At 66.7% G+C, this 461,373-nt stretch carries 390 protein-coding genes, 4 tRNA genes, 2 pseudogenes and 2 riboswitches (2 of these 398 running past the window's edge); of the genes and pseudogenes, 197 read left to right on the forward strand and 199 right to left on the reverse strand.

Annotation, left to right across the window (positions count from 1 at the left end):
* Both pyk and V5F84_RS18110 read left to right on the forward strand, forming a co-directional pair.
* Positions 1–626, forward strand: partial view of a pyruvate kinase gene (pyk, locus tag V5F84_RS18105; RefSeq protein ID WP_394041509.1) — the end only. Its footprint begins 844 nt before the window's first position; 626 of the gene's 1,470 nt are visible here — the last part of the coding sequence; its start codon lies beyond the left edge, outside the window; the stop codon is at positions 624–626.
* A 260-nt stretch (positions 627–886) separates the two neighbouring features.
* A complete protein-coding gene (locus tag V5F84_RS18110; protein WP_509277124.1) occupies positions 887–1,339 on the forward strand; it encodes a CYTH domain-containing protein in 453 nt (150 codons plus the stop codon).
* A 66-nt stretch (positions 1,340–1,405) separates the two neighbouring features.
* On the opposite strand, the gene V5F84_RS18115 is transcribed toward V5F84_RS18110, so the two are convergent.
* Positions 1,406–2,377, reverse strand: coding sequence for a uracil-DNA glycosylase (locus tag V5F84_RS18115; RefSeq protein WP_394041511.1), 972 nt, complete (start codon positions 2,375–2,377; stop codon positions 1,406–1,408).
* Between the two features lie 278 nt (positions 2,378–2,655).
* Between V5F84_RS18115 and V5F84_RS18120 the strand changes: the two genes are divergently transcribed.
* Positions 2,656–4,329 carry an electron transfer flavoprotein-ubiquinone oxidoreductase gene (locus V5F84_RS18120; RefSeq protein ID WP_394041512.1) on the forward strand — a complete coding sequence of 558 codons (1,674 nt, stop codon included), beginning with the start codon at positions 2,656–2,658 and terminating at the stop codon, positions 4,327–4,329.
* 87 nt (positions 4,330–4,416) lie between these two features.
* Here V5F84_RS18120 and V5F84_RS18125 read toward each other — a convergent pair whose 3' ends face one another.
* Both V5F84_RS18125 and V5F84_RS18130 read right to left on the reverse strand, forming a co-directional pair.
* Entirely contained in the window at positions 4,417–5,220 is an 804-nt protein-coding gene (locus V5F84_RS18125; protein ID WP_394041513.1) for a bestrophin-like domain, read from the reverse strand.
* A gap of 41 nt (positions 5,221–5,261) precedes the next feature.
* Positions 5,262–5,951: a TetR/AcrR family transcriptional regulator gene (locus tag V5F84_RS18130; protein WP_394041744.1), complete on the reverse strand. Its 690-nt coding sequence runs from the start codon at positions 5,949–5,951 to the stop codon at positions 5,262–5,264.
* A gap of 272 nt (positions 5,952–6,223) precedes the next feature.
* On the opposite strand from V5F84_RS18130, the gene V5F84_RS18135 reads away from it, so the two are divergent.
* The 9 genes from V5F84_RS18135 to V5F84_RS18175 all read left to right on the forward strand — a co-directional run bounded on the left by V5F84_RS18135 (position 6,224) and on the right by V5F84_RS18175 (position 15,366).
* Positions 6,224–7,084, forward strand: coding sequence for an FAD binding domain-containing protein (locus V5F84_RS18135; RefSeq protein ID WP_394041514.1), 861 nt, complete (start codon positions 6,224–6,226; stop codon positions 7,082–7,084).
* Positions 7,081–7,572, forward strand: coding sequence for a (2Fe-2S)-binding protein (locus V5F84_RS18140; RefSeq protein WP_394041515.1), 492 nt, complete (start codon positions 7,081–7,083; stop codon positions 7,570–7,572). The genes V5F84_RS18135 and V5F84_RS18140 overlap by 4 nt, the downstream gene beginning before the upstream one ends.
* Positions 7,569–9,941: a xanthine dehydrogenase family protein molybdopterin-binding subunit gene (locus tag V5F84_RS18145; RefSeq protein ID WP_394041516.1), complete on the forward strand. Its 2,373-nt coding sequence runs from the start codon at positions 7,569–7,571 to the stop codon at positions 9,939–9,941. The genes V5F84_RS18140 and V5F84_RS18145 overlap by 4 nt, the downstream gene beginning before the upstream one ends.
* A gap of 31 nt (positions 9,942–9,972) precedes the next feature.
* The gene (locus tag V5F84_RS18150; protein WP_394041517.1) at positions 9,973–11,220 is read left to right on the forward strand and encodes an ABC transporter substrate-binding protein; all 1,248 of its coding nucleotides are present in this window, start codon (positions 9,973–9,975) and stop codon (positions 11,218–11,220) included.
* A gap of 313 nt (positions 11,221–11,533) precedes the next feature.
* The gene (locus V5F84_RS18155) at positions 11,534–12,406 is read left to right on the forward strand and encodes a branched-chain amino acid ABC transporter permease (RefSeq protein ID WP_394041518.1); all 873 of its coding nucleotides are present in this window, start codon (positions 11,534–11,536) and stop codon (positions 12,404–12,406) included.
* Positions 12,407–12,420: 14 nt separating this feature from the next.
* Positions 12,421–13,428: a branched-chain amino acid ABC transporter permease gene (locus tag V5F84_RS18160; protein WP_394041520.1), complete on the forward strand. Its 1,008-nt coding sequence runs from the start codon at positions 12,421–12,423 to the stop codon at positions 13,426–13,428.
* Entirely contained in the window at positions 13,425–14,180 is a 756-nt protein-coding gene (locus V5F84_RS18165; RefSeq protein ID WP_394041521.1) for an ABC transporter ATP-binding protein, read from the forward strand. The genes V5F84_RS18160 and V5F84_RS18165 overlap by 4 nt, the downstream gene beginning before the upstream one ends.
* Entirely contained in the window at positions 14,173–14,877 is a 705-nt protein-coding gene (locus tag V5F84_RS18170; protein WP_394041522.1) for an ABC transporter ATP-binding protein, read from the forward strand. Before V5F84_RS18165 ends, V5F84_RS18170 begins: the two co-directional genes overlap by 8 nt.
* A gap of 21 nt (positions 14,878–14,898) precedes the next feature.
* The gene (locus V5F84_RS18175; protein WP_394041523.1) at positions 14,899–15,366 is read left to right on the forward strand and encodes an SRPBCC family protein; all 468 of its coding nucleotides are present in this window, start codon (positions 14,899–14,901) and stop codon (positions 15,364–15,366) included.
* A gap of 18 nt (positions 15,367–15,384) precedes the next feature.
* Here V5F84_RS18175 and V5F84_RS18180 read toward each other — a convergent pair whose 3' ends face one another.
* Entirely contained in the window at positions 15,385–16,272 is an 888-nt protein-coding gene (locus V5F84_RS18180; RefSeq protein WP_394041524.1) for a LysR family transcriptional regulator, read from the reverse strand.
* Between the two features lie 114 nt (positions 16,273–16,386).
* On the opposite strand from V5F84_RS18180, the gene V5F84_RS18185 reads away from it, so the two are divergent.
* The 3 genes from V5F84_RS18185 to V5F84_RS18195 all read left to right on the forward strand — a co-directional run bounded on the left by V5F84_RS18185 (position 16,387) and on the right by V5F84_RS18195 (position 20,895).
* Positions 16,387–17,877 carry a CoA-acylating methylmalonate-semialdehyde dehydrogenase gene (locus tag V5F84_RS18185; RefSeq protein WP_394041525.1) on the forward strand — a complete coding sequence of 497 codons (1,491 nt, stop codon included), beginning with the start codon at positions 16,387–16,389 and terminating at the stop codon, positions 17,875–17,877.
* Positions 17,878–18,155: 278 nt separating this feature from the next.
* The gene (locus V5F84_RS18190; protein WP_394041526.1) at positions 18,156–19,385 is read left to right on the forward strand and encodes a hypothetical protein; all 1,230 of its coding nucleotides are present in this window, start codon (positions 18,156–18,158) and stop codon (positions 19,383–19,385) included.
* A gap of 274 nt (positions 19,386–19,659) precedes the next feature.
* Positions 19,660–20,895, forward strand: a complete 1,236-nt coding sequence (locus tag V5F84_RS18195) for an MFS transporter (RefSeq protein WP_394041527.1) — start codon at positions 19,660–19,662, stop codon at positions 20,893–20,895.
* 19 nt (positions 20,896–20,914) lie between these two features.
* Here V5F84_RS18195 and V5F84_RS18200 read toward each other — a convergent pair whose 3' ends face one another.
* The 5 genes from V5F84_RS18200 to dapF form a co-directional block, all read right to left on the reverse strand.
* On the reverse strand, positions 20,915–21,487 hold the full coding sequence (locus tag V5F84_RS18200) for an adenine phosphoribosyltransferase (protein WP_394041528.1): 573 nt from the start codon (positions 21,485–21,487) through the stop codon (positions 20,915–20,917).
* Positions 21,488–21,627: 140 nt separating this feature from the next.
* Positions 21,628–22,371, reverse strand: coding sequence for a hypothetical protein (locus V5F84_RS18205; protein WP_394041529.1), 744 nt, complete (start codon positions 22,369–22,371; stop codon positions 21,628–21,630).
* Positions 22,372–22,466: 95 nt separating this feature from the next.
* On the reverse strand, positions 22,467–23,882 hold the full coding sequence (ftsY, locus tag V5F84_RS18210; RefSeq protein ID WP_394041530.1) for a signal recognition particle-docking protein FtsY: 1,416 nt from the start codon (positions 23,880–23,882) through the stop codon (positions 22,467–22,469).
* Between the two features lie 4 nt (positions 23,883–23,886).
* Positions 23,887–25,092 (reverse strand): tRNA (N(6)-L-threonylcarbamoyladenosine(37)-C(2))-methylthiotransferase MtaB, encoded by a 1,206-nt coding sequence (gene mtaB / locus V5F84_RS18215; RefSeq protein WP_509277217.1) that lies wholly within the window; start codon positions 25,090–25,092, stop codon positions 23,887–23,889.
* 77 nt (positions 25,093–25,169) lie between these two features.
* Complete coding sequence (gene dapF, locus V5F84_RS18220) at positions 25,170–26,027, reverse strand: diaminopimelate epimerase (RefSeq protein ID WP_394041532.1); 858 nt, start codon at positions 26,025–26,027, stop codon at positions 25,170–25,172.
* A 261-nt stretch (positions 26,028–26,288) separates the two neighbouring features.
* On the opposite strand from dapF, the gene V5F84_RS18225 reads away from it, so the two are divergent.
* From V5F84_RS18225 to V5F84_RS18235, 3 genes are all read left to right on the forward strand, one after another.
* On the forward strand, positions 26,289–27,041 hold the full coding sequence (locus V5F84_RS18225; RefSeq protein WP_394041533.1) for a GyrI-like domain-containing protein: 753 nt from the start codon (positions 26,289–26,291) through the stop codon (positions 27,039–27,041).
* A gap of 110 nt (positions 27,042–27,151) precedes the next feature.
* Complete coding sequence (gene thpR / locus V5F84_RS18230) at positions 27,152–27,736, forward strand: RNA 2',3'-cyclic phosphodiesterase (protein ID WP_394041534.1); 585 nt, start codon at positions 27,152–27,154, stop codon at positions 27,734–27,736.
* Positions 27,733–28,176 (forward strand): YkvA family protein, encoded by a 444-nt coding sequence (locus V5F84_RS18235; RefSeq protein ID WP_394041535.1) that lies wholly within the window; start codon positions 27,733–27,735, stop codon positions 28,174–28,176. The genes thpR and V5F84_RS18235 overlap by 4 nt, the downstream gene beginning before the upstream one ends.
* 143 nt (positions 28,177–28,319) lie before the next feature.
* Here V5F84_RS18235 and V5F84_RS18240 read toward each other — a convergent pair whose 3' ends face one another.
* The 5 genes from V5F84_RS18240 to V5F84_RS18260 all read right to left on the reverse strand — a co-directional run bounded on the left by V5F84_RS18240 (position 28,320) and on the right by V5F84_RS18260 (position 57,952).
* A complete protein-coding gene (locus V5F84_RS18240) occupies positions 28,320–32,288 on the reverse strand; it encodes a serine hydrolase (protein WP_394041536.1) in 3,969 nt (1,322 codons plus the stop codon).
* A gap of 95 nt (positions 32,289–32,383) precedes the next feature.
* Positions 32,384–34,030, reverse strand: coding sequence for a cyclic peptide export ABC transporter (locus tag V5F84_RS18245; RefSeq protein WP_394041537.1), 1,647 nt, complete (start codon positions 34,028–34,030; stop codon positions 32,384–32,386).
* 63 nt (positions 34,031–34,093) lie between these two features.
* Positions 34,094–41,482, reverse strand: a complete 7,389-nt coding sequence (locus V5F84_RS18250) for a non-ribosomal peptide synthetase (RefSeq protein ID WP_394041538.1) — start codon at positions 41,480–41,482, stop codon at positions 34,094–34,096.
* A gap of 12 nt (positions 41,483–41,494) precedes the next feature.
* A complete protein-coding gene (gene asnB / locus V5F84_RS18255) occupies positions 41,495–43,363 on the reverse strand; it encodes an asparagine synthase (glutamine-hydrolyzing) (protein WP_394041539.1) in 1,869 nt (622 codons plus the stop codon).
* Positions 43,364–43,366: 3 nt separating this feature from the next.
* Positions 43,367–57,952 (reverse strand): non-ribosomal peptide synthetase, encoded by a 14,586-nt coding sequence (locus V5F84_RS18260; protein ID WP_394041541.1) that lies wholly within the window; start codon positions 57,950–57,952, stop codon positions 43,367–43,369.
* Between the two features lie 151 nt (positions 57,953–58,103).
* Between V5F84_RS18260 and V5F84_RS18265 the strand changes: the two genes are divergently transcribed.
* Positions 58,104–59,222, forward strand: coding sequence for a DmpA family aminopeptidase (locus V5F84_RS18265; RefSeq protein ID WP_394041542.1), 1,119 nt, complete (start codon positions 58,104–58,106; stop codon positions 59,220–59,222).
* Positions 59,223–59,247: 25 nt separating this feature from the next.
* On the opposite strand, the gene V5F84_RS18270 is transcribed toward V5F84_RS18265, so the two are convergent.
* Together V5F84_RS18270 and V5F84_RS18275 are read right to left on the reverse strand one after the other, a co-directional pair.
* Complete coding sequence (locus tag V5F84_RS18270) at positions 59,248–59,805, reverse strand: hypothetical protein (protein WP_394041543.1); 558 nt, start codon at positions 59,803–59,805, stop codon at positions 59,248–59,250.
* 113 nt (positions 59,806–59,918) lie between these two features.
* The gene (locus V5F84_RS18275; protein ID WP_394041544.1) at positions 59,919–61,562 is read right to left on the reverse strand and encodes a serine hydrolase domain-containing protein; all 1,644 of its coding nucleotides are present in this window, start codon (positions 61,560–61,562) and stop codon (positions 59,919–59,921) included.
* 59 nt (positions 61,563–61,621) lie between these two features.
* On the opposite strand from V5F84_RS18275, the gene V5F84_RS18280 reads away from it, so the two are divergent.
* A complete protein-coding gene (locus V5F84_RS18280; protein WP_394041545.1) occupies positions 61,622–62,416 on the forward strand; it encodes a 4'-phosphopantetheinyl transferase family protein in 795 nt (264 codons plus the stop codon).
* Here V5F84_RS18280 and V5F84_RS18285 read toward each other — a convergent pair.
* From V5F84_RS18285 to V5F84_RS18305, 5 genes are all read right to left on the reverse strand, one after another.
* Positions 62,317–66,312, reverse strand: a complete 3,996-nt coding sequence (locus V5F84_RS18285) for a non-ribosomal peptide synthetase (protein WP_394041546.1) — start codon at positions 66,310–66,312, stop codon at positions 62,317–62,319. The two genes, V5F84_RS18280 and V5F84_RS18285, sit on opposite strands and share 100 nt — an antisense overlap.
* A gap of 19 nt (positions 66,313–66,331) precedes the next feature.
* Positions 66,332–67,549 carry an outer membrane beta-barrel protein gene (locus tag V5F84_RS18290; protein ID WP_394041547.1) on the reverse strand — a complete coding sequence of 406 codons (1,218 nt, stop codon included), beginning with the start codon at positions 67,547–67,549 and terminating at the stop codon, positions 66,332–66,334.
* Positions 67,550–67,647: 98 nt separating this feature from the next.
* Positions 67,648–69,201 (reverse strand): prohibitin family protein, encoded by a 1,554-nt coding sequence (locus V5F84_RS18295; protein ID WP_394041548.1) that lies wholly within the window; start codon positions 69,199–69,201, stop codon positions 67,648–67,650.
* 58 nt (positions 69,202–69,259) lie between these two features.
* Positions 69,260–69,445 (reverse strand): hypothetical protein, encoded by a 186-nt coding sequence (locus V5F84_RS18300; protein WP_394041549.1) that lies wholly within the window; start codon positions 69,443–69,445, stop codon positions 69,260–69,262.
* Between the two features lie 212 nt (positions 69,446–69,657).
* The gene (locus V5F84_RS18305) at positions 69,658–70,275 is read right to left on the reverse strand and encodes a YcjF family protein (protein WP_394041550.1); all 618 of its coding nucleotides are present in this window, start codon (positions 70,273–70,275) and stop codon (positions 69,658–69,660) included.
* Between the two features lie 769 nt (positions 70,276–71,044).
* Between V5F84_RS18305 and V5F84_RS18310 the strand changes: the two genes are divergently transcribed.
* Complete coding sequence (locus V5F84_RS18310) at positions 71,045–71,917, forward strand: thioesterase II family protein (protein ID WP_394041552.1); 873 nt, start codon at positions 71,045–71,047, stop codon at positions 71,915–71,917.
* Between the two features lie 331 nt (positions 71,918–72,248).
* On the opposite strand, the gene V5F84_RS18315 is transcribed toward V5F84_RS18310, so the two are convergent.
* Together V5F84_RS18315 and V5F84_RS18320 are read right to left on the reverse strand one after the other, a co-directional pair.
* Positions 72,249–73,268: an alpha/beta fold hydrolase gene (locus V5F84_RS18315; RefSeq protein WP_394041553.1), complete on the reverse strand. Its 1,020-nt coding sequence runs from the start codon at positions 73,266–73,268 to the stop codon at positions 72,249–72,251.
* A 201-nt stretch (positions 73,269–73,469) separates the two neighbouring features.
* Entirely contained in the window at positions 73,470–74,456 is a 987-nt protein-coding gene (locus V5F84_RS18320; RefSeq protein ID WP_394041554.1) for an NADPH:quinone oxidoreductase family protein, read from the reverse strand.
* A gap of 270 nt (positions 74,457–74,726) precedes the next feature.
* Here V5F84_RS18320 and V5F84_RS18325 point away from each other — a divergent pair, with 270 nt between their 5' ends.
* The 3 genes from V5F84_RS18325 to V5F84_RS18335 all read left to right on the forward strand — a co-directional run bounded on the left by V5F84_RS18325 (position 74,727) and on the right by V5F84_RS18335 (position 77,144).
* Positions 74,727–75,248, forward strand: coding sequence for an invasion associated locus B family protein (locus V5F84_RS18325; RefSeq protein WP_394041555.1), 522 nt, complete (start codon positions 74,727–74,729; stop codon positions 75,246–75,248).
* Positions 75,249–75,381: 133 nt separating this feature from the next.
* Positions 75,382–76,596: a dual-specificity RNA methyltransferase RlmN gene (gene rlmN, locus V5F84_RS18330; protein ID WP_394041556.1), complete on the forward strand. Its 1,215-nt coding sequence runs from the start codon at positions 75,382–75,384 to the stop codon at positions 76,594–76,596.
* Between the two features lie 32 nt (positions 76,597–76,628).
* A complete protein-coding gene (locus V5F84_RS18335) occupies positions 76,629–77,144 on the forward strand; it encodes a hypothetical protein (protein WP_394041557.1) in 516 nt (171 codons plus the stop codon).
* Between the two features lie 42 nt (positions 77,145–77,186).
* Here the strand turns inward: V5F84_RS18335 and V5F84_RS18340 are convergent, their stop codons facing one another.
* Positions 77,187–77,816 (reverse strand): 2-hydroxychromene-2-carboxylate isomerase, encoded by a 630-nt coding sequence (locus V5F84_RS18340; protein ID WP_394041558.1) that lies wholly within the window; start codon positions 77,814–77,816, stop codon positions 77,187–77,189.
* A gap of 146 nt (positions 77,817–77,962) precedes the next feature.
* On the opposite strand from V5F84_RS18340, the gene V5F84_RS18345 reads away from it, so the two are divergent.
* The 3 genes from V5F84_RS18345 (at position 77,963) to V5F84_RS18355 (ending at position 80,760) form a co-directional block, all read left to right on the forward strand.
* Positions 77,963–78,784, forward strand: coding sequence for a phosphatase PAP2 family protein (locus tag V5F84_RS18345; RefSeq protein ID WP_394041745.1), 822 nt, complete (start codon positions 77,963–77,965; stop codon positions 78,782–78,784).
* A gap of 39 nt (positions 78,785–78,823) precedes the next feature.
* Complete coding sequence (locus V5F84_RS18350; protein ID WP_394041559.1) at positions 78,824–80,050, forward strand: argininosuccinate synthase; 1,227 nt, start codon at positions 78,824–78,826, stop codon at positions 80,048–80,050.
* 71 nt (positions 80,051–80,121) lie between these two features.
* Complete coding sequence (locus V5F84_RS18355) at positions 80,122–80,760, forward strand: MBL fold metallo-hydrolase (protein ID WP_394041560.1); 639 nt, start codon at positions 80,122–80,124, stop codon at positions 80,758–80,760.
* Between the two features lie 23 nt (positions 80,761–80,783).
* Here the strand turns inward: V5F84_RS18355 and V5F84_RS18360 are convergent, their stop codons facing one another.
* Positions 80,784–82,439 carry a sensor domain-containing diguanylate cyclase gene (locus V5F84_RS18360; RefSeq protein WP_394041561.1) on the reverse strand — a complete coding sequence of 552 codons (1,656 nt, stop codon included), beginning with the start codon at positions 82,437–82,439 and terminating at the stop codon, positions 80,784–80,786.
* 246 nt (positions 82,440–82,685) lie between these two features.
* On the opposite strand from V5F84_RS18360, the gene V5F84_RS18365 reads away from it, so the two are divergent.
* The gene (locus V5F84_RS18365; RefSeq protein ID WP_394041562.1) at positions 82,686–83,132 is read left to right on the forward strand and encodes a MarR family winged helix-turn-helix transcriptional regulator; all 447 of its coding nucleotides are present in this window, start codon (positions 82,686–82,688) and stop codon (positions 83,130–83,132) included.
* Entirely contained in the window at positions 83,129–84,439 is a 1,311-nt protein-coding gene (locus tag V5F84_RS18370) for a multidrug effflux MFS transporter (protein WP_394041563.1), read from the forward strand. The genes V5F84_RS18365 and V5F84_RS18370 overlap by 4 nt, the downstream gene beginning before the upstream one ends.
* A 56-nt stretch (positions 84,440–84,495) precedes the next feature.
* On the opposite strand, the gene V5F84_RS18375 is transcribed toward V5F84_RS18370, so the two are convergent.
* The gene (locus V5F84_RS18375; protein WP_394041564.1) at positions 84,496–85,830 is read right to left on the reverse strand and encodes a DUF3422 family protein; all 1,335 of its coding nucleotides are present in this window, start codon (positions 85,828–85,830) and stop codon (positions 84,496–84,498) included.
* 560 nt (positions 85,831–86,390) lie between these two features.
* On the opposite strand from V5F84_RS18375, the gene V5F84_RS18380 reads away from it, so the two are divergent.
* Positions 86,391–87,212, forward strand: coding sequence for a sulfotransferase (locus tag V5F84_RS18380; protein ID WP_394041565.1), 822 nt, complete (start codon positions 86,391–86,393; stop codon positions 87,210–87,212).
* Positions 87,213–87,258: 46 nt separating this feature from the next.
* On the opposite strand, the gene V5F84_RS18385 is transcribed toward V5F84_RS18380, so the two are convergent.
* From V5F84_RS18385 to V5F84_RS18415, 7 genes are all read right to left on the reverse strand, one after another.
* Positions 87,259–89,202, reverse strand: a complete 1,944-nt coding sequence (locus V5F84_RS18385) for a hypothetical protein (RefSeq protein ID WP_394041566.1) — start codon at positions 89,200–89,202, stop codon at positions 87,259–87,261.
* Between the two features lie 205 nt (positions 89,203–89,407).
* On the reverse strand, positions 89,408–89,776 hold the full coding sequence (locus V5F84_RS18390) for a DUF2019 domain-containing protein (RefSeq protein WP_394041567.1): 369 nt from the start codon (positions 89,774–89,776) through the stop codon (positions 89,408–89,410).
* A gap of 251 nt (positions 89,777–90,027) precedes the next feature.
* Positions 90,028–90,396 (reverse strand): DUF2019 domain-containing protein, encoded by a 369-nt coding sequence (locus V5F84_RS18395; RefSeq protein ID WP_394041568.1) that lies wholly within the window; start codon positions 90,394–90,396, stop codon positions 90,028–90,030.
* A 254-nt stretch (positions 90,397–90,650) separates the two neighbouring features.
* A complete protein-coding gene (locus V5F84_RS18400) occupies positions 90,651–91,022 on the reverse strand; it encodes a DUF2019 domain-containing protein (protein ID WP_394041569.1) in 372 nt (123 codons plus the stop codon).
* Positions 91,019–91,339: a hypothetical protein gene (locus V5F84_RS18405; RefSeq protein WP_394041570.1), complete on the reverse strand. Its 321-nt coding sequence runs from the start codon at positions 91,337–91,339 to the stop codon at positions 91,019–91,021. Before V5F84_RS18405 ends, V5F84_RS18400 begins: the two co-directional genes overlap by 4 nt.
* A 58-nt stretch (positions 91,340–91,397) precedes the next feature.
* Entirely contained in the window at positions 91,398–93,959 is a 2,562-nt protein-coding gene (locus V5F84_RS18410) for an ABC transporter permease (RefSeq protein ID WP_394041571.1), read from the reverse strand.
* On the reverse strand, positions 93,956–94,669 hold the full coding sequence (locus tag V5F84_RS18415; protein WP_394041572.1) for an ABC transporter ATP-binding protein: 714 nt from the start codon (positions 94,667–94,669) through the stop codon (positions 93,956–93,958). The genes V5F84_RS18410 and V5F84_RS18415 overlap by 4 nt, the downstream gene beginning before the upstream one ends.
* A 148-nt stretch (positions 94,670–94,817) precedes the next feature.
* Between V5F84_RS18415 and V5F84_RS18420 the strand changes: the two genes are divergently transcribed.
* Complete coding sequence (locus V5F84_RS18420) at positions 94,818–95,465, forward strand: arylesterase (RefSeq protein WP_394041573.1); 648 nt, start codon at positions 94,818–94,820, stop codon at positions 95,463–95,465.
* Here the strand turns inward: V5F84_RS18420 and V5F84_RS18425 are convergent.
* A complete protein-coding gene (locus tag V5F84_RS18425; RefSeq protein WP_394041574.1) occupies positions 95,459–96,286 on the reverse strand; it encodes a hypothetical protein in 828 nt (275 codons plus the stop codon). The two genes, V5F84_RS18420 and V5F84_RS18425, sit on opposite strands and share 7 nt — an antisense overlap.
* A 222-nt stretch (positions 96,287–96,508) precedes the next feature.
* Here V5F84_RS18425 and V5F84_RS18430 point away from each other — a divergent pair, with 222 nt between their 5' ends.
* Together V5F84_RS18430 and V5F84_RS18435 are read left to right on the forward strand one after the other, a co-directional pair.
* Positions 96,509–97,297, forward strand: coding sequence for a Bax inhibitor-1/YccA family protein (locus tag V5F84_RS18430; protein WP_394041575.1), 789 nt, complete (start codon positions 96,509–96,511; stop codon positions 97,295–97,297).
* A 251-nt stretch (positions 97,298–97,548) separates the two neighbouring features.
* A complete protein-coding gene (locus tag V5F84_RS18435) occupies positions 97,549–98,073 on the forward strand; it encodes a GNAT family N-acetyltransferase (RefSeq protein ID WP_394041576.1) in 525 nt (174 codons plus the stop codon).
* Between the two features lie 157 nt (positions 98,074–98,230).
* Here the strand turns inward: V5F84_RS18435 and V5F84_RS18440 are convergent, their stop codons facing one another.
* From V5F84_RS18440 to V5F84_RS18450, 3 genes are read right to left on the reverse strand one after another with little or no spacing between them, the layout of a single operon-like run.
* Positions 98,231–98,605, reverse strand: a complete 375-nt coding sequence (locus V5F84_RS18440) for a lysozyme inhibitor LprI family protein (RefSeq protein ID WP_394041578.1) — start codon at positions 98,603–98,605, stop codon at positions 98,231–98,233.
* 12 nt (positions 98,606–98,617) lie between these two features.
* On the reverse strand, positions 98,618–99,340 hold the full coding sequence (gene queC, locus V5F84_RS18445) for a 7-cyano-7-deazaguanine synthase QueC (RefSeq protein ID WP_394041746.1): 723 nt from the start codon (positions 99,338–99,340) through the stop codon (positions 98,618–98,620).
* Positions 99,341–99,375: 35 nt separating this feature from the next.
* Entirely contained in the window at positions 99,376–99,714 is a 339-nt protein-coding gene (locus tag V5F84_RS18450; protein ID WP_394041579.1) for a BolA family protein, read from the reverse strand.
* A 233-nt stretch (positions 99,715–99,947) separates the two neighbouring features.
* Here V5F84_RS18450 and V5F84_RS18455 point away from each other — a divergent pair, with 233 nt between their 5' ends.
* The 4 genes from V5F84_RS18455 (at position 99,948) to V5F84_RS18470 (ending at position 104,896) form a co-directional block, all read left to right on the forward strand.
* Complete coding sequence (locus tag V5F84_RS18455; RefSeq protein ID WP_394041581.1) at positions 99,948–100,541, forward strand: J domain-containing protein; 594 nt, start codon at positions 99,948–99,950, stop codon at positions 100,539–100,541.
* 132 nt (positions 100,542–100,673) lie between these two features.
* Entirely contained in the window at positions 100,674–101,657 is a 984-nt protein-coding gene (gene cobS / locus V5F84_RS18460) for a cobaltochelatase subunit CobS (RefSeq protein WP_348847127.1), read from the forward strand.
* Positions 101,658–101,811: 154 nt separating this feature from the next.
* Positions 101,812–103,710 carry a cobaltochelatase subunit CobT gene (gene cobT / locus V5F84_RS18465; protein ID WP_394041582.1) on the forward strand — a complete coding sequence of 633 codons (1,899 nt, stop codon included), beginning with the start codon at positions 101,812–101,814 and terminating at the stop codon, positions 103,708–103,710.
* A 31-nt stretch (positions 103,711–103,741) separates the two neighbouring features.
* On the forward strand, positions 103,742–104,896 hold the full coding sequence (locus tag V5F84_RS18470) for an esterase-like activity of phytase family protein (protein ID WP_394041583.1): 1,155 nt from the start codon (positions 103,742–103,744) through the stop codon (positions 104,894–104,896).
* Positions 104,897–106,379: 1,483 nt separating this feature from the next.
* On the opposite strand, the gene V5F84_RS18475 is transcribed toward V5F84_RS18470, so the two are convergent.
* Positions 106,380–107,270 (reverse strand): methylated-DNA--[protein]-cysteine S-methyltransferase, encoded by an 891-nt coding sequence (locus V5F84_RS18475; protein WP_394041747.1) that lies wholly within the window; start codon positions 107,268–107,270, stop codon positions 106,380–106,382.
* A gap of 107 nt (positions 107,271–107,377) precedes the next feature.
* Positions 107,378–107,905 carry a DUF2244 domain-containing protein gene (locus tag V5F84_RS18480; protein ID WP_394041585.1) on the reverse strand — a complete coding sequence of 176 codons (528 nt, stop codon included), beginning with the start codon at positions 107,903–107,905 and terminating at the stop codon, positions 107,378–107,380.
* A gap of 21 nt (positions 107,906–107,926) precedes the next feature.
* Here V5F84_RS18480 and nth point away from each other — a divergent pair, with 21 nt between their 5' ends.
* On the forward strand, positions 107,927–108,874 hold the full coding sequence (gene nth / locus V5F84_RS18485; RefSeq protein ID WP_394041586.1) for an endonuclease III: 948 nt from the start codon (positions 107,927–107,929) through the stop codon (positions 108,872–108,874).
* Here nth and V5F84_RS18490 read toward each other — a convergent pair.
* Together V5F84_RS18490 and V5F84_RS18495 are read right to left on the reverse strand one after the other, a co-directional pair.
* Positions 108,871–109,554 carry a sulfate transporter family protein gene (locus V5F84_RS18490; RefSeq protein WP_394041587.1) on the reverse strand — a complete coding sequence of 228 codons (684 nt, stop codon included), beginning with the start codon at positions 109,552–109,554 and terminating at the stop codon, positions 108,871–108,873. The genes nth and V5F84_RS18490 overlap by 4 nt on opposite strands.
* A 316-nt stretch (positions 109,555–109,870) precedes the next feature.
* On the reverse strand, positions 109,871–110,470 hold the full coding sequence (locus V5F84_RS18495; protein WP_394041588.1) for a DUF3574 domain-containing protein: 600 nt from the start codon (positions 110,468–110,470) through the stop codon (positions 109,871–109,873).
* 499 nt (positions 110,471–110,969) lie between these two features.
* Between V5F84_RS18495 and V5F84_RS18500 the strand changes: the two genes are divergently transcribed.
* From V5F84_RS18500 to V5F84_RS18510, 3 genes are all read left to right on the forward strand, one after another.
* Positions 110,970–111,596 (forward strand): TetR/AcrR family transcriptional regulator, encoded by a 627-nt coding sequence (locus V5F84_RS18500; protein ID WP_394041589.1) that lies wholly within the window; start codon positions 110,970–110,972, stop codon positions 111,594–111,596.
* Positions 111,597–111,694: 98 nt separating this feature from the next.
* Positions 111,695–112,936 carry an efflux RND transporter periplasmic adaptor subunit gene (locus V5F84_RS18505; RefSeq protein WP_394041590.1) on the forward strand — a complete coding sequence of 414 codons (1,242 nt, stop codon included), beginning with the start codon at positions 111,695–111,697 and terminating at the stop codon, positions 112,934–112,936.
* A 5-nt stretch (positions 112,937–112,941) separates the two neighbouring features.
* A complete protein-coding gene (locus tag V5F84_RS18510) occupies positions 112,942–116,109 on the forward strand; it encodes an efflux RND transporter permease subunit (protein WP_394041591.1) in 3,168 nt (1,055 codons plus the stop codon).
* 63 nt (positions 116,110–116,172) lie between these two features.
* Here V5F84_RS18510 and V5F84_RS18515 read toward each other — a convergent pair whose 3' ends face one another.
* Complete coding sequence (locus V5F84_RS18515) at positions 116,173–116,922, reverse strand: SDR family NAD(P)-dependent oxidoreductase (RefSeq protein ID WP_394041592.1); 750 nt, start codon at positions 116,920–116,922, stop codon at positions 116,173–116,175.
* A gap of 141 nt (positions 116,923–117,063) precedes the next feature.
* On the reverse strand, positions 117,064–117,357 hold the full coding sequence (locus V5F84_RS18520; RefSeq protein ID WP_394041593.1) for an ArsR/SmtB family transcription factor: 294 nt from the start codon (positions 117,355–117,357) through the stop codon (positions 117,064–117,066).
* Positions 117,358–117,822: 465 nt separating this feature from the next.
* Between V5F84_RS18520 and V5F84_RS18525 the strand changes: the two genes are divergently transcribed.
* The 3 genes from V5F84_RS18525 to V5F84_RS18535 are packed head-to-tail and all read left to right on the forward strand — an operon-like array spanning position 117,823 to position 120,420.
* A complete protein-coding gene (locus V5F84_RS18525; protein ID WP_509277218.1) occupies positions 117,823–118,932 on the forward strand; it encodes an ATP-binding cassette domain-containing protein in 1,110 nt (369 codons plus the stop codon).
* Entirely contained in the window at positions 118,922–119,602 is a 681-nt protein-coding gene (locus V5F84_RS18530) for a methionine ABC transporter permease (RefSeq protein ID WP_394041595.1), read from the forward strand. Before V5F84_RS18525 ends, V5F84_RS18530 begins: the two co-directional genes overlap by 11 nt.
* Before the next feature lie 26 nt (positions 119,603–119,628).
* The gene (locus V5F84_RS18535) at positions 119,629–120,420 is read left to right on the forward strand and encodes a MetQ/NlpA family ABC transporter substrate-binding protein (protein WP_394041596.1); all 792 of its coding nucleotides are present in this window, start codon (positions 119,629–119,631) and stop codon (positions 120,418–120,420) included.
* 131 nt (positions 120,421–120,551) lie between these two features.
* Here V5F84_RS18535 and V5F84_RS18540 read toward each other — a convergent pair whose 3' ends face one another.
* The 3 genes from V5F84_RS18540 to ettA form a co-directional block, all read right to left on the reverse strand.
* A complete protein-coding gene (locus V5F84_RS18540; RefSeq protein ID WP_394041597.1) occupies positions 120,552–120,851 on the reverse strand; it encodes a hypothetical protein in 300 nt (99 codons plus the stop codon).
* A 71-nt stretch (positions 120,852–120,922) separates the two neighbouring features.
* The gene (gene tam / locus V5F84_RS18545) at positions 120,923–121,696 is read right to left on the reverse strand and encodes a trans-aconitate 2-methyltransferase (RefSeq protein WP_394041598.1); all 774 of its coding nucleotides are present in this window, start codon (positions 121,694–121,696) and stop codon (positions 120,923–120,925) included.
* A 56-nt stretch (positions 121,697–121,752) separates the two neighbouring features.
* Positions 121,753–123,408, reverse strand: coding sequence for an energy-dependent translational throttle protein EttA (gene ettA, locus V5F84_RS18550; RefSeq protein ID WP_394041599.1), 1,656 nt, complete (start codon positions 123,406–123,408; stop codon positions 121,753–121,755).
* Positions 123,409–123,511: 103 nt separating this feature from the next.
* Here ettA and V5F84_RS18555 point away from each other — a divergent pair, with 103 nt between their 5' ends.
* On the forward strand, positions 123,512–124,066 hold the full coding sequence (locus tag V5F84_RS18555; protein ID WP_394041600.1) for a cupin domain-containing protein: 555 nt from the start codon (positions 123,512–123,514) through the stop codon (positions 124,064–124,066).
* Between the two features lie 176 nt (positions 124,067–124,242).
* Positions 124,243–124,317 (forward strand) — tRNA-Gly (locus tag V5F84_RS18560).
* Between the two features lie 202 nt (positions 124,318–124,519).
* Here V5F84_RS18560 and V5F84_RS18565 read toward each other — a convergent pair.
* Entirely contained in the window at positions 124,520–125,587 is a 1,068-nt protein-coding gene (locus V5F84_RS18565; RefSeq protein ID WP_394041601.1) for a helix-turn-helix domain-containing protein, read from the reverse strand.
* A gap of 3 nt (positions 125,588–125,590) precedes the next feature.
* Entirely contained in the window at positions 125,591–126,232 is a 642-nt protein-coding gene (locus V5F84_RS18570) for a hypothetical protein (RefSeq protein ID WP_394041602.1), read from the reverse strand.
* A 235-nt stretch (positions 126,233–126,467) separates the two neighbouring features.
* On the opposite strand from V5F84_RS18570, the gene V5F84_RS18575 reads away from it, so the two are divergent.
* From V5F84_RS18575 to V5F84_RS18585, 3 genes are read left to right on the forward strand one after another with little or no spacing between them, the layout of a single operon-like run.
* On the forward strand, positions 126,468–127,352 hold the full coding sequence (locus V5F84_RS18575) for a substrate-binding domain-containing protein (RefSeq protein WP_394041603.1): 885 nt from the start codon (positions 126,468–126,470) through the stop codon (positions 127,350–127,352).
* Between the two features lie 4 nt (positions 127,353–127,356).
* Positions 127,357–128,796: a sensor histidine kinase gene (locus V5F84_RS18580; RefSeq protein ID WP_394041604.1), complete on the forward strand. Its 1,440-nt coding sequence runs from the start codon at positions 127,357–127,359 to the stop codon at positions 128,794–128,796.
* The gene (locus V5F84_RS18585; protein WP_394041605.1) at positions 128,786–130,105 is read left to right on the forward strand and encodes a sigma-54-dependent transcriptional regulator; all 1,320 of its coding nucleotides are present in this window, start codon (positions 128,786–128,788) and stop codon (positions 130,103–130,105) included. Before V5F84_RS18580 ends, V5F84_RS18585 begins: the two co-directional genes overlap by 11 nt.
* 45 nt (positions 130,106–130,150) lie before the next feature.
* Here the strand turns inward: V5F84_RS18585 and V5F84_RS18590 are convergent, their stop codons facing one another.
* The 3 genes from V5F84_RS18590 to V5F84_RS18600 all read right to left on the reverse strand — a co-directional run bounded on the left by V5F84_RS18590 (position 130,151) and on the right by V5F84_RS18600 (position 135,402).
* Complete coding sequence (locus V5F84_RS18590) at positions 130,151–132,160, reverse strand: UvrD-helicase domain-containing protein (protein WP_394041606.1); 2,010 nt, start codon at positions 132,158–132,160, stop codon at positions 130,151–130,153.
* On the reverse strand, positions 132,160–134,196 hold the full coding sequence (locus V5F84_RS18595; protein ID WP_394041607.1) for an ATP-dependent nuclease: 2,037 nt from the start codon (positions 134,194–134,196) through the stop codon (positions 132,160–132,162). The genes V5F84_RS18590 and V5F84_RS18595 overlap by 1 nt, the downstream gene beginning before the upstream one ends.
* A 297-nt stretch (positions 134,197–134,493) precedes the next feature.
* Positions 134,494–135,402, reverse strand: a complete 909-nt coding sequence (locus V5F84_RS18600) for an AraC family transcriptional regulator (protein ID WP_394041748.1) — start codon at positions 135,400–135,402, stop codon at positions 134,494–134,496.
* Between the two features lie 87 nt (positions 135,403–135,489).
* On the opposite strand from V5F84_RS18600, the gene V5F84_RS18605 reads away from it, so the two are divergent.
* From V5F84_RS18605 to trxB, 5 genes are all read left to right on the forward strand, one after another.
* The gene (locus V5F84_RS18605) at positions 135,490–136,344 is read left to right on the forward strand and encodes an SDR family oxidoreductase (protein WP_394041608.1); all 855 of its coding nucleotides are present in this window, start codon (positions 135,490–135,492) and stop codon (positions 136,342–136,344) included.
* Between the two features lie 206 nt (positions 136,345–136,550).
* On the forward strand, positions 136,551–137,072 hold the full coding sequence (locus tag V5F84_RS18610; RefSeq protein WP_394041609.1) for an arsenate reductase (azurin) small subunit: 522 nt from the start codon (positions 136,551–136,553) through the stop codon (positions 137,070–137,072).
* A gap of 11 nt (positions 137,073–137,083) precedes the next feature.
* Positions 137,084–139,555, forward strand: a complete 2,472-nt coding sequence (locus V5F84_RS18615; protein WP_394041610.1) for an arsenate reductase (azurin) large subunit — start codon at positions 137,084–137,086, stop codon at positions 139,553–139,555.
* A 137-nt stretch (positions 139,556–139,692) separates the two neighbouring features.
* Complete coding sequence (gene moaA / locus V5F84_RS18620; protein WP_394041611.1) at positions 139,693–140,739, forward strand: GTP 3',8-cyclase MoaA; 1,047 nt, start codon at positions 139,693–139,695, stop codon at positions 140,737–140,739.
* 233 nt (positions 140,740–140,972) lie between these two features.
* Positions 140,973–141,935: a thioredoxin-disulfide reductase gene (gene trxB / locus V5F84_RS18625; protein ID WP_394041612.1), complete on the forward strand. Its 963-nt coding sequence runs from the start codon at positions 140,973–140,975 to the stop codon at positions 141,933–141,935.
* Between the two features lie 37 nt (positions 141,936–141,972).
* Here trxB and pstB read toward each other — a convergent pair whose 3' ends face one another.
* The 4 genes from pstB to V5F84_RS18645 form a co-directional block, all read right to left on the reverse strand.
* Positions 141,973–142,788 carry a phosphate ABC transporter ATP-binding protein PstB gene (gene pstB, locus V5F84_RS18630; protein ID WP_394041613.1) on the reverse strand — a complete coding sequence of 272 codons (816 nt, stop codon included), beginning with the start codon at positions 142,786–142,788 and terminating at the stop codon, positions 141,973–141,975.
* 26 nt (positions 142,789–142,814) lie between these two features.
* The gene (gene pstA / locus V5F84_RS18635; protein ID WP_394041614.1) at positions 142,815–143,762 is read right to left on the reverse strand and encodes a phosphate ABC transporter permease PstA; all 948 of its coding nucleotides are present in this window, start codon (positions 143,760–143,762) and stop codon (positions 142,815–142,817) included.
* The gene (gene pstC / locus V5F84_RS18640) at positions 143,762–144,652 is read right to left on the reverse strand and encodes a phosphate ABC transporter permease subunit PstC (RefSeq protein WP_394041615.1); all 891 of its coding nucleotides are present in this window, start codon (positions 144,650–144,652) and stop codon (positions 143,762–143,764) included. Before pstC ends, pstA begins: the two co-directional genes overlap by 1 nt.
* A 116-nt stretch (positions 144,653–144,768) precedes the next feature.
* Positions 144,769–145,770 (reverse strand): PstS family phosphate ABC transporter substrate-binding protein, encoded by a 1,002-nt coding sequence (locus V5F84_RS18645; RefSeq protein ID WP_394041616.1) that lies wholly within the window; start codon positions 145,768–145,770, stop codon positions 144,769–144,771.
* A gap of 728 nt (positions 145,771–146,498) precedes the next feature.
* Between V5F84_RS18645 and pstS the strand changes: the two genes are divergently transcribed.
* The 15 genes from pstS (at position 146,499) to V5F84_RS18720 (ending at position 159,037) form a co-directional block, all read left to right on the forward strand.
* Entirely contained in the window at positions 146,499–147,350 is an 852-nt protein-coding gene (gene pstS / locus V5F84_RS18650; RefSeq protein WP_394041749.1) for a phosphate ABC transporter substrate-binding protein PstS, read from the forward strand.
* A gap of 46 nt (positions 147,351–147,396) precedes the next feature.
* Entirely contained in the window at positions 147,397–148,284 is an 888-nt protein-coding gene (locus tag V5F84_RS18655) for an arsenate reductase/protein-tyrosine-phosphatase family protein (RefSeq protein WP_394041617.1), read from the forward strand.
* 10 nt (positions 148,285–148,294) lie between these two features.
* Entirely contained in the window at positions 148,295–148,822 is a 528-nt protein-coding gene (locus V5F84_RS18660; RefSeq protein ID WP_394041619.1) for an arsenate reductase ArsC, read from the forward strand.
* Entirely contained in the window at positions 148,822–149,535 is a 714-nt protein-coding gene (locus V5F84_RS18665) for an MIP/aquaporin family protein (protein ID WP_394041620.1), read from the forward strand. The genes V5F84_RS18660 and V5F84_RS18665 overlap by 1 nt, the downstream gene beginning before the upstream one ends.
* A 23-nt stretch (positions 149,536–149,558) precedes the next feature.
* Positions 149,559–150,080 carry an arsenate reductase ArsC gene (locus tag V5F84_RS18670; RefSeq protein WP_394041621.1) on the forward strand — a complete coding sequence of 174 codons (522 nt, stop codon included), beginning with the start codon at positions 149,559–149,561 and terminating at the stop codon, positions 150,078–150,080.
* 81 nt (positions 150,081–150,161) lie between these two features.
* A complete protein-coding gene (gene phnD / locus V5F84_RS18675; protein WP_394041622.1) occupies positions 150,162–151,133 on the forward strand; it encodes a phosphate/phosphite/phosphonate ABC transporter substrate-binding protein in 972 nt (323 codons plus the stop codon).
* A gap of 25 nt (positions 151,134–151,158) precedes the next feature.
* Complete coding sequence (gene phnC, locus V5F84_RS18680; protein WP_394041623.1) at positions 151,159–151,986, forward strand: phosphonate ABC transporter ATP-binding protein; 828 nt, start codon at positions 151,159–151,161, stop codon at positions 151,984–151,986.
* Entirely contained in the window at positions 151,986–152,789 is an 804-nt protein-coding gene (gene phnE / locus V5F84_RS18685; RefSeq protein WP_509277125.1) for a phosphonate ABC transporter, permease protein PhnE, read from the forward strand. The genes phnC and phnE (V5F84_RS18685) overlap by 1 nt, the downstream gene beginning before the upstream one ends.
* Positions 152,789–153,607: a phosphonate ABC transporter, permease protein PhnE gene (gene phnE / locus V5F84_RS18690; protein ID WP_394041625.1), complete on the forward strand. Its 819-nt coding sequence runs from the start codon at positions 152,789–152,791 to the stop codon at positions 153,605–153,607. The genes phnE (V5F84_RS18685) and phnE (V5F84_RS18690) overlap by 1 nt, the downstream gene beginning before the upstream one ends.
* A 19-nt stretch (positions 153,608–153,626) precedes the next feature.
* Positions 153,627–154,058 (forward strand): arsenate reductase (glutaredoxin), encoded by a 432-nt coding sequence (gene arsC, locus V5F84_RS18695; RefSeq protein WP_394041626.1) that lies wholly within the window; start codon positions 153,627–153,629, stop codon positions 154,056–154,058.
* A 41-nt stretch (positions 154,059–154,099) separates the two neighbouring features.
* Positions 154,100–154,543 carry a PadR family transcriptional regulator gene (locus tag V5F84_RS18700; RefSeq protein ID WP_394041627.1) on the forward strand — a complete coding sequence of 148 codons (444 nt, stop codon included), beginning with the start codon at positions 154,100–154,102 and terminating at the stop codon, positions 154,541–154,543.
* 63 nt (positions 154,544–154,606) lie between these two features.
* Positions 154,607–155,986 (forward strand): FAD-dependent oxidoreductase, encoded by a 1,380-nt coding sequence (locus tag V5F84_RS18705; RefSeq protein ID WP_394041628.1) that lies wholly within the window; start codon positions 154,607–154,609, stop codon positions 155,984–155,986.
* Complete coding sequence (locus V5F84_RS18710; RefSeq protein WP_394041629.1) at positions 155,983–157,233, forward strand: MFS transporter; 1,251 nt, start codon at positions 155,983–155,985, stop codon at positions 157,231–157,233. Before V5F84_RS18705 ends, V5F84_RS18710 begins: the two co-directional genes overlap by 4 nt.
* A gap of 16 nt (positions 157,234–157,249) precedes the next feature.
* Complete coding sequence (gene arsH / locus V5F84_RS18715) at positions 157,250–158,014, forward strand: arsenical resistance protein ArsH (RefSeq protein WP_394041630.1); 765 nt, start codon at positions 157,250–157,252, stop codon at positions 158,012–158,014.
* 135 nt (positions 158,015–158,149) lie between these two features.
* Complete coding sequence (locus V5F84_RS18720) at positions 158,150–159,037, forward strand: LysR family transcriptional regulator (protein ID WP_394041631.1); 888 nt, start codon at positions 158,150–158,152, stop codon at positions 159,035–159,037.
* On the opposite strand, the gene V5F84_RS18725 is transcribed toward V5F84_RS18720, so the two are convergent.
* The 18 genes from V5F84_RS18725 to V5F84_RS18810 form a co-directional block, all read right to left on the reverse strand.
* On the reverse strand, positions 158,999–159,262 hold the full coding sequence (locus V5F84_RS18725) for a DUF2274 domain-containing protein (RefSeq protein WP_394041633.1): 264 nt from the start codon (positions 159,260–159,262) through the stop codon (positions 158,999–159,001). The two genes, V5F84_RS18720 and V5F84_RS18725, sit on opposite strands and share 39 nt — an antisense overlap.
* Positions 159,259–160,533 (reverse strand): TraB/TrbI/VirB10 family type IV secretion system protein, encoded by a 1,275-nt coding sequence (locus V5F84_RS18730; protein WP_394041634.1) that lies wholly within the window; start codon positions 160,531–160,533, stop codon positions 159,259–159,261. The genes V5F84_RS18725 and V5F84_RS18730 overlap by 4 nt, the downstream gene beginning before the upstream one ends.
* Complete coding sequence (gene trbG / locus V5F84_RS18735) at positions 160,530–161,522, reverse strand: P-type conjugative transfer protein TrbG (protein ID WP_394041635.1); 993 nt, start codon at positions 161,520–161,522, stop codon at positions 160,530–160,532. Before trbG ends, V5F84_RS18730 begins: the two co-directional genes overlap by 4 nt.
* Positions 161,523–161,536: 14 nt before the next feature.
* Complete coding sequence (gene trbF, locus V5F84_RS18740; protein WP_394041636.1) at positions 161,537–162,232, reverse strand: conjugal transfer protein TrbF; 696 nt, start codon at positions 162,230–162,232, stop codon at positions 161,537–161,539.
* Positions 162,233–162,235: 3 nt separating this feature from the next.
* Positions 162,236–163,585: a P-type conjugative transfer protein TrbL gene (trbL, locus tag V5F84_RS18745; RefSeq protein ID WP_394041637.1), complete on the reverse strand. Its 1,350-nt coding sequence runs from the start codon at positions 163,583–163,585 to the stop codon at positions 162,236–162,238.
* 6 nt (positions 163,586–163,591) lie between these two features.
* Positions 163,592–163,915, reverse strand: coding sequence for an EexN family lipoprotein (locus tag V5F84_RS18750; RefSeq protein ID WP_394041638.1), 324 nt, complete (start codon positions 163,913–163,915; stop codon positions 163,592–163,594).
* A 10-nt stretch (positions 163,916–163,925) separates the two neighbouring features.
* On the reverse strand, positions 163,926–164,654 hold the full coding sequence (gene trbJ / locus V5F84_RS18755; RefSeq protein WP_394041639.1) for a P-type conjugative transfer protein TrbJ: 729 nt from the start codon (positions 164,652–164,654) through the stop codon (positions 163,926–163,928).
* Entirely contained in the window at positions 164,651–167,083 is a 2,433-nt protein-coding gene (trbE, locus tag V5F84_RS18760; protein WP_394041640.1) for a conjugal transfer protein TrbE, read from the reverse strand. The genes trbJ and trbE overlap by 4 nt, the downstream gene beginning before the upstream one ends.
* Before the next feature lie 4 nt (positions 167,084–167,087).
* Positions 167,088–167,351, reverse strand: a complete 264-nt coding sequence (locus V5F84_RS18765) for a VirB3 family type IV secretion system protein (protein ID WP_110372410.1) — start codon at positions 167,349–167,351, stop codon at positions 167,088–167,090.
* Positions 167,351–167,623, reverse strand: a complete 273-nt coding sequence (locus tag V5F84_RS18770; protein ID WP_183856974.1) for a TrbC/VirB2 family type IV secretion system protein — start codon at positions 167,621–167,623, stop codon at positions 167,351–167,353. Before V5F84_RS18770 ends, V5F84_RS18765 begins: the two co-directional genes overlap by 1 nt.
* 182 nt (positions 167,624–167,805) lie before the next feature.
* Positions 167,806–167,937, reverse strand: coding sequence for a hypothetical protein (locus tag V5F84_RS18775; protein WP_394041641.1), 132 nt, complete (start codon positions 167,935–167,937; stop codon positions 167,806–167,808).
* Entirely contained in the window at positions 167,934–168,209 is a 276-nt protein-coding gene (locus V5F84_RS18780; protein ID WP_394041642.1) for a ribbon-helix-helix protein, read from the reverse strand. Before V5F84_RS18780 ends, V5F84_RS18775 begins: the two co-directional genes overlap by 4 nt.
* Entirely contained in the window at positions 168,206–168,841 is a 636-nt protein-coding gene (gene parA, locus V5F84_RS18785) for a ParA family partition ATPase (RefSeq protein ID WP_394041643.1), read from the reverse strand. The genes V5F84_RS18780 and parA overlap by 4 nt, the downstream gene beginning before the upstream one ends.
* A 337-nt stretch (positions 168,842–169,178) precedes the next feature.
* Positions 169,179–170,042, reverse strand: a complete 864-nt coding sequence (locus V5F84_RS18790; protein WP_394041644.1) for a replication initiator protein A — start codon at positions 170,040–170,042, stop codon at positions 169,179–169,181.
* Between the two features lie 9 nt (positions 170,043–170,051).
* The gene (locus tag V5F84_RS18795; RefSeq protein ID WP_183856692.1) at positions 170,052–170,282 is read right to left on the reverse strand and encodes a helix-turn-helix transcriptional regulator; all 231 of its coding nucleotides are present in this window, start codon (positions 170,280–170,282) and stop codon (positions 170,052–170,054) included.
* A gap of 115 nt (positions 170,283–170,397) precedes the next feature.
* Positions 170,398–171,039, reverse strand: a complete 642-nt coding sequence (locus tag V5F84_RS18800; RefSeq protein WP_394041645.1) for a DUF2285 domain-containing protein — start codon at positions 171,037–171,039, stop codon at positions 170,398–170,400.
* A complete protein-coding gene (locus V5F84_RS18805; RefSeq protein ID WP_394041646.1) occupies positions 170,960–171,196 on the reverse strand; it encodes a transcriptional regulator domain-containing protein in 237 nt (78 codons plus the stop codon). The genes V5F84_RS18800 and V5F84_RS18805 overlap by 80 nt, the downstream gene beginning before the upstream one ends.
* Positions 171,197–171,492: 296 nt before the next feature.
* Positions 171,493–172,689, reverse strand: coding sequence for a DUF932 domain-containing protein (locus tag V5F84_RS18810; protein ID WP_394041647.1), 1,197 nt, complete (start codon positions 172,687–172,689; stop codon positions 171,493–171,495).
* A 393-nt stretch (positions 172,690–173,082) separates the two neighbouring features.
* Between V5F84_RS18810 and V5F84_RS18815 the strand changes: the two genes are divergently transcribed.
* From V5F84_RS18815 to V5F84_RS18825, 3 genes are all read left to right on the forward strand, one after another.
* Positions 173,083–173,283, forward strand: a complete 201-nt coding sequence (locus V5F84_RS18815; protein ID WP_394041648.1) for a type II toxin-antitoxin system VapB family antitoxin — start codon at positions 173,083–173,085, stop codon at positions 173,281–173,283.
* A gap of 193 nt (positions 173,284–173,476) precedes the next feature.
* The gene (locus V5F84_RS18820) at positions 173,477–173,722 is read left to right on the forward strand and encodes a type II toxin-antitoxin system Phd/YefM family antitoxin (protein ID WP_110373169.1); all 246 of its coding nucleotides are present in this window, start codon (positions 173,477–173,479) and stop codon (positions 173,720–173,722) included.
* Positions 173,712–173,996, forward strand: coding sequence for a type II toxin-antitoxin system RelE family toxin (locus tag V5F84_RS18825; protein WP_394041649.1), 285 nt, complete (start codon positions 173,712–173,714; stop codon positions 173,994–173,996). The genes V5F84_RS18820 and V5F84_RS18825 overlap by 11 nt, the downstream gene beginning before the upstream one ends.
* Before the next feature lie 122 nt (positions 173,997–174,118).
* Here the strand turns inward: V5F84_RS18825 and V5F84_RS18830 are convergent, their stop codons facing one another.
* Entirely contained in the window at positions 174,119–174,430 is a 312-nt protein-coding gene (locus V5F84_RS18830) for a DUF736 domain-containing protein (protein WP_394041650.1), read from the reverse strand.
* 851 nt (positions 174,431–175,281) lie between these two features.
* A complete protein-coding gene (locus V5F84_RS18835; RefSeq protein ID WP_394041651.1) occupies positions 175,282–175,551 on the reverse strand; it encodes a helix-turn-helix domain-containing protein in 270 nt (89 codons plus the stop codon).
* A gap of 95 nt (positions 175,552–175,646) precedes the next feature.
* Here V5F84_RS18835 and V5F84_RS18840 point away from each other — a divergent pair, with 95 nt between their 5' ends.
* Entirely contained in the window at positions 175,647–176,084 is a 438-nt protein-coding gene (locus tag V5F84_RS18840) for a PDDEXK family nuclease (RefSeq protein WP_394041652.1), read from the forward strand.
* A gap of 114 nt (positions 176,085–176,198) precedes the next feature.
* On the opposite strand, the gene V5F84_RS18845 is transcribed toward V5F84_RS18840, so the two are convergent.
* From V5F84_RS18845 to V5F84_RS18860, 4 genes are all read right to left on the reverse strand, one after another.
* Positions 176,199–176,570 (reverse strand): DUF2958 domain-containing protein, encoded by a 372-nt coding sequence (locus tag V5F84_RS18845; protein WP_394041653.1) that lies wholly within the window; start codon positions 176,568–176,570, stop codon positions 176,199–176,201.
* Positions 176,567–176,905 (reverse strand): hypothetical protein, encoded by a 339-nt coding sequence (locus tag V5F84_RS18850; RefSeq protein WP_394041654.1) that lies wholly within the window; start codon positions 176,903–176,905, stop codon positions 176,567–176,569. Before V5F84_RS18850 ends, V5F84_RS18845 begins: the two co-directional genes overlap by 4 nt.
* A 123-nt stretch (positions 176,906–177,028) precedes the next feature.
* Positions 177,029–179,176 carry a ParB/RepB/Spo0J family partition protein gene (locus V5F84_RS18855; protein ID WP_394041655.1) on the reverse strand — a complete coding sequence of 716 codons (2,148 nt, stop codon included), beginning with the start codon at positions 179,174–179,176 and terminating at the stop codon, positions 177,029–177,031.
* A 443-nt stretch (positions 179,177–179,619) separates the two neighbouring features.
* On the reverse strand, positions 179,620–180,129 hold the full coding sequence (locus V5F84_RS18860; protein WP_394041656.1) for an Rrf2 family transcriptional regulator: 510 nt from the start codon (positions 180,127–180,129) through the stop codon (positions 179,620–179,622).
* Between the two features lie 204 nt (positions 180,130–180,333).
* On the opposite strand from V5F84_RS18860, the gene V5F84_RS18865 reads away from it, so the two are divergent.
* The 4 genes from V5F84_RS18865 (at position 180,334) to V5F84_RS18880 (ending at position 182,623) form a co-directional block, all read left to right on the forward strand.
* A complete protein-coding gene (locus V5F84_RS18865; protein WP_394041657.1) occupies positions 180,334–181,086 on the forward strand; it encodes an SDR family NAD(P)-dependent oxidoreductase in 753 nt (250 codons plus the stop codon).
* Positions 181,087–181,118: 32 nt separating this feature from the next.
* A complete protein-coding gene (locus tag V5F84_RS18870; RefSeq protein WP_394041658.1) occupies positions 181,119–181,514 on the forward strand; it encodes a VOC family protein in 396 nt (131 codons plus the stop codon).
* Between the two features lie 240 nt (positions 181,515–181,754).
* Positions 181,755–182,066 (forward strand): type II toxin-antitoxin system TacA family antitoxin, encoded by a 312-nt coding sequence (locus tag V5F84_RS18875; protein ID WP_394041659.1) that lies wholly within the window; start codon positions 181,755–181,757, stop codon positions 182,064–182,066.
* A gap of 68 nt (positions 182,067–182,134) precedes the next feature.
* Entirely contained in the window at positions 182,135–182,623 is a 489-nt protein-coding gene (locus tag V5F84_RS18880) for a GNAT family N-acetyltransferase (RefSeq protein ID WP_394041660.1), read from the forward strand.
* Between the two features lie 106 nt (positions 182,624–182,729).
* Here V5F84_RS18880 and V5F84_RS18885 read toward each other — a convergent pair whose 3' ends face one another.
* Complete coding sequence (locus tag V5F84_RS18885; RefSeq protein WP_394041661.1) at positions 182,730–185,306, reverse strand: hypothetical protein; 2,577 nt, start codon at positions 185,304–185,306, stop codon at positions 182,730–182,732.
* 50 nt (positions 185,307–185,356) lie between these two features.
* Positions 185,357–186,667, reverse strand: a complete 1,311-nt coding sequence (locus V5F84_RS18890; RefSeq protein ID WP_394041662.1) for a site-specific integrase — start codon at positions 186,665–186,667, stop codon at positions 185,357–185,359.
* Between the two features lie 411 nt (positions 186,668–187,078).
* Here V5F84_RS18890 and V5F84_RS18895 point away from each other — a divergent pair, with 411 nt between their 5' ends.
* Entirely contained in the window at positions 187,079–187,978 is a 900-nt protein-coding gene (locus V5F84_RS18895) for a LysR family transcriptional regulator (protein WP_394041663.1), read from the forward strand.
* Between the two features lie 126 nt (positions 187,979–188,104).
* Here V5F84_RS18895 and V5F84_RS18900 read toward each other — a convergent pair whose 3' ends face one another.
* From V5F84_RS18900 to V5F84_RS18910, 3 genes are all read right to left on the reverse strand, one after another.
* Positions 188,105–188,842 (reverse strand): alpha/beta hydrolase, encoded by a 738-nt coding sequence (locus V5F84_RS18900; protein WP_394041664.1) that lies wholly within the window; start codon positions 188,840–188,842, stop codon positions 188,105–188,107.
* Positions 188,843–189,185: 343 nt separating this feature from the next.
* A complete protein-coding gene (locus tag V5F84_RS18905) occupies positions 189,186–189,941 on the reverse strand; it encodes an SDR family oxidoreductase (RefSeq protein WP_394041666.1) in 756 nt (251 codons plus the stop codon).
* 106 nt (positions 189,942–190,047) lie between these two features.
* Positions 190,048–190,704 carry an O-methyltransferase gene (locus tag V5F84_RS18910; RefSeq protein WP_394041750.1) on the reverse strand — a complete coding sequence of 219 codons (657 nt, stop codon included), beginning with the start codon at positions 190,702–190,704 and terminating at the stop codon, positions 190,048–190,050.
* A gap of 103 nt (positions 190,705–190,807) precedes the next feature.
* Between V5F84_RS18910 and V5F84_RS18915 the strand changes: the two genes are divergently transcribed.
* Entirely contained in the window at positions 190,808–191,440 is a 633-nt protein-coding gene (locus V5F84_RS18915; protein ID WP_394041667.1) for a TetR/AcrR family transcriptional regulator, read from the forward strand.
* Positions 191,441–191,472: 32 nt separating this feature from the next.
* On the opposite strand, the gene V5F84_RS18920 is transcribed toward V5F84_RS18915, so the two are convergent.
* Both V5F84_RS18920 and V5F84_RS18925 read right to left on the reverse strand, forming a co-directional pair.
* Positions 191,473–192,069, reverse strand: coding sequence for a DUF308 domain-containing protein (locus V5F84_RS18920; RefSeq protein WP_394041668.1), 597 nt, complete (start codon positions 192,067–192,069; stop codon positions 191,473–191,475).
* A 134-nt stretch (positions 192,070–192,203) separates the two neighbouring features.
* Complete coding sequence (locus V5F84_RS18925) at positions 192,204–192,791, reverse strand: TetR/AcrR family transcriptional regulator (RefSeq protein ID WP_394041669.1); 588 nt, start codon at positions 192,789–192,791, stop codon at positions 192,204–192,206.
* A gap of 322 nt (positions 192,792–193,113) precedes the next feature.
* On the opposite strand from V5F84_RS18925, the gene V5F84_RS18930 reads away from it, so the two are divergent.
* The 3 genes from V5F84_RS18930 (at position 193,114) to V5F84_RS18940 (ending at position 195,145) form a co-directional block, all read left to right on the forward strand.
* Positions 193,114–193,422: an alkylphosphonate utilization protein gene (locus tag V5F84_RS18930; RefSeq protein ID WP_394041670.1), complete on the forward strand. Its 309-nt coding sequence runs from the start codon at positions 193,114–193,116 to the stop codon at positions 193,420–193,422.
* Positions 193,423–193,874: 452 nt separating this feature from the next.
* Positions 193,875–194,216 (forward strand): ArsR/SmtB family transcription factor, encoded by a 342-nt coding sequence (locus V5F84_RS18935; RefSeq protein WP_394041671.1) that lies wholly within the window; start codon positions 193,875–193,877, stop codon positions 194,214–194,216.
* Entirely contained in the window at positions 194,213–195,145 is a 933-nt protein-coding gene (locus V5F84_RS18940; protein ID WP_394041672.1) for an SRPBCC family protein, read from the forward strand. The genes V5F84_RS18935 and V5F84_RS18940 overlap by 4 nt, the downstream gene beginning before the upstream one ends.
* A 94-nt stretch (positions 195,146–195,239) precedes the next feature.
* On the opposite strand, the gene V5F84_RS18945 is transcribed toward V5F84_RS18940, so the two are convergent.
* The 8 genes from V5F84_RS18945 to V5F84_RS18980 all read right to left on the reverse strand — a co-directional run bounded on the left by V5F84_RS18945 (position 195,240) and on the right by V5F84_RS18980 (position 202,398).
* Positions 195,240–196,127: an SDR family NAD(P)-dependent oxidoreductase gene (locus V5F84_RS18945; RefSeq protein WP_394041751.1), complete on the reverse strand. Its 888-nt coding sequence runs from the start codon at positions 196,125–196,127 to the stop codon at positions 195,240–195,242.
* Between the two features lie 38 nt (positions 196,128–196,165).
* Entirely contained in the window at positions 196,166–196,723 is a 558-nt protein-coding gene (locus V5F84_RS18950; protein WP_394041673.1) for a nitroreductase family protein, read from the reverse strand.
* A 183-nt stretch (positions 196,724–196,906) separates the two neighbouring features.
* Positions 196,907–198,511 carry a multicopper oxidase family protein gene (locus tag V5F84_RS18955; RefSeq protein ID WP_394041674.1) on the reverse strand — a complete coding sequence of 535 codons (1,605 nt, stop codon included), beginning with the start codon at positions 198,509–198,511 and terminating at the stop codon, positions 196,907–196,909.
* Between the two features lie 100 nt (positions 198,512–198,611).
* Positions 198,612–198,992, reverse strand: coding sequence for a hypothetical protein (locus V5F84_RS18960; RefSeq protein WP_394041675.1), 381 nt, complete (start codon positions 198,990–198,992; stop codon positions 198,612–198,614).
* A gap of 143 nt (positions 198,993–199,135) precedes the next feature.
* Positions 199,136–199,954: an ABC transporter permease gene (locus tag V5F84_RS18965; protein WP_394041676.1), complete on the reverse strand. Its 819-nt coding sequence runs from the start codon at positions 199,952–199,954 to the stop codon at positions 199,136–199,138.
* On the reverse strand, positions 199,947–200,786 hold the full coding sequence (locus V5F84_RS18970; protein WP_394041677.1) for an ABC transporter ATP-binding protein: 840 nt from the start codon (positions 200,784–200,786) through the stop codon (positions 199,947–199,949). The genes V5F84_RS18965 and V5F84_RS18970 overlap by 8 nt, the downstream gene beginning before the upstream one ends.
* Positions 200,767–201,771 carry an ABC transporter substrate-binding protein gene (locus tag V5F84_RS18975; RefSeq protein WP_394041678.1) on the reverse strand — a complete coding sequence of 335 codons (1,005 nt, stop codon included), beginning with the start codon at positions 201,769–201,771 and terminating at the stop codon, positions 200,767–200,769. The genes V5F84_RS18970 and V5F84_RS18975 overlap by 20 nt, the downstream gene beginning before the upstream one ends.
* Before the next feature lie 84 nt (positions 201,772–201,855).
* The gene (locus V5F84_RS18980; RefSeq protein WP_394041679.1) at positions 201,856–202,398 is read right to left on the reverse strand and encodes a flavin reductase family protein; all 543 of its coding nucleotides are present in this window, start codon (positions 202,396–202,398) and stop codon (positions 201,856–201,858) included.
* 265 nt (positions 202,399–202,663) lie between these two features.
* Between V5F84_RS18980 and V5F84_RS18985 the strand changes: the two genes are divergently transcribed.
* From V5F84_RS18985 to V5F84_RS19005, 5 genes are all read left to right on the forward strand, one after another.
* Positions 202,664–203,491: a MetQ/NlpA family ABC transporter substrate-binding protein gene (locus tag V5F84_RS18985; protein ID WP_394041680.1), complete on the forward strand. Its 828-nt coding sequence runs from the start codon at positions 202,664–202,666 to the stop codon at positions 203,489–203,491.
* A gap of 32 nt (positions 203,492–203,523) precedes the next feature.
* Positions 203,524–204,726, forward strand: a complete 1,203-nt coding sequence (locus tag V5F84_RS18990; RefSeq protein WP_394041681.1) for an acyl-CoA dehydrogenase family protein — start codon at positions 203,524–203,526, stop codon at positions 204,724–204,726.
* Between the two features lie 14 nt (positions 204,727–204,740).
* Positions 204,741–206,153, forward strand: coding sequence for an LLM class flavin-dependent oxidoreductase (locus tag V5F84_RS18995; protein WP_394041682.1), 1,413 nt, complete (start codon positions 204,741–204,743; stop codon positions 206,151–206,153).
* 76 nt (positions 206,154–206,229) lie between these two features.
* Positions 206,230–207,102 carry a nitroreductase family protein gene (locus V5F84_RS19000; protein ID WP_394041683.1) on the forward strand — a complete coding sequence of 291 codons (873 nt, stop codon included), beginning with the start codon at positions 206,230–206,232 and terminating at the stop codon, positions 207,100–207,102.
* Between the two features lie 94 nt (positions 207,103–207,196).
* Positions 207,197–207,721: a carboxymuconolactone decarboxylase family protein gene (locus tag V5F84_RS19005; RefSeq protein ID WP_394041684.1), complete on the forward strand. Its 525-nt coding sequence runs from the start codon at positions 207,197–207,199 to the stop codon at positions 207,719–207,721.
* Between the two features lie 11 nt (positions 207,722–207,732).
* Here V5F84_RS19005 and V5F84_RS19010 read toward each other — a convergent pair whose 3' ends face one another.
* The 6 genes from V5F84_RS19010 to V5F84_RS19035 form a co-directional block, all read right to left on the reverse strand.
* Positions 207,733–208,758 (reverse strand): ABC transporter ATP-binding protein, encoded by a 1,026-nt coding sequence (locus V5F84_RS19010; RefSeq protein WP_394041685.1) that lies wholly within the window; start codon positions 208,756–208,758, stop codon positions 207,733–207,735.
* On the reverse strand, positions 208,721–209,734 hold the full coding sequence (locus tag V5F84_RS19015) for an ABC transporter ATP-binding protein (protein WP_394041687.1): 1,014 nt from the start codon (positions 209,732–209,734) through the stop codon (positions 208,721–208,723). The genes V5F84_RS19010 and V5F84_RS19015 overlap by 38 nt, the downstream gene beginning before the upstream one ends.
* Complete coding sequence (locus V5F84_RS19020; protein WP_394041688.1) at positions 209,731–210,612, reverse strand: ABC transporter permease; 882 nt, start codon at positions 210,610–210,612, stop codon at positions 209,731–209,733. Before V5F84_RS19020 ends, V5F84_RS19015 begins: the two co-directional genes overlap by 4 nt.
* Before the next feature lies 1 nt (position 210,613).
* A complete protein-coding gene (locus tag V5F84_RS19025; protein WP_394041689.1) occupies positions 210,614–211,618 on the reverse strand; it encodes an ABC transporter permease in 1,005 nt (334 codons plus the stop codon).
* The gene (locus tag V5F84_RS19030; protein WP_394041690.1) at positions 211,587–213,206 is read right to left on the reverse strand and encodes an ABC transporter substrate-binding protein; all 1,620 of its coding nucleotides are present in this window, start codon (positions 213,204–213,206) and stop codon (positions 211,587–211,589) included. The genes V5F84_RS19025 and V5F84_RS19030 overlap by 32 nt, the downstream gene beginning before the upstream one ends.
* Before the next feature lie 167 nt (positions 213,207–213,373).
* Complete coding sequence (locus tag V5F84_RS19035) at positions 213,374–214,981, reverse strand: ABC transporter substrate-binding protein (protein ID WP_394041692.1); 1,608 nt, start codon at positions 214,979–214,981, stop codon at positions 213,374–213,376.
* A gap of 220 nt (positions 214,982–215,201) precedes the next feature.
* On the opposite strand from V5F84_RS19035, the gene ssuD reads away from it, so the two are divergent.
* Positions 215,202–216,401, forward strand: coding sequence for an FMNH2-dependent alkanesulfonate monooxygenase (gene ssuD, locus V5F84_RS19040; protein ID WP_394041693.1), 1,200 nt, complete (start codon positions 215,202–215,204; stop codon positions 216,399–216,401).
* Between the two features lie 67 nt (positions 216,402–216,468).
* Here the strand turns inward: ssuD and V5F84_RS19045 are convergent, their stop codons facing one another.
* Positions 216,469–216,915 (reverse strand): RrF2 family transcriptional regulator, encoded by a 447-nt coding sequence (locus tag V5F84_RS19045; RefSeq protein ID WP_394041694.1) that lies wholly within the window; start codon positions 216,913–216,915, stop codon positions 216,469–216,471.
* 318 nt (positions 216,916–217,233) lie between these two features.
* Between V5F84_RS19045 and V5F84_RS19050 the strand changes: the two genes are divergently transcribed.
* The 5 genes from V5F84_RS19050 to V5F84_RS19070 all read left to right on the forward strand — a co-directional run bounded on the left by V5F84_RS19050 (position 217,234) and on the right by V5F84_RS19070 (position 222,248).
* Positions 217,234–218,331, forward strand: coding sequence for an LLM class flavin-dependent oxidoreductase (locus V5F84_RS19050; protein WP_394041695.1), 1,098 nt, complete (start codon positions 217,234–217,236; stop codon positions 218,329–218,331).
* Between the two features lie 16 nt (positions 218,332–218,347).
* Positions 218,348–219,208: an ABC transporter permease subunit gene (locus tag V5F84_RS19055; RefSeq protein ID WP_394041696.1), complete on the forward strand. Its 861-nt coding sequence runs from the start codon at positions 218,348–218,350 to the stop codon at positions 219,206–219,208.
* Positions 219,205–219,918 (forward strand): ABC transporter ATP-binding protein, encoded by a 714-nt coding sequence (locus tag V5F84_RS19060; protein WP_394041697.1) that lies wholly within the window; start codon positions 219,205–219,207, stop codon positions 219,916–219,918. Before V5F84_RS19055 ends, V5F84_RS19060 begins: the two co-directional genes overlap by 4 nt.
* 22 nt (positions 219,919–219,940) lie before the next feature.
* Positions 219,941–220,942, forward strand: coding sequence for an NrtA/SsuA/CpmA family ABC transporter substrate-binding protein (locus V5F84_RS19065; protein ID WP_394041698.1), 1,002 nt, complete (start codon positions 219,941–219,943; stop codon positions 220,940–220,942).
* 79 nt (positions 220,943–221,021) lie between these two features.
* Entirely contained in the window at positions 221,022–222,248 is a 1,227-nt protein-coding gene (locus tag V5F84_RS19070) for an acyl-CoA dehydrogenase family protein (RefSeq protein WP_394041699.1), read from the forward strand.
* Between the two features lie 77 nt (positions 222,249–222,325).
* Here V5F84_RS19070 and V5F84_RS19075 read toward each other — a convergent pair whose 3' ends face one another.
* The gene (locus tag V5F84_RS19075) at positions 222,326–223,396 is read right to left on the reverse strand and encodes an LLM class flavin-dependent oxidoreductase (RefSeq protein WP_394041700.1); all 1,071 of its coding nucleotides are present in this window, start codon (positions 223,394–223,396) and stop codon (positions 222,326–222,328) included.
* Between the two features lie 424 nt (positions 223,397–223,820).
* The gene (locus tag V5F84_RS19080) at positions 223,821–225,416 is read right to left on the reverse strand and encodes a gamma-glutamyltransferase family protein (RefSeq protein ID WP_394041702.1); all 1,596 of its coding nucleotides are present in this window, start codon (positions 225,414–225,416) and stop codon (positions 223,821–223,823) included.
* Between the two features lie 217 nt (positions 225,417–225,633).
* Between V5F84_RS19080 and V5F84_RS19085 the strand changes: the two genes are divergently transcribed.
* Positions 225,634–225,867 (forward strand): hypothetical protein, encoded by a 234-nt coding sequence (locus tag V5F84_RS19085; protein WP_394041703.1) that lies wholly within the window; start codon positions 225,634–225,636, stop codon positions 225,865–225,867.
* A gap of 43 nt (positions 225,868–225,910) precedes the next feature.
* Here V5F84_RS19085 and V5F84_RS19090 read toward each other — a convergent pair whose 3' ends face one another.
* Positions 225,911–226,807 (reverse strand): DUF2189 domain-containing protein, encoded by an 897-nt coding sequence (locus tag V5F84_RS19090; RefSeq protein WP_394041705.1) that lies wholly within the window; start codon positions 226,805–226,807, stop codon positions 225,911–225,913.
* 211 nt (positions 226,808–227,018) lie between these two features.
* Here V5F84_RS19090 and V5F84_RS19095 point away from each other — a divergent pair, with 211 nt between their 5' ends.
* A complete protein-coding gene (locus V5F84_RS19095) occupies positions 227,019–227,219 on the forward strand; it encodes a hypothetical protein (protein ID WP_394041706.1) in 201 nt (66 codons plus the stop codon).
* A gap of 43 nt (positions 227,220–227,262) precedes the next feature.
* Here the strand turns inward: V5F84_RS19095 and V5F84_RS19100 are convergent, their stop codons facing one another.
* A complete protein-coding gene (locus tag V5F84_RS19100) occupies positions 227,263–227,529 on the reverse strand; it encodes a DUF2934 domain-containing protein (RefSeq protein ID WP_394041707.1) in 267 nt (88 codons plus the stop codon).
* 250 nt (positions 227,530–227,779) lie between these two features.
* On the opposite strand from V5F84_RS19100, the gene V5F84_RS19105 reads away from it, so the two are divergent.
* A complete protein-coding gene (locus V5F84_RS19105; RefSeq protein ID WP_394041709.1) occupies positions 227,780–228,286 on the forward strand; it encodes a YciE/YciF ferroxidase family protein in 507 nt (168 codons plus the stop codon).
* Positions 228,287–228,396: 110 nt separating this feature from the next.
* Here the strand turns inward: V5F84_RS19105 and V5F84_RS19110 are convergent, their stop codons facing one another.
* From V5F84_RS19110 to V5F84_RS19130, 5 genes are all read right to left on the reverse strand, one after another.
* Positions 228,397–229,317 carry an alpha/beta fold hydrolase gene (locus V5F84_RS19110; RefSeq protein WP_394041710.1) on the reverse strand — a complete coding sequence of 307 codons (921 nt, stop codon included), beginning with the start codon at positions 229,315–229,317 and terminating at the stop codon, positions 228,397–228,399.
* Positions 229,305–229,913 carry a 3-isopropylmalate dehydratase small subunit gene (leuD, locus tag V5F84_RS19115; RefSeq protein WP_509277126.1) on the reverse strand — a complete coding sequence of 203 codons (609 nt, stop codon included), beginning with the start codon at positions 229,911–229,913 and terminating at the stop codon, positions 229,305–229,307. Before leuD ends, V5F84_RS19110 begins: the two co-directional genes overlap by 13 nt.
* Positions 229,910–231,328, reverse strand: coding sequence for a 3-isopropylmalate dehydratase large subunit (leuC, locus tag V5F84_RS19120; protein WP_394041712.1), 1,419 nt, complete (start codon positions 231,326–231,328; stop codon positions 229,910–229,912). The genes leuD and leuC overlap by 4 nt, the downstream gene beginning before the upstream one ends.
* Positions 231,329–231,453: 125 nt before the next feature.
* On the reverse strand, positions 231,454–232,230 hold the full coding sequence (locus V5F84_RS19125) for an SDR family oxidoreductase (protein ID WP_394041713.1): 777 nt from the start codon (positions 232,228–232,230) through the stop codon (positions 231,454–231,456).
* Positions 232,231–232,284: 54 nt separating this feature from the next.
* A complete protein-coding gene (locus tag V5F84_RS19130; protein WP_394041715.1) occupies positions 232,285–233,022 on the reverse strand; it encodes a GntR family transcriptional regulator in 738 nt (245 codons plus the stop codon).
* Between the two features lie 146 nt (positions 233,023–233,168).
* On the opposite strand from V5F84_RS19130, the gene V5F84_RS19135 reads away from it, so the two are divergent.
* From V5F84_RS19135 to kce, 5 genes are all read left to right on the forward strand, one after another.
* On the forward strand, positions 233,169–234,446 hold the full coding sequence (locus V5F84_RS19135; protein ID WP_394041716.1) for an ABC transporter substrate-binding protein: 1,278 nt from the start codon (positions 233,169–233,171) through the stop codon (positions 234,444–234,446).
* Between the two features lie 193 nt (positions 234,447–234,639).
* A complete protein-coding gene (locus V5F84_RS19140) occupies positions 234,640–235,521 on the forward strand; it encodes a branched-chain amino acid ABC transporter permease (protein WP_394041717.1) in 882 nt (293 codons plus the stop codon).
* Positions 235,522–235,600: 79 nt separating this feature from the next.
* Positions 235,601–238,126, forward strand: coding sequence for a branched-chain amino acid ABC transporter ATP-binding protein/permease (locus V5F84_RS19145; protein ID WP_394041718.1), 2,526 nt, complete (start codon positions 235,601–235,603; stop codon positions 238,124–238,126).
* Positions 238,127–239,839: 1,713 nt separating this feature from the next.
* The gene (locus V5F84_RS19150; protein WP_394041719.1) at positions 239,840–240,787 is read left to right on the forward strand and encodes a 3-hydroxyacyl-CoA dehydrogenase; all 948 of its coding nucleotides are present in this window, start codon (positions 239,840–239,842) and stop codon (positions 240,785–240,787) included.
* 40 nt (positions 240,788–240,827) lie between these two features.
* On the forward strand, positions 240,828–241,790 hold the full coding sequence (gene kce / locus V5F84_RS19155; protein ID WP_394041720.1) for a 3,5-dioxohexanoate:acetyl-CoA acetone transferase: 963 nt from the start codon (positions 240,828–240,830) through the stop codon (positions 241,788–241,790).
* Positions 241,791–241,916: 126 nt separating this feature from the next.
* On the opposite strand, the gene V5F84_RS19160 is transcribed toward kce, so the two are convergent.
* Both V5F84_RS19160 and V5F84_RS19165 read right to left on the reverse strand, forming a co-directional pair.
* Positions 241,917–242,237, reverse strand: coding sequence for a type II toxin-antitoxin system YafQ family toxin (locus V5F84_RS19160; RefSeq protein WP_394041722.1), 321 nt, complete (start codon positions 242,235–242,237; stop codon positions 241,917–241,919).
* On the reverse strand, positions 242,212–242,487 hold the full coding sequence (locus tag V5F84_RS19165) for a type II toxin-antitoxin system RelB/DinJ family antitoxin (protein ID WP_394041723.1): 276 nt from the start codon (positions 242,485–242,487) through the stop codon (positions 242,212–242,214). Before V5F84_RS19165 ends, V5F84_RS19160 begins: the two co-directional genes overlap by 26 nt.
* A 258-nt stretch (positions 242,488–242,745) precedes the next feature.
* On the opposite strand from V5F84_RS19165, the gene V5F84_RS19170 reads away from it, so the two are divergent.
* The 6 genes from V5F84_RS19170 (at position 242,746) to V5F84_RS19195 (ending at position 248,590) form a co-directional block, all read left to right on the forward strand.
* On the forward strand, positions 242,746–244,026 hold the full coding sequence (locus V5F84_RS19170; RefSeq protein WP_394041724.1) for an ABC transporter substrate-binding protein: 1,281 nt from the start codon (positions 242,746–242,748) through the stop codon (positions 244,024–244,026).
* A 366-nt stretch (positions 244,027–244,392) separates the two neighbouring features.
* A complete protein-coding gene (locus V5F84_RS19175) occupies positions 244,393–245,277 on the forward strand; it encodes a branched-chain amino acid ABC transporter permease (protein WP_394041725.1) in 885 nt (294 codons plus the stop codon).
* 8 nt (positions 245,278–245,285) lie between these two features.
* Positions 245,286–246,320, forward strand: a complete 1,035-nt coding sequence (locus V5F84_RS19180) for a branched-chain amino acid ABC transporter permease (RefSeq protein WP_394041726.1) — start codon at positions 245,286–245,288, stop codon at positions 246,318–246,320.
* On the forward strand, positions 246,317–247,060 hold the full coding sequence (locus V5F84_RS19185) for an ABC transporter ATP-binding protein (protein ID WP_394041727.1): 744 nt from the start codon (positions 246,317–246,319) through the stop codon (positions 247,058–247,060). The genes V5F84_RS19180 and V5F84_RS19185 overlap by 4 nt, the downstream gene beginning before the upstream one ends.
* Positions 247,041–247,757, forward strand: coding sequence for an ABC transporter ATP-binding protein (locus V5F84_RS19190; RefSeq protein ID WP_394041729.1), 717 nt, complete (start codon positions 247,041–247,043; stop codon positions 247,755–247,757). The genes V5F84_RS19185 and V5F84_RS19190 overlap by 20 nt, the downstream gene beginning before the upstream one ends.
* Before the next feature lie 137 nt (positions 247,758–247,894).
* A complete protein-coding gene (locus tag V5F84_RS19195; protein ID WP_394041730.1) occupies positions 247,895–248,590 on the forward strand; it encodes an SDR family NAD(P)-dependent oxidoreductase in 696 nt (231 codons plus the stop codon).
* A 1,464-nt stretch (positions 248,591–250,054) separates the two neighbouring features.
* Here the strand turns inward: V5F84_RS19195 and V5F84_RS19200 are convergent.
* The gene (locus V5F84_RS19200) at positions 250,055–250,810 is read right to left on the reverse strand and encodes a GntR family transcriptional regulator (RefSeq protein ID WP_394041731.1); all 756 of its coding nucleotides are present in this window, start codon (positions 250,808–250,810) and stop codon (positions 250,055–250,057) included.
* A 40-nt stretch (positions 250,811–250,850) separates the two neighbouring features.
* Entirely contained in the window at positions 250,851–251,960 is a 1,110-nt protein-coding gene (locus tag V5F84_RS19205) for a glycerol dehydrogenase (RefSeq protein ID WP_394041732.1), read from the reverse strand.
* Between the two features lie 522 nt (positions 251,961–252,482).
* Here V5F84_RS19205 and V5F84_RS19210 point away from each other — a divergent pair.
* The 3 genes from V5F84_RS19210 to V5F84_RS19220 all read left to right on the forward strand — a co-directional run bounded on the left by V5F84_RS19210 (position 252,483) and on the right by V5F84_RS19220 (position 255,954).
* Positions 252,483–253,376, forward strand: a complete 894-nt coding sequence (locus tag V5F84_RS19210) for a transketolase (RefSeq protein WP_394041733.1) — start codon at positions 252,483–252,485, stop codon at positions 253,374–253,376.
* Between the two features lie 3 nt (positions 253,377–253,379).
* The gene (locus tag V5F84_RS19215; protein WP_394041734.1) at positions 253,380–254,387 is read left to right on the forward strand and encodes a transketolase family protein; all 1,008 of its coding nucleotides are present in this window, start codon (positions 253,380–253,382) and stop codon (positions 254,385–254,387) included.
* Positions 254,388–255,411: 1,024 nt separating this feature from the next.
* The gene (locus V5F84_RS19220; protein WP_394046743.1) at positions 255,412–255,954 is read left to right on the forward strand and encodes a 2,4'-dihydroxyacetophenone dioxygenase family protein; all 543 of its coding nucleotides are present in this window, start codon (positions 255,412–255,414) and stop codon (positions 255,952–255,954) included.
* 233 nt (positions 255,955–256,187) lie between these two features.
* Here the strand turns inward: V5F84_RS19220 and V5F84_RS19225 are convergent, their stop codons facing one another.
* The gene (locus V5F84_RS19225; RefSeq protein WP_394046745.1) at positions 256,188–256,676 is read right to left on the reverse strand and encodes a group III truncated hemoglobin; all 489 of its coding nucleotides are present in this window, start codon (positions 256,674–256,676) and stop codon (positions 256,188–256,190) included.
* A gap of 116 nt (positions 256,677–256,792) precedes the next feature.
* Entirely contained in the window at positions 256,793–257,302 is a 510-nt protein-coding gene (locus V5F84_RS19230) for a peptide deformylase (protein ID WP_394046747.1), read from the reverse strand.
* Positions 257,303–257,523: 221 nt separating this feature from the next.
* Here V5F84_RS19230 and V5F84_RS19235 point away from each other — a divergent pair, with 221 nt between their 5' ends.
* On the forward strand, positions 257,524–260,130 hold the full coding sequence (locus V5F84_RS19235; RefSeq protein WP_394046749.1) for a cation-translocating P-type ATPase: 2,607 nt from the start codon (positions 257,524–257,526) through the stop codon (positions 260,128–260,130).
* Between the two features lie 7 nt (positions 260,131–260,137).
* Here the strand turns inward: V5F84_RS19235 and V5F84_RS19240 are convergent, their stop codons facing one another.
* The 6 genes from V5F84_RS19240 to V5F84_RS19265 all read right to left on the reverse strand — a co-directional run bounded on the left by V5F84_RS19240 (position 260,138) and on the right by V5F84_RS19265 (position 269,007).
* Positions 260,138–261,121 (reverse strand): zinc-dependent alcohol dehydrogenase family protein, encoded by a 984-nt coding sequence (locus V5F84_RS19240; RefSeq protein ID WP_394046751.1) that lies wholly within the window; start codon positions 261,119–261,121, stop codon positions 260,138–260,140.
* Positions 261,122–261,150: 29 nt separating this feature from the next.
* Positions 261,151–261,885: a CBS domain-containing protein gene (locus V5F84_RS19245; RefSeq protein WP_394046753.1), complete on the reverse strand. Its 735-nt coding sequence runs from the start codon at positions 261,883–261,885 to the stop codon at positions 261,151–261,153.
* A gap of 99 nt (positions 261,886–261,984) precedes the next feature.
* Entirely contained in the window at positions 261,985–263,106 is a 1,122-nt protein-coding gene (locus tag V5F84_RS19250; RefSeq protein WP_394046755.1) for an ABC transporter permease, read from the reverse strand.
* 1 nt (position 263,107) lies between these two features.
* A complete protein-coding gene (gene rbbA, locus V5F84_RS19255; protein WP_394046757.1) occupies positions 263,108–265,825 on the reverse strand; it encodes a ribosome-associated ATPase/putative transporter RbbA in 2,718 nt (905 codons plus the stop codon).
* On the reverse strand, positions 265,822–266,880 hold the full coding sequence (locus V5F84_RS19260; protein ID WP_394046781.1) for an HlyD family secretion protein: 1,059 nt from the start codon (positions 266,878–266,880) through the stop codon (positions 265,822–265,824). Before V5F84_RS19260 ends, rbbA begins: the two co-directional genes overlap by 4 nt.
* 105 nt (positions 266,881–266,985) lie before the next feature.
* The gene (locus V5F84_RS19265) at positions 266,986–269,007 is read right to left on the reverse strand and encodes an acyltransferase family protein (protein ID WP_394046759.1); all 2,022 of its coding nucleotides are present in this window, start codon (positions 269,005–269,007) and stop codon (positions 266,986–266,988) included.
* Positions 269,008–269,215: 208 nt separating this feature from the next.
* Between V5F84_RS19265 and V5F84_RS19270 the strand changes: the two genes are divergently transcribed.
* Together V5F84_RS19270 and V5F84_RS19275 are read left to right on the forward strand one after the other, a co-directional pair.
* Positions 269,216–269,500, forward strand: coding sequence for a hypothetical protein (locus V5F84_RS19270; RefSeq protein ID WP_394046761.1), 285 nt, complete (start codon positions 269,216–269,218; stop codon positions 269,498–269,500).
* 214 nt (positions 269,501–269,714) lie between these two features.
* Positions 269,715–270,449: a hypothetical protein gene (locus tag V5F84_RS19275; protein ID WP_394046763.1), complete on the forward strand. Its 735-nt coding sequence runs from the start codon at positions 269,715–269,717 to the stop codon at positions 270,447–270,449.
* 40 nt (positions 270,450–270,489) lie between these two features.
* On the opposite strand, the gene V5F84_RS19280 is transcribed toward V5F84_RS19275, so the two are convergent.
* A complete protein-coding gene (locus V5F84_RS19280; RefSeq protein WP_394046765.1) occupies positions 270,490–271,065 on the reverse strand; it encodes a hypothetical protein in 576 nt (191 codons plus the stop codon).
* 368 nt (positions 271,066–271,433) lie between these two features.
* On the reverse strand, positions 271,434–273,110 hold the full coding sequence (locus V5F84_RS19285; RefSeq protein WP_394046767.1) for a cache domain-containing protein: 1,677 nt from the start codon (positions 273,108–273,110) through the stop codon (positions 271,434–271,436).
* Between the two features lie 153 nt (positions 273,111–273,263).
* Here V5F84_RS19285 and V5F84_RS19290 point away from each other — a divergent pair, with 153 nt between their 5' ends.
* Positions 273,264–273,890 carry a flavin reductase family protein gene (locus tag V5F84_RS19290; protein WP_394046769.1) on the forward strand — a complete coding sequence of 209 codons (627 nt, stop codon included), beginning with the start codon at positions 273,264–273,266 and terminating at the stop codon, positions 273,888–273,890.
* Between the two features lie 618 nt (positions 273,891–274,508).
* Positions 274,509–275,192, forward strand: coding sequence for a hypothetical protein (locus V5F84_RS19295; RefSeq protein ID WP_394046771.1), 684 nt, complete (start codon positions 274,509–274,511; stop codon positions 275,190–275,192).
* A 128-nt stretch (positions 275,193–275,320) separates the two neighbouring features.
* Here the strand turns inward: V5F84_RS19295 and V5F84_RS19300 are convergent, their stop codons facing one another.
* Positions 275,321–275,680, reverse strand: a complete 360-nt coding sequence (locus V5F84_RS19300; protein ID WP_394046773.1) for a helix-turn-helix domain-containing protein — start codon at positions 275,678–275,680, stop codon at positions 275,321–275,323.
* Positions 275,681–275,811: 131 nt separating this feature from the next.
* On the opposite strand from V5F84_RS19300, the gene tolA reads away from it, so the two are divergent.
* The 8 genes from tolA (at position 275,812) to V5F84_RS19340 (ending at position 285,783) form a co-directional block, all read left to right on the forward strand.
* Positions 275,812–277,656: a cell envelope integrity protein TolA gene (gene tolA / locus V5F84_RS19305; protein WP_394046775.1), complete on the forward strand. Its 1,845-nt coding sequence runs from the start codon at positions 275,812–275,814 to the stop codon at positions 277,654–277,656.
* Between the two features lie 61 nt (positions 277,657–277,717).
* Positions 277,718–279,202, forward strand: a complete 1,485-nt coding sequence (locus tag V5F84_RS19310; RefSeq protein WP_394046777.1) for a COG3904 family protein — start codon at positions 277,718–277,720, stop codon at positions 279,200–279,202.
* Between the two features lie 28 nt (positions 279,203–279,230).
* A complete protein-coding gene (locus V5F84_RS19315) occupies positions 279,231–279,365 on the forward strand; it encodes a hypothetical protein (RefSeq protein WP_394046779.1) in 135 nt (44 codons plus the stop codon).
* A gap of 134 nt (positions 279,366–279,499) precedes the next feature.
* A protein-coding gene (locus V5F84_RS19320; RefSeq protein ID WP_509277127.1) for an IS5 family transposase occupies positions 279,500–280,266 on the forward strand; the annotation gives its coding sequence in 2 pieces (ribosomal slippage) (positions 279,500–279,820 and positions 279,823–280,266; 765 coding nt in all).
* A 542-nt stretch (positions 280,267–280,808) separates the two neighbouring features.
* Entirely contained in the window at positions 280,809–281,117 is a 309-nt protein-coding gene (locus tag V5F84_RS19325) for a hypothetical protein (RefSeq protein WP_509277128.1), read from the forward strand.
* A gap of 88 nt (positions 281,118–281,205) precedes the next feature.
* Complete coding sequence (locus V5F84_RS19330) at positions 281,206–282,165, forward strand: class I mannose-6-phosphate isomerase (protein ID WP_394042105.1); 960 nt, start codon at positions 281,206–281,208, stop codon at positions 282,163–282,165.
* Positions 282,162–284,447, forward strand: a complete 2,286-nt coding sequence (locus V5F84_RS19335; RefSeq protein WP_394042122.1) for a glycosyltransferase family 4 protein — start codon at positions 282,162–282,164, stop codon at positions 284,445–284,447. The genes V5F84_RS19330 and V5F84_RS19335 overlap by 4 nt, the downstream gene beginning before the upstream one ends.
* Before the next feature lie 37 nt (positions 284,448–284,484).
* Positions 284,485–285,783 (forward strand): glycoside hydrolase family 130 protein, encoded by a 1,299-nt coding sequence (locus V5F84_RS19340; RefSeq protein ID WP_394042104.1) that lies wholly within the window; start codon positions 284,485–284,487, stop codon positions 285,781–285,783.
* Positions 285,784–285,803: 20 nt separating this feature from the next.
* Here the strand turns inward: V5F84_RS19340 and V5F84_RS19345 are convergent, their stop codons facing one another.
* A complete protein-coding gene (locus V5F84_RS19345; protein WP_394042103.1) occupies positions 285,804–286,067 on the reverse strand; it encodes a DUF1488 family protein in 264 nt (87 codons plus the stop codon).
* A 42-nt stretch (positions 286,068–286,109) separates the two neighbouring features.
* Positions 286,110–286,364, reverse strand: a complete 255-nt coding sequence (locus V5F84_RS19350; protein WP_394042101.1) for a hypothetical protein — start codon at positions 286,362–286,364, stop codon at positions 286,110–286,112.
* A 496-nt stretch (positions 286,365–286,860) separates the two neighbouring features.
* Between V5F84_RS19350 and V5F84_RS19355 the strand changes: the two genes are divergently transcribed.
* Positions 286,861–287,433, forward strand: a complete 573-nt coding sequence (locus V5F84_RS19355; RefSeq protein ID WP_394042100.1) for a 3'-5' exonuclease — start codon at positions 286,861–286,863, stop codon at positions 287,431–287,433.
* Positions 287,434–287,833: 400 nt separating this feature from the next.
* Here the strand turns inward: V5F84_RS19355 and V5F84_RS19360 are convergent, their stop codons facing one another.
* A complete protein-coding gene (locus V5F84_RS19360) occupies positions 287,834–290,002 on the reverse strand; it encodes a hypothetical protein (protein ID WP_394042099.1) in 2,169 nt (722 codons plus the stop codon).
* A 376-nt stretch (positions 290,003–290,378) separates the two neighbouring features.
* Here V5F84_RS19360 and V5F84_RS19365 point away from each other — a divergent pair, with 376 nt between their 5' ends.
* Both V5F84_RS19365 and V5F84_RS19370 read left to right on the forward strand, forming a co-directional pair.
* Complete coding sequence (locus V5F84_RS19365) at positions 290,379–290,747, forward strand: Cas10/Cmr2 second palm domain-containing protein (RefSeq protein WP_394042098.1); 369 nt, start codon at positions 290,379–290,381, stop codon at positions 290,745–290,747.
* Positions 290,748–291,318: 571 nt separating this feature from the next.
* Positions 291,319–291,540: a hypothetical protein gene (locus V5F84_RS19370; protein ID WP_394042097.1), complete on the forward strand. Its 222-nt coding sequence runs from the start codon at positions 291,319–291,321 to the stop codon at positions 291,538–291,540.
* 15 nt (positions 291,541–291,555) lie between these two features.
* Here the strand turns inward: V5F84_RS19370 and V5F84_RS19375 are convergent.
* Positions 291,556–292,745 (reverse strand): IS3 family transposase gene (locus tag V5F84_RS19375; protein ID WP_394042121.1). Its coding sequence is split into 2 segments (ribosomal slippage): positions 291,556–292,496 and positions 292,496–292,745, totalling 1,191 coding nucleotides; the frame shifts between segments, so codons are not numbered across the junction.
* 193 nt (positions 292,746–292,938) lie between these two features.
* Entirely contained in the window at positions 292,939–293,961 is a 1,023-nt protein-coding gene (locus tag V5F84_RS19380) for an IS110 family RNA-guided transposase (RefSeq protein ID WP_394042096.1), read from the reverse strand.
* Positions 293,962–294,132: 171 nt separating this feature from the next.
* On the opposite strand from V5F84_RS19380, the pseudogene V5F84_RS19385 reads away from it, so the two are divergent.
* Positions 294,133–294,822 (forward strand): annotated as a pseudogene (locus V5F84_RS19385) (IS3 family transposase); the annotation flags it as partial.
* A 269-nt stretch (positions 294,823–295,091) separates the two neighbouring features.
* Here the strand turns inward: V5F84_RS19385 and V5F84_RS19390 are convergent.
* The 11 genes from V5F84_RS19390 to V5F84_RS19440 form a co-directional block, all read right to left on the reverse strand.
* On the reverse strand, positions 295,092–295,850 hold the full coding sequence (locus V5F84_RS19390) for an N-acyl homoserine lactonase family protein (RefSeq protein ID WP_394042094.1): 759 nt from the start codon (positions 295,848–295,850) through the stop codon (positions 295,092–295,094).
* 50 nt (positions 295,851–295,900) lie between these two features.
* Positions 295,901–296,923: an AraC family transcriptional regulator gene (locus V5F84_RS19395; RefSeq protein ID WP_394042093.1), complete on the reverse strand. Its 1,023-nt coding sequence runs from the start codon at positions 296,921–296,923 to the stop codon at positions 295,901–295,903.
* Positions 296,924–296,947: 24 nt separating this feature from the next.
* On the reverse strand, positions 296,948–297,853 hold the full coding sequence (locus tag V5F84_RS19400) for an SMP-30/gluconolactonase/LRE family protein (protein WP_394042092.1): 906 nt from the start codon (positions 297,851–297,853) through the stop codon (positions 296,948–296,950).
* A 15-nt stretch (positions 297,854–297,868) separates the two neighbouring features.
* Positions 297,869–298,657 (reverse strand): enoyl-CoA hydratase/isomerase family protein, encoded by a 789-nt coding sequence (locus V5F84_RS19405; RefSeq protein ID WP_394042091.1) that lies wholly within the window; start codon positions 298,655–298,657, stop codon positions 297,869–297,871.
* Positions 298,654–300,216, reverse strand: a complete 1,563-nt coding sequence (locus V5F84_RS19410) for an AMP-binding protein (protein WP_394042090.1) — start codon at positions 300,214–300,216, stop codon at positions 298,654–298,656. The genes V5F84_RS19405 and V5F84_RS19410 overlap by 4 nt, the downstream gene beginning before the upstream one ends.
* Positions 300,217–300,325: 109 nt before the next feature.
* Entirely contained in the window at positions 300,326–301,591 is a 1,266-nt protein-coding gene (locus V5F84_RS19415; RefSeq protein WP_394042089.1) for an ABC transporter substrate-binding protein, read from the reverse strand.
* 15 nt (positions 301,592–301,606) lie between these two features.
* A complete protein-coding gene (locus tag V5F84_RS19420; RefSeq protein ID WP_394016321.1) occupies positions 301,607–302,287 on the reverse strand; it encodes an ABC transporter ATP-binding protein in 681 nt (226 codons plus the stop codon).
* A 16-nt stretch (positions 302,288–302,303) separates the two neighbouring features.
* On the reverse strand, positions 302,304–304,175 hold the full coding sequence (locus V5F84_RS19425) for a branched-chain amino acid ABC transporter ATP-binding protein/permease (RefSeq protein ID WP_394042088.1): 1,872 nt from the start codon (positions 304,173–304,175) through the stop codon (positions 302,304–302,306).
* 43 nt (positions 304,176–304,218) lie between these two features.
* Positions 304,219–305,127, reverse strand: coding sequence for a branched-chain amino acid ABC transporter permease (locus V5F84_RS19430; RefSeq protein WP_394016323.1), 909 nt, complete (start codon positions 305,125–305,127; stop codon positions 304,219–304,221).
* Positions 305,124–306,272: a CoA transferase gene (locus V5F84_RS19435; RefSeq protein WP_509277219.1), complete on the reverse strand. Its 1,149-nt coding sequence runs from the start codon at positions 306,270–306,272 to the stop codon at positions 305,124–305,126. Before V5F84_RS19435 ends, V5F84_RS19430 begins: the two co-directional genes overlap by 4 nt.
* Before the next feature lie 504 nt (positions 306,273–306,776).
* Positions 306,777–308,303: a 4-hydroxyphenylacetate 3-hydroxylase family protein gene (locus V5F84_RS19440; RefSeq protein ID WP_394042086.1), complete on the reverse strand. Its 1,527-nt coding sequence runs from the start codon at positions 308,301–308,303 to the stop codon at positions 306,777–306,779.
* 508 nt (positions 308,304–308,811) lie between these two features.
* Here V5F84_RS19440 and V5F84_RS19445 point away from each other — a divergent pair.
* Together V5F84_RS19445 and V5F84_RS19450 are read left to right on the forward strand one after the other, a co-directional pair.
* Positions 308,812–309,363, forward strand: a complete 552-nt coding sequence (locus tag V5F84_RS19445) for a recombinase family protein (RefSeq protein ID WP_394042085.1) — start codon at positions 308,812–308,814, stop codon at positions 309,361–309,363.
* A gap of 120 nt (positions 309,364–309,483) precedes the next feature.
* Positions 309,484–310,923 (forward strand): IS1182 family transposase, encoded by a 1,440-nt coding sequence (locus V5F84_RS19450; protein WP_394042084.1) that lies wholly within the window; start codon positions 309,484–309,486, stop codon positions 310,921–310,923.
* A 247-nt stretch (positions 310,924–311,170) separates the two neighbouring features.
* Here the strand turns inward: V5F84_RS19450 and V5F84_RS19455 are convergent, their stop codons facing one another.
* The 5 genes from V5F84_RS19455 to V5F84_RS19475 all read right to left on the reverse strand — a co-directional run bounded on the left by V5F84_RS19455 (position 311,171) and on the right by V5F84_RS19475 (position 317,854).
* Positions 311,171–312,610, reverse strand: a complete 1,440-nt coding sequence (locus tag V5F84_RS19455; RefSeq protein WP_394042082.1) for a P-loop ATPase, Sll1717 family — start codon at positions 312,608–312,610, stop codon at positions 311,171–311,173.
* Between the two features lie 202 nt (positions 312,611–312,812).
* Entirely contained in the window at positions 312,813–313,445 is a 633-nt protein-coding gene (locus V5F84_RS19460) for a tyrosine-type recombinase/integrase (protein WP_394042081.1), read from the reverse strand.
* 818 nt (positions 313,446–314,263) lie between these two features.
* Complete coding sequence (locus V5F84_RS19465; RefSeq protein ID WP_394042080.1) at positions 314,264–314,800, reverse strand: Mov34/MPN/PAD-1 family protein; 537 nt, start codon at positions 314,798–314,800, stop codon at positions 314,264–314,266.
* Positions 314,800–316,608, reverse strand: a complete 1,809-nt coding sequence (locus V5F84_RS19470; RefSeq protein ID WP_394042079.1) for a ThiF family adenylyltransferase — start codon at positions 316,606–316,608, stop codon at positions 314,800–314,802. The genes V5F84_RS19465 and V5F84_RS19470 overlap by 1 nt, the downstream gene beginning before the upstream one ends.
* The gene (locus V5F84_RS19475; RefSeq protein ID WP_394042078.1) at positions 316,601–317,854 is read right to left on the reverse strand and encodes a CBASS cGAMP synthase; all 1,254 of its coding nucleotides are present in this window, start codon (positions 317,852–317,854) and stop codon (positions 316,601–316,603) included. The genes V5F84_RS19470 and V5F84_RS19475 overlap by 8 nt, the downstream gene beginning before the upstream one ends.
* Positions 317,855–317,932: 78 nt before the next feature.
* On the opposite strand from V5F84_RS19475, the gene V5F84_RS19480 reads away from it, so the two are divergent.
* The 3 genes from V5F84_RS19480 (at position 317,933) to V5F84_RS19490 (ending at position 323,644) form a co-directional block, all read left to right on the forward strand.
* A complete protein-coding gene (locus V5F84_RS19480) occupies positions 317,933–318,586 on the forward strand; it encodes a Cap15 family cyclic dinucleotide receptor domain-containing protein (protein WP_394042077.1) in 654 nt (217 codons plus the stop codon).
* Positions 318,587–319,206: 620 nt separating this feature from the next.
* Positions 319,207–322,503: a DEAD/DEAH box helicase gene (locus tag V5F84_RS19485; protein WP_394042076.1), complete on the forward strand. Its 3,297-nt coding sequence runs from the start codon at positions 319,207–319,209 to the stop codon at positions 322,501–322,503.
* A 775-nt stretch (positions 322,504–323,278) separates the two neighbouring features.
* Positions 323,279–323,644 (forward strand): hypothetical protein, encoded by a 366-nt coding sequence (locus V5F84_RS19490; protein WP_394042075.1) that lies wholly within the window; start codon positions 323,279–323,281, stop codon positions 323,642–323,644.
* A 54-nt stretch (positions 323,645–323,698) separates the two neighbouring features.
* On the opposite strand, the gene V5F84_RS19495 is transcribed toward V5F84_RS19490, so the two are convergent.
* The 8 genes from V5F84_RS19495 to V5F84_RS19530 form a co-directional block, all read right to left on the reverse strand.
* A complete protein-coding gene (locus V5F84_RS19495) occupies positions 323,699–325,417 on the reverse strand; it encodes a DUF927 domain-containing protein (protein ID WP_394042074.1) in 1,719 nt (572 codons plus the stop codon).
* A gap of 76 nt (positions 325,418–325,493) precedes the next feature.
* The gene (locus tag V5F84_RS19500; protein ID WP_394042073.1) at positions 325,494–326,342 is read right to left on the reverse strand and encodes a hypothetical protein; all 849 of its coding nucleotides are present in this window, start codon (positions 326,340–326,342) and stop codon (positions 325,494–325,496) included.
* On the reverse strand, positions 326,335–326,538 hold the full coding sequence (locus tag V5F84_RS19505; protein WP_394042072.1) for a helix-turn-helix transcriptional regulator: 204 nt from the start codon (positions 326,536–326,538) through the stop codon (positions 326,335–326,337). Before V5F84_RS19505 ends, V5F84_RS19500 begins: the two co-directional genes overlap by 8 nt.
* An 84-nt stretch (positions 326,539–326,622) precedes the next feature.
* Positions 326,623–327,249 carry a hypothetical protein gene (locus tag V5F84_RS19510; protein ID WP_394042071.1) on the reverse strand — a complete coding sequence of 209 codons (627 nt, stop codon included), beginning with the start codon at positions 327,247–327,249 and terminating at the stop codon, positions 326,623–326,625.
* 36 nt (positions 327,250–327,285) lie between these two features.
* Positions 327,286–328,482 carry a tyrosine-type recombinase/integrase gene (locus tag V5F84_RS19515; RefSeq protein ID WP_394042070.1) on the reverse strand — a complete coding sequence of 399 codons (1,197 nt, stop codon included), beginning with the start codon at positions 328,480–328,482 and terminating at the stop codon, positions 327,286–327,288.
* A gap of 165 nt (positions 328,483–328,647) precedes the next feature.
* Positions 328,648–328,723, reverse strand: a tRNA-Ala gene (locus V5F84_RS19520).
* 180 nt (positions 328,724–328,903) lie between these two features.
* Positions 328,904–328,979: transfer RNA gene (locus tag V5F84_RS19525), tRNA-Ala, on the reverse strand.
* Positions 328,980–329,129: 150 nt separating this feature from the next.
* Entirely contained in the window at positions 329,130–329,540 is a 411-nt protein-coding gene (locus tag V5F84_RS19530) for a TIGR02300 family protein (RefSeq protein WP_394042068.1), read from the reverse strand.
* Between the two features lie 192 nt (positions 329,541–329,732).
* Between V5F84_RS19530 and aroA the strand changes: the two genes are divergently transcribed.
* The 10 genes from aroA to V5F84_RS19580 all read left to right on the forward strand — a co-directional run bounded on the left by aroA (position 329,733) and on the right by V5F84_RS19580 (position 344,859).
* Positions 329,733–331,106, forward strand: coding sequence for a 3-phosphoshikimate 1-carboxyvinyltransferase (gene aroA, locus V5F84_RS19535; RefSeq protein ID WP_394042067.1), 1,374 nt, complete (start codon positions 329,733–329,735; stop codon positions 331,104–331,106).
* An 8-nt stretch (positions 331,107–331,114) separates the two neighbouring features.
* On the forward strand, positions 331,115–331,759 hold the full coding sequence (cmk, locus tag V5F84_RS19540; protein WP_394042120.1) for a (d)CMP kinase: 645 nt from the start codon (positions 331,115–331,117) through the stop codon (positions 331,757–331,759).
* Positions 331,760–332,841: 1,082 nt separating this feature from the next.
* Complete coding sequence (locus tag V5F84_RS19545) at positions 332,842–332,967, forward strand: hypothetical protein (protein WP_394042066.1); 126 nt, start codon at positions 332,842–332,844, stop codon at positions 332,965–332,967.
* Positions 332,968–333,235: 268 nt separating this feature from the next.
* A riboswitch (cobalamin riboswitch) is annotated at positions 333,236–333,468 on the forward strand.
* Positions 333,469–333,543: 75 nt separating this feature from the next.
* Positions 333,544–334,062 carry a DUF1636 family protein gene (locus tag V5F84_RS19550; RefSeq protein ID WP_394042065.1) on the forward strand — a complete coding sequence of 173 codons (519 nt, stop codon included), beginning with the start codon at positions 333,544–333,546 and terminating at the stop codon, positions 334,060–334,062.
* Positions 334,059–335,114, forward strand: a complete 1,056-nt coding sequence (gene cobW, locus V5F84_RS19555; RefSeq protein ID WP_394042064.1) for a cobalamin biosynthesis protein CobW — start codon at positions 334,059–334,061, stop codon at positions 335,112–335,114. The genes V5F84_RS19550 and cobW overlap by 4 nt, the downstream gene beginning before the upstream one ends.
* Positions 335,115–335,134: 20 nt before the next feature.
* On the forward strand, positions 335,135–339,478 hold the full coding sequence (gene cobN, locus V5F84_RS19560; RefSeq protein WP_394042063.1) for a cobaltochelatase subunit CobN: 4,344 nt from the start codon (positions 335,135–335,137) through the stop codon (positions 339,476–339,478).
* Positions 339,479–339,525: 47 nt separating this feature from the next.
* Positions 339,526–342,744, forward strand: coding sequence for a ferredoxin-like domain-containing protein (locus tag V5F84_RS19565; RefSeq protein ID WP_509277220.1), 3,219 nt, complete (start codon positions 339,526–339,528; stop codon positions 342,742–342,744).
* Positions 342,744–343,379, forward strand: coding sequence for a precorrin-8X methylmutase (locus V5F84_RS19570; protein ID WP_394042062.1), 636 nt, complete (start codon positions 342,744–342,746; stop codon positions 343,377–343,379). Before V5F84_RS19565 ends, V5F84_RS19570 begins: the two co-directional genes overlap by 1 nt.
* Complete coding sequence (locus V5F84_RS19575) at positions 343,376–344,101, forward strand: precorrin-2 C(20)-methyltransferase (RefSeq protein WP_394042061.1); 726 nt, start codon at positions 343,376–343,378, stop codon at positions 344,099–344,101. Before V5F84_RS19570 ends, V5F84_RS19575 begins: the two co-directional genes overlap by 4 nt.
* Positions 344,098–344,859 (forward strand): precorrin-3B C(17)-methyltransferase, encoded by a 762-nt coding sequence (locus V5F84_RS19580; RefSeq protein ID WP_394042059.1) that lies wholly within the window; start codon positions 344,098–344,100, stop codon positions 344,857–344,859. The genes V5F84_RS19575 and V5F84_RS19580 overlap by 4 nt, the downstream gene beginning before the upstream one ends.
* Here the strand turns inward: V5F84_RS19580 and V5F84_RS19585 are convergent.
* Positions 344,826–345,599: a cobalt-precorrin-6A reductase gene (locus tag V5F84_RS19585; RefSeq protein ID WP_394042058.1), complete on the reverse strand. Its 774-nt coding sequence runs from the start codon at positions 345,597–345,599 to the stop codon at positions 344,826–344,828. The genes V5F84_RS19580 and V5F84_RS19585 overlap by 34 nt on opposite strands.
* Here V5F84_RS19585 and cbiE point away from each other — a divergent pair.
* From cbiE to cobM, 3 genes are read left to right on the forward strand one after another with little or no spacing between them, the layout of a single operon-like run.
* Positions 345,598–346,893, forward strand: coding sequence for a precorrin-6y C5,15-methyltransferase (decarboxylating) subunit CbiE (gene cbiE / locus V5F84_RS19590; protein ID WP_394042057.1), 1,296 nt, complete (start codon positions 345,598–345,600; stop codon positions 346,891–346,893). The two genes, V5F84_RS19585 and cbiE, sit on opposite strands and share 2 nt — an antisense overlap.
* Entirely contained in the window at positions 346,890–347,276 is a 387-nt protein-coding gene (locus V5F84_RS19595) for a cobalamin biosynthesis protein (protein ID WP_394042056.1), read from the forward strand. Before cbiE ends, V5F84_RS19595 begins: the two co-directional genes overlap by 4 nt.
* Positions 347,273–348,034 carry a precorrin-4 C(11)-methyltransferase gene (cobM, locus tag V5F84_RS19600; protein ID WP_394042055.1) on the forward strand — a complete coding sequence of 254 codons (762 nt, stop codon included), beginning with the start codon at positions 347,273–347,275 and terminating at the stop codon, positions 348,032–348,034. Before V5F84_RS19595 ends, cobM begins: the two co-directional genes overlap by 4 nt.
* A gap of 19 nt (positions 348,035–348,053) precedes the next feature.
* Here the strand turns inward: cobM and V5F84_RS19605 are convergent, their stop codons facing one another.
* Positions 348,054–349,214: a cobalt-precorrin-5B (C(1))-methyltransferase gene (locus tag V5F84_RS19605; RefSeq protein ID WP_394042054.1), complete on the reverse strand. Its 1,161-nt coding sequence runs from the start codon at positions 349,212–349,214 to the stop codon at positions 348,054–348,056.
* A 112-nt stretch (positions 349,215–349,326) separates the two neighbouring features.
* Here V5F84_RS19605 and hisS point away from each other — a divergent pair, with 112 nt between their 5' ends.
* The 3 genes from hisS (at position 349,327) to V5F84_RS19620 (ending at position 352,582) form a co-directional block, all read left to right on the forward strand.
* The gene (gene hisS, locus V5F84_RS19610) at positions 349,327–350,967 is read left to right on the forward strand and encodes a histidine--tRNA ligase (protein ID WP_394042053.1); all 1,641 of its coding nucleotides are present in this window, start codon (positions 349,327–349,329) and stop codon (positions 350,965–350,967) included.
* Between the two features lie 427 nt (positions 350,968–351,394).
* A complete protein-coding gene (locus tag V5F84_RS19615) occupies positions 351,395–351,607 on the forward strand; it encodes a Trm112 family protein (RefSeq protein WP_394042052.1) in 213 nt (70 codons plus the stop codon).
* A 6-nt stretch (positions 351,608–351,613) separates the two neighbouring features.
* A complete protein-coding gene (locus V5F84_RS19620) occupies positions 351,614–352,582 on the forward strand; it encodes an alpha/beta fold hydrolase (RefSeq protein ID WP_394042051.1) in 969 nt (322 codons plus the stop codon).
* 1,943 nt (positions 352,583–354,525) lie between these two features.
* On the opposite strand, the gene V5F84_RS19625 is transcribed toward V5F84_RS19620, so the two are convergent.
* Entirely contained in the window at positions 354,526–355,776 is a 1,251-nt protein-coding gene (locus V5F84_RS19625) for a ubiquinone biosynthesis hydroxylase (RefSeq protein WP_394042050.1), read from the reverse strand.
* 168 nt (positions 355,777–355,944) lie between these two features.
* On the opposite strand from V5F84_RS19625, the gene tesB reads away from it, so the two are divergent.
* The 14 genes from tesB (at position 355,945) to V5F84_RS19695 (ending at position 374,764) form a co-directional block, all read left to right on the forward strand.
* Positions 355,945–356,811, forward strand: a complete 867-nt coding sequence (tesB, locus tag V5F84_RS19630; RefSeq protein WP_394042049.1) for an acyl-CoA thioesterase II — start codon at positions 355,945–355,947, stop codon at positions 356,809–356,811.
* A gap of 261 nt (positions 356,812–357,072) precedes the next feature.
* Entirely contained in the window at positions 357,073–357,411 is a 339-nt protein-coding gene (locus tag V5F84_RS19635) for a P-II family nitrogen regulator (protein WP_348844448.1), read from the forward strand.
* Positions 357,412–357,439: 28 nt separating this feature from the next.
* A complete protein-coding gene (locus tag V5F84_RS19640) occupies positions 357,440–358,927 on the forward strand; it encodes an ammonium transporter (RefSeq protein WP_394042048.1) in 1,488 nt (495 codons plus the stop codon).
* A 506-nt stretch (positions 358,928–359,433) separates the two neighbouring features.
* Positions 359,434–362,478: an isoleucine--tRNA ligase gene (ileS, locus tag V5F84_RS19645; protein ID WP_394042047.1), complete on the forward strand. Its 3,045-nt coding sequence runs from the start codon at positions 359,434–359,436 to the stop codon at positions 362,476–362,478.
* A complete protein-coding gene (gene lspA, locus V5F84_RS19650) occupies positions 362,475–362,984 on the forward strand; it encodes a signal peptidase II (RefSeq protein WP_394042046.1) in 510 nt (169 codons plus the stop codon). The genes ileS and lspA overlap by 4 nt, the downstream gene beginning before the upstream one ends.
* Before the next feature lie 73 nt (positions 362,985–363,057).
* The gene (locus tag V5F84_RS19655; protein WP_394042045.1) at positions 363,058–363,693 is read left to right on the forward strand and encodes a hypothetical protein; all 636 of its coding nucleotides are present in this window, start codon (positions 363,058–363,060) and stop codon (positions 363,691–363,693) included.
* A 222-nt stretch (positions 363,694–363,915) separates the two neighbouring features.
* Entirely contained in the window at positions 363,916–365,283 is a 1,368-nt protein-coding gene (locus V5F84_RS19660) for a M16 family metallopeptidase (RefSeq protein ID WP_394042044.1), read from the forward strand.
* Positions 365,280–366,632: a M16 family metallopeptidase gene (locus V5F84_RS19665; protein ID WP_394042043.1), complete on the forward strand. Its 1,353-nt coding sequence runs from the start codon at positions 365,280–365,282 to the stop codon at positions 366,630–366,632. The genes V5F84_RS19660 and V5F84_RS19665 overlap by 4 nt, the downstream gene beginning before the upstream one ends.
* A gap of 188 nt (positions 366,633–366,820) precedes the next feature.
* A complete protein-coding gene (locus tag V5F84_RS19670) occupies positions 366,821–367,594 on the forward strand; it encodes a hypothetical protein (RefSeq protein ID WP_394042042.1) in 774 nt (257 codons plus the stop codon).
* Between the two features lie 74 nt (positions 367,595–367,668).
* Positions 367,669–367,768, forward strand: a riboswitch (glycine riboswitch).
* A 174-nt stretch (positions 367,769–367,942) separates the two neighbouring features.
* Positions 367,943–369,100 (forward strand): glycine cleavage system aminomethyltransferase GcvT, encoded by a 1,158-nt coding sequence (gcvT, locus tag V5F84_RS19675; protein ID WP_394042041.1) that lies wholly within the window; start codon positions 367,943–367,945, stop codon positions 369,098–369,100.
* Positions 369,101–369,103: 3 nt separating this feature from the next.
* A complete protein-coding gene (gcvH, locus tag V5F84_RS19680; protein WP_394042040.1) occupies positions 369,104–369,481 on the forward strand; it encodes a glycine cleavage system protein GcvH in 378 nt (125 codons plus the stop codon).
* 72 nt (positions 369,482–369,553) lie between these two features.
* Positions 369,554–370,897, forward strand: coding sequence for an aminomethyl-transferring glycine dehydrogenase subunit GcvPA (gcvPA, locus tag V5F84_RS19685; RefSeq protein WP_394042039.1), 1,344 nt, complete (start codon positions 369,554–369,556; stop codon positions 370,895–370,897).
* Positions 370,898–371,102: 205 nt separating this feature from the next.
* Positions 371,103–372,668 carry an aminomethyl-transferring glycine dehydrogenase subunit GcvPB gene (gene gcvPB, locus V5F84_RS19690; protein WP_394042038.1) on the forward strand — a complete coding sequence of 522 codons (1,566 nt, stop codon included), beginning with the start codon at positions 371,103–371,105 and terminating at the stop codon, positions 372,666–372,668.
* Positions 372,669–373,102: 434 nt separating this feature from the next.
* Positions 373,103–374,764 carry an L-lactate permease gene (locus tag V5F84_RS19695; RefSeq protein ID WP_394042036.1) on the forward strand — a complete coding sequence of 554 codons (1,662 nt, stop codon included), beginning with the start codon at positions 373,103–373,105 and terminating at the stop codon, positions 374,762–374,764.
* Between the two features lie 54 nt (positions 374,765–374,818).
* Here V5F84_RS19695 and V5F84_RS19700 read toward each other — a convergent pair whose 3' ends face one another.
* The 3 genes from V5F84_RS19700 to V5F84_RS19710 all read right to left on the reverse strand — a co-directional run bounded on the left by V5F84_RS19700 (position 374,819) and on the right by V5F84_RS19710 (position 378,198).
* Positions 374,819–375,970 carry an extensin-like domain-containing protein gene (locus V5F84_RS19700; protein ID WP_394042035.1) on the reverse strand — a complete coding sequence of 384 codons (1,152 nt, stop codon included), beginning with the start codon at positions 375,968–375,970 and terminating at the stop codon, positions 374,819–374,821.
* A gap of 160 nt (positions 375,971–376,130) precedes the next feature.
* The gene (gene rpoH / locus V5F84_RS19705; protein WP_394042033.1) at positions 376,131–377,030 is read right to left on the reverse strand and encodes an RNA polymerase sigma factor RpoH; all 900 of its coding nucleotides are present in this window, start codon (positions 377,028–377,030) and stop codon (positions 376,131–376,133) included.
* 118 nt (positions 377,031–377,148) lie between these two features.
* Complete coding sequence (locus V5F84_RS19710) at positions 377,149–378,198, reverse strand: RluA family pseudouridine synthase (protein WP_394042032.1); 1,050 nt, start codon at positions 378,196–378,198, stop codon at positions 377,149–377,151.
* Here V5F84_RS19710 and V5F84_RS19715 point away from each other — a divergent pair.
* Complete coding sequence (locus V5F84_RS19715) at positions 378,197–378,541, forward strand: hypothetical protein (protein ID WP_394042031.1); 345 nt, start codon at positions 378,197–378,199, stop codon at positions 378,539–378,541. The two genes, V5F84_RS19710 and V5F84_RS19715, sit on opposite strands and share 2 nt — an antisense overlap.
* A 22-nt stretch (positions 378,542–378,563) precedes the next feature.
* Here the strand turns inward: V5F84_RS19715 and V5F84_RS19720 are convergent, their stop codons facing one another.
* The gene (locus V5F84_RS19720; RefSeq protein WP_394042029.1) at positions 378,564–379,235 is read right to left on the reverse strand and encodes an LON peptidase substrate-binding domain-containing protein; all 672 of its coding nucleotides are present in this window, start codon (positions 379,233–379,235) and stop codon (positions 378,564–378,566) included.
* Positions 379,236–379,244: 9 nt separating this feature from the next.
* On the reverse strand, positions 379,245–380,174 hold the full coding sequence (gene trxA, locus V5F84_RS19725; RefSeq protein WP_394042027.1) for a thioredoxin: 930 nt from the start codon (positions 380,172–380,174) through the stop codon (positions 379,245–379,247).
* 283 nt (positions 380,175–380,457) lie between these two features.
* Between trxA and smc the strand changes: the two genes are divergently transcribed.
* The 7 genes from smc to V5F84_RS19760 all read left to right on the forward strand — a co-directional run bounded on the left by smc (position 380,458) and on the right by V5F84_RS19760 (position 388,451).
* Positions 380,458–383,910 carry a chromosome segregation protein SMC gene (gene smc, locus V5F84_RS19730; RefSeq protein WP_394042119.1) on the forward strand — a complete coding sequence of 1,151 codons (3,453 nt, stop codon included), beginning with the start codon at positions 380,458–380,460 and terminating at the stop codon, positions 383,908–383,910.
* Between the two features lie 164 nt (positions 383,911–384,074).
* Entirely contained in the window at positions 384,075–384,461 is a 387-nt protein-coding gene (locus V5F84_RS19735) for an AtpZ/AtpI family protein (RefSeq protein WP_394042026.1), read from the forward strand.
* An 85-nt stretch (positions 384,462–384,546) separates the two neighbouring features.
* The gene (locus V5F84_RS19740; RefSeq protein WP_394042025.1) at positions 384,547–385,299 is read left to right on the forward strand and encodes a F0F1 ATP synthase subunit A; all 753 of its coding nucleotides are present in this window, start codon (positions 384,547–384,549) and stop codon (positions 385,297–385,299) included.
* A gap of 59 nt (positions 385,300–385,358) precedes the next feature.
* A complete protein-coding gene (locus V5F84_RS19745) occupies positions 385,359–385,586 on the forward strand; it encodes a F0F1 ATP synthase subunit C (RefSeq protein WP_348844428.1) in 228 nt (75 codons plus the stop codon).
* Positions 385,587–385,658: 72 nt separating this feature from the next.
* Positions 385,659–386,360, forward strand: a complete 702-nt coding sequence (locus tag V5F84_RS19750) for a F0F1 ATP synthase subunit B (protein ID WP_394042024.1) — start codon at positions 385,659–385,661, stop codon at positions 386,358–386,360.
* 83 nt (positions 386,361–386,443) lie between these two features.
* A complete protein-coding gene (locus V5F84_RS19755) occupies positions 386,444–386,935 on the forward strand; it encodes a F0F1 ATP synthase subunit B family protein (RefSeq protein WP_394042023.1) in 492 nt (163 codons plus the stop codon).
* Positions 386,936–387,176: 241 nt separating this feature from the next.
* Complete coding sequence (locus V5F84_RS19760) at positions 387,177–388,451, forward strand: SGNH/GDSL hydrolase family protein (protein ID WP_394042022.1); 1,275 nt, start codon at positions 387,177–387,179, stop codon at positions 388,449–388,451.
* A gap of 92 nt (positions 388,452–388,543) precedes the next feature.
* Here the strand turns inward: V5F84_RS19760 and V5F84_RS19765 are convergent, their stop codons facing one another.
* A complete protein-coding gene (locus tag V5F84_RS19765; protein WP_394042021.1) occupies positions 388,544–389,002 on the reverse strand; it encodes an Hsp20 family protein in 459 nt (152 codons plus the stop codon).
* Between the two features lie 251 nt (positions 389,003–389,253).
* Between V5F84_RS19765 and V5F84_RS19770 the strand changes: the two genes are divergently transcribed.
* Together V5F84_RS19770 and V5F84_RS19775 are read left to right on the forward strand one after the other, a co-directional pair.
* Positions 389,254–389,634: a hypothetical protein gene (locus V5F84_RS19770; protein ID WP_394042020.1), complete on the forward strand. Its 381-nt coding sequence runs from the start codon at positions 389,254–389,256 to the stop codon at positions 389,632–389,634.
* Positions 389,635–389,758: 124 nt separating this feature from the next.
* Complete coding sequence (locus V5F84_RS19775; protein WP_394042019.1) at positions 389,759–390,709, forward strand: alpha/beta fold hydrolase; 951 nt, start codon at positions 389,759–389,761, stop codon at positions 390,707–390,709.
* A 6-nt stretch (positions 390,710–390,715) separates the two neighbouring features.
* Here the strand turns inward: V5F84_RS19775 and hisN are convergent, their stop codons facing one another.
* Together hisN and V5F84_RS19785 are read right to left on the reverse strand one after the other, a co-directional pair.
* On the reverse strand, positions 390,716–391,498 hold the full coding sequence (hisN, locus tag V5F84_RS19780; protein WP_394042018.1) for a histidinol-phosphatase: 783 nt from the start codon (positions 391,496–391,498) through the stop codon (positions 390,716–390,718).
* Between the two features lie 1,141 nt (positions 391,499–392,639).
* On the reverse strand, positions 392,640–393,530 hold the full coding sequence (locus V5F84_RS19785) for an N-formylglutamate amidohydrolase (protein WP_394042017.1): 891 nt from the start codon (positions 393,528–393,530) through the stop codon (positions 392,640–392,642).
* Positions 393,531–393,743: 213 nt separating this feature from the next.
* Between V5F84_RS19785 and V5F84_RS19790 the strand changes: the two genes are divergently transcribed.
* From V5F84_RS19790 to V5F84_RS19815, 6 genes are all read left to right on the forward strand, one after another.
* Complete coding sequence (locus V5F84_RS19790; protein ID WP_509277221.1) at positions 393,744–394,070, forward strand: response regulator; 327 nt, start codon at positions 393,744–393,746, stop codon at positions 394,068–394,070.
* Between the two features lie 72 nt (positions 394,071–394,142).
* Positions 394,143–394,217: transfer RNA gene (locus V5F84_RS19795), tRNA-Val, on the forward strand.
* A gap of 173 nt (positions 394,218–394,390) precedes the next feature.
* Positions 394,391–394,714 carry a heme-degrading protein HmuQ gene (gene hmuQ, locus V5F84_RS19800; RefSeq protein WP_394042015.1) on the forward strand — a complete coding sequence of 108 codons (324 nt, stop codon included), beginning with the start codon at positions 394,391–394,393 and terminating at the stop codon, positions 394,712–394,714.
* A 121-nt stretch (positions 394,715–394,835) separates the two neighbouring features.
* Positions 394,836–395,909: a ferrochelatase gene (gene hemH / locus V5F84_RS19805; protein ID WP_394042014.1), complete on the forward strand. Its 1,074-nt coding sequence runs from the start codon at positions 394,836–394,838 to the stop codon at positions 395,907–395,909.
* Positions 395,910–396,222: 313 nt separating this feature from the next.
* On the forward strand, positions 396,223–397,206 hold the full coding sequence (locus V5F84_RS19810; protein WP_394042013.1) for an SPFH domain-containing protein: 984 nt from the start codon (positions 396,223–396,225) through the stop codon (positions 397,204–397,206).
* 6 nt (positions 397,207–397,212) lie between these two features.
* Positions 397,213–397,653, forward strand: a complete 441-nt coding sequence (locus V5F84_RS19815) for an NfeD family protein (protein WP_394042012.1) — start codon at positions 397,213–397,215, stop codon at positions 397,651–397,653.
* A gap of 22 nt (positions 397,654–397,675) precedes the next feature.
* Here V5F84_RS19815 and V5F84_RS19820 read toward each other — a convergent pair whose 3' ends face one another.
* The 4 genes from V5F84_RS19820 to V5F84_RS19835 form a co-directional block, all read right to left on the reverse strand.
* Positions 397,676–398,329 carry an LbetaH domain-containing protein gene (locus V5F84_RS19820; RefSeq protein ID WP_394042011.1) on the reverse strand — a complete coding sequence of 218 codons (654 nt, stop codon included), beginning with the start codon at positions 398,327–398,329 and terminating at the stop codon, positions 397,676–397,678.
* A complete protein-coding gene (locus tag V5F84_RS19825) occupies positions 398,326–399,048 on the reverse strand; it encodes a DUF1045 domain-containing protein (RefSeq protein WP_394042010.1) in 723 nt (240 codons plus the stop codon). The genes V5F84_RS19820 and V5F84_RS19825 overlap by 4 nt, the downstream gene beginning before the upstream one ends.
* An 82-nt stretch (positions 399,049–399,130) precedes the next feature.
* Positions 399,131–400,261 carry an alpha-D-ribose 1-methylphosphonate 5-triphosphate diphosphatase gene (locus V5F84_RS19830; protein ID WP_394042009.1) on the reverse strand — a complete coding sequence of 377 codons (1,131 nt, stop codon included), beginning with the start codon at positions 400,259–400,261 and terminating at the stop codon, positions 399,131–399,133.
* A gap of 115 nt (positions 400,262–400,376) precedes the next feature.
* On the reverse strand, positions 400,377–401,942 hold the full coding sequence (locus tag V5F84_RS19835) for a hypothetical protein (protein ID WP_394042008.1): 1,566 nt from the start codon (positions 401,940–401,942) through the stop codon (positions 400,377–400,379).
* A 273-nt stretch (positions 401,943–402,215) separates the two neighbouring features.
* On the opposite strand from V5F84_RS19835, the gene argB reads away from it, so the two are divergent.
* The 3 genes from argB to V5F84_RS19850 all read left to right on the forward strand — a co-directional run bounded on the left by argB (position 402,216) and on the right by V5F84_RS19850 (position 405,241).
* The gene (gene argB / locus V5F84_RS19840; RefSeq protein ID WP_394042007.1) at positions 402,216–403,121 is read left to right on the forward strand and encodes an acetylglutamate kinase; all 906 of its coding nucleotides are present in this window, start codon (positions 402,216–402,218) and stop codon (positions 403,119–403,121) included.
* Between the two features lie 94 nt (positions 403,122–403,215).
* Positions 403,216–403,935: a pyrimidine 5'-nucleotidase gene (locus V5F84_RS19845; protein WP_394042006.1), complete on the forward strand. Its 720-nt coding sequence runs from the start codon at positions 403,216–403,218 to the stop codon at positions 403,933–403,935.
* 58 nt (positions 403,936–403,993) lie between these two features.
* Entirely contained in the window at positions 403,994–405,241 is a 1,248-nt protein-coding gene (locus tag V5F84_RS19850; protein ID WP_394042005.1) for a GGDEF domain-containing protein, read from the forward strand.
* Positions 405,242–405,247: 6 nt separating this feature from the next.
* Here the strand turns inward: V5F84_RS19850 and V5F84_RS19855 are convergent, their stop codons facing one another.
* The 7 genes from V5F84_RS19855 to V5F84_RS19885 form a co-directional block, all read right to left on the reverse strand.
* Entirely contained in the window at positions 405,248–408,724 is a 3,477-nt protein-coding gene (locus tag V5F84_RS19855; RefSeq protein ID WP_394042004.1) for an indolepyruvate ferredoxin oxidoreductase family protein, read from the reverse strand.
* A 214-nt stretch (positions 408,725–408,938) separates the two neighbouring features.
* Positions 408,939–409,988, reverse strand: a complete 1,050-nt coding sequence (locus V5F84_RS19860) for a nickel/cobalt transporter (protein WP_394042003.1) — start codon at positions 409,986–409,988, stop codon at positions 408,939–408,941.
* Between the two features lie 80 nt (positions 409,989–410,068).
* A complete protein-coding gene (locus V5F84_RS19865) occupies positions 410,069–410,671 on the reverse strand; it encodes a DUF1007 family protein (RefSeq protein ID WP_509277129.1) in 603 nt (200 codons plus the stop codon).
* Between the two features lie 35 nt (positions 410,672–410,706).
* Complete coding sequence (locus tag V5F84_RS19870; protein ID WP_394042001.1) at positions 410,707–411,831, reverse strand: acyltransferase family protein; 1,125 nt, start codon at positions 411,829–411,831, stop codon at positions 410,707–410,709.
* 63 nt (positions 411,832–411,894) lie between these two features.
* The gene (gene dnaJ / locus V5F84_RS19875) at positions 411,895–413,055 is read right to left on the reverse strand and encodes a molecular chaperone DnaJ (RefSeq protein ID WP_394041999.1); all 1,161 of its coding nucleotides are present in this window, start codon (positions 413,053–413,055) and stop codon (positions 411,895–411,897) included.
* Between the two features lie 180 nt (positions 413,056–413,235).
* Positions 413,236–415,134, reverse strand: a complete 1,899-nt coding sequence (gene dnaK, locus V5F84_RS19880; RefSeq protein WP_509277130.1) for a molecular chaperone DnaK — start codon at positions 415,132–415,134, stop codon at positions 413,236–413,238.
* 306 nt (positions 415,135–415,440) lie between these two features.
* Complete coding sequence (locus V5F84_RS19885; protein ID WP_394041998.1) at positions 415,441–415,809, reverse strand: DUF1236 domain-containing protein; 369 nt, start codon at positions 415,807–415,809, stop codon at positions 415,441–415,443.
* A 192-nt stretch (positions 415,810–416,001) separates the two neighbouring features.
* Between V5F84_RS19885 and V5F84_RS19890 the strand changes: the two genes are divergently transcribed.
* Positions 416,002–416,709, forward strand: a complete 708-nt coding sequence (locus V5F84_RS19890) for an alpha-ketoglutarate-dependent dioxygenase AlkB family protein (protein WP_394041997.1) — start codon at positions 416,002–416,004, stop codon at positions 416,707–416,709.
* 44 nt (positions 416,710–416,753) lie between these two features.
* A complete protein-coding gene (locus V5F84_RS19895) occupies positions 416,754–417,725 on the forward strand; it encodes a hypothetical protein (protein WP_509277131.1) in 972 nt (323 codons plus the stop codon).
* Between the two features lie 85 nt (positions 417,726–417,810).
* On the opposite strand, the gene grpE is transcribed toward V5F84_RS19895, so the two are convergent.
* Entirely contained in the window at positions 417,811–418,443 is a 633-nt protein-coding gene (gene grpE, locus V5F84_RS19900; protein ID WP_394041995.1) for a nucleotide exchange factor GrpE, read from the reverse strand.
* A gap of 84 nt (positions 418,444–418,527) precedes the next feature.
* Complete coding sequence (gene hrcA / locus V5F84_RS19905; protein WP_394041993.1) at positions 418,528–419,628, reverse strand: heat-inducible transcriptional repressor HrcA; 1,101 nt, start codon at positions 419,626–419,628, stop codon at positions 418,528–418,530.
* 241 nt (positions 419,629–419,869) lie between these two features.
* Between hrcA and rph the strand changes: the two genes are divergently transcribed.
* From rph to hemW, 3 genes are all read left to right on the forward strand, one after another.
* Positions 419,870–420,583 (forward strand): ribonuclease PH, encoded by a 714-nt coding sequence (gene rph / locus V5F84_RS19910; RefSeq protein WP_394041992.1) that lies wholly within the window; start codon positions 419,870–419,872, stop codon positions 420,581–420,583.
* Positions 420,583–421,218: an RdgB/HAM1 family non-canonical purine NTP pyrophosphatase gene (rdgB, locus tag V5F84_RS19915; RefSeq protein ID WP_394041991.1), complete on the forward strand. Its 636-nt coding sequence runs from the start codon at positions 420,583–420,585 to the stop codon at positions 421,216–421,218. Before rph ends, rdgB begins: the two co-directional genes overlap by 1 nt.
* 209 nt (positions 421,219–421,427) lie before the next feature.
* Positions 421,428–422,546: a radical SAM family heme chaperone HemW gene (gene hemW, locus V5F84_RS19920; RefSeq protein ID WP_394041990.1), complete on the forward strand. Its 1,119-nt coding sequence runs from the start codon at positions 421,428–421,430 to the stop codon at positions 422,544–422,546.
* A gap of 73 nt (positions 422,547–422,619) precedes the next feature.
* Here the strand turns inward: hemW and V5F84_RS19925 are convergent, their stop codons facing one another.
* Positions 422,620–423,171 carry a hypothetical protein gene (locus tag V5F84_RS19925; RefSeq protein ID WP_394041989.1) on the reverse strand — a complete coding sequence of 184 codons (552 nt, stop codon included), beginning with the start codon at positions 423,169–423,171 and terminating at the stop codon, positions 422,620–422,622.
* Positions 423,172–423,253: 82 nt separating this feature from the next.
* Complete coding sequence (locus tag V5F84_RS19930; protein WP_394014068.1) at positions 423,254–423,529, reverse strand: metal-sensitive transcriptional regulator; 276 nt, start codon at positions 423,527–423,529, stop codon at positions 423,254–423,256.
* A 324-nt stretch (positions 423,530–423,853) separates the two neighbouring features.
* Here V5F84_RS19930 and V5F84_RS19935 point away from each other — a divergent pair, with 324 nt between their 5' ends.
* The 5 genes from V5F84_RS19935 to V5F84_RS19955 all read left to right on the forward strand — a co-directional run bounded on the left by V5F84_RS19935 (position 423,854) and on the right by V5F84_RS19955 (position 429,158).
* Complete coding sequence (locus tag V5F84_RS19935) at positions 423,854–426,244, forward strand: heavy metal translocating P-type ATPase (protein WP_394042115.1); 2,391 nt, start codon at positions 423,854–423,856, stop codon at positions 426,242–426,244.
* 258 nt (positions 426,245–426,502) lie between these two features.
* On the forward strand, positions 426,503–427,345 hold the full coding sequence (locus V5F84_RS19940) for a ComF family protein (protein ID WP_394041988.1): 843 nt from the start codon (positions 426,503–426,505) through the stop codon (positions 427,343–427,345).
* 59 nt (positions 427,346–427,404) lie between these two features.
* Positions 427,405–427,662, forward strand: coding sequence for a glutaredoxin 3 (grxC, locus tag V5F84_RS19945; RefSeq protein ID WP_394041987.1), 258 nt, complete (start codon positions 427,405–427,407; stop codon positions 427,660–427,662).
* A 135-nt stretch (positions 427,663–427,797) separates the two neighbouring features.
* Entirely contained in the window at positions 427,798–428,682 is an 885-nt protein-coding gene (locus V5F84_RS19950) for a carbon-nitrogen hydrolase family protein (protein WP_394041986.1), read from the forward strand.
* Complete coding sequence (locus tag V5F84_RS19955) at positions 428,679–429,158, forward strand: DUF1178 family protein (RefSeq protein WP_394041985.1); 480 nt, start codon at positions 428,679–428,681, stop codon at positions 429,156–429,158. The genes V5F84_RS19950 and V5F84_RS19955 overlap by 4 nt, the downstream gene beginning before the upstream one ends.
* Before the next feature lie 13 nt (positions 429,159–429,171).
* Here V5F84_RS19955 and ubiG read toward each other — a convergent pair whose 3' ends face one another.
* From ubiG to V5F84_RS19995, 8 genes and pseudogenes are all read right to left on the reverse strand, one after another.
* Positions 429,172–429,927: a bifunctional 2-polyprenyl-6-hydroxyphenol methylase/3-demethylubiquinol 3-O-methyltransferase UbiG gene (ubiG, locus tag V5F84_RS19960; RefSeq protein ID WP_394041984.1), complete on the reverse strand. Its 756-nt coding sequence runs from the start codon at positions 429,925–429,927 to the stop codon at positions 429,172–429,174.
* 251 nt (positions 429,928–430,178) lie between these two features.
* Positions 430,179–430,589: a DUF1398 domain-containing protein gene (locus V5F84_RS19965; RefSeq protein ID WP_394041983.1), complete on the reverse strand. Its 411-nt coding sequence runs from the start codon at positions 430,587–430,589 to the stop codon at positions 430,179–430,181.
* A gap of 33 nt (positions 430,590–430,622) precedes the next feature.
* Entirely contained in the window at positions 430,623–431,093 is a 471-nt protein-coding gene (locus V5F84_RS19970; protein WP_394041982.1) for a MarR family winged helix-turn-helix transcriptional regulator, read from the reverse strand.
* Positions 431,094–431,284: 191 nt separating this feature from the next.
* Positions 431,285–432,322, reverse strand: a complete 1,038-nt coding sequence (trpS, locus tag V5F84_RS19975; RefSeq protein ID WP_394041981.1) for a tryptophan--tRNA ligase — start codon at positions 432,320–432,322, stop codon at positions 431,285–431,287.
* Between the two features lie 162 nt (positions 432,323–432,484).
* Positions 432,485–433,390 (reverse strand): alpha/beta fold hydrolase, encoded by a 906-nt coding sequence (locus tag V5F84_RS19980; protein ID WP_394041980.1) that lies wholly within the window; start codon positions 433,388–433,390, stop codon positions 432,485–432,487.
* Between the two features lie 60 nt (positions 433,391–433,450).
* On the reverse strand, positions 433,451–435,082 hold the full coding sequence (gene murJ, locus V5F84_RS19985; RefSeq protein ID WP_394041979.1) for a murein biosynthesis integral membrane protein MurJ: 1,632 nt from the start codon (positions 435,080–435,082) through the stop codon (positions 433,451–433,453).
* 168 nt (positions 435,083–435,250) lie between these two features.
* Entirely contained in the window at positions 435,251–437,344 is a 2,094-nt protein-coding gene (locus tag V5F84_RS19990; protein ID WP_509277222.1) for a PAS domain-containing protein, read from the reverse strand.
* A pseudogene (locus tag V5F84_RS19995) lies at positions 437,324–437,782 on the reverse strand (PAS domain-containing protein); the annotation flags it as partial. The pseudogene V5F84_RS19995 and the gene V5F84_RS19990, both read right to left, overlap by 21 nt.
* 325 nt (positions 437,783–438,107) lie before the next feature.
* Between V5F84_RS19995 and V5F84_RS20000 the strand changes: the two are divergent.
* Entirely contained in the window at positions 438,108–439,361 is a 1,254-nt protein-coding gene (locus V5F84_RS20000) for a D-amino acid dehydrogenase (RefSeq protein WP_394041977.1), read from the forward strand.
* Between the two features lie 112 nt (positions 439,362–439,473).
* Here the strand turns inward: V5F84_RS20000 and V5F84_RS20005 are convergent, their stop codons facing one another.
* Together V5F84_RS20005 and V5F84_RS20010 are read right to left on the reverse strand one after the other, a co-directional pair.
* A complete protein-coding gene (locus tag V5F84_RS20005) occupies positions 439,474–441,024 on the reverse strand; it encodes an ABC transporter substrate-binding protein/permease (protein ID WP_394041976.1) in 1,551 nt (516 codons plus the stop codon).
* A 47-nt stretch (positions 441,025–441,071) separates the two neighbouring features.
* Positions 441,072–441,824 (reverse strand): amino acid ABC transporter ATP-binding protein, encoded by a 753-nt coding sequence (locus V5F84_RS20010; RefSeq protein WP_394041975.1) that lies wholly within the window; start codon positions 441,822–441,824, stop codon positions 441,072–441,074.
* Positions 441,825–442,134: 310 nt separating this feature from the next.
* Here V5F84_RS20010 and V5F84_RS20015 point away from each other — a divergent pair, with 310 nt between their 5' ends.
* Positions 442,135–443,736, forward strand: a complete 1,602-nt coding sequence (locus V5F84_RS20015) for a methyltransferase domain-containing protein (protein ID WP_394041974.1) — start codon at positions 442,135–442,137, stop codon at positions 443,734–443,736.
* 68 nt (positions 443,737–443,804) lie between these two features.
* Here V5F84_RS20015 and V5F84_RS20020 read toward each other — a convergent pair whose 3' ends face one another.
* Positions 443,805–444,386 carry a DUF4142 domain-containing protein gene (locus V5F84_RS20020; protein WP_394041972.1) on the reverse strand — a complete coding sequence of 194 codons (582 nt, stop codon included), beginning with the start codon at positions 444,384–444,386 and terminating at the stop codon, positions 443,805–443,807.
* 557 nt (positions 444,387–444,943) lie between these two features.
* On the opposite strand from V5F84_RS20020, the gene V5F84_RS20025 reads away from it, so the two are divergent.
* Positions 444,944–448,150 (forward strand): autotransporter domain-containing protein, encoded by a 3,207-nt coding sequence (locus tag V5F84_RS20025; protein WP_394041971.1) that lies wholly within the window; start codon positions 444,944–444,946, stop codon positions 448,148–448,150.
* 96 nt (positions 448,151–448,246) lie between these two features.
* Here the strand turns inward: V5F84_RS20025 and V5F84_RS20030 are convergent, their stop codons facing one another.
* The 8 genes from V5F84_RS20030 to V5F84_RS20065 all read right to left on the reverse strand — a co-directional run bounded on the left by V5F84_RS20030 (position 448,247) and on the right by V5F84_RS20065 (position 457,362).
* Complete coding sequence (locus tag V5F84_RS20030) at positions 448,247–448,915, reverse strand: hypothetical protein (protein ID WP_394041970.1); 669 nt, start codon at positions 448,913–448,915, stop codon at positions 448,247–448,249.
* The gene (locus V5F84_RS20035) at positions 448,912–450,045 is read right to left on the reverse strand and encodes a hypothetical protein (protein ID WP_394041969.1); all 1,134 of its coding nucleotides are present in this window, start codon (positions 450,043–450,045) and stop codon (positions 448,912–448,914) included. Before V5F84_RS20035 ends, V5F84_RS20030 begins: the two co-directional genes overlap by 4 nt.
* 72 nt (positions 450,046–450,117) lie before the next feature.
* Positions 450,118–453,249 (reverse strand): efflux RND transporter permease subunit, encoded by a 3,132-nt coding sequence (locus V5F84_RS20040; RefSeq protein WP_394041968.1) that lies wholly within the window; start codon positions 453,247–453,249, stop codon positions 450,118–450,120.
* Positions 453,250–453,260: 11 nt separating this feature from the next.
* Positions 453,261–454,352: an efflux RND transporter periplasmic adaptor subunit gene (locus V5F84_RS20045; protein ID WP_394041967.1), complete on the reverse strand. Its 1,092-nt coding sequence runs from the start codon at positions 454,350–454,352 to the stop codon at positions 453,261–453,263.
* Between the two features lie 102 nt (positions 454,353–454,454).
* Positions 454,455–455,066: a TetR/AcrR family transcriptional regulator gene (locus tag V5F84_RS20050; RefSeq protein ID WP_394041966.1), complete on the reverse strand. Its 612-nt coding sequence runs from the start codon at positions 455,064–455,066 to the stop codon at positions 454,455–454,457.
* 127 nt (positions 455,067–455,193) lie between these two features.
* Positions 455,194–455,868, reverse strand: coding sequence for an invasion associated locus B family protein (locus V5F84_RS20055; RefSeq protein ID WP_394041965.1), 675 nt, complete (start codon positions 455,866–455,868; stop codon positions 455,194–455,196).
* Between the two features lie 136 nt (positions 455,869–456,004).
* Positions 456,005–456,835 (reverse strand): FkbM family methyltransferase, encoded by an 831-nt coding sequence (locus tag V5F84_RS20060; RefSeq protein WP_394041964.1) that lies wholly within the window; start codon positions 456,833–456,835, stop codon positions 456,005–456,007.
* 131 nt (positions 456,836–456,966) lie between these two features.
* Entirely contained in the window at positions 456,967–457,362 is a 396-nt protein-coding gene (locus V5F84_RS20065) for a hypothetical protein (RefSeq protein ID WP_394041963.1), read from the reverse strand.
* A 164-nt stretch (positions 457,363–457,526) separates the two neighbouring features.
* Between V5F84_RS20065 and V5F84_RS20070 the strand changes: the two genes are divergently transcribed.
* From V5F84_RS20070 to V5F84_RS20080, 3 genes are all read left to right on the forward strand, one after another.
* Positions 457,527–458,822: a lipopolysaccharide biosynthesis protein gene (locus V5F84_RS20070; RefSeq protein ID WP_394041962.1), complete on the forward strand. Its 1,296-nt coding sequence runs from the start codon at positions 457,527–457,529 to the stop codon at positions 458,820–458,822.
* Positions 458,823–459,029: 207 nt separating this feature from the next.
* Positions 459,030–461,156 (forward strand): GumC family protein, encoded by a 2,127-nt coding sequence (locus V5F84_RS20075; protein WP_394041961.1) that lies wholly within the window; start codon positions 459,030–459,032, stop codon positions 461,154–461,156.
* Between the two features lie 165 nt (positions 461,157–461,321).
* On the forward strand, positions 461,322–461,373 hold the start of the coding sequence (locus V5F84_RS20080) for a polysaccharide biosynthesis/export family protein (protein WP_394041960.1). 806 nt of this gene lie beyond the right edge of the window; 52 of the gene's 858 nt are visible here — the first part of the coding sequence; it begins with the start codon at positions 461,322–461,324; its stop codon lies off the right edge, out of view.

Here is a 461,373-nt window from a genome sequence, read left to right on the forward strand (position 1 = left end):
TGGAAAGCATGATCACCGCCCCCGTGCCCACCCGCGCGGAAGTCTCCGACGTCGCCACCGCCGTGTATGAGGGCGCGGACTGCGTGATGCTCTCGGCCGAGAGCGCCGCCGGGCAATATCCGGTGGAAGCGGTCTCCTTCATGGACGACATCATCCGCCACGTGGAGCGCGACCCCGGCTATCGCAAGACCCTGGACGCCACCCAGGCCGAATGGGGCAAGACCATCGGCGATGCGGTGACCAAGGCCACCTACCAGACCGCCATCGCGGTGGATGCCTCCGCCCTAGTCGCCTACACCCTGTCGGGCACCACGGCCCTGCGCGCCGCGCGCGAGCGCCCGCCCATGCCGATCCTCGGCATCACCACGAGCCTGGAGACCGCCCGCCGCCTCGCCCTCTCCTACGGCGTGCACGCGGTGCATGTGGAGGAGGACATCCACTCCTTCGGCGAGATGGTGGATACGGCGGTGCGGATCGCGGTGGAAGAGGATCTCGGCACCCCGGGCGATCGCCTCGCCATCACCGCCGGCGTGCCGTTCGCCAAGCCGGGCACCACCAACATCATGCGCGTGACCACCATCGGCGACACCAATCCGCCGAGCAAGTTCGACGGCGCGCAGAGCTGATCGGGCTCGGCCGGGTGGCGCGTCGCGCCTTCCGGCCCGCAATCCATGCGCGCCCGAGAACACCCAAGTAACCTGGGCGCGCATTTTTCCCGCATATTTTGTCGCATAAAGTAGTCAAAGCGCGCCATTTTGGACGCAGTCATCGACTTACACGCAAGAAGGGATGCTTTCCGGGTAGCGTCATTAATCCAGATGCGAGAGAATTCGCCGCTCGATAATCAGGATCGCGCATGCCCGTCGAAGTCGAACGGAAGTTCTTGGTGACATCCGACGCTTGGCGCGCGGGCGCGCGGGGCGCACGCTTCTCCCAAGGGTATCTGTGCATCGGTGCCGAATGCACGGTGCGCATCCGGCGGGCGGGCGAGAAGGCCTTCATTACGGTGAAAGGCCGCACCGAGGGCATGTCCCGGCCCGAATTCGAATATGAGATTCCGCCCGACCATGCCGAGATGATGCTTGCCGAGCAGTGCATGAAGCCGCTCATCGAGAAGACCCGCTACGAGGTGGATTTCGCCGGCAAGGTGTGGACCGTCGATGTGTTCGAGGCCGAGAACAAGGGCCTCGTGGTCGCCGAGGTCGAGCTGACCGACCCGGCGGAGACGGTCGCCCTGCCGCCCTGGATCGGCGAGGAAGTGACCGACGATCCGCGCTATCGCAATTCCTCGCTGGTCAGCGCGCCCATGACCGGTTCCTACGAATCCTCCGATCTCTGACCCGTCCGGCGGACGCCGCGCCGGCGGTCGGGGATGCGGCGAACCGGAACCCCCGCGCGCCACGGTTCAGCCCGACTTTCCGCCCCCCTGCGCCAAAAGCGCTTCCACGGCCAGCAGGTCGCGCCACACCAGCCGCTTGCCCAGCGGCGTGCGCAGCAGATAGGCCGGGTGGAAGGTGGGCAGGGCGCGAATCACCCGCGTCCCGGTATCGTATTCCACCAGTTTCCCGCGCATCCGGGTGATGCCCTCGTTCACCGCGAGCAGGGCCTGGGCGGAGGGACCGCCGAGGCAGACCAGGATATCGGGGTCCGCCAGCTGGATCTGGCGCCGGATGAACGGCAGGCAGATGGCGGTTTCCTGCGGGGTCGGCGTGCGGTTTCCCGGCGGCCGCCAGGGAATCACATTGGCGATATAGGCGCTGGTGCGGTCGAGCCCGATGGCGCCGAGCATCAGGTCCAGCAGCCGGCCCGAGCGGCCGACGAAGGGAAGCCCCTGCTCGTCCTCGTCGCGGCCCGGCGCTTCGCCCACGAACATGATGCGCGCCTCGGGATTGCCGTCGGCGAACACCATGCGGGTGGCGGTGCGCTTCAAGGGGCAGCCGTCGAACACCTCCATGATGGCGCGCAGATCGTCCAGGCTCGCCGCCGCATGGGCCATGTCCCGCGCGGCCATTTCCGCCATGTCGGGCGGGGCCGCCGAGAGCGTCGGCACGGCCGGCGGATGGCTGCTCGCCCCGCCCGCGGCCCGCGCAGCGCCGGCTTGCGTCGCCTGTGCGGACGCGGCTTGCGCCGGTGCGGATGGAGCGGGACGGCCTTCACCCATGGCAGGCTGCTGCGCCGCCGCCGGGCGCATTGAGCCGGTGCTTCCCGGCGCGCCCCGGGCCGGCGTGCCCTGCGTCCGCGCGGCGGCGGCCGACGCCTGGGCCGCCGCGCTTTCGGCGAACCGGTCCACCGGGGCCTCGCCGACGGCCACATCCACCCCCGCCTCCAGATGGAAAGCCAGGATGTCGCGCCATTCGTCGAGGGACAAGGAAGCCATGGGCACCGGAGGGGTCAGGGGCGCTCAGGATAAAGCGGAATGGGCCCGGAGGGAACGACAGGATCGGCGCGGCGGATTTTGCGCCCCTTCCGCGAGGCGCTTTTGCGATGGCCGGCGGCCGGCGCCGAAAAGCGGGGGATGCCGGAAAGCGGCGTGCCAGCGATGACGCGCAAATTCTCCCCCTGCGCGAAGCTGCCGCGCGCAAGGTCGAATTGTCAGATCGCTTCAACCGTGGAAGAACTCCAAGGATAAAGGGCTGACGTATGCGGGAGCAATCGATGAGCGAGGCGGAACTGCCGGAACGCGAAGGGATGGACTACGACGTGGTCGTGGTTGGGGCAGGTCCCGCCGGTCTTGCCACGGCCATTCGCCTGAAGCAGCTTTCCGCGGAGCGCGGCGAGGAGATTTCCGTCGTCGTGGTGGAGAAGGGCTCGGAAGTCGGCGCCCATATCCTCTCCGGCGCGGTGGTGGACCCGATCGGCCTCGACCTGCTGTTCCCCGATTGGCGCACCGAGGCCGATGCGCCGCTGGTGACGCCGGTGAGCGAGGATCATTTCTACCTGCTCGGCCCGGCCGGCGGCGTGAAGCTGCCCAATTTCGCCATGCCGCCGCTGATGAACAACCACGGCAATTATGTCGGCTCGCTGGGCAATGTCTGCCGCTGGCTGGCGCAGAAGGCCGAGGCGCTGGGGGTGGAGATCTATCCCGGCTTCGCCGCCGACGAGATCCTCCTCGACGAGAAGGGCGCCGTGGTGGGCATCGCCACCGGCGACATGGGCGTGGACAAGCACGGCACCCCCAAGGGCGAGTTCACCCGCGGCATGGAATTGCGCGGCCGCTACACCGTGTTCGCGGAAGGCGCGCGCGGCCATCTGACCAAGCAATTGATCGCGAAATACGCCCTGGATGCCGGCAAGGAGCCCGGCAAGTACGGCATCGGGCTGAAAGAATTGTGGAAGGTGAAGAAGGAAAAGCACCAGCCCGGCCTGGTGCAGCACGCCTTCGGCTGGCCGCTCGGCAATTCCACCGGCGGCGGCGCGTTCCTCTATCACATGGAGGACGAGCAGGTGATGGTGGGCTTCGTCGTCCATCTCAATTACCAGAACCCCTATCTCTCCCCGTTCGACGAATTCCAGCGCTTCAAGACCCATCCCACGTTCCGCGACACGTTCGAGGGCGGCAAGCGCATCTCCTATGGCGCGCGCGCCATCACCGAGGGCGGATATCAGAGCGTGCCCAAGCTCTCCTTCCCGGGCGGCGTGCTGGTGGGCTGCGCGGCCGGCTTCGTGAACGTGCCGCGCATCAAGGGCAGCCACAATGCGGTGCTCTCGGGCATTCTCGCGGCGGACCATCTCGCCCCGGCGCTGGCGGACGGGCGCGGCCACGACGAGCTGATCACCTATGAGAACGCCTGGCGCGCCTCGGCGATCGGCGCGGACCTGAAGAAGGTGCGCAACGTGAAGCCGCTCTGGTCGCGGTTCGGCACCTTCGTCGGCATCGGCCTCGGGGCGCTGGACATGTGGACCAATACGTTCGGCTTCTCGCTGTTCGGCACGCTGAAGCACGGCAAGACCGACGCGGCGAGCCTGAAGCCGGCGGCGCAGTGCAAGAAGATCGCCTATCCCAAGCCGGACGGCGTGCTGACCTTCGACAAATTGTCCTCGGTCTTCATCTCCAACACGAATCACGAGGAGGACCAGCAGGTCCATCTGGTGGTGAAGGACATGGCGCTCCAGAAGTCTTCCGAGCACGACATCTATGCCGGCCCGTCGAACCGCTATTGCCCGGCCGGCGTCTATGAATGGATCGAGGAGGGTGCGGACGCGCCGCGCTTCCAGATCAATGCGCAGAACTGCGTGCACTGCAAGACGTGCGACATCAAGGACCCGAACCAGAACATCACCTGGACCGCCCCGGAAGGCGGCGGCGGGCCGAACTATCCCAACATGTGAACCGGTCGGAATGACCGAGCAGGGCGTCCCCCGGCGCGGCCTTGGCCAAGTGCGCGCCGCCCGGGGGCGTCCCGCCGGGAAAGCGCCTCAGCCCGGCTGCGCCGCAGGCGCGAGCGGCGCCGGGCAGGGCTCGGCCTCCATGCGATGGAGCAGCCGCACCAGCGGCCCCGGCGAGACCTGGATCAGGCCGTCGAACGGCTCACCCATCTCGATCACCAGGAAGATGGCTGCGGAGATCGCGATCATCGCGAGCACATGCCCCACGGCAACCAGCGGATTGCGCGGTGCGAACACGCCGAGATAGAGGAAGATCAGCGAAAACCAGCAGATCACCACGGCGATGAAGATGGTCGGCGTCGCGGTGCGCGCCAGGCCGGAGACTTTCCAGCGGTATTCCACCAATTGATGGGCGAACGCGAGCAAAGACAAGCGCGCCTGCGTCTGGCTTTCGGTGCCGGGCACAAGTGCCCGGACCTGCGAATCGAACCGCAGGATCACCTTCAGGGCGGACCCTTCGGTGCGGACCTGGGAGAAATCGGCGTTGTTCTGCCAGGTCTCGGCCAGCAGCTGCTGGCCATATTCCTGCAAGGTGTGGCGCAGGTCGCAGGCGGCCGGGCCGTAATTGAGCAGGTCCAGGTCCGTCAACTGGATGCTGGCCGCGTATTTCTGCACGTCCGAATAGGCTTCGCTGAAATTGTAGCGCGCCGAATTGACCATCAGGCCCAGCAACAGGGCGGACATGGTGGAGACCATCGCCATGCTCGCCTTCAGGCTCATGATGGAGCCTTCCCCGAGCCAGGCCTCGGGCAGCCGCCGAGCCAGCATGCTGCCCGCGCCGGCGGCCAGGAGCATCACGGCGAATGTGGCGACGATCGAGATCCAGATATCCATAGGTTCCGCGTCCCCGCTTCATCGTCGCGCCCGGCCAAGCTTTAGTAACGCCCGCCCTTCGCCCCGCCAAGGTCGGCGCCGCGGTCGCGGTCGCGCGACGGCAAGGCGCCTCGCTCCGCCTCGACAATGCCCTGCATGGTGAAGCGCGCGCCGTGCAGGAAGCTTTTCACGGCATCGCGCACCACGGCGTCGAGGCTTTCGGGGGTCGGCGTGCCGTAAACGAAGCGGCGGATGGCGAGATAGAAGATGCGCCCGTGCAGGCCCCAGAACATCTCCGCCTCGCGCTCGCCGATGGGCGCCTCCTGCGGCACGGGCAGGCCGAGATCGTGGCGCAATTCCGCGCAGGCCGGCAGGATGATCAGGTCCCGCACGATGGTGAGATAGCGGTTCGTGATGTCGAACGACTTCAGGCCGGAAAAGACGAAGATCCGCACCCACTGATAATCGAAGACCTTCTCGACATATTGCAAATAGAACGCGGTCAGCCGCTCTTCGAGCGAATGGGTCCGGTCCGTCACCAGCCGCTTCCATTCCGGATTCCAGCGGCTGAGATAGACGTGTTCGTACACCCGCTCGATGAGCGCTTCCTTGCTGGGAAAATGGCGATAGATGGCGGAATGGGTGATGCCCATGCGCTTCGCCAGCTCGCGGGTCTGCCCCTCGAATCCGTGCTCCGCGAAGAAGCGGGCGGCTTCCTCGACGATGGCCAATTCGCGGTCGGCGGCGCGCATGTTGCGGCGCTTCGGCCGCTCCGGCGGGGCGCCGGAAGCCAGTTCGGCGGATTGAGCCTGGTCCCTGGCCTTGCGGCGCGGCGAATCCCCCTTTTCCAACAGCACGCTCTCCTGCCCGAGGCCGCTGCGAGGAACGGCACGACTCTCGATAGCCCAACTGGAGAAAGTGACCAAATGGTCATTTCTTATTGACAACCCATCCTGGACCTGTCCAATTTTGTGACCAAGCGGTTACAAAAGCCGCAAGAGGAAACCGCCACGGGAGTTTGCGCGTGAAAGCTCGCGCCTTCGGCTATGTGCGCGCCCACACCCTCGCCGATGCGTTTGCCGCGTTCGCGCAAGGGGGAGACGCGAGTTATATTTCCGGCGGGCAGAGCCTCGTGCCGGCGCTGGCGCTGCGGCTGCAGGCGCCGGAAATCCTGGTGGACCTTGCCGGCATTCCCGACATGCGCGGGGTGACGCTGGAGGGCGATATGCTGCGCATCGGCGGCCTCACCCGTCACGCGCAGATGCTCACCGAGCCGCTGATCGCGCGCCACGCGCCCTTGCTGGCGCAGGCCGCCCCCCATGTGGCGCATCCCGCCATCCGCAATCGCGGCACCCTCGGCGGCAGCGTGGCGCTCGCCGATCCGGCCTCCGAGTTTCCGGCCATGATGCTGGCCATGAATGCGCGGATGGAGATTTACGGCGCCGCGGGCACCCGCCTCGTCCCGGCCGACGCCTATTTCCAGGACCTGTACCAGACCGCCCTCGAACCCGGCGAGATCCTGGTCGCGCTCCATGTGCCGAGCGTCGGCCCGCGCCATCGCTGGGCGTTCGACGAACTGACGCGCCGCCGGGGCGACTACGCCATGGTCGGCGCAGGGCTTCAGGGCCTGTTCGCAGAGGACGGGCGCGTTGTGTCCATGCGCATCGCCTTCTTCTCCGTCGCCGCGACTCCCGTGCGCGTCAAGAGCGTGGAAGCCGCACTGGTCGGCCAGAAGATCGACGCGGCGCTGATCGCCCATGTCCAGGGCCTGATCGAAGCCGAGCTGGACCCCGCTGAGGACGAGCACCTGCCCCCCGCCATGCGGCGCCATCTGGCGCGCGTGCTGCTGGGCCGGCTGCTGCAAACCGTGAGTTCCCCCACATGAGCGCCCCCGTTCCCCTCGCTCTCACCGTCAATGGCGTGGAGGTGGCGCGCGCCGTCGCGCCGCGCACCACGCTCGCCGATTTCCTGCGGCTGGATCTGGAACTCACCGGCACCCATACGGGCTGCGAGATGGGCGCGTGCGGCGCCTGCCTGGTGATGATGGACGGCGTTCCCGTCCATTCCTGCCTTGTCCTCGCCGTGCAGGCCGAGGGCGCGGTGATCGAGACGGTGGAAGGGCTCTCCGAGCGTGGCGCCATCGCCGAGCTGCAGCAGGCCTTCCACCAGCGCAACGCCCTGCAATGCGGCTTCTGCACCCCCGGCGTGCTGGTGAATGCCCATGCCCTGCTGGAACAGGGCGGCGTGCCCACGCGGGAGGAAATTCGCGACGCCCTCTCCGGCAATTATTGTCGCTGTACCGGTTATGAGGCGATCGTCGACGCCATCGAGACCACCGCCCGCCGCTGCGCCGCCGGTGAGGTGCGCCCATGAACGCACCGGCCAAGACGTTCGACCGGCCCGGCCATGTGGGGCAGCCCCTGTCGCGGCCCAATGCCAAGCGGCTCCTGGCAGGGCGCGGGCGCTATGTCACCGACATCACCTTGCCGCGCATGCTGCATGCCGCCTTCGTGCGCAGCCCCTATGCCCATGCCCGGATCGTGGATGTGGACATCGCGGCGGCGCAGGCCATGCCCGGCGTGCGCCTGATCGCCACCGGCGCGGACCTCGCCCGCCTGTGCACGCCCTGGGTGGGCACGCTCGACCATTTCAAGGGCATGAAATCCCCGCCCCAATTGCCGCTGCCTTTGGAACGCGCGGTGTGGGCCGGACAGGCGGTGGTGGCCGTGGTGGCCGATACCCGCGCGCTCGCCGAGGATGCAGCGGAAATGGTCGCCATCAGCTTCGAGGAATTGCCCCCGGTCACCGACCTCGACATGGCCCAGGCCGAGGGCGCGCCGCGCGTCTCCCCCGAGCTTTCCGACAACATGTGCTTCCGCGCCGGCCTCGACACCGGCGGGGTGGACGACATCTTCGCCACCGCCGCCCATGTGGTGGAAGGCGAATTCCGCTTCGGCCGCCACACCGGCGTGACGCTGGAGCCGCGCGCCATCATCGCCGATTACGACCCGAGCGAGGAGCGCCTGACCGTCCATCACGCGACCCAGACGCCCTATCAGTTCCAGGATCTCTATGCCCGCCATTACGGCATCGCCGAATCCCGGGTGCGGGTGATCGCGCCGGATGTGGGCGGCTCGTTCGGCGTGAAGCTGCATGTCTATCACGAGGACATGGCGGTGGTCGGGCTCTCCATGATGCTCGGGCGGCCGGTGAAGTTCGTCGCCGACCGGACGGAAGCCTTCGTCTCCGACATCCACGCCCGCGACCACCGCGTGAAGGCGCGCGCCGCCGTGGCGGCGGACGGCACCATCCTCGCCATGGACGTGGAGGACGAGACCGCCGTCGGCGCCTTCTCCACCTATCCCCGCACCAGCGCGGTGGAAGGCAACCAGGTGATCCGCCTGATCGGCGCGCCCTATACGCTTGCCGGCTATCGCGCGGACCTCAAGGTGCTGTTCCAGAACAAGGTGCAGACCAGCCAGTATCGCGCGGTGGGCCACCCCATCGCCTGCGCGGTCACCGAGCGGCTGGTGGATCTGGCCGGCGAGAAGACCGGGCTCGACCCGTTCGCGATCCGCGCCCGCAACATGATCGCCGACGATGCCTATCCCTGCGCCTCGGCCACGGGCTACAAGTTCGAGGCGCTCTCCCACCAGGCCTGCCTTGCCAAGCTGCACAGGCTGATGGACTACGAGCGCCTGCGGGCCGAGCAGGCGCAGGCCCGCGCGCGCGGCGTCCATCGCGGCATCGGCATCGCCGCCTTCGTGGAAATCACCAATCCCACCCCCGCCTTCTACGGCGTCGGCGGCGCGCGCATCTCGGCGCAGGACGGCGCCATCCTCAAGATCACCCCTTCCGGCGAGGTGCGTTGCCTGATTTCGGTGACCGAGCAGGGCCAGGGCACCGAGACCATCATGGGCCAGATCGTCGCCGATTATCTCGGCGTCTCGCGCGACATCGTGCGGGTGATCACCGGCGATACCGAGGTGACGCCCCATGGCGGGGCCACCTGGGCCTGCCGGGGCGCCGGCATCGGCGGGGAGACCGCGCTTCAGGCGGCGCGCAAGCTCAAGGGCAATGTGCTCGCCGTCGCCGCCGCCATCCTCCAGGCCACCCCCGCCGCGCTGGACCTCGTGAACGGCGAGATCGTCGAGCGCGCCACCGGGCAGGCGCGCATCAGCCTCGCGGAAGTGGCGCGCATCGCCTATTTCCGCTCCGATACGTTGCCCGCCGGCACCAATGCCCAGCTCTCGGCGGTGCATCATTACGCGCCGCAGGGCTATCCCTTCGCCTTCACCAACGGCATCCACGGCTGCCATGTGGAGGTGGATGTCGAGACCGGCCTCGTGAAGATCCTCAAGCATTTCGTGGTGGAGGATTGCGGCCGCATCATCAATCCGCTGCTGGTGGAAGAACAGGTGCGCGGCGGCGTGGTGCAAGGGCTGGGCGCGGCCTTCTTCGAGGAATGCCTCTATGATGAAAGCGGCCAGCTCACCAATGGGTCGCTGGCCGATTACCTCGTGCCCATGTCGTGCGAGATGCCCGACATCCTGATCGACCACATGGAAACGCCCACCAAGGACACCGAGCTCGGCGCCAAGGGCTGCGGTGAAGCTGGCACGGCGGCCGCCTCCGCCGCGGCGCTGAATGCGGTGAACGACGCCATCGCCCCGTTCAACGCCACGATCTCGCAGATCCCCATGACCCCCGCGCGCCTGCTGAAGGCGCTCGGGACCTTCTGAAGCATAAAAAAACGACCCCTGGGAGGGACTTATGGCCACTTTTCTGAAGCCGCCGCTCTCTAGCGTATCGCGCCGCGCCGTCCTGGCCGGCATGGGGGCCGGCATCGGCCTCATGGCGGCGCCCGCGATCCTGCGGGCGCAGACCGAGACCATCCGCATCGGCTTTCCCACCCCCCTCACCGGCCCGTTCGGCGCCGAGGCGAAGGACCAGGTGAAGAGCGCCGAACTCGCGGTCAAGCTGGTGAACGACAAGGGCGGCATCGGCGGCCGCAAGGTCGAGCTTCTGGTCCGCGACGACAAGCTGAATGCCGGCGAGGCCGCCACCCGCACCCTCGAACTGATCGAGAAGGACAAGGTGCATGCCATCGTCGGCGCGCTCTCCAGCGCGGTGCAGCTCGCGGTCAACGAAGTGACCCGCGCGCGCGGTGTGCTCTATGTCTCGATCAGCCAGTCGGACACCATCAATGAGGTGAAGGACTTCTCGCGCTTCACCTTCCACGAGGCGCTGAACCCGCACATGACGACCGCTGCGGTCGCCAAGAAGACCTTCAAGAAGGGCTCGAAGATCGCCTATCTCGTGGCCGATTACGCTTATGGCCATGAGATGCTGCGCGGCTTCAAGCGCGCCGCGGCCGCCATCGGCGCGGAGAGCGTGGGGGAAATCCTCCACCCGTTCGGCGCCGCCGATTATTCGACCCTGATGCCGCGCATCCGCTCCATGAAGCCGGACATCCTGGCGATCTGCAACTTCGGCCGCGACCAGGCCAATTCCATCAAGCAGGCCAACGATTTCGGCCTCAAGCAGCAGATGCAGATCGTGGTTCCGGTGCTGCTGCACAACCAGCGCCTCGCGGTGGGCCCCGACGTGTTCGCCGGCGTGATCGGCGGCGCCAATTATTACTGGGGCCTGGAGAGCACCGTCCCCACGGCGAAGACCTTCAACGATGCCTTCAAGGCAGCCAATGGCGGCGCCTATCCCACCGATTATGGCGCCTACGGCTTCACCGGCGTCGCCTCGCTCCTGCTCGCCATCGAGAAGGCCGGCAGCACCGACACCGACAAGATGGTCGAGGCGCTGCAGACCCTGAAATACGACGTCGCCAAGGGCCCGCAGCATTATCGCGCCTGCGACCACCAGTCGGTGCAGGCGGTGCTGGTGCTGGAATCCAAGAAGAAGGCGGACATGGCGAACGAGCAGGATCTGTTCGCCATCATCGCCAATGATCCCGGCTCGGAAGACATGCTGCGCTCCTGCGCGGAACTGGGCTTCCCGACCTGAGCCGCCCCTCACCCCAGCCCTCTCCCCGGCGGGGAGAGGGGGCGCGCTTGGTTTCGCCGCTCACGGGAGAGAGGCAGAAGGCAAAGTTCACCTCTCCCCGACGGGGAGAGGTCGGCCGCGCAGCGGACGGGTGAGGGGGAGAGCCTTCCGGCGGAGAGCGACCCTCCCCGGGGAGCACCCCTCACCCCAGCCCTCTCCCCGGCGGGGAGAGGGGGCACTCCCGAGTTCACCCCACTGGGAACAGGAACGCCCGAAGTTCTCCCTCCCCGCCGGGGAGAGGCGACGACACAGAAAGCCGGAGCCGAACGCCGTCATGGATCTCGAACTCATCCTCATGCAGCTGTTTTCCGGCGTCGCGCTGGGCGCGGTGCTGATCATGGCGGCGCTCGGCCTCACCATCATCTTTGGCATGCTGGGCATCGTGAACTTCGCCCACGGCGCGCTGTTCATGGTCGGCGCCTATGCGGGACTGTGGGTGGCCGAGCAGACCGGAAATTTCTGGTGGGCCCTGCTGCTCGCGCCGCTGGCGGTGGGCGCGTTCGGCATGCTGATCGAGCGCTTCCTCATCCGCCCGCTCTACAAGCGCTCGGTGGATGATCCGCTGCTGCTCACCTTCGGCCTCGGCTATGTGCTGGTGGAAATGGTGCGCATCGTGTTCGGCACCGATGGCGTGCCCTTCGCCACACCCGAGGCGCTGAGCGGGGTGGTGGATCTCGGCATCGGCTATTTCCCGCTCTACCGCCTGTTCGTGGTGGGCCTCGTGGCGGTGGTGCTGCTGGCGCTCTGGTTTGCGCTGGAGAAGACCAGGTTCGGCCTGATCGTGCGCGCCGGCGCGAAGGACCCGCTGATGATGCGGGTGCTCGGGGTGGATATCGGCGCCCTGTGGCTGGTGGTGTTCGGCCTCGGCGTGGCGCTGACCGCGCTCGGCGGCGTGCTCGCCGCGCCCATGCGCAACGTGACGCCGGAGATGGGCACGCTGGTGCTCGCCGAAGCGTTCGTCGTCACCGTCATCGGCGGCATGGGGTCTTTGCTCGGCGCGGTGATCGCCGGGCTGGTGGTGGGCGTCGCGGTGAGCATGACCGCGCTGTTCGCGCCGGAAATGGCCACCATCGTCATGTTCGCGCTGATGGCCCTCGTCCTTCTGTTCCGCCCGCAAGGCCTGTTCGGCCAGGGCGCGCGCGCATGAGCGGAGATCCTTCCATGCCCCCTTCCCCGGCTTCCGCCGCCGCCCCGCCGCTGGCCGCGCGGACGGGCGTTAAGACCACCGGTTTCGGTGCGATGCTCCAGCGCTGGCGGGTCGCCCTGTCGATCCTCGCGCTCTGCCTGCTTCCCTGGGTGCTGCCCTCCCAGGCGCTGGCGGTGAACGTGCTGGTCTTCGGCCTGTTCGCGGTCGGCTATAACCTGCTGTTCGGCTATACCGGCCTGCTCTCCTTCGGGCACGCGGCCTTTTTCGGCGGCGGCGCTTATCTCACCGGCATCGCCATCGCCCATTTCGGCCTCGGCTGGTTTCCCGCCATGCTGGTGGGCGTGCTGGGCGCGGGGGTGCTGGCGGCGATCATGGGCGCGCTGTCGATCCGCACCCGCGGCATCTATTTCTCCATGGTGACGCTGGCGCTCTCCCAGCTCGTCTATTACGTGGCGCTCCAGGCCAGCGCCTGGACCGGCGGCGAAAACGGCCTGCGCGGCTTCACCGTCTCCACGATCAATCTGTTCGGCTTCACCGTGGATTTTCTCGACCCGGTGAAGAAATACTATGTCCTGATGGTGTTCGCGGCGCTGGCGCTGTGGTTCGTCTCCCGGCTGCTGAATTCGGCGTTTGGCGCGGTGATCGAGGCGATCCGCGAGAACGAGACCCGGGCACGCGCCTGCGGCTATGACGTGGAGCGCACCAAGCTCATCGTCTTCATCCTGTCGGGGCTGATCTGCGGGCTCGCCGGCGCGCTCTCGGCCCTGCATCTCGCCATCGTGCCGCTGGACACGCTGCACTACCAGACCTCGGGCCTGGTGGTGATGATGACGCTGCTCGGCGGCGCCGGCAGCTTCTTCGGGCCCTTCGTGGGCGCCCTGGTGTTCCTGCTGATCGAGGATGTGGCCTCGCTCTGGACCTCCCACTGGCAGCTGATCGTCGGGCTGATCTTCATCGCCTTCGTCCTGTTCCTGCCCAAGGGCATCTGGGGCACCCTCATTTCCCGGAGGACGCAGGGATGACGACGCCGCTTCTCTCCGTCGAGAACATCGGGCGCAGCTTCGGCGGGTTCGTCGCGCTCGCCGATATCAGCGCCAGCTTCGCGCCGCGCCAGGTCACCGCCATCATCGGCCCGAACGGGGCCGGCAAGAGCACTTTCTTCAACGTGCTGTCCGGCGTGCTGCCGCCCTCCACCGGGGCGATCCGCTTCAAGGGGAAGGACCTCACCGGGCTGCTCCAGCACAAATTCGTGCATCTTGGCATCGCCCGCTCCTACCAGATCACCAACATCTTCCCCGAGCTTTCGGTGCATGAAAACGTGCGCGTGGCGGCGCAGGCCTTCGTGGCTCGCTACGACGTCTTCTCCAATCGCGACCGCTATGGCGCACTCGACGCGAAGGCCCATGCGGCGCTCGCCGCCGTGGGGCTCCAGGCCAAGGCGCATCGCACCGCCAAGGCGCTCGCCCATGGCGAGCAGCGGGCGCTGGAGATCGCCATCGCGCTGGCCGCCGATCCCGAACTTCTGCTGCTGGACGAGCCCACCGCCGGCATGGGCCCGGAGGAGACCAAGGAGATGGTCGCCCTCATCGAGAAGCTCGCCGCCGAGCGCACGATCCTGCTGGTCGAGCACAAGATGAAGATGATCCTCGGCCTCAGCGATCGCATCCTGGTGCTGCACCACGGCCGGCTGATCGCCGACGGCACGCCCCAATCCATCCAGACGGACAAGGACGTCCGTCGCGTCTATCTGGGTCAGAACGATGGCTATGCTTGAGATCGCGGGCCTCGATGCATGGTATGGCGCAAGCCACATCCTCCACAAGGTGAGCCTGAAGGTGGAGAAGGGCGAGATCGTCGCTTTGGTCGGCCGCAACGGCGCCGGCAAGACCTCCACCTTGCGGGCAGTGATGGGGCTGATGCCGCGCGCCACCGGGCGGGTGCGCTTCGACGGCGCGGAGCTTCTGCCGCGCGCCGCGCATGAGCGCTTCAAGCTCGGCCTTGCCTATGTGCCGGAGGAGCGGCGCATCGTGCCGGGGCTGACCGTGCGGGAAAACCTGCAGCTCGGCCTCGTCGCGTCGACCAAGAAGATCGGCGAGCGCGCGGCCATCGACGAGATCGCCGAGAGCTTCCCGCGCCTGAAAGAGCGCCTGCACCAGCAGGGCACCACCATGTCGGGCGGCGAGCAGCAGATGCTGGCCATCGCCCGCGCCATGATCGCGAAACCCTCCATGATCCTGCTGGACGAACCCTCCGAGGGCATCATGCCGGTGCTGGTGGAGGAGATGGGCGTCCTGTTCCGCAAGCTGCGCGACCAGGGCGTGACCCTGGTGCTGGTGGAGCAGAATGTCGAATGGGCATTGAAGCTGGCCGACCGGGCGGTCATCATCGACCAGGGTGAAATCGTCCATGAAAGCAGCGCCGCCGCGCTTCTGGCCGACAAGGACATTCAGGATCGCTATTGCGCCGTGTGAGCGCTCGAAAGGACTTTCGTCATGGAAATCGTCGGCGAATATCGCATCGCCGCGCCGCGCGAGACGGTGTGGAAGGCCATCCTTGATCCGCAAATGCTGCGCGCCTGCATTCCCGGCTGCCAGGAGCTGACCGAGACCGGCCCCAACGCCTTCGCCGCCAAGGTGCAGATCAAGGTGGGTCCGGTCTCGGCCAATTTCGCGGGGACTGTGGAATTGCAGGACATCACGCCCCCGGAAAGCTGCCGCATCGTCGGCCAGGGCAGCGGCGGGGTCGCTGGCTTCGCCAAGGGCGATGCCGTGGTGACTTTGGCCGAGGACGGGGACGAAACCCTCCTCACCTACAAGGCGGACGCGCAGATCGGCGGCAAGCTCGCCTCGCTCGGCGGCCGCCTCATCCAGGCCACCGCCCGCAAGCTGGCGGACCAGTTCTTCTCCACCTTCACCAAGGCGCTGAACGGCGAGGGCGAGGCGGAAAAGGCGGCGTCCTAGCGCACTGTCTCAACGCCCCTACCCCACCACGAACGCCCCGCGGCTCGCGCGCACCTCGTCCGCGATGAAGTGCTCGGTCTCGGCGATGCGGCGCAGGTCGCGCAGGTCCGCGTGCACCACCAGCCAATAGGTGCGCGAAAAGGTGACGGCGGGCAGAATGCGCACCAGCTCCGGGCAGGCGGCGGCGGCATAATCATGCAGGATGCCGAGCCCCGCCCCGGCGCGGATCGCCTCCAGCTGGCCCACCACGCTCGCGCATTCGAACCGCCGCGCGGTCAGCTCGATCAGCGCGCCCATATAATCGAGGCCCGAGCTGTAGGTGAGATCCTGCACATAGGTCACGAGCGTGCGGTCGGCGAGGTCCGCCTCGCGCTCCACCGGCCCGGTCCGGTCGAGATAGGACCGGGCGGCATAGACGCCGAGCGAATAGTCCGTCAGCTTGCGGCCGAACAGGCGCCCCTCCTGCGGCCGCTCCAGGATGATGGCGATGTCGGCCTCGCGCTTTGAGAGCGAGAAGGTGCGCGGCAGCGGCACCAATTGCACCACGAGGTCGGGATGCATCCCGGCGAAGCGGGCGAGCCGCGCCGCCAGGAAATAGGTGCCGAACCCGTCCGGCGCGCCGATGCGCACCGTGCCTTCCAGCTTGAGATCCGCATTGCCCAGCAGGGCGCGGGCCCGCAGCATCTCGCTTTCCACCCGCTCGGCCATAGGCAGGAACTGCTCGCCGATGGCGGTGAGCGTGCAGCCGCTCGGCCGCCGCTCGAACACCTTGGCGCCGAGATCGTCTTCCAGCGCGGTCAGCCGCCGCGTGACCGTGGCGTGATCCAGCCCGAGCTTGCGCGCGGCGGCGAGCATCTGGCCCGCCCGCGCGACCGCGAGGAAAACGCGGGCATGATCCCAGTTCATGGCGGAGGGTTCCCGGCATATGCCCAAAAACGCGGAATGAGTCCGGGATCTTAGGCATTGCTCCGCGCGGATGCCAGAGTTCAAGTGCGGCAGGATTTCGCGCGGGAGGACAGCATGCAGACCATCGGCCATTACATCCAGGGGCGCCACATCGCGGGCGAAGACCGCTCGGCCCCCACCTTCGAGCCCGCCACGGGCGAGCAGATCGGCACCGTCCTGCTCGCCTCCACCGTGCGCGTGGACGAAGCGGTGCAGGCCGCCGCCGCCGCCCTGCCCGCCTGGGCGACCCAGCCCGCGCCGGCCCGCGCCCGCGTGATGTTCCGCTTCAAGGATCTTTTGGAGCGCAATATCGACGATCTCGCCGCCCTCATCAGCCGCGAGCACGGCAAGACGGTGGAAGACGCCAAGGGCGAGCTGGTGCGCGGCATCGAGGTGGTGGAATTCGCCTGCGGCATCCCGCATCTGCTGAAGGGTGAATTCTCCGACCAGGTCGGGCGCGGCATCGACACCTTCTCCCAGCGCCATCCCGTGGGTGTGTGCGCGGGCATCACGCCGTTCAACTTTCCGGCCATGGTGCCGCTTTGGATGTTCCCGGTGGCGCTCGCCTGCGGCAACACCTTCGTGCTGAAGCCCTCCGAGAAGGACCCGAGCCTCTCCCTGCGCCTCGCGGACCTGCTGGCCGAATCCGGCCTGCCGGCCGGCGTGTTCAATGTGGTCAACGGCGACAAGGAGGCGGTGGACGCGCTCTTGACCCACCCCAAGGTGGCGGCGGTGAGCTTCGTCGGCTCCACCGCGGTCGGCGAATATGTCTATAAGACCGCCGCCGCCAACGGAAAGCGCGCCCAGGCCCTGTGCGGCGCCAAGAACCATCTCGTGGTGATGCCCGACGCCGACCTGGACAAGACCGTCGATGCCCTCATGGGCGCCGGCTACGGCTCGGCCGGCGAACGCTGCATGGCGGTCTCGGTGGCGGTGGCGGTGGGCGGCATCGGCGACGCGCTCATGGAGCGGCTGGAGCCGCGCGTGCGCGCGCTGAAGGTCGGCCCCGGCAACGACCCCGCGAGCGAGATGGGGCCGCTCGTCACCAAGGAGCACCTCGCCAAGGTGCGCGGCTATGTGGACCTCGGCGTTTCCGAAGGCGCGAAGCTGACGGTGGACGGGCGCGCCCTCAAGCTCCAGGGCTATGAGAACGGCTATTATATCGGCGGGTGCCTGTTCGACGATGTGACCCCCGACATGCGCATCTACAAGGAGGAGATCTTCGGCCCCGTGCTCTCCGTGGTGCGCGTGCCGAGCTTCGATGAAGCCCTGCAACTGGTGAACGACCACGAATACGGCAATGGCGCCGCCATCTTCACCCGCGACGGCGATGCAGCCCGCGCCTTCGATTATGGCGTGCTGGCCGGCATGGTGGGCATCAACGTGCCGATCCCGGTTCCCATCGCCTATCATTCCTTCGGCGGCTGGAAGCGTTCGATCTTCGGCGATCGCAACGTCTATGGCCTGGAGGGCGTGGGCTTCTACACCCGCCTGAAGACCACCACCTCGCGCTGGCCGGCGGGCATCCGCACCGGGGCCGAGTTCGTGATGCCCGTGCTCGGCTGAGCCTTGGCCGCGCAGGCGGGTCAGGATCGCCGGGATCGCCCTCGTCCGCGCAAGATGCGGATCAGGTGCGATTCCGGCCCCTTCCCGCGTCCGAAGCCGGCTTTCATCTTCGCTTGAGGCAGAACTTTACCGCGCTCACCTCAGTATTCAGCGCGACAAACCACCTTTCACTGCATAACCTACGGATGGTCCGCATAAGTTGTATTCCCTGAGGCTGTAATAATTTCATGACGAACGGAGCTTTATGGTCAAGTTCACGCTGATCTGGAGCCCGCCCCATGCCCGAACTTCCCCCGAACTGGGAATCCGACGCGAGATTTCGCTATCAGACCGTCGACGGAACCCTGAATCTGCCCCAGATGTCGGATGCGGAATGCACGGTGCTGATCTGGAACACCGGTCGCAATCCCCTCAGCCACCCCGGCCATGCGGCGGTGCTGATGCGGCGCCAGCGCGCCGAGGATTACACCACCGCGATCTGGGAGAACGCGGACCTGACGCGCTATTTCAGTTTCTGGCCGGGGGCGAACGCGGAGAAGGGGAACAAGGATTCCAACGGCATGGTCGTTGGGCAGTTCATGAACAATTTCGCGCACGATCTCATTGCCGAAACCCCCAGCTCCACCAACGACCTGCTTGTCGACAAGCCCCATCTGGCCCGGCCCAACCAGAAGATGATTATGTTTAATCGCCTTCACGCCGTCGAGAAGCCGCAGTCCAGCGACCCGTCCCGCAAGTCATATGATCTCAAAGAGATTCCGAATGCGGGGCGATGGTCCAATTTTCCGGAAGATTATTATCATATCCCGGCCCTGCGACATGATAATCCGAGGCGCCTCGGCCTCGACCTGGAGCGCATCGCCCATTGGGCCGAAACGGTCACGAAAGACGAAAGCTTCAAATACAAACTGATTTCAAAGAAGAGCAATTGCGCGGGCGCCGCCATGCGGGCCATTGACGAGGGCGGCGCGAAGGCTTTCGCCAAAGCCCTGAACGACACCTACGACGTGTATTCTCCCAATGCCCAGATCGCCTATATGACGCCGAACGACTGCAAGGCCTATGTCAATCTCGTCTGTTCGGGCGTTTTCATCACGAACAACATGCTTCAGGAAATCGAGAATTATGTCATGCGGCAAAGCGCCGAGGCGCTTCTGAGAGACCGCATGACTGCCGAGATTTTCACCTTGGCGGACTGGAATACGGTGAGCCATCGCAAAGGCTTCTTCAGCGGCATCCGCGGCTTCACCTTGCGCGCCCTCGACAAGCAGATCGAGCGGTATCACAAATATGATTGGGGTATGAACTACAACAACAAGCTGGCCGCCTTCATCGGCATCATCAAGGCCACGCACACCCATAATCTGAAGAGCACCAGCGGCGAGCGGGACATGGCGTTCACGCTGCTCAGCGGCCAGATCCTGCGCACCTGCGAACATCTCGCAAGCGGGCAGACGGTGTTCCGGGTCCCGAGTTCGCACGCCCTCAACGCCCCGTTCTACGTCTAGCGGCGCGCCGCAGGCCCGCCCGCCGCTCGGGCGAAGGCGAAGGCCGCTCTGCACCCCCCGCATGGCCGCGACGGCAGCTCTGCCGCCGCGCCCTTGACGCCCCCCGGCAAGATCCTTCTCCTTGGCGCGCCGGCGCCGCGAGCGAAGGCGTCCTGGATTCGCTGATGGTCATGCTCTGCCCCTGTGTCCCGCGCGCGGCGCGGTACCCTTTCCTTATCCTTGTGCCCGGTGATGTCCTCCCAGCCCGCGCGCCCGGCGCGCGAGGGGGCACGCCGTGAGCGTGGAACCGAGCGCGCCGTCCGCCGCCGCAGCGCCATCGGAACCGCGCATCGGCCTGCTGCCCCTGCTCGCGGAGACGATCTCGGTTCAGGCGCTGGGCACCATGGCGGTGCTGATGGTGCCGGCCCTGGCCCCGGCCATCGCGCGCGACCTCGGCGTGCCGACCGCGAGCGTGGGCTATCAGATTTCCCTGGTCTATTTCGCCGCCATGACGGCATCGCTCATCGCCGGCACGCTCGTCGCCTGGTACGGCCCCTGCCGCACCGGGCAGAGCGCGATGCTGTTCCATGCCGGCGGGTGCCTGCTGGCCAGCATCCCCACCCTTCCCACCATGGCCCTCGGCGCGTTCGTGACCGGGCTCGGCTACGGCCTCATCAATCCGGCGGCATCCGAGCTGCTGATGCGCCACGCGCCCGCGAACCGTCGCAACCTGATCTTTTCCCTGAAGCAGACCGGCGTGCCGCTGGGCGGCATGGCGGCCGGCCTGTTCGGGCCGCAGATCGCGCTGACGCTGGGCTGGCACGCGGCCCTGATCTGCGTCGCCGGCCTGTGCGTGCTGGTCGCCGCGCTCTCCCAGCTCGGCCGCGCGGAGCTGGATCGCCATCGCAGCCGCGTCGGCAGCAGCCGGCTGTTGTCTTTCACCGCCATCAAGCTGGTGCTGTCGCAGCCCCGCCTGCGCTGGCTCGCGCTCTCCTCCTTCTGCTTCTCGGCGGTGCAGCTGTGCGTCATCACCTTCCTGGTGGCGCTGCTGGTGGAGGACCTCCATTTCTCCCTGGTGCAGGCGGGGGCCATCCTGGCGGCGGTTCAGGTGTCGGGCGCCGTGGGCCGCGTGCTGTGGGGCCAGGTGGCCGACATGGCCCATGACGGCCTCGGCGTGCTGGTGTTTCTCGCGCTGCTCATGGGCGGCGCGGCACTCGCGATCATGCTGGCCGCGCCCGGCTGGCCGCTGCCGGTGATCGTCGCGCTGCTGCTGACGCTCGGCCTCTCGGCGGTGGGCTGGAACGGGGTCTATCTCTCGGAAGTGGCGCGCAACAGCCCGGCGCGGGCGGTGGGCACCACCACCGGCGCGGCCATGTTCTTCACCTTCACCGGCGTGGTGTTCGGCCCGGTGATCTTCTCGCAGATCCACGACCGGGTGGGCAGCTACATGGGCAGCTACGGCCTGCTGGTGGGCCTTTCGGCGGTGGGCGGCGCAATGATCCTCGCCGCCCGCCTGCGCGGCGCCCGCTGAGGCTTGCGATGGGCGCTGCTCAGTGCCCGTCGAAGGCCATGAGCGTGCGCACGGACACGCCCATGGCGCGCAGCCTGGCGGCGCCCCCGAGGTCCGGCAGGTCGATGATGAAGCAGGCGGCTTCCACCTGCACGCCCATGTTGCGCAGCAGCTTCACCGCGCCCTCGGCGGTGCCGCCGGTGGCGATCAGGTCGTCCACCAGCACCACTTTTTCGCCGGCCGAAACGGCGTCCACGTGCATCTCCATCTCGTCCTGGCCATATTCCAGGGCATAGGCCATGCGCACGGTCTGATGGGGCAGCTTGCCCTTCTTGCGGATCGGCACGAAGCCCGCGCAGAGCTGGTGCGCCACCGCCCCGCCGATGATGAAGCCGCGCGCCTCGATGCCCGCCACCTTGTCGATCTTCGCCCCGGCCCAGGGCTGCACCAGCTCGTCCACGGCGCGGCGGAAGGCGCGGGCATTTCCAAGCAGGGTGGTGATGTCGCGGAACAGGATGCCGGGCTTGGGATAATTCTCGATGGTCCGGATCGCGGCGCGCAGGTCGGTCGTCTCGGCGGGCGCGGGCGGCAGGGGGGAAGAGACGATGGTCATGGAGCACCCTGGTTCGGCCGACGGGGCGCAGGCCGCCCCGATCCAAGTTTTACGGTGGTGCCGGGCTTAACACCGTTGCCGGGCCATTGTCTGCCCGCGCGCGGTGCGAACACCGGGCTGTGACATCGCCCCGGCGCGTCTCAATCGGCGCCCTCGCACTCCAGCTTCTGGCGCGGAAAGGCCTCGGCGAGCGACTGGATCAGCACGGCGCGCGCCGCCTCGCCCGCGGGGTCGTTCACCTTGAGGGCCGGCACCGCGCAATTGTTCCAGGCGCGGGTGATGAGATAGAGCCGCATCCAGCCGGCGGACTCCGGCACCGAGGCGTGGCGCAGCTCGCGCGCGGCGCAGGCCTGGGGATTGGCGTTCTTGGCGCAGGACGCGGCGATGGCCGTGCGCCACACGGCGGAAAGATCGCCCTTGCCTTCCAGCGCGTCCACATAGGTGCCGCAGGCCGCCGGGGCGGGGGTGAAATCGCGCAGCGCGGCGGGCGTGGCGAAAGCCTTCAGCTTGGCGATGTTGAAGGCGCAGAAATCGGCGACGGCGGCCTTCACCTTGGCGTGGAAATCCTGCGCGCCGGGCAGATCCAGCGGCCTCAGCGCGGCGGCGGCAGCCTCGATGCGCGCGCATTTTTCCCCATAGGCGGCGGCGTTCACGCGCCCCATGTCGCCCGGCTTGCTCGGAAAGCTGGGCGAGGGCGCGGCGGAGAGCGTGTAGTCATAGACGAGGGCGAGGGTATCGCGCAGGCCCTTTTCGTCGGTCTTGGCGGGGTCGAACCACACGCGCCCGCGACAGGCGCCATCGGCGAACGACACGGATTTCTGCGCCGCGCCGGCCGCCCCGCTCCACAGGCAGGCCAAGAGCACCATCCACACCCGCGCCGCCATCCCACGCCCCCCAAGCGGCCCCATCCGGCCCTTATGGAAAAGCATAGCCATGCCGCGCGCAAGAATCTGCACCCCGCGCCGGGTGAGACGCGATTTTAGCGCGCGTCGCCGTCGATCCCGGCGATGGCGCGCGCGAAATCCGCGGCGGCGAAGGGCTGGAGATCCTCCGGCCCCTCCCCGACACCGATCAGATGCACCGGCAGGCCGAACTTTTCGGCGATGGCCACCAGGATGCCGCCGCGCGCGGTGCCGTCCAGCTTGGTCATGACCAGCCCGGTCACGCCCGCGATCTTGGTGAACACCTCCACCTGGGAAAGCGCGTTCTGGCCGACGGTGGCGTCCAGCACCAGCAGCACCGCGTGGGGCGCGCCGGGCTCCAGCTTCTTCACCACGCGCACCACCTTTTCCAGCTCGGCCATCAGCTCGGTGCGGTTCTGCAAGCGCCCGGCGGTGTCGATGAGCAGGATGTCGGCGCCTTCCGCGCGCGCCTCGGTGATGGCGTCATGGGCGACGCCGGCGGCGTCCGCCCCCGGCGCGCGGGCAACCACCCGGGCGCCGGTGCGCGCGCCCCACACCTTCAGCTGCTCGATGGCGGCGGCGCGGAACGTATCGCCCGCCGCCAGAACCACCTTGCGGCCCTCGCCCTTCCATTGGGCGGCGAGCTTGCCGATGGTCGTGGTCTTGCCCGAGCCGTTCACCCCCACCATGAGGATGATGAAGGGCTTTTGCGCGCCGTCGATCACCAGGGGCTTCGCCACCGGGGCGAGGATCGATTCCACCTCGGCGGCGATCAGGCCCTTCACCTCGTCGGCGCCGATCATCTTGTCGTGCCGGCCGCGCCCCACCTCCGTGACGATGCGCGCCGCCGTGGCCGTGCCGAGATCGGCGCGGATCAGGATGTCTTCCAGCTCCTCCAGCGTCTCGGCATCGAGCTTGCGCTTGGAGACGAGGTCGGTGATGCCCTGGGTGAGGCTGGAAGCTGTGCGCGCCAGCCCGCTGGTGAGGCGGCGCCAGAAGCTGGTCTTTGCGGGCTCTGGTTCGGCGTCGGCGGAGCTTTCGGCGAGCGGGGTTTCGGCGAGCGGGGCTTCGTCCGGTTCCAATTCGGAAGGCCGGCCTGCGACAGCAGGCTGTTCCTCGCCCGGCGCCGTCGCTGAGAGGGGATTTCGGGCAGGATCGTCCTGCGCGGCGGGAGCCTCGGCACCCTCGGCCACCGCGTCCGGGACCGTCGCCCCTTCGGCCTGGCCCCCTTCGACCGGACTTTCTTCGGCTTTGTTGTCTTCCTGCTCCCCGTCGGTCGCCGCGTCGCCCATGGTCGGCGCATCGCTCTGCGGCCGCGCGTCGGCTGCAACGTCCGGGACCGGCTGCACGTCGCCTGAAGGCGCTTCGGACGCGTCGGGCTGGAGCGGAGCAGGCGCGGGCGCGTCGCTTTCGCTGCCCCAGCCTCCGGTCAGGCGGCTCCAGAGGCCTTTCTTCTTCGGGGCCGGCGGGTGGCCGTTGTCGGTGTCGCTCATCACATCAGGCCGCGATTAGCCGCGCGCCGTCGTGACCGGCGATGCGCAGGGGAAGGATGGTGCCGCGTGGCGCGGGACGCGAGACGCGCACCGGCGTGAAATGTTCCGTGCGGCCGAGGCCGCCGCTCTCCATCAGCACGCTGCGCTGCGCGCCCACGCACAAGGAGAGATGGCGATGCAGCGCCGTGGCGCCCGCCTCGCGCAGGCGCCGCGCCCGGGCCTTCACCACCTCGTGCGGCACCTGCGGCATGCGGGCGGCGGGCGTGCCGGGGCGGGGCGAATAGGGAAACACATGCAGGAAAGAGAGGCCGCACGCCTCCACGATGTCCAGCGTGTTGCGGAACTGCGCCTCTTCCTCGGTGGGGAAGCCGGCGATGAGATCGGCGCCGAACACGAGGTCCGGCCGAAGCCGCCGCATCTCGCCCACGAGGCGGATCGCCTCCGCGCGCGAATGGCGGCGCTTCATGCGCTTCAGGATGAGGTCATCGCCCGATTGCAGCGAGAGATGCAGATGCGGCATCAGCCGCTCTTCCTCGGCGAGCGCGCGCAGCAGGTCGGCGTCCGCCTCCACCGTATCGATGGAGGAGAGGCGCAGCCGCTTCAGCTCCGGCACATGCTTCAGGATGGCGCGCACAAGCTTGCCCAGCGTCGGCGCGCCGGGAAGGCCGGCACCGTAGGAGGTGAGATCCACCCCCGTCAGCACCACTTCGCCATGGCCGGTCTCCACCAGGGTGCGCACCTGCGCCACCACCTCGCCCATGGGCACGGAGCGCGAATTGCCCCGGCCGTAGGGGATGATGCAGAAGGTGCAGCGGTGGTCGCAGCCGTTCTGCACCTGCACGAAGGCGCGCGTGTGCCGGTCCAGCCCGTCCACCATGTGGAGCGCGGTTTCCCGCACCGACATGATGTCGTCCACCACCACCTTCTCCTCGGCGGCGCGGCCGAGATCCAGCGCGGCGCGGGCCGCCGCCCAGGTTTCCGGCGCCCCCTTGGCGCCGTTGCCGATCACCCGGTCCACCTCCGCCATGGCGGCGAAGGTTTCCGGCTCGGTCTGGGCCGCGCAGCCGGTCACGACCACGCGCATGTCGGGATGCGCGCGCTTGAGGCGGCGAATGGTCTGGCGCGCCTGGCGCACGGCCTCGGCGGTGACGGCGCAGGAATTGACGATGAAGGTGCGCTCCAACCCCGAGGCCTCGGCGGCGCGGCGCATCTGCTCGGAATCCAGGGTGTTCAGCCGGCAGCCGAACGTGACGACCTCGACGCCCCGCGCTTGGACCGGCGCGGCGCTCACGCCGCCTCCGCCAACATGGCCGGGGTCAGCACCCCGGAAAATTCGTAAGCCACCGGCCCAGTCATCAGCACATGGCCGTCGGCCTGCCGCCAGGAGATGGTCAGATCCCCGCCCGGCAGCGTCACGCGCACGTCGCGTCCCGACCGGCCGGTGCGGGCGGCGGCGACGGCAGTGGCGCAGGCGGCGGTGCCGCAGGCCCGCGTGCGCCCGGCGCCGCGTTCCCACACATGCAGCAGGATATGATCGGGCGACAGCATCTGTGCGAACGAGATGTTGGCGCGCTCGGGAAACAGCGGATCATGTTCCAGCGCGAAGCCCAGCGTCTCCACATCCACGGCGTCCGCGTCGGGCACGAAGAACACCGCATGCGGATTGCCCATGGAGACGAAATTCGCCGGCCCCAGAGCCTCGTACCCCGCCAGGACATGGGCGGAGGTGTCGGCGACAGGGTGGGCGAGCGGAATATGCTTCCAGTCGAGATGCGGGGCGCCCATGTCCACGGTCACGTTGCCGTCGGGCAGAATCTCGCAATTCAGCAGGCCGGCGGCGCTGTCGAACAGCACGTGGCGGGCGCCGGTGCGCCGGGCCTCCAGCGCGGCGATGCAGCGCGTGCCATTGCCGCAGGCGCCGGATTCCGACCCGTCGGAATTGAGGATGCGCACGAAGCCCATGGAACCGGAGGCGCGCGGCGGATAAAGCACCATCGCCTGGTCGAACGGCAGCGCATCGGCCCGGGCGAGCGCGCGCGCCGCGGCCGGAGGCACCTCGACCGGATCGGCACGCAAGTCCAGCACGAGAATCTCGTTGCCGAGGCCGTTCATCTTCACAAAGGGGCGATTGGCGAGGCTCGTCATGGGTCCACACACGCATCGGGGGATGCGGGTCTTATATGGCCTCAGGCGGGGGATGCGCCACCCCGGAGCGGAACAGGACGGCTTTTGTGGGGCGCACGCGGCCAAAAAGCGCCTGCGGGGCGCCCCCGGGGATCGGCGCCGCCTGCCCTTACGGCCACCTAGGCGCCTCGCGCGAACATGATAAAAGAGGGCCGGCGGCATCTGCCTTTGGCCCGAATCGGGTGGTACGGGCAGCAGATGTCGGCAAGGAGATTTCAGGCGATGGGCGGTGGAGACGTGGTTCGTGGAACACGGGCGGCGTTGCTGGCCATGGGCGTGGCAAGCGGCCTTTTCGCGCTCGGCGCGCCCATCCTGAGCAGCGGCGCGCGCGCACAGGGCGCCGCGCCCGCGGGCCAGGCCGGAACGCAGGCACCCGCGCCCAATCCGGCGCCGGATACCGGCGGGCCCGCCACCACCCAGGCGCTGCCGGGGCCCGCCTCGCCCCTGTCGCCGCCGGCGGGCGTCGATCCCCGGTCGGTGCAGACCCAGCCGCTCACCGCCCCCTCGGTTCCGGCCTTCACCGGCGAGGAAACGCAGCTCGCGACCCTTCCGGTGCTGACCAAGAGCGGCAGCGCGAGCTGGGACACGGGGTTCGACACCATCGTCGCGACGCTCAAGGACATTACGGCGGAAATGAACCGCATGGGCCTAAAGCGGGCCGGCGACGTTTTCATCGTCTACAACGCCAGCGACGATGCCGGCTTCGAGTTCGAAGCCCAGGTGCCGTTCACCGGCGCCACCACCCAGAAGCCGCAGGGCGAGGTGAAGCTCGGCGCCTCGTTCGCCGGGAAGGCCTTCAAATTCACCCACAAGGGTTCGTTCGCCGATATGGACGACACCTACGAGGCCATCGCCAATTTCCTCGACGACAAGAACATCGCCGCGCAGGACCTCTATATCGAGCAGTACCGCACCGACCCGCAGGCCACCGCGCCGGATTCGCTGGTTGTGGACATCTTCGTTCCGGTTCGCTGAACCAAACACTTCCCAGCGGGCCGCGAATCCTTTTCACTAGAGGAAGTTGTGTTGTCTTTCGGTGAACCGCCGATCGCGGCGGCGCCGAGGTGACGATGAGGAGGCGCCCCATGCCCCGGCTCTTCACCGCGCTCGAGATTCCGAGCCAGATTGGAGACAGCCTGTCCCTCATGCGGGGGGGCCTCTCCGGCGCCCGATGGATGGACCCCGAAAACTACCACGTCACCCTGCGCTTCATCGGCGATGTGGACGACGCCAAGGCCCGCGACATCGCCCTGATGCTCGGGCAGGTGCGCCGCCGCGCCTTCGAGATGAGCATCGGCGGGCTCGACCAGTTCGGGGGCCACAAGCCGCGGGTCATCTACGCCAGCGTGCGCCCCAACCCCGCCTTGCTGGAGCTTCAGGCCGAGCATGAGCGCATCATGCAGCGCCTCGGCCTGCCGGCGGAGCGCAATTACAAGCCGCACGTTACCCTCGCCCGGCTGCGCGACACCTCGAGCCGGCAAGTCGCCGATTATCTCGCCACGCGCGGTTTCTTCCGCAGCGAAAGCTTCCTCGCGACCCGGTTCGTCCTGTTCTCCTCGCGCGATTCGGTCGGCGGCGGCCCCTATGTGGAAGAGGCCGCCTATCCGCTCGACGGGGGCGCGGCCCTGCGTCTTGCGATGCCCGAAGGACATCCCATATCCCTTGCATGAGTGATACCGAACGCGCCCGCTTCCGCTTCGATTGGAGCGCACTGCCCTTCGCGGAACGGCTGAAGGCGGCGAAGGACGAAAACCTCGTCAAGAAAGGCTTCTGGCAGAAGCTGAAAAGCACCGCAGCGCACGTGCCGTTCGCGGAAGATGCGGTGGCGGCCTATTACGCCGCCTTCGACCATGAAACCCCGGTGCGCGTGCGCGCGACTCTGCTGGGTGCGCTCGCCTATTTCATCCTGCCCCTGGACGCCATACCCGACATCCTGCCGGTGATCGGCTTTTCCGACGATGCGGCGGTGCTGTTCCTGGCGTTCCAGGCGCTGACCTCCCACATCACGCCCGCCCATCAGGCGGCGGCGAAGGAGATCATCACGCGGCTGCGCACGGAGAGCGCGGACAATCCCGAGGCGTCCGACGCGCCCGGTCCCGCCGGCGCCTGAGCGCGCGGCCTCCCGCGCGCCTTGCCTTCCGCGCGCCTTGCCTCCCGCGCACCTTTCCGCCGCTCCAATGCGAAACGCCGCTGCCCCGGGCAGCGGCGTTTTTGTTTGGCCTTGGTTCGCCCGCGCGCGGCGCGCGAGATGCCTCAGAAGCGGACCTGAAGCCCGCCGCGCAGCGACTGGTCGGTGCCGACGGTGGAGAAATTCCCGTCATAGGCCGCGAACAGGGACATTTTGTCGGTGGCCGAGAGCGAGAGCCGCGCGCCCACCGGCAGCACCCAGGCATCCTGATTGAAGCCCTGCACCAGGATCGGCGCATAGCCGGGCAGCTGAACATTGGGATTGGCGCTGTCCACCACCACGTCGCGCGCGATGCCGGTCTCGATCTCGCCCGTCAGCCAGCCCGCCCAGCCGAATTGGCGCAGGTTAACCTTCTGCTGCATGGTCACGGTGAATTCCGGCCGCAACAGGGTGTAGTCGCTGCCGCTCCAGGCGGCATTGAGGCCGGGATAGAAGCTGTTCTCGGTATAGCTGTCCACATTGACGTTCAGCAGCGTCAGGGCGGCGCGGGGAATGAAGCTCATCGTCCCCATCTCGACGCTGGTGGAGGCGGCGAGCCGGCCGGCGATGCGCAGATCGTTGAAATTGGCGTTCGTGGCCGCAAGGCCGCCGCCGACCCAATAGGTCTGGTTCGCCTCGTCGTCGCCGCGCCCGATCAGCACCGAGCCGTTCAGCACCACGCGGCCGATTTCGTAGGACGCATAGGCGCCGAGCGAATAGGCGTTGGAGGTATAGTTCGGGCTGGCGGTGCCGGAGGCGTCGGCATTGTTCTGGCTGTAGGTGCCCATCAGGCCGACCACCAGGTTTTTCGCCACTTCCCCGTCCACGCCCAGCATCACGCCGCCGCCGTCCGACTGGATGGTCGGGACGCCGCCATCGGCATAGAGGCGGGTGCGCGAGCCATAGGCATTGGCCCACAGGGCCATGCCGTCGGCGCGCGAGCCCTGGCTGACGGGGCCGATGCCGGTGAGGAAGCCGGTCACATTCTGCCCGCCGTCGGCATTGGCCGCGACCGCCGGCCCGGAGAGGCTGGGCTTGGCGCCCGGCGCGCTCGGCGCGGCATCCTGGAACTGGGCCGCCCGCCGCTCCAGCACATCCAGGCTGCGCAGGGTATCGGCGGCCGCAAGGCGGGTGGTGGCATCCACCTGGAACGGGCTGATCGTCGCCACGTTCACGCCGTTGGCCCCATATTGCGCGCCGACGCCCATGCGGGTGTCGCCGGCGCTGATGGACCCGAACGTGCCCACGATCGTATTCGCCGCGAGGATGTTGTAGATGCCGTTTGCCCCGCCGGTCGCCGGCTGGATGGTGACGCTGCCGCCCCGGAGATCGGCTTCGTTGGTCACGATCAGCTGGTCGCTCAGCCCGGCCCCGTTGGTCTCGATCTGGAGCACGCCGCCATTGGCGACATAATTGCCGACCATCAAGGTGCCGATGCTGTTGCCCGGTGCGATCACGCCGCCCGCGCCGCCCACCGTGCCGTTGACGAAGCCGGTGCCCTGAAGCACCGCCCCGCCGCCGAGGCTGACCGCGCCGACCAGGGTTCCGTCCACCCGCACGTTGTTGAAGCCGGTCACCGAGACATCGCCCAGCATCTGCCCCGAGGATTGCAGGGTGAAGCTGTTGCCATAGCCCGAGGCCAGCAGCGCGAAGAGCGAGACGCTGGTATCCGCCGCGAGGCTGCCCCCCACGATGGCGCTGTTGCCGGATCCGGCAAGGCCGATCTGCCCGGACATGCCGCCGTTCATCTGGAAGCTGTTGGCGCTGCCGGAAATCTGCACCTGGCCGGAGACCGAGCCGCCGGCATTCACCTGCGCCTGGTTCTGCGAACCCGCCATTTCAAGCGCGACATTGGTCGCCTGGGGAATGGTGAAGGACGGCGTCGCGGTGCCGGCGGCATTCTGCTGCGCGATATAGTTCTGAAGATAGGCGTTCGCGGACGTGACCTTGCCCGAGATGACAAGGCCGTTGCCGGAGCCGGAGACGGAGATGCGCCCGTCCACCTCGCCGGTGGAGCCGATCTGCGCGATGCCGCCGGTGCCGCTCAAGGCGAGCGCCTGGTCGCTGGCCGTATTGGCGATGAAGGGCGCGACGCCGTTCTGGTAGCCGAACGCCGCCGACGGGATCATCGAGACGGCGGGCGAGGTGATGGTCCCGGCGATGGAGGCGCGGTTGTTCTGCCCGGCCAGGGCCACGAGGCCGGTAACGCCGCCATCGAGGGTCAGCGTATTGCTCGACCCGTTGAGGGCCACGGTGCCGAGCACGGCGCCGGTGGATTGAACATTGGTGGTGTTCTGCGTGCCGTTCACCAATACGGCGTAGGAGTCGCCGCCATAGGTGTTGATGGTGCCGCCGATATTCGCCTTATTGTTCGACCCCGCCATGGAGATGGCGGCGGAATTGTCGCCCCACAATTCCAGGATGGCGCCGGAAGTCAGGTTCAGCGTCGCATCCCCCTGAAGCGCGACGCCGGAAATATTGCTGCCGAACACCGCGAGGCTCGGGCGCGGTACGGTGATCGCGCTGACGGAACCGGTGGGGTTCGCCTGGTTCTGATAATAGATCGTCGGATCGACATACCAGGACCCGATCGTGCTGCCCGACGGGCCGAGGGTGAGCGTCTGGCCCTTCACGTCGAGCGAGGACGTGCGCACATTGTCGCCGGTGCAAACCGTGCTGGTAGCGGAGACCTTCGTCGGGCTGGCACCGAAGCTACAGCTGCCCTGGGTGGTGGTGGCGAGCACCACATTGCGGTCGAGCGCCCACACCAGCGGCACGGAGGTATAGTCGCCGATCTGGTAGCCATAGGGCGCGAACCAATTCTGCGCGCCGAAGAAGGGGAACCAATAGGCGGCGTTCGACTGATAGCCGAGGAAGTTGATGGCATAGGCGAAGTCGGTCGCCGTATTGTAGAACAGCGACGATGTATAGCCCGCGATCAGGCCGCTGTGGCCGATCAGCTCGCCGCCCGTGCCGAAGCTCGGCATCTGGTAGAGCGCGAGGCCGTAATAGGACGGGATCGAGCCCACCGAGCCGGGATAGATGAAATCGGTGCGCTGGGCCTGCATGCTGGCGCTCAGCAGGCCATTGTCGTTGGTGGCGATCTCGCGCACCCATTTCAGCTCGTCCGATGGGGTGGAGAGCATCGCGCCCGCCGCCCAGGGCACCTGCGGATCGACGAAGCTCATGTTGTAGGCGCTGCCGGCGGGCACCGTATAGGGCGCCTGGGTCACCAGATACTGGTTGGAGCCGGCGTAATTGGCGGTGGTGAACTGGTCGGTATAGGGAAAGGCGGAATTCTTCATCCCCATGGGCGTGAAGACCAGGTCCTGCGCGAGCTTCTCCATCGCGGTGCCGGTCACGCTCTGCGCGATCAGGCCCAGCAGGACGAAATTGGTGTTGGCATAGGCCATCTGGCCGACCGCGCCGGCCTTCTGGGCGCCGGTGTTCATTGCCTGCACGACCGCCTGGATCAGCTGCTCCGGGGTGTAGTTCGCGCTGCCGTAGGGACCGTTCGGGCTGTTGAAATTGGCCCATTCCTGAAGGATCGTCTCCCCCGGGACATGCAGGGAGGGCGAGACCAGATATTCCGGCAGGCCGCTGGTCATGCTCATCACGTTGCGGACGGTGATGACGTTGCCGTTCGGAATATTCAGGCCCGCGACATAGGTATTGATCGGCGCGTCAAGGTTGATCAGCCCCTGGTCCGCGAGACGCATCACCACCGTGCCGGTGATGGTCTTGGAAGCGCTGCCGATGCGGAACTGGGTGTCGGAGGTGATCGGGCGGGTATGCTGCACGTCGGCATAGCCGGCGGTGCCGACCCAGGACTTGGTGCCGCCGTTCCAGCTCACCGCGATCGAGATGCCCTCGATATTGTTCTGGGAATAGACCGAATCCAGGAAGCCCTGGAGCACCGGCATGAGTTGCGCCGACTGAAGGTCGGTCTGCCCCGCGAAGGCGGGCGAGAGCGCCAGCGCCCCGCACGCCACACCGGCCGCCAGGCGGCGCAATTGCCGCGACACAACCCCGTTTCCCGCGCACTGAATCCTCATGGCCCCGCCTCCATGGTGAACAATGGATTGCAATTCTGACATCAGCAATTATCGGTTGTAGAACGACGCTGGCGTGACGTAATCCGAAAAACACGTCAGGCCGGCGCCTGTTCCAGCGCTTTTCCTTCGCCTCGGACAATCTTTAGCCGGCCTGTATCCATATGCACATGTAGATCGGCCACATCGAAATAAGCATCGTCATGCGTAATGGCGATGACGGTCACGCCCTTTTCCTTCAGCAAAGGGAGGATGACGCGATAAAACTTCTCGCGAAAATAGGGATCTTGGTCGGCTGCCCATTCATCGAAGATGCACACGGGCCGCGCTTCGAGAATGGCGGCGATCATCGCGAGGCGCTTGCGTTGCCCGCCGGAGAGCTTGGTGGTGCTGAAGCGGTTGTTTTCCAGCCGCGACTTGTGCTGCATCTCAAGCAGCTCGAACAGCTCCGACACCACCACCGGGTCCGGCGCGGGCTGCCCGTAAAGTTCGGCGAACAGGTGATTGTCGGAAAAAATCACCGAAAACAGGTTGCGATAATCCTGGATGTTGAACGGACCGATGGTCGTGCGGTCCACCCGGATCGTCCCGCCCTGGTTGGGATAGAGCCCGATCAGCATGCGCACGAAGGTGGTCTTGCCCGAGCCGTTGCCGCCGGTGATGAAAATGGTCTGCCCGCGCCGGATGGTGAGGTCGATCGGGCCGACCGTGAACGGCCGGTCCCCACCCGCCGGGGCATGGGCGAAGCTGGCGCCGTCGAGCACGATGGTGTCGAAAGCGGCCAGGCTGGAGACGCCGCCGTTCTTGTGCCCGTTGATGCGTCCGAGCCGCTCCTGAAGCCGCATGATGTTCTCGGCGGCGGCATTGGCATTCGTGAAGATGGGAATGGAGCCCACCACGTTCGACACCGGGCCGATCATGAACAGGCTGGCGGTGGTGGTCATCACCACCACCTGCGTATAGGCCTCGCTCACCGCGGGCACCACGAACACCATCACCCCGGTGAGCAGGAAGAAGGTGACCTGCGAAAACACGAAATCGGTGGCATAGGTGGTCTGCGTGCGGATGCGCAGGCGCGTCACCCGGTGCGAGATCGCCTCGATGCGCTGGGCAATGGCGTGGGCCCGCGCATCGCTCATCTTCACCTCCTTGAAGCCCTCCAGCATGTCGCTCATGCTTTCGATCAGGAGGTTTTCCTGCTCGAAGGATTCGCGCAGCTCGGCCTTCACCTGGGTGTTGCGCGACATGTGCACCAGCGCCCCGATGATGGTGCACGCAGCCGAAAGGATGAACGCGGTCCACGACAGGAACGCCATGTAGATCATGGTGAACACCACCAGGATCGCGCTCTGGATGCCGATCACCAGATTGGGCGCCGCCTGCGAGAGGATCAGGGTTTCGCGGGTGAGGCAGGAATAGATTTCCGCCCGGCCCACATCCTCCAGTTCGAGATATTCGGCGCGGCGCGCGCGGGCGATCAGGCGCACGCGCATGCGGTCCACCAATTGCTCCACCCGGTGGCACACCTCCACCATCAGGCTGCGCTGGGTATAGACGAACACGAAGATGGTGATGCCGAACAGCAGCAGGTTGACGAGATTGCCTTCCTTGTCCTGCACGTGGCTGGCGGCAAGATTGATGATGGCGAGGATGCCGGCATTGGAGAGGCCGGACACGGCCGCGAGGATCAGGAAGCGCGCGCCCCCCACCCCCGCTTCCTTCTGGAACAGCCGCAGAACCTTCATGACCCGCCTTCCCGCACCCGCGTTTTCTCCGCTCCTGCGTGTGTCACCGCCGGGGCATCTCCCTCATTGCGCCAGCAGCAGGCGGTCGAGATCGTCCAGGCTGAGGTCGCCATAGGTGAAATCGGACGGCGTCGCCTCCGAACCGTCGCGACCGAGGCAATGGGCGAGCACGGCGCGCACCTGCGCGAGGAAGCGCGCGCACAGCGCCTGGGCATCGGTGGCGGCGAAATGGCCGCCGTCCATCTCCAGGCTCACGCAGAGCTTTCCGTCCTCCACCGAGGCGAGGATCTCGATCGCGTGCGGCCGCGCGGTCTGCGGCGCGAGGGCTTGGCCGGGCGTGTTCCAGTCGATGGTGAACGTGCCCGTCCGCGCGCCGCTCGACAGCACGCCGAGATAATTGAAGCCCACCTGCGGCCGCAGCGCGGCAAGCCCGATCTCGCCGGCGAACTGGCGCAACAGGGGATAGCTCCAGCCCTGGTCGGGCGTGCGGCGGGCGCTTTCCTTCACGCCACGGATGGTCGATCCAAGATCCCCGCCCACATGCACCTTCAAGGGATGGAAGACCGTGAACCAGCCGACCGTGCGGCTCACATCCGGGAGGTCGTCGCCGAACAAATCGGCGAACGGATAGTCGCGGCCGTGGCCTTCCACATTCACCAGCGCGCTGCGCCGGCCGAACTGCTGTTCCAGGGCCAGCGCGAGGGCGGCGAGCAGAAGGTCCTGCACATTGGTGGTGTAGGCGCCGTTCGCGCCTTCCAGCAGGCGCGCGGTCTCCTCCCCATCAAGATGCCCCTCCGCGCGGACCATGTCGGAGAGCCGCGCCGGGCCGGTCCATTCGGGCAGGAGCGCGGGCTCCTCCTCCAGAGCGCGCCAGAAATTCAGGCGGTGCGCCCAATCCACCTTGGCGCGGATTTTCTCCAGTGCCAGCGCATGGTCGCGATAGGAGGCGGTCTTCTGCGGCAGGCGCGGTCGGGCGCCGGCGCGCGCGGCCTGATACGCCGTCTCGAAATCCTCCAGCAGGATCGACCAGGACACCGCATCCACCACGAGATGGTGCGCCACCAGCAGCAGCCGGTCGCAATCGGCCCCATGGGCGAGCAAAGCGGCCAGCAAGGGGGTTTCGTCGAGCGCGAAGCTGGCCTGAAGGGCGTCGGCGGCGACCTCGAAGGCGGCTGCGTCCGCCTCGGCTTCGGCGGGCAGGTCGATCTCCGCGAGGGTGGGGGCGCGCTCGGGGGCGGCGAACACCTGCGCGCGTCCTTCGGCCCCGACGAAGGCGGCGCGCAGGGCATCATGCTGCGTCCATAGCGCGGCGAGCGCCGCCCGCGCCGCGTCGCCATGAATGCGCGGCGCGCTCAGGAGCACGCTCTGATTGAAATGATGGGGCGCCTCGGCGGTCTCCAGGAACCAGTGCTGGATCGGCGTCAGCGGCACGGCACCGGTGACCGGGCCCTGGTCCGCCGCCGCGCGCAGCGGCTTCACCACCCGCGCCAGATCCTTCACCGTGGGATTCTGGAACACGTCGCGGATCTCCGCCTTCCAGCCCGCCTGGCGCAGCCGCGAGACGATCTGGATGGCGCGGATGGAATCCCCGCCCAGCGAGAAGAAATCGTCGCCCGTGCCGATCGCCTCGCGCCCCATCACCGCCTGCCAGATGGCCAGAATCTCGGCCTCCAGCGGGGTTGCGGGCGCGCTTGCCGGCGCCGCCGGCGCGCGCAGCGCCGGGAGCGGCAGGGCGGCCTTGTCCACCTTGCCGTTCAGCGTCACCGGCATCTGGTCCAGCTTCACGAAGAAGCTGGGCACCGCATAGGCCGGCACGCTTTTCAGCAGGTGCTGGCGCAGCACGGCGGGCGTCGGCACCTCCTGGCGCGGCACCTTTGCGTCGGCGAACAGGCGCGCATGGAAGGGGGTGCGGCGGAAGCCGTCGCCGAAATGGGCGCTGAGACAGGAGAAGGGCACGTCTTCGCCGCCGGTCCGGCGCACGGTGCCGGTGAGGTGGAAATCCGGATTGAGCCCGTTGGCGCACAGGCGGCGGGAAATGCGCATGGCGATCACATCGCCCGCCTTCACCGCCACCGGCGTGTCGAACACCGGCAGATAGACCGGCAGCCAGGAGCCCGGATTGTCCAGGATATCCACCACCGAGTGCTCGTCCACGCCGAGACGCAGCCACACCAGGAAGCCCGTCACCTCGCAATCGCGCGCGAGGGTCAGCGCCACGTCTTCGTCCGCCTCGAGCGCGGCATCGGCCGTATAGTCGAGATATTCGAACGGCGCGTCGTCGGAGACGATGGCCTCGCGCGGGCAATTCTTCAGGCACAGCCGCAGATCGAAGGGATGGCCGACCTCGGCGAAGATCTTCTCCACATAATGGGCGGCGATATCGGAGAAGCCCGCAGCGATCTGGTCCGCCGGCAGCGCCAGGGCGGCGATGCGGGTGTCCGAGAACATGGGATACATGGCGGCGGGATCGGCCAGCAGGTGGCGCGCGCCATTGATGATCTTGGCCGAGCCTTCCGCCCCGCCGATGGCCCCGACGATCTCGGAGATGCAGGCGTCCACCTTCTCCGGCAATTCCACCGTCATGGCATCGCCGTGGATCACAATGATGCGGTCGGAAAGCCCGAGCTTTTCCACCGTCTCGCGGGCCTTGCGGGCGGTGGTCTCCAGCCGGTCCACCGCATAGACCTTGCGCGCGCCGGCCTCCACCGCGAGGCGGGCGAGGATCGCGAGCGGGCCGGTGCCGATGTCCACCACGCTCTTGCCCGGAAGATGGCGCGCGAAGGCGGCGCGATAACGCGCGTTGCGGCCCTCGTCGGCGGCCATGGCGCCATAGGCGACATCGTCATAGACGAAGAATTCGGCCACCGAGGGCCACAGCTCCACTTTCTCCTCGGCGCAATAATAGGCCGCGAGCACGAGCGAGCCGTCGTCCCGCTCCAGGGGCGCCACATGAACGTCGCGCAGGCCCTCCACCTGGCGCAGGGCGGCTTCCACCTCGCCCAGCTCCACGCGGTGGCCGGCGACCTTCACCTGGTCGTCCATGCGGCCGAGGCAATCCACCGAACCGTCGGCGCGCCAGGCGCCGAAATCGCCGGTGCGATAGAGCCGCGCGCCGGTGCGCGGATGGGTGATGAAAGCGCGCGCCGTGCGCCCCTCGTCGCCCTGATAGCCGCGCGCGAGCCCGAGCCCGCCGAGATAGATCTCACCCGGCACGCCGATGGGCGCGGGCTCCAGGTTCTCATCGAGAATATGCAGGCTGGTGTTGGGCAGCGGCCGGCCGATGGGCAGGCGCGCGCCCTGGGCGTCGTCCGCCCGCACGCGGTGCACCGTGGCGCAGACCGAGAATTCGGTCGGGCCATAGGCGTTATAGGCGCGCAGCCGGCCGGCATGGGCGCAGAGTTCCTCCACCGGCGCGGCCTCGCCGGCGGTGATCAGCACCTTCAGGGCGGCGAGCGGGGCGCCGTCCAGCGCGCGCAGATAGGTGGGCGGCAAGGTGACGATGGTGGTCGAGGTGCGCGCCAGCGCTTCGACGAACAGGCCGGTGTTCTCCAGCGTGGCGCGCGAGGGCAGCACCACGCACGCGCCGGCGAACAGGGCCATGAACAGATTGGCGAGCGAGGCATCGAACGAGGGCGAGGCGAACTGCATCACCTTGTCGTCCGGCGCGATCTCGAACGCCGCGACCTGCGCCAGCGACATGTTCACGAAGCCGGCATGCTCCACCATCACCGCCTTCGGCTCACCGGTGGAGCCGGAGGTGAAGATCACATAGGCGACCTCCCCCGGCGCGCTACGGTCGAGCGACGGCGCGATCTCCTGTGCGGCAAGAACCGCCGCCACGCTCGCCTGCGGCAGGGCGCTATCGGCGATGCGCTCGGCATCGGTATCGGCCAGGATCAGCCGGCATTCGGCGCGCGCCAGCATGAAGTCGATGCGGGCGCGGGGCAATTCCCCATCCACCGGCACATAGACCGCCCCGGCTTTCAGGATGGCGAGCAGCGCCACCAGGGATTCGATGGAGCGATGGGCGAGCACCGCCACCCGGTCGCCCGCCGCGATGGCATGATCCCTCACCAGCAGCGCGGCCAGGCGATCGCTCGCGGCATCGAGCGTGGCATAGGTCAGCGCGCGGCCGTCTTCGTCTTCCACCGCGGGGCGATCGGCATGGGCCGCCGCCATGGCGCGGAAGGCGCCGACCATGGTCGCGGGCGCGCGGGCAACGCTCGGCCCCTGCGCGAATTCGGCGATCCGCGCGGCTTCCTGCGGCGGCACCAGCGGCAGGCGCGCCACCGGCAAGCTGACGTCCTCAAGCGCCGCGCCGGCCATGTGGGCGAACTGGGCGCCGGCCCGTTCGATCCGGTCGGCATCGAACAGGTCGCTGTTGTAATTGAGGTCGAGGATCAGCGCCCCGTCTTCCTCCTGGAAGTGGAACACCATGTCGTAGCGCGAGAAATTCCAGGCGTTGCGGTCGCCGAACGGGGCGATGGAGACGCCCTCCAGGGTGAGATCCACGCCGGCGAAATTTTGCAGCACGATCATGGCGTCGAACAAGGGCGAGCGGCTCATGTCCCGCTCGATCGGAAGTTCGTTCACCAAGGTGTCGAAGGGGTAATCCTGGTGCGCCAGGGCGGCGTTCACCGTCGCGGCGACGCGTTGAAGGAAGGCGGCGAAGCTCTCCCCCTCCGCGCGCGCATCGCGCAGGGCGAGCGTGTTCACATAATAGCCGATCTGGTGCTCCAGCGCGGCATCGGCGCGGCCCGCCACCGGGCAGCCGAGCACCAGTTCGTTCTGGCCGGAATAGCGGTGCAGGAACGCCTTGGTGAGCGCGGTGAGCACCACGAACAGGGTCGTTCCGGTGCGCTGGGCCAGGGCCTCCACCGCGCCCATGGCCGTCGCGCCGAGATCGAAGCGGGCGGTGCGCCCGGTCAAGGTCTGCACCGGCGGACGGGCCCGGTCGCGCGGCAGGTCGAGCGGCGGCACGGGGGTCGCGAACTGGTCCAGCCAGAATGCCCGATCGGCGGCAAGGGCGCCGCTGGCCGCGCGCTCCGCCTGCCACACGGCGACATCGCGCATCTGCACGCCGAGCGCCGGCAACACCGGCTGGCGATGCTGGCGCAGCGCCGCGTAGCACTCGGCCAGCTCGCGCACCAGCACGCTGAGCGACCAGACGTCGGCGACGATGTGGTGGATGTTGAACAGCAGCAGATAAGCGGGCACGCCGCTTTCGTCCGGCAGGCGCACCAGCACCACGCGCATCAGCGGGCCGGCCATAAGATCGAAGCGATGGGCGCCGTTGGCGGCGGCGAGCCGCGCGGCCTCGCCTTTCGGGTCGGCATGGCGGCGCAGGTCCACCTGCTCCAGCCGCCAGGGCAGCTCGGCATGCACCACCTGCGCGCCGGCGCCGTCCGGGCCTTCGCGGAAGGTGGTGCGCAAGGATTCGTGGCGCGCGATCAGCAGCGCGAACGCCCGCTCCAGCGCGTCCTCGTCCAGCGCGCCATGGAGTTCATAGGTCTCGAAGAGATTATAGGCGGTGGGCGCGACGCCCAGCCGGTCGAGCCGCCACAGGCGGTTCTGCGCGGGGGTCGCGGGATAGACCTCCGCCGGCGCCGCGCGGGGAATGGAAACCTGCGGGGCGGCCTGCGGGCGGGCCGCGTCCACCAGCGCCGCGAGCGCGCGGATGTGGGGAGCGGCGAAGAAATCCTTCAGGCTCACCTCGACCGCGAGCGCCTGGTAGATCTTCTGCACGGCGCGGATGGCTTTCAGCGAATCCCCGCCGAAATCGTGGAAGCGGGTCTCAACGCTCACCTTGCTGAGGCCGAACAGCTCGGCCCAGATCTCCGCGAGCGCCGTCTCCGTGGCGGTCTGCGCCGGCACGAAGCCGTGCTGGGCGTAGAACAATTCCTCCGGGCGCGGCAGGGCCTTGCGGTTCAGCTTGCCGGAGATGGTGGTGGGCAAAGCCTCCAGCGGCAGGAACACCCGCGGCTGCATGGCGGCGGGCAGCGATCTGCCCAGTTCGCCCTTCAGAAGGTCCACCGAAAGCGGCGCCGCCGCGCCGTCGGCGCGCACGTAATAGCCCACCAGCACGGGCATCTGCCCCTCGCCCTCCTGGAGCGCGGCGGCAGCGGCGGCGATGCCGGGCACGGCGCGCAGGGCGGCTTCGATCTCGCCCAATTCGATGCGCACGCCGTTGATCTTCACCTGATTGTCCTGCCGGCCGAGGCATTCCACCGTGCCGTCCGGCAGCAGGCGGCCGAGGTCGCCGGTCTTGTAGAGGCGCGGTGCGCCCTCCCCCTCCAGCGGATTGGCGATGAAGGCGGCCGCCGTCAGCTCGGGATCATTGAGATAGCCGAGCGAGGGATAGGCGGTCTCGATATGGATCTCGCCGATCTGGTTCACCGCGCAGGCGCGGCCGTTGACGAGCACCAGCACCCGCGTATCCGGCAGCGGCCGGCCGATGGGCAGCACGCGCCGCAGGTCCGCCGGCAATGCGCCGACCCGGTGGAACACCTTGGCGAGCGTGGTTTCGGACGGGCCATAGAGATTGACCACCTCCGCCCCCTCCCCCGCCGCGGCGCGCCAGGCGGCGACATCGGCGCCGAGCAGCGGCTCGCCCGCCACCAGCAGGTGCTTCAATGCGGGCAAGGGATCCGCCTCGCCCCGCCGCTCCAGCTCACGGGTGAGGAGACGCAGCACGGTCGGCACGCAATGCACCAGCGTGACGCCCGCCGCTTTCAGGGCGTCCACCAGATGGCGCGGCGACAGGCGGGTGTCTTCGTCCACGGCGCAGAGCGTGCCGCCGACCATGAGCGGCACCAGGATATCGCGCAGGCTCACGTCGAACGTGACCGGCGCCAGCCAGGAGCCGCGCGTCGTCTGCGTGAGGGCGAATTCGCCGATCTCCCAGCGCAGGAAGTGGGAGAGGCTGCGATGCGGGCCGAGAATGGCCTTCGGCGCACCGGTGGAGCCGGAGGTGAACATGACATAGGCCGCGTCCGTCGGCCCGATGCGCCGTTCCGGGGCCGGCGCGCCGGCATCCGCGCAATCGTCCAGCGCGATGATTTCCACCGGCCCTTCGGCCTGCGCCTGCGTCGCCGCGAGGCGCGCGCGCAGATCCTCCGCCAGCGCGGCCTCGGTGAGGATGACGCGGCTCTGCGCCTTGTTCAGATAGGTGCGCAGGCGCTGTTCCGGCAGGTCCGGCGGCAGCGGCAGGAAGGCGCCGCCCGCCTTGCCGGTGCCGAGCAGGGCCGCCACATAATCGGTCCCCGCCGGCAGGAACAGACCGACGATGGCATTGCGGCCCACGCCCGCCTGCACGAGCCGCGCCGCGATGGCATTCGCGCGCCGCTCGAGCGCGGCATAGGTGACGGCACCGTCGCCCCGCAGAACGGCAACGGCGTCGGGCCGGGCCGCCGCCTGAAGCTCGAACTGGTCGACATAGGAAGCGCGTTGCATGGATCTGTCCCGTCAGGAGAGCTGCGGCAGGGCAAAGTGTTCGCGAAGCAGGCCAAAGGTGAGCACGACCATGAGAAAGTCGTCCTCGAAGGTCTGGTTCAGCTCGGTCTTCGGATTGAGGTATTGGGCCTTGAGATGGGCGATGGCGGCGGGGTTGAAATAGCCGTCGGCGCGGATGCGGTCCTCGTCCAGCAGGTCGAGCACCTGCGGCTCGCGCGCGCGCAGCAGGCGGGCGCTGGAATGGGCGACGAAGGAGAATTTCTTGCGGTCCACGATCTCCGCCGGCAGATAGCGCCGCGCCACCTGCTTGAGGACGAACTTCTCCTCGCCGCCCTGCACCATCAGCGCAGGCGGAATGCGCCGCGCCACGTCGATGACGCCGATGTCGAGGAAGGGATAGCGCGCCTCCACCGAATTGGCGAAGCTCACCCGGTCGCCATGATCGGCCAGCAGATGGTCCGCCATGCGCAGCTTGAAATCGAGATAAGAGCGGATGTGGAAGGGATGGCGGCCGGCGATCTGGCTGCGGTCCACAACGTCCCCGGCGAGGCAATCGAAGCTGTCGAAGCGCGCGGCCACCGCATCGGCATAGAGGCCCTGGCGGTTCTCGCGGCTGGCGGCGTAATTCTTCTCGTAGAAAAAGCTGGGATCGCCCCACAGGCGCTCGCGCCATTCCGCCTCGATCATCTCGTCGAGATCGAGGCTTTCCGCCGCCGCGCCGCGTTCCATGTCGAGCCGATAGCCCACATAGCCGCCGAACAGCTCGTCCGCGCCCTCGCCCGTGAGCACCACTTTCAGGCCGGCGTCGCGCACCATGGCGGAGAGCAGGAGCGAGCAGACATTGTAGGATTCGCGCAGCGGCGCCTCGGCGCAGCGCACGATGTCGGCGAGGCGCCGCGAGAGGACGGAAGGATCCACCTCCGCCTCGTGATGCACGGTGCCGAGGATCTTCGCCATCAGCCGCTGGGGACCGCGCTCGTCCATGGCGCGGTCGGGAAAGGTGATGGAGAAGGTGTGACGCGTGGATGCGCCCGCCACATCGGCCACGATGGCGGCGATGAGCGAGGAATCCAATCCGCCCGAGAGATAGCCGCCCACCGGCACATCGGCCTGGAGGCGATAGCGCACCGCCTGCCGTAGCGCCGCGTCCAGCTCCTCCACGCACTCTTCCAGCCGGCGCGGCGCGATGTCCTGCGCGAGGGGATAATCGAGATCCCAGTATTTCTGCACCCGCAGCGGCGTGTCCGGGTCCGCCACCAGCACATGGCCAGGCGGCAGGCTCTTCACCTCGGCGAAGATGGTGCGGGGCGAGACGAGGCCGGGAAAGGTGAAGATCTGGTCGAGCGCGGTCAGGTCCACCGTGCGTTCCAGGGCGTTGTTCGACAGCAGGGCGCGGATTTCCGAGCCGAACATCAAGAGCCCGTCGCGCTCGGCATAGAAGAGCGGCGCGATGCCCACCTGGTCGCGGCCGAGCACGAGCTGGCGGGTCGTCCGGTCGAATACGGCGAACGCGAACTGGCCGTTGATGCGGCGGGCGAATTCGACGCCATATTCGGCGAACAGCGCGGGCACCAGCTCGGTGTCGCAGCGGGTGGCGAAGCGGTGACCCCGGCTTTCGAGATCGGAGCGCAATTCGGCGTAATTATAGATCTCGCCGTTGCAGATGCCCACCACCCGCCCCTCGGCCGCGAACATGGGCTGGCGGCCGGCGGCAAGATCGACGATCGAGAGCCGGCGGAAGCCGAGGCTCACCACCTCGTCGCTGAAAAAGCCCTCATCGTCCGGCCCGCGATGGCGCAGCGTATCGGCCATGCGGACGATGAGATCGTCCGCAACCTTGGGGCCGGGGTGGCGCCTGAGATGTCCGACAATTCCGCACATGGCTCACCACGCATCCGGCTGGTCGAGCAGGCCCGTGGCGGAAGCGGCGGACCCGGAGGTTTCGGGCCGTGCCTCGGGCGGCGCCAGCTCCGCCCGCAAATCGCCGAGCAGCGCCTGGGGCGCGGCCGTCACCGCCCGCGCGAGGCGCACGAAATCCGCCGCCATGGCCGCGATGGTTTCGGCATCGAACAGGTCGCTGGAATATTCCAGCAGCAGTTCGAGATGCGGCTTCTCCTCGAACATGAAATTCAGATCATATTTCGCGCTGACGCTCGCATCGCGCAGGGCGACGCCGGTGGCGGCGCCGAGATCGAGCCGCACGGGATCGTTGTTCTGGAGGATCACCACCACGTCGAACAGCGGCGCGCGCCCCTCCTCCTCGGCGGGGCCGACCGCCTCCACCAAGGCGTCGAACGGGAAGCCCTGATGGGCGAAGGCGTCGAGAACCAGCGCGCGCTCGGCGGCCAGCAGATCGGCGAAGGCGACCCCCTCGCGCACCTGCCCGCGCAGGGCGAGCATGTTCAGATAGAAGCCCACCTGCGGCTCCAGCTCCAGCCGGTCGCGGCCGGCGACCGGGGTGCCGATGACGATGTCCTCGTCCCCCGACAGCAGGGCGAGATGCAGCCGCACCAGTGCGGTGAGCAGCACGAACAGGCTGGTGTCGGCGCGCCGCGCCACCGCGTTCAAGGCCACGGTCAGCGCATCGTCCATGATCGCCGGCACGATGCGCCCGGCGCCGCTCGGGCGGGCGGACCGCGCATGATCGGTGGACAGGTGCAGCACCGGCGCGCCTTCCTCGAAGCGGCCGAGCCAATAGGCCCGCGCCGCCGCGCCAAGTTCCTGCCCGCTCTGCCAGACCGCATAATCCTTGTATTGCAGCTCCAGCGGCACCAGGCGCGACAGGCCCGGCAGGTCGATCGCGGCGGCGCGCGGGCTGTGGAGCGCGGCCCGGTACAGCGCTTCGAGATCGCGCATCATCACGGTCACCGACCAGCCGTCGCAGGCGATGTGGTGGATGTTGATCAGGACCGCCCCGCCGCTGCGCGTCGGATCGGCCAGCAGATGCACCCGCAGCAGCGGCCCGGCGGCCAGGTCGAACACATGGTGGAATTCGTCCTGAAGGCGGCGCTCGATCTCATCCTCGCCGCCCGCGCCGCGCGTGAGGAACAATCGGTCGGCCCCGGGGGGAAGGATTTCCTGGCGCGGCACGCCGCCCCGCGTGAGGAAGCGGGTGCGCAGGATTTCGTGCCGCGCCACCAGCGCCACGAAGGCGCGGGCGAGCGCCTCGAAATCCACCACGCCCTCCAGCCGGATCGCGCCCACCATGTTGTAGGTGACGGTGGAGGGATCGAGCGCCTGCACCATGAACAGGCGGCGCTGGGCGAAGGAGAGCGGATAATCCGGCGCCTTGGCCGCCGGCCGGATGGCTTGAGGCTGCGCCGGCGCAGACGCGGCGGCAGCGCCGCGTCCGGCGATCAGCTCGGCCAGCACGCCGAGGGTCTGGGAGGAAAAGAAATCGCGCAGGTCGAGGCTGGCACCGAGCCGCTGGCGCAGCCGCACCACCGCCTGGTTGGCTTTCAGGCTGTGGCCGCCCAGCTCGAAGAAATTATCCTCCAGCGCCACCGCCGGCAGATCCAGCACCTCGCACCAGATATCGGCCACCGCCTGCTGGAACGGCGTGAGCGCGGCCGCGCCCTGGCCCTGCGCGCCGCCCTGGGCGCCGAGAGGCGCGCCGCCCTCGGCCCGCAGCGCGCGCCGGTCCGCCTTGCCGTTGGCGGTGAGGGGAATGGCGGCCACGCGGATGAAGCGGGCCGGGATCATATAGTCCGGCAGCTTGTCCGCGAGATGGTGGAACAGCGCCTCGCGCCCGAGCGCCGCGCCCTCCGCATTGGCCTGCGGCACGAGATAGGCGGTCAGGCTCTCGCCCATGCTGTCCGCGCCGTCCGCGCCCTCGGGCATGACGGCGGCATCGCGGATGCCGGGATGGGCGATCAGCTGGCGCTCGATCTCGCCCAGCTCAATGCGGAAGCCGCGGATCTTCACCTGGTCGTCCATGCGGCCGAGATAGAGCAGTTCCCCATCCGCCCCGATGCGCCCGAGATCGCCCGAGCGATAGAGCCGTTGGCCGGGCAGATCGGGATGGGAGATGAAGCGCTCGGCGGTCAGGTCCGGCCGGTTGAGATAGCCGCGCGCCACCCCGTGCCCGCTGACGAGGATTTCCCCGGTCAGCCCGCGCGGGCGCAGCGAAAGGTCCGGCCCCACCAGCACCACGCCATAGGAGGGAAGCGGCGCGCCGATGACGCTGCGCCCGTCGGCGATCTCGTCCGCGCCGATCTCCTTGAAGGTCACGTGCACCGTGGTTTCGGTGATGCCGTACATGTTGACCAGCCGCGCCTTGGGATAGCGCGCGCGCCAGGGCGCGAGCCGCGCCGGCAGCAGGGCTTCGCCGCCGAACACGATCTCGCGCAGCCGCAGCGGCAGCACGTCGCGCGCGCAGGCGGCGTCGGTCAGGGCGTAGAAGGCGGTCGGCGTCTGGCTCAGCACGCTCACGCCCTCGCGCGCCAAAAGGTCCAGGAACGCGCCGGGCTCGCGGGTCAGCTCCTGGGGCACCACCACCACCCGGCCGCCGAACAGCAGCGCGCCATAGAGTTCCCAGGTGGAGAAATCGAAACAGGCGGAATGGAACAGGGTCCACACGTCCTGCGGGCCGAAGTCGAACTGGCGACCGCGATGGAAGAACAATTGAATGACGTTGCGGTGCTCGATCATGCAGCCCTTGGGCCGCCCGGTGGAGCCCGAGGTATAGATCACATAGGCCAGATCCTGCGGACGCGCGCGCGGCGCCGGATTGGCGGGAACGCCGCCGGCCTGCGCCACCTCCTCGATCACCAGCACCTGCGCCCCGAGCGAACGGGCCAGCGCCGCGTGCGCGGCATCGGTGACGATCAGGCGCAAGCCGCTGTCGCCGGTCATGAAGCGGATGCGATCCTCGGGATAGGCGGGATCGATGGGCAGATAGGCGCCGCCGGCCTTGAGGATGCCGAGGATGCCGGTCGGGATGGCTTGGGTGCGCCCCACCAGCAGGCCCACCAGTTCGTCCGCGGCGACGCCGTGCGCGATCAGGGCATGGGCGATGCGGTTGGCGCGGGCGTTGAGCGCCTCGTATGTCAGGGCGCCGGCCGCATCGCTCACGGCGATCCGCGCGGCATGGGCGGCCGCCACCGCCTCGAACACGGACACCAGGGTGACGTCGGCGGGATAATCCGCCACATCCGCGGCGCGGGCGAGCAGCGCGGCGCGCTCGCCCGGCAGCAGGATGTCGAGGGTCGAAAGCGCGCTGCCGGGCGCGGCCATGGCGGCGGAGACGAGCCGCACGAAGCGCTCGCTCATGTCCGCGCCGGTCGCGGGGTCGAACAGGTCCCGATTGAAGACGAGGCTGGTCGCCACGCCGTCCGCATCGGCGGTGAGCGACAGCACGAGGTCATACTTGCCCCAGCCGAGGCCGGTATCGACGCCGTGCCACCCGGCCGCCGGCGCGCCGTGCCCGGCGTCATAATGGAACAGCACATCGAACAAAGCGGTGCGGCTCATGTCGTTCTTCGGCTTCACCGCGAGCACGGCAAGGTCGAACGGCATGGCGCCGTGGGCGGCATCCTGGGCCGCGCGGGCGGCGGAGCGGCGGGCGAAGGCGGCGAAGCTCTCGCCCGGATCGACGCTGACCCGCAGCGGCAGGAGATTGGTGAGCGGGCCGAGCGCGGCGGGCGCGCCGGCCGGCTCCAGCGGCTCGCCGATGATGATGTCGGCCTGGTCGCACAGCCGGTGCAGCAGCGCCTGATAGCAGGCCCGCAGCACATCGCGGCGCGACAGGCCCTCGCCGGCGGCGAAGGCGTCGAGCCGGGCCAGCGTCGCGCCATCCACCCAGCCGGCCGCGCGGTCGGCGGTGTAGGTGTGGATTGCCGGGCGCGGACGATCGGTGGGCAGGACGAGGGCCGCGAGCCCCGCCATGCGGGCGCGCCAATGGGCGGCGGCCGCGCCATGGCTGGCTTCGGCGGCACGCTCGGGGGCGGCGATTTCACGGCTGAAGGCGCCGGTCGCCGGCATGTCCCCGTCGGGGGCGGCATAGAGATCGGCAAGCTCGCCCATCAGCCGATGGAGGCTCGCCTTGTCGGCGATGCCGTGGTGGGCGGTCAGCGCCAGCCAGGTGGCGGTGAAATTGGTGCCGCCATTGCGCTCGCGGCAGAGGGTGAGGCGGGCGAGCGGCGCGGCATCGAGCGTGAAGGACTGGCGGGAGGCCGCCTCCAGCGCGGTGAGCCCGGCGCCGGGGGAGACCTCGATTTCCTCGACGGGTAGGCGCGCCTCGGCCTTGATATCGAGCGCCGGCCGCTCCTCGCGGGTGGCCAGCGCCATGCGCAGGATCTCGTGGCGCGCGACGAGGCGCTGCGCCGCCCGCTCCAGGCGCGCGGTCTCCAGCCCGCCGTCGATGCGGGCGATCACCGGCATGTTGTAATAAGTCGGCCCGGCCGGATAGAGCACGCCGCGCTCGAACCGGTCCACGAACCAGAGCCGTTCCTGATGGAAGCTCGGCGCCACCGGAGCGGCGGCGGTCTCGTGCGAAATCAGCCCCGCGAGCGGCGCGCGCGCATCGGCGCAGACCGCGCGCACGAGTTCCGCAAGCCGCGCCATCCAGCCGGCGACACGGGCCCGCACGAACAGGCGGGTGTTGTAGGTGGCCTTGATGCGCAGGCCGTCGGCGCTATCGGTCACATAAAGGGTGAGGTCGAACTGGGCGGCGGGGATATCCACCTCGTTGAGGGTCAGGCCCGTGCCGCGCAGCAGGCGGGAAATCTCGTCCCGGTCGTCCATCACCAGGACCACCTCGAACAGCGGATTGCGCGCGGCATCGCGCGGCGCGCCGAGCGCCTCCACCACACGGTCGAACGGCACGGTGCCGTGCTCAGCGGCGGCCAGCAGGGCGTCGCGCGTGCCGTCGAGCAGCGCGGCGAAGCGCTGGTCCGGGTCGATCCGGCCGCGCAGCGCCAGCGTATTGACGAAGAAGCCGATCTGGTCGGCGGTGGCGGGATGGTCGCGACCGGCCGTCACCGTGCCGATGACGAGGTCGCGCGCCCCCGTGAGGCCGCAAAGCAGGGCCTGGAAGGCCGCCGCCACGGCGGTGAAGGCGCTCGCGCCCCGCGCTGCCGCCAGCGCCTTCAGCGCGGCCGCCTCGGCGGCGGGAATGAGCTGCACCACATGGTCGCCGTCATGGGTCTTGCGGGCCGGACGCGGGAAGTCGGCCGGCAAGTCCAGCACCGGCGCGCCGGAAAGCCGCGCGCGCCAATAGGCGAGATGCGCCTCGGCATCGGGGCGCGGGGCGGCGATGGTGTCCTTGTATTGAATGTCGAGCGCGGGCAGAGCGGCGGGCGCGCCGGCGGTCTCTTCCGTGAGCAGGGCCAGCAGGTCGCGCGTGAAGACCCCCACCGACCAGACATCGGAAATGATGTGGTGGAGCGTGAAGGCGCAAGATTCTCCACCCTGCCCGCCGCGCAGCAGCAGCGCGCGCCAGAGCGGCGCCCGGTCGAGCGCGAACGGGGCACGCACGAAGTCCAGCAGCACCGCATCCCGCCCCTCGGGCGATAGGTCCGCCGCCGCCTCCACCCGCAGGTCGAGGCTCGGTTCGGGGGAAATCACCTGCCGCGGCAGGCCGTCCACCTCCACCAGCGCGGTGCGCAGGCTCTCGTGGCGGGCAGCGAGGCGGGTCAGCGCGCGGACCAGCGCCGGCTCGTCGAAGGAGTGGGCGGCGTGCAGCACGAAGCCGATATTGTAGGCGATCAGGCCGGGGTCCATCTGCTCCAGCATCCACAGGCCGGCCTGCACCTTGGCGGGGGCATAATCGGCGGCCGGCGGCAGCGGGGCGATGGGCGCGTGCGCGGCGCCCCGGGAGAGACTGGCCGCGAGCCCGGCCACGGTCGGCTGCTCGAAGAAGGCCCGCAGCGGCACCGCGCGGCCGAGCGCGGCTTCCACGCGGGCGAGGATGGCCAGCGCCTTGAGGCTGTGGCCGCCGAGATCGAAGAAGCTTTCCGTGACGCCCACCTGCTTCAGGCCCAGCACGGTGGCCCAGATGCCGGCGATCACCTGTTCCTCGCTTGTGCGCGGCGCCACCATCAGGCGGGCGGGCACGCGCGGGTCCGGCACAGCGGCGAGCGCGGCGCGATCATGCGTGCCGTCCGCGCGCACGGGCAGCGCGGCGCAGGCCACGAAGGCGTCCGGCCGGCTTTCCACCGGCAGGCGCAGTGCGCAATAGGCGGCGAGCGCCGCGAAATCCGGCGCGACGCCCGTGCGCCCCACGACGAAGGCGGTGAGGCCCTCGCCCTCCCGCACCAGGGCGGCATCGGCGAGCGCGGGATGCTCCCGCAGCACCTGCGCGATGGGCCGCAGATCCACAAGGCCGGTGGAGGTCACGGCGAAATCCTCTTCCCGGCCGAGGAGGGCGAGCCGCCCGTCCGGCGCGAGAACGCCCAGTTGGCCGGTGCGCACCCAGGCCCCTGCGGCGTCGCGCGCGGCGAGCGGAGCGGGAACCCCGATGGCGGCGGCGCGGTCGAACACGTCGAACGCCGCGCGGCCGGCGATCTCAGCCGCGCCCTGCGCCGCGCGATCGGCCGGCGAGAGCGGCAGGTCCGCAAGGGCGGTCTGCGGCGCGCGCACGCCCTCGGCGAGCAGGGACAGGAAGCTGTCGAGCCAGCGGCGGGCGGTGGGCCCATCGGCCACCGCGCCGGCATGGTCGAGGTCGATCAGCGTTTCCCCGTTCAACTCCAGCAGGTTCAGGAACAGGTCCTTCTTGGCGTTGCGCACCGGCGGGGAGATCCAATCGAGCGCAAGGCCGGGCAGGCGCAATTCAAACCCGCGATCCAGGTTGAACAGCACGTTGACGCTGACACCCTCGACGGGAACCTCGTCGCCCAGGAGCTGCGTCGCCGCGCGCTGGGCGGCGTTCAGGGCCGCGCGCACCTGCGCCACCAGCGCGTCGAACGGGGCGGCGGGATCCAGGTCCAGCGTCACCGGCAGGATGGCGGAGGCCGCGCCCACCATCACCGGCAGGGCGGAAGCGGTGTGGCCCGCGAGCGGCACGCCGATGGTCAGGCGGCGCTGATTGCCGAGCCGGCCGAGCAGCAGCGCATAGGCCGCCAGCATCACCATGAAGGGGCTCACGCCCTTCTGGCGGGCAAAGGCCTTGGCATCGTCGAAAATGTCGGCGCCGCGCACGCGGTCGGCCTTCAGATGCACGCGCCCGTCGTCTCCCGCGCCCATGCGCGGCAGCGCCACCGGCACGGCGGACGCCATCTGTCCGTCGGCGGGGGGAAGATCGCGCGTCCAGGCGACGAAATCGCCGAAGGAGCGGGCCGGCGGCAGGGCCGCGGGGGCGCCGCTCACCTCGGCGCCATAGAGCGCGGCGAGTTCGCTCGCCATCAGGCCGAGCGACCAGCCGTCGGCGACGATGTGGTGGGCGGTGAAGGCGAACACATGGCGCTCGGCCGAGAGGCGCAGCAGCAGCGCCCGCACGAACGGCCCGCGCGAAAGATCGAAGGCGGTGGCAAGGTCGCGTTCCAGCCGCGCCCGCACGCCCGCGGCGGCGATATCCTCGCAGGCGAAGGCCGCCTCGGCGGTGGGGGACAGGTGACAGCCGGCCTCGTCCAGCCGCACGATGCGCAGCGCATCGTGCCGGGCGACGAGCGCCGCAAACGCGCGCCGCAGCGCCGCCGCGTCCAACGGGCCGGAAAGATCGAGCGCCACCATCTCGTTATAGGCAAGGCTCGCCTGCGCATCCGCCGCGATCAGCGCGCGCATCTCGCGCTGGCCCCGGCCGAGCGGAAAGGCGCCGGGCTGCGGGCCGGTGGGCGGCGTTGCGGGATCGCGCGGCGGCAGCCACCCGCCTTCGCGCATCTCGGCGATGCCTAGCTTCACCGCATCGATGAGGAAGCGCACCTCGGCATCCCCATGGGCGGTGGAGAGGAAGCAATTGCGCCCCTCCCACACGAAGATGCCGTTCTTCAGCAGGTGATAGTTCAGGATTTCGGTATCGCCGCCATAGTCGAAGCGGAACAGCGAGGAGAAGTGCACCATGCGGATGGGCAGATCCTCGACCGTGAACCAGGCGTTCAGCTCGTCGCACATGGCCTTGGTGCGCGCGTTCAGCGCGTCTTGCAGCCCTTCGCCCTGGGCCGCGAGATAATCCAGCGTCGCCTCGGCGGCGGCCATGGTGAGGGGATGATTGTTGAAGGTGCCGGCCACGAAGGCGGTGCGGGCGGTGGGCACGCTGTCGTCGCCATAGAGCCAGTTGCCGCCGTCCACCGCGTCGAGATAATGCGCCGTGCCGGTGACGACGCCGATGGGCAGCCCGCCGCCCACCACCTTGCCATAAGTGACGATGTCCGCCTTCACGCCGAAATGGTGCTGGGCGCCGGCGGGATGCACGCGGAAGCCGGTGATGGTCTCGTCGAAGATCAAGGCCACGCCATGCGCTTGCGTGAGATCGCGCAGGCGATGCAGGAAGGCGCGCGGCTGCACCACGGGATCGCGGCTCTGCACCGGCTCCACCAGCACGGCGGCGAGGCTGTCGGCATGGCGGGCGAGGATATCGAGCGCATCGGCCTCGCCGTAGCGCAGCACGATCACGTCCTCCACCATGCCTTCCGGCGTGCCGTCGCTGACCGGCATGGTGTTGACCTTCGCGCCGTCCGCCCAGCCCACGGCCAGCACGCCGTCGAACGTGCCGTGGTAGGAATTCACGAAGGTCACGATCTTGCGGCGGCCGGTCTTGGCGCGGGCGAGGCGCAGCGCCACCATCACCGCCTCGGTGCCGGTGGTGAAGAAGGCGACGCGCTCGGCGCCCGTCATGTCCTGGATCTTGCGGGCGACCCGCCCGGCGCGCGGGGTCTGCGGGCCGATGGGATAGCCGGCGGCAGTTTCGGCCAGCAGCGCGTCGCGCACGAACGGCGGATTGTGCCCGAACAGGGTCACGCCGAATCCCATGGTGATGTCGACATAGCGGTGGCCGTCCATGTCGAACACGAACGGGCCTTCCGCGCGCTCCACATGGAGCGGATAGTTCAGCTCTTTCCATTCCGGGCGGAAGCCGATGACCGCGCGCGGATTGGCATAGACGTCGCGATGCGCCGCCGTATGGGCCTTGGAGGCGCCGGTGCGCGCGTTATAGGCCTGCGCCAGGCGATGCACATGGGCGGCATGGGCCGCGCCCAATTCCCTGCGCTGGCTGCGGTCGGCCTTGAACAGGCCCTTCACTTCCTGCTTCGCGGCGGGTGCCGATGCCGGGGCTGCCGCCCTGTCGACAGGACGGGCAGCGGGTGCGGCGGCGGCGAGCGCCGGCGGGGATGCCACCACCGGGGGCGCGCCAGCGCCAAGCGCCGCGAGCTGCTGGGTGAAGAGCCGGCTCATGGCCTCGATCTGCAAGGCCATCAGAGCGTTCGCGCCCTCGGCGACCGGCGGCACGAGGGCCGGGGCGGACATGGCGGCGGGCGATAGCGCGGAGGCGGGCGACGGTGTGCTGGCGGGGGCCGGCGCGGCCTCCATGGGCGGGGCGGCGCGGTCGAGCACGAGGTCGGTGAGCTTGTCGAGCGTGTCGCCGCGCTCCATCACCTCGGCCAGCGGCAGGTCGATGGCATATTCCCGCGCCAGCGCCTGCTGGAGCTGCACCACCAGCAGCGAATCCAGCCCCAGGCTGAACCAGGAGGTGCCGCCCTCCACATCCTGCGGGGCAAGGCCGGCGATGCCGCGCAATATGGTGCGGATGGTGCCGGCGACGGCGGCGCGCGGCAGGGCGCGGGCAGCGGGCGCCGGCGCGGCCGGCACGGTTGCTTGCGAAGCGGTTTCGGGCGCGGGGCCCGTCGGACTCTGCGCCATGGGCACCCCCGCATGACTGATGGGCAGCACCCGCGTGCGGCCGGTGAAGGGGGACGTGGGCGCATCGGCGATGCGGCCCGGTCGGCCGGCGAACACCGCCGGCCAGGCGATCGGCTGGCCAAGTTCGAACACGGTGCCGACGAGGCGCAGCAGCGCCGCTTCGCCCTGGCGCGCATCGAAGCAGGACAGCACGCGGGCCGAAGGCAGTGCCGCCGCCGCCAGCGGCGCCAGAACCGGCCGCACGCCGAGGTCGATCAGGATCGGCCCGCCTTCGCCGGCAGCGGATTGAGCGGCGGTGGAAAGGGCGGCGGCGAACGCCACCGGCTGGCGGGCATGGCGCACCCAATGGGCGCCGTCCGCCAGATCGCCGGGGCGCAGGGCCGTGCCCGTGAGCGAGGAGATGACGCGGCAGGCGGGCGTGCCGGGTGCGAGGGTCGCGGCGGCGGCGCGGATCGCTTCCAGCGCCCCATCCATCATGGGCGAATGGAAGGCATGGGAGACGCTGAGCGGGGTCACCCGGCAGCCGCGCGCCCCAAGCCGCGCACCGGCGAGGGCGACGCCTTCATGCGTGCCCGAGAGGGTCGCCCGCATCGGCCCGTTCCAGGCGGCGACGCAGACGCGGTCGGAAAGCTCGGCGAGGATTTCGGCGATCACCGCCGGCTCCGCCTCCACCGCCGCCATGGCGCCGGACGGCAGGGCATCCATGGCCGCGCCACGGGCGGCCGCGAAGCGCAGGGCCGCATCCGGCGCGATCAGCCCGCCGATGGCGGCGGCGGCGATTTCGCCCGCCGAATGGCCGAGGACCGCATCGGGCTCAAGCCCGAAGCTGCGCAGCAGCGCCGCGCCCGCCAGAGCGAGCGCGACCGCGCCGGGCTGGTTGTAGCGGGTCTGGGCGAGCAGGCGGGCGTCCTCGCCCAGCAGGATCTCGCTCAAGGGGCGATCGAGCACGCCGGCGAGCGCCGCATCCGCCTCCAGCAGCGCGGACCGGAAGGCGGGTTCCGCGGCGAACAGGTGGCGCACGGTTTCCGGCGCATGGGCGCCCTGCCCCGGCAGCAGGAAGACCAGGGACGGCGCCTTTGCGCCCTCGGCCCGGCGCGAGGTGGCCCCGCGCAGCGCCGCCACCATGTCGTCCGTGCTCGCGCCGGAGACCGCGAAGCGATGCTCGAACTGCGCGCGAGCGCAGGCGGCGGTGCGGGCGAGATCGTGTAGGCGGGCGATGTCCGCCCCCTCCAGCGCGTCGGCATAGCGCGTCGCGAGGCGCGCGAGGTCCTCCGCCGTGCGGGCGGACAGCGGCAGGATGGTCGGGCGCGCGGACACGGGCGCGGCCTCTTCCGGAGCGTCGTTCGACGCGTCCTCGGCCTGCTCGATCACCACATGGGCGTTGGTGCCGCTCATGCCGAAGGAGGAGAGGCCGGCCCGCAGCGGCGCGCCCGTGGGGCTGTGCCAGGGGGTGGCCACCGTCACCGGCGCGAGCGGCAGCTCGGCCCAGGGGATCAGCGGATTGGGCGTATTAAGATGCAGCGAGGCCGGCAGCGCGCGGGCCTCCAGCGCCACCAGCAGCTTGGCGAGGCCCGCAAGGCCGGCGGCGGCTTCCAGATGGCCGATATTGCTCTTCACCGAGCCGATCTTCAGCGGCGCCGCGCGCCCGCGCCCATAGGCCTCGGCGAGCGCCATGGCCTCGATGGGATCGCCGAGCGGCGTGCCGGTGCCGTGGGCTTCCACATAATCCACATCCGCCGGGGCAAGCCCGGCATCGGCGAGCGCCTCGGCGATCACCGCCCGCTGGGCGGCGCCGTTGGGTGCGGTGAGGCCGTTCGAGGCGCCGTCGTGATTGATCGCGCTGCCGCGCACATAAGCGAGCACCCGCGCCGGCCGCGCGGTCTCGGCCTCCAGCACCAGGGCGATGCAGCCCTCGCCGCGCGCATAGCCGTCGGCCGCCGCATCGAAGCTCTTGCACCGGCCGTCCGCGGAGAGCGCATTCATGCGCGTCAGCCCCACCTGGAGGTCGGGACTGAGGATGAGGTTCACGCCGGCCACAATGGCGCGCGTGCATTCGCCCGAGCGCAGGGCGCGCACCGCCAGATGCAGCGCCGCGAGCGAGGAGGAGCAGGCCGTATCCACGGACAGAACCGGCCCCTGGAGGCCCAGCACATAAGCGAGGCGCCCGGCGGCGACGCTCGGGATCGTGCCGGTGAAGGCGTAGGGGCCGATGGCGTCAAGCCGGCCGGCGCGGGCCTGCGCCTGCACATAGTCGCCCGCGCTCACGCCCACGAACACGCCGGTGCGCGAGCCCTTGAGGGCGGTCGGATCGAGCCCCGCCCGCTCCAGCGCTTCCCAGGCGGTCATCAGCAACAGGCGCTGCTGGGGATCGATCGCTTCCGCCTCGGCGGGCGTGAGATTGAAGAAGCGGGCCGGGAAGGTCTCGATATCGGTCAGATAGCCGCCGCGCTCGGTGATGCAGAGCCCGGCGGGCAGATCGCCCCAGCGCCCGGCCGGCTTGTCGCCCGTGGCATCGCGCCCGGCCAGCAGCAGATCGAGAAAGGCGTCCGGCGTCTCCACCCCGCCGGGCAGGCGCAGCGCGAGGCCGCTCACGGCGATGCGCGGCGCTGACGCGGGCAGAAGCGCCAGCCGCGCGCCGGGCGTCGCGTCATCGGCAGGCGCATCCGCCCCCGCATCGGCGCGCGGCAGGGCGAGAAGCGCCGCTGCGATGGCGGCAAGGGTCGCGTGCTCGAACAGGAAGGTCACCTGCACCCGCAGGCCCAGGGCGAGGGTGAGGCGGCGGGCGAATTCCACCAGCCGCAGCGAGGTGAAGCCGCTTTCCATGAGCGGCCGGTCAAGGGCGATCTCGCCGCCCTCCACGATCCGCTGCGCGAGGGCGCGCAGCTGCGCCGCGAATGGCGCCTCCTCGCCGGCCGCGAAGGCGGCGGCGAGCGCGGCGGCATCCGCCGCCTCGCGCGCTTCCAGATCGGCGCGGACCTCCCGGAACTCGCCGGCGACGAAGCGCTGCACGAGCTGATAGCGCTGCACCTTGCCACTGGTGGTCTTGGGAATGCGCGCCACCGGCAGCACATAGTCCACCGGAATGCCGATCTCGCGCAGCACCGCGTCGCGCACGCCGGCGGCGATGGGGGCGAAGCTCGCCGAATCGCGACGGTGAAGCACGAACAGCGCCACATGCTCGCGGTCGTCGCCGGTGATGTCGCGGCCGATGGCGCAGGCCACCACCATGTTGAGGTCGAGCCCCTCAACCGCGCTCGCCACCCGCTCGATGTCCTGCGGATAGAAGTTCGCGCCGTTGAGGATGATCACATCCTTGCGGCGGCCGGTGACGATGAGGCGATGATTGCGCAGGAACCCAAGATCGCCGGTATCGAGCCAGCCGTCGGCGGTAAAGGCCGCGCGCGTGGCGGCGTCGTTGTTGTAATAGCCGCGCGTCACGCTGCCGCCGCGGATCTGGATGCGCCCGACCACGCCCTGCGGCAGTTCGGCGCCGTCCTCGGCGGCGATGCGCACCGCCACATCGGCGATGGGGCGGCCGATATCGGCGAAATCCACCGGCGAGACGCCGGCCTCGGTGCCGTCGATCTCGCGCACCGGCAGGCCGGGGCTCACCTGCGCGCGGTCCACCACCACGCTGCACATGGCTTCGTCCGGCGGCGCCATGGAGACCACCAGCGTGCCTTCCGCGAGCCCATAGGCCGGGGTCAGCGCGGTCTGCGGCAGCTGGAACGGCGCGAGCGCGCGGGAGAATTCCTCGCCGAGCGCGCAGGCGATGGGCTCGGCGCCGTTGGCGATCACCCGCAGGTTCGAAAGGTCCCAGTCGCGCGGCGCGTCGGGCTCGAAATATTTGAGGAAATGGCGATAGGAAAAGTTCGGGCCGCCGGTGACATTCGCCTTCAGATCGGAAGCCGCCTGCATCCACACCAGGGGATTGCGCACGAACAGCTTGGTCGGAATCAGGCCGTGGTCGAGACCGAATATCGTCGGCAGAATGTGGAACCAGATGATGCCGAAATCATGGGTCAGCGGCATCCAGCTCACGAAGCGCGGCCGCCCGCCGGGATGATCGATGGCGCCGAGGATGGCGGCGCAATTGGTCACCAGGTTGGCGTGCGTCACCATCACGCCCTTGGGCGCGCCGGTGGAGCCGGAGGAGAATTGCACGAAGGCGATATCGTCCGGCCCGACCTCGGCCTGCGCGGCCTCGGGTCCTTCGATCTGCGCGCTGTCGGCCACCAGGGTGCGCGCCTCGATGGTTGCGAGCGCGGCGGCGCTTCCCGGGTCGAGCTGGTCGGCCACCGCGCGCACGCGCCCGGCGACGCGGGCATCGCCCACAAGCCAGGGCCGGTGCAGCACGCCCCAGATATGGCCGATCTTCAGCGCCCCTTCATCGCCGGTGGGCGTAGAGACGGGCACCGCGATGATGCGGCCGAGGATGCAGGCCCAGAACAGGGCCGTGAACAGCTCGGTGTCGTCGGTGGCGATCAGCACCTCGTCGCCGGGCCGCACGCCGGCTTCGCCAAGCCGGTGCAGCCATCGCAGCGCGCGGGTGCGCAGACCGGCGTAGGACAGGAAGCTGGAGCCCCTGCTGGCTCCGAAATAGGTGATGCCTGCGGCTGTCCCCGCGCTCAATGCCAAGGCATGGCTCAGCGTCATCGCGTCTTGATGCGATTTCATGATGCCCCGAAAGTTTCTACCGCGAGCGAAGCCCCAATGATCCCGAAACTGCGACACGCCTATGACAGGCGGCTAAATCACGATGTCTTATGAAGGACGCACTTCTTCTGTAGTTTCATTGCAGATACGCTGGTGCGCGCGGGCGGAGACCATGACAGATACGACAAGCGCTCCCTCCGGGCATGACCAAAACCTAAGCCGGCAACGGGCCCGCGATGCCGGCCTGCGCCTGCCCGGCCAGCCGGGGCCGCTGAATGCGATCACGGACGTGCGGGGGGTTGAAGTCGGCTTCAGCACCCTCGTGCGGGGCGAGGACGTGCCGGTGCGCACGGGCGTCACCGCCGTGCTGCCGCGCCCCCTGGCGCAGGTGGTGGACCCGGTGTGGGCCGGCTTCTTCTCGCAGAACGGCAGCGGCGAAATGACCGGCACGCACTGGATCCGGGAGGCCGGCTGGCTCTCCGGGCCGATCACCGTCACCAACACATTTTCGGTCGGCCTCGCCCACCATGCCACGGTGCGCTGGATGTGCCGGCGCTTCCGCGACAAGCTGGAGCATGAAAGCTGGGTGATGCCGGTGGCGGCGGAAACCTTCGACGGCTATCTGAACGACATCGTCGGCCAGCACGTCAGCGAGGAGGATGTGATCGCCGCCATCGAATCCGCGAGGTCCGGCCCCGTCGACGAGGGCAATGTGGGCGGCGGCACGGGCATGATCTGCTACGGCTTCAAGGGCGGCACCGGCACGTCCTCGCGCCTCGTGCGCACGCCGGCCGGCACCTTCACGGTGGGCGTGCTCGTGCAGGCGAATCACGGCATCCGCCCCTGGCTCCAGGTCCTGGGCCTGCCGGTGGGCCGCCACCTGCCGGACCCGCGCGGCATCAATCGCGAAAGCGGCTCCATCATCGGCATCATCGCCACCGACGCGCCGCTCTATCCAACCCAGCTGGAGCGCCTCGCGCGGCGCGGCGGGCTCGGCATCGCGCGCGGCGGCACGCCGTCGGGCAATGCCTCGGGCGACATGTTCGTCGCCTTCTCCACCGCCGGCGGGCCGGGGCCGCTGCCGGAAAAACCCCTCTCCACCCTGGAATGGCATGCCAATGAAAGCCTCGATCCGCTGCTGCTGGCGGTGGTGGAAGGCATCGAGGAAGCGGTCTTGAACGCGATGCTCATGGCGCGGACCATGACCGGCCGCGTCGGCACCATCGCCGCCCTGGACCCGGCCCAGCTCTTCGCCGCCATGGATCAGGCGGGCGGCGAATGGCGGGCATGAGGGGCGACGAATCGTAGGGTCGCGGTCAGGGCAGCTCGGACGCCGCCGGGCACCGGGATCGGTCGGAAAGGTCCATTGCCATCGGGGCCACATAGGTCAGCTGATCGCCGCGGCGCGCGCCGAAAAGATCATACAACAGGCCGAGCATCATATCGGCGACGCGGTCAAGGTCCTCACCGGGCTTCAAAATAACCAGAAGCTTCTGAAAATTCCCCTCTGAACTGTCGGTGTCAAACCCCGCCGCCTCCAGGATCGCAAGGTTGCTCATCCGCACCTCGTCCCGGACCTCGCCTTTCTTCACGCCATAGAAGCCGGAGGCCGCCTCGCACAGCATCTGCTTATTGTCCTCCAGCAGCAGGCATTGCACATATTTCTGGCGCCCGCCCTTCACCGACACAGCGACAAATCGGTTCAGCTTTTGCCGCTCGAGGTAGGTCACGAAGAGGCGGTCTGAGATCTTGCAGTGGTTCTCGGCGATGAATTTCGCCCGTCCGTCCGCCGCCACGGCGGGCGGCACAAGAAAGGCCAGACAGACGCAGGCCGCAGCAAGCCGCACCAGAGTCTTCACCCGATTCGCACGCATGATCAGCCCCCGCCGCATCGCCGAGCAGCTTAAGCTGCGCGCGAAGGTTGTGGAAGCGGAGGCCGGCAAACGGGGCTGAAACCAAAGCGCACGGGGCGGCCGGCGCCTTCGCGTCACGCGCGTTCGAACATAAGATTCGCGCTCTGGTCCGAATTCAGCACGAAGCCGCCGGGCCGCACCCACAGGCTGAACAGCCAAGCGGAATTCCAGGGCGAGGCGAGCCAGCGCCCGTGCAGATCCCCGGCATCCGGCACCGCGCGGAACAGATCGCCGTCGCAGGCGAGGAGGCGCGCCCGGCAGACGCCGTAAGGCGAGGCGAGCGCGATGCGCAGGTCGCCCGCGTCTCCCGTCACCTCCGCGTCCAGCGCCACGTCCCGCGCCCGATAGCGGCCGCGCGGGTCGGCGAAGGGCGCGTCCGGGCGGGCAGGCACGAAGCGCGCCGCGCGGCCCCAGCGCGCGACATGCAGCCCTTCGTCCGCTTGCGCCAGCAAGGCGAGCGGCGGCAGCGCCATCTGCGGCGCGACCCAAGTTTCACCCCGCGCCTGGTCCGCCGCCACCTGCTCCGCCCGTACCTGCTCCGCGAGTACCAGCGGCGCCGGCCCCATGCTGGTGGTGAGCATCGCGCCCTCGGCGTCGGCCGCGAGCTCCAGCACGCGCCCGCCGCCGTCTTCCCGCCACAGCCCGCTCATGGTCCGCAGCGGCACCAGCGCTTCCTCAGACAGGCGCGCGGCGGAGGGGCGGCGCAGCAGGATGTCAAGCACCTGCCGCACCAAGGCGAACACGGGAAGGTCCTCGCGATTGGCGATCAGCACCACGCCGAGATCCACCTCGGGAAAGCGCACGGATTCCGAACGCGCCCCCACCACCGAGCCGCCATGCCCGATGCCCGTCACGCCGCCATGCACCGTGCGCACGAGGCCGAGCCCATAGGGCGAGGGCGTGCCGTTGGCGAGCGGGCCGCCGCGCTCCATTTCGGCGATGATGGGATCGCCGGCGAGGTGGCAAGCGCGCAGGTGCTTCTGCCAGCGCACCATGTCGGCGCGGGTGGACACCAGCCCGCCCTCCCCGCCCAAAGCGGCAAGCGAGGTGCCGCGCAGAAAGCCGCCCGCCCCGTCGCGGCGATAATGGCTGGCGAGGCGCGGCGTCCATTCATCGTCCCGCCGCAGCAGGCGGGTGTCCGCCATGCCGAGCGGGCCGGTGACATATTGCGCCAGCAACTCCTCGAACGGCGCACCGGAGGCCGTCTCCACCACGTCGGTGAGCAGCAGGAAATTGCTGTTGGAATACAGCAGGTCCGCGCCCTCTTCGGCGGCGAGGCCGGGGCTCATGGCGATCACCCGCCGCTCCAGCTCGCGCGAAACCGGACCGAGCGCATTCACCCCGCCCAGCACCATCAGATCCAGCAGGTCGCGAACGCCGCTGGTGTTGGCGGCAAGGCTGCGCAGGCGCACGTGGCGCCAGGCGTCGGGCACCCAGGGAAGATGCGCGCCCACCGCATCGTCCAGCGAGAGTTTGCCCGCGCGTGCCAGTTGGAGCGCGAGATAGACCGCGAACTGCTTGCTCTGGGAGCCCACGCGCAGCACGCTCGCGCCGTCGAGCGGCACGTTCTGAGCGAGATCCGCGCGGCCATAGGCCTGTTCCAGCACGCATTCCCCGCCGCTCAGCACCGCCAGCACGGCGCCCGGCGCATCGTCTTGAATGCGATCGCGAAACAGGCGATGGATCTGCGCCGTCTGGTCGCTGTCGGGGATCATCATCGACGGTCTTTCCCTGGGCGCGCGGCCTTCTCGGCGGCCGTGAAAAGGAGGGCGCGGCGGTGATCGATCTTTACCTGCTCGCGCTCGAACGGCTCGGCCCGCAGGACATTGCGCTTTTCGCCGCCGTTCTGGACGCGGAGGAGAACGCCCGCGCGGCGCGCCTGCGCTTTGCACACGACCGCACCGCCTTCATCGCTGCCCATGCGCTTGCGCGCTTCGCCCTCAGCCGCGCCCGCCCCGCCGTGGCGCCGGTCGCGTGGCGCTTCCGCGCGCCGCCGCTCGGCAAGCCGGTCGCCCATGCCGAAGGTGGCGCGGGCGTGAGCTTCAGCCTGTCCCACACCGCCGGACTGGTGGCGGTGGTGGTGGGCGAAGAGGCCCCGCTGGGCGTCGATGTGGAAGCCATCGTGCCGGCCACCGCGACGCTGGATCTTGCCGCCGCCTTCTGCGCGCCGGCCGAACATGCGGCCCTCGCCGCGCTCGCGGACGGGGAGGCGCGCGCCCGGCGCTTCTTCACCTTGTGGACGCTGAAGGAAAGCCTGCTCAAGGCGGCCGGCCTCGGCCTCTCCCAGGCGCCGCAGACGGTGCAGTTCGCGGTCGATCCCCTGGCGGGCGATCCCCCGGCGGGCGATTCCCTGGCGGTCACGCAGCTGTCCGGGGCGGCGCGCGGCAATTGGCATTTGTGGAGCGGCGTCACGCCGCCCCGCCATTGCCTGGCGGTCTGCGCGGAAGGCGAGGCGCGGCCGCATCTCAGCGCCTATGCGGTCGGCGACGGGGCGGCGCTGGCAGCGGGCGCCCCGCTGCCGCACGCATCGCTGGCGCTCAGCACCTGCCGCAGCAGGCTCAGCACCGTGTGAACATGGGGCGGGTGGAACATGGAATAATGATCCCCGCCCACCTCGTGCAGCACGAACCGGCCCCGCGTTCTCGCCCGGAACGCCGCCCCGCCCGCGCGCGGCACCGCATCCGCCGCCTCGATGCAGGTGATGGGTGCCGCAAGCGGCGCCGCCTCCGGCCGATGGGCGCGGGCGATCGCCTGATGGTGGGCGGCGAGGCGTTCGATGCGGGCGAAATCCTCCGCCGGCAATTGCTCCATGATGGCGAGCACCCGCCCCCAATAGGGCTTGGTGCGCAATTGCGCGAAGGTGAAGGCGGCGGGCGGCGTCGCGCCCTTCTCCGGGGCTCTCTCCTCCGGCGCCGCATCGAGCAGGACGAGGGTGACCGCCCGCCCGCGCGCTTCCAGCAGCCGCGCCGTCTCAAGCGCGAAATGCGCGCCCAGCGACCAGCCCACGAGCCGCAGCGGATGGGCGCTTTCCATCGGCACTATCTGCGCCGCGAACAGCGCCGCCGCCGCCGCAAGGCTCGGCGCGAACGCCATGTCGGCGTCGAACCCCGGCGCTTGCAGGCCGTAGCAGGCGACGTCGCATGCCAGCGGCTCGGTGAGATCGCGGTACAGCGTCGAGGTGCCGAGCGCGGGCGGGAAGAAGAACGCCACCGGCGCGCCGGGCGTCGCCGCGCGCAGCTTCAGCAGCGACGACGGCGCCGCGTCCGCCGGCGGGCGTTCCAGATAGGTCGCGAGCGCGCGGATCGTGGGATGGTCGAACAGGCTGCGCAAGGTGAGCTGGCGGCCAAGCGCCGCCTTGGCTTTCGAGACCAGGGCGATGGCCTTGAGGCTATGGCCGCCAAGGGCGAAGAAATCCTCCTCCAGCCCCACCTGTTCGAGGAACAGCACCTCTTTCCAGAGCTTGCGCAACCCCTCTTCCAGGGCGCTGCCCGGCTCATCCGCGCGGGGGCCGGCGGCGGGGGCGCGCCAATGCTCTTCCAGCGCCTTGCGGTCGAGCTTGCCGTTCGCGGTCATGGGAAAGCGCGAGACGGGGAAGAATCGGCTCGGCACCATGGCGGGCGGCAGGCGGGCGGCGAGCGCGGCCCGCAGCGCCCCGGCGTCGGCGGGGGCGCCCTCGGCAAGGATCACATAGGCGAACAATTCCGCCGCGCCGCCGCGCGCATCCACCACCGCCGCCGCATCGGCGACCTGCGGCAGCGCACGCAAGGCGGCCTCGACTTCCTTCAGCGAAACGCGATAGCCGCGGATCTTCACCAGGTCGTCCATGCGGCCGAGGAATTCCAGCTGCCCATCGGGGAGCCAGCGCACCTTGTCGCCGGTGCGATAGACGGGCACGTCGCCCGCGCCCGCGTCGGCCGCCAAGGACAGGCGGGTGAAGCGGGCCGCATCCGCGGGCGACGCATTCACATAGCCCTGGGCGAGCCCCGCGCCGCCCACCAGCAATTCGCCCGCGATCCCTTCCGGCACCGGCCGCAGGGTGCGGTCGCAGACGAAGGCGCGGGCGCCCGAGATCGGCCGGCCGATGCGCTGCGGGCCTGCCCCGGCTTCGGCGAGATCGTCCAGCGGCCCGCTCACGCAGCCGATGGTGGTCTCCGTCGGCCCATAATGATTGGCCAGCGACACCTGCGGCGCCAGCCTCTTGAGCTGGTGGAGATCGGCGAAATTCTGCGCCTCCCCGCCCAGCAGGATGAGCCGCAGATCCCGTGCGCCGGCGAACGCCGCAGCGCTGCCGGGCGTGGCCATCAGCATGGCGAGATAGGAGGGGGTGAGCTTGAGCAGCGTCAGCTTGTGGGCTGCGAGCAGAGCCAGCACCTGTTCGGGATCGCGCCGGGCGTCTTCGTCCAGCAGCGAGAGGCAGCCGCCGCCCAGCAGGGCGCCGAAGACGGCGGTATAGCCAAGGTCGAAGGCCGGCGAGGTGAGCAGCGCCGTGCGGATGGGGAAGTCCGGCCCGCAGCGCCGCACCAGCCAGGACACATAGGCCAAAAGCGCCCCATGGCCGATGCGCACGCCCTTGGGCTGGCCCGTCGTACCGGACGTGTAGATGACATAAGCGGTGGGATCGGCCGGCAGCGGCGGCAGATCGGCACACGCGCCCTCCCCCGCCGCGCCCCGTGCCCGTTCCAGCTCCTCTTCCAGCGACAGCAGAGCGACGCCGTCCGGCAGGTCCGGCAGGCGCTCCGCCGCCGCGCTCAGAACGAGGCGGGCGCCGCAATCGGCGAGAATATGGGCGAGGCGCGCCGGCGGGCTCGGCAGGTCGAGCGGCACATAGGGCACGCCCAGCAGCAGGCAGGCCAGCATGGCGGTCGCCAGCCCCTCCCCCGCGTCCGCATGCAGCGCGACCGGGATGGAGGGGGTAGCGCCAAGGTCCGCGAGCCGCAGGGCGAGGCGGCGCGCGTGTTGCTCCAGCGCGGCGTGGGAAACGACGCTGTCGCCCAGCCGCAAGGCCGGCGCCTCGCCCTGCCGCGCGACCAGGGCGACCCGCGCCGTCCGCAGGTTTTCCGCCTGGGCCGGCAGCGCCCCGCCATCGCCCCAGGTCATCACGCGGGCGTGCTCGTCCGCATCGAGGAGCGTCAGGTCCTCCACCGCGCGGTCCGGCGCATCCGCCACCTGCTGCGCCAGCACCTCCAGCCAGGCGGCGAGGCGGGCGACGCGGTCCGGGTCCACCACGTCGGCGTTGAAGGTAAGCACGATCTTGAGCGCCTCGCCCGGCAGGGCGACCACGCCGAAATCATAATTGGAGGTCTGGTAGACGCTGACATCCTCGATGGTGACACCCGGCGCCAGCTCCTGCGCCGCGCCCTGGAAGCGCTCCTCCAGGGGATAATTCTCGAACACGAAATAATGGCCGATCAGCCCCTGGCGCAGGGGGCTCGCGGCCTGGATGTCCGCGAGCGCGCAATGCACATTCTCCAGCCAGTCCATGCGCTCGGCCTGGGCGCGGCGCAGGAAGGCGGAAACGCTCTCCCCCGCCACCACGCGCACCCGCAGCGGCAGCATGCCGATGCATGGGCCGAGGATGGTGTCCGCGCCCTCCATGTCCGGCGGGCGGGTGGAGGCCATGGCGCCGAACACCACGTCGTCGCGATCCTCCACCTTGGCCAGCAGGAGGCCCCAGAGCGCCTGGATCAGCGAATTGAAGGTGGCGCCGCTGGCCTGCGCCCGCGCGGCAAGACGGCGCGTGAGATCAACGGAGAAGCCCGCCGTGTGGCTGCGCATGTCGCGCCCCGTCCCGAGCGCGCGCGCCCGCGCCGCCGGCAGCGGCAAGGCGGTGTCGGCGCCGGCGAGATAGCCCCGCCAATAGCCGAGCCCGGCCCGCTCGCGCCGCGCCAGCGAGGCCTTCACGAAGGCGCTGAACGGCATCGGGCGCGGCAGTTGCGGTTCCGCGCCGCGCGCATACGCCTGATAGGCCCGCGTCAGCTCATCCTGCAGGATGCCGATGCACCAGCCGTCCATCAGGATATGGTGGAAGGAGAACACCACGCGGGCAAGCTCGCGCGTCTCCACCAGCACCCCGACCCGCAGCAGCACGTCGCGCTGGAGATCGAATGCCGTCTCGCGCTGCGCCTTGGCATAGGCTTCCACCCGCGCCGCGCGCTCCTGCGGCGGCAGGGCGGAAAGATCGACGATGTCGCAGGCGAAGGGCCGCGTCTTCAGCACGATCTGAAGCGCGCGATCGCCGCCGGTGAGGCGAAACACGGTGCGCAGCATGTCGTGCCGCGCCACCACCAAAGCGAAGGCGCGATCGAAGGCGGCGACATCCAGCGGGCCGCGAATGGAAAAGCGCATCTGCTGGAAATAGCTGCGCTGCCCCTCCTCCCCCGCCTCGCGCTCCAGCAGATCATGGAAGGCGACGCCTTCCTGGAACGCGGTCAGCGGGTAGATATCCTTGATATTGTCGCGGCTGATCATGAGCGGTCCGATTGCGCCTTCAGAATTTATAGGTGATGCCGGCACCGACGATGTGTTCGTCGAAATTCTGCGAATTGTCCGACGTGATCTGGTGGTTGAATTTGTATCCGTATTCAATGGTCGTGTGATCGTTCCAAAGATATTGGCAGCCGATCGAATAGACCGACTCGTCATAGACGATGGGAAGCTGGATCGCCTCCTGGACGATATATTGGAACCGCGCCTCGATGAGCGTCTTGGGATCATATTGCTTGCGCAAAGCGATATCGTAAGTATTGATGAAGATGCCCGGCGTGCCGGGATAGACCAGTTCGGACGCGAGGCGGCTCCAATTGAGCTCGGTGCTCCAGGTGGCGTCCATCTGCCACTTCAGCTTCGCATAGCCCACCAGGGTGCTCACCACGGCGAAGCGTGGATCGGCATAATCCTGCATCAGATAGCCGAGCTGGCCCGAAATGTTCAGCGCGGGAGTGAAGGCATAGGAAAAGCCCATCGCCGCCAGATAGCCGACGGAATTGCGGTCATACAGGTCCGTCATGGTATAAATGGTACGGTCGAGCGCCACCAGCGCATAAATCTTGTCGGTCTTGTTGAAATTATAGCCGACCTTGCTGATCTGATTGAAATCGGCCAATTCATAAAGGCTGGTCGAGGCGCCGGTCCCCAGGCTCTGGGAATAGAACTGGCTGTCCTTCATGGAGACCGCGATCTCGCCGAACCAGGGGCCCTGGTCATAATCCAGCCCGGTCTTGTACTGCTGCTTGGTGATGGTGTTGAGCGCTTTCGGGACGGCGCCGAGCGCGGCATTGGAGACCGCCTGCTGGGTTGCCTTATAGCTGGAATTGGAGGTCCAATCCTCGTTGATCTTGCCGAAGGCGGAAGGATTGAAGAGATATTCCTTCTTCACCATCGTGTCGTGCAGGACATAGTCGGTATATCGATAGGAGGCCACCAGGGCGCCACCGTAATTTCCCTGGTCGTATTTGATGTGGATCGCCGGCGCCGCCACCAGCCCGAGATCGCCGCCGGTGGGCGGCGGGGTCTCCAGCACGTTGGTGGAATACAGGCTGTCGAACGAGATCTGCGGCGCCACCACCAGCGCGCCGTCGAGATAGCGAAAGCCGGTGGTGGGCGTGACTTCAGGCACTTTCAGCGGCCGCACCGGCGTCGTGGTGCCGGTGTCCTGGTTGTTTTCCTGGGGCGCATTGGTGGGCAGATTGTCCGCCGCGGCGCTCAATGCGATGCCGGCAAAGAAAAACAGCGGCGCAAGAACCGGAAGCGGGAGCGGGCGGAAGGACATCGGGCGCCGGGCCCGAGGTCTGAACCGCCCCTTCCTCACGGCGCGCGACCCGGGCCGACGGGCGGCTCGTTCGGCGAGAGCCAGGCCGCCCAGGTGGCGAACAGCTCGCGCGCCCCGCCGAGACCGAGGGGACTGTTGAACAATTGCGTCGCGTGCGGCTGCACCACCGGGTCCGGCCGGTCGCCGCTGGCGAGCGAGGGCGTGCCGGGCGGAACCGCCCCGGGCAATACCGCCCCCGGGCGCAGCTGCGGCGGTCCACCCTGCTGGCCGGTGGGCGGCGGCGGGGCGGGCGCAGGCGACCCGGTGGCAATCGCCGCGTCTGTCGCCTCCTGGCGCACGAAGGGGGCGATGGACTGGGGCAGAAGGCCGTTCTCATACGCCTTGGTGTAGGCGGAAAGGTCGCTGGACCACGCGCCTTGCGGCAGGATCGCGCCGCTGCCGCCGGGCGGGCGCTGGCCGAGATCGGGCCGCGAAACATCGAGCGAGCCGGACAGGGCGGCCGAGGGCGCGGGGCGATTGTAATCCGCGGTCGCGGCGGCGGAATTGCGCGCACCCACGGCGCCGATGGCCCCCAGCCCCGGCGCCTGCGCCTGCGCCTGCTGGGGAGGGGCGGCGGGGGCGGCCGAGTCCCCGGTATTGAGGATCAGCGGCAGCCCGTTATTGCCGCCCACCACCACGGTCTTGGCATTGGGCGAGGTGGCGAGCAGGACGGTCGCCTCGATGCCGCGCCATTTCAGATAATTCTCCGAAATGCCGGACTGCACCGTCTCCTGGAATTTGCGGATGCCTTCCGCCTCGATATACTTTCGGTCGGATTCATAATGCTCACGCTCCACGCGATATTGCATTTCCTGAACCAATTGTTCCTGCTCGATCTTGCTCTGGATCGCGGCGACGATGCGCGGCGGCAGGGCAACGTCGCGGACCAGAACGTCGGTGAGGATGATCAGGCAATCCTGCCAATTTCCATTGGCATTCTCCACGTTCACATCGCTCTGGGAGCAGATGTAATTCTTCACACCCGGATCGACCACCGCGCGGAACACCCGCTGCATCATGTTTTCGCGCGTCGGGCCATAATAATCGCGCACGGCGAACATGGCGAATTCCCGGCGGGTGGCCGCATTCACCTCGGGCAGAAGCAGCGTCTCGGCATAGCTCGGGCCGAGCACGGAATTGAGGTGCGGCAGGAATTTCTGGTTCAGGAACCAGCGATAGGTGATCGAAATGGAGATGTTCAGGCCGTCGGAGGTGATGGCCACGATGTCCACGTTGCGGGCCTGAAGGCGCAGGTCATAGACATAGATGATGTCCCACGGCCATTTGATGGTGATGCCGCTCGGAATGGAGAACCGCAGCTCGGTGCCGCCGAACCGGCGCCACAACACGCCGCCCGAGCCCACCGGCACGTTGACGATCATATAAGGCGCGAGAAACACCACGAATACGAGCGCGACCAGCAATATCAAGGCGATGCGACGCCGCAGCCGCCCCCAGGGGCCCGGCGCGGCGGGCCCGGCCCCTTCTTCGATATCGCCCCGCAGGGGCGCATCGTATCCGATTGGGGGCTCTGCCAGCCTGTCGCTCATGGATTTACGCACTCATGCTTGGAACATGGTCGAGCGAAGGGGGCGCCATCGCACGCGCCTAATACCGCGGCAGTTTGACGGTGGTGTTGCGGTCACCGTTCGATCCCACGATCACGAGGATCATCAGCCCGACCAGCGGGGAGAGCGCGATCGACAGGATGAAATAAAGAAAAAAGCCGCCGCGCAGGCCGATGCCGAGGAAACCCACCAGCAGGCTCAGCAGCAGATAGATCATGATGGCCATGGCACGCCCCTCGCAAACACGCCGGCAAAACGCAAAGACGCCTCAAACTCAAGCGCGGCCGCAGGTTCCCGTGTGACTGTTCCCGTGTCACTCAAGACCTTGCGGCCGGAACACCTGGATCCGCGCCGGAGCGCGGCACCGCCCCTCGCCCAGCGCGGGACGGGCCGACATGCGGTGAGCGCGACGCACCGGCGCCGCGCCCACCGGCGATCTCACAGGACCGGGGCGACCGGGGTGCCCGCCGGCACTTCGGCGACCGGCTCGACGACCACGGCGTCCTTCTTGCGGCCGCGCATGGCATCGCCAGCGCTGGACAGCAGGGTGGACGTGTCGGCGCGGGCCTTTTCGAATTCCTGCACGAAATAGGCGCGCATCTTTTCCGGCTCGAAGTCGAGCAGCGTGCCGCCGGCCTCGAAATGCTGGGTGAACACCCGGCCGAGCGCGACGGTGGCGGCGGCGGAGAGCGCCGGCATGACGGCCGCGCCGAGCAGGGTGCCGATGAAGGGCACGGACTTGGCGATGCTGCCGAGGCCGCCGGTGGTCATCACGGCGGGGATGCCGCCGCCGAGCACGGAGGCCGCAACGGCGCGGATGCGCTCGCGCGAGAACGGCAGGTCATAGACCTTCGCCAGCTCGCCGATCATGGTGTACTGGATGCCCGCCACGCCGGCCACATCCACCACCGGCAGCGGGATCAGGCCCATGCCGGCCGCCCAGAGCGCGTGCGAGCGCACGATCTTCTCGGCCTTGTCCTGGTTGGAGACGAGCGGAGCGGACGCCACGGGGCTGTCCACATGCGATTCGTGGTCGTTCTGCACATCGGAAACCATGGGGTCATCCTCACGCGGTTGGATAACGAACAGTTTGCGGCCGGACCTGCGCGCCCGACCCGACTCGGTGCCCGCGGACGCCGCGCGGCACCGATCTTGCTGGGACCGGGCTCGGCCGGCCCGAAACGATTACAACTCTGATAATACGTACCGATTCGACGCAATCCGCGCCTTCGGTTCTAAGCCTTGCCCGCGGCGTGCCGACGGCCTTCGCGAAGCCGCGCACCCGCAGGACCCATCCCGGACATCCTCACGCCGGAAACCACCTGGGCAGCCCGGCGCGCGATGCGGCGGGAAACTGACATAAGCAGTTCCAGAAGTCCACATACTTCACGTATTCAATTGTCTGATTTAATATACACCTGCCGGTACCGATCCAACCTGTAAGCAAACCTGCATTTTTTTGTCATATCGTTGACATCGAGCTACGACACTTCTTCCGCGCTGAAAGACAACTAATCTACGGGGCGGACTCGTAGAGCTGTGACTTAACGCTTGCCGAAGGGAAACCGGACGCTGCGAGCTGCACAGACGGCTATGAATCTGCCGGCGGGCGAGGGGCCGCCCCTGCGCCGGCTGCATCCGGCGGAGGCGAGAAATACAGCCGGTCCGGCGTCACAGGGCTGCCGGGCCGCGCCTCGATGCCGATCAGGGTTATTTTCAAGAAGACACGATACAACTTTTGGTTTTTTAGATTTCGACACGCTCGCGAATGTGCGGGGGCTCGGCCTTCGGCCCGGAACCGCGCGCCTTGATGAGGAACAGCGTCATGAACGGCCTTGGTCTCGCCACGCCGTCCTTCGGCCCCGCGCCCCATGCCACCGGCCACGCCGTTAGCCACGCCGTTAGCCATGCCTCCTGGCCGGGCGCGCGTGACGCGGCAAGCCGCAGATGGCTGCCCCATGCCGAGGCCGGAACCGCGCATTCCCATCGCCTGTTCTGCCTGCCCTTCGCCGGCGGCGGAGCGAGCAGCTTCATGGGGTTGCGGCGCAATGCCCCAGCCTGGCTCGATGTGCAGCCGATTCAATTGCCGGGACGCGAGAGCCGCACCGCCGAAACCCCATTGCGCAGCGTCGAGGCCGTGGTGACCGCCCTTGTGGAGGCGCTGCGCCCCTGGCTCGACCGGCCGTTCGGCCTGCTCGGCTATTCGCTCGGCGCGCGGGTCGCCCGCGCCCTGATTCTGCAGCTGCGGCGCGAGGACATGCCGCTGCCGCACATCCTGTTTCTCGCCGCCCATCGCGCGCCCAACGCGCCGAGCCGCCGGCCGCCCCTGCACATGCTGCCCTCGGATGCCTTCTGGGCGCGCCTCGCCGCCTATAACGGCACGCCCTCCGAGGTGCTGGCCAACCAGGAATTGCGCGACCTGCTGGAACCCATGCTGCGGGCCGATTTCGAGATGGCCGAGGGCGCCATGCCGGCGGCCGCGCCCCTGCCCTGCCCGGTGGTGGCTTTCGCCGGCACCGAGGACCCGTTTGCCGGGCCGCAGGACATGGCCGGATGGGCCCTGGAAACGCGCGGCGATTTCGAGCTCGTCACGGTGGAAGGCGCGCATTTCTTCCTGCGCACCAATGCCCGCTGCTTCATGGATCACGTCTTCTCCCGCGCCGCCCACCGCCTGCTGCCCCACGCCGTCGCCGCCTGAGCGGACGCGGCGGATCGGGATTCGGGGTTCGGGCCCGCCCGCACGGCGCGGGCGGCGCGAGGCGTCTGGTTTCATAGCCGGGACGAGCGTTGGCCTCGATGCCCTGCGAAAGGTGCCGGTCGCCGAACGCGCATCCGGCCGACGGCGCATCTGCTGGAGGCCCATCTCACGAAGGCGCATCTCGCAAAGACGCCCGCGACGGAGTTCCCCGCCCGCGTGCGGTTCCCGGGTTTGGCGCGCCGCAGCCGCACCGATATAGCGCCCCGGCGTCCCGCGTGCCGCGCGGTGCGATGGCCGGGCGAAGGCGCGCCCGGCCCTTCTCGCAGGGCGCCTATTTGCGCGCCGCCGCCAGGACTTCCGTGATGGCGGCGATCACCGCCTTGGGGTCGTCATCCTGGATATAATGTCCCGACTTGGGGATTAGGCGGTTCACGCCCACCGTGGAATTCGCCGCCAGCCGATCATGCAGCTGCATCCACAGGGCATTGGCCGGCGCGCGCTCGGCCTCGGGCATGTTGGGCATGGCGTTGCCGGCGGTCAGCACGATCAGCGGCAGGGCCTTGAAGCTGCCCCGGGCGGCATCGAGCTCGCGATCGTCGCGGGTGGGCGTGGGGGCGTTCATCGAGAACATGTTCTCGTGCTCGGACAGCATGGCCTGCCAATAGGAGGTGGTCATGCTCCAGCCGTTCTCGACCGCCGCCAGAGCGGCATCGGCGCCCGCGGTCACATTGCCGCAATCGGCGAGAATCTGGCTGCCCGGCTTGATATCGCCGACCTTCGCGGCGGCAAGGCACTTATCGAGCAAGGCCCGCTGGCCGGCATTGGCCTGGTAATAGGATTGGGTGACCGGCGCCATCAGCCTCTCCTGATTCGCCACCGCCGGGTCCACCAGCACCAGGCCCGCCAGGTCGTCGAGATGGCGATCGGCGAAATAGACCGCGTTCATCCCGCCCATGGAATGGGCCACCAGGAGAATGGGCCGCTCGATCTTCGCCGCCAGCAGCATCTTGTGCAGGTCGCGCGTCATCACCGCCAGGTTCTGCGGCTCGTGCGTCGGATCGCTGAAGCCGAGGCCGGCGCGATCATAGGCGCAGGCACGGGTGAGCTTGGCGATCTCCCCCTGCACATAGCGCCACGTCACCGAGGTCTCGCCGAAGCCGGCCTCGAAGATCACGGTCGGGCTGCCGCTGCCCTGGCACACCAGGTTCAGCCGCCGGCCGTTGCCGACATCCACCAGTTCGCCGGGCTTGCCATACAGCGCCTGGTCAAACGGCTGGCCCGTCTGCGCCAGGCAAGGAACGGCCGCCATCACGCTCGCGACGGCCACAAGACCCAAGTTTAGCCATGACATGATCCACCCCCATGCTGCGAGGTGGCCTTAGCCGCAAGATGTTTCAGCGTTACGACGAATCGCGCGGAACTTCGGATTCATCGTGGTTTCGATCGGATTCGTGTCGATGATCCGGAACTTCGCCCGAATGTGCGGCGAACAGCGCCGAAATCCTGCGGTCATTTGCGGAGATCAGCCAGAAATCCGGCACAAAGCCACGACTCAGCCGGCGAAATCCGTGGTCAGAACCACCTTGCCCTTCACCCGCCGGCCGGCAATCTCCCCGAGCGCGTCGGCGCAATTGGCCAACGGGAAGGTGGTATCCACATGGGCGGAAATGCGGCCCGCCCGGGCATGGCCCACCAATTCCTCCACCGCGCCCCGGAGCCAGGGCACATCGCGCCGCGCCTGCGCCCCGAAAGCCACGCCGCGGGCGTCACAATTCTTTAGCAGCAACAGGTTGAGCGGCAATTTCGGGATGTCGCCGGCGGCAAATCCGATCACCAGCAGCCGTCCGCACCAGCCCAGCGCCCGCACCGCCTGCTCGGACTGCGCCCCGCCCACGGGATCGAACACCACATCGATGCCCCGCTCCCCGCCGAGCGCCTTGAGGGCGACCTTAAGGTCTTGCTGTGTATAGTCTATTCCCTCATCGGCGCCGTGCGCGCGGGCAAACTCCAGCTTGTCCGGCGCGGAGGCGCAGGCGATCACGCGGGCGCCCAGGATCTTGCCCAGCTCCACCGCCGCCAGCCCCACGCCGCCCGCCGCCCCGAGCACCGCAAGTGTCTCTCCCGCCTTCAATTCTCCGCGATCCCGCAGGGCATAGAGGGCGGTGCCGTAGGTCACGATCAGCCCCGCCGCGCGCACCAGGTCGAGATCGTCCGGCACCGGGGCGAGGGTCTGCGCCTTGACCACCACCTTCTCCCGCGCGGCGCCGCTGGTCATGTAGCCGGCCACCCGGTCGCCGATCCGAAGGCCGGTGACGCCTTCGCCCAAGGATCTGACAAATCCCGAGAATTCCGCGCCCGGCGAAAACGGCAGAGGCGGCTTGTGCTGGTACAGGTCGCGGATGATCAGCGTGTCGAAAAAATTGAGGCCGACCGCCGCCACGTCCACCACCACCTCGCCGGGACCCGGCAGCGGATCCGGCAGATCCTGGACCACCAATTGCTCCGCCGGCCCGTGGCGCACGCACATGACAGCCTTCATGACCCCATCCCCTCACACCTCGCCGCAGGGCGCGGCACGGCCCGCCGCAGCCTTGCCGGAACCGGCGCAACCGCGCGATCCTTCCCACGAAACCGGGGATGGCGCCCATGGCGACTTGTCAACTCACGGCCCTGGCCGCAAAGGATGCCAGGGCGTTAAGGAAGCAAAAGCAGTCTGTGTGCCATTTTTTTGTCGGCGTCCACATTTAGGGGCATTGAAGCAGCCCGCTGCGCTGCCTTTCCTGCACCGCGTTCAGATCTAGGAGAAGTCATGGCTCCGTTCCGCACACGCCTTGCCGTCCTCGGCGGCCTCGTCGCCGCCCTGGTCGCAGGTCCAGCGTTCGCCCAGCAGGCGCAGCCCAAGCCGGTCGCGCAGTTCGGCGATTGGAGCGTCTATGTCAGCGCCACCCCCAACGCCAAGGTCTGCTACACCATTTCCCAGCCGAAGGACCGCCAGCCCGCCGGGCTGAAGCGCGACCCGGCCTACTTCTTCATCTCCACCCGGCCGGCGGAAAACGTGAAGAACGAGATCAGCCTGACCATGGGATTCGCCCTCAAGGAGGCGAGCGAAGCCAAGCTGACGATCGGCTCGCAGACCTTCGCGCTCTACACGAAATCCGAAGGCGCCTGGGTGCGCAACGTGGCGGACGAGGGAAAGATGGTCGAGGCCCTGCGCAAGGGCAAGGACGTGACGGTCGTGAGCCTGTCGGCGCGCGGCAACCCGACCACCGACAAATACGGGCTTGCGGGCATCGGCCAGGCGCTCGACCGCGTCGCGCAGGAATGCAAATAGCCGGCGCCGCCGCCCCCCAGCGGAGGCTTTGCCCGAACCGCGCCGCAATCCTTGCATCTAAAGGGCCTGAAGGATCGGATCGCGTCCGTCGTGCGGCTGGCATGGCGGGCGCGAAACCATTATGTGTGACCCAATGACGCTCGTGATCGATACCACCCCCGCCGCCACGCCGGCGACGCCGCCCGTTTCCCTGCCCTCGCTCGTGGGGCTGGACCGGGAGAAGCTCGGCCGCGCGCTCGCCGCAATTGGGGTTGGCGACCGCGATCTGCGCATGCGCGTGAACCAGCTCTGGCACTGGATCTATCTGCGCGGCGCCCACGATTTCGACGAGATGACCAACGTCTCCAAGCATCTGCGGGCGATACTGGCGCAGGCCTATTCGCTGGCGCGACCGGAGATCGTGGTGGAGCAGGTGTCGCAGGACGGCACCCGCAAATGGCTGCTGCGCCTGCCGGCGGACACGCCCGGAGAGAAGCCGCACGAGGTGGAGTGCGTCTATATTCCGGAGAGCGACCGCGGCACCCTGTGTGTCTCCAGCCAGGTGGGCTGCACCCTCAATTGCTCGTTCTGTCACACCGGAACCCAGCGTCTGGTGCGCAATCTTTCCGCCGCCGAGATCGTCGCCCAGGTGATGGTGGCGCGCGACCGGCTCGGCGATTATCCCGGCCGCGAGCGCGCGGTCGGCCCCGGCCTGCCGACGGAGGGGGATCGGCTCGTCACCAACATCGTCTTCATGGGCATGGGCGAGCCGCTCTATGCGTATGAATCCGTGGCTGAAGCCATCGAGATCCTGTCGGACGGCGACGGCCTCGGCCTCGGCAAGCGCCGCATCACCGTGTCCACCTCGGGCGTGGTGCCGGAGATCGAGCGGCTCGGCCGCGAGGTGGCGCCCATGCTCGCCATCTCGCTGCACGCCGTGCGCGACGAGTTGCGCGACGTGCTGGTGCCGATCAACAAGAAATATCCGCTCGCCCAATTGCTTGAGGCGTGCCGTACCTATCCGGCCGCCTCCAACGCCAAGCGCATCACGTTTGAATACGTGATGCTGAAGGGCGTCAACGACAGCCCGGCGGACGCCAAGGCCCTGGTTCGGCTGCTCGACGGCATTCCGGCCAAGATCAACCTCATCCCGTTCAACCCCTGGCCGGGCACCCAGTACGAATGCTCCGACTGGGAGACGATCGAGAAATTTTCCGACATCGTGTTCCGCGCCGGCTATGCGAGCCCCGTGCGCACCCCGCGCGGGCGTGACATTCTCGCCGCCTGCGGCCAGCTCAAGAGCGAGACGGAAAAGCTTTCCGCCCGCGAGCGTCTGGCCCTGCGCGCCATGGCGGCGGCGGCCGAATAATCGATCCGCAGCCGACGCAAGGCCACCCCGCCATGGATTCCGTCTTCCGCCTCCTGCTGCGGTTCATTCTCGTTCCCGCCGGCTATGTGGTGGCCATCTGCGCGGGCACGGCCGTGATCCTGTTCGGCCAATGGCGCATCGGCGCCCTGTTCGCCACCGCGCCGGAGAGCCCGGACACCGTGGTGGTGCTGGTCGATGCCCTGTTCACCGCCGGCTTCCTGGTGATGTTCCTGGTTTCCACCATGTGGCTCGTGGCGGCGATCGGCGTGCTGTTCTCGGAAATGTTCGCGGTGCGCTCCTGGATGTTCCATGTGGCGAACGGCGCGGCTTCCGCCTTTGTGGGCGCCCAGCTCTTTCCCGCCCTCAGCGGCGAGCGCATGCCCGTGGCGGACCCGTTCTACATCCTCGCGGCGGGGCTGGCCGGAGGGCTCGCCTATTGGCTGGTGGCGGGTTGGAGCGCCGGCTTCTGGAAGCCGATGCTGCTCTCCTCCAGCCGGAATCGGCGTCCGCCGCCCCCGCCGCCCGCCGGGCAGCCGCCGGCGGCCTGACCCGGCTGCGGCCGAGCCTGCTGCAGCAGACGCTGCGGCCGGCTATTGGGCGGCGGCCTGCGGCGCGCTGGCGATCTGCACCGCGTGTTCCAGCGCCATTTCCAGCCGGTCGTTACCCCAGAACAAATCCTTGTCCGCGGTGACGAAGGTGGGCGCGCCGAAGATGCCGAGCGCCCGCGCTTCCTCGACGGTCGCGCGCAGCTTGTCCTTGTTCGCCTGCGTCTCCGCCTGGTCGATCACCTCGTCGCAGAAATGGCCGAGGCCGGCGAGCACCTGCCGCACCACCGTTCGGTCGGCAATATCGCGCCCCTCGGCGAACGCGGCGCGGAACAGGGCGCGCGTGAAGGCGGGCCGGGACGCGTCGTTGAGCCGCGTCGCGACGCGCGCGCCAAGCAGGCCGTTGACCGGAAAGGGCTCCGGACGCGTCACCGCCGGCAGGCCGTAGCGATTCGCAAGGCGCGCTAAGTCGCGCCACATATGCGCACCCTTCAGGGGATAGACATTGAACGGCGAGGAAGAATAGCCCTGGGCGGCGAAGATCGGCCCGAGCAGGAAGGGTTTCCACTCCACATGCACGTTCGCAGCTTCGGCAAGGGGGCCGATCCGGCTGGCCGCCAGGTAGGAATAGGGGGAGGCGAACTCGTAGTAGAAATCCAGCGTGGCCCTGGTCATCGGCCCCTCCTCGGGCTAAATCGGCCGGAGTTTGCTGCCGGTCCCCGCATCCCCGCAAGGGGTTGGATCAAACCGTAGCGGCAAACGGGCGAAGACGCACCGCGCAGGGCGCATTGAGGGGAAACACAGGTGATCCGTTGAAGCTCGTGCTCTTCTTCGCCCTCGTGACCGGCGCGGCCGTCGCGATCCTCTTCACGGTCTTTCCGCAATGGGATCTCGCGATCACCGGGCTGTTCTGGGATTCAGGCTCGCGCAGTTTCCAGGTCGCCGCCTCGCCCCTCGCCAAAATGCTGCGCAGCGCCGGCAACGTCATTCCCTGGCTGTTCGCCGGGCCCGCCTTCGCAGCCATCATTCTCAAGCTGCTGTTCCCGCGCGCACCCATGTTCATGAACGCGCGCGCCGCGCTGTTGCTGGCGCTCTCAATGGCGCTTGCCCCCGGCCTTCTGGTGAACGGCGTGCTGAAGGAACATTGGGGCCGTCCCCGCCCTGTGCATGTCGACACATTCGGCGGCAAGGACGTTTTCAGCCCCTGGTATTCCACCGACGGCACCTGCCCGGGGAACTGCTCCTTCGTCTCCGGCGAAGGATCGCTCGGCTTCTGGATGCTGGCGCCGGCGAGTCTCGCGCCCCCGAGCGTGCGGCCGATTGCGATTGCCGCCGCACTCGTCTTCGGCGCCGCCGCCGGAAGCCTGCGCATCGCCTTCGGCGGACATTTCTTCACCGATACGGTATTCTCCGCCCTGCTGACCATGCTCGTCATCGTTGCCCTGCGCTGGCTCATCTACGACCGGCGGGGGGCGCTCTCCAGCGCGACGCTGGAGGCCGGCATCGGCAAGCTCGGCCTGGCGCTGCACGCACTTATCGGCGCGCTACTGGGTGCGCTGTGGTGGGTTTCGCGCAGCGCCATGCGCAAGATCGCCCATGCCCTGCGCGCCCTCCCCTTGCCATGGCGACGCTCGGGCCTATAGTCCGCGCGCTCTTCAAGACCCTGTAGTTCGAGAGATGAGATGGCGCGCGACGTGAAGAAGGTGGTCCTGGCTTATTCCGGCGGCCTGGATACCTCGGTGATCCTGAAATGGCTCCAGACCACCTATGGCTGCGAGGTGGTGACCTTCACCGCCGACCTCGGCCAGGGCGAGGAACTCGCCCCCGCGCGCGAAAAGGCCCTGCTGCTGGGCATCAAGCCCGAGCACATCTTCATCGAGGACGTGCGCGAGGAATTCGTGCGCGACTATGTGTTCCCCATGTTCCGCGCCAATGCGGTCTATGAGGGGCAATATCTGCTGGGCACCTCCATCGCCCGCCCGCTGATCGCCAAGAAGCAGATCGAGATCGCCCGCAAGGTCGGCGCCGATGCGGTGTCCCACGGCGCCACCGGCAAGGGCAACGACCAGGTGCGGTTCGAACTGGCCTATTATGCTCTGGAACCGGAAATCACCGTGATCGCGCCCTGGCGCGAATGGGACCTGACCTCGCGCACCCGGCTGCTGGAATTCGCCGAGAGCCACCAGATCCCCATCGCCAAGGACAAGCGCGGCGAAGCGCCGTTCTCGGTGGATGCGAACCTGCTGCACTCCTCCTCCGAGGGCAAGGTCCTGGAAGATCCGGCCGAGGACGCGCCGGAATATGTCTACCAGCGCACCATTTCCCCCGAGGACGCGCCCGACAAGGCGACGCTCATCACGGTGGATTTCGAGAAGGGCGATCCGGTCGCCATCGACGGCGTGGCCCTCTCGCCCGCCAGCCTGCTGGCCAAGCTGAACGAACTCGGCAAGGCCAACGGCATCGGCCGGCTGGATCTGGTGGAGAACCGCTTCGTCGGCATGAAGTCGCGCGGGGTCTACGAGACCCCCGGCGGCACCATCCTGCTGGTGGCCCATCGCGGCATCGAGAGCATCACGCTCGACCGTGGCGCGGCGCATCTCAAGGACGAGCTGATGCCCCGCTATGCGGAGCTGATCTATAACGGCTTCTGGTTCGCCCCCGAGCGCGAGATGCTCCAGGCCGCCATCGACCATTCCCAGGCCTATGTGACCGGCCGCGTGACGCTGAAGCTCTACAAGGGCAATGTGAGCGTGGTCGGCCGCGAGAGCCCCTATTCGCTCTACAATCAGGACCTCGTGACGTTCGAGGAAGGCGCGGTGGCCTACGACCATCGCGACGCGGCCGGCTTCATCAAGCTGAACGCCCTGCGCCTGCGTACCCTCGGCAGCCGGGCGCGCAAGACCTCCTGATCGCGGCTTTCGCGAAGCCGGCGCCGGCCCGTGCCGGCGCCCCCTGCCCGGCCCCAGCTCCGGAGTTCCTCATGCAGCCGATCCAGATCGCGGTGGTGCCGGTCACGCCGTTCCAGCAGAATTGCTCGATCCTGTGTTGCACCGCCACCAACAAGGCGGCAGTGGTCGATCCCGGCGGCGACCTGCCGCGGATCCGCGCGGCGCTGGCGGAGACCGGGGTGCAGGTGGAGAAGATTCTCCTCACCCATGGCCATTTCGACCATGCCGCCGGCGCGGCGGAACTGGCGGAGAGCCTCGGCGTGCCCATCGAGGGACCGAACGCGGCCGACCAGTTCCTTCTCGATGCGGTGCCCGAGACCGCGGCGAAATATGATTTCGAAGGTCGGGCCGTGACCCCGGACCGCTATCTCTCCGAGGGGGAGACGGTGCAGGTCGGCGATCTGACCCTGGAGGTGTTGCAGGTGCCGGGGCATACGCCCGGCCATGTGGTGTTCGTGCACGCGCCTTCGAATGTCGCCATCGTCGGCGATACGCTGTTCAAGGGTTCGGTGGGCCGCACGGATTTTTCCTATGGCAACGCCGAGCAGCTGATCGAGGGCATCGTGACCAAGCTGCTGCCCTTGGGCGATGGCGTGGTGTGCCTGCCCGGCCACGGCGCCGTCACCAGCATTGGCGACGAGCGCGCGACCAATCCCTTCCTGCCGCGCTGACCGCCCGGCCCGGCCGACCGCGCTCAGGCGACGCGGGGATTGGGCTTGCGGTCCGCGACCGCGACGCAGTTGCGGCCGGAGTTCTTGGCCGAATATAGCGCGAGGTCGGCGCGTTCGATCACCTCGTCCACGTCCCGGTCGCCCGGCTGCGCCAGGGCGGCACCGAAGCTGACCGTTACCGCGATCTCGCGCCCTTCGACCTGCACCCGGCTGGAGCCGATGGAGCTGCGCATGCGCTCGGCGAGCGCCATCATGCCGGCGCGGTCCACATTCAGCAGCAGGACCACGAATTCCTCGCCGCCGAAGCGTGCCACGCGATCGTGCTGGCGCAACGCGGCGCCGATGGAGGCCGCGACGGAGCGGATCACGGCGTCTCCGGCGGGATGCCCATAGACGTCGTTGACGGCTTTGAAATGATCGATATCCGCCATCAGAATGCCGAGCCCGTCGCTGGTGCGCGTGCCGTTCAGCGCCGCATCGGCGACGGTGAGGAAGGACCGGCGGTTGAGCAGGCCCGTGAGCGGATCGGTATCGGCAAGCTGGCGCAGCTCTTCCATATCCTGCTGATACTGCTCGGCCGTGCGCATGATCTGCGCCTCCACCATGCCGAGCCGACGCAGAAGCGCCCGCAGGGAACCGGTCAATTGAATGACTTCCAGGCTGCCGCGCTGGTGCGGCAGGTTGGTGGCGCGCGGATCTCGGCCGATCTGCGCGGCGGCCTGCGTCAGCGTCACCAGCGGCAGAGAAATTTTCCGCGCGAACCAATAGGCCCCCAGAAACGTCACAGGCAGGGCCAGGAGGCCGATGCCGAGAATGGTGAGGCCAAGGCGGGTCGCGTCGGCGAATGCCACGGCGGCGTCCTGGCGCGTGACCACGATCCAGCCGAGGCCCGGATAATCGCCCGTGCGCCCGGTGACGGAAAAGCCGGTGAGCACGCGGTGTCCATCGCTGGTGTCGACGAATGCGCCGCTGCGCTGGTCCATCATCGAGGCGATGACCTCGTCCGAGAACGGTTGCGGGTTCGAGGATTTGCCGAGCAGCACCCGGCCGTCGCGTCCGATCAGCCAGGCCTGCGTCGCCCCCTCCTTCGGCGCGATATCGTTCAGCAACTCGGACCAGTTGAGGTTCAGATGCGCCCCGATGGTGCCGAGGATGCGGTTCTCGGGTGAATAGACGGGCAGGGAAATGTCAACGAAGCGCGTCGCACTGCCGGCCTGCGGCAAGGCCAGCAGGTGGGCGAGAAGACCCGCCTCGTCCGCATCGCCCACGGTGGGAACGTTCAGGCCGTTGCGAAACCAATCGCGCGAGAGAACGGACGTGCCTTCCAGCACGCGGCCGGTGGAAGCCAGAACAATGCCGTTGGGATCGGCAAAACCGATCCAGACGTACCGCGGGCGCGATACCTTCAGTTGCTCGATGACGTCGCGCACCTCGTCCGGGCTGTCCTGCCAGATGTGGTTCAAGGGGCGCATTTCCGCGATCTGGAGGATATCGCCGTAACGCTCGGACAGATCCAGGTCGATGCGCTCCGCAAGGGAGCTCGCCTTGGCCGCCATCTCCGCCTTCAGATGCGCGGCGAGACCGCGCCGGCTCACGCCGGCACTCGCAAGCGCGACGGCGGTCAGGGTCACAAGGCCGATCATCGCCATGGCGAAGGCCATCTGCTGACCTATCGTCATGCGATCCTGTAAATGCTGCAGTCGCAGGCGCAACCGATGAAACACGCCAACCATCCTTCATTCGTCTCGCGTCACACTGCCGAGCGGGGGGCAAGGATGAACCCGGCACAGGCTCTGCGTTAGCGGCTTTCGAATAAGGCACAAGGCTTTCGCGAGGCTCGCGCGCGGTTCAGCCGAACAAAAGCACCCGGGCACCACCCGCGGCCCCTAGATTATAAGTCAGACTTATATTAAGTAGCCCATATCATGACCGAAACACCCCTCGGATTCCTGCTCGTGGACGCGGCGCGCCTGTATCGCGCCAGCATCGACCGCGCGTTCGAACAGACCGGCCTCGGGCTCACCGCCGGCGAAGCGCGCACCCTGGTCTATGCCAATCTGCATCCGGGCCTGCGCCAGACCGCGCTGGCGGTGCGCATGAACGTGGAGCCCATGACCCTCGTCGGCTTCCTCGACAAGCTGGAAGTCCAGGGGCTGATCTCCCGCACCCCGGATCCGAGCGACCGCCGGGCCAAGACGGTCAATCTCACGCCGGCGGCGGACGCCATTCTCGCGTCCGTGCTGGCTGCCGCCGCCCGGGTGCGCGTCGGCGCGCTCGAAGGCCTGTCCGAGGCCGAGAAGGACACCTTCCGCAAGGCCCTCGAACAGATCCGCACCAATCTCTGCCTTTCCGCCAAGGATGACGCGCAATGACCCCCGTCATGTCGCAGAACCGCACCGCCATCATCGGCGCCCTGATCGTCGTGATCGGACCGCTGTCCATGTCGCTCTATACGCCCGCCTTGCCGGCGCTGGTGCACGCGTTCAACTCGACGCCCTCCGCCATGAAGCTGACGCTGAGCGTCTATTTCTGCGGCTTCGCCTTTTCCCAATTGCTGTGCGGCCCGCTCTCCGATGCGTTCGGCCGGCGCCCCGCCGCGCTCGGCTTCTTTGCGGTCTATGTGGCGGGAAGCCTCGTGGCGGCCTTTGCACCGGACATGGTGTGGCTGGTCGTGGGACGCGGGCTCCAGGGCATCGGGGTGGCCGCCGGCCCCGCCATCTCCCGCGCCATCGTGCGCGACCAGTTCACCGGCCAGGCCTCCGCGCGCATCCTTAATCTCATCGGCACCATGCTCGCCATCGGCCCGGCGCTGGCGCCCACCGTGGGCGGCGCGATCCTGGTGACGTTCGGCTGGCACCCGATCTTCTTCGTGATGGTGGGCTACGGCATCCTGGTGGTGGGGCTGCTGGCCTTCGCCGTGCCGGAAACCAATCACCGGCCCGATCCCGCCCAGGCACGGCCCGGCCGCGTGTTCGCCAATTACCGGACCTTGCTGCTCGATCGCGGCTTCATGCGCATGAGCCTGCTGATCGGCTTCACGCTCGGCGGCATCTATACGCTCGCCGCCATCCTGCCGTTCGTCCTGATCGAAAAGATCGGCTTGTCGCCGACCCAGTTCGGCTTCGCGATGATCTGCCAGACCGGCGCCTATATGCTGGGCACCATCGTTGCCGGGCGGCTGATGAAGAAGATCGACGCGGTCCACCTCATTCCCATCGGGCTCGGCTGCGCGCTGGTCGCAGCGGCCGGGCTTGTGGTGGTGCCGCCCCTGTTCCCCCATGCCTTTCTCGGCGTCATGGGGCCGGTGGCCCTTTGGGCCTTCGGCGTGGCGATGCTCTTGCCAGGCTCAACCACCCTCGGGCTCGCAGGCTTTCCCACCATGGCCGGCTCGGCGGCCGCGCTGATGGGCTTCATGCAGATCGGCGGCGGGTTCGTGGGTTCCCTGGTGGCGAGCACCTTCGGCGATCCCGCCGTGGCGCTGATGCTGGTGGTGCCGGGCATGGCGACCATCGCCCTGCTCTGCTTCGTGCTGCTGCGCCCGCGCCGCGGCGCGGCGGAACCCGTGGTCGCGCCGGGCATGGTGGATGAGGGCGACCTTGAGATCGCCACCGATCCCGCCGGCCTGGTGGGCGCGGCCGGCGATGAGATCGAAACCCACATCTTCCGCAAATCGGCCTGAGCGCAGCGCCGGGCAAGCCCGCCCGGTCCCGTCGCCGGAGGCGGGGGCGGCCGCCGTCAGTCGTGGTCGCCGTGGGAGAGGCGGATGCGGCGCACCAACGACCACACCGCCAGCACCGCGACCGGCACGGCGAGCGCGGTGACCAGGCCCGGCTCCAGTTCCAGCCCGACCGCCGCATCGAGATGACCGTCGTGCAGCCCCTCCGCAAGCAGATGGACGAGGCTGACCACATAATAAGAGATCGCCGCCACCGAGAGCCCTTCCACCGTGCGCTGCAAACGCAATTGCAGGCGGGTGCGCTCGTTCATGGAGGTGAGCAGGTCGCGGTTCTGCTGCTCCAGTTCCACGTCGACACGGGTGCGCAGGAGATCGGCGGCGCGGGCGAGCTTGGCGGAAATGTTCGACTGGCGCTCTTCCACCGACAGGCAGGTCCGCATGGCGGGCGCCATCCGCCGTTCCAGGAATTGCTGCCAGGTGGGAAAGCCGGCGACCGGCTCCTCGTGAATGGTGGCGAGGCGCAGGCGCACGATTTCCGAATAGGCGCGGCTGGCACCGAAGCGGAACAGGGAGGCGGTGGCGCCCGCCTCCAGTTCGGCGGCGAGCGCGACCAATTCATCAAGCAGGGCGTTATTGGCGGCAAGCCCCTCGGACTGGCGCATCTCGTTGGTCGCCTGGGCAAGGCGAGCCTCGATCTTGCCGATCTGCGGCGCGAGGCGCTGGGCCTCCGGCAGGCCGAGCAGGGCGAGCAGGCGATAGGTCTCGATCTCCAGCACCCGCTGCACCAGCGCGCCGGCCCCCTCCGCCCCGAGCCCCCGGTCGCGCACCAGAATGCGCACGAAACCCGAGGGATCCGGCTTGAAATCGGTGACGATCTCGGCCGCATTGTTCACCACGTCCGAGCGGGCCAAGCTCGCGCGGTCAAACACTGCATCGAGTTGCAGATCCTCTGCCGTGTCGGTGGCAAGGTGCAGGTCCACGGCCACCAGCAGCGGCCCGGGCGCCGGGATCTGCGTCAGCGGCCCCGACAGCGCCAGCGCGGGCGGGTGGAAGGGCAGCACGCCCGGACCCAGCTCGGTGGAGGGGAAATCCCAGGTATAGGTGGAGAATTCCGCGTGGCTCTCCCAGCGCAGCGTGGCCCCGCCGAACGAGACGCGATGATGCTTGGCGCCCGGCGCCGGCCCCTGCACGCCGCGCGCGATGCACAGGTCGTTCACCGCGGCGCGCGCGGCCTGCGCATTCGCGGGATCGGTAAGGAAGGCCACATGCAGGAAGCGGCGCGGCGTCTCCACGGGGAAGAAGGGGCGGGCATGCAATTCTCCCAGCACCGCCGCACGCAGGGGATGCGCCTCCAAGATCTTGCCTTCGCCGATGCCGAGATCCGCCGTGCCCATCCGTCTGTCCCGCTTTTTCCATGTCCGGGGCGGCGGAGCCTCCGCGCGCACGACCCGGCTTTCGTGCTCGCACGGCAGAGCCACGGTTTCAAGCAGGGGCGGACCGTGAGGCCGGCGGCCATCTGACGAAAAGCAGCCGGGCCGGCAACTATGTTGGATAAAATCCCCTGCCCGCGACCAACAATCGCATTCCCGGATCTTCGGCATGGCCTGCCGTCCCGGCTTCGATTGCTTCGAGCCGCGCGGGCCCCGGAGCCGCGGCAGCGCCCGTTACGGGCGCCGCATCCTGTCAAAACTTGCATGTTGGGAGAAACCGGCTGCACCATGAAAGGCTGTCGCTCCCGCCGGGGCGCGTCTGGAGCCCTCACCTCCCTTTTCGGAATAGCCGCACGAGTAGCCATGAACACCGGATTGACACCCGAACGCCGAAGATCCGCGCGCTGCATATCAGGGACCGCTTCCTGCCGGGGCGACACGTTGCTTGAACCATTGACCTCTTCGCGGCCGTGACCCGCCTCGCACCGCAAACGGGACGATCCGGCGCCGGAAGGAACGCCTCCATGTCAAAAAATACCATTTCCGTTGGATGCATTGGCGGCAGTGGCTCGCGCGTGGTTGCAAAAATACTGAATTCTTGCGGCTATTTCGTTGGGGAAGATTTAAATGACGAAATGGACAACCTGTGGTTTACGCTTTTCTTTAAGCGACGCTCCATTCTGGTAGAAGACCTTGATACGATCAATTTCTTATACGTAAATTTCTACCACAGGATGTGGCACGGAAATTTGCGATCCGATGAAATCAAGGACGTGCTCGCAGGGCTTTCGAGCCAAGATCGGATCGTCCACGATGCTGACTGGCTGACGGCACGCAGGCACTCCTTCCTGAAGGAACGCCAAGGCGCCGTCGATAAATTGGCGTGGAAGGAGCCCAATACCCACGTCGTGATTGACCGCCTCCTGAATATCGACCCCGCGCTGCGTTACATCCACATCACCCGCGGCGGCCTCGACATGGCGTACAGCGCCAATCTGACCCAGCTGCGGCTTTGGGGATCGATTTTCCTGGACCGGCCGGTGGTGCTGGGCCCCGGGGACGCCTTGTCATACTGGGTCGCCGTGGAGCGGCGCGTGAGAAAACTGAAGACGAGCTATCCAGACCGCATCTTGATCATCAGCTACGAGGCGCTCGCCGTCCGGCCGAAGGAAATCATCGCTGAAATCCTCCATTTCTGTGGGGAAAGCGATCCGGCGCGAGCGGCGGATGCGGCTGGAATCGTGGTCCCCGCCGACACTATAGGGCGGCATAAATCGCAGGATCTGAGTGTTTTTCGACAAGAAGATATCGATTACGCCAGAGCCGTCGCGGCAAGCGACCCGTGACGCGACCCTCCCGCTGCGCTTTGCGCCCGCCCCTTGTGAGACACGATCAAAGACCGCTTCCGGTCTCCGAAAATGCCAGCCGGTATAGGCGCATGCGATAAAGCGGCCGCCACAGCCAATCCGAAAACCCCTCGGACCGGATGCTGACGGACAGCGGGCGGGGCGCACCGGGCGCCCCCTTGGGCAACGTGGCGAATTCTGACGCACCGCCGACAACCGGCGAGATGACGAAACCCGTCTCCCCCATCCGGTAGATGTATCGAAACGCGCGCTCGGTCCCGTCAGGGAAATGATAGGTGATGAAGAGACGCGGGGATTTATAAAGTATTCCCCAGATCTTGCCCAAGAACGATGGGCTCATTTCGATCTCCGCCCAAATCGCCGCCCCCGCATCCTGCGGCAGGTCCACTCTTTGTCCAAAACTCACACTCTCCTCGCCCAGGGCCTCCAGATTGAAGCTGCCCGGCGCGGCGCGGCGTTCCATGATCACGGCATCCGTTCCATAGGGCGCCAGATGCAGGAACTGGAGGGGGCGGTAGAGGCTCAGCAGCAGGGGCCAGCTATTCCCGTCCTCCAGCATGGGAAGGCGGCCATCAATTGGTTGAACGGAGAAGATGATATTGCGTGGCGCCCGGGGCCCGGTCAAATGATCCGCATCCTTCCGCAACAATTCGGGCGTATAGGCCGAATAGCTTTGAAGTACCGGGCGTGGCCGCCATTCAAGCCCCGCCGCGAGGAGGGCCGCTTGCGTGAAGGAATAGGCGTCCGTCGGCCCCTTCAGAGCGGGCAACGGAACTGCGGCCCGGATTTTTTCCAGGCTGTCCAAGTATTGCGCATCCAGACTTCCAGATTGGACAAGCCGCGCATAAAAACCTTCCCCGGCGCGATAGAAAGGCAGCAATATTTCTGCTGCGGGCTTCCACGCGAGTGTGATCGCCAGCCAGCAGGCGAACGTCACGCCGAAACTGAGCCGTGCCCGGCCGGGCACGGCCAACATCAGCCCGGCCCAGCAGACCAGGATCGCCATGCCTGCCGCCGCCGAGGGGTGGCGCCCGCCTTGCCGCACGACCCCCTCTTTGTATCCGAAGAACAACAGCAGAGCCATGCCCAGCACCAAGAGCTTGCCCGCCCCTCCGTCGCTGAGGTGGCGCAATTGCCGAATGCAAAGAAATGCACATGCCGCGAGGACTACAACAACATGCCAATATGGCCCCAGCACAGACATGGCATCGGAATAGCCGGAGATGATGTACCACGCGGAAATAAAATAATCCGCCAAAGCGGAAATTTCCTGGTAACTGATCATCCAGAAAATCGGAATACTCACTGTGAACAGGGCGAGACAGGCCACGGCGAGGCGCCATTTTCCCGCCCGTGCCACCATCACGGTCGAGAGAAGAACCATGCAGAGTGCCGACATGGCGGAGGTGCCCTTCACCAGCACCAGGATCGCGAGCGCCGGCATCATCAGAGGCAGAACCATTTGCCGCCAATTCTGCGCAGGCATCGTGGGCGAAGCAACGAGTCGATAGGCGAGCAGCAAGGCCAGCAGCGGCACCGCCATCAGCTGCGGATCCTTGTCCACCAACGGCAGGAACAGCGCGAATCCCACCGCAGGCAGCCATGCGCCCGGGCCGACCAGCGCGAGCAGCGCGCCCATGGCCGTCACCGCCAGCAGCACTCCCCCAGAGACCGCCAATCCGTCGGTTTCCGGCAAGTACAGCGCGGTGTATATCGGGGCAAAAGGCCCGAAGGAGAACGTTAACGGCCGGCCGACGAGACCTTGGCTCGCTGCCACGTTCATCCCGAACTGCCATCCGCCTCCGAGGGTTGCAATCGGGAAGATCGGCGCCAAGGGGACCAATGCGGAAATGCAACCCCACATCATGGCAATGACGGCGCAAACCTTAAAAAATCGGTCCCGCGGACGTGTTTCTTTTTCAGTCACGGTGACAATAGCCAATTGATTCTTGGAAGAAGCGGAAGACATTTTCCGCCAGCAGACTATGCCGCCCCATGGACCAGGTAAACCGCTGGCCTCCCGAGTGGCTCAATCCCGGCCCGGATGCACGGCGTCCCCTCCCAATGCTTCAGCCTTGAAATCTGCACGAGATTTTCCGGCCCCTCGATCATCGCCCGGGGATAGCCCGCTGCGGCTGCGGCCGTCGCGACAAGGGCGAGCTACCCTGCACGGCCTATGTCGGCTTGAACGTTCCCTCATCGAGTCGCCGCAATCCCATTCCGGCTTCGAACGCTTGCGGTTGCCAGCCAGACGCGCGAATATCCTCGAGCAAACCGCGCGCCGCCTCTGGCGCAACGGCAAGGGTCGCCGTCGCCGCGTTCAGGCGGACCTGCATGTTCGGGTAGTCGTACAGCGCCATGAGCGCGCGCCGCTGATCACCGGGGCGTGATTTCAGCTCACTCTCTATTGCCCTTTTTTTGAGGTACGACTGATTGTATTTACCGATTTCATCGGTATCCAATTTATATTGATAAATACAAATTTTAATGTAAAATTCCACAAGTTCTTTTATAGACATTTTGCTCAAATCTTGCTTTTTCATGGCTTCAGAATCCCATACTCCACGAGAGCTTCTATGCCGACCCGCTGGTGCTCAGCCCAATACTTGTCCTTCAGGTATTGGCGCGGCGAGACACCTCCATAATAATCATTTCCTCTTTGATACCACGCGCTGATCTCCCAATGCTTCAACCGGGAAATTCGCACCAGATTTTCCCGCCCATCGATCATCGCCCGGGGATAGCCCGCTGCGGCTGCGGCCGTCGCGACAAGGGCGAGCTACCGGGGCTCGGTCTATGTCGGTTTAAAAGTTCCATCGTCGAGCCCTCTGACTAGCGATCCCGCTTGGTAACACTGCGGCGGCCAGCCAGATGCGTGAATGTCCTGAAGCAATCGGCGCGCCTCCGCTGGCGCAACGGCAAGGGTCGCCGTCGCCGCGTTCAGGCGGACCTGCATGTTCGGGTAGTCGTACAGCGCCATGAGCGCGCGCCGCTGATCGCCGGGACGCGCCTTCAACTCGCTCTCTATTGCCCTTTTTTTGAGATACGAACGATTGTATTTACCGATTTCATCGGCATCCAATTTATATTGATAAAGACCAATTTTAATGTAAGCCTCCACAAGTTCTTTTGTAGATATTTTGCTCAAATCTTGCTTTTTCATGGCGTCAGAACCCCATGCTTTACGAGCGCCTTTGTGCCGACCCGCTGGCGCTCAGCCCAATCCTTGTCATTCAGGTATTGGCGCGGGGAGAGGATCCCAAAATCACCATTCGGCCTTCGATACCATGCGCTGATCTCCCAATGCTTCAGCCTTGAAATCCGCACCAGATTTTCCGGCCCCTCGATCATCTCCGGTCGAAAGCCAGCTTCGGCCGCCGCCGTCTGCTCGACGAGGTTAGCGCTACCCCGCTCGGACTATTTCGGCTTAAAAGTTCCATCATCGAGGCGTCTCAATCGCATCCCCGCAGCTCCGGCTTGCGGCGGCCAGCCTGAGGCATAGATTTCCTCTAATAACCGACGCGCCGCTTGCGGCTCAACTGCGAGCGTTGCAGTGGCGGCGTTCAAGCGCACCTGCATGTTTGGGTAGCCGTAAAGCACCATCAGGGCACGCCTTTCATCTCCTGGACGCGACTTCATCTCTTCCTCTATTTCTCTCTTTTCCTCATAAAGGCGATTATATTTATTTATTTCACCATCATCCGAAGCTGAATATTGCAACATGCCGATCTGAGCATAGGCATCGACTAGCTCATTCGTCTGCATTTCGTTTAACAGCCGCTTCTTCATGGCTTTAGAACCCCATGATCAACGAGAGCTTCGGGGCCAACCCTCTGTCGCTCAGCCCAACTTTTATCCTTCAAAAATCCGCGTGGTGAAAGACCTCCATATTCTTCATTTTTACTTTGATACCATGACGTTATCTCCCAATGCTTCAGCCTTGAAATCCGCACAAGATTTTCCGGCCGCTCAATCATCTCCGGTGGAAAGCCAGCTTCGGCCGCCGCCGTCTGCTCGACAATATGATGCAAGTCGGTTCCCGCCGCGGGTGTTTTCACAGCCGCATGAAGTTCCGCCAAGGTCTTCGGCGGCTCAAGATAGGCCATGATGTAGGGGCTGTAGACGTCAATGACCCATCTCGCCACCCGCGCAGCCGGCCACCGCTTACAAGTGCCGCAGCACACGCACCGGCTTTTCGCTCAGCGCCCGCCAGGTGCCGAGCAGACCGAAGCCGAGGGTGAACACCAGCGCCAGCCCCATCGCCCCCGCTGCCGCGCCGGGGGCGAAGGAAAAGCCGATCTCCATCACCCGCGTCACCACCCCATAGGCGGCGAGCGCGCCGGCGGCGATGGCGAACAGGGCTGTCACAAGGCCGAGCCCGGCATATTCAAGCCCATAGGCGAGGATCAGGCGGGTGCGCGTGGCGCCGAGCGTCTTCAGGATCACCGCGTCATACACCCGGTGCTGGTGCCCCGCCGCCAAGGCACCGGCCAACACCAGGACGGAGGTGAGCAGCGTCACCAGCGACGCGATGCGGATGCCGAAGGCGAGGTCGCCCACCATCTTGTTGGCCTGCTCCAGCGCCTCCTTCACCCGAATGGTGGTGATGGCGGGATAAGCGCGCGCCATCTCCCGCAGCAAGGGGATTTCACGCGCGGCGTCGGCACCGTCGGGAAAGGTCAGCGTGGCGAGCAGGGTGTGGGGCGCGCCGGCGAAGGTCGCGGGCGAGAACACCATGACGAAATTGATGCCCAGCCGCTCCCATTTGATTTCCCGCAGGTTGGAGATGCGGGCGGTGATCGCCCGGCCGAGCACGCTCACCGTCACCGTATCGCCGAGCTTCAGCCCAAGCCCTTGCGCGAGCTTCTTGTCGAAGGAAACCAGCGGCTCGGTTTCATTGGGACCCCACCATTGGCCCTCCACCACCTTGGAGCCTTCCGGCACCGTGGCTTCGGTGGAAATGCCGCGATCACTCTGCAACACCCAGGCGGCATCGGCGGAGGGCTTCACCTGCTCGGCCGGCACGTCATTGAGGGCGAGAATGCGCCCGCGCAGCATGGGCACCGCGCGATAGGTGGCGCCGGGCGCGCGGGCGGCAATGAAGGCGGCGAATTCCTGCGCATCCGCGCTCGGCACGTCCACGAAGAAGAAGCTCGGCGCCTTCTGCGAGAGCGAGCCGGAAATCTCCTGCGTCAGGCTGCGGTCGATCAGCGCGATGGCGGTCAGTAGGGACAGGCCGAGCCCGAGCGACAGCACCACGGTGGGCGTGAGCGCGCCGGGCCGGTGGATATTGGCGAGCGCGAGCCGCGCCATGGTGTTGCGCGGGCGCGGCAGGCGCGCGGCCAGCGCCATGATGCCCATCGCCACCAGCCGCAGCAGGCCGAACACGCACGCCGCCGCGCCGAGGAAGATCAAGGCCGCGCGCTTGTCCTCGGCCGTCAGCACGGCAAGAGCGGCGAGCGCAACCATGGCCAGCGCGCACAGGCCCGCATAGAGCCATTGCGGGCGGCGATGCTCCTGTCCCAGCGCATCGCGGAACAAGGTGGAGACCGGCGCCTCCTGCGCTCGCGCCAAAGGCCACAAGGTGAAGGCCAGCGTGACCAGGGTGCCATAGAGCGCCGCCATCACCAGCGCCAGCGGATCGAGATGCGGGGCCAGGGGAAACGGGATGAGGCTCGATATGGCCGCCGTGGCGACGAACGGCAGCGCGGCACCCAAGGCAAGGCCGATGGCGATGCCGATCGCCGCGAGGATCGCCACCTCGAAGAAATAGGTGCCGAAGATCGTGGCGCGGGTGGCGCCGAGCGCCTTCAGGGTCGCGATCACGGTGCGCTTGGTGGCAAGGTGGCTCGCCACCGCATTGGCGACGCCCACCCCGCCCACCAGCAAGGCGGTGAGCCCGACCAAAGTGAGATATTGGCTGATGCGGCGGACGTTGCGTTCCAATTGTGGGGATGCGGCGTCGCGGGTCCGCACCTCGAACCCCGCCTCGGGCGCCCCCTCGCGCACGCTCTTGGTGAAGGCGTCGAGCGCCGCCGAGGAGGGGTCGCTCAGCAGCACCCGATAGCTCCAGCGCACCAGGCTGCCGGGCTGGATCAACTGGGTGGCGGGGAGCGCCGCCGCCGAGACCAGCAGGCGCGGGCCGAAGCCGACCCCGGCGGACAGGCGGTCCGGCTCGGTGACCAGCACCGCGCGGATCTGGAATTTTGCTTCGCCCACGGTCAGGACATCCCCGATCTTGAGCGAAAGGCGCGACATCAGCGTCTCGTCCGCCAGCGCGCCGAATGTGCCCGCGCGCTCCGCCAGGAGATCGGCCAAAGGCGCGGCCGGGTCGGTTTCCACCGCCCCCACCATGGGATAGGTGGCGTCCACCGCCTTCAGCTCCACCAGGGTGGCATCGCCCTCGGCGGTGCGGGCCATGGCGCGCAGGAAGGCCACCTGCCCCACTTGGCCGCCCGCGCCCATCAACGCCTGTTCCTGCGCACTCGCTTCGCGCTGGATCAGGGTGAAGCCGGCGTCTCCGCCCAGGATGGCGCGCCCTTCACGGGCGAGCCCGTCCGTCAGCGCGCCCGCGAACGAGCCGATGCCGGCGATGGCCATGACGCCCAAGGCCAGGCAGGCGAGGAAAATGCCGAAGCCGCGCCGTGCGCCGCGCAATTCGCGCAGCGCCAGCCGCAGGCTGACGGGCAGGCGGGACGCCGCTTTCGCCAGCATTTCGGCGCTCATGCCGGCACCTTGGACTGCGCGCTGTCGGCCTCGATCCGGCCCGAGCGCAGGCGCACGGTGCGCCCGCAGCGCGCGGCCAGGGCCGCGTCGTGGGTGACCAGAACCAGCGTGGTGCCGCGCGCCAGATGGGCCGCGAACAGCAGGTCCATGATCTGCCGCCCCGTGGCCTCGTCCAGATTGCCGGTCGGCTCATCGGCCACGAGGATGGAGGGATGGGGCGCGAGCGCGCGGGCCACCGCCACGCGCTGCTGCTCGCCGCCCGACAATTGGGACGGGTAATGGGAGAGCCGCCCACCGAGCCCCACCGCCTCCAGCTCCGCCGCCGCGCGAGCAAAGGCATCGGCGCGCCCGGCGAGTTCCAGCGGGATGGCGACGTTTTCCAGCGCCGTCATGGTGGGGATGAGGTGGAAGGATTGGAACACGATCCCCACATGGGCACCACGGAAGCGCGCGAGCGCATCCTCGCCGCGCCCCGTCAGCACCTCGCCGGCCACCCGCACTTCCCCGCCGTCCACCCGTTCGAGGCCCGCCATCACCATGAGCAACGTCGATTTGCCAGAGCCCGAAGGTCCGACCAGTCCCACGGTCTCGCCCGCGCCGATGGCAAGGGATACGCTCTTCAGCACATGCACCCGCGCCGCCCCGCTGCCCAGCGAGAGATCCACATCGGTCAGCGTGATGGCGGGCGCGGGAGAGGAGTGAGTATCCATGAGGTCTCGGATCGGTTCGCACGTCGCACGGCAGCAGGCGGGGCGCTTTTCATGGCTCCGCATGGCGCGCGCGGCGGCGCAAGGATGGGCGCGTCGGGGACGCGCGGCCGGACGGCGTCCGGCGCTTGGGGCATATGGAACGTCATTCATGTCGGGGAAAGGGCTGATCGCGCTTATGGTCGCAGTCACGTTTGCGTCAGCGCCCGCCGTGGCGAAGACGGTGAAGCTGGTGGCCTTGGGCGACAGCCTGACCGCCGGCTACAACCTGCCGCGCGCAGACAGCTTCGCGGCGCAGCTGGAAACCGCCCTGCGCGCCAAGGGCTATGACGTCAGCGTGGCCAATGCCGGCGTCTCGGGCGACACCGCGAGCGGCGGGCTCGCCCGCCTGGACTGGAGCGTGCCGAAGGACACCGACGGGGTGATCCTGGAGCTGGGCGCCAACGACATGCTGCGCGGCCTCAACCCGGACATTCCGCGCCAGGCGCTGGGCGAGATCATCGTCCGCCTCAAGGCCCGCGACATTCCGGTCCTGCTGGCCGGCATGCGCGCCTCGACCAATATGGATTCGGCCTACCGGCGCGAATTCGATTCCATCTATCCCGACCTTGCCGCGCAATACGGGCTGCCGCTTTATCCCTTTTTCCTCGACGGCATCGTGGGAGACCGCAGCCTGAACCTGCCCGACGGGCTGCACCCGACCGCTCAGGGGGTGGCGCGGATCGTCTCCGGCATCCTGCCGCAGGTGGAAGCGTTCATCGCCAAGATCGGCGGGCAAAAGCCCGCCGGCGGTCAGTAGCGATACAGGGCGGCGAGGACGAGCCCGTTCTCCTGCAAGGCGTTGCGGGCGAAATAGGTGGTCACCACACTCGCCTGCACGGCAAAACTCTCGGAGACGTCGTACATCACGCCCACCTGCAACTTGTAATATTCGTAGGAGGCGTCGAAATAGGGCGCCTCCCCTGCGCCTTCCGACATCACGTTGAAGGACTGGGCCAGAACCAGCCAGCGCGGCGCGATGCGCACCCCGAGGGTGGCATCCGCCCGCCATTCGTCAGGCGGCGCGCCGAAGCGCAGGCGCTGGGCGAGTTCGAGATCCAGGAAGGCGGGCAGGCCCCACAGCACGAAGTTGAAGCCCACCAGCGCCCGCAGGTCCAGCTCGCCATTCACATAGCCGATCACCGCCGGCCCCTCGCCCGGCTTGGCGCCGGGAAACCGCGCCACCGCCTGGAGCGAGGCCACGAAGCCGTCGCCCTGCGCGATCTTCACTCGCCAGCCGAGATCGGTATAGCCGGCACCGAGATAGGAGGTGTCCGCCGGGCTGCCGAGCGAGATGGAGAGCAGCTCCGGCGCGACGATCAGGGTCAGGTTGTCGGTGGCGCCCACCTCCATGAACAATTGGGTGGACACCTTGTCGTAGGTCTGGGCCGCATAGAGGTTCGAGGACCCGTCGAAGGCGTGGTCGGCCCGCGTCATGGTGGATTGAAGATAGGCCTGGACGCCGGATTCCTTCAGCGTCCATGCGCCCGCGCAGGCGCGCTGTGCCGCTCCGGCGAGCCCGAAGACGGCCAGCGCCGCGCCCGCGAGCGCGCGAACGGAAAGACGCCCCCCAGCGCCCATGAAATTGCTCCCCGCCAGCGGGCATTTATGCCCCGGCCCGCTCCGCTCATGCTATCATGCAAAGGGTTCGGAGCGGGATGGCGGGCGCAGGTGACGTTGCGGAAATTTCATGAAACGGTCTCTTGCCGCCACATTTTGAACCCACCATATTGTCCGTGAACCGCTGGGGCGGCTCGGCCGGAAGGCTGCGCCCCGATCGTGCGGTCGAAGTGGAGAATGACGATGTCCGATTATGATCGCAACGTCGCCGGGCGTTACGGAACGACGGTGACGCGCTCGGAGGCCGCGATCGACCAGGGCCTCCGCAGCTATATGCTGAGTGTCTACAATTACATGACCCTCGGCCTCGCCATCACCGGCCTGGCCGCGCTGGGCGTGTTCATGCTGTCGGTGACCACCGATCCCAGCCAGGCGGCGGGTCAGGTGGCGGGCGGCATCATGCTGACCAAGTTCGGCTATGCCCTGTTCGTGAGCCCGTTGAAGTGGGTGGTGATGCTCGCCCCCCTCGCCGCGGTGTTCTTCCTCAGCTTCCGCATCCAGAGCATGAGCGTGGGCGCCGCCCAGGCCACCTTCTGGGTCTATGCGGGCCTGGTGGGCGTATCGCTCGCCACGATCTTCCTCGTGTACACGCACGAGAGCATCGTGCGGGTGTTCTTCATCACCGCCGCCTCGTTCGGCGCGCTGAGCCTGTGGGGCTACACCACCAAGCGTGACCTCTCGGCGATGGGCTCGTTCCTGATGATGGGCCTGTTCGGCATCATCATCGCCTCGCTGGTGAACGTCTTCCTCGGCTCCACGATGCTTCAGTTCATCGTGTCCGTGGTGGGTGTGCTGGTGTTCGCGGGCCTCACCGCCTACGACACGCAGCGCATCAAGGAGATGTATTTCGAGGGCGACGATTCGGTGGTGGCCGGCAAGAAGGCCATCATGGGCGCGCTGACGCTGTACCTGGACTTCATCAACATGTTCATGATGCTGCTCCAGCTGTTCGGCAACCGCAACAGCAACTGATCCGGCCCGCGCCACGCGCGACGGTCATCAGACGGACGGGCCCCGGTGCAGACCGGGGCCTTTTCTTTGCCCGCAAGTCCAACCGCCGTCGGCCCGCGCCCGGCGCCGGGCCTGTTCTCTTCCCGCCGCCGCGCCGGCGCCTGAGGCTCCCGTTTCCCGGACCCGCGTGAACGCCCCATCCTCTTGTGCCGGCGCGTGTTCTCGGGGAGAAGCGGTTTCCCCTGCGCGCCAAAACCCTCTATGACGCCGCCATGTTGATCCGCCTCGCCACCCATTCCGACCTCCCCGCCATCAGTGCCATCTATGACGCGGCGGTGCGCACCGGCACCGCTTCGTTCGAGCTGGACCCGCCCGGCCTGGAGGAGATGACCCGCCGCTTCGAAGCCCTGATCGCCGGCGGCTATCCTTATTTCGCGGCGCTCGATCCCGACGGCACGGTGCTCGGCTATGCCTATGCCGGCGCCTTTCGCCCGCGTGTCGCCTATCGCTGGACGGTGGAGAATTCGGTCTATGTGACCCCGACGGCGCAGGGGCGCGGCATCGGCCGGGCGCTCATGAACATGTTGATCGCCGAAAGCGAGGCGCGCGGCTATCGCCAGATGGTGGCGGTGATCGGCGATAGCGCGAATTCCGGCTCCATCGCGCTGCATCGGGCCTGCGGGTTCGAGGATATCGGGGTGCTGCGCAACACCGGGCTGAAGTTCGGCCGCTGGCTGGATACCGTGCTGATGCAACGCGCGCTCGGCGAGGGGGACGGGACGGTGCCGTTCGCCTGAGGCCCGATCCGGCCCAAAATGTTTCACGTGAAACAATAACTTAGCGCAGACGAACAGAGGTTTACTGGGGCTTCGCCGCGCCCTTTCCGCGGACGAAACCGCGATTTCGGGTGCTTATCGCGCCACGAATGACTCCGTGGCGCCTCTGAGCCGGAGATCAGAACGGCCCGCGCGCGACCACCCCGTCCACCACGCCCTCGAACACCGCGATGCGGTCCCGATAGGCCTTGGCGATGCAGGCGACGTCGCCGCCGCAGGCCGCGCGCTGCTTCAGGAAGGCGCGCTGCTGGTCCTGGAGGTCGCCGCGCTGGCCCATGCCGACGAGGCGGGTGACGATGGCGTATTGCGTCGCCATCTTCACGTCGAGGTCATTGAGGCTGCGCGTGGCGCAGACGGCCTTTTCGTCCGGCGCCTTGGCGGCGGAACAGTCGAAGCTCGCCGCGCCCGCCGGCCGGGGCATGGCGGCGAGCGCGAGCGCGAGCAGGCCGCACGCGAGCGCGCCGGCCGAAACATGGGATGCCGAACGTCTCATTCTGCCTCTCCTTCAGGCGCGCGTGGCAGCGAAGCGGCGATACCCCTCCGCCCGCAATTGGCAGGCCGGGCAGGTGCCGCAGCCGTGCCCCCAGTCGTGGCGCGCGCCGCGCTTGCCGCGATAGCAGGTGTGGGTCTCCTCCACGATCAGATCCACCAGCGCCGCGCCGCCCAATTGCGCGGCCAGCGCCCAGGTCTGCGCCTTGTCGATCCACATCAGCGGGGTGTGCAGCACGAACCGGCTGTCCATGCCGAGATTGAGCGCCACCTGGACCGCCTTGATGGTGTCGTCGCGGCAATCGGGATAGCCGGAGAAATCGGTCTCGCACATGCCGCCGACGATGTGGCGCAGGCCGCGCCGATAGGCGAGCGCGGCGGCAAAGGTGAGGAAGATGATGTTGCGGCCGGGCACGAAGGTGTTCGGCAGGCCGTTCGCGCCCATGGAAATCTCCACGTCCCGCGTCAAAGCGGTGTCGGAGACGGCGGCGAGCGCGTCGAGGGAGAGCGTGTGGTCCTCCCCCAGCCGCGCGGCCCAGCCGGGATCGAGCGCGGAGAGCGCCGGCCGCAGCTTCTGGCGCGCGTCGAGTTCCACCCGGTGGCGCTGGCCGTAATCGAAGCCCAGCGTTTCCACCCGCGCGAAGCGCTCCAGCGCCCAGGCGAGGCAGGTCGTGGAATCCTGGCCGCCCGAGAACAGCACCAGCGCGCCTTCGGCGACGATCCCGCCCTCTGCGGTCATCGGCGAGGCGGCGGGGGCGGCGGGCGCGTCCATGCCTAGAGTCCGGACGCGGCTTCGCCCGGCGCCCCTTCGCCCGGCGCCCCTTCTCCCGGCGCTTTGGCGTCGATGGCGATGGCGTGGAGGCCCTCGGCGATCTCCTGCGCCAGCAGGGCGTTCACAAGACGGTGACGTTCCACCCGGCTCTTGCCGGCGAAGGCCTGCGCCACCACGCGGACCCGCAGATGGGTGATGCCCCCATCAGCGCGCCGGGTGGCGCCGCCATGCCCCGCGTGCAGCGCGCTTTCGTCTTCCACGGCCAGGGTGGCCGGCGTCAATCCCGCCTGAAGCGTGGAGCGGATGCGCGCGAGATGCGCCGTCGTGGGTGAAGGTTCCATGGGCGAAGAGGTAACGCCGCCTGCGTCGCCGCGTCAATGCGGCCGAAGGCGCGGACGCGATGCACAGGATTGGATCATTGCGCCATGGCGCAAAAGGGCCCGCGCTCTTATATCTGCGCCAGACGCCCGGCGCCTCGTCGCGTCGCGCCCGTCGCCCGATACCGCCTTAGGCGGCTCTCCTGTTTTCATTCCCTCAGCTTGCCGCACTGCGGCGCGACGGCCATAATCGCATTATGAAGATCGACTCCCCCTTCTTCGACCGCATCCGGGTGAAGCCCAGTGCCGATCGCCTGCGCAGGCCCACCTGCGCCGCCTGCGACTGGCCCGGCTGCACGCGCGAGGGCACGCACCGCGCCCCCAAGGGGCGGGCGGCGGAAGGGGAGTATTGGAACTACTGCATCGACCATGTGAAGCAGTACAACCAGTCCTACAATTATTTCGCCGGCATGAGCGACGATGCCGTGTTCGCCTATCAGAAGGACGCCATCACCGGCCATCGCCCCACCTGGCGCATGGGCACCCGCGGGGCGGACGGGGCGGCGAACGGGGGCTATCGCGATCCGTTCGGCTTCACCCAGGAGATGGGCGGCACCGCCGGCTTCGAGCCCCCGCAGGCGGAAAGCCGCATGGTGCGCACGCTGGAGCGGCAGGCGCTGGAAGTGCTCGGCCTGGAGATTTCCGCCACCGGCGTCGAGATCAAGGCGCGCTTCAAGGAATTGGTGAAACGCCATCATCCCGATGTGAATGGCGGCGACCGTTCCGCCGAGGACCGGTTGCGCAACGTGATCCAGGCCTACAACACCTTGAAACAAGCCGGTTTTTGTTGAACACGCGGACGGCGGCCGCGACGAGACGCCCCGCCGAGAGAATTTTTGCAGCAGCGGAAAAACCTTTAAGGTGCCGCACGGATCAACAAGCAAGACGACGCGCGCGCAGCGACGCGCGCATACGGAGGCGTTATGAGCGGCACCGAGACCATTGCCCCGACCCCGGATATGAAGGTGTCGGTGCGCCAGGTGTTCGGCATCGACATCGACATGGAAGTGCCGGCCTTTTCCGAGGCCGAAAGTCATGTTCCGGATCTCGACCCTGACTATCTGTTCGACCGTCCCACCACCCTGGCCATCCTCGCCGGCTTCGCGCACAACCGGCGCGTGATGGTGACCGGCTATCACGGCACCGGCAAATCCACCCATATCGAGCAGGTGGCGGCGCGCCTCAACTGGCCCTGCATCCGCATCAATCTCGATAGCCACATCAGCCGTATCGACCTGATCGGCAAGGATGCGATCGTGGTGAAGGACGGCCTCCAGGTCACCGAATTCCGCGACGGCATCCTGCCCTGGGCGCTCCAGAACAACATCGCCTTGGTGTTCGACGAATATGACGCCGGCCGCCCGGACGTGATGTTCGTGATCCAGCGCGTGCTGGAAGTCTCCGGCCGCCTGACCCTGCTGGACCAGAACCGGGTCATCCGCCCGCACCCCTCGTTCCGCCTGTTCGCCACCGCCAACACGGTCGGCCTCGGCGACACGACCGGGCTCTATCACGGCACGCAGCAGATCAACCAGGGCCAGATGGACCGCTGGTCCATCGTCACCACGCTGAACTATCTCGCCCACGACAAGGAGGTCGAGATCGTGCTCGCCAAGGCGAAGCACTATCAGACCCCGGAAGGGCGCGACATCGTCAACCGCATGGTGCGCCTCGCGGACCTGACCCGCAGCGCGTTCATCAACGGCGATCTGTCCACCGTCATGAGCCCGCGCACGGTCATCACCTGGGCCGAGAATGCGGACATCTTCAAGGATCTCGCCTTCGCCTTGCGCGTGACCTTCCTCAACAAGTGCGACGAGCTGGAGCGTGCGCTGGTGGCGGAGCTGTACCAGCGCTGCTTCGGCGTCGAATTGACCGAGAGCACGGTCAACGTCGCGCTCGCCTGAGGCCCATGGCGCGTGTCCTGCGGACGCGCGCCTTCCTCCGCAGTGGAGGATTGAGGAGGGAGAGGGCCCCCATGGGCCGCCCCCTCCCCGCCGCCCCGGCGGCGGCACCATGTCGTGACCGGCGCGCAGCGCGCCAAACACAGGGCCAGCGGCGATGCCTCCCTCCAACAAGACCGTGAAGACCGCCCCCAAGGAAGCGCCCGCCGAACCCTTCAAGCGCGCGGTGACCGGCTGCTTCAAGGCGATTGCCGGGGTGAGCGAGTTCGACGTCACCTTCGCCAACGAGCGCCCCTCGCTGACCCCCGACCGCGTGCGCCTGCCCGAGCCGCCGCGCCGCTTCTCCAGCCAGGATGCCGCCGTGGTGCGCGGCCATGCGGATTCCCTCGCTTTGCGCCTCGCCTGCCACGACCAGGGCGTCCATCGCAAGATGCTGCCCACCGGCGACACCGCCCGCGCCGTGTTCGAGGCGGTGGAGCAGGCCCGCGTCGAGGCGCTGGGCGGCAATCGCATGACCGGCGTCCAGCGCAACATCAGCGCCATGCTGAACGACCGCTACCATCGCGGCCCCTTCGCCGACATCACCGAGCGCGCCGACGCGCCGATCGAGGACGCGGTCGCTTTGATGGTGCGCGAGCGCCTCACCGGCCAGGCCCCGCCGCCCGCCGCCCGCAAGATCGTCGATCTGTGGCGCGACTATATCGAGAGCCGCGCCGAAGGCGACCTCGCCCGCTTCGCCGAGAGCATCGAGGACCAGAAGAAGTTCGGCGAGATCACGCGCGAACTGCTCACCTCCCTGGAAATGGGCGAGGAAAGCGGCCTGGAGAGCGACAAGGAGAGCGAGGAGGACGACAATCCCGCCGGCCGCGAGGAGCAGGGCGGCGAGGAGGGCGAGGCCAGCGAGGACGACAGCCAGCAGGGCGCGACCGAGGTGGAAGCCGAGCTCGCGCAGGAGGAATTGCCCGACAGCGCGGTGGAGAGCGAGGCCGGCCCGCCGGCCGAGAGCCCCGACGACGGCGACATGGGCGACAGCGAGGAGGCCGCCGAGCCCTGGCAGCCCCGCTCGCCCCAGGCGGCCGACACCAAGGGCCCGGAATATCACGCCTACACCACCAAGTTCGACGAGGAGGTGCACGCCGAGGAGCTGTGCGACACCGAGGAGTTGACGCGCCTGCGCTCCTATCTCGACAAGCAATTGAGCAATCTCCAGGGCGTCGTCTCGCGCCTCGCCAACCGCCTGCAACGCCGCCTGCTGGCGCAGCAGAACCGCGCCTGGGAATTCGACCTGGAGGAAGGCATCCTCGATCCCGCGCGCCTCTCCCGCGTGGTGACCGATCCCGGCGCGGCGCTCTCCTTCAAGCGCGAGCGCGACACCGAGTTCCGCGACACGGTGGTGACGCTGCTGATCGACAATTCCGGCTCCATGCGCGGGCGCCCCATCACGGTGGCCGCCACCTGCGCGGATATCCTTGCCCGCACGCTGGAGCGCTGCGGCGTGAAGGTGGAGGTGCTCGGCTTCACCACCCGCGCCTGGAAGGGCGGGCAATCGCGCGAAGCCTGGCTTGCCGGCGGCAAGCCCGCCAATCCCGGCCGCCTCAACGATCTGCGCCACATCGTCTATAAATCCGCCGACGCGCCCTGGCGCCGGGCGCGGCGCAATCTCGGGCTGATGATGCGCGAGGGGCTGCTGAAGGAGAATATCGACGGCGAGGCGCTCGACTGGGCGCACCAGCGCCTGCTCGGCCGCCCCGAGGCGCGCAAGATCCTGATGATGATCTCCGACGGCGCGCCGGTGGACGATTCCACCCTCTCCGTGAATGCCGGCAATTATCTGGAACGCCACCTGCGCCACATCATCTGGCAGGTGGAGAACCGCTCGCCGGTGGAGCTGATCGCCATCGGCATCGGCCATGACGTGACGCGCTATTACAAGCGCGCCGTCACCATCGTGGACGCCGAGGAACTGGGCGGCGTGATGACCGAGAAGCTGGCGGAACTGTTCTCCGAAACCCCGCCCGCACCCGCCAAGACCAGCGGGCGCAAGCGGCTGCACTGACATGGGACCGGACCGGGCGGGACATTCGGAGATGGCGCGCGACGCCGCGGCGCGCGGCGGGGACGCGCGCGGTGGGGACGCGCGCGGTGGGGACGCGCGCGGTGGGGACGCGCGCGAGGTTCGCGCCCCCAATGGGCGCGCGCGGGAAGGCAGCCCCCGCGAGTCCGGGGCCCGCGCCCGCTGGCTCGCGGGCCTGGCCCTCGCCGCCGTCATCGCGACCGGGCTCGTGGGGCACGCGCTGTCCAAGCCGCCCAGCCTGCCGGTGGAGCCGGTGGCGATCGAGGTGCAGGCGACGCCGCTTCCCACCTTCCATCCCCGCAAGGACGACACCCGTTTCGGCGCCCTGATCTATCGCGGCGGTCTGCGGCTCACCTCGCCCTTCCCCGGCTTCGGCGGCATATCCGCGTTCCATCTGGATGCCGACGGCGCGCATTTCCTCGCCGTCACGGATGCCGGCCTGTTCCTGCGCGGGCGGCTCGTCACGGAGGGCGACCGGCCCACCGGCCTTGCCGACGTGACGGCGGCCGCGCTGCTGGACCAGAAAGGCGCGCCGCTCGCGGATAACAACCGGGGCGATGCGGAATCCCTCGCCATCGGCCCGCAGAACATCTTCGTCGGCCTGGAGGACGTGAACGAGATCTGGTCCTTCCCCGGCCTCGACCCGCTGGGGCAGAAGGGCAAGCCGATCCCGGTGCCGCCGGGCGTGAAGGCGCTGCGCGACAATCTGGGGCTGGAAAGCCTGGTCTATGTGCCCTCCGGCCCGCTCGCCGGGGCGCTGCTGGGCATCGGCGAAGTGGGCGCGACCAATGACGCCGATTTGCCCGGCTTCATCATCGGCGGGCCGAAGCCGGGCACCTTCACCATTGCGAAAAGCGGCGTGTTCAGCGCCACCGATGCGGCGCTGGGACCGGACGGCGAATTGTTCCTGCTGGAGCGCCATTATGCGGTGACGACGGGCGTCTCCATGCAGATCCGCCGGTTCCAGCTGAAGGACGTGGCGCCCGGCGCGGTGCTGAAGGGCGACATCCTGTTCACCGCCGACATGGGCTATGAGATCGACAATATGGAGGGCCTGGCCGTGACCGTGAACGCGGCGGGCGAGACGCTGCTGACGCTCATTTCCGACGACAATTTCAGCCCGATCCAGCGCACCATCCTGCTGCGCTTCGCGCTCGCGAAGGATTGAGGTCGCGCCCGGCGTTCTCCTTCCCCAGTGCTCCCCCTTCCCCCTCCCCAGCCCTCCCCCGCACGCGGGAGAGGGGGCTGATGGCTCGGGGAAGGACGCTTTTAGCTCCGGTTTCGAGAAGCGGATTCCCACCTCGACGCCCCCATTCCCTCTCCCGCGTGCGGGGGAGGGTCAGGGAGGGGGCCCTCGGTAGAAAGGGAGCACTCGCAGCGGCCGGAAAAGCCGGAGCGCGGACCGGGAGCGCCCTCGCGCTACCCCTTCACCCTTCCCCCTCCCCAGCCCTCCCCCGCAAGCGGGAGAGGGGGCTGATGGCTCGGCTTGGGGAACGCCGGTCGCACCCCTTACCGTCCCTCCCCTCTCCCGCGTGCGGGGGAGGGTTAGGGAGGGGCCCTCGGTAGAGAGAGAGCACTCGCAGCGGCCGGAAAAGCCGGAGCGCGGACCGGAGCGCCCTTGCGCTACCCCTTCACCCCTCCCCCTCCCCAGCCCTCCCCCGCAAGCGGGAGAGGGGGCTTATGACACGGGGAAAAAAGCTTTTAGCTCCGGTTTCGAGAAGCAGATTCCCACCTCGACGCCCCCCATTCCCTCTCCCGCTTGCGGGGGAGGGTCAGGGATGGGGCCCTCGGTAGAGAGGGAGCACTCGCAGCGGCCGGAAAAGCCGCCGCGCGACCCCTTCACCCTTCCCCCTCCCCAGCCCTCCCCCGCAAGCGGGAGAGGGGGCTGATGGCTCGGCTTGGGGAACGCCGGTCGCACCCTTTACCGTCCCTCCCCTCTCCCGCGTGCGGGGGAGGGTCAGGGAGGGGGCCCTCGGTAGAAAGGGAGCACTCGCAGCGGCCGGAAAAGCCGGAGCGCGGACCGGAGAGCGCCCTCGCGCGACCCCTTCACCCCTCCCCCTCCCCAGCCCTCCCCCGCACGCGGGAGAGGGAGCTGATGACACGGGGAAGAAAGCTTTTAGCTCCGGTTTCGAGAAGCAGATTCCCACCTCGGACGCCCCCCATTCCCTCTCCCGCTTGCGGGGGAGGGTCAGGGAGGGGGCCCTCGGTAGAGAGGGAGCACTCGCAGCGGCCGGAAAAGCCGGAGCGCGCCCTCGCGCTACCCTTCACCCCCCTCCCCAGCCCTCCCCCGCAAGCGGGAGAGGGGGCTTATGGCTTGGCTTGGGGAACGCCGGTCGCGCCCCTTACCGTCCCTCCCCTCTCCCGCTTGCGGGGGAGGGTCAGGGAGGGGGCCCTCGGTAGAGAGAGAGCACTCGCAGCGGCCGGAAAAGCCGGAGCGCGGACCGGATCGCCCTTGCGCTACCCCTTCCCCCTTCCCCCTCCCCAGCCCTCCCCCGCAAGCGGGAGAGGGGGCTGATGGCTCGGCTTTGAGAAATCAGAGTCCCAATCTCGACCAGCCTGTTCCCTCCCCCACTTGCGGGGAAGCGGTGGGGAGGGGGAATGCGGGAGGGAGAGGGAGAAACGGCATGGTCAAAGACCGTAGCGTAAACTCCCTACCCCTCCACCTTTCCCGCTTCCCAGCCCAATATGGCGCGCTTGCGGGTGAGGCCCCAATGATAGCCGGTGAGATCGCCGTTCTTGCCCAGCACCCGGTGGCACGGTACCACGAAGCTGATGGGATTCTTGCCCACCGCCGCGCCCACCGCCCGCGCCGCCTTGGGGCTGCCCACGCGGTCGGCGATGGTGGAATAAGTGGTGGCGCGGCCCATGGGAATGCGCAGCAGGGTTTCCCACACCCGCACCTCGAAATCCGTGCCGATGAAGACGATGCGCAGCGGCTGGTCCTCGCGGCAGGCGGCGGGATCGAAGATGCAGCGCACCAGCGGCGCGGTGGCGGCCGGCTCCTCCACGAAAGCAGCATTGGGCCAGCGCGCCGCCATATCGGCGAAGGCCGAGCGCTCCTCGCCCGCATCGGCGAAGGCGAGCCCGCACAGGCCGCGCGGCGTCGCCATGGCGAGCGCGAGGCCGAACGGCGAGGGATGGAAGCCGTAGCGGATCACGAGCCCGGCCCCGCCGGTCTTCCATTCGCCCGGCGACATGGCCTCGTGGACCACGAACAGATCATGCAGCCGGCCGGGACCCGACAAGCCCAGCTCCAGCGCCGCGTCGAGCACATTGCCGCTCTGGGCGAGCACCTGGCGCGCGCGATCGAGCGTGACCGCCTGCAGAAATGCCTTGGGGGTGAGGCCGCACCAGCGGCGGAACACCTCGGTCAGCGCGCGGCTGGTGACGCCGGCGGCGCGGGCGATCTCCTCCACCTCCGGCTGCTGGCGCATGTGGGTGGTGACATAGGCGACCGCGCGGCGCACGACGTCGTAATCGGCGGCGGCGATGTCCAGCTCGTTGGCGGGGGTCAAGGGAGCAAAGCCAGCCACCGGGGGCAGAGTCAACAAGGGGGAATCGTGCAGCAGCACGGGCGTGGCTCCTTTTAGGGATCGTTGAGCCATCTCACCAGCTTTCGCCACCGGCGCCCACCCGATTTCCCCGCCGCTCAGAACACGGTGCGCGTCACGCCGCGCTTCACTTCCAGCAAGGCGGCGTTGAGATCGTCCGCCAGCTCGCCCTTCTGCACCGGGCCGAGATGGATGCCCACCGGCGTGTGACGCCCGCGCGAGACCAGAGCCATGTCGATCGTGCCGAACTCCTCCACCTCGCGCCGCCACAGCCGGGTGAAGAAGGGATTCATCTGGAAATCCAGCGCCTTGCCCGCGGCCGGCACGTGGCGCACCTGGATCAGGCTCGGTGTGACACGGATATATTCGCGCGCCGCGGCCGAGCGGAAATTGGCGCGGAAGGCGAAATAGATCAGCGCCACGTCAAGGCCGAAGAAGCCGAACACCGGCCAGGCGCCCATGGCCAGGAACAGGCTGCCGCACGCGAAGCTGATGGCGCCCACGCCCAGCATCAACAGCAGAAAGCCGCGCTGCGACAGCGAGCGGTGCGGCGCCATGGTGGCGGCGAACACCGTCGGCTCCCCATCCTCGGGGAAAGGCAGAGGCAGGTCATTGGCCTTCGTCATGGCAGGGATTATAGGGACAAAATGGCGCGAAAAACCACATCTCCCCCAGCCGGCTCTCAACTTGCCGCGACCCCCGCCAGCTCGGCGAAGGCCGGCGCCAAGCCTGCTGGACGCGCCCGGATCGCGACGCCCACCAAGACCGCGACACCCAAGCCGGCGGCGATATCCGCAAGGGCCGCGACATCCGCGAGGGCCGCGAAGCCCGGCGCCAAGCCCGTTCTTCCCGCTTCCCCCGCCGGGCGCCTGAAGGCGGAGGCGGCGGCGGGCGTCGTTCCCCCGCGCCGCCGCGCGGTGGCCAATGCCGCCGCCGCCGCGCACGGCCGCACGGTTGCCCCCTGGAGCGAGGCCGAGATCGTCGAGGCCTTCACGCGGTTCGAACGGCGCGATCCCGTGCCCAAGGGCGAACTGGATTATGTGGATCCCTTCACCTTGCTGGTGGCGGTGGTGCTCTCCGCCCAGGCCACCGACGTGGGCGTGAACAAGGCCACCAAGGGCCTGTTCGCCGCCGCCCCGACGCCGGCCGCCATGGTGGCCCTCGGGGAAGAGGGCATCGCCGGCTTCATCCGCACCCTCGGCCTGTTCCGCGGCAAGGCGAAGAACGTGGCCGAGCTCTCCCGCCTGCTGCTGGAACGCCACGGCGGCGAGGTGCCCGTCGACCGCGCGGCGCTCGAAGCTTTGCCCGGCGTCGGCCGCAAGACCGCCAACGTGGTGCTGAACATCGCCTTCGGCCTGCCGACCATCGCGGTGGACACCCATCTGTTCCGCGTCGCCAACCGCACCGGCCTTGCCCCCGGCGCCACCCCGCTGGAGGTGGAGCTGGGCCTGGAGGCGCGCATTCCCGAGCGCTTCAAGCGCCACGCCCACCATTGGCTGATCCTGCACGGGCGCTACATCTGCAAGGCCCGCCTGCCCGATTGCCCGATCTGCCCCATCAACGATCTCTGCCGCTGGCCGGACAAGCCGATCTAGGCCTCGATCAGCCGCTGCGTCGGCATCACCTTCAGCCGCTTGTGGAGGTGCACCATGAACGCCGTGCCGAACACCGGCATAATGAGATTGAGGATCGGCACCATCAGCAGCGGCGTCATCAGCAGGCCGGCGATGAAGATGCTGGTGGCGTTCGCCTGGCGCAAAGCGCGGGCCTGGGCGGGCGAGCAGAAGCGCATCGCCGCCATCTCGAAATATTCCCGGCTGAGCAGATAGGCGTTGGCCAGGAAGAAGGCGACGAGATTGACGCCCGGCACCAGCAAAAGCAGCAGCGCCAGCAGGTTCACCGCCAGCACCAGCACGAAGAAGCGCGCCGAATAATAGAGCGAGGTCGCGAGCGGCTGGGGCGTGCCCACCGGATCGTCGGGATAGCTCGCCCGCTCCACCTTCTCCGCCACCTCGTCCACGAACAGGCCGGCCACCAGCGAGGAGGCCGCCGGAACGAGATAGGCGATGCCGAACACGAGGCCGAGGCCGGTGATGATGGCGAGCGTGGTATCGAGCCAGGGATAGGGCAGCTTCGCGAGAGATTCCACCGCCGCGAACAGGGCGATGGCCAGCACCGCCAGCACCCCCAGCGCCAGCAGCACCGATCTGAACAGAACGCCGCGCAGGAGCGGCGAGAACACCTGCCCGAATGCGGTGAAGGCGGCGGCGAACATGGAGGGCCTCGCTGGCGCAGGAGAAACGTCGCCCCTCACGTAGGGTGCGCCGCCGCGCGCCTCAAGGGTGCGGCGCGTGCGGACCAGGGCCAATCGACATTCATGCGTGAGGCCGTTGCAGCAGAGCATCGTCCTGCACGGGCCTGCCCCCATCCAGGCGGCATCGCCGGCATCGGCGCTTCGGCGTCCGCGCCGGCGGCCCCTGCGGGGAGGGCCGGGACAGGCCCGGCCTTGACGACCGATGAACGAAAGACAATCGCGCGCACCCGACGCCAGGCGCCTCGACGATCGGCCGCGCCGCTGAATGTGGATCGCCCTAGGGATTGACCCGCACGGGGAAATCCACATGGAACACCCGCCGCTGGCCGAACCGCTGGATATAGGCGGCCTTGATCTCGCCGAGCTTGGCGGTGGCATCGGGGGTGTTGGGATGGACGATCAGCAGCAGGCGCGTGCCGGGCCGCGAGAGCGCCAGCGCGGCGGCGGCCGAGAGCGATGCGGCGGGCGCGGGATCCGGCCCGGCGGAAGCGGCGCCGGCCGATATGCCGGCGGGCGTGCCGTTGCCGGCGGGCGATGGGGAGGCCGTGGCCGGCGCAGACGGCGCGCCCGGGACGGCCGGGGCGGCCGGCATCGGCGCGGGCGCGGGAACCGGCGGGGGCGCGCCGGCGGACAGGCCCTGCGCCTCCAGCACGGTGAGCCCGCCGGGAAAGCGCGGCGCGACGATTTCGGCGACGAACTGCACCCATTGCTGCTCGCTCACTCCCCGCCCGTCGGGCGTGTTGAGGCTGAAGAACAATTGGCTTTCCAGGAACACGCTGTCGGCCCAGGGGGTCGGCTGCCAGCCGGGCGCGGAGACCGCATTGTCCTGCGCGCGAGCCGGGCCGGCGAGCAGGATCGCCAGCAGCAGTGCGGACAACGCGAGCCCGCCCGCCCGGGTCAGGGACGGGGGAAAACGCTCCGTCTTCTTGAAACCGCGCGCTGGCCTCACGCGAACCGATGTCCCCTTCGCTCGAAAACGCTCCAGCGGCGCACGCATCTTCACTCCCCCATTTTCTTCGGTCCGGGACTTCTTCGCTCCGGGACTTCTTCGGTCCGGCACCGGCCCGGTTGGTCTCGGGGGCGGGGGTTCCCCGGCGGCCCCATCCCCTCGAATCCCATATGATCCATTCCCGAGCAGCCGGGCAACCCGCCCCGCCTGATCGCCGGCCCGGTTCCTCGCGCACGGCCCGCGCCGCCTCCTTAACCCTTCGCCGGCGCAGGAGCGGACCTGTGCAACTGCCTCAGAAAGCGGCCCCGGCGCCGCAAGGAAGCGGATTTTCCTTCCGGGATAAGGAGAACGAACATTCGCTCTTGACCGGAGGCGGCGCCCGCCCCATGCTGAGAGCGAATATTCATTCTCACCCCCCTGAGGTTCCATGGCCCTGGGCGCCCCCGATGTTTCCGTGCTCGACCACCGCTCCGAGCAGCAAAAGCGCATCCTCGCCGCCGCCGTCCAATGTTTCGCGCGCGACGGTTTTCACGGCACCTCCATGCAGAAGATCTGCGCCGAGGCGGGCATGAGCCCGGGCGCGCTCTATCGCTATTTTCCCTCGAAGGAATCCATCATCGGCGCGATCGTCGAGGGCGAGAGCGCGGAGCGGGCCAAGCTGTTCGAATTCCTCGACCAGGCGCCGAGCCTGATCGACGGGCTGACGGAATGCATCGCCGCCTTGCTCTCCAAGGACAGCATCGACTGCGCCAAGCTCGGCCCGGAAATCATGGCCGAGGCGATCCGCAACGAGAAGCTGCGCGAAGCACTGGAGCCGGTGGAGGGGGAAAGCCACGTGCTGCTGCGCGCCGCGCTGGTCTCGGGCATGGCGCGGGGCGAGATCGACCCGGAGATCGATCCCGACACGCTGGTGATGCTGCTGAAGGTGATGGGCGACGGGATGATCCTGCACAATCAGCTGCATCCGCAATGGAATCTGCCGGATCGGCTGCCCGCCTTCGCCACCCTGGTGCGGCGCATGCTGGCGCCGGAAACGAAATCCCCCCCGTCATGAGCATCAGCTTGCCGCATTTTCCCTATCGTCATGCGCCGGCGCGGATGCGCCGGATCGCCGACACGCCCGCGCCTGGACACAGAAAGACCGACCCTTCCATGCCCCGCTTCGTCCGCAGTGCCCCGCTGAACATCCTTGGGCGCCACGCGCAGCCGCATCGCCTTCTCATGTGCGCCCTGTTCGCGAGCGCGCTCGCGGCCCCCCAGTTCATTCCTCCGGCACTCGCCGAGGCGCCGGCCGCCGAGGCGGTGAAGGGGCTGACCGTCAGCGTCACCCATCCCGAGAAGCGGGAGATGGCGGAAACGCTGCTCGTGACCGGCTCCCTGATCGCCCGCGAGGAAATCCAGGTGGGCCCGGAAATCGAGGGCTATCGCCTCACCGAGATCCTCGCCGAGGTGGGCGACAAGGTGCAGCAGGGCCAGGTGCTGGCACGGCTCAATCGCGAGGTGCTGGAAACCCAGCTCGCCCAGAACACCGCCAACCGGGCCAAGGCCAAGGCCGCCATCGCGCAGCAGCGCGCCAATCTCGACCAGATGCTGGCGCAGGAAGCGGAAGCGACCTCCGCCGTCGAGCGCTCGCGCCAGCTGCGCAAGACCGGCGTGGTCTCCCAGGAGACCCTCGACGAGCGCGAGCGCGCCGTGAAGGTGGCGAGCGCCCAGGTGGCCGCCACCCGCGAAGCCCTCGCCGCAAGCGAGGCCGACGCCGGCCTCGTGGAGGCGCAGCGCTCCGAAATCGAATTGAAGCTGACCCGCACCGAGGTGAAGGCCCCCGCCGCAGGCGTGGTGCTGGCGCGCGACGCCCGCATCGGCGCCATCGTGCTGTCCACCAAGTCGGAGCCGCTGTTCCGCATCGCCCGCGACGGCGCCATCGACCTCGACGCCGAGGTGCCGGAATCCGCCATGCCGCGCATGCAGGTGGGGCAGAGCGTGAGCGTGACGCCCGCCGGCTTCTCCGCGCCGCTCGCCGGCACGGTGCGCCTCATCTCCGCCCAGCTCGACAAGGCGACCCGCCTCGGCAAGGTGGAGATCGCGCTTGCCGATGACGATCGCCTGCGCCCCGGCACCTATGGCCGCGGCCTGATCGAGATCGCCCGCCGCGAGGGGCTCGCCGTGCCGCAGTCCGCCGTCATGTTCGACGCCAAGGGCGCCTATGTGCTGGTGGTGAAGGACGGCGTCGTGGCCGAGCGCCGCGTCGAGCCGGGCCTGAAGGGCGACGGCCGCATCGAACTCGTCTCCGGCGTCGGCGCCGAGGATCTGGTGGTCGTGCGCGCGGGCGGCTTCCTGCGCGAAGGCGACCGCGTCACCGCGGTCGAAGCGGACCGCACCGCGGGAGCGAAGTAAGCGCCATGGCCCTCAATATTTCCGCCTGGGCGATCCGCAAGCCCATCCCTTCCCTGGTCCTGTTCGTGGTTCTGACCGCGCTCGGCATCGTGCATTTCCGCTCGCTGCCGGTGACGCAGATGCCGAACATCGACGTGCCCATCGTCATGGTCTCCATCTCCCAGCCCGGCGCCGCGCCGAGCGAATTGGAGACCCAGATCACCAAGAAGGTGGAGAATGCCGTCGCCGGCGTCTCGGGGGTGAAGCACATCACGTCCTCGCTGTCGGAAGGCTCCTCCGTCACCACCATCGAATTCCATCTGGAAACGGCGGTGGACCGGGCGGTGAACGACACCCGGGACGCGGTCACCAAGATCCGCACCGAACTGCCCCAGGCCATCGAGGAGCCGCTGATCCAGCGGGTGGACATCGAGGGCCTGCCCATCGTCACGTTCGCGGTGGCCTCGCCCACCATGAATGCGGAGGAACTCTCCTGGTTCGTGGACGATACGGTGGCCCGCACGCTCCAGGGCATTCGCGGCGTCGCGCAGGTGAAGCGCGAAGGGGGCGTGGATCGCGAGATCCGCGTCGCCCTCGATCCCGACCGGCTGATGTCGCTCGGCATCACGGCGGCGGAGGTCTCGCGCCAATTGCGCGCCACCAATGTGGATGTCTCGGGCGGGCGCGGCGAGGTCGGCACGCAGGAACAGTCCATCCGCACGCTGGCCGGCGCCGCCAGCGTGGACGATCTCGCGGAAACCCGCATCGTGCTGTCCAACGGGCGCTATGTGCGGCTGAAGGACCTCGGCACGGTCACCGACGGGGCGGCCGAGCAGCGCGTGTTCGCGCGCCTCGACGGGCGGCCGGTGGTGGCGTTCGGCGTCTATCGCGCCAAGGGCTTTTCCGACGTGGTGGTCTATGACCGCACCCAGGCCGAGGTGGCGAAGCTGATGGCGTCCCATCCCGAGGTGTCCATCACCATGATCGACACCACGGTGCGCTACACCAAGGCGGACTACCAATCCGCCATGCATACGCTGATCGAAGGCGCGATCCTCGCGGTGATCGTGGTGTTCATCTTCCTGCGGGACTGGCGCGCCACGCTCATCACGACGCTGGCGATCCCGCTCTCCATCCTGCCCACCTTCTGGGTGATGGACGCGCTCGGCTTCTCGCTGAACGCGGTGAGCCTGCTCGCCATCACGCTGGTCACCGGCATCCTGGTGGACGACGCCATCGTCGAGATCGAGAATATCGTGCGCCACATGCGCCAGGGGAAATCCCCCTATCGCGCGGCCATCGAGGCGGCGGACGAGATCGGCCTCGCGGTGGTGGCGACCACCCTCACCATCGCCGCGGTGTTCGTGCCGGTGTCCTTCATGGGCGGCATCGCGGGGCAATATTTCAAGCAGTTCGGCATCACGGTCGCGGTGGCGGTGCTGTTCTCGCTCGCGGTGGCGCGGCTCATCACGCCGCTGATGGCGGCCTATTTCCTGCGCGACCACGGCCATCGGGAAACCGGCGACGGCTTCATCATGCGCCATTACATGCGCCTGCTGGGCTGGTCGGTGCGCCATCGCTTCGCGACCATCGCCATGGGCTTCGGCGTATTTGCCGGCACCATCTTCCTCTCCACCCTGCTGCCCTCGGGCTTCCTGCCGACCAACGACATCTCGCGCTCCATGCTCTCCATCGAGATGCCGCCGGGCACCACGCTCGCGGAAACCCAGGCGGTGGCGGACAAGATCACGGCCGACCTGCTGAAGCAGCCGGAGGTGGCGAGCGTCTATGCCACCGCCGGCACCGGCGGACAGGGCGGCATGGCGATGATGGCGAGCGAGGTGCGCAAGGCGCAGATCGTCGTCAACCTCAAGCCGCGCCACGAGCGCAGCATCGACCAGAAGACCTTCGAATCCCGCCTCCACGACGAGCTGGCGGCGCTGCCCGACATGCGCTTCACCTGGAGCCCCAACGGGCAGGCGGCGCAGCGCGGCTTTTCCATGATCCTTTCCGGCAATGACGGCGAGGCGGTGGAACAGGCGGCCCTGAAGCTGGAGAAGGAGGTGCGCGACCACGTGCCCACCCTCGCCAACGTGGTCTCCAGCGCCGCGCTCGACCGGCCGGAAATCCGCATCGTGCCGAAGCTGGACCAGGCGGCGCAGCTCGGCGTCTCGGTGGACACCATCGCCGAGACGGTGCGCATCGCCACCATCGGCGACATCGCCGCGAACCTCGCCAAATTCTCCGCCAAGGACCGCCAGATCGACATCCGCGTGCAGATGGACGAGAAGGCGCGCGCCAAGCTCGCCACCTTCGACGCGTTGAAGGTGCCGACCTCAAAGCCCGGCGTCTCCGTGCCGCTCTCCTCGGTGGCGGACGTGCGGTTCGGCAAGGGCCCGACCTCGCTCGACCGCTATGATCGCGCGCGCCGGGTGGCGGTGGAGGCGGATCTGGTGGGAGAAACCCCGCTCGGCGCCGCCATCGAGGCGGTGCGCGCGCTGCCGGCCGCGAAAAGCCTGCCGCAGGGCGTCGCCCTGAAGGAATCCGGCGATGCGGAGATCATGGGCGAGGTGTTCTCCGGCTTCGCGCTCGCCATCGCGGCGGGCGTGATGCTGGTGCTCGCGGTGCTGGTGCTGCTGTTCCAGGACGTGTTGCAGCCGATCACCATCCTGGTGGCGCTGCCGCTGTCCGTGGGCGGGGCGTTCATCGCCTTGCTGCTGACGGGAAATTCCATCTCGCTGCCGGTGGTGATCGGCTTCCTGATGCTGATGGGCATCGTGACGAAGAACGCCATCCTGCTGGTGGATTTCGCCATCGAATCCATGGCCAAGGGCATGGACCGCACCACCGCGCTGATCGAATCCGGCCGCAAGCGCGCCCAGCCCATCGTCATGACCACCATCGCCATGGCGGCGGGCATGCTGCCGTCCGCGCTGGCGCTGGGGGAAGGCGGCTCGTTCCGCGCGCCCATGGCGATCGCGGTGATCGGCGGGCTGATCGCCTCCACCGTGCTATCGCTGGTTTTCGTGCCGGCGGTGTTCTCGGTGATGGACGATTTCAGCCATGTGATGGGCCGCCTGTTCGGGCGCTTCGTCGGCAAGCGCGACGAGCATCCCGGTCACGGGGGCGATGCGCACGGGCCGGACGCGCAGAGCGGGCAGAAGCACCTGCCCTTCCCCCGCGCGGCCGAATGACATCGCGCGCCCCGGCCGGAAGGGGAAAACGGCCGAGGCGCGCTTGCGCCGGAATGCCTGCGCTCAGCGCAGGCCGCCCGAAGCGAAGATGATCTCGCCGGTGAGCCAGCCCGCATCGGCGGAGGCGAGGAAGGCGGCGACGGTGGCGATATCCTGCGGCCGGCCGCCGCGGCCGAGCGGGGTCTTGGCGATCAGCTGCTGTTCCAGCTCGCTGCCGGTGATGTTCAGGCTCCGCGTGCCTTCCGTCTCCACCCCGCCGGGGCTGATGGCATTGACGCGGATCTGGCGCGGGCCGAGCTCGGTGGCGAGCACGCGCGTAATGGAATCCACCGCGCCCTTGGTGGCCGTGTAGACCGAAGCGCCCGGCAGCGAGACGGTGGTGACCGCCGAGGAAATATTGATGATGCTGCCGCCTGCGGCGGGGAAGTGCTTGACCGCCTCCCGGGTCGCCAGCAGCAGGCCGAGCACATTGGTGTCGAACTGGCGGTGGAAGTGCTCCTCGGTCACCTCCTCGATCGGCGCGAAATTGTAGATCCCGGCATTGTTCACCAGGATATCCACGCCGCCGAGCGCGGCCTTGGCTTCGCCGAACAGGCGCGCCACGTCGGCGGCCTTCGCCACATCACCCTGGACCGCAACCGCCTTGCCGCCGGCGGCGGTGATCTCCGCGACCACGCGGTCGGCGCCTTCCTTGCTGGAGGCATAGTTGACGGCCACCGCCGCGCCCTCCGCCGCAAGGCTTTTCGCGATGGCGGCGCCGATTCCCTTGGAGGCGCCGGTGACGACCGCGACCTTGCCTGAAAGCTTGCCCATCTCATCTCTCCTAACGGAATTCAGTTCGATAATTAGATAAACATCGAATTGATGTGGGGCGTAGATGGGAAGCCCCTCGGCCGATGCAAGGGGCATCCGCACGAAGGTGCGGCGCCGCCGGCGCGGCGGCTCGGATCGGGATCAGATCCGGGAAAGCTGCTCGAGATAGGCGGCCAGCACGTCGCGGCGCAGAATGAGCCTGGCGAACTTGCCCTCCCGCACGATGTCCACGAGGCCGGCGGTCTCAAGCTCCTTGAGATGGTGGGAGATGGTGGCGGCGCTGACGGCGTGGCATTCGGCCAGGGCGCTGCAGGCGAGATTCGCCCCGGCGGCGCCGATCTCCTTCAGCATCTGGTAGCGGCGCGGTTCCGCCAGGGCGCGGGCGATCTGAGCAAACTGCTTCTCGCTCAGATGAATGGGTTCCGCAGGCGACATGATTTTCAAAACTCGTGGGCGCAAGGGTCGTTTCGCGGCCGGCGCTGGGATCAATATGTGGTCGGCCCCGCGCTTTGACAACGCCGCCGGCACCCGCCCGCGCCGCGCCCGCGCGTTCCGCCACGCCGCAGGGGGCCGGCGAAAATCTATTTCACATTCATTTCAGGCGTCTTGACTTGTTCGCCAAAACGAACGATGTTGCGGCCAGGGAAACACCAACGATGGGTGCGGCCATGATGCGCTGCCTGTGTCTGCGAATGTGATTGCGGCCTGATTTGACCGCCGCGCCTTTTGCCGCCCGAAATTCCCTTCCAGCCGCCGATTGCCTGGGCCTTGTAACGGACCGCCAGGACGAACGCCTTCCGCGTTCATGATCGACGAAAGCCGGAGATGATCGTGACCGCCATCCTGCCTATTCTTGCCGCATCGGCACAGGACGCCGACCCCTCCGGAAGGCCCACGTCCGTGCAAGATCCGCTCGCACAAGATCCGCTCGCGCAAGATCCGCTCGCGAAAGATCCCCCTCGCCTTCCCGTGATCCGCTTCGAGCATGTGGGCAAGAGCTATGCCGCGCGCCAGGGCACGCCGCTCGTCGCGGCGCTGGACGATGTGGACCTGAACGTGCCGGAGGGGGCCATCGTCGGCGTCATCGGCCGTTCGGGCGCCGGCAAGTCCACCCTCATTCGCCTCGTGAACGGGCTGGAGCGCCCGACCTCCGGGCGCATCGTGGTGGACGGCACCGACATCACCGCTTTGTCGGAAAAGGGCCTGCGCGAGGCGCGCCGCTCCATCGGCATGATCTTCCAGCATTTCAACCTGCTGGCGCGCCGCACCGCCTATGAGAACGTGGCGCTGCCGCTGGAAATCGCCGGCGTCTCGCGCCGCGAGATCAAGGCGCGGGTGGAACCGCTGCTGGATCTGGTGGGCCTCGCCGACAAGCGCGACCGCTATCCCGCCGAACTTTCCGGCGGGCAGAAGCAGCGGGTCGGCATCGCCCGCGCGCTCGCCACCCGCCCGCGCGTCCTGCTCTCCGACGAAGCCACCTCCGCCCTCGACCCGGAGACCACGAACCAGATCCTCGCCTTGCTCCGCAAGGTGAATGCCGAACTCAAGCTCACCGTGCTGCTGATCACGCACGAAATGGCGGTCATCAAGGCGGTGGCGAGCCGGGTCGCGGTGCTGGACGGCGGGCGCATCGTCGAGGAAGGGCGCACGTTCGAAATCTTCGCGCACCCCCGCCATGCGACGACCAAAGCGTTTATTTCCGCCATCACCGGCGCCGCGCTGCCGGCGCAGGTGGCGGATCGCCTGAGGCCGGTCCGCGTCGGCGAGGCGCAGGCGGTGCTGCGCATCGTCTTCACCGGCACCCATGCCACCGATCCCGTGCTGTCGCGCGTCTCGCGCCTGCTGGGGGTGGACGTGAACATCATCCAAGCCCAGGTGGACGACATCGCCGGCGAGCCGTTCGGCGTCATCGTGGTGTCGGTCCCGGGCGATGTGGCGACCGTCGCGGCCGTGCAGGCCGCCGTCACCGGGCTTGGCCTCGGCGTGGAGGTGCTTGGCTATGTTTCCTGAAATCCTGCCCCCCGCCATCGTCGACCTGCTGATCGAGGCCACCCGCCAGACCCTCTACATGGTCGCCGTCGCCGGGCTCATCGGCACCGCCATCGGCCTGCCTTTGGGCGTGTTCCTGGCCACCAGTCGCAGCGGCGAATTGTTCGCCGCGCCGGTGCTGAACCACGCGCTCGGGCTGGTGGTGAATGCCGCCCGCTCCACCCCCTTCATCATCCTGGTGGTGGCGATCATCCCCTTCACCCGGCTGATCGCCGGCACGTCCATCGGCACCAATGCGGCCATCGTGCCGCTGACGGTTGCCGCCGCGCCCTTCATCGCCCGGCTGATCGAGGGCGCGATCCGCGAGGTGGACCAGGGCCTGGTGGAGGCCGCCCGCGCCATGGGGGCGAGCCCGCTCCAGATCGTCGGCAAGGTGCTGCTGCCGGAAGCTTTGCCCGCCATCACCCTTGCCCTCACCCTGGCGGTTGTCAGCCTGCTCGGCTATTCGGCCATGGTGGGCGCGGTGGGCGGCGGCGGCCTCGGCGACCTCGGCATCCGCTTCGGCTACCAGCGCTTCATGCCCGACGTGATGGCCGCCGTGGTGATCGTCCTGATCCTCCTGGTGCAGGCGGTGCAAAGCTTCGGCGACCTGCTGGCGCGCCGCCTCGACAAGCGCAACCGGCGCGATTGATCCCATCCTTCAAGGAGTCCCCGACCATGAAAGTCCGCTTCCGCGCGCTCGCGACCGCGCTCACCCTCTCGTTCGTCCTGACGAACGCCCCCGCCTTCGCCGAGACCATTTCCGTCGGCGTCACGCCTGGTCCCCACGCCCAGATCCTGGAGGCGGTGAAGCCCATCGCCGCCAAGCAGGGCCTGGACATCAAAATCGTCGAATTTTCCGACTATGTGGTGCCGAACACCGCGCTGGAATCCGGCGAGCTCCAGGCAAATTCGTTCCAGCACCAGCCCTATCTCGACAATCAGGTGGCGGATCGCGGCTACAAGATCGTCTCGGTGGGCCAGACGGTGAACTTCCCCATCGGCATTTATTCCAAGAAGTTCAAGAGCCTGGACGATCTGCCGGCGGGCGCCACCATCGCCATTCCCAACGATCCCACCAATGGCGGGCGCGTGCTGCTGCTGCTGGCGGACAAGGGCTATATCAAGCTGCGCGACGGCGTCGGCTTCAAGCCGAGCGTGGCGGACATCGTTGAAAACAAGAAGAAGTTCAAGGTCGTCGAAATCGACGCCGCCCAGCTCCCACGCTCCCTGCCGGATGTGGACGCGGCCGGCATCAACACCAATTATGCCAAGGAAGCCGGGCTCGACCCGGTGAAGGACCCGATCCTGCGCGAAGATCCGAAGGGGCCCTATGTCAATGTCATCGCCGTGCGCACGCAAGACAAGGACAAGCCGTTCGTGAAGATCCTGGTGGAAAGCTATCGCTCACCGGAGGTGAAGGAGTTCATCCTCACCACCTTCAAGGGCGCTGTGCTGCCGAGCTGGTGAATTTTAGGACCGATGCCCCCTCTCCCCGCTGGGGAGAGGGCTGGGGTGAGGGGAAAGAGCGGATTTTGGCCCCCGCCCGCCTCACCCGCTCGCTGCGTGGTTGACCTCTCCCCGTGGGGAGAGGTGTATTTTCAGGCGTTGGCTTCGATGCGCGTGATGACGGCGGTGCGCGCCTCATCGATCTGCTGCTCGTAATTGTCCGCCAGCGGCTCGCCCAAGGCATTCTCCAGCACGCCGCGCACCGCATAGAGGGCGGCGAGTTCGGCGGGATGCTCCAGATCGTCGCGCGCGTCCTGCTCCGCCGGATCCGAGGTGATGCGGGAAATCAGATCCAGCAGCACCACGGCCACCGAACGATCCAGCGTCATCACCACATCGCCGCTCGGCAAGCTGACGGAATCGGTGAGCGGCTCGTTCTGGGGCGCGGACATGGGCATCTTTCCGTTCAGGCAGCGATGAAGCAAAGTCTATAGGGCGTTTGCGGCGAGGGCGCGACCGTGCGTCAGCGCCGGGCGATCAGAAACAGGCGCGGGAAGGCGAGCAGGGCCTTGCCGTCCGCCCGCAGGGGATAGGCGGCCGAAAGGCGCGCCTGATAGGCGGCGAGAAATTCCACACGCTCCGCCGCGTCCAGGGGATCGAGAAACGGGCGCAGGCCCGTGGACTTCAGCCATTCCACGATCGCGCCGTGCCCGTCCAGCGGGTGATAATAGGTGGTGCGCCAGATATCCACCTGCGCCGCGCGGGCGATCAGCAGGTTGTAATAATCCCCCGCCCCCGGCAGCTCGGTGCGCGCGCCCGCGGCCTGCGCGAGCTTTCCCGCCCACGGCCCGTCCTGGGCGGTCTCGCGCATGGCGGCATGGGAGGGCTGGTCGAGATTGTCCGGCATCTGCACCGCCAGCACGCCGCCGGGCGCCAGCAGGGACAGCAGGCGCGGAAACAGCCCCGCATGGTCCGGCACCCATTGCAGCACCGCATTGGCGAAGATCAGGTCCGCCGGCCGGTCGAGCGTGAAGGTGGAGGCATCGCCGAGCGTGAAGGTCGCGCCCGGCAGGCGCGTGCGGGCCGCCTCCAGCATGGCGGGCGAGGTGTCGATGCCGAGCACCGCGGCGCCGGGAAAGCGCTGCGCCACAAGCTCGGTGGAATTGCCCGGACCGCAGCCGAGGTCCACCGCGAAGGCCGCCTCGGCGAGCGGCACATGGGCCAGGAGATCCCGCGCCGGGCGGGTGCGCTCATCCTCGAACTTGAGATATTGGCGGGCGTTCCAATCCTCGGCCATGGCAGCACTCCGCATTTCAAAGCAGAAAGGCGGGCGGCACGCCGCCCGCCTTTCGGTCAGCGGCCGAACTTCTTGTAGTGGATGCGCTTCGGGATGATGGAATCGATGCCGAGGCGCCGCTTCTTGTCTTCCTCATAGTCCGCGAAATTGCCCTCGAACCATTCCACATGGCTGTCGCCCTCGAAGGCCAGCATGTGGGTGGCGATGCGATCCAGGAAGAAGCGATCATGGGAGATGATGACGGCGCAGCCGGCATAATCTTCCAGCGCCTCTTCCAGCGCCCGCAGGGTTTCCACGTCGAGGTCGTTGGTCGGTTCGTCGAGCAGCAGCACGTTGCCGCCGCGCTGGAGCGTGCGGGCGAGATGCACGCGGTTGCGCTCGCCGCCCGAGAGCATGCCGACCTTCTTCTGCTGGTCGCCGCCCTTGAAGTTGAAGGCCGCGCAATAGGCGCGCGAAGGAATTTCCTTCTTGCCCACATAGATGATCTCGTTGCCGCCGGAGATTTCCTCCCAGACGGTCTTCTTGTCGTCCAGCGCGTCGCGGCTCTGGTCCACATAGCCGAGCTTCACCGACTCGCCGATGGTGATCGAGCCGCCGTCGGGCTTCTCCTGGCCGGTGATCATGCGGAACAGCGTGGTCTTGCCCGCGCCGTTGGGCCCGATGACGCCGACGATGCCGCCCGGCGGCAGCTTGAAGGAGAGATCGTCGATCAGCAGGCGGTCGCCGAACGCCTTGTTGAGATGGTCGAAGGCGATGACATTCTGGCCCAGGCGCTCGGCCACGGGGATGACGATCTGGGTGGCCGAGGGCATGCGCTCGGAGGCCTTCTCCAGCAATTCCTCATAGCGCTGGATACGCGCCTTGCTCTTGGCCTGACGGGCGCGGGGCGAGGTGCCCATCCATTCCTGCTCGCGGGCGAGCGCGCGCTGGCGCGCCTCGTCCTCGCGGCCTTCCTGGGTCAGGCGCTTCTGCTTCTGGCCGAGCCAGGAGGAATAATTGCCCTCGTAGGGGATGCCGCGGCCGCGATCCAGCTCCAGGATCCACCCGGTGACATTGTCGAGGAAGTAGCGGTCATGGGTGACGATCAGGATCGCACCCGGATAGGTGCGCAGATGGCCTTCCAGCCAGGCGGTGGTTTCCGCGTCCAGATGGTTGGTCGGTTCGTCGAGCAGCAGCAGTTCCGGCTGTTCGAGCAGCAGGCGGCACAGCGCGACGCGGCGGCGCTCGCCGCCGGAGAGCTTGGCAACGTCGGCATCGTCCGAGGGGACGCGCAGCGCGTCCATCGCCTGGTCCACCTTGCTGTCGAGATCCCACAGGCCCTGGCCTTCGATCTCGTCCTGGAGGCGGGTCATCTCGTCCGCCGTCTCGTCGGAATAATTCATGGCGAGCTCGTTGTAGCGATCGAGGATCGCCTTCTGCTTCGCCACGCCGTCCATGACGTTCTCGCGCACGGTCTTGGTGGGATCGAGCTGCGGCTCCTGGGCGAGATAGCCCACGCGCACGCCTTCCGCCGGCCGCGCCTCGCCGGTGAAGTCCTTGTCCATCCCGGCCATGATCTTCAGCAGGGTGGACTTACCGGCACCGTTCGCGCCCAGCACGCCGATCTTGGCGTCCGGGTAGAAAGACAGGTGCACATTGTCGAGCACCTTCTTGCCGCCTGGATAGGCCTTGGTGAGGCCATGCATGTGATAGGCATATTGATAGGACGCCATGCGCCACCGGCTCCGGAAAAGGGATGCAGGAAAGTTGCCGCCGTTCTAGCCTCCTGTGAAGACGCGGGCAAGCAAGCCCGTCGCCGTTCCTGAGGAGGCGCACATGGGCGGACCGCACGACCATCCCCACCCGCACGATCATCCCCACCCGCACGACGAGCACGCGCACGGCCCGCAGGCGGACGACACGCCCATCCCCTCCCCCGGCATCGACTGGCGCGCCCAGGGCGTGAAGGTGGTTCCCGGCGACAGCCTCGACCCCAACACGGCCCAGACGCCGGGCATGAACCGCGCCACCGCCATCAATCGCGCCCGCGCCGGCGCCGAGAAGCTGTGGGCCGGCACGGTGCATATCCATCCCGACGCCAAGACCGGCGCGCATCACCACGGCGATCTGGAAAGCGTGATCTTCGTGGTGAAGGGCAAGGCGCGCATGCGCTGGGGCGACCATCTGGAATTCACCGCCGAGGCCGGCCCCGGCGATTTCATCTATGTGCCGCCGTACGTGCCGCACCAGGAAATCAACGCATCGCCCGACGAAACGCTGGAATGCGTGCTGGTGCGCTCGGGGCAGGAACCCGTTGTGGTGAACCTCGATATCGAGCCTGTGGAAAAACCCACCGCCGTCAAATGGATCGACTCGATCCACAAGGAATGAGCCGGCGAAAGGGTTTGCGGGCCATTCGCGGGCACCGGGGCGCGGCGATCGCCGGCGCCGCGCGGCGGATTTTTCCCCAGGCCGGCGAGAAACGCCGTGAAAGCCTGTTGCAATCCCGATTTCGTTTTGGCATAGACACGCACCTGCCCGGCGGCACACCGCCACGGCAGATGGATGCGGGTGTAGCTCAGGGGTAGAGCACAACCTTGCCAAGGTTGGGGTCGAGGGTTCGAATCCCTTCGCCCGCTCCAAAATTCTCTAAATAAATCAAGAAGATACAAGATGGCCGCCTTGGGCGGCCTTTTTGTTTTTCGGCCGTGGTGTCCACATGGTGTCCACCGATCGCCAAGTGGGTGCGGTCCTCACTCAACGCCGTCCTTCGGATCGCGAGGGTTGCTGGTTTGAATTTGAGACTGGAAGCACCTACGCGACAGCTAAGCCCCGAGGGCACAATCACGGAACTAGCCGGAGAGACGAACCGCCGACAGATGGTGGATTCACATCCCCGGTGAGCCCGAACAGCAGATTGTCGAGTTCTGCCTCAGGGATATCCAGGCGGGCTGCCACGTGTTGGCGCGTTACGCCCTCCCGCCAAAGCTCCGTAAGCACACGCTGCCATATCGCAGAACGCTCTGGTGGTAGACCGTCAGGCTCGTTGGTGCCGAAGCGCTTGTTTATCTGGATGCAGAACGTCCGGTAATTCCAATCGGTAATCCGGCCTATCCGGTGGAGGCGATGCGCAAGCGCAGCGACGGACACGCCCCATCGCTTCTTTGCCAACACCAACTGATCCAGGCTTCGGACAAATGGGACGGTCGCCACGACGTCGTCGTGAGGCATCAGGAACGATGATGCAAACGCATGTGCTTCAAGCTCGGCAGCACGTCCTTGATTGGGGCCGCCATGCTTGTGCAGGACGAGGTGGGCCAGTTCATGAGCAGCGTCGAACCGGCTGCGCTCCGTGGTTTTGAAGGTGTTGAGGAAGACATACGGTTCACCATCATGCCAGCAGGAAAAGGCATCCACATTCTTCGTGTTCTCGGCCAGCGAGAAGACGCGGACGCCCTTCGTCTCAAGCAGCTTGATCATATGGGAGATCGGCCGCTCGCCGATCGCCCAATGCTGGCGTAGCGCACGTGCAGCTCCAGCGGGATCGCGTTCATGGCTGAGGTCGAGCAGGTCTGGCTGAGGTAGAACGAACCTCTCCCGCACCCAGGCTGACATCTCGAAGGCCAATGAGCCGGCGGCGAGCGCCGCGTCGCGCTCTCGCGCCGACATCGCCGTCAGGCTCCGGAAGCTGGCGGCATCAGCGCTGATCGGCGCCGCGTCGTCCCGGAAAAAGAACTCCCGCGGGAATCCCAGCGCGCGCACCAAACCGTCGACCGTGTCTTCATCCGGAACCTGCTGCCCGTTGACGACACGCGACAAGGTGACCGGCGATATGCCGGCCCGCTCGGCGAGAGCCTTGGCGGTCAACCGCTGCCGCTTCCGCGCGAGCTCCATTCTGCCAATGTTGAACATGGCCTAGCGACGCAAAACAGCAGGCTCGAACTCGATGCCATCCGGACGATCGCTATCAAGGATGGTATCCGCCGGCCATTCACCACCACCGAGGATGAAGATGCGCTCGATAAAGCCCTCGAAATTGCCGCCGGAAATGCCCGAAGGCAGCGACAACTCGGCACGGACATCATCACCTTGAACCGACACGCAGAAGAACCATACGCCGGTCCGGAGCTCAGCCAGCCCCTGATCTCGCGCCGCGGACATTTCTTCCTCGGGGAACAGCCCGGTCTGTCCCACCGCAATGATACGGTCGGCGCCGGAACCTTTCCCGGAAACCGCTTGCGGCTTGTGCAACTTGTCGGCGGCAAGGTCGACGCTTTGATAGACCACCTTGAGCGGGCTATCCGGATGCTTGACGGATTCGACGTTATTCTCGCGATAATTGACCCAGCCGATTGCTCGGAAAAGTTGCCGCACATACCGGGTGCCGTAGATGTAGGCGAGCTGCCCTTCAGCAGAAGCGGGATCATCGGCGATCGCGTCGGCACGCGCAGCGACCACGCCGCGCACGACCTCGAGAAGCGCCTGGCGCGTGACGCCGAACTCGGCGAGACGAGCATCAACTTCAGGATGATCGGCAAGCACGCGAACCGCAGCCATCGAATCGCTCCTGCGATAATTTTCTAAGCCTCATTTGTGGAGGAAAAAATTATCGCGTGCAACTGTTTTGGTCGGGCGGTTGGAGTCGGCGGACGATTGGAAGGGGGCAGGCAGACGAGACTATTATAATACCATTCATAAGTAGTATCGCGATCAGGTTGCGCGCTTCGGAGTTCCCCTTTGCGATCCCCGGCGCTATTGTCTGGAAAAAGAAAAATTAAAATAGGGGAGAATGATGGACAACGGCGCCAATACGCGGTTCGACCGACGAACCATGCTTGGCGCAGGCGTGTCCTTTTTGTTGTCGCCGCGCTTCAGTTTTGCACGAGAGATGTCGTCCGAACTCTCGATCCGGTTTGGCCTCACACCTGTCTTCCTGACATCCGACCTTGAGCTTCTCGGACGCCTGCAAGCCTATCTGCAACGAGCAACCGGAAGTCCGGTCGACCTGATCACGCGGCGCACCTATCAGGAAATTACGACCCTCCTGGTATCGGGGCAATTGGATGCGGCGTGGATATGCGGCTATCCGTTCGTGGTGCACCGCAGCCAGCTTCAGCTCGTCGCGGTGCCGCTCTGGCACGGAAAACCGCTCTACCAATCTTATCTGATCGTCGATCGTGATCGCCGGGCGGAGAGCCTGACGGATCTGCGCGGTGACATTCACGCCTTCTCCGACCCGGATTCGAACTCCGGCTTCCTCGTCACGCGTGCCGCACTGGCGGAGCAAGGCCTGAGGCCGGAGACCTTTTTCTCCAAGATATTCTACACTTACGGCCACCGCAACGTGATCCGAGCGGTTGCATCGGGTCTCGCAGGATCGGGGTCAGTCGACGGTTATGTCTATGATGTCGTGGCCGAACTTGAGCCGGAACTCACCTCGGGGATCCGCATTCTGCGAAGGTCAGAATGGCTTGGGTTTCCACCTATCGCCGCGCCCCGCATTCCGGTTGACGAAAACCGCCTTGCGGCATTGACCGCGGCGCTGCTGCGAATGGGTAATGATCCCGACGGACGCGCCGCGCTCTCCATGCTTCGCCTGGACGGGTTTGCGGTCGAGCCGCCGACGCTTTTCGATGCGATCGCGGCGAAGGCCGCGCTCGTGGCAGCGTCAGGGTAACGCCATGCAAATCCGCCTCGATCCACGTAGGTGGCCGATCGCCCTCAAGGTCCCGCTTGCGGTGATGATCCTGATGATGCTGGTCGGCCTCGTGCTTTCGGAGCGCGTGCTGGCACGCTTGTCGGAGACGCAGGAACAGCATGTGCGCGAGTTAGCGCAGAGCTATCTCGACAGTCTCTCGTCGGCGGTCACCTCATCGATCCTGCGCGAGGATACATGGGAGGTTTTCGAGGCCATCACGCAAGCCCAGAAGCTAAACAAAGGCCTTCGACCGACGGAAGCGATCGTGACCAATGCAGAAGGACGGGTCATCGCGGCGTCGAACCCGCGAATGCATCCGATAGGATCGAGCGTCGCGCTCGCAGACGCGCGGCAGCAGTTTCATTTCGAGGCCGGCGCGGACGCGGCGAACGCAACGCGGGTGCTCGCCTATCCCGGCCGCGTGGTCGGGGTCATCCATGCCACCTTCGACACGCGTCACCTTGCGACGGAACGCCGTGACGTCCTCATCGCCCTCGTCGTGACCAATGGGCTGCTCACGCTTCTGCTCGCCATTGCGGGCTGGTTCGTGGTCGCTCGAATGATCGCACCGGTCAGGATCCTTGCGGATCATCTCGGTGCAGCCCGCGAAGGGTTCGCGACGCCCATAGAGGAGGCGGAGGTGGCGCGAAACGGCGAAGAGTTCGCCCACCTCTTCCGCTCCTACAATGCCCTCGTGCGCTCCATGCATGAGCGAGAGGATCTGGCCAAGAAGCTCGCGGACGAGCACCGACTCGGCAGCCTTGGGCGGCTCGCTTCGGCATTGGCGCATGAGATCAATAATCCCTTGGGCGGCCTATTCAATGCGCTCGCGACCCTCAAGACCCACGGTCATGTCGCAAGCGTGCGCGACAATGCGCTCGGCTTGCTTGATCGGGGCCTGGTCGGCATCCGCGACGTCGTCCGCACAACCCTCGCACTTCATCGCGCCGAGACGGTTCCGCGCGACCTGACGGGCACCGACATCGACGATCTTCGGCTACTCGTCGCGCCGGAAGCCCGACGCAAATCCGTGACGCTGACTGTCGTGAGCAAGATCGATGAGGAAGTCGCCCTGCCGAGTACGCCGGTCAGGCAGGCGATCCTTAATCTCCTCCTGAACGCCGTCGCTGCGGCACCCCACGGTTCCGAGGTCACATTGGAAGCGACCTTCGATGGCGTGAATATGTGGGTGTCGGTTCTAGACCAAGGGGCAGGCATCCCCGAAACGGCGGCGAACGCCCTGACGGGGAGCGATACGTCGCCACCGCTGCGCGAAGGCGGCGGCCTTGGATTGTGGACCACAAGGCGCATCATCGACGAACTCGGTGGAAAGGTCGAGGTCCGCTGGCCAAGCGTCGGGGGCACGCTGGTACGGGTCATTATCCCCACCATGCAGGACGTGGAGGTTTCCGATGCAGCCTGAAAGCCACGTCATCGGCCTCGTCGAAGATGATCCGATCATGGGCGAGAGCTTGGTCCAACGCCTCGCTCTTGAAGGTATGACGGTGCGATGGTGGCAGCGTGGACGCGACGCCGTTGACGAAATCCGCAATAGACGTTTCGAGGCAATCGTCTGCGATATCCGGCTTCCCGACCTCGACGGCGAGGCCTTATTTCGAGAGGCAGCGCGCGTTCCGGACGTCCCACCTTTCCTGTTCGTCACTGGTCATGCGGACATCGACCAAGCCGTCCGACTGATGCGCGCGGGTGCCGCCGACTACGTCACCAAGCCTTTCGAGATGGACGACTTCCTCACCCGCCTGACCGATCTGATCCGTCCGCATGGGGGTGATGCCGAGACCGTATTGGGCGTTTCCCCTGCGATGAAGGGGACCGAGCGGATGCTCCGCCGTATAGCTCGGATCGGTTCGAGCGTACTTATTTCTGGCGAGACCGGCACCGGCAAGGAGGTGGCCGCTAGATTCCTGCATGCCATGTCGGCTTATCCGACGGAACCCTTCATGGCGGTGAACTGCGCCGCGATCCCGGGCGAACTCTTGGAAAGCGAGCTCTTCGGGCACGAGAAGGGGGCGTTTTCGGGAGCGGGCCAGCGCCATAGTGGGTATGCCGAACGCGCCGGCGAGGGAACGCTCTTCCTCGATGAGATCGGAGAGCTGCGCTCCGAGCTTCAAGCGAAGCTCCTGCGCTTGATCGAGGACCGATCGTTTCATCGCGTCGGTGGCGAACGCCCGGTGCCGTTTCGCGGTCGGTTGGTCACCGCGACCAATGCCGACCTGCCGAAGCTCGTCGCCACAGGACGCTTTCGCGAGGACCTCTTCTACCGCATCAACGTGGTGTCGGTACGAATGCCTGCCTTGCGCGAGCGCCCAGAAGACCTTCCTTGGTTGCTGGAGCGCTTCTTCTCCGAATTCGTTTCCCGCTGCGAGACGCCCCTCAAGGGCATCAGTGCGCTGGCGGAGGAGACTGCCCTCGCGCATCAATGGCCCGGCAACGTCCGCGAGCTGCGTAACCGAATGGAACGCGCAGTGGCGCTGGCGCTCGGGCCATGGCTGATGCCGGGCGATCTTTTTCCGGAAATCGAGGCTTCGCCTGCGGCGGCGCACGTGCTTGGTTCGCTTGAGGATGTCCGGCTCGAAGCCGAGAAACGGCATATTCTCCGAGCGCTGGCATTGACTGGCGGAGAGATCATCCCGGCCGCGAAAGCGCTCGGCATCGGTCGCACCACGCTTTGGGAAAAGATGCGCCGGCTAGGGTTGAACCCCGATAACTGAGGTCGACGTCTCCCCACTGGCCGCATTCGTCGTACAAATTATGGACTAGCCCCCAACTGCCGGGCAGCAATCGACGATATGCCAGCCACGGTTTCTCAGAATGTCGAGTTCGCCCCGTTCGAAGGCGTCCTTTCTCATTGCCAGGCAGAGAAGGTGCGAAGGCCGCGTCATAGCCACGTAGTGAAGCTTGAGGCGCCCGAGAAGGCGTGGACCTTCAAGAACGGGCACCTTCTTTTTCGTCGTGAAGCCGCCTGAGCGCACACCCAGCAGCCATGGCTTCAACTCACTGAGGTGATGCTTGTGGAAGTAGGTGTCTAGAACAAGCGTCGCGGTGTGGGTCTCGCCCTTGACCGAATGAATTGATCCTAACCGTACATGAACCTTCGGGTCCGCATGTGGGTAGCTGAATAGATTGTCGGTGCGTGGCTTAAACGCGTTCTCGGCTCCATCGAGCACCGTTTGTGGCTGCCAGGATAGGAACTCCTTCGCCTCTTTGGTCAGAGCAGCGTTATTTGTGAGCTGGGCCGTGATGCTCTGCGCAAGAGGATGCCCTTCGGCCGTCCAATGCGCCGCGTCGAACTCACCTCGCGCCTGGAGCGTCAGCTCGACGAGCTTGAGATAATCCGCGTGAGCGGCGCTACCGTTCAGTGCCTCGATGAGCCGCTTATGCGGGGATTTCCGGCTGAACGAGGTGCGGGACGATCCGGCCAATTCGCTCATCCTGAACAGCGCTGAAGCCAGGGCGTTCACAAGCACATGGGTATTGCCGAGCCCTCCCATCTCGAACCGCGCTTTGGCGAGGTATTGAGCAAATGTTGATGGGGCGGAATCCTTGCGCGCGCAGGACGCGTCGTAGGTCGGTGCGTAGTGTCCCATCGCACGCGGGATCGGGTTCTCCTCCTCGAGCTCGTGAACGCCCGCGACTGCGGCGAAGGTGCCGACTGCAAGCTCGTCCTCATTGAAGCTGTCGAGCAGATGCGCACCGTAGCGGGGCAGCACCTCCCGGACCGACTGATCGTCGAACAGGAACACGACCGGCTGTTTCGCGGCCGATTTCACGCGAATGGTCGTGGGTCCCGCACCCACAAGCTGCTGCGGCACAACGCCGAACCGCTTAACCTCATCGGCGATGATTTGTGGGAAGCGATAGCTGCGCGGGATGTCGTGCTTCTGCTCAGAAGGAAACGGGTCCGTCGAAGCACCCGTCTGCCCGCTGCGCGAGTAGATAGCCTGGTTGGAATCGCCGAAGCGTTGCCGGCGCGAAGCGCCTTCGCCTACGCAGAATATGCGATGGAGGATCGCTGATTGCTGCTCACTATTGTCCTGAGCCTCGTCAATATAGACGAGCGGGAAGCGTATGCGCAAATCTTTGGCGATCTCCGGAAAAGTATCGAGTAGTTCGTTTGCCCAGACGAACATTTCGTCGAAACAGAAATACCCCTCTTCGCTCGATTTGCGACTCTGCTCGACCAGCGCCTTGTAGAAGGGCGTGGCCCGCCCCAGCGATCCCTTGTTTGTGTCGCCTGTGTAGTCCGTGGCCTCATACATAAGGGCGTACTCGTTGAGGCCGCGTGCCTTCAGCGCTGTGCGCCAGTTTCCAGCGAGGGATGCTATGCGCTTCGACAGCGCGATTTGCGTGTCGACGGCGCGCACCGGGTTTCCCTTGGAGCGCAGCCACGGAACCGCCAGGTATTCATTCACGAACGAGTGGATCGTACCCACGAAATGCGGGTAGCGAAGTAGAGCCACGCCCGCCGCCGAGGAACTGAGGCGACTGCCGATTTCATTCCGCGCGGCGTTGGTGTGTGAGAGCACACATATGCCCTGCCGGCGATGCGGCCACTTCATAGCGAGGATTGCCAGCTTGGCGACCAGAAGCGTGGTTTTCCCACTGCCTGGGCAGGCTTCGTAGTCAGCCGTCTCCAGATTGAGCATGGCGCGAAGGCGGCTATCGTCGCCGGCCGCGGGCTCGAACCCATTCGGTCCAAGTCCCATCAGTTCGGATGCCCACCGGACGTCGTCCTCTTGGATCAAGGTCTCCAGTGGGTCAGCCATCAATTCACCTCCTCAGCGGCTTCTGCTTCCGACGCTTCGTCGGATTTCGGGAGAGGGGCGGTCACATGCTCGATGGCGGAAATGACATAGGGCGGCAGGCGTTTGAGCAAGCCGGCCGCGTCTAGCTTACCTTTCTCGACTAGCTTTTCGAGTTGCCCCGCGAGGTACTGAGCGGCGACCGCTTTGGACGCCCCCTCGTCCTCGAATTTGGCGTAGACGTGCGTCGCGAACGTCGGGCGGTCGAGTTTCTGGGCCACGAGCGTCTTAAAGTCGGAGCCGCACGCCTTGATAACATCCTCTTGCGAGACTTTACCCGCTTGAACGTTGTCGTCGTCGAGGGCCAAACAGGCCGCGTACCAGACTGGTCCACGAAGGCCAAAGAACGCAAGGTCATATTCGAGTGTCCATTCATCGGCGACGAATGTCTCGACACGCTGTCCAGACGCTTTCTCTTTCCGCTCCTTGCGGCGTGCCTCTAGCCCGTCACCCGGAAAGTCGCCTTTCACGCGCCATTGCCGGCGCGACGGAGGACGCGGTGGAATGATCTCGTTCTGCTTGAGCTTGCCCACTATCCACGGCGCGTTGTCGGGCATCACGTCCATGTCGGTGATGCAGGCGACAGGAATGTTGATGACGCCATCCTTCTGCGGATCCTCGCGCATGAAGATTCGTGCATAGCGCCCGAGCCCCACGCCACCAACGTTGACCATGGACACGCCGTAGTGGTGGAAGTCCCGGCCCAGCAGCCGGGCGATGACCGGCAGAAGGATATTCTCGGCGTCGCCTTCTACGATGAGAACGGCACGGGCGAAAAAGAGATTGGCCTTCGTGACGTCGAGAAACCGCTCCAGAAACCGGTAGTCGGACTTGCTGAGTTTGGTTTTCCCCTCACACAGCGGAAAGGCCCTACCCCCCTCGATCAGTGCGAGATTGTTGAGGCGCAGATCCGAAGCCAGGTTCGGGCTGTGGGTCGTGACAATGATCTGAATCTGCTGGCCATCCGGTCTGACCTTCTCGGCTTGTTCCTGTAGGAACGACATCAACCGGAGTTGGCGCTGCGGATGTAGGTGAGCCTCAGGCTCCTCGATAAGGAGAAGTGGGAAACCATCGCTCTCGGCGGCAAGTAACAGTAGCTCGCACGCCATAAAGAGGAGATTGTTCGACCCAAGCCCGCGCGCGTGTGCGCTCTCTTCATTTTCAAATGCCGCGAGAGTGACTTCCAGCTTCTCAAGCAGTTGGCGCAGACGAATTGCGTCGTCCTGGCTGCCGCTGACACCGATGCGCGCATTGAGCATGTCATTCGCGAACGATAGCGGCTTCAGGTATTCGTCGTTGAGCTTCTTGCGTGTCTCTTTGATGCCGTCGCTTTCGCCGAACAGGTAGCCGGCATAGTCGCCAAGCCCCAGAACACTGAGCTTTCTCGGATCAGGATTCGGCTCATTTCCACGGTCAAAGGCGACGCCCGTTTCCTTGATCTCCTTGGTGTGCTGGAGAATCTGGGAAAGTCGCGATCCGCGCCCCGCACTCATGGCGCGCTCCGCGTCACGCAGTGGGCGCAGGTAGGTCGCAGTCAGGAGAGAGCGAGCGCCGAGATCGAGAAGCGGCCCCTCGCCACTAACACCCGTCCGCCACTCCGCGGGCAGGACACGCCGCGATGTGCTTTCCTTCGTGTTGCGTTTCGCGACCCACATCACGATCAGCGAGGTGTCGGTTTTTCCATTCACCTGCTCGTAGGTGAGAAATTCCGCGAACGCGCCACGGTCTGCTGACGTGAGCCCGCGGAAGGTGAGCTTGATGACGATCTGATCCACCCGCTCGCCACCTCCGGCCGGCTGGTGAAAGTCAGTGGGCTCGACTCGCAGGACCTCCTGGTCCCGTGTGCCGAGCACAAATCTGATGGCGTCGATGACGGCGGTCTTGCCGGCGTCATTCTCACCGACAAGTGCCGTAAGGCCCGGATTGAGCGGCAGGACGAATGTCCGCTCCCCAGAGCCAAAGAGGCGAAAGTTCTCGATTCTGATTTCTGAAATGAACACGTGTCCCCCCTTATGGCGCAGCCTAGCAGTCTGGGGGCGTCCATCAATCCAGGCTTGCCGGGCAGACAGCCACTCGGCAGTGTCGCGGAACGAATGTTTATGCGGTTGGAGCGGTCCGTTTGTTAAGCATCAACAATGGACGCTCGGATGGGATCACCTAGCCTGCTCGGTTCAGCGTCACCCTAGACGCCCAAGTTGCCGACGTCGGCGCCTCCAATGTCCGCTAGCCGACCGCGAGCCAATTTATGGCGCAGAGCCAAGTCTCCGCTTGGCACGAAGCGACCATTAGCAACCCAGTCATCGACCACTCCGGCGCGAGCGCGCAAACAGGCCCGGTGAAGTCCCCACCCGCCTGCGAAACGCGGTGCTGAAGGCGCTGGCAGACTCATAGCCCATCTCTTCCGCGAGGCGTTCGAGCGATTGTTGGCCGCGGCTCAGCGCGTCCTGCGCCAATGCCATCCGCCAGCGCGCGAGATATTCGATCGGCGCGCAGCCGAGGATCTCGGCAAATCGGGCGGCAAAGGCCGAGCGCGACATGCCGGCAAGTGTCGCGAGCTCGGCCACGGTCCATCCGGCTCGAACGTTGGCATGCATCGCGCGCAACACCTTGGCCAAAGCCGGGTCCCGCATCCCTGCCAGCAGACCCGCAGGCAGGGCATCGTCGACCAGGCTGCGCCAGCGCAGGCACTCGACTAGCATCACTTCCAGCAGCCGCTCCAGGATCATGTCCCGGCCGGGCCGATCAGCTCCACATTCGTCCATGAGCAGATCGACGATGCCGCAGAGGCGGCCGGTGTCGCTGTCGGCTGAACGGACATGGATGATTGCCGGCAGCAGTGCGAGCAGGACCGGCGCATTGACCGGGTCGATCCTGAAGCTGCCGCCGAGCGCCCGAAAATCCGACTCTCCGTCCGAATTGCCGTGATGGACAGCCCGATCCGACGGCTCGTGAAAAGCACAGGCGACGCCCGGCCGGCTGAACAGGGCGAAGGCGGGCGTGGCGGGCAGGAGCACGAAGTCACCTCGACCGAACAGGACCGGCTCTTCCGCGCCGACCGCCAGCCAGCATTGCCCCGCGAGAACGATGGCAAAGCCCGGCTGCCCATAAGCGGCGTAGCACACCCCCCAATCACCGCGCCCGGTGATCGGCTTGGAGAGCACGGCGCTCGGACGCAGCAAGGCGATAACGTCGCTGAGGGGATCCATATTGGACGATTGATAATGTATAAAAGGCAATCGATTATATCTCGTCTCGGCCACCTGTCTATCCTGGGGATGTAAATGGAGACATGCATGACCAGGACAATTCTCATCACCGGCACATCGTCAGGCTATGGCAAGGCGATCGCGGAGCTTTTTCTGGATCGCGGATGGAACGTCCTCGCTACCATGCGGCGGCCGGACCCCGATCTCTTCCCGGCTTCGGACCAGCTGAAGGTGTTGCAGCTCGACGTCACCGATGCCGACAGCATCAGCCGCGTCATCGCCGATGGCGCGGCGGCCTTCGGCACCATCGACGTGCTGGTGAACAATGCCGGGATCGGCATGGCCTCGGTGGTAGAGGCGACGCCAGACAGCATCATCCGTGAGATCTTCGAGACGAACAGCTTCGGCGTGTTCGCCACCTGCCGCGCCATCATCCCGCACATGCGCCGGCAGGAGCACGGCGTCATCGTCAATGTCACGTCGAGCACGGCCATCGGGATCATGCCGCTGGTGGCGATCTACGCCGCCAGCAAATGCGCCGTCGAAGGCTTCACGGAATCGCTGTCCTACGAGCTGGAGCCGTTCGGCATCCGGGCCCGCCTCGTGGAGCCGGGCTATGGGCCGACGACAAACTTCACGGCCAACGGCGGGCCGCGCATGCAAGGCCTGATCCCGGCGGACTATGAGGCCTTCGCCCAGTCCTGTTTCCAGAAGATGGCCAACTATCCGACCGCCTATTGCACCGAGGTGGAGGTGGCGCAGGCCGTGTTCGCGGCTGCGACGGCGGAAGGCGAAGAGATCCGCTATCCGGCGGGCCCTGACACCCGGCTCCTTGCGGACCTGCGTTGGACCACCTCGGAACATCATTATCTGGAGAAGATGCGGGAAATGTTCCGCCCGAAGCTCTCCGCACCGTCCCTTGCCGAAGGGAGCGCCCTATGAGGGCGCGTTCCCACGATACTATCCCGTTTGATTTTCCTCACGTTCGGAACCTCGAACCTTCGGCGCCGCACCATGTCCGGATTTCCGAACCATTCAGTGCCTCGGAAACGCTAACAGGATTGATATTCCTTCCGAATTCGTTCTGGCCCCGCTCCTGCAATGCTTCTCCTGCACAGACTCACATCTGATGCTTGGGAGGAACTCCGATGAAGAGGTGCGAAAACCTCGTCGACACCGGCCGCCGTCAATTCCTGCGCGGCGCCGGCCTCATGACCGCCGGCGCCGCTGCGGTGAGTGTGCTGCCGAGTGAGGCGAAGGCAGCGCCGGGCGCCGCGCTCGTCAAATATCCCGCCAACCGACTGGCGAACGTGAAGGATCTGAAGCTCAACGATCCTCTCGATGTCGCTTATCCCGACGAGGATGCGCCCGGCGTTCTGTTGAAGCTTGGCACCCGCGTGCCCGGCGGCGCCGGTCCGGATGGCGATATCGTCGGCTTTGTCACCGTCTGTCCACACAAGGGCTTTCCGCTATCGTATCACGCCGCCGACAAGACACTGAACTGCCCCGGCCACTATTCCCGCTTCGACTGCGAGAAGGGCGGCCAGCAGATCTGGGGACAGGCGACGCAGAACCTCCCGCAATACGCCCTGCGTATCGACGACAAGGGAGACATCTACGCCGAGGGCGTGGACGAGCTCATCTATGGCCGGCTTGCGAACGTGCTCTGAGGGAGGGTGACATGGCTTATAAGCGTCAGATCGGCCGGCTGCCCATCATCCCAGCCAATGCCAAGGAACACAACGTCGTCTGCCACTACTGTATCGTTGGTTGCGGCTACAAAGCCTATAGCTGGGATGCCCGCTATGAAGGCGGCACCGCGCCATCCGAGAACAAATTCGGCGTCGACCTGTCCAAGCAACAGGAGGCGGAGACTGCGGCTTGGTACCCGCCGTCGATGTACAACATCGTCAAGCAGGACGGACGCGACGTCCATATCGTCATCAAGCCCGACAAGGACTGTGTGGTGAATTCGGGCCTCGGTTCCATCCGCGGCGCCCGCATCGCCGAGATGAGCTATTCGCGCCAGCGCAATACGCAGCTCCAGCGTCTCACTGACCCGCTCGTCTGGCGCTACGGCCAACTCCAGCCCACGAGTTGGGACGACGCTCTGGACCTCGTCGCTCAGGTCACAGCCGCAGTGATCGCGGAACAGGGCGAAGATGGATTATTCGTCTCGGCCTTCGATCACGGCGGCGCCGGCGGTGGCTATGAGAACACCTGGGGCACCGGGAAGCTCTATTTCGGCGCCATGAAGGTGAAGAACATCCGTATCCACAACCGCCCTGCCTATAATTCCGAAGTCCACGGCTCGCGCGACATGGGCGTGGGAGAACTCAACAACTGTTACGAGGACGCCGAACTGGCTGATACGTTGGTCGCGGTCGGCACCAACGCGCTCGAAACGCAGACCAACTATTTCCTCAATCACTGGGTGCCCAATCTGCGCGGCACCTCGCTCGACAAGAAGAAAGCGCAATTCGGCAACGAGCCTGTCGACAAGGCGCGCATCGTCATCGTCGATCCGCGACGCACCGTGACGGTCAATGCCTGCGAGATCGAAGCGGGCAAGGAGAACCTGCTCCACCTCGCCATCAATTCCGGCACCGACCTTATCCTCTTCAATGCCTGGCTGACCTATGCCGCCGACAAGGGCTGGCTCGACAAGCCGTTCATTGCGGCCTCGACCAAGGATTTCGACAAGGCGCTGGCGGCCAACAAGGTGAGCGTCGCCGAAGCCGCGCAGGTCACCGGCCTCAGCGAAGCCGACATCGTCAAGGCGATCACCTGGATCGCCGAGCCGAAGACCGGCGGCGCGCGGCGGCGGGCCATGTTCGCCTATGAGAAGGGCCTGATCTGGGGCAACGATAACTACCGGACCAACCAGGCGCTGGTGAATCTGGCGCTGGCCACCGGGAATGTCGGCCGCCCCGGAGGCGGATGCGTGCGCATGGGCGGCCATCAGGAGGGCTATTCACGGCCCTCGGACGCACATGTCGGGCGGCCTGCGGCCTATGTCGACAAGCTGCTCATCGATGGCAAAGGCGCGGTCCATCACACCTGGGGCTGCGACCACTACAAAACCACGCTCAACGCCATGGAGTTCAAGCGCGTCTACAAGAAGCGAACCGACATGGTGAAAGACGCCATGAACGCCGTGCCCTATGGCGACCGGTCGGCCATGGTGGCGGCCATCATGGACGCCATCCACAAAGGCGGCCTGTTCTCCGTCGATGTCGATATCGTTCCGACCAAGATCGGCGAGGCGGCCCACGTCATGCTCCCCGCCGCGACGTCGGGTGAGATGAACCTGACTTCGATGAACGGCGAGCGGCGGATGCGGCTCACCGAGCGCTATATGGACCCGCCCGGCCAGGCAATGCCGGACTGCCTGATCGCGGCGCGGATCGCGAACAACATGGAGCGGGTCTTCCGCACCATGGGCAAGGCGGACATCGCCGACAAGTTCAAGGGGTTCGACTGGAAGACCGAGGAAGACGCCTTCATGGATGGCTATCACGGCCATGAGAAGGGCGGCGAGTTCGTCACCTATGATCGCCTGCGTGTGATGGGCACGAACGGATTCCAGGAGCCTGCCACCGCTTTCACCGACGGCAAGATCGTCGGCACTAAGCGACTGTTCGCTGATGGCAAGTTCAACACGCCCGACGGCAAGGCAGTGTTCGCGCCGACGCAGTGGCGGGGGCTTCAGGCCGCCGGCAAGCAGGCGGAGAAAGACAAGTTCGCCTTCCTGATCAACAACGGGCGTACCAACCACGTCTGGCAGAGCGCCTATCTCGATGTCGAGAATGAATTCGTCATGGACCGCTGGCCCTATCCGTTCATTGAGATGAATCCGCAGGATATGGCGGCACTCAATCTCAAAAGCGGAGACCTGGTCGAGGTCTATAATGACAACGGCTCGACGCAGGCCATGGCCTACCCGACGCCGACGGCGAAGCCGAAGCAGGCCTTCATGCTGTTCGGCTTTCCGACCGGCGTGCAGGGCAATGTCGTTTCGGCCGGCGTGAACGAGTTCATCATCCCCAACTACAAGCAGACCTGGGGCAACATCCGCAAGATCGCCGGTGCGCCGGAGGGCACGCGCCATCTGACGTTCAAATCGCAGGAATATCCGTCCGCCGAGACCTAGCACAAGACGTGCAACAGGATCGCGTTGCGTGCCCGACAGGGCGAAAGGCGACGCCACCTCGGCTGCGGGCCAAAGCGAGTTTAGAAGGAAAAGCAACGGGTGCGCCGTTTCGGCGGCGTCCCCGCCATGGAAATGTGATGGCCAGTATTCACACAACCTTCGACGCAGCGCAGTTCGGCAGCACCCACCTCCCGCTCGTCGACACGTTCGGACGCCCGGTGACCTATCTGCGCGTCTCGGTCACCGACCGCTGCGATTTCCGTTGCGTCTATTGCATGGCCGAACACATGACCTTCCTGCCGAAGCCGGAGCTGCTGACGTTGGAGGAGCTCGCGCGTCTCTGCTCCGCCTTCGTCGCCCGCGGGGTGAGGAAGCTGCGCCTCACCGGCGGCGAGCCGCTGGTCCGCCGGGACGTGATGAGTCTGTTCCGCTCGCTCGGCCGGCATCTCGAGACCGGGGCGCTGGAGGAGCTGACGCTGACCACCAACGGCTCGCAGCTCGCCCGCTTCGCTGACGATCTCAAGGCCGTAGGGGTGGAGCGGTTGAACGTCTCGCTCGACACGCTGGATGAGGGCCGTTTCCGTGCGCTCACTCGCTGGGGTGATCTGAAGAAGGTGCTCGCCGGCATCGACGCCGCCCAGCGCGCCGGCCTGCATGTGAAGGTCAATGCGGTGGCCTTGCGCGGCGAGAACGAGGACGAGATCCCCGCGCTGATCGAGTGGGCGCACGGCCGCGGCATGGATATCTCGCTCATCGAGGTGATGCCGATGGGCGAGACCGGATCCGAGCGCGTCGACCAGTATCTGCCGCTGAGCCTCGTCCGCGCCCGCCTCGAACAGCGCTGGAGGCTGACCGACATCCCGTTCCGCACCGGCGGCCCGGCGCGCTATGTGTCGATCGCCGAGACCGGCGGCCGGCTCGGCTTCATCACGCCGCTAACGCACAATTTCTGCGAGGGCTGCAACCGGGTGCGCGTCACCTGCACCGGCACGCTCTATATGTGCCTCGGTCAGGACGACGCCGCCGACCTGCGCGCGCCCCTGCGCGTATCGGAGAGCGACGACCTGCTCCACGCCGCGCTCGACGACGCGATCCGCCGCAAGCCCAAGGGCCATGATTTCGTGATCGACCGCCCTGGTCGCGCCCCTGCGGTGCGCCGCCACATGAGCGTGACGGGGGGATAGGGCGCTCTGCTCCAACATCCGTCGGATCAATGTCAGCAGTGGCAACAGAATGGTCGTCGGTGCGAGTCCTGGCAACAATCCGCCAAGGAAGCTGCTTGCGATTGAACCAATCGCCATGACCAATACGTACTGCCTATTCTCACCACGTATAGCGGGATCACCCGTGCCGCGTCATGGCATTGTCACCTACGGTCTCCTATATGTCCTTAATTCTCGACATATAGGAATATGCGATGTCCTCTCTGTCAGCACGCCTGGTTATTCTCGGCTCCGGTCCGGCGGGCTGGACCGCTGCCGTCTATGCCGCGCGCGCTCTGATGCAGCCGATCGTGATTACCGGCATGCAGCCAGGCGGCCAGCTCACCACCACCACCGATGTCGAAAATTATCCCGGCTTTGTCGAGCCGATTGAGGGTCCTTGGCTCATGGAGCAAATGCGCGGTCAGGCCGAGCGCTTCGGCACGCGCATCATTGAGGACCACATCAGTGCGGTCGATCTCGCGGCGACACCATTCCGCCTTACCGGCGACAGCGGCACCATCTACACCGCTGATGCGCTGATCATAGCGACCGGCGCACAAGCCCGCTGGCTCGGCCTTCCCGGCGAGGAGCGCCTGAAAGGGTTTGGCGTCTCGGCGTGCGCCACCTGCGACGGCTTTTTCTTTCGCGGCAAGCATGTCGTGGTGGTCGGAGGCGGCAACACCGCCGTCGAGGAAGCGCTCTATCTTTCGCATCTGGCCGCGAAGGTCACCGCCGTGCATCGCCGCGACAGCTTCCGCGCCGAGAAGATTATGCAGGACCGCCTGTTCGCCGCGCCGAATGTCGACGTGGTGTGGAACGCGGTCGTGGAGGACATCCTCGGCGAGGGCGAAGTCCCCAAGGTCGAAGGAGTGCGGCTCAGGGACGTGACCTCCGGTGCGGTGCGCGACCTGGCATGTGATGGCGTGTTCGTCGCAATAGGACACGCCCCCGCGACCGAGCTTTTCCGGGACAAGCTGGAACTGGACGCCGCCGGCTATCTGGTGGTGCGCTCCGGCTCGACGCGCACCTCGGTGCCGGGCGTGTTCGCTGCGGGCGATGTCGCCGATAGCGTCTATCGTCAGGCAGTGACCGCGGCCGGTATGGGATGCATGGCGGCGCTCGATGCCGAGCGCTGGCTTGCGGGGCAGCGGCCGGCGCGGCTCGCGGCCGAGTGACCGGCGACTGCGCCGCGCTGCACGGCACATGCGATGCTCAACTGAAGCGACCAGTCACATAGGAACGGGTCTGTTCATTGTTCGGATTGGTGAAGATCTTGGACGTGACGTCATATTCGATCATCTCGCCCAGGTGCATGAAGGCGGTGTAGTCGGAGATGCGGGCTGCCTGCTGCATATTGTGGGTGACGATGACGATCGTATAAGCACCGCGCAGTTCATCGATGAGTTCCTCGATCTTGGCGGTCGCGATCGGGTCGAGCGCGGATGTCGGCTCGTCGAACAGGATCAACTCCGGGTCGGGAGCAAGCGCCCGTGCGATGCACAGGCGCTGCTGCTGGCCACCGGAGAGGCCATAGGCGGACTGCTTCAAGCGATCCTTCACCTCATCCCAGAGGGCCGCCTGGCGCAGCGCGGCCTCGACCCGCGCCTCCACTTCTCCGCGGTTGCGGATGCCGCGGATATGGAGCCCGGCGGCGACGTTCTCGCGAATGGATTTGGGGAAGGGGTTGGGTTTCTGGAACACCATGCCGATGCGCAGGCGCGCGAACATCGGGTCGACATCCGACGAAACGATGTTGAGCATCTCAGGATGCATGACGATCTCGCCCTCGTACCGGTTGCCCGGATAAAGGTCGTGCATGCGATTGAAGCACCGCAGCAATGTGCTCTTGCCGCAGCCGGACGCACCGATCAGCGCCGTCACCCGGCCTTCGAGGATCGGCAGCTCGACCTCCTTGAGCGCCTGGAACGTACCGTAGAAGAAATTGAGCTTCTTCACCTCGGCCCGCAGGGGCGCCGCGGCTTCTGCCCTCTCAGCGATGAAATTCATATTGGAGACCATGATGTCCATAGCGTTCCCCGGAGCCGGCGAAGAGGTCAACGCATGCCCCTGCGGATCTTGTAGCGGAGCCAGATCGCGAGTCCGTTCATTGTGAGCGTCATGACGAGCAGGATGAGGCCCGTGGCGGCGGCGTTGACGTGAAAGGCGGCCTGCGGGCGCGAAACCCAGTTGAACATCTGGATCGGCATGACCGTGAACGGCGAATTCAGCCAATCGAAATTGACGAACGGAAAGGTGCCGTGCACCGGCGAGGGCGGCAGGAAGGCGATGAAGGTCAACGCCCCGATGGTGATGACCGGGGCGGTCTCGCCGATGGCCCGCGACATGCCGACGATTGCGCCAGTGAGAATACCGGGCCGCGCCGCCGGCAGTATGTAGCCGCTCACGGTCTGCCACTTGTCCGCGCCCAGCCCGTAGGCCGCCTCGCGGATCTCCAGCGGGATGGACCGCACTGCCTCCCGCGTCGATACGATGATGATCGGCAGGATCAGAAGCGCGAGCGTCATCCCCGCCACCAGGACGGTCTGCCCCAGACCGAACGTCTGCACGAACAGGCCGAGGGCCAGGAGGCCGTAAATGATCGAGGGCACGCCCGCGAGATTGGTGACGTTGATCTCGATCAGATAGGTCAGGGCGTTCCTTGGAGCATATTCCTCAAGATAGAGGCCAGCGGCGACACCGAGCGGCACCGCGAGCGCCGTGGTCACGATCATCACAAGGGTGGTTCCGACCCAGGCGGAGAGGATGCCGGCTTCGGCCGGTCGCCGGGACGGAAAGCTGGTGAGGAAGTCAAAATCGATGCGTCCAAGTCCGTCGACCATGAAATCGACGATGAGTGACAGGAGCACGATCATCGAAAGCACGAGGACGCCCAGCCCCAGGAGCGCAAAGTTCCTGTCGGAGCGGTGCGCGTGCTCGACGATCTCGGCGTCAGTGCGCCGTGAGGTGATGCGACTGGCTGTTGGCTGGGCTGCGGCTTTCATCAGTACACTTCGCGGAATTTTTGCCGCAGCCAGAACGCGACGATGTTGAAGACGAAGGTGATGAGAAAGAGCGTCAGCCCGGCGGCAAAGACGGTCAGATAGGCAATGGAATCGTGCGGCACGTCGCCGAGGCTGATCTGCACGATGTAGGCAGTGATGGTCGCTGCGCCTTCGAGCGGATTGAGGGCGATCTTGGCCTGCTGGCCGGCGGCGATGGCCACCACCATGGTTTCGCCGACAGCCCGTGACATGCCGAGAATGTAGGCTGCGGTCACGCCGGACAACGCGCCGGGTATCACGACCCGGGTGGCGGTCTGAAGGCGGGTGAAGCCGAGCGCGTAGGCGCCCTCGCGCAGCACATTTGGCACCGCCCGCATGGCGTCCTCGCTCACCGAGACGATGTAGGGCAGGATCATGACGCCCATGACGATGCCGGGCACGAGCAGGTTGAAGCCCGCAAGTCCCGGTATGAATGCCTGGAACAGGGGCGTCAGCAGAAGCAGCGCGAAATAGCCGAATGCGACCGTCGGCACGCCGGCGATCAGTTCGAGAAAGGGCTTGATCGCCTCCCGCAATCCCGGCTGGGCGAACTCGCTGAGATAGATGGCGAGGATCGTTCCGGCGGGGATCGCCACGAGCAGTGCGATCAACGAGGTCATGAATGTTCCCGACACCAGCGTCATGATGCCGAAATGCTTGTCTTGGAATACCGGCGTCCATTGGGTGTCGGTCAGGAAGTCGATCAGCGAGACTTGCGCGAAGAATTTGAGGCTTTCGCTCAGCAACACATAGACGATGCCGGCCGTCACCAGCACGGATAGCCCCGCGCAGCCGAACAGCACAACCCGCATCGTGCGGTCGACCAGACGCCGCCGCGCGAGAAAGGACACGGAAACCTTCAAGCGGGGCAGCCCACTGGCGCTCGTTGAATTCGCTACACTCACGTCCCGTTTCCTATTCAAGGCACGAAGGGGGCGCCTTGCGCCCCCTTCGTTTCGCGTTTGCTTCAGTAGACGAGCTTTTCCTTGATCAGGTCTTCAACGGACACGCCGACCTTAGAGCCGGTGAAGCCGGTACCGATCTCGCGCTTCTTGAAGCGGTCCTGGAAGGTGGCGAGCGCGGCTTCCGGAAGCGGCACGTAGCCGACTTCGCTCACCAGTTCGTTCGCGTTCTTCTTGTCGAGATAGAAATCGACGAACTTGGCAACGGCCGGCTTGGTCTCGGTCGATTTCTTATTGACGTAGATGAAGATCGGACGGGAGAGAGGCTGGTACTTCCCAGTCCGGGCGTTGTCGACACTGGGCTCAACTGCCGGAGCGGCGTCGTTCACTTTGATCTTCACGGCCTTTAGCTTGCCGGCGTTCTCCTCGTAATAGGCAAGGCCGAAGAAACCGAGCGCATTCTGGTCGCCGGCCACGCCCTGCACCAGGACGTTGTCGTCTTCGGATGCGGTGAAGTCGCCGCGGCTCGAATGCTCCTTGCCGACGATCGCCGCGGTGAAATAGTCGTAAGTTCCGGAATCGACGCCTGCGCCATAGAGGGCGAGCGGCTTATCGGGGAAGCTGTCGCGGACCTGCTTCCAGTTGGTGATCTTGCCCTGGGCTTCCGGTTCCCAGATCTTCTTCAGCTCGGCCACGGTCATTTCCCCGGCCCAGCTATTGGAGGGGTGGACGATGACCGTGAGCGCGTCGAGCGCCACCGGCAGCTCGATATATTCGATACCGGCCTCCTTGCAGGCCTTCTGCTCTGCCGCCGTGATCGGCCGCGAGGCATCGGCGATATCGATCTCACCGCGGCAGAATTTCTTGAAGCCGCCACCGGTGCCCGAAATACCAACCGTCACCTTGATGTCCTTGTTGGCCTTCTGGAACTCCTCGGCCATGGCTTCCGTCACCGGAAAGACGGTCGAGGAGCCATCCACCTGGACCACGGTCTGGGCGGCTGCGCGGTCCATAGCCGCGCCGGACGCCAGCAGCGCGAGAGCGCCGGCAAGAGTGATGATCTTCATGAGAATCCCGTCTCCCTGAATGATGCCGGGCTCAGTCAGCCCGGTTCTGACACCGCGCTTGTCCTAGGCAGCCTATCTAACAATTTTGTGACAATGCAATGCATCTACAGTCTAACGACCGATTCTCGCAACGTTATATCTAAATAAAATCAGTCTACATACCAATCATATCCATGTATATCGTATGTTTATATGTGCTTATCTCATATCCGCACTGATGCCAATCCAGCATATGTGTTTTCTTCCACACATCGTGTCGCCGATATCGAGGCGGTGTAACGTCTGAGAGATATTTTTATACATCGATTGAGTTTCGGACACTCCCGCCGCGCTAGCGACGGGGACGCCGAAAACACATCAATCATTCTACGATATGTCGGCTATACTCGACATAAAGAAATGATAAATTTTCTTCTGGGCTCCGGCGCCGGGCTGGCGTCACACCGGTGTCACGAAGCGCAACTATCGACATGTCGAGACTTCCGGACATATATGATCGTCCAGATTAACGCGTGCCAATGAATGGCGGGCGAACCAATCAAGGGAGCGAGTCGTGAAACGCCTTTCCACCCTCATCGCCGCGGTAGCCGTCGCCGGCCTATCGTGGACCGCCCCGGCCGCGCACGCGGAAGAAGTGCGGGGCGCCGGGTCCACCTTCGCCTATCCGATCATCTGGAAAATGGGCGGAGGCGTTCCGGCCGACCGGAAACATCGTCGGTTATCAGTCGATCGGATCCTCGGGCGGGATCAACCGCGTCAAGGACGGCGTGGTCGATTTCGGGGCGACGGACAGGCCGCTGAAACCCGAGGAGCTCGATCGGCTCGGTCTTGGCCAGTTCCCAATCGTGTTCGGAGGCGTGGTTCCCGTCCTCAATGTGGAGGGTATCGGCCCAGGCCAGATGCGCTTCACCGGCGCCCTGCTCGCGGGCATCTATCTTGGCAAGATCACCAATTGGTCCGATCCCGCCATCAAGGCGCTCAATCCGGACCTGCCGCTGCCGGACGCCAAGATCGCCGTCATCGAGCGCAGCGACGGATCCGGCACGACCTTCAACTGGGTATCCTATCTGGCCAAGGCCAGCCCGGAGTGGAAGGCGACGGTGGGCGAGGGCTCCTCGGTCGCGTGGCCCACCGGGACCGGCGCACGCGGAAACGAAGGCGTCGCGACCGCAGTCAGGCAGGTCAAGAACTCGATTGGTTATGTCGAATTCACCTATGTGGTCCAGGCCAAGCTTACCTACGGCCTGGTGCAAAACCGCGCCGGCAATTTCATCGCCCCGAGCCCGGCCTCGTTCCAGGCGGCAGCCCTGAGCTTCGATTGGACCAATGCCAAGGATTTCTACGTCGTCATCAATGATTCGGCTGTGGCGGATGCCTACCCTATCGCCGCGACTACCTTTGTTCTGATGTACAAGGAGCCGAAGGTTCCCCCGAGCAGCCGGACTGCACTTGAATTCTTCCGTTTTGCCCTTGGTGACGGCAAGAAATACGCTTCGGAGCTGGGCTACGTTCCATTGCCGGATGCGCTGGTGGCCCAGATCAAGGAATACTGGTCCAGGCAGATCAAGAGCGGAACCTGAGACGCAATCAGGAACACTTCAACCCATCCCACCACACTGGCGAGGCATGATGGACGAGCCAAGGCTTTCTTCGGAGGACGTGATCCGGATTTTCGATGCGTTGGCGCAGGCGACCCGCTTCGAAACTTATCGTCTTCTGCTTCGCTACACGCCTTACGGGCTGCCGGCGGGCGACATCGCCCGCCTGCTGGCCGTGCCGCACAACACCATGTCGACCCACCTGTCGCACCTGGAACGGGCCGAACTCGTGAGCGCGCGCCGTGAGGGGCGCTCGATCATCTATGCCGCGAACACAGCACGGACCGCGCATGTCCTGTCGCGGCTGATGGCGGAGATGGGCGGCGGCGGGCCACGGCTTATTGCGGATCCGGCCTTTCCGCAACTGCGGCCCGCGGCAGCGGACGAGCGACATTACAATGTGCTGTTGGTGTGTTCCGGCAATTCAGCCCGCTCCGTCATCGCCGAGGCGGTGTTGAACCGCGAGGGCCGGGGGCGCTTCCACGCCTTCTCCGCCGGGAGCCGGCCGAGCAAGACGCCGCATCCGATGGCACTCAATCTGCTGACATCGCTCGGCTATGACGTGGGTGAACTGCGCTCGAAGAGCTGGAGCGAATTCGGGGCGGCGGATGCGCCACCGATGGATTTCGTCATCACGGTCTGCGACGCCGCCGCCGGCGAAGCGTGCCCGAGCTGGCCGGGGCATCCCCTGCAAGCCCACTGGGGGCTTCCAGACCCCGCTCTGGTCGACGGCACCGAGGCTGAGCAGCGCGCGGCCTTCCTGGAGACCTACCGGCGCCTTACCGCACGGCTCACTGCCTTCGTGAACCTGCCGATCGACAAGCTCGACCTTGCCACGCTGAAGGCGCGTCTCGCCGGCATCGGCGAGATGGAAGGTGCGACGGAACTGACACTCAATGGACAGGCCGCGGCTTAAGGAGACGGACATGAGCGAGGAGAGATTGTTCAACGTGCTGTTCCTGTGCACTGGGAACTCGGCGCGTTCGATCATGGGCGAATGCATCCTGAACCGGCTCGGCCTGGATCGCTTTAAGGCCTATTCGGCGGGCAGCCATCCGAAGGGCGCTGTGCACCCGGAGACATTGAAGCTGCTGACGGGTCTTCACTATGACGTCAGCGGTTTGCGCTCCAAGAGCTGGACTGAGTTCGCACAGCCCGGCGCGCCCGCGCTCGATTTCGTCTTCACCGTCTGTGACGACGCCGCGCAGGAGACCTGCCCGGTATGGCCAGGACAGCCGATGACAGCGCATTGGGGAATTCCCGATCCGGCAGCCGTCACCGGCTCGCCGGCGGAGATCGCGCTCGCCTTCGCCGATGCCTACCGTATGCTGAACAACCGCATCTCGATCTTCATCGCGCTGCCATTCCGTTCGTTGGACCGGCTTGCTCTTCAGAAGCGCCTGGACGCCATCGGCAAGGCGGGGAGTGCGGGTTCGCCCGCATCGGCGGCCTGATGTCGACCGAGGCCCTCTCCTTGTCCCGCCGCCTGTTCTCCGAAGCGCTCGGCACCGGCATTCTCGTCGCGACTGTGGTCGGTTCGGGCATCATGGCCGAACGGCTGGCGGGCGGAAACGTCGCCATTGCACTTCTCGGCAACACGATCCCGACCGGCGCGATCCTGGTAGTGCTCATCACTATTCTCGGGCCGGTATCGGGCGCGCACTTCAACCCCGCGGTCAGCCTAGTCTTCGCCGCCCGTCGCGAAATGCCTTGGAGCGAGGTTGCGCCTTACATCATCGCGCAGTGCATCGGTGGCATCGCCGGCACAGTGGTCGCCCATCTGATGTTCGATCTGGCTCCGTTGATGATCGGGATCAAACCGCGGACTGGTCCCTCGCAATGGTTCGCCGAAGCCGTCGCCACCTTTGCCCTGGTGCTGACCATCCTCGGCGGCGTGCGCCATGCCAAGGCGGCCATCCCCTGGCTCGTCGGCCTCGTCATCACAGCGGCCTATTGGTTCACGGCTTCCACCAGCTTCGCCAATCCTGCTGTAACGCTCGCCCGCGCTTTCACAACGACATTTGCCGGCATCGCCATTGGCGACGTGCCTGGTTTCATTGTGGCGCAGCTTGTTGGCGCTGCGCTCGGTGCGCTCGCGAGCGCCATCCTATTCCCGGCGGTCACCGCCTCCTCACCGGTTCGCGCTGCACAGCAGCCTGCCGAATGATCAACAGGATCAGGAATCCGCCGATGACCGTCCGCAACGTTCTCTTCCTGTGCACCCATAATTCGGCCCGGTCGATCCTCGCCGAGGCCATCCTCAACGCAAAGGGCGGCGGACGTTTCCGCGGCTTCTCCGCCGGTAGCACGCCGAAGGACGCCCCCAATCCGGATGGCCTCGCGCTGCTTGCCGAGCGCGGCCATCCGATCGAAGGTTTTTATTCCAAGACCTGGCAGGCGTTCGCGGAGCCCGACGCACCGCAGATGAACATCATCATCACGGTCTGCGACAATGCCGCGGGGGAAGCCTGCCCAGTCTGGCCCGGACACCCGGCGAGTGCCCATTGGGGCATTGCCGATCCTTCCGCCGTTGTCGGCGACGCCGCCACCCGCCGAAGCGCCTTCGAGGCGACCTATGCCCAGCTCGAGGAGCGGATTGAACGGCTCCTCGCGCTCCCCGACGGCTTGGAAGGCAGTGCACTGAAGGCAGCCCTGTCAGAGATCGGTGCGACAGCGAGCGGCGCCACCGACGCTGCCCGCTCCGCCGCTTAATGGACCAGTCGGCATCGTAGTCCCTGCGTCATACGAGCGTCGTACATCACCTTAGGTCATCTGATTGCTGGAGAGCATTCCATGTCGTTCGCCACTTCGCTTGCGCGCGCTGCCCTATTGGGCGCGGCCCTTCTAGTGCCGACCCTCGCCTCTGCCGAGGATTTCAAGCTCGATGCCCGCTACGCTGACGCCAATGGCGACATGGTCGCCGATGCGCCGACTGATCCGTCGCAATGGGTCGATCCGGACACCCTTATCTTCTCCTATACGCCGGTCGAGGATCCGGCTGTCTATGCCAAGGTCTGGGCCGAGTTCATCGACCACCTCGCCAAGGTGACCGGGAAGAAGGTGCAGTTCTTCCCGGTCCAGTCCAATGCCGCCCAATTGGAAGCGATGCGGGCCGGCCGCCTGCATATCGCCGGCTTCAACACCGGCTCCAACCCGATCGCGGTCGCCTGCTCCGGCTTCGTGCCCTTCGCCATGATGGCCTCGAAGGACGGCGCCTATGGCTACGAGATGGAGATCATCACCTATCCAGGCTCCGGCATCGAAAAGGTCGAAGACATCAAGGGCAAGAAGCTGGCGTTTACCTCCGAGACCTCGAATTCGGGCTACAAGGCGCCGTCCGCTTTGCTGCGCACCGAGTTCAAGCTGCAAGCGGGCAAGGACTTCGAGCCAGTGTTCTCCGGCAAGCATGACAACTCGATCATCGGCGTCGCCAACAAGGATTATCCCGCCGCTGCGGTCGCCAATTCGGTGATGAAGCGGATGATCGCGCGCGACGTCATCAAGGCCGATCAGGTCAAGACCATCTACAAGTCGCAGACCTTCCCAACCACCGGCTATGGCTATGCCTATAATCTGAAGCCGGAGCTGGCGGCGAAGGTGAAGGAAGCGTTCTTCACCTTCAACTGGGATGGCACCGCGCTGCTGAAGGAATTTCAGGTTTCCGAGCCGCCGCAGGAAAAGTTCATCCCCATCACCTTCAAGGACAATTGGACGGTGATCCGGCAGATCGATGCAGCGATGGGCGTCAGCTACGCCTGCAAATGAGCCGAACGGAGCCGGAGCCTCGCCAATGCTGAGGATCGAGGGCCTGTCGAAGCGCTATACCAAGGGCGACAAGGCTCTCGATGCGGTCGACCTCACGGTTCCTGCCGGTCAGGTTCTGGGCCTGATCGGTCCCTCCGGGGCCGGCAAGTCCACGCTGATCCGCTGCGTGAACCGGCTGGTCGAGCCGAGCGCGGGCCGCATCTATCTCGGTGACACCGAGCTCACCGCACTCGGCCGCGGTGGCCTGCGCCGCGCCCGGCGGCGCATGGGCATGATCTTCCAAGAATACGCCCTGGTCGAGCGCCTCACCGTGATGGAGAACGTGCTGTCCGGACGGCTCGGCTATGTCGGCTTCTGGCGCTCCTTCCTCCGCCGCTTCCCGCAGGAGGACATCGACCGCGCCTTCGCGGTGCTGGAGCGGGTCGGCCTCACCGACCATGTCGACAAGCGCGCCGACCAGCTCTCCGGCGGCCAAAGACAGCGGGTCGGCATCGCCCGCGCTCTGGTGCAGGAGCCCGATATATTGCTGGTCGACGAGCCGACGGCGAGCCTCGATCCCAAGACCTCGCGCCAGATCATGCGGCTGATCGTCGAGGTCTGTGCCGAACGCGGGCTCGCCGCCATCGTGAACATTCACGACGTCGCGTTGGCGCAGATGTTCGTGCAGCGCATCGTCGGCCTGCGCGCCGGCCGCGTCGTGTTCGACGGCGCCCCGCAGGCGCTCGGCCCCGAGGTTCTGACTACGATCTACGGCGAGGAAGACTGGGCCAGGACCATCCGGTCCGACGAAGAGGACGGCACCTCTCCCGCCGCCGCACCGCGCGCGCTGGCCGACGCCGCGGGCGCGCTGTGATGGAGGCGCCCGTCGCCATGCGCCGCTGGCGCCCGCCGCCGCTCATCGCCAATCCTTGGCTGCGGCACGGGCTGACGGTCGCGGCCGCACTCTATCTCGTCGTCGCGCTGGGCACGGTGGAGGTCAACTGGGCGCGCGTTGTCGACGGCCTCGAGCGCGGCGCGCGCTTCGTCGGCGGCTTCCTGCAACCCAATTTCTCCCAGCGCTGGGACGACATCCTCCAGGGCATGATCGAAAGCCTGACCATGATGGTGACGGCGACCGTGGTCGGCATCGCCCTCTCGGTTCCGATCGGCATCGGCGCGGCGCGCAACATGGTGCCGCGGCCGGTCTATTATGCCTGCCGCGCCATCGTCGCCGTGTCGCGCTCGTTGCAGGAGATCATCGTCGCCATCCTGCTGGTGGCCATGGTCGGCTTCGGGCCGTTCGCCGGATTCCTGACGCTGTCCTTCGCCACCATCGGCTTCCTCGCCAAGCTGCTGGCCGAGGACATCGAGGACATCGACCCGGCGCCGGTCGAAGCCGTCCGCGCCACCGGCGCCGGCTGGCCGTCGCTGCTGGCCTATGGCGTCCTTCCCCAGGTGGCGCCGCGGCTGATCGGCCTTTCACTCTACCGGCTCGACATCAATTTTCGGGAATCCGCCGTGGTCGGCATCGTCGGCGCCGGCGGCGTCGGCGCCACCCTCAACACCGCCATCGACCGCTACGAGTTCGACAGCGCGGCGGCGATCCTGATCCTCATCATCGCCATCGTGATGGTCAGCGAATACGCCTCCAGCATCATCCGCAAGCGGGTGCAGTGATGCCGGTCGCGGCGCTTCCCAGTGGGCGGCCCTCGTGGCAGCGGCGCACCAGCCGGGCGCAGCTCGGCATCTGGCTGGCCTGGCTCGCCGGCGTCGCGCTCACCGTGTTCTGCTGGCGGGTGATGACCGAGGGCACCATCTGGGCCTTCGTCTGGGATGCGCCGACGCAGGCGGCCGACATCGGCTCGCGCATGGTGCCGCCGCGCTGGTCCTATTTCCCGACCCTTCTGAAGCCGCTGTGGGACACGCTGAACATCGCCACGCTGGGCACGCTCCTCGCCGTGGTCATCTCGGTGCCGGTGGCGTTCCTCGCCGCGCGCAACACCACGCCGAGCGCCGCGCTCATCCGGCCCGTCGCGCTCCTGGTCATCGTCGCCTCGCGCTCCATCAACTCGATCATCTGGGCGCTGCTGCTGGTGTCGATCCTGGGTCCCGGCGTGCTGGCGGGCATCATCGCCATCGCGCTGCGCTCCATCGGCTTCATCGGCAAGCTGCTCTACGAGGCGATCGAGGAGATCGACGAATCCCAGGTAGAGGCGATCCGCGCCACCGGCAGCTCGGGCGCCCAGATGCTGGCCTGGGGGATCACGCCGCAGATCATGCCGACCTTCGCCGGGATCACGGTGTTTCGCTGGGACATCAATATCCGCGAATCGACCATCCTCGGCCTGGTCGGCGCCGGCGGCATCGGGCTCAATCTGGAGAGCTCGCTTAACACGCTGGCCTGGCCGCAGGTCACGCTGATCCTGCTCGTCATCCTCGCCACCGTCATCGTCAGCGAATGGATCTCGGCAAAGGTCCGTCACGCCATTATCTGAACACTCAAAGGGAGCCGCTATGACCGACGCGCCGCACATCACCATCTGGCACAATCCCGATTGCGGGACGTCGCGCAACACGCTGGCCTTGATCCGCAATGCCGGCGTCGAGCCGACCATCGTCGAATATCTGAAGACGCCGCCCACGCGCGGGGAGCTTACCGCCGCCATTACCGCGGCCGGGCTCACGGTGCGCGAGGCGATCCGGCAGAAGGGCACGCCCTATGCCGAGCTGGGGCTCGACGATCCGACCCTCACCGACGAGCAACTCCTCGACGCCATGCAGGCCCACCCGATTTTGATCAACCGCCCATTCGTCTTCACGCCCTGGGGCGTGCGGCTGTGCCGGCCATCCGAGGTGGTGCTGGACATCCTGCCGCTACCGCAAAAGGGGCCGTTCGCGAAGGAGGACGGAGAGGCAGTGATCGGCGCTGACGGGCAACGGGTGTGAGCAAGCACCTTATGCATTGATCGTTGACATATAGAGGGTCAATGCATAACGTTTTCGGCATGCCGAGATCAGCGCTTCCCGTCGCCGTTACCAAGCCGGTTCCCGACTTCCTGAGCCGAGCCTATTGGAACGGCACCATCAAGATGAGCCTGTCCAAGTTCTTCATCCTGCGCGTGCTGCACCAAAAGCCCATGCATGGCTATGACGTCGCGCGGGCCGTAGAGCGCACCACAAACGGCTGCTGCTCTCCCACCGAAGGCACCATCTATCCGGTGCTGCGGGAGTTCGAGGAAGGCGGGTATTTGACCTCGGAAGCTCAGGTGGTCTCCGGGCGCGAACGTAAGGTCTACACGCTCACCCACAAGGGACGCGAAGCCTTCAAGGTGGCGGTTGAGGCCTGGATGGACGTGACGCGCTGCCTGCTCGATTCCGAAAAGCTGGTGAAGCTCGCGAACAGCGACGAGGCATCCGATTGCTGTTGCTGAGCCGCTTTCCTTTTGCCTTGATGCATTGCCCATCAATCCATCGATGCTTGGGAGGTTCGATACATGGACAAGACGCTTCCCGTTGCCGTGATCGGCGCCGGGCCGATCGGCCTTGCTGCGGCCGCCCATCTCACTGCGCGAGGTCTGACACCGCTTGTCCTCGAACGCGGCCCCTCCGTCGGTACGGCGCTCCAAGCCTGGGGCCACGTGCGTGTCTTTTCTCCATGGGCCTACAACATCGATCCGATCGCTCGCGCGCTGCTCGAGGAAACGGACTGGACGGCGCCGAATGAGAAGGCCTTGCCGACGGGAGGCGAAATAGTTCGCCGCTATCTTGCCCCTCTTTCCTCTCATCCCGCCATTGTCCCTCATCTCGTGTATGGCGCCGATGTCATCGCGATCACGCGCCTTGGGCTCGACAAGGTGACGTCATCTCATCGGGATACGACGCCGTTCGTCCTGCGCTGGCGTGATCGGGAAGCACGAGAGCGGCAAGTCGTGGCCCGCGCTGTTATCGACGCTTCAGGAACATGGGGACAGCCGAATCCCATGGGTGTGGATGGGCTTCCCGTCGCTGGTGAACAGCAGGCTCGCAATCACATCGCCTACGGTATTCCTGATGTCCTTGGTGCAATGCGCGAGACCTATGCCGGGCAGCGCACGCTCGTGGTTGGAAGCGGTCATTCCGCCATCAACACCGTGCTCGATCTCTTGCGCCTTCAGGAGAATGCTCCGACGACCCGCGTGTTTTGGGCGCTGCGCCGCGATCGAATCGAAAAGCTCCTCGGTGGCGGCCTCAACGATCAGCTGCCGGCCCGTGGTGCACTCGGCCTTGCCGCAAAGCGAGCCATTGACGAACATCGCCTTGAAATGCTCGCGCCGTTTGCTGCTGAGCGGATCGCCAAGACGGTTGACGAACTGATCGTCACGGGCCGTCTCAATGATCAGCAAGTGGAGCGGGCGGTCGATCGCATCGTCGTGGCAACCGGTTTCCGTCCGAACCTCGATCTGCTGCGAGAAATTCGTATCGAACTCGATCCCGCCGTCGAGGCGCCGCCAGCGCTCGCGCCGCTCATCGATCCAAACCTGCATTCCTGTGGAACGGTGCCGCCCCATGGTGCGGCCGAATTGTCCCATCCGGAGCCCGGTTTTTATATCGTCGGCTCGAAGTCCTACGGTCGGGCACCGACTTTCCTCATGGCGACCGGCTACGAGCAGGTCCGCTCGGTGGTTGCCGAGATCGCTGGAGACCACGAGGCCGCCAGGAATGTACACCTCGTGTTGCCCGAGACTGGGGTGTGCAGCGCCGAGCCGGTGGTCGGCGCTGCGACTGCGACGTGTTGCGGTGGACCGGCACCGAAGGAGGTCGATGCCTGCTGCGTCACCGACGCCCAGGCAAAGGCAGAAGGCGAAACGGGCTGCGGTCGCGGCGCGGCAGCATGAGTGGGCAGGTCGCGGAGGACGCCCCGGCCTTCCGGCCGCTGAGCGGGCGCAGCCTCTTTATTACCGGCCTCGGCATCGGACAGATTTGTTCATGGGGCTCGCTTTATTACAGCTTCCCACTGATCGCGGAGGCGATGGGCCGTGACCTCGGCTGGTCGAAGCCGGAGATGTATGGCGCGGCAACGCTTGGCCTCGTCCTGGGAGGCATCGCCGCCTATCCCGTCGGTGCCGCCATCGACCGCGGCCATGGCCGGACCGTGATGGCCTTCGGATCAGTAATCGCGGGTGTGCTCCTCTTCGCTTGGTCGCAAGTCCAAAGCCTCGCCGCGTTCTATCTTTTTGTTGCGGGCATCGGCGTGCTTCAGGCAGCAACGCTGTACGAACCCGCCTTCGCGGTGGTAGCGCGGCGGAGCGGCACTCTTGGCGCCCGGGCGGGCATCACGGCCTTGACGCTTTGGGGCGGTTTCGCCTCGACCGTCTTCATTCCGCTTGTGCAGGTGTTGCTCGACGGCCTGGGTTGGCGTGGGACCCTGATGACGCTAGGCGGCATCAATCTCTTTCTATGTGCCGCCCTCTATGGCGCGGTCATCGACCCTGCGGCCGACCATCCCGAACAGGCATCATCGAGAGGCTTGCCGCTGACCGGTCAAGCGGCGGTCCGTGCGGTGATGCGTCAGCCCACCTTCTGGGCGCTCGCCGTTGCCTTAACAGCCTATTACGGGACGTTCTCCGCCTTCACGTTCCACTTTTATCCGCTGCTGGTGGAGCGTGGCTTCGACACGACAACCGTCGTATCGGCCATGGCCATTATCGGTCCCGCCCAAGTCGCCGGCCGCATTGCCATCTGGGTGTTCGCGCCACGGGCGTCCGTGCGCCTGATTGGTTGCTGCGTGGTGCTGGCCTTTCCGGTAGCGCTCCTCGCTCTCGACGTGCTGCCACCGAGCTTCGCCGCCATCGCCTTCGTCGCCGCGCTCTATGGTGCCGCGAATGGCATCATGACCATCGTGCGCGGCCTCGCGGTACCGGAAATGTTGACACGCAATGCTTATGGCGCCGTCAACGGAGCCCTTGCCGCCCCTGGCACCATTGCCAGGGCCCTTGCACCTGTCGGCGCAGCGATCCTCTGGGCGCAGACGGGATCCTACGATGCAGTGCTTCTGGCCACCATCACCGGAGCCCTCGTCCTCGTTGCCGGGTTCTGGGCCGCGGCCATCCTCTCGGGCCGGATGGCCCATTCCCAACATTGACTACTGGAACTTGCTCATGCCGCATGACGTCGCTGCCGATCCTGCCTTTCCTGCGCTCGATGCGGATCATCTCGATCTTCCCGATCTCACAAAGCTGGATGTGCTACAGGCCTCCGTCCATCCGCCGCGCATCCTGCTTCTGTATGGCTCGCTGAGGGAGCGGTCCTACAGCCGCCTCCTCATCGAGGAAGCGGAACGGCTTCTCACTCGCATGGGAGCCGAGACACGGATTTTCGATCCACGCGGGTTGCCCTTGCCGGACAGCGTTCCGGCAGACCATCCGAAGGTGCAGGAATTACGCGCACTCTCGGCTTGGTCGGAAGGGCAGGTCTGGTGCAGCCCAGAACGGCACGGGACGATCACTGGCGTGTTCAAAAGCCAGATCGATTGGATTCCCCTCGAAATTGGAGCCGTGCGTCCCACCCAAGGCAAGACGCTGGCGGTGATGCAGGTCAGTGGTGGGTCACAATCGTTCAATGCCGTCAACGCGCTGCGCGTTCTCGGACGCTGGATGCGCATGGTGACGATCCCCAACCAATCGTCGGTGGCGAAAGCCTACCAGGAGTTCGACGAGGCGGGGCGCATGAAGCCATCAGCTTACTATGGCCGCGTGGTCGATGTGATGGAGGAACTGATGAAGTTCACGCTTCTGACGAGGGACCGCAGCACGTATCTCACCAGCCGGTACAGCGAAAGACGGGAGGCTGCAGAGAAGATGGAGCCACTCGTGGATTTGACCGGAATCGCCGTGCCGAGTCATTCCGAAAATTCTTCATCATAGGATATCAGATAAACTATTCACACTTACATTAAGTATTAGCATTTGGCATGAAATTACATGTATATATAGTACTAATATTAGATCTATTAGTCAGAGGGAGCATTCCTAACCCTTTTGATATCAACGGGAGCGGAAATGGAGCTTCGTCATCTTCGGCATTTCGTGGCGGTCGCAGAAGAGCTCCATTTTACACGTGGTGCGCAACGTGCCGGCATCGAGCAATCTCCATTGTCCCGATCAATCAAGACTCTCGAACGGCGCCTTGGCGTAGTATTATTCGAGCGCACACGGCGATCCACGAAGCTGACGCCAGCCGGTGAACGTCTTCTCGTCCATGCGCGTGCGCTCCTCGCATCCGCCGACGAAGCACGCATAGACGTTCGCACGGCAGCAGCGACAGGAGACACCATCAGCCATTTGCACATCGGAATTTGCGACGGTGTACCATTTGCACGCCTTGCACGACTGATTTCAGAGGTAAAGCTGGAAAATCCGCAAGTTGTCGTGCATGTCCATGAAGCGTCAGTGGCGCAGAATGTCGAGGGCTTGCGAAACGGCTTTCTTGATGCGGTTCTCACGCCGGAGAGCGGATACGGCAAGGGGATTTTGTCCGAAGCAGTCTGGCGAGATCCGCCGATCGCTTTGATGCCGAGCGGCCATCCCCTGGCTGTAAAGAAGCGGATCAAACTGTCCAGTATTGTTAAAGAGCCTCTCGTTCTAAGTCGACCCGATACGGGTCTTAGTCAGCAATCCCAGATCGAACAGCTTGTTCGAACCGCAAGTTCGACCCCTAATATTATTAGCCGTACCACGACATTTTCGGTGTTGGTTACGCTGGTTCTTGCGGGTTATGGCATCGGAATAGCGACCGCCGCTCAACTCGAGGCGGTCGAGGTGGATGGCCTTGCTCTCCGGCCCCTGAGCGATGCGCCCACTGATCTAAAGACTTGGTTGATGGTGCGTGAGGGGATACTCAACGAGCCACTATCTCGTTTCATCGAGCGAGCCCGGGCCATTATTTAAAGAGCCACTACGGCCACGCCGCGCGGCACGGAATCCCTTGTCACGAGCAATAAAGGTTTCGAGCATGAGTGGGGCCAACGTCAAAGCATCGACAACCATGCCATGAAGCTCGGAATGAAGAGCGGCATATCGATCGAGGTCAGCTCGAAGTTGGACCGTCATGGTGATGGTGAGTTTGACGGTTTCAGCTTTCGGCACCGGTCCGAGGCTAAGTTTTCTGGTCAATCATCCCTCCTGATGTCAGCCGTCATCGGGGCGGCGCGATAGGGTCGCAAGACGAGATCCTTATTGACGATGACGCTGACCGGAAAACCCGGCCGCACCTTCAAGGTCGGCTGGATATTGAGATTTCGCCGTGTGATCTGCTGGCCGACATCGTTGATGGTGTCCTGGGCACCATCCCGCGTCGCGATGATGACCTGATCGCCGTTCGTTCCCTGATTTTGAGGCGCTGCCAGCTCGGCGCCGATGCCGAGCAGCGAGGAGAGGACCGCGCCTCCGATCAGGCGGAGCCAGTGATTGTCAACCTCATCTTCGAGGCCCGAATAGCCGGCCGTATCGACGCCGGAGAGACGATCCAGCACGATAGAGGAGCCGTCCGGCATGATGAGACGATTCCAGACCAGGAGCACACGGCTCTGGCCGAAGGCGACGCCGGAATCGTACTGGCCCATCAGGCGGGTGCCCTGGGGGATCAAGAGATGCCTACCCGTAGCCGTGTCGTAGACATTCTCGGTGACGGTACCGATGATCTGGCCCGGCAGATCGGAATTGATCCCCGTCGCCAAGGCGGCCGGAATGATGGCGCCGGCCATTACCTGATAGGGCGAGCGTGGCGTTTGGAGAGTTCCAGAACCGTAAATCTTCTGGTCGGCTTCGCGGCTTGCGAACGCCTGCTTGCGATCCTGCATGTTCTGCGTGGTCATTTCATCGACGGGCGGAGCAACGGTAGTTTCCGCACCGGCAGCGCGTATGGCGGTGAGATCGAGCCGGTTTGGCTCCTGCGAGGCGGCCGCGGTTGCCGATACCTCCTGCTTCGGGCGTGTCGTCTGAAAGAACACGGCTGCTTTCGCTGCGGCTTCCGCTTCCTGCTGGGCACGAAGGCGCGCCGCGCGTTTGGCATCCTCTTCCGGATCAGCCCTGAAACTCGGCCGCTCGGGCATGGGCGGAATGCCCGCCTCCCGTTCGGTGCGCACGACTGGCCCGCCGAGCTCGCCAGGCAAGGGGGCACCGAGCTTCGGTGGTTGAACCTGCGTATAGTCGCGCGGTAACGCTTGCAGCCCCTCCGCCGGGTTGACGCGATCGGTGTTGTAGAGCTCCTCACCGGTCCGGGCTGATCTGTCCCGGCTTTGCAACGCCCAAATCATCGCGCCAAGCACTGCGGTGGAGACGGCGCCGGCGAGCACCATCAAGGTCCAGCGATTGAGACGGGTCACGGGACGCGGCTTGGCGCGAATGGCGAGATCGGGCGGCGAGGATTTGGGTGGCACGGTCATAGCCCGAAGATCCCCCGCCGGTTGCCGTCGGTGCGCGAGATACGCACTATCTGCTGCTTCTCGCCTCCGAGACGGAGCTCGGCCGCACCGAACAAGCGATCGACGATGTAATAAGGCGGCTTTGCTCGGTAGTTGACGAGCTGGTTCTCCCCAGTGGGGCCGACAACGAACAGCGGCGGCAACTCGCCCTGGGCGATACCAGCGGGAAACTGGATATAGACCTTCTCACCGTCATCGAAGACACGGGTCGGCCGCCACGATGGATTGTCGCCCGTGATCTCATAGCGGAACTGGACTCGCTCTAGCGCGACGGCATTTGCGACCGGCGTGACAGTCCCCGCACGATCATTCTGACGTTGCAGCGCGAGGAGGCGGTCGTGTGGATAGTCCCAGGAGACCGACGCCATCCAGGTCTGGGGCGTCGATGTGAGTTCGAGGAGGTAGGTCCGGCGGTGGGTGTTGACCACCAGATTGGTCTTCAGATCCGGCCGCGTAGGTTTGACCAGGATGTGGGTCTGCTGGCTTCCGCTTCCACCGCTGGTCGTGTCGCCGATCACCCATCGCACGGTGTCGCCAGCCGAGACGGAGATCAGCTCTTCGCCGCTCTGCAGGGCGATGTCCGTTACTTTTTCAGGCGCCGCATAAACCTGATAGAGCGCGCCAGCCATGTAGGGCCAGACCTGCGTTGCATTGACATAGCCGGTGCGGGTCGGCTGCACGCGGGCCGCATCATTGGCCGTCGTGACGCGTAGCTTCGGATCGGCAGGTTCAACTGTTCCGCCCTTGACCGGCATCGGCTTCAACTGGCCGGGCAGCGGCAACGGCTTCGGCAGCTCGACTATTTCGACGGGACCTGCCGGCTCGACGATCCGGCTCGCCTCGTAGGGTTCATCCAGGGAGATTTCCGGCGGCGGTGTTTTCCCGGCGCAACCCGCCAGCAACGTGACGGACGAGAGGAGGAGAATGCGGAATGGCAGCATGCGGGTCATGATCCTTTTCTCCTTCACGACCCGCCGGCGCCGAGTTCACGGCTCCAGTTGATGCCGTTGACGAAAATGCCGAGAGGATTCTTACGCAGCCGGTCCTCGGTGCGCGGTGGTTGCATGATGATGGTGAGGATGCCGGTCCAGCGATCCGTGCCGGCAAGCTGATTGTTCTCATAGCGCCGCTCGATCCAGCGGATCTGGAAGGAGTTGTCCGATGCGCGCACGACGCTGGTGACCTCGACGGCGACCGACATTTTGCCGACCTTGCCGAACGGATCGTTGGCACGCGCATAGTCATTCAACCCGGCGCTGCCGCGATCGGTGGTGAAGTCGTAAGCCTCGAGCCAGTTCTGCCGCACCACGATGGGATCGGTGGGCAGTGCGCGCACGTTCTGTATGAAGCGCGCGAGCGCGTAGGCAATCTGGGCGTCGGTCGGCCGATAGGCCTCCACGGCCGGGCCAACGGCCTTTACTTGGCCGAACTGATCGACTTCGACCACATAGGGTGTGACGGTGGAGCGGCCCGCCTGCCACAGCAGACCGCCGGCCATGCCTATGGCAAGCGTCAGACAGCCGAAGGACATGAGCCGCCAATTTCGGGCCTGAATGCGGGCGGACCCGAGGCGTTCGTCCCAGAGTTGGCCGGCGGCCTGATAGGGCGTTGAGGGTTCCGACGTTTGCGAATAGCGCACATCGGCGCGTTTGAAGCGCATCGTTCAATCCTCTTGTCGCAGAGATGGATTGGCGCCGGAGCCACCATGATCGCCGGAGCGCAAAGCATGGGCTACGGTGGTGGCACCGTGGGAGACGTGCGAGCCGCTCGGTCCGTTTCTCACGCGATTGGCCCATGCGGGAGCACCGCCGGCACCGGTGAACGACGCATCGCTTCCGGCCCCACCCATCGCTCCCACGGGCTTGCCGCCGGTAGCCGTCCAGGCGCCACGGGCGCCAGCGGAAACACGTGAGCCGACCGTGCCCGCGACGCGTGACACGACACCGCGACCCGCCTGTATGACGGCGCCGCCGCCCGCTTGCGCCACGCCAGAAAGACCAGCTCCAACGGCTCCCATGCCCGATGCGCCGGATGTCGCTGCACCGAGTTCGAAGGCGGCACGCGCGCCGCCCGACATGGTGGATGCCGCCTTGACGCCGGAACCGATAGCGGCCCCTCCGAGCCGTGCCGCGCCGACAGCTCCGGCGCTTGCCGCGACCGCCATGCCGCCGGCGGCGAGGGCGGTGCCGGCGACTGCACCTGCGCCGAGCTGCGGGGCTCCGGAGACGAGACCCGTCGCGATCGACGGGCCGAAGATGCCCAGCCCAAGCATGGCGAGCGACGCCAGCATGATCGCCAGCGCATGATCGATGGACGGCTCTGTTCCCGCCGAGGCGCGAAATTCCGCAAAGAGGCCGTTGCCGATGCCAACGATAACGGCAAGGACCAGGATCTTGATCCCGGACGACACGACATTGCCGAGCACGCGTTCGGCCAGGAAGGCGGTCTTGTTCCAAAATGCGAAGGGCACCAGCACGAAGCCGGCCAACGTCGTCAACTTGAACTCCAGCAACGTCACAAAGAGCTGCACCGCGAGCACGAAGAAACTGACGATGACCACGAGCCAGGCGAGGAACAGGACGGCGATGGTGTCGATGTTGGAGAAGACGGAGGTGAAGCCGGACAAGTCGCCTATCTGCGCGAGGATCGGTCGGCCGGCGTCCATGCCGACGGAGGCGAGCTTACCGGGACGCAGGAAATCGTCCTGGGACAGGCCGGAGCCAGAGGCGGTCAGGCCGAGCCCGGCGAAGGATCTGAAGATGATGCCGGCCAGCGAATTGAAGTTTGTAATGATGTAGGCGAAGGCACCGACATAGAGGACCTTCTTGATGAGCTTCGCCAAAATCTCGTCATTGCCGGCTCCGAACGCCCAGAACAGGCCGGCGAGCGTTATATCGATGGCGATGAGCGTCGCCGAAAGGTAAGTGATCTCACCGTGAAGCAGGCCAAACCCGCTGTCGATATATTGCGAGAAAGTGTCGGTGAAACGGTCGATGACGGAGAGATCGTCCATGGACAATCACTCCGCGTCCGGCGCGACGGGGTCGGTTTTCTCAGGAGTTCCGCTCTTCTTCAGCGACGGGAACAGATCGACCGGATGTGGCGTGTACGGTGTTCTGCCTGAACCCATGAAGCGGCGGCGCTGCGCCTTGCTGGCCATGGTGCACAGTTCGTCGCCTGTCCCAACCCAGTCGTCCTTGCACAGCTTTTGCACCTCACGGAGCCGTTGCGGATCGGCGGCGAGGCTGTCCACCGTGTCGGCCGCCCGCGCGGATTGGGCGAGAAGTCCGGCGCCGATGGCAATCGCGGCCACGACAGAGGGATGGATGATTTGTCTGAGCATGGCGGGTGCCTCAATCGCGGAACAACCGGACGGGTGCCGGCGTATAGCTGCTGCCATCGCCCATGAATCGGCGGCGAACCTCACGTGCCCGCTCCTCCTCCGCGATGGCACGGGCCTGCTCCGTGGCGACGGCGCGGTCCTGAGAGAGCTTGAGCCGGGACGCGTCGATAGCTTGCTTAGCCTGAAGGGCAAGGAGCTGGTTGGTCGCCTGCGTCGCGTCGAGATTCCCCGTTGCCGACTGGCTGCGAGTAACAAGATCGCCGAGAGTAGCCTCATCGGAAGCGAGGTTTTCGGAGACCTGCGCCTGCATCTTCATGGCCGTTTCCAGAGCGGCTCGAGACTGCTCCCAGCGCTTTCGCACATCGGCGAGGATCTGATCGCTCGATGCGGATGCCGCGTATTCCTTCGGGTAGAGCTGCTCGAATTGCCGTTCCATCGCCGATATGTCGAAGCTCAGGCCCTCGGCCTCGCTGATGAGGCGCTCCGTCTTGGCGACGGACTGCTTCAGCTCGTTTAGTGCGGAGAAGTCGAGGCTCGTCAGGTTCTTTGTTTGATTGAGGAGCGACTGAGCTTCGTTTTGCAGGCTCTTGATCTGGTTGTTGATCTGATCCAGGGCTCGGACCGCCGACAGCACATTCTGGCTGTAGTTGTTCGGATCGAAGACGATCTGCGCCGCGACCGGCGGCGCGAGAGCGATGCCGAGCGCGCAGGCACCGGCAAGGCAAAGTGGTGTCCTCATGATGCGGTCTCCTGATTTTGCGGAAGGGGGAATTGGCGGATGAGGTCGGCTGCCCAATCGAGCCCGCGCACGTCGAGCCATGCTGCGGCAAAGGCATCGCGCCCATGGGACACGAGGACATCGTCCATCTGGCGATGATCCTCGGGGCGGCTGGCACCGGCGAAGGCGAGCGCCACAGGTCCGAGATCGAGGTCGAACAGCCGATTGCCGAGACGGGATTGGTAGTAATAATCCCGCTTCGGCTGAGCCCGCGTGATGATATCGATCTGGCGGCTGTTGAGGCCAAATCCTTCATAGATCGTGCGGAGCTGCGGTTCGCTCGCCTGCGGCGACGGCAGGAAGATCCGGCTCGGGCAGCTCTCGACGATGGCTGGCGCGATGGCAGAACGCTGGATGTCGGCAAGCGACTGGGTGGCGAAAACGACGGCGACGTTCTTCTTGCGCAGCACCTTCAACCATTCACGGATGCGCGCAGCGAAGATGGGATCGTCGAGAAACACCCAAGCCTCATCGAGCACGAGCAGCGTGGGCGATCCGTCGAAACGCTCATCGAGACGATGAAAAAGATAGGTGAGGACCGGCGTCACGGCGCTCGCCGTGTGCATCAGTTCCTCCATTTCGAAGCCCTGCACATCGCCGAAGCCAAGCCGATCGGCATCAGCGTCCAGCAGCCGGCCATGCGGCCCCGACAGCGTGTAGGGTTGCAGCGCCTGGCGTAGCCGGTTCGATTGCAACAGCGTGGAAAGGCCAGTGAGCGTTCGCTCCTCACGTGGGGCGGACGCAAGGCTGGTCAGTGCCGACCAGACGGCGTCCTTCACATCAGGCACGATTTCGACGTGTTCATGACCGAGCAGGCCGGCGATCCAGTCGGCGGCCCACGAGCGGCTTTCTTCATCCTCAATGCGGGCGAGTGGCTGAAAGGCAATGGCGTCGGAGGATCCGAGATCGTAATACTCGCCGCCGAGGCCCAAGACGGTGGCGCGGGCCGAGCCACCCTTATCGAAGACGAAGATGCGCGAGCCGGCATAGCGGCGGAATTGGAGCGCCAGCATTGCCAGCAGCACGGATTTACCGGCACCGGTGGGGCCGACGATCAGGGTGTGGCCGACATCATCGACATGAGTGACGAGCCGGAACGGCGTGCCGCCGGCCGTGCGGGTGACGATCAGCGGCGGAGCATCGAGATGGCCGTTCTTCTCGGGGCCTGCCCAAACCGCCGAGACCGGCATCATGTGTGAGAGGTTCAGAGTCGAGATCAGCGGCTGCCGAACATTGGCGTAGGCATGTCCAGGGATCGAGGATAACCATGCCTCCGTCGCGTTCAGCGTCTCCGGAATGGTGACGAAGCCACGCCCCTGGATGATGCGCTCGACGGCCTTCAGCTTCTCGTCAGCGAGGTCCGGGTTTTTATCCATGACCGTAACGGTGGCTGTGACATAGCCATAGGCCACGGCATCTGAGCCCAGCTCCTGCAATGCTTCGTCCGCATCGGCGGATTTGTTGGCGGCGTCTGAATCGACCAGCGAAACTTCCTGCTGGAAGATCGTTTCGCGCAGCAGCGTGACGATACCCTTGCGCTTCGCGAACCATTGCCGCCGCACCTTGGTCAGCTCGCGTTCGGCTTCGGCCTTATCAAGCGACAGGAAACGGGTGGACCAACGATAGGCGAAGCCGAGACGGTTGAGGTCGTCAAGGACGCCGGGCCAGGTCGAGGGCGGAAAGCCGCGAATGGTCAGCACACGCACATGCTGGTCCCCCAGCATCGGCGCCAATCCACCGGTGAAATCGCAGTCAGGTAACAGCGCATCGAGATGGAACGGCACCTGGGGAACGGCGACAGGGTGCCTCTGCGTGGAGATGCAGGCGTGAAGGTAAGTCAGCGTCTCCTCGTCGGAGAACCAGCGGATCTCCGGCATGACGCCGTCGAGCAAGGAGAGAAAGCGGTCGGTCTCGGAAATGAAGGCTGCGAGATGGTCGCGCCAATTTACGGTGCGCCGCTCGGTGCTCTCGTAGAGGAGCTGGCCGGCGCGGGCCTTGCTTTCGGACGGCGGCAGGAAGGCGAATGTGATGCAGTAGGCGCTCTCGAAATGTGTGCCTGCTTCCTCGAACGCCGCGCGCCGCTCTTCCTCTACGAGCCACGACACCGCGTCGGGAAATTCCGAGATGGGATATCCGGCGGCGATGCGCCGTTTAGCGTCGACGAACAGCGCCCAGCCGGAGCCGAGGCGCTTCAGTGCGTTGTTGAGCCGAGCGGTGGTCGCCACCAGCTCGCTTTCCGTTGCGCTGTCGAGGTCGGGGCCACGAAACTGCGCGGTGCGTTGGAACGCACCGTCCTTGTTGAGTACGACGCCAGATGCGACCAGCCCGGCCCAAGGCAGATAATCCGCGAGGCTCGCGGGGCGCTTGCGATATTCGGCAAGGTTCATCATGAACTCACGCCTCCAGAAACGCGCGGTGCTTCAGGTGGCGGGCGAAGACCTCCATGAACTGGGGATCGGCCTTCGCCCCCCAGACGGCGAGCGCATGGCCCGCCATCCAGAGCACGATGCCGCCAATCCACAGATGCAGGCCGATGCCGATGGCGGCGGCGAGTGTCCCGTTGAGGATCGCCACCGATCGCGGGGCGCCCCCCAGCAGGACGGGCTCCGTCAGTGAGCGGTGCAGCGGCACTTCGAAGCCGTCGGCATGGACGGCCATTAGACCAGCGCTCCGCCGCCAAAGCTGAAGAAGCTGAGGAAGAAGGAACTGGCGGCGAAGGCGATGGAGAGGCCGAAGACGATCTGGACCAGCTTGCGGAAACCGCCGCCGGCATCACCGAACGCCAAGGTGAGCCCGGTCACGATGATGATGATCACGGCGATGATCTTGGCAACCGGCCCCTCGATCGATTCAAGGATGGATTGCAGGGGCGCTTCCCATGGCATGGACGAACCAGCGGCGTAAGCTGGGGAAACCAGAAAGGCGGACATCAGCAAAGCCGCCGTTCCGGAGATCCGGTTTCGAAACTTTCCTGCAACGCTCGAAAGCGTATTTACTGAAATGGGTGTTTCCGGATTTACGGAAACGCACGAATCCGCACTTGCGGAATTACGTTTCTGATTTGTTCCAGCATTCAGGAAAAACGTGAATACGGACGTGATGGGCGGCATCCCTAATCTCCTGTGAAGTGCTCTATTGCGTAGGCATCGCCGTCGAGGCCTGTGACGCGGATGATGTCCTCGACGCGGCGTTTGCTACCGCGCCCGGCGATGAAGACGATGATGTCTACGGCCTCCGCGATCATGCGTCTGCTCCGCCCTTAGGAAAGCGCGTCTCAAGCAGCGCGCGGATCATCTCGGCGACCGTGACGCCTTGCCTGAAGGCGGCGACCTTGACGCGGCCGCGCAGTTCCGGCGTCACGTCGATGGTAAGGCGCGCGGTGTAGATCTCGGCCTTCGCTGCCGAAGTCGGCGGTGTTGCTTGAACGGCCACCTCGACGCCATTGCCCTGCTGCACCCAGGCATCGACGGTGGGTGCGGCGGGTTTCGCGCCGAAGGTGACGCGCTTGCCGCTCATGAGCTGCCTCCCATGATCTCGGCAGCGAGCGCGATGATCTCCTGTGCGGCCGCGCCGCCGGGCTCCAGCTCGCTGGCCAGACGGCCAGTGGCGACGCTCTCGGCGAAGACGACGCGCTGGCCAATGTCGGCGGTAAGCGCGGACAAGCCCTCCGGCAACGCGGCGCGCACGTCGCGGCCGATGATGGTGCCGACGATGCGGCGGTTGACGACGAAGGCGGCGCGGAGCTGCGGCTTGAACAGCCGCGCCTCGCCGATCAGCGCTACGATCTCGGCACTCGCCCAGACGTCATAGGGCGACGGCTGGACCGGGATCAGCACCAGGTCGGCGGCGAGGATCGAGGAACGCGCCAGCGCGGTTACGCGTGGCGGGCCGTCGATGACGACGTGATCAGCGCCGCGGGCGATGTCAGGAACTTCCGCATGCAGCGTCTCGCGGGGCAGCCCGAGAACGCCGAACAGCCGCGGCAGGCCGCTTTCCGCGCGCCGCTGCGACCAGTCAAGCGCCGAGCCTTGCGGATCGGCGTCGACGACGGCGACACGCGCGCCAGCGGCCGCCAGCTCACCAGCGAGATGGGTGGCCAGCGTGGTCTTGCCGACGCCGCCCTTCTGGTTCAGGAGCGCCACGATCACGACGCGCCCTCCAGGCTGGCACGGGCGTCATGTCCGGGTATCAGTCGTCCTTGGGGGCATGCTGGTGCGATAGGCTGCGCGAAGACCGTATGGGATTGCCCATAGGTGTACTTATTCGCATGACTTAAGTCATAATTGTCTTTCGTCTGTTTATATTGGTCGTATTTATCAACAATGTCGCCAGACAAACAAAGAAAGTTAGATTCCATATTAGAGAAGTTAGGGGGGCGAATTTGCAAAGCGCCACAATTGCTTAACGCATATTCGTGCCTTTGATAGCACGATAGTCGTGCCCCCGATAGCACGAGTCCGAATGCCTTCGATAGCACGAGACTATTCACAGCCTTTCCACAGCCTCCCTTGAAAAAGCGGACAGAAGCGGCGTGGCCGGCGCGAAGACGAGCAGTTCGCGGCCGTCGTCGAATCGGTCGATGCGCAGCCGATAGCCAGGCAAGGGCTGGCGGCGCACGATGTCGCGCAAATCGCAGGCGAAGTTCGAGAAGCGCGAGAGGCTGCCCGACTTGGCGTGGAGATGATGAAAATCGAAGCTCCAGCCGCCGGGCTGGCGGCCGCCATGCTTGCGCACCAGCCGGTAAAGCCAGCGTTCGATGCCACCGAACAGATCGAAATAGTTCCGATCGATCGTCAGGATCAGGGCGTTGTCGAGAACGCCTTCGTAGAACCAGTCTGGCACGATCAGCTCGACGCCGAGCGGCCGGCCCTTGGCGTCGAGCCTTTCCTTCCATTCATTGATCCAAGAAAAACGATGTCGGCGTCTCTCGGAGGGCTGGCGGATCGACGTGGCGACGGTGGTGGCTTGCAGGCGGTCGAGCGCGGCCTTGAGCCGCTGATAGTCGCGGACGGAGGTGCCGCGGCCGATGAAGGTCAGGATTTCATAGGGGGTTGTTGCCATCAGCCGCGAGGTGCGCAGGCCGAGGTCGCGGGCGTCGACGATCTGCGAAGCGGCCCAGATCAGGATGTCGGCGTCCCATATGGTGGCCAGGCCGAACTCGGCCGGGGCCTCGACATGGATGCGGACGTCGCCAGCCTCGAATTTGATCGGCTGGACACGCTTCGACTTGGCGAGGGAGAAGAAGGGATAGGCCATGAGATCCTGCGAGTCGCGGGTCGCCATGTCGCCGGAGCGCGATCGGAACAGTTCGAGCTGGTCGCGCTCGGATATGTGTCTGCGCGCCGCCATGCGTTGCCGTCAGCGGGCTTGGGCGTAGCGGGGATCGGAGGTGGTGTTGCAGGCGCGCGCCTCGATCCAGGTTTCGAGGTCGTCGATCGCATAGACGACGCGGGAGCCGAGCTTGCGGAACTTCGGCCCGCCGCCAATGACGCGCTTCTTGTTCAGCGTGTGCGGCGAGAGCTTGAGATAGGCGGCCGCTTCCTCATTGGTGAGGTAGCGGCTGGCCGGTTTGGATTCGGGACGATCCATAAAGCTGCCTCCGTCTCAGGCCGGCCGAGCGAAGCCCGGTCCAGCGGTTGGGAGGCAGCTTGGGGAAAGCCTATCCTGCTGCGTATGGAGAATCCTGGCCGGCCGGCTTTCTCCCTCACGGGGCGGCGGCGGGCATGGAATACTCGCCGGCCCGACGCGCGGTCGCGCCCCAGAGGAAACGGCGATAACCGCCATTCATGAGAGCGCGGCCACGGTGGACGAGATAGCGGACCCTGGCGCGCAGCTCGCTGTCACCATGCCATTTCTCCTTCACGATGCGTGCGCCGAAGATCGCGATGGCGATCTCGCGCTCGCTGGCTCCGGCGAGATGACCGTCGAGGGCCTGCAAGGACTGCATGGTGATGATCGGCTCGGCCGTGCCGCGCCGGCCGGCAAGTCCGGCTGGGCGGGTGGTGATCACGGCCAGTAGCTCTTTGGCCTCGCGCAAGCGGGCATCGGCCCGGTCGTCCGGTGCAATCGCGAAGGTGAAGGGCATGGTGGCGTCAAGCGTGCCGGCGATATGGACATGCCAGGAGCGGCCGCGCCGGGTGAGCTTCAGCGCGAGGCGGCCGCCGTCATGGCCGATCGCCTTGCGGCCGGGAAAGGTCCAGAGGTCGAAGACCGGTGCGACAGTCTCCGGGTCTTCGTCTGGCACGATCGGCAGCGCGATGTCTGGATCAGGCCGCCAGAACGGCAACGCGTCGCGCGCGTCGTGTTTGGGGTTCTCGAAGAAATCGTAACCCCCAATTCTGCGCATGTGCGCTCAATGATGGGCGCCGCTTCGTGCCAAAGCGGCGCCAGTCGTTCCGATAGCCGGGATTGCGCCGCAGGTGCTCCCAGGCGACGGCCGGACGGTCGAGAAAGAGGATGTAGAGATAGGCGGCGTTGGCCATCCAGTCTTGCGTGTGGGGCATGTTTCCTCCGGGTGTTTCGGAAAGCTTCTGTTTTCAAGAGCACGCGCAGTGTCCCCCAAAATGAGGCGGCTAAAGTTAAGGTGTCGTGCATCGTCGGAAGCGGTTGATTGCAGGCGGCCTTTGTTCGGATAGTAGAGGCCGTTCCAGCTATGACTTTGCGAGCCGGGCGGAGCCCGGCGAGCCACGGCCGCCCTGTCGAGGCGCGGCCGCGCCGCCGACCCGGACTTACGGGTCGGCGGAAAATTCCGGATACAGAAAGCCGCGCGGTCGATGGACCGACCGCGCGGCATCTGTGGCTATGCGGCTTTCTCCAGCAGGGTCTTTGCTTTCGCTTCCAGTTCAAGCCGGCTATCCTGATGCGCCTTCGCGCGGGCGTGCGCCGTCATGCCCTGCACGAAATCGAAGATGCTTTCGGGCGGGCGGCCTTCCTCCTGCAAGACCGTCTCGATGATCTTGCCGGTCTCTGCCTTGCTGAAACCGCGCTTGCGCAGAAAGCTCTCGCGGTCCTCGTCCGTGCGGGCGACGATCTTTTCCCGGGCCGCCTTAATGCCCGCCACGAAAGGCGCGGGCGAGGAATTGGCGAAGCTGGTTAGCGCCGGCGCCGCCTCATGGGCAAAGCGCTGCGCCGCAAACTTGCTGTGCCGGATGCTGATTTCCTCGAAACCCTCCACACCCCAAAGGTTGCGGTTCATGCACACGGCGCGGAGATAGAAGCTCGCAATGCCGAGGGTCTTCGATCCGACTTCGCTGTTCCAGCAATAGAAGCCCCGGAAATACAAATCCGGCTCTCCGTTCGGCAGGCGTCCTGCCTCGATGGGGTGGGTATCGTCCACCAAGAACAGGAACACGTCGCGGTCGCTGGCATAGAGCGTGGTCGTGTCCTTCGTCACGTCCACGAAGGGATTGTGCGTCATGGTCGCCCAATCCAGCACGCCCGGCACCTTCCACATGGTATCGCCGACGCCGTTGCCGGCGATCTTCATGACGGCGGCGACAAGCTCGTGATCCCAGATGCGGCCATAGTCCGGCCCGGTCACGGCGCGCAATTCCACGCGGCCGTCATCCGCCTCCAGGGTTTTCACAAGCTCGGCGCGGTGCGACAGCAAGCCGTGCTGAAGATTGATGCCGGCGAGCGGCGCGGGAAGCTGGCGCATATAGGTGGCGGGCGCGCCGACAAGGCTGCACAACTGCCCGAAGCTCCAATGGGTCGGGGCGATGGGTGCTTCCTGCCCGGGGACGATGAGCGCAAGCCGCTCGGCATCCTCCCGGCTCGCCTCCACGCGCACGGCGCTGCTTTCCACGGTGCGGGCCTTGGCGCGATCCGCGCGGGACTTCACCGCGTCGTAAAGCTCGGTGAGCGACAGATAGCGTTCATCGTCGGGACGCGAGAACCATTCCGACGAAACCCGCCCGATCCGCTCGCCGCGCGAGATGTCCACGCGGAAGCCGCCGGAAACCGGCTGGCTGTGCTGGCTGCTGGTGATGACGTTCATTGTCCTGATCCTTTCCCGTAAATGCCGAAGGCATGTCCCCCGACATGCCTTCCGGGGGCGCGTGAGCGCGCAGGGATGGGAGGGGACAAGTGCCGGCGAGCATGGCCGGGCTGCCGGGCCGAGCGGGACGGTGTGGCGACGATCGGAAGGATGACGGTCTTCGGCCGTCCTGCGAGCCGGCGGCCCTGCCATCGCGCAGGCGGCACTTGAGGGGAGAAAGGGGGAAAGTCCCCCTTGGCTTCCCCTCATGATCGGCAAGGCTTCCGGCCGCAGCCGATCACAACAACCGGAGCGCAACTCGCCGTACAGTCTTCGGGCGGTGACGGGCATGGCCGTATGCGTTGAAATCGGCATCAGATGACGCCCTTCCGACGCAACAGAAGGAACAAGCCCATGCGCTCCACCATCAACATAGACGACGGGCTGATGGAGAGAGCCCGGTCGTTGACCGACATCAGGGAGACGGCTGCCATCGTCCACCGGGCGCTCGAAACTCTCGTGCGCGTCGAGGCCGGCAAGCGCCTGATCGCCCTCGGCGGCACAATGCCCGAAGCCGAGGCGGCGCCCCGCCGCCGGAGCAAGGCTGCGAAGTGATCCTTGCGGACACGTCGGTCGGGGCCGGATTTTTTCCGTCGCGCCGACACGAAGCTGCGCCGGATCAATGCCACGGCGGGCTGTCGCCGTCCTGAACGCCTCTGGCAGAGCTTGCGGGGATCGACTATATAGGGCGTAATTTGGCTCTGAAATTCGACCTGAATTCCGAGCCTTCCTTTTCGAGGACCGAGCCATGCAGCGCGTTGAAGCCGAGATCGCCGTGAGCGTCTCCGACCTGAAGAAGAACCCGACTGCCATCGTCGACGGCGCGCGGGGCAGCGCGGTCGCGATCCTGAACCACAACCGGGTCATGGCCTATATGGTGCCGGCCGATACCTATGAGGCGATGATGGACGCGCTCGACGATCAGGCGCTGGTCGAAATCGCCAAGGCACGCGCGAACGAGAAGGGCGTGCCGGTCAGCCTCGATGACCTATAGGCTGGAGTTCTTGCCCTCCGCGCGCAAGGAATGGGACAAGCTCGGTGCGACGCTGCGCGAGCAGTTCAAGAAGAAGCTGGCGGAGCGCGTGACGCAACCGCATGTGCAGGCCGACGCGCTGCGCGGCATGCCGGATCATTACAAGATCAAGCTGCGCTCGGCCGGTTATCGGCTGGTCTATCGCATCGAGGATGAAAGGGTCACGGTGGTCGTCGTTGCCGTGGGGAAGCGCGAGCGTTCCGAGGTGTATGAGGCGGCGAAGAAGCGCCGTTAGGACGCTTCACAGCCGATCAGGGCAAAGGGAGCACGGCTCGCCGTATCTCCCTCCTTCGGGCGGCGGCGGACATGAACATGGCGAAGCCCCGCTTGCGCGGGGCTCCCCTGTGGCAGCCGGTGTCACTCGGCGGCGCGGCGGGACCAGATGAGTGCGAACTCACCCTCAGCCTCCGTCTCGACCAGGCTCGCATAGATCGGAGCCGGGAATGACGGATCGTCCAGCTTGACGGAGTGGTAGTCGCGGCCCTCGCGCGAGGTCTTCTTCCACGCCGCTCCGAACTCGGTGGCACCGGAGAAGATGCGGAAGTCCGGCCCCTTCTCGTTGTCGCCTTCGGCGGGGACGAATTCGACCGCCTTGACGTTGAGGCTCAGGGTCTTGACCGCGCCCTTGAAGCCCTTGGCGGTGGCGATGAAAGTGCCGATGGTGGCCATTGCGGTGATTCCTTCTGCTGACCGGGCCGCGCCCATCGCGGCCTCGATGGGGGTCGGCAGACCGGGGACGATCGGCCCGCAACATCCGGCGAGGACTTTTTCGCTTCGCGGTGCAAAGCCGGCCCTGGCCGGCGGCGGGAAAAAGCCGCAGGCGGCGTGTTGCGGGTTCAAGATCGAGGTGACGCCCGCGTCGCCGGTCTTCGGTCAGACCCCTGCCTATCGAGGACGAGATGGACGTGGCTTGAGACAGACGGACAGGAGGAACCACCCGATAGCTGCAATCGGAACGACGCTTTCACCGCCACCGCCAAGGGCTTCTCCGAGAGGGCCGGACAGGCCCCCAGCCTCACCGGCGGGGCGAAGTGATCGGTTCTCCCTGACGATCGGCCGGCGACAATGAGAGCGGGCTGAACCCTCTCCGCTCCTTGCCTGCCACCGAGTTCGGGGCGGCGTTGCCAAGAAACGACATTGCTCCCGCGTGGGGCCGTGGCTGCCTCGCCTCCATAAGTGCCCGGACGATGCGGGCTTTCCCGATCCGTTCGATGCAATGCGGGAATGGTCGAGACCGGCATCGGGGGCAGAATCTCCCTCATCCCGTCCCGTCGTCACGATTTGCCGAGTAACGCCGGCCGCCACAGGGGAAGTCCCTCGAAAGCGGGGCTTTATCGTGGGAATGCCCGCCGCCGCTGTCCCGCGCGTCAGGCATCGTTACCGGAGGCGAAGACCCGCAAGGGGCTTCGGAAGCCACCGCAGGAGGCGCATAGAGCCCGGCCCGAAGGGCGACGCCTAGCCTCTCAGAAATATAGGGAGTGAGAATGTGTCAGCGTTGGGATAATTGCACTGATGTTCGATCATAACGTCTTGCGCTTCGCTTTGCGCTTCGATGCAATTGCGGATACTTCGCGGATGACGTCATGTGGATCGAAGCCGATCGTTTCGGCAAGCTCAAGGAACTCGACGACATCGATGCGACGGCCGCCGGATTCGATGGCGGCAACAACAGACTGGTATCGGCCGAGCGCTTCAGCCAGATCGGATTGGCTCATGCCGGCTTCCCGGCGCTTATCGACGATGAGCTGAACCAGACGCATATGCCTTGGCGAGCGAAGCGTTTTTTGCATATGCCCTGCCGGTCATTGACGAAACCGGCAGATCAATTAAACCGAAATACAGATAACCAGAAAATCTGGTTAGCCTTGGTACAGCGGATCCCAGCATGGATTCTCGATTGTTGGCGGACCGACATCCAGCGTTAGGTCGGCTTTATCGCGTCTGGCTTGCGCGCTGTGAAGGCGCGGCCATCCCACTGGCCGGGAGTATCACCGAGCGTCTGGCCGATCTGGATGATGTGATCGTCGTGATTCGGCGCCCGGCCGAATCGGATGAGACGCTGAGGATCGAGCGCAGCGGCGAGGATGTCGACCGGCTCTATGGAGTTGCTTTGGCCGGCGAGCCGGTCGGCCGGCTCACGCCGTCGCGCCCGGATGCGGACAATGAGGCGGCCATCGTTCTCGCATCCGGGCGCACGCTGATGATGGAAGACCAGGTGCAGCTTCCGGATGGGCCTGCCCGCATCGTCCGGCTCTATTTGCCGTTTGCCGACGAGGCCGGCGCTGTGGCGGGCGTTGTGGTCGGCATCGTCAGGGCCGTCTGAAATCCGCAAAAGCGGATTTCAGACAACGGAGCGATCGTTATTGCAACCGTCCAGCATCCGGCGCATCTGTATTCACGCCACGCCACGCCACGCCACGCCACGCCGGCTCTGGCTTCAGGTGACGATCATGCCAGCACGGCGGGCGAGCTTGGCGTAGGTGCTGAGGTGATGCTCGGCCTCGAAATACAGGTCGCGTTCCACCGGCAGGCCGAGCTTGCCGCGCGCGTCCTCGATCTCGGACAACATGGCGTAGCCCAGTTCGGGACTGCCGAGGCCGAGGTCCATCAGGCCGAACAGCCGCAAGTCACCGTCCTCGGCATAGGCTTCGGTAATGAGCCATGTGGCTCCGGCGTCGGGGGTGAACAGCTTGACCACCGGGAACGGGTCGAAGCCGTCGCACTCCTCGCTGATGCGGCCGTTATCGATCAGCTGGTCGCGCATATCGTCGGGGATCAGGGGTTCAGTGCGGGGGACACGCGGGATCATGACGCGATCTCCTGCGTTGCCGCATTGATCCCTTGGCGCAGGCGAAAGGCGGCGATGGCGGCGGCCTGCCGCGCCAGCTTGCGCGCGAGCGCCTCGATCTCGGCGCGCCGTGCGAAGCGCAGCGTGGCAAGGGTCTCCTGATAGCGACGCTCGTCGGCGGGGTTCCATCGGGAGGTCGCGCGTCCGAAGCGCCGGGTCTGGACATGGGCGTTCATGGCGATGCGCTCGGCGCGGCCGGCGATCTGCCGTTCGATGATGGCAAGGTGGCGCTCGGTCTCGGCGCGCGCCCTTTCCATGCGGGTCAGCGTGGCCCGCTGCTCGCTCTCGGTTTTCATGGGTCCGGTTCTTGGTAGTGGGGCTATCGAGGTCTCCGGCCGCGCCGCGATGGCGCGGCCGGAAAATTCTCGGGGCTGACGAGAGGCTGGCCGGAGCCGCAGGCGGCGGCTCCGGCCGTGGGCTCATTCGGCGGCGTGGTCGAAGGCTGCGCCGTCGTCGGCCGGGCCGGTATCGGCGGCTTCCGAGGCGTCCAGCCAAGCGGGCCGCTCGGTGCGCAGCAGCGCGGGCAGCCAGCCGGTGGCAACGACAAGCTGCTCGGCGGTTTCCGCCATGGGCTGCTTCTTCATGCCGGCGATCCGCTCCGCTGCCTCGTCGCTGACCGCTTCCCGCACGGCGGCGACAATGTGCGCTTTGGTCACGCGGCTGAAATAGCTCCGCGCGGTGGGCGTCCAGTGGGCCGTCATGTCGAGCGCGAGCGCGCTCGCCAGCCGGTCGGCGGTCTCATGGGCGCGCGGCTTGCGCTCCCAAGGCAGCTTCACCGCATCGACGGTGAGCGAGGCGCAATGGGCGAACAGCGCCAGCACGCTCGCCTGATCCAACGCGGCGACGAAGCCCCACAGGTCAACCACGTCGCGCCGCATATCCGCCTGCCAGCCGGCATGGCGATCCGCCAGCGCCTTCGCCGGGGCGGTGTCCTCGATGCCGTCCGCATGCCCGCCAAGGTGCGGGCTGCTCGGGCGGATCTCGAGGCAGACGGCTTCCGAGCCGCGATAGAAGGTCGGCGCGGCGAGGGCATGGGTGACGGCGATCAAGGCCATGTCCGGCTGCTCGCCGAGAGCGAGGCGTAGGCCGAGCGTGCGGTGTGCCGTAAGATCTCGCACGAGAAGGTCCGACAGCGGCTTGCTCGCGTCCCCGGCGTCCTCGTCCTCGGCGTCGAGGGCGGAAACGTGGTTGCCGTCCTCGTCCTGTTCGCCGTCCTTGATGAACCCGGTGATCCCGCCATCCTCGTTGAGGCGAACGCCCTCTGCGGCTTCTTCCGGCGCCCAATTCTCGTCCTCGGGGTGCATGAAGCCGCGCTCGATGCGGGCAGTGCCGTCATGCGACAGCACGACCAACACGCCTCCGCGCGCGATGTCATCCGGGCCATAGATGTGCCGGAGCACGTCGATGCGCTCCATGTCCGCTTCGAGCACCCCAAACCGCTCGTCCGCCTCTGTGGGGAGCTCCTCTGCGCCTTCCCATTCCTCCGACAGCCGGTTGTATTCCTCCTGCGCAGCGGCATAGGCGGCGGCATCTTCCTCGGAAAGCTCCACCGGCAGCGGATAGGCGCGGCGCAGGCCGTGGGCATGGGGATAGTCGATGTGGACCGAGACCCACTTCCAGCCTTCCGCCTGAACCTCGGCGCCGATCCGCTCCAGCTTCCCGGTGACGAGCCGGTCCAGCAGCGCGGCATCCTCATAGAAGCCGCCGCGATCCTCGGTGAACAGGTCGCGCAGGATGGTACCACCGGCTTCGGCAAAGGCTTCCGCGCCGACGAAGATCGCGCGCCGGTCCGTTGCTGCCACATTGGTCTTCGTCAGGTCACGGCGGATAATCCACGGCTCCTTGTTGTAGCCGAGACCTTCATGGACCTGCTCCTGCCGGGCATGGTCCTCGGTGATGGCGAAGGCCATCAACTGATCGAGGTTCAAGCCGCCCTCGCGGTACACCTGCAACAGCTTGGGGCTGACTGTGCCGAGCCGCAGGCGCTGGCGCACCACATGCGCCGTCACGCCGAAGCGGGCGGCGATTTCCTCGGCTCCCCATCCGTGATTTTCCGCAAGCTCTCGGAACGCCTCGAACTGGTCGGCCGGGTGCATCGCCTCGCGGGTGACGTTCTCGTCAAGGCTGATCTCGTACGGGTCGTTCGCCGTGTCGATGACGCAGCGCACAGGCTCGGTCTTCCTGATCTCCTTGCGCTTCACGCGGAGAAGCTGGGCAAGCCTGCGGCCTTCGCCCACCGTCACGAAATAGCTGCCGGTGGGCTCTCCCGCCGCATCAAGCTCGGGCTCCACCACAAGGTTTTGCAGCATACCCTTGACGGCGATGCTGGCGGCCAGCGCCTCGATGGTCGCTTCGCTGTGCGGGGTCTTGCGGGCATTGCGCGGCGACTTCTTCAACTTGTTGAGCGGAATGAAATCCGCCGCGCCGCTCACGGCCTCTGCCTCCGGTGCGGGCAGCGCGCCGACGATTTCCGTCGCCGCTTCCCCGATGCTACGGACTTCCGCATCCGCAACGTGATCCGCCATCGTCTCGGTGACGGCCCGTGCCTTCTTCGATGTTCTGGCCATTGTTCCGGTCCTTTCTCCGTAAATGCCGAAGGCATGTCCTCCGACATGCCTTCCGGGGGCGCGTGAGCGCGCGGCAGAGAGGGGGGCGGCTGCCGGCGAGCAGGGCTGGGCTGCGCCGCGAGCGGGGTGGATCGGAACGGTTGGGACAATGGTAGCTATGCGCCGCCTTGCGAGCGCGCGGCCCCGCCCTCGCGCAGGCGGCGGTTGCGGGGGAGAGAGGGCTAAGACCATCTCTCCCCTTTCGGGATCGGCAAGCCTTCAGCCGCAGCCGATCAGGACAAAGCGAGCGCAGCTCGCCGTATTGTATCGGGGGCGGTGGAGACGGTGAGGACCTCTACCGTCTCCCCGTCGGAGTGGGCAATCACACGCAGGTACCCCATGGCCACCTAAGAGGCGCTATGGTTCACATCACCGATCAGGGATCAGCTTCTCGGCTTGTTCCGTTATCGCAAATCCGCACAATGTGACGTTGCGGATGAGCTCTCAGGATCGCCGGGCGTAGCGTCGCCATTTGAGCGATCACGCTCCACGATCGCCCGCAAATCGTCGAGCGCCTGAGCGAGCGTGCACGTTTGCAGCGTGGCTCTGGCGGCCTCTTCAGCATTGGTCGCCAGCCTGTCGAAATAGTCTCCGATACCCTTTGTCACGATGCAGCGGCGTGGGAAATCCGTCCGGCTCGACCAAAGGGGCTTTTCCTCTGTGACCGACACGAGAATGTCGCGCAGCGTAATCCGATCCGCTGCCCGCCCCAGGGACATTCCGCCCGACTTTCCTTTTTTTGAGATCAGAAGGCCATCGCGGATCAGGGGGGCAAGTAGCTTGCGGACAAAGGTGCCGTGGCCACCCACGGAGGCAGCCAGTTCCGCCGACGACAGGCTTGGCACACCCTCAGCCTCTGCTAGCGCAAGCGACAGCATGATCTGCAAGGCCGTAGGAAAGCGGGTATCGATCATATCGTCATTTTGCCACGCTGCTCCTCACGACCGGGGTCGGGAAGCACCACGCCTTCGGCGGGAAATCCCTCACCGGTCCAAGCGAAGACACCAAGCATGAATATCGCAGTCGCCCGGTTTATGCAATTTTGATTGTTGCATAAAGTGGGTGCACCCGTATAACTGCAACAATCAAAATTGCATTGATACGGGTGGGACTTCCAGATGAAGCTGAACGGAAAGATTGCCGTCGTAACCGGCGCGTCGAGCGGCATCGGCGCCGCGATCGCCAAGGCACTCGGAGCGGAAGGCGCCACCGTTGTCGTGAACTACCTGACCAACAGGCAGGGGGCCGATGCCGTCGTGGCGTCGATCGAGGCCGTTGGCGGGTCGGCTATCGCCGCGCAGGCTGACATGAGCAAATCTGCCGACATTGTCCGCTTGTTCGACACCGTGAAGGCCAACCATGGCAAGGTGGACATCCTGGTGAACAATGCCGGTATCGCTGTGTTCGAGATGGTCGCCGACCTGACCGAAGACGCCTTCCACAAGCAGTTCAACCTCAACGTGCTGGGTTATTTCCTCGCGATCCGCGAGGCGGTGAAGCATTTCGGGGAAACCGGCGGCAGCATCATCAATATCAGCTCGTACCTGAGCACCGATCCCTATCTGGCCTCCAGCGCTTATGCGGCGACGAAGGGGGCCGTGGACACGATGACGCTCGCATTGGCCCGTGAACTCGGGCCGCGCGGGATTCGGGTGAACTCGATCCTGCCGGGCAATACCAACACGCCCGCCACCGACGGCAATTTCGCGGGTGAGTTCGGCGAGAAGATGATTGCCGGCACGCCGCTCGGCCGCATCGGCGAACCCGAGGATATCGCGCCGGTCGCGGTATTCCTTGCATCGGAGGATTCGCACTGGGTGACGGGAGAGTCGATCCGCGCGGCAGGTGGCGTGCGCGGCGTCGGATACTGAACCTTCCTGCTTCATCTCACGAGGATCACTCCATGCTCGATCATATTTTTCTGACTGTGAGCGACCTTGATCGCTCGATCGATTTCTACACCAGAGCGCTGGCGCCGCTCGGGATCACGGAGCGTATCGACTATGATGGGAAGGACGGCCCTCCCGGGCATCCAGACCTTAAGGGCTTTGGAGCCAACGGCCGCTTCTTCCTGTGGCTCAGGGCGGGCACGCCTGCGCCCGGTGCCGTGCATGTCGGCTTCGTGGCGGATTCCGACGCGGACGTGCGAGAGGCCCATGCGGCGGCTCTCGCCGCCGGGGCCACGCAGATTCACCCGCCCGGTCCACAAGCCCACTATGATCCACGCTACTATGCTGCGCAGGTCAGAGACCCGGACGGCTACAGCCTCGAGTTCGTCTACAAGAGTTGGCAGCACTGAACCACGCGAACTCATGATCGCTTGTTCTCTTGCCGGCCAAGCGCAAGGCCTCGATGGCTTCGGTGAGGTCGTGCAACTCGGGCGTCCGCAGCGCCTGGGGGGGAATCCCGGCTGGGCGGGGGAGCGAGGGGAAAGTCTCCTCGCTCCCCGCATCAGGCTGTAGGATTGGATTGGGCCGAAATGTATTGACATTGTAATGGCAAATCTTCAATGTCCGGCTCCTGAAATAGGAGCGTTCCGATGGTGCAATCAGCCCGCTCGGAGAGTGGCCGCAAACGTGATGCTGCTCGGAAAGATGATCTCATCCAGATCCGCGCCTCGGCGGGGACTAAGGCGATCCTAAGTCGGGCCGCGAGCTTGCGCGGACAGAAGCTGTCGGAATTCATGCTGGACAGCGCCCGTCGGGAAGCGGAGGAAGCCATTCTCGACCAGCGCAGCTTCTTTCTTGATGATGCGGCGCATGTGGCCTTCCTCGCACTGCTCGATGCTCCGGCCAAGCCGGCCGAGGAACTTCTTACGCGGATGAAGCGCAAGCCCGTCTGGGAGCGTTGATGCCGGCCGGCAAGGGAGAGGGAAGCCAAAAGCGGCCCCAAGGACTACGCGTTGACCCTCCGGAGCGGTTGACCGGCGATCACGATGTCGGGGCGTTCCGAAATGGCAGGCATCCGTCTCTCGATGACTGGCTGCGGGATCGAGCCCTTGCCAGTGAAGGGATGTCGGCGCGCACCTATGTGGTTTGCGACAGGGATACCCCGAAGCGCGTCGCCGGCTATTATGCCATCTCGACCGCCATGGAAAAGCGGATCGCCCTGCCGAGCGCCAAGCTGCGCCAGGGTATGCCGGAGCAAATTCCCTTGCTGCTGATCGGTCGTCTGGCAGTCGATCAAGCGTATCAGGGAATGGGGCTTGGCACCGACCTGCTCGCAGATGCGCTGCGGCGCTGCTTGGCCGCGTCCGAGATCGCCGGCGTTCGAGCCATCGTGGCTCATGCGATCGACGATGCGGCCGTGAGCTTTTACCAGCGGCATGGATTTATTCTCTCCCCGCTCGGCGAACGGACCATGCTGATGCCGATCGAGACGGTAAGGGGATTATTTTCGGAAGCGTGACGAACAGGCGCCGATTGAGAGACACCGACCCGATCGTGCCGATGACGACCTCGGCAGCTTCGAGAAAGCAAATATCCATAAGGAATTTGCGCGGACCATCGGACGGCTAATCCGGCGATGGCAGGTAAAGATCATCGCGATGCTCTTCGGCATGAGGTATCAGTAGTTCAAAGCCAATTCCCACCCCTTCCAAATCGGCTTTGGCAGTCATGAGCTCCGCTTGAGGCCCAGCTCCGGATTCCATGACCGCAAGAAGCGCGAGATCCGGCCGGAGTCGTTTCGCCAAGTTGACCAGGTCGCGAATATCGGAACCGCGAAGGCTATGCCAGCTTGACTTGACTTCGCACAGGATTGCTTGTCCGTCGCTCAAAACCAGTAGATCGGCTTCAGCGTCAGGCTCTTCGGAGTCGGGGCGAAAACCGAACCATGTTGGTCCGGTATAAATGAACGACGACCGCGATCGTTCCAGGAGAACGGTCAGCACCCACACCAGTGATAAAACACTATGATCGCGGAGGCTCTCGATCAAAAACTCGTTCGGACGGAAAAGCCAATTGATGGCAACAGGCGCCTGAACGACGGTCTTGCAGACCTCACAACTGAGTTCTGGCGCGAGGCTGCCCAGATCAACCCAGTTGCGATGATGACAGTTGGAGCAGGTCCATTGATGCCCCTGAAAGACCATCTGGCGACGCCGCATAGCGATAAGGGACGCGTCGAGTGAATCCTCTTCGAGCTTGTCCCAATCGACGCTGGGATCGGGTTCCCCCAACTGCGGATGAGCCGCTTGATAAGCTGCACGGTGTTCCTTCCATCCGCGTTTCATATCTTCGTATTTTACGAAGTGCAGTGGATTTTTGAGCGATTTCGCCGCTTTCACAATCAGTGTTCCAAGGGCCTCTCGCTCAGTCTCTCCGCGCAGATCGAAGGCGGGAAGCCGAGGGGCGAGCTTCCGGAGTCGATCGACCGTTGGCTTAACCTTGTCGGGCTGCAATCCCGGTGTGCCGCCCAGGCGCGCAAAGAAATCTCGAAGAAATGGATGCAACAGAAAACTGCTCGCGGGCAGGAGCCCTCCGGCCATGCCCAACACCCCGGCAAGATAGCGGGCTTCGTTTGATGGATTGGCCCAATCCACTTTGGATGGAGGCTCGATCTGCCCGTACTCTTCAGCTTGCGCGGCCCAACGACCGTCCTGCGTCAGCGCAAAATAGAACGCGCCATCGGTAATAGGGACAGTGATCGTATCAATCGGATGGTCAGCGTTGTGAAAGACTGCAAGTGCGCCGCCCCGACTGCGCCGCGGGGACAATAGTGCATGGGGAGGCGTGTTCGCCAACCTGACCTGAAAGGCCTGAGCCATTCGCCAACGGCGGGGTAGGATCCAACGATTGTTGCCGCCGAAACGAGGCCCAGGACCATCATATTCGAAGAGATAGTCCGTGCCCCAATAGCCTTGGGCGAAAACCTGACGCGGCGGCGCGTCGACAAGATGATCTGGCGTTGTGGCAAGTGGGCGGGCCGAGGGTCCGGTCCAGACAAACTCCATCCAATCGGCGCGAGGAAACAGGCCGTCACCAAAGCGATTGCCTTCCCGCGCGTTGGAAAGCGCCTCATCGGTAGGCACAAGAGCATCTGGACCGGCAATCGCCTCCGCCTTGACCGCGCCCCATAGCCGAGACGTAGCTAGCCTTTGTCGGATGGCGTCGAGGTGCCCGGGGTCAAGCGAGCATGATCTGATCGCGAGTTGCGGCTGGCCCCCAGAGCCCCGATTCACGTGATTGCGGCGGTTGATGAGACTAACGAGCACTTGAACGAAATCATTGTCCTCCGCCTGCCCAGGCGTGATGCGGAAGCAACACAGATCACTGTCCAACCATGATGGAATGAACAGGCGCGCGTTCCAGAACATTACGCGATCCGAAAAGCTGTCTCCGACAACTAGATTGAAGGTCCCACTCCACCGGCCTGCTTGAATCTCCAGTTTCGGCGCGAAGAGCTGCGATGCCATCGCCAGGCTTGTTGCCTGCCCTTCGGCAAAGGCGACAAACGCTGCCATCTCATTTGGGATCGCATTGAGGTCGCGCGGAACGCCCTGGTGACGATCAGCCTGCGCCTCGGGTGAAACAATCGTCAGAAGGCTTGCTATTCCAGTTGCATCAGATGGAAACATGCCGCTGCCCTGACTGCTCCGGTAGGTTCCGAAATTGTCAGTCAGGAAACGCGTCGCGCTTTCGGTGTGCCAGCTATCAATAATTTGGACGGCAGCACCTTCACCGCGCACGCGAGTATATCGCGCAGACCGGAAAATGGTTGAAAGTGAGGAAAGCGGTTTGGATTCATAGGAGGGACGATAGCTGGACGGATCATCGGGGTGGTCCCCGCCTGTTCCATGAAAAGTATATTTCGCCGGGCAAAGTCGCTCGTGAAGCTCAATAATGTCCTCGCGGCTGAGCGACACATACGAGTAGATTAGGTCGGGATCGAAGGTCTCAAGCCATGGCCAGTAGACTTGTGAAATCCGCCCATCGATACAAGGGACGACAAGACTGAATCGTCCACCCCAACGACTATAACAATCGGCGAAGATCGCGTCCAAAGTGACGGCAGCGTATTCACCTTCTTGAATAAGAAAGGCGATTCGAATTGGACGCGGCCGCGCCCATCCTCTTAGTTCGCGAGCCATCGCACGTTCCGTGAATCCTTAACCGGAATAAGGCACCTATAGTGCGAGGGTTATCTAACAGCATCGCCTCGCTGTCGCGTATCCCTTAGTTTTCCGGCCAATGCGTTGGCAATCTTCTTGGTCACCCGATCGGCAGCTCTCTTGGAAGGATCGTTCTGAACGTGAGCATAAATCGCTGTTGAGCGCAGGTTGGCGTGACCGAGGATTGCCCCCGTTAGCGCCAGTGCCTCGCCCGAAGAGACCGCGGTCGACCCCATGGTATGCCGCAATGTGTGGGGCGTTACGCCGGGCAATGTCGCCTTCTGGATCACCTTCGGCCACAGCCGCTTTGTACCCTGGTAGTGACTATCGCCGAGTTCGGCTGGAAATACGAAGGAGGCCTCTGGGTCACGATCAACCGCATGAAGGAGTGCGATGGCTGCAGCACCAAGGGGGCGAATGGATTTGCCCGTCTTGCTGTCGGCAAGGATCAGCAAGCCCCGCTCGAAATCGACCTCTGACCAACGCAGACCAGCGATCTCATCCCGACGGCACCCGGTGAGCGCCCACAGGCGGGCAATCGCGATGGCCTTCGGATTTGCTCCCTCGGCCTCCAGGGCATCAAAAGCGGCCCCAAGTTTAGCTACTTCTTCCAGCGTCAGGAAACGCTCCCGCCGGTTGTCGGTCTTCCGGACGGAGGCCTTCTCCACCGGGTTCACGGTCATGATGCCGCGGCGATTCGCAAAGCTGAAGACGGCCGACAGATCCCGCACAACCTTTCGGGCAGCGCCATCACCGCCGCGAACAATGATGCGTTTGCGAGGCCCAGTTTTCTCGTCCCGCGCGGTCTTGCCCGCCGCAACGTCGCGGACGAATCTCTCGATTTCGCCCGTTCCAATTTCCGACACTCGTTTGCGGCCGAGCAAAGGCACTACATGATGCCGAAGTCGAGCAAGAGTGTAGGCCTTTGTCCTCTCCTTCATCGGCTCGCCCTGGCGCTGGCCCCGTTGGATAAAGCAGCCCTCTTCCTCATAGAGATCGATGAGCTTGGCCATCGTGATTTCGCGCCGTTTCTTGCCTCGATCGTTTGCTGGGTCGTCTCCCTTCGCCGCGGCACCAAGGATCGTCTTGGCCTGCTTTCTCGCTTCGTCAACGGTCAGTGTCCCATAGCGTCCGATGGTCACGAAGCGACGAGGAGCGGATCGCCCTCCATCATCGGCTCGATAACGCACGACGAATGTCTTCGTCCCGCTTGCCTCTACCCGAAGCGCGAACCCCGCCAGCTTGCTATCGCAGACGTGATATCGCGTACCACTAGGCTGGGCGGCGTCGACCGCACGTTTGGTCAACAGAACACTCGACGATCGATCCATCTCGGCCATCCATGTGGACATCGTTCGGAAATGGTGTCCACATGGTGTCCACCGTGATGGGAAAATCCATATCATGGCGAACATCTAAATATCAACAATCGATTGATTTATAATCGTTATTTACCACAAGAGCCAACTCAGGAAAAGCCTATCAAAGCCATCTCACAACCTTGCCAAGGTTGGGGTCGAGGGTTCGAATCCCTTCGCCCGCTCCAGTTTTTATCCGAAAAATCAGATCTATAGCAGACGCCCTCCGGGGCGTTTTCTGCGTTGTGGCTATAGCTCTGGGCGCGGTGCGTCGCCCGTAGCGGGTGAGGACGGGCGATTTTCCGGCCGGCTCCGCCCCGGATCGATCGGTGGCCGGACGACGCGCGAGCCGGTACCATCGGTCTGGGCAATCCAACTGCTTGGGTTTGAAACGTGGAACTGCGCCAACTCCGATATTTCCTGGCGGTCGCGCGGACCCTGAATTTCACCAAGGCGGCCGCGGAGGTTCATATCGCGCAGCCGCCGCTGAGCCGGCAGGTCGCGAAGCTCGAGGCCGAGCTGGGGGTGTCCTTGTTCCACCGGAACCCGCGTGGACTGAAGCTGACCGCCGCCGGCGCCCTGCTGGTGGAACGCGCGAGCGAAATCCTGATGAGGGTGGAGCGGACCAAGCGGGACGTCGCCGCCTTCAACGCGAAGCGGCGACGTCTTTTCAAGATCGGCTTCGATCTTCCCCTGCTGTACGGCCGGTCTCCCCGGATCTTCCGGTATCTGCGCGAGAACCATAGCGAATACGAGTTCGAATATGTCGAGGTCGCATCGGTCGATCAGCCTCGCGCCCTCCGCAACGGAGAGATCGACCTCGCCCTCGGCCTGACGCTGCTGGTGGACGACCAGGTCGAGCAGATCATCGTCCGGAACGAGTCGCTGATGCTGGCGCTGCCGACGGGCCACCCGGCGTTTCGTGGCGCCGGCCAGCCCGTCCGGCTGGCGGATTTCAGGAGCGAAACCCTGATATTGTATGAGGAGCAGGTCTCCCCCGGATCGCAAGATCCTGTCCTGCGCTTCATCGAGCATGTCGGCTTCACGCCCGCGGACACGATGACGATCCGCGGACTGGCCGCCGCGCTGGGCCTGGCTGCCGCCGGCATCGGCTTCAGCATCGTTCCGGCGAGAGCGCTGCTGATGCGCAGCCAGGACATCTGCTTCGCGCCGCTGGCCGAGGACGGCGCAACCTCACCCGTCGTCCTGAGCACCCTGCGGGGAACCAACGGACCGATGGTTGCCGGCATCCTGGCGGAGGTCAAGCGGTTGACAGAGGCCGACTTAACCTGAACGTGCGGGTGCGAGCCTCGCCCACTCCGGCCGGCCATGAAGCTGAAGGGCCCTGCGCGCGCAGGACCCTTCACCACGTCGCGCGGGCAGGCCATTCGGCTGCGGACGCCATGCTGCGGGGCGCGGTCAGTTCGCAGCGGCTTTCTCGATCACCGCGGCCACCTCGGCGGGATGGGAAACGAACACCGCGTGGCTCGCACCGGGGATTTCGGTGATCTCGGCATTTGCACGCGTGTACATGAAGCGCTCCAGCACCGGGCTGGCGGTGCGATCGAGTTGCGGGACGATGCCGTAGCTCCGCTTGACCTTCCACGCCGCGACCTTGGTCTTCGTGTCGAACGCCTTTGCCGCGATCATGACCTGCGAATCCGCCATGAAATCGCTCTGGTCCCCGGGGAGGTCGGCTGCGAATGCGTCGTGGAACCGCGCCGGATCGAGCATGAGGAAGCCGTCGGGTGTCGCGCGGATGGCATCGGCGGTGGGCGACGGCGTGATCTTGAAGAGGTCTTCCAGGCTCTCGCCCACATCGGGAACGGCCGCCGCAACATAAACAAGTGCGGTCACCTTGGGGTCGTCACCGGCTTCCGTGATGAGCTGGCCGCCATAGCTGTGGCCGACCAGAACCACCGGGCCATCCGCCAGGGCGATCGCGCGCTTCACGGCCTGGACATCTTCTTCCTCGCTGGTCTGCGGCTGCTGCACCACCTGGACTTTGTAGCCCTTCGCCTTGAGACGATGGTAAACGCCCATCCAGCCCGAGCCATCGGCCAGCGCGCCATGAACCAGAATGACGTTGCGCGCCGGGGCAGCATCAGCCGCGGATACCGTGAAGGCTCCCGACAAAAGCGCGGCACCGACGATCAACGCCTTACCATAACGACCAAACATAATAATTCTCCCTTGAATCTAGTGAATCTCGAGATCAGTGCTTGTCCCGGAACGGGGCCGGGAGACGAGATCGCTCGGGCCTGAGACGAGAGCGGCCGATCAATTTCGCTGGTGGGTCAATTATTGCCCGGAGGCGCGTCAGGCCAATATTATCGGTATGGGTCTCAATACCGTTCGGGTATTGCCAACCGCACGAGCGGATGCGCCGCGCACCCCGCCCCGGGGCACGCGGGGCTTGTGAACCCACACGGGCGCGATGCTGCTTCAGGAAAGGTGGAGGCACGCCGATCGCGCCTCTCCACGGCTCTCTCGGAGCTTGCTATGTAGGATTCAGTGCCGCGAAGATCTCGGCATACCTGCCATCCCGTTCCGCCCAACGCCGCGTCTGGTCCTGCGCGAGGAGAATCTCGCCATCCGGATGATCGCCCCGCGCGAGGAGCGCCATCACCTCCGCGATAAAGGCATCCAGGGGCATGGCGCGGGGGTCGCTGGCCTGCCGAGGGCCCGTCAGCTCTGTCTGCACATAGGGGGGCGAGAGTTCGAGAACCTCGACAGGTACCTTCCGCAGCTGGTGCCGCACCGATACAAGCCAGGAGTGCAGGAACGCCTTGCTGGCGCAATAGGTCGGAAAACCCGCGCGCGGCACGAAGGCCAGTGCGGAACTCGTGGCCATGAGCGTTGCGTTCGGCCGCTCCTTGAGGATCGGCAGGAATTCGGCCGTGACAGACAGTACACCGAGAATATTCGTCCTCACGATCGCTTCGGCTGTCGATGCGTTCCAGTCTTCGGCGGCCATGTCTTCCGGTCCCGAAACGCCGGCGTTGGCGATGAGCACATTCAGCTCGGGAAAGCGCGCGCGCACCTCCAGGCCAAGACGAGATAACGAAGCCGGTTCGTTGAGATCGAGCGCAATCCCGACAATTCCCGGGTGGGCGCCGGCAAGGGCGTCCAGCAATTCCCGGCGCCGCCCCGTTACGATCACGCGGTTTCCACGCTCATGGAATGCGAGCGCGAGCGCGCGGCCGATGCCGCTCGTTCCGCCGGTAATCAGGATGGTATTTCCCACCAGTTTCACGACGTATTGCCTTCATTTATCGGAGATTGAGGGGGGCGTCGCTCAGGAAGGTCTTGGGGGCTCACACATGGATTCAGGGCATTTTCCCTGAAGCTTAGGTGATCGATCAGCCCAGCCGCAGGGAAAGCTCGACGTCATCGGCGAAGGGCACCGACAGATAGCCGCTGCCCGGCGCCCGCACGCGCTCAAGATAGGCGGGGCAATAGTCCGCATTGTCCGCCACGATGAGCGCTCCGGGCCTCAGGCGGTCCTCCGTCAGGCTCAAGATCTCCGTGTAGAGGGACTTCGCGCCGTCAAGCAGCAGCAGGTCGATCGAGTCGGGCAGGTCGGTCTTCAGTGTCGAAAGCGCGTCACCTTCACGAAATTCGACAAGATCGAGGAGGCCGCCTTCCGCCAGGTGTTGGCGGGCGTGGGCCACCTTGGACGGCTCGAATTCAGTCGTGACCACCCGCCCGCCACCATTGTCCCTCAGCGCCGCCGCGAGATGCAGGGTGGAAATGCCGAAGGAGGTGCCGAACTCGACGATGCTCTTCGCTCGCATGCTGCGCGCCAGCATATACAGCAACGCGCCCGTTTCCCGCGAGACGGGCAGCCAAAGATCCTTCAGTCGACCGTAGAAATCGAGATATTCCGTATTGCTGCGCATCAGCCGTTCGCGCTCATCATGCGGCATCTCGGCCATTGCGGGGCTCTTGGCGGCGGCGGCCCGCGTGAACAGGCGGGCCAGCAGGGGCGCGACGGGCGCGGCGGTCAGCGTGGTCAGGGGCGTCAGGGTGGTCATTTTGGCTTCCAATCGTGGGGGCGTTGCGTTCAACGAAAAAATACGATTGTTTCGTCGCATTTCGTAGTCGCATTCTGGAAGCGCAATGACGGATCGTCCGGCACCCCGAATATCCCCGCGGAAACAACCCAAACAGGCCCGCTCGTCCGACCTTGTCGCGACGATCCTGGAAGCGGCTGTTCAGGTTTTGGCGCACGAGGGCGCGCAGCGTTTCACCACGGCGCGCGTCGCCGAAAAGGCCGGGGTCAGCGTCGGGTCGCTCTATCAATATTTCCCGAACAAGGCGGCCATTCTGTTCCGGCTGCAAAGCGATGAATGGCGGGAAACGGCGGACAAATGGGCGACGATCCTCGGTGACGTCGAGAGGCCCCCGCTCGAGCGGCTGAGGACGTTGGTTCACGTCTTCATCCGCTCGGAGGTTGAAGAGATGGCGGTCCGCCTCGCCCTTGACGATGCGGCCCCGCTTTATCGCGATACGCCGGAAGCCCGACAGGTCCAGGCGGATGGCGACCGCATCGTCGAGACCTTCATGCGTGAACTGCTTCCGAACGCCCGAGAGGGCGTCCGCGAACTGGCCGGGGATCTCATCACCACGACGATGACCGCGGTGGGAAAGGAGTTCTCAAGATGTCCGAGGTCGGAGGCCGAGATCATGACCTATGCCGATGCGATGGCCGACATGATCTGCGCCTATCTGGGCCAATTGGAGCAGGCGTGACGTCGCAAAGCTGCGCCATTCCCCGGCGGCCGTCATCTGGTTCCTGAAGACGGCCGGACATTCTTGCGACGAAGATCGCTGATGGAGAGCCATACTGCCGAAATCAGGAAATAGACAGCGCCCACCGCAGCATAGCCGGCCACGCGCGCAAGCGACGGCGGGGCCGGCATTTGCGCCTGCGAGATGAAGAAGGCGCCCGCCAAGGCCGATTGTGCGCCGCTCAAGACCATCGGCCATTGCGCGCCCAAGCTCTTCCAGCGATGGATGGCGGTCCCGAGCTGAAGCAGGCCGGCGAGGATCGCCCACGCGCCGAACACGCCAAGCACCCAATTCATGCCCAGCTGCAACGCCGCGACGACAGCGAGGGTCGTTGCCACGCTCACGGCCACATTGAGGGCCTGAGTTCTATTCTTGGCGAGGCCGCCGCTGCGCGCGGCATCGGCGAAATTCGCCGCCGCATCCCAGGCCGGGTATAAAATAAGCAAGATCGCTGCGAGCGCCAGCGAATGCTGTCCGGCGGTGAAGGCGAGCGCCACCCAAACGCCGGAGAAGCCGGCCCGGATGAAGTAATAGAGCTTGAGCCATTGCTGCTGGTCATTGCCAGACGGGCCGGTGTGGGTGCTTGTCATTTTCAATCTTTCTACTGGTTGGTAGGCATCGGACGCGGAAGAGGTCCAGCCGGGTGGGAAAGGATATCAGTTCTATCTACCAACTAAATGGTAGATAGAACCGGCGAAATAGACGCCCGTGGCGTCCTTTCCATTCACTGTCGAACGGCGACGAGCCTTTCGATCAAAGGCTTAGTGATGGTGGAGAATATTGCGGGATCGCCATAGGCCCGAGCCGAAAGCATCGCGCCGTGTACGGTCGCCATGAAGGTCTCCGCCTCGGATTTTGGGGTTCCGGACAGAATTAACGTCCCCTGCCCTGCGCCCCGCTCCATGAGGGAAGTCAGCCAGGCCGAGAACATACGAAAATAGGCCCTGATCTCCAGCGCGATCTCCGGCGGCAGCGCCGGAATTTCGCTCGCGAGCAGGGCGCATACACAAAAAGGTCGTGTCTGGTCGCCGATGCAAGCCGCCCAATAGGCCGTATAGGCACGAAGCTGATCCACCGGATCAGGGTGACGGCGCTCAAGCTCGGCAATCCCTGTGCCGGCCTCTTCGCGATACCGGGCCACGAGAATCCGGACCAGGTCGGCCTTGCTTGGGAAATGGTGGTGGATGCTTGCTTTGCGAATCCCGACAACCTCGGCGATGTCGGCATAGCTAAAGCCGTTGTACCCCCCCGCGACGATGAGCGAGCGGGCGCAGCGGAGAATTTCGTCGGAGGTGTTCGTGACATTGCTCATGCCGTCCTTCTACCTTCTAGTAGGATGAAGCACCAATCACGAACCCGACATTTCGTTTCGCAGCGCGTCAAGGCGGAACGGACCCAAGGCGGGAGCTGCATATGCCGAAGGCCGCTGAACCCCGTCGGGTCATCCAGGTCCGGTGCGACGCGCTCGGGGCCATCACCCTCGTTGCTGGCGGTGGGCGCGCGGGCGGCCTGACCTTTTCTCGCACGGGGCGCGAAGCCGATCCCCGCCGGATGGCGCCGCTGCGCCCTCGGCCCGTACACACCCCCGTCTGGCCGATATAGTGCGGCACTCAGATTCGGCACACGAGGGTGAAATGAGCACGAATGGCGGCGATGACTATGTTTATGATGAAGCCACGGGCGAATGGCTCAGCCCCGGCGAGGCGGCACTGAAGGCACAGGCGGGCGGTGTGCAGGTGCGCGATTCCGCCGGAAACCTGCTGAAGGACGACGACAGCGTGGTGCTGATCAAGGATCTCCAGGTCAAGGGCGCGAACCAGACCCTCAAGCGCGGCACGGTGATCAAGTCGATCCGGCTGACGGGGGACGATCAGGAGATCGACTGCCGCTATCCCGGCATCAAGGGCTTGGTTCTGCGCGCGGAATTCGTGCGGAAGGTCTAGGACGGGGTCGACATTCAGCGGCGCGGTGGATCGTCGAGGCGCCTGAACGCCGGGTGCGCGCGAGTGTCTTTCCTTCGCCGGTCGCATGGCCGGGCCCGTCCCGGCCATCCACACCGGGCCGTCAACGCGGGCCTTGAGAAGCCGGCACCAATGGTGCCGCGTGGATGCACGGACAGGCCCGTGCATGACGATGCTCCACTGCAACGGCCTCACGCCACGACTGTCGATTGGCCCTGGATCTCAGCCGCGGCGGAGCCTGCCGCCGGGAACCGGCAAGCCCTGGATCGCGCCGTGGGACGCCTCTGCGTCCTCACGCGGAGCGGATCACGCACGCTGACCGCAGGCAGCCCCGCCGCCGCCATCGCGCGGTGGGGATGGGGCAGATCGGAAAACTTAGCAGGTTGACGAAGTTTTTCTTGCACCGGGCGGACATCGGCTTAATAGTTAGCAACATGACTAAGCATGATCCTGAACTCTCGCTGCTCTTCCATGCCCTGGCCGACCCGACCCGTCGCTCCATCCTGACCCGCCTTGCCGAAGGGCCGGCGGGGGTGAGCGATCTGTCCGAGCCCACGGGCCTGCGCCTGCCAACGGTGATGCGGCACCTTTCGGTGCTGGAGGAGGCGGGGTTGATCGTCACCTCCAAGGACGGGCGGGTGCGCACCTGCGCCATCGTGCCGGAGGCCCTGGCGCCGGTTCGAACGTGGCTCGACGAGCAGCGCGCCCTATGGGACGCCCGCCTCGACCGACTGGAGGCATTTGCACTCAAGGCTATGAAGGAACGCGCGAAATGACATCCAAGCCGAACCCCTCGCCGCGGCCTGCGGCGCCCGCCCCCGCGCCGGGTCGCTTTGCGACGCTGGTCTTCGAACGGGACGTGCCCGTGCCCGTGTCGGTGCTGTGGCAGGTGTGGACCGCTCCCGCCGCGCGGGCGGTCTGGTCCGCTCCCACCCCCTCGGTCATCGTGGAGTTCTTGGAAGCGGACACGCGGGTGGGGGGACGCGAAGTCTCGCTCTGCAAGGTCGAGGGCCAGCCCGACATCCGCTGTGAGTGCGGCTGGCTGGAGTTGCAGCCGGCGCAGCGCAGCGTGAACTACGAGCTGGTCTCCAGCGGCGGCGCGACGCAATCGGCGGCGCTGGTGACGGCCGCTTTCTCCGGCACCGACGCGCACAGCCGGCTGGTCGTGACGGTGCAGCTGTCCGCACCGGCCGAGCACGCCGAGCAGATGGAGGCCGGCTACCGGCAGGGCTTCGACGCGGGGCTGGACAATCTTGCCGGCGTGGCGCGGCGCACCATGGTGATCCAGCGGGTGATCCGGGCGCCGCGCACCATTGTCTGGGCCACGTGGATGAACCCGGAGACGCTGCCGCAATGGTGGGGCCCGGACGGATTTTCCTGCCGCACCCAGAGGATCGACCTGCGAAGCGGCGGCGACTGGGTGTTCGACATGATCGCGCCCGACGGCACGGTGTTCCCCAACCATCATCGCTACACCGAGGTCCGGCCCGAGGAGCGGATCGCCTATACGCTGCTGTGGGGCGAGAACGGCCCGAAGCACGCCGACGCCTGGGCGTCGTTCGAGGAGCGGGACGGGGCGACGACCGTGACGCTGGGCATGGTGCTCAGCACCGAGGCCGAATTCCAGGAGGCGAAGGGCTTCGGCGCCATCGAACTCGGCCAGCAAACGCTGGGCAAGCTGGAGCGCTTCGTCGCATCGCGCTGAGGCGAACGCGCCTCGCTCCCGACCCTCGGCGGCTTTCCCGCCTCGGGTCGCCGGATCGCGGCTCCCGCGCCCTGTTTCGCCGGATCGGCGCGGATCACCGCGCGTTTTCGGATCGCGGCGCGCGATACACGAACTTGCCGTGGAGGCCGTCATGGGAATGGCGCAGATCCAGCCGGCCGGCGGGCGCCTCCCGCAGCGGCGCGGGGACGCTGGCGCCGATGTCGCCCTTCGCCGGCGTCACGCCCCCGTCGGCCAGCCACAGGGCGCCGGTCACGTAGCTCGCCTCGTCGGAGGCGATGAAGGCGAAGATATTGGCCATCTCCTCGGGCGTGCCGCGCCGGCCGAGCGGGGTGCCGGCGGCGATGCCCTCCTGCGCGGCGAGGGGGATCGGGCTGTCGGCGCCGCGCGTCCAGGCCGTGTCGATGGCTCCCGGACACACGCAATTGGCGCGGATGCCGTAGGGCGCCTGCTCCAGCGCCACACCCTTGGCGAAGGCGTGGAGAAAGCCCTTGCTCGCGCCATAGGGGGTGAAGCTGGGCGAGCCGTTGAACCCCGCCTCGGAGCCGGTGAAGACGATATTGCCCCGCGTCTTCCGCAGGTGGGGCAGCGCGAACTTGGTCGTCAGGAAAGCGGTCCAGACATTGGCCCGAAGCGTCCGCTCGAAATCCTCGATGCGATAGGCGTCGGTCTCGGCATTGGCGATGAACACGCCGGCATTGCTGATCAGGATGTCGAGCCGACCATAGGTGCGGATCGCCAGGTCGATGCAGGCGCGCGCATGATCCTCCTCGGCAAGGTCGCCGAGGCAGGCGACCGCCGTGCCGCCCGCGGCGACGATCGCCGCGGCCACGTCCTCGACCGGATCACCCGGCAGGCCGGCGAGGACGAGCTGTGCGCCCTCGCGCGCGAATTTATGGCTGATGGCCTCGCCGATCCCGGTTCCGGCGCCGGTGACGACGGCGACCTTGTCCTTCAAGCGCATGGTCAAGCTCTCCGCTCCGTGTGACGCGCGGCCGAAGATCAGCCGATCCACCGCAGGCACGCCGGCTTGCGCGGCACCGGCGGCATCGGCGCGGCCGGGTGGCCGACGATGATCGGCGCCACCGGCATGAAATCGTCCGGCACCGCGATGGCGTGCCGCCCGTCTTCGGTTTCCAGCCAGCGCTGGGCGAAGCCGATCCAGCACGAGCCGAGGCCCTCGGCATGCGCCGCGAGCATCAGGTTCTGCGCGGCGAGCGCTGCGTGCTCCGCCGCCCAGCCTTCGCCCGTGGCCGAAATCACGATCAGCGCCGGCGCATGGTAGAAGACGTGGAAGTCCGGGTTTTCCAGGTTTTCGTGCAGCCCGTGGGGAAGGCTGCCGCCCTCGGTCACGGCGCGCATGTGCGCCTTGGCTGCGACCGAGATGCGATCGAGCAGCGCCCGGTCCCGGATGATGGTGAAATCCCAGGGCTGCGCGTTGAAGGCGCTGGGTGCCTGGAGGGCCGCATCGACCAGCCGTTCCAATAGCGGCGTCGCCACCGATTCCCGCGTGAAGGCCCGCGTGGCGCGGCGCCCATGGATCGCTTCCGTCAGTTCCATCGCGATGGTCCTTGCTGTACGATCGAACCATCGCAAGCCGTTCCCCTGCCCGCCTTGATGTGGGTCACACGCGGACTTCGCGCCCCGCGGCGCCCCCGCAAGAGGGCCGCGGCGCCCGTTGGATCGCGGAGCGGCGCCGGCTTCCGCCGACACCCTCACGCGACGCCCCTCAGCCGACGCCGTTCAGCCGACGCCCTCATAGGCGACGAACGTCATCATGCCCGACGCCATATGGTAGAGATGGTGGCAGTGGAGCGGCCAGCGGCCCGGGTTGTCCGCGTCGAAGGCCAGGGTGACGCGGGCCATGGGCGGCAGCAGCACGGTGTCGCGCAGTGCGCCGCCCACCGCCTTTCCATTGATGCCGATCACCTGGAAATGATGTCCGTGCAGGTGCATGGGGTGCGCCATCATCGACATGTTGGTCAACGCGACCTCGATGCGCTCGCCCCGCTTGATCCGCAGGCCGTCCCCGCCCTCGGTGCGCCAGCTATAGTCGGCCATGTTTCCGGCGAGCGTGAGCGCGAAGCGGCGGTCGGCGGCACGTGGCGCCAGCGGCTCGGCCGCTTGCAGGCGCTGTTCGAGGTCGAGCCCGAGCACCGGCCCCTTGGCTTGCCCGGCCACGGGAATCTTGGCGATGGCGGCGCCGGGTGACGCCAGGATCACCCCGGCCCGCTCGGCTGCCCCTTCGCGCAGGGCGAGGATCGCAAACGCGCCGCCCGCCTGCGGCAGCGCGAGGCGGATGTCCAGGCGCTGGCCCATGGAGATCGGGAAAGTGCGGCCTGCGACCGGCTGGACGGCCTGGCCATCGACCGCGATCAATTGCCCGTCGAGGCTTCCGGTATCGATGGTGAAGGCGGTCGCCGTCGCGCCGTTGATGATCCGCAGGCGCACCCGGCCGCCCTTTTCCACGGTCACGACCTCGGGGTCGTCCAGCGTGCGGTCATTGGCCAGATAGGCGTCATAATCGACGTCGTTGAGGTCCATCGCGCCCATGCCGGCCATTGCCGTTCCCGAACCGCCGTGCATCTGGCCCATGGCGCCGGAGGACATCATGCCCGCCATGCCCCCCATCGCCCCGCCGTTGCCCATCGCCCCGTGATTCATGGTTCCGTGATCCATGGCCCCAGGATTCATGGTGCCTGGATTCATGCCCCCATGATTCATGCCCCCAGGATTCATGGCCCCGTGATCCATCGGCATGGCGCCGGCGCTGTTTGCCTTGAGCTTGGCAAGCAGGTCCTCCGCCGGCGTGAAGGAGAAATCGTGCAGCAGGATCACCACCTCCTGCTCGTCCCGCTGCCGGTCGGCGGCGGTGCGCACGATCAGCGGCGCCGCCAGCAGGTTCTGTTCCTGGAGCGTATGGGCATGCATCCAGTGCGTGCCGCCGGCGCCGGCCGGGAAGGTATAGCGGCGGGTCTCCGCCGGCGGCAGAAGCGCGGCCGGATTGTCCGGCACACCGTCCATGGCCCAGGGCGGCGTCAGCCCGTGCCAATGGATCAGCGTCGGTTCGCCGGCGCGGTTGGACAGGGCGACGTCGAAGCTGCTCCCCGCTTCCAGCGTCAGGCCCGGCGTGCCGTCCGGCTGGGCGAGCCCGAACACGCGCGCGGCCTTGCCCTTGACCTCGAGGGTCCTGCTGGTCACGGCGAGCGGGCGCGGCGCGGCGTTCGGCGCTGACGGCGTAGCATCAAGCCCGGCCTGCGCCCAGCCGGCCATGGGTGGAAGGGTGGCGGATGCGCCGAATGCGGCCGCTCCGGCCATCATCCGGTTCAGAAATTGACGACGATTCATGGGAATAGGTCCTTGTTCCCGCACCGGCAGCAAGCCGGCTGACTGATCCTGCGAAAACGCATTGAGCGGCCCGATGCAGGGAGCATCGGGGCCGGTCCGGTCAGGCGGGATGTCGGGGAGGACCAAGGGTGGGCGGAAAGGCGAGGCCGGTGCCGATCTCGTCGCGCCGTTCGTAAGCCGGCGCCAGCGCGACACGGTGGGGAATGCTCGTGCCCGCCGCGGCAAGCATCACGACGCAGGACGCGCACGCGCTGCTGCAACACAGGGAGTGGTCGACGGCCCGGGAATGACCCTTCGCCGCATGGGCGGCGGAGCCGGCCTCATGATGCCCGCTTCCCACGGCGGCGGCGGAGTGGTGGTGCGACGGCTCATGGCACGGCATGGCCCGCGCACCGGCGACCGGCGCGACGAGCAGCGCGACCGCGACCAGAAAGGCCAGCAGCGCCCTCATCCACCCCACAGCCTGCGACCCGATGCTCATGCGTGATCCCCGATGCCTGAAGAAGGCACCCTCGGCGCACGACCACCATGACTCAAATCAACCGACGTTTCCATGCCCGGCACGGGCGGGCGGGCGGGGCGACACGGGACGATGCCGGAGCGATCTCCCGCGCTACGGCGGGGTCAGGCCTCCTGGCCCCACCTTTGGATGGTCAGCCGGCTGATGGTGGCGAAGATGATTGTCTCCACGACCAGGCCGATGACGATGACCGCGAGGAGGCCCGCGAAGACATTGGCGGTCTCGAGCTGGGCGCGGTTGGTGAAGATGAACCAGCCGAGCCCGCCGGACCGCGCGCTCGCGCCGAACACCATTTCGGCGGCGATCAGGGTGCGCCAGGCGAAGGCCCATCCCAGGCGCAGGCCGGAGAGGATGGCCGGCAGGGCCGCCGGCATCAGGATCTCCACCACATAGGCCGGCCCCGAAAGGCCGAGATTGCGCCCCGCCATGCGCAGCGCCTGCGGCACGGTGCGAAATCCCGAATGGCAGGACAAGGCCAGCGGCCAGAGCACCGAATGGGTGATGACGAAGATCAGGCTTCCCGAACCGACGCCGAACCACAGCAGCGCGATCGGCAGCAGGGCAATGGCGGGCAGCGGATTGAACATGGACGTCAGGAGGCTCAGCAGATCCTCGCCCCAGCGATTGAGCGCCGCGAGGGCGGTGATGACGGCCGCGAGGCCGGCACCGATCGCATAGCCGATGAGCAGCACCTCAAGCGAGGACCAGGTGCGCTGCGGCAGCTCGCCGCTCGCGATGGTGGTGGCCAGCGCCAGGACGGTCTCGGAAAAGCTGGGCAGCAACAGTGAATTGCCCAGCCACCGCGCATAGGCCTCCCAGCCGGCGGCGAGGACCACGAGGATGATCGCCTTGCGGGCGCCCGAACTCAGGACCAGGAGGCGGCGCGCGGGCGCCGCGCGCAGGCCGAGCGTGCCGTCAGACATGGGCCGCCTCCAGGATGCGGGAAGCGGCGGGGGCGGCGAAGATGCGCGACTGAATGTCCGCCTCCAGGGCGCCGAACTGCGGCGACCCGCGCAGGCGCGCGGCTTCCGGCACGAGATATTCGGCGGCGATCCGCCCGGGATGGGGAGACAGCACCAGGATGCGCGTGCCCACATGGACCGCTTCGTCGATGGCATGGGTGACGAACAAGGCAGTGGCCCCGGTTTCCTCGCACAGGCCCAGCAGCTCGTCCTGCATGCGGCGGCGCGACAGCGCATCGAGGGCGGCGAACGGCTCGTCCATCAACAAGATGGCCGGCTGGACGGCGAACGCGCGGGCGATGGCGACGCGCTGCTTCATGCCGCCCGACAGGGTGTGGGGAAAGGCATCCGCGAACTTGGCGAGGCCCCCCCGGCCGATCCAGTCCCGCGCGACGGTCTTTGCGCGCGCCGCAGGCATCCGGCGGGCGCGGCGCAAAGCATATTCCACGTTGCCGCAAACGGTCCGCCACGGCAGCAGCTGGTCGAACTCCTGGAACACCATCATGCGGTCCGGCCCGGGCCCCTTCACCGGCACGCCATTGAGGCGGATCTCGCCGGCGGCGGGCTTCAGGAACCCGCCGACCGCGCGCAGCAGCGTGGACTTTCCGCACCCCGACGGGCCGAGCAGCACCAGGCGCTCGCCCGTGCCGATGGTGAAGGAGACATCGTCAACCGCGGTCACGGGTCCGGCCTCGCTGGCGTAGCGCAGCGAGACGCCGTCGACGACGAGCGGCGCGGGGCCGGCAGGGTCCCGGTCGGGAAAGGCCAAGGGCTCAGCTCCCGCCCTTGGCATGCAGGCCGGGCTGGAACAGCTCCTTCCAGCCGGGCTTCTGCTTGATGAGGCCGATGCGGTATTCGAAGTCGGTGAAGACGTCCGCGCGCTCGGGCGCGGTGGTGAAATTGATCTGCGGATCGCGGATGATGCGCTCCACGAAGGCCTGGTCGAGCTTGGAGCCTTCCGCGGCGATATAGAGCTGGGCGGCCTCCTTCGGATTGGCCTTGATCCAGGCGTTCGCCTCGTCGAGCGCGGCCACGAAGGCGTCGATGGTCTTGGGATTGTCGGTGGCGAACTTCTTGGTGGCATAGACCACGTTGAAAGTGTGCGGCCCGCCGAGCACGTCGTAGCTGTTGAGCACGGCATGCGCCTTCCCGCTTTCCAGCTGCTGCTCCATGAAGGGCGGCGAGGTGAAGTGCGCGGTGATGCCGCCGGTGCCCGACAGGATCGCCGCCGTGGCGTCCGGATGCGGCAGGCTGACGGTGAGATCATCCAGCTTGTCGTATTTGCCGAAGGCCTGCTCGGCCGCGATCTGGAGCACGATGGGCTGGAAGCCCACCTTCACGGACGGCAGGGCGATCCGGTCCTTCTCCGTGAAGTCCTTGAGGGTCTTCACATTGGGATTGTTGGTGGTGAGGATGTTCGGCATGGAGCCGAGCGAGGCGATGAGCGTGATGTCCGTCTTCCCCCGGGTCTTGTCCCAGGTGAGGATGGCCGGGGCGATGCCGGCGGTGGCGAAATCCAGCCCGCCGGAAATCAGGGAATCGTTCATGGCCGCCGCCCCCGACAGGCGCAGCCATTCCACCTTGGTCTCCGGCAGCCCACGGGCCACGGCCTGCTTCTCGATGAGCTGGCGCTCTTTCGCGACGATCAGGGGCAGGTAGGCGATGCCGAACTGCTGGGCGATGCGCAATTGCTGCGTCTCCGCCACGGCCGGGCCCACCTGAGACCAGGCCAACGCGGGAAGCAGTGCCGCCATGGCCAGAAAAGCGCGTCCGCGCATACCCTATCCTCTCGGTGATCACGTTTCGACGCAAAATCGGCCCGCGTATTTACAAAGTCAATAGATCTAATCGACTGATTCGATTCAGACGGCGAGGCCGCGATAGGCGCCGGCCCAATACAGAAGCGGCGCGGCATTCTCGGTGATGCGCGAGGCGACCACCCGGCCGATCACGATGATGTGGGAATGCCGCTCGATGGCGTCCTCCAGCTCGCAGTCGAACACCGCCAGGGCATCGGCGAGCACCGGCGCGCCGGTGGCGAGGCGGGTCCAGTCGGCCCCCTCATAGCGCGCCACGCCCTTCACGCCGCCGCGCCCGGCGAACCGGTCGGCGAGCGCCTCGTGGTGCGGCCGCAGCACATTGATGGCGAACGACCGCTCGGACAGCAGCACGGCGCAGGCGGAGGCGGTCCGGTTGACGCTGATCAGCAAGCTCGGCGGATCCACCGAAAGCGAGGACACCGAGGTGGCGGTCAGCCCCGTGCGGGCATCGCCCTTGCCGACGGTGAGCACGCTCACCGCACCGGCAAGCTTTCGCATCGCCGCGCGGAAGGCGAACGAAGCGGGGGCGGGCTCCCCCGCCTCCCGCGCGCTGGCGGCAGCGGTGGATTGAACGTGCGCGTTCATCGGCAACCCTTTGAAATAAGCCGCGCGCCGCCCGGTGGAGAGCAAGGGGAGAGCGACGCCGGGTGAGAGGACGAAGGGCGAGAATAAACCCGCATCCCCTATTGTCAATATAATCGATCATATTTATAGACTTAAAGAAATGCCCGTATCCGATGGGGGCCTACGCCTCGCTTCAGAGAAGAAAAATCGTTCTAATACAATAATTTAAATGGCTCGACCCATTTGGCGCCGTGCCCGTCCTCCCTCTCGCATCCGGTGGCTCTCGATGACCCTGTTCTCCCGCGCCCGCTTCCTTCAGATCGCCCTCGCCGGCCTTGCCGCCGTGACTTTGGGAGCGCCCGCCAGCGCCCAGACATCCGCGAGCGACAAGCCGCTCAAGGTCGGCGTGTCGGCCGGCCCGTACGGCGACATCCTGCGCGAGGCGGCCCGCCTTTCCGCCCCGCAGGGCGTGACCGCGGAAATCGTCGAGTTCACCGATTGGAACCAGCCCAATGCGGCGCTCCAGGCCGGCGACATCGACCTGAACAATTTCCAGAACCGGCCCTATCTCGCGAACCAGGTGAAGACCCGGAACTATCGGATCGTCGCCCTCGACGAGTCGATCCTGGTGCCCGCCGGCATTTATTCAAAGACCTACAAGTCCATCGGCGACATTCCCGCCGGCGCGAAGATCGCCATTCCGAACGACCCGACCAATGGCGGGCGCGCCCTTCTGCTGTTCCAGCGCGCCGGGCTTCTCAAGCTGAAGCCCGGCACCGGGCTCTATGCGAGCGTGGTGGACGTGGTCGAAAACCCGAAGAAGCTCCAGATCGTGGAGCTGGACGCGGCCCAGCTCTCGCGCTCGCTGGACGACGTGGCCGCCGCCTTCGTCTCCTCCAACTATGCCTATCTGGCCGGCCTGAACCTCAATACGGCGCTGGTGGCCGAGACCACGGTCGAGGTGGCGAAGCCCTATTTCACCCTGGTCTTCGCCGCTCGCGAGGATCGCAAGGACGATCCCCGCATCCGCAAGTTCATCGAGATCTATCGCTCGCAGGCCGTGAAGGATTTCACGCTCGCCAAATTCAAGGGCAGCATCCTGCCGGCGTGGTGAGTGTCGTCGATCGGTCGAACCAGGAGCCGCGCATGAGCCCCTCTTCTCCCCTCCCCTTCGCCGCCGCGCGTCCGGCCCCGCCTTCCGACTGGCGCGCCGCCGCCCGTGCGGTCGCCGACGCCCTGGCGCCGGACGCCGCGGCGCGGGACAAGGCCGGTGCCTCGCCCCGCCGCGAACTGGAACGCCTCCGGCAGTCTGGGCTGCTGGAACTTCTCTATCCGCAGGAATCCGGCGGCGGCGGAGGCAGCTTTACCGACGCGCTCCTCGCCGTGCGGACCATTGCCCAGGCGGATGCCTCCATCGCGCAGCTGCTCGCCTATCATTACCTGCACCTGACCAACGCCCTGTGGCGTGCCGGACCGGCGCAGGCAGCCGCTCTGGCGCGGGCGGGGGTGGCGGACCGCTGGTTCTGGGGCGGCGCCTCCAACCCACGCGACCCGGAATCCCGCCTGGAGCGCACCGACGACGGCTTTCGGCTGTCCGGCCGCAAGACCTTCGCCTCCAATGCCGCCCTCGCCGACCGCATCACCCTGCGGGCGCAGCTCGACGACGGCTTCGCCGTGCTCGTCGTGCCGGGGGACCGCGCCGGCGTCAGCCACGGCAATGATTGGGATGCGTTCGGCCAGCGCCTGTCGGAAAGCGGCACCGTCACGTTCGAGGCCGTGGCGGTGGCGCCGGACGAGATCCTCGGCAATCCCGCCGCGGCCCCGCCCCCACGCACCAGCCTCGTGGTGCCGTTCCACCAATTGCTGATCGTGAACATCTATCTCGGCACCGCCGAGGGCGCCCTCGCCGAGGCCAATCGCTACATCCGCGAGGTCTCGCGCCCGTGGCAGGCCTCGGGCGTCGAGAAGGCGAGCCTCGATCCCTACATCCTGGAGCATTACGGCACGCTCGATGTGGAGCTGCGCGCCTCCCTCGCGCTGGCGGACGTGGCCGCGCTCCAGTTCGCGGCGGCGGCGGACCGCGGCAACGCTCTTACGCCTGCCGAGCGCAACGCCGCGGCGGCGACGATCTACGCGGCCAAGGTGCACGCGAGCCGCACCGCGCTGGAGGTGACCTCGCGCATCTTCGAACTGATGGGCGCGCGGGCGACGGCGGGCACTTACGGCTACGACCGCTTCTGGCGCAACATCCGCACCCACACCCTGCATGATCCGGTGGCCTACAAGGCGCGCGAGGTCGGCAACTTCGCCCTCAACGGCGCCATCACGCCCACCCCCCTCTATAGCTGACCCTGGAGAGCGCCATGACCCGGCCGCGCGAGATCCGTTTCAACGCCTTCAACATGGCCTCGCCCAGCCACACCTGGGCCGGCCTGTGGGCCCACCCGCGCGATCGCGCGAGCACCTACAACAGCCTCGATTATTGGGTCGCCCTCGCCCGCACCGCCGAGCGCGGCCTGTTCGACGGCGTGTTCATCGCCGATGTGCTCGGGGTCTATGATGTCTACGCCGACAGCCCGGACGCGGCGCTCCTCTCCGCCGCGCAGACCCCCAGCATCGATCCGACCCTGGTGGTGCCGAGCATGGCGCAGGCCACGCGCCATATCGGCTTCGGCGTCACCGCCAACCTGACCTACGAGCATCCCTATGTGTTCGCCCGCCGGTTCGCCACGCTCGACCACCTCACCAAGGGCCGCGTCGGCTGGAACATCGTCACGGGCTATCTCGACAGCGGCGCGAAAGGCATGGGGCTGGCCGCCAACCGCTCCCACGACGCGCGCTATGATGCCGGCGAAGACTTCCTCCAGGCGGCCTACAAGCTCTGGGAAGGCAGCTGGGAAGAGGGCGCGGTCCTGCGCGACCGGGCGGCCCGCGCCTTCACCGACCCCGCGAAGGTGCACCGCATCCGCCATGACGGGCCCTATTATCAGGTGGACGGCATCCACCTGGCCGAGCCGTCGCCCCAGCGCACGCCGGTGCTCTACCAGGCGGGGGCATCGAGCCGGGGGCGGGAGTTCGCGGCGCGCCACGCGGAGGGCATTTTCCTCAACGGCCAGACCCGGAAGATCCTCGGCGAGACGGTGCGCTCCATCCGGACGCAGGCCGCAGGCTTCGGGCGCGACCCCTATGACATCCGCTTCTACGCGAGCGCCAATGTCATCGTGGCGCCGACGCGCGCCGAAGCGCTCGACCGTCTCGCGGAGTATGCGCCCTATATCCACGCCGCCGGGCAGCTCGCCCTGCTGTCGGGATGGACGGGCGTCGATCTCTCGGCCCTCGATCCGCAGGATGCGCTCGCCTATGTGAACAGCAACGCGATCCAGTCCACGCTTGAGAACCTGACCCTGCGCAGCCCGGAGCCGCTGAAGGTGAAGGACCTTGCCACCCTGAGCGCCACGGGCGCGCGCGGACCGTTCATCGTCGGCTCGCCGACCGAGGTGGCGGACGAGATCCTGTCCTGGGTCCGGGAGAGCGACGTGGACGGCTTCAACCTCAGCCGCATCGTCTCGCACGAGACGCTGGAAGCCTTCGTCGACCTGGTGGTGCCGGAGCTTCAGGAGCGCGGCGTCTACCGCACCGCCTATGGCGCGGGCACGCTGCGGGAGAAATTGTTCGGCCGCGCGGCCACGCTTCCCGGCAGCCACCCGGCGGCGCGGGTCCGCGCGAATGCGACGCCCGTCGCGCCGGCGCCGCGCGAGCCGGTATCCGCCGATTGAACGGCAGGCGATTTTTCCGCCGCAGCGGTGCACGATCGGGCGGTTGCGCGGCGCTCGTCCCGCTCAGGAGCTTTCCATGCCGACCATCGCCTCCCCCGCCTGCCCCGCAGTCGATCCGACACCTGCTTCCGCATCCAAGGCGGGGCGGCTGCTCGCCGCGCGCTATGGCGCGGCGGAAGCCCCGGCGGACATCCTGCTGAACGAAACCATCGCCGGCCTGCTCGCCCACCGCTCCGTGCGCGCGTTCTCCGGCCGGCCCCTGCCCGAGGGACTGGTGGAGACGCTCGCCGCGGCGGCGCAGTCCGCCCCGTCCTCGTCCAATCTCCAGACCTTCAGCCTGGTCGCGGTCGAAAGCCCCGCCACCAAGGCGCGCCTCGCTGAGATCGCCGGGGGCCAGAAGCATGTGGTGGAAGCTCCGCTGGTGCTGGTCTGGCTCGCGGACCTTGCGCGGCTCGCGGAGATCGGCCGGCGCGAGGGGCGCGCGACCGAGGGCCTCGCCTTCCTTGAGACCCTGTTCGTCGGCATCATCGATGCCGCGCTGGCGGCCCAGAACGCGCTGGTGGCCCTGGAATCCCTCGGCCTCGGCGGGGTCTATATCGGCGCCCTGCGCAACCGGCCGGAAGAAGTGGCGGCGGTGCTCGGCCTGCCGCCCAATGTGCTGGGCGTGTTCGGCCTCGCCATCGGCTATCCCGACCCCGCGCGGCCGGCGGCGGTGAAGCCGCGCCTGTCCCAGCGCGTCGTGCTCCACCGCGAACGCTACGACGCCGCCCTGCCCGCCGCGGCGCTGGCCGACTATGAGGCGGCGTTGAAGGACTTCCAGCGCGGCCAGCATCTGCCGGACGTCGGCTGGATCGATGCGGCGCTCAATCGGGTGCGCGGCCCGGAGGCACTGAGCGGCCGCGACCGCATGGCCGAGGCGCTGACCACCCTCGGCTTCGGCCTGCGCTGAGAACGACGCGGCCCCTTCAGCGGCATCCGGCGCGAGAGGGCCGGACGCCCCCTTTCCCATGCCCGCCCCCGGCGGGCGCAGCAGAGACGACACGATGTCCCGTATCACCCACAAGCGCCGGGCGGACCTGCCCGAAACCCTTCACCCGCTCTGGGACAAGATGGAGAGCTACGGCGATTTCGCCGATCAGGCCGGCGTGATGGCCCGGCGCCTGCCGATTTTCGAACATAGCTGGCGGCAGCTCACGCAGCTTGCCGACGAAGCCGTGCTCCCCAAGCGTTATCTGGAGCTGGCCATCGTCACGGTCTCGCTGCTGAACAGGTGCGATTACTGCGTCGCCCACCACACGCCGAAGCTCGCCATCCAGGGCATTTCCCCGGAAGGCGCGCTGACCCTGCTGGATTACCAGGACCATCGGGAACTCGACGCGGTGGACAAGCTGGTGGTGGAATATGCCATCGCGGTCACCAATGCCTGGAACCGCACGCGCGACGAGATCTTCGCGCGGCTGAAGGCCCATTTCACGGAGCCCCAGATCGTCGAACTGACCTGGCGCACCGCTTTGTGCGGGGCGTTCAACCGCTTCAACGAGATCCTCCAGGTGGAATTCGACGCCTGAGGCGGCCCGCCTCAGGCAACGCCCAGGGGCGCGGCGGCGACGAGGCCCGCCGGCGCCTCGGCTGCCTCCGCCAGATGGCAGGCGACGCGGTGCCCGGCGCCCACCTGCCGCAGGGCCGGCGCCTTTGACCGGCCCAGATCGAAGGCCAGAGGGCAGCGGGTGTGGAAAGCGCATCCGCCCGGTGGCGCATAGGGACTCGGCAGGTCGCCCTTGAGCGGCGCCGGCCGCGGCGTCACCGCCGGGATGCGCGGCACCGCGTCGAGCAGGGCGCGCGTGTAGGGATGGGCCGGGCGCCGCCACAGGGTCTGCCTGTCCGCCACCTCCACGATCCGACCGAGATACATGACCGCCACGCGGTCGCTGACATATTCCACCACGGACAGATCGTGGCTGATGAACAGGAAGGCGACGCCCAGCGCCCGCTGGATGTCCACCAGCAGGTTCAGGATCTGCGCCTGCACCGAGACGTCCAGCGCGGAGACCGGCTCGTCCAGGACGATCACCTTCGGCTCAAGCGCCAGCGCACGGGCGATGCCGATGCGCTGGCGCTGGCCGCCTGAAAACTGGTGCGGCGTGCGTTCCGATGCGTCGGCGGGAAGCCCGACCTTTTCCAGCAGGTCCGCGACCCGCGCGCGCCGTGCCGCTCGGGTGCCGACGCCGTGGATGTGCAGGGGCTCGGCGATCAGCTCCCCCACCGTCCAGCGCGGGTCGAGGGAGGCGAAGGGATCCTGGAACACCATCTGCACCTTGCGCCGCGCGCTTCGCAGCCGGCGGCGCGTGTCGTGGGTGACATCCTCGCCGTCGAGCCAGATGCGCCCGGCGGTGGGTTCGATCAAGCGCATGACGGCGCGTCCGAGCGTGGACTTGCCGCAGCCGGATTCGCCCACCAGCCCGAGCGTCTTGCCCGGCGCGAGATCGAGGGAGACATCGGTGACCGCCTGGACCGTGCCGCGGGCGGTGGCGAAATGGACCGAGAGGTCGTCCACCCTGAGGATGCGGTCAGGCGCCGAGGGTTGCACGAGCGGGTTCTGGAACATGGCTGATTTCCGCGCGCAGGCAGGCGACGGCCCCGCCTGGCGCTGGCATGAGGGGAGGAACGGCGAGGGCACAGGCCGCTTCGGCGATGGCGCAGCGCGGGGCGAAGGCGCATCCGGCGGGCATGGCCGCAAGGCTCGGAACCGTGCCGGGGATCTCGGCCAGCCGGGACCGGCCGAGGCCGGCGGCCCCGAGTTGCGGGCGGGCGGCGATGAGGCCGCGCGTATAGGGATGGAGCGGTCGGGCGAACAGATCCGCCGTCGCCCGCGCTTCCACCTGCCGGCCGGCATACATGACCAGCACCCGGTCGGAATGCTCCGCCACGACGCCGAGATCATGGGTGATGAGCACCACCGCCGTGCCGTTCTCCCGCTTCAGTTCGTCGATGAGGTCGAGAATCTGCGCCTGGATGGTCACGTCGAGTGCGGTGGTCGGCTCGTCCGCCACGAGGACGGCGGGAGAAAGCGCCAGCGCCATGGCGATCATCACCCGCTGGCGCATGCCGCCGGACAGGCGATGGGGAAAATCGGAAAAGCGGCGGCGCGCATCGGGAATGCGCACACGCTCCAGAAGGGCAAGCGCCCGATCCCGCGCGGCGGCGCGGCTCACCGCCTCGTGCTCCAGGATCGCCTCCATCACCTGCTCGCCGATGGTCAGCACCGGGTTGAGCGCCGTCATGGGCTCCTGGAAGATCATGGCGATGCGCGCGCCACGCAGGCGCCGCAGGTCCCCTTCCGAAAGACCGAGCAGGTTGCGGCCCTCCAGCCGCACCGCCTCGCCCTCCACGCGCCCCGGCGGCGGCACGAGGCCGAGCAGCGAAAGCGCGGTGATGGACTTGCCGCACCCGCTCTCCCCCACGATGGCCAGGGTCTCGCCCCGGCTGACGCTGAAGGAGAGGTCGCGGACCGCCCGCAGCACGCCGCCGCGGGTGTGGAAGGAGATGTTGAGCCGGTCCACCGACAGGACGGGCCCGCTCATCGCCCGGCCCCCTTGGGGTTCAGCGCGTCGTTGAGCCCGTCGCCCAGCAGGTTCAGCGCGAGCACGGCGGCGACGATGGCGATGCCAGGGAGCGTCGCCACGTACCAGTCGGTGCGGATCACCTCGCGTCCCGCGCCCACCATGCCGCCCCAACTCACCACGTTCGGATCGCCAAGGCCGAGGAAGGCCAGGGAGGATTCCGTCAGGATCGCGCTCGCCACCAGGATCGAGGCGGAGACGATCACCGGCGCGAGCGTGTTGGGCAGGATGTGCAGCAGGATGATGCGCGCATCCGAAGCGCCAAGGGAAATGGACGCCTGCACCAGCTCCCCATGCCGCAGCTTCAGCACCTCGGCCCGCACCAGCCGGGCAAGGCTCGGCCATGCGGTGATGCCGATCGCCACCGTGATGGTCGCGATGGAAGGCTGGAGGATCGCCACGATGGCGAGGGCGAACAGGAACGGCGGCACGGTCTGGAACAGTTCCGTCACCCGCATCAGCGCCGCATCGAAGCGCCCGCCATAATAGCCGGAGAGCGCCCCCACGCCGACGCCGATGACCAGCGACACCAGTGTCGCGACGCCGCCGATCAGCAGCGACACCCGCGCCCCATGGAAGATGCCGGAGGCGATGTCGCGCCCCAGCATGTCGGTTCCCAGGGGATAGGCGGCCTCGGCGCCGGGCCACAGGAAGGGCTGGGCCACCATGTCCAGCGGGTCGTCCGGGAAGGCGAGGATGGCGGACGCCGCCATGCCGAGGATCAGGGCCAGCAGCGCCAGCCCCAATGCCGCCGAGGGCTGGCGCATCAGGCGCAGGAGCAGGCTGTCCTGGCGGCGGCGGGGCCTTGGTTGCGTGCGTGCGATTTCGGCATAGGCCATGTCAGGACAGCTCGATGCGCGGGTCGAGCACCGTATAGGCGAGATCGACCGCGAGATTGACCAGCACCACCACCAGCGACGAGCAGAAGAGGATGCCGAGGAGAAGATTGAGATCGCGCTGGAACAGTGCCTCGAAGGCGAGCCGGCCGAGGCCGGGCCAGGCGAACACCGTCTCGACCAGGATGGCCCCGCCGAGGATCGAGCCGAGCTGCACGCCGAGCGTGGTGACGACGGGCAGGAGCGCGTTGCGCAGCACATGGCGCAGGGCGATGCGATACGGCCTCACCCCCTTCGCCCGCGCGGTGCGGACGAAATCCTGCCCGTACACCTCCAGCATGGAGGCCCGCATCAGGCGGGTATAGATGGCGAGATAGAACAGGGCGAGGGTGGCGGCTGGAAGGATGAGATGCCATCCCACGTCGGCGGCATAGGCAAGGCCCGTCAGGTTCGCCTGCACGCTCGCCATGCCGCCCACGGGCAGCCAGTCCAGCAGCACCGAGAACACCACCACCAGCATCACGCCGATCCAGAACACGGGCGTCGCATAGAACAGCAGGGCCAGCGCGGAGATGAGCGTATCCGCGAGGCGCCCGGCGTGCCGTGCCGCGAGAAAGCCGAGCGTGCCGCCCACCGAGACCGCGAACGCGATGGACGTGCCCATCAGCAGCAGGGTGGCCGGCAGGCGTTGGGCGATGAGTTCGGACACCGGCATCCCCTGCCGGAAGGAATAGCCAAGATTAAGCGTCAGCACATTGCCCAGATACGAGAGAAACTGCACGTAAAGCGGCTGGTCCAGGCCGAATTGCTTGCGCAAGGCGGCCATGTATTCCGGGGTCGCGGAGCCCGCCTCCCCCGCCATCACCTGCGCCGCGTCGCCTGGGGCGAGGCGGAGCAGGAAGAAGTTGATCACCGCGATGCCGATCACCACGAAGGCGATCTGGACGGCGACGCGCCTGAGATAACGGGCCACGGCGTCAGTTCCCCCGCGCGGAATCGAACCACGCATCGCGCAGCGAGGAATAGACCTGGTCTCCCTGCTGCACCACGCCCTGAAGGTGCGCGGCGTGGACGGTGAAGAACTTCAATTCCACCAGCGGCAGGGTCGGCAGGTCGCGCTGGACGATCTGCTGGAATTTGCGGAAGGCCGTGACGCGCGCCTCGGGATTGCCCTCCACCGCCGCGGTTTCGATCAGAAGGTCCACCTCGGCGTTGCGATAGCCCGAGCCGTTGGTCCACGGCGTCTTGGTGCCGAGCCACCCGGACCAGTATTCGCGCACGACGCCGATCTGCGGATCGGGGAAGGCGGCGTTGTAGGAGGAGGAGATGTCGAAGTCCCGGTCGGCATAGATGCGCTTGATGAAGGCGGCGGAATCCTGGCTGCGGATCGTCACCTCGATGCCGACGCGCTTCAGCGCCTGCTTCAGGAATTCGCCGGTGCGGCGGTAATCGTCGCCATAGGGCAGGAAATCATGGGTGATGGCGAAGCGCACGCCATCGGGGCCGCGCTTGAATCCCGCCTCGTCCAGCAACGCCTCGGCCGTCTTCGGGTCGAAGGGATATTTCGGCACGTCGGGGTCGTGGAAGGCCGCGAGCGTCGAGGGCACGGGGCTGACGGCGGCCTTGCCGTAGCCGAACCACACCACCTTCGCCAGCGCCTCCCGGTCCACCGCATGGGCGATGGCCTGTCGCACCCGCACATCCTTCAGGTAGGGGCTATCGACGTTGAGGTCGAAATAGAGCACGGGCGAGAGCCATTCATAGCCGCGCGTCTCCACCTTCAGCCCCGGCAGGGCGGCGAGGCGCTCCACGTCGCGGAACGGCACGGGATTGAACGGAGCGTATTGGATTTCGCCCTTCTCGATCGCCGCCGCGCGCGCCGCGGCGTCCGGGATCACCCGGAACACGAGCTTGTCGAGATACGGCTTGCCCGGATCCCAATAATCGGGATTGCGCTCCAGCAGCACATATTCGCCCTTCTTCCATTCCTTGAAGACGAACGGACCCGTGCCGACGGGCTTGTTGTTGTAAGGATTGTTGAGGATGTCCGTGCCCTCGTAGAGGTGCTTCGGCAGGATCGGCGCGCCGACGCCGTTGATCACCGAGAAGATCGGCAGCGAGGGCTTGGCGAAGCGCAGGATCACGGTCCGGTCGTCCGGCGTCTCGACGCTGGAGACATTCTCGAACAGCGCCTTGTTGCGGGGATGGATGGTGCGCCAGACGTTTTCCAGCGACCATTTCACGTCCGCCGCCGTGAACGGCCGGCCGTCGTGCCAGGTCACGCCCTGGCGCAGGTGGAAGGTGATGGTGAGCCCGTCCGGCGCCACCTCCCACCGCTCCGCGAGATTGGGGCGCGGCTTCAGGTCGAAATCATAGGTCACGAGCCCGTCGAAGATATTGCCGGCGACGAGCTGGGTCGGCTGCGCCACGTTCGTTGCGGGCGTGAGCGTCACGGGCTCGGGTTGCAGGATGATGCTCAGGGTCCCGCCGCGCTGCGGCGCCTGGGCGGCCAGCGTCGGACCGGGACGGCCGAAGGCGGCGGCGAGGGCCGCGCCGGAGGTGGCGGCGAGGAAGTGGCGGCGGGACAGGACGGCCATGGCGGCGCCTCCGGCTGGATGAGACTATTGCGGTGTTCGCGGGCGGCCGTTCCGCGAGAGCGGGCGCCCCTCTCTCGCCCTTGCGCGGCAGGGCAATCGCGCAAGGCTGGCGACAAGAGAGAAATGGCCGTCCGGCGCACACCGGACGGCCCAGGCGCGGGAGACGCTCAGTTGGACTTCGGCTCGGCCTTCGCGTCGTCGAACCAGAAATCGCGGAACGAGCCATAGACCTGATCGCCGCGGGGCTGCGGATGGTGCAGGTTCGCGGCTTCGACCGTGAAGAATTTCAGCTCCACCAGCGGCAGGGTCGGCAGATCCGTGAGCACCACTTTCTGGATCTGCTTGAAGAGCTGGATGCGCTTCTGCGGATCGGCCTCGCCCTGCGTGGCGGCGATGAGCGCGTCCACCTCGGCGCTGCGATAGCCCGAGCCGTTGGTCCAGGGAATATTCTTGCCGATCGGGCCGGACCAATAGGCGCGGCTCACGCCCACCTGCGGATCGGAGAAGGCGGCGAACCAGGTGATGGCGATGTCGAAATCGCGATCGCCATAGACGCGGCGGGTATAAGCGGCGGTATCCTGCGAACGGACATTGGCCTCCACGCCGACCCGCTTCAGTGCCTGCTTCAGATATTCGGCCGTGCGCTTGTAGTCGTCGCCATAGGGGATGTAGTCGATGTCGAGCGCGAAGCGGGTGCCGTCCGGCCCGCGCTTGTAGCCGGCCTCGTCCAGCAGCGCTTCTGCCTTCTTCGGATCGAAATCATAGCTAACGCCGCCGGTGTCGTGGAACGCGGCAAGCGAGGAGGGAATCGGGCTCACGGCGGGCTTGGCGAAGCCGAACCACACCACCTTGGCGATGGCGTTGCGGTCGATGGCATGGGCCAGCGCCTGGCGCACCTTCGGGTCCTTCAGCTGCGGGCGTTCCACGTTGAAATCGGCGAACAGCCACGGGGAGAGCCACTCATAGCCTTGCGTGGTCACGCGCAGGTTCGGCAGCTTGGAGAGCCGCTCCGCATCCTTCAGCGGCACCGGGCTCAGCACCGCATATTGCACCTCGCCCTTCTCCAGCGCCGCCGAGCGCGCGGCGGCATCCGGGATCACGCGGAACACCACGCGGTCGAGATACGGCTTGCCCTGCTGCCAGTAGTTCGGGTTGCGTTCGAGCAAGATATAGTTGCCGCGCACCCATTCCTTGAAGACGAACGGCCCGGTGCCGACCGGCTTGTTGTTGTAGGGATTGTTGAGGATGTCCGTGCCTTCGTACAGATGCTTCGGCAGCACCTGGGCGCCGTTGGAATTCAGCGAGGACAGGATGGCCACGGACGGTTCGCTGAGATGCAGCACCACCGTGCTGTCGTCCGGCGTATCGACGCTCGTCACCTTGGCGAAGGTGGCCTGGTTGCGGGGGTGGATCTTCTTCCACACCTCTTCCAGCGTCCATTTCACGTCGGCCGAGGTGAAGGGCTTGCCGTCATGCCAGGTGACGCCCTTGCGCAGGTGCAGGGTGAGGGTCCGGCCGTCGGGCGCGGTTTCCCAGGATTCCGCCAGGGCCGGCACCGGGTTCAGGTTGGCGTCGTAATCCACCAGGCCGTCGAAGATCGAGCCGGTGACGACGCCGGTGGGCGCGGCCGTGTTGAGGGCCGCCGTGAGGATGACGGGCTCCGGCTGGATGATGGCCGTGAGCGTTCCGCCGGAACGTGGCGCCTGCGCCGCCGGCGCCGCCTGCTGGGCCGAAGCCGCCCCCGCCAGGAGGGCGGCCCCCACGAGCGTCCCCACGCCCGATTTCCAACGATCCCATATGCCCATCGGGAAATACCCCTAATAACACTGATATGATGTGTTATTTAAGGATAGACAGCCCGGATCTGTTTAGTCAATAATGTCTATGGTTTTTATTATATATGCGACGAACGCCCCTTGGCGGTCGGCGGCCGCGGGTCCTCCGCCGGAAAACCGCCTGTCGCGGGCTGCGTCCTGTCGCGAGCAACGGATCCCCATGACCGAGATTTCTTCTCCCGCCGCCGAACGGTCCGCTGCCGCGGCCAACGTCCTCTGGTTCCTGCCCACCCATGGCGATGGCCATTATCTCGGCACCTCGCACGGGGCGCGGGAAGTCTCGCTGCGCTATCTCGCGCAGATCGCGCAGGCGGCGGACGATCTCGGCTATTTCGGCGTGCTGCTGCCCACCGGCCGGTCGTGCGAGGACAGCTGGATCGTGGCATCCGCGCTGGCGCCGCTCACCGAGCGCCTGCGCTTTCTCGTCGCCGTGCGGCCCGGCCTGCTCCAGCCCGCCGTGGCGGCGCGGATGACGGCAACGCTCGACCGCATCTCGAAGGGCCGCCTGCTCATCAATGTGGTCACCGGCGGCGACCCGGTGGAGAACAAGGGCGACGGCTTCTTCGCCAGCCATTCGGAGCGCTATGAGGTGACGGGTGAATTCCTCGACATCTACACCCGCCTTCTGGAGGGGGCGCAGGTGACGGCCAGCGGCAAGCACCTCGGCGTGGAGGGCGGAAAGCTGCTCTATCCTCCGGTGCAGAAGCCCTATCCGCCGCTCTATTTCGGCGGATCGTCCCCGGCCGCCCATGAGGTCGCCGCGCGCACCGTGGACAAATATCTCACCTGGGGCGAGCCCCCCGCCGACGTGGCCGAGAAGATCGCCGACATCCGCACCCGCGCGGCGGCCCTCGGTCGTGAGATCACCTTCGGGATCCGCCTGCATGTGATCGTTCGCGAGACCAGCGAGGAGGCCTGGGCCGCCGCCGACAAGCTGATCGCCTATGTGGACGACGGGACCATCGCGGAGGCCCAGAACGTCTTCGCGCGCATGGATTCGGTGGGGCAGCAGCGGATGTCGCGCCTGCATGGCGGACGCCGCGACCAGTTGGAGATCAGCCCGAACCTGTGGGCCGGCGTCGGCCTGGTGCGGGGCGGCGCCGGCACGGCGCTCGTGGGCGATCCGCAGACCGTGGCCGCGCGCATGAAGGACTATATGGCGCTCGGCATCGATACCTTCATCCTCTCGGGCTATCCGCATCTTGAGGAAGCCTATCGCTTCGCGGAACTGGTCTTCCCCCTCCTGCCGCTCGCCGCCACGACCGGGCGGCCGCCCGTCGTGGCTCCCCATCGCGGCCCGTTCGGCGAGATGATCGGCAATGCGATCGTTCCCCGCGAGCGCAGCGCCGGCGCCTCCTGACCAGCCCGCGTCCTCCCGCGAGGCACGGGGGCCCCGCGCGGGCGCGCCCCCTCGTGGGCCGGTGCGCTCAGATATAGTCCACGAAGGAGACCAGGGCGTCGTCTGAAAGGTCCCGCATCTCCGCCAGGGTGTAGGTGTCCAGCACCGTGCCCATGGCATCGCGGACCAGCACCATCAGGCGGCGCACCTCGCAGCGGGGCACGTCGCAATCATCGCACGGGACATAGGCGTTGCGGCTGGCACAGGGGAAGGGCGCGAGCGGGCCATCGAGTGTGCGGATCATCTCCCCGACCACGATCTCCTCCGCCGGCTTGCCCAGGCGGTAGCCGCCGAGCTTGCCCTTCTTGGAGGCCAGGAATCCGGCGTTGCGCAACTCGTTGAGAATCACGTCGAGAAACTTTTTCGGAATGGCATTGGCCTCGGCGATCTCGGCCACCTGCACCGAGACCCCGGCGGGCAGGCGGGCGAGATAGACGGCCGCCTTCAGCCCGTATTTTCCCTTCTTGGTCAGCATGTGCGCCCTCCCGCGCCCCCTCGTTTCCCGCGCCCCGGCCTCGTGTGGCCCCACGTTCCGACGCTGAAAAATCCCCCACGCGCGCGGCGCCGGTCTCCCAAACGCCGGCTTACCACATTCCTCCATTGTAAAAACCTGGAACGTAACAGCCCCCTGCGATCCCTGGTCCCGCGCGCCGTTCGCCCGGCCGCCTCAAGAGCCGGTTTGCGCGCCAGGTCGAATTCGCCCTCCGCCAAAGCCGTGCGCGCAAATGCGGATAGGGGGTTGACAAGGCATATAAATACTTATTCGATCAATTTAATATATTTATGGTGGGACATGGCGATTTCTCCTCTCCGCATTGGCGTCTGGGCGCCCGTTCACGGTCCGCGCGCGGCCTGGCAGGACCCGGCCGAGCCTTTCGACGCCTCATGGCCGCACAATCGCGACACGGTGCTGGATGCCGAGGCCCTCGGCTATGACGCCACGCTGGTCGCCCAGCACACGGTCAATCCGCATCTGCCGGAGAAGGACCAGATCGAGGCCTGGACGGCGTGCGCGGCCCTCGCGGCGCTCACGCACCGCATCGAGATCATCGCCGCCATCAAGCCCTATCTGTACCACCCGGTGGTGCTGGCGAAGATGGCGCTCCAGATCGAAAACATCTCGAACGGCCGGTTCGCCTTCAATCTGGTGAACGCGTGGAACCGCGCGGAATTCGAGAAGGCGGGCATCCCCTTCGGCGAACATGACGCGCGCTATGCCTATGGCCGCGAGTGGCTCGCCGTGGTGGAGTGCCTCGTTTCCGGCGAGAGCGTGACCCATGCGGGCGAGAACTTCCGCATCACCGATTACAAGCTGTCTCCGGCGAGCCCCGTTCGCGCCCGCCCCCGCATCTATCTCGGCGGCGAATCCGAGCCCGCGCGCGCCCTCGCGGCGGACCATTCGGACGTGTTCTTCATCAATGGCCAGCCGCTCGAGGATGTGAAGGCCATGATCGCCGATCTCGCCGCCCGTCCCCGGCGCGGCGCGCCGCTGGCCTACGGGCTCGCCGCCTTCGTCATCGCCCGCGAGAGCGAGCAGGAGGCGGAAGAGGAATATCGCCGCCTCCTCGCCCTCGCCGCCAAGGACGCGCCCGCCAAGCGGAATCAGGCCGCGCGCACCGACCCCAACGTGGTGATGATCCGCACCTTCGCGAAGTCGCCCCGGGTCGGCACCAATGGCGGCACGGCCGCCGGGCTCGTCGGCAGCTACGATCAGGTGGCGGAACGGATCAAGGCGTTCCACGGTGCCGGCATCGAGCTGTTCATGCTCCAGTTCCAGCCTTTGCGCTCCGAGCTTCGGCGCTTCGCCGAGCATGTGTTCCCGCGTCTCGGCCGCCCGGCCGGCGGCACGGCGGCCGTCGCCGGCAGCCCGCGCGCCGCGCGCACCGGCTGAGGGAGCCGGATTTCCCATGGCCAACGCAGATCACACCGCACACCTGCCGCTCCCCGCGCGCGCCACGGACCGGACGCGACCGCGCGTCCGCCGGCGCATCCTCATCAGCCCCCGCCTGTTCGTCCTCCTGTCCTGGATCGCCCCCGTGCTGCTGGTCGTGGTCTGGGAGATCCTGGCCCGGGCCGGCGTCGTGACGCCCCAGGTGCTGCCGGCGCCCAGCAAGGTGGTGCGCACGGCGTTCAAGCTCGCCACCACGGGCTCGCTGCTGGAGGACCTCGGCACCAGCCTGCTGCGGGCGGCGGCGGGCTTCATCATCGGCGGCAGCATCGCCTTCGCCCTCGGCATCCTCGTCGGCTTCTCGCGCCTCGCCGAAGCGCTCGTGGACCGCAGCGTGCAGATGGTGCGGGCGATTCCCTTCCTCGCCCTGCTGCCGCTGGTGATCGTGTGGTTCGGCGTGGGCGAGGCGCAGAAGATCTTCCTCGTGGCGCTGGGCGTGGCGTTCCCCATCTATATCAACACCACCCTCGGCATCCGGCAGGTGGACCCCAAGCTCCTGGAACTCGGGCGGGTGCAGGGGCTCTCCACGCGCCAGATGATCACCCGCATCATCCTGCCGGGCGCCCTGCCCTCGATTCTCACCGGCGTCCGCTATGCCCTCGCCACCGCGTGGCTGGCGCTGGTGGTGGCGGAGACCATCGGCGCCCAGGCGGGCATCGGCTTCCTCGCCATGGATGCGCGCGAGTTCCTGCGCACCGACGTGGTGGTGCTCACCATCGTCATCTATGCCCTGATCGGCGTGGCGGCGGATTCGGTGGCGCGCCTGCTGGAACGCCGGCTCCTGGCCTGGCATCCCAATTTCGGGGGCGCGGGACGATGAACGCGCCGCTGCTTGCGCAGGCCGCGCCCGCCGTGCGGGTCGCCGGCCTCACCCGGGCCTATGGGGACCGGGTGGTGATCGACCGGCTCGACCTCACCATCGCGCGCGGCGAATTCGTCGCCCTTCTCGGCGAGAGCGGCTGCGGCAAGACCACCTTGCTGCGGGCCCTCGCGGGGCTCGATCCCATCGAGGGCGGGCGCATCGAGGCGCCGCGCAAGCCGGCGGTGGTGTTCCAGGAACATCGCCTGCTGCCCTGGGACAGCCTGTGGCGCAACGTGGCGCTGGGGCTGCCGGAGAAGGGCGCCCGGGCGCGGGTGGCGGCGGCCTTGTCGGAAGTCGGCCTGGGCGGCCGGCTCGACGATTGGCCGCGCAATCTCTCCGGCGGCCAGGCCCAGCGCGTGGCGCTCGCGCGCGCCCTGGTGCAGGAGCCGGAATTGCTGCTGCTGGACGAGCCCTTCGCCGCCCTCGATGCGCTGACGCGCATCCGCATGCACGTGCTGGTGAAGGCCCTCGTCGCCCGCCACCGGCCGGGCGTCCTGCTCGTGACCCACGATGTGGAGGAGGCGATCGCGCTCGCCGACCGCATCCTCGTCATGCGGGGCGGGGCCATCGCCGCCGAGCATCGCCCGGCGGAGCCGGGGCTTCCCGCCGCCACCCGCGCCACCCTCCTCGCCGAGCTCGGGGTCGAGAACGACCTGCCGCGCGCCTGATCCAAACCACACGAGACCTGCAATGTCGTCCTTCCTCACGCCGTCCCGCCGCCAGTTCCTCGCCACCGGCCTTGCCGGGCTCGGGGCGGCGAGCGGCCTCCTGCCCTTCGCCGCCATGGCCCAGCAGAAAGACACCCGCAATACCGATGTCGTGCGCCTCACCTGGGGTTTCCACGGCCTGACGCTGATCGCCAAGGAGCGCGGCGTGTTCGAGAAGGCCCTAGCCGACCAGGGCATCAAGGTGGAATGGCTCGGCCCGTTCCCGAACCATGCGCCGACGCTGCAGGCGGTGACCGGCGGCAGCGCCGATTTCGGCTTCGGCGGCTCCACGACGCCGGCCTTCGCCGCCATCCTCGCCGGCTCGCCGCTGGTGTTCTCGCAATTCGTGCTCTACGAGCCGCGCACCACGGCGATCATCGCCAAGGACGGGTCGGGCATCGACACGGTGCCGGACCTGGTCGGCAAGTCGGTGGCGGTGAACCGCTCCGGCCTCGGGGAATTCCTGCTGGTCGCCGCGCTGGAGAAGCACGGCATCGACCGCGCGAAAGTGAAGTTCGTCTATCTGAACCCGCCGGACGCCGCCCCCGCGCTTGCCTCCGGCAAGGTGGATGCGTGGTCCATGTGGAGCCCCGGCGTCGATATCGCCCGGCTCGACTACAAGGCGCACGATGTCTTCCTCGAAGGCCGGGACCTCGATTTCTTCATCGATTACAGCTCCTATGTGACGAGCCGGACGTTCGCGACGGAGAATGCGCAGATCGTGAAGGCGGTGGCCGCGGCCTATGAGGCCGAGGCCAAATGGACCAATGCGAACGTGGTCGAGGCCGAGACCATCGTGCAGAAGCGCGCCGGCTATTCCGACGCCATCCGCGACCAGTTCATCGAGCGCAAGCGCCACTACACCCTGATCCCGGTCACCGACAAAGCCTTCATCGCCCAGCTTCAGACGGCTGCGGACTGGCTGGCGACGCGCAAGATCCTGCCCGAGAAGATCGTCGTCGCCGATCACCTCGCCCGGGTCTGACGTCCCGCCGGCCTTGCCGGCGGCTCCCGCAATACGCCGGCCCGGCCGGAAATCATGCCCCCGCACCCCCTGGATCATCATGAACCTGCCCGTTACAGAGCTGTCCTTCCGCCTCCCCGTTCCTCCCGACCTTGCCGCGCCGGACTGGCAGCGCCTGTTCGAGCATATCGCGCGCGGCGCCGCCGAGCGGGAGCGCGAGCGCATCCTGCCCTTCGAGGCCATCGACCTGCTGAAGCGCGCCCGCTTCGGCGCGCTGCGCCTGCGCAAGGCGGACGGCGGCGCCGGTGCCTCGTTCCGGGACCTCTATGCCATCGCCATTCGACTGGCGGCGGCGGACGCCAACGTCGCGCACATCTTCCGCAATCATTTCACCGTTGCCGAGCAATATGCCCGCGCGCCCCATGACGACCAGGGCCGCGCCTGGCAGGCCCAGGTGCGCGACGGCGCCATCTTCGGCCTCGCCAGCACGGAGACCGGCGCCAATCCCGCCGGCGGCACGCAGCCCGACACCCTTTTGACGCCGGAGGGCGACGGCTACCGGCTGGACGGGATCAAATATTACAGCACCGGCACGCTCTATGCGGATTCCGTGCTGGTCCGCGCCGCCGACGCGCAGAAGCGCCTTGCCTCCGTGATCATTCCGGTGAAGCGCGAGGGCATCGAGATCCTCGACGATTGGGACGGCGCCGGCCAGCGCCTGACCGCCTCCGGCACAACGCGCTACACCCATGTCCGCGTCGCGGCCTCCGAGGCGGTGTTCGACGTGCCGGGCCGGGGCTATGGGCTGAGCTATTCCAACACCCAGGCGCAGCTCTTCCTCACCGCCGTGGTCGCCGGCATCGCCCGCGCCGCGCTCGATGATGCCATCGCCCTGCTGAAGCGCCGCCAGCGCAGCTTCTATTACGCCCACGCCCCCGTGCCCGCCGACGACCTGCTGTTGCAGCAGACCATCGGCCAGCTGTCCGCCAATGCCTTCGCGGCGGAAGCGATCGTGCTCGCGGCGGCCGATGCGCTCGACCGCACCGGCGCGGCCCGCGATGCCGGGGCGCCGGACGGCGCCCTTGCGGCGGATGCGGCGCTCGCGGCCGCCCATGCGAAGATCGCGGTGGACGAACTGGCCTTGCGCAGCGGCTCTCTGCTATTCGAGGCCGGCGGTGCCTCGGCGACCGAGCGGCGCTACAATCTGGACCGGCATTGGCGCAATGCCCGCACCATCGCGTCCCACAATCCCGTGAGCTTCAAGGCCCAGGCCATCGGGGCGCTTCTGGTGAAAGACACGCCCCTCCCCGCACGGGGATTCTTCTGAGCCAAGGGAACCCTGAGTCAAGGGAACCCGCGGCGGCGCGATCCTGCCGCCGCGTGACACCGTGGGCCGAGCGGCCCTCAGGCGCGCAGCAACGGAAGAAGCTGCTCGCCCTGCCGCCTGATCTCCCGCAGATAGGGCGTATCCGACAAGACAAAGTGGGTAACGCCGAGGTCGCGATACTTGCGCAGCGAACGCGCGACCTCCTCGGCCGAGCCCACCAGCCAGGTCGTTCCCGCGCCGCCGCCGCCGAACCGGCCCGGTGCCGTGTAGAGATTGTCGTCCAGCACATCGCCGCGCGCGGCGAGGTCCAGCAACCGCTGCTGGCCCACCGCGGCGGGGCCGCGATGATCCTGCCAGCCCGCCCCGCTGGTCTTTGCCATGTCCGCGACCCGGGCTTCGGCATCGGCCCACGCCTGGGCCGAGGTGTCACGCACCAGGGTGGTGATGCGCAAGCCGAACTCCAGCGGCGGCAGGTCGCGATCCAGCGTCGCCGCCAGAGCCCTCAGCCGCGCGATCCGCTCGGCCACCCCATCGAGCGGCTCGCCCCAGAACAGCTGGACGTCCGCCTCGCTCGCCGCCACGCGCTCCGCGGCCGGCGAGGCGCCGCCGAAATAGAGCCGGGGATGCCGCCGCCCGCCGCGCGCCTCAAGGCGCGGCTCGACCGTGGAATCCGTCACCTGGAAGTATTTTCCGGCAAAGGTCACGTTCTCTTCGGTCCAGAGCCGGCGCACCAGGCGCATGAACTCGCGGGTGCGGTCGTAGCGGTCTTCCGGCTTGCCTTCGCTGTCGCCATAGGCGGCCAGGCTGTCCACGCCCGACACGATGTTGATGCGCACCCGCCCGCCGGTGAGGTGATCCAGGGTCGCGGCGGCGCAGGCGAATTGGGCCGGCTGCCAATAGCCGGGCCGGATCGCGATCAGCGGCTGGAAGGTCCGGGTCTGGGCGGCAAGGGCGGTGGCGAGGGTGAATGTGTCCGGCCGCCCCCAGCCGGTGCCGATGAGCGCGCCGCTCCAGCCGTAGTCCTCAAGGGCGCGCGCGTGCCCGGTCAGCGTGGCGAGGCTGTTATGCTCCGCCGCGACCGCGTCGCCCCGGTGGCCGGCCTTGGTGTCATTGGGAATGTACCAGAGATAGTCCGTGTTGCCGCTCATTGCATCCAGCCTGAAGTGTCTGCGAAATCCAAGGTGAGGACGCCCGCGCCCGCCGCAGGAGCAGCGCCGTTGCAGCGGGCGGATCCGGGGTCGGGAAGCCGTGCGCGCCGGTCAGCGGTCCGCCCGCGCCACGCCCCGCCTCGGGAGCATCAGGAGACGGAGGGACGGGGACATGGAGCCTCCATAAAGTCGATTTATATGATTAGGATAAATCGGGAGCCCGTGAATGTGCAATCTAATATTTCACATTCCCGCGGCGTTTATACAGCCCGCGCGTCAGGCCCCGCCTCTGCGAAGGGCGGCGCGTCCCACCCAGTGGCCGCACGCCTTCGCCGGAACCCATCCGGTGTCGGCACGAGGCGCGCCCTTCACCCGCGCACGATGAAGGCGCGCCGGATCGCCCCAACGCACTTTGAAGGCGGGGTCAGAGGCCCGCCGCGCCGCCGTCGGCGCGCGGGTCGTGGGCGCCTTCCAGGTGGCCGCGCGGATGCAGGATGACCGCTCCGGCATGGCCCATGGTGTCGCTATAGGCCTCCGGCAGCACCTCCAGCACATGGCCGGCCCGCTCCAGCGCGCGCACCATGTCGGGATCAAAGCGCGATTCCAGCCGCAGGCTGGTATTGACCGATCCCCAGGTGCGCCCCAGCAGCCAGCGCGGCGCCGCGATCGCGTCGCCCAGCGCTTCGCCGAACAGCACATGGCGGGTGAACACCGCCGCCTGGGTCTGCGGCTGCCCCTCCCCGCCCATGGTGCCATAGGCCATGACGCGCCCGTCGCGCAGCACCGCCAGCGCGGGATTGAGCGTGTGGAACGGCCGGCGGCCGGGCTGGAGCGGGTTCACCGCCTTGGGGTTCAGCGAGAAGCTGGCGCCGCGATTCTGCATCAGCACGCCGGTCCCCGGCAGCACGCAGCCGGAGCCGAACTCGAAGAAGATCGACTGGATATAGGAAACCACGAGGCCCGAACTGTCCGCCGCGCCGAGCCAGATGGTATCGCCGGGCTGCGCCGGCTGCGGCCAGGGCAGGGCGCGGTGCATGTCGATCTTCGCCGCGTCCGCATCGAGCGCGGCGGGGGCGAGCAAGGCGGCGAGATCATGCTTGAGATGGTCGAAGTCGCACACCACGGTGTCGCGCACCAGGAACGCTCGCTTGGTGGCTTCCACCAGCCCATGCACATGGGCGAAGCTCTCGCCCCGCGTCACGCCGAGGCGCTCGAACAGGCCGAGGATCAGCAGCGAGGCGAGCCCCTGGGTGGGCGGCGGCGCATTGTAGAGCGTGCCGCTGGCAAGTTGCAGCGACAGCGGCGCGCGCAGGATCGCGCCATAGGCGAGGAGATCCGCCCGCGTCACCGGCGCGCCGATGCGCTCCAGATCGGAGGCGATCTCGCGGCCCACGTCGCCGCGATAGAAATCCTCCAGCCCGGCGCGCGCCAGATGCTCCAGCGTATCGGCGAGCGTGCGCTGCGCCAGCACCTGCCCCAGTTCCGGCACCTTGCCGCCGGGCATGAAGGTTTCGGCGAAGCCGGGGGATGCGCCCATCTCCCCCTGCTTCTCGGCGGTCAGGCGCACTTGCGATGAAGTCACCGGCACGCCGTTGCGGGCATGGAGGATCGCCGGCTCCAGCAGGCGGGCGAGGCTGAGCTTGCCGCCGAAGCTGCGCGCCGCCTCCATCGCCAGCTCCCAGCCGCCGACCGCGCCCGGCACGGTGAGGGCGGAAAGCGGCCCGCGCTGGGGAATCGCCTCGCATTCGCGTTCGCGATAGAAGGCGAGCGTTGCCTTCGCCCCGGCGAAGCCGCACGCCTCGATATAGCGCACGCGGCCCGAGGGCTCGCGGATCAGCCAGAAGCCGTCGCCGCCGAGGTGATTCATGTGGGGATAGACCACGGCGATGGCGGCGGCGGTGGCGATCGCCGCCTCGATGGCGTTGCCGCCTTCCCGCAGGATCTCGCGGCCGGCTTCCACCGCCAAAGCGTGCGGGGCGGCCACCATGCCGCGGCCGGCATGCGTGCTCTCGTGGATCATTTCATCCTCCAGCCGGCGGGCCCGTGCGGGCGCCGGTGCCGGCGCCGTGACCTCGCCGACGTTGCGTCTTGCGGCTGCGGGCAATAAAGCATGGGGGGACGGAGGCAACCGACATTTTCGCGCGCCGCCGGCGCTTGCTCAGAAGCGACCGGACAGCGCGCGGGGGAAGCCGCAGCGAATGAGGCCCGCGCCCCGGCGCGGATGGCAGGAGATGAGGATGCAGGAGCAGGTAAAGGGCCGGCACATGCTGACCGTGGTGAGCGCGACCCTGTTCGTGGCGTGCCAGACCATCGCGTCGGCGATCGCCGCCGGCTGGGCGCTCGGCGGCCTCTTCAATCTCGGCAACATCGGCGAATATGTGCTGATGGCCCTGTTCACGATCCCGGCGCTGTATCTCACGCTGGTCTACGCCCGCAAGGCCGCCCAGGCCGAGGCCGTCGCGCCGTATTGATCCCCCCGCGATGCCCCCGCGCGGCGGGGGATCGCCGCGCCGGTCAGCGGATCGCCTTGCGATAGAGATGCCACGTGGCGTGGCCGAGCACCGGCACCACCACGATGAGGCCGATCAGCCCCGGCAGCGCGCCGAGCAGCAGCGCGCCGGCGACGATCAGCCCCCAGGCGAGCATCGGCAAGGGATTGAGCAGCACCGTGTCCACCGAGGCGCGGATCGCCGTGCCCACCGACACCGGCCGGTCGATCAGCAGCGGAAACGACACCACGGAGATGGTGAGCACCACCACCGCGAACACCGCGCCCACCGAGACGCCGAAGATGATCAGCGCCCAGCCGGCCGGGGTGGTGAAGACGGCGCTGGCGAACGTCGCGAGGGAGACCGGCATCTGCGGCCCGAGCGTGGCGTAATAGATGGCCATGGCGGCCACCAGCCAGAGGCCGAAGATCAGCGTGAGCAGCAGGCCGAGTTCCAGCATCGGGGCGAGCGCGGGCGAGGCGAACACCTTGAAGCCGTCGCGCCAGGACAGCGGAAGGCCCTGTTCGCGCCTCCGGCTCATCTCATAGAGCCCGGCCGCGGCGAACGGGCCCACGAGGGCGAAGCCCGACACCAGCGGGAACAGCAGGGGCCACATGCCGTAGCCGAGCGCGATCCGCGCCAGCACCAGCCCCGCCAGCGGATAGATGAGGCAGATGAAGACGATATCGGTGCGGCAGGCGCCGAAATCGCTGACGCCGCGCCGCAGGGCCTCGCCCAGATCGCCGAAGCTGACATGCCGCGCACGCGGCAAGGGCGAAGCGATCGCCTCGCGCGCCGGCACGAAGGCGGCACCCGCCGCCCGCGCAGCGTTGAACGTCAGGCGAACCTGCTCGGCACTCCACTCTACCGGATTGCGGATCGTCGCTGGATTGCGAATGGTCGCTGGATTGCGAATGGTCATGGTGCGTCCTCCCGATGGTTTTATCGGGACGTCGCAGAGCCGGGGTAAAGCGCAAGCTGCGCCAGGCCACGAACCACGCCGCGACACCCATTTGACCAGAAGTGTACGCTTCGCGGCAAGGCTTGTCAGCCGAACTTCTTTGCGGAATGCGCCAATGTTTGGAACGATCCTTTTTTGTGTGCGTTGCAATATCGAGGAAAAAGGAGCGTTCATGCTTGTCCCCCACGAAATCGCCGGTCGTCACGCACGTAGCCGAGGTATTCCCCCGGGGTGGTGGGCGGCGACACAGGACGGCGCGCCCATTTTCGGCCCCTATGCCAGCCGCGAGACGGCCCTGGCGGGCATCGCCAAGCGCGGGGAAAACCAGCCCACCGGCCGGCCGGGAGAAGATCCCGTTCCCCGGCCGGAATGAAGCGCGCCCATCCGCGCACAGAGGCTTGCGGGGGGCGACCGCGCTATCGGCGCGGCGCCTTGCTCGGCGTTTCCATCTCGCCCTGGTCCGTCAAGGTCGGAAATTCGCCCTGGTTCTCCAGGGCGATGGTGGCGTCCTCCGCCTGCGCTTCAGCCTCCCGCACCGGCCTCGTCGTGGCGAGATAATTCTCCTCCTGCGCCACCAGTTCGCTGGCCATGTCCCAATGAACGGCCTCGCGACCTTCCGGACGCCCCTCGTCAAGCCAGATCTGATAGGCTTTCTGGCGAATCTTTTCCTGCTCTTTGTCCATGCGCGCGACCTCCTTGGGGGCTCGGCATCAGAACTTGCGGGCGCTCCTCCGTGTTCCCGACATCAGCGCGACGGAACAAAACGTTGATAATCGCCATATCTACTGCAACGCTTGTCTTTATATCGTTCAAATTGCTTGGTTAAAGCTTATGAATTCTCGCGATTTTGGAACAACTCGCGCGTCGCGGGGTTTATGGGGTCAGCGGGCGCAGGGGCGCCCAGCCACAAATCCCACCAGCGAGGACCGCACCATGGGCTTCTTCTCCAAAGACATTCAGACCATGGATGACCTGTTCGTCCACACCCTGCGCGACATCTATTATGCTGAGAAGCGCATCCTCAAGGCGCTGCCCGAGATGATCGACAAGGCCCGCGATCCCCAGCTCAAGGCCGCCTTCCAGGCGCATCTGACGGAGACCGAGGGCCATGTGAAGCGCGTGGAGGAAGTGTTCTCCATGCATGGCGCGACGGCCAAGACCGTCACCTGCCCGGCGATCGACGGCATCATCAAGGAAGCCGACGAGATCGCCGGCGAAGTGGCGGACGAGGAAGTGCTCGATGCCGCGCTCGCCGCCGCCGCGCAGGCGGTGGAGCATTACGAAATCACCCGCTACGGCACGCTCATCGCCTGGGCGAAGCGCCTCGGCCGCGCCGATTGCGCCGCCGTGCTCCAGCGCAATCTCGACGAGGAGAAGGCGGCCGACAAGAAGCTGACTTCCATCGCCGAGACCAAGCTCAACATCCGCGCCGCGGAATAGCATCGCGATCCGGTGCCGGCGGCTCTCCCGCCGGCACCGGCAATCACTAGCGCCGTGCCGATCCGCGTATTCGGCGACAGTTTCGCCCGACCCGGGCGGCACGGCCGCGTTCAGGCCAGAAAGGCGCGCAGCTCGTCGAGGGTCTCGTGCGGGCATTCCTCCTGGGGCGTGTGCCCGCAGGGCAGCGCGCGGCCGCGCACGTCGTCCGCCTTCTCGCGCCAGGTCTCCAGCACGTCATAGAGCGCGCCCACCGTGCCGAGGCCGCCCCACAAAGCGAGCAGCGGCGCGGCGACCCGCTTCTCCGCGTCCGCGGCGTCGTGGTCGAGGTCGATGGTGGCGGCGGCGCGATAATCCTCGCAGATGGCGTGGATGGTCGCCGGCGTGTAGCAGCGCAGGTATTCGGCGAAAGCCGCCGGCTCCGTGGAGCCGGAAATCTTGATCTGCCCGAAGATATGCTCGTTCAGGAAGAATTCGGGATCGTTGCCGATCATGCGCTCCGGCAGGGGAAAGCGCTGGATCAGGAAGAACCACCAGAAATAGCGCGTGGCAAAGGCCTTGTCGGTGCGCGCATACATGGTGGCGGTGGGGGCGATGTCGAACAGGGCGAGGCGCGCGACGGCCTGCGGGAAATCCAGCGCCATGCGGTGCGCCACCCGCGCGCCGCGATCATGCGCCACCAGGGCGAAGCGATCAAAGCCGAGGCGGCGCATGAGCGCGACCTGGTCCTTCGCCATCTCGCGCTTGGAATAGGCGATGTGCTTTTCCCCACCATCCGGCTTGGAACTGTCGCCATAGCCGCGCAAATCGGCGGCGATGACGGTATGGGTGCGCGCCAGATCCGGGGCGATCTTGCGCCAGGTGACATGGGTCTGGGGATGGCCGTGCAGCAGCAGCAGCGGCGGGCCGTTCCCCGCCTTGGCGATGCGCAGCGTGATGCCGCCGCCCACATCCACGTCCAGCAACTCGAACCCCGCCATGAGGGGCGCGGGGCCGCGGGCAACGATGTCGGCGGTCTCGATCAGGCCAGCCATGGATTCCCCTTGAGATAGGCGGTTTCGAACGCGGCGATGTCGTCGCGCGCCTGCAAGGTGGTGCCGATGGCATCGAGCCCGCGCACCAGCGCGTCCTTGCGCGTCGGCTCGATCTCGAAGCGCAGCGAAAGCCCGCTGGCGGAGATGGTCTGGTTCGGCAGGTCGATGACAATGCGGCAAGTTTCCGGGTCGCTCGCGCGCGCCGAGAGCGCGGCCACCTCCGCCGGTGGCAGGGTGATCGCCAGCAGGCCGTTGCGGGCGCAATTGTCGAAGAAGATGCCCGCGAACGAGGTGCCGATCAGCGCCCGGATGCCGTTCTGCGAGAGGCCCCACACCGCATGCTCGCGGCTCGACCCGCAGCCGAAATTCTCGCCCACCACCAGAAACGCCGCCGCCCGCCAGGGATCGCGATTGAGCACGAAATCCGGGCGCGGGGCGCCGTCGGGCCCATGGCGCAGCGCGGCGAAGGTGCCTTCCCTCAGACCGGAGCGGTCGACACCCTTCAGATATTGCTTGGGCATGATCACGTCGGTATCGACATTGGCCGCCGGCAGCGGCGCGGCGATGCCTTCGAGCGTCGTGAAAGGCTGCATCATTCGGCTCCGAGATAGGGACGCGGATCGCAGATGCGGCCCGCGAGCGCGGCGGCCGCCACCATGGCCGGGCTCATGAGATGGGTGCGCCCACCCGCGCCCTGGCGCCCCTCGAAATTGCGGTTGGTGCTGGAGGCGCAGCGTTCCCCCGCGCCCAGCACGTCGTCGTTCATGGCGAGGCACATGGAGCAGCCGGACTGGCGCCATTCGAAGCCGGCATCGGCGAAGATGCGGTCGAGCCCCTCGTCCTCCGCCTGCCGCTTCACCGCGCTCGATCCCGGCACCACCATGGCCCGTACGCCGGGCGCGACCGTGCGGCCGCGCACCACGGACGCCGCGTCGCGCAGATCCTCGATGCGGGCATTGGTGCACGAGCCGATGAAGGCGCGCTGGATGGCGATCTCCTCCAGCGCCGTGCCGGGGGAAAGGCCCATATAAGCGAGCGCCCGCTCCATGTCGCGCCGCCGGTCGGGATCGGCCTCGCCCGCCGGGTCGGGCACCTGCCCGCCGATGGGCGCGGCCTGGTCCGGGCTGGTGCCCCAGGTCACCATGGGGGCGATGGCGGCGGCATCTATGCGCACCTCGCGGTCGAACACCGCATCGGCATCGCTCGAAAGTTCCCGCCAGCGGGAAACCGCCATGTCCCACAGCTCGCCCTTCGGCGCGCGCGGACGATCCTTCAAATAGGCGAAGACGGTCTCGTCGGGCGCGATTAGGGCGCCGCGCGCGCCGCATTCCACCGCCATGTTGCAGAGGGTCATGCGGCCTTCCATGCTGAGCGCGGCAATGGCATCGCCGGCAAATTCCACCGCGGACCCCGTGGCGCCCGAGGCGCCGATGTCGCGGATCAGCGCCATCACGATGTCTTTTGCCCGCACGCCCGGCCCGAGGCGGCCGGACACCGTCACGCGCAGGGATTTCAGGCGCTGGTACACCAGGGTCTGGGTGGCGAGATAATGCTCGATGTCGGAGGTGCCGATGCCGAAGCCGAGCGTGCCGAACGCGCCATAAGTGGTGGTGTGGCTGTCGCCGGCGGCGATCACCAGGCCCGGCAGAACGAGGCCGATCTCGGGCATCACCACATGCTCGATCCCCTGCTGGGGGTGCAGCACGTCGAACAATTCGATGCCGAAGTCCCGGCAATTCTCGGCGAAATAGACCGCCTGGCGCTGCGCATCCGCGTCCGGCATCCGCGCGGTGCGGGCGCTGGCGGTGGAATTCACATGGTCCACCGTGCCGAGCGCCGCCTTGGGGCGCCACAGCGGGCGGTTCGCCTCGCGCAGGCCGGTGAAGGCCTGGGGGCTGGTGTATTCGTTGAGCACCGTGCGGTCGATATAGAGCAGCACTTGCCGCCCGTCGGCATCGAGGCGGCGCACGGTGTGGGAATCCACCAGCTTGTCATAGAGGGTTCTGGCCAAGGTGCGCTCTCTGCTCGTCCGGCTTCGGCGGCGATCCTGCACCGGATCGCCGCCAAGGGGTGATGCAAGCTGCGCATGAATGCGTGCGCAAACCGGCATGCAAGGCCCTGCGTGGGTGGCCCGCGCTACACCAGCATCTGCATGTCGCCGTCGATGGCGATCGCCTGGCCGGAGATGGTCGCGCCGAGCGGAGAGGCGAGGAACACCGCCATGTTCGCGAGATGCTGCGGCGGGATCAGGCATTTCAGCGAGGTGGCGGACAGCGCCATGGCCTGCACCTCGGCCATGGAGAGATTGCGCTCGCGCGCCTTGTTCTCGAACACCGAGCGGATGCGCGGGCCATCCACCGAGCCGGGCAGTATCGCATTGGCGCGAATGCCGAATTCGCCCAGCTCCATGGCGAGCGACTTGATGAAGCCGATCACCCCCCATTTCGCCGCCGCATAGGGCGAGCGCAGGGGAAAGCCGAACCGCCCGGCGGCCGAGGACAGGCCGATGATGGAGGCGTTCTTGCTCGCCTTCAGCGCCGGCACGGCGAGGCGGGTCACGTTGAAATGGCCGGTGATGTCGACGGCCAGCGTGCGATCCCAGTCGGCGGGGTCGATCTGGTCCACCCGGCCCGTGGGGCCGGCGATGCCGGCATTGTTCACCAGCACGTCGAGCCCGCCGAGGCGCGCCAGGGCGGCATCCATGAACACCTGCACGCCGGCGCGGTCGGAGACGTCGCAGAAGCTGCCGGCGAGGTCGGGATCGCTCTGCGGAAGAGCGGCGAGCGCGGCCGCGTCCACGTCGCACACTTCCACCCGCGCGCCCTCGCGGGCGAAGGCGCGGGCGATCTCCAGGCCGATGCCTCCGGCCCCGGCCGTCACAATGGTGCGCAGGCCGGCAATTCCCATGTCCATGGCGTCTCTCCCTCGGCGTTTCGCCGTTCTTGATTGGGCCCGCGCGCCGCCGGTTCAGTCCGGCAGGATGCCGCGCGAGAGGATGAAGTCTCCGGCGCTCCAGATGTCGGCCAGCAGCGCCTCGCGCGCCGCCGTGCCGTCGCGCCGGCGCATGGCCTCGACCAGGGCGGCGTGGTGGATATGCGCCTCGCCCTCGCGCACGCGCTCCGGCCCGGCCTGGAAATCGAGGTTTAGCACCGGGCCGATCTGCAGCCACAGGCTCTCGATCATGGTGAACAAGGTGGGCAGGCGGGCGGCGCGATAGAGCGCGAAATGCAGATCCTTGTTGAAATGCATGGCGGCGGCGCCGTCGGGTCGGGGCTTGTCGCGTTCGGCGGCGAACGCGCGCTCACAGCGGAAGATCTCGTCCAGGTCCGCATCGTCCGCATTCGCCGCCGCAGTCTCGGCCGCGAGCCCCTCCAGGCTGGAACGGATGAGGCGCAATTCCTCGAACCGCGCCCGCGACATGAGCGGCACGCGCACGGCCCGGTTGGGCAGCACCTCCAGCGCATTCTCGGCGGCGAGGCGCGAGACCGCCTCGCGCACCGGCATGGCGCTGGTGCCGATGGCGCCCGCGAGCCCGCGCAGCGTGAAGCGCTCGCCCGGCGCGGCGCGCCCCGCCAGCAGCAATTCCTTGAGGTCGCGATAGACCGTGTCGGCCAGCGTGACGCGCACGATGCGACCCATGCGGGTGCCGAGCGTCTCGTCTGGTGCCGGAGCGGTAGGATCGGCGGGGAGAGGCTTGTGTTCCATCACCATCGTCTGCTAAGTGTGATCACAGATAACAGATTGCCGCGCCAATCGGCAACACTTCCGTCGTCGGATGCAAGGAGGACCCGCCCGCCCGGCGTCAACCTCCTGCGGTTCCCGGCGCGGAGCCACAGGGAAGAAACAACGCCATGACCGAAAAGCCCCATCCCGCCACGATTCTGTCTGCGCCTCTCCCCCGCCGCCGGGTCCTCCAGGGCCTCGGGGCCGCCGCCCTCGTGGGCGGCGTCGGCATGCCCGCCATCGTCAAGGCGCAGGCCGACACCATCACCTTCGGCCATCTCACCCCCCTCACCGGCTTTCTCGGCCCGCTCGGCGCCTATGGGCAGATGGGCGTGCAGCTTGCGGTCGAAGAGATCAACGGCGCCGGCGGCGTGAACGGCCGCAAGATCAATCTGATCATGGAAGACAGCGTCAATCCCGCCACCGCCTCCTCCAAGGCCGAGCGCTATATCGAGCGCGACAAGGCGGCGGTGATCATCGGCGAGATTTCCTCCGCCTCCTGCCTCGCCATCGCCCAGGTGGCCGCGCGCAACAAGATCGTGTTCGTCAACACCGGCGGCAATTCGGACGCCCTGCGCGGCAAGGACTGCAATCGCTACATGTTCCATGTGGAAGGCGCCAACACCCAATATGTGAAGGCGGTGGGCGCGGCCATGCTCCGCGACGGCCTGATCAAGGGCAAAAAGCTGTTCTTCCTCACCGCCGACTATGCCTTCGGCCACGACCTGTCGCGCGTCGCCAAGATCTATATCGCGGCCAATGGCGGCGAGGTGATCGCCGACGAGCTGGTGCCCACCGACGCCTCGGATTTCTCGGCCTATATGCTGAAGATCCGCCAGATGAAGCCGGACGTGGTCATCTCCAATCTCGCGGGCAACCAGATCACCAATTTCATCAAGCAATATGCCGAGTTCGGCCTGCCCTTCCCGTTCGGCGGCTTCGGCTTCGACACCGCCGTGGCCTGGGGCGCCGGCAAGGGCAATTTCGGCGGCGTCTGGCCCTGCATCTGGCACCATGACGTGGATGCGGCTTCCTCCAAGGCGTTCGTCGCGGCGTTCGTGAAGAAGTTCGGCAAGCCGCCGGAAAACCAGGCCTGGGGCGATTACGTCGCCACCAAGACGGTCGCCCGCGCCATGAACGAGACCAAGAGCACCGACAGCGCGCAGATCATCTCCTTCTTCGAGAAGGAGCCCAAGCTCGACATCCTGAAGGGCCGCGAGGGCTATTACCGGGCGTGGGATCATCAGCTGATCCAGGAGATGTACACCATCACCGCCAAGCCGGTGGCCCAGGTGAAGGACCAGTGGGACCTGATGGTGCTCGGCAAGGCGGTGCCGGCGGCAAACGACGCGCTCGACGTGATCGCGCCGACGCCGGCGGAGAATGCCTGCTCGTTCCCGGTCTGAGGCGGGCCCTGCCCCCTCCCCAGCCCTCCCCCGCAAGCGGGAGAGGGAGCCCCTTTCGGGAGACCGGAGAAAAGCTCCGTCCCGAGCCCACCAATCCCCTCTCCCGCTTGCGGGGGAGGGTTAGGGAGGGGGAAGGCGGGGGAGGGAGCTTCTCGCTTCGGCCGAATACATCGCCCTCAGGACGAAGATCGCCATGCCCCTCGAACTCGTCTTCCTCATCGAGCAATTGCTCAACGGCCTTCTGGTGGGCGTCGCCTATCTGCTGATCGCGCTCGGCCTGTCGCTGATCTTCTCGCTCGGCGGCATCGTGAACCTCGCCCATGGCGGCTTCTATGCCATCGGCGCCTATATCGCGGTGGAGGTGGGCAATCGCTTCGGCTTTCCCGCCGCCTTCGTGGCCGCGCCGCTCTCGGTGGCGCTGATCGGCGTGGTGATCGAGCGGGTGCTGTTCTCGCGCTTCTACCGGGCCGATCCCATCCTCTCCCTGCTGCTCACCTTCGGCCTCGCCATGGTGATCGAGCAGGCGCTGCGGATGATCTTCGGCGCGACGCCGATCCCCTTCGCCATCCCGCAATTCCTGCGCGGGCAGGTGTTCATCGGCGATTTCATCTATTCGCGCTATCGCCTCGCCATCCTGCTGGTGGCCATGGCCGCGGTGCTCGGCCTGTGGCTGCTGCTCCAGCGCACCGCCTTCGGCCGGGTGGTGCGGGCCGGGGTGCAGAACCCGGACATGGTGGGCGCGCTCGGCATCTCGCTCAAACCCTATCTGACCGCCGTCGCCGCCATCGGCATCGGCCTTGCCGGGCTCGCGGGCGTGATGCTGGCGCCGATCTCCGGCGTGCATCCGGCCATGGGGGCGGAAATCCTCACCGCCGCGTTCGTGGTGGTGGTCATCGGCGGCCTCGGCTCGTTCTGGGGCGTGGTGGCGGCGGGATTGCTGGTGGGCGTGGTGCGGGGACTGACCGTCTATTTCCTGCCGCCGGCCGCCGAGGCCTCCATGTACATGCTGATGCTGTTCGTGCTGCTGGTCCGCCCGCGCGGATTGTTCGGCGAACGCATCCTGCGCTTCGAGTGAGGCGCCGCCGATGCACCCGCCCGTCAGCCGCCGCGAAACCCTCATCCCGGCCACCGCCGGACCTGCGAAAGGGAGCGCGATGCTCGCCCGGAACGCCAATATCCTGATCGCCGCGGCGGGCCTGCTCCTCCTGCCCTCGCTCGTCACGGCGCTCGGCCTGACGCTCACCTCCGCCACCGACATCGCGGTGCTGGCGCTCGCCTGCATGGCGTTGAACCTGCTGGTGGGCTACACTGGGCTCGTCTCGTTCGGCCACGGCGCATGGTTCGGCCTCGGCGCCTATGCCGCGGCGCTGCTCCAGCGCCATCTGCTTCCCGACTGGGGCATGATCCTGGTGGTGCCGGCGGCGCTTCTGGTGACGCTCGCCGCCATCCCCATCGGCTTCGTGGTGCTGCGCCGGCGGGGCGTCTATTTCTCGCTGCTCACCCTCGCCTTCACCGCTCTGCTCTACACGGTCGCCTTCCGCTGGACCGACCTGACCGGCGGCGAGAACGGGCTCGGCGGCGTGAAGCGCGGCACCGCCTTCGGGCTCGATCTGGAACGGGCGTGGGTGTTCTACACGGTGGTGGCGGTGGTCACGCTGGTCGCCGTCTACGGCCTCCAGCGGTTCGTGCGCTCGCCCATGGGCGCGGTGCTGGTGGCGATCCGCGAGAACGAGCAGCGGGCGCGCTTCATCGGCTATGACACGACGCTCTACAAGGTCGCCTGCTTCGTGCTCTCGGCCGGGCTCACAGCGCTCGCCGGCGCGCTGATGGTGTTCCACCATCGCTTCGCCTCCGCCGACCCGGTGAGCATCGCCTTTTCCGGCGAATTGCTGGCCATGGTGGTGATCGGCGGCATGCGCTCGTTCCTCGGGCCGGCGCTGGGCGCGCTGTTCTTCGTTCTCTTCCGCGAATTTCTGTCCATGTGGACGCCCAACTGGCTGTTCTATTTCGGACTGCTGTTCGTCGCCTTCATCGTGTTCTCGCCCACCGGGCTCGTCGGGGTCGCCGGCCGCCTGCTGGCGCCGGTGCTGAAGAAGCGCGAGCAGGGCTCGGCCATGGGCGCGCGCGCCGGCGCCGAGCTGCGCCCTTTGCCCGCATCCCTGCGCAGCCAGCCGCGCTGGAGCGGCGCCGGGGCGCTGCTGGAGGCGAAGGACCTCGCCCGCGCCTTCGGCGGCATCAAGGCGGTGCGCTCCGGCGCGGTGGCGGTGAAGGACCGCACGCTGCATGCCCTGATCGGCCCCAACGGCGCCGGCAAGACCACCGCCTTCAACCTGATCTCCGGCATGTTCCGCCCGGATTCCGGCGAAATCCGCCTCGCCGGCGAGCGCATCGACGGGCTGCCGCCCCACAAGGTGTGCGGCAAGGGGCTGGCGCGCTCGTTCCAGATCACCAATCTGTTTCCCACCCTCTCGGTGCATGAGAATTTGCGCCTCGGCGTGCAGGCGACCCACAAGCGCCGGTTCGATCCCTGGACCGATATCGCCGACATCGACGACATCCATCACGAGACCGGCGAGATGGTGGCCTTCCTCGGCGTCGCCGGCATGGAGACCGCGGAGGCGGGCGCCCTCTCCTATGGCGGGCAGCGGCTGCTGGACATGGGGCTGGCGCTCACCTCGCGGCCGCGCGTGCTGCTGCTGGACGAGCCTCTGGCCGGCCTTGCCGCCGCCGAGCGCACGCGGGTTTCCAACCTCATCAAGCAGATTTCCGGCGAGGTGCCGGTGCTGCTGGTGGAACACGACATCGACCGGGTGTTCGAGCTCGCCGACGCGGTGACCGTCATGGCCGACGGCGCGGTGCTGGTGGACGGCACGGTGGAGGATGCGCGCTCCGACAAGCGCGTGCAGGACGTCTATATCGGCTCCGGCGCGGCGGCGCTCGCGGCCCGGGACCTCGCCTCGGCGGCAACCGACACCGTCATGCTGGCGCTGTCGAAGGTGGATGCCTTCTACGGCAAAAGCCGCATCCTCACCGACGTGACCCTGGCGGCGCGCGAGGGCGAGATCGTCGCCTTGCTGGGCCGCAACGGCGCCGGCAAGTCCACCTTGCTCAAGACCATCGTCGGCATCGTGAAGCCCGCCTCCGGCTCGGTCCGACTCGCGGGCGAGGAGCTCGCCGGCCTCTCGTCCGCCGCCATCGCGCGACACGGGGTCGGCTATGTGCCCCAGGGCCGGGCGCTGTTCCACGGCATGAGCGTGCGCCACAATCTGGAGCTGGGCCGGCTGAAGCGCATCACTGGCGCGGGGCGCCACTTCTCGGAAGACGAGGTGCTCGACCTGTTCCCGCGCCTGAAGGTGCGCCTGGATACGGCCGCCGACCTGCTCTCCGGCGGCGAGCAGCAGATGGTGGCGGTCGCCCGCGCGCTCATGGGCGATACCCGCGTGCTGCTGCTGGACGAGCCGTTCGAGGGGCTCTCTCCGGCGGTGACGGAGGAATTGTTCGACGCCTTCGACCGGCTGCGCCACCAGCTCACCTTGGTCATCGTGGACCACCATCTCGACGTGGTGCTGAATCTCGCCGACCGCGCGGTGGTGCTGGAACGCGGGCAGGTGATGCACGAGGGCCCCGCCCGTCCGCTGGCGCGCGACCTCGACCTGCGGCGCAAGGTGCTGTGGCTGTGAGGGATGTCGGCGCATGTCCCCGCCAAGTGGAACGCCGCAGGCGCGGAACGCGCGCCGGGACACGAACACCCATGCAGGAGACCCCACCCGCGTCCCGGCCAAGTGGAACGCCGCAGGCGTGGAACGCGAGCCGGGACCCAGCGCAAAAATCCGCCGCAGGCGCTTCAATCTCAGGCGCGCAAGGGCGTGGGCCGGCTGCGCCGTCTTTTCCCCTGGGTCCCGGCTCGGCGCTCCGGCAAGGCCGTCGCTGGGCCGGGACACGAACACCCATGCAGGAGACCCCACCCGCGTCCCGGCCAAGCGGAACGCCGCAGGCGTGGAACGCAGAGCCGGGACCCAGTGCAAAAAACCGCCGCAGGCGCTTCCATCGCACAAGCGCGAAGCGCGTGCGCCGGCTACGCCGTCTTTCCCCTGGGTCCCGGCTCGGCGCTCCGGCGCGCCGTCGCTGGGCCGGGACACGAGCACACATGCGGGAGAGACCCCACCCGCATCCCGGCCAAGTGGAACGCCGCAGGCGTGGAACACGAGCCGGGATCCAGCGCAAAAACCCGCCGCAGGCGCTTCAATCGCACAGGCGCGCAGCGCGTGCGCCGGCTGCGCCGTCTTTTCCCCTGGGTCCCGGCTCGGCGCTCCGGCAAGGCCGTCGCTGGGCCGGGACACGAACACGCATGCCGGAGAGACCCCACCCGCATCCCGGCCAAGTGGAACGCCCCAGGCGTGGAACGCAGAGCCGGAACCCAGCGCAAAAACCCGCCGCAGGCGCTTCAATCGCAGGCGCGCAAGGGCATGCGCCGGCTGCGCCGTCTTTTCCCCTGGGTCCCGGCTCGGCGCTCCGGCAAGGCCGTCGCTGGGCCGGGACACGAACACGCATGCGGGAGAGACCCCACCCGCATCCCCGCCAAGTGGAACGCCGCAGGCGTGGAACGCAGAGCCGGGACCCAGCGCAAAAACCCGCCGCAGGCGCTTCAACCCCCGAAAGCGCACAAGGGCATGCGCCGGCTGCGCCGTCTTTTCCCTGGGTCCCGGCTCGGCGCTCCGGCAAAGCCGTCGCTGGGCCGGGACACGAATATGCATGCCAGAGAGAGCCCACCCGCATCCCAGCCAAGTGGAACGCCGCAGGCGTGGAACGCAGAGCCGGGACCCAGCGCAAAAAACCGCCGCAGGCGCTTCAATCTCAGGCGCGCAGCGCATGCGCCGGCTGCGCCGCCTTTTCCCCTGGGTCCCGGCTCGGCGCTCCGGCGCGCCGTCGCTGGGCCGGGACACGAACACCCATGCAGGAGACCCCACCCGCATCCCGGCCAAGTGGAACGCCGCAGGCGTGGAACGCAGAGCCGGGACCCAGCGCAAAAATCCGCCGCAGGCGCTTCAACCCCGAAAGCCCGCAGCGCGTGCGCCGGCTGCGCCGTCTTTTCCCCCGGGTCCCGGCTCGGCGCTCCGGCAAGGCCGTCGCTGGGCCGGGACACGAACACCCATGCAGGAGACCCCACCCGCGTCCCAGCCAAGTGGAGCGCCGCAGGCGTGGAACGCGAGCCGGGACCCAGCGCAAAAAACCGCCTCAGGCGCTTCAATCGCACAAGCGCGCAAGGGCATGCGCCGGCTGCGCCGTCTTTTTCCTGGGTCCCGGTTCGGCGCTCCGGCGCGCCGTCGCTGGGCTGGGACAAGGGAAACCGGACTGCTCCCCCTCTTCAAGCGTCATGATCTGAAAGGCCATCCATGACCAAGATCGCCATCATCGGCTCCGGCTTCATCGGCCGCGCCTGGGCCATCACTTTCGCCCGCGCCGGGTTCGACGTGGCGCTCGCCGACCAGGCGCAGGGCGCCCCCGAGGCGGCGCTCGGCTATATTGACGGCGTGCTGCCGTCGCTTGCCGAAAACGGCCTGCTGAACGGCGAGACTCCCGCCGGCGTGCGCGCGCGCCTCTCCGCCGCGCCCTCCTATGCGGCGGCGCTGGATGGGGCGGTGCATGTGCAGGAGAACGCGCCCGAAGCGCTGGAGGTGAAGCGCGCCCTGTTCGCAGAACTGGACCGCCTTGCCGCGCCCGACACGGTGCTCGCCTCCTCCACCTCGGCGCTCCTCCCGTCGGCCTTCTCTGAGGACCTGAAGGGCCGCGCGCGGGTGTGCGTGTGTCATCCCATCAACCCGCCCTATCTGATCCCGGCGGTGGAAGTGGTGCCCGCGCCCTGGACCAGCGCGGAGACCATGACCCGCGCCGCCGATCTCATGCGCGCGGCCGGGCAAGCCCCCATCGTCATGAAGACCGAGCTGGACGGCTTCGTCATGAACCGCATGCAGGGCGCCCTGCTGGAGGAGGCGTTCCGCCTCGTCGCCGAGGGCTATGCCAGCGTGGAAGACATCGACGTCGGCATCCGCGAGGGGCTGGCGCTGCGCTGGTCCTTCATGGGGCCGTTCGAGACCATTGACCTCAACGCGCCGGGCGGCGTCGCCGATTACGCGGCGCGCTACCAGCAGATCTACGAGCGCATCTCGCCGAGCCAATGGCACCGGGTGGATTGGAACGGGCCGGTGATGGAACAGGTGCTTGCCGAGCGGCGCGCGCGCCTGCCGCAAGACCAGCTCGCCGAGCGGCAGGTGTGGCGCGACCGCCGGTTGATGGCGCTCGCCGCCCACAAGCGCAAGGCCGCCACAGATATCGGCGCGTGACGCGCGGCGACCAGATTTCTTTCAGGAAAGGCTGAATTCCATGGCTGAAACCGAGACCCCCGCGAAGGCAGGCTCCGGACCGCGCAAGGTGGTGATCACCTGCGCCGTCACCGGCGCGATCCACACGCCCACCATGTCGCCCCATCTGCCGATCACGCCGGACGAGATCGTCGCCGACGCGCTGGCCGCCGCGGAAGCGGGCGCCGCGATCCTGCACCTGCATGCGCGCAATCCCGAGACCGGCCAGCCGGACCAGACGCCGGAAGCCTTCGGCCGGTTCCTGCCGCGCATCAAGCAGGCGACCAATGCGGTGATCAACATCACCTCCGGCGGCAGCCCCTATATGAAGGTGGAGGAACGGGTTCTGCCCGCCGCCACCTTCAAGCCGGAAGTCGCCTCACTGAACATGGGCTCGATGAACTTCGGCCTGTTCCATTTGCTCGACAAGTATAAGGAATTCAAGTTCGACTGGGAGCGCACGCATCTGGAAAACACGCGCGACCTCGTGTTCCGCAATACCTTCAAGGATATCGAATATATCCTCCAGACCTGCTACGACAACGGCACCCGGTTCGAGTTCGAATGCTACGACATCGGGCATCTCTACAATCTCGCCCATTTCCTCGACCGGGGTCTCGTGAAGCCGCCTTTGTTCGTGCAGTCCGTGTTCGGGCTTCTCGGCGGCATCGGCCCGCACCCGGAAGACGTCATGCACATGAAGCGCACCTGCGACCGGCTGTTCGGCGATCAATATCGCTGGTCGGTGCTGGGCGCGGGGCGCCACCAATTGCCGATCGCCGGCATGGCCGCCTCCATGGGCGGCAACGTGCGGGTGGGGCTTGAGGATTCGCTCTGGGCCGGGCGCGGGAAGCTCGCCACCTCCAATGCCGACCAGGTGAAGCTGGCGCGCAAGATCATCGAGGGCCTGGGCCTGGAGATCGCCACCCCGGACGAAGCGCGGCAGATCCTGCAACTGAAGGGCGCCGACAAGACCAATATCTGAGGAGCGGCAGGGGAACGGCGGCGCGCGCCGTTCCCCTGCCTGGCCGGCACGGCGCCTGAGGTCTCCTGCCGCTGGAAGCCGGAGGCGCCGAGGCCCCCGGGGCCGCATGTCATTCGACGGGTCACGTCATTCGAAGAGTTCAGCGTGCGTCCCTGCGCGGACGAAGTTGATCTGATTTTCGTCAGCCTGATAAATCAGAAGGAAATCGCCGCCGATATGGCATTCGCGGTGATCGGACCATTCGCCTTTCAAAGCATGATCGAACCATTCCGGGCCTAACGGCGCCTCGTGCGCGATCAACAGCAGCATGGCTTCTTTCAGGCGCGGCATGTCATAGCGGCCGGAGCGAGAAAGGCGGTCCCAGTCCTTTTCAAATTGCTTGGTGTAATCCGACGATCGCGGACGCTTCGCCCTCTTCTTGTCAGCGGGCTTTTTTGTCGAGGGCATCGATCATATCCTGCCCCTTGCGAAAGCGCGCCTGCCGCGCCGCCATCATGGCGCGGGATTCGGCCATGGCGGCCTGGGTTTCGGCGTTCGGCATCTTCAACTCCAGAGGCAATGCCTTGTCGCGCGCGACGCGCGTCAAGGTGAGCCGGATCGCATCCGAGAGGGTGAGCCCGAAATAGCCGAGGACGGCCTCGGCCTCCTCCTTCACCTGCTCGTCGATCCGGGCGCGGACAAACGCGGTTGTCGCCATGATATGTCTCCAGTCCGGTCCCTTATGTAGCTCAATTGAGCAACAAAAACAAGAAAGGCCGATGCCTGAGCCGGTGAAGCACAACGCGTGAGGGGGCCCAGGTCCAAATAACCATCCCGATAGAGGGCGCGCGCCCGCCCCATCCTCCCAAACCCGTTCCCGCGCGGCAGCTTGACAGGCTTGCGGCAAAACATGATATATCATGCATACTAAAAAGAAGGTCGCCCGTCGGGAACGACCGTGCATCTGGGAGGAAGAATGCTCACCTTGTCATCATCCAAGGCCTGGGGCTTTGCCGCCGCCCTGCTCGCCGGCGCCGCCTTCGCGCCCGCCGCCGGCAACGCCCAGGCGCCGGCATCGAAGCCGGCCGAGGTCACCATCGGCTTCGTCCTGCCGCTCTCCGGCGGCTCGGCCACCATCGGCAACCAGACCAAGATGGGCGCGCAGGTCGCGGCCGACCAGATCAACGAAGCCGGCGGCATCGCCTCCATGGGCGGCGCAAAGCTGAAGCTGATCTTCGCCGACAGCCAGTCCAAGCCCGACATCGGCGCCTCCGAGACCGAGCGGCTGATCCAGCGCGAGAACGTCTCGCTGCTCGTCGGCGCCTATAACAGCGCCGTCACCTTCCCCGCCTCCGAAGTCGCCGAGCGCTACAAGACGCCCTGGATCGTGACCGGCGCGGTGAAGGACGAAATCACCGAGCGCGGCTTCAAATACGTGTTCCGGCCCAACAACAAGGCCACCTACGACGCGCGCGAGCAGCTCGACGCCATCGACCTCCTCAAGAAGGAGAGCGGACAGGGCCCGAAGACCATCGGCCTGTTCTACGAAGGCTCGGACTGGGGCCGCTCGCATGTGGCCAACATCAAGAAGTTCGCCAAGGAGCGCGGCTACGAAGTCACGCTCGACGAGAGCTTCCCGCCGAACCAGGTGGACTTCACCGCGCAGCTGCTGAAGATCCGCGCCTCCAAGCCCGACGCGCTGATCATCGTGGCCTATACGCCGGATCACATCCTGTTCACGCGCCAGTATTTCGAGAACAAGATCAATATTCCCTACGGCATCCACTCGGTCGGCGGCGGTTCGGAAGATCCGTCCTATTATAAGGCCGTGCCGCAGAAGGCCGTGGACTATCTGTTCGTGCAGGAAGACTGGCAGATCGACCGCCTGAAGACCGACAAGGACCCGAAGGTGCTTGACGCCAACGCCCGCTTCAAGACGCTGGCCGGCTACGACATCAATTCCTACGGCGCCCAGGGCGTGTCCAACATGTACATCATCAAGGATGTGCTGGAGCGCGCCGCCTCGGCCGACCGCGAGAAGATCCGCGATGCGCTGGCCGCCACCGACATTTCGTCCGGCATGCCGCTGATCGTGGGCTACCAGCGCATCAAGTTCGACGATCAGGGGCAGAACACCTTCGCCCACGGCGTCATCTCCGAGAATATCGGCGGCGAGCGCCTGACGGTGTGGCCGCTGGAGAACCGCGCCGCCACCACCAAGCCGGTGTGGCCCGTGCCGGACTGGTCCAAGCGCTGACCCCCGCCTGACCGGCGGGGCCGCAAGGTCCCGCCCGTCTTTTTGAAGAATGAGCTGAGGCGCCGGGGCGCATGCGCGTCCCGGACCAGCAACGGCAAAGCCGGTGCGCCGAGCCGGGACCCAGGGAAAAACCTGCGCCGCAGGCCATAAGCGCCGCGCGCCTCCTTTGAGTTTCCCTCGGAAGCTCCCTTGGAAGCTCCTTTGGGAGTGAGACGCCTTCGGCGGAGGTGTTGCGCTGGATCCCGGCTCGCAGTCCCCGCCGGCCGGTGCCGGCGCTCCCCTTGGCCGGGAAACGCACGCCCCCGGCCTTCGCCCCACCGCATCGCCCCCTTTCGCCCACCAGATGACCTTACGGGAGTATCGTGCATGGATCTGTTGACCCTCTCGTTCGCGGTCATCAACGGGCTATTGATCGGCGGCATCTACGGCGGGGTGGCGCTGGGCCTGAGCCTGATCTTCGGCGTGATGCGGGTGATCAATTTCGCCCATGGCTCGTTCCTGATGCTGGCCATGTATTGCTCCTACCTGCTGTGGGCGACGCTCGGCCTGCATCCTTATGTGAGCATCCTCGCCACCGTGCCGTTCCTGTTCGTGGTGGGCTATTTCGTGCAGGGCGTGGTGATCTCGCCCCTGTTCAAGCGCGAGCGCGCCCTGGTGGTGGAGCCCACCAGCGCGCTGCTGCTCACCGCCGGCGTCTATCTGGTGGTGGACAATATCGTGCTCATGGCGTTCGGGCCGGACGTGCGCTCGGTGGCGGTGGACATCACCTATGAATCGATCTTCGTCGGCGGCCTGCCCATCAATCTCGCCCGCCTCGTCGGGTTCCTGGCGGCGATCGTGGTGGCGGCGGCGCTGTCCTTCTGGCTGAAGCATTCGGAGATGGGCCGGGCGATCCGCGCCACGGCGCAGAACCGCGATGCCGCCTCGCTCTCCGGCATCAATGTGCAGCTGGTCTACAACGTCACCTTCGGCCTCGGCTGCGCGGTGCTCGGCCTGTTCGGCGCGCTGCTGGTGCCGTTCTTCTCGATCACCCCGAACATCGGCCTCTCGTTCGGCATCAAGTCGTTCCTGGTGGTGGTGCTGGGCGGCATCGGCTCGATCCCGGGCTCGATCCTCGGCGGGCTGCTGCTGGGCGTGTTCGAATCCGTCGCCTCGCAATTCGTCACGGCGACCTCGGCCGCGATCTTCTCGTTCGGCCTGTTCATCGCGATCCTGCTGCTGCGGCCGGCCGGCCTGATGGGCCGGGCCTGAGGTTTCCCATGCGCCACACCCTCACCCTCGTCCTCGGCCTGCCGCTGCTGGCCCTCGCCCTCGCGATCCCGCTGTTCGTGACCGACAGCTACATCCTGCATTCCATCGCGATGGTCCTGTTCTTCGCCTATATGGCTTCGTCCTGGAACTTCGTGTGCGGCTATGTGGGCCAGCTCTCGCTCGGCCATTCCGCCTTCGCCGGGGTGGCGGGCTATGTCACCGTGCTGCTGTTCACCCAGCTCGGCGTCACGCCATGGCTCGGCATGCTGGCGGGCGGGGCGTTCGCGGCGCTGCTCTCGGTGCCGGTGGGCTATGCCACGTTCCGCCTGAAGGGGCCCTATTTCACGCTGACCACCATCGCGTTCGCGGAAATCCTGCGCATCTGGCTGGAGAATACCGACGATTTCCTCGGCATTCCGCTGAAGGGCGCCCAGGGGCTGACCGTGCCGCCGGTGGGCGGCTCGAACTTCCTCGCCTTCCAGTTCGACGGCAAGGTCCCCTATTATTACATCATCCTCGCCATGCTGGTGGGCGTCATGGCGGTGACCGCGCTGATGGAGCGCTCGCGCCTCGGCTTCTATCTCAAAGCCGTCCGCGGCGACCGGGACGGGGCGGAGGCGCTCGGCGTCGATCCCACCCGCTACAGCCTGACCGCGCTCGCCATCAGCGCCTTTCTCACCGGGCTCGGCGGGGCCTATTACGCCCAGCTGTTCCGCTACATCAATCCGGAGCGGAACATGGGCATCGACCTCTCCATCGACATGGCGATCATGACCATCGTCGGCGGCCAGGGCACCATCCTCGGGCCGACGCTCGGGGCGCTGCTGCTGCATCCCATCGGCGAGATGGTGCGCGCCACCATCGGCGGCAGCTTCCTCGGCCTGCATCTCATCCTCTACGGCATCATGCTGATGCTGGCCGTGATCTATTTCCCGAAGGGCATCATCGTGCCGCTGCAACGCCTGCTGGACGGCCGCGCCCGCAAGAGCGCCGCGCGCAAGGCCGCGATGAAGACCGACGCGCTGGAGGGCAAGGGACAATGAGCGCGACCCAGAAAATCCTGGAGGTGAAGGGCATCTCCAAAAGGTTCGGCGGCGTGCAGGCCGTCTCCACCTTGTCCTTCCATTTGAACCAGGGCGAGATCCTCGGCCTGCTCGGGCCCAATGGCGCGGGCAAGACCACCGCCTTCAACATGATCGCCGGCGCCATCCGCTCGGATACCGGCGAGATCCTGTTCGAGGGGCGCAGCCTCGCCAATCTCAAGCCGTGGGACATCTGCCGGCTGGGCATCGCGCGCACCTTCCAGCTGTCCAAGCCGTTCGGCGGGCTCAGCGTGCTGGAGAACGTGATGGTCGGCAGCTTCGTGCGCACCGCCGCCGAGAACGAGGCCCGCGCGGAGGCGCAGAAGGTGGTGGACTTCCTCGACATGGGCGCAAAGGCCCATACGGATGCCGACGACCTCACCGCCTTCGACCGCCGCAAGCTGGAACTGGGCCGCGCCCTCGCCACCAAGCCGCGCCTGCTGCTGATGGACGAAGTGGTGGCCGGCGCCACCCCCAACGAGGCCGGCGAGATGGTGCATCTGGTGCGCAAGGTGCGCGACCTCGGCATCACCATCCTGATCGTGGAGCATGTGATGAAGGTCATCATGGGCCTGTCGGACCGGGTGATCGTGCTCGATTACGGCAAGCTGATCGCCGACGGCCCGCCCAAGGAGGTGGTGCGCCAGCCGGACGTCCTCAAAGCCTATTTCGGAGAGCGCTATGTCGACGCCCGCGCTTGAGGTTCGCGATCTGTGGTCCGGCTACGGCGACCAGGACGTGTTGCGCGGCATCAACCTGGTCCTTGAGCCGCGCACCATCGTCGCTTTGATCGGCGCCAACGGGGCCGGCAAGTCCACCTTGCTGCGCACCCTCTCCGGCCTGCTGCGGCCGCACCGGGGGGAAGCCAAGCTCCATGGCGAGAGCATCTTCTGCCTGCCGCCGCACAAGGTGGTGGAGCGCGGCTTCGTGCAGTCGCCGGAGGGCAAGCAATTGTTCCTCGGCATGTCGATCCGCGAGAACCTGCTGGTGGGCGCCCAGAACAAGCGCGCCCGCGCGCGCCGCGAGCAGACGCTGGAGGAAGTGTTCGAGCTGTTCCCGATCCTGCGCGAGCGCCAGGCGCTGAACGCCTCCACCCTCTCGGGCGGGCAGCAGCAGATGGTGGCGGTGGGCCGCGCGCTCATGGCCCTGCCGCGCGTGCTGGCGCTGGACGAACCCTCGCTCGGCCTTGCCCCCATCATGGTGGACCGCCTGTTCGAGAGCATCGCCAAGATCAAGGAACGCGACCTCACGATCCTCATCATCGAGCAGAACGTGTTCCAGGTATTGGAAATGGCCGATTACGGCTATGTGCTTGAGAATGGCGTGATGACGCTCAGCGGCACCGGGGCGGAACTGCTCGCGGACGACCATTTGCGCGCCAGCTATCTCGGCCTGTGACGGCCGCTACAGCATTTTCGAGCGACGTAGCCACCGCTTCGCGAAGAAAATGCGATAATGCAATAGGTTAGAGCATTTCATCGTTTGTGGGAAACGATGAGATGCTCCAGAAACAGACAACGGGACGGAGACCTTTCGTGAGCAGCACCAAGATCGCCATCGTCACCGGGGGCGGCACCGGCATCGGCCGCGCCGTCGCGGAACGTCTCGCTGAGGCCGGCTATACGCCGCTCGCCGTCGGCCGCGACAAAGACGCGGATTTCGCCCTCGACTTCGCCGAGCTGGACGTGACCGACGCTGCCGCCATCGCGGCGCTGGCGGCGCGCTATCCGCAAGTCTCGGCGGTGGTGAATTGCGCCGGCATGATCCTGCACGACATGAAGGAATTCGAGCCGGAGGGCTTCCGCCGGGTGCTCGACGTGAACCTGACCGGCTCGCACCTCGTCACCATGGCGTTTCGCGGGGCGCTCGCGGCGGCGGGCGGCAGCGTGGTGAACATCGCCTCCATGTGGAGCTATTTCGGCTCGGGCCGGAATCCGGCCTATGCCTCGTCCAAGGGCGCGGTGGTGCAGCTCACGCGCTCGCTGGCGGTGGCGCTGGCGCCGGAGAAGATCCGGGTCAACGCCGTGGCGCCGGGCTGGATCGAGACCCGCCTGTCGGCCGGCGCCTTGCAGAATCCCGAGCGCGCCCCGCTCATCATGGCGCGCATTCCCATGCAGCGCTGGGGGGCTCCGTCCGACGTGGCGGACGTGGTGAACTTCCTGCTCTCCCCGGCGGCGGGCTATGTGACCGGCGCGATCATCCCGGTGGACGGCGGCTACGGCATCGCCTGATTTTTCCGGGCGGGCCGGAGCACGCTCCCCCTCGGACCTGCCCCCTCCCCAGCCCTCCCCCGCACGCGGGAGAGGGAGCCTTGCTCTGGTTTGCAATCGTGTCCCGGCCAAGTGCAGCGCCTGCGGCGCGGAACGCATCCCGGCCAAGTGGAGCGCCCGCGGCGCGGAACGCGAGCCGGGACCCAGCGCAAGGACACCGCCGCAGGCGCTTCCGAAGAGGAGCATTCGGGAGAAAAAGCGCGCGGCGCGGTTTGGCTGCTGCGCAGGAGCCTTGCGCTGGGTCCCGGCTCCGCGCTCCGGCGGTGCCCTCGCTGGGCCGGGACGCGAGGGCGGGACGTCTGGGGCGGGACGCCTCGGGCGATCGCCGTGCGCCTGCCCCCTCCCCAGCCCTCCCCCGCACGCGGGAGAGGGAGCCTTGCCCTGGGGTGCAATCGTGTCCCGGCCAAGTGCAGCGCCCGCGGCGCGGAACGCGAGCCGGGACCCAGCGCAAGGACACCGCCGCAGGCGCTTCCAAAAAGGAGCATTCGGGAGAAAAAGCGCGCGGCGCGGTTTGGCTGCTGCGCAGGACCCTTGCGCTGGGTCCCGGCTCGGCGCTCCGGCGGTGCCGTCGCTGGGCCGGGACGCGAGGGCGGGACGTCTGGGGCGAGCGCCGTGCGCTCGCCTCCTCCCCAGCCCTCCCCCGCACGCGGGTGAGGGAGCCTTGCCCTGGGTTGCAATCGTGTCCCGGCCAAGTGCAGCGCCCGCGGCGCGGAACGCGAGCCGGGACCCAGCGCAAGGACACCGCCGCAGGCGCTTCCGAAGCGGAGCATTCGGGAAAAAAAGCGCGCGGCGCGGTTGGCTGCTGCGCAGGAGCCTTGCGCTGGATCCCGGCTCCGCGCTCCGGCGGTGCCGTCGCTGGGCCGGGACGCGAGGCCGGGACGCGAGGGCGGGACGTCTGGGGCGGGACGTCTGGGGCGGGACGTCTGGGGCGAGCGCCGTGCGCTCGCCTCCTCCCCAGCCCTCCCCCACACGCGGGAGAGGAGCCTTGCTTTGGGGGTGCAATCGTGTCCCGGCAAAGTGCAGCGCCTGCGGCGCGGAACGCGAGCCGGGACCCAGCGCAATGACACCGCCGCAGGCGCTTCCGAAGCGGAGCATCCGGGAAAAAAAGCGCGCGGCGCGGTTTGGCTGCTGCGCAGGAGCCTTGCGCTGGGGGTGGAATCGCATCCCGGCCAAGTGCAGCGCCCGCGGCGCGGAACGCGAGCCGGGACCCAGCGCTAGGACACCGCCGCAGGCGCTTCCGAAGCGGAGCATTCGGGAGAAAAAGCGCGCGGCGCGGTGTGACTGCTGCGCAGGCCCCTTGCGCTGGGTCCCGGCTCCGCGCTCCGGCGGTGCCGTCGCTGGGCCGGGACGCGAGGGCGAGGGGGAAAAGGGGAGGATTAGGGAGGGGGAAAAGGGCTTCGCCCGGGCAGAACCAAAGCGCCCGCCCTACCCCAGCCGCTGGGCGGCACCATCCTTTGCGGCCCCGTCCTTCGCGGCACCCTCCTTGGCGGCGCCATCCTTGGCGGGGATCGCGGCGCCGGGCTGCGCATCCACCCAGGCCACCAGCACGCGGCCCCATTCGATATCCGCCTGGATCGCCTCGCGCGCGGCCGCCGGATCGCGGGCCCGCAGGGCGGTCAGCACGTCGTAATGCTTGTGCTCCTTGCCGGCAATCTGGCGCGGCGGCATGGTGGAATGGAACACGCTGAGCAGCGGGCCCATGAGCGTCCACATGTTCTCGACGATGGATTCCACCCGCGGCAATTGCGCGATCTCCAGCAATGCGAAGTGGAAGTCGCGGTTCTTGATGCTGGCCTTCTTGGGATTGGTGGCCGCCGCCTCGATGAATTCGGCCTGGATCGCCTCAAGCTTGCGCAATTGCTTGTCGGTGATGAGCCGCGCCGCCCGCTCCGCCGCCACCCCTTCCAGCTGCACGCGGATGAGCTGGATTTCCTGAAGGCGCCCGCAATCCAGCAGCGGCACGTGGATGGCGGTTGCGGCCTTCATCTCCAGCGCCTGCTCGCTCACGAGGCGGAAGATCGCCTCGCGCACGGGGGTGATGCTGGTGCCGAGCTCGGCCGCCAGCGCCGAGATGCGCAGCCGCTCGCCGGGCTCGAACTGCCCGTCGATCAGGGCCCGCCGGATGCGGCCATAGACCCGCGCCGACAGATTCTCTTTCTCGACTTGTTGCAGCTCGGCCATGGGCTCCCGCGATTCCCTTCTTAAACCCCGAAAACATATATCATATTGCCGCCCGCAACGCCTGCGACGCGGTGCCCGCCCGCGCGTCCAGCGCGAGGATGGCGGCGACGATCTCGGCTTCCTCCAGCACGCGGGGGAAATGCCGTGCGTGGGGCGCGGTCAGGGTGAGGCGGGCGATGGTCTCCACCTCCTCGCGCGTCGGCCCGGCGCCGGAGAGCGCGACGAGGCTCACCGGCAGGCCGATGCGGCCGTAGAAGGCGATGAGATCGTCCATGAAGGCATCGTCCCGCCCTTCCAGGACGAGCTGCACAAGGCCGCCATAGGCCACCTGGAAGCCGTGGAGCGCATTGGCATATTTGGGCACGGCGGAGAGGCCGCGCGTCATGGAATGGGAGATGGAGAGGCCGCCGCTCTCGAACGCGAGGCCGCTCATCAGCACGGTGGCTTCCACCACGATGTCGAGCGCGTCGTCGGCGGTCTTGCGGTCCACGGCGGCAAGCGCGGCCTCGGCATGGGCGCGCAGCACCTCGTAGCAGCCGCGCGCCAGGATCAGCGCGCTTTCCACCGGCGCGCCGCCGTAGATGTTCCTGCCCTTGGCGCGCACGCAGCGCTCCACCTCGAACAGCTTCACCACCGCATCCCCGATGCCGGCCAGGAACAGATGGCGCGGCGCCTGGGCGATCACCTGGGTATCCACCACCACGAGGTCGGGATTGGCCGGCAGCTTCTCCACCGCGAGCAGGCGGTGATGGTCGTCATAGAGCACGTAATTGTGGCTGGTGGGCGCGTCGGTGGAGGCGATGGTGGGAATGGTCGCGACCTTCGCGCCGAGCCGGCCGGCGAGCGCCTTGCCGGCATCGATGCACTTGCCGCCGCCGGCCGCCGCCACCAGGCTCGGCAGCCGGGCGCCGCACGCCTCGACCAGGCGGTCCACTTCGGCAGGGGAGCTTTCGCCGCCGAAAACGATGCGCCGCAGGTCCACCCCGGCGGCGGCGCAGACATCGGCGATGCGCGCGCCGTGGGCGGCGTCGATGAAGGGATCGATCACCAGCACCGCATCCTGGGCGATGCGGGCGATTTCCGTGCCCAGATGATCGAGCGCGCCAGCGCCCTGAATATAGCGACGCGGCGCGCCGAAAACCTTCATCATTGCTTTTCCTCGACGACGCGTTGACCGCGCCAGATGTGATTTTGAAGGAATGCCAATGCCCTGCGGACGGCAATCGCTTTTGGATCAGAATATGATATATCGTGTATGTGCGCCCTGCAATTCGTCCGCGCGGAGAAACGGCATCTGCCCTGACGCCGCTTCGCCGTGGGCCGATCCCCTCTTCGGGCGCTGAGGCGTGCGGGTGCGCATCTGTGTTCCGTCTCCTTCAGGGAGAAGGTCGGCGGCGGCGCGGCGGTTTCGCGCCGCCGCGTTTTCAGCGCCGGGCGGCGGGCGTTTCCCCCCTCTCCCCGCGGGGAGAGGGTTTCGGCGAGGGGCACACCCCCGCCACCCGCCCGCGCTGCAAAAGCCAGCACCGCCCTGCACCCGGCCCAAGCGGATCTCCTTGCACAATGATATATCATATTTTATGACTAGCCGGGCGAAGCGCGAAAGCGCCGCTTCGCCGCATCAAGCCGCCCGAACCCTCGCACCGCGAAGGCGGCCGGAACATTGGGAGCCCACATGAGCGCGGCCGCAAGCCCATCCTCACCGCCCGACCATCGCGTGTCGAACTTCCGGCCCACCCCGGAAACCATCGCGCTGCTGCGGGATAAAGCGCGCTTCGTGCGCCTGGAGACCATCCGGCTGATCGAAGTGGCCAAGGTCGGCCATTACAGCTCGGTCTTCTCCGCCGCCGAGATCTTCGCGGCGCTCTATTACGACATCATGGACATCGAAAAGGGCAATCCGACCCGCCCGGATCGCGACCGCTTCCTGATGGGCAAGGGCCACGCCGCCGTCGGCCTGTTCCCGATCCTGGCCGAGTTCGGCTACATCGCGAAGGACGTGCTCGACAATTACACCCGCCTCGGCAACCCGCTCGGCGACCATCCCGACATGCGCAAGGTGCCGGGCATCGATTTCTCCTCCGGCTCCATCGGCCACGCGCTCTCCGCCGGCCTCGGCATGGCGCTGGGCGGGCGGATGCAGAAGCTTAACTTCAACGTGTTCGTCATGCTCGGCGACGGCGAGATGCAGGAAGGCCAAGTGTGGGAAGCCGCCCTTTCGGCCGCCCACCACAAGGCCTCCAAGCTGGTCGCCATCGTCGATCGCAACGGTTTCCAGCTCGACGGCGCCGTCGACGACGTCATGGGCATCGAGCCGCTCGACGAGAAATGGCGCGCCTTCGGCTGGGAGGTACACGTCGTGGACGGGCACGATCTCGACGCCCTCACCACCCTGCTGCGCCAGGTGAAGGCGGACGAAACCCGCACCAAGCCCTGCTGCATCATCGCCCGCACCGTGAAGGGCAAGGGCGTGTCCTACATGGAGACCGAGCCCGGCTGGCACCTCGGCTATCTCGACCCCTCCGACGCGAAGATCGCGGTCGAAGAAATCATGAACAGGGAAATCTGAACCATGAGCGAAACCCTGTCCCCCAATCGCCCGCTCTCGCCCAATTCCTGGCAATACCGGGAAATCAACGCCAAGACCCCCGGCCTCAGCTATCTGTCGGATGCGCTGATCTCGCTGGCCGAAGCCGGCGAGCCCGTGGTGGCCGGCTCCGCCGACCTGCAATATTCCAACGGCCTCGCCAAGTTCGCGCAGCGCTATCCCGACCGCTACATCCAGTTCGGCATTTCCGAGCAGAACATGGTGACGGCGGCCGCCGGCCTCGCCACCACTGGGCTCAAGCCCTATGTGGCGACCTTCGCCTCCTTCCTCGGGCTATTGTGCTGCGAGCAGATCCGCATGGATGTTGCCTATTGCGGCCAGCCGGTGCGGCTCATCGGCCATCACACGGGAATCTCGCTCGGCTTCTACGGCACCTCGCACCACGCCACCGAGGACATTTCCACCATGCGCGCCATCGCGGACCTCACCGTGGTGTCGCCCGCCGACGGCCCGCAGCTCGCCGCCGCCATCAAGGCGTCCGCGAGCTATCCCGAGCCGATCTATTTCCGCATCGGCCGCGGCCGCGAGCCGGACGTGTACGGGGCGGATGTCACCTTCGAGTTCGGCAAGGCCATCGAGCATTTTGTGGGCGATGAGATCACCATCATCGCCTGCGGCCTGCCGGTGCATTCGGCGCTTGAGGCGGCGCGCAAGCTGAACGCGGCGGGCCGCTCGGTGGGGGTCATCGACATGCCCACCATCAAGCCCATCGACAAGGCGGCGATCCTCAAGGCGGCGGCGCGCTCCCAGGTGCTGATGACGGCGGAAGAGCACAATGTGCTCGGCGGCCTCGGCAGCGCTGTGGCCGAGGTGCTGACCGAGGTGGGCGCGGGCGTGAAGCTGATCCGTCACGGCATCCATGACGAATACAGCCTGATCGCCCCGCCGACCCATCTCTACGCCCATTACAAGCTCGACGCCGCCGGCATCGAGGACGTGGTTCTGAACGCCATCGGCGGCGCCAAGGGCTGAGGGCCGGCGGCCTCTGCGCTTCCGCCATCCCTCTCCCAGCGCCGTCCCCTCTCCCGGTCATCCCCTCTCCCGCTTGCGGGGGAGGGACAGGGAGGGGGAAAGCGGCAGCGCCGCAAGAACCCGAGGGCGAAAATCGGGCCGACACCCGCAGGGCCGCCGACCGGCGGGATCGCTCCCCGCTGCGCGGCCCCCTCCCCACCCCTCCCCCGCACGCGGGAGAGGGAGCCCCATCGCTCGAGCCGCAACGTCCCCTCTCCCTGTCATCCCCTCTCCCGCGTGCGGGGGAGGGAGGGGGAGGGGGAAAGCGGCAGCGCCGCAAGAACCCGAGGGCGAAAATCGGGACCGACACATGCAGGGCTGCCGACCGGAGGGTCGCTCCCCGCTGCGCGGCCCCCTCCCCACCCCTCCCCCGCACGCGGGAGAGGGAGCCCCATCGCTCGAGCCCCGACGCCCTCTCCCGGTCATCCCCTCCCCCGCACGCGGGAGAGGGAGCCCCGCCGCTCAAGCCGCAACGGCCTCTCCCGGTCACCCCCTCTCCCGCTTGCGGGGGAGGGACAGGGAGGGGGAAAGCGGCAGCGCCACAAGGACCCGAGGGCGCAAATCGGGACCGACACCCGCAGGGCCGCGGACCGGCGGGATCGCGCCCCGCTGCGCGGCCCCCTCCCCACCCCTCCCCCGCACGCGGGAGAGGGAGCCCCATCGCTCGAGCCGCAACGGCCTCTCTCGGTCATCCCCTCTCCCGCACGCGGGAGAGGGAGCCCCGCCGCTCAAGCCGCAACGGCCTCTCCCGGTCATCCCCTCTCCCGCTTGCGGGGGAGGGAGCAAGCCGAGGGCCGGCCGAGACCCCCCTCTCCCCGTCGGGGAGAGGGCCGGGGTGAGGGGGCCGCGAACACACGCCCGACACGCACCAAGGCATATCTCCCCGGCCGGTCCCGACCCCAGCGCGCAGCACACCGGCCGCACCTTTGCTACCATTCCAGCAAGCGGATAATCGCGATCGCCCGTAACGGGAGGAAACCTCAGCATGACCCAGCCCCAGCTCCGCCCCGCCGCCTCCCTCGACGAGAAGTGGCAGCCCTATCGCAAGCCCCAGCCGGCCGAGGCGCGCCCCGAACTGGTGGTGCCCAACGCCATCCCCACCGACGAGCGGGTCTGGGTGCCGCTTGAGGAGAACGTATGGTTCCGCCCGCTGCTGCTCTCCGCCTCCAGCGGCTATTGGATGAACCTGCTGAAGGTGCGCAAGGCCGGCGTCCTCTCCCGCCACCGCCACCCCCTGCCGGTGCACGGCTACGTCATCAAGGGCTCCTGGCGCTACCTGGAGCATGACTGGACCGCCACCGAGGGCGGCTATGTCTACGAGGCGCCGGGCGAGACCCATACGCTCGTGGTCGATCCCGACGTGGAAGAGATGATCACCCTGTTCCAGGTGAACGGGACGATGATCTATGTGGACCCGGACGGCAACGTGACCGGCTTCGACGATGTTTTCACGCGCATCGACAAGTGCCGCGCCTTCTATGCCAAGAACGGCCTCGGGGCGGACTATATCGACCAGTTCATTCGCTGAATTTCGCGAACATCGCGGCGAAAACCGCGGAAAGGCGCGGTCGTGACGTTGGTCCGCCGAGGTTGCGCGGAATTTCGGCGGAGCCGCGCGGAAAAGGGCCGAAAGAGGCGATGACCGCGCGATTCCTCCGCGCGGAGCGAACGAGATTTCGCGCCCCGCCTTCCGGCGGGTCCGCGACCCGGGGGGAATCCGCTGCCGGCGCCGGCCGTGTTGCCGGCGCGCGGTTGCGCCCGTCAGGACAGCGGCGTGCGCCGGCGCGGGGTCGCTATCTCGTTGTTCTTGGAGGCGATTCCCATTTCCAGACTGTCGGCGATGCGGCGCGCGCGGACGATGAAATGGGTCGCGGCGGCCGGCGGGCAGAGTTCGTGCGCGGTCGCCTCGAACAGGTCGAGCCAGCGGTCGAAATGCGCGACGCCGATCGGCAAGGGCAGATGCCGCGGCATCGGCTGGCCGTGGTAGCGGCCCGTCATGAGCGCCACGGACGACCAGAAAAGACAAAGCTTCTCAAGGTGTTCGTCCCAGTCCGCGACGCGCGCCGCGAAGATCGGGCCGATCAGGCCGTCGCCCCGCACCCGGTCGTAAAAGGTGAAGACGAGGGTGCGGATCATCGCTTCGTCGATGCCGGTCTCCGCCATGATCGCCCGCGTCGCCGCCGCCCGGCGGGCCAGCATCTGCTCGCTCTCGCCGCTGACGATCCGCTCGCGCGCCGCCTCCTCGGCCATGGCCGCCTCCGTCTCCCGCACCGGCCGTGGATGCGCCATGTGCCTGATAAGCCAAGGGCTTAGCCACGCCGTCGGGGAACTGCAATCCGGGATTTCCCGGAGGTCGACGGCGCGCCTCAGGCGCCGGAGGCGGCCCGCGCCAGCTTCTCGAACCGCTTCACCACCCGCTCCCGCCGCAGCCGCGAAAGCTTCTGAAGCCAGAAGATGCCGTCCAGCTGGTCGATCTCGTGCTGGAGGCACACGGCCAGGAGGCCGTCCGCCCCGCTCTCCTGGGCGGGGCCGTCAAGATCCTGATATTGCACGCGAACCTGCTTAGGCCGCTCCACCTCGTCGACCACGCCGGGCATGGAGACGCTGCCCTCGGGATGCCGGCCGCGCTCGGACGAGGACCAGGTGATCCGCGGATTGGCATAGATCTGGACCTGCCCGTCCTCGGGCAGCTCCAGCACCACCAGCCGCAGCCCCACGCCGATGTGGGGCGCCGTGATGCCGATCCCCGGCGCCGCCCGCAAGGTCTCAAGCAGATCCTGCGCCAGCGCGGCCAGCTCGCCATCGAACCGCGTCACCGCCGCCGCCGCCTGCCGCAGCCTTGGATCCGGAAACCGGACGATCTCGCGCACCGCCATGCCTCTTCTCCCCTTGCCCGCCCTCGCGAACGCGCCCCCGCGCACCCGCGCGGTCCATTGGTTCCGGCGCCATTCCCCAAGGGAAATGCGCAGCGATTGCGCTGCATCAATCGCGCGGTTCCGGTGCGCCCCTACCCTTCCGCCGGAAGGGACGGGCCCGTGCCGGGCGCCCGTCTCTCAAGCCTCTTCCCGGGGCCGGGCTTTCGATGAGGATATGGGCGATGCCACACCCTGCCGCAAAACGCCAGGACCAGACCCGCGCCTCCGTGCCGGAGCTGGAGACCGGGCTCAGCGACGCGGAAGCCGCCGCCCGCCTGCGCCGGGAGGGGCCGAACGAGCTGCCCCAGGGCGAGCATCGCTCGCCGCTGAAGATCATTCTCGACACCATCCGCGAACCCATGTTCGCCCTGCTGCTGGCGGCAGGCCTGCTGTATTTCCTGGTCGGGGACCCGGCCGAGGCGGCGATCCTGTTCGGCTTCGCGACGCTCTCCGTGCTGATCGCCGTGGTGCAGGAATTGCGCACCGAACGTGCCCTCGATGCCCTGCGCGACCTCTCCAGCCCGCGCGCTTTGGTGATCCGCGCGGGGGAGCAGAAGCGCATTCCGGGGCGCGAGGTGGTGCGCGGCGACCTGCTGGTCATCGCCGAGGGCGACCGGGTGGCGGCCGATGCCGTGCTGATCGCCACCGCTGCGCTGGAGATCGACGAATCCCTGCTCACCGGCGAATCGGTGCCGGTGCAGAAATCCGCCGCCGGGCCGGACGAGATCGCCCGGGGCGGCACCCTCCATGCCGACACGGACGACCGCAGCGCCGCCTTTTCCGGCACGCTGGTGGTGCGCGGGCAAGGGCGCGGGATCGTGCGCGGCACCGGCCGAAACACCGAGCTCGGCCGCATCGGCCAGAGCCTCGGCACCATCGAGCGCGAGCCGCCGCGCCTGCGGGCGCAGACCCGGCGGCTGGTGCGCCTGTTCGCGGCGGTCGGCATCTCCATCAGCATTCTCGCCGCCGTGCTCTACGGGCTCGCGGGCAACGACTGGACCAGCGCGACGCTCGGCGGCATCGCGCTCGCCATGGCCATGCTGCCGGAGGAATTTCCCCTCATCCTCACGGTCTTCACCGTCATGGGCGCCATCCGCATCGCCAAGGCGCGCGTGCTGACGCGGCGCGCGGCGGCCATCGAGGCGCTCGGGGCCGCCACCGTCCTGTGCACCGACAAGACCGGCACGCTGACCCAGAACCGCATGAGCGTGGTGGAATTGCGCGATGCGGACGGCGCTCCGGTGGCGTTCGGCGGGGCGGACACGGTCTCGGGCGCGGCCTTGGCGGATAGGACCTTGGCGGGCGAGGCGGCGCGCCTCGCGCTGCTGGCGGCCCGCGCCAGCCGCGACCGCACGTTCGACCCCATGGAACGCGCCTTCCACGACCTCGCCGTCCGGGCCGAAGGGGAGCCGGCGTGGCCGCCGGTGGCGGTCTGCGATTTGGACCTGCGCGACGATCTTCCGGCCATGGGGCGCGCCTGGGCCGCGGGCGAGGAGACGCCCCGCCTCGCGGCCAAGGGCGCGCCGGAGGCCATCGTCCGCCTGTGCCGCCTGCCGCCGGACAAGGCCGGGCAGGTGCTCGCCGCCGCCGCCGACATGGCGGGGCGCGGCCTGCGGGTGCTCGGCCTTGCCGAAGGCGCGCTGCGCGCGGCAGCCGATCCGCGCCTGGAGGCGCAGGACCTCGCGTTCCGGGGCCTGATCGCCCTTGCCGATCCGCTGCGGCCGGGCGTGCGGGATGCGGTGGGCGAATGCCGCGCCGCCGGCATCCGCATCGCCATGGTCACGGGCGATCATCCCGCCACCGCCGCCGCCATGGCCCGCGCCGCCGGGCTCGATGCCGAGCCGGTGGTGACGGGGCGCGAACTCGCCGCGCTCGATCCGCAGGCGTTCGCCGCGGCGGTGGCGCAGGCGGCGGTGTTCGCCCGCATCGTGCCGGAACAGAAGCTCAGGATCGTGGAAGCCCTGAAGGCGCAGGGCGCCATCGTCGCCATGACCGGCGACGGGGTGAACGATGCCCCGGCCCTGAAAGCCGCCCATATCGGCATCGCCATGGGCGGGCGCGGCACGGACGTCGCCCGCGAGGCGGCGGCGATGGTGCTGCTGGACGACGATTTCAATTCCATCGTGCGCACCATCCGCCTCGGCCGCCGCACGTTCGACAATTTGCGCAAGGCGATGGGCTATGTGCTCGCCATGCATGTGCCGATCGCCGGCCTCGCCTTCCTGCCGCTGGCGCTCGGCCTGCCACCGCTGCTCGGGCCGCTGCACATCGCATTCCTGGAGATGGTCATCGACCCCGCCTGCTCCATCGCCTTCGAGGCGGAGCCGGAGGAGCCGGACCTGATGCAGCGCCCGCCGCGCAAGGCCTCGGACGCGCTGCTGCCGCTCGCCTTGATGGGGTGGAGCCTGATCCAGGGGCTCGCCGCCTTCGCCGCCGCCGGCAGCGTCTATGTGCTTTCGCTCCAGGCCGATCTGCCGCCGGACGTGGTGCGCGGGCGCGCCTTCCTCACCCTCATTCTCGCGAGCGTCGGGCTGATCATCGTGGATCGCTCCTTCAGCTCCTCCCTGCTGACGGCGCTGACCCGGCCCAATTCCGCCCTGGTCGCGGTCATGGGGCTGGCGGCGGTGATGCTGGTGATCGTGCTCGGCGTGCCGCCGGCGGCCGCGCTGTTCCGCTTCGGCCATGTGGGCCTTGCGGGGATCGGCATCGCCTTTGCCGCGGCCATCGCCATGATCCTGCTGCTGGAACTCGCCAAGGCTCTGGGCATCGCCGCGCGCCTGCGGCGCTGAAGGGTCCCTAAGGCACCAGCACCGCCGCGCCCTGGAAGCGGCCGGCGCGCAGGTCCGCCAGCGCCTGGTTCGCCTGTTCCAGCGGATAGGTCGTGGTGGTCGTCCTCACACCGGCCTTGGGCGCGAGGGCGAGGAATGCGCGGGCGTCGGCGCGCGTGAGATTGGCGACCGACACCACCTGCCGCTCCTCCCACAAGATGGAATAGGGGAATTGGGGAATGTCGCTCATGTGGATGCCGCCGCACACCACGCGCCCGCCCTTGCGCACCGCCCGCAAAGCGCTCGGCACCAGCGCGCCGACGGGGGCGAAGAGGATCGCGCAATCGAGCGGTTCGGGCGGCGCTTCGTCCGAGCTGCCGGCCCAGCGGGCGCCGAGCGAGAGCGCCATTTCCTGCGCCGCCGTATCGCCCGCGCGGGTGAAGGCATAGACCTCGCGTCCCTGCCAGCGGCACACCTGGGCAAGGATATGGGCCGCCGCGCCGAACCCATAGAGGCCGATGCGCCGCCCCTCGCCGGCCTTGACGAGGGAGCGCCAGCCGATCAGTCCCGCACACAGCAGGGGCGCCGCCGCCACCGGATCGTCGAAGCCGTCGAGCGGAAAGGCGAAGGCGGCATCCGCCACCACATGGGAGGCGAACCCGCCATCGCGGGTGAAGCCGGTGAAGGCGGGCGCATCGCACAGGTTCTCCTGGCCCGAGGCGCAATAAGGACAGTGCCCGCAGGTGTGGCCCAGCCAGGGAATGCCGACCCGCGTTCCCACCGCCGGCACCGCCACCCCCTGCCCCAGCGCCTCGACGATGCCGATGATCTCGTGGCCCGGCACAATGGGCAGCACCGGGTTCGGCAGATCGCCGTCAACCACGTGCAGGTCGGTGCGGCACACGGCGCACGCCTCCACCCGCACCCGGATTTCCCCGGCGCCGGGCACGGGATCGGGCCGCAGCTCCAGCACCAGAGGCGCGCCGATGGCGTGGAGGACCATGGCCTTCATGTCGTGCTCCCGTGGTGGCGGGCGAGGGATCAGGCCGCGCCGCGGGCGTCCGCGTCCGCATCCGGCGGCAGGATCACCATGCCGGACATGGGCTCGACCCACACCAATTGATCGACCACCCGGGCGACGCCCGGCACATTCTCGGCGCACACGCAGGCCGCCATGCGCTCGCGCTCGTCGAAAATAGTGCCGCGCAGTTCGGCGACGCCGTTTTCCACATGCACCCGGATGAGGCCGCTGCCGCTCCAGGGCTGCCGCGTCAGCTCGGCCTGGATGGCGGCCCGCAGGCGCGCATCGTCGGTTTCCGCGACCGAGGCGTTGGGAAGGGCGGCGGCCAGCGCGCGCAGCAGGTCGGACCGGGAGATGATGCCCACCAGCTTGCCGTCCTCGACCACCGGCAGGCGCTTGACGCGGGCGCGCGTCATGGTCTCCACGACCTCGGAGAGCGGCGCGTCCTTGGTGGTGGTGAGGACGTCGCCGGTCATCACCTCTTCCACCTTGCGGCCGTGGGCGCGGACATATTCCTCCGCCTCCTTGCCGGGGCTGGCGATCAGCTCCAGCCACCAGGAACGCTTGACCTGCGTGCCGAGCTCGGCCCGGCGCAGGAAATCGCCCTCGGTGACCATGCCGGCCAGCGTGCCGTCCTTGGCGACCACCGGCAGGCCGCTGATATGCTGCGCGAGCATCAGCCGCGCGGCATCGGCGATGGATGTGCCGGGTTCAACACTGATGACCGGCGTCGTCATCACATTTCCAACGCGCATGAACGCCTCCCTGCGGTTCCGCTGTCTGAAATTCGGCTCCGATCATGGCCCGCCACCCGCGCGCTGCATTGAGCCGCATCAACACTACCCCAACACCCCTCACTGCGCACCCAGCAGGGCCTTGCGGAACCGCAGGGCGGCGAGGCCGAAAAAGGCCGCGCCGATGGCGAGCAGGGCCAGCAGCTGCGGCCAGATGATGGCGAGGCCGGCGCCGCGATAGAGGATCGCCTGGGAGAGCGCCACGAAATGCGTGGAGGGCGAGAATTGCATGACCTCCTGGAGCCAGGCCGGCATGCTTTCAAGCGGCGTGGTGCTGCCGGACAGCAGGTTCATGACGATCAGGATCGGCATCACGATCAGCCCGAACTGGGCCATGGAGGTGGACACCGTGGCGATGAGGATGCCGAGCGAGGTCACCGAGAATTGATAGGTGACGGTGGCCAGGATGAACAAGGCGAGCGAGCCTTGCACCGGCACCGCCAGGATGCGTTCCACCACCACCACCAGCGAGAGGATGGCCGCCACCACGATCACGAGCCCGTTGGCCCAGATCTTCGCCAGCATGATCTCGATGGGCGTCACCGGCATCACCAGCAGATGCTCGATGGTGCCATGCTCGCGCTCGCGGATCAGCGCCGCGCCCGAGAGGATCACCGCCAGCATGGTGATGTTGTTGATCACCTGCATCACCGCCGTGAACCAGGCGGACTTGAGGTTGGGATTGAACTTGGCGCGCATCACCACGGCGATCGGCAGCGCCTGGGCCGTGCCCGGCAGAGCGGCGCTGACCTCCTGGAGGATGATGTTCTGAAGATAGGAGGCACCGTTGCCCGCCTGGGACATGGCGGTGGCGTCCACGTCGATCTGCACCGTGGGATGCTGGCCGGAAATGGCGTCCTGCTCGAATTTCGGCGGGATCTCGATGACGAACACGAAGCGGCCGGTGTCCATCACCCGGTCGATCTCGTTCGCGCCGATCAGCACCGGCTCCTTGAAGAAAGGCTTGAGGATCGCCGCGCGCACCTGCCGCGACAAGGCGGACTGGTCCTCGTCCACCACCGCGACGGCGGCATTCTCCACCTCGAACTTGGCGCCGGTGGCCACCGCATAGATGGCGAAGGTGAAGGTATAGACGATCAGCACCAGCAGCACCGGATCGGCCTTGAGGCTGTAGAGTTCCTTGATGCCGAGGCGCCAGATGCGCATGAGCCGGGCGCGCATGTCAGGCCCCCTGCTTGCGCAGCGCGAGCACCGCCGCGCCGATGAAGCCGAGCGCGAACAGCACCAGCACCAGGATATTGGGCCACAGATCGGCCAGGCCCAGCGCTTTCGCGAACACCCCGACGCTCACCGGCTGATACCAGGCGGCGGGGAAGGCGAGCCCCATCAGCCGCGCCCCGCCGGAGAGCGAGGACACCGGCACCAGCAGGCCGGAAAAATTCACCGCCGGGAGAATGGCGAGGATCGAGGTGGCGAAGATCGCCGCCACCTGGCTGGACACGAAGCTGGAGACGAACAGGCCGAAGCCGGTGGTGGCGAACACATAGGCGAGCGAGCCCAGCGCCAGGGTCGCGAACGAGCCCTTCAGCGGCACCTGGAAGAACAGGATCGCCAGCAGCACCAGCGACAGGAAGCTCAGGAAGGCGATGAACACATAGGGCAATTGTTTGCCCAGCAGGAATTCCACCTTGGTGACCGGGGTGGACTGGAAATTGGAGATGGAGCCGGTCTCCTTCTCCTTGACGATGCCGAGCGCGGTCATCACCGCCGGGATCAGCACCAGCATCAGCACGATCACGCTCGGCACGATGGCGTTGACGCTCTTGAACGCCTGATTGTAGCGGAAGCGGGTGTCGATCTCGATGGGATAGAGCGGCACCGCATGGCCGTAGCGGCGCAACACCTCGTCCGCCATATAGGTCTGCGCGAGGCCGGAGACATAGCCGCGCGTGGTCTCGGCGCGGAACGGCATGGCGCCGTCCACCCACACGCCCACCTCGGGCTGGCGATCGCGCTGCAATTGCTTGCCGAAATCCACCGGCACCTCGATGGCCACCGAAAGTTCCCCGCTCTTCATGCGGGTGTCGAGCTGTGTCGTCGAGGTGATGGGCGCCTTCTCGGTGAAATAGCGCGAGCCCTGGAAGCTTTCGAGCAATTGCCGGCTCTGCGCGCTCTGGTCCTGGTCGAAGGCGGCATAGGGCAGGTGCTCCACATCGAACGACACGCCATAGCCGAAGGTGAACAGCAGCAGCACCGGCCCGATGAAGGCGAAGGCCAGGCGGGCGGGATCGCGCAGGATCTCCAGCGTCTCGCGCCATGCATAAGCCCACAGCCGGCGCGGATCGACCCGGCGCGGCGGGCCGGACGAAACCGGGACAGCGGCCTCGGGCGCCGCCGCGTCGCCCTCCTGCCCCATGCCGGCCTGCTCCAGCACGGCGATGAACACCTCTTCCAGCGATTGCGTGTGGCGCTCCGCCTTGAGCTCGTCCGGCGTTCCGACCGCCAGCACCTTGCCCTGGTGCATCAGCGAGATGCGGTCGCACCGCTCGGCCTCGTTCATGAAATGGGTGGAGAGGAAGATGGTCACGCCGTCGTCGCGCGACAAAGCGATCAGCTCGCGCCAGAAGCCGTCCCGCGCCACCGGATCGACGCCCGAGGTCGGCTCGTCCAGGATCAGGATCTCCGGCCGGTGGATGATCGCCACTGCGAGCTGCAAGCGCTGGCGGATGCCGAGCGGCAGGCTTTCCGGCCGCGTGTCGGCAACCTCGGTCAGATCGAAGCGGGTCAGCATCTCCGCGACGCGCGGCCCGATGGTGTCGGGCGGCAGCTCGAACAATTGGGCGTGCAGCATCAGATTCTGCCGCACCGTGAGTTCGCTGTAGAGCGAGAAGGCCTGGGACATGTAGCCGACGCGGCGGCGCGTCTCCATGTCGCCGGCATCGAGCTTCTGGCCGAACAGCCGCGCCTCGCCCTCGCTCGCCGGCAGCAGGCCGGTGAGCATCTTCATGGTGGTGCTCTTGCCCGAGCCGTTGGAGCCGAGGAAGCCGAAGATCTCGCCCTTCTCGATGCGGAAGCTCACATGGTCCACGGCGGTGAAGGTGCCGAAGCGGCAGGTGAGCCCCTCCGCCTCGATGGCCGGCACGCCGTCCTGTGGCACGCGCGGGCGCTCCACCACCGGGCCGTCGGCGCTGCGCGCCTCCTCCGGCAGCAGCGCCACGAAGGCGCGTTCCAGGGTCGGCGCGCCGGCGCGGGCCCGGATCTCGCCCGGGCTGCCGCTGGCGATCACATGGCCGTCGTGCAAGGCGGCGAGCCAGTCGAACGCGTCCGCCTCCTCCATATAAGCGGTGGCGACGATGACGCTCATGCCCGGCCGCCGCGCCCGCATGCGGGCGACGAGATCCCAGAACTGGCGGCGCGAGAGCGGGTCGATGCCGGTGGTCGGCTCGTCCAGGATCAGCAGGTCGGGATCGTGGATCAGGGCGGTGCAGATGCCGAGCTTCTGCTTCATGCCGCCGGAGAGCTTGCCCGCCGGCCGGTCGGCGAACGGCGCAAGGCCGGTGGCGGCGAGCAGCTCCGCGCTGCGCGCCCGCCGCTCGGCCGCGCCCTGGCCGAACAGGCGGCCGAAGAAATCGAGATTTTCCGCCACCGAGAGCGTGGGATAGAGATTGCGCCCCAGCCCCTGGGGCATGAAGGCGATGCGCGCGCCGGTGACGCGCCGCAGCTCGCGGTCGGCCATGTCGGCGCCCAGCACCTCCACGGAACCGGCCTGGATCTTGGTGATGCCGGCGGCGAGCGAAAGCAGGGTGGATTTGCCCACCCCGTCCGGCCCGATGAGCCCGGCCATGCAGCCGGCGGGGATCTCAAGATCGACGCCGCCGAGCGCGACCGTCTTGCCATAATGATGGACGACCCCCGAGAAGCGGACCGCCGCCTCGCTCATTGGGGAAGCTTCACGGCGAGTTCCGCGGGCCAGACCGCCGTGCGGCTGGTGCGCACGAACGCGCTGCCGCGCACGCCGGTCTTCACCTGCGCCTCATATTGCTTCAGCAGGCTCGGCGCGATCTTCAGCTTCACGCGGAACATCAGCTTCTCGCGCTCGTCCGCCGTTTCCACCGTCTTGGGCGTGAACTGGGCCTCGGTGGCGACGAAGGACACCGTGGCCGGGATCACATAATCGGGCGCCGGATCGAGCACGATCCGCGCCTCGTCGCCGAGGCCGAGCCGCCCGGCCACGCGGGCGGGCAGGAACACGGTCATATAGACATCGGAAAGATCGAGCAGGGTCGCGATGGGCGCACCGGCGCCGACCACCTCGCCCGACTGCACGAGCTTGTATTCGATGCGGCCGCGCCGGGGCGCGGTGAGTACCGAATCGTCGAGCTGGGAGCGGATGCGCGCCACGTCCGCGCGGGCACTGTCGGCGGCCGCCTGCGCCTGGTCGAAACTGGCCTGCGCCGCCCGCTTGGCGCCTTCGGCCACGTTCATCTGGCTGCGCCGCTGGTCCAGCGACTGGATGGTGCCGTAGCCGCGCGCGCTCAGGGTGGCGGCGCGTTCGTATTCCTGGTGGGCGAGCACCACCTCGCTTTCGCGCTGGGTGATCGCGGCCTGGGCCTCGGTCATGGCCTTTTCGGCACGGCGCACCTGGGCTTCCGTGCCCGTCAGCTGGGCGTCGAGCTCCGCCGTGTCCATGCGCGCGACCACCGCGCCCTGGTCCACCGTCTGGCCCTCTTCCACCAGCACCTGCAGCACCCGGCCGGCGAATTTGGCGGAAATCAGCACCTGCTCGGCTTCGAGCCGCCCGTTGGTGGTGGCGATATCGGCCGGCAGCTTGTTGCCGGCGAGCTTCTGCCAGAGGCCGTGCAGCCGGTCGCCGAGGCTCTTGGCGTCCTGCGCGGCGACGGGGCCCGCGCAGAGCGCGGCAAGGGCGATCTGGAGCGCGACGAGAAGTGCGATCGGACGGCAGCGCACGAATGGGCTCCTGCGAACATGCGGCAGACGGAGGCTGGCAGATTTAGCGCAGCATCGCTGCCCTATCATTGACGCACATCATCCGCTTGTCCCTTCGCCAAAAGTCACGACAACCGCGTCCGCGCGCACGTCCTATTTATCAGCACGAGGACCGACCGGCGCGGTATTTCCTCCCCGCAGCAGGTCCGCAAGGCCGAGCCGCTCGGCCAGGGCCCGCGTGGCGGCGGGCGAGAGATTGCGGCGGATATGGTCGAGATCGTAATAGAGGAACTCGCCCTCCACCACCGACTGGCAGCTCTGCGGCCCGCACAGCGCGTCGGCGGGAATGGCGATGGTGGCCTCCCCATAGCGCCCGCGCATGGCCCGGAACACGTCGTTCACCTCGCGCTGCCAGCCATCATAGTCGGGCGGGGCCAGCCGGTTCACGGTGCGGGTGCAGGGCGCGCGCAGCAGGGAACCGTCATTGGCGACCACGCACGGCACGGGATCGCTTTCCCAATGGGGAATATCCGCCATGACCAGCACCCGCCGCCCGGGCGCCGAGAGGCGCGGCAGCAGGTCGTCGAAGCCCTCCAGAAGCAGGCGGCGCCCTGCCTCGAAGCCCACCGCCTCGCCGGGATGGCGATAGAGATTCTGCGCCGTGGACGGCCATGCGGCAGCGAGGATCACGAGCGAGATGTCCGGCGCCGCCTTCAGCAGGGCCAGCACCGCCGCGCGCGAAGAGCGGCAATCCTCGTTATAGGTCGGGATGCCCGCGAAATCGCGTCGGATGCCGCCGGCCTCGATGATGGCCGGGCAGGCGCGGAACAGCGCGATCGCCGTGTCGGCCTCCCGGCCCGCGACGTCCAGCACCGGCATCAGCTGCTCGGCATGGCTGTCGCCCCAGATGATCGCGCGCGTCCGGGCGCTCGCCCACGGCGCTCCGGCGGCGCACAGGCCCTTGGCGGGTCCCTCGGGCACGTGCTGCGGGCAGGACCAGTCCCACATGCGGTCCTTCGATCCCATGGCCTGGAGCTGCGGCGACACCCGGCCGGGCAGGCCGCCGGTGAGGAAGATCCCAAGCCCCAAGGCCGCCACCATGCCGGCGGCGAGGGCACCGGCCCCGACGCTGGCGCGCGGCGCCGGCCGCATGCGGCGGAACGGCTGTTCCACGAACCGCCAGGAGAGCCATGCGGCGAGCAGCGACAGCACCAGCGCCGCCGCGCCCCAGGCGAGGTCCAGCCGCGCGCCGTTCTGGTAATGGCGCATCAGCACGATGATCGGCCAGTGCCACAGATAGAGCGAATAGGAGATGCGCCCGACGAACGGCAGCGGCGCCAGCGCCAGCGCCCGCGCCATCCGGGTCGGGGTGGACGTGGGCATCAACAGCAGCGCCGTGCCGAGCACCGGGGCGAGCGCATTGGCGCCGGGAAACGGGCTCTGCGCCGTCAGCAGCAGGATCGGCGCGAGAATGGCGACGAGGCCGGCGAGCTTCAGCAGATCGCCGAGGCGGGCCGATATCGCGCCCGTCCAGGCGGCGGGAATGAAGACCAAGGCCCCGCCGACGGCCAGTTCCCAGGCCCGCGTCCAGGGCTGATAGAAGGCGCTCTTGGGATTGGTGCCCACCTTCTGCACCGCATAGGCGAAGCTCGCCAGGATCAGTGCGCCCATCAGCCCCGGCACCAGGCGCGGCCAGCGCGCCGAGAACCGCAGCGCCGCCACCAGCAGCAGCGGCCAGACCAGGTAGAATTGCTCTTCCACCCCGAGCGACCAGGTGTGGAGCAGCGGCATGGTCTCGGCGGCCGCGTTGAAATAGCCGGTATTGCGCAGGAAGAAGAAGTTCGAGATGCCGCCCGCCGCATAGGCCGCGCTGCGGCCGAGCACCGCATAATCGCCGGGGGTGAGGATGAAATAGCCCGCCGCCAGGCTCGCCAGCACCACCACCGTCAGCGCCGGCACGATGCGGCGGATGCGCCGGTCGTAGAAGCGCAGCAGCGAGAACGAACCGCCGCGCACGTCCGCGAGGATGTTCGCGGTGATGAGATAGCCCGAGATCACGAAGAAGACATCGACGCCGACGAACCCGCCGGGCACGCCGGGAACGCCGAGGTGAAACAGCAGGACGCTCAGCACGGCTATGGCGCGGACGCCGTCAATATCCAGGCGGTAGGTCATCGGGCAGATGCTTTAGGCCACTCGCCCGCCGCCCGGCAACCCGCCGGGCGAATGCAGGCCCGCCGCGCAGGGCGCGCCGCAAGGCGCCGGCAAGGGCGCGACAAGCGGGCGGCAAGGGCGCGGCAAGCGTGGCAGGCGGTGTCGGCGGGCGCAATTCGTGCTACCTCGTGCCCAGTCCACCGCACCCCCTACCCGTTCGGAGCGCCAGATGGCCGATATCCCCGCTTTGATCCTCACTGGCCTGCGAATCAGCTTCCTCCACCCCGAGGACATGCCGAGCGCCCTGATCCTCGACCTGACCACCGACGAGGGCGAGCAGCGCTTCGTGCTGCCCTGCGACCCGGTGCTCGACAGCGAGACGGTGGAGCAGATCGGCGACGAGTTCATGGATTGCCTCGACCGCCTGATCGCCCCCTCCGACGACGAGGACGAGGAGGAAGAAGACGAGGACGGCGAGGACGAGCCGACCGACGGCAGCGACGAGAAGCGCTGAGACGAGAAGCGCCAAGACGAGAAGCGCCGATTGGCGCGGAACCCGGCGCGGCGGGCGTTTTCGCGTTCGCGCCGGAGGCGCCTTTGCTCCGCGCTTCGCCAAGCGCGCGGCGCAAGGGGATTTAAGACCCCCCACGGCCCCGCTTTCGCAAGGCGGGGCGGCACAAAATGGCCTGTCCGGGCGTTGGTATCAGACCACGCACCAAGGACATCATATGCGACCTCAGTCCGGACGGATCTGGCATCCTGATCCCAGCCAGCCCCCCTGCCCGCCCACGGGCGCCGCGCAACGCCGGCTCGCCCGCGCGGCGGCAGTGTTCGATCAAGATGCCCGCACCCCGCTGCTCTCGACGGTCCGCGTCACCTATCCGATCGTGATTCTTCTGATCTTCACGCTGCTCTGCCTCACCGTCCTGGCCGTGATGGCGAATCCGGCCCTTTCGGCCGAAGCGAGGGCGCCATCGCCGCTTGCGTCCGGGTCCGGCGCGGTTCTGCAGCTGGCGCAGGCGGCGGCCCCGCAGGCGCAGGCGCCCGCAGGTTCATCCGTCGCCCCCGGGCCCGCAGCGCCGTCCCCGGCGCCCTCCGTGGTCCCATCCCCCGCGCCTTTGCCGCAACCGGCACCGGTGCCCGCGCCGCCCGGTTCGGGCGCCGATGTGCCGAAGGAGAAGGCGGCGGTTCCCCCCTCCTCCGACACCGCCCTGGTGCGCACCTGCAAGCTGCGGGCCCTGGCGGTGCTGCGCCAGCGTTCGCCCTCCATCGAGGACATCTTCATCGACGTGGACGGCCTCACCGTCGCCGAGGCCGATTCCACCGTGGGCACCGAGCGGGTACGCCATGTGCTGATGGGCGAGGCCTATATCCAGCGCGACCAGACCGACAAGGTGCATCGCTTCCTGTGCCTCACCGGCGACGAAGGCAAAGTGCTGATGACCTTCTTCACCGAGCGCTAGCGATTCGCGGCAAGGCTCCCGGCAAGGCTCCCGGCAAGGCTCATTGCTGGGCGATGCAGCGCGGCTTGCCGCTCTCGGTGCGGGCAAGGCCCGGAAAGGCGATGCGGGTCTCGATGGTCAGCGCCGCGCCGAGCCCATTGGCCTTGTATTCCTTGAATTTCGGGCAGTTCGCGGCGCTCGCCGGGCCGGTCACCGCCGCGAGCGTCACCCCGGAAGCGGCGATCTTCACCGGCACCTGGTCGTCATAGGCGAGCGTGAGCGCGACCTTGCGCGCGGCGAGGTCATAGATCACCAGCACGCGGCTCGGCCCGGTTCCGCGATCCATGACGAGATGCGTGCCGGCAAGGCCGAGCACGGTGTCGGCCTCGTCCGCCGTGCTGATCTCGATATCCCCGCTGCGCTTCGCGAAGATGCAGGGGCCGGCGGCATTGGCCGGCACGGGGCGGGCGATGATGTCGTGTCCCACGCTGTCGGTGCGCTCGCGCGAGATCACCTGGAAGCCACCGCCGAACTTGCATTGCGCCTCATTGGCCAACGCGGGCGTTGCGGCGAGCGGGGCGGAAAGACCTGCGAGGCTGGCGAGCATCAGCAGGCCAATGCGAAATCTCCGGTGCATGCGGGCTCCGATCTGTACCCCCGAAGGGCGACGGCGCGTCTCAAGCACGAACCGGGCGCCGAAGTCGAGCCCCGGGGCCACAGGGCGCGCCACCTTCGGCTTCAGCATGCGGAACACAATGCAGTGCGGGACGTTGCCCTTGCATCCACAAGCAAGAGGCCCGTTTCGCATGAATAATCTCATTTATATCGTCGGCCTGGTGGTGGTCGTTCTGGCCGTCTTGTCGTTTTTCGGCCTGCGCTAGGAATTTTCCCGCGGCAGATCCTCCCGGACGCGGTGCCGATTTTTGCGTTCGGTGGCCTCCACGCGTCGCCGCCCTCAGCCCCGCCTCATGACGTCGATGGGCCCGAGGCTCCCGCGAGGTCAGCTTAGGGCTGGCCGGAGCCGCCGGAGCCGGGCGCGGGGTGATCCTCGCGCCGGCCGAGGGCTGCGGGAATCCACAGCCGCGCCTCGGGCCCCTCCGCCCCCCGCTGCATCTGCCAGCCGCCGCCCGCCCGCTTGGCAAAGGCGCCGATCTCCTCCAGCCGTGCGGAGCTTGTCGCGCCGGCACCCGAGGTGCCGCTGCACGCCGCCGAAACGCGGATGCACACGTAATCGCCGGCCTCCACCCCCGCCGGCTCGGAGCGCACCACCTCGCGCCGCGCGGCGAGGGTGATGGGGCTTCCGGCATCCGCCCGCTGCTTCACGTCCATGACGAGATCGATCACCGCCAGTTCGAAGGGCGCCGCCTCCACGAATACGTCGAGGCCCCTGTCGTCTCCGGCGATGGCGACCTCGATCGGCGGCCACACCGAGCCGATCAGCAGGCAGCGCACATTGTTGAGCACGGTCGGCGCCGGGACGATTCGCGGCCGGCCGGAGCGCCGGCCGGCGTCGAGCAGGCGCTGGGCCAGGCACACGCCGTACATGGCGCCGGTGAGGGCGTCGCCGAATTCCGGCTCGCTCCCCTCTCCGCGCTGGCCCGTGCCGACGAAGGTCAGATCGCCGAGCACGGGCGTCAGGACACGGTCCACCGCGCCGGCGGCCGCATCCGGCTGGGCGGGGATCGGCGGGCCGCCGACGCGCGCCGACGCGCCCGCGCCGGGCGCCCTCAGGCCCGTGGGACGGCGCATCAGCACCGCCAGGGCGAAGCTGGCGAGCCCGCCCATCAGCGCATAGCCCGCCGCCCGCTTGTTCCAGCCGGACAATATATCGCCCTCGCTCAGGGCATAGACCACCGTGAGGTCGGTGCCGGGCACGGCGCGATAGGCGGCGGCGGCCGGCCCGCCCTCGATCAGCGCGCTGGCGGCGAGCAGGCCGGACTCATGCTTGCCGCGCAGCTCCGGCAAGTCCGAAATCAGGGTCGGCACGTCGGGTGGCGCGCGCAGGTCCGGCGAGCGCAGCAGCAAGGTGCCGTCCTTGCGCACCAGCGCCGCCGCCGCGCCGGGGGTCGGGGCCAGCAGGCCGCGATAGGTGGAATGGAAATATTCGGGAAAGACGATGGCGCCGATGACGCCGCGAAACACCCCGTCGCGCCACACCGCCCGGCTCACCGCGAACGACACGGAGCGGCTCGCGGTGCCCCTGAACGGAACCGAGAACAGCAGGCCCTCCTGCCCGGCCTTTCCGGCCAGGTAGAATTCGCGCTGGCTGAGATCGCGCTCGGGCGCCGGATAGGTGCGGCTGGAAGAGGCGAGGACCCCTTTCTCGTCGATGACGAAGGCCAGTTCCAGTTCCGGCATGCGGCGCACCAGGCGGGCCAGCAATTGGTGCATCTCGGTATCGGCGCGCAGCGCCGCCGCCGGGCGCGTGCCGAGCGCGTCGCGCACCTGGGACAGGGCGACGTCGACCGAGAGAAACCGCGCGCCCGCATGCTCGGACAGTACATGGGCGGATGCGACGACCTTCTGGCGCGCGGCCTTCAGCTCGGAATCGCGGTCGAACCAGGCCACCAGCGCCACCAGCATGAGCGGCAAGCCGACCACGACCGCGATGCGCGCACGTCCCGGCATGGAGGCGCGCCGGCCGCCGAACCGGCGCAGCACGCGCAGGATGCCGATCTTCATACCTCCTGCCCCCCCTGCCGCGTGGGGGACCATAGTCCAGCCCTGCCCGGATGATCAAACCGGCCGGCGCCGGACCTCCGGGCAAAAGCGGATGGCGCCGAATCGGCGGCGCGGGATTAGGATCGCGCGGCCATCCGGGGACACCGCATCATCATGACCGCCGATGCCTCTTATTTCTACACGCCCGCGCAGGGCCACGGCCTGCCGCACGATCCGCTGAACGCCATCGTCGGCCCACGCCCGATCGGCTGGATTTCATCACGCTCGGCCGAAGGCGCGCTCAATCTCGCGCCCTACAGCTTCTTCAACGCGTTCAATTATCGCCCGCCGATCATCGGTTTTTCCAGCGTGGGCTGGAAGCACAGCGTCGCCAATATCCAGGCCACCGGCATGTTCGCCTGGAACCTCGTCACCCGCCCGCTGGCGGAGGCGATGAACGCCACCAGCGCCGCCGTGCCCGCGGACGTGGACGAATTCGCCCTCGCCGGCCTCACCCCCGCCCCGAGCCGGCACATCGACGTGCCGCGCGTGGCGCAGAGCCCCGTCTCGTTCGAATGCCGGTTGACCCAGCTGATCCAGCTGCGCGGGGCGGCGGGGCAGGAGATCGAATCCTGGCTGGTGCTGGGTGAAGTGGTGGGCGTGCATATCGCCCGCGCCTTGCTCAAGGACGGGATCTACCAGACCGCGGAGGCCCATCCCGTGCTGCGGGCGGGCGGCCCGAGCGGCTATGTGGAGGTGACGCCCGAGGCGGTGTTCCACATGTGGCGGCCGGGAAGCTGAGCCGGCGGCGCGGCGGCGGGCGCAGGGCGGGCGCGCCATGCCTCGCCCGCGCGCAGGCCGTGGGACGTCTAAAAGGCCGCGATTTTCAGGAAAAGAGATTTGGTGGGCCAGGCGGAATCGATCTGGCACCGTAGATCATTGGGGTTAAAGGTAAAAAACAGGTAGAAAATTTTTCATGCCTACAGACATGCCTACATTTTCCGCGGCTGCAGCTTCGTTAGTTCGGTCCGCAAAAAGCGGAATCCCACTGCATTTCACTGCGTATCTTTGAGAGCCATAGCAGCCTCGCGCACGCGAGGCCAAGCGATATTGAGTTCCGGGCCGCATTCGGCCGAATCCGATCGTCGGCGAATCGCAGTTCTGCTTAAAATCGCAGTTTGCGTCCAAGCCGCTTGGTTTTCGAATATCGGCCATGCCTGCCACAAACCACATCGATGATCCGAGCTTTGAAACTCCGAACAGACAAGCGGGGCGACTATAGGCCCAGGTTCTAGAACAAAATATTCGATCCGAACTGAAGCCAGAGCCTCCCCTCGGCATGAGTTGCTTGACAAAACGACGGTATTATGATACAATGTAGAGGCGGAGACTGCCGCCAGACTCACGAAAGATCGCATCATGACTGTCAAATCTCAGGCCGCCTCGCACGGCATTCTCGTGCTCTTCAATGCCACGCCGTCCCAGGCCGCAAAGTTCGAAGGCGAGGCCGCCGAAAAGGCGCGCGCTGCAGCCGAGGGCCTCGGCCATCGCTGCGTGACGCTGAGCCCGGCGAAGGACGCCAAGCTCATGGCGAGTCTCGCGCGCGGCGCCTTCGACAAGGAGGGTGCTCCCCTGCTCGGCGCGGTCACGCCCCGCATGGTCAGCGAGCTCGCGGCCGTGGCCGATAGCGCGGCCCAAACGGCGCCTGTCGTGCAGTTGATTCCGAAGGCCGCTGAGGCGAAGGCGGCCGCGAATGCGACGACGACAGCGCCGGCCGTCGAAACGGCCGCCGAGGCGGCCTCGGGCGCCACTGACAAGCCTGTCTCTGCCGTGGCCATCGCATCGCAGAACATGCTCGACGGCGGCAATCTCGGTGTTGTCAGTAAGGAGGTCGCCGTGGGGCTCTGGCCCGAGATTGCCAGCGGCCACCTGGTGCTGGCGCCGGACTATGAAGACGGCGCGTTCAACGGCTGGTGGCCGGCCGAGGTGATCAATCGCGACGCGACCCGGGCCACGCTCAAATGGCATGGCTTCGACGATCTGCCGGTGATCACGCGGCCGATCAGCCAACTCGCCCTCATGCATCCCGATTGCAAGGCGTGAGCGGCGAGGCCTGCTGAGCTATTCAGAAAGAGAAGGAGGGGCGCAAGCGCCCCTCCCGTGGCCTCGGCCGACACGAGCCGACCGGTCCAGATTGGTGTCATCGGCCTTGTGTTGAAGATCGACCGACGTCAGGCCGTCTTGAGGCCCTTTTCCTGCTGCAGGCGCAGGATCACTTCGGCCTGTGTCACCGCGATCTCGAGTTCATAGGTCTCCAGATTGTTCACCACCGTGACGATGCGGTCGATCAGCATCGAACGGTCGGTTGGCACGGCCATGTCGTCGGGCTCGCGTTTCACGCCCAGCAAAGCGTCGGGCGTCGTGCCGAGCGCTTTTGCGATTCTCACCAAAGTGGCCAAGTCAGGCTCCCTCGCTCCGCTGATGTAATGGGCATAGCGGCGCTCGTTGAGGCCGGCCCTGCGAGCGGCCTCAGCGTTGGAGATGCCGAGCTGTGCCGCCCGTGCCCGAATGTTCGCTGCGAAGAGATCCATGCGAACGAAATGTTCCGATCTGCCTTGCAGCGTCTACGAACAATTTGTATGTTACGTAATGTCCATAATGGATACAAGGCGTACTCTCGCCGCGACTGAAATACCTCCACGCCTCAGAAAGGAACTCTCCGATGGCCTCTCCCAGGCTGATCAGGACGCTTGCGCTGTGCGGCAGCCTCGGCCTGCTCGCCTTCCCTCACTTCGCTAAGGCCGAGTACGGCTACAAGGACCGGATCTTCGAGCAGAAGTACGTCCTCCCGGAACAGCTCATCCGTCGAGACGTGCTCAATCAGAGCGCCGCGCTGGGAGCCTTCGCGGACCCGGATCGCTTCTTCTCGGCCGAACTGACCAAGGCCATGGGCGGCATGTGCGATTTAGCCCTCGTCGCCATCAAGACGGTGAACAAGGAGCCCCTGACGCAAGCCCAAATATTCTTCAGCAACCTCGATGCCCAACAGGATCGATCGTTATCCGAGCCCGCGCCGCCGGATGAGATGTGCCGGCTTCAGACCGGCTATTTCAAAGCCGCCTATGCCGACGACATGTCGACCGATCGGCAGCTTGCCGACCTCGCCGCACAGATTCGCAAGCGCTTTGCCGCCGATTGGCTCAGCCGGGCCGAAGCGGGGCGGGCCGACATTCAGCTCGGAGCCCAGCGTTATGCCAGGATCCAGCACCGAATAGACCTGCTGACACGAGTTGGGATCTCGGTTCCGAAGGCGAACCTGGGCGGCATCAATCTGACGCGCGTGAAGGAGGCTCTCACGCTTCTTGCGAATGACGACGCCTACGCCGCGGTCGAGCACAGCCTGTCCCAGCTGGAGAGCGACATCATATGGCGCGTGCAGCAAACGTGGTTGCGTGAGGGGCGCAGCCTCAAATCGCCGCCGCCCCAGCCGAGCCCATCGGGAGAGGCGAAGCCGACCACGTTCGAGGAGGCGTACAAGGTCTTTCACAAATACCTGGGCGAATGCTGGGATGTCCCGTTCAGGTATAGGCAAAGCAGCATCTCGATCACCGTCCGCATCGCTCTCAAGCCGGACGGCTCCCTCGACGGTGAGCCCTCGATCATAAAGCAGCCGCAAGAGCAAGAGGCGCGAGCGTTTACGGAAAGCGTCCTCGACGCTTTGAAACGTTGCGCACCCTATGTGTTCTTCCCATCGGACCAATACGAGACGTGGCGGGAGCTCCAGCTTACGTTTACGCCGCAAGATCGCTCCCGTTCGGATGATGCGCCGGATACCGCAGTTCCGGAACGTGAAAGCGCCGGGCAAAAAGGAGATGCGCCAAAAGCGCTGGCACAAGCCACGGCTGCCGCCGATGCTTTGGATGCCGCTCAAGCGCGTGTCGCGCGAGCACGCCAGGCCGTGCAGGCGGCCGAGCGGCGCTTGCAGGAGCGCTCCGCCGCACTCCAGGCCGATCAGGCGCGCCGCATGCAGAGCCTGGCCATGGGCATGGTGCGGGGCCCATCCGGCATGGCGCAGGCGTTCCAGGGTCTGGCGGGTGGTGGCGGTCCCGATCCCCTGGAAGGATTGCGGCGCGAGCGAGCACAGGCGCAGCGCGAGCTCGATCAGGCCTTGGCCGCGCTTGCCACGCTGCGGTCCGCGCAGACGACGGCATCGACAGCGCAGGCCGCATCCGTCGCGCAGCCGGGGGGAGAGCGCTGCGTCGAAGGCGGCCGCTGCACCATCGTCGAGCGCACGGTCTTCTGCCGCACCCCGCAACAGCTCACAGCCATCCTGTCGGAGCGGCCGGGACCGGCACGGCGCAGGGTGCGCGATCTCTTCGCCAGCACGGGCGACTGCACCATCCTCGACGTCGGCGAGGCGCTGCATTGGCGCGACGTCATCGTCGTCATCCAGCCGAAGGGCGAAGCGCCGGCCGAACTCATCCCGGTCGCACGCGCCGATGGCCAGCGCGGCTTCGTGCTCAGCGGCGGCGTTGGGATGTCCGCGCCCGCCACGGCGCAGCGCTGAGCCGCGATCTCACGCGCGTTTCCATCGCGTCATCACACATCGCGTCATTATGGGGGAAAGCATGAAAGTTCTGATGAAAAACCCGAAGACGGGCGAGCTCAAGCGCATCAAGGTCGGCTGGAGCTGGGTCCTGTTCTTCTTCTCCACCGTCTTCGGCATCCCGCTGTTCCTGCGCCGCCTCTATGTCTGGGGCATCCTGATCAACGTGATCAACTTCTCCTACAGCATCACCGAGAGCGTGACGGACCTCGCGCCGAAGGAGGTGGGGACGCTCGTCCTCATGGTCTGCCTCCTCGATCTCGGCCTCTCGATCTTCTTCGCCATCAAGGGCAACGACCATGCGGAGCGAGGGATGATCTCTCGCATCTTCGCAAGCGTTGCCGCCGTCGCCATCCTGGCGATGGCGGCGCCTTCCAGCCAAGCACTGGCGGAAGAGCCGGATTGCGATGCTCCGGACTATCGCCCCGCCGATTTGCGCAAGCCCATGCGCTTCTTCTCCCCGCCGAATGCGATCTGCAGCGGCAATGCCGTCGAGCGCTCAGACCTCGCCGTCGGCATGATCACGCCTGACACGCCGCAGGCCTTCGCCGCCTTTGCCCGCGACAATCCCGATGGCGGCATGCTGCGGTTCGTCTCGCCCGGCGGGGATCTTGCCTCCGCCGCCAAGCTGGGCGAGCTGATCCGCAAGGCCGGCTTCGGCACCAGCCTCGGGGAGATCTGCGTCGGCGCCTGCGCCTATGCCATCCTCGGCGGCGTGAAGCGCTACATGATCACGCAAGATCCTGGCGCCGAGGACCAGGGAGACCAATACGACCGCTTCGAGGGCGCCACCGGCACCCGCCTCGGCGTGCATCAGTTCTCCTATTCGGGCACGACCGCCTATGCCCAGCAGATCATGGGGCGGCTGCTCGACTATACGCTGAGCATGGGCATCGATCCCCGCTTCCTGGCGATATCGGCCAAGACGCCGGAGGGCGCGCCTCACTGGCTCACGGCGGACGAGATGCGCGCCTGGAACGTCGACAACACGGCGCGCCGCTATGCGCCCCTCAGCCTGCAGGCTGCCGGTGGCATGGGCACCGAGATCGGCGCCACTGCCGAAGTGGCCACGAGCCGCTTCGACGATACCACCCGCCTGCGCCTGTTCTGCCGCAAGAGCCGAAAGGGCCCGCTCGTGGCCTTGGTGTTCCAGCCGGGCTCGCGCGACTCTACGCTCGGGCAGAAGACCAGCCGGGCGGACGATGTGCTGAGGATGCTGGAAAACCTCGACATGGAGGTGCGGTTCGAGCGCGGCGGCACGCTCAAGGTCTCAGCGCGCGTGCTCGACATCAAGCCGTCCCCCACCGCCGAGGCGCCGTTCCAGCTCATCGCAATCCTGGAGCTCTCTGGCTTGTCGTTCCAGGATCTGGAGGCCGTGGTCGCGGTCTCCTTCCTGGATGCCGGCGATCTCTCCCGCGCCGACTGGTCGATCCAGGACGCCCTGCGCTTCCGCGTCTTCGGAGACAGACGCTTGATCCACCTCGCCATGGCCAACTGTATGGAGTGAGTTCCGCTCCATCGGGAGAAACACAGACATGATTGCCGCACTCATGGCGCCCGCGCTCGCCGCAATGCCTGTCGCCTGGATCATCAAGAGCGGTGTCGATGGACAATCCCGCCGTCCCTATTCCATCGCCTTGTTACCGACCCCGGAGGCTGTCATTCGATGACACCGTCGCTGCTGAAGATTGGGATCACATGTCATCGTCCGGCCAAGCGAGGGGGCGCCACCTAGGCAGTGTCCCCATAAATTTGCGTGGTCGGGCTTGTCGTGATTCAAGCTCCCGAACGGGGAGCTTGAGAGATGCGCCGCCACGAGTTGACCGACGAGGAATGGGCAATCATCGCCCCGCTGCTGCCGAACAAGGTGCGGGGTGTGGCGCGGGTGGATGACCGCCGGGTGATCAACGGCATCCTCTGGCGCTTCCGCACCGGAGCGCCGTGGCGGGATGTGCCAGAACGCTATGGTCCGCGCACAACCCTCTACAACCGCTTCGTGCGCTGGCGGGCCGCCGGGGTCTGGGACCGGCTGTTGGAAGCGGTCTCGAAAGCCTATGACGGCGACATCGTGATGATCGACAGCTCCTGCGTCCGGGTGCACCAGCACGGCGCCGCGATCAAAAAGGGGGCGAAGGCGGCACCGACGATCGTTGCATGGGACGCTCCCGGGGTGGCCTGACCACCAAAATCCACGCGTTGGTCGATGCTGAAGGCAGGCCCATCCATCTTGCTCTGACCGCCGGACAGGCGGGCGATGCACCGGCGGGGCGCGAGCTGCTGGCCCGGCTTGCTCCAGGCGGCATCCTTCTCGCCGACAAAGCTTACGACACCGACGCCATCCGCGCCGAGACGGCGCAACGCGGCACGTTCGCCAATGTCCCGCCACGCGTCATCCGCAAGCGCACCTTCGCCTTCTGCCCGTGGCTCTACCGGCAGAGAAACCAGATCGAGCGCTTCTTCAATCGGATCAAGCAGATGCGCGGCCTCGCCACGCGCTACGACAGGCGACCCGACAACTTCCTCGCAGCCCTCAAGCTCGCAGCCGTCCGCATCTGGATCAATGCGTTATGAGTCCGCCACCTAGGTGGCGAGATATGGCTTTGAGGAAAGCGCACCGTCAGTGCCGTCGCGAACCCTAAGCTTTCGCTTCTTGATCCCGCAGCGCTGTGTTGGATGGCTCTTAAGGGGTAAGCCAAGGCTGGGGTTGGCTCATAAATGGAACTTCTTACACGATGTAAATGTTGCATCACGCTGGAGTGGCGGAAGAAAAATCTGGAATTACGACGAGTAGATATCTTTATTGTTCCGAACAATTTTCTGAAAAAATAAGCCTAAATTTCAATGAAAATCTTGTAATTTCGGTGTTTGCGCTTATTTTGCGTAATAGGATGTTTGAACTTTCGGGTGCGTTTTGCTGTTATATAGATGGATTCTGGCGAAAATCTAGCAGACACGCGCTTGCGCCAGCCCTTGCATACCGAATTTTCCTAATTCTGTTGCCGTCTTCCGAAATCGGACGTGCGGCAGAGCGGTGCTGCGTGGATCGCCATCGAAAGAAGCGATGTCGTATCCACAGGAGCAAGAAATATATCCAAAGTATTAGAGGGTTTATCATGCGTTATATCGGTGGGGTTGCAGGCGAGGGTGTACTGAGATGCGATGGACAGGAAATAGGCCGAGCGACCTATGACTTCGACAGCTTCTTCAATGCACCCGTCGGCATCACCAGTTCCGGGGAGATCCGGCTTTCGCCGGTAGCCCTGCGTGGGGTGTTCGGTCGTCGGGTGGTTCAACTACTGACCGACGACGGGCGCCTGCTGACCCTGACCTTTTCCGATAAGGAGCTGCGTCTGGAGAGCGATGCAGCCCATGTGGACGTCACCGGCGACATTCCGTCCGCTGCGCCGAACCGGCGTCACTGACCACTGCGGCTGGCGCATCGCGCCAAACGAATGAACATGTCCGGTCTCAGATCGTCCCGATCTCAGCGGCACGGTCGAGGAGACGATCATGGCAATCGAGCAGGCGTGCGTGCGCGTGGTTCGCAAGCCATGGGGCAGCACTGACCTGCTGCCGTGGCGCACCATCGCCCCCCTCGATGGGGCTGTCGGCGAACTCTGGTTCGAGCGTGCCGATCCCACGGCGCCGGAGACCGCGCTGCTTATGAAACTGCTGTTCACCACGCAGCCCCTGTCGATCCAGGTTCATCCCGATGATGCGTTCGCGCGTACCCTCGGCCAGGAACACGGTAAGAGCGAAGCCTGGTACATCCTGTCCGCCCAGCCGGGCGCGCAGGTGGCGGTCGGCCTGAACGGCCCGCTGACGCCCTCGCAATTGCGCACCGCGATCGAAGATCGCTCCATCGCCGAGCGCGTCCAATGGCGCGACGTGCTCAAGGGCGACGTGGTCTGTGTCCCCGCCGGCACCATCCATGCGATCGGAGCCGGCCTCGTCATCGCCGAAATCCAGCAGCGCAGCGACGTGACCTTTCGCCTTTTCGACTACGGCCGCTCACGGGAGCTGCATGCGGAGCAGGCCGTCGCCGCGACCCACATGGCGCCCCTTGGCCCGCAAGCCGCGCCGCGCGCGCTCGGCAACGGCCGGACCCTGCTCGCCGCCACGCCTCATTTCGTCATCGAACGGCTTGATCTCGCCCCCAGCGTGGCTTGGTCGCTCGACGCGCCACACGAGACCTGGATGCTGATGCTCGAAGGCAGTGCCTGCATGGCCGGCCTCGATGTGACGGTCGGCGGTGCGATCTTCTTGCAGGGGGAATGCGCGCCCGTCAGGGCCGGCGGGCGTGGTGCGAAAGCGCTGGTGGCTTATGCCGCCGATGTGCCGCATCCCGACCTGCTGGCTGCGGGCGAGCTGCCGGTCGTGCCTACGCGGGCGGCTGGTTTCGCCGCCCCGACCCAACTTTTCCCCTCACGAGCGGACTCATCCTTCCGCGCTTCGGAGATGCGACCGTGACCCAAGTCAAACACGTTGCCTTCATCGGCAATTCCCTGCCGCGCCGTTGTGGCATCGCCACCTTCACCACCGATCTTCAGCACGCCATCGCCGCCGCGCCCGCGCAGATTACCACGTCCATTGTCGCCATGAACGACCATGGCCAAGCTTATGATTATCCGTCCAGCGTGATGGTGCAAATCAGTGACGACCGCATTGAAGACTATATCCGTGCGGCGGAGACGTTGAACCGCGCCAAGATCGATGTTGTCAGTTTGCAGCACGAATTCGGCATCTTCGGAGGGGAAGCGGGCGCCTATATCGTGGCATTGCTGTCGCGCCTGAACATGCCCATCGTGACCACGCTTCATACGGTGCTTGCGGAACCCAACGCCGCGCAGCGTCGGGTGATGGAGCGGATCGTCAACGTCTCATCGAAGCTCGTCGTCATGGCCGAGAAGGGGCGCGAGCTTCTGCTCACCGTTTATCGCGTGCCGGCGGAGAAGATCGAAGTCATCCCCCATGGGATTCCCGACTTTCCCTTCATCACGCCCGCCGCGGCAAAGGCGAGACGCGGCTTCACGGGCCATTCGGTCATCCTCACGTTCGGCCTCCTGTCCCCCAATAAGGGGATCGAGGTGATGATCGATGCCATGCCGGCGGTTCTCAAGCAGCGGCCGGATGCGGTTTATGTGGTGCTTGGCGCGACCCATCCCAATCTGGTTCGCACGCAAGGCGAAGCCTATCGCGAAAGCCTGGTGGCACGGGCGCGGGCCCTCGGAGTCGAGGGGCACGTGGTGTTTCTCGATCAGTTCGTGGACCAGCCGACCCTGCTCGACTTCATCTCCATGTGCGACGTCTATGTGACGCCGTACCTGAACGAGGCGCAGATGACCTCGGGCACCTTGGCCTACAGCTTCGGCCTCGGCCGGGCGGTGGTCTCCACACCCTATTGGCATGCGCGCGAGCTTCTGGCGGCAGGGCGGGGTGCACTCGTGCCGTTCGGCGATTCCACTGCCATCGGTGCGGAAATCGCCGATCTTCTGACCGATGACAGGCGGCGTGAGGCCATGCGCCAGCGCGCCTATGCGAGCAGCCGTTCCATGACCTGGGAGCGCACTGCCGAACGCTACATCGCCGCCTTCGAGGGTGCCCGGCGCGGATATCGCCTCGGCGTTATCGCCCGTCGTACGCATGGTGCGCCGGCGCGCGTGCGCCCACCCCTTCCCAATCTTCAGCTCAGCCATTTCCTGTCCATGTGCGACGATACCGGCCTCTACCAGCACGCCGTGCATTCGGTGCCCGACAGGTCCCACGGCTATTGCGTGGACGATAACGCGCGCGCTCTCCTGCTGGCCTGCGCCCTCAACGCCCCGGGCGAAGCGCCCTTGCCGGAGGTGCTGACGAGCCGCTTTGCCGCATTCGTGCAGCACGCCTGGAATCCGGATGTGGCGCGCTTCCGCAATTTCATGAGCTTCGACCGCCGCTGGCTGGAAGACCGAGGCTCCGAAGATAGCCACGGGCGGACCCTATGGGCGCTCGGCACCTGCGCGCGCCTGGACGACAATGCCTCCCGCCGGCGCTGGGCGGCCGATCTGTTCGCGGTGGCGCTCGGTACCGTCGAAGGCTTTTCCTCCCCGCGCGCCTGGGCGTTCACGCTGCTGGGCCTGGATGCGTATTGCGCCGCATATGAGGACGATGCGAAGGCCCGACGCATGCGGCTGCTGCTGGCCGACAGGCTGATGGCGTTGATGGCAGCGGTGGAAACCAAGGACTGGGTGTGGTTCGAGGAAGGGCTTTCCTACGACAATGCCCGCTTGCCGCAAGCTCTGATCCTCACGGGCGTGTCCAGCGGCACGCCGGACTATGTGGAGGCGGGCTTGCGGGCGCTTCGCTGGCTGGTGACGCTCCAGACCGCAACGACCGGCGTGTTCCGCCCCGTGGGAACCGAGGGGTTCGCGAATGTGCGGGCGCTGCCGGAAGCCTTCGACCAGCAGCCGGTCGAGGCAGCCGCAGCCATCTCCGCGTGCCTCACGGCATGGGATGCGGATGGCGACCCGACATGGCGGGATGAGGCCGAGCGGGCCTTCGCATGGTTCTTCGGCAGCAACGATCTTTCCGCGTCGCTCGTCGATATCGAAACGGGCAGTTGCCGCGACGGCCTGCATCGCGACCGGCCGAATGAGAACCGCGGCGGAGAATCCGTCGTGTCGTTTGCGCTGAGCGTGATAGAGATGCGCCAGCTTGCCCAGCTGCGCGGCGAGCAAACACAGGCAGCCTCGTTTCGCGCCCTGAGCGCCTGATCGCCCAAAGCGAACCATCAACAGAACCGAGGCCGCCGTGTCCCACCCCATGTTTTTGAACCGGCAGGCGCTCTACCTGCTGCCGGACCCCGCACGCGTGGTTGTACGCCCCTTCAAGCCGGCGACCGAGCCGCGCGACTTCAACCCCACCGACAAGACGCGCGCCAATCATATCGTGGACCGGGTGCTCGCCCTCGATCCGGAGACCGCGGAGAGCCAGCTCACCGACGTGCTGGAGAACTTCCAGGGCCGGCACCGTAACCTGCTGGCGACATTCGAGGCCCGGGCCGATGAAATGGAAGAGGCGCTCGCAGCGCACGACATCTTCACGACCACCCAGCGGCGCCTGGTCGGAGCCTATTTTCTTCACGAATATTCCTTCGAAGCCTCGGCTTTGTTCAATCCGAGCATCGTTGCCCACCCCGACCAATCGGGGGCACCGGAAGGCGGACGACGCTTCATCCTCAGCTTGCGCGCGGTTGGGGAAGGACACATTTCCTCCCTCACATTCCGATCGGGAACCATCGCCGCCGATGGCAGCGTCAGCATCGATCCGACCGTGCGCCTTGCCTCCACCCCGACCATCCGCGCGCGGATGCCCGGTCCCGATGGTGAGCATGTGGAGGTGATCTTTGGCCCGGAGGAGGACATCAGTGAGCGGGTGATCTTCCCCGTTACGCAATCCCAGTCCAACGGGATCGAGGATGCGCGTTTCGTCGAATTCGAGGACGAGGGGCAGCGAATTTTCTATGCGACCTATACGGCCTACAGCGGCAAGGCAATCCGTTCGGAACTGCTGAAAACCTCGGATTTCGTCTCGTTCCACCTCACCCCTCTGCGGGGGAGCGCGTCACACAACAAGGGTATGGCGCTCTTCCCGCGCAAGATCGACGGCCAGTACGCCATGATCGGGCGACAGGACAATGAGAATCTGTATCTCATCAAGTCCGATGACCTCTGCACGTGGGATGGCGGGCAATTGATCTTGAAGCCGAAGTTTCCTTGGGAATTCGTCCAGATCGGCAATTGCGGATCGCCGATCGAGCTCGACGAGGGCTGGCTGCTCCTAACCCATGGGGTCGGCCCAGTTCGCAAATACGCCATCGGCGCGGTGTTGCTCGACAAAGCCGATCCCACCAAGGTGCTGGCACGCTCGTGCGAGCCCCTGGTACGGCCGGAGCCTTCCGAACGGGAGGGCTATGTGCCGAATGTCGTCTATACGTGCGGGGCGATGCGGCACAAGGACCAGATCATCCTGCCTTATGCGGTCTCGGACACGTTCTCGAATTTCGCGACCATCAAGATCGCGGACCTCATGCACCTGATGGAGGAGTGAAGTCCTGCGCGGGCGAGCTTTTAGAAATCCGCCGCCGACAAGCGATAATGGCTCTGGCGGCGCCTGGAATAGGCGCTGCTGGCGACCTTCTGGATGTGCACGCGATTGCCGTCAAATACCCGCAGCAGGGAGGCTTCATCCTCCTGCACGTCGGACTTGATCCGGCGAAGCGCGCCAGTTTCCATCTGGAAGGCGACTTCGAATGCGCCGTCATAGCCCCAGAAGCAGACACAGTTCCGCGCCATATCGAGGCAGCGGCTCACGTTCGGGAAATTAAGCGCCATTGTCGCTTCCACTCACGGTCAGAGCTCGCCGAGAGTGCGGCATCACAGCGTTTGGTCACGGTCCCTCATCAGCGCTGCATCGAGATCGTTCTGGCTGACCGGGACAATCTGGCCAGGCCTGTGCAACGCAGAGTCGGCAGGCAGGTGCAGGTTGGTCGCCACAAGCCGATAGGCGGCATGGGAAACGCCCGAAAGCTGCTCGTTTTCAGTTTCCACTATGTAGTCCCCGGCGGCCTGAAGACCGTCAATGCCGCGCACTTCGAACGGCTGAGAAAATGATATCGTCTTCTGCTTCATGAATGAAGTCATCGCATCTTTTCCCAAAACAATTTACCTAGCCTAAAATGGGGTAAAATTCAGTTAATGTAAGATGTCAGAAAAATAATAGTTTATTTCAGATTCAGGTTCGAATTTTGTCTGGATAAGAAAGTGGAGCCGACTTCGTGCGATCTTGAGAATTTCCCACGCACGTGGCCTTGCGCGGAACCATCTTGTGGAGGGCGTCTGGCACTGCTTGCGACGGCATGCCAGCACGCAGTGTCCAAGCCTCGCCGAGACGCCGTTCCAGCTCATTACCGTTCTGGAGGTCTCAGGGGTGTCGTTGTTCCAAGAGCTGGAAGCCGTGGTCGCGGTTTCCTTCCAGGACGCCCTGCGCTTCCGCGTCTTCGGAGACCGACGCTTGATCCACCTCGCCATGGCGAACCGCACCGAGTGAGTTCCCGCTAGTCCGGACGCCTGACCCCATGGAGCAAGGTGGCTGTATCCGGGATAAAGGGATAGGAGCGTTCTTCAGATGCAAGGCAAGAAGCTGCAATTGCCGACGATCCAATGGCCTCTTCGCATCATCGATTTTGAGGCGAGTTCGTTGGAGGATGGCGGATATCCCATCGAGGTGGGCGTTGCCGTCTGGCCGGCACCCGAGGAGCCCATCCAAGTGTGGTCGGCGCTTATCCGGCCGACGCAGGCTTGGACCGACTTCGGCCATTGGAGCGAACTGTCACAAGAGGTGCATGGCATCGACCCGGCCGAGCTTGCCACAGCCGAGCCTCCGATGGCTATCGCCAGGACCCCGAACACGCTGATCGGCAGTGGGCAGGTCTGGTGCGATGGTGGGCCCTTCGACGCTTATTGGATGGATGCCCTGTTCGACGCAGCAGGCATAAAGCCGAGCTTCACGCTTCACAGCTGGGATGGTCTGCTTCGCGAACTTGGCGATGAAGTTAGCGAGGGGATACGGGATAAGCTGGAACACGCCGAAGTGCGGCACCGGGCCGGGGAGGATGCCGCTGCTGATGGAGGTGCTTGCGGCTGGGGTGAAGCATGGGGCGCTGACCGGCATGGGGCCACGGATCTGGACAGCAAGTAGCGCAGCGCAAATGAGTCGGTTTGACCCATACGTGCCCCTCGACTGCCCTTTCAGGGACGTCCGCTTTGCGCCCCCATCTCGGTCATTGATCTGGCAACGGTCGCGGCCCGAGAGCGGACATCAGCGAGTGGGGGCACGTCGGCACCTTTGCGCCGTTTCTGTTGAAAAACTCCACGAGCCGATTCTGATAGAAATATTCGTTCTTATCGTGCGCAATTTACGCAACAATAATTCCTGCTGGATGGCGACTGCGTAACTAATTTGCGCAAAAATCACCTCGAAGTACTTGCTGGAAATTTCTTCAACGGAATCCGCCAAGAATTGACGTAGATCTCAACACCGAATGCGGACCGCCAGTTTGTGCTTGCCGGTGGGCACTCCAACTGTTGAAGTTCTAAGCTTACATCTGTGCTTCTTGCATCGTCCGTTTCAGGACGCGCTCGTCGGAGATCAGTATCGCTTCTGGATTGCCGATGTTGACGTAGCGGATGACATCTGACCCCGCAAGGAGGCCTGTGTAGGCCGTCGTCCACTGATCCTGGTTGAGGCCTCCTGCCTCAATACAACGCTCCTTCAAGCGCGGAAGCCAATCGGTTCGTTCGTTCGGCGGGTTGATGTCGTGATTTGCCTCGAGATGGATTTCGGCGACACGATCCTCGGGGATCAGCCCTTGTGCTCCAAGACTACGAACGATGTCACTCGCGAGCTGCATTCGTAGCGCGCCGCCCACAATGTTGGTCCAGGCCGCAGACCTGCCGTTTGCGTTCATAGCATTGCCGAACGAGATGGCGCGCAACATTAGCCGAACGAGGAAGATCGCCGCATCCCGCGAGCGGATTGGTAGGACCGTCCCTAGGACTGCTATTGCTCCGCATCGCAGGAAACCGTTCGCGACGGTGGCGTGTGAGCGATCAAACGGATGGGTATCGCAGGCGCTCAAAATCACGATAGGCGGCGGCCGCATTTTCCCGGCCAGGCCCCACACATCGACGACCTTCCCACCAATATTGAGCCCGCCAACGTTAGGATTGTCGGTATGGGTACCGTGACTATCGACGATTAGGATCGGACCTCTGTAGGCATTCACAACAGCAACAAATTCGTCGGTCGACTTTGGTGTGGCAGAGATTCCGGTCAGCTTGGCTTCAGCAGCGTCAGGAAGGACCTCAAGCGCCCGCCGCACATGATGCGCAATGCCGTCGCCATCCTCGAACATTGATACGACGAGGTATTTTTTGAAATCGTCCGCAGGAATGTAGATGGGAGGGACATGGCGCAGCTGTTCGATCAGCAAGTTACCCGGAGTGGTCCCGATGCGTGAGACGTCGCGGGCTATCCCAAGCGGGAGATCGTCGAGCGGCAGCCACTCTAGGGGAGCCTCTCCAATTATCTTGATGCCGGAGTTCGATTGCCTGAGCAGGTCCATGTGCTCACGGGGGAAGGTTTCAGCGAGCGCATTTTGTACGGCCCGAAAGACGCGGGAGGCTTTGACGGGAGGCGGGTTTTCATGGTGACGAAGAAAGCGCGCCAATTGGCCGATGACGCCAGTGGAGCGATTGATTCGACCAGGAAGTCGAAGGGTTGCCGCAGCGGTGGACGCGGCGCGAACCCCAACCGCGTAGGTCGTGATGCGAAGTTCTCCTCCACGGAGACCGAAAATGGGCCCGATCTCGTTGATGGACTGTTTGTCTTGTAACGGGAATTGAATCGTGTACCCGCGCTGGCGTTCGAGCGCCTTGAATGCGCGCATGCTTGACTTCGGTAGCTTCGCCCTCCCAATAACCTCTCCCACTTCGACATGCATCGAGGGTGCCAGAAGAATAAGGTCCGGCCGTGGCGGGTTCAGCAGGTAGATTTGGCGGTCATTCTCTCGCTGGTGTAAATTGAATACTTCGCTAGCCGATTCCGTGATGCCGTCGACATAGTCCTGCTCAGGTGAGACCTCTAGCTTGCCATCTTCTCTTTCCGTGATGAGGCCTACCGATCGAAGGACCATCTCGTTGGGTAGCGTCACGTTGTGGGAGTGATGGTGCAGCCCGGATGGCTTCATTTCCCAAGGTCGCCAAGCGTCAATGATCGATAGCCTTTCGGTGATGTCGAGCCGGCGGTTTGCTTCCTTCGCTTGACGTAGCGCGGTGCGACAGTGTTGCTGCAAACGCTCCACGGTCAGTTGATGCGGAGGAATTGCACCCCCGATTTTATGGCCGCTGAGGTGCAATGGACGGACACGCAGACCTCTCCGCCAGGTCGCGACACGGCGAGCTATTTCGGGCTCTCCTGTAATGACGACCATGAACGGCCGATCTGGCGTCGGCCGCCCGTGATCGAGTAGATTTTCAATGGTCACAGGCGACCAATGCAAGGCACCTTGGCCCGCCCGCCGTCTCGCAAGTCGGTCCGCCGGATCCATGGCGAGTTCGGAAATGTCGCTAGGGAAGGCTGGCACGCCGACAAGATATGGCGCTACGTGAAAAAGGCCTGGAGCGAAGCCTTGAAATGGCGACACTTTTGTCGACTCCCAAGACGGGATCGCCAATATGTAAAAGATCTCCTCGATCATATCCGCCATGCGCCTCGTGAATTGAAAATATGTAAAACTAAAAATGTGCTTTTAGATATAATTGTCTTACCTGTTATAAAGACGCGCTCCCGATGATTATGACCTATTTTCCGGTCTTGTTAATATTGGTTCTATTGTGCGTCAGCACCCATTCAACCCGTGCATCCGCTAAGGACGATCCGGCAGCAGCTGTTTGACGACGTGACGCTTGACCGCCATGGTTTCCTCGGTGAATCTACTCATCAGCAAAATCGGCCCAGCGAGCCATGCCGTCGTTCAGAATTCGTGCGGACCTCCGCAAGGTATCGTAGACCCACCGCGCGGCCTGACATGGCTTCCTCGGCGACCTCTATCCGTCGTCCTTAAACAGAGATGAGTTGGGGTCATGCTCTACGTCCTCGGCGATGCCGATCGCGTCCGGGAAAAGGTCGAAGCCGCACTCTTTCGCCATGATCTGGCGGGGCTGACAGCATTCTCACAGACCATGACGGGTGCCATCGCTACTCTCGTGCGGGAAATGGGCGAACGATTAGGCGCCCAGACGGTAATGGCGGGAGGTGATGACGTCCTGTTTACAGTAGACGCTGATAGGTTCGATGCTGATGTTCTAACACGCTTCGCAGCAGCCTTTGCCTCGGCGACAGGCTGTTCGATCTCATTCGGGATCGGCGTGACTCCAGACGCGGCGTATCTGAACCTCCGTCGAGCCAAGGCCGCGGGAGGGCGCGTCGTCAGCCAGGATTCCCTCGGATGACCCGCTTGGTCGTCCTTGTCGACTCAGAGCGCCCAGACGCCTACGTCAACAGCGTAGCATACAATTTGCGCTCGGGGGCGGTCGAGCAGGTATCATTTATCCACGTTTACGGCTTCCCGGGCGACTCGAACTCCCAAGCACCCTCGGATCTTTCGTCCCGCGTCTTGGGCCTTGTACTGGAGCGTCTGCGTGGGTTGGCATCGCGCGCTGAATACCTGGCCGAGGATGGGTCGACGATCCCGCTGGACGAGCGGAACGGCTCGCTCCCTGCGCAGGACGTGAAGGCCTTTTACGGCCCCGCTGTTGCACGCTCGGTGAGCTATGACAATGAAGAGGTGCACTACCGCAATCTTCGAAGCTACCTTCGCGCGATCCGCCGAAATAGTCGTGACTACCTAGTTGACGTCACATCGTGCAGGAAGCGCTTCATTGGCGACTTTGTCGCATTAGGCCTAGTGGACGACATGCAGGGTCTGCAAACCTTCGACGTGCTCGCTCGTGTCGACTTCGATAAACCGTGGCACTCTCTGCTCCACGAGTTGGTGGACCAGCCCCCCCGAAATTCGCGTACGTGGACATTCTCGAGACCCACATCATCCGTGACTGCGCACGGGCAGTCGGGTTGCGCGCGCCGCGCTTCGGCTTGGCATGGATGTTTGCCGCCGGGTTTATAGGCCTTGGAATCGGTCTCAACTGGTGGTTCGGGCTCGATAGCGATACTGCAAAATGGGTGAACGTGGTCGCGCAATTCGCGACTTTTGCGGCGCTTCTCTTCGTATTTTTTCCGCCCTGACGTTGCCCCCAGTTTTTATCCAGCGTTGAGTTCGTTTCCGGCAGTTTTGGAGCCCCTTGGGGCAGGTGCAGCGACGGGCTCTGGCGCTGCGCTTGTCGCATAGCGCGGCGCCAGGGCCCGGCGCGGGGTGAAGGTCGAGGCGAAGGCCGTAGGCGTTTGCCATCCAAGCTGCGAGTGAGGGCGCGCGGTGTTGTAGTCGGTGCGCCAGATGGCCAGAGCGGTTCGTGCCTGCGGCAGGGACGAGAAGAGCGTCTCGTTGAGCAGTTCGTCGCGGAGGCGGCCGTTGAAGCTTTCGATGAAGCCGTTCTGCATCGGCTTGCCGGGCGCGATGTAGTGCCAGTCGACGCGGGCCTGATCCGCCCATGCGAGGATGGCGTTGCTGGTGAGTTCGCTGCCGTTGTCGCTGACGATCATCCTTGGCCGACCGCGCTCGGCGATCACCCGATCGAGTTCGCGTGCGACCCGAAGGCCCGACAGCGAGGTGTCGGCGACCAGCGCCAGGTTCTCGCGCGTGCAGTCATCCACGATGGCCAGGATCCGGAAGCGACGGCCATCCGTGAACTGGTCGGAGACGAAGTCGAGTGACCAGCGCTCGTTCGGCCCGAGGGGGACCAGCATCGGGGCCCTTGTGCCGATCGCCCGTTTACGACCGCCACGCCGGCGCACGGCTAGCTTCTCCCCCCGATACAGGCGGAAGAGCCGCTTGTGGTTCACGACATGGCCTTCGCGTTTGAGCAAGACATGCAGGCGCCGATAGCCAAAGCGCCGCCGCTCCCGGGCGATCTCTGTCATCCGCTCGCGAAGAGCGCGATCGTCAGGGCGCGCGGATTGGTATCGAACGGTCATGCGGCAGCAGCCGATGGCTTTACACGCCCGCCGTTCACTCATCGCGTGATGCGCCACGAGATGGGCGACGGCCTTCCGCTCGGCAGCGGGCGTCACCACTTCTTTCCCAGCAGGTCCTTCAGCGCGACGTTGTCCAGCATCGCATCGGCCAGCATCCGCTTGAGCTTGGCGTTCTCATCCTCCAGCGACCGCAGGCGCCGGGCCTCGGACACGTCCATCCCGCCAAACTTCGCTTTCCATTTGTAGATGCTGGCGTCGCTCACACCGTGCTTGCGGCACAGATCCGCGACCGAGACCCCGGATTCCTGTTCCTTCAAGATCGCGATGATCTGCTTCTGTATTCGGTCCGGTGTCGTCAACCCCGATGATGGCACGCCGCGGGTTCTTTGCTTCTGTCCGTGGTCGAGGATCGCCACATGATGGTGTTCGATGGAATGATCGGTTCAAGCTCTTCGGCGTGATCGGCCGCGTCAGCGGCTGCAACGACAGATCATGCGAACTCAATCATCCCACGCCCCGCGACGGGCGTTCAGGGAACCACAGCCGGGTCAATCACGCTGCGGCAGCAGTCCATCGGAATTCCGTGCCGCTCCGCCACATGCTGTGAAGAACGACCGCCATCTTGCGAGCCAGAGCGACCTTCGCCCGCTTGCTTCCCTGACGCTGAGCGATGCGCACCGCCCATGCCTTCATCGGTGACCAGCGGGTGCTCGGTCGCAGGATGACGTTGGCGGCCTCGAACAGCGCAGTTCGCGTCTCCCCGTCACCTACTTTGGTGATCCGTCCGGTCCGATCGATCTCGCCCGATTGATATCGCCGAGGTGTGAGCCCGAGATAAGCCCCGACGGACCGCGAGCGGGCGAAACGCTCGGGCGCATCGATCGTTGCTCTGAATGTCAGAGCGGAAACCGGCCCGATCCCGGGCATGGTCATCAAAAGGCGGCAGACCGGGTCATTCCGGACCACCTGAACGACCAGGCGGTGAAGGCGCTGGTATTCCTGCATCAATGCGTCCCGGGCTGCCAACAGGGGAGCCATCACCTCAGCCAGGATGGCGTTGTTTCCAACCAGATCTCGGACACGGGAGGCAAATCCGGCCCGCGACACGATGCCAACCTTCAAGCCGAAGGGACGGAGCAATCCGCGAAGTGTCTGCTCCGACGCGGCAATGGAGCGGATCAGGTGCTTGCGCGCCGCCACCAACGTTCGCGCATGCTGGCTGCCGATACTCTTCACGTGCACGACCTTGTACCAGCCTGCCCTGACCACCTGGGCAATGCCGCGTGCGTCGTTCCGATCAGTCTTGACCGGCATTGCCGACAACGCCGCCTTCACCTGCCGCGCCTCCAGGCTGATGGCGGGAAAACCAAGCTCCGCCAAACCCGTAGTCAGCCATTCCGACATCGGCCCAGCCTCAAGCCCAATCTTCGCAATCTGATCCCGCCAGGGCTGGAGACACTGCGAGATGGCGGACGCCTCCGACGCCACGCTCGCCTCCTTCAGGATTTGACCTTCCCGGTCGATGACACAGACGGCTACCGAGTTCAGAGAGACATCAAGACCGACGTACACCATGGGGACCTCCCGGCGCTGGGTTCGGGCCCCGATCGTCCTCTTCGCCGCGAAAGGCCGCAAACGGGTCAGGAGATCAGGACCGAATACCCCATCTCTTCCGAGAAGCGGCTGCGCTTCATGTTCTGGTCCTCTCAGTGGGCCAGAACGAACTTCAAACCGGATCAACCCCGAGGGGCAACGTCAAACCAGAAGAAGCTGCGCCGGCTGTATCGGGAAGAGAGGCTTCAGGTCCGTCGGCGCGGGGGACGCAAGCGAGCGCTCGGCACGAGGCGTCCCATCCTGGTGCCGGATCGGATCAACGACCGCTGGAGCCTCGACTTCGTGTCGGATGCCTTCACGGACGGTCGGCGCTTCCGGGTGCTGGCCGTGGTCGACGACTTCAGCCGGGAGTGCTTGGCGCTGGTTGCCGATACCTCGCTCTCGGGCCTTCGGGTGACGCGCGAACTCGACGCGCTGCTCGCCATCCGGGGCAGGCCTGCGACCATCGTTTCCGACAACGGCACCGAACTGACCTCGATGGCGGTCCTCAAATGGTGCCAGCAGACCGGTGTCGAATGGCACTACATCGCTCCCGGCAAGCCGATGCAGAACGGCTTCGTGGAGAGCTTCAACGGCCGGTTCCGGGACGAGTGCCTGAACGAGACCCTGTTCTCGAGCCTGGGCCAAGCCCGTGCCGCCATCGCCACATGGAAGGAGGACTACAACCTGAACCGCCCTCATTCAGCTCTCGGCAATCGATCCCCAGCCGAGTTCGCCGCAACAATCCCACTGGAAACCCAGGCCGCCTGCGGCCACAAATCAACCTGCGGACTCTCGCCTAAGCCGGTGGAAAAAAAGGGTCGCACGCCACTGATCACATGACCCAATATGCCCTGAAGGCGGTTGGGACCAGGCTTTCCTCTGACTCGCTCTTGCTGCTGCCTCGTGAGCAAAATGGCGGGCGGGACACGACGGCTCGGGGCTATGATGAGGCTTGCCGTCGCGACGGAGGAGCCAGCTTAATGCGGATAGAAGTAAACCGTTGTTAGCTGTCGCCTCTTAATAGAGCAGTTTTGATGAGGTTTTTGAAGGTTACGTGCAAGACTATAACAAGAATTCTGTATTTTTATTTTAAAAAAACTTTGATTTATCTACAAGAATTTGCTATTTCGTACTATTTTTGTCCATTGATGATCGTCGTGGCCATATATGACTTCAAATCCTGCTCGCTGGTAGCGGCGCATTTCTTCCACTGAGCGACTAAACCGATCTGTATCCCACGTGTTGCGTGGAATGGTCCCCTGATCGAGATTTTCGCGCATGCTCGCCGCATCCGAAGCCAGAAGGAAAGGGCCGTCGCGGTCGAGTGTCACCAAGGCGCCGATGCTTCCCGGCGTATGGCCGGGAAGTGGGATAAGGACGATGCGGCCATCGCCGAAAACATCATATTCCCCATCGATTTCGGTGAATGGCGGCCCGCCTGCCCAATCGGCCTTGAAATAACCCGCGCGCTCGACCTCTTCCTGCCGGGCCGCTTCGAGCTCGCATCGATGGCAGATCTGGGTGGCCGATCCGAAGAACCCGTTGCACCCGCAATGGTCCGGGTGCAGATGCGAGTTGACGACAACGTCGATGTCTCCCGGCGTTATCCCCATATGCTCCAGGGCCTGAACCACGTTGACGGACGCCTCGGATATCACGCGCATCATTTTCGCCATGCCACCGATGCGGGAGACAGGACCCGTCACGAGCTCAGGATGACATCCGGTATCGAACAGGACGTTGCCTTGCGGATGCTGGATCAGGAAGCACGAAACGGGGAGTGTGATCAATTCGCCGGGCGCGGCATCCTCGAAATAAACACTTCGTCTCATCTGCAAAGTGCCCCCGGAGATCGCGGTCATCTTCATGCTGTGCCTATAACTCTAGCGTTGACTGGGGTGCATCGAAGCCGAGCGGGCTATGAGTCTTCCGAATCGCACAAGACTTCGCGGCGGTAGCGGACCGGGCTGGTGCCCGTCCATTGCCGGAATGCACGGGTGAATGCGCGCGTCTCGGAATAGCCGACCGATAGCGCGATGTCGCCGATGGATGCATTGCCCCGCAGCAGCTTTCGCAGCGCGGTGTCCCTGCGAATATTCTCCTTGATGCCGCGATAGGACGATGATTCCTCCCGCAGTCTTCGGCGCAAGGTTTGCTCTGTCATATGCAGATGCACGGCCACTTCGGAAAAAGCAGGAAATTGCATCCCTTCGCCATATTCCGATACGAGCAGCGATCTGATCCTGCGCGTATAGCTCTGGTCCAGGTTGGGCATCGTCATGAAATTCAGCGGCGCGCACGCCAGGAATTCCTCAAGCTCCTTGTTGCTCCTGATGACCGGCAACTTCAGGTGCTCGCGAGGGACCGAGATGCAGGTCGATTCTGCGTTGAAATAGTGACGGCACGGGAAGAGGTACTTGAATTCCTCAAGATAATTGGACGGGCATTCATAGGTGAACGCCGCCCAGTTCAGCGGAACGGGGGAGCCGCAGGCCCACCCCAGGAAGCGATGCCATATGACGAGCCAGAATTCGATGAAGTAATGCGCGGGGTCGAGGTCCTCCCGCTTCATGGTCACGTTGAAGATCACCTCGTCCGGCGTGCGCTCCAGGCGCATCACAATGTCGTCCGTGATGAGATTGTAGAAGCGCACGCCGAGCTCGAACATCTCCTCGACTGAGACGCACTGCAGGACGAGGCGCGCCATCATTTCGAACACGCCGCGTTTGACCCGCATCTGTGTAAATCCCATGAACTCGTCGTCGAGTTCATTCCAGATGCAGCGCACAAGGCTTGCCATCTGCTGGGTCGTGCCGCGGCCGAGCGGAGCGAGAACGACGGCGGGAACGTTTGCGCGATCAAGAAGGGTCTGCGTGCGAACGCCCTTTGCCCGGGCGCCTCGCAGACACTCCCTGAAATAATGCGATCCGATCGTGGCCATGTTTCGTACGCTCAGATTCGATCGTCAGGCCGTGGACAGCGAAGCGTGGTGGTCCACCTTCAATGAAATCTTCGCCGGGTACCGTTCGACGCCCGCAACGTCGAGGCGCATGCGATAGATGCAGCCGCCGACCTCCGGGTCGGTCCCGCCCGACGCCGAGACAATGTACAAAGACATGTTGTCGGCATCGCCGAAGCACAGGCTGGTGACCATTGGCGTCGGAAGCCAGATGCGATGGATTTCCATTCCCTTGGAATTATAGGCCACGACAAGGCCGGCTTGGAACATCGCCACCCACACGCTGCCGTCTTCCGCGACAGCAAGTCCATCGGGCATCCCTTCGGCCGTGGTGACGAAAACGCGCGGCGGGGAGAGCGATCCGTCATCGGCCACATCATATGCGTAGACGCAGTGTGCCAGGGAATCGGCATGATAGAGGCATGCTCCGTCCGCGGAGAATCCGAGGCCGTTCGAAAGGCGGATGCCCCGCGCCACCTCGCTCGCCGCGCCATCCAGCCCGATGAGATAAAGGCTTCCGCGCTTCTCCGTTTCGATCTGGCCGAGCATCGGAACGAAGCTCATGGAGCCGACATAAATGCGTCCACTCCGGTCGGTCACGAGATCATTGTAGCCTATCCGGCCGGCCGCCGGATCGTTCTGCATCAGGGCAACAGTGCCGCCATCCGGGATCGGTTTGAAGGCAACGGTTCTGCCCGAGACGACGACGCCGCCTGCGGCGTGGATGGCCATTCCGCCGATGCCGCGCCGATGCGGGATCAGGAGTTGGGGTACGCCTGTCTCATCCAGGCGCCACACGCCCCCGCGCTCCGCATCGGTGAAAAGCAAGCCGAGCGTCCGGTCGAAGATCGGCGCTTCGAGCAGCTTGTGCCCCCTGGAGATGATCTCAGGCTGCGACACGATGGCCGGCATTGGTGAATTCTCCCTCTAGCGCCCGGTGAACCGGGGCGGTCTTTTCTCTTTGAACGCATTGAGGGCCTCATCGCGGTCCAGGCTATTGGATACGGTCCGCTTGAGCTGCCCGAAGCGCTCATCGCTCATGCCCGGCGTGGCCGTGTGCGCGACGATGATTTCCTTCATGGCCCGCTGGGCCAGGGGTGCGCCGGTCGAAATGTCCGCGCGATAGTCGAGGAACGCATCTTCGGTCATGACGCGGGTGACGAGGCCACATCGTTCCGCCTCCTGTGCCGTCAGGCTCCGGCCAGTCAGGAATAGCTCGGTGGTCGCGGCGAGCCCTGTCCGACGGATGAAGCGCGCTATGCCCTCGCGCTCATAGACGACCGAGAGCTTGGCCGGCGGCATCCTGAAGGTCGAGAGCGGCGAGGAAAGCCGCAGATCGCAGCACAGGAACAGTTCGACGCCGCCGCCAACCACGAGGCCGTCGGCGAACGCCACCGTTACTGCCGGCAAGTGCTCCAGGCAGGTATAGAGTTCGTAGAGCGGTTCTGCCGGGTCGGCGGAAGCGTCTCTCATGTAGCCGATATCGAACCCCGCACAGAAAGCACCGTTCACGGTAGAGCGAAAGACGACCATATGGACGTTTTCACGAACCGCGCGCTTCAGCGCGGCCGTGATTTCACGCGCCATCGGCGGCGACAGGGCGTTTCGCTTCGACGGTCGGTTTAGGACGATATCCAGCACCGCGCCGTCTTCGGAATATTCGCACAATACCTCGCCCGGCGCGCTCAATTGCGCACTACTCTTCAACGCGGTCATCTCCGGCCTCTCGCCACGGCGAACCCCGCCGCCTCCCGGTCCCACGTGGCGGATGTGCGCCCGCGCTCCTTCAGCACATTGTGCTGGATCTTCTGCGTCCCGGTCTTGGGCAAGGAGCTAACGATCTCGACAAATCTCGGGACTGCGTAATATGCAAGCTTGCCCTCGCAGAATTCCAGCAGCCGTTCGGGAGATACGCTGTGTCCCGGCTGCGGCACGACGACGGCCATAACCTCTTCCTCTCCGACCTCCGAAGGGACGCCGATCACCGCAGATTCGAGCACCTCGGGGCAAGCGTCGAGCACCGCCTCCACTTCCCAGGCTGAGATGTTCTCGCCGCGACGGCGGATCGCGAGCTTGGCCCGGCCTCGGAAATAGAAGAACCCGTCCTCGTCCTGCTCGCCAAGATCACCGGAATGAAACCACCCGCCTTCATAGGCGCTTGCAGTGGCTTCCGGCAGATTGTGATAGGCGGTGGCCTGCCCGGCGGCATGTCGGAACCACAATTCCCCGCATCGTCCCGGAGGTAGCGGCTGCCCGGCTTCGTTCACCACCATGAACTCGGCTCCCGCCGCCGGCTTGCCGACCGAGCCGACTTTTCCGAAGGTATTCAGCAGGATGCCAGGTGCGTCGGACATGCCGTACCATTCCACGATCCTGACTGCGAACCGCTCTTCAAAATCCCGCCAGACGCCGGCGGGCGTGCCGACGGAGAGAAAGGTCCGCACCGGGTTGTCGCGGTCGTCGGGCTTCGCTTGCTGCTTCATCAGTATGGGAGCCATCGCGCCCAGCGTATTGACCTCGACGGCGTCGAACTTGCGGCAGTCATCCCAGAATTGCGAGGCGCTGAAGCGCTCGGCGAGCGCAAGCTTGGCATCCAGGCGGATCGAACCCAAGGCGGAAATCAGAAGGGCGTTGGCATGGAACAGCGGCAGGCAGGCATACATGGTTTCGCCCGGCCGCACGCCGATGGCCGACAGCAAGGGGCTGAGCAGCGGCTCGTACTTGGAGGCGACGATTCCCTTCGGCCGACCGGTGGTGCCCGAGGTGTAGAGCAGGCCGACGGCGCCCACCGGGGTGTCGACCTGCACGTCCGGCTCCGTGTCCGGGGCGTCCATAAGCGCGGCGAGATCGATGCTTTGCGAACTGGGGTTCTCGGCATTGACTGTGATCAGGAACCGCAGCTTATCGGCGCGCCCGCGTGCCTCCTGGATGAAGGGTTCCAGATCGGGATCGAAGGCGATGGCGGCGACGCCAGAATCCGCGAGCATATGTTCCAGCGCCGGGCCGCGTTGCCAGCGATTGAGCGGCACCACATCCGCGCCGATGAACAGAACGCCGAAATATAGCCACAGAAATTCCGGCGAATTGCTCGCCATCAACGCGACCTTGTCGCCCGGTCGCACACCAAGCCTCAACAGGCCATTCGCCGCGCGTTGCGAAAGCGAAAGGACTTCCTCCCAGCGGTATTGATCGTCCTTGAACTTCAACCACACTGCCGAAGGATGTTGGGACACCCGCTGCCGGATAAGCTGTTCGATCTCAGATTGTGCACGCATTGCGCCACCTTATCTAAATGCGCCGCAGACGGACGTCTTTGCGGCTTGCACACTTGGAAACGGGTACGTGGGGTGCTTCGGGCACTGTGGCCCGAAGCCTCCGGCCATTTCATTCCGTAAGTGAGAGATCCTCGCCTTCATAGGCGCCATCATGCGGCTTGCTGACCTTTATGAGGCCCCACATCTTGCTGTAATCCGCATTCACCGTCGTATGATCGTCCGCGCTATATTTCGGATCTTGGAAGACGATGCCGTAGCCGGGCGGCAGCGCACTGCGGGTCTCCAGGATTTCCTTCAGCGTATCGGGGTCCGTATTGCCCTTTTCCTTCAGAGCGGTCTCGAACGCCCATTTGGCCATATAGACCGCATCCATTGCGAGTGAGCTGTAGGGCAGATTGTTGATCGGCCCTTCCTTCTTCAGGTCTTCGATGATGGATTCCAGGCCGGGCCGTGGCGCGCCCGTCCAGGTGCCGATGCGATAGTTGACCGCGACGAACTGGTCCTGCACGGAGGAAGGGACCTGCTCGGTGAGGTCGCCGTAGAGCACCGCGGGCTCGCTCACCACCTTGGCCTTCCAGCCCAGGGTCTGCATGCCCGTCATGACGACGCGCACCCCTTCGCGCGCACCGCTGTCGAAGGCGATGATATCGGCACCCGCATCGCGCAGGCTTTGCAGTTGCGGCGCAAGGTCCTTCGCATCGACGCTGAACTGCTTATAGCCGGCGACCTCCATCCCGTATTTCTTCGAGAGGTCGGCGGCGAGCGTATCGCCGAGCGCAACCTGCGGGGGATTGGTGCTGACGAGAATGCCCACCTTCTTGCCGCCGAGCTTCTTCAGCGCGATGGCGACGGCCTCGGTCCGCTTGCTGGCGATGTCGGCAAGCTGGAAGCTGTAGGGGAACTTCTTCGTGTCGCCGATGATCGGGCTCGCGCCGCTGCTGACGGTCAGAACCTTCTGCTCGCTCGTGTAGGGAAGCACCGCGAGCACCAGGCCGCTGATGACCTCGGGATAGATGAAGTCCACCTTCTGGTCGCTCACCAGCTCCTTCGCCGCGAGAAGCGCGCGGCCGGGATTGCTGGCGTCATCGCGGACGATCAGCTCCACGGGGCGCGACATGATTCCACCGCTCGCGTTGATACGCTTCACCGCGACCCGCAGGCCCTGTTCGATGAACTGGCCATATTGGGAGAAGGCGCCGGTCTTCGCCAGAATCGCGCCGATGCGGAATGGCTCATCCTTCTTGGAGGCGGCGGCGGCCGGCATGGCGGCGAAAGAGAGCGATGCGAACAGCGTTGCGACGCAGGTGAACGTGGTGGCCAGCCGTTTGATCGGTATGCGACGTCTCCCTTGCGGAGCCGGGCGGGCGAGCAGCATGATGTTTCCTCCCTTTTAATTATTGTCCACGAGGTCCGTGAGGTTTCCCTCGGCCGAAACCTTCCCGGATTCGAGCAGGTATCCGCGGTGCGCGAGATCTACGAGCCACGCCGCCTGCTGCTCGACCACGACCACGGTCAGGCCGTCTGCGGCGAGCTTTCGAATGGTCGCGAACAGCTCGCTCGCCACCGGCGGCGAAAGGCCGGCCGAGGGCTCGTCCAGCAGGACGAGCGATGGCCGGGAGGCAAAAGCCGCCGCCAAAGCGAGGGCCTGCCGCTGCCCGCCGCTAAGCAGGCCGGCGCGCGTTCGCTGAAGGGATTCGAGCAAGGGAAACCAGCGCCATGTCTCTTCCAGCGAGCGTGGCGCCTTGCCTCGGCTGCGGGCGAGCCGCTGGCCGAGTTCGAGCATCTGGAGCACGGTGAGGGACGCCGGCAGGCGCCCGCCGTCGCGAACCAGCGCCATGCCGTGGAGCGCCACGGCGTGGGGCTTGAGGCGGCTGATGTCGCGCCCGGCCATTTCCACGCTCCCGGAGGCCTTGTCGTGCAGGCGCGCGAGCGTCCGCAGCAAGGTGGTCTTTCCGGCACCGTTGCGACCCAGGATGCCCAGAACCTCGCCCTCGCCAACGTCGATATCGACGTTCCAGAGAACTTGAGCCTGACCATGCCAAGAGCAGAGATTTCTTACCGATAAGCTCATGGGACACCCAGATGGTTCAGGCGAATTTCGGTTGGTCGGGAGCGTAGCTCAGATAATTGAGCAGCCGTGCCGGAAGCGGTCCGGACGTGGCGGCGTGGCACGCGATGTTCCCCGCCTCCAGCAGCGCCAGCTCGTCGCAGAATTCCATCACGAAGGGCACATTGTGCTCGACGACGAGGATGGTGATGCCCTGCTGCTTCAGCCGGTTCAGCAGGTGGCCGAGCTGCAGGCGCTCCTTGTCGTTGAGGCCAGCGGCCGGCTCGTCGAGGAGAAGCAGCTTGGGCCGGGACACGACGGCGCGGCCGATCTCCACGATCCGCTTCAGCCCGAGCGGCAATTCGGCGACGGGGATGGAAATGACGGACGCCGGAAGGCCCACTTCGGCGAGGGTCGCGAGGCAGCGATGGAGATCCTCCCGCTCCTGGCGCACAAGGCCGGGCAACCGCAGGATCGACGATACCAGCCGGCCGGGCCGGGCGCCGAGCAGGCCGAGCGCGATGTTCTCGAGCGCCGTCGCATCTTCGATGAGCTGGGGAATCTGGAACGTCCGCCCGACGCCGGAGAGGGCGACTTCGTGCACCGCTCTCCCCGACATGTCCTGGTCGCCGACGAAGATGCGTCCCTGCTGTGGCGCGATGAAGCCGGAAATTGCGTTGAGCAGGGTCGATTTTCCCGAGCCGTTGGGCCCCACGAGGCCGATCAGGGCGCCCTGCCGCAGCTTGAGGCTGACGCCGGCGAGGACTAGGTTGGTGCCGAACCGGACCTTGAGGTCCTCGACGCGCACGATGGTTTGCGTCGTGTCCACCGCCGCCGGCTGCAGATAGACCACCTCGCTGCGGGTCTCGTCCTCGCCCGCGTCGTCGGGCGAGGACGGCTGAAGCCGGACCTTCTTTTCCAAGCGGCCGGCGAGGCGCACCAGGGCGGGCATCACGCCATCGGGAAACACCAGCGAACCAACCAGTAATCCCAGGCCGAGCGTGATCGCGTTGTAGGGGCTGAAGGGACCGACCCAGAAGCTGAGCGCCAGCAGCGGCGCCATGCCGATGATCGGTCCGAACAGCGTGCCCGCGCCGCCGAGGACAACGCCGGTGAGCAGAAGCAGCGTCAGGCTCATGCCGAAGGCGTCGGGATTGATGAAGCGTTCCGCGTAGGCCAGGTAGAAGCCGGCGAGGGCGGCGGGAATGCTCGACAGGACGTATACCGTAAGGCGCAGCTTGGCCGGATTCAGGCCGACCGCACGCGCCCCGGACGGTGCATCCCGCAGGGCGCGCAGCCGCGTGCCCCAGCCCGAGCGCAGGAAATTCCAGATCGCCAGCAGGGTGAGGGCGAACAGCGCGAGGCTGAGCTCGAACATGGCCCAGCCAGACAGCGGCTTGCCGTTGAACTCGATGGCGCGGATGCCGGTGAGGCCGTATTCGCCGCCGGTCCATTCCTCGCCCAGCATCACCAGCTTGGGCAGGACGATGATGGCGAACAGCGTGATGAGCGCCAGATACCATCCGCGCACCCTGAGGCCGGGCGCCATGATGATGAGGCCGACGCACATTCCGGCGAGCATGGCGCAAGGGAATGTCGCACTCGCGTCCCAGCCGGCATGGGCGCTCAGCATCCCGGCCGTATAGGCCGAGGAGGCCATGATCGCCGGATAGCCCAGCACCAGTTCGCCGGTGTATCCGAAAGTCAGGTTCATGCCGATCGCCACGATGATGTAGGCGATGGCGACCTCATACCGGCCGAGGCTATAGGACCCGCTGGAGATCAGCGGAACGCAGGCGAGAAGCGCAAGCAGGGCGACCACGCACAGGATGGAAGCGCTCCGCCGGCGCGCGCACTTGGCCTGCCATCGCCGGCCCTCCCGTTCCACTTCGCCCGAAGAGCGGACAGACATGAGCGTATCCCCTTGACTGTTTTTATTGATGCCGTTGCGTGGGTCAGACTTCGCGGATGCGGCCCGAGCCGAACAGCCCGGCGGTGCCCCACAGCCCGGACGGCTTGACCAGCAGGATCGCGACCACCACCAGCCAGATCAGCGGCAGTGCGAGCTGCGGATTGGCGATGGAGGGAACGATGCCGCTGATGAGGCCGACGATGACGCTGCCGAACAGCGCCCCGGCGAAGCTGCCGAAGCCGCTCAGCGCCATGCCGGCAAAGCCGTAGAAGGCGAGTTCCTGCGCGGAATAGGCCGATGCGGCGATCACCGGCGCGATCAGCATGCCGGCGAGCGCCGACATCGCGCCGGCTAGGCCGAAGGCGATGGCGATCACCTTGCCGGTGTTGACGCCGAAGAGCTGGGCGCATTCCGGATCTTCCAGGGTGGCCCGGAAGATGTGCCCGACGGACGTGCGCCGGACCACCCATTCGACCGCTACGGTGACGGCGATGCCGGTGGCGATCATGAGCAGATAGATCGGCCGGACGGGGATCGAGAGCAGGAACAGCGGATCCTCGGAGACGTAGGACGGCACCCGGTGGGAGTCGCTGCCGAAGAGGATCGAGGCGAACGAGTTGACCGCCGTGGCAAGGCCGATCGTGGTCAGCATCGTGGTGTGGGAGAAGGATCGGGACCGCCCCATGGCTGGCCAGACCGCGACGAGATGGGTCAGCAGTCCCGCGAGCACACCTGCACCTGCCGTCGCGGCGGCGGTTGCGAGCGGCGCCCAGCCGAGCTGAACGCCGAGAACGAAGGCCAGGATGGTGCCGATCATCACGACCGTTCCCTGGGCGAAATTGAAGACGCCGCTGGCCGCCAGGATGATCGTGAAGCTTACCGCGACGAGGATATAGACGCTGGCAAGCGCAAGCCCGGTGATGACCCCGAGCATCAATGTGGTGATGGTCATTTCGACCCTCCGCTATCGGCAACTAGAAGGTTGTCCGGCTGCGCGCCGGCAGGTTCGCCCACGACACCCTCGCGCATGAGGGCCGAGATTGTCCGCTCGTCCATGCCGAGGTCCGCAAGGACCGTGCGCGTATCCGCTCCAGGCAGCTTGCCGGGCTCCGGAAACGATGACGGTGTTCTGCCGAACCGCGGCGCGGGTGCGGGCTGCACGATGCCGTCGATCTCGATGAGGGTCTCGCGCGCCTTGATGTGACGATGACCGCCGACTTCACCGAAGGCCAGGACGGGCGCGAAGCACACGTCCGTTCCCTCGAGCAAGGCGCACCATTCGTCGCGCGTGCGGGTCCTGAATATTTCCGCGAACCGCGCGCGGCGCATGACCCACTGCCCGGGATCGGCTTGGTTCAGCCAAGCCGCGTCCTCGATGCCGAGGCGGGCCAGCAGTTGGCGGTAGAATTTCGATTCCAGGGCGCCGATGGAGATATATTTGCCATCCGAGGTTTCGTAGCATCCGTAGAAATGGGCGCCGCCATCAAGCAGGTGCGTACCCCGCTCCCCTTGAAATGACCCGGCCGCATGGAATGAATAATATTCCGCGAGCAAGGTGGAGGCGCCGTCCACCATGGCGCAGTCGATGACTTGCCCTTTACCCGTGCGCGCCGCTTCCCATGCCGCCGCCATGAGGCCGAATGCCAGCAGCATCCCGCCCCCGCCATAGTCGCCCACCAGATTCAGTGGCGGCACGGGGGGACCGCCGGGCGAGCCGATGGAATGCGTGACCCCGGCGAGCGAGACATAATTGATGTCGTGACCTGCCGCCTGCGCCAGAGGCCCGTCCTGCCCCCAGCCCGTCACCCGTCCGTAGACAAGGCGCGGATGCCTTCCCAGGCAGGCGTCCGGCCCCAGGCCGAGGCGTTCCATTACGCCGGGGCGGAAGCCCTCGATGAGAAGATCGGCGTCTTCGACCAGCTCCAGGATGATATCGCGCCCAGCGGGCTGCTTCGCGTCGACGGCGATGGATTGACGATTGCGCAGCAGGACGTTTCCACGCCCGTCCTCTGCATCGGGACGCTCGATGCGTATGACCCGCGCGCCGAGATCGGCCAACATCATCGCGCAGAATGGAGCAGGGCCAAGTCCGGCCATCTCCACCACTTTAAGCCCGCTCAGCGTTCCCACCTGCTGCCTCTCTTTTATTTATCGCGGTGCCCGGTGAGGGGCGTCGCGTAACGAGGTCAACGTGAAGTTAAACACCTCCAATCTGCGCGCGAGGGCGGAAAGAGACCAAAAAATGCACCGAATCGACCACGCTTCCCGAAATCATGCATGAGGGACCCGCATTTGGCGCAGATCCGCAGACACAAAGCTTCAGAAAGGCTCAGCGGGAATTTTGCTGCATTCCGAGCGGTGTTCTTCCCGCCTGGGATCGCAAGAGCAGGGACCGAATCCATCAGCGCAGAGAGAGGACCCGCGCAGGCCGTGGCGGTTGGATCGCCCGGAAAACTTCCCGCAAGGTGGGCATTCGACGGTCGCTCCGCCGTGGGCCTTCCCGCAGCGGGCGGCGATCGGTGAGACAAAAAAGAAGCCCGCGCAGGCATCGCCGGGCGCGGGCTTGAGCCAGTATAATGAACCGGGCTCGGACCGCCAGGTTCAGTCCGGTTCGCCTGGAAGGCTCGATGTCACGCCCGCGAGGGCCTTGGCGTAGCCCTTCTTCTGCTCCACGTTCATTGTGCGATGGATCTGAATGCGCTGCGCTTGCGGCGATCCGGCACCATGCATGGATTCGGTGAGATATCCGACCGCATTGCGACCCAGGGTCATGTTCTCGATCAGCCGCAGGAGCCGCGCGCGATGCTCGACCGGCACGTTGGAGCGGCCCTTGAGGTATTTCTCCAGCAGCGGCCCGGTCACCGCGCTTTCGAAATCCTGCTGGGACGGCAGGGTGACCATGAGCCCGCCGGCAATGTCCTGGGCCAGTCGCGACAGTTCGTAGGGAAAGCGCGTCACGTTGTGCTTGCAGATGTTCGCCAGCATCACATCGTTCATATAGATGCCCGATGCCAGCGGCTTGGCTTCATGGGACGATGCAATGGCGGAGGAATAGATCGTCTCGTTGAGGTGGGTCATCTCCACCAGCTTGTCCCTGACATGGGAAACATTCTCGACGCCGTTGTATTCCGCCACGGTTGCGGTGGCCCCGATGAGGACATCTCCGAGCCCGGTCTTGCAGACGTAGCTCGCCCGATGATAGGCGGTGAAGCGCGCCACCATCTCCTGCGCGAATTCGTATTCGCCGTCCATGAGCACGTGTTCCCAGGGAATGAACACGTCGTCGAAGACTACCAAGGCTTCCTGTCCGCCGAATTTCGCATTTCCCTTGTCGATATCGCCGGCCTCCATTGCGCGCGTATCGCAGGATTGTCGGCCGTAGATATAGGTCAGGCCCACGGCATCCGCCGGAACCACACCGACCACCGCATAGTCACGGTCTTCTGCGGTCAGGTTCATGGTCGGCATGACGCAGATCCAATGCGAATTGAACCCGCCTGTCATGTGGGCCTTCGCCCCCTTCACATAGAGCCCCTCGGGGGTGCGCCGGACGACGTGCATGAACAGATCGGGGTCTGCCTGCTCGCTGGGGCGCTTGCTCCTGTCGCCCTTCGGATCGGTCATACCCGCGCCGATGATGATGTTGTTTTCCTGGGCCTTCTTGATGAAGTCGATGTAGCGCTCGTGATAGGAGGTGCCGTGCTTCTGATCAATCTCATAAGTGATCGAATGCAGCACGCTGATCGTGTCGAGGCCCGCGCAGCGCTGAAAGCAGGTTCCGGTCATCTGGCCGAGCCGGCGCTGCATCCGATTCTTCATCACCAGGTCGTCGGGAGATTCCACCAAATGAAGGAAGCGGTTCACCCGCCTGCCGATCAGCGGAGATTCCGCTGTCGCCAGCTCCGGGTCCTCCAGGGCAAGATCATATGTCGCCTTCAATGCGTTCATGGAAGGCCGAATAATGGGATGTTCGACCGGGTCGTCGATCCGCTCGCCGAAAAGATAGAGATCGATGTCACGGCTTCGCAGACTGTTCAGATAGTCGTCGCCGGTGACGATGGGGCGGAAGCGCGACCAACGTTCCTCTGCCGTTTCTTCCCGTTCTCTTATTTTATGTTCAGCGGACATGATGCTCTCCACGCTCCGGCGCCCCGTTTTTGCCAAATAAGGCTCTCGAAGCCCCATCGTGATTTTACGGGAGGTGGAAAGTGGCCGCACAGGACCGAAACGGACTTACAAAGACACAATAGGAGACAGGCTTGATCAGGTCGCCTGCGCTCTTCTGCGGGCTCAAATTTGAATGGATACCTCGCGGATGGGTTATTACCCGGCCTTAGCAACGGCGCTAATGACCAACAATGCGCCGGTCTCATTCGAGATTTTAGCTGAAGCATGCTGGGCCGCGCCGTCTATGTACTCAAATTTGACGCAGCTCGGCCGAGGGATAAACTGCCGGCAATCTACAAGCGCTTATGATTTTTCGGCTCTGAAGGAGCGTCCGCGCTTACGTTTAGGAGGTCTTTCTCAATTTTCTCCAAAAAGAGCGTGTCTCAAAAATCAAAATATATGAGACGATATTTATGTTCTGAAATATCAAGGCGTTGACTGTCTCATAATATAGTCTCATAATGCACAAATGATTTTCGGCTACGCGCGCGTCTCAACTGATGGGCAGACTTTAGATAGCCAGATCGAACACCTCAGGGCTGCCGGCTGCGAGAAGCTATTCCAAGAGACGGCAAGCGGCGCTAAAACTGATCGCCGACAACTGCGAAAATGTCTGGCGGCCTTGCAAGCCGGTGATACGCTTCTCGTCGTCCGGCTGGATCGCTTGGCGCGCTCGACGCGTGATCTGCTCAATATTCTCGCCGAGATCGCCGAGCGCGGTGCCGCCTTCAAGTCTCTCGGCGACGGCTGGGCCGATACGACGACGCCGCATGGCCGCCTCATGCTCACCGTGCTTGGTGGTCTTGCCGAATTCGAGCGTGAGCTCATCAGAACGCGCACAGGAGAAGGCCGAATTCGCGCCAAGGCGCGCGGCGTGCGATTCGGCCGCAAGCATGTGCTTTCGGCTGATCAACGTGCCTTCATTGCCAAGCGAAGGGCGGAAGGAGAGAGTGTGCGCGAACTCGCGCGAATTACAGGCGTGAGCAAGGCCACCATCAGCCGTATCGGACCTCTTGGCTGAGGTCGCCGTTGCGCCAGGAACGGAAGTTTGCCGCTACGGCGACGAATGGCCGGTTTGGGGCCGAGGCTGTGTGAAAACCCCTGATTATGCTACGTTTAGGCACTGCTTCGGAGGTGCCAGATGGGACGTTTTGTCGAGGCTTCCGACCGTCATCAGGCGAGCTTTCTGCCCGCTTGTTTGGAGGACTATGTCGATCCCGACAATCCGGTCCGCATCATCGATGCCTTTGTCGATGAACTCGATCTTGCCGAGCTGGGTTTTGCCCGCGTGCAGCCGGCATCGACCGGCAGGCCCGGCTACGCGCCGGGCACGATGCTCAAGCTTTATGTTTATGGATACCTACATCAGCTGACCTCGAGCCGGAAGCTGGAGCGCGAGGCGGGCCGCAACATCGAACTAATGTGGCTGATCGGCAAGCTGGCACCCGACTTCAAGACCATCGCCGACTTCCGTCACGACAATGCCGGTGCCATCCAGATCGCGTGCCAGCGCTTCGTTGCCATCTGCCGTGCCCTTGGCCTAGTCGGTGGTGGCATGGTCGCGATCGACGGATCACGCCTGCGCGCGGTGAACACGCACGAGAAGAACTATACCAAGGGGAAGCTTGCGCGGCGCAAGGCCCATGTCGAGCAGAGCATCGCGCGCTATCTGGCCGAGCTTGAGGAGACCGACAGGGCGGAGACCCGCCCGGCGACGCCGCGCATCGCGCACCTGACCGAGCGACTGGCGTCGCTGCGCGGGCGTCTTGGCGAACTCGAGGCGATCGGCCGGCAGCTGGAAGCCTCCCCCGATGAGCAGATATCGCTGACCGATCGGGATGCCCGCGCCATGGCAACCGGCAGCGATCATCGCGGCGTGGTCGGTTACAATGTTCAGGCGGCCGTCGATACCCGGCACCACATCGTCGTCGCCAATGCGGTGACCAACCGCGGTCATGACCGCTCGCATCTGCTGGAGATGGCCACAGCCGCCCAGGCCGAGACCGGCGCTGCCGAAATGATCGCCCTGGCAGATCGTGGATACTATGAGGGCGAGCAGATCCGCGCCTGCGCCGAAGCCGGCATCATCCCGATGGTGCCCAAGCCCAACACATCGCCGGCTCAGGCGCACGGCTTCTGGGGCAAGGCTATGTTCGTGCATGAGCCGCAGACCGACACCTATCGCTGCCCCGCCGGTCAACAGCTGCAGAAACGCTTTGCCCGGGTGGAGGGCGGCAAGCTCATAAGCGTCTACTTCCACCAGAAGGCCTGCGGCGCCTGCCCGTCGCGTCCGCTGTGCACGGCCGGCAAGGAGAAGCGCATCCGACGATGGGAGCACGAAGCGGTGCTCGATGCCATGGAGCGCAGGCTTCAAGCGATGCCCGAAGCCATGGCGGTCCGCCGCTGTACCGTCGAGCACGTCTTCGGCACCATAAAAGGATGGATGGGCGCCACCCACTTCCGAACGCGCGGCCTCAAGAACGTCTCCACTGAAGCCAGCCTGGCGATCCTGGCCTACAACATCAAGCGCGTCATCGCCGTCGCCGGCGTGGCCTCGACCCTCAAAGCGATAACCGGGTGAACGGAGATAACGCGGGCCGTGGCAACAACCTGCGCGACGAGCCACAGTGAGTTCTCACACAGCCTCGGGCCGTCTCCAGACGTTCAGCTATCGGGTGACGAATGCCGTGTAGCTGCCCTTCTGCAGCCGACTCCATTTGGGACTTTCGCGGCACATCTGCGGAATCTCAAAAGCTGCCCTTAAGAAGGGCTTGCGTCGATAGCTTCTATGTTCTTTGAGAGCTAGCCCGAGAATTTCGGGGCGCCAATTACGTTAGATTTAAGGCTTTCCATAGCCCGCGATGAAGCATGATATCCTCGTTCTCATTGAACGAAGAATGCCGATTGCGGTATTTGAATGTATAGTAGGTGCTCCCCCCCGGCCGGTGCTGGATATTTCCAATAGCGCTGCAGTTGAATAGAGTTTCACATAGCTCAAATGTGCGTTCCGCTTCTAATGGCTTTGTCAATGACGCGGCAGCGGCGATAAGTTCTTTTAATTTTAAGTCTCTTTTACGAACCTTGGCAATGGCACTGAATAGTCGGGAGATTTCCTCAGGCGTGCCGTAACCGCTCAACTCGTCTTGAATCTCCGGCAGAAAGTACTTGATCGAATATTCCCGCAACCCCGACTTAACTTGATCTTGGGTAATTTTTCCGTCGCCGGAAAACTCCTGTATATGCGTCATCAAGCGCAAGAAATCGCGTGGAGTATGGCGGGTCGAATCAAGAAAATAGCGGATGGTCTCAGTGCCATCTATGTGACTAGGAAAATAGTTCTTGAAGAGGTCGACACTTGTTCCCGCACTGCGGGCGGCGCGTAACTGGGCGATCTGGACCAGCAGGGAATCATAAGGTTCGCGTGGATCGTGATACCAATCCAATTCGATGGCATCGTCCTGACGAACTTTGTTCTTGTTAGCGCCTGGTATGCGTTCGAAGATGTCCGTCCTACAGAGCAAAATGATCTTTGCGGGACAGCCAGACGACGCGAAAAGTTTGTTTAGTCGCGCGACTTCGAAAATCAATGCCGAGAGTGAACGGTATTGAACCTCGCGACTCGTTAACACGTCGTCAAGCCCGTCGATAATCAGATAGTGACTGCTGGTGCTTCGTGCTTGCGAAATCATCGTCTTAAGACTCTCGACAAAATTTGGCAGTTCCGACGCGGGTTTCGTTTCCGATCCCGACCACGAATACTCTGCCAGTTTTCCCGGGAGTGAGAGCGTGAAGTTGTTCTTCGAGCTGGTCCTAACCAGTGTAGCCGGATCGCCAGCTGGCGAAAGCCCCATCATCCTAAAGGCTTTCATGGCATCTTGAAGCGCTACATGATCCGGGTGACGGAGAGCCTCATCTCGCGAGAACGATTCAAGGATGTAGATCAAAAGCAGCCATGACCAGGCTGCGGGATATTTCACTTCTGGTTCGACATCGCCTCGGATGATTTTTGAGAATGGGGTGAAAGGAAAATCTCCCAGCGAGACGAGCTTCACAAATTTCGCCTGTTCAGTCAACAAGGTGAGCTCGAGCCGCTCTCCGATCGAAGACTTTCCCGCACCTTTATATCCTAAAAAAATGTACTTCTCGCCTGATTTTGCTACATCACACGCGGCTTTATAATCGATATAGCCGTTAAGAATTAGCTCTGGTTCTTCCGACCGTTCCTTCTCGGCACTGGAGTAGCCAAAAGCGATTTTTTTGAAGCTCATTACAGAATCCCCCCAGGGAATATTGGCTGATTCCTTGGATAGATCAATCAGCTGGAAACTTTCCGCTGCTGTAGTGTCCGCCTTTTGGTTTTTTTCGACTCGAACCCGCCATTCCGCTCCCCACCCCAAAGACCGACAGGCAGGCAACATATCCTGCGCGTCGAAGCGGCCATCCGCGCCTCCTCGGGATGGCCGCCCAACTTCAGATTTCCGTCCGCTCTGCCAGCAGCAGAGCGTCCTCCACGTCGACACCAAGATATCGGACCGTGTTCTCAATCTTGGAGTGACCGAGCAAGATCTGGATGGCGCGGATGTTGCCCGTTGCCTTGTAGATCATGGACGCCTTCGTGCGACGGAGCGAGTGAGTGCCATACTCCTCTTGGCGCAGGCCGATCGCAGTCACCCACTCGTCCACTAAGCGAGCATACTGCCTTGTGCTCATGTGGTGCGCCTGATCGATGCGGCTCGGAAAGGCATAATCCTCAACGGTGCCGCCGCGCCGTTCCAGCCAGGCCAGCAGGCTTGCCCGTACGTCGCTGGTGATCTCGAACTGGACCGGCCGCCCTGTCTTCTGCTGCACGACGATCGTGCGAGTCTTGATCTCCGGACCGGCGACCACATCACGGATCCTGATCTTGACCAGGTCGCAGCCGCGAAGCTTGCTGTCGATTGCCAGATCGAACAGCGCACGATCACGAATGCGTCTTTCGCGATCGAGGAAGAATCGAATCGCCCAGATTTGTTTCTGGGTGAAGGGACGCTTGGTGCCGACCATCTTTCCGGCATTCCAAGCTGCCCGCTCGCGGCTGGCATCGTCAAATTGAGAATGGCCCATGTGAGTTCTCCCTGGCCTTGATTGGCCAAGGGAGAAACGTCAAGGGCCCCCACTGCACAGGGGCCGAGAGCGGACTGGCGTCTTTTGGCGCCCGATCAATCGAAGCAGACGTTGCAGTTGACCCACGAAACTTCTCGACCTGACCCTTAACTGACTCGTGGCGCGTCCGCTTTCCGGCAGTCTCGTTCACGGCGGCGCCGCGGCCGAAACTGACCCATAGCCGCCCTTCTGAGGGGCCACTTAGCGAGACATCCTCGAACCGCTCTTTTCAGGCGGCCTCTGTGGTGTCTTCGCCTTCCTCGTCGTCCGTTGAAGGAAGTTGGGGTAGCTCGTCGACGCTGGCTATAGGCGTACCCAGGACGATAAATTCCCGCACGGCCTGCTATCAACCACACAGACGGTTAGTGACATGTTTTGCCTCTGCGCCGAGTTCGCCGCTACGAGTTGCGCGCCATTCAAAGAGTTCATCCTAAGCGGCCTGGTTTCCTCTTCTGTGCCGGGCGCGGACAGCTGTGACGGTAACAGCGGTGGACCAGTCTACTGAATGGGAAACGTCAAGTCAGCGGATGGCGGTGTCCAGCCACACAGGTTCCTGGTTGGGATTACCTCACGGGCCTTAGAAGGGGTGCCGCAGTTTGGCATTACGCATTGCGGCGGAGGCGGCATCCATAGCGTTGTCGGCCACGTTGACGTAATTGCTTGGCTCGCAGCTAACGAAGTGGCGGTCGAGGTCGGGCTCGGCGCGCAGCGGTTTGCAGAGGATCCCGTGTCGAGTTCGAACTGGGGTGCGCGATATGCACCTTCGAGCAAAATCCGCCTCACAATAAAGCGCTGCTATCTGTGCGATGACGCCCCCCTTGGACATCGGGAAAGGCTTGCGTCAGGACATCTTGGGGTTGCAGAAAATGGGGCCCGTGGGCATCGGTCAGTGAGACGTGGAGACCCCGCGGAGGGTCGGCGCGCCCCACGATCACCATAAGGAAAGCATGGAGCGAATGGCGCGAGCGCGAAAAGCCATCGGCTGTGCTGCGTATATCGACTGTCGAGGGTGAAGGCCGGTCTTCCGGATGCGTATGCCAATCGCCAACGAAATGCAGTCCCTGGGGGAAACGTTCATCTATCTCCTGTTGCTCCGCCACACGATCGGGCAAATAGCTCATCCGCCACCGACGGTCGGAAGGACGGGGGCCGGTGGCTTCGACGAGCAAAATCCTATCTGCGTCGAAGCGGGCAAAAAGTTGGCCGCCTGCCTCGCGGTGCCAGGGACGCGTCTGACGCTGAAGACGGAAGTGCGCAAGGACCTCGTCGGTGAACACGAGGATTTGTCCGGATGCGCCGATGGGATAGGCGAGCATTAAGCCGCTCCGCAGACAGGGCAGCCGTGCCGCTCGTTCCAGCCACGCTCTTCAAGTCGCGCGCCATGGGGAGCGGCGTCATGGGTCTCAAGCCAGCCATCGCTCCAGACCGCCCCAGCCCGTGCAAGCACGTCTTCGCGAGCGACCCAGATACGGTGGAAGGGCACGCGCGACCGCTTGGTCAAAATATCGACCGCTGCTTCCACAATCGTCGCCGAAACATGACTCAATTCGGTCGGACCATATGGCTGGTACATCACACCACATCCGGGTTCGGAGCGCCGTCCGGCGCCTTTCGGCCAGGATGCCACCGGAAGGAGCGGCTCCCCATACTCCGAGAGACCGCAGGCAAGGCAGCCGCACCCACCCACGAGGCCCACCGCGTGCCCCGCTACTGCATGCGGTTCCGTCCAGCCAAACAGCATGTCCGGGTGATTACCCGCATGGTGCCGCCATGCGTTAAGAGCCGCTTCCGGCGCCCATTCGCCCACGGTCGAGATAATGAGATCAGCCTCGGCAAGGATAGAGGGCTTTTTTGCAGCCACGGCCTCCCAGCAGTCCCTGAGCCCATCGCAGAAGACGATGTGGGGATAGTCTTCACATAAGCGGGCAGCGAGCTGTGGGGCTTTAGCGGTCCCGATATACCCGTTCCCGAGAGGATGCCGCCCGACATTGGATGCCTGAAGAACTTCGGGGTCTATGAGCCGCAGCCTCCCGACCCCGGCCTGTGCAAGCCCGGTGGCCACGGGGCCACCGAGCGAGCCGCAGCCTATCAAAACAACGTTGGCGGCTCGGAGAACGGCGAGATCCGGGTCGCAATCGCGACCATGAATCCAGGCCGCATCAATACGTTGCACAGACGTTTTTAAAACCCGCCGAGCCCCCACGATCCGCCGAGCGAGAAGCTCGGCAGGTATCTTGCCCGGCCGGAAGCCACGTTCGGCTCCGCCGCTGGGCGGCGCCTTACCCCGCCCGTTTGGTAGCGGGACAAGCAGTACTCCCGCGAACACCGGGCCGTCGGGCGTCGGCGCGCCAAAAACAATGACAATCCGTGGCGGCTTTTTTGCCAACAGGGCTTCGAAGGTATCTGCCAGACCGGCATCGCGCACCCGGTCGGCAACGTCCCCTGCGGTGACGGGGTATTCCGCGGGAAGCATCGGCTGTTCAAGCCAGACCAGGAGCGCAGGATGAATCTTTTTGCGGCCGGTAGGGCGTCCTGCTGACGTGTGATTCAGCCACCTCGTGAGTGTTTCTGCGTCATCCGCCACTGTTACAAGATCAGTCACGTTGTGAGCGGCAATGGGGCGCGAGGGCCCTTGGGGTGAAAGCAGACTGCGGACGAAGGGTGCCGCCGGATGCTTTGGCCAGTACGATAAGAACTCCAAGCGGAAGTCATCGACATTGCCGCCGCTTTCGGCGGTTTCGATGAGCTGGACGGCCTCCGCGAGCAATTTCTTGAGGAGTTTGACCGGGTCGTTGAAAGAGACAGGGGTGCCATTGGGCAACAGGCAGAGGCTGCCATCATCCTCGACATGGGGCCAGGTCAGATGAGGCGGGCGGTCGACCAGCGCTAATCGCGGTATCGCAAAGGGAAATCCCTGACCGATGAGGATATCGATGCGCCGCTGCCAAGAGGGAAAGGTCAACGGAAGGCGCCAGCCGTCTTTGACGTCGCGGGTCGGGTAGAGCTTCGCTGCCGCACTTCCGAGGCGTTCAACGCCGCTCCAGCCGGCCAGCCAGCCGTCGACCAGAGCGATTGCGCTTTCTGAGTGAATGGCCGTGCCCGTTTGGCTCGACCCGTCAGCCATACCGGCGTTCACCCTCCCGTTTGACCGGTTGGTCGGGGGCGTTTTCCTTGCCCCATTCCTTGACGAGGCCGGAAGTGAGAACGCCAGGCATTGAAACGCCAGAGGCCGTTTCAGAGATGATGAGCGCAGGGTCGTCCGGCAGCCTGTCGCCAAAAGCGCATACCAGGCTCTCAAGCGCGCGGGCAGCGCTGTCGGTGCCGCGAAGCGCCTCTTGAACCCGCTGCAGCAATTCCTCCGCTGCCGCGATCATGGTCTGCCGTTCCCGGTCGCTCCACCCCTCGTCCAGAAATTGGCCGGGCACCACTGGATTGGCGATGGGCTTTGCCAATAGCTCCGGTAGGCGCTCACAGACAGCCAGCAGAGCCAGGTCATCCCGATTGGTGGCAACCGGTGTGGCGGCCTCATCATAAGTCGTGACCACACATGCCATCAAAGAAATGGAGGAGAGCCGCGACGCCTCCCATTGGAAGTCGCGCCATCCCTTGAGGTAACGACAGACACGCCGGAGCTGCTCATCGTGCGTTTTCAGCGCCGCCCTAAACCAGTCCTCCAACTTGCGTGGATCTGAGGGCTTCCAGCCCTCGGTGCGGTGGGCCAGCATGATCTGGTCTTCACGGAGGTTCTGATAGACGGTTTCCGCAAATTCGAGTTGCTCGTGCAGGGAGAGCCGTAATTCGTCGGCGAGCACCCTCGTGGCGGCCGCCGCCTCCACCAACTCCTCGAATTCGGCGTCAGGAATGGCGTAGAGAGCAAAGTCGATATGGGCGCCATCATCAAGCCGCACCCGCACACAGGAGGTCTTGTTGGTGTCCAGCGTCCAACCGTGCGCATCACACACCGGCTTTAAGGCAGCTTCGACCGCCTGGAAATAACCCGAACTGATTAGAGCGGGATGAACATGCCCATGGTCCGACAGAAAGGACACGGGAACGAAGACACCATCGTCGAGATCAATCTCCTGCGGCGGTGCCTTTGCCGGATCATTCAGGGTCCGGTAGGCGAAACTGCCTTGCATCTTGAACTTTGGTTTGAGGGAGGTTGGCGCACTGGCCACGATCGCGCGCTCGAATAGCAACTGATCATTGACGAGGGTCGACCAGTTCCGCAGACCCGACCGCAGCCCTTCCCGGCAAGCATCACGGGCATCGCGCAATTTGTTAATGCGCTCCGTCTCGAGCGTAAGGGCGGCGAGATAGTGGTCGGCGTCGACCGGTCCGGTGAAGATGCGATGGGCATTGAGGGTCATGAACTTAGCACCACCCAGGTGAATAATTCGCGGGTATATGGGATTGATTATGGCTAAGCACAAGGTGATGAGGCGCCGATGTATCAAATTTTGGGTGTGAGCCGATCCTTGACCCTGTTTGGCTTCCTCTGCGGCGTCATATTCGTCGTTTTGTTAGTGCTTGCGCCCCCAGAGCATGCGTCGCTCCTGGCTTGGTGGTCGCTGGCCGTAAAAAGTGTGTCGGTGGCGGGTTTATTGGTCTGGCTGATTGGCGCCACCCCATTGTTTCCGCTGCTGTGCAAGCTGCCGTACCTGCGGCGCTGGTTCCCACCCATTGAAGGGGAATGGGCGGCAGCGTTGGAGTCGAACTGGCCCGCGATCGACACGAGATCCCAACCCGCACAGTCCGAGGTCTTACTTGCGCCGGTGCATGCCTCCGTCACCATCATCGCCAGGCTTTTTTTCATCCGTATGAACCTTGCTGCGGCGGACCGCTATTCTACGTCGAAGACCATCTTCGTGCATGCGGAGCGGGACCCGCACGATGGTTCAATTTCACTCCACTATGTCTACCGCAACACAACCCTGGACCCGCGGCCCACGGACAGTGCTTTTCACCTCGGCGCTGGATGCCTGACGATCGAAGGCAAGGACGACGATATTTGGTTTGAGGGGGTTTACTGGACAAATCGCAATTGGAGGCGCGGCCTCAATACAGCGGGGAAGATCACCCTTCGCCGTGCCGCGGGCTAACGAGCCGGATTGGCGCCGGATATCCGAGCGCCCGCGATGTGGCGCTACGGAGTGTCTGCAAGGGCGCTGAACCAAATGACTGCTCGTGGCGCAACCACGACCGCCAGCGGTCGGTCTGCGATGTCCGCTTCCGGGAAATGTCAGCGTCAGCTGTAACGACTGACATGGCGGCGCATTGCCGTCCCAGGACAAGGGCCGGAGCACGGACCCGCTGAGCAGAAGGGCGGCTGCGGTTGCTTAGGCCTTTCTTTTCGCGAAAGCTTCTTCCTTCGATCCGAACGCCGCATAGAGGCTCTTCCCGCCGTTGCCGATTGCCTCAGTCAGGTACGAGATGGCCGTCTGGGCAAGACCCCTCCGCCGAACATCCCCATGGCAACGGTCAGCGCCTCGCCGCGCGTCGCGTCTGGCGCAGCGGGTTTCACGAAGCTCGTTTACGCCTCCCGGCGAGATAAATCCGCGGGTTTTCCTCAAAACGCGCCTCCCCAACCTTCTACTTTTGGTAGAAGATCCGCGCGACTCGCTTATATTTGCCTTCGGGGAATCCTCCTACGACGCCTCAAATGTGCGCTTGAGCATTTCGTCAGAAATCGCCCAGCCACGCATTGTATGAGAAGGGGCTATTGACATTGTTTCCGACATGGCACGGTGAGATCATCCTTCCGGCGTTGCCCGAGCGCAAGCTGAAAGTCGGAGACAACGCCATCGTACAACGCCTCTTTTCCGGCACGCGCTGCTGCGCCTCCCTTGCGCCTTCACAGATTGCCGGACACGACCTTATCAAGACCGCGCTCCGTGTGCCGTACGACCAAATTTTACTAAGGAGAAAAAACGTTCGCCGAAAGCCGACGTCGTTGCCCGTCGCAATATACCCAGCAGCGGGCGATCAGGATGCGTTGCCGAAAATCCTTGAGCTTGAATGGGACAGTTACGGAGCGCTGGAGACCTACGCCGATACGCCAGACAAGGTCATTGATGCCTGGATCAACCAGTTCGATTTTCGCACGGAGGATGAAGGCAAGGGGTTGCCTGGCCTGCGCACCCCGCAGATCGGAGCCTTGCACGCGATCGCCGCGCATTTCGCCGTCGGCCGCGAATTCGAGCCCGCCACCGTCGTGCTCCCGACAGGCACGGGCAAAACCGAGACGATGCTGGCGACGCAGGTTTATATGCGCCTCAAGCGTACGCTGGTGATCGTGCCAAGCGATGCGCTCCGCTCCCAGATCGCCGCGAAATTTGCAAGCCTTGGCATGCTGCCCACCGTCGGCATCGTTCCGCACGAGATCGCTCGCCCCCGCGTCGCCGTCGTCAGGGGAGGCATCGCTTCCGCCGACGAGGCGCGGACAATCCTCGAACAGGCGAACGTCATCGTCGCGCTCCCCAATTCGCTCGAGGCCTCCCATCCCGAGGCCGTCGCGCTTCTTGTCGGGGGGTGCAGCGATCTCGTCGTGGACGAGGCCCATCACATCACCGCCGCGACCTGGCAGAACGTGCGCCAGCATTTCGAGAAGAAGCGCATCCTGCAATTCACGGCGACGCCATTCCGGCGCGACGGCAAGCGGATCGATGGGCGGATAATCTTCAACTACAAGCTCGGCGACGCGCAGGATGCCGGCTACTACCGCCCGATCAATCTGCGAACGATCGAAGAATACGGAGACGAGCAGGCGCGCGACGAGGCGATTGCGCTGGAGGCGGTTGCGATCCTCCGGCGCGACCGGGATGAGCTCATAAAAGATCACCTTCTAATGGCCCGGACACGGACCAAGGAGCGCGCAAAGGATGTCGCGGCGATCTATCAGCGCATAGCGCCGGACTACAAACCTGAGATCGTGTATTCCGGTCCCGGTAGGATCGTCGCCAACCGCGAAGCGATGGACCGCCTCTTCGATCGCAGTGAAAACGGATCGCGCATCGTCGTCTGTGTCGACATGCTCGGCGAAGGCTTCGATTTGCCCTATCTCAAAATCGCGGCGCTGCACGACACCCACAAATCGCTGGCCGTCACCTTGCAGTTCATCGGGCGCTTCACGCGAAAAGGCGACAACGATTCCATCGGCGAAGCGACCGTCGTTGCCAACATCGCCGATCCCGATGCCGAGGCGAAGCTGGCCGAGCTTTACGCCGAAGGCGCCGACTGGGACCGGATTATCAAGCGCCTGAGCGAGGAGCGGATCGATCAGGAGCTTCGGCTTCAGGATCTCGTCCTCGCGCTCAAGCAATCCGGCGACCTCCACGCCAACCTTTCTTTGTGGAATCTTCGCCCAGCGCGCTCCGCCCAGTTCTTCCGCACAACCTGTGCCGACTGGTCGCCCACGAACTTCATTAGCGTCCTGCCGCCATCCGCCGAAACATGGCACGCGCTGAGCGAGCGGGACAATGTGCTGGTTGCAGTCATCTGCCGCTCGGAGGACGTGTCGTGGGGCAACTACCAAAACGTCTTCGATACAATCTACGATCTCGTCATTCTCCGCTGGGACAAGGCGCTCGGCGTCCTTTGTCTTTATGCCAGCGACTACAATGCGCTGCGTTCGGAGAAAATGGCCGCGGCCGTCACCGACGAGAAGGCCGAGCTAGTGGTCGGCGCGCCCATCTTCAACATCCTCAACAATGTCGAGCTTCCGCTTGTGAAGAATCTCGGCTCGTCCCGCATCGGGGCGATCAGCTTTACCTCCTATTTCGGGCCGAACGTGACCGAGGGGCTCGCCAGCATCGAAAAGGCGGAGTCGGCGCTGAACAACATCGCTTGCCTTGGCTACGAAAACGGCGAACGCGTCCTATGGGGCGGCACCCAGCGCCGCGGCAAGGTCTGGCAGCAAAAGGGCGGCACGATCTCTGAGTGGGTTCAGTGGACCGCCTCCACCTGGTCCAAGGTCACCTCCAGCTCGGGCACGGTGAGCAACATCGTGTCCGACTTCCTGCGCCCGGTGCGCATGGACAAGCCGCACGACTCCTTCCCCATCTCGGTGCAGTGGGGCGAACAGGCGCAGATGCGTTTCAACGACCGCCAGTTCATTCTTTTCGGCGATGCCGAGGTCCCCTTGTTCGAGATCGACCTGGAGCTTGGCGATATCGGCGACGACGGCGCTATTCCCATCCGCATCGTCAGCGATAGCTATATCTCGACGTATAGGCTCTCGATCAACAAGGCGGTTTCCGGCGGCTATCGCTACGATCACGTCGACGGCCCGAAGTGCGGCTTCAAGAAAAGAAAAGACGGCGCGGAGCCAATGGAGGAATACCTTCAGAAGGACCCGATCATCGTCCGGTATGTCGACGGAACTTACTCTTACAACTGCTACCATATTCCGGTGAAATTGGACGTGGCGCTCTATGATCGTGCGCGTTTGGAATCGTGGGATTGGACCGGAATTCCGTTGAACAAGGAATCGATGCATGAAGACGGCGATCAGAAAACCATCCAATACCGCACTTTCGAGCAGATCAAATCCGAGTACGATTTGGTCTTCAACGATGACGGACGCGGCGAGGCCGCCGACCTTGTCTGCCTCAAAGACGTCGATGATGCCACGATCAAGCTGGCCCTCGTTCATTGCAAGGGCGCGCACGGCGCCCACGTCTCGCAGGACATCCGCAATTTCTACACGGTCTGCGGGCAGGCGCAGAAAAGTATCACCGCCAAACACGCGGGCCTGCCGACGCTCTATCACGACCTGAAACGGCGCCACGATATCTGGGCTAGGAGAGGCCGTACGCGTTTCCTAAAAGGCGACATGAAATACCTCTCCTATTTCAAGGAGAAAGCTCGCCGGGCCAAGCTCGATTTTGAGATGATCCTCGTGCAGCCCGGTGCATCCGTCGCCAGCGTGACCGACGATGCGCTGCGGCTCCTCTCCACGACCGAGCTCTATATATTCAAGACGACCGAAGCCAAGTTCCGCGTAATTCTGAGTCCATAAACCCGCACTTCTGCGGAAACGGCATCACTGTTCGATGACGGTCTCGGTTGCCGCCTCTGCCCAATGACGCATTGCACGCCACGCGATTGGCGTGAACAGCGGCCTAAATCCCCCGGATGCCACCCTGCAGGCGCTCGAATTCGATGACCTGGAGCAAACGCTCATAAACAACCGGAATGAAGGCACTTCGCCAACGACGCCGGGGTCAGCGTCGGCAAAGTCCCTGAGGTTAGATTTCGGTGGCCTCGATAAGGGGGGAGCTCCGTCAACGTCGGCCTTCGGGCCAACCTTGTCGTTCGCCACGCCGGGGCACCGATGGCGGCTCTTGGGAATCCATGAAGGTTCGTCGAACGGCAGAAAGGGCGGCGCAAAGCGGCCGTTTGCAACGTTGCGCTGAGAGGGCCGCTTTGGGTCGACAGTACCAGTTGCGCCTTGATCGCCAGGCATCGCTTCCGGCAGGCCAATGGTCTCAAGTTGAGACCATCCACCATCCCTCAGAAGGGCTTCCAGCCGGTTCGCATCAGGCTGGAGCCTCCTTCACGACGGCAAGCCTCATCATAGCCGCGAGCCGTCATGTCCCGCCCGCCATTGCGCTCGCGTGGAAGCAGCAGGAGGGAATCAGAGGAAAGCCTGGTCCCAACCGCCTTCAGGGCATATTGGGTCATGTGATCGGGGGTTGCGAACACGCGCCCGACCCACATGTGCCGCACGCGCGTATCCCGGATCGGAGCAGCATTGGCCGCGACCTACTAATGGCCTGCACCGAACGAATGGCGTGAAACGTGGCGCGACAATTCGATTTGATTGCCTTGCCGGGGCCCATGCTGGGCGATGCATTGTGGGCTTGGCTATCGCAACTTGCGAGCCAAACCTCATTCACAAAAAGGCGGCTTTCGTAAGCAGTTCGCAGTTAACTGCTGACGAAAATCGCTTTTATCAAACGGCTCGAAGGCCTTCATCGCAAACAGCCGCGAATGCAGTTTTACAGAAATTTCGCGTCAAATACGTCGATCCTTCGGTTGGATTAGGTGTTTTGGCGCCGATTTTCCGGTTTTCATATCAAATCGTGATTTGTCGCGACAAGGCGATGCTGCAGCAGCAAAGCAGCAAAATTGCCGGCTCGCGCAGCATCATTGTCTGATATGGCAAACAGCGGGGAACAGATCCCCGCTGCGCCGAGCACCATTGGTAGGAACTATCTCTCTGCGGTGGGAAGGTTTAAAAGACCTGCGCGAAGTGGGTTTTTTGGGCTCTTCGCGCCGGTTTGTTTCTGTACGATCTGTAACTGTTCCGCCGTCTCGGGAAGCGAGGCGATGTCGAGGCAGTAGAAACACGGCCGCTCCCTCTTGAAACCGGCCACTTGCAGCTGCATCACGTGCCGATCATTTGCCCCTTGCATCAGGGTGCCGTCAGCGACCAGCAGGTCCACCACTGCTTTAAAGTGCCGGGCCGGCTCGACAAGAGCCTCGAAATGCTCCCGCAGCACTGCCAGTATAACCTTGTCCTCCCTCTTGCGCCGGACGCCCCAGGCCTTTGTCGCCCGCTCTTCGCTTAATTCCTCTCCCCGCTTGATGAGAGGAAAGCGAATGGTCTTAGCCTTTTGTGCCAGGCGCAGCAGCAATGCCTCCTTAGCTTGCTCTGCCGTCCGGGCTTCGACACGCGCCTTGTTGTGCAGTCGCAGAATGCAACGCATCGCGTGCTTTTCCGTGAAAGGAAGGGCGCCAAACTCAAAGCCAAGTACCGCTGCCGCGTAGGCCAACGCGAACTTCGTCGCAAAACGACGGGTCCAGCTGTTCCCGCTCGGAGTTGCCTTGGCAAGAAAAGTCGCAATGAGAGCGTGGGCGCGTGCTGCGTTCGCCTCGTAATTCTCGACAAAGCGTTCGACGAACAATTCGTATGACACGCCATAGTTCGCCGCGATCGTACTCTCGGTGAGAGTTGCAAGCAGGATGGAATTGTCTCCTTCTTCTAAGCGGTCAAATATGCCGCCTTTGTCCACTCCCGGAACGGGAATGTCGGGAAAGCGGGCTCGTTCGCCATCGAGGCGTTCGCCGTAGCTTTCAAGAGGCAACTCCCCCGATGACAGGCCGACGGCCCGGTATTCGAGATTGCTCAACCCTTCGCTCGCGACGCGTTCGCTTCGCACCTTGCCTTTGCCTGAGGCGAGAAGCTGTGGCAGATGGGCGATGTAGTCGCGCTTGGCACGGGGAGTGCCTTGTATCTGAGCCGTGTCGTCGAGGCAGAGCAGGCCGTGGTTTGCCGCTCCGAGCCGCTCTTCGAGTGCTCGACCGGTGATGTTGTGCGATAAGAGAGCCGTGGGATCCGCCAATCCCATTGCCGATTGCGCCACCCGCTGCGCCAGCGTCTTGCCTGATGCGCTCGGCCCCGTGAGCTGAAAAATCATGCCCTCGTTCTGGCCGGTCGGCTCAAGCAAAACGGCTGCCATGGCCAAGCTGACGGAGAAGGTCAGATAGCTCGAGCGGCTGCAGGGTTCGCGTAAACCCTCGCGCCACCCTTCAATTGTGCCGAGCTTTGCCAGCCGACCGACTTGTGAGTTGCCAAGGTCCACAAATTTGAGATCGTCTGGATGATCCCCAAGCGTCCTATCGTGCAACACAAAACGTTGGCCATGAAAGCCAGTTCGTGTTGTGATCATTTGAACGGGAGGGTTCACCTGCTCTATTGCGTGGCGCAGGGCCGCCACCGCAGATCCCACTCCATGCGGTGAGCTCCAGCCATTTCGCAGTAACATAGCGTGGACTTGGCCCAAATTGGCTAAATGCCGCCGCGCAATCACCGCCTCTGCTCTTTGATTAGTCAGAGTTCTAAATTCTAATACGGTGAAATGCTCTCTGGTATTAGCGTCGATGTATTCCGTTTTTAGGCGCACATATTCGTTCGGATCGAATGTCATGTGACATCTCCGTTTGGTATTACGATAAATTAGAGGTCCCGCTCGCCTCATGAGGCGAGCGGGAGGGGCGGAAGGGTCAGAAGGAAATTAAAAAGCGCCCCGCTTTCTTGAAACCAACCCGGAAGCAAAGGTCTCCGACCTGATATCCGCCCAGCCAACTATCTATTTCTGCATGGTGATCCGCGCGCGGGGGAAGATGCCTCGTTTCGACTCGGCCATTGGCCCCGACATACCGCGTCAAAGCTTGCGGCCTACGCTTGAGAACATAGGCGACGCAACGATGGACGTCTCCTGGTTTGATTTTTTTAACTTGAACCGGACGAGCATTCCCCGTGCCCCTGACACCACATTTGAGTGCGTAGCGGAGCTCTTGCGCATCCGCGTTCGCTATCACGCCATGGATATGTGGAGCGAAGAAGGTGCGCTTTCCCGCGTTGATGACCGCGACATCGACGCCGAAGAGCGCAGGACCTTTGAGGCCAGCGCGCCTTAGTGCTGAAATGGTCCGCCCCGCCACACGCGACGGCCAGATAGTTCGAAGCGCTCCGATGCCGACCTCGAAATCGCTATCGACGACTGTAACCAGATACTTATCGCCGCCGATTTGATCGAAAAGGTCCCCACCCGCCAGAATGCTTTCGGCACGATGGAGGCGTGTTGCTTGATGGCACGAGGCCGGGCAAGTTCCCCAGTCCGCGCAGGCTCCATGCCGGTCGCAATGGAGCACCGGCTGTTCCGCCGAACGGGGAGAGGCCTGGACCCTCCGCTCCATCGCAAGCTGACGCTCGAGGCACGCGGGGAGTGTCTCAAAGTCCGGAATCCCCCGCGAGGTCATCAAGTTCGCGATCGCTGCCTCCGACAGGAGATAAAGATCCGGCACGAGCGGGACCTTGATTGCAATACGGGCGAAGCATTCGTCAGTCATCGCCACGCTCTCCCCGCCAGAGGCAGTCGATGTCGCAGGCGCGCCAGACGCTTATGCGGCCGAGCTTCAGCGGGCGCGGGAAGCGTCCGTCATCAATACCTCTGTAAAACGTCGAACGACTGATAGGAATCAGGCCGCAGGGCCCGATGATATCTTTGAGTCGATAAAGGCGCGTCGGCTTTTCGTTCGCTTCCACGGTGTTCTCCTTGCGTTGGATGCAAGGAGAACATGAGGCAGTTTGGCCGGTTTGAAGCGGAAGTCCGTTTTCTCAAAACGAACTTCAGTTTTTCCTGCTTAGGATGTCTTTCGCATTCTCATCATCAATCATGGAATACGCCTTATCCAGAGCCGACCTAATCGTGTTTTCATCAAGCTTTAATTCGGATAAAATGAGAGAATCTGCAATTAATCGAGCCACCCCACGATTTCCATACCTATATCCATATTTATCATAAGAAATACCTAAAATAATTTTATACAAACTCATTATAAATTTTGCCCCGTCGTTGGATCTTAAAATTCGATTTTCATCGGTCAGCCTCTTAATTTCAGCAATGTCACTTTTATTATTCGATTTTGGCGACTTAATTCGCGCTTTATTATAGGATATGTTATTCATTAAAGTATCTGGAATCGCTATTTTGCATTTTGCCGCCCATTTTACTATTTTTTTCGGGTTCATTTGATTTAAGCTGAAATTTTTCCTTTTTATTCTGCGTCTTAAATGTCTAAATTCTGATACTATTTCACTATCAAAATCTTGTATTGTCATCGCATTTAGTTTATATGGACTTTTACCTAGTAAAAGTGCCGCCGCCTCCCCCTCAGTCCAGTACGCTAGAACTACCCACTTTTTGCATTCGACATCATCAATATCTGGAATGCATTGGACTAACGAGTTCTGCATTGGTAAAATCTCCTCATATTAGCGAATATGGATTTTTTACTTTTTGCTCAAGCTCCTGAACATGTCCAGCATGTCCGCCCAGGACTGCATAAGCACCACCCGCTCCGGCCAGTAGGTGGCCCGGTTATAGGCGCGGCGGATTTCGTTCTGGTCGATGTGGGCGAGCGCCGCCTCAATCACGTCCGGCGAGAAGCCGCGCTCGTTCAGAATCGAACTGGCGGTGGCGCGGAAGCCGTGGGCGGTCATCTCGTCCTGGGTGAAGCCCATGCGCCGCAGCGCCGAGTTCAAGGCGTTCTCGCTCAGCAGCTTCTTGTTCGAGCGGATGGAGGGGAACACGAGCTCCGCCTCACCCGTAAGGGGCCGGATCTCCGCCAGCACGCGAAGGGCCTGCTTCGAGAGCGGCACCTTATGCGGCCGGCGCATCTTCATGCGTTCGGCGGGGATGCTCCAGACCGAGGTTTCGAAATCGAACTCGGCCCAGCGCGCGCCGCGAATCTCGCCAGGGCGGCAAAAGGTGAGAGCCGTGAACAGCAAGGCGGACCGCAAGGTCGGCCAGCCATCATATTCGTCGATCGCGCGCATCAAGCCGCCAACGGCCTTGTGATCGAGCAACGCCGCGCGGTGTGTCACCTTCGGCCGCTCCAAAGCGTCGCGCAATGCGGCGGTCGGGTCCGTCTCGGCGCGCAGCGTGGCAATGGCGAAGCGGAATACGGTGCCAATGGCAGATCGCATACGGCGGGCTGTCTCGCGCCGACCGCTACGCTCGATCTGCTGCAGGACGGCGAGGATCTCAACTGGGGTGATCTGGGCAATGGGGCGATTCGCCAAGGCGGGCCCTGCCAGCGTTTCGAGCATCCAGCGGTTCTTGCTCATCGTGGCGGCGGCGGCTTCGCGCGCCTCCAGCCTTGCCAGATATTCCGCTGCTATTGCGCCGAACGTATTCTCCGCCGCCACGGATGCCGCGACCTTATCGAGCTTGCGAACGGTGGATGGGTCCTCGCCGTTGAGCAACTGCTTCTTGGCTTCATCGCGCTTGAGGCGCGCATCGGCCAGCGACGTGGTGGGATAAGGCCCGAATGAAAGCTGCTTCGGCTTGCCGGCGAACCGATAGGCCAGGCGCCAGATACGGCTGCCGTTCGGGCTGACGAGCACATGCAAGCCGCCGCCGTCGAATAATTTGTAAGGCTTGTCCTTCGGCTTGGCGTTGCGAAGCGCGAGGTCGGTGAGCGGCATGTGTAGGCATCTCTTTTGTAGGCACGAGGCCGATGCCTACGAACATGCCTACAAATCGATGAGATGCAACGGCACGCCAAGAGACGCGCTGGGGCGACAATTAGCGCGTAAGTGGCTGATTTTGCAGTGCTTTGATGCGTCGTGAGACGACAAGAAACAAAAAAGTGGTGGAGCCAGGCGGAATCGAACCGCCGACCTCTTGAATGCCATTCAAGCGCTCTCCCAACTGAGCTATGACCCCACCGGGTCGCGGGCTTCGCGCTGCCACCTCGCCGCGGGCAAACCGCCCAATTCGAAGCGCTGGCGCGTCGGGAACTCCCGCGACGCTTCCCGGGGAAAATCGCCCCCGGGCACGAGCGGGCCTTGAGGCAGCCCGCAATCCTTATAGCCTTATCTCTTTTCAGAGCCGGCGGAAACGAAATGGTGGAGCCAGACGGAATCGAACCGACGACCTCTTCAATGCCATTGAAGCGCTCTCCCAACTGAGCTATGGCCCCACCGGATCGCGAGGTGCGTGCAGGCGGTCATTTAAATGACATGGGATGTCAATTAAGGAACCAATTGCGCGCCGGGATGCCCCGCGACGGATGCCGGGGGAATCGCGCCCCCCGGCGAGAGCGGCCTTTAAGCACAGGCCGCCGACCGTATCAAGCCTCTTCGTCGTCCTCGAGGCCCTCGCCGATCAAATCGGAGACGTCATCCCCTTCATCCTCGTCTTCTTCGAGGAAGGTGTCGTCGTCGGCGTCCGCGACCAGGTCGTCGTCGACGTCCACATCCACGTCCACGTCGTCCACCGGCACCTTGGTGCCGACGGCTTCCTCATCCGCCTCTTCCAGGCTGATGACCTCGACGTCGGCGACCTCCTCGTCCGCGTCGGCGGCCACCGGCACGGCGGCGGCACGGGCCGCTTCGCCGCGGCTGCGGACCACCGGCTCGAAATAGGAGCGTGGATAGGATTCGCCGGTGAAGGGAGACACCACCGGGTCCTTGTTCAAATCGTAAAACTTGCGCCCTGTAACAGGACAGATGCGCTTGGTGCCGAGTTCTGGCTTCGCCACGGCAAAGATCCTAGGGGGCTGTCAAAAGGAGGGTGCTCCATTGGCGAAACCCCATGCCCCTGTCAAGCACCGAATCCGCATCCGCCGCGTGGCCAGCGTGCACGAGCTTGTGTTAGACGGCATGCAATCCATCCTGGAACGGCAGCCGGCGGGACTTTGCGAGGCTCCGCGCGCCGAAAATGGGAGCAGTCCATGTCCAGCGCCGTCGCTCATTCTTCTTCCTCCGGCCACGGGGAAAATGCCGTTCCCGGCGCAAGCCTGCGCTCGCCGGCCCTCACGGGAACGGTGCGCGTGCCCGGCGACAAGTCGGTCTCCCATCGCGCGCTGATGTTCGGCGCCCTGGCGCGCGGGGAAACCCGCATCACCGGCCTGCTGGAAGGCGAGGACGTGCTGAACACCGCCAAGGCCTGCATCCAGCTCGGCGCGCAGGTGGAACGCCTCGGCCCCGGCGAATGGCGGGTGGTGGGCGTCGGCGCGGGCCATCTGAAGAGCCCCGACGCGCCGCTGGATTTCGGCAATTCCGGCACCGGCGCGCGGCTGATGATGGGCGTGGTTGCGGGAAATCCCATCGTCGCCACCTTCGACGGCGACGCCAGCCTGCGCCGCCGGCCCATGAAGCGGGTGCTGGACCCGCTGCTCGCCATGGGCGTGGTGGTGGAGGAGGAAACGCCCGGCGGCCGCCTGCCGCTGCGCCTCAAGGGCCTCACCGAATTGAAGGCCTTCACCTATGAAACCCCGGTACCCTCGGCGCAGGTGAAGTCCGCCGTGCTGCTGGCCGGGCTTGCCGCGAGCGGCGACACGGTGGTGGTGGAGCGCGAATCCACCCGCGACCATACCGAGCGCATGCTGACCCATTTCGGCGCCGACGTGCGGGTCGAGCCCCACGGCGCCCACGGCCGCCGCATCACCCTCGCCGGCCGGCCGGACCTGAAGGGCGCGCCGGTCGCGGTGCCGTCCGACCCCTCCTCGGCCGCCTTCCCGCTGGTGGCGGCGCTGATCGTGCCCGGCTCCGACATCATCCTGAAGGACGTGATGATGAACCCGCTGCGCACCGGCCTCATCACCACGCTGAAGGAGATGGGCGCTTCCATCGAGACGCTTTCAGAGCGCACCGAGGGCGGCGAGGCCGTCGCCGACCTGCGCGTGCGCCACTCGGCGCTGACCGGCGTCGAGGTGCCGCCGGAGCGCGCGCCCTCCATGATCGACGAATATCCGGTGCTCGCCGTGGCGGCCGCGTTCGCGCGGGGCACGACCCGCATGCGCGGCCTCAACGAGCTGCGGGTGAAGGAGAGCGACCGCCTCGCCGCCGTGGCCGACGGGCTCGCCGCCTGCGGCGTGCCCCATGAGATCGTCGGCGACGATCTGCTGGTCACGGGCCTCGGGCCGGACGGCGTGGTCGGCGGCGGACCGGTGGCGACGCACATGGACCACCGCATCGCCATGGCCTTCCTGGTGATGGGCCTCGCCGCGCGCGACGGGGTGCGCGTGGACGACATGCGCTTCATCGCCACCTCCTTCCCCACCTTCGTGCCCATGATGGGCGGCCTCGGCGCGGTGCTGAAGTGAGCGACGCCATGATCATCGCCATCGACGGGCCGGCCGCTTCCGGCAAGGGCACGCTGGGGCGCAGGATCGCGGCGGCCCTCGGCCTGCCGCATCTCGACACCGGCCTGCTCTATCGGGCGGTGGCGGCGCGCTGCCTCGCCGACGGCACGCTCGAGGACGAGATCGCCAGCGCGGATGCCGCCCGCACGCTCGATCTGCGCGCGCTCGATCCGGAAAAGCTGCGCACCGGCGCGCTGGGCGAGGCGGCCTCCGTGGTCGCGGCCCGGCCGGCGGTGCGGGCGGCCCTGCTTGAGCTTCAGCGGCGCTTTGCCGGCCAGCCGGGCGGCGCGGTGCTGGACGGGCGCGACATCGGCACGGTGATCTGTCCCGATGCCCCGGTGAAGCTGTTCGTCACCGCCTCGGCGGACGTGCGCGCCACCCGCCGCCATCGCGAATTGCTGGAACACCAGTGCGATATCGCGTTCGAGGACGTGCTGGCCGACATCCACAAGCGCGACGCCCGCGATTCGCACCGCGCCGCCGCCCCGCTCACGATGGCGCAGGACGCGGTGCTGCTGGACACCACCCATCTCGGGGTGGAGGAGGCGCTGGCCGCCGCTTTGGAGATCATCGCCGGCCGGCCGGCGCCAGCCGGTGAACAGACCGGCGCCTGAGGCGAAACCACATCCCGCCGAACCGGTCCCCCTCCCCCCTTGCGGGGGAGGGCTGGGGAGGGGGGTGTCGGGAGGGGGGGCCGGCGCCGCCCGCCTCACGCCCGCAAGGACAGCGGGGAGATACCCCCCACCCTGCCCTCCCCCTCAAGGGGGGAGGGAGACAGCGGCACCGCTCCATGCGATTCCCCGTTCCGTGGGATGCCATGACGCGGCAGCGATCGCGTTCGCGGAGGCGCTGGCCGCTTTGGAGATCATCGCCGGCCGGCGGGCGCCCCCCCGGTGGACAGACGGGCGCCTGAGGCGAATCGACGTCCCGCCGAACCGGTCCCCCTCCCCCCTTGCGGGGGAGGGATGGGGAGGGGGGTGTCGGGGGAGGGTCCGCCGCCGCCGGTACCACACCTCCCCCGCCCGGCCAGCGGGGAGATACCCCCCACCCTGCCCTCCCCCTCAAGGGGGGAGGGAGACAGCGGCACCGCTCCATGCGATTCCCCACTCTGCGGAAATGCCGTGACGCGGCAGCGATCGCGTTCGCGGAGGCGCTGGCCGCCGCTTTGGAGATCATCGCCGGCCGGCCGGCGCCAGCCGGTGAACAGACCGGCGCCTGAGGCGAAACCACATCCCGCCGAACCGGTCCCCCTCCCCCCTTGAGGGGGAGGGCTGGGGAGGGGGGTGTCGGGGGAGAGGTCCGGCGCCGCCGGTACCACACCTCCCGGACAGCGGGGAGATACCCCCCACCCTGCCCTCCCCCTCAAGGCGGGAGGGAGCGGCACCGCTCGATGTGGCTCCCCATTCTGCGGGAATGCCATGACGCGGCAGCGATCGCGTTCGCGGAGGCGCTGGCCGCCGCTTTGGAGATCATCGCCGGCCGGCGGACGCCAGCCGGTGGACAGACGGGCCCCTGAGGCGAATCGACGTCCCGCCGAACCGGTCCCCCTCCCCCCTTGCGGGGGAGGGCTGGGGAGGGGGGTGCCGGGGGAGGGGTCCGGCGCCGCCGGTACCACACCTCCCCCGCAAGGACAGCGGGGAGATACCCCCCACCCTGCCCTCCCCCTCAAGGCGGGAGGGAGCAGCGGCACCGCTCGATGTGGCTCCCCATTCTGCGGGAATGCCGTGACGCGGCAGCGATCGCCTTCGAGACGGCGCTGGCCGCCGCTTTGGAGATCATCGCCGGCCGGCGGGCGCCCCCCGGTGGACAGACGGGCGCCTGAGGCGAATCGACGTCCCGCCGAACCGGTCCCCCTCCCCCCTTGCGGGGGAGGGCTGGGGAGGGGGGTGTCGGGGGATGTCGGAGGAGAGGTCCGGCGCCGCCGGCACCACACCTTCCCCGCAAAGGCCAGCGGGGAGATACCCCCCACCCTGCCCTTCCCCTCAAGGGGGGAGGAGGAAAGCGGCGGCGACCGGGGCGCGGCGTGTCGATCGACCCCGGCCGGCTGAGGCGCGGCCCCCCGCTTCATTGACTTCGCGCCGGAGCGGCTCTTAAGTGTCGGCGTCGATGGTCCCGGTTCGGGCGGCTTGCCGCTTCCGCCGGGTGAAAAGGGAATGCGGTCGCGTCCGGGTTTTCCGGGCGATAGCCGCAGCTGCCCCCGCAACTGTAGGCGGTGAGTTCCGGCCGAAAAGCCACTGGGAGACGGGCCTTGCGCCGCTTCCGGGAAGGCGGCCGCGAACGGCGATCCGCGAGCCAGGAGACCTGCCACCGACAGGAACGCGCGCCGGGCGGGGTGCCCTGGCATGGCGATTCTTCTGTGGCACGCGGTTGCGGGCCGCGCGCACCCATGGAAAGCGGCGTGGAGCGACCTGCCAACGACGATGCGCCTTTCGCGGCGAGCGACACGACGGTGCAAGGCGACACGACGGCGCGAAGCGGCCGCCCCGCCGAGGCGCCGGCGCGCGAAACCCTGCGCGTCGCCAGCATTCCCGCCGTGACCCTGTTCGTCTGCACCACCTGCCGCCTCGCCGGCGCCGACCCGCAGGCCGACCCGGCCGGCGCGGCGCTCGCGCGGGACGCGATCCTTGCCGCGGCCAATGGTGGGGCAACCGGCGCCGCCGGCGCGATCGCGGTGAAGGAGGTGCGCTGCCTCTCCAATTGCAAGCGCGCGCTCTCCGCCGCCTTGGTGCGCACCGGCGGATGGTCCTACGTGTTCGGCGATCTTTCCCCCGACAGCGCCGCCGACCTTTTGACCGGTGCCGCGCTCTTCGCCACCTCCACCGACGGCATCCTGCCCTGGCGCGGACGCCCCGACAGCCTCAAGCGCGGCATGATCGCCCGCATCCCTCCCATGAGCTTTTCCGAGGACCAGCGATGACCTCTCTCGCCCGCATCCCCTGCACCATCGTCACCGGCTTCCTCGGCGCGGGGAAGACCACCCTGATCCGCCACATCCTGGAGAATGCCCAGGGCAAGCGCCTCGCCGTGATCGTCAACGAGTTCGGCGACGTGGGCATCGACGGGGAGATTCTGAAGGGCTGCGGCATCGAGAGCTGCCCGGAGGATAATATCGTCGAGCTGGCCAACGGCTGCCTGTGCTGCACCGTGGCGGACGATTTCGTGCCGGCGCTGGACCTCATCTTGTCCCGCACGCCGCGCGTGGACCACATCCTGATCGAGACCTCCGGCCTTGCCCTGCCCAAGCCCCTGGTGCAGGCGTTCCAATGGCCAGCGATCAAGAGCCGCGTCACGGTGGACGGCGTGGTGGCGGTGGTGGACGGCCCGGCGCTCGCCGCCGGCCGGGTCGCCGACGACATGGCCGCCCTCGCCGCCCAGCGCGCCGCCGACGACACGCTCGACCATGACGACCCGGTGGAAGAAGTGTTCGAGGACCAGATCGCCTGCGCCGATCTGATCATCCTCTCCAAGGCGGACCTGCTGGACGCGGCCGGCGCCGCGACCGCCGATGCCCGCATCGCGCAGGCCCTGCCGCGCGCCGTGAAAGTGGTGCGCGCCGCCGGTGGCAAGGTGGATGCAGCCATCCTGCTCGGCCTCGGCATCGGCACGGAGGACGAGATCGACGCCCGCCGCACCCACCACGACGACGAGCTGGACCACGACCACGACGATTTCGACAGCTTCATCGTCCGCCTGCCGGAGATCGCCGATCCCGCCGCGCTCGCGGCCCGCGTGGCGCGTGCCGCCGAAACGCCGGACGTGCTGCGGGTGAAGGGCTTCGCTCATGTGGCCGGCAAGCCCTTGCGCCTGCTGGTGCAGGGCGTGGGCACGCGGATTTCCCACCAGTTCGACCGGCCCTGGCGCGCGGACGAGCCGCGCTCCGGCGCGCTGGTGGTGATCGGCCTCAAGGGGTTCGACCGCGCAGCGGTGGAACGCGCGCTGCTGGCCGAGGAGCCGGCGCTTTCCGCCTGAGGCCGGGATAGGCTTTCCCCATGCATCTGCTCGCGAGCACATCCGCCACCATCGAGGACCTGGCCGCGCCCATCGACCTGCGCCAGCCTCCCGGCGACGTGCTTGCCTTGTCCTTCACCGACAGCGACCTCCTGGCGCTCGCCGCCGCCTGGCGACGCGGCCGCGACCGGCTGCCGAGCCTGCGGCTCGCGCGGCTGAAGGATCTGCGCCATCCCATGTCGGTGGATCTGTGGATCGATACGGCGGCGCGGCACGCCAAGGTGATACTGGTGCGCCAGCTCGGCGGGCTGGACTGGTGGCGCTACGGCGCCGAGCGGCTCGCGGAACTGGCCCGCGCGCAGGGCCTCGCGCTGGCCCTGCTCCCGGGCGAGGACCAGGACGACCCGCGCCTTGCCGCCCTGTCCACCGTGCCGGCGGAAGAACTGACCGCATGGCTCGGCTATTTCCGCCAGGGCGGGCCGGACAATATGGCCGCGCTGCTGGAGCGGGTGGCGCGCCTGGTGCGGGGGGAACTGGTGCGGGGGGAAGCCGCTGGCGACATCGCGCCACCGAAGCCCGTGCCGGCCGCGCGCTTCTATCTGCCGGGGCTGGGGTCGGTGGATCTGGCGGGCGTGGTGCGGACCGCCCCTGTGCCCCCTCCCCAGCCCTCCCCCGCAAGCGGGAGAGGGAGCGCGGTGGCGCTTGGGGAGAATGATTTCGCGCCGATCGATCCGGCCGATCCCCTCTCCCGCTTGCGGGGGAGGGGTAGGGAGGGGGAAGAGGGCTTCAACGGTGCACCGCAATCCGCCAGGAGCGGCGCGCAGGCTGAGGCTTGGATGGGAACAGCCCCGCACGACCTGGAGCCGCTTTCTCGATCCCTCGCCCCTCTGCCCCCTCCCCACCCCTCCCCCGCAAGCGGGAGAGGGGGCGCGGTGGCGCCTGGGGAGAATGATTTCGCGCCGATCGATCCGGCCAATCCCCTCTCCCGCTCGCGGGGGAGGGGTAGGGAGGGGGAAGAGGGCGTCGGCGGAGGACCGCAATCCGCCGGCATGGGGCCGCAAGCTGAGGCGCTTTCAAGAGCAGTTTCTCAGGCCCTCCCGCCGCTTCCGCCTCAAGATCTCGTGCCCCCTCCCCAGCCCTCCCCCGCAAGCGGGAGAGGGAGCGCGGTGGCGCCTGGGGAGAATGATTTTGCGCCGATCGATCCGGCCGATTCCCTCTCCCGCTTGCGGGGGAGGGTTAGGGAGGGGGAAGAGGGCCGGGGGAGTGTTGGGAAGGGGGAAGAGGGCGCCGGCGGAGAACCGCAATCCGTCGGCGTGGGGCCGCGAGCCGAGGCGCCTTCAAGAACAGTTTCTCAGGCCCTCCCGCCGCTTCCGCCTCAAGATCTCGTGCCCCCTCCCCAGCCCTCCCCCGCAAGCGGGAGAGGGGGCGCGGTGGCGGCTGGGGAGAATGATTTCGCGCCGATCGATCCGGCCGATTCCCTCTCCCGCTTGCGGGGGAGGGTGAGGGAGGGGGAAGAGAGATTCGACGCCGGAGCGGATCGCGCCTGCCCCCGTGCCCTCATCCTGTTCTACCGCTCCATGTGGCTGGCGGGCGATCTTGCGCCCATCGACGACCTCTGCGCCGCGCTCCAGGCGCGCGGCATCGCGCCGGTGCCGCTGTTCCTCACCAGCCTGAAGGATCCCAGATCCCGCGCCTTCGTGCGCGACGCCATCGCGCAGGCGGCCCCGGACCTGATCCTCACCGCCACCGCCTTCGCGGCCGGGGATGCGGAAGATATATTCCCCGCCGGCGGCCCGCCGGTGCTCCAGATCATTCCCGCCACCACGGCCCGCGATGCCTGGGCCAACAGCCCGCGCGGCCTCGCCGCCGCCGATCTCGCCATGCACGTGGTGCTGCCGGAGCTGGACGGGCGGGTGCTGGCCGGCGCCATCTCCTTCAAGGACATGGCCGCCCCGGATGCGGACCTCGCCTTCACCGCCGCTCTCAACCGCGCGGAGCCGCAGGCCATCGCCCATGTGGCGGACCGGGCGGCCGCCCTCATCCGCCTCGCCCGCACGCCCCGCGCGGAGCGTCGCATCGCCGTGCTCATGCCGGATTATCCCGGCGCGCCCGGCCGCACCGGCTATGCGGTGGGCCTCGATGTGCCGGAAAGCGTGCGGCGGGCGCTTAAGACCCTGGCGGATGCGGGCTATGACGCCGGCGCGGCGCCCGCCGATTCAAGAACCTTGCTGGCGCACATCGTCGCCAGCGAGGCCCTGCCGCTCGCCGACTATCAGCGCCTGTTCGCCCCCCTTCCGGAGCCCGTCCGCGCCGCGATCACCGCCGCCTGGGGCGCGCCGGAAGAGGATCGCGACCTGCGCGACGGCGCGTTCCATGTCCGCTTCGCCCGTTTCGGCCATGTGACGGTCGCCCTGGCCCCCGATCGCGGCGCCGCGCTGGACCGGCGGGCGGAGTATCACGACCCCGCCGTGCCGCCGCGCCATGGCCTGCTGGCCTTCGGCCTGTGGCTGCGGCACGGGCTCGAGGCCCATGCCCTCGTCCACATGGGCGCCCATGGCACGCTGGAATGGCTGCCCGGCAAGGCGGTGGCGCTGACCCCTGCCTGCTTTCCCCAAGCCGTGCTCGGGCCGCTTCCGGTGATCTATCCCTTCATTGTCTCCAATCCCGGCGAGGCGGCGCAGGCGAAGCGGCGCATCGCCGCCGTCACGCTCGGCCACCTGCCGCCGCCGCTCACCGGCGCCGGCCTCTCCGAGGCCGAACAGACCCTGGAACGCCTCGTGGACGAATATGCCGAGGCCGACGGCCTTGACCCGCGCCGCCGCGACCGCCTCGCCCGGCTGATCGTGGAAAGCGCCGCCGAGACCGGCCTGTCCGTGCGCGCGGGCGTCGATGGCGCGAGCGACCCCAACGAAGCCTTGCGCCGCATCGATGCCTGGCTGTGCGACGTCAAGGACATGCAGGTGAAGGACGGCCTGCACATCTATGGCGCCGCCGATGGCGATCCCGCGCGCACGCCGAGCGCGGACGCCGAGCGCGCCGCGCTCCTCGCCGCCCTCGACGGCCGCCATGTGAGCGCGGGCCCCGCCGGCGCCCCGGCGCGCGGGCGGCGCGACGTGCTGCCCACCGGGCGCAATCTCTTCACCGCCGATCCGCGCCATCTGCCCACGCCCACCGCCCTAGACCTCGGGCGCCTCGCGGCGGACGAGGTGGTGCGGACCTATCTCCAGGAGCATGGCGACTATCCCCGCGCCGTGGTGATCGATCTGTGGGGCAGCGCCACCTTGCGCACCGGGGGCGAGGAGATCGCCCAGGGGCTGCATCTCATGGGCTGCCGGCCGATCTGGGATGCTGCCAGCGGCCGCGTCACGGGCATCGAGGTGCTGCCGCCGGCCAGCATGGGGCGGCCGCGCGTGGATGTGAGCTGGCGCGTCTCCGGCCTGTTCCGCGATATCTTCCCCGCCCAATTGGCTTTGCTGGACGCCGCCGCCCGCGCGGTCGCCGCCCGCGACGAGGACGAGAGCGAAAATCCGCTCGCGGCCGTGGCGCGGGGCGGCGGCGCTGTCGCCCGCATCTTCGGCTCCGCGCCGGGGGCCTATGGCGCCGGCATCGAGGATGCGCTGGCGCGCGGCGCGTTTGCCGATCGCGGCGAACTCGGCGCGGCCTATCTTGCCGCCGCCTCCCATGTCTATGAGGGGCCGGAGGGCGCCGCGCGCCCGGCCGCCGGCGCCTTCGCCGCCCAGGTGGCGCGCGCCGATGCGCTGCTGCACGGCGCCGATGATCCCGCCCGCGACCTGCTGGACGGCGCCGAGGACGGCGCCTTCATGGGCGGGTTCGCCGCCGCCGCCGCGCTGCTCGGGAAAGCGGTGGATCTGGTGGTGCTGGACACCAGCGATCCCGAGCGGCCCAAGGCCCGCGCCTTGAAGGACGCGCTGGCGCGCATCGTCCATGGCCGGGTCAGCGCCCCCTTCATCGCCGGCCAGATGCGCCACGGCCCGCGCGGCGCCGCGGAGCTCGCCGAGACCGTGGACCGGCTAGTGGCCTTCGCCGAGACCACGCTTCAGGTGCCCTCCCATCTGCTGGACCAGGTCCACGCGGCCTATCTGGTCGACGATGACGTGCGCGCCTTCCTGCTGCGGGAAAATCCGCAGGCGGCGGACGCCATGGCGCGGCGCTTCGAGGATGCCCGCCGGCGCGGCCTCTGGCACGCCCGCCGCAACGATCTCGACGGCGCGCTTGCGGCCCTGCGCGCCGAGGCGCGCGACATCGCCGACACCGGCGCGGAAGCGCGGGAGAGGGAAAAACCCGGCGCGGAGGCGCTGGACGTCGCGAACACCCGCGCGGCGGCGCGAAATCAAGCGACCCTCGGCACGGAGGCGGCGGAATGAGCCCGCTGTCCCGCCGACGCGGCGCCTGCCCGGCGCTGAGCGCGCCCATGGCGACCGGCGACGGCCTGCTGGTGCGCCTCGTGCCCGCCGACGGCACCTTCACGCCGCGCGCCCTGGTGGGCCTCGCCCAGGCGGCGCGGGCGTTCGGCAACGGCATATTGGAAGTGACCGCGCGGGGCAGCCTCCAGATTCGCGGTCTTTCCGATGCGGGCATCGGCCCGCTGAACGCCGCGGTCGCCGCGCTCGCCCTGGTGCCCCGCGAGGGCCTGGCCATCGATGCGGCACCGCTCGCCGGCATCGATGCCGGCGAAATCGCGGACGCCCGGCTTCTGGCGCGCGAGATCGGCGCGGCGGTGGCCGCCGCCGGGCTTCTGCCGCGCCTCGGGCCGAAGGTGTCGGTCGTGATCGACGGCGGCGGCGCCTGCCCGCTCGATGCCTCCAAGGCCGACGTGCGGCTGCGCGCCGTCCGGGCGGAGGATGGCGTCGCGTGGCAGGTGGCGCTCGCCGGCGATGCGGCAAGGGCGCAGCCGCTGGGCACATTCGCCCGTCAGGCGGCCGTCGCGGCCGTGGTCGACCTTTTGGCGCGCATCGCCGCGCTCGGACGTGCGGCACGGATGGAAGATGTGCTGCGCGCGGACGGACCGGATGCGGACGGGCAAGAGGCTGACGCGCAAGAGGCGCGGTCCGCGCGCGGCGCCGTCCCCGCCGCAACCGCACCCCAAGGGCCGCAAGGCCCCCTCTCCCGCTTGCGGGGGAGGGAGGGGGAGGGGGAAGAGCGCCTCGCCGCCGCACCGCCGTCGATTTGCACGCACGCGTATGCTGACGGCGACGCGGGCGCCGACCGTGCGGTCCTGCCCCCTCAGGGTCTTGCTTCCCTGCCCCCTCCCCACCCCTCCCCCGCAAGCGGGAGAGGGAGCGCGATGGCGTTTGGGGAGGACGGACGGCGGACGGCGGAAGCCGGCGCGGAAGGGACAAGCTCCGATTCCCTTGAGCTTCTCCCGCCCCAAGGGCCGCACGGCGCCCTCTCCCGCGTGCGGGGGAGGGGTGGGGAGGGGGAAGAGTGCCTCTCCGCCGCACCGTCGCCCCGCACGCACGCGCATGCTGAAGCGGACAAGGGCGCCGACCGCGCGCCCCTGCCCCCTCAAGACTTCACCGCCCCGCCCGCTCAGGATCTCGCTTCCCCGCCCCCTTCCCAACCCTCCCCCGCAAGCGGGAGAGGGAGCGCAATGGCGCTTGGGGAAAGTGCTTCCCTGCCCCCTCAAGATCCTGCTTCCCTGCCCCCTCAACCCTCCCCCGCAAGCGGGAGAGGGAGCGCGATGGCGTTTGGGGCGGACGGACGGCGGACGGCGGCAGCCGGCGCGGAAGGGACAAGCTCAGATTCCCTTGAGCTCATCCCGCCCCAAGGGCCGCACGGCACCCTCTCCCGCTTGCGGGGGAGGGGTGGGGAGGGGGAAGAACGCCTCGACGCCGCACCGCCGTCGATTTGCACGCACGCGAATGCTGACGGCGACGCGGGCGCCGACCTCGCGGCCCTGCCCGCTCAGGATCCTGCTTCCCTACCCCCTCCCCAGCCCTCCCCCGCAAGCGGGAGAGGGAGCGCAATGGCGCTTGGGGAAAGTGCGTCCCTGCCCCCTCAGGATCTTGCCTCCCCGCCCCCTCCCCACCCCTCCCCCGCAAGCGGGAGAGGGAGCGCGATGGCGCTTGGGGAAAGTGCGTCCCTGCCCCCTCAGGATCCTGCTTCGCTGCCCCCTCAACCCTCCCCCGCAAGCGGGAGAGGGCGCGCGATGGCGTTTGGGGAGGACGGACGGCGGACGGCGGCAGCCGGCGCGGAAGGGACAAGCTTCGATTCCCTTGAGCTCCTCCCGCCCCAAGAGCCGCACGGCTCCCTCTCCCCCGTGCGGGGGAGGGGTGGGGAGGGGGAAGAGTGCCTCGACGCCGCACCGTCGCCCCGCACGCACGCTCATGCCGACGGGAACGCGGGCGCCGACTGCGCGCCCCTGCCTCCTCAGGATCCTGCTTCGCTGCCCCCTCCCCAACCCTCCCCCGCAAGCGGGAGAGGGAGCGCGATGGCGTTTGGGGAAAGTGCGTCCCTACCCCCTCAGGATCCTGCTTCCCTGCCACCCCAACCCTCCCCCGCACGCGGGAGAGGGAGCGCGATGGCGTTTGGGGAGGACGGACGGCGGACGGCGGAAGCCGGCGCGGAAGGGAAAAGCTCAGATTCCCTTGAGCTCCTCCCGCCCCAAGGGCCGCACGGCTCCCTCTCCCGCGTGCGGGGGAGGGGTGGGGAGGGGGAAGAGTGCCTCTCCGCCGCACCGCCGTCGATTTGCACGCACGCGCATGCTGACGGCGACGCGGGCGCCGACCGTGCTTCCCTGCCCCCTCAGGATCTTGCTTCCCTGCCCCCTCCCCACCCCTCCCCCGCAAGCGGGAGAGGGAGCGCGATGGCGTTTGGGGAAAGTGCTTCCCGGCCCCCTCAGGATCTTGCCTCCCTGCCCCCTCCCCAACCCTCCCCCGCAAGCGGGAGAGGGCGCGCGGTGGCGTTTGGGGAGAGCGAACGTTCGCCCCGACCCGCACCCACGCACCCCTTCCCCGAAATCCGCCCCGGCCCGCTGCACCTCCACCCCCTTGTCGATGGCACCTTCGCCCGGGGCATCGGCCTGCCGTTCGGCGCGCTGGAGGCGGAGGTTTTTATCGCGCTGGTGGAGGCCGCCGAACGGGCCGGCGCGCGGGAGATCCGCCTTGCCCCCGGCCGCGCTCTGCTCGCCATCGGGCTGACGCAGGACGGCGCGGCGCGCCTGGAAGAGGCGGCAGCCGCGCTCGGCCTCCTCATCGATCCCGCCGACCCGCGCGGCTTCGTCGCCGCCTGTCCGGGCGCGCCGGCGTGCGCCTCCGGCCGGCTGGCGGCCCGCGCGCTCGCCCCGCAGGTGGCGCGCGCGCTCGCGCCGCTGCTCGACGGCTCGTTCGACATCCATGTCTCCGGCTGCGCCAAGGGCTGCGCCCATCCCGCGCCCGCCGCCCTCGCCCTGGTGGCGCGCGAGGCCGCGCCCGCACCGCTTGCACCCGCGATGGGCGCGCCGGCTGTAGACTTTCCCATCGCCCTCGTGCGAGACGGCACGGCGGAGGGCGCGGCGCTGGCCGTGCTTGCACCCTCGGCCCTCGTCCCCACCCTCACCCGCCTCGCGGCGCCGGGCAGACAGCCCGGGGAAAGCGGGGCGCAGGCCCTGTCCCGCCTGCTCACGCAGGCTTTTATGGAGCATCCCGCCTGATGGCCGCCGGGTTCGATTATGTGCGCGATGGCACCGCCATTTACGAGCGCTCCTTCGCCATCATCCGCGCCGAGGCGGACCTTAAGCGCTTCACCGAGGAGGAGGCCGACCTTGCCGTGCGCATGATCCATGCCTGCGGCCTGGTGGAGGCGGCGCGCGACTTCGTGTTCGGCCCCGGCTTCGTGGCGGCCGCCCGCGATGCGCTGAAGGCCGGCGCGCCGATCCTCTGCGATGCGCAGATGGTGGCCCATGGCGTCACCCGCGCCCGGCTGCCGGCCCACAATCCCGTGCTGTGCACCCTGCGCGAACCGCAGGTGCCGGACCTGGCGGAGCGGCTCGGCACGACCCGGTCCGCCGCCGCGCTGGAATTGTGGCGGCCCCATCTTGCGGGCGCGGTGGTGGCCATCGGCAATGCGCCGACCGCTTTGTTCCATCTTTTGGAAATGCTGGATGCCGGCGCGCCGCGCCCGGCCGCGATCCTCGGCATGCCGGTGGGCTTCGTGGGGGCGGCCGAATCGAAGGATGCGCTGGCGGAAAACCCGCGCGGCATCCCCTTTGCCATCGTGCGCGGACGGCTGGGTGGCAGCGCCATCACCGCCGCCGCGCTGAATTCGCTTGCGAGGGCCGGCCTGTGACGGGACGTTTGATCGGTGTCGGCGTCGGGCCGGGAGACCCGGAACTCATCACGCTGAAGGCGGTGCGCGCGCTCGGCGCGGCGGATGTGATCGCGCATTTCGCCAAGGCCGGCAATTCCAGCCACGCCCGCGCCATCGCTGCCGCCCATTTTCCGCCGGATGCGGAGGAAGTGCCGCTGCTCTATCCCGTGACGACGGAAATTCCCCATCGGCACGAGGCGTATCGCAGCGCCATCGCGGCCTTTTATGACGCCTCCGCCGCCGCGCTCGCCGAACGGCTGATGGCGGGGCAGACGGTGGCGGTGCTCAGCGAGGGCGACCCGCTGTTCTATGGCTCCTACATGCATCTGCATGTGCGCCTCGCCCCGCGCTTCCCGACTGAAGTGATCGCCGGCGTCACCGGCATGTCGGGCTGCTGGTCCACGGTGGGCGCGCCCATCGCCCAGGGCGAGGACGTGCTGATGGTGCTGCCCGGCACGCTGGACGAGGATGCGCTGACGCTGCGCCTCGCCCAGGCGGATGCCGCCGTCATCATGAAGGTGGGCCGCAACCTGCCGAAGATCCGCCGTGCGCTCGCGCGCGCGGGCCGGCTGGAGCGCGCCATCTATGTGGAGCGCGGCACCATGGCGGGCTGCACCCATGTTCCGCTCGCCGACCGCGACGATGCCCGCGCGCCCTATTTCGCCATCGTGCTGGTGCCGGGCTGGGAGGGCGCGGCGTGAGCGGGCATCTCAGCGTTGTCGGCCTCGGCCCCGGATCGCCGGAGCAGGTGACGCCCCAGGCCCGCGCCGCGCTCGATTTGGCGCAGGAGATTTTCGGCTATGGCCCCTATCTCGCCCGCGTGCCGGAGAAGCCCGGCCAGACGCGCCATCCCACCGACAATCGCGAGGAGCTGAGCCGCGCCGGCGCGGCGCTGGAGCGGGCGGCGGCGGGGGCGCGTGTCGCCATGGTCTCGGGCGGCGATCCCGGCGTGTTCGCCATGGCGGCGGCGGTGTGCGAGGCCATCGAGCACGGACCGCCGCACTGGCGCGCGGTGGAGGTGGAGATGGTGCCCGGCATCACCGCCATGCTGGCGGTGGCGGCCCGCATCGGCGCGCCGCTGGGGCACGATTTCTGCGCGCTCTCCCTGTCCGACAATCTCAAGCCCTGGCCGCTGGTGGAAGCGCGCCTGACAGCGGCGGCTGGGGCCGGATTCGTGATCGCGCTCTATAATCCCATCAGCCGCGCGCGGCCCTGGCAATTGGATGCCGCCTTCGACCTGCTGCGCGGCGTGCTGGCGTCGTCCGTGCCGGTGATCTTCGGCCGCGCGGCGGGCCGGCCGGACGAGCGCATCGCCCTCTCCACCCTTGCCGAGGCGAAGGGCGCACAGGCGGACATGGCCACCTGCGTGCTCATCGGCAGCGCGGAAACGCGAATTGTGGAGCGGCCGGGGCTTTCCCCCCTGGTCTATTCGCCCCGCTCGGCGCGGGCTTCGGAATGAAGGCAGGCGTCCAGCCACGCCAGCGCCGCATCGGCATCGCTCACGCGCGACACGTCCGGCAGCGGCGGGCGACGCAGAAGCACCACCTCGATGCCGAGCGCCCGGGCGGCGGCGATCTTGCCATAGGTGGCGCTGCCCCCGGAATTCTTGGCGACGATGATCTCGATGCCGCGCGTGCCGAGCAGAGCATGGTCCTCGGCTTCGCTGAACGGCCCGCGCGCGAGGATATAGTCCGCCTGAGGCACGGCCAGCGGCGGGGCGATGGGATCGACGCTGCGCACCAGATAGGCATGCTGGGGCGCCGCCTCAAAGGCGCGCACCTCGTTGCGGCCGAGCGCCAGGAACACCCGGCGCGGCGCGGCGCCGAGCGCCTCCACGGCCGCCACCACGTCCTCCACCTCACGCCAGCGATCGCCCGCCTGCGCCTCCCAGGCCGGCCGGCCGAGGGCGAGCAGCGGCACGCCGGTCGCCGCGCAGGCCGAGGCGGCGTTGCGCGAGATGTTGGCGGCATAGGGATGGGTGGCGTCGATCACCGCGCATGTCTTGTGGGCGCGCAGGAAATCCGCCAGCCCCTCGGCGCCGCCGAAGCCGCCGCTGCGCACCGGCACCGGCTGGGGCGCGGGATTCTCGGTGCGTCCCGCAAGGGAGAGCAACAGGCTAAGATCGGGGCGGCCGGCGAGTCGCGCGGCCAATTGCCGGGCATCGCGGGTGCCGCCCAGAATGAGCACGGGGCGCCTCATGGCTGAAGTGCAGGACGAGGACGAAACATCGGGCAAAGCCACCGGCGCCGGAGGAACGGGGCCGGAGACTGCCGCACCCGCCCCCTGGCTGTCCATCGTCGGCATCGGCGAGGATGGGCTGGATGGGCTTTCGCCCGCCGCCCGCGCACGCATCGAACAAGCACAGATGGTGTTCGGCGGCGCGCGGCATCTCGCTCTGGCGGCGGAGGCCGTGACGGGCACGGCGCATCCCTGGCCGAGCCCGTTCGCCGAAGGGATGGCGCAGGTGCTCGCGGCGCGCGGAAAAAACGTCTGCGTGCTCGCCTCGGGCGATCCGTTTCTGCACGGCGTCGGGGCCACCCTCGCGCGCGCTGTTCCCGCCGGCGAGATGCACGTCATGCCCGCGCCCTCCGCCTTCAGCCTCGCGGCGGCGCGGCTCGGCTGGGCGCTCGCCGAGGTGGCGCAGGTCTCGCTGCACGGGCGCGAGATCGGCCGCATCCGCCCGTTCCTGCATCCCGGCTGCCGCATCCTGGTGCTCACCTCGGACGAGAGCGGCCCGCCCGCCCTCGCCGCCTTGCTGACGGGTCTCGGCTTCGGCGCCTCGCGCCTCACCGTGCTCGAAGCGCTGGGCGGCCCGCGCGCGCGCGTCCGTGACGCACACGCCCATGATTTCGCCCTGCCCGGCATCGACCCGCTCAATGTGCTCGCCATCGAGGTTGAAGGCACGGGCGCGGTGCTCACCCGCGCCAGCGGACTGGACGACGCTTTGTTCGAGCATGACGGGCAGATCACCAAGCGCGAGATCCGCGCCGTGACGCTCTCCGCGCTCGCGCCGCGCAAGGGCGAGTTGCTGTGGGACGTGGGCGGCGGCTCCGGCTCCATCGCCATCGAATGGCTGCTGGCGGACCCCTCGCTCGCCGCCATCGCAATCGAATCCCATCCCGCGCGCGCGGCGCGCATCGCCCGCAATGCCGAGGCGCTCGGCGTGCCGCATCTGCGAATCGTCGCGGGCACGGCGCCCGATGCGCTCGCCGGCCTGCCGGCGCCGGACGCGATTTTCCTCGGCGGCGGCGCGAGCGAGGACGGCGTGGTGGCCGCTGCGGAAGCCGCGCTCAAGCCCGGCGGGCGGCTGGTGGCCAATGGCGTGACCCTGGAAACGGAAGCGGTGCTGCTTGCGTTGCATGCGCGGCTCGGCGGTGATCTGCTGCGCCTCGCCCTATCGCGGGCGGAGCCCATCAAGGGCATGACGGGCTGGCGCCCGGCCATGCCCATCACTCAATGGCGCTGGATGAAGCCAGGAAGGGAGGCGCAATGATCGTCGCCGGCATCGGCAGCCGCCGTGGCGCCTCGGCGGAGGAAGTGATCGCCGCCATCGACGGCGCGCTGGAACGCGCGGATCTCGGGCGCTCCGATCTCGGCGCCGTGGCGACCCCGGCCGTGAAGGGCGGGGAAGTGGGCATCTCCCAGGCGGCCGCCGAACTCGGCCTGCCCTTGGTGCTGGTGCCCCAGGGCCAGCTCGAAGCCATGGCGGAGCGGGCGCAGACCCATTCCGAGCGCGTGGTCGCTTTGCTGCGCGTGCCTTCTGCGGCGGAGACGGCGGCGCTCGCCGCCGCCGGGCTCGGCGCCCAATTGCTCGGCCCGCGCCTTGCGCTCGGCCCCGTCACCTGCGCCCTCGCGCGCAGCGGAGACGGCGCGTGAGCGTTCATTTCATCGGCGCCGGTCCCGGCGCGGCGGATCTCATCACGGTGCGCGGGCGCGATCTCCTCGCGCGCTGCCCGGTGTGCCTTTATGCCGGCTCCATCGTTTCGCCGGAGCTGCTCGCCTATTGCCCGCCCGACGCCCGGCTGATCGACACCGCCCCGCTCGACCTCGACCGCATCGAGCAGGAATATGTCCGCGCCCACGCGGCCGGGCAGGATGTGGCGCGGCTGCATTCGGGCGATCTCTCGGTCTATAGCGCGGTGGCCGAGCAGATCCGCCGGCTGGAGCGCCACGGCATTGCCTATACCCTCACCCCCGGCGTGCCGGCGTTTGCGGCGGCCGCCGCCGCGCTCGGGCGCGAACTGACCGTGCCGGAAGTGGCGCAGAGCCTGGTGATCACCCGCATTTCCGGCCGCGCCTCGGCCATGCCGCCGGGCGAGACCCTCGCCGCCTTCGCCGCCACCGGGGCGACGCTGGCGATCCATCTCGCCATCCACGGCCTGGAGCGGGTGGTGGGCGAACTCATCCCCTTCTACGGCGCCGGGTGCCCGGTGGCGGTGGTGGCCAAGGCGAGCTGGCCGGACGAAAAGCTGGTGCGCGGCACGCTCGGCGACATCGCCGAAACGCTCGCCGCCGATCCCATCGAGCGCATGGCGCTGATTCTGGTGGGGCCGGCGCTCGGCGCGCGCGATTTCCGCGAGAGCGCGCTCTACGACGTGGATTACGTCCGCCGCTTCCGGGGCATGGGGGGATAGCGGGCATCGGGGATAGGCCTCAGCCCTTCCCCGCCGGCGCGAAGGGCGCGCGGCCCATAAGCGTGCCGGCGCGATCGAACACCAGGATTTCCAAAGCCACATCCGCCCGCCCCAGCGCCGCCGCCGCAGTGGTCCAGGCGCGCGCGGCCACGAGATCGCCGAGCGCGAGCCCGTCCGCGCTCGCATGCTGGAAGGCCTCCGCCACCGTATTGGCGGTGCGGATGCGCGCACACAGCCCGGCCGAGCCGCCCGCCGCCTCGGCCAGCGCCGCGAGCGCGTCCAGATCCGGCGCGCCGCGCTTGGAATGCAGGTCCAGCAGGCCTTGGGCGAGCTTGGTCATCTTGGCGACGCCGCCCGCCACCGTGACCTTGGCGACCGGATGAGCGCGCAGATATTTCAGCATGCCGCCGACGAAATCCCCCATGTCGATCAGCGCCACCTCGTCGAGGCCGTGAAGGGCCTGCACCGCCGCCTCAGAGGCGGACCCTGTCGCCCCCGCCACATGGTCCAGCCCCATGGCGCGGGCGACATCGATGCCGCGATGGATGGAATGGATCCAGGCCGAGCAGGAGAACGGGATGACGATGCCCGTCGTGCCCAGAACCGAGAGCCCGCCGAGAATGCCGAGGCGCGGATTGAGGGTCTTCAGCGCCAGCTCGGCGCCGTGCGCGATGGAAATCTCCACCTCCGCGTCGGCGCCGATGCCGTGCGCCGCCGCCACTTCCGCGATGCCCTGGGCGATCATGGCGCGCGGCACGGGATTGATGGCGGGTTCTCCGGGCGGGATCGGCAGGCCGGGCCGCGTCACCGTGCCGACCCCCTCCCCCGCGCGGAACACGATGCCGCTGCCCGCCGGCAGGCGCTTCACCCGCGCCATCACCAGCGCGCCGTGGGTGACGTCGGGATCATCCCCCGCATCCTTCACGATCCCGGCCATGGCGCCGTCCCCCTCCAGCGCCTGGACGGCGAGGGCGAAGGCCGGGCGGGCGCCGGAGGGCAGTTCCACTTCCACCGGATCGGGAAAATCCCCGCCCGCGAGCGCCGCGAACGCCGCCTTGGCGGCGCCGGCCGCGCAGGTGCCCGTGGTCCAGCCGCGCTTCAGCGGCCGGTCGGGCGGCGGATCGAATTCGGCGCCGTCCGGATCGGAGGGGTCGGGGATGGACCCTGCGGGATCGCTCATGGCTCCTTCATACGGCCGGCGCGGGGCGGCGTCACGGGGCGGCGGCTTGCCGCCTCTGTCCGCCTCCTCTAAGACGCGGCTTTCCGCACAAGAACAACAGGCGCATTTCCCCATGTCCACGCAGAGCAACAAGCCGAAGGCCCGGCTGCCGCGCGGCTTCGTCGACCGCCACGGCGCCGAGCTGACCGCGACCCGCGCCATGCTGGACAAGATCCGCGCCGTCTATGAGCTGTACGGCTTCGACGCGCTGGAAACCCCGGCGATCGAATATACCGACGCGCTCGGCAAGTTCCTGCCGGACCAGGACCGGCCGAACGAGGGCGTGTTCTCGTTCCAGGACGATGACGAGCAGTGGCTCTCCCTGCGCTACGACCTCACCGCCCCGCTCGCGCGCCACGTGGCTGAGCATTTCGACGCCTTGCCGAAGCCCTTCCGCTCCTATCGCGCGGGCTTCGTGTTCCGCAACGAGAAGCCCGGTCCCGGGCGGTTCCGCCAGTTCATGCAGTTCGATGCCGATACGGTGGGCGCCCCCTCGGTCTCAGCGGACGCGGAAATCTGCATGATGGCCGCCGACACACTGGAAGCGGTAGGCATCGCGCGCGGCGATTACGTCATCAAGGTGAACAATCGCAAGGTGTTGGACGGCGTTCTGGAGGCCATCGGCCTCGGCGGCGATGAGAATGCCGGGCGCCGGCTCACGGTGCTGCGGGCCATCGACAAGCTGGACAAGATCGGCGTCGACGGCGTGCGCGACCTGCTCGGCGCGGGCCGCTGGGAAAACCCTGAGGCCAAGAGCGGCGACTTCACCAAGGGCGCGGGGCTGGATCGGGAAGCAATCGATCAAGTTCTGGCTCTCGCGATCGTTCAAGAAGGCAATGTCACCCTGCTTGCAGACGTGACGTCCGTTCCCCCTTCCGAGCGCGAAAAGCTAGGTAAGGTCGAAAAATTCGTCCCCGCTGGGGAGGAGGGATCGCCGAATTATCATGTCGAATCAAACAAGGTCGTCATCGACGGCCTGATGGACCATTTCGGCGACAACCCCACCTCCCGGGAGGGGATTGAAGAACTCAAATTGATCGCGGAGTTGGCGGAAGCTGCCGGTTACGGACGCGACCGCATCCGCATCGACCCCTCCGTCGTGCGCGGCCTCGAATATTACACCGGCCCGGTCTACGAGGCCGAGCTGACCTTCCAGGTGAAGGACGAGAACGGCCGCCCGGTGCGGTTCGGCTCGGTGGCGGGCGGCGGGCGCTATGATGGCTTGGTGGCGCGCTTTCGGGGCGAGGCGGTGCCGGCCACCGGCTTTTCCATCGGCGTCTCGCGCCTGCTCCATGCGCTGGCCCATCTCGGCAAGATGGATGCGGAGCCGGAAATCGGCCCCGTGGTGGTGCTGGTGATGGACAAGCAGCCCGAGCGCATCGCCGATTACATGAAGATGGTCTCGGACCTGCGGGCCAACGGCATCCGCGCGGAAATGTATCTCGGCGGCGGCGGCATGAAGGCGCAGATGAAATATGCCGACAAGCGCGGCGCGCCGGCGGTGATCATCCAGGGCTCCAACGAGAAGGACGCCGGCGAGGTGCAGGTGAAGGATCTGGTGGAAGGCGCGAAGATCGCCGCCGGCATCGCCGACAATGCGGAATATCGCGCCGCCCGCCCGGCCCAGTTCGCGGTGAAGGAAGCGGAATTGGTGGAGGCCATTCGCGGCGTGCTCGAACGCCGCGCGGCGCCGAGCCTCGGGCTCGCGGACTAAGGAGCACGTTCTCCAAAAAAAGCCAGCCTCATCCCCTCTCCCGCTTGCGGGGGAGGGCTGGGGAGGGGGCAGACCGGGGAGGGTTAGGAGGGGGCAGACGGGCGTTCGGCAGGGCGTTCGCGCGGCGGGTGGACGATACCGGCAGCAGGACAGCGCGGCGCGCCGCTTCCCCCTCCCCAGCCCTCCCCCGCAAGCGGGAGAGGGAGCGCAAAGGCGGCCTGATCCTTCCGCCAAAACCCTTCGGGGAGCGCACTTTCTCCTGTTATATCTTGGGCTTGACCGTAGTGCGCCAGCGCGGTGCCGGCAAAATTCTTCATGGACGTGTGCGCTGCAACAGCTACACTCGGCGGCGTTTTGGTGTATGCCGTGGCCGATCCGGGGACCCTTTGCGGAGGGTGGATCGCATGGTGTTTTTAGGGGATGTTCGATGACGCAGCCGCAGCGACCGGGCCACGAAGTGGACCCCAAGCTTCTGGAAATCCTGGTCTGCCCGCTCACCAAGGCGCCGCTCTCCTATGATCGCGCGCGCCAGGAACTGGTCTCGCGCGCGGCCAAGCTCGCCTTCCCGATCCGCGACGGCATTCCGATCATGCTGGCCGACGAAGCCCGTCGCCTGACCGAAACCGAACTCAACGGCTGACCCTGCGTGATCAGCCGGCGCGCGCTTCTCGCGGCAGGCGCCTGCGGCCTGCTGCTCACCGGATCCCGGCGCCTCGGGGCGGCTCCCGTCTTCGAGGTGGAGGAGCAGCCCTGGGCGCTCGGCGGCCTCAGCGGCACCTTGGCGCTCGCCCGCGACGGCCGCGCCGCCGGCCCGGCGGTGCTGCTTCTGCCCGGTTCCGGTCCGCTGGACCGCGACGGCAACGGCCCCTCCATCGCGACCGACCTCTATCGCCAGTTGGCGCTCGGCCTCGCCGGAGCCGGCTACAAGGTGTTGCGCTACGACAAGCGCGGCGTGGGCGGCAGCCGCGCCCTGGTGGCGCGCGAAGAGGATCTGCGCTTCGACCAATATGTGGACGATGCCGTCGGCGCCCTCACCGCCCTCGGAGCGCGGAGGGATGTCTCCAGCCTGATCGTGATCGGCCATAGCGAGGGCGCGAGCGTTGCGACGCGCAGCGCCGGGCGGGTGCCGGTCTCGGGCCTGGTGCTGCTGGCCGGCGCCGGGCGGCCGCTGGCCGATATCCTGCGCGACCAGTTCGTGGCCATGAACCTCACCGACTCCATGCTGGACACGGCGCTGACCATCCTGCGCACGGTGGCGGCCGGCGGGCGGGTGTTCGAGGTGCCCCCCGCGCTGCGCATGGCCTTCCGCCCCTCGGTGCAGCCGTTCCTCGCTTCGGAATGCGCGGTGGACCCGGCGGGCGACCTCGCCCATGTCCGCGCCCCGACCTTGCTGGTCCAGGGCCTGCGTGATCTTCAGGTGGGCGGGCAGGACCTCGCGGCCCTGCGGCGCGGCCGGCCGGATGCGGAGGTGGTGACGCTGGCCGAGGCGAACCACATGTTCAAGGTGGCGCCGGACGACCGCGCGGCGAATTTCGCCCTTTACAGGAACCGCGCCGCCCCCCTTCACCCCGGCGTGCTGCCGGCGCTGGTGCGTTTCATCGAGACCCAAGCCTGAGGCTGCGCCTCGGGCGGAGGCGGATCAGCCTGAGGCGTAGGCTCAGGCGGAGGCGGGATCAGCCTGAGGCGCAGGCTCAGGCGGAAGGGTGCAACGCCCATGCCGCATCCCTGTAACCTTCACCCCCGAGCCCCCTCACCCCCGAGCCCCCCTTGCCGCTGCGTCCCCTCCCTCCTTGCGGGGGAGGGCCAGGGAGGGGGGTGCCGCGCCGCCCAACCGGCGATCGGGTGTTCGCGGCATCAGACCCCCCTCCCCACCCCTCCCCCTCAAGGGGGGAGGGAGAAGAGCCCTCACGAAGAGCCGACGGGTGCCCGAGGCGCAGCGTCCGTCTCGCGTTCCGACCACACGCAGCGGCGGCGCAACGCCCTCGCCGCATCCCTCCAACCTTCGCCCCCGAGCCTCCCTTGCCGTATCCCCTCCCCCCTTGCGGGGGAGGGTTAGGGTGGGGGGTATCGCGCCGCCCGTCCGGCGATGGGGTGTTCGCGGCATCAGACCCCCCTCCCCCGCAAGGGGGGAGGGAGAAGACCTCTCATGAAGCGCCGACGGGTGCCCGAGGCGCAGCATCCGACTTCGCGCGTCATGGCCGGCCCCGTCCCGGCCCTCGCCGCTCCCCTCCAACCTTCGCCCCCGAGCCTCCCTTGCCGCATCTCCTCCCCCCTTGCGGGGGAGGGCCAGGGAGGGGGGTATCGCGCCGGCTGACCGGCGAGGGAGTGTTCGCGGCATCAGCCCCCCTCCCCACCCCTCCCCCACAAGGGGGGAGGGAGAAGAGCCCTCACGAGGAGCCGACGGGTGCCTGAGGCGCAGCGTCCGTCTCGCGTTCCGACCACACGCAGCGGCGGTGCAACGCCCTCGCCGCGCCCCTCCAACCTTCGCCCCCAAGCCTCCCTTGCCACGTCCCCTCCCCCTTGCGGGGGAGGGCCGGGGAGGGGGGTATCGCGCCGGCTGACCGGCGACGAAGTGTTCGCGGCATCAGCCCCCCTCCCCACCCCTCCCCCACAAGGGGGGAGGGAGAAGAGCCCTCACGAAGAGCCGACGGTTGCCCGAGGCGCAGCGTCGGTCTCGCATTCCGACCACACGCAGCGGCGGTGAACGCCCTCGCCGCTCCCCTCCAACCCTCACCCCCGAGCCTCCCTTGCCGCGTCCCCTCCCCCCTTGCGGGGGAGGGCCGGGGAGGGGGGTATCGCGCCGCCCAACCGGCAACGGGGTGTTCGCGGCATCAGACCCCCCTCCCCACCCCTCCCCCGCAAGGGGGGAGGGAGAAGACCTCTCACTAAGAGCCGACGGGTGCCTGAGGCGCAGCGTCTGTCTCGCGTTCCGACCACACGCAGCGGCGGTGCAACGCCCTCGCCGCGCCCCTCCAACCTTCGCCCCAAGCCCCCCTTGCCGCCGCGTCCCCTCCCCCCTTGCGGGGGAGGGTTAGGGTGGGGGGTATCGCGCAGCCCAACCGGCGAGGGAGTGTTCGCGGCATCAGACCCCCCTCCCCACCCCTCCCCCACAAGGGGGGAGGGAGAAGACCTCTCATGAAGAGCCGACGGGTGCCTGAGCAGCGCATCCGTCTTCGCGCATTATGGCCGGGCCTGTCCCGTCCCTCCACGCCGCTGCGACCGCGCGGTCCCGAAAGGCTGGCACCAGCGATGCCGCGTGGATGCATAGGTCGCGCCCGTGCATGACGCTGCTCCCGGTCAAGACGCCAGCCGAGGAAACGCGATCTCAGGGCCACGGAACCGATGGGTTCACGCCCTCAGGATTCATGTGCGAGATCTCACGCGAAATCGCGGTGTCATCAGCGGAGGAGCCGCGAGAAACCCGCTTCACACCGTGTTCGTCTTCGCTAAGCCATTGTTTCACGTGAAACATTTTTGGCGCCCGCCGCTTGAGGCCGCCCCGCGGGCCGCGATTCGTCCCACCCGCGCCCCTCCCCGAGGCGGGGCGCCCGGTTGGCGCTACAGCGCCACCCCGCGCATGAGCTTGGGCACCGCGCCGGTCAGCCCCGCCGCATCCTTGATGAACAGGCCCTTGAGGCGCGGCAGGCGAGCCACCAGGCCGAGGCCGACATCGCGCATCAGCCGCAGGGCGTCGGAATGGTTGGAGAACAATTTGTTCAGCCCGTCGGTGGCCACCCCCATGGCCAGCGTGTCGAAGCGGCGCCAGCGCTGATAGCGCTCCAGCACCTGGGGGGAAGCGTAATCGAGCCCGACGCGGGCCGCGTCCGTGATCGCCTCGGCCAGGGCGGCGACATCGCGCAGGCCCATGTTGAGGCCCTGTCCGGCGATGGGATGGATGAGATGGGCGGCGTCCCCCACCAGGGCGAACCGCTCGCCGATGAAGCTGCGCGCCATGGCGAAGCCGAGGGGATGCACGCTCGGCTTGGTCACCGGCTTCACCGCGCCGAGCGACAGGCCGAAGCGCTGCTCCAGCTCCTCCTGGAAGCGGAACGCGGGCAGGTCCACGAGGCGCTGGGCCTCCGCCGTCCGCTCCGTCCACACCACGGAAGAGCGGTTGCCCGGCAGCGGTAGCGTGGCGAACGGGCCACCGGGCAGGAAATGTTCCTCCGCCCGTCCCTCGTGCGGGCGCTCATGCTCCACCGTGAAGGTGATGGCCGATTGCCCATAGGCCCAGGACACGGTCTGGATGCCGGCCATCTCCCGCAGGCGCGAGCGGGCGCCGTCGCAGGCCACTAGGAGCGGCGCGCGCAAGGTCTGGTCGGCGCCGTAGGACACGGTCACGCCGCCGCGGTCGGTGGAGAAATCGCGCACCGGCTCGGCGATCAGCGTCACGCCGGCGGCCTGGGCGGCCTCGGTAAGGGCCTGTTGAAGCACGGCATTCGGCACCATGTAGGCGAACGCCTCGCCGGCCTCGACCTCGCCGTCGAAGGTGAGGAAGACCGGCCGGGCGACGTCGCGGGTGCGGCTGTCGGTCACCACCATGGTGCGCATGGGCTCGGCGGCCTGCGCCACCTTGTCCCAGACGCCGAGCACGGTCAGCAGCCGGCGCGCCCCGGCGGCGATGGCGGAGGCGCGCGGATCGCCCCAGGTGCCGCGCGCAAAGGCCGGGTCCAGCACCGCGATGGCGGCGTCGCGCCCGAGCCCGTCCTTGAGCGCGAGCGCAAGGCTGAGCCCGGCGAGCCCCGCCCCCGCGATCACCACATCGGCGCGGCCTGTGGCGGGCGTGTGGGTGTGGGCGCTGGCGGTCATGATCTTCTCTCCGATAGGCCCGCGGGCCATGGCATGGCGCGGGCCAGGGGCGGCCGAAAATGCGGCCCGGCGGCACGGGACCGCAGGGCAGCGTGGCCTTGACGGGCGCCACGGCGCGTGGCTCGCTCGCCCGAACCTGCCCCGCAACCTGCAAGGTCGAGCCCCGCCATGAACGATGTCGAAGCCCTTCTGAACATTCTCGACCTTGAACCCCTGGAGATCAATCTGTTCCGGGGTCGCAGCGGGAGCCCGGGCGGCGGGCGGGTGTTCGGCGGGCAGGTGGTGGCGCAGGCTCTCGTGGCCGCGCAGCGCACCGTGGAACTGGACCGCATCACCCATTCGCTGCACGGCTATTTCCTGCTGGGCGGCGATCCCTCGGTGCCGATCATCTATGAGGTGGACCGCATCCGCGACGGCCGCTCCTTCACCACCCGCACGGTGAAGGCGATCCAGCACGGCAAGGCCATCTTCTCCATGTCGGCCTCGTTCCAGCGCCTTGAGCCGGGGCTGGAGCACCAGATTGCCATGCCGCAGGTGCCCCAGCCGGAGCAGCTGCCCTCCGACGAAGTGTGGCGCGAGAAGCTGTTGAAGCGCTTCCCCGCGGCCTCCAAGCGCGACTGGATGGCGCTACGCCCGCTGGAGGTGAAGCCGACGAGCCTCGATCCCTCGTTCCTCTCGGGCAATATCAACACCTCCCGGCCGAGCATCTGGGTGCGCACGCGCGGCCCCTTGCCGGACGATCTGCGCACGCAGCAGGCGGTGCTTGCCTATGCATCGGACTTGTCGCTGCTCCAGGCCGCGCTGGTGCCGCATCGCAAGAGCGTGTTCGACCCGGACATCCAGGTCGCGAGCCTCGACCACGCGCTCTGGTTCCACCAGCCGTTCCGTGCCGACGAATGGCTGCTTTACGTTCAGGAAAGCCCGGCCGCGGGGGGCGCGCGGGGATTTTGCCGGGGCGAATTGTTTACCCGCGACGGAAAACTGGTCGCTTCCGCGGCACAGGAGGGTTTGATGCGCCCGGTCGCCCCAAGGTGACGCCGAATTGAGCGATCTGATTATTTTTTAGGCTAAAATTTCGGCAACGTTGCGGCAACCGCATGACGAAGAGTCTCGTGGCGAGAAAATAAGCACGCCGTAAACGAGGCTTTACGCATTTGGCACGGTCCTTGATTCCCTCTTCGCAGGCTTGGGTGCTGCAGCGTGGATTTTCCCCGTCACGCGCGGCCCGGCCCGGAAGAACGCGCCCTCCGCTTTGCGGTGCGAGGGCATCACGGGGACAGGGACAGGGATCGATCCATGAAGATCGTGATGGCCATCATTAAGCCGTTCAAGCTCGAAGAGGTGCGCGACGCCCTGACCGGCATCGGCGTTCACGGCCTGACCGTGACCGAGGTCAAGGGTTACGGCCGCCAGAAGGGGCACACGGAAATCTATCGCGGCGCCGAATATGCCGTGAGCTTTCTCCCCAAGCTGAAGATCGAGGTGGCGGTCGCCTCCGATCAGGTCGCGAAGGTGGTCGAAGCCATCACCGCTGCCGCCAAGACGGGCCAAATCGGCGACGGGAAGATCTTCGTCTTCCAGATCGATCAGGCGGTTCGCATCCGCACCGGCGAGACCGACACCGACGCCCTCTGAGCAATCCTCATTCACGGAGCCATATTCCATGACGTTCAAGACCTGGTCCCGCGTGGGACTGCCAACCCTTCTCGCAGCGGCGGCCCTTGCCATGCCCGTGCTTGCGCAGACAGCCACGCCGGCGGCCGACGCCGCGGCGGCGGTGGCCGCGGCGCCGACCATCAATAAGGGCGACACGGCCTGGATGCTGGTCTCCGCCATGGTCGTGCTGATGATGTCGGTCCCCGGCCTCGCCCTGTTCTACGGCGGCCTCGTGCGCGGCAAGAACATGCTCTCGGTGCTGATGCAGGTGTTCTACACCGTCTGCATCGTCGGCCTGATCTGGGTCCTGTACGGCTATTCCATGGCCTTCACCGGCGGCTCCGATTTCGTCGGCGGCTTCTCCAAGGCCTTCATGAAGGGCATCACGACGGATTCCGCCGGCGCCACCTTCACGGTCGGCGTGGCCATTCCCGAACTGGTGTTCGTCGCCTTCCAGATGACCTTCGCCATGATCACCCCGGCGCTGATCTTCGGTGCGTTCGCGGAACGCGTGAAGTTCTCGGCGATCGTGCTGTTCGTGCCGCTCTGGGTCACGTTCATCTACTTCCCGATCGCCCACATGGTTTGGTACTGGGCCGGCCCGGACGCGGTGGACGCGGCGGCCAAGGCGCTGAAGGCGGCGGCTGACGGCCCGGCCAAGCAGGCCGCGCAGGACGCCCTCGACGCGGTCCTCGCGGACGCCGGCTACATCTACAAGATCGGCGCCATCGACTTCGCGGGCGGCACCGTGGTGCACATCAACGCCGGTATCGCCGCCTTCGTGGGCTGCCTCATCGTCGGCAAGCGCACGGGCTTCGGCAAGGAAGCCTTCTCCCCCCACTCCCTGACGCTCACCATGGTCGGCGCCTCCCTCCTGTGGGTCGGCTGGTTCGGCTTCAACGCCGGCTCCAACCTGGAAGCCAACGGCCTCACCGCTCTGGCCATGATGAACACCTTCATCGCCACCTGCGCGGCCGCGATCTCCTGGATGATCATCGAGTGGCTCGCCAAGGGTAAGCCCTCCATGCTCGGCGTCGTCTCCGGCGCGGTTGCCGGCCTCGTGGCCGTCACCCCGATGGCGGGCTTCGCCGGCATCATGGGCTCGCTGGTTTCGGGCCTCATCGTCGGCGTGCTGTGCTTCTTCTTCTGCACCACCGTGAAGAACGCCTTCGGCTACGATGACTCGCTCGACGTGTTCGGCGTGCACTGCATCGGCGGCATCTTCGGCGCCATCGCGACCGGCATCGTCGTGAGCCCCGCCCTCGGCGGCACGGGCATCTTCGACTACACCACCGGCGCGGTTGCCGAATACGTCATGGGCGCCCAGGTCCTGGCGCAGGTGAAGGCGGTGCTCATCACCCTCGTGTGGTCGGGCGTCGGCTCCGCGATCCTCTTCTTCATCATCAAGGCCGTGGTCGGACTGCGCGCCCCGGTGGAGAAGGAGCGCGAGGGTCTCGACATCACCGAGCACGGCGAGCGCGCCTACCACAGCTGAGCCTGAGGGGCGGCGGCATCGCCGCCCCGCTTCCTCCGGTCGCCGGTCGGCGGCCGGATCCTTCCGACACCCGGCGGCGCGCCGCCGCATTACGATCCAGGGGCAGGCCCGCCGAAACCAGAACAAGCGGGCCGGCCGCGACCAGAATAAAAAGAGGGGAAGATGAAGCCTCGGCCACAACGGCCGGGGCTTCATCGCTTTTCGCAGGCCGCGCGGCGGCCCTGCGCATGGCGGACCCGGCGCCCGCGGCGCCGCGTCCGCTCGCCATCCGGGCTTTTCCCGCGCGAAGACGCCTGCTAGAAGCCCTGCATGGCACAAGCACCGTCACATCAGGGCGCGCGCCGCCCGGCCCGGGCGCGAATTACCAGCCCGGCACCCCGCCAGCGCGCCTGAGCGCGCGGGGTCAACCGGGACACGCCCCTTCGCCGCGACCGCCCCGCCCCTGCGCCGGGGTGCGCCACACGATGTCACGATCTGCCGCCAAGATCCCTTTCGAGCCCGATCCCATGACCGAGAAGACGCCGTCCGACGCCGTGGACTATTCCGCGACCCTGTTCCTGCCGCAGACCGACTTCCCCATGCGGGGCGGGCTGCCGAAGAAGGAGCCGGAGCTGCTGGAGCGCTGGGCCCGCATCGGCCTGCGCGAACGGCTGCGCGAAGAGGGGCGCGGCCGCCCGCGCTTCGTGCTGCACGACGGCCCACCCTATGCCAATGGCAACATCCATATCGGCCACGCGCTCAACAAGATCCTGAAGGACGTGGTGACGCGCTCCCAGCAGATGCTGGGCTTCGATTCCAATTACGTGCCGGGCTGGGATTGCCACGGCCTGCCGATCGAATGGAAGATCGAGGAAGAGAATTACCGCAAGAAGGGCAAGGCCAAGCCGGACTTCTCCGACAGCGCCGCCATGATCGCCTTCCGCCAGGAATGCCGGGCCTATGCCGAGCATTGGCTGAACGAGCAGCGCACCGAATTCAAGCGCCTGGGCGTCGAGGGCGACTGGGACCATCCCTATACCACCATGAGCTTTCTCGGCGAGGCGCAGATCGCCCGCGAGATCATCAAGTTCGCGGAAAACGGTCTGCTCTATCGCGGCTCCAAGCCGGTGATGTGGTCGGTGGTGGAGAAGACCGCGCTCGCCGAGGCGGAAGTGGAATATCACGACCACCAGTCGGATACGGTGTGGGTGAAATTTCCGGTGCAGCGTGTTGTTCGCCATGGACCAGGAATCTCAGAACCGACGGTCAATGCCGCGAATAGCCTCGCCGGCGCCTCTGTCGTCATCTGGACCACCACCCCGTGGACCATGCCCGGCAACCGGGCGATCTCCTTCTCGAAGCGCATCTCCTACGGCTTGTATGAGGTCACAGAGGCGCCGGCCGAGAATTGGTCGAAGGCGGGCAACAAGCTGATCCTCGCCGACAAACTGGCCGATGAGGTGTTCAAGGCCGCCCGCGTCACCAGCTTCGCGCGGCTCGGCGACGTGCCGGCGGACGTGCTGGCGAACCTCGTTACCGCCCACCCGCTCGCCTCGCTCGGCTATTCCTTCAAAGTGCCCCTGCTCGAAGGCGACCATGTCACCGACGATGCGGGCACGGGCTTCGTCCACACCGCCCCCGGCCACGGCCGCGAGGATTTCGAGATCTGGACCCAGCATCGCCGCTGGCTGGAGGAGCGCGGCATCAATCCCGCCATCCCCTATACGGTGGACGAGGACAGCTTCTATACCGACCAGGCGCCGGGCTTTGCCGGCAAGCGCGTCATCACCGAAAAGGGCGAGAAGGGCGATGCCAACCAGGCGGTCATCGACGCTTTGGTGGCGGCCGGCAAGCTGCTCGCGCGCGGCCGGCTGAAGCACCAATATCCCCATTCCTGGCGCTCCAAGAAGCCGGTGATCTTCCGCAACACGCCGCAATGGTTCATCGCCATGGACCAGGACATCCGCACTGCGGACGGCACGGCGGCACCACGTCCGGCAACCCTCCCCGGCAACGCGCCCGATACCTTGCGCGCCCGTGCGCTCGCCGGCATCAAGACCGTGGATTGGGTGCCGGCGGCGGGTGAAAACCGCATCACCGGCATGATCGCCAGCCGGCCCGACTGGGTGGTCTCGCGCCAGCGCGCCTGGGGCGTGCCCATCGCCGTGTTCGTGAAGGAAGTGGGCGACGGCTCGGTGGAGATCCTCAAGGATGCCGCCGTGAACGCCCGCATCGCCGCCGCCTTCGCGGAGGAAGGCGCCGATGCCTGGTACAAGGACGGCGCCCGCGAGCGCTTCCTCGGCGATCGCGCGTCCGAAGGCTGGGCCAAGGTGGACGATATCCTGGACGTGTGGTTCGACTCGGGCTCCACCCACGCCTTCACCCTGGAAGTGCGGCCCGACCTGAAGGCGAACCGCCCGCCCGACGGCCCGGACCGGGTGATGTATCTGGAAGGGTCCGACCAGCATCGCGGCTGGTTCCATTCCTCGCTGCTGGAAAGCTGCGGCACCCGCGGCCGCCCGCCCTATGACGCAGTGCTCACCCACGGCTTCGTGCTGGATGAGAACGGGCACAAGATGTCCAAGTCGCTCGGCAATGTGGTCTCGCCCCAGGACGTGATCAAGGCGTCCGGTGCCGACATCCTGCGCCTGTGGGTGTGCGCCTCCGATTATGCCGACGATCTGAAAATCGGCCCCGAAATCCTGAAGACGACCGCCGACACGTACCGCAAGCTGCGCAATACCGTGCGCTGGCTGCTGGGATCGCTGCATCATTACCGTGCCGCCGAGCGGGTCGCCTTCGCCGACATGCCGCCCCTGGAGCGGCTAATCCTGCATCGCCTGCAGGAGCTGGACGGGCAGATCCGCGCCGCCTACGTGGCCTATGATTACAAAAAGGTCCACGCCTTGCTGACGTCCTTCATGACCAGCGAGCTGTCGGCCTTCTATTTCGACGTGCGCAAGGACGCGCTTTATTGCGATCCCTTGTCCTCGGTCACGCGCCGCGCCTGCCTGACCGTGCTGGACGAGGTGTTCGAACGCATCGTCACCTGGCTCGCCCCCATCCTCCCCTTCACCTGCGAGGAGGCTTTTCTGGCGCGCACCGGCGATACGGAAGGCTCGGTGCATCTGCGCACCTTCCCGGAAACGCCGGCGGCATGGAAGAATGAGGCGCTCGCGGAAACCTGGCGGAAGATCCGCCTCGTGCGCCGGGTCGTGCTCGGCGCGCTGGAGGTGGAACGCACCGCCAAGCGCATCGGCTCCTCGCTCGAAGCCGCGCCGCAGGTGTTCGTGACCGATCCGGACCTTGCCGCCGCTCTCGAGGGCGTGGATCTGGCGGAAGTGTGCATCACCTCGGGCGCGCACCTCGTCCTGGCGGCGCCACCCGAAGGCGCCTTCATGCTCGATGAGGTCCCCGGCGTAGCTGTGGTGCCCGCCCTGGCACAGGGCCGCAAATGCGCGCGCTCCTGGAAGGTGCTGGAGGAGGTCGGCAGCGATCCCGAGTATCCCGATGTCACCTTGCGCGATGCCCGCGCCCTGCGCGAGCTGGCCGCGCGAGCCGCCGCCGAATGAGCCCCCCGCGCCACATCCGCCTCGGCGTCCTGGTGGCGCTGATCGTCCTGGTGCTCGACCAGGGCAGCAAGACGGCGGTGCTCGCCTGGTCCCAGAGCTGGCCCGAGGGGGTGCGGGAACTGACGCCGTTCCTCAATCTGGTGGTGCTGTGGAACAGCGGCATCAGCTACGGCCTGTTCCCCCAGGGCGAGACCGGCCGCTGGGTGCTGGTGGCGTTCAAGGTGATCGCCTCTCTGCTGTTCGCGGTCTGGCTGGCGCGCACGCCGCGCAAGCTGGAGGCCTTCTCTCTCGGCCTTTTGATCGGCGGCGCCATCGGCAATGCCGCGGACCGGGTGGTCTATGGCGCGGTGTTCGATTTCGTGTCGCTGCACGCGTTCGGCTTCAACTGGTACGTGTTCAACGTGGCGGATGTGGCGGTCGTTGTGGGCGTGATCGTGCTGCTTTATGATGCTTTCTTCGGACGCGCCTCAAAAATGCCGCCCTCAGACCCCAGCCGTATGGGCTGAATGTCCGAGAAGGGGCAGGCGCACGAGGGAAAGGCCCATGCGAATGACGGAAAATCGGCGAAACCCAGCTTTCATGCTGCGTGGCCTCCTGCTGGCCGCGCTGCCGTTCGCCGCCCTCTTCGCCGCTCCGAACCTCGCTGCCGCCCAGGAAAGCGATACCGGCGACTTCTTCAAGACCACGCTCGGCGGTTTCCTCGGCCTCAATGACGACGAGAAGCCGCAGATCCAATATCGCGAGCGCGCGCCGCTGGTGGTTCCCCCGCCCAGCGCCACCGCCACCTTGCCCACCCCGCGCGACGGCGGCGCGGCGGTCAATCCCAACTGGCCGAAGGATCCCGACGTCATTCGCGCGGCCAAGGCCAAGGCGGGGGACCAGACGCCGGTCGGCCTGACCGATTCAAGCCGCGTTCTGCTGCCCTCGCAATTGAACAACGCCAAGCACAAGCCGACGCAAAGCGTCGCCAATGGCGCGCCGGTCGGGGCCGAATCCAAGCGCGACGTGCTGCTGCCGAGCGAACTCGGCTTCAAGAACTGGTTCTCGCCCCAGGGCGGCGACAAGGACAAGCTCACCTTCAATGGCGAGCCCGAGCGGCAGGAGCTGACCGAGCCGCCGCCGGGCTACCAGACCCCTGCCCCCAACGCCCCCTATGGGGTGGTGGAGCAGAAGGCGGAACCCTTCAAGTTCCCGACGCTGTTCGATCGCCAGTGACCCTTTCGAGCCGCGGCTGTGCCGTCGCGGCACCGGACCACACGGCACGCCAATCCGCGTGAGGAAACGACCCCGCACGCGCGAAACGCCGCCGCACGCGCGCGGGAATGTGCGCGAAACACGCCCCGCCGCAGTGGCGACGCGCCGCGGGCTTCCTATTTTAAAGCGATGCGCCGTCACCCCTTCGCGCGGCCCATGCCTCAAAAGGGCAGAAACGAACAGATGAGACGCCTGGCAATGATCGCAATGGTCGCCGCGGGAACCGCCGCAGCAACGTTGAACGCCGCTTCCGCCGCAGGGCCGGACGTCACCCAATACCAGCTGGCCAACGGCCTGACGGTGATGGTGATTCCCGACCACCGCGCGCCCGTGGTCACCCATATGGTGTGGTACAAGGTCGGCTCGGCGGACGAGCAGGCGGGCAAATCCGGCATCGCCCATTTCCTTGAGCACCTGATGTTCAAGGGCACCGAGAAAGCCGGCCCCGGCAAATTCTCGGGCGAGGTGGCGCGCCTCGGCGGCCAGGAGAACGCCTTCACCTCCCAGGACTACACCGCCTATTACCAGCGCGTCGCCAAGGAGCACCTGGAAACGGTGATGACCTTCGAGGCCGACCGCATGACCGGGCTGAAGCTCTCCGACGCGGTGGTGCTGCCCGAGCGCGACGTGGTGCTCGAGGAGCGCCGCATGCGCACCGACAGCGACCCCGGCGCCCGCCTCTCCGAGGCGCTCCAGGCCGCGACCTATGTGAACCATCCCTACCAGCATCCCATCATTGGCTGGGAGCATGAGATCAAGCAGCTGAACCGCGAGGACGCGCTCGCCTTCTATCGCCGCTTCTATGCCCCGAACAATGCCGTGCTGGTGGTGGCCGGCGATGTGGAGCCGGAAGCCGTGCGTGCGCTGGCGGAAAAGACCTATGGCAAGGTCGCGCGCGCCGACACGCCGCCGCGCAACCGCCCGCAGGAACCCGAGCCGCAGGTCCATCGCCGGGTATCGCTGAGCGACCCCCGCGTCGCCCAGCCGAGCCTGCAGCGCAGCTATCTGGTGCCCTCCTATCGCACCGCCAAGCCCGGCGAGGCGGAGGCGCTGGACGTGCTGGCGCAGATCCTCGGCGGCGGGCAGACCGGCCGTCTCTATCGCGAGCTCGTGGTCGAGCAGGGCCTCGCGGCCGGTGCCGGCGCCTGGTATCAGAGCACGGCCTATGACGAGACCCGCTTCGGCATTTCCGCCTCGCCCCGCCCGGACGTCACGCTGGAAACCCTGGAACAGGCCATGGACGGCGTGATCGCCAAGATGGCGAAGGATGGGCCGGACGACGTCGAGCTGGCCCGCGCCAAGACCCGCCTGACGGCGGAAGCCATCTATGCCCGCGACAATCAGGCGACGCTCGCACGCATCTATGGCGCCGCCTGGGCTACCGGCATTTCCGTGGAGGACGTCAATCGCTGGCCGGACCTCATCAAGCGCGTGAGCGCGGCGGACGTGCAGGCCGCCGCCGCCCATTATCTGGTGCTGAAGCGCGCGGTGACCGGCTATCTGACGCCGCCCCCCGCGGCCGCGCCCGTGGCGCCGGAGAAGCGCTCGTGAGCGCATCTCCCGCCGCTTCCCTGTTTCGCGCTCGCATTCTTGTGTTGGTGATGATGGCTGTCTCCCTTGTTTCCGCGGTTCCCGCCCAGTCCCAGACCACGCGGATCACGCGCGTGGTCAGCCCCGGCGGCATCGAGGCGTGGCTGGTGCGCGACACCACTCTGCCGCTGCTCGCCATGGAGTTCGCCTTCCTCGGCGGCGCCGCGCAGGACCCGGCGGAACGCCCCGGCATCGCCAGCCTCGCGGCCTCGCTGCTCGACGAGGGCGCAGGCGAATATGACGCCGAGCGCTTCCACCAGGCGCTGGCGGACAAGGCCATCGAACTGCATTTCGACGCCGGGCGCGACGAAGTGCGCGGATCGGTGCGCACCCTTTCGGAAAATCGCGACACCGCCTTCGACATGCTGCGCCTGTCGGTGACGCAGCCGCGCTTCGACACCGAGGCGGTGGAACGCATCCGCACCGCCCAGCTCGCCTCGCTGCGCCGGCGCTCGACTGATCCCAATTCGCTCGCCAACGAGCGCTGGTTCGCGCTCGCCTTCCCGAACCATCCCTATGGCCGCCCGGTGGACGGCACGCTCGCGAGCGTTGCCGATATCACGCGCGAGGATCTGACCGGCTTCGCCAAGCGCACGCTCGCCCGCTCCAACCTGCGCGTGGCGGTGGTGGGCGACATCACGCCAGAGGAACTCGCCACCGAGCTGGACCGCGTGTTCGGCGCGCTTCCCGCCACGGCGCAGCTGACGCCGGTTGCCGATGTGAAGCCCCAGGGCCTCGGCAAGACCGACGTGATCCCGCTCGATGTCCCCCAGTCCGTGGTCATGATCGGTACCGACGGGCTGGAGCGGCAGGACCCGGATTTCATCCCCGCCTATGTGCTCAATCACATCCTCGGCGGCAGCGCGTTTTCCTCGCGCCTGTTCAAGGAAGTGCGCGAAGCGCGCGGGCTCGCCTACTCGGTCTATTCCTACCAGGTGGCGCTGGAGCATGTGGGCCTGTGGTTCGCCGGCACGGCCACCAAGAATGACCGCGCGGGTGAATCCATCAAGATCATCAACGAGGAATTCCAGCAGATCCTCGACAAGGGCCCGACCCAGGCGGAGCTGGACGAAGCCAAGAGCTACCTGACCGGAAGCTATGCGCTGCGCTTCGACACCTCCTCGAAGATCGCCGGGCAATTGCTCCAGATCCAGATCGACAAGCTCGGCATGGATTATATCGATCGCCGCAACGCGCTGATCGAGGCGGTGAGCCTGGAGGATCTGCGCCGTGTCTCGCAGCGCCTGGCGGGCGCGCGCAAGGCGCTGGTGGTGGTCGCCGGCCGTCCCGCGGGGGTGGTGGGGAACTGAGCGGCGCGCGCCGCCGGTAACCATAGAGTCAGATACCTCCCCAAGGACAGGCTCAAGGCGCAGGTCCCCCCTCCCCCTGCGCTTTAACCTTCTGTTATACATACGCGTCTTGCGGAGGTTTTTGGAGTTTCCTCATGCGTTTTGCTTTAGACGCTGCTCTGCCTATGCGTGTGTTGGCCGGGGCAGCCATGGCCATCACCCTTGCAGGGTGCGCGGGCAACTCGCAGGGAACGTTTGGCGCGCCCGGCGTGAATGTGGACCCGGCCGCGGCGGCGGGCGGGGTCGGCGCGGCCCAGCCCACCAATAATATGACCGTGGGCTCCGGCCCCGATGCGGTCGAGTTCGAATGCCCGCGCGTGGACGTGCGCTCCGGCGCCTCCGCCTGGCAGGTGCCCGCTCCCGGCGGCGGCCTGAAATACCAGGGTTCGCTCGGCCAGCTGGCCCGCGAGTGCAATATCGCCAACGGCGTGATGACGGTGAAGGTCGGCCTCGACGGGCGGGTCCTGCTCGGCGACAAGGGCACCCCCGGCGCGCTCAATGTGCCGATCCGCATCGCCGTGGTGCAGGAAGGCCCCTCGCCCAAGACCATCACCACCAAATTCTTCGTGGTGCCGCTGAACATCCCCCAGGGCGAAACCCAGACCACCTTCACGGTGGTCGAGGACACCATCTCGTTCCCGGTCACGACCCCGGCGGCGATGGAAAAATATGTGATCTACGTGGGCTTCGACCCCAAGGGCGAAACCCCGGCGCGGCCGCGGCCGGCCCGGCCCCGTCCCGCCGCGCCCGCTGCCGATGCCACGGCTCCGGCGGCGACGCCCGCTCCGGCGGCTGCCGCTCCCGCCGCTGCCAAGCCGGCGGCGAGCAAGCCCGCCGCGCCGGCGGCCGACCCGAACACCTTCGGCCCGGCGCCCACCTTCGGACCCGCCCCGGCGACCTTCGGCCCGGCGCCCGCGCAATGACGAAAAGCGCCGCATTGACCCTGCGGCGCGTTTGTCTATGGTGACGGCGGCCGTTCCTCGGAGCGGTCGCTCGGAAGATCCCTGCGGGAGAGACCGGCCCATCTCCGGATGATGGCCGGCGCCGAAGGCGCAACCGCCCCGGAACCGCTCAGGCAAAAGGACCGCAGGGGGACGACACTCTGGAAAGCAGCCGCGGCGTGACCCTCAGGGCTCATGCGGGTGGCTCACCGAAGGCGTAAGCCGTGCCCGTTCCACCGGGCGCGGTCAAATCTCTCAGGTTCCGGTGACAGAGGGGGCGCCGCTCGGGTCGAAAGACCCGATGATTTTGGCGCGCCCCCAGGAACCGGAATGTCACATCCCGAGACCGATCTCCCCCTTCTGAAAACGCCCTTGCACGGCGCCCATGCGGCGCTTGGCGCCCGCCTCGTGCCATTCGCCGGCTACGACATGCCGGTGCAATATCGCGACGGCATCCTCGCCGAGCACGGATGGACCCGCACCCATGCCGGCCTGTTCGACGTGTCCCACATGGGCCAGGCCAAGCTTGTCGGCCCGGACCACGCGACCACGGCCGCCGCGCTCGAAGCCCTGATTCCCGCCGACATCCTCAATCTCAAACCCGGCCGGCAGCGCTATTCCCAGCTCTTGGCGGACGACGGCGGCATCCTCGACGACCTCATGGTCACCCGCCCCGGCGCGCCGGAAGAGGACGGCACCTTGCTGCTGGTGGTGAATGCCGCCGGGAAGGAAGCCGACTACGCCCATATCGCCGCCCGGCTGCCAGCAGACGTGAGGCTGGAACGGCTGGACGATCGTGCCCTCCTCGCGCTCCAGGGTCCGCAGGCCGCCGCCGTGCTAGCGCGCCATGCCCCCGAAGGCGCGGCGCTGGACTTCATGGCCGCCGGCCCCGCGACCTTCGACGGCATTCCCGTCCATGTCTCCCGCTCCGGCTATACTGGCGAGGACGGGTTTGAAATCTCCATCCCCGAAGGCTCGGCCGTCACGGTCTGGAACACGCTGCTCGCCGAGCCGGAGGTGAAGCCCATCGGCCTCGGCGCGCGCGATTCGCTGCGGCTGGAGGCGGGCTTGTGCCTCTATGGGCACGACATCGACCCCACCACCTCTCCGGTCGAGGCCGCCTTGGTCTGGTCGATCCAGAAGCGGCGGCGCGAGGGCGGCGGCTTCCCGGGCGCCGGCCGCATCCAGCGCGAGCTGGCCGAAGGCCCGGCGCGCATGCGAATCGGCCTGCGCCTCGAAGGGCGGGCGCCGGCGCGCGAGGGCGCCGAGATCGCCAAGGATGGAACCGTGGTCGGCACGGTCACGTCGGGCGGCTTCGCCCCCACCCTCAACGCGCCCATCGCCATGGGCTATGTGCCGCCGGCGCTCGCCGCGCCGGGCACGGTCCTCGACATTCTCGTGCGCGGCAAGGCTTTGCCCGCAACCGTCGTCACATTCCCGTTCGTGGCCCAGCGCTACGTCCGTAAAGCCGAACAGAAGGGGGCCTGACCCATGAGCGACGTGCGCTACACCAAGGATCATGAATATGTCCGCATCGACGGCGATGTCGCCGTCATCGGCATTTCCGATTATGCCCAGAGCCAGCTCGGCGACGTGGTCTTCGTGGAGCTTCCGGAGGTCGGCAAGACCGTGAAGCAGGGGGCGGAAGCCGCCGTGGTCGAGAGCGTGAAGGCGGCGAGCGAGGTGTATGCCCCGGTCTCCGGCGAAGTGGTCGAAATCAACCCGGACCTGGAAGCGACGCCCGGCGCGGTCAACGAGGATGCCGAGGGCAAGGGCTGGTTCGTGAAGCTGAAGCTCTCGGATCCCGCCGAGCTGGACGGCCTCATGGATGCGGCCGCCTATGCCGCCTTCGTCGAAACGCTGAGCTGACACACGAACGAGCCGACCGCATGCGGGGCCGCCGGAAAGGGTGGTACCGCAGGTCGCCGAGGTAAACGCATCATGCGCTATCTGCCCCTCACCCCCGAAGACCGCATCGAAATGCTCGCGCGCATCGGCGCGCCGTCGGTGGACGCCCTGTTCGCCGATATTCCCGCCGACAAGATCCTCGCGGACCTTCCCGACCTGCCCCATCGCAAGGGCGAGATGGAGGTCGAGCGCGCGCTCTCCCGACTTGCCGCACGCAACGTGCCGGCGGGCTCGGTGCCGTTCTTCGTCGGCGCCGGCGCCTATCGCCACCATGTGCCGGCGAGCGTGGACCATCTGATCCAGCGCTCGGAATTCCTCACCTCTTACACGCCCTACCAGCCCGAGATCGCCCAGGGCACGCTGCAATATCTGTTCGAGTTCCAGACCCAGGTGGCGGAGCTCACCGGCATGGAGGTGGCCAACGCCTCCATGTACGACGGCTCCACCGCCGCCGCCGAGGCGGTGTTGATGGCGCACCGCGTCACCAAGCGCGGCAAGGCCGTGCTGGCGGGCAATCTGCATCCCCATTATGCGCAGACCATCGCCACGGTCTCCCACTATGCCGAAGTGCCGCTGCTGCGCCTTGCGCCGCAACCCACGGGGCCGGACGACGTGCTGGCCGCCATCGACGAGACCGTGTCCTGCGTGGTGGTGCAGAGCCCGGACGTGTTCGGCAATCTGGTGGATTTGAAACCCATCGCCGAAAAGGCCCATGCGGCCGGGGCGCTGCTGATCGCCGTGTTCACGGAAGCCGTTTCCCTCGGCCTCGTCGAGCCGCCGGGCGCGCAGGGGGCGGACATCGTGGTGGGGGAAGGCCAGTCCATCGGCAATCCCCTCACCTTCGGCGGGCCCTATGTGGGCCTGTTCGCCACCCGGGCGAAATTCGTGCGGCAGATGCCGGGCCGCCTCGCCGGCGAGACGGTGGATGCGGAAGGCCGGCGCGGCTTCGTGCTGACGCTGTCTACCCGCGAGCAGCACATCCGCCGCGAGAAGGCGACCTCCAACATCTGCACCAATTCGGGCCTGTGCGCGCTGGCCTTCACCATTCACCTGTCGCTGCTGGGCGAAGCGGGGCTGACGCGGCTCGCCCGCATCAATCACGCCGCCGCCTGCGATCTTGCGGACCGGCTCGCCGCCCTCGACGGCGTCGCGGTGCTGAACGAGAGCTTCTTCAACGAATTCACCATTCGCGTCGCGGGCAACGCCGCCGAGGTGATCGAGAAACTGGCGGCCAAGGGCATTCTCGGCGGCGTGCCTTATTCCCGGCTGGCGCCCGATGCGGGCCTTGACGATTTGATCCTGGTGGCCGCCACCGAAACATCCACGGACGAAGACCGCGCCTCCTATGCGGCCGCGCTGAAGGAGGTGCTGGCATGAACGCGCCCCTTACCGCCAGCGCCCTGCTCCCCCTCTCCCGCTTGCGGGGGAGGGTTGGGGAGGGGGCCCGTGACGCCAAGCCTCTCTTCAATATTTCGATGCCGGATCTTTTCCCCCTCCCTAGCCCTCCCCCGCAAGCGGGAGAGGGAACGGCCGTCTTCTTGCCGAAAGCCGCTCGCTCTTTCCTCTCCCAGGAGATCCGCTCATGAATCGCGAAGGACGCGGCGCGACGGCGCCCCAATCGGCGAGCGAACTCCGCCCCGCCACCTTCACCGGCAACCGGGCGCTGGACCTGGAAGAGGGCCTGCTGTTCGAGATCGGCCGGCAGGACGTCACCGGCGTCGATCTGGACGAGCCGGCCGGCTTCGCGCCGCGCCTCGGCGGGCTGGAGCGCAAGGCCCCGCTCGGCCTGCCCGGCCTGAGCGAACCGGAGGCCATGCGCCATTATGTGCGGCTCTCGCGCATGAACTACGGGATCGACAGCGGGCTGTTCCCGCTCGGCTCCTGCACCATGAAGCACAATCCCCGCCTCAACGAGCGCATGGCGCGCCTGGCCGGATTCGCCGATATCCATCCCCTGCAGCCGGTGTCCACCGTGCAGGGCGCCTTGGGCCTGATGGGCGAGCTTTCGCGCTATCTGCTCACCCTCACCGGCATGGATGCGGTGGCCCTCACTCCCAAGGCCGGCGCCCATGGGGAATTGTGCGGCATGATGGCCATCAAGGCCGCCCATGAAGCCAAGGGCCGCAAGCCCACCATCGTGCTGGTGCCGGAAAGCGCCCACGGCACCAATCCCGCCACCGCGGCCCTGCTCGGCTATCAGGTGAAATCCATTCCCGCCCGGGCCGACGGCACGGTGGACGTGGAGGAAGTGAAGAAGGCGCTCTCGGAAGACGTCGCCGCCATCATGCTCACCAATCCCAACACCTGCGGCCTGTTCGAGCCGGACGTGGTGGGAATCGCGGAAGCGGTGCATGCGGTGGGCGCCTATTTCTATGCCGACGGCGCGAATTTCAACGCGATCCTGGGGAAGGTGCGGGTCGGCGACCTCGGCGTCGACGCCATGCACATCAATCTGCACAAGACCTTCTCCACCCCCCACGGCGGCGGCGGGCCGGGCGCGGGGCCGGTGGTGCTGTCAAAGGCGCTTGCGCCGTTCGCCCCCGCCCCCGCGCTGGTCGCGGACGGCGAGGGTTTGCGCCTCGTGGAGCAACAGGGACAGGCCGGCGCGGAACAGGCGCTCGGCCGCATGAGCGCGTTCCATGGGCAGATGGGCATGTTCGTGCGGGCGCTGTCCTGGATGCTCTCCCACGGCGCCGACGGCATGCGGCAGGCGGCGGAGGACGCGGTGCTCTCCGCCAATTACATTCGCGCCAGCCTCCAGGACGTGATGAGCGCGCCCTTCGCCACGCGCCCGGCGATGCACGAGGCGCTGTTCGACGATGCCTGGCTGGAGGGCACCGGCCTCTCCACGCTCGATGTCGCCAAGGCGCTGATCGACGAAGGCTACCACCCCATGACGGTGTATTTTCCTTTGGTGGTGCACGGCGCCATGCTGATCGAGCCGACAGAGAGCGAATCCAAGGCCTCGCTGGATCTGTTCATCGCCACCCTGCGGGATCTGGCGCTGGCGGCGAAGGCGGGGGAAAAGGAGCGCTTCCTCGGCGCGCCCCATTATGCCCCGCGCCGCCGGCTGGACGAGACGCGGGCCGCCCGTGCTCCGGTTCTGCGCTGGGTGAAGCCCCAGGCGATCGCCGCCGCGGCGGAGTAAGCCCTTCTCCCGGCCGCATGCCCGCGGGTGACGCAGCCAGGCCAACGGAAAATATGCAAGCGGCCCGAAGCCGTCGTTCGCCCCGCGACGACGGCTTCGGCATTTTCAGGGCGCCCGCGCGTAGGGACTGCTGGCGAAGCCCGGCGGCGATGCCGAGGGGCGGACGGGGCAAATGCCAACGCCCGCGCGGCCGGCATGATGCCGTTAGGTAATCACACGAGTCTCTGCGTATATTACGTTACGTAATATAGACTTTGGAATCATGTCGTTCCAAATCGCGCCGCCAATTCGACGCCAATGCCTAGGTTGAAGGCGACGAATGCTGATTCCCTAGAGTTTCACCATTGACATACGCAAGATGTCGCCTCGCAATAGCGGGGGCTGGACAACCAGCACCTGAAGCAAAAAATAAAACGGCTCTAGGGAGCGATGTAATGTGGAATCAGGTCTATGACCCGTTCGGCAGTGCAGTGCTGTCGACTCTCGCTGCGGCGATCCCCGTCGTTACACTTCTGGTATTGATTGCCTCCGGCAAAGTATCCGCACACATTGCCGCAGTGCTCGCCCTTCTCGTGGCGCTTGCGATTTCCATTTTCGCCTTCACCATGCCGGCGGATCTTGCCATCCGCGCGACGCTCCTCGGCGTCGTCACCGGCTTTTTCCCCATCGGCTGGATCATTCTGAACGTCATTTTCCTTTATCGCCTCACGGTCGAGAAAGGGTGGTTCGAAATTCTCCAGCAATCCATCGGCGGCATCACGCAGGACCGGCGCCTGCAATTGCTGCTGATCGCCTTTGCCTTCGGCGCCTTCTTCGAGGGCGCGTCGGGCTTTGGCACCCCGGTCGCGGTCACGGGCGCGCTGCTGATCGGCCTCGGCTTTTCTCCGCTGGCCGCCTCGGGACTCTCGCTGATCGCCAATACCGCGCCGGTCGCCTATGGCGCGCTTGGAACGCCGATCCAGGGCCTGGCCTCCGTCACCGGGCTCGATCCCTATCTGCTCGGCGCCATGGTGGGGCGGCAACTGCCCTTCTTTTCCCTCATCGTGCCGTTCTGGCTCATCTGGGTATTCGCCGGGCGCAAGGGGATGTGGCAGATCTGGCCGGCGATCCTGGTCACCGGCGTCTCGTTCGCCGTGCCGCAATATCTCATCTCCAATTTCATCAATCCCTGGATCGTCGACATCGGCGCCTCCATCATCTCCATGGGGTGCCTCGTCGCCTTTCTGCAGGTGTGGCAGCCGAAGGAACTGTGGCTGTCGCCGAAGCTGCGCACCCACGACACCAGCGCCGATACCATGCCGCCCCCGCCGCCGCCGCGCCCGCAGGCGAGCCGCGCCGAAGTCATCTGGTCCTGGGTGCCGTGGTTCATCCTCTCCCTGGTGGTGGGGCTGTGGGGCACGGGCTGGTTCAAGGCCCTCGTCAATCCCATCTTCACCATCAACGTACCGGTCACCGGGCTGCACAACATGGTGCAGAAGGTCCCGCCGGTGGTCGCCAAGCCGGCGGCGGAAGGCGCGGTATTCGCCTTCACTTATCTCTCCTATACCGGCACCGGCATCCTGATCGCCGCGCTCATCGCCGCCGCCTTCATGAAGTTTTCGCCGGTGCGGATGGTGACGGCTTATGCCGAAACCATCTGGGTGGTGCGCAAGTCGCTGCTCACCATCGCCGCCATGCTCGCCATCGGCACCCTGACGCGCTATTCGGGCCTCGACGCGACCCTGGGCCTGGCCTTTGCCCATGCGGGCTTCCTCTATCCCTTCTTCGGCACCTTGCTCGGCTGGCTCGGCGTCGCGCTGACGGGATCGGATACCGCCTCCAACGTCCTGTTCGGCGGCTTGCAGAAGATCACCGCCGAGCAATTGGGCCTCAGCCCGATCCTGATGGGCGCCGCCAATTCCTCCGGCGGCGTCATGGGCAAGATGATCGACGCACAGTCCATCGTGGTGGCGTCCACGGCCACCAACTGGTTCGGCCACGAAGGCACGATCCTGCGGTTCGTGTTCTGGCACTCGATCGCGCTGGCCTGCCTCGTCGGCGGCTTCGTGATGCTGCAGGCCTATGTGTGGCCGTTCACCGCGATGGTCATCCACTGACACGACGGCGCCCGGCGGTCGCGCCGGGCGTCCCATCCGTGCAGGGGTCCCCGATCAATCCTCGCCCGGGCGCGCCTGGGGCAACGGAATGGTGGAGGCCTGCGGCAGGGTCGGGGAATAATATTTGCGGTTCGCAACCGAGCCCGTCACCTGCGGCTCACCGGCGCCCGCCGGCCCATAGGACATGGGGCCGGGCGGCCGCAGCGAATTGGGCTGATAGACGCCGCCGGGCGGCTGCACCCGCTGCACCGGATCGCCGTAAGGGGGATAGCCCGGCGGCGGGGCGCCATAAGGCTGCTGGCCATAGGCCGGGGATTGGCCATGGCCGGCGGGCTGGGATTGCCCATAGCCGGGCGGCGCGCGTTCCGGCAGCGGCGGCGCATTGCCGGGGGGCACGATGCTCATGGGCTCACCGGGAAGGCGCGCGGCCTGCGGAACCTGGGGCGCCGGCCCGCCCACGGGCTGGCCTTCGGAGCGCCCGCCGAATTGAATCGGCGGCTGCGGCGCCGAAACCATGAGCGGCGGCGGTGCCATGGGCCGGGGCGCGGGCTTGCAGATCAGGCGCGGATTGTTGCGCCGCATCAAGTCCACATGAATATGGTCGTAGTGAAACACGTTCGAGCCCGGGGCGAGGACGGTGGTGAACACCTCGCAGGCGCCCGCCTGCACCTGAAGCAGGAAGCCGCGCGCCTCCTGGGGCCCCTTCCAGCCGTTCTTGACCGTGATCTCGCGCCCGTCGGCAAAGACGAAGGCACCCACGTCGAGCGCATTGCCGAAGGCGTGCTCGGAGATCTTCGCCCCCACCTGCCCGTTCATGCCGCGGCAGGAATAAGACGACATCTGGCGGATGCCCACCACCGGCTGGCCGAGCCAGGCCACCGCCGCCGGCTGCACCACTTCGGCAAGCCAAAGATTGAGATCGCGGATCATGGGGCAGGCGAGCGTCGCCTTGGGCTCCACGGAGACCGCGCCGTCCTCGAGGCCGGAAACCCGGAACGGGTGATCCATGCCGCAGGCGCCCGCCCCGTCGATCTCCGACATGGGCTCGAGGAAGGGGGATGGCACCGCGCCCTTTTCGGCGAGGCACTTCTCCTCCGCCTCGGCGCGCCAGGGCTCCCGTCGGTCGAACAGATCGAAACGACAGCCCGACAGGAGCCCCACGCAGACGAGCGGGGCTACGAGATACCTGAATACGCCGCGCGTCATGGGGGCATGATGCGCAGCGGCCGGTTGAGATCAGGTTAAAGGGGCGGCAGACGGCGCGCTTTGCTCCAGGCCTCGGACGCAACGCCGAAACGAAGATGGCCGGGCAAGCCCGGCCATCACGATAGGATCTCGGTCGCGGCGTGCCGCGGCACGGACGCCCTCAGGCGGTCTCGACCTCGGGCTCTTCCAGGGCGCGGACGCGATCCACCACCGCCTTCTGCACCTTCTCGAACGCCCGCACCTCGATCTGGCGCACCCGCTCGCGCGAGACGCCGAACTCGGCGGCGAGTTCCTCCAGGGTCACCGGGTCCTCGGAGAGGCGGCGCGCCTCGAAGATGCGGCGCTCGCGGTCGTTGAGCACGCTCAGCGCGCCGGCGAGGGCCCCGCGCCGGTTCTCCATCTCCTCGCTCTCGGCGAACACGCTTTCCTGGTCCAGGTGGTCGTCCACCAGCCAGTCCTGCCATTCGCCGCCGCCCTCCCCTTCCTCGCGCAACGGCGCGTTGAGGGAGGCATCGCCCGAGAGGCGGCGGTTCATGTCCACCACGTCCTGCTCGGTGACGCCGAGCTTGGTGGCGATCTGCTGCACCTGGTCGGGACGCAGATCGCCCTCTTCCAGGGCGGAAATCTGGCTCTTGGCCTTGCGCAGGTTGAAGAACAGCTTCTTCTGCGCCGCCGTGGTGCCCATCTTCACGAGGCTCCACGAGCGCAGGATATATTCCTGGATCGAGGCGCGGATCCACCACATGGCATAGGTGGCGAGGCGGAAGCCCTTTTCGGGCTCGAACCGCTTCACCGCCTGCATGAGGCCGACATTGCCTTCGGAAATCACTTCGGATATGGGCAGGCCATAGCCCCGGTAGCCCATGGCGATCTTCGCCACGAGGCGCAGATGGCTGGTCACCAGCTTGTGGGCGGCATCGCGATCTCCATGCTCGCGCCAGCTTTTGGCAAGCATGTATTCCTGCTGCGGCTCCAGCATGGGGAACCGGCGGATTTCCTCGAGATAGCGTGTCAGCCCCCCCTCAGCCGAGGGAATGGGCACATGTTGTGACCGGGCCATAGGCGGCCTCCTTGATGTCGTGGCCCTCAAGCGCAAGCGACCACATGCGCGGCCGCTTTCGCCGACCGCAACCGCGAACCATATAGGCACTAACGCCCTCCGGCTAGCTTCGATCCCGTCACGAGCCCGAGAGCTTTTCCAAAAGCAGTGCCAATTCGGATGGAAGCGGGCTGTCGAAGGTCAGCGTCTCCCCGCCGACCGGATGGGCAAAGCCAAGCCGCGTGGCATGCAGCGCCTGCCGGTCGAGGGCAAGCAGCGCCGCGCGCGTGTCCGGCGACAGCCGCGCCGCCTTGGTGCGGAAGCCCTGGCCATAGACCTCGTCGCCCAGCAGCGGGTGCCCGACATGGGCCATGTGAACCCGGATCTGGTGGGTGCGCCCGGTCTCCAGCTGGCATTCCACGAGGCTCGCCACCGGCGCTCCAGCGTTATCCAGGAACGTCTCCCGCACCTCCCAATGGGTCACGGCCTCGCGTCCACCGGTACGCACCGCCATTTTCTGGCGGCTGGAGGGGTGTCGGTCGATGGGCGCGTTCACCGTTCCGCGCTGGGCGGGAACGCCCCAGACAAAGGCGAGATAGGCGCGGTCCAGCGGGCCGGTGCGGCCGTGATCGGCGAACTGGGCGGAAAGCGCCGCGTGGGCGGCGTCGTTCTTCGCCACCACCAGCAGGCCGGAGGTGTCCTTGTCCAGCCGATGCACGATGCCGGGCCGGCGCACGCCCCCGATGCCTGACAGGCTGGTGCCGCAATGATGCAGCAGGCCATTCACCAGCGTGCCGGACCAATGGCCCGGCGCAGGATGCACCACCAGCCCCGCCGGCTTGTCCACGACGATCAGATGATCGTCCTCATAGGCGATGGAGAGATCCATCGCCTCGGGCACCGGTTCGGCGGGTTCCGGGGCCGGCACGCGCAGGCGCAGGACATCGCCGGCATTGACCCGCTCGGAAACGTCTCCTACCACTCGGCCGCCGTTGGTCACGCGCCCTTCCGCCACGAGGCGCTGGATGCGGGTCCGGCTCAGCCCGTCGAGCCGGGCGGCGAGCACGCGGTCGATGCGCGCGTCCGCGTCTTCCGCAGGTACGACGACCTCATGGTCGATCTCGCCTTCGGAAGCCTCGTCCAGCACCTCGAGAACGGCGTCTTCATCCACCCAGTCAGGCTTGTTCATGGTTTTCACTTCACCCGATCCCGAACCTCAAGAGGAACTCTCACCCGCCCAGGAGCGCGTGCTGAAAAAAGTGCGGCGCTTTTCCCTGGTGTCCGGCCTCATCATGATGCTCGGGGTCGCATCCGTCTTCGGCGTCATCGGCTATCGCATGTTGCGCGCCAAGGGCCAGAAGGCCAGCGATATCACCGCCGCCCTGCCGAAAGGCGCGCGCATCGTCTCCACGGCGGTGGCGGACAAGCTTCTGGTGGTGACGCTGGACGTGGGCGGCGCGGTCGAGGTGCGCACCTTCGACCTCGACACCCTGGCCCCGGCGGGCCGGCTGCGCTTCGCGGTCGAACCCTAGCCGGAGGGTTCGCCGGCATACCTTACTGGAGCGGCGCCTCGCCGTCTCCAGGCATGCGGGCCAGCATCATCTGGGTGATGGCGACTAGCATCTCCGCCCGCGCCTTCAGGTCCTGCGCTTCCAGCAGCGCCTGTTTCTCAAGCGCGCCATAAGGCGACATCACCGAAAGCGCGTTCACCAGCGTCTCCGTGCCGGCCTGCTGGATGCCGTCCCAATCGGCTTCCAGTTGGTTTGCCTCCAGGAATGCGGCGAGCGCCGCGAGCAGCGCGGTGCGGTCCACCTCGTCCTCGCCCGCGCTTTCCTGGAAATCATGCGCATAGGAGGTCGCGTCGATGGTGATCTGCCGGTACGGCGTTGCGACGTCGAGGTCCGCGCCCACCTTGAACCGGCACACGCCCGACAGGGTGATGAGATAGCGCCCGTCCCCGGTCTCGCTGAACTGGGTGATGCGGCCGATGCAGCCCACCTGGAACAGCACCGGTCCATGCGGCCCTTCCGGCTTGCTCTCGTCGGGCTGGACCATGGCGATCAGCCGCTCGCCCGCGAGCGCATCGTCGATCATTTCCAGATAGCGCGGCTCGAAAATGTTGAGCGGCAGCTCGGCACGCGGCAGCAGCAGCGCGCCCGCGAGCGGGAACACCGGCAAGGTCGCCGGCAGATCCGTCGGCGAATGATAGGAGCGATGCTTGGCCACGCGCGTCCCTTAAGCGAACAGAATCGCGGAAAGCTTCCTGCGGCCGGAAACCGTCAGCGGATCCGTCGGTCCCCAGGCCTCGAAGAACTGCACCAATTGCTTGCGCGCGCCGTCCTCGTTCCAGGCGCGGTCGCGCTTGACGATTTCCAGCAGATGCGCGAGCGCCTGATCGCGCATGCCCTTGGCGTTGAGCGCGATGGCAAGGTCGAACCGCGCCTGATGGTCGGCGGGGTCGGCATTGACCCTGGCTTCCAGCGGGGCGGCATCGCCGAGGGACGCCGCCTGCTCCGCCAGATCGAGCGCGGCCCGTGCGGCGGTGATGGCGCTGTCGCCCTGCTGGGCGGCAGGAACGCTCGCAAGCGTCGCCTTCGCCTCTTCCAGGGCGCCGGCCAGCACCTGTGCGCGCACGAAGCCGCCGAGCGCCTTCAAATTCTCGGGCTCTTCGGAAAGCACATGGGCGAACACCTCCGCCGCGCCCGCGGCATCACCCTCGGCCAGCGCCGCTTCGCCGGCGGCGAGCAGCTCGGCGGCATCGGGGTTCACCGCGCCGCCCAGGAGGCGCTCGATGAAGGATTTCACCTGGCCTTCTGGGAGCGCGCCCATGAAGCCGTCCACCGGCTGGCCGTTGACGAAGGCATAGACGGTGGGAATGGACTTGATGCCGAGCTTCCCGGCGACCGCCGGGTGGTCGTCGATATTCATCTTGACCAGCTTGACCTTGCCCTTGGCGGCCTTCACCGATTTCTCGATGATCGGGCCGAGGGTCTTGCAGGGTCCGCACCACGGCGCCCAGAAATCCACCAGCACCGGGCGGCGCTTCGATTCCTCGATCACGTCCGCCATGAAGGTCTGGGTGGTGGTCTCGGTCACCAGGTCGTCGCCGGCGCCCAAGGCGCCAGTGGCCGCATCATTGGCTGCGCCTGCTTGATTGAACAGCATGTGCCTGTCCTCGAAAACTCTTCTGGGTCTCGCTCGGCCCTTAGATGGGCGTTCCGGCGCGCGACGCAATCGCATCCGCTGAGCTTCTAGCCGCAAATCCCGCACACCGCCATGCTCGCGACCGCCAAAACGCCCGGCGCCCCTCCCCAGGGGCAGGAGCACACCTCCAGGCTGTGGATCATCGCGGCCGCAAGTCCCGGCGGGAGGCAACGCGCCTTGCCCTCGGCCCGCGCGGCGGGCACGCTGTTTGACCAAGACCACCGGGATTGGCACAACCGCCCTGATGAAATTCACCCGCCTGCGGCTCGTCGGCTTCAAGACCTTCGTCGAGCCCTCCGACATGCTGATCGAGCCCGGCCTCACCGGGGTGGTGGGACCGAACGGCTGCGGCAAGTCCAATCTGGTCGAGGCGATGCGCTGGGTGATGGGCGAAAGCTCGCACAAGGCGTTTCGCGCCAATGACATGGACGATGTCATCTTCTCCGGCACCACGGGCCGGCCGGCGCGCAACACCGCCGAAGTGGTGCTGCATCTCGACAATAGCGACCGCACCGCGCCCGCCGGCTTCAACGATGCCGACCATCTGGAAGTGGTGCGCAAGATCGACCGCGGCCAGGGCTCGCACTACCGAATCAACGGCCGCGACGTGCGCGCCCGCGACGTGCACCTGCTGTTCGCGGATGCCTCCACCGGCGCGCGCTCGCCGGCTCTGGTGCGCCAGGGGCAGATCGGCGAGATCGTCGGCGCCAAGCCCGCCGCCCGGCGCCGCATCCTCGAAGAGGCCGCCGGGGTCGCCGGCCTCCATGCCCGCCGCCATGAAGCCGAGGTGCGCCTCAAGGCCGCCGAGCAGAATTTGCTGCGCCTGGACGATGTCATCACCCAGATGTCGGCCCAGGTGGAGAGCCTGCGCCGGCAATCCAAGCAGGCGGTGCGCTATCGCGCCGTGGCCGAGGAGATCCGCCGCAACGAGGCGACCTTGTTCTGGCTGCGCTGGAGCGAACTGGTGCGCACCCTGGCGGAGGGCGAGCGCGCGCAGGAAGCCGCGGTGCGCGAAAGCGCCGAGCGCACCCGCGCCCAGGCAGAAGCCGCCCGCCTCCAGGCCATCGCCGCCCATGAATTGCCCCCCCTGCGCCAGGCCGACGTGGAGGCCGCCGCCGCGCTCCAGCGCCTGACGCTCGCGCTCGGCGAACTGGACAAGGAGGAAAGCCGCATCGCCGCTCGTCGGCAGGATCTGGAGCGCCGCCTTGCCCAATTGACGCAGGACATGGTGCGTGAGGACGCGCTGTCCGCCGATGCCTCCGGCGTGCTCGCCCGCCTCGCGGAGGAAGCCGCCGAGCTCGCGGACGCCCAGGCCGACGCCGCGATGCAGGAGAGCGAGGCCGCCGAGGCCCTGGCGGAGGCCGAGGCTCGCCTTGCCGAGGCGGAAGAGATGCTGGAGGCGCAGACCGCCAGCTTCGCGGACCTCGGCGCGCGCCGCTCCGCCCTGGACGGCGCCTTGCGCGATATCCGCGCGCGCCTCCTGCGCAATGCCGCCGAGCGCGCCTCGGTGGATGCGGAGGAGCAGCGTCTATTGAAGGAGTCCGGCGCCGACATGCTGGACGCCCGCCGCGAAGAGGCACTGATCGCCCGCGAGCGCCTGGAGGCGGCGGAGGAAAGCACGCTCGAAGCCGAGGCCGAGCAAGCGGACGCACGGCGCGCCCTGGAGGCGCTGCGCCCGGGCGCCGCCGATGCGGAGCGCGCGTTTGGCCGGCTCGATGCCGAGGCGCGCACGCTGGAAAAGCTGCTGCAAGCCTCCGACGCGCGTTTTCCTCCGGTCGCCGACCTCCTCCAGGTGGACAAGGGCTATGAAATCGCCCTCGGCGCGGCGCTCGGCGACGATCTCGACCTGCCGGTGGCCGCCGAGGCTCCGGCGCGTTGGGCGGGCACCGATTTCGATGCGCTCGACCCGGCCCTGCCGGGCGAGGCCGAAGCTCTGGCGGCCCATGTGCGCGGCGCCCCGGCCCTCGCCCGCCGGCTCGCCCAGGTGGGAATCGTGGCGCGCACGGAGGGACCGGGGCTTCAGAAGCGGCTGAAGCCGGGCCAGCGGCTGGTCTCCCGCGAAGGAGATTTGTGGCGCTGGGACGGCGTTCTCGCCGCCGCCGACGCCCCGACCGCCGCCGCCCGCCGCCTCGCCGAGCGCAACCGCCTCGCCGATCTGCGCGCCGAGGTGGAGGAGGCGCGCGCCGCCCTCCATGAGGCCCGCGCGGCGCTCGCGGCCCAGGAAGCCCGCCTCAAGGCCGCCGCCGCTCAGGAAGCCCAGGCCCGCGAGGCGCGCCGCACGGCCCAGCGCGCCGCCGATCTCGCGCGCGAGGCGGAAGCTGCCGCCGAGCGCAAGGCCGCCCAGCACATGGCGCGCCTCTCCGCGCTCGGCGAAGCCCGCACCCGAATCGCCGCCGCCCGCGCGGAAGCCGAAGAGGCCCAGCGCCGGGCCGAATCGGACCTTGCGGCGCTCGATTCGCCCGCTCTGGTGGAAGCCGCCCTCGCCCAGGCCCGCGCCCAGGCCGCCCAGGGCCGCGCCGCGCTCGCCGAGACCCGCGCCGCCCACGCCGCCTTGCTGCGCGAGCGCTCCGCCCGTGTGCGCCGGCTGGAAGCGATCGCCGCCGAGGAACGCTCCTGGAACCAGCGCGCCGGCGGCGCCGGAGAGCGAATCGCCGCCCTGGAAGCCCGGCGCGCGGAGGCGCAGGCGGCCCTGGAGGATACCGAGGAAGCGCCAGCGGAGATCGGCCGCCAGCGCCGCATTCTCATGAGCGAGCTGGAAAAAGCCGAGGCCGCCCGCCGCGCCGCCGCCGATCGCCTGGTGGAGGGCGAGGCCGCCCTTTCGGCCGCCGACCGCGCCGCCCGCGACACGCTGGAGGCCATGTCCGCCGCGCGCGAGGAGAATGCCCGCGCCGAAGCGCGGCTCGATGCCCTGCGCCAGCGCCGCGACGACCTCATGCGGGAGATTGCCGACGCGCTCGAAGGCCCGCCGGAGACCGCGCGCGTGCAATCCGGCCTCGAGCCCGGCGCGCCCCTGCCGGAACTCGGCGCCATCGAGGCCGCGCTGGAGCGGGCGCGCCGCGATCGCGAGCGGCTCGGCGCGGTGAACCTGCGGGCGGAGCTGGAGCTTCAGGAGGCCGAAGGGCAGCACGGCACTCTGGCGGGCGAACGCGACGATCTGATCGAGGCCATCAAGCGCCTGCGCGCCGGCATCCAGAGCCTGAACCGCGAGGCGCGCGAACGCCTCCAGGCCTCCTTCACGGTGGTGGACGGCCATTTCCGCAAGCTGTTCGACACGCTGTTCGGCGGCGGCGAGGCACAATTGGTGCTGACCGACGCGGAAGACCCGCTGGAAGCCGGGCTCGACATCATCGCCAAGCCGCCCGGCAAGAAGCCGCAGACGCTCTCGCTGCTCTCGGGCGGCGAGCAGGCGCTGACGGCCATGGCGCTGATCTTCGCCGTGTTCCTGACGAATCCGGCGCCCATCTGCGTGCTCGACGAGGTGGATGCGCCGCTGGACGATGCCAATGTGGAGCGGTTCTGCGCCTTGATGGACGAAATGACGCGCCTCACCGACACGCGTTTTCTCGTCATCACCCATAATCCCATTTCCATGGCGCATATGGATCGATTGTTCGGGGTCACAATGGCGGAGCGGGGGGTTTCCCGGCTCGTTTCGGTGGATCTTCAGGCGGCCGAGAGGTTACGCGAGGTGAGTTGAACGCGTCGGCCACGATGTCGCACAACGGATTTTCTAAATATATTTCAATCACTTATATATAGTCACCTGCGCCTTGACACCCTATTTTGGCGCAACTATGGTGCGGCGCGGTTTCGGTGCTGAGATCGTCGGATCCTTCATCCTTCGAAGCCGGAGTTTTCAGCATGCCGGAGGGTTCGGGCTCCGATCATCGGACACCTGGCGGACGACCTGGAAAGCAGGCGAACGAAGAGGCGGATTCTGCCCTCTCCGAGCGCCTTCAGCGGCTCAATGCCGCGCTTGACAAGGCTCGGCCGAAAGACCAATCGCTGCCGGCGGGTTCACGGAACGATACGTCCACATCCTCTGGAATGGCCATGGCCTTCCGTTTGGGATCGGAGTTCGTTGCCGGGGTTCTGGTGGGGGCACTCATTGGCTGGGGCATCGACAACGTCTTCGACGTGGCGCCCTGGGGAATGCTTGTTTTCACTTTGGTTGGTTTCGGCGCCGGCGTGACGAACATGCTGCGGGCGGCGGGCGAGACCGGCAAAAAAAGCGGCCCGAAGGCGTGAGCCTGGGGGGTCGCATCGTTTTTCGCGGCGCAAGCCGTTGGTTTGGCACGGCTCTCGCGAGCCGCATGAAACAGAGGCGAGTCGGATGAACATTGATCCGATCCACCAGTTTGAAGTGCAACGTTACGCAGAGCTGCTGAGGGTCAGCGGCGTCTCGTTCTCCTTCACCAACGCCTCCGCCTTCATGATCGGCATCGTCGGGGCGATCTTCCTGTTCCTCACCTTCGCCACGCGCGGCCGCACCCTGGTGCCGGGCCGCATGCAGTCGGTGGCGGAGATGAGCTATGAATTCATCGCCAAGATGGTGCGCGATTCCGCCGGCAACGAAGGCATGGTGTTCTTCCCGCTGGTGTTCTCGCTGTTCATGTTCGTGTTCGTCGCCAACGTGATCGGCCTCGTGCCCTACACCTTCACCATCACCGCCCATATCATCGTGACGGCCGCCCTTGCGCTGCTGGTGATCGGCACGGTGGTGATCTACGGCTTCTGGCGCCACGGCACCCACTTCCTCCACCTGTTCGTTCCCTCGGGCGTGCCGAGCTTCCTGCTCCCGTTCGTCGTGCTGATCGAGGTGGTGTCCTTCCTTTCCCGTCCCATCAGCCTGTCGCTGCGTCTGTTCGCCAACATGCTGGCCGGCCATATCGCGCTGAAGGTGTTCGCCTTCTTCGTCGTCGGCCTGTCCTCGGCGGGCATTGCAGGCATGTTCGGCGCGACGCTGCCCTTCTTCATGATCGTGGCGCTCACCGCGCTCGAGCTTCTGGTCGCGGTGCTGCAAGCCTATGTGTTTGCGGTCCTCACCTCGATCTATCTCAACGATGCGGTCCACCCGGGTCACTGACCCCGGAGCGCCATCGCAACCCGAATACCACCCAAGCGTGTTTTTCAAGGAGCAGAACAATGGAAGCGGATGCTGCAAAGTTCCTGGGCGCCGGTATCGCCTGCCTGGGCATGGGCCTGGCCGGCATTGGCGTCGGTAACATCTTCGGAAACTTCCTCTCCGGCGCCCTGCGCAACCCGTCGGCCGCCGACGGCCAGTTCGCCCGCGCCTTCATCGGCGCCGCCCTCGCGGAAGGTCTCGGCATCTTCTCGCTGGTCGTCGCGCTGGTTCTGCTCTTCGTCGCCTGATCCGCGAACGAGAGAAATGCGGCTTCGGGCCTTCGCCCGGAGCCTGATGGACAAGAAACGGGCGGGCGAGCCATGACCAAGACATGGAAGCTGACTGTTGCAGCCGCACTGATGGGACTGGCCCTCGCGGCGGCTCCGGCGGTGGCATCGGACAGCGCGAAACCTTCGTCCGGCCCGGCCGGGAACGTCGTGGCGCAGCAGGATCATGGCGCGTCCACCGGCGCCCATGTGGCGGAAGTCGTCGGCGAGGCGGCCGGCAGCGGCGAGCACAAGGGCGGGTTCCCGCCGTTCAATCCCGCGACCTTCGGCTCGCAGCTGGCGTGGCTGGCGGTGAGCTTCGGCGTCCTGTATCTCCTGATGAGCCGGGTCACCTTGCCCCGGATCGGCCGGATTCTCGAGGAACGTCATGACCGGATCGCCCGCGATCTGGCTGAGGCGTCCCAGCGCCGCGCCGAGAGCGAAGCCGCGCAGATCGCCTATGAAAAGGCGCTGACGGAAGCGCGCGGCAAGGCCAATGCCATTGCCGGCGAGGCCCGCAACCGCCTCAACGCCGAGACCGAGACCAACCGCAAGAGCCTGGAAGCGGCCCTGACGGTGAAGCTCGAGGAAGCCGAGGCGCGCATCTCCGCCACCAAGACCAATGCCCTGTCCCATGTGCGCGGCATCGCGGTGGACACGGCACAGACCATCGTGAACACCCTGGTCGGCACCACGCCCGCCCAGCAGGACACCGAAAACGCGGTGGATCAGGTTCTCAGCCGCAAGGCCGCCTGAGCCAAGCAACCCATAAGAGCCTCCGGGGTGCGCCAGGCGCCTCAGGGGATTGAAATCGAGACGACGGGCGATCGAGGACTGCCATGAACGAGATGCAACTCGCGGAGCTTTGGGTCGCCATTGCCTTCGTCGTTTTCGTGGCGATCCTGCTGTATGCCGGTGTCCATCGCAGCATCGCGGGCGCGCTCGACAGCCGCGGCACCCGCATCGCCGCCGAACTGGACGAGGCGCGGCGCTTGAAGGAAGAAGCCCAGAAGCTGGTGGCCGAATATAAGCGCAAGCAGCGCGAGGCCGAGGCGGAAGCCGAATCCATCGTCACCGCTGCCAAGGCCGAAGCCGAGCGCCTCGCCGCCGAGACCAAGGCCAAGCTGGAAGATTTCATCGCCCGCCGCACCCGCATGGCGGAAGAAAAGATCGCCCAGGCGGAAAGCCAGGCCGTCGCCGACGTCAAGGCCTTCGCCGCCGACGCCGCCGTGAAGGCCGCCGAGCACCTGCTGACCGGCAGCGTCACCGGAAACCTCGCCGACCGGCTCATCGGCAGCGCGATTTCCGATGTGAAGGCCAAGCTCAACTGATCGGGCGGCAAGCGTAACGGGTCTTGCGGACCCGGCCTCGGATCTCCGGAGGCCTCGGATCTTCGGAGGCATCGTCAAGCCAAGCCCCCAGGTTCGCCTGCCGGGCGGGACCTTGATCTCATGAAACGGCCGCCTCCATGGGCGGCCTTTTTATTGGCACCGGCCGGTTTCACACGATGCGCGCGCGCAGCATCGGCATCCCGGTCTTGAAACAGCCGCCCTCCTGCGCCAAAGCTGGGACATGAAACGCTCGCACCCGCACGTCGCGCATGCGCTCCGCCCCGGCCCTGCCGTCTGGGCGGCGTGGGTTCTTGCCCCGCTGGCCATCGCGGTCGTGAGCCTTGCGCTCCTCGCCGGTGCCGGCAGCGCTGCCGCGCAGGATCTGCGCCCACCCGCGGCGGTGCCGGGCGCCGGCGCCGCCCAGCCGTTCAACCTCTTCGGCGGATGGTTCGCCCCGCCGCGCCAGACCGTCCCGGCCCAGCCGCCCGCCCCGAAGCGCGTCGCCCCGCCGCCGGAGCCGGAAGGCGTGGTCCACGCCTCCCTCGCCGATGCGGTGGACGGCAAGAAGCAGCCGCCGACAAAATTCGTACTGGTCCTCGGCGACCGGGCCGCCGCCCAGCTCGCGCAAGGCCTGGCGGATGCCTATGTCACCGATCGCAGCAGCCCCGCCGTGATCGGCGTGACCGACGATGAGAGCGGCTTTCTTCCCCCCACCGCGCCCAGCGGCACCGATTGGCTGACCCGCGGGCCGGAAGCCATCGGCGCCGCACGCCCGAACGGCGTGGTCCTGGCCCTCGGGTCCAACGATCTCCAACCCATCGCCGATGGCGACACCAAGGTGGAGCCGCTGACGGATCGCTGGCAGGAACTCTATGCCAAGCGGGTCGCCGATGTGCTCGCCGCCCTGCGCGCGCGCACCGGGAACATCATCCTGGTCGGCCTCGCCCCCGTGCAGAATCCCTCGGTTTTTGCCGATTACGAAAAGCTGAACGACGTGCTGCGCGCACAGGCCGTGCGCGCCGGCGTGGTGTTCGCCCCGGTCTGGGACGGCTTCGTCGACGAGGACGGGAAATATGCCGCCTCCGGCGCGGCGGTGGATGGGCAGCGGCGGCGGCTGCGATTCAATGACGGGGTCAGGTTCACCCGTGCCGGCGCCCGAAAGCTCGCCTTCTTCACCCAGAAGGATCTGACCCGCTTCCTCACCGAGGCGCCCCGAATCGAGGATCCCGAGGGCGCAGCCAAGGACGGTTCGTCGGGCCCGCGCTCGCTCAGCGATATCGCACGCGGTGCCAGCACGCTTGCGGGCGGGCCGGCGGGCCCGAATGCCGGGACCATCCCGGTGAAGCTCCAGCCGAACGAAGCGGCGCGCGCCCTGCTGGAAGGCACGCCCCTGCCCGCGGTCCCCGGCCGCGCGGACGATTATTCCTGGCCGCCCGGCGCGGCAACGACGACGTCGGCCCCGGTCGCCGCATCTCCCATGGACGAGCGCAATCCCGCCCAGGCTCCGCCGCCCTGACAAGGGCCTCGCCACCATGCAAAACGGCGCGCCTTGCGGCACGCCGTCTGAAGGCCCGGCTCTCGCCGGGGCGCCACTCCTGGCCTCGGCGATCAGGCCGCCTTGGCTTCGAGCACCTGGGTGGGCGCCGCCGAATTGATGGCAATGGTCCGGGGCTTCTTTGCCTCGGGAATATTGCGCACCAGTTCCACGTGCAACAGGCCGTTCTCCAGGCTCGCGCCCTTCACTTCCACATGGTCGGCGAGCTGGAAGCGGCGGGCGAAGGCGCGGGCCGCGATGCCGCGATACAGCATCTGGGCGCTCTCCGCCGTCTGCTCGGCGGCTTTTTCGCCACGCAGGGTGAGCACGTTCTCATTCACCTCGATCGAGAGTTCGGCCGGGGTGAAGCCGGCGACCGCGACCGTGATGCGATAGTCATTCTCACCGGTCCGCTCGATATTGTACGGCGGATAGGTGGGGGCCGCCTCGACGCCGCCGGCGGCATCCAGAAGCGAGAACACGCGATCGAAACCGACGGTGTTGCGATACAGGGGGGCAAGATCAAGACGCATAGCATATCCTCCTCAAGCGACATGCAGGACCCGCCGAAGCCGGGTCCGATAAACGCGCCGTCGCAATGACCGGCGCTGCAAATCATGTGGGAAGGCACATTTTGCACGTCAAGGGGCCGGCTCGCACGACGGCCGCAGATGAACAATACCTGAACAGCCTCGTTGGCGCGCATTCACCCATTCGGTCTATAATCACGACGTCGGAATGGGGCGCCGGCCTTGATCACGCACTCTCTCCGGGAGATTTGCGGATGTGGCATCCTATTGCCCCGGGCATGATGGCCATGCTGGTGATGGCCACGCTATGCCCTGCGCAAGCGCAGGTGATGGGGCTCAGCCTGGGCGCGCCGTTTCGCGATGGCGCGGCAGCCGGCGTCGTGACGACCGCACCGGCCTATGCCCCCTATCTCGGCCCGGTGCCTCAGAAGAAGCAGCCGGCCAATCTCGCGGCGGTGCTGGACAGCCTGCGGGCGCGCGGCTTTTCCCACTTCACCGATGTCCACCAGAAGGGCGGCAATGTGATCTGCGAAGCCACGGGGCCGCGGCGCGAGCGCGTTCGCCTGGTGGTGGATGCCGCCACCGGCGAAATCAGCGGGGTGGTGGTGATCGGCTTTGGCGACAAGCGGTATTGAGCATGCGTTGTCGCGCGCCCGAGGAGCGTGTATCGCACTGAGACGCCGGCCATCCCACCGTTCCGACAGGAGGGGCGGGAAGCCCGGCCCCGCATCTGTGCAGTTTCTCGGGCCGGCGCGCTTCATGACTCTCTACCCGACAGCTTCAAACCCGGTCCCGGAAGGCGCCGTGAGCGGCCATGTGACGAGCGAGGATGCCATCCGCATCCGCTTCGCGCGCTGGGACCCGCTGGAAGGCACCGGACGGCGCGGCACCGTGACCCTCCTCGCCGGCCGCACCGAGTTCATCGAGAAATATTTCGAGGTGGTGCGCGAACTGCGTGCGCGCGGCTTTGCGGTTGCGATCCTCGACTGGCGCGGCCAGGGCGGCTCGGAACGCCTGCTGCGCAATCCCCGCAAGGGCCATGTGGCAAGCTTCGCCGATTATCAGCGCGATCTCGCGGCCTTCGTGCGGGACGTGCTGTTGCCCGATTGCCCGGCGCCCCATTTCGCCCTGGCCCATTCCATGGGCGGCGCGATCTTCCTGGAGGCGGTTCTGGCCGGGCACCGCTGGTTCGACCGGGCGGTGCTCACCGCGCCCATGGTGGAATTGCAGCTGGTGCCCTTTTCCTCGGTGCTGCGGCCCACGGCCAAGCTCCTGGCGCATCTGGGATTGGCCGGCGCCTTCGTGCCCGGCGGCGGAAGCACGGCCAGCACCGCCGGCCCGTTTGCGCGCAATCCCGTCACCTCCGATCCCGCGCGCTATGCCCGCGCGGCGGAGATAGTCGAGGCTCATCCCCAGCTCGGACTCGGCGCGCCCACCATCGGCTGGATGAACGCCGCCTATGATGCCATGGCGCACCTGATGGCGCCGGAAACCGTGCGCCTCATCCGCCAGCCGCTCCTGATCGTTGCCGCCGGGGCCGATTCGATCGTCTCAAACGCCGCCATCGAGCATCTGGCGGCGCGGCTCATCGCCGGCGCCCAGGTGGTGGTGCCGGCCAGCCGGCATGAGATCCTGATGGAGCGCGACATCTTCCGCGCCCAGTTCTGGGCCGCATTCGACGCCTTCATTCCGGGCAGCGCGCCCTATTGAGGCGCCTCAGCCGTTGAGGATTGCGAGCGCCTGGGCGTGAACCGCCGCGCTGCCGGCCGCGACCACCCGCCCCCCGGCCACCGGCGAGCTGCCTTCCCAACTGGTGACGATGCCGCCCGCCCCCTCGATGATCGGCACCAGCGCGATCACGTCATGGTCCTGAAGGCCGGTCTCGATGACCAGGTCCACCAGGCCGGCCGCGACCATGCAATAGGCATAGCAATCGCCGCCATAGCGCGAGAGGCGGACCTTCTCCTCCACCCGCTCGAAGGCCGTGCGATCGGCGCCGTTCATCAGGCGCGGGCTGGTGGTGAAAAGGACGGCGTCCTCCAGCCGCCCGCAATCGCGCGCCGTGAGCACCCGCGAACCCGCCGGCCCCTGATAATGGGCCGAGGCGCCGTCGCCGAAGAACCGCTCCTGGATGAAGGGCTGGTGCATCATGCCGTAGACCGGCTTGCCGTGCTTCAGCAGGCCGATGAGCGTGCCCCAGGCGGGAAGGCCGGCGATGAAGGATTTGGTGCCGTCGATGGGATCGAGGGCCCACACATAGGCGGCGTCGGTGCGCTCGTTGGCGAATTCCTCGCCGATGATTCCGTGGCTGGGAAAATGCGCGTTGATCAGGCGGCGCATCACCTGCTCGGCGGCGCGATCGGCCTCTGTCACCGGATCGAAGGACGTGCCGCCGCTCTTGTCCTCGACGCCGATGGCGGTGCGGAAGAACGGCAGGATGGCGCGGCCCGAATCCGTGGCGAGCTGATGAACGAAGGCATCAATGGCGACGGCAGTCATGGCGGCCCTCCTGCGGCGCGCCTTGCTTAGAGCAACTCGCGCCGCAGGAGAAGGCGCGTTAGGAGAAGGCGCGTTGCGCCCCCGGCACCGCCCGCAGGCAAGGCGGGTGCTGCGACACGGATGCGGACAGGAGGTCAGCGGCTTCGACGGCCGGCGCCCGCCGAATACTGCGGCGCCTTGCCCCTGCGGGATGCGGGTTGACCTTGGCGGCGTGGCGGGCGGATGGGGCGAGCCGCCGGTTGAAAGGATTAGACTCAGTGGGCCGCCAAGACCGGCCCTGGCGCCGCAGGCACGGTGAATTCTGCGGCATTTCCGTGCGTAAAGTCGCCCGAGCATTGGGCGACATCGCGTAACATATTGAAATAAAATATAAGTTTAGTTTTTATGCACGCTTAAAATATGAGCAGGGAGCCGACTTGATGCTTCTGGGGAAGGGGCCCATATTGATGCGGCGCGGTATTGCTTGCTGCGATGCCGCTGCCCTCCTTGGGCGTTTCCTCCCTAGACTTGGGCCGCTCCGATATTCGTGAGCGGCCCCTTTCTTTTGCGGCCTTTGCGGCCGTCTTCCCCTCTTAAATGCGCAGAGCAGACCCGCGTTCGGGAAGTGTCCCGCTTGCGTCTGCGTCCGATGTCCGGGCATTTCCGGCCGGCGGCCCCTGTAACGGTAACAGGAAACCTTAAAATGGCCCTATGCCTCTTTTTCTCGGCCCCCAGCCTGTGGCCGAAATAACACGCGTGCGCCGCACTGGCGAGATTTGAGCCGTTTTGGCGGGATTGAGTCGATTATTTTGCCCGAGACCGCTTGGAAATCCGCCCTCCCCGCACCCGCGCGCACACCGGAAATCCTTATTATTCAAAGGCTTGCTCTGGTATACAAGAGTGCGACAAAGGACCACTTGATTTTTGGCACCGCAATGGGCTATTGCTGCATTGCGACATGGCGATTGGCGTCGCTGTGTCGCTGCCCTCCTTGGGCGTTTCCTCCCTAGACTTGGGCCGTTCGCTCTGCGGGCGGCCCCTTTCTTTTTGAGCCGGCTGCATCGAGGCAATCGGTCTCCGAGGGCTATCTCTCTACGAAATCGCCCCGTGCGCAAATTCGTATATCTGCCATTCGAAAAACGCAAGGCACCTTTTTTATGCCTTATTCGGCAGCCGCCGCCCGCGGCGCCGTCAGCGCCTCCGCCGTGCGCGCGACAAGCCCCGCCATGGCGGCGCAAAGATCTGCCCGCACACGATAAAAATCCGCGCCGCGCTGGTAGTTCGCCTCGTCCATATAGAGGCCGCGATTGATTTCGATCTGCACGGCATGCAGGCCGGCGGCTGGATTTCCATAATGTTCGGTGATGTAGCCGCCCGCATAAGGCTTGTTCCGCACCACCACATAGCCCCGTCCGGCCAGTTCCTGCTCCAGCGCGTCCGTAATGAAACCGGCGCAGCTCGTCGCATAGCGGTCGCCGAGCACGATATCGGCGCGCGCCCCTTCCTCCCGGCCCGGACCCGAGGGCATGGAATGGCAATCCACCAGCACCACCGCGCCGAAGCTGCGATGGGTGCGGGTGATGAGGCGCCGCAGGGCCTGATGATAGGGCTTGTAGAAGGTCTCGATGCGCTCCAGCCCCTCGCTCACCGTGAGACGGCGAAAATAGATGTCCTGGGCCTCGCCCACCACGCGCGCGATGGTGCCGAGCCCGCCCGACACCCGCAGGGAACGGGTATTGGCGAACGCCGGCAGGCGGCCTTCGAACATGCGCGGGTCGAGTTCGTAGGGCTCGCGGTTGAGGTCGAGGAACGCGCGTGGGAACAGCGCCCGCATCAGCGGCAGGCCGGAGGACACCACGTCCGCGAACAATTCGTCCACGAAACTGTCTTCCGAACGGCGCAGAGTGTCGAAATCCAGCCGGGTCTGCTCCATGAAGGCGCGTGGATAGATTCGCCCGCTGTGCGGCGAGTTGAACACGAACGGCGCCGCGACCGCCTCGGGAAGCAGGATGTCGAAGGCCGGATCGATGGTATCGGCGAGGCAGGCTGTCATCGCGGGCTCAAAAGATCGATTGGTGAGCCGGCGGCCCGCATTATGATGCCCGGCGCGGCGGTGTTTTGGGAAGAGGCGAGAAGGTTCACTTCGAATTTACCCGAATGCGCGAAACAAGCCATGGACGCTGCTGCCAGCACGCCGACGGCGCAGCACATGTAACAAGGGGACGAAGGCGTGTCGAAGATCCTGCTCGCCGAAGACGACAATGATATGCGCCGCTTCCTCGTGAAGGCGCTGCAAAACGCGGGCTACCAGGTGGCCTCTTTCGACAACGGCCTGTCCGCCTATGAGCGCATGCGGGAAGAGCCGTTCGAACTGCTGCTCACCGATATCGTCATGCCCGAGATGGATGGCATCGAGCTTGCGCGGCGGGCCACCGAGCTTGATCCCGATCTCAAGGTCATGTTCATCACCGGCTTTGCCGCCGTGGCGCTGAATGCCGATGTGGAGGCGCCGCGCGAGGCCAAGGTCCTGTCCAAGCCGTTCCACCTGCGCGATCTCGTTTTTGAAGTGGGAAAAATGCTGGCCGCGGCGTGAGCGGGGGATATCCGCCGCCGACGCCTTGCATCGCCTAAAACTTGCCGATATAGAGGCCTCCTTCCAACGGATGGGCGCGTAGCTCAGCGGGAGAGCATCACGTTGACATCGTGAGGGTCACAGGTTCGATCCCTGTCGCGCCCACCATCCGGAAGCCTTTCATTATAGCCATTCTGATTTGCGCGGCGACAGCTGGACACGCGCGCGCGCCGCTGCATTCTCCCCTAGCTTGACGCGTCCGCCGCCGGCGGATGCCGGCCCTCCCCTCGCCGCGCGGCAGGCGGGGGCGTTGGCGGATGCGGTGGGATCAGGAGACACGCATGTACATTGCCATGAACCGCTTCAAGGTGAAGCAGGGGTCCGAGGCCGACTTCGAGCGCGTCTGGCGCGAGCGCGACAGCCATCTCGCCACCGTGCCCGGCTTCATCGCCTTCAACCTGCTCAAGGGGCCGCAGAAGGAGGATTACACCCTCTATGCCTCCCACACCCATTGGGCCTCGAAGGCGGATTTCGAGGGCTGGACGCGCTCGGAAGCCTTCCGTGCCGCCCATGCGAGCGCCGGCACCAACAAGGTGAATTATCTCGGCCCGCCGGAATTCGAGGGCTTCGAATCCGTGCTCTCGCTGCCGCCGAACGCGGCGTGATCCGCCGACGGTAGCCGGGCGCGCCGACGCAAAGGTGAACGCGGCCGCCGCCCCACGCGGCTGCGTTTCGCATTGACCTTGCGCCCGCAAAGCCTCATCTCGCCTCGCAAGAGGAGAGACCATGACCCCGTCCCCCGCGCCCGCAGCCGCGCCCTTCGGCGATGCCACCCACTTCCCGAAGGACCATCCGCCCGTGTCCTGCGGGCGCATCGGCGTGCTGCTGGTCAATCTCGGCACGCCGGAAGCGACCGATTATTGGTCCATGCGCGCCTATCTGAAGGAATTCCTCTGGGACAAGCGCGTCATCGAGGTGAACCGCGCTTTGTGGTGGTTCATCCTCAACGCCATCGTGCTCACCAAGCGGCCCGGGCCGAAGGGCAAGGATTACGAGAGCATCTGGAACAAGGAGCGCAATGAGGGTCCGCTGAAGACCATCACGCGTTCCCAGGCGGAGAAGCTTGCCGCAAGCCTCAAGGATACCGACGGCCGCATCCTGGTGGACTGGGCCATGCGCTACGGCAAGCCGCCCATCGGCGAGCGCATCGAGGCGCTCCAGAAGGCGGGCTGCGAGCGTATTCTTCTTGTGCCGCTCTATCCCCAATATGCCGCGGCCACCACGGCCACCGTGTGCGACAAGGCGTTCGACCAGCTCAAGACCATGCGCTGGCAGCCGATCCTGCGCGTCGCCCCGCCCTGGCATGACGACCCGATCTATATCGAGGCCGCCTGCCATGCCCTGGAAGGCCATCTGGCGAAGCTCGATTTCGAGCCGGAAGTGATCCTCGCCTCGTTCCACGGCGTGCCGAAATCCTATCTGCTCAAGGGCGATCCCTATCATTGCCAGTGCGTGAAGACCGCCCGGCTGATGCGCGAGCGGCTCGGCTTCTCGCCGGAGAAATTCCGCCTCACCTTCCAGTCGCGCTTCGGCTCGGAGGAATGGCTCCAGCCCTATACGGACAAGACCGTGGAGGCCCTGGCCAAGAGCGGCGTGAAGCGGCTTGCCATCGTCAATCCCGGCTTCACCGCCGATTGCCTGGAGACGCTGGAGGAGATCGGCGTCGAGAATGCCGAAATCTTCAAGCACAATGGCGGTGAGAAATTCGCCGCCATCCCGTGCCTGAACGACAGCGCCGAGGGCATGCGGGTGATCGAATCGGTGGTGCGGCGCGAATTGTCGGGCTGGATCGCCGGCTGAGCGGGTGCTCCGCACTGCCTGTCCCGCGACGGGACGGGCCGCGCCCCAATTGCGAACGCGCCCGGAACGAACCGGGCGCGAATCGCGGCTTTCAGGAAAAACACGCTTCGTTCCCCGCCCAGCGCCCCGTCCCGCTGCGGGACGGCCGCGCCGAAGGATCCGAACGGCCGGGGAACGAACCGCGTCCGAATCGCTGCGCCGGCTCGGATCGTCCTTTGTTCCGCCTCGCGCCACCGCGCGCTTGCGGCACGGCGATGGGCGTGCCCATATCCCCCCGCCGCCCTGAAGCGCGGCGCTGCGCGGGAGACACGCCATGCCGTTCGGACTGAATGCGTTCGTGCTGGTTTTTCTGGTGCTGGTCATCGCCGTGGTCTTCGCCGGCGTGAAGACCGTGCCCCAGGGCTACCAATTCACGGTCGAGCGGTTCCGCCGCTATACGCGCACCCTCTATCCCGGCCTCAATCTGATCGTTCCCTTCATCGACACCATCGGCAAGAAGGTGAACATCATGGAGCAGGTCCATGATGTGCCCACCCAGGAAGTCATCACCAAGGACAATGCCACGGTCTCCGTGGACGGGGTGGTGTTCTACCAGGTGTTCGATGCAGCCAAGGCGAGCTATGAGGTCACGCTTCTTGATACATCCATCATCGCACTGACGACGACCAATATTCGAACCGTCATGGGGTCCATGGACCTCGACCAATTGCTGTCCCATCGCGACGAGATCAACGAGCGCCTGCTCCGGGTCGTGGATGCGGCGGTTGCGAGCTGGGGCGTGAAGATCAACCGCATCGAGATCAAAGACATCGTCCCGCCCGCCGATCTCGTCGCCGCCATGGGCCGGCAGATGAAGGCCGAGCGCGAGAAGCGCGCCGTGATCCTGGAGGCGGAGGGCCAGCGCCAGTCGGAAATCCTGCGCTCGGAAGGCGAGAAGCAGGGGCAGATCCTGCAAGCCGAAGGCCGGCGCGAAGCGGCGTTCCGCGATGCCGAGGCGCGCGAGCGCCTTGCCGAGGCCGACGCCAAGGCGACGCAGATGCTCTCCGCCGCTGTCGCCTCGGGCGATCCGGCGGCGCTGAATTATTATATCGCCGAAAAATATGTGAAGGCGTTCGAGACCCTCGCCGGCGCGCCGAACCAGAAGGTGGTGCTGATGCCCTACGAGGGCACGGCGCTGCTCTCTTCGCTCGCCGGCATCGGCGAGATCGCCCGCGGCGCGTTCGGCGGGGAGGATGGGAAATCCATCCGCCGGGCGGGCCCCACCGGCCCCGCCGCCGGCCCGGTGCGGGGCGCCTGAGCCGTCATGGGGGAACTGCTCGAACACTCCCTCTGGAGCTGGTTCGTCATCGGCGGCCTGCTGCTGCTGGCCGAGGTATTCCTGCCGGGCGTCTTCCTGCTCTGGCTCGGCCTTGCCGCGCTCGCCACCGGCGGCGTGGCGCTGCTCGTCGTGCTCGCCTGGCAGACCCAGGTGGTCGTGTTCGCCGGCTTGGCGCTGGTGGCGGTTCTGATCGCCCGGCAGATCACCCCCAAGCCCGGCCAGGCGAGCGACCGCCCGTTCCTCAACCGCCGGGCGGAAGGCTATGTGGGGCGCGTCTTCACGCTGGAGCAGGCGATCCACGAGGGCACCGGCCGCGTGCGCATCGACGACACCCTCTGGCGGGTGGAGGGCCCCGACATGCCCGTGGGCGCGCAGGTGAAGGTGGTGGGCGCCGACGGCCCGGTGCTGCGGGTGGAGCCGGCCTGAGGCCGGCTCGGGATATCTTCGGTCAGGGCTGCGGTTCGTCCACCGGCGCCGCCTCGTAGCGCTCCAGGAACGCCTCGATGGAGAGGCCGCGGAAATCCTCCAGCGCCGCGCGCAGGGCCGCGTGGGGCCAGTCCCACCAGGCGAGCGCCTGGAGCCGCGCGGCGATGTCCTCGGGAAAGCGCCATTTAACGATGCGCGCGGGCACGCCGGCGACGATGGCATAGGGCGGCACATCCTTGCTCACCACGGCGCCAGCCGCGATCACGGCCCCGGTGCCGATGGTGCGGCCGGGCAGGATCACCGCCCCGTGCCCCACCCACACGTCATGCCCCATGTGGAGATGATGGTCGCGCCGCCACTGGAAGAAATCGACCTCGTCGGCGGCATCCTCGAAATAGGCGGAGGCGCGATAGGTGAAATGCGACTGGCTCGCCCGCCACATGGGATGATTGCCGGGATTGAGCCGCGTCATCGCCGCGATGGAGCAGAATTTGCCGATGCGGGCATAAGCAATGTCGGCGTCATTGGCGACGTAGGAATAATCGTCCATCGCCACTTCGAGCAGCTTGGTGCGCGCGCCCACCTCGGTATAGCGCCCGAGCGTGGAGGCCTTCACCTGCGCGCCCTCGTGGATCAGGGGATCGAGGCCGAGCTTCTTCGGGGCCTGCGGGCTCATGCCGGGATGTACTGGGTCTTTTCGACCCCGCCCAGCGGCGCGCGGTGGAGCGCCCGGAAGCGCTGGCCGGCCCCGGCCTGGCGATAGATGGCGATCTCGGCCACCGACACCGGAAGATGGGCGCCGCTGGCGGCATAGGCCTCGCACAAGGAATTGAGCGCATGGGCGCAGGTGGCTTCGTCCAGCGCGTCCGTGAGCGTCATGTGAAAGCGGAAATCCTCCAGCACGAAGGGATAGCCGTAGCGGTGCAGCTGCTCCAGCTGGCGGGCGGTGAGCCGCTCGGGCCGGCGCCGCGCCACCTCCTGCTCCGTGAGCGGGGCGCGCAGGCCGTCCAGCTCCACCACCGCACAGCCGGCCAGATCCAGCAGGGCCGGCACCGGCGTGGGCGTCATCAGCGCCACGAACATGCCGAGCTGCTGCACTTCCAGCGGCGGCAGCTCGAACGGGCGATAGCCGGTGGCGAAAGCGGCGACGGCGGCGAGCAGGTCGGCCTCGTCCACGCCCTCGGCGAGCCGAAACGGCGCCTTCAGCGTGCCGTGGAAACCATAGCCGCGCGGTTCCGTCGTCAGGCCGTGCCAGGTTTCCGCATCGAAGCCGGCGAGCGCCGGCGGCTCGAGGTCGGCGCCGCTGATGGCGTCATAGCCGAGCACGGCGGAGCCGAAGGCCCACAGGGCGCTGTCGGCGGGCGGCGCGAGATAAATGGCATAGCGCGGCGACATTTGACCCCCGTTCAGACCCGGCGCGGCGGGCGCGGGCCAAATTAAGGCCGGCGCGCCCCGGCGCAAGATGCACCACGCTTTTTTAGAACACCCGCGCGCCTTCGACGAACACTTCGCGCACCACCGGCGTCTCCCCGTCGAGGCGGAAGCGCAGGAGATCGGCGCGCAGGCCCGCATCCAGCCGCCCGCGATCGTCCAGGCCCGCCATGCGCGCCGGGCGCGACGTGACCAGGGACATGGCCTGCGGCAGCGCGATGCCCTGCCGGGTGAGGGCCAGCGCGCCCTGGAGCAGGCTCGCGGGCACATAGTCGGAGGCCAGCGCGTCCAGCAGCCCGGCGGCCGCGAGATCCTTCATGGCCACCCCGCCGGAATGGGAGCCGCCGCGCACCAAATTGGGCGCCCCGCCGATGGTGGTCAGGCCCGCCGCATGGGCGGCGCGCGCCGCCTCCATCGTGGTGGGAAACTCGGAGATGGTGCAGCCGGCATCCTGCGCCATCGCCACATGGGCGGGCACGGTATCGTCATGGCTCGCCAGCACGATCCCGGTGTCGCGCAGCAGCGCCGCCAGGCGGGAATGATTCTCCGCCACCGCCGCGCGGCCGCGCTCGGTGCGCTCCAGAACCTCCTGCTCCACCTCATCGGCGCTCTTGCCGATGCCGGACAGGAAGGTCTTCAGATGCTCCACATTGCGCCATTGGCGGGTGCCGGGCGTGTGGTCCATGAGGGAGGCGAGCGAGAGCCGTTCGCGGCCAAGCTGGGGTTCCACCAGCTCCAGCACCGACGGATCGGTGAGTTCGCAGCGCAGATGAATATGGTGGTCGGCGCGGAACAAAGGCGCCCCCTGCTCCACCGCCTCCAGCATCACGGTGAACAGTTCGCGGCGCACGGATTTCGCCTGGTCGAACCCGCCGGCGCAAATGGCGTCGAACACCGTGGTGATGCCCGAGGCGACGGTCTGCCCGTCATGGGCGAGGGCGGCGGCGCGCGGGTCCGGCCAGATCACCTTCGGGCGCGGCACGAAATGGCCTTCCAGCGCGTCGGTATGCAGATCGATCAGGCCGGGGGCGATGAAGTCGCCGCCGCAATCCTGCGCCGCCGGAAGCTGGGAGCGCCCCTCGCCCACGTCATGGATGCGCCCGTCGCGCACCACCAGGGTTCCGGGGGCGATGCGGTCCTCGAACACGAGGAGCGCATGGGTCAGAATGGTCTCCATCACAGCCTTTCGATGGCCCTGCTTTCGATGGCGCGGCGCGGCCCGCCGCGCGGGCGGCCGCGCCCTGTTGCCGGAATCGTCTGTCATAGATGGATGACGGCGCGGTGACCCGCAATCAGGATTCCGGCTTGGTCTTGATGACCTGGTAGAGCTGGAAGCGATCGCCGCTGTAGATCAGCTTCATCTCGTCGGGATCGGGATTCTTGTCGTTGGGCTCGGTGAACAGCAGATAGACATAGTCGAAATGCTTTGGCCACAGGTCCCAATAGCGCGGGCCGTCCGCGGTGGGTTCCTCGGAGGAGAGCAGCATCTGCTCGAGGGTCGGCGGGGTGCCGTCCTCCGTATCCACCCAGTCCTTGTACGGAGGCTTCACCCGCAGGATCTGCTTGCCGGGCACGGTGAAGGCGGTCGTGACGAGCGCGGATTTCTCGATCATGGCCAGGCAGGCCGCATGCACGAGGCCGAGGTCGCGCACGTCGTAGCCGCCCATGGGATCGGCATAGGCGACCAGCACCTTCGAGCCGCGCTTGATCTGCTCCACCGAGCCGCGGAACGCCACGGTCCATTGCGACAGGCGGTCCCACACCAGCTGCACTTCGCCGACCCGCACCGCCAGCAGCAGCAGCAGCACCACGGCGAAGCCGCGCCGGGCGAGGCGATGGCGCAAATCCACCTGGATGCAGGCGATCACCATGAAGGCGATGGCGATGGGAATGCGCTGGTCCGCCATGTAGGTGGCGAAGAAGGTGCGCGGCAGCGCCAGATAGATCGCCCCGCTGACGATCAGCAGCGGCGTGATGACCGGGTGCAGGCGGATCAGGCGATGGCGCACCGCCCACAGGGCGGCCAGCAGCACGATGCCGGTGAGGGTGAAGGCGACATAGTCGTAATAGACGTTCACGACCATCTCGACGCCGTCGATCTTGCCGCGCGGCTCCCACCAGTCCTGGCCCGCGAGCTTGAGCGTGGGGCTCGCCAGCATCAGCGGCACGGTCAGCGCGAACGGGAAGCCGGCGGTGACGAACCGGACGAGGCGCAGGCGCAACGGCCCGTCGGCGCGCTGCCACAGGCGATAGAGTTCGTACGACAGGATGCCGATGCCATAGATGCCGGTCGCCACCAGATGGCAGAAGAACAGCGCCAGCACGAACAGGCAGGAGACGAGATAGCGCCAGGGCCACGCCTTGTCGCGCAGCAGCACCCAGCAGGAAAGCGCCACCAGCGAGAGGCCGATGCCGAAGATGTAGTTCATCACGCCGACCAGGAACACGCTGTTGTACAGCAGCGGGAAGGCGAGCAGCGCGATCACCGACCAGGAGCCGAACAGGGCGCGATGCAGCAGCATGGTGCCGAAGGCGATCAGCGCGAAGGTGGCCAGCGTGAACACCTCGCCCGCCGCATAGACGTTCATCACGCGCGCGAAGATCGGCACCACCAGATCCACCATCAGATTGGGGATCACGCTCCATTCGATGAAATAGAAGCGGGAAAGATCAGGATCGCCCGGCACCGAGGCGATCACATGCATGCGGGCGAGATGGTTCACATAATCCGACAGCGGCGGAATCGGATGCGTCAGGATCGGGATCGCCACCATGACAAGGCAGATAACGAAGAGCAGCGCGATGTAGCGGGGCCGCAAATCGAGCGCGCGTCTCGCATGTTGGCGTGAAGTCGGCATCAACTTATCCTAAGGGAAGGCGGGCGGAAGGAAAAGCGCCGCCCCGCGCTTAGCACGGTTAGGGCGGGAAATGTGTTGGATACATGACCAGCCCGCGGGGGTTTCCCCGCCTTTCCCTGTAGCGGTTCCAAATCGCCGTTTTGTGACCTGGCAAGGTTTTCCTGGCCCTGGTGGCCCGTCGCGGGGCGGCGCGGTTTAAAAACCGTTCGACTTTGCCTCCACATGCTCTAGAACGGCGCCGCCCCAAGCCCCATGACGTGAGAGGCCGAGCCGATGAGCGTGCAGGAACCCGCCGAGCTGGCGGAAGGAAGATTGCAAGCCGAGGTGCTCGCCAAGGCCCTCCCCCACATGCAGCGCTATGACGATGCGATCATCGTCGTGAAGTACGGCGGCCACGCCATGGGCGACGAGGCCGTGGCGCGCAATTTCGCCGAAGATATCGTGCTGCTGGAACAGGCGGGCGTGAACCCGGTGGTGGTGCACGGCGGCGGCCCGCAGATCGGCGCCATGCTCACCAAGCTCGGCATCAAGAGCGAATTCGCCGGCGGCCTGCGCATCACCGACAAGGCGACGGTGGAAATCGTCGAGATGGTGCTGGCGGGCTCCATCAACAAGCAGATCGTGGGCTTCATCAATGAGGCCGGCGGCAAGGCCATCGGCCTGTGCGGCAAGGACGGCAACATGGTGCTGGCCAAGAAGGCGAGCCGCGTGGTGGTCGATCCCGGCAGCAATATCGAGAAGGTGGTGGACCTCGGCTTCGTCGGCGAGCCGGACCAGGTGGACACCATGGTGCTCGACCAGATCCTCGGCCGCGAGCTCATTCCGGTGCTGGCGCCGGTGGCCGCCGCGCTCGACGGCGGCACCTATAATGTGAACGCCGACACCTTCGCCGGCGCCATCGCCGGCGCGCTCGGCGCCAAGCGGCTGCTGATGCTCACCGACGTGCCCGGCGTGCTGGACAAGGACAAGCAGCTCATCCCCCGCCTCACCATCGCGGAGGCCAAGGAGCTGATCGCCGACGGCACGGTCTCCGGCGGCATGATTCCGAAAGTGGAAACCTGCATCTATGCCCTGGAACAGGGTGTCGAGGGTGTCGTTATCCTGGACGGCAAGGTGCCGCACGCCGTGCTGCTGGAACTGCTGACCGATCACGGCGCGGGCACCCTGATCACCCGCTGAATTCGCGCGCTCGACCCCGGCCGCGCGGCCGGGGTCGAGATGTTGGCAGAACAAATTAGGTACATCCGGCGGAATTGGATCAAAGAGGCGTCCCATGTCGTCAGCAACGCCGTCGCGTTCCTTCGAGGAAGTGGAGACCTGGGTCTTCGATCTCGACAATACCCTCTATCCCGCCCACCTTGACCTGTGGACTCAGCTCGATGCGCGCATGCGCGATTATGTGGCGCGTCTGCTCAACATCAGCCACGAGGAAGCCTTCGTGGTGCAGAAAGACTATTACCGCCGATACGGCACCTCGCTGCGCGGGCTGATGATCGAGCACGGGGTGGATGCGGGCGCCTTCCTCGCCCATGTGCACGATCTCGACCTGTCGGAGCTGGAGCATTCCCCCCGCCTCGCCGCCGCCATCGAGGCGCTGCCGGGCGTCAAGCTCGTCTATACCAATGGCTCGGAGCAGCATGCCCGCAACGTGCTGGAGAAGCTCGGGCTCGGCGGGCATTTCGCGGCGGTGCACGACATCGTGGCGGCGGAATTCCATCCCAAGCCGACCGAGGAGGCCTATCAGCGCTTCCTGCGCGCCCACGGCGTCGATCCCACCCGCGCCGCCATGTTCGAGGATCTCGCCCGCAACCTGGAGGTGCCGCACCGGATCGGCATGGTGACCACCCTCGTGGTGCCGCCCGGCGAGCAGATCGCGGCCCGGGAGACCTGGGAGTTCGAGGGCCGCGAATCCGCTTATGTTGATTTTATCACCGAGGACCTCGCGGGCTTCCTGGAACGGACTGTGTTTCCAGAACTTACAATGAACGGTTGAATTCACCGGCCGGGACCTGTACCCACCGACCGCGCGCCTCCAATTGCTGCCGACCATCATGCCGATCAAAGCCGCCAACTGGATAGGATTGGTCCATGCGCCTGTGCTGGTGATCGGCGGAACGCGCCCTCGCGTGCTGCATGCCAATGCCGCCGCCGCGGCGCTGCTCGGAAGCGATCCAAAGGGGCAGCTTCTGTCCGGCTTGATCGGCGACTTCGCCGCCTGTCGCCTTGGCGCCTTCCTCGACCAGAGCCTGCCGGCGGACGAACTGGTGCTCGACTGCGTGCTGTCCACAGGCCCGGCGAAGCTCGGCTTCCGCTTCGCGCGGCCGCCGGGCGAGACCGATGTCACGGTCCTCACCCTGGCGCTGCATGCGGCCGACCTGTACCCCCAGCCACCGGTGGTGGACTGGTCGCGCCTGCTTCAGACCGTGGTGGAGCGGCTGCCCGTGGGGGTGGAGATCTATGACAGCGGCTTCAACGAATTGTACGCGAACCACGTCTCCGACGAGCTGTTCCTGTACGACGACACGCCCCTGCGCCCGCATCACGACGCCTGGTGGGACAAGGCCTTCCCCGACGCGGAGGTGCGCGGCCGCGTCATCGAGGAATGGCAGCGCCTGATCCAGGCCGCGCGCGCGGACCAGGACAGCGTGCAGCGCACCGAATGGGAGGTGGTGTGCCGGGACGGCGCCAGGCGCATCATCCAGTTCCGCTTCCGCATCATCGGCGACACCTATGTGGTGGTGTTCTGGGATGTGACCGAGCGGCGCCGGCTGGAAGAGGAATTCCGCCGCCTCGCCGGCACGGATGCGCTGACGGATACCTACAACCGCCGCCGGTTCTTCGAAGCCGGGCGGTCCGAATTCAAGCTGGCCGAACTCTCCGGCCAGCAATTGTCGCTGCTGATGCTGGACATGGACCGCTTCAAGAAGGTCAACGACCAGTTCGGCCACGGCGCGGGCGACACCGTGCTGAAGGAGGTGGCGGCGCGCTGCCGCGCGATCCTGCGGCAGAACGACATCATCGCCCGCATGGGCGGGGAGGAATTCGCCATCCTGCTTCCCGGCGCGGACAAGGAATATGGCGCGCGCATCGCCCAGCGCCTCATGGCCGCGATCCGCTCCGAGCCGATCACCAGCGGCGACCTCACCTTCCACGTCCAGGCCAGCATCGGCATCGCGGTGCGCAATCCCGACGATCCGAACCTCGAAGCCATGCTGGAGCGGGCGGACCGGGCGCTGTACCTCGCCAAGGCCAGGGGCCGCAGCCGCATCGTGATCGGCGATTCCACCTTGCGGTCCTGATCGCCCTTATTCCGCCGCCTGCGCGGGGCGCGCGGGCGGGGCGCGGAAACGCGCGAGAAGCGCGGCCTCCTCCGCCTTCGCCGCCGCAAGGTGCCGCGCCTTCACCGGGCCATAGCCGCGGATCTTCTCCGGCACGTTGGCGAGCGCCACCGCATGGGCGTGGTTGCCGGCATCGAGTGCGCCGACGATCTCGCCCAGCAATGCCTCGTAGTCCGCGATCAGCGTCCGCTCGGTGCGCCGCTCGGCGGTGCGGCCGAACGGGTCGAAGGGCGTGCCGCGCAGCCCCTTGAACCGAGCGAGAAGGCTGAACGCCTTCATCATCCACGGGCCGAACCGCATCTTGCGCGGCTCGCCGTTCGGCCCGGCCCCGCGGGCGAGGAAGGGCGGGGCAAGGTGGAATTCGTAGGAGAGCTCGCCCTCGAACGCCGCTTCCACCTGGCGCTGGAACGCGCCGTCGGCAAACAGCCGGGCGACTTCATATTCGTCCTTATAGGCCATGAGCTTGTAGAGATTGCGGGCGACCGCCTCGGTCAGCCCGCCACGCCCCGGCGCGCGCGCGGACTCGGCGGCGCGCACGCGTTCCACGAGATCGAGATAGCGGCGCGCGTAGGCGGCGTTCTGATAGGCCGTGAGCGACGCCACCCGGCGGGCGATGATCTCGTCCAGGCTTTGGGAGAGCTTGCGCGCGTCGGTGGTCGCGGCCGAGGGGCCGAGCAGGGCTTCCACCCGCGCCGGATCGTGCGCCGCGCGGCGGCCCCACAGGAAGGCCGCCTTGTTCATGGCCACCGCCTCGCCGTTCAGTTCCAGCGCCCGCAGGATCGCCGCTTCCGACACCGGCAGGGCACCGAACTGATAGGCATAGCCCACCATGAAGATGTTCTGCGCCAGCGAATTGCCGAACAAGGCGAGCGCCAGCCGGCTCGCCGCGATGAGATGGGTCTTCTCCGCCCCCGCAAGGCCGGAGATGGTGCGCTTCAGCCGTTCCGTCGGCAGGGAATAATCGGCGTCGCGGGTGAAATCGCCAGGGAGAACCTCGTGGGTGTTCACCACCACGATGGTCGCGCCCGGCTTCACCGCCGCCAGCACCTTCTTGGTGCCGGCCACCACGAGATCGCCGCCGAGGATCAGGTCGGCGCCGCGCGCGGGAATGCGGATGGCAGTGATATCCTGCGGCCGCTTGGCAAGGCGGATGTGGCTGTAGACCGCCCCGCCCTTCTGCGCGAGGCCGGCCATGTCGATCATGCCGCAGGCCTTGCCCTCAAGGTGCGCGGCCATTCCCAAAATCGCGCCGATGGTCACGACCCCGGTGCCGCCCACGCCGGTGGCGATGATGCCATAGGTGCCGTGGATCTCGGGATGCGCGGGCTCGGGCAGGTCCGGCCAATCCTGGGCGCCGGAGGCCACGCCGGCCGACTTCTTCGGCTTGGCGCCGTGCACCGTGACGAACGAGGGGCAGAAGCCGTTGACGCAGGAAAAATCCTTGTTGCAGGAGGATTGATCGATCTCCCTTTTCCGGCCCCATTCGGTTTCCAGCGGCTGCACGGACACGCAATTGGACTTCACCCCGCAATCGCCGCAGCCCTCGCACACGCGCTCATTGATGATCACCCGCTTGTCCGGGTCGGGAAACTGGCCGCGCTTGCGGCGACGGCGCTTCTCCGAGGCGCAGGTCTGGTCGTAGATCAGCACGGTGCAGCCGGGCACGGCGGCCAGCGCGCGCTGCACGGTTTCCAGCTCGTCGCGATGATGGATGGTGAGGCCGGCGGGCCAAGCCTCGCCACTGGCATATTTCTCCGGCTCGTCGGTGACGACGACAACCTGCTTCGCACCCTCGGCGGCCACCTGCCGGGCGATCACCGGCACGGTGAGATCGCCCTCGTGATGCTGGCCGCCGGTCATGGCCACGGCATCGTTGAACAGGATCTTGTAGGTGACGTTCACCCCCGACGCGATGGAGGCGCGCAGGGCCAGATAGCCGGAATGATTATAGGTGCCGTCGCCGAGATTCTGGAACACATGCTCGCGCTTGGAGAACGGCGCCTCGCCGATCCAATTGGCGCCCTCCCCGCCCATCTGGGTGAAGCCGGTGGTCTCCCGGTCCATCCATTGCACCATGTAATGGCAGCCGATGCCGGCATAGGCGCGCATGCCGTCCGGCACCACGGTGGAGGAATTGTGCGGGCAGCCGGAGCAGAAATAGGGAATGCGGGTCGCGACATCCCCCGTCGCCGCGAGCACGCGCTGGGCCTCCTCCAGCTCGGCGAGGCGGGCGGCGATGTCCGGCAGGTCGCCATAGGCCAGCAGGCGCTTGGCGAGCGCGATGGCGATGTCGTTGGGGTCGAGGGCGCCCTTCACCGGAAACAGCCATTGGCCGGCTTCGTCGCGCTTGCCGATGCAGACCGGCTGGTTGGCGGTGCCGTACAGCTCCTCGCGCACCTGAACCTCGATCAGCGAGCGCTTTTCCTCCACCACCATGATGAGGTCGAGGCCGGAGGCGAACTCGCGCAATTGCACCGGCTCCAGCGGCCAGGGGCAGGCCACCTTCCAGATGCGCAGGCCGAGATCATTGGCGCGCACCTCGTCGATGCCCAGTTCGTCGAGGGCAAGGCGCACGTCCAGATAGCTCTTGCCGACGGTGGCGATGCCGATGCGCGGGCGGGTGCCGCCGGAGGTGATGAAACGATTTAGCCGATTGGTGCGCAGGAAATGCAGGATCGCGTCGCGCTTATATTCCTGAAGCCGCTCCTCCTGCGCCACCGGGGTGTCCCCGAGGCGGATGTTGAGTCCGCCCGGCGGCAGCGCGAAGCCGAGCGCCGGCTCGATGCGCACCCGGTCCACCCGCCCGTCCACGATGCCGGTGGATTCGATGGTGTCCTTCACCGCCTTGAGGCCGACCCAGGTGCCGGCGAAGCGCGACAACGCCCAGCCATAGAGGCCGTAATCCAGGATTTCCTGCACCCCGGCCGGGTTCAGCACCGGGATCATGACATCGACGAAGTGGAATTCGCTCTGGTGCGCGGTGGTGGAGCTTTCGCAGGTGTGGTCGTCGCCCATGAGCGCGAGCACGCCGCCATGCTTGGAGGTGCCGGCATTATTGGCGTGGCGAAACACGTCGCCCGAGCGGTCGACGCCCGGCCCCTTGCCGTACCAGAGGCCGAACACGCCGTCATACTTGCCTTCGCCGCGCAGTTCCGCCTGCTGGGAGCCCCAAAGGGCGGTGGCGGCGAGATCCTCGTTCAGCCCGCTCTGGAACAGGATGTCGTTGGCGGTGAGCAGCTTCTGGGCGCGGCCGAACTGCTGGTCGAGCCCGCCGAGCGGCGAGCCGCGATAGCCGGTGACATAGCCGCCCGTATTGAGCCCGGCGCGCCGGTCGCGCTCCTTCTGCATCAGGGTCAGGCGCACGAGGGCCTGGGTGCCGGAGACGAAGACGTCCTCCTGGCCAAGGTCATATTTGTCGTCGAGCGAGACGGGCTTCATGGCCATGGGCGCCTCCGGTGCGACGCGGCGGCCGCGGGGCCGCTCTCCTTCGTGCGCCCCTCAAGGCGCCGACGCATCTTTTGATCTGCATCAAAGCTTACACGCGCCGGCGCCCCCGGCAATTTCGTTGTTTGGAGGGATTGTGAAACGAAGTTGCCGAAAAACCAGGCGCGACGAATTTTGGTGCATCGCAGCGGAAAATCGTTGCGCTTGCAAAGTTTTAGCCCGGCAGCAGGCGTTCGCTCACGGCATAGCCGGTCAGAAGGGCGACACCGAACCCGCACACCAGCATCGCCGCCCCCATCTCCACCGCCAGCAGCAGCGCCGTGCCCCGCCCGGACGCCGCCGAGGCGAGCTTTACCGCGATGCGCTTGCCATAGACCGCGAGCGCGGCGATGCCCGTGACCGTGAGCGCGGTGCCGAGCCCCATGGCGAAAGTCGCCGCCACGCCGCTCCAGATCACGCCTTGCGACAGCGCGAAGGTGAGCACCAGGATCGCGCCCGAGCAGGGCCGCGCGCCGGCGGAGACCACCGCCACCGCCGCCCGCTTCCAGCCGCCCCGTCCATCCAGCAGATGCGGGTCCGGCGCATGCTTGTCGCCGCAGCCGCAATCCGGGCCGTGGACATGGGCCGCCGGCTGGCCGCGCAGCACGGCGAGGAGGCTGACCGCCTTCCTGAAGGCGAGATAGGCGCCGAACACGGCGATGCCGCCATAGGCCGCGATCTCCACCACATTCATGGCCCCCGCCATGGACGCGGCGGTGCCGCCCAGCAGGATCGCCAGCAGGCCGACGAACAGCACCGCCGCCAGCGCCTGCACCATGCCCGCCGCCAGCGCCAGCAGCGCCCCGCGCCGCAGCGTTCCGCCATCGGCCAGCAGATAGGAGGAGATCACCGCCTTGCCATGTCCCGGCCCGGCCGCATGGAACACGCCGTAAGCGAAAGAGAGGCCCGCCAGCAGGCCGAAGGCATTGCCATCCGCCTTCGCCGCCCGCACCGCCTGGATCAGGGCGCGATAGAATTCGCTCTGCTTGGAAATGAGGTAGCCGGTGATGCCGGTGGGGACAGGCCCCCCGGCGCCGAGCCCGAAGGGCGTCGGCTTGGGGCCGAGGGCGCCGGGCGCCGGGTTCAGCGCCTGGGCAAAAGCCGGCTCCGCCACCAGGAGGATCAGGACCGCGACCGCGAGGCCCGCGACGAGGGCTCCGGAAAGGCCCCCCGCGAGGGCAAACGGATGGCGTCGGGCGCGGGACGGCCGCCGGCGAAGCGTCATGGAGGGCTCTTCCGATAGGTCACATTTCGCCGACACGAACTTCGCCCGAAATCCCGCCGAAGGCTCGGCGAGATGGCGCGTCACGGGCACTTCACCGCGACTTTGTCGGCATATTGGGCACCGTAGGTGCTGGAGGAGGTGAGGTTCGTGAAGAACTCCTCCCCGAGCTGCATGTTCTGCGGCTGCTCCGGCTGCACGGTCTGGAACGTGCACCCCGCGGGGGCTCCGGACAGGGAGACGGGGTTCTTCTCGGCGAATTCGAACGAAACGAAATAGGTGGGGTCGTAGATGTCGAAACTCATGCTGCCTTTGGCCGGGATGGGCTTTACCAGCGGCAGGAAGAAGTGGAGCGTCAGGGCATCATTCTCAAAGGTCAGGTAATAATCGACCGGATCCTTGAACGCGAGCTTCGCCGTCGCGTTCTTTGCCTTGACGAAATAATCATATTCCTTGAGCGAGGTCACATTGACCTCCGCCAGGGGCTTCAGGACGCTTTCGGGATAGGAGCCGTCCTTGTTGCGCTCCAGCCCCTGAAGGGCGAAGGCGGTGAAGGCCTCGTCGAAGGTCCAGTCCTGCTTGAGCCCGGTCATGGTGCCGTCGGGGGCATAGACCACCTGGGTCTTCATGGTCACCCACACATGGGGATGGGCCACGGCCACGCCGGCACCGCCGAGCAGGGCCATGAGGGCCGCAACACACCTGAAGACGAATCGCGCAGTCATGCTTCCCCGCATCTCGACGCAGACTGATCGCCCGCGAGTTCGGCGGAATGGTGGCGGCCCTTTCGCGGGCGCGGCGTGGGGGCGCCGAACAGCAGGCCGTCAAGCCGCAGCCGCTCCACCGCCAGCGTCGCCGCAAGCCCGAACGCAAAGCCGAATCCCCACAGGGCGAAAAACCCCGGCCAGCCCGCCAGCCCCGCCTTGGAAACCAGCATCTGCCCCGCTTTGAGGAACAGCGGCCCGTGCAGCAGATAGATCCCCATGGTGCGCCGGCCGAGGAAGGCGAAGGCGCGCGCGAGCCGCCCCTCCCCCTTCAGCATCCCCCGCCCCAGCGCCATCAATCCTGCGAGATAGGGATAGACGATGAGGACGCTGCCAAAGGCGCACGCCTGTGCAAGCGCCGCAAGCAGCAGGGCGCCGGCGCCCACCATCGCCTCACGCCCCGCAACCCGCGGCGCAAGCTGCGCGAGGACGAGACCGGACAGGAACAGCGGCAGGCCCCAAAACAGATAGACCACCGGGTCCAGCACCGGCGCGGAAAGCAACGGCGCGAGAAAGGTCGCGCGGGCGGCGAGATTGAGCCCGATGGCCGCCAGCAGCACCGCGATCCGCATCGCGATCCCGTGCCGCATCAAGGGGATCAGCGGCAAAGCGGCGAGCCGCACCAGGAACAGGGCCGGGAGAAAATAGAGGTTCTGCGCATGCGGCGTGCGGTAGAGCGTCACCAGCAGCGCCAGGGGATCATCCACCGGGATCAAGTGCTCCGCCAGCAGGCCCCGGCTCTCCCCGATCCAGCGCAGGCCGGCATAAAGCAGCGAGAAAATAAGAAACGGGAGGAGCAATCGCCGCGCCCAGCGCGGCACGTCGCACCAGCGGGGCGGGCGCCCCTCATCGAGCCTGCGGGAGATCAGGAAGCCGTCGGCCGCGAAGAACAGGGGCACGGTCGCCGCCGAAAGCAGAAAGCCGAACCAGCCGCCGAGCGAATCCAGCGGAATGAAGCTGTAGGCGGCGGCATGAATGCCCACCACGAGAATGATGGCGTAGCCGCGAATGGCATCGAGCCAATCGAGGCGCCCGGCCTCGCGCGCAACCGCCCGCGGCTCCCCGCCTTTCCCCGATTCCATCCCGCGCCCTCCCGCCCGCAGCAGCTCTAGGGCCGGACGCGGACGCTCACAAGCACGGGACCGCTAGTCGGCCTCGCCGGCGCCCTGGAAGAAATCCTTTACCTTGGCGAAGAAGCCGTTGGATTCCGGATTGGTCTCGCTGGAGCATTCCCGCTCGAACTCGGAAAGCAGCTCCTTCTGGCGCTTGGTGAGGTTCTGCGGCGTTTCCACCACCACCTGCACATACATGTCGCCATGGGCACGCGAGCGCAGGATCGGCATGCCCTTGCCCGACAGGCGCAGGCGCTTGCCGGACTGGGTGCCCTCGGGAATGCGCACCTTGGTCTTCTCGCCGTCGATGGTCGGCACCTCCACCGATCCCCCGAGCGCCGCCGTGACCATGGAGATCGGCGCGCGGCAATACAGGTCCGCACCCTCGCGCTGGAAGAAGGGATGGGGCTCAAGCGACAGGAAGATATAGAGATCGCCCGCGGGTCCGCCGCGCACGCCGGCCTCGCCCTCACCGCCGAGGCGGATGCGCGTGCCGTCCTCGACCCCCGCCGGGATCTGCACCGAAAGCGAACGCTCGCGCGTGACCCGGCCGGCCCCGCCGCAGGCGGTACAGGGATCCTCGATCACGCTGCCGCGTCCCTGGCAGGCCGGGCAGGTGCGCTCGAGCGTGAAGAAGCCCTGCGCGTGGCGGATCTTGCCCGCGCCGCCGCAGGTGCGGCACACCTTCGGCTGGGTGCCGGGCTTGGCGCCCGAGCCGGAACAGGTCTCGCAGACGATGGAGGTGGGAATCTTGATCTCGGCGGTCTTGCCGGCGAACGCTTCCTCGAGCGTGATTTCCATGTTGTAGCGCAGGTCCGCGCCGCGCCCGCGCCCGCCCTGGGCACCGCCCCGGCCCCCGCCGCCGCCACCGCGGCCGCCCATGGAGCCGCCGAACAGATCGTCAAAAATATCCGCGAAGGTGGACGCGAAATCAGGCCCGAAACCCGCGCCGCCACCGCCGCCGCCATTCTCGAAAGCCGCATGGCCGAAGCGATCATAGGCCGCGCGTTTCTGCGGGTCCTTGAGCACTTCATAGGCCTCGCTGACCTCCTTGAAGCGCACCTCTGCTTCCCCGTCGCCCTGGTTGCGATCGGGATGCCATTTCATGGCCAGCTTGCGGTAGGAGGCTTTCAGCACCGTCTCGTCGGCACCGCGCTCGCAGCCCAGAACATCGTAATAGTCGCGCTTTGACATGGCTTCGATTATCCGCCGCCCCGGTTCAGGCGTCCTCGACACTAAGATCGGCCGTAGCGCCGCTCCGGCTCACGCCGGCCCGACGCACACGGCCGCACCGCCGGAAACGTCGACCCCCGGGACTGGCCCGGGGGTATCCTCGTTAGACGTTCACATGCACCTATCTGGCGCAGGCAAGGATCAAGCCGACTTCTTCTTGTCGTCGTCGACTTCGGTGAATTCGGCATCCACCACATCGTCGGCGGGCTTGGCCGAAGCGCCCGGCTCGCCGCCCTGCTGGGCCGCATACATGGCCTCGCCGAGCTTGAGCGACACCTGGGCCAGGGCCTGGGTCTTGGCCTGGATCGCGTCCACGTCGGAGCCTTCCAGCGCCGCCTTCAGCTCGGTCAGGCCGGTCTCGATGGCGGTCTTTTCGGGGGAGCCGACCTTCTCGCCATATTCCGACAGCGCCTTCTCGGTGGAGTGGACCAGGGCCTCGCCATGGTTCTTGGCTTCGGCCAGGGCCTTGCGCTTCTTGTCTTCCGCGGCGTGCGCCTCGGCGTCCTTCACCATCTTCTCGATGTCGCCCTCATTGAGGCCGCCGGACGCCTGGATGCGGATCTGCTGCTCCTTGCCCGTGCCCTTGTCCTTGGCGGACACCTGCACGATGCCGTTGGCGTCGATGTCGAAGGTGACTTCCACCTGCGGCACGCCGCGCGGCGCGGGCGGGATGCCCATGAGGTCGAACTGGCCGAGGACCTTGTTGTCCGCCGCCATTTCGCGCTCGCCCTGGAACACGCGGATGGTCACCGCCGTCTGGCCATCTTCCGCCGTGGAGAACACCTGGCTCTTCTTGGTGGGGATGGTGGTGTTGCGGTCGATCAGGCGGGTGAACACGCCACCCAGCGTCTCGATGCCCAGCGACAGCGGGGTCACGTCGAGCAGCAGCACGTCCTTCACGTCGCCCTGGAGCACGCCCGCCTGGATCGCGGCGCCGATGGCGACCACTTCATCCGGGTTGACGCCCTTGTGGGGCTCCTTGCCGAAGAACTGCTTCACGATCTCCTGCACCTTGGGCATGCGGGTCATGCCGCCCACCAGCACCACTTCGTCGATCTGGCCGGCGGAGAGGCCCGCATCCTTCAACGCGAGCCGGCAGGGCTCGACGGTGCGCTGGATCAGATCGTCCACCAGCGCCTCGAACTTGGCGCGGGTCAGCTTCATGGTCAGGTGCTTGGGACCGGACGCATCGGCGGTGATGAAGGGCAGGTTGATCTCGGTCTGGGTCGCGGACGACAGCTCGATCTTCGCCTTTTCGGCGGCCTCCTTGAGGCGCTGAAGGGCCAGCTTGTCGTTGCGCAGGTCGATGCCCTGCTCCTTCTTGAACTCGTCGGCGAGATAGGTGACGAGGCGCATGTCGAAGTCTTCGCCGCCCAGGAACGTGTCGCCGTTCGTGGACTTCACTTCGAACACGCCGTCGCCGATCTCGAGCACCGACACGTCGAAGGTGCCGCCGCCGAGGTCATAGACCGCGATGGTGCCGGCCGACTTCTTGTCGAGCCCGTAAGCGAGCGCGGCCGCGGTCGGCTCGTTGATGATGCGCAGCACCTCGAGACCGGCGATCTTGCCGGCGTCCTTGGTGGCCTGGCGCTGGGCGTCGTTGAAGTAGGCCGGAACGGTGATGACCGCCTTCTCGACCTTCTCGCCCAGGAACGCCTCGGCGGTTTCCTTCATCTTCTGAAGGATGAAGGCAGAGATCTGCGAGGGGGAATATTTCTTGCCGTCCGCTTCCAGCCACGCGTCGCCGTTGTCGGCGCGCACGATGTGGTAGGGAACCAGCTTCTTGTCCTTCTCGACGGTGGGATCGTCGTAGCGGCGGCCGATGAGGCGCTTCACCGCGAAGAAGGTGCGTTCCGGGTTGGTGACGCCCTGGCGCTTCGCCGGCTGGCCGACCAGACGCTCGCCATCTTCCGTGAAGGCGACGATGGACGGCGTGGTGCGCGCGCCTTCCGCGTTCTCGATGACTTTCGGGGAACTTCCCTCCATCACCGCGACGCAGGAATTGGTGGTGCCGAGGTCGATGCCGATGATCTTGGACATGTACTTCTCCTTATCGGCAGACCGGCCGGGCCTTTGCAGCGCCCATGAAGGATGCCCGCGGGCCCCTCCCGCGGCTGTCCGCCGGTCCCCGTTGCATTGGGGTACGCTGTGACGACAGCGTTCGAGGCCGATATAGGAGGGGTCATTAGGCGCCGCAAGGCATGCGGGGCCGCGCGCCGCGCTTTTTCACCTTCTCGCGATCAGGATATGAAAATACACCCCGCCAGGACCTCCCGGCGGGGTGAAAAAATCGATTTCCGGGCGTTCCGGTGAAAGCGCCGCGCGCCCGGGCCGAGGCCCGAAACCTTATCGAATTACCTCGATAATGCGCCGGCTGCCCGGCTCCACCAGCACCGTCTCGTTGTCCGGCAGCACCACATAGCGGTAGCTCGGCGCATCGAAGCCACCGTAGGACGCGTCGGTGGAGAAGGTCTGAAGCTCCACGTCTCCCGGCACCACCGCGCCGGCCACCGGCGCGAAGCCGCGGGGCGTCACGGTGGTCGTGGCCACGGGCTGCTGAACCACATAGCGCTGTATCAGGACTTGCTGCTCGGGGGTCACGGTCACATAGCCCGACGGCTGGGCGACGATGACCGCCGAGGTCTGGGCGCCGGCGGCGGACGTGCCGAGCACCAGGGCGAGGACGCCAGCGGCGCCGACGAGATGCGTGTTCATGGTCAAGTCTCCTGTCCTTCCCATTGGCGAAGGAACGCGGCTGTGGCCCATGCGTTCCCCTCATCGGCCCCGGTCCGGCCCGCGGGCGGGGTGGAAGCGTGGAAATTGCGGTGTTTGGACACCGTGCCGGACGAACCGGGTTGGCGCGGAACATCGGCTCGGCCATGGTGGAGGGAGGAGGCGAAAATCCAGGTGGCACACCCAATCGAAGTCGCGCCGGGCTGCCTGTACTGGCCGGGCTTTCTTGACCGTGACGCCCAGCAGGCGCTGGCGGGCGAGATCAACGCCGTCCTGGCCGAGGCGCCCCTGTTCACGCCGCGCATGCCGCGCACGGGGAAGGCGTTTTCCGTGCGTATGAGCAATTGCGGCCCGCTCGGCTGGGTGTCGGACGAGGCGGGCTATCGCTATCAGTCCTTCCACCCGGACACGCGGGCGCCGTGGCCGCCCATGCCGGCGTCGCTGCTCGCGGCCTGGGACCAGCTCACCGGCGCCGCCGCGCCGCCGCAGGCGTGCCTGATCAATTGGTACGCGCCCGGCGCGCGCATGAGCCTGCACCAGGATCGCGACGAGCACGATTTCACCGCGCCCGTGCTCTCGCTCTCGCTCGGCGACACCGCCCTGTTCCGTATCGGCGGCACGGAGCGGCGGAGCCCGACCCGCTCGCTGCGGCTCGCCTCGGGCGATGCGCTCCTGCTGTCGGGCGAAAGCCGCCTCGCCTTCCACGGCATCGACCGCATCCTGCCCGGCACCTCGACCTTGCTGCCGCAACCCGGCCGCTTCAACCTGACGCTCCGGCGCGTGGACCCGGCCGAACTCAACCGGGCCGAAGGGCACCCGGCCGGGCCTGCGACATCGGCGCGGGCCACGCTTCCGCCCGCTTTCGCCGCCAAGACGCCATGATGGGTCTGGCCGCAATGGATTTTGCCGTGATGGGATTGCCGAAGATGAAGATCCGCCTTGGGCTTTCGCTCGCCGTGCTGCTGGTTTCGGGCGGGGTTGCCGGCGCTGCCGATGTGCTTTTTCCAAAAGGTACGCTGGTGGGCGTCGTGCCGCCCGAGGGCATGGTGGAGAGCCAGACCTTCTCCGGCTTCGAGGACCGCAGCAAGGCGGCCTCCCTGCTCATCATCGAAATGCCGCCCCAGGCCTATCCCCAGATCGAGTCCGGCTTCACCGACGCGGCGCTCGCCACCAAGGGCATCACGGTCGAAAGCCGCGGCCCGCTGGTGGCCGATCCCAAGAAACTGCCCGATTCTTCCGCTCTGCGCGACGCGCAGACCCTGCTGGTGATCGGCAAGCAGAGCGCCGGGCCGGTGGTCGCCAAGAAATGGATCCTGCTCGCCGGCTCCGCGAAGGGAACGGCCCTCATCACGGTGCAGATCCCGGAGGCGAACGCCGGGGAACTGACCGACGAAGCGGTGCGCAAGAGCCTGATGACGCTGGCGTTCCGCGCCCCGCCCTCGACGCAGGAGCAATTGGCCGGACTGCCGTTCAAGCTCGGCGATCTTGCGGGGTTCCGGGTGGTGAAAGTCATCGGCAACACCGCCGCGGTGCTGACCGAGGGCGACAAGGACGTGTTGGAAAGCGCGAACCAGCCGATCTTCGTCGTCGGCGTTTCGCCCGGAACGCCGCGCGAGGATGATCGCGGACAGTTCGCCCTGCGCTCCCTCTCCTCGGTGCCGGCGGTCCGCGACATGCACATCGATCGCGCCGAGCCCCTGCGCATCGGCGGCCAGCCCGGTTTTGAGATCATCGCCACCGCAAAGGACGCCGCCTCGGGAGCGGACGTGCGGGTGATCCAGTGGCTGCGGTTCGGCTCGAACGCCCATATCCGCATGATCACGGTGGTGAAGGCGGACGCCTTCCAGGATACCTACACCCGCGTGCGGGCGATCCGCGACGGCCTGGACTCAAACTGAGCGCACCCCCCGCATCCAAATAAAAAGCCGCCGCGTGCCATGACGCGGCGGCTTTTGTTGATCCGGACCGGCCGAAAGGCGCGCGTCAGTTGGCGGAACCGTTCTCGGCCTTGGCCTCGCCGGGCGCCACCTTGGGGCCGCCGCGCGAAACGCCAACCATGGCGGGGCGCAGCACCCGGTCGCCGATCACATAGCCGGACTGAACCACCTGCACGACGGTGCCGTTGGGCACGCTCGCGTCGGGCACCTCGAACATGGCCTGGTGCAGATTGGGGTCGAATTTCTCGCCCACCGGCTCAACCTTGCGGATGCCGTGCTTTTCCAGGCCCTTGTGAAGGCTGCGCTCGGTCAGTTCCAAGCCGTCGAGCAGCGCCTTGAACGCGCCTTCCGCCTTTTCCTTGGCTTCCGTCTCGACCGCGCCGAGGGCGCGGGCAAGGTCGTCGGCCACGTTCAAGACGTCGCGCGCGAAGGAGGCGATGCCATAGGTCTTGGCGTCGGCCACTTCCTTTTCGGCCCGGCGGCGGATGTTCTCCGCTTCCGCATAGGCGCGCAGGAACTTGTCCTTCAGGTTCGCGACCTCGCTCTCCAGCCTCTGCTTCTCCGCCTGGAGTCCGCCGGCCTCGCTCCCCTCGGCGAGCGCGTCCATTTCCGCCCCCTCCGGATCGGAGTTCAGGTCGGTATGGGGCTTCGCGTCGTTCGCGCCACCCTGATCGCTCATGCCCATGTCCTCGTCGCTAACAACACCGCCCCACGGGCAGGTGCACCGATTTCGCCCCGCATATCGGGGGCGTGGCGGGAAAAATCAAGCCGCGTCGGCCCCCGGAGCCCCCAGAACGCGGCTGACGACCCGCGCGGTGAAGTCCACCATGGGCACGATGCGCCCATAATTGAGCCGCGTCGGGCCGATCACCCCCAGCACACCCAGCACCCGGCCCTGGCTGTCGTGATAGGGCGCGACGATGGTGGAGGAGCCGGAGAGGGAGAATAGTTTGTTCTCCGAACCGATGAAGATGCGCAGGGACTGGGCATCCTCCGCCCGTCCCAGCAGGTCCACCACGTCGCGCTTGGATTCCAGGTCGTCGAACAACAGGCGAATGCGTTCGAGATCCTCCAGCGCATGGAGGTCCTCCAGCAATTTCGCCTGTCCGCGCACGATCAGCTTGCGCTCCGCCGGCCCGTCGCCGGACCAGGAGGCAAGCCCCGCCTCCACCACCCGCGCGGTGAGGGCGTCCAATTGCTGGCGCAGCTCGCTCAACAGGCCCTCCATCTCCGCCCGCGCCTCGGCGAGGGTGCGGCCGCGAATATGGGCGTTGAGGAAATTGGTGGCCTCCGTCAGCGCCGAAACCGGCAACCCCATGGGAAGCGGCACGGCCCGGTTTTCCACCTGCCCGTCCTCGGACACGAGGATCACCAGCGCGCGGTTGGTATCCAGCGGCACGAATTCCACATGCTTGAGGCGCGGATCGGTCTTGATCGCCGTGACCACGCCGGCCCCGCGCGACAGGCCGGAGAGCAGGGCCGAGGCCTCGCGCAGCACGCCGTCCACCGTATAGCCCTTGGCGGCGGCGGCGACCTGGGATTCGATGTTGCGGCGATCGCCCTCGCTGACATCGCCGATTTCCATCAGCGCATCGACGAAGAAGCGCAGCCCGCGTTCGGTCGGCAGGCGGCCGGCGCTGGTATGCGGCGCATAGATCAGCCCCGCCGCCTCCAGGTCCGCCATCACGTTGCGCACGGAGGCCGGCGACAGCGACATGGGGATCAGGCGGGCGATGTTGCGCGAGCCCACCGGCTCGCCCGTCGCGAGATAGCTTTCCACGATCTGGCGGAAGATCTCGCGCGAGCGCTCGTCGATCTGGCCGAGGGCCGCTGAAAAGGGAGGAATGATGGGATCGATGGGCAAGGCCTCACTCCGGATCGGGCGGGCGGGATAAAGCGGGCGGAGAGATTCGCGGCACCGGCGGGGGCAGTCCCTGATGCCGCAGATCATCCCGCCCGATATCTTGCCGGTTATCCTGCCGCGACACCATCGCCTGTTCGCACACCGCGCCCGCCTGAACCATGAGGCAGCATACCACGCCCCTTGCTCCCGCGCGCGCCCACCCCTAAAACGACGGCCAGTTTCATAACGGATTGGACAAATTATGCGCCCGAGCCGCCGCGCGAGCGACGAGATGCGAGCCGTTTCCTTCGAGCGCAACGTTCTGCGCCATGCCGAGGGCTCGTGCCTCGTCAAGTTCGGCGACACCCATGTGCTGGTGGCGGCGACCCTGGAAGAGCGCCTGCCGCCGTGGCTGAAGGGCCAGGGCCGGGGCTGGGTGACGGCGGAATATTCCATGCTCCCCCGCGCCACGTTGGAGCGGACCCGGCGCGAATCCACCACCGGCAAGCAATCCGGCCGCACCCAGGAGATCCAGCGGCTGATCGGCCGCTCGCTGCGCTCGGTGACCGACCTCGTCGGCCTCGGCGAACGCCAGATCACGCTCGATTGCGACGTGCTGCAGGCGGACGGCGGCACCCGCACCGCCGCCATCACCGGCGCCTGGATCGCCCTGCACGACTGCATGAGCTGGATGTATTCGCGCTCCATGCTGAAGACCATCCCCCTGCGCGAGCATGTGGCGGCCGTCTCCTGCGGGATTTTCGAAGGCACCCCCGTGCTCGATCTCGATTATCCCGAGGACAGCAAGGCGGAGACCGACGCCAATTTCGTCATGACCGGCTCCGGCGGCATCGTCGAGATCCAGGGCACGGCGGAAAAGACCCCATTCACGGAAGCGGAATTCCTGCAATTGCTCACGCTCGCCCGCACCGGCATCAACCAGCTGGTGGATTTGCAGAAGCAGGCGGTGGCCTGATGTCCCATCGCCGGCTCGAAGGGCGGCTCGTTGTCGCCACGCACAACAAGGGCAAGCTCATCGAGATGCGCATGCTGCTCGAACCCTATGGGGTGGAAGCGGTGGCCGCCGGCGAACTGGGCCTGCCCGAGCCCGACGAGACCGGTACCACTTTCGTCGCCAATGCCCGCCTGAAGGCGGTCGCGGCGGCGAACGCGGCACAGTTGCCGGCGTTTGCCGACGACAGCGGGCTCGTGATCGACGCGCTCGGCGGCCAGCCCGGCATCCACACCGCCCGCTGGGCGGGCCCGGAGCGCGATTTCGAAAAGGCGATGGAAACCATCCAGTCGCTGCTGGTGGCGCGCGGCGCCATGGAGCCGGATTCGCGCACCGCCCGTTTCGTCTCCGCCCTGTGCCTCGCCTGGCCGGACGGCCATGTGGAGGAATTCGAGGGGGTGGTGGAGGGCGAGCTGGTGTGGCCGACCCGGGGCGCCAAGGGGTTCGGCTATGATCCCATGTTCGTGCCCGAGGGCCACACGCGCACGTTCGCGGAGATGAGCGCGGAGGAGAAGCATTCCATGCCGCCGCTCGGCTTGGGCCTTTCCCACCGCGCCCGCGCCTTCCGCCAATTGGCGCAGGCGTGCCTGGAGGCATGACCACGACGCCCGCTTTTTCGCCTGCCCCCGCGCCGAACGGTCCGGGCCCTCTCCCGCTTGCGGGGGAGCGTTGGGAGGGGGCACGCGCCGCAACGCCGGCGCCCGCGTCTCACGCCACCTCTTTCCCCCTCCCCGGCCCTCCCCCGCAAGCGGGAGAGGGGGGTGACCGCGTCGCCGGAGAAGAGACCGCCGGCGGGTTCGGCGTCTATGTGCATTGGCCGTTCTGCCTCGCCAAATGCCCCTATTGCGACTTCAACAGCCACGTGCGCCATTCCCCGCCGGACCAGGCGCGCTTCATCGCCGCTTTCCGGCAAGAGATCGCTTACATGCGCGCCCTCACCGGCCCGCGTGAAGCGGGCACGGTGTTCTTCGGCGGCGGCACGCCCTCGCTCATGGCGCCGAGCACCGTCGCCGCTATCTTGGAGGCGGTGAATGCGGCCTGGCCGCTCGCCGCCAATGCCGAGATCACGCTGGAGGCCAATCCCACCAGCGTTGAGGCCGAGCGCTTTCGCGGCTATCGCGGCGCCGGCATCAACCGGGTCTCGCTGGGCGTCCAGGCGCTGGACGATGCCGAGCTGAAGGCGCTCGGCCGCATGCATTCGGTGGACGAGGCCCTGGCGGCGGTGGCGATCGCCCGCGCGACGTTCGAACGGGTCTCGTTCGACCTCATCTACGCCCGCCCGCGCCAGAAGCCGGAAGACTGGGCGCGCGAGCTGAAACGCGCCATCGCGGAAGGATGCGAGCATCTCTCGCTGTACCAGCTCACCATCGAGCCGGGCACCATGTTCGAGAAGCTCTATTCCGCCGGCAAGCTGCTGATTCCCGACGACGATCATGCCCGCACGCTCTGGGACGTGACGCAGGAGATCACCGCCGCCGCCGGACTGCCCGCCTATGAGATTTCCAACCACGCCCGCCCCGGTGCCGAGGCGCGGCACAATCTCGTCTATTGGCGCTATGGCACCTATGCCGGCATCGGCCCCGGCGCCCACGGGCGGCTTGCGGTGGACGGAAGGCGCCGCGCCACCTTCACGCAGAAGCAGCCGGAGACATGGCTGGAGCTGGTGGAAGCGAACGGCCACGGCATCGTCTCGGACGAGACGCTGGACCCGGCCGAGCAGGCGGACGAATTGCTGCTCATGGGGCTCCGGCTTGCCGAAGGTGTCGATCTTGCCCGCCACGCAAGGCTCGCCGGCACACCGATCCCGGAAAGCCGCATCGCCGCGCTGGAGCAGGACGGCTTGGTGCGGCGCGCCGGTAACCGTCTGGCCGCCACCGCGCGGGGGTTCCCGGTGCTGAACGCGGTCATCGCGGCGCTGGCATCCTGATCCCGCCCGGGGCAGGCGCGCGCGGCCCTGGCGAAAGGTGCGCTCGGGCGTAGAAGACAAGTCGCCCAGCCGCTTATTTCGGGAAGGCGTCCTCGGGAATTTCGAACTCGCCCTCCGCCTTCAGGCCGGCCTTCTCAAAAAAGGCTGAGCCGAACCCGCCGACGATATGATCGCGGCAAACCATGGTCACGCTCGGCTGGCCGCTCTGCTCGGCCACGACGCCCGAAACCGCGGCCGGGCCGCCCTTGGGGTTCCATTTTCCGATGGCGTTGAAGAGCGTGTAGCGGATCGCCTGATCCTGGAACCGCAGCCATGCCCCGCCGCCGCCCGCAAACATGAGCGTACCGACGGTGAAGGCCTCGGCGGGTTTCGTGCCGGCGGGCGGATAGGTGGTCAGCACCCGGTCCAGATGGCCGAAGCGATATTGCAGAAAGCCGCGGTCGTGGCCGATGTCCCTGGAGGCGCAAAGCGAAAGCGTGTGGCTGCCGAGATCGCAGGAAAAGACGATCGTCTCATCCGTGCTGCAATAGGTCCCGTCCTTGCCGGCGCTGGCGGGCGAGGAGAGCGACACGACAAGCGCCAAGGCGCACGTTGCGGCGGGCGGCAGGGTGAGCTGAAAGGGCATGGGAGGACCCGCGGTTGCGACGAGGCGACAAAGGCGCATGCGCCATACCATGCGCCACGTGAAGATGCTTTGGCAGCGCCCTTCACCGCTCGCTGCGGGCGATGACATCCATCAGTTCAGCGACTTTCTTGCGCTGCTCGTCGGCATCGCCGGAGCGGATCGCGTGCTCGACGCAATGGGCGACGTGATCGCGCAACACTTCCTCCTCGGCCCGGCGCAAGGCCGCGCGGACAGCGGAGATCTGGGTGATCAGGTCGATGCAATAGCGATCCTCCTCCACCATGCGGGCGATGCCGCGCACCTGCCCCTCGATGCGGTTGAGACGCTTCAGGACGGAGGATTTTGCCGGGTCACGCATGCTTGCCATATACCCCTGGCGGGTATAAATAACAAGTCAAGCATACCCCCCAGGGGTTCATGCGCGAACAATTCGCGTCTTTCTGAGCGAGCGCAAAGACCCGGGCGCACGCAAAGGCGCAATGAGGCGATCATGGCACACGATCCGCACGCCCCCACCTCCCCGACGCCCTCGGCCCCAGCTGCGGGCGCGAGCTGCTGCGGCGGCCCCGCGCCCCTCGACGCCCCGAAAGCAGCGGACGCTGCGGCCTGCTGCGGATCGGGCCAGGATAACGGCAAGGGCGAGGGCAAGGGCGAGGGCAAGGGCGCGGCAGAGAGCGCGCACATGCCCGCCCCTTCCCACGCCGCCCATGATCACAACGCGCATGATCACCGCGCGCACGACCATGCGGCGCATGCCGGCCATGACCATTCCGCCTGCACCCATTCCCACATGGCCAAGGACCCGGTCTGCGGCATGGATGTGGATCCCCACACGGCCAAGCATCGTGCGGACCACAATGGCCAGCCCTTCTATTTCTGCTGCGCCGGCTGCAAGGCCAAGTTCGAGGCCGATCCCGCCCGCTATCTCGCAGCCAAGGCGGCCCCCGCCGCGCCGGTGCCGGAGGGCACGATCTTCACCTGCCCCATGCACCCGGAAATCCGCCAGATCGGCCCCGGCACATGCCCCATCTGCGGCATGGCGCTGGAGCCGGACCTGGTGACGCTGGACGCCGGACCAAACGCAGAACTCATTGATATGTCTCGCCGTTTCTGGACCGGCCTGGTGCTGACCGTGCCGGTGTTCGTGCTGGAAATGGGCCAGCACCTGTTCGGCGTGCATCTCCTCGGGCAGCAGATCTCGAATTATATCCAGCTCGTGCTGGCCACCCCGGTGGTGCTATGGGCCGGCCTGCCCTTCTTCGAGCGCGGCGCCGCCTCGGTGCGGAGCGGGCATCTGAACATGTTCACGCTGATCGCCCTCGGCACTGGCGTGGCGTTCCTCTACAGCCTCGTCGGCACCTTCGCGCCCGGGCTGTTTCCCCATTCTTTCCAGACACATGACGGGGCCGTTCCGGTCTATTTCGAGGCCGCCGCCGTGATCACGGTGCTGGTGCTGCTGGGGCAGGTGCTGGAATTGCGGGCGCGCGACCAGACCTCCGGCGCCATCAAGGCCCTGCTCGGCCTTGCCCCGAAGACCGCCCGCCGGCTCAATGCCGACGGCTCGGAAGAGGATGTGGCGCTCGATCTCGTCCACCCCGGCGACCGCCTGCGCGTGCGCCCCGGCGAGAAGGTGCCCGTGGACGGCACGGTAGACGAAGGCCGCAGCAGTCTGGATGAATCCCTGATCACGGGCGAATCTCTGCCGATTTCCAAGGAAATCGGCGACACTGTGATCGCCGGCACGCTGAACATCAGCGGCGGCATCGTGATGCGCGCCGAAAAGGTGGGCCGCGAGACCCTGCTCGCCCAGATCGTGCAGATGGTCGCCCAGGCCCAGCGCTCGCGGGCGCCGATCCAGCGCCTTGCCGACCAGGTCTCCGGCTGGTTCGTGCCGGCGGTCATCGCCGCCGCCCTCATCGCCTTCGCCGTGTGGATGGCTGTGGGTCCCGAACCGCGCTTCACCTTCGCCCTCATGGCCGCCGTTTCGGTGCTGATCATCGCCTGCCCGTGCGCGCTCGGGCTTGCGACCCCCATGTCGATCATGGTCGGCGTCGGGCGGGGCGCCCAGGCGGGCATCCTGATCAAGAGCGCGGAAGCGCTGGAACGGCTGGAACGGGTCGACACGCTGGTGGCCGACAAGACCGGCACCCTCACCGAGGGCAAGCCCAAGCTCACCGCCGTGCGCGCCCTCGGCCGCACGGAAGACGAGGTGCTGCGCCTCGCGGCGAGCCTGGAGCGGCCGAGCGAGCATCCGCTGGCCGCCGCCATCGTCGCCGGCGCCGCCGCCCGCGGTCTCGCGCTGAGCGAGCCGACCGGCTTCGACAGCCCCGTGGGCAAGGGCGTGATCGGCACCGTGGAGGGGGAAACCGTGCTGGTAGGCCATGCCGCCTTCCTGGCCGAGCAGGGCATCTCCAGCGACGCCCTTGCCGCCGAAGCCGAGGCTCTGCGTCGTGACGGGGCGAGCGTGGTGTTCGTCGCCGCCGGCGGCGCCATCGTCGGCCTGGTCGCGGTCGCCGATCCCATCAAGGCGAGCACGCCGGCCGCGCTCGCGGCGCTGAAGGCGGACGGCATCCGCGTCATCATGCTGACCGGCGACAATCGCGCCACCGCCCAGGCGGTCGCCGACCGGCTCGGCATGGACGAAGTGGTGGCCGAGGTGCTCCCCGGCGACAAGGCGGCGCTGATCGCCCGCCTGCGGGCCGAAGGCCGGATCGTCGCCATGGCCGGCGACGGGGTGAATGATGCGCCCGCCCTCGCCGCTGCCGATGTGGGCATCGCCATGGGCACGGGCACCGATGTGGCCATGGAGAGCGCAGGCCTCACCTTGCTCAAGGGGGATCTTGCGGGCATCGCCCACGCCCGCTCGCTCTCGCGGGCGACCATGGCCAATATCCGCCGCAACCTGTTCTTCGCCTTTTTCTACAATGCGGCGGGCGTGCCGATCGCGGCGGGCGTGCTCTATCCGGTGTTTGGCCTTCTGCTGTCGCCCATGGTTGCGGCGGCGGCCATGGCGCTGTCCTCGGTGAGCGTCATCGGCAACGCTTTGCTGCTGCGCCGCTGGCGGCCGGGCTAACAGCAGCGGCATTGGGTGGAGCGTGCATCCGAAAGGCCGTGCACGCCCGTTCCTGCGTCCTGCGTTCGGTGTCCTTCGGTCGTCCCCTTTCTTTCGTCACGGCCAAGCTCGTCCCGGCCATCTACGCCGGGCCGACCGCGCCGGCTTTGAAAGGCCGGTGCCATCGGCGCCGCGTGGACGCACGCGCCGTCGCCCCCGCCCGGCATTGAAGGCGCGCGCGTCCCGTTCCATTCTCGTCCGCGAGGGGAAGGCGGCCGCATGACGACGCCAGGTTCAGGACACGGCGCGGATGGAGAACCGGCGGAGCCCCCGCCGCGCCTCGCAGACCGGCTGCGCGCCGGCCGGCGCGGCGCCGGGCGCATGCTGCACGCGGCCGGCAAGGCGGCGCTCGGCCTCGTGCTCCCGCCCACCTGCGTCGCGTGCGGCACCATCGTCCACGAAGCCGAGGGGCTGTGCGGCGGGTGCTGGCGCCGGCTCGCGTTCGTGGAGCGGCCCTATTGCGAGCGGCTCGGCATTCCCTTTCCCTATGAGCAGCAGCAGGGCGACGGCGCGCCGCGCCTCTCCCTGGAAGCGGTCACCGACCCCCCGGCCTTCGATCGGGCGCGCGCGGCGGTGCTGTTCGGCGCGGTGTCGCGCGATCTGGTGCACGGCCTGAAATATGGCGACCGGCTCGACATGGCGGCCCCCATGGCGCGCCTGATGATGCGGGCGGCAGGCGAATTGCTGCGCGAGGCGGACCTCATCGTGCCGGTGCCGCTCCATCCCCTGCGGCTATGGCGCCGCCGCTTCAACCAGGCCGCCCTGCTCGCCCGGCGCATTTCCAGGGCGAGCGGGGTGCCGTGCCGCACCGACGTGCTCACGCGCACGCGGGCCACCCCCTCGCAGGTATCCTTCAACCGCGCTGAACGCCGCGCGAACGTCTCGGGCGCATTTCGCGTGCCTGATTCGCTCACCCATCATGTGGCGGGGCGACGCATCTTGATTGTGGACGACGTCCTCACAACCGGGGCGACGCTCGACGCCTGCGCCCAGGCCTTGAGGTATGCGAAGGCCACTCATATCGACGCCGTCACCTTCGCCAGGGTTGTCGAAGTCGGCTGAAGAGCCGTATCATGCAACAATTCCGTGACGGCGGTTTGGCCCGTTGCGCAGAGGGCTGCATGAAAACCATTGAAATCTACACCAAGAGCTGGTGCCCCTATTGCCATGCTGCAAAGGAGTTATTGCGCCGAAAAGGGCTGACGTTCACCGAGATCGACGTGACCACGGACCCCGCCGGCCAGGAAGAAATGTCCCGGCGTGCGGGCGGGCGCACCAGCGTTCCGCAGATCTTCATCGGCGACACGCATGTGGGCGGTTGCGACGATCTCTATGCCCTGGAGAGCGCGGGCGAGCTCGACACGCTGATCGCGGCCTGAGCCGCGCCCCGCGGGGTTCCGGCCGCCCGGCCCGCGCCGCGCGGCCTTTATCGCTCGCGCGGCGCGGGCCGAGCCTCTACACTTGCCGCCTCATAACGTGCCCCCTACCCCCGTTGCGCGCCGCGAGCCGAAGCCATGAGCGAGATCCAGAAAACCGAAACCCTGCGCGTGGGCCTGGTTCAGTTGCGCTCCGGCCGCGAGGTCGCCGCCAACATCCAGACCGCCAGCGCCTTGATTCGCGAGGCCGCGCTGGCCGGCGCCCAATATGTGCAGACGCCGGAAACCACCAATCTCATGGAGCTGGACCGCACGCTCCTGTTCGACAAGCTGCGCGAGGAAGAGGCCGACCTTGCCCTCGCCGCGTTCCGCGATCTCGCGCGCGAGCTGAAGATCCACCTGCATGTGGGTTCGCTGGCGCTGAAGATTTCCGAGCAGCGCGCCGTCAATCGCGGCTTCCTGATCGCCCCGGACGGGGAAATCGCCGCCCGCTACGACAAGATCCACATGTTCGACGTGGACCTGGGCAATGGCGAGAGCTATCGCGAATCCAATTCCTACCGGCCCGGCGAGCGCGCCGTGACGGCCTCCGTCTCGGGGGTCAAGATCGGCCTCACCATCTGCTACGACCTGCGCTTTCCCCCGCTCTATCGGGCGCTGGCGGAGAGCGGCGCCGACGTGCTGACGGTGCCGGCCGCCTTCACCCGCCCCACCGGGGAAGCCCATTGGCATGTGCTGCTGCGCGCCCGCGCCATCGAGAACGGCGCCTATGTGCTCGCCGCCGCCCAAGGCGGGCGCCATGAGAACGGCCGAGAGACCTACGGCCATTCGCTGATCGTGGACCCGTGGGGCCGCGTGATCGCCGAGGGCGGCACCGACCCCGGCGTGATCCTCGCCGAGCTCGACCTGCGGGAAGTCGCCGCCGCGCGCCGGCGCATTCCCTCCCTGCAACATGGCCGGCGGTTCGAGGTCGCCGACAGCGGCCAGGGCGGGCATCTCCATCTGGTCGGGGCGGCGACGTGATCCGCTACACCCTCAGGTGCGAGCAGGGCCACGATTTCGAGAGCTGGTTCCCCTCCTCCGACAGCTACGAGGCCCAGCGCGCACGCGGGCTGATTTCGTGCCCGCACTGCGGCGGCGCGCGGGTGGAAAAGGCGATCATGGCGCCTTCGGTGGCCCGCACCGATCGGAGCGCCGCGCCGGTCGCGCCCGAGGCCGCCCCTGCCGCCGCGCCGGCCCAGGCACCGGCCAATCCGGTGGCGCTGATGGGCGACCAGGAGCGCGAATTCCGCCGCCTGGTGCGCGAGCTGCGCGAGCACGTCACCAGCAAGGCCGATTATGTCGGCGAGGATTTCGCCGATCTCGCTCGCAAGATGCACGGCGGCGAGATCGAGCATCGCTCGATCTATGGCGAGGCGAGCGCGGATGAAGTGAAGGCGCTGCGCGAGGAGGAGGTGGAGGTGTTCCCCCTGCCCGTGCTGCCGGAAGACCGCAACTGAGGCGGGCCGCGCCTCAGCCCATCGGCCCGGCGACGATGAAATAATTCACATCCGTATCCGCAGAGAGCGCCCAGGTGCCGCGCAGCGGATCGAAGCTCAAGCCCGCCAATTCGCGCATCTCGAAGCCGCCGGCGGCAAGCGCCGCCTCGAATTCGCCGGGCGTCACGAACTTGTCCCAGCGGTGGGTGCCGCGCGGCAGCCAGCGCAGCACATATTCCGCCCCGAGAATCGCAAGCGCGAAGCTCTTGCCGGTGCGGTTCAGCGTCGAGCCGATGAACAGGCCGTTCGGCTGCACCATTTCCACCGCGCGGCGCAGGAACAGGCCGACATCGGCCACGTGCTCCACCACCTCCAGCGCCATCACCACGTCTAAGCGTTCGCCCGCGTCGGCGAGTTCCTCGGCGGTGGCGGCGCGATAATCGACGGCGAGGTCGGTGCGCGCCGCATGGGCGCGGGCGATCTCCACATTGCCGGCGGAGGGGTCGATGCCCACCACGTCCGCCCCCATGCGCGCCATCGGCTCGCTGATGAGCCCGCCGCCGCAGCCGATGTCCAGCACGCGCAAGCCCTTGAGCGGCCGCAGGCTGCGCGGGTCATGGCCGAAATGCCGCACGATCACGTCGCGCAGAAAGGCGAGGCGGGCGGGATTGATGGCGTGCAGCGGCGCCATCTTGCCCTTGGGATCCCACCATTCCTCGCCCAGCGCCTCGAAGCGGGCGACCTCGGCGGGATCGACGGTCAGGTTCGGCTGGGGGCTCACCTGCGGCATGGGCACTTCCTTTGGCTGCCCGGGAGGCTTACGCCTGTGCGGCGGCAGCGGCAAGGCATGCGCCTTCCGGGACCGGCGGCACCTCATGCGCAGGGCGCCGCAGCCCGGGAGCGGCCGACACGGTCAGCACTCGGCGCGATCGCAGCGGAACATCCCCAGGCATGGGCGTGTCCCGGCCGTGACGCCTGGCGAAAGAGGACCTTCGCCGGCACCCGCCGTCCTCGAGGATCCGCCCCGCCGCGAAATGTCGATCAATCCTGGGGGGTGGGAAAAAGCTCGACGTGGGTTTCCCCAGTGCGCCCCACATAAAGTGCCCGGCGGCCGGAGAACGACACGAAATAGCCGGCGCATCCGGCCGAAACCGCCCGTTCGCAGAAGCCCTTGTAGGTATAGCCCGGAACCTGCTGCTGGGCATCCCGGATCGCGGCCTGGAGGCGGGCAGCGTCGAACGCCGGGGCAATCGCGCCCGCGGCCCGATGGGCCGGCAGCTCGAGGCTCTCCCCGTCGGGCAGATAATAGGTGGCGGTCGCCCGCCGGAAATCGACCGCATAGCCTTCGAAGCCGGCGTCGCCCAGCAGTCCCACGATCTGCGGAAAGGTGCGGGTGTTGCGCTCGGCGGCGTCCAGGCAGGCCTGGGCCGTGGTCTTCTGTCGCTCATCCATGATTGTTTCTCCGTGAGTGGGGGACGGTCGCGGTCATGCGATCGGGGTTGCGGTCATGTGGCCGCGCGCGGCCAGGCTCTTCAGAAGACGATGCAACGTCTCCCGTTCCTGGGCCGTGAGGGCATCGAAGAATTCGGCATCGTTGCGGTCGGCGAGGGCGGCGAGGGTGGGCACGAGGGCGGCGCCGCGCTCCGTCAGGGCCAGGGTCTGCGCGCGGCCGTCGCTCGCACTGGCCGCGCGCACGATCAGCGCCTTGGCGATCAGCCGGTCGGCGAGCTTGGTGACCGCCCCCCGCGTCAGGCCCATGTCGTCGGCGATCCGGCTGGGCGGAAGCGGCGCCTTGCCGTAGAGCGTGCGCATCAGGCTCCATTCGGCCGCCGTCACCTCCTTGTCCGCGAGCTTCGCGGCGAAGGCCTGGGAGACGTGGTTGGACACCAGCCGCAGCCAGAAGCCGAGATGCGCCGTAAGATCGGAAACCGGCGGAACGGTCGGAGTGGAAGACATGGCGCCCTCTTTGATTGACTAGGAAACTATATGCATATGATTTCCTAGTCAATCAAATTGGCGCAGCCCCGGTCAAATTCCGCAAAGCCGCCGTGGCGGCCGGCGCCCGCCCGCCGCCGGGACGCCGAAAGGACCCCGGGCGGAAAGCACGCGGCGCCGGGCGCGAAGCCCCCGGCGCCGCGGGGAACCGCTCAGCCGCGCACCATTCCCACGATGTCCTTGACGTCGCGGATCGTCTGGTCGGCGATCACCCGCGCGCGGGCGGCGCCGTCGGCAAGAATGGCGTCGATGGCGCTGGTATCGGCCATCAGGCGCTGCATTTCCCCGGCGATGGGGCCGAGCTTGTCCACCGCCAGATCCACCAGCGCCGCCTTGAAGGCCGAGAATTGCCCGCCGCCGTATTCGTCCAGCACGCTTTGCTTGGTGCCGTCGGCGAGGGCCGCATAGATGCCCACCAGATTGTCCGCCTCGGGACGCGCCTTGAGCCCGGCTTCCTCGGAGGGCAGCGGCTCGGGATCGGTCTTGGCCTTGCGCACCTTGCCGGCAATGGCATCCTTGTCGTCGGTGAGATTGATGCGCGAAAAGTCCGAGGGGTCGGACTTGGACATCTTCTTCGAGCCGTCGCGCAGGCTCATGACGCGCGTGGCGGGACCGGCGATGAGCGGCTCCGTGAGCGGGAAATAGCCCTCGCCATGGCCATTGGCGGCGATGCTCGGCGCGAAATCCACATTGAACTTCTGCGCGATGTCGCGCGTCAGCTCCAGATGCTGCTTCTGGTCCTCGCCCACCGGCACATGGGTCGCCTTGTAGAGCAGGATGTCCGCCGCCATCAGGCTCGGATAGGCGAACAGGCCCACGGACACGTTCTCGCGGTCCTTGCCGGCCTTCTCCTTGAACTGGGTCATGCGGTTGAGCCAGCCCATGCGCGCGACGCAATTGAAGATCCAGGCCAGTTCCGCATGGCCGGACACCTGGCTCTGGTTGAACACCACGTGGCGCTTGGGATCGATGCCGCAGGCGATGAAGGCGGCGGTGACCTCGCGCGTATGGCGCTTCAGCTCTTCCGGGTCCTGCCACACGGTGATGGCGTGCAGGTCGACCACGCAATAGATGCAGTCGTGGCTGTCCTGCAGGGCGACGAAGCGCTTGATGGCGCCGAGATAATTGCCCAGATGCAGGTTGCCGGTGGGCTGCACACCGGAAAAGACGCGTTCCGCGACCGCCGCCATGGCGACCTCCCGAAGACCGGCGGGCCAAGGCACCGCCGTCAGACATGACAGCGCAGCGGCCGGACGGTCGCGCGCGAAGACGAAGCGCGCCTCATGCCACCCGCCGCCGCGCCGCGCAAGCTGCCCGGCGGGCAAGCGCCACGCCGCGCAGGGGAGGAACGCTCAGCGGTGCGGATTTGCCGCGTCGATGAAGCCGCCGATGGCGTCCTGGGTCGCCGCATCCCACAGCAGCGGCGCATGGCCCTCGTCCGCCACGGTGTGGACCGTGAGGCCGGGATGGCGCGCCGCCATCTGCGCCACCGTGTCGGCGCTGAGAATGTCCGACAGGGCCCCGTGCACCACCATGACGGGACTATCCCTCAGGGCCTCGAAGCCCGGCCACATGTCCGGCAGCGTGGCGTTGGGATCGAACGCCTTGAAGGCCTCCGAGAGCGCCGGATCATAAGCCAGATGCGGCACGCCCGCGTCGTCGCGATAGATCTGGCGGGCGAAGCGCTCCCAGCCGGCTTCGTCGAGGCTCGGAAACAGGAAGCCCTGGCTCGCCTTCAGGCCGGCGATCAGGGTCGGCCAGTCGGTGAGCGCGGCGACGCCCACATAGCCCGAGATCCGGGCAAGGCCGGCCTTCTCGATCACCGGGCCGATGTCGTTCAGCACGGCCGAAGCGAACAGGTCCGGACGCAGCAGGGACAGCACCATCATCACCAGCCCGCCGCGCGAGGTGCCGATGAAATGGGCGCGGGGAATGCCGAGAAAAGCCAGCGCGGCAATCGTGTCCACCGCCTCCTGCGCCGGCGTATAGGTGGCCACCGGCCCGAAGGCCGAGCCGCCCCGGCCGCGGAAATCCAGCCCCACCACGCGCCGCCCGCGCGCCACCAGCGCCCCGGCCAAAGCTTCGAAATCGCGCGAATTGCGCGTCACCCCCGGCAGGCAGACCACCGGCAAGTCGGCGCCCGCCGTACCCCAGTCGCGGCCGAACAAAGCGAGCCCGTCGGCCGTGGGATAGGCGAAGAAGCGGCAAGGAACGGCGGAAGCGGGGGCGGTCTCGGCGGCGGGAACAGGCTCAACCATGAATGCACTCCTTCGGGCTCGGAACACCTAAGGCCATTCGGGCGAAGGTTGAAAGACGGCTCAGGCGGCACGTCGCAGCGCGCGCCGCACCGCCAGCGCGACCGCGCCATAGCAGAGCATTCCCGCCCCCACCAGCACCACGAGCCGCGCCAGGGCGGCGAGGGTTCCCGCGCCGGGATGCGGCCAGGCCTGCGCGAGGCCGCCCACCACCAGCGCCATCAGCAGGCAGCCGCCGGCAAGACCCGCCACGGCGCGGGCGAGCGCGCCATCCAGGTGCAGATGGCCGGCGCGCGCCAGCAGGGTGCCGATGGTCAAAGCGCTGAGGCTCGCCGAGACCGCCACTCCGCTCGCCGCGCCCGCCGGGCCGAAGGCGGCGCCGAGGCCGAGACAGGCGAGCGCGCAGGCGAACAGCGAGGCAAGGCCCACGCGCTCCACGGTCCGCGTCATGCCATGGGTGAGGGCCGTGGCGGACAGCACCCGCTCCAGCCCCTGCGCCGGCAGGGAGAAGGCGAGCGCGGCCAGCAGCAGCGCCGTGATGCGCGCGTCCTCCGCGTCGAAGCTCCCGCGCTGGTAGAGCACGGCGACGATGGGCTGCGCCAGCACGGCGAGCCCGGTGCCCGCCGGCAAAGCGAGCGCGAGGGCGGCAAGGCTGGCGCCGCTGGCATGGCGCCCCCGGCCCGCGCCTCCCGCCGCCAGCAGCGGCACCAGCACCGCACCGGCGCTGGCGCCGACGAGACCGAGCGGCAGGTCCACGAGGCGCTGGGCATAATTCAGTGCCGCCACCGCCCCCGGCGCGGCGGACACCGTCGCCGCCGCGATCAGCAGGCGGAATTGGGAGAGGCCGGCGAACAGCAAAGCGGGCGCGCAGGCCCGCAGCACGGATCGCGCGCCGCGCCAGTCGGGCGGCCGGCCCCCCGCCCCCGGGGCGCCATGCGCCCCTTGCGACCTTGGCGCCCCCGGCGCCCCCGGCGCCCCCGCCACCACGCCAGGCGCCCCTGGCGCGCCTGGCGCCCCTGGATCCCCCGCCGCCACGCCAGGCGCCCCTGGCGCGCCGATGCTCGCCACGCCCATCAGTGCGAGCTGGGCGATGCCGGCGGCGACCTGCGCCATGGCAACGAGGAACGCCGCCGTGCCGGTCGCCATGTCGGCCGCGAGCACCAGATAGAGGATCACGCACAGCACCACGGCATTGGCGAGCCCCGGCGCCAGCGCCGGCAGAAACACGCGCCCGCCCGCATTGGCGATGCCGCCGAACACCGCCGCCGCCGCCGCCAGGGGCAGATAGAGCAGCGCCATGCGCCCGCACGCGACCGCGAGATCCGCCCGCTCCCCTCCGAGCGCGAAGCCGGGCGCCAGCACCGCGATCAGCGCCGGCATGAACAGCGCGCCGAGCCCCGCCAGCACCAGCAGCAGCAGCACCAGGAGGATCAGAACCGCGCGCGAGAGCGCCCCGCCCGCCGCATCCCCGCCGCGCGCCCGCGCCGCCGAAAGGCCGGGCAGGAAGGCGGCGTTGAACGCGCCTTCCGCCAGCAGCCGGCGCGCCAGCAGCGGCAAGGAAAGCGCGGCCATGAGAGCATCCGCCGCCGGCCCCGCGCCCAGCACGGCGGCCGTGCCGGCATCGCGGGCAAAGCCCATCACCCGCGACCCGAGGGTGGCGGCGGTGACGGTGGAGGTGCGGGCGAGCACGGACATGACCCATCCAGGACAAGGGATAGAACCGGCCGCAGCGGCGCGGCGCGCGCGAACGCGCGGCACCCGGCCGGGGCCGCGCCCCTCATGCGCGATCCGGCGGCGGAAGGAAAGCGCGCGGACGCGGTGCCCGCCGGCCGCGATGCCCCTGTCGCCGGCCCTCGCGCCGCGTCAGGCGGGCGGCGGTTCCAGGATGGCGCGGATGCGCGCGGCCAGATGGGCGACCGCGAACGGCTTGGTCACCATGGTCATGCCCGGCTCCAGGAAGCCGGCCGCCACGGCGGCATTCTCCGCATAGCCGGTCATGAACAGCACTTTCAGATCGCGCCGCGCCGCACGCGCCGCATCCACCATCTGCCGGCCGTTGAGACGCGGCAGGCCGATGTCGGTGATCACGAGATCGATCCTCTGGTCGGACATCAGCAGGTCGAGGCCGGCCTGGCCGTCCACCGCCTCGAGCGCGGCATATCCGAGCTCGCGCAGAACCTCCAGGATGAGGCCGCGCACCACGAGGTCGTCCTCCACCACCAGCACCACGTCGCCCGCGCCGCGCGGGCGCGCATCCGGGCCCGACGCGCCGGCGGGGTCGGCGCCGCCATCGCGAAAGCGCGGCAGGTAGAGCTTCACGCAGGTCCCGGCCCCGACCTCGCTATAGATGTGGCAATGCCCTTCCGACTGCCGGGCGAAGCCGTAGATCATGGAGAGGCCGAGCCCGGTGCCCTGGCCGATGGGCTTGGTGGTGAAGAAGGGATCGAAGGCGCGCGCGATCACGTCGGGCGCCATTCCGGTGCCGGTGTCGCTCACGCTGAGGCAGACATATTGCCCCGGCGCCACCCCCGGCGCCCGCGCGGCATAGCTGTCGTCCAGATGCGCGTTGCATGTTTCGAGCGTCAGCCGGCCGCCCTCGGGCATGGCGTCGCGGGCGTTGATCACGAGGTTGAGGATGGCGTTTTCCAGCTGGTTGGCGTCGCACAGGGTCAGCCAGAGGCCGTCCGCGAGCCCGAGTTCCAGATGGATGGTTTCCCCCATGGTGCGCCGCAGCAGATCCTCCATGGAAATCACCAGCGGATTGATCTTCAGCGGCTTGGGGTCGAGCCGCTGGCGGCGGGAGAAGGCGAGCAGGCGATGGGTGAGGGCTGCGGCGCGGTTGGCCGAGCTCATGGCGTTTTCCACGAAGCGTTCCAGCTCGGCGGTGCGGCCCTGCGAGACGCAGCGCTGGAGGATATCGAGCGAGCCCGTGATGCCCTGGAGCAGATTGTTGAAATCGTGGGCGATGCCGCCGGTGAGCTGACCCACCGCCTCCATCTTCTGCGACTGGCGCAATTGCTCCTCGGTGAGGCGCTGCTCGGTCATGTCGCGCCCGACGATATAGAGCCGCCCGGTGTCGGCGGCGAGCGTCCAGGCCAGGACGCGATAGCTGCCGTCGCTGCACCGGCAGCGGTTCTCGAACCGTGGACTGGCCGTCACCTCCTGCGAGCGGGCGAGCGCCGCCTGGGTGGCCGCCACATCCTCGGGATGCACCAGGTCCAGGAACCCGTGGGCCAGCAGGTCGCTTTCGCTCCAGCCGAGCAGGTCGCTCCAGGCGCCGTTGACGGCTTCCAGAACGCCGTCCTCGCGGCACACGCCCATCAGATCGCCGCTGAGACGCCACAGCCGGTCGCGCTCGCGGGTGCGCTCGGCCACGAGCGCTTCCAGCGATTCATTGAGCCTGCGCAGCTCCGCCTCGCGCTCGCGCAGCGCATCCTCGGCGCGCCGCTGCTCGGTGATGTCCTGCCCCTGGACGAAGATGCCGCCGACGGAGCCGTCCGCATCGACCACCGGCTGGTAGATGAAATCGAGCACATGCTCTTCCGGCGGCAGATGCGGCGCCGCGCGCAGCATCACCGAGAGGCCGTGCGCCACGAAGGCTTCGCCGCTGCGATAGGCCCGGTCCAGCGCATCCAGCACCGGCTGCCCGGCCAGTTCCGGGAACGCCTCGCGCACGGTCAGCCCCACCAGGGGCCGGTCGCCGACGAGGCGCAGATAGGCGGCGTTCGCCAGTTCGACCAGATGGTCCGGCCCGCGCAGCACGGCGGTGAAGGCCGGCGCCTGCTCGAACAGGATCTGCAAGCGCTGGCGCTCGCGGTGGAGCTGGGCATTGGCCTCCTGCACCGCCTCGGCGCGGCCGAACACCTCGCCCTCGATCAGCAGGGCCGGACTGGAGGCGGTGGCGCCGAGGCTGACCCGCAGATTGTGCAGCTCGGTCACGTCCACCGTATGCTGCACGACGTGGCGCACATTGCCGTCGGGCCCGAACAGGGGCGTGTGGGTGGCGCTCCAATAGCGCATCTCCATCACGCCGTCGGGCCGCTGGATCGGATAGGGGATGAACGGCAGGTCGTCGCGCGCCTTGTTGCGGATCACCCGATCGAGCGAGGCCCGCAGCATCTGATTGGACGCGGAGGCCGGGTCGCTCGGAAACGCCTCGAACATGGAGAGGCCGAGAATGTCCGCGCGCCGCCGCATGGTCACGCGCAGATAGGCGTCGTTCATGCCGACAATGGTGAAATCGGGCGTGAGGATCACATAGGGATTGGGCACGGCGTTGAAGAGCGCCGCGAGATCCGTTCCCTGCACCCCCGTGTTGGTGAACACCCGCGCCTCCTTTCCGGCGGCGCGTCCGCGTCCGCGCCGAATTTCCGGACGGCCTGTTATCGCCCGCATCGCGCGCCGCCTCAACCGGGCTCGGCGTCTTTCGCGATCCGGCGGGGCGATCGCCCGCCGGCGCCTGGCGCGCGGCACTCAAGCGCCGCGCGGTGCGCCGCCCGCCCAGAACGGCCAGGGGCGCCGGGAGATCCATAAATCCGCGCCCGCCGCCGCGCCCGCGAGCCGCCGCGCCCACGACACGAAGCACGCGCCGCCGGAAGCGATCCCATAAGCCAAAGCGCGCCCCATCCATCGTCGCGCTTGTCGGGCAGGCCCGGCTTGGTGTCTGATCCTATTTTGCGGTGCGGCAGGCGCTCAACGCCGGGCCGCGGGAGGCCGGATGATGAAGGTGGTGATTCTGGGGTCGGGCGTCATCGGCGTAACCCTCGCCTATTATCTGGCGGCCGCCGGCCACGAGGTGGAAGTGGTGGATCGTCAGTCCGGCCCCGCGCTGGAGACCAGCTTCGCCAATGCCGGAGAGGTCTCGCCGGGCTATTCCGCCCCCTGGGCCGGGCCGGGCCTGCCGCTGAAGGCCATCAAATGGCTGATGATGAAGCATCGCCCGCTGGTGATCCGCCCGCGCCTCGACCCGGCCATGCTCGCCTTCGGGCTGCGGCTGCTGACCAATTGCACCCATGCCCGCTACGAGATCAACAAGGGGCGCATGCTGCGCCTCGCCGAATACAGCCGCGACTGCCTGATCGCGCTGCGCCAGCAGACCGGCATCGCCTATGACGCGCGCATGCAGGGCACGCTTCAGATGTTCCGCACCCAGGCGCAGCTCGACCATGCGGGGGAGGACATGGCGATCCTCGATCGCTTCGGCGTGCCCTACGAGCTGCTGGACCGCGCCGGCTGCATCGCCGCCGAACCGGCGCTCGGGCGGGTGGCGGAAAAGATCGCCGGCGGCCTGCGCCTGCCCGGCGACGAGACCGGCGACTGCTATAAATTCACCCATGCCCTCGCCGCCATGGCGCAGGCGAAGGGCGCGGTGTTCACCCACGGCCGGGCGGTGCGCGCCATCGAGCACGACGGGGCGAACATCACCGGCGTGCAGACCCAGTCCGGCCCGATCCGGGGGGACGTCTATGTGGTGGCGCTCGGCAGCTATTCGCCCAAGGCTGTGCGGCCGCTCGGCATCCGCCTGCCGGTCTATCCGGTGAAGGGCTATTCGCTCACCGTGCCCATCACCGATGCCGGCGGCGCGCCCGAATCCACGGTGATGGACGAGACCTACAAGGTGGCCGTGACCCGGCTCGGCGACCGCATCCGCATCGGCGGCACGGCGGAACTGGCGGGGTTCGACCTCTCGCTGCGCCATGCGCGGCGGGAGACCCTGGAGCACGTGGTCGGCGACCTGTTCCCGGACGGCGGCGATCCCAAGGCCGGCACCTTCTGGAGCGGCCTGCGCCCGATGACGCCCGACGGCCCGCCGATCCTCGGCCAGGCGAAATATCCCAATCTGTTCCTCGGCACCGGTCACGGCACGCTGGGCTGGACCATGGCGGCGGGCACCGGGCGCCTGCTCGCCGACCTCATCACCCGCCGCGCGCCGGAGATCGACACCGAGGGATTGACGCTCGCCCGCTACGGGTGAGCGTCGATCTCGTGGGGCTGCCGCCCGCGTGGAGCAGTCGCCCGCGGGGGGAACGCCGACGCGGGAAGGCGTCCTCACGCCGCCCGCGAAGCGGCGCGCCGCCCCTGCCCGATCAGCCGATGGAGCGCGTCACGCCGCGGCTGGCGTAGCGCTCGGCCCATTTGGCGAGCCGCACGAACGGCAGGCCGATGAGCAGATAGATCGCCGCCACCAGCAGGCCGGTGCCGAAATAATCGTAATAGGTGGTCGAGATCAGCTCGTAGGTCTTGGTCAGTTCCACCAGCGAGATCACCGACACCAGGGAGGAATCCTTGATGAGCGAGATGAAGTCGTTGGTGGTGGGCGGCAGCACGATGCGCGCGGCCTGGGGGATGATGACGTTCCGCAGCGCCTGGCGCTCGGTCATGTTGAGCGCGATCGCCGCTTCCATCTGGTTGCGCGGAATGGCCAGCAGGCCGGCGCGATAGTTTTCCGCCTCATAGGCCGCATAATTGAGGCCGAGCGCGATCACGCCGGCGACGAAGGGTTCGAGCTGCAACCCCACTTTCGGCAGGCCGTAATAGATGAACAACACCTGGATCAGCAAAGGCGTGCCGCGCACCACCTCGATATAGACCTGGGCGAGGCGGTCCAGCAGCACGCCGCCATAGACCCGGCAGAGCGCCAGCCCGGCGCCGAGCCCCACGGCGATGATCATGGCGAGGATGGAGATTTCCAGCGTCATCACCGCCGCCCAGCCGAGCTGGGGCAGGAAGCGCATGTAGCGCTGGACCTGCATCTTCCAGCCCTGGGGCTGGGTGGCCTGGACGAAATGGTCATAGGCCAGCGGCTGCGCCTGGATCGGGCGCTGGTCGCCCGTGAGCTGCGCCATCAGGGGGGTCCAGATGGCCCAATGATCGAGGATCGTGCGCATGGACCCGTCGTGCATCATCTGCGACAGGCCGGTGTTGATCTCCGCCAGCAGCTCGGGATGCGCGCCCTTCTTCAGCGCGATGCCGTATTCGATGCGGCCGATGGGCTGGCCGGTGAACTGAAGCTCGCGGTCGGGCTGGGCGTAATAGACCGCGATCGGGAAATCCATCACGGTCGCGTCGATGCGCTTCAGCTTGAGATCGGAATAGGCGTCGATCTCCTGGTCGTAGGTGCGCAGGTCGATGCCGCCGGCATTGCGCAGCACATATTCCATCTGGCTGGACTTGAGCGTGCCGACGACCTTGCCCTTCAGGCCCTCCAGATTGTCGATCGGCGCATCGCCGCGGCGGATCACGATCTGGCCGAACGTGGTGTAATAGGGGGTCGAGAAATCCGCCGCCGCCTGGTGGGCCGGGGTGATCTCCAGCCCGTTGATGACCGCCTCGTACAGGCCGGCGTCGAGGCCGGGAATGAGGTTGCTCCAGTCGTTCTGCACGAACACCGGCTTGCGCCCGAGCTTGGCCGCAAGCTCCTTCATGATGTCGACTTCAAAGCCCACGGTGATGTTGGGGTCGGCCGGATCCTTGAAGGTATAAGGCGCGCCGCTGGTGCTGTCGCCGCCATAGGTGAGTGTGCGTTCGGCGGTGGCGGGCGCGGCGGGTGCGGTCTGCGCCGATGCGGCGGAAACCGCCGCGGCCGACAGCGAGAGGGCGAGGAGCAGGGACGAGAGGGCGAGGCGGGCAAGACGCATGGCGATCCCCGAAGCGGGAGAGAAGGGCGAAGGGTCGTGCGGGGCCATCAGACGAAACGGTGCAGGAACTGGCGCGTGCGCGGATCCTTGGGATTGTCGAAGATCTCGTCTTCATCCGAGATCTCGATGATCTCGCCCTTGTCCATGAAGATGATGTAATCGGAAGCATCGCGCGCGAAGCGCATCTCGTGGGTGACGATGATCTGCGTCATGCCCTCGTTGTCCAGCTCCTTCATCACGTCCAGCACCTCGTGCACGAGGCCGGGATCGAGCGCGGAGGTGGGCTCGTCATACAGCATGATCTTGGGCGACATGGCGAGCGCGCGGGCGATGGCGCCGCGCTGCTGCTGCCCGCCCGACAGATTGATGGGGTAGCGGTCCATCTGCTCGAACAGGCCGACCTTCTTCAGGAGGCGCTCGGCATTGGCGGCGGCCTCGTCGCGGCTCACCCCCTTCACCACCATGGGCGCCATCATGACGTTCTGCTGCAACGTCTTGTGGGGAAACAGGTTGAAGCTCTGGAACACCATGCCGACATTCTTGCGCAGGCGGTGGGCCACATCGTTGAGCGGCGCGGTCGAGCCGGCCTTGCGCTCCATGCGCACGCCGCACGCTTCGATGACGCCGGAATCCATGGATTCCAGCCCATTCAGGCAGCGCAGCAAGGTGGACTTGCCGCAGCCCGACGGCCCGATCATCGAGACCAGGTCGCCTTCCTCGATCTGGAAGCTGACACCTTTGAGAATGGTGTGCGCGCCGAAGGACTTGCGCACGTCGTCCACGCGAAGGATCGGATCCATGTGTGTTCAGCCCCCCTGCGGCCCGCGGACCGCCAGCTTCATACGCTCCCTATCGATGGGCCATGACGCTGGGGTGACAATTCAAGGCGCCCAGCGCCCCGCCGCCAAGGGTGGCTGTCAAAAATATAGACATTTACTATACTGAATCATCTTTTGGTTGCAGAATATAAATCCGCGCCCACCTGACATATTTATGTAATAAATTACCATCTCCAGTATATGTACATGCACTTCGCGTGCATTTATACATGCGATCGAAAATGCATCCGAAGCGGCGCCACGCTGCCCCCTCTTCAAGGCGCGCGAACGCATGTCTCACTTTCAATTGCCGGCAGATTACGTGGCGCGCTCTGCGCCCTATTATTTCGACGATTCGCCGTTCTTCGACAGCACGATCGTTCACCAGCCCGAGATCTATGAGGCGGCGGACTATTTTCTTCAGGCGGGCGGTCGCACGCGGATCCTCGATATCGGCTGCGGCAATGGACGCAAGCTGCGCCAGGTGCGCGCCCGCGAGCATATCGGCGTCGATTTCGGCTCCAACATCGCCCTGTGCCGCGAACGCTTCGGCACCTGGGGCACCTGGCTGGAGGCCGATTTCTCCCGCGACGATTGCCGGGCGATCGCCGCCTTCGCCGACACCGGGACGGTGGTGGTCTGCGCCGACGTCGTCGAGCATCTCGTGGATCCCGCGCCCCTGCTGAACCTGCTTGCGCAATGCTACCGGCGCGGCGCCATCGTCATCACCAGCACCCCGGACCGCGTGAAGGTGCGCGGCGCGGACGACCGGGGTCCGCCCGCCAATCCGGCCCATGTGCGGGAATGGGCGCTCGACGAATATGTGGCCTATCTGGAAGCCAGCGGCCTGCCCGCGACCTTCGCCGGCCACACCATCAACAACAACATCGTCCGCGCCCTGCGCACCATCGTCACGGTGCACGACATCACGGTGGACCGCGCACGCGCGCCGGTTGCATCAACGGGTGTGGCGCCGCAGCCGCGTCCGCTCGCCATCCTCGCGGCCTATAACGAGGCCGATGTCCTCGCCGAGGTGATCGAGGACCTGATCGCGGAAGGCTGCGACGTGGCGGCGATCGACAATTGGTCCACCGACGCGACCTGGCCGATCCTCAACCGCCTCGCCGCCCGGCATCCGGGCCATCTGCGCATCGAGCGTTTTCCGGCGGACGGCCCCGCGCGACACTATGAGTGGCGAAAGATCCTTCGCCGCAAGGCGGAGATCGCGCACGGCTTTCCGGGGCGCTGGATTCTTCATACCGATGCCGACGAACTGCGCCGCTCGCCCTTCCCCGGGCTGGATCTCGCGAGCGCGCTCCATGTCGCCGCGCGGGCCGGCGCGAACCGGGTGGCGAGCAACCTCATCCACTTCCGGCCGACCGACGCGCGCCCGTTTCAGCCGGGCACGCTCAAGACCGCCTTCGACCATTTCGAGTTCGGCACGCGGCCGGGACATTTCAAGCAGATCAAGGCGTGGCTGCAAGGGCCCGAACGGGTGGATCTGGCCTCCAGCGGCGGCCATGTGGCGTCCTTTTCCGGCGCCGTGGATTTTCCCTACCGGTTTCTGCTGCGCCATTATCCCATCCGTTCGGCCGACCATGGCCGCCGGAAGATCCTCGCCGAACGGCGCGGCCGCTGGTGTCCGGACGAGCGGGCGCTCGGCTGGCACGTCCAGTACGACGATTTTTCCGAGAATGCTCCCGGCTTCTGGGACCGCCGGGACCTGCTGGCGTTCGACCGCGATTTCTGGCGGGATCACGGGCTGCCGCTGATCACCGATATCGCGGAACGCCGCTGGGCGGCCGGCATCCCGTCGACGGGCCGGCGCTTCGACCCGGTTCAGGCGCGGGCGGAGGTGCCGGCCGGTTCGCGCGTCCTCGCGGACGCCTCCTGATCTTCAAGCCGCGGTTGACCGGATGGCGCCGAGAAGACGCCATCCGGTCTTTCGAACGTCTGTGGCGATCAGAGCTTCAGCTTGGCCAGATCGTAGCACATCTTCAGGTGCATCTCGATGATCGGCAGCGTCTTCTGCGCGAAGGCCTTCAGGGCCGGATTGTCGCCGCCTTTGGCATAGCCGGCGAACAGGCCGACGGCATCCTGATGGCCCTTGGTCTGCACGGCGATGTAATCCGCATCGAACGTGGCGCCATCCTCGCTCTTCAGGCGGGCCAGGGTCTTGTCGAAATCGTCGCCGAGGCCGGTCGGCAGAGTCAGGCCGGTGTTGGCCTTGCCGAAGGCGACTCCGAAATTCTTGCCGATCTTGGTATGGTCCTTCACCATCTTCTTGGCGAAGGCGAGCACCTTCTTGTTCTTGCTCTTCTCCAGCGCGACCTGGCTTGTGACGATCTCGAACTGATTGGCCCGGGCCGCCGTATCCACGAAGGCGGCCGTGGTCGGCACGGCCGCGGCCTTGGCGATCTCGGCGGGCGACGGGCCGGCGGCGGGCGCGGCGGTGCTCGCAGGCATAGTCATGGTCTGCGCCGAAGCGGCGGGCACGCCCGCCAGCAAAGCCGCGGCAACGAGAAGGTTGGACAATTTCGACATCTGGCGCTTCTCCCAAAGGTACGACCGCCCGGCACACTGCGGGTACTATCCAACGGCCGTATGACAGCCTAACTCATTTTCACAGAAGCGCTATTCACGTGCCCCCCGGGTCCGGCGCACAACCCGCGCGCGCAGGCTCCCGCACCGCCGCGCGCGGCGCGCTTCCGAGGCCGCTCCTCCAACGGAAGGGGCGCCCGGGAGTCTTGGCAGAAACTGGCGATCTAACCTGTTTGCGACAGGGCCGTGACTTTCACGGAAGCGCAATATTGCCTGAACCCGTAGGTTATGACGCTATTTTAACAGCCGACCGACTTTTTAAAACTTTACGGAAACCTATCAATTTCTCCGCCTCCATGCTTGACAAAGATACCTCCCCATACGAAACAAGGCAAAATCTGGGCTGGTGTAAGCTTATGATTAGATTCATGGGCGGGCGCCACCTCACGCAATGACCGTCACCCGTCTAAATTTAGTCAGCAAATAACTCCCTCCGACACAGAAGTCATTCGCGGCAAAGCCTTGCTTTATGCCAGCGACATTTATTTGCGGAGAGTCTTATGCGCAGAGTCCTTGCTTCGCTTTCGTTTGTGTTGCTGTCGTCGACGGCCTTTGCGCAAAAGGCGCCTCCGCAATATACGTCCCTATGGTCTCTGGGAGACAGCCTTTCCGACGTCGGCCGCACCTATGACCGCACCTCGTATCTGAGCGCGATCGGACAAGGCATCGGCAGCGTCATCGGCGGCAGTCTGGTGCCCGATATCACGCAGCCCAAGGGTCCGCTTTACTATAAGGGCCATTTCTCCAACGGGCAGGTGTGGGTCGAATACCTGTCCAAGCTGAACAACCTGCCCTACAATGCCGACCGCAACCTTGCCTGGGGCGGCGCCGTGACGGGCACGCCCTACAGCAATATCCTCGCCACCGTGGTGCAGCACCTGGAGCAGCAGGTCGGCCAGTTCGACGACAAGGTCACCGGCATCAAGCGCGCCTGGTACGATCCGCGCAGCAACGTTCCCGCCGAGCCGGCTTCGAGCTACGGCAACAAGCCGCTGATCACCTTCTGGATCGGCGGCAACAATTTCCGCCAGCAGATCGAGGACACCAACTGGTATACCTTCATCTCCAACCGCACCGCCTATTACAGCACGCTGCAAACGCAGAAGGACATCCTGCTCAAGAACATTCCGGATGACCTGCGGACCATCAATTCCACCATCAACGGCCGCGCGGATATCGCCCAGCTGGGCGCCACCTATTATGTGCCGACCATCGCCGACGTCAGCACCACGCCGAAATTCCTCGGCCTCTCGGACGCCGACCGCCAGCCGCTGAGCGCCGCCATCAAGGATACCAACCGCCAGCTGAAGGCGAACCTCTACAATCTCGGCGACGAGTTCGCGCAGGCCAATTCCCAGACCCGCCTCGTGGTCATCGACGCCGCCGCCCTGCTCGCCGAAGTGCAGCGCGATCCCACATCCTTCGGCTTCAAGAACGCCAAGGACAATTGCGTCGATTCGGAAACCGGCAAATACACCAACGGCTGCTCCGCGGCCAATGTGGGCGACTATCTGTTCTGGGATCAGTTCCATCCCACGACCAAAGCCCATGAGATGATCGCCCAATATGCCCAGACCACCGACTATCTGGAATATGGCGCGGCGGTCACCTTGACCCAGCCTTATGTCGCCAACATCGAGATCCGCGATCGCACCTATGCCGGGACCATCGGCGGCACCGGCTCCATGATCAAGCAGGGCGAATCCACCCTCACCCTCGCCGGCACCAACAGCTACAAGGGCGGCACGCGCGTCGACAACGGCCTGGTGCGCGTCTCCGCCGACGCCAATCTCGGCGATGTCTCCGGCGCGCTGACGCTCCAGGGCGGCGGCGTGCGCGCCAGCCAATCCTTCACCATGCTGCGCGAGGTGCGGGTGAACGCCTCGGTCTCCTACGGCGAGATCGGCGGCTCCGCGTTCGGCGGCACGTTCAATGTGGACCCGGGCGCGGTGCTGACCTTGCAGGGGTCCGCGCTCTCGGGCTCCGGCAATATTCGCAAGGACGGCGCCGGCACGCTGGACATCCGCACCAGCGTGACCAGCTCCCGCGACCTCACCCAGGTGGATGCCGGCCTGCTGAAGATCAACAGCACGGGCGAATATCGCACCACGGTGCTCAATATCGGCGCCCAGGGGGCGGTCGGCGGCAGCGGCACCATCGTCGGCACCGTGAACAATGCGGGTCGCCTGACGCCGGGCAATTCCATCGGCACCCTCACCATCCAGGGCGACCTGATCCAGCAGGACAGCGGCTCCTACCAGCTGGAAGTGGACACCAACCGCAACGACAATCTGATCGTCACCGGCACCATGAAGCTCGACGGCGACGTGAGCATCGTCACCGACCCGACGGACAAGCTGACCACCCAGACCTTCACCGTCGCCCGCTCCGCCGGCGCGCTGCAAGGCCAGTATGACGAGGTGGTCGATCTCTCGCCCTTCCTCTCGGAAACCCTGAGCTACACCCCCAATGCGGTCAGCGTGACCTTCTCGCGCAATTTCGCGGCCCCGGCCGTGACCGCGAACCAGCGCGCGGTGGCTGCCCATCTGAACGCCTCCTACCAGAGCGGTTCCCAGGGCGACCTCGACAATGTGTTCTACGGCCTCGACACCACGGGAACCAACGCGGTCGGCGCCGCGGCGCTCGACCAATTGTCCGGCCAGTCGATCGGCAATCTGCTCACCGCGGACGCGGTGCAGCGCGGCCAGTTCACCCGCGCCCTTGAAGACCGCATCGCCGCCCGGCGCGCGGGCCGTGGCGCCGGCGACCTGGGCGCCAATGCCTCCATGCTCTCCCTCGGCCCGGATAGCGCGGGCCTCGGCGGCGCGCTCCAGGATGCCTCGGCGGCGGTCGCCCAGTCCGGCCCCGGACAGAAGGGCGTCGGCGACGGCAGCGTCTCCGCCTGGGCGCGCGTGCTCGGCGGCCCCACCAGCGTCGGCGGCGCGGGCGCCTTCGACATGACCGGCGTCGGCGTGCTGCTGGGCGTGGACAAGGTGCTCGGCAACGGCCTCGTCGGCATCTCGCTCGGCTACGGCAATTTCGACAATAACGGCATCACCGGCGGCGACGGCAGCGCGGACAGCTATCAGGTCTCGCTCTACGGCTCGCTGCAATCGGGCAATTGGTTCCTCGACGGCACGCTCGGCTATGCTTATTCCGACTATGCCACCAACCGCGCGCTTACCTTCGGCAATCTGACGCGCATGGCGACGGCCTCGCCCAATGGCAATGACGTGACCTTCTCGCTGAAATCGGGCGGCATGTTCGCGCTCGGCGCCTTCACCGCCGAGCCGAGCGTCGGCTTCGACTGGTACCACCTCTCGCGCAGCGCCTTCACGGAAGGCTATGCGGGTTCCGCCGGCCTCAATGTGGACTCGGCGAACCTCGATCTGGTGATGCCCTCGGTGGGCGTGCGCCTCGCCACCACCTTCGGCTTCGGCGCCATCAGCCTCAGCCCGGAGCTGAGCGCCCGTTACTACTATAATTTCGGCGATACCAACGTCGGCACCACCGCCGGCCTGATCGGCGCTCCCGCCCTGCCCTTCACGGTGGATACCACGGGCATCGGGCGCAACATCGGCGTGCTGGCGGCGGGCCTCTCGGCCCAGCAGGGCGAGCATCTGCGGGTGTTCGGGCAGTATGAGCTTTCGCTGAGCGACGATGTGACGGCGCAGTCCTTCTCCGCCGGCCTCAAATACACGTGGTGAGAGAGGGCCGGCGCACCGCCGGCCGCCTTATCCCGCACGCAATGAGAAAGCCGGGGCGCCACCCCGGCTTTTTCCGTTTCAACCCGCCCCGTGCCATCAGGACGGCAGGGTTTCCAGCGGAAACGGCGTGCGCTCCCAGATCTTGCCGAGCTTGAGCTTTTCCACGCTATAGGCCTCGCGTTCGTGCAGAAAGTTGGCGAGGATGAGACGATCCTCGCAGGACAGCTTGTTGCCGAGGGCGAGCAGCTTTTCATCCAAGCCGAGGCGCTTCAGGTGCGGAAGCCACATATGTGCTGCGAAAGGGGACGTGGCGATGAGATCGCGGGCCTCGTCCAGACTGCCTTCCGCGATTCGATACAGGAAGTAGCCCGCGCCCGTGCGCTGGAGGATTGACGGATTTGTTTCCCGCCGGCTTCGAATATAGTCAATATCGCTGCCTAGAGCCTGCAATTTTGGCAATGCAATCTCTTCGATCCGATCGCAGACCGTCTTGGATATTCCGGGATCTGAAAGCAGCCAAAGCCCAGCACGGGGCGGATAAACAGGGTTGTTTAAACTAATAGTAAAATAGTCGTACTTAAAACACAAAAACATCATCGACAATCCAACATCAAAACAATCCGCCATGCTTGTACGATCAATAAAAATACCCTTCAATACATGCTTAACCGGCTTTATCACAATCACACGACCGATCAGGGCTAAATCCTTATTCTTTTCCAGCAACGGCGACACAAGAAGTTTCACCTCTCTCAGAGTCGTCATCGGGTGGGCCTCACTTGTATAACGATAATATTTTCTGTACCCGGGAAACGTTGAAACACGGCGTTCGAAATTTCAGCCGAACGGCCAGCGGATAGGCCGCTTTGACCGGTCTTTATATCATACACACAGACAGTCTCAGCATTAACTCGTTCGAATACATCAATCCGAATTGATCCTCGATAGCCATAAGGTACGCGATCTTGGGCGTTTGGGTCCGCCTCATCCATCGTCTTCAGAAACGAAACCTCCGAAACAAAATTCGGATCTCTTAACTCCTTTATCCTGCGATTTATCTCGGAATGCACCGCAGTTCCATAAGTTGCAGCACTTGCATAGTCGGATCGATTAAGCTTGCGGGCCGCATCGTCCGCATAGTCCAAAACCTCGCCGTACCTGCGGCACGCCTTCTCGACCTCCTCCTTGGTCAAAGCTCCGACATAAGATGGCACCACCTGCGGCGCAGTGCCCGGCGCATATTCGCGCGCCGTGAAGGCAATAACCGGCTGCGCGCCGGAGCCAAGGGGTCCGAAGGCCCCTGCGGCATAGGCTCCGTACAGCGTGAGAGCGAGTTCTATCGTCGCGATCGCAGCAGGTGCGGCGACGAGCGGGAGGAAAGCAGGCTGGACGATCGCCTGCGGCTGTGGCCCCGCTTCGGCCCAGACGGTCTGGCTGAGAAGCCGGCCCTCGCCGTCGTAAATCTCTTGCGTATTGCCGCGGTTGCGAAACGTGGCGACGGCCCCGTCCGCCCGTTCGACACGGTGGATGCTGTCCCATTCCGGGCTGTCGCCGGGCGCCGCGTAGCGCGACACGATGCGGCTGCCATCCGCATTGGCCACCGCCTGCGCAGCCAAGCTGCCGTCGGCGCGGTAGATGCCGCGGGTCGCGCTTTCCTGCGCACCGCTGCCGCTGACGCGCGGGACGGTGCGCGGCGCGGAGACAAGGCCGCCCGACCCGCCCCCATCGGTCCATCGCCCGCCGCCGGTATTGCCCGCGGGAATGCGGGGCTGGGCGAAATTGAAGCCCGCCTTCCGGACGAGGCCATAGCGCAGCAATTGAACTTCGAACTTCAACGCCGCCAGGGCGCTGGCGATCTGTGCCAGCTCCAGATGATCGTCTCGAATGGACGGCATATCCCCCTCCCATGCGCAAATGCTCGCGCATGGGATTAAAGGATAAAATTCCTATTATCAATTTATTCCTAATTACTCAAGCCCATCACGCGGGTGCCCCGCCCCGTGGCCGGCCCCGTCTCCGGTCGGCGCCTGCGGTTCGGCCTGCCCCTCCTCCGGCGCCAGCACCTTCACCCGGAAGAAGGCGGCATAAAGCGCCGGCACCACCAGCAGGGTCAAAGCGGTCGCCACCAGGAGCCCGCCCATGATGGTGATGGCCATGGGCCCCCAGAAGGCGCTGCCCGCCAGCGGGATCATGCCCAGCACCGCCGCGAGCGCGGTCAGCACCACCGGGCGGGCGCGGCGCAAGGTGGCGTCCACCACCGCCTGCCCCGGCGCGTGGCCGGCCTTGATGTCGGTGTCGATCTGGTCCACCAGGATCACCGTGTTGCGCATGATCATGCCGGCGAGCGCGATCAGCCCCAGCAGCGCCACGAAGCCGAACGGCTTGTTGGCCACCAGCAGCGCCCAGGTGGCGCCGATCACGCCCAGAGGCGCCGTGCACAGCACCAAGGCGAGCCGCGAGAAGCTCTGCAGCTGGATCATGAGCAAGGTGAGCATGGCCACGATCATGATCGGGAACACCGCCGCCAGCGCCTTGTTGGCCTTCACGCTCTCCTCGATGGCACCGCCGGTCTCGATGCGATAATCGGCGGGAAGGCTCGCCTTGATGGCCGCGAGCTTGGGCAGCAGGCGGGTGGTGACGTCGGGCGGCTGCACGCCGTCCTTGACGTCCGCCCGCACGGTCAGCACCAGGTCGCGGTCGCGCCGCCACAGGATCGGCTCCTCGGAGGCATAGACGATGCGCGCCACCTGGCCGAGCGGCACGGCGACCCCGTTGCGGGAGCCGACGGTGAGGCCGGCGAGATCCTGAAGGTCCGCCCGCTCCTGCGGCACCGCGCGGGCCACCACGTCGATCAGCAGGGTCCCCTCGCGATGCTGGGTCACGGTGTAGCCGGACAACAGGGTCTGCAAGGTCTCCGCCACGTCGCGCGGCGTGGTGCCGAGCGCGCGCGCCCGGTCCTGGTCCACCTGGAGGGTCACGGATTTCACCCGCTCGCCCCAGTTCAGATGCGGATCGATCAGCGCCGGATCGCCCGCCATCACCACGCGCACCTGCTCGGCGATGTCGCGCACCTTCTGCGGATCCGGCCCGATGACGCGGAAATTCACCGGAAAGCCCACCGGCGGGCCGAACACGAAGCGATCCACGCGCACCCGCGCCTCGCTGAGCGCGCCGTCCGCGATCTGCTTCTCCAGCCGCGCCTTGATGCGTTCGCGGGCCGCGATGTCCTTGGCGACGATCACCACCTCGGCGAAATTGGGATTGGGCAGAACCGGGTTGAGGCCAAGCCAGAAGCGCGGCGTGCCCTGGCCCACATAGGTGGTGGCGGTGGCGATGTCGGGGTCGCCTTCGAGCATCGCCTCGGCCTTCTTGGCGGTCGCCTCGCTGACATTGATGGAGGTGCCTTCCGGCAGGCGCATTTCCAGGAACAGCTCGGGCCGCGTCGATGTGGGGAAGAATTGCTGCTGCACCAGCCCGAACCCGGCGATGGACACCGCGAACAGGGCGAACGTGGTGCCGATCACGGCGAAGCGGTGGCGCAGGCAGAAATTCAGCAGCCCGCGCAGCAGCCGATACAGCCGCCCGTCATGCGCCTCGCCATGGGCATGCACCTTGAAGGTCGGCAGCAGCATGTAGCCGAGATAGGGCGTGAAGATCACCGCCACGAACCAGGAGGCGATGAGCGCGATCCCGACGATCCAGAAGATTCCCCCGGCATATTCGCCGGCGCTGGATTTCGCGAACCCCACGGGCAGGAACCCCGCCGCCGTCACCAACGTGCCGGTGAGCATGGGAAAGGCGGTGGAATGCCAGGCGAAGGTGGCCGCGTGCGCGCGGTCGAGCCCCTCCTCCATCTTCACCACCATCATCTCGATGGCGATGATCGCGTCATCCACCAGCAGGCCGAGGGCGATGATCAGCGCGCCGAGGGTGATGCGATGCAGGTCCATCCCCGAGGAGAACATCACCAGGAACACGATGGCGAGCACCAGCGGCACGGAGAGCGCCACCACGATGCCGGTGCGAAAGCCGAGCGAGAGGAAGGAGACCACCAGCACGATCACCAGCGCCTCGGCGAAGGTGTGGAGGAATTCGCCCACGGATTCGCCCACGATGTGCGGCTGGTCGGCCACCTGCGTCACATCGATGCCCGCCGGCAGCTCGCGGATCGCCTGGGCCATGGCGACCTTCAGGTTTTCTCCGAGGGTCAGGATATTGGCGCCGGCCGACATGGAGACGCCGATGCCCACGGCCGCATCCCCGTTCTGCCGCACCAGGAAGCTCGGCGGGTCCTCATAGCCGCGCCGCACGGTCGCGACGTCGCCGAGGCGGAACACCGCATTGCCCGCCGCCACCGGCACCGCCGCGATGGCATCCACGCCCGAGAAGGCGCCCGTGATGCGCAGGTTCACCCGGTCCGCATTGGTGTCGATGGCACCCCCGGAAACCACCGCATTCTGCCGCGCCACGCTGTCGAAGATCTGCTGCGGGGTGATGCCGAGGGTGGCGAGGCGTGCATGGCTGAATTCGATATAGATCCGCTCGGGCCGCACGCCCACCAGGTCCACCTTTTCCACATTCTGCACCCGCAGCAGGTCCTGGCGGATGATCTCGGCCTGCCGCTTCAGCTCGGCCGGGGCGACATTCTTGCCGCTGAGCATGTAGAGGGCGGAATAGACGTCGCCATATTCATCGTCGAAGAACGGGCCGATGACGCCGGCGGGCAGGTTCGCCTTCACGTCGCCCACCTTCTTGCGCACCTGGTACCAGAGCTCCTTCACATCCTTCGCCTGGGTGGAATCGGTGAGGTAGATCTGGATGAAGCTGACCCCGGGGCGCGAATAGCTTTCCACCCGGTCGAGATGCGGCAGGGACTGGAGCTTCTTCTCGATGGGATCGGCGACCTGCTCCTCCATTTCGGTGGAGGTGGCGCCCGGCCACACGGCGTTCACCACCATGACCTTGATGGTGAAGGAGGGATCTTCCGCCCGCCCGAGATTGAAATAGGCGAAGGTGCCGGCCGCGGCCAGCATGAGGATCGCGAACAGGGTGAGGGTGCGATGGGTGATCGCCCAGCGCGAGAGGTTGAAGCCGTCCATCGCCGCCTCCCTCACTTGGCCGCGACGGTGCGCACGAGCCGCCCGGGCTCGAGCGTCTGCGCGCCCATGGTCACCACTTCGTCGCCATCGGATACGCCCTGCGACACGAGGGCGGCATCGGCCGCATAGCCGGAGACCTCCACCGGCCGCGCGATCAGCGTCTTGGTCTTGGGATCGACCACATAGACGTGCGGACCGTTGCCGCGATCGAACACGGCGGAGAGCGGCAGGCGGGCCACGTCCTTCGTGCCCGCGGGCCGCAGCAGCACCGTGGCGGTCATGCCGAGGGCGACCGTGTCGTCCACATTCTCCAGGGTGAAGCGGGCGGGATAGGTGCGGCTCGCGGTGTCGGGCTGGGGCGAAAGCTCGCGCAGGCGCGCCTTGATCTTGACGTCGGGGGCGGCCCACAGCGTCACGGTGGCGTCGGCGGTGCGCGCGTCCGCGAGCGCGGTTTCCGGCAGCGCGACGAGGGCTTCCTTTTCGTCCAGCCGCGCGACGCGGGCCACCGTCTGCCCGGCCGTGACCACCTGGCCCGGCTCTGCGGCGGTGAAGGAGACGACGCCGTCGGCGGTGGACAGAAGATCGGAATAGGCGAGCTTGTTGCGCGCCAGATCCAGCGCGCGCTTGGCCCGCTCCAGGCGGCCCACCGCCTCCTCCTTGGCCACCGACTTGCGGTCGAGGTCCGCATTGGAGGCAAAGCCGCGCGCCAGGAGGGTGCGGTAACGCCCGTCCTCGGCGGAGGTCTGGGCGAGATTGGCCTGGGCGGCCGCAAGCTCCGCCTCGGCGCTGCCGAGTTCGAGCTTGAAATCCTCGGGATCGAGCTTGGCGATCACATCGCCCGCCTTCACCCGCTGGCCCACCTCCACGAGGCGCTGCGCCACCTTTCCGGCGACCCGGAAGGAGAGGTCGATCTCCCAGCGCGGCCGCACGACGCCGACGAAGGTCTTGTCGGCCTCGACCGGGCGCAGGGCCACGGTCATCACCTGCACCGGGCGCGGCGGCGGGCCGGCCTGCTCGGCCGGCGCGGGCTCACTGCAGGCGGAAAGGAGAAGGGCGCTGCCCAGAAGGGCGGCGCCGGCCAGGATGTGGCGGGCGGACAACATGGCTTCGGTTCCAGGCTAAAGAGTTACGACTCACCACTAACGATTTTCGACTTTCGTCATAAGACAGGCGCGCGAACACGCGGCCCCTGACGCTACGCACGCTCACAGGGGCCGGCGGTTGACCTCGACGGCGCGCAGGAGAAACCGCACCGTCTCGCGGGCCTGTGCCTCCAGGTCCTGGTCGATGCCTTGCGCCACCAGGATCGGGTGGCAAAAGCGGATGCAGCCGCCGAGCAGGATGGCGCTGACGCGGTCGACATCGTGGGGCTCGAACACGCCCTCGGTGATGCCTTCCCGGAGCAGGCCGGCGATATAGTGCCGGACGCGCTCCTTATGGGCCTCTATGGCCGCCCAATTGTGCTCGATCGCCACCAGAACCATGTCGTGGACACGCCGTTCGACAAGGAAATTATCGCGGTGGTACAATAAGATCGTCGAGAACACCTGCTCCATGCGCTCGGCGGCCGTCAACGGGGACCGCACCACGGCGGCGATCTGCCCCTCCACTTCCGCAAGGCTGCGGTTGCAGATGGTCTCGACGATGGCGTTCTTGGACGGGAAGAAGCGGTAGACATTCGCCGCGGACATATCCAGCGCGGCGGCGATGTCCGCCACGGCGGTCTTGGCGAACCCCATGCGGCGGAACATTTCTTCCGCAACGATGGCGATCCGCTCGCGGGTTTCGTCCGCCGTTTCCCTCTGTCGCACGCTCACCGGAGTCTGCCTTTCCGTCTCACAAACTGACGAATATCATAAATCGTCAGAAATAAAAAGAAAAGATGCACACGCGCCGGCCCGCGGCGCACTTCTGGCCGCAGACCCTTGATTCAAATCGTTATTTTCAGATCTTGTCGCGGGCGGCCAGGGCGGCGGCGAGGCCGTTGAAGGAGATCGACAGGGAAATGGGGGTCTGCGACCGGTCCTGGAACTCCAATTTCCCGCTGCCCTTCGCGGCCGCAAGCGCGGTGGCGTCGGCGGCGCTCAGCTCGATATCGGCAATGCAGGCGCGGATGCAGAACTTATAGGACAAGGCCACGGGCTTGGCCTTCTCGTCATAGGTGAAGCGGGCCCCGGCGGGCAGCCACACGCCGGCGGGCAGCTGCAACACCAGCAGAAGCGGCGTGTCCGCCTTCAGGCGGCCGAACGCGATCTGCGCCATCAACCCCTGCTGCTTATCGCCGATTTGCAGCGTCTGGGAGACTTCGCACACCTTTGCCGCGGCGCCCTCCGGGCGTTCGCAGCGCACCACCCAATCCTCATAGGTGGCGGACGTGCGGCTCGGCCCGTCCTCCGCGGCGGCGGCGGGCGCGGCAGGCTTGGCGGGCGCAGCGGCCGGCGCGGGCTTCTTCGGCGCCGCCGGCTGGGCCGGCGGGGGCGCGGCAGGCGCGCTCTGCGCGAGCGCCTGACCCGTCAGGCCAAGAAAGAGGAGCCCCGCCACCAGCTTGGCGGAAACAGCGCGCGGCCGGCCGGCGGCCGCGAAAGGACGGGAGGCGGAGGACGCTGCACGATCCGACATGGGTTTCTCGCTGGGAGAGGGGCTTCGGCTGGACCTGATAGCGCGGCGCCGGGCGTCTGCCAACCGGGGCGGCCGTCAAAATGATACCAACCACAACAAGCCTTTGCCGCAACAGGCCGGGCCAGGCGGCGCGATCTCAAAGTCCCAGGGCGGGCCCGATCTGCGGCCAGCGGGCCGCCAGCCGGGCCTTCGCATCGGCGCGGGCGACGAACAGGAAGTTATTGATGTAGACGTGGCCCGGCAGCACTTTCGATCCGGCGGCATTGAGCGCGTCGCGCCGCTGGTGCCGGCCCGCATCGAAGGCGGAGAGCGGATGCGGCTGGCCGGCCTCGAAGAACAGGCCGGCATAGCCGAGCGGAGCGAGAAGCGCCGCCACCGAGGCGACGGCGCCCGGCCGGTGGCGCTCCTCCGCCTCCACCAGAAGGGTCGGCAGGTTGGCGCGCAGCAGGTGGTCCGCGCCCAGCAGAACCCGCGCCTCGTGACCCTCCACGTCCAGCTTGATGAAGGCGATCTCCTCGCGCACCGCCGCGTCCAGGCGGCGCAGCGGCACCGCGACGTTCTCCATCTCCACGTTCGCCGAAACCATCGCGCCATCGAGCGTGGCGAGCGGGGAAAAGCCCTTCGGCACGTGAAGCGTGGCCTCCCCCTCCGCGTCGCTCAAGGCGCATTCGAACAGCCGCAGGTCGCCGCGCCGGATGGCGTCGGGAAAGCGATAGCGCATGATGCGCACCAGGCGCGGATTGGGCTCGAAGGCGAGCACGCGGACATTCTGCCGCAGCAGGAAAAAGGTGAACAGGCCATGGTTCGCGCCGACGTCGCAGGCGGTCTCACCGGGCGCGACGAGCAACGGCAGCAGATTGACCTCGCTCTGCGGATTGCGCGCCACCAGACGGTCGAACAGATCGCAGGCCTTGGCATACAGATGGGGCAGACGTGCTTCGCCGATCGATTTCAATGCCGCTAGCACGCACACCCCCCGATCGATCCGGCTTCACCCGAAGCATAAGGCGCACGTTACAGAATTTCCCGCCGCCTCCTACCCACCTTTGCCGTTTGGGTAAAAGTCCACATGTTTGCGGTATTATAAAGCCTATGGCGTCACGGCCGGCAGACCACGCCCGGCCACATGGCGTTCTTGTAAAAGGGCTGAAGTTCGAGGCGTTTGATGCCTTGCCAAATTGTGCTATTCGCCTGCGGGCACAATTGCTGAAGCGCCGAGGTGGGGTTGCCCCGCCAGTTCACCGGAACATGGATCGTCACGGTAAACACCCCGAGACCGTATTCCGGCTCGTTGGCCCACCAGAGGCTCGGCAGATGGTTCTGCAAATAGGTGCGGATCTCCAGGCGCGGATCGTAGGGAAACGGATCGATCTCGGCGTCCAGGCTCCCCTGCCCCGGCACATTGCTGCTCGATTGCGCCAGGACCTGATGCGGCGTCGCGAGCGCGCAGGCGATGAGCAGGGCGCGGAGCCCCCGCGCGCCGGCGCGGCGCACCGCCGCCCTCCCGGCTCTGCCGGAAAACACGATCGCAAAGCCGCGGCGCTGCGCTCCCATGGCCTGGACAATCTCCCTCTGGCCCCGCACACCGGCAGCATAGGGCCCACCGCGCGCTCCGGCACGCCTCACCTTGATCTCCGAACCGCGGACGCGACAAGAGCATGAAGCCCCTTCGCAGCCTTCTGACGCCCCAGCTGATCTCGACCTATTCGGCCTATGCGGCGGCGCTGGTGGTACGCGGCATGGAGCTGGTGGGCAAGCTCGGCCTCTATATGATCGCGGCGCGCATCCTCGGCGCCCACGAGGCCGGCCTGTTCTTTCTCTGCATCACCTGGATCGGCCTGATCTCCACCGTGGCGCGGGCGGGGTTTGAAAAGGCCATCATCCGCCACATGGCCGCCGAACTCGCCCTGGGCAAGGAAAAGCAGGCGCGGATCGCGCTGTTCACGGGCGTCGGCTGGGCCACGCTGGGCGGCGCGCTCGCCACCGCCGCGACCGCGCTGTTCGCCCATCCCCTGTCCACCCATGTGTTCGGCGAGCCGGACCTCGGCCTGCCGCTGGCGGTCTCGGCGGCGGTGATCCTCCCGCAGACGCTGTGCATCGTCATCGGCCATGCGCTCTCCGGCCTCAACCGGGGGGTGGCCGCGCAATTCATCCAGAACGGCCTGTGGCCGGTGCTGACGCTGGCCGCCGTTGCCGCCGGCATCACCTCGCTCAACGGCATGCTGCTGGCCCTCGGCGGGGCGAACCTCGCCGCCACCTTGGTGGGCCTCTACCTGATCCTGCGCCACAAGGGGCCGATGCACACCCCCTCGCCCGAGGATCCGCCGGAAGAGGTGCTGCCCGCCCTGTGGAAAACCGCCTTTCCGCTCGGCGTGGTGGAAGTGGTTCAGGTGTCGCTCAATTCCATCCCGGTGCTGGTGCTCGGCGTGTTCGCGAGCGCCGCCGACGTGGGCGCCTTCTCGGTCGCCAACCGCATCTCCATGCTGATCTGGGTGGTGATCATCTCCATCGGCACCATCGCCGCCCCCTCGTTCGCGGCCCTGCACCGGCGCGGGGAATGGGACGCGCTGCGCGCGCTCAACCGGCGGGTGCGCGCGGTGGTGGCGCTGTGCGGCATTCCCGTGATCGCGGCGATGATGATCTTTCCCGCGCAGGTGCTGCACCTCATCGGCCCCGGCTTCGAGAGCGCCTCCGCCGCCCTCGTCATCATGGGCGTGGGGCAATTGGTGAACTGCCTGCTGCCGTGCCAGGACATCGTCCTCGCCATGACCGGGCACGGCGGCGTGCTGCGCTGGCTCAACACCGCCCAATTGGCCACCTGCTGCCTGCTCGGCGCCGTGCTGATCCCGCTGTTCGGCATGACCGGCGCGGCGGTCCTGACCGCGATCTTCATCGCCCAGGGGGCCATCGGCACCACTTTGGTGCTGCGCCGCCTGCTGCCCCGCGCCTTCTAAGCCATGCGCCGGCCGTTCGATCGCGATGCAAGATCCAACAGAGGCCGCAATGTTAAGGAATTTATCGTTTTCTTCGGCCAGTGGTCGCTACGGAAGGCTGCACCGCGCCCGCAAACCGGGCAGGAGCGCCGCTTTGGCGACACAATGGCCGCGCCGGACGCGCCGCGCGACGTAGAAGTCAGTGCCTCACTTGGACCGGGGATGTCGATGCAAGGTTCGCAAGCCGGCGACACGGAGAATGCGCCGCCGATGGTCTGGAGCGACAACAGGCCGACCGCCTTCACCATTCGCGACTTCCTGATCGCCACCTTCTATCATGTCCGGGTGGTGATGCTGACGGCGTTGCTGCCCGTGCTCATCGGCCTGTTCGCCGCGCTCTCCGCCAAGACCGAATATACCGCCTCCAGCCTGCTGATGGTGCTGGTGAACCGCGAGGTCTCCAATTCCCAGAACGTGACGGATTCCGGCCCGGCCGTGCTCTCCATCGAGGGCCTGAAGACGGTGGAATCGGAAGTCCAGATCATCGAGAGCGCCGACGTCATCCGCGCCACCATCGAGGACATCGGGTTCGACCACCTGTTCCCGCCCGGCCGCCTCTCCTTCATCACCGATCGCCTCAGCTTCGGCTCCCCGGCCAACGCCATGGACAAGGCGATCGAGCGCTTCCGCAAGAACATGCGCACCACGGTGCAGTCGGGCTCGAACATCATCCTGGTGTCGTTCACCAATGCCAGCCGCGAACTGGCCATCGAGGTCACGGACGCGCTGGTGAAGGCGTATCTGGATCGCCGCCGCAAGATCTTCGACAATCCGACCTCGGCGATCCTCTCGGTGGAAGTGGAGCGCTTCAAGCGCGACCTGCGCGCCGTCGACCTGGAGATCCAGGCGCTGAAGGACAAGAGCGAGGTCATCGATTTCGCCCAGGACGCGATCCTCGCCGCCAACCAGGTGGACAGCGTGATCCAGCGCCGGCGCCAGGTGGCCGAGCGGCGCGCCGCCGTCACCGCGCAGCTCGCCGAGGCCGAGAAGCAGATGAAGGCGCTCCCGAGCACGGTGTTCGACTTCGCCGAGAAGACCGACGCCACCGCCAATGACGACACCCGCAACACCCTGACGCGCCTGCTGGTGGACCGCGACCGCATCGCCCTGCAATACCAGCCCAACAGCCCGCAGATGCGCGAGGTGGAGAAGAAGATCGCCACCATCCGCCAGAGCCTGTCGGATCCGGACCAGCGCCTCGCTTCCACCAATCGCGACGTGCGCAACCCGGCCATCAGCTATGTCAACAACATGGTGCTGAGCCTGCGGGTGGAGAAGGACGCGCTCTCGCGCCAGACCGACGAGCTGGACCAGCAGCAGAAGGTGGCCGAGGAGCGGCTGACCATGCTGCGCAACACCGAGACCCGGCTCGTGGAGCTCAACCGCCAGCGCGATTCGCTGAGCGACGGCTATCGCGAATATCTGCGCCGCGCGGTCGCCGCCACCATCGAGGAGACCGCCGCCAAGGTGCGCGCCTCCAACGTGCGCGTGGTGCAGGACGCGAGCGCCGCCGTCACCAGCCGATCCATGGCGCTGCCGTTCCTCGCCGCCGGCATCTTCGGCGGGCTGCTGTTCGGCGCCGCGGCCGGCGCGCTCGCCTCGGCCGTGCGCACCGTGTTCATCCAGCCCACGGAAGGCGAACGCGCGCTGCACCTGCCCTGCCTCGCGGATTTCGCCGATGGCCGCAACGCCCTGACCACGGCCGCGGCGGAACAGACCATCAGCGGGCTCGCAACCTTGCTGCTGGATACGGAACTGGACGGCAAGCCGCTGCGCACCATGCATTTCCTGACCTCGGAACGCGACGACGATGTGCCGCTGCTGTGCCGGCGCCTCGCCGAGGAGATGAGCCTGCAGCGCGGCCTGCGCACCTTGCTGGTGGACCTGTGCTCGGCCTCCCCCTTCCCGCTCGAATCGGTCGGTTCGGAGGTCAAGGGCGGGCTTGCCATATCGGCCACCCCGGTGCCGCTGCTGTGGTCGCTGACCGACAGCAGCGAATCGCCGCTGCTGAGCGTGCGGCTTTCCCTGGTCGAAGGGCGCCAGATGATGGAGGAACTGCAAGACCTGTTCGACGCCATCGTCATCTGCTCCACCGCCCAGGGCGCCTCTCCCGTGATTCAGCGCCTGAACATGCTCGTGGATGCCAATGTCCTGATGATCCGGGCCGAGCATACCCGCAAGCCTGCCGCGCTCCGGTTGCGCTCTATTGTTATGGAAAACGGCGGATTTGTTCTCGGATTCATATTTATGGGACGCAGATACTACCTACCCGAGTGGATTTACCGGAGAGCCTGACAAGAAACGTTTCATTAACCATGGAGCTTTAGGGTTGCTTTACCACGTTGATCGGTTCAGCGACCCCGCTTCACGCTTCCCCCATCGCCCTCCGCCTCGCGCGGCGCGGCGCGGGCGGGCCGGCGCAGGGTCCTGGACGGGGTCGCCCACTAGGAGCCTTGCTCGATGCCCTCCCCCGCATGCGAAGCGACCCGTCGCGATCGCAGCCCGGAGCTGG

The organism is Roseixanthobacter liquoris, assembly GCF_043195135.2.
In the GTDB taxonomy this organism is placed as follows: domain Bacteria; phylum Pseudomonadota; class Alphaproteobacteria; order Rhizobiales; family Xanthobacteraceae; genus NCEH01.

Bases quoted from the DNA above. Each gene is read 5' to 3' on its own strand.
- V5F84_RS18115 (WP_394041511.1), bottom strand. From the start codon at position 2,377: ATGGCTTCCTTGTCCCTCGACGAATGGCGCGACATCCTGGCTTTCCAT.
- V5F84_RS18120 (WP_394041512.1), top strand. From the start codon at position 2,656: ATGAGCGAGGCGGAACTGCCGGAACGCGAAGGGATGGACTACGACGTG.
- V5F84_RS18125 (WP_394041513.1), bottom strand. From the start codon at position 5,220: ATGGATATCTGGATCTCGATCGTCGCCACATTCGCCGTGATGCTCCTG.
- V5F84_RS18130 (WP_394041744.1), bottom strand. From the start codon at position 5,951: ATGCGCGCCGCCGACCGCGAATTGGCCATCGTCGAGGAAGCCGCCCGC.
- V5F84_RS18140 (WP_394041515.1), top strand. From the start codon at position 7,081: ATGAGCGCCCCCGTTCCCCTCGCTCTCACCGTCAATGGCGTGGAGGTG.
- V5F84_RS18145 (WP_394041516.1), top strand. From the start codon at position 7,569: ATGAACGCACCGGCCAAGACGTTCGACCGGCCCGGCCATGTGGGGCAG.
- V5F84_RS18150 (WP_394041517.1), top strand. From the start codon at position 9,973: ATGGCCACTTTTCTGAAGCCGCCGCTCTCTAGCGTATCGCGCCGCGCC.
- V5F84_RS18155 (WP_394041518.1), top strand. From the start codon at position 11,534: ATGGATCTCGAACTCATCCTCATGCAGCTGTTTTCCGGCGTCGCGCTG.
- V5F84_RS18160 (WP_394041520.1), top strand. From the start codon at position 12,421: ATGCCCCCTTCCCCGGCTTCCGCCGCCGCCCCGCCGCTGGCCGCGCGG.
- V5F84_RS18165 (WP_394041521.1), top strand. From the start codon at position 13,425: ATGACGACGCCGCTTCTCTCCGTCGAGAACATCGGGCGCAGCTTCGGC.
- V5F84_RS18170 (WP_394041522.1), top strand. From the start codon at position 14,173: ATGCTTGAGATCGCGGGCCTCGATGCATGGTATGGCGCAAGCCACATC.
- V5F84_RS18175 (WP_394041523.1), top strand. From the start codon at position 14,899: ATGGAAATCGTCGGCGAATATCGCATCGCCGCGCCGCGCGAGACGGTG.
- V5F84_RS18180 (WP_394041524.1), bottom strand. From the start codon at position 16,272: ATGAACTGGGATCATGCCCGCGTTTTCCTCGCGGTCGCGCGGGCGGGC.
- V5F84_RS18185 (WP_394041525.1), top strand. From the start codon at position 16,387: ATGCAGACCATCGGCCATTACATCCAGGGGCGCCACATCGCGGGCGAA.
- V5F84_RS18190 (WP_394041526.1), top strand. From the start codon at position 18,156: ATGCCCGAACTTCCCCCGAACTGGGAATCCGACGCGAGATTTCGCTAT.
- V5F84_RS18200 (WP_394041528.1), bottom strand. From the start codon at position 21,487: ATGACCATCGTCTCTTCCCCCCTGCCGCCCGCGCCCGCCGAGACGACC.
- V5F84_RS18205 (WP_394041529.1), bottom strand. From the start codon at position 22,371: ATGGCGGCGCGGGTGTGGATGGTGCTCTTGGCCTGCCTGTGGAGCGGG.
- ftsY (WP_394041530.1), bottom strand. From the start codon at position 23,882: ATGAGCGACACCGACAACGGCCACCCGCCGGCCCCGAAGAAGAAAGGC.
- mtaB (WP_509277217.1), bottom strand. From the start codon at position 25,092: ATGCGCCGCGCCGCCGAGGCCTCGGGGTTGGAGCGCACCTTCATCGTC.
- dapF (WP_394041532.1), bottom strand. From the start codon at position 26,027: ATGACGAGCCTCGCCAATCGCCCCTTTGTGAAGATGAACGGCCTCGGC.
- V5F84_RS18225 (WP_394041533.1), top strand. From the start codon at position 26,289: ATGGGCGGTGGAGACGTGGTTCGTGGAACACGGGCGGCGTTGCTGGCC.
- thpR (WP_394041534.1), top strand. From the start codon at position 27,152: ATGCCCCGGCTCTTCACCGCGCTCGAGATTCCGAGCCAGATTGGAGAC.
- V5F84_RS18235 (WP_394041535.1), top strand. From the start codon at position 27,733: ATGAGTGATACCGAACGCGCCCGCTTCCGCTTCGATTGGAGCGCACTG.
- V5F84_RS18240 (WP_394041536.1), bottom strand. From the start codon at position 32,288: ATGAGGATTCAGTGCGCGGGAAACGGGGTTGTGTCGCGGCAATTGCGC.
- V5F84_RS18245 (WP_394041537.1), bottom strand. From the start codon at position 34,030: ATGAAGGTTCTGCGGCTGTTCCAGAAGGAAGCGGGGGTGGGGGGCGCG.
- V5F84_RS18250 (WP_394041538.1), bottom strand. From the start codon at position 41,482: ATGCAACGCGCTTCCTATGTCGACCAGTTCGAGCTTCAGGCGGCGGCC.
- asnB (WP_394041539.1), bottom strand. From the start codon at position 43,363: ATGTGCGGAATTGTCGGACATCTCAGGCGCCACCCCGGCCCCAAGGTT.
- V5F84_RS18260 (WP_394041541.1), bottom strand. From the start codon at position 57,952: ATGAAATCGCATCAAGACGCGATGACGCTGAGCCATGCCTTGGCATTG.
- V5F84_RS18265 (WP_394041542.1), top strand. From the start codon at position 58,104: ATGACAGATACGACAAGCGCTCCCTCCGGGCATGACCAAAACCTAAGC.
- V5F84_RS18270 (WP_394041543.1), bottom strand. From the start codon at position 59,805: ATGCGTGCGAATCGGGTGAAGACTCTGGTGCGGCTTGCTGCGGCCTGC.
- V5F84_RS18275 (WP_394041544.1), bottom strand. From the start codon at position 61,562: ATGATGATCCCCGACAGCGACCAGACGGCGCAGATCCATCGCCTGTTT.
- V5F84_RS18285 (WP_394041546.1), bottom strand. From the start codon at position 66,312: ATGATCAGCCGCGACAATATCAAGGATATCTACCCGCTGACCGCGTTC.
- V5F84_RS18295 (WP_394041548.1), bottom strand. From the start codon at position 69,201: ATGAGCGACAGGCTGGCAGAGCCCCCAATCGGATACGATGCGCCCCTG.
- V5F84_RS18300 (WP_394041549.1), bottom strand. From the start codon at position 69,445: ATGGCCATCATGATCTATCTGCTGCTGAGCCTGCTGGTGGGTTTCCTC.
- V5F84_RS18305 (WP_394041550.1), bottom strand. From the start codon at position 70,275: ATGGTTTCCGATGTGCAGAACGACCACGAATCGCATGTGGACAGCCCC.
- V5F84_RS18310 (WP_394041552.1), top strand. From the start codon at position 71,045: ATGAACGGCCTTGGTCTCGCCACGCCGTCCTTCGGCCCCGCGCCCCAT.
- V5F84_RS18315 (WP_394041553.1), bottom strand. From the start codon at position 73,268: ATGTCATGGCTAAACTTGGGTCTTGTGGCCGTCGCGAGCGTGATGGCG.
- V5F84_RS18320 (WP_394041554.1), bottom strand. From the start codon at position 74,456: ATGAAGGCTGTCATGTGCGTGCGCCACGGGCCGGCGGAGCAATTGGTG.
- V5F84_RS18325 (WP_394041555.1), top strand. From the start codon at position 74,727: ATGGCTCCGTTCCGCACACGCCTTGCCGTCCTCGGCGGCCTCGTCGCC.
- rlmN (WP_394041556.1), top strand. From the start codon at position 75,382: ATGACGCTCGTGATCGATACCACCCCCGCCGCCACGCCGGCGACGCCG.
- V5F84_RS18335 (WP_394041557.1), top strand. From the start codon at position 76,629: ATGGATTCCGTCTTCCGCCTCCTGCTGCGGTTCATTCTCGTTCCCGCC.
- V5F84_RS18340 (WP_394041558.1), bottom strand. From the start codon at position 77,816: ATGACCAGGGCCACGCTGGATTTCTACTACGAGTTCGCCTCCCCCTAT.
- V5F84_RS18350 (WP_394041559.1), top strand. From the start codon at position 78,824: ATGGCGCGCGACGTGAAGAAGGTGGTCCTGGCTTATTCCGGCGGCCTG.
- V5F84_RS18355 (WP_394041560.1), top strand. From the start codon at position 80,122: ATGCAGCCGATCCAGATCGCGGTGGTGCCGGTCACGCCGTTCCAGCAG.
- V5F84_RS18360 (WP_394041561.1), bottom strand. From the start codon at position 82,439: ATGACGATAGGTCAGCAGATGGCCTTCGCCATGGCGATGATCGGCCTT.
- V5F84_RS18365 (WP_394041562.1), top strand. From the start codon at position 82,686: ATGACCGAAACACCCCTCGGATTCCTGCTCGTGGACGCGGCGCGCCTG.
- V5F84_RS18370 (WP_394041563.1), top strand. From the start codon at position 83,129: ATGACCCCCGTCATGTCGCAGAACCGCACCGCCATCATCGGCGCCCTG.
- V5F84_RS18375 (WP_394041564.1), bottom strand. From the start codon at position 85,830: ATGGGCACGGCGGATCTCGGCATCGGCGAAGGCAAGATCTTGGAGGCG.
- V5F84_RS18380 (WP_394041565.1), top strand. From the start codon at position 86,391: ATGTCAAAAAATACCATTTCCGTTGGATGCATTGGCGGCAGTGGCTCG.
- V5F84_RS18385 (WP_394041566.1), bottom strand. From the start codon at position 89,202: ATGTCTTCCGCTTCTTCCAAGAATCAATTGGCTATTGTCACCGTGACT.
- V5F84_RS18390 (WP_394041567.1), bottom strand. From the start codon at position 89,776: ATGAAAAAGCAAGATTTGAGCAAAATGTCTATAAAAGAACTTGTGGAA.
- V5F84_RS18395 (WP_394041568.1), bottom strand. From the start codon at position 90,396: ATGAAAAAGCAAGATTTGAGCAAAATATCTACAAAAGAACTTGTGGAG.
- V5F84_RS18400 (WP_394041569.1), bottom strand. From the start codon at position 91,022: ATGAAGAAGCGGCTGTTAAACGAAATGCAGACGAATGAGCTAGTCGAT.
- V5F84_RS18405 (WP_394041570.1), bottom strand. From the start codon at position 91,339: ATGGCCTATCTTGAGCCGCCGAAGACCTTGGCGGAACTTCATGCGGCT.
- V5F84_RS18410 (WP_394041571.1), bottom strand. From the start codon at position 93,959: ATGAGCGCCGAAATGCTGGCGAAAGCGGCGTCCCGCCTGCCCGTCAGC.
- V5F84_RS18415 (WP_394041572.1), bottom strand. From the start codon at position 94,669: ATGGATACTCACTCCTCTCCCGCGCCCGCCATCACGCTGACCGATGTG.
- V5F84_RS18420 (WP_394041573.1), top strand. From the start codon at position 94,818: ATGTCGGGGAAAGGGCTGATCGCGCTTATGGTCGCAGTCACGTTTGCG.
- V5F84_RS18425 (WP_394041574.1), bottom strand. From the start codon at position 96,286: ATGGGCGCTGGGGGGCGTCTTTCCGTTCGCGCGCTCGCGGGCGCGGCG.
- V5F84_RS18430 (WP_394041575.1), top strand. From the start codon at position 96,509: ATGTCCGATTATGATCGCAACGTCGCCGGGCGTTACGGAACGACGGTG.
- V5F84_RS18435 (WP_394041576.1), top strand. From the start codon at position 97,549: ATGTTGATCCGCCTCGCCACCCATTCCGACCTCCCCGCCATCAGTGCC.
- V5F84_RS18440 (WP_394041578.1), bottom strand. From the start codon at position 98,605: ATGAGACGTTCGGCATCCCATGTTTCGGCCGGCGCGCTCGCGTGCGGC.
- queC (WP_394041746.1), bottom strand. From the start codon at position 99,340: ATGACCGCAGAGGGCGGGATCGTCGCCGAAGGCGCGCTGGTGCTGTTC.
- V5F84_RS18450 (WP_394041579.1), bottom strand. From the start codon at position 99,714: ATGGAACCTTCACCCACGACGGCGCATCTCGCGCGCATCCGCTCCACG.
- V5F84_RS18455 (WP_394041581.1), top strand. From the start codon at position 99,948: ATGAAGATCGACTCCCCCTTCTTCGACCGCATCCGGGTGAAGCCCAGT.
- cobS (WP_348847127.1), top strand. From the start codon at position 100,674: ATGAGCGGCACCGAGACCATTGCCCCGACCCCGGATATGAAGGTGTCG.
- cobT (WP_394041582.1), top strand. From the start codon at position 101,812: ATGCCTCCCTCCAACAAGACCGTGAAGACCGCCCCCAAGGAAGCGCCC.
- V5F84_RS18470 (WP_394041583.1), top strand. From the start codon at position 103,742: ATGGCGCGCGACGCCGCGGCGCGCGGCGGGGACGCGCGCGGTGGGGAC.
- V5F84_RS18480 (WP_394041585.1), bottom strand. From the start codon at position 107,905: ATGACGAAGGCCAATGACCTGCCTCTGCCTTTCCCCGAGGATGGGGAG.
- nth (WP_394041586.1), top strand. From the start codon at position 107,927: ATGGCGCGAAAAACCACATCTCCCCCAGCCGGCTCTCAACTTGCCGCG.
- V5F84_RS18490 (WP_394041587.1), bottom strand. From the start codon at position 109,554: ATGTTCGCCGCCGCCTTCACCGCATTCGGGCAGGTGTTCTCGCCGCTC.
- V5F84_RS18500 (WP_394041589.1), top strand. From the start codon at position 110,970: ATGGCCCTGGGCGCCCCCGATGTTTCCGTGCTCGACCACCGCTCCGAG.
- V5F84_RS18505 (WP_394041590.1), top strand. From the start codon at position 111,695: ATGCCCCGCTTCGTCCGCAGTGCCCCGCTGAACATCCTTGGGCGCCAC.
- V5F84_RS18510 (WP_394041591.1), top strand. From the start codon at position 112,942: ATGGCCCTCAATATTTCCGCCTGGGCGATCCGCAAGCCCATCCCTTCC.
- V5F84_RS18515 (WP_394041592.1), bottom strand. From the start codon at position 116,922: ATGGGCAAGCTTTCAGGCAAGGTCGCGGTCGTCACCGGCGCCTCCAAG.
- V5F84_RS18520 (WP_394041593.1), bottom strand. From the start codon at position 117,357: ATGTCGCCTGCGGAACCCATTCATCTGAGCGAGAAGCAGTTTGCTCAG.
- V5F84_RS18530 (WP_394041595.1), top strand. From the start codon at position 118,922: ATGTTTCCTGAAATCCTGCCCCCCGCCATCGTCGACCTGCTGATCGAG.
- V5F84_RS18535 (WP_394041596.1), top strand. From the start codon at position 119,629: ATGAAAGTCCGCTTCCGCGCGCTCGCGACCGCGCTCACCCTCTCGTTC.
- V5F84_RS18540 (WP_394041597.1), bottom strand. From the start codon at position 120,851: ATGTCCGCGCCCCAGAACGAGCCGCTCACCGATTCCGTCAGCTTGCCG.
- tam (WP_394041598.1), bottom strand. From the start codon at position 121,696: ATGGCCGAGGATTGGAACGCCCGCCAATATCTCAAGTTCGAGGATGAG.
- ettA (WP_394041599.1), bottom strand. From the start codon at position 123,408: ATGGCGTCCTATCAATATGCCTATCACATGCATGGCCTCACCAAGGCC.
- V5F84_RS18555 (WP_394041600.1), top strand. From the start codon at position 123,512: ATGGGCGGACCGCACGACCATCCCCACCCGCACGATCATCCCCACCCG.
- V5F84_RS18565 (WP_394041601.1), bottom strand. From the start codon at position 125,587: ATGTTCAACATTGGCAGAATGGAGCTCGCGCGGAAGCGGCAGCGGTTG.
- V5F84_RS18570 (WP_394041602.1), bottom strand. From the start codon at position 126,232: ATGGCTGCGGTTCGCGTGCTTGCCGATCATCCTGAAGTTGATGCTCGT.
- V5F84_RS18575 (WP_394041603.1), top strand. From the start codon at position 126,468: ATGGACAACGGCGCCAATACGCGGTTCGACCGACGAACCATGCTTGGC.
- V5F84_RS18580 (WP_394041604.1), top strand. From the start codon at position 127,357: ATGCAAATCCGCCTCGATCCACGTAGGTGGCCGATCGCCCTCAAGGTC.
- V5F84_RS18585 (WP_394041605.1), top strand. From the start codon at position 128,786: ATGCAGCCTGAAAGCCACGTCATCGGCCTCGTCGAAGATGATCCGATC.
- V5F84_RS18590 (WP_394041606.1), bottom strand. From the start codon at position 132,160: ATGGCTGACCCACTGGAGACCTTGATCCAAGAGGACGACGTCCGGTGG.
- V5F84_RS18600 (WP_394041748.1), bottom strand. From the start codon at position 135,402: ATGGATCCCCTCAGCGACGTTATCGCCTTGCTGCGTCCGAGCGCCGTG.
- V5F84_RS18605 (WP_394041608.1), top strand. From the start codon at position 135,490: ATGACCAGGACAATTCTCATCACCGGCACATCGTCAGGCTATGGCAAG.
- V5F84_RS18610 (WP_394041609.1), top strand. From the start codon at position 136,551: ATGAAGAGGTGCGAAAACCTCGTCGACACCGGCCGCCGTCAATTCCTG.
- V5F84_RS18615 (WP_394041610.1), top strand. From the start codon at position 137,084: ATGGCTTATAAGCGTCAGATCGGCCGGCTGCCCATCATCCCAGCCAAT.
- moaA (WP_394041611.1), top strand. From the start codon at position 139,693: ATGGCCAGTATTCACACAACCTTCGACGCAGCGCAGTTCGGCAGCACC.
- trxB (WP_394041612.1), top strand. From the start codon at position 140,973: ATGTCCTCTCTGTCAGCACGCCTGGTTATTCTCGGCTCCGGTCCGGCG.
- pstB (WP_394041613.1), bottom strand. From the start codon at position 142,788: ATGGACATCATGGTCTCCAATATGAATTTCATCGCTGAGAGGGCAGAA.
- pstA (WP_394041614.1), bottom strand. From the start codon at position 143,762: ATGAAAGCCGCAGCCCAGCCAACAGCCAGTCGCATCACCTCACGGCGC.
- V5F84_RS18645 (WP_394041616.1), bottom strand. From the start codon at position 145,770: ATGAAGATCATCACTCTTGCCGGCGCTCTCGCGCTGCTGGCGTCCGGC.
- V5F84_RS18655 (WP_394041617.1), top strand. From the start codon at position 147,397: ATGATGGACGAGCCAAGGCTTTCTTCGGAGGACGTGATCCGGATTTTC.
- V5F84_RS18660 (WP_394041619.1), top strand. From the start codon at position 148,295: ATGAGCGAGGAGAGATTGTTCAACGTGCTGTTCCTGTGCACTGGGAAC.
- V5F84_RS18665 (WP_394041620.1), top strand. From the start codon at position 148,822: ATGTCGACCGAGGCCCTCTCCTTGTCCCGCCGCCTGTTCTCCGAAGCG.
- V5F84_RS18670 (WP_394041621.1), top strand. From the start codon at position 149,559: ATGACCGTCCGCAACGTTCTCTTCCTGTGCACCCATAATTCGGCCCGG.
- phnD (WP_394041622.1), top strand. From the start codon at position 150,162: ATGTCGTTCGCCACTTCGCTTGCGCGCGCTGCCCTATTGGGCGCGGCC.
- phnC (WP_394041623.1), top strand. From the start codon at position 151,159: ATGCTGAGGATCGAGGGCCTGTCGAAGCGCTATACCAAGGGCGACAAG.
- phnE (WP_509277125.1), top strand. From the start codon at position 151,986: ATGGAGGCGCCCGTCGCCATGCGCCGCTGGCGCCCGCCGCCGCTCATC.
- phnE (WP_394041625.1), top strand. From the start codon at position 152,789: ATGCCGGTCGCGGCGCTTCCCAGTGGGCGGCCCTCGTGGCAGCGGCGC.
- arsC (WP_394041626.1), top strand. From the start codon at position 153,627: ATGACCGACGCGCCGCACATCACCATCTGGCACAATCCCGATTGCGGG.
- V5F84_RS18700 (WP_394041627.1), top strand. From the start codon at position 154,100: ATGCATAACGTTTTCGGCATGCCGAGATCAGCGCTTCCCGTCGCCGTT.
- V5F84_RS18705 (WP_394041628.1), top strand. From the start codon at position 154,607: ATGGACAAGACGCTTCCCGTTGCCGTGATCGGCGCCGGGCCGATCGGC.
- V5F84_RS18710 (WP_394041629.1), top strand. From the start codon at position 155,983: ATGAGTGGGCAGGTCGCGGAGGACGCCCCGGCCTTCCGGCCGCTGAGC.
- arsH (WP_394041630.1), top strand. From the start codon at position 157,250: ATGCCGCATGACGTCGCTGCCGATCCTGCCTTTCCTGCGCTCGATGCG.
- V5F84_RS18720 (WP_394041631.1), top strand. From the start codon at position 158,150: ATGGAGCTTCGTCATCTTCGGCATTTCGTGGCGGTCGCAGAAGAGCTC.
- V5F84_RS18730 (WP_394041634.1), bottom strand. From the start codon at position 160,533: ATGACCGTGCCACCCAAATCCTCGCCGCCCGATCTCGCCATTCGCGCC.
- trbG (WP_394041635.1), bottom strand. From the start codon at position 161,522: ATGACCCGCATGCTGCCATTCCGCATTCTCCTCCTCTCGTCCGTCACG.
- trbF (WP_394041636.1), bottom strand. From the start codon at position 162,232: ATGCGCTTCAAACGCGCCGATGTGCGCTATTCGCAAACGTCGGAACCC.
- trbL (WP_394041637.1), bottom strand. From the start codon at position 163,585: ATGGACGATCTCTCCGTCATCGACCGTTTCACCGACACTTTCTCGCAA.
- V5F84_RS18750 (WP_394041638.1), bottom strand. From the start codon at position 163,915: ATGCTCAGACAAATCATCCATCCCTCTGTCGTGGCCGCGATTGCCATC.
- trbJ (WP_394041639.1), bottom strand. From the start codon at position 164,654: ATGAGGACACCACTTTGCCTTGCCGGTGCCTGCGCGCTCGGCATCGCT.
- trbE (WP_394041640.1), bottom strand. From the start codon at position 167,083: ATGATGAACCTTGCCGAATATCGCAAGCGCCCCGCGAGCCTCGCGGAT.
- V5F84_RS18765 (WP_110372410.1), bottom strand. From the start codon at position 167,351: ATGGCCGTCCATGCCGACGGCTTCGAAGTGCCGCTGCACCGCTCACTG.
- V5F84_RS18770 (WP_183856974.1), bottom strand. From the start codon at position 167,623: ATGTCCGCCTTTCTGGTTTCCCCAGCTTACGCCGCTGGTTCGTCCATG.
- V5F84_RS18775 (WP_394041641.1), bottom strand. From the start codon at position 167,937: ATGATCGCGGAGGCCGTAGACATCATCGTCTTCATCGCCGGGCGCGGT.
- V5F84_RS18780 (WP_394041642.1), bottom strand. From the start codon at position 168,209: ATGAGCGGCAAGCGCGTCACCTTCGGCGCGAAACCCGCCGCACCCACC.
- V5F84_RS18790 (WP_394041644.1), bottom strand. From the start codon at position 170,042: ATGGCGGCGCGCAGACACATATCCGAGCGCGACCAGCTCGAACTGTTC.
- V5F84_RS18795 (WP_183856692.1), bottom strand. From the start codon at position 170,282: ATGGATCGTCCCGAATCCAAACCGGCCAGCCGCTACCTCACCAATGAG.
- V5F84_RS18800 (WP_394041645.1), bottom strand. From the start codon at position 171,039: ATGCGCAGAATTGGGGGTTACGATTTCTTCGAGAACCCCAAACACGAC.
- V5F84_RS18805 (WP_394041646.1), bottom strand. From the start codon at position 171,196: ATGCCCCACACGCAAGACTGGATGGCCAACGCCGCCTATCTCTACATC.
- V5F84_RS18810 (WP_394041647.1), bottom strand. From the start codon at position 172,689: ATGAACGTCATCACCAGCAGCCAGCACAGCCAGCCGGTTTCCGGCGGC.
- V5F84_RS18815 (WP_394041648.1), top strand. From the start codon at position 173,083: ATGCGCTCCACCATCAACATAGACGACGGGCTGATGGAGAGAGCCCGG.
- V5F84_RS18820 (WP_110373169.1), top strand. From the start codon at position 173,477: ATGCAGCGCGTTGAAGCCGAGATCGCCGTGAGCGTCTCCGACCTGAAG.
- V5F84_RS18825 (WP_394041649.1), top strand. From the start codon at position 173,712: ATGACCTATAGGCTGGAGTTCTTGCCCTCCGCGCGCAAGGAATGGGAC.
- V5F84_RS18830 (WP_394041650.1), bottom strand. From the start codon at position 174,430: ATGGCCACCATCGGCACTTTCATCGCCACCGCCAAGGGCTTCAAGGGC.
- V5F84_RS18835 (WP_394041651.1), bottom strand. From the start codon at position 175,551: ATGCAAAAAACGCTTCGCTCGCCAAGGCATATGCGTCTGGTTCAGCTC.
- V5F84_RS18840 (WP_394041652.1), top strand. From the start codon at position 175,647: ATGGATTCTCGATTGTTGGCGGACCGACATCCAGCGTTAGGTCGGCTT.
- V5F84_RS18845 (WP_394041653.1), bottom strand. From the start codon at position 176,570: ATGATCCCGCGTGTCCCCCGCACTGAACCCCTGATCCCCGACGATATG.
- V5F84_RS18850 (WP_394041654.1), bottom strand. From the start codon at position 176,905: ATGAAAACCGAGAGCGAGCAGCGGGCCACGCTGACCCGCATGGAAAGG.
- V5F84_RS18855 (WP_394041655.1), bottom strand. From the start codon at position 179,176: ATGGCCAGAACATCGAAGAAGGCACGGGCCGTCACCGAGACGATGGCG.
- V5F84_RS18860 (WP_394041656.1), bottom strand. From the start codon at position 180,129: ATGATCGATACCCGCTTTCCTACGGCCTTGCAGATCATGCTGTCGCTT.
- V5F84_RS18865 (WP_394041657.1), top strand. From the start codon at position 180,334: ATGAAGCTGAACGGAAAGATTGCCGTCGTAACCGGCGCGTCGAGCGGC.
- V5F84_RS18870 (WP_394041658.1), top strand. From the start codon at position 181,119: ATGCTCGATCATATTTTTCTGACTGTGAGCGACCTTGATCGCTCGATC.
- V5F84_RS18875 (WP_394041659.1), top strand. From the start codon at position 181,755: ATGGTGCAATCAGCCCGCTCGGAGAGTGGCCGCAAACGTGATGCTGCT.
- V5F84_RS18885 (WP_394041661.1), bottom strand. From the start codon at position 185,306: ATGGCTCGCGAACTAAGAGGATGGGCGCGGCCGCGTCCAATTCGAATC.
- V5F84_RS18890 (WP_394041662.1), bottom strand. From the start codon at position 186,667: ATGGCCGAGATGGATCGATCGTCGAGTGTTCTGTTGACCAAACGTGCG.
- V5F84_RS18915 (WP_394041667.1), top strand. From the start codon at position 190,808: ATGACGGATCGTCCGGCACCCCGAATATCCCCGCGGAAACAACCCAAA.
- V5F84_RS18920 (WP_394041668.1), bottom strand. From the start codon at position 192,069: ATGACAAGCACCCACACCGGCCCGTCTGGCAATGACCAGCAGCAATGG.
- V5F84_RS18925 (WP_394041669.1), bottom strand. From the start codon at position 192,791: ATGAGCAATGTCACGAACACCTCCGACGAAATTCTCCGCTGCGCCCGC.
- V5F84_RS18930 (WP_394041670.1), top strand. From the start codon at position 193,114: ATGAGCACGAATGGCGGCGATGACTATGTTTATGATGAAGCCACGGGC.
- V5F84_RS18935 (WP_394041671.1), top strand. From the start codon at position 193,875: ATGACTAAGCATGATCCTGAACTCTCGCTGCTCTTCCATGCCCTGGCC.
- V5F84_RS18940 (WP_394041672.1), top strand. From the start codon at position 194,213: ATGACATCCAAGCCGAACCCCTCGCCGCGGCCTGCGGCGCCCGCCCCC.
- V5F84_RS18945 (WP_394041751.1), bottom strand. From the start codon at position 196,127: ATGCGCTTGAAGGACAAGGTCGCCGTCGTCACCGGCGCCGGAACCGGG.
- V5F84_RS18950 (WP_394041673.1), bottom strand. From the start codon at position 196,723: ATGGAACTGACGGAAGCGATCCATGGGCGCCGCGCCACGCGGGCCTTC.
- V5F84_RS18955 (WP_394041674.1), bottom strand. From the start codon at position 198,511: ATGAATCGTCGTCAATTTCTGAACCGGATGATGGCCGGAGCGGCCGCA.
- V5F84_RS18960 (WP_394041675.1), bottom strand. From the start codon at position 198,992: ATGAGCATCGGGTCGCAGGCTGTGGGGTGGATGAGGGCGCTGCTGGCC.
- V5F84_RS18965 (WP_394041676.1), bottom strand. From the start codon at position 199,954: ATGTCTGACGGCACGCTCGGCCTGCGCGCGGCGCCCGCGCGCCGCCTC.
- V5F84_RS18970 (WP_394041677.1), bottom strand. From the start codon at position 200,786: ATGCCAAGGGCGGGAGCTGAGCCCTTGGCCTTTCCCGACCGGGACCCT.
- V5F84_RS18975 (WP_394041678.1), bottom strand. From the start codon at position 201,771: ATGCGCGGACGCGCTTTTCTGGCCATGGCGGCACTGCTTCCCGCGTTG.
- V5F84_RS18980 (WP_394041679.1), bottom strand. From the start codon at position 202,398: ATGAACGCGCACGTTCAATCCACCGCTGCCGCCAGCGCGCGGGAGGCG.
- V5F84_RS18985 (WP_394041680.1), top strand. From the start codon at position 202,664: ATGACCCTGTTCTCCCGCGCCCGCTTCCTTCAGATCGCCCTCGCCGGC.
- V5F84_RS18990 (WP_394041681.1), top strand. From the start codon at position 203,524: ATGAGCCCCTCTTCTCCCCTCCCCTTCGCCGCCGCGCGTCCGGCCCCG.
- V5F84_RS18995 (WP_394041682.1), top strand. From the start codon at position 204,741: ATGACCCGGCCGCGCGAGATCCGTTTCAACGCCTTCAACATGGCCTCG.
- V5F84_RS19000 (WP_394041683.1), top strand. From the start codon at position 206,230: ATGCCGACCATCGCCTCCCCCGCCTGCCCCGCAGTCGATCCGACACCT.
- V5F84_RS19005 (WP_394041684.1), top strand. From the start codon at position 207,197: ATGTCCCGTATCACCCACAAGCGCCGGGCGGACCTGCCCGAAACCCTT.
- V5F84_RS19010 (WP_394041685.1), bottom strand. From the start codon at position 208,758: ATGTTCCAGAACCCGCTCGTGCAACCCTCGGCGCCTGACCGCATCCTC.
- V5F84_RS19015 (WP_394041687.1), bottom strand. From the start codon at position 209,734: ATGAGCGGGCCCGTCCTGTCGGTGGACCGGCTCAACATCTCCTTCCAC.
- V5F84_RS19020 (WP_394041688.1), bottom strand. From the start codon at position 210,612: ATGGCCTATGCCGAAATCGCACGCACGCAACCAAGGCCCCGCCGCCGC.
- V5F84_RS19025 (WP_394041689.1), bottom strand. From the start codon at position 211,618: ATGCGTGGTTCGATTCCGCGCGGGGGAACTGACGCCGTGGCCCGTTAT.
- V5F84_RS19030 (WP_394041690.1), bottom strand. From the start codon at position 213,206: ATGGCCGTCCTGTCCCGCCGCCACTTCCTCGCCGCCACCTCCGGCGCG.
- ssuD (WP_394041693.1), top strand. From the start codon at position 215,202: ATGACCGAGATTTCTTCTCCCGCCGCCGAACGGTCCGCTGCCGCGGCC.
- V5F84_RS19045 (WP_394041694.1), bottom strand. From the start codon at position 216,915: ATGCTGACCAAGAAGGGAAAATACGGGCTGAAGGCGGCCGTCTATCTC.
- V5F84_RS19050 (WP_394041695.1), top strand. From the start codon at position 217,234: ATGGCGATTTCTCCTCTCCGCATTGGCGTCTGGGCGCCCGTTCACGGT.
- V5F84_RS19055 (WP_394041696.1), top strand. From the start codon at position 218,348: ATGGCCAACGCAGATCACACCGCACACCTGCCGCTCCCCGCGCGCGCC.
- V5F84_RS19060 (WP_394041697.1), top strand. From the start codon at position 219,205: ATGAACGCGCCGCTGCTTGCGCAGGCCGCGCCCGCCGTGCGGGTCGCC.
- V5F84_RS19065 (WP_394041698.1), top strand. From the start codon at position 219,941: ATGTCGTCCTTCCTCACGCCGTCCCGCCGCCAGTTCCTCGCCACCGGC.
- V5F84_RS19070 (WP_394041699.1), top strand. From the start codon at position 221,022: ATGAACCTGCCCGTTACAGAGCTGTCCTTCCGCCTCCCCGTTCCTCCC.
- V5F84_RS19075 (WP_394041700.1), bottom strand. From the start codon at position 223,396: ATGAGCGGCAACACGGACTATCTCTGGTACATTCCCAATGACACCAAG.
- V5F84_RS19080 (WP_394041702.1), bottom strand. From the start codon at position 225,416: ATGATCCACGAGAGCACGCATGCCGGCCGCGGCATGGTGGCCGCCCCG.
- V5F84_RS19085 (WP_394041703.1), top strand. From the start codon at position 225,634: ATGCAGGAGCAGGTAAAGGGCCGGCACATGCTGACCGTGGTGAGCGCG.
- V5F84_RS19090 (WP_394041705.1), bottom strand. From the start codon at position 226,807: ATGACCATTCGCAATCCAGCGACCATTCGCAATCCAGCGACGATCCGC.
- V5F84_RS19095 (WP_394041706.1), top strand. From the start codon at position 227,019: ATGCTTGTCCCCCACGAAATCGCCGGTCGTCACGCACGTAGCCGAGGT.
- V5F84_RS19100 (WP_394041707.1), bottom strand. From the start codon at position 227,529: ATGGACAAAGAGCAGGAAAAGATTCGCCAGAAAGCCTATCAGATCTGG.
- V5F84_RS19105 (WP_394041709.1), top strand. From the start codon at position 227,780: ATGGGCTTCTTCTCCAAAGACATTCAGACCATGGATGACCTGTTCGTC.
- V5F84_RS19110 (WP_394041710.1), bottom strand. From the start codon at position 229,317: ATGGCTGGCCTGATCGAGACCGCCGACATCGTTGCCCGCGGCCCCGCG.
- leuD (WP_509277126.1), bottom strand. From the start codon at position 229,913: ATGATGCAGCCTTTCACGACGCTCGAAGGCATCGCCGCGCCGCTGCCG.
- V5F84_RS19125 (WP_394041713.1), bottom strand. From the start codon at position 232,230: ATGGACATGGGAATTGCCGGCCTGCGCACCATTGTGACGGCCGGGGCC.
- V5F84_RS19130 (WP_394041715.1), bottom strand. From the start codon at position 233,022: ATGGAACACAAGCCTCTCCCCGCCGATCCTACCGCTCCGGCACCAGAC.
- V5F84_RS19135 (WP_394041716.1), top strand. From the start codon at position 233,169: ATGACCGAAAAGCCCCATCCCGCCACGATTCTGTCTGCGCCTCTCCCC.
- V5F84_RS19140 (WP_394041717.1), top strand. From the start codon at position 234,640: ATGCCCCTCGAACTCGTCTTCCTCATCGAGCAATTGCTCAACGGCCTT.
- V5F84_RS19145 (WP_394041718.1), top strand. From the start codon at position 235,601: ATGCTCGCCCGGAACGCCAATATCCTGATCGCCGCGGCGGGCCTGCTC.
- V5F84_RS19150 (WP_394041719.1), top strand. From the start codon at position 239,840: ATGACCAAGATCGCCATCATCGGCTCCGGCTTCATCGGCCGCGCCTGG.
- kce (WP_394041720.1), top strand. From the start codon at position 240,828: ATGGCTGAAACCGAGACCCCCGCGAAGGCAGGCTCCGGACCGCGCAAG.
- V5F84_RS19160 (WP_394041722.1), bottom strand. From the start codon at position 242,237: ATGCCCTCGACAAAAAAGCCCGCTGACAAGAAGAGGGCGAAGCGTCCG.
- V5F84_RS19165 (WP_394041723.1), bottom strand. From the start codon at position 242,487: ATGGCGACAACCGCGTTTGTCCGCGCCCGGATCGACGAGCAGGTGAAG.
- V5F84_RS19170 (WP_394041724.1), top strand. From the start codon at position 242,746: ATGCTCACCTTGTCATCATCCAAGGCCTGGGGCTTTGCCGCCGCCCTG.
- V5F84_RS19175 (WP_394041725.1), top strand. From the start codon at position 244,393: ATGGATCTGTTGACCCTCTCGTTCGCGGTCATCAACGGGCTATTGATC.
- V5F84_RS19180 (WP_394041726.1), top strand. From the start codon at position 245,286: ATGCGCCACACCCTCACCCTCGTCCTCGGCCTGCCGCTGCTGGCCCTC.
- V5F84_RS19185 (WP_394041727.1), top strand. From the start codon at position 246,317: ATGAGCGCGACCCAGAAAATCCTGGAGGTGAAGGGCATCTCCAAAAGG.
- V5F84_RS19190 (WP_394041729.1), top strand. From the start codon at position 247,041: ATGTCGACGCCCGCGCTTGAGGTTCGCGATCTGTGGTCCGGCTACGGC.
- V5F84_RS19200 (WP_394041731.1), bottom strand. From the start codon at position 250,810: ATGGCCGAGCTGCAACAAGTCGAGAAAGAGAATCTGTCGGCGCGGGTC.
- V5F84_RS19205 (WP_394041732.1), bottom strand. From the start codon at position 251,960: ATGATGAAGGTTTTCGGCGCGCCGCGTCGCTATATTCAGGGCGCTGGC.
- V5F84_RS19210 (WP_394041733.1), top strand. From the start codon at position 252,483: ATGAGCGCGGCCGCAAGCCCATCCTCACCGCCCGACCATCGCGTGTCG.
- V5F84_RS19215 (WP_394041734.1), top strand. From the start codon at position 253,380: ATGAGCGAAACCCTGTCCCCCAATCGCCCGCTCTCGCCCAATTCCTGG.
- V5F84_RS19220 (WP_394046743.1), top strand. From the start codon at position 255,412: ATGACCCAGCCCCAGCTCCGCCCCGCCGCCTCCCTCGACGAGAAGTGG.
- V5F84_RS19225 (WP_394046745.1), bottom strand. From the start codon at position 256,676: ATGGCCGAGGAGGCGGCGCGCGAGCGGATCGTCAGCGGCGAGAGCGAG.
- V5F84_RS19230 (WP_394046747.1), bottom strand. From the start codon at position 257,302: ATGGCGGTGCGCGAGATCGTCCGGTTTCCGGATCCAAGGCTGCGGCAG.
- V5F84_RS19235 (WP_394046749.1), top strand. From the start codon at position 257,524: ATGCCACACCCTGCCGCAAAACGCCAGGACCAGACCCGCGCCTCCGTG.
- V5F84_RS19240 (WP_394046751.1), bottom strand. From the start codon at position 261,121: ATGAAGGCCATGGTCCTCCACGCCATCGGCGCGCCTCTGGTGCTGGAG.
- V5F84_RS19245 (WP_394046753.1), bottom strand. From the start codon at position 261,885: ATGCGCGTTGGAAATGTGATGACGACGCCGGTCATCAGTGTTGAACCC.
- V5F84_RS19250 (WP_394046755.1), bottom strand. From the start codon at position 263,106: ATGCGCGCCCGGCTCATGCGCATCTGGCGCCTCGGCATCAAGGAACTC.
- rbbA (WP_394046757.1), bottom strand. From the start codon at position 265,825: ATGAGCGAGGCGGCGGTCCGCTTCTCGGGGGTCGTCCATCATTATGGC.
- V5F84_RS19265 (WP_394046759.1), bottom strand. From the start codon at position 269,007: ATGACCTACCGCCTGGATATTGACGGCGTCCGCGCCATAGCCGTGCTG.
- V5F84_RS19270 (WP_394046761.1), top strand. From the start codon at position 269,216: ATGGCCGATATCCCCGCTTTGATCCTCACTGGCCTGCGAATCAGCTTC.
- V5F84_RS19275 (WP_394046763.1), top strand. From the start codon at position 269,715: ATGCGACCTCAGTCCGGACGGATCTGGCATCCTGATCCCAGCCAGCCC.
- V5F84_RS19280 (WP_394046765.1), bottom strand. From the start codon at position 271,065: ATGCACCGGAGATTTCGCATTGGCCTGCTGATGCTCGCCAGCCTCGCA.
- V5F84_RS19285 (WP_394046767.1), bottom strand. From the start codon at position 273,110: ATGAAGATCGGCATCCTGCGCGTGCTGCGCCGGTTCGGCGGCCGGCGC.
- V5F84_RS19290 (WP_394046769.1), top strand. From the start codon at position 273,264: ATGACCGCCGATGCCTCTTATTTCTACACGCCCGCGCAGGGCCACGGC.
- V5F84_RS19295 (WP_394046771.1), top strand. From the start codon at position 274,509: ATGACTGTCAAATCTCAGGCCGCCTCGCACGGCATTCTCGTGCTCTTC.
- V5F84_RS19300 (WP_394046773.1), bottom strand. From the start codon at position 275,680: ATGGATCTCTTCGCAGCGAACATTCGGGCACGGGCGGCACAGCTCGGC.
- tolA (WP_394046775.1), top strand. From the start codon at position 275,812: ATGGCCTCTCCCAGGCTGATCAGGACGCTTGCGCTGTGCGGCAGCCTC.
- V5F84_RS19310 (WP_394046777.1), top strand. From the start codon at position 277,718: ATGAAAGTTCTGATGAAAAACCCGAAGACGGGCGAGCTCAAGCGCATC.
- V5F84_RS19315 (WP_394046779.1), top strand. From the start codon at position 279,231: ATGATTGCCGCACTCATGGCGCCCGCGCTCGCCGCAATGCCTGTCGCC.
- V5F84_RS19325 (WP_509277128.1), top strand. From the start codon at position 280,809: ATGCGTTATATCGGTGGGGTTGCAGGCGAGGGTGTACTGAGATGCGAT.
- V5F84_RS19330 (WP_394042105.1), top strand. From the start codon at position 281,206: ATGGCAATCGAGCAGGCGTGCGTGCGCGTGGTTCGCAAGCCATGGGGC.
- V5F84_RS19345 (WP_394042103.1), bottom strand. From the start codon at position 286,067: ATGGCGCTTAATTTCCCGAACGTGAGCCGCTGCCTCGATATGGCGCGG.
- V5F84_RS19350 (WP_394042101.1), bottom strand. From the start codon at position 286,364: ATGAAGCAGAAGACGATATCATTTTCTCAGCCGTTCGAAGTGCGCGGC.
- V5F84_RS19355 (WP_394042100.1), top strand. From the start codon at position 286,861: ATGCAAGGCAAGAAGCTGCAATTGCCGACGATCCAATGGCCTCTTCGC.
- V5F84_RS19360 (WP_394042099.1), bottom strand. From the start codon at position 290,002: ATGGCGGATATGATCGAGGAGATCTTTTACATATTGGCGATCCCGTCT.
- V5F84_RS19365 (WP_394042098.1), top strand. From the start codon at position 290,379: ATGCTCTACGTCCTCGGCGATGCCGATCGCGTCCGGGAAAAGGTCGAA.
- V5F84_RS19380 (WP_394042096.1), bottom strand. From the start codon at position 293,961: ATGGTGTACGTCGGTCTTGATGTCTCTCTGAACTCGGTAGCCGTCTGT.
- V5F84_RS19390 (WP_394042094.1), bottom strand. From the start codon at position 295,850: ATGAAGATGACCGCGATCTCCGGGGGCACTTTGCAGATGAGACGAAGT.
- V5F84_RS19395 (WP_394042093.1), bottom strand. From the start codon at position 296,923: ATGGCCACGATCGGATCGCATTATTTCAGGGAGTGTCTGCGAGGCGCC.
- V5F84_RS19400 (WP_394042092.1), bottom strand. From the start codon at position 297,853: ATGCCGGCCATCGTGTCGCAGCCTGAGATCATCTCCAGGGGGCACAAG.
- V5F84_RS19405 (WP_394042091.1), bottom strand. From the start codon at position 298,657: ATGACCGCGTTGAAGAGTAGTGCGCAATTGAGCGCGCCGGGCGAGGTA.
- V5F84_RS19410 (WP_394042090.1), bottom strand. From the start codon at position 300,216: ATGCGTGCACAATCTGAGATCGAACAGCTTATCCGGCAGCGGGTGTCC.
- V5F84_RS19415 (WP_394042089.1), bottom strand. From the start codon at position 301,591: ATGCTGCTCGCCCGCCCGGCTCCGCAAGGGAGACGTCGCATACCGATC.
- V5F84_RS19420 (WP_394016321.1), bottom strand. From the start codon at position 302,287: ATGAGCTTATCGGTAAGAAATCTCTGCTCTTGGCATGGTCAGGCTCAA.
- V5F84_RS19425 (WP_394042088.1), bottom strand. From the start codon at position 304,175: ATGTCTGTCCGCTCTTCGGGCGAAGTGGAACGGGAGGGCCGGCGATGG.
- V5F84_RS19430 (WP_394016323.1), bottom strand. From the start codon at position 305,127: ATGACCATCACCACATTGATGCTCGGGGTCATCACCGGGCTTGCGCTT.
- V5F84_RS19435 (WP_509277219.1), bottom strand. From the start codon at position 306,272: ATGGCCGGACTTGGCCCTGCTCCATTCTGCGCGATGATGTTGGCCGAT.
- V5F84_RS19440 (WP_394042086.1), bottom strand. From the start codon at position 308,303: ATGTCCGCTGAACATAAAATAAGAGAACGGGAAGAAACGGCAGAGGAA.
- V5F84_RS19445 (WP_394042085.1), top strand. From the start codon at position 308,812: ATGATTTTCGGCTACGCGCGCGTCTCAACTGATGGGCAGACTTTAGAT.
- V5F84_RS19450 (WP_394042084.1), top strand. From the start codon at position 309,484: ATGGGACGTTTTGTCGAGGCTTCCGACCGTCATCAGGCGAGCTTTCTG.
- V5F84_RS19455 (WP_394042082.1), bottom strand. From the start codon at position 312,610: ATGAGCTTCAAAAAAATCGCTTTTGGCTACTCCAGTGCCGAGAAGGAA.
- V5F84_RS19460 (WP_394042081.1), bottom strand. From the start codon at position 313,445: ATGGGCCATTCTCAATTTGACGATGCCAGCCGCGAGCGGGCAGCTTGG.
- V5F84_RS19465 (WP_394042080.1), bottom strand. From the start codon at position 314,800: ATGCTCGCCTATCCCATCGGCGCATCCGGACAAATCCTCGTGTTCACC.
- V5F84_RS19470 (WP_394042079.1), bottom strand. From the start codon at position 316,608: ATGGCTGACGGGTCGAGCCAAACGGGCACGGCCATTCACTCAGAAAGC.
- V5F84_RS19475 (WP_394042078.1), bottom strand. From the start codon at position 317,854: ATGACCCTCAATGCCCATCGCATCTTCACCGGACCGGTCGACGCCGAC.
- V5F84_RS19480 (WP_394042077.1), top strand. From the start codon at position 317,933: ATGTATCAAATTTTGGGTGTGAGCCGATCCTTGACCCTGTTTGGCTTC.
- V5F84_RS19495 (WP_394042074.1), bottom strand. From the start codon at position 325,417: ATGACATTCGATCCGAACGAATATGTGCGCCTAAAAACGGAATACATC.
- V5F84_RS19500 (WP_394042073.1), bottom strand. From the start codon at position 326,342: ATGACTGACGAATGCTTCGCCCGTATTGCAATCAAGGTCCCGCTCGTG.
- V5F84_RS19510 (WP_394042071.1), bottom strand. From the start codon at position 327,249: ATGCAGAACTCGTTAGTCCAATGCATTCCAGATATTGATGATGTCGAA.
- V5F84_RS19515 (WP_394042070.1), bottom strand. From the start codon at position 328,482: ATGCCGCTCACCGACCTCGCGCTTCGCAACGCCAAGCCGAAGGACAAG.
- aroA (WP_394042067.1), top strand. From the start codon at position 329,733: ATGTCCAGCGCCGTCGCTCATTCTTCTTCCTCCGGCCACGGGGAAAAT.
- cmk (WP_394042120.1), top strand. From the start codon at position 331,115: ATGATCATCGCCATCGACGGGCCGGCCGCTTCCGGCAAGGGCACGCTG.
- V5F84_RS19545 (WP_394042066.1), top strand. From the start codon at position 332,842: ATGTGGCTCCCCATTCTGCGGGAATGCCGTGACGCGGCAGCGATCGCC.
- cobW (WP_394042064.1), top strand. From the start codon at position 334,059: ATGACCTCTCTCGCCCGCATCCCCTGCACCATCGTCACCGGCTTCCTC.
- cobN (WP_394042063.1), top strand. From the start codon at position 335,135: ATGCATCTGCTCGCGAGCACATCCGCCACCATCGAGGACCTGGCCGCG.
- V5F84_RS19565 (WP_509277220.1), top strand. From the start codon at position 339,526: ATGGCGACCGGCGACGGCCTGCTGGTGCGCCTCGTGCCCGCCGACGGC.
- V5F84_RS19570 (WP_394042062.1), top strand. From the start codon at position 342,744: ATGGCCGCCGGGTTCGATTATGTGCGCGATGGCACCGCCATTTACGAG.
- cbiE (WP_394042057.1), top strand. From the start codon at position 345,598: ATGGCTGAAGTGCAGGACGAGGACGAAACATCGGGCAAAGCCACCGGC.
- V5F84_RS19585 (WP_394042058.1), bottom strand. From the start codon at position 345,599: ATGAGGCGCCCCGTGCTCATTCTGGGCGGCACCCGCGATGCCCGGCAA.
- V5F84_RS19595 (WP_394042056.1), top strand. From the start codon at position 346,890: ATGATCGTCGCCGGCATCGGCAGCCGCCGTGGCGCCTCGGCGGAGGAA.
- V5F84_RS19605 (WP_394042054.1), bottom strand. From the start codon at position 349,214: ATGAGCGATCCCGCAGGGTCCATCCCCGACCCCTCCGATCCGGACGGC.
- hisS (WP_394042053.1), top strand. From the start codon at position 349,327: ATGTCCACGCAGAGCAACAAGCCGAAGGCCCGGCTGCCGCGCGGCTTC.
- V5F84_RS19615 (WP_394042052.1), top strand. From the start codon at position 351,395: ATGACGCAGCCGCAGCGACCGGGCCACGAAGTGGACCCCAAGCTTCTG.
- V5F84_RS19625 (WP_394042050.1), bottom strand. From the start codon at position 355,776: ATGACCGCCAGCGCCCACACCCACACGCCCGCCACAGGCCGCGCCGAT.
- tesB (WP_394042049.1), top strand. From the start codon at position 355,945: ATGAACGATGTCGAAGCCCTTCTGAACATTCTCGACCTTGAACCCCTG.
- V5F84_RS19635 (WP_348844448.1), top strand. From the start codon at position 357,073: ATGAAGATCGTGATGGCCATCATTAAGCCGTTCAAGCTCGAAGAGGTG.
- V5F84_RS19640 (WP_394042048.1), top strand. From the start codon at position 357,440: ATGACGTTCAAGACCTGGTCCCGCGTGGGACTGCCAACCCTTCTCGCA.
- ileS (WP_394042047.1), top strand. From the start codon at position 359,434: ATGACCGAGAAGACGCCGTCCGACGCCGTGGACTATTCCGCGACCCTG.
- lspA (WP_394042046.1), top strand. From the start codon at position 362,475: ATGAGCCCCCCGCGCCACATCCGCCTCGGCGTCCTGGTGGCGCTGATC.
- V5F84_RS19655 (WP_394042045.1), top strand. From the start codon at position 363,058: ATGCTGCGTGGCCTCCTGCTGGCCGCGCTGCCGTTCGCCGCCCTCTTC.
- V5F84_RS19660 (WP_394042044.1), top strand. From the start codon at position 363,916: ATGAGACGCCTGGCAATGATCGCAATGGTCGCCGCGGGAACCGCCGCA.
- V5F84_RS19670 (WP_394042042.1), top strand. From the start codon at position 366,821: ATGGCCATCACCCTTGCAGGGTGCGCGGGCAACTCGCAGGGAACGTTT.
- gcvT (WP_394042041.1), top strand. From the start codon at position 367,943: ATGTCACATCCCGAGACCGATCTCCCCCTTCTGAAAACGCCCTTGCAC.
- gcvH (WP_394042040.1), top strand. From the start codon at position 369,104: ATGAGCGACGTGCGCTACACCAAGGATCATGAATATGTCCGCATCGAC.
- gcvPA (WP_394042039.1), top strand. From the start codon at position 369,554: ATGCGCTATCTGCCCCTCACCCCCGAAGACCGCATCGAAATGCTCGCG.
- gcvPB (WP_394042038.1), top strand. From the start codon at position 371,103: ATGAATCGCGAAGGACGCGGCGCGACGGCGCCCCAATCGGCGAGCGAA.
- V5F84_RS19695 (WP_394042036.1), top strand. From the start codon at position 373,103: ATGTGGAATCAGGTCTATGACCCGTTCGGCAGTGCAGTGCTGTCGACT.
- V5F84_RS19700 (WP_394042035.1), bottom strand. From the start codon at position 375,970: ATGACGCGCGGCGTATTCAGGTATCTCGTAGCCCCGCTCGTCTGCGTG.
- rpoH (WP_394042033.1), bottom strand. From the start codon at position 377,030: ATGGCCCGGTCACAACATGTGCCCATTCCCTCGGCTGAGGGGGGGCTG.
- V5F84_RS19715 (WP_394042031.1), top strand. From the start codon at position 378,197: ATGGTTTTCACTTCACCCGATCCCGAACCTCAAGAGGAACTCTCACCC.
- V5F84_RS19710 (WP_394042032.1), bottom strand. From the start codon at position 378,198: ATGAACAAGCCTGACTGGGTGGATGAAGACGCCGTTCTCGAGGTGCTG.
- trxA (WP_394042027.1), bottom strand. From the start codon at position 380,174: ATGCTGTTCAATCAAGCAGGCGCAGCCAATGATGCGGCCACTGGCGCC.
- smc (WP_394042119.1), top strand. From the start codon at position 380,458: ATGAAATTCACCCGCCTGCGGCTCGTCGGCTTCAAGACCTTCGTCGAG.
- V5F84_RS19735 (WP_394042026.1), top strand. From the start codon at position 384,075: ATGCCGGAGGGTTCGGGCTCCGATCATCGGACACCTGGCGGACGACCT.
- V5F84_RS19740 (WP_394042025.1), top strand. From the start codon at position 384,547: ATGAACATTGATCCGATCCACCAGTTTGAAGTGCAACGTTACGCAGAG.
- V5F84_RS19745 (WP_348844428.1), top strand. From the start codon at position 385,359: ATGGAAGCGGATGCTGCAAAGTTCCTGGGCGCCGGTATCGCCTGCCTG.
- V5F84_RS19750 (WP_394042024.1), top strand. From the start codon at position 385,659: ATGACCAAGACATGGAAGCTGACTGTTGCAGCCGCACTGATGGGACTG.
- V5F84_RS19755 (WP_394042023.1), top strand. From the start codon at position 386,444: ATGAACGAGATGCAACTCGCGGAGCTTTGGGTCGCCATTGCCTTCGTC.
- V5F84_RS19760 (WP_394042022.1), top strand. From the start codon at position 387,177: ATGAAACGCTCGCACCCGCACGTCGCGCATGCGCTCCGCCCCGGCCCT.
- V5F84_RS19765 (WP_394042021.1), bottom strand. From the start codon at position 389,002: ATGCGTCTTGATCTTGCCCCCCTGTATCGCAACACCGTCGGTTTCGAT.
- V5F84_RS19770 (WP_394042020.1), top strand. From the start codon at position 389,254: ATGTGGCATCCTATTGCCCCGGGCATGATGGCCATGCTGGTGATGGCC.
- V5F84_RS19775 (WP_394042019.1), top strand. From the start codon at position 389,759: ATGACTCTCTACCCGACAGCTTCAAACCCGGTCCCGGAAGGCGCCGTG.
- hisN (WP_394042018.1), bottom strand. From the start codon at position 391,498: ATGACTGCCGTCGCCATTGATGCCTTCGTTCATCAGCTCGCCACGGAT.
- V5F84_RS19785 (WP_394042017.1), bottom strand. From the start codon at position 393,530: ATGACAGCCTGCCTCGCCGATACCATCGATCCGGCCTTCGACATCCTG.
- V5F84_RS19790 (WP_509277221.1), top strand. From the start codon at position 393,744: ATGCGCCGCTTCCTCGTGAAGGCGCTGCAAAACGCGGGCTACCAGGTG.
- hmuQ (WP_394042015.1), top strand. From the start codon at position 394,391: ATGTACATTGCCATGAACCGCTTCAAGGTGAAGCAGGGGTCCGAGGCC.
- hemH (WP_394042014.1), top strand. From the start codon at position 394,836: ATGACCCCGTCCCCCGCGCCCGCAGCCGCGCCCTTCGGCGATGCCACC.
- V5F84_RS19810 (WP_394042013.1), top strand. From the start codon at position 396,223: ATGCCGTTCGGACTGAATGCGTTCGTGCTGGTTTTTCTGGTGCTGGTC.
- V5F84_RS19815 (WP_394042012.1), top strand. From the start codon at position 397,213: ATGGGGGAACTGCTCGAACACTCCCTCTGGAGCTGGTTCGTCATCGGC.
- V5F84_RS19820 (WP_394042011.1), bottom strand. From the start codon at position 398,329: ATGAGCCCGCAGGCCCCGAAGAAGCTCGGCCTCGATCCCCTGATCCAC.
- V5F84_RS19825 (WP_394042010.1), bottom strand. From the start codon at position 399,048: ATGTCGCCGCGCTATGCCATTTATCTCGCGCCGCCCGCCGACAGCGCC.
- V5F84_RS19830 (WP_394042009.1), bottom strand. From the start codon at position 400,261: ATGGAGACCATTCTGACCCATGCGCTCCTCGTGTTCGAGGACCGCATC.
- V5F84_RS19835 (WP_394042008.1), bottom strand. From the start codon at position 401,942: ATGCCGACTTCACGCCAACATGCGAGACGCGCGCTCGATTTGCGGCCC.
- argB (WP_394042007.1), top strand. From the start codon at position 402,216: ATGAGCGTGCAGGAACCCGCCGAGCTGGCGGAAGGAAGATTGCAAGCC.
- V5F84_RS19845 (WP_394042006.1), top strand. From the start codon at position 403,216: ATGTCGTCAGCAACGCCGTCGCGTTCCTTCGAGGAAGTGGAGACCTGG.
- V5F84_RS19850 (WP_394042005.1), top strand. From the start codon at position 403,994: ATGCCGATCAAAGCCGCCAACTGGATAGGATTGGTCCATGCGCCTGTG.
- V5F84_RS19855 (WP_394042004.1), bottom strand. From the start codon at position 408,724: ATGGCCATGAAGCCCGTCTCGCTCGACGACAAATATGACCTTGGCCAG.
- V5F84_RS19860 (WP_394042003.1), bottom strand. From the start codon at position 409,988: ATGACGCTTCGCCGGCGGCCGTCCCGCGCCCGACGCCATCCGTTTGCC.
- V5F84_RS19865 (WP_509277129.1), bottom strand. From the start codon at position 410,671: ATGGCCCTGCTCGGCGGTGCCGGCGTGGCCGTGGCCCATCCCCATGTG.
- V5F84_RS19870 (WP_394042001.1), bottom strand. From the start codon at position 411,831: ATGGAATCGGGGAAAGGCGGGGAGCCGCGGGCGGTTGCGCGCGAGGCC.
- dnaJ (WP_394041999.1), bottom strand. From the start codon at position 413,055: ATGTCAAAGCGCGACTATTACGATGTTCTGGGCTGCGAGCGCGGTGCC.
- dnaK (WP_509277130.1), bottom strand. From the start codon at position 415,134: ATGTCCAAGATCATCGGCATCGACCTCGGCACCACCAATTCCTGCGTC.
- V5F84_RS19885 (WP_394041998.1), bottom strand. From the start codon at position 415,809: ATGAACACGCATCTCGTCGGCGCCGCTGGCGTCCTCGCCCTGGTGCTC.
- V5F84_RS19895 (WP_509277131.1), top strand. From the start codon at position 416,754: ATGAAGATCCGCCTTGGGCTTTCGCTCGCCGTGCTGCTGGTTTCGGGC.
- grpE (WP_394041995.1), bottom strand. From the start codon at position 418,443: ATGAGCGATCAGGGTGGCGCGAACGACGCGAAGCCCCATACCGACCTG.
- rph (WP_394041992.1), top strand. From the start codon at position 419,870: ATGCGCCCGAGCCGCCGCGCGAGCGACGAGATGCGAGCCGTTTCCTTC.
- rdgB (WP_394041991.1), top strand. From the start codon at position 420,583: ATGTCCCATCGCCGGCTCGAAGGGCGGCTCGTTGTCGCCACGCACAAC.
- V5F84_RS19925 (WP_394041989.1), bottom strand. From the start codon at position 423,171: ATGCCCTTTCAGCTCACCCTGCCGCCCGCCGCAACGTGCGCCTTGGCG.
- V5F84_RS19930 (WP_394014068.1), bottom strand. From the start codon at position 423,529: ATGCGTGACCCGGCAAAATCCTCCGTCCTGAAGCGTCTCAACCGCATC.
- V5F84_RS19935 (WP_394042115.1), top strand. From the start codon at position 423,854: ATGCCCGCCCCTTCCCACGCCGCCCATGATCACAACGCGCATGATCAC.
- V5F84_RS19940 (WP_394041988.1), top strand. From the start codon at position 426,503: ATGACGACGCCAGGTTCAGGACACGGCGCGGATGGAGAACCGGCGGAG.
- grxC (WP_394041987.1), top strand. From the start codon at position 427,405: ATGAAAACCATTGAAATCTACACCAAGAGCTGGTGCCCCTATTGCCAT.
- V5F84_RS19950 (WP_394041986.1), top strand. From the start codon at position 427,798: ATGAGCGAGATCCAGAAAACCGAAACCCTGCGCGTGGGCCTGGTTCAG.
- ubiG (WP_394041984.1), bottom strand. From the start codon at position 429,927: ATGCCGCAGGTGAGCCCCCAGCCGAACCTGACCGTCGATCCCGCCGAG.
- V5F84_RS19965 (WP_394041983.1), bottom strand. From the start codon at position 430,589: ATGGATGAGCGACAGAAGACCACGGCCCAGGCCTGCCTGGACGCCGCC.
- V5F84_RS19970 (WP_394041982.1), bottom strand. From the start codon at position 431,093: ATGTCTTCCACTCCGACCGTTCCGCCGGTTTCCGATCTTACGGCGCAT.
- trpS (WP_394041981.1), bottom strand. From the start codon at position 432,322: ATGGCGGCGGTCGCGGAACGCGTCTTTTCCGGTGTGCAGCCCACCGGC.
- V5F84_RS19980 (WP_394041980.1), bottom strand. From the start codon at position 433,390: ATGGTTGAGCCTGTTCCCGCCGCCGAGACCGCCCCCGCTTCCGCCGTT.
- murJ (WP_394041979.1), bottom strand. From the start codon at position 435,082: ATGTCCGTGCTCGCCCGCACCTCCACCGTCACCGCCGCCACCCTCGGG.
- V5F84_RS20000 (WP_394041977.1), top strand. From the start codon at position 438,108: ATGAAGGTGGTGATTCTGGGGTCGGGCGTCATCGGCGTAACCCTCGCC.
- V5F84_RS20005 (WP_394041976.1), bottom strand. From the start codon at position 441,024: ATGCGTCTTGCCCGCCTCGCCCTCTCGTCCCTGCTCCTCGCCCTCTCG.
- V5F84_RS20010 (WP_394041975.1), bottom strand. From the start codon at position 441,824: ATGGATCCGATCCTTCGCGTGGACGACGTGCGCAAGTCCTTCGGCGCG.
- V5F84_RS20015 (WP_394041974.1), top strand. From the start codon at position 442,135: ATGTCTCACTTTCAATTGCCGGCAGATTACGTGGCGCGCTCTGCGCCC.
- V5F84_RS20020 (WP_394041972.1), bottom strand. From the start codon at position 444,386: ATGTCGAAATTGTCCAACCTTCTCGTTGCCGCGGCTTTGCTGGCGGGC.
- V5F84_RS20025 (WP_394041971.1), top strand. From the start codon at position 444,944: ATGCGCAGAGTCCTTGCTTCGCTTTCGTTTGTGTTGCTGTCGTCGACG.
- V5F84_RS20030 (WP_394041970.1), bottom strand. From the start codon at position 448,915: ATGACGACTCTGAGAGAGGTGAAACTTCTTGTGTCGCCGTTGCTGGAA.
- V5F84_RS20035 (WP_394041969.1), bottom strand. From the start codon at position 450,045: ATGCCGTCCATTCGAGACGATCATCTGGAGCTGGCACAGATCGCCAGC.
- V5F84_RS20040 (WP_394041968.1), bottom strand. From the start codon at position 453,249: ATGGACGGCTTCAACCTCTCGCGCTGGGCGATCACCCATCGCACCCTC.
- V5F84_RS20045 (WP_394041967.1), bottom strand. From the start codon at position 454,352: ATGTTGTCCGCCCGCCACATCCTGGCCGGCGCCGCCCTTCTGGGCAGC.
- V5F84_RS20055 (WP_394041965.1), bottom strand. From the start codon at position 455,868: ATGTCGGATCGTGCAGCGTCCTCCGCCTCCCGTCCTTTCGCGGCCGCC.
- V5F84_RS20070 (WP_394041962.1), top strand. From the start codon at position 457,527: ATGAAGCCCCTTCGCAGCCTTCTGACGCCCCAGCTGATCTCGACCTAT.
- V5F84_RS20075 (WP_394041961.1), top strand. From the start codon at position 459,030: ATGCAAGGTTCGCAAGCCGGCGACACGGAGAATGCGCCGCCGATGGTC.